We start from the raw sequence: 461,373 nt of genomic DNA, 5'->3' as shown, positions 1-461,373 counted from the left end.
CCAAATAGCACTATTTATTTTTGGTTATATTCTTGCCTGATTGGTCAACACCGCTAATCACTACCTGTGAAGCAGATTCAGTTAAAAGGGGCTCGGTTGGATAGAGCTTAAGTGCTTCTGCCCGCATCGCATTGGCTTCCTCTATACGACCCAATGCATTAAGCGCGATCACCATATTGGCGTATATGTTGGCACGCGGTGTATGGCGTACGAATGCCTGCCCCCACCCCAGATAAGCTTCCAGTTCGGTCTTGTTATTTGTCTGCAAGCCCACCATCAGACGAACTGAGTTCACATCAAATTCCACTCGGGTCAACCAAGCCATGGGATTGACGATATCAAGTAGCAAAGTCGGCTCTTTATACCCACCTCTTTCGTACTTTGTGACTACCCATGCGGTGTGAATTGCTGTGAGCATAAAGGGAACAACCAGCAGTGGGATAGCGATCGCCATAAATCGCAGTAACAACCATGGTCGGCACTCCATATCCCACCATGATGAGAAACCCTGACTAGCCAGGTTGGTCTCTTCAATTTCGGTATCGATGATATAAATCAGCGTCAGCAACAGCCACCATAACACGATCGCATGGTAGAGTGGGTATTCCGTCTGGGTATGAAGCAATATCGGTGTAACCAGAGCAAGCAGCCCCATGGCATTTACCCAACGCACACTCGCCAGACGCCATAATAATGCGCCTCCCATGATCACCATGCCGACCATGGGTGCAATACCGCCCTCAACAGCCCAATAGAGAAACTCGTTGTGGGGGTGATCAAGATTGTACTCAATCTGCACCATGGACGGATTCAGTGCTTTATCAGCCATGTAGTGATGGAGAAAAACAGATTCAAAACTGCCGTATCCCCAACCACTCCAGGGAGCCTGTGCAATCAGTTTTGCCGCGTAAGGCCAGTAAATCGAGCGCATACCACCGGACTGATAGATCTCTAATCCGCGTTTTACTCCAGCCAGCCAATATTGTGATAACAGGCCAATCGCTACAGCCAAAATAACCAGACCCAATATCCGCCATAGCAACCGCTGTCGATAAAGCTGAGGCATCAGTAAAAACAGTGCTAGCAGACCGCCTAACTGCCCTACTCGGGATTGCAAAACAACGAGCAGCAGTGCTGCAGATAGAATGACGCCATAGCGCAGCGCCATCAGTAATCGACCACCCTCTCGGCGTAATTCCAGCCAGATAGCAAGGGCAAGGCCAGTTGCCATAAACGTCGCCATCACGTTTGGCTGTTGAAAGATCCCGTATGGGCGATTGGCTTTGGTGTCATAACCAATCCAGTTACCTGGCGTTAAAAGGTAGAATTGCACCATACTCAGCAATGCCTCCATCGCGATCGCAATCAGGATGAGATAGAGCAAGCGATCACGCTGCAACTTATCAAAGTGCCATTGATAGAGTCCAAACAAAAACAGCAGACCAGCAAAAAGCCCCAATATTCTGGGAATGGCATAATCCTTGAATGCAAAACCTGGATAGAGCATCGGAAGCAGTAGCAAGAGAGCCCCTATCCATAAACCCGCTTGTAATGGAGAAAAGAGCAGGCGCTGACGTAACGTCACCTGCCATAATCCCAATCCAATAGCCAACGAGGCAAACACCCATCCCCATGCGTTAAAGGGCAAATACAGCCCCGCACCACCAGGATTGTGCATAAAAAAGTGCATACCCATCAGCCAGTAGAGCACACATAAAACCATCATGATTCGTGTTAACATCACAGCCCAGCTCCTTAGGCCAACCCAACATTGAAAGGGCACCGAAGAGATAGATAAAAAGAAAGGGGGCCTATTGCCCCCTCCACTCAATCAACCACTAGCATTACGCCACTTCTGGCCGACGAAAAGCATGGCGTACAAGAACAATCGCGGCACCCAACATGCCCCCCAGCAAGGTTGCCAAAACCACGATAAGCGGGCGCTTTGGTTTGTCACGGGTAAAAGGTTCTTCCGGTGAATCGATCATGTTAAACGATGTAAACTCAGCATCTTGAAGATTCAAGGCTTTTAAACTACTTAACTGTAGACGAATCCTTCCTAATTCCGGGTTAAGCAGTTCAGGATCTTTAATCTCATTCAATATGTTCAGTTTTTCAGCTAAGCCTTTCGTACCTAATTGAATGTTAAAAATCTCTTGGCTATCAATTTTCTCAAGAGGCGCATCCACCCCAGCGGCTTTGCTAATACGCAGACTATATCCGACCCGCTGAAGTTCTTCCTGTCTTTTCAGCAGAGTATCAGCCTTGACACTGTCGTATTGTGCAGTCAGAGCCTTTATTCTGTTTTGCCATATAGATTGCAATTCTGTATTTTTGCTTTTGAGTTGCTGCTGCTGGACGAAGTCCATGTACTTCACCAATCGCTGTTGAGCAAGTTCAGGTGTTTCAGCAGAAAAACTTAATGTCATATCTTCGCTTGTTTTATCCTGAGCCTTAGCTGATATGGATTCTGCCAGCTTACTCATTAATGCACGTTCACTGCGCTTATCCGAGCTCCCCTCTATCTCCATCTCTGCGGCGTAGATACCCTCTTGCATCAAAAAAGCCCGCTTATTGTTCATGCTGTTAAAGGCTGAGATAAAGCTCTGATAAATGGCGGGTTGCTCAAGTGAGGCAAATGCAGCTGTCGATGGAGGAGCTCCGTTGTTACCGTTGTTGCTGTTGTTGCTGTTGCTGTTGGACATTATTGCTTGTATTTTATCCACAGCCAATTGTAGGGCAGCGACTTGAGAAACTGACGGCTCCGAAATAAGTGCCTGACTGGTCCATATCTGACGTGCAGTCATAGAGTAACCAATACCCACAACGACAAACACGCTAGTCACCAACAATATCAAGAATTTTTGACGCCACAGCACCAGCACCAACTCTCGCAAATCTATCTCATCTGATGCCGGTACTTGTACCCACGGCTCAGGAATAACTGGCGTTTTTTTGCTCATTTCTCTCTCTTCATTATTAATATTAAAAATATTACAACAGGAATACCATTAAGAGGCACCAACAAAACAAGGGGCTTGGCGATCTTTATCCGACAGTAATAAGGACCACTGTTCAGATAGTGGCCATTTTATCGCCAGATTAGGGCTATCCCATCGAATAGCAGCTTCATCACCGGGATGATAATAATCGCTGCATCTGTAAAAAACATCAGCGCTGTCACTTAGCACATAAAAACCGTGCGCAAAACCAGGTGGGATCCATATAAGTTCGCCGAGTTCTGCATCTAATCGACAACCGAACCATTGTCCGTACGTGGGCGACGCTGGCCGGATATCAACTGCCACATCAAAAATAATCCCACTGATAACCTGTATCAGTTTACCCTGTGGTCGATTGCGTTGGTAATGCAAACCGCGTAACGTGCCCCCGACCGAACGGCTCAGATTGTCTTGCACCAATGGGTAATGGCCACAGTACTGTTCAAACTCATCTTGACGAAAACACTCACGAAATTGACCGCGATGATCCGAAAAAGTAGTGGGCGTAAGGATCATCACTCCTGCCAGCGATGTTGTACGATATTGCATTGATAAATCCATGCGAAAAAAGAACCAAGTGATCACTTACTGACTTTTGATTGCCAGGGTAGTAGCTTGAGAGCTTCCACTTATGCTCGCCCTCCCCCCTCAGCCCACACATCAGGCTGCGTGACCAGCAGTCGAAGCAGGTATTGACCATATTCATTTTTTTCCAGCGGGATAGCAAGTGAACGCAACTGATCGGTATCGATAAATCCCTTGCGTAAGGCGACCTCTTCTGGACACGCAACCTTTAATCCCTGACGCTTTTCGATAGTCTGGATAAAGTTACTCGCTTCAATCAGGGCTTCATGGGTTCCGGTATCGAGCCAAGCATAGCCGCGCCCCATTATGGCGACCGTCAATTGCCCTGTTGCAAGGTAGTGATTGCTGAGATCTGTTATTTCCAGCTCACCACGGGGCGACGGCTTCAGACTCTTGGCGATCTCCACCACGCTGTTATCGTAGAAATAGAGGCCGGTCACCGCATAGTTGCTCTTGGGCTCCAACGGCTTCTCTTCCAAAGAGATAGCGGTACCCTCTTTATCAAATTCCACCACCCCATAACGCTCAGGGTCGTGCACGTGGTAAGCAAAGACAGTAGCGCCGCTCTCTTTGGCCGCTGCGGCTTCCAACTGTTTCTGCAGGTCGTGGCCGTAGAAGATGTTGTCCCCCAGCACCAGCGCGCAGGGGTCCGAGCCGATGAACTCTTCACCCAGAATAAAGGCTTGTGCCAACCCGTCCGGGCTTGGCTGGACCTTGTATTGCAGGTTCATACCCCACTGACTGCCGTCACCCAGCAGTTGCTCAAAACGGGGGGTATCTTGCGGAGTACTGATGATCAAGATATCTCGAATACCCGCCAGCATCAGGGTGCTGAGCGGGTAGTAGATCATCGGCTTGTCATAGATGGGCAGCAGCTGCTTGCTCACCGCCATGGTCACCGGATAGAGACGGGTACCTGAGCCACCGGCCAGAATAATGCCTTTACGTTTGGTCATGATGCTTGTTTCTTCTTTTTAAATTGCAAAAAAAAGGGTGGCTTGTGGCCATAATGCCAGTCAGTTGAGCCTGACTGGCATTGTTTTTATTGGCTTTTTGCACCGCATACTTTTGTGGTATTGCCTTCACACTGCGGGGATAACTCCGCTCCCTTCGCTCCGGTAATACAAACTGCACCGCCTGCTTATCCAGCTCCGCCACCCGCTTCGGGATACTCCCCGGTGACAGGTACGGCAGGCAGCTCAGTTCATGGATGAGATACACCGACGCCATGTGAAAACTCAACTGGCTCGCCGTGTATCCCTTCAGACTCGCCGCCATCTTTACCATCTGGCTGCGCAGCAGGTTGTACGCCAGCAGCACGCCCCACAGCTCTTGCCGTATCCCCGCCGCCTTCTTGCTGCGCAGGGTCAATCTGTGTTGTTGCAGGCTGTGCTTCATCTCCCGATAGCCCAACTCGATTTCCCAGCGGTGGCTGTAGAGCTCAACGATGTCGGTGCCCGGGAAACGCATCGGGTCGACCATTGAGGTCAGCACTTGGCGCGCCTTGCCATTAATGTTGCGGGTCAGCAATCGAGCTTCCACCGTGTCAGGTAGGTGCGGCCACTTCTTCCTCGCCTGTGGACTGGTTTTCAGCAAGACCAGTGCATCCTGGCGCCCCAGCTTGCGCACCACCTCGTATTGGGTGCCCTTTTTGAGCAGCAGCCAGTGCCGCTCAACTCCCGCAGCCTGCCATGCGTGGAGCAGGCCGAGGGAGTAGAACCCCTTGTCGAACAGGGTGAGTGAGTGGTCCGGTGTGCGCGCGATGAGTTGCTCGGCCAGTACCATCTCGCTGACGGCGCAGCTCTCCATGACAGCTTGTACAAACAGGTGGCTGGTCAGCTCCATCTGGCAGAACATGCGCACCTGCGGATAGGCAGTCTCACCATGCTGAGTACTGGGCTTGGCAAAGGCTGCGGCATTGTCCGGGGTATCGGGTGTGCGCCCCATCACGCCATCGACGGCGAGCAGTTGCAGCCCGGCCCAACCGGGATGGTTGGCCTGCTGGTGCCAGCGCGAGGCGGCCTCGTGAAACAGCCGCTCAATGCTCTTGTGGCCAAGCTTTTGGCGAGCTTGCAGGAAGGCACTGGGGGCGACAAAGGGGACGGTCACTGGGCAACAGGATATCGAGCTGATTGACGAGCTGGGTCATGGGGACGTGGCGGAAGATAGCCATACCGATGATGGCCAGACCAGACGCTCCATGGGCATACGGCGGCGACGCAGGGTCACGACATCCTCTTCGGCGAGCAGCGTTGTGATGAGCTCGGGAGGAATGAGGTCAGAGAGTGACTCAAACTGAGCGGCATTGCTGGCGTGGAGAAAGTCGAGAGCATGGGCGATACGCATAAAAAATCCGAAACCAATCAACAGGTTTCGGATTTTCACACAACAGAAGGATCGGTCAATGGGTCCTTAACTGATCGGGATTAGGCTTGTGGCCACACCTTATTACGTTTTATCCCTGCCAGCCAGGGAGGCAGTCACTACATCCCTGGCCAGTGATTTACTTGCCGAGGATCTCGGTCAACATCCGCTCCACACCGACTGTCCACTCCGGCAGCACCAGCTCGAAGGTGCGCTGGAACTTGCCGGTATCCAGGCGGGAGTTATGGGGACGTTTGGCCGGGGTCGGGAAGGCGCTGGTCGGCACCGCATTAAGTTGCGTGACCGCCAGTTCAACCCCGGCCTCTCTGGCTTTGGCAAACACCAGCTGGGCGTAGTCAAACCAGGTGGTGGTACCGGAGGCAATCAGGTGGTATAACCCAGCGACCTCGGGTTTGCGCTGCGCCACGCGGATCGCATGGGCAGTGCAATCGGCCAGCAACTCGGCACCGGTCGGGGCGCCGAACTGGTCATTGATGACTGACATCTCGCTACGCTCTTTGCCAAAGCGCAACATGGTCTTGGCAAAGTTGGCGCCGCGGGCGGCATAGACCCAGCTGGTGCGGAAGATCAGGTGACGGGAACAAAGCGCGGCCCCTTGCTCACCCGCCAGCTTGGTTTCGCCATAGACGTTGAGTGGGGCGGTTGCATCGGTTTCCACCCAGGGGCGCTCACCGCCGCCATCGAACACATAGTCGGTGGAGTAATGCACCAACCAGGCACCCAATGCTTCCGCTTCTTTGGCAATAGCAGCCACGCTGGTTGCGTTAAGCAGCTCGGCAAATTCACGCTCGCTCTCCGCCTTATCGACTGCGGTATGGGCCGCAGCGTTGACAATCACATCCGGCTTGACCAGACGTACCGTGTCGGCCACCCCTGCCGGGTTGCTGAAATCGCCGCAATAGTCGCTGGAGTCAAAATCAACGGCAGTGATGCGCCCGAGCGGCGCCAGTGCGCGTTGCAGCTCCCAGCCTACCTGGCCGTTTTTGCCAAACAGCAAAATATGCATCAGGTACGCTCCCCATCGTTTTGTTCAATAGAGGAATAGTGCTGTTCAATCCAGGACTGGTAGGCACCGCTCTTGACGTTGCTGACCCACTGCTGGTTATCCAGATACCACTGCACGGTTTTGCGAATACCGGATTCAAAGGTCTCTTGCGGTTGCCAATCCAGCTCGGCACTCATCTTGGTCGCATCGATGGCATAACGGCGATCGTGGCCAGGGCGATCCGCCACATAGGTGATTTGCTCACGATAAGAGCCCGCTTTCGGCACCATCTCGTCCAACAAATCGCAGATGGTGTGTACCACCTCCAGATTCTGCTTCTCGTTATGACCGCCGATATTGTAGGTCTCACCGACCACGCCTGTGGTCGCCACCTTGTAAAGCGCGCGCGCGTGGTCTTCCACATAGAGCCAGTCACGGATCTGGTCGCCCTTGCCATAGACAGGTAACGGCTTGCCATCCAGCGCGTTAAGAATGACCAGCGGGATCAGCTTCTCGGGGAAGTGGTACGGGCCGTAGTTGTTGGAGCAGTTGGTGACTATGGTGGGCAGGCCGTAGGTGCGGCGCCAGGCGCGCACCAGATGGTCGCTGGAAGCCTTGGAGGCAGAATAGGGGCTGCTGGGGGCGTAGGGGGTGGTCTCGGTAAAGAGCGGCAATGGTTCACCGACGGCTACTTCATCCGGATGGGGCAGATCACCATACACCTCGTCGGTGGAGATATGGTGGAAGCGGAAGGCCGCCTTGCGTACCTCGTCCAGGCCGTTCCAGTAAGCGCGAGCCGCTTCCAGCAACATATAGGTGCCGACGATATTGGTCTCGATAAAGTCAGCCGGCCCTGTGATGGAGCGGTCAACATGGCTCTCGGCAGCCAGGTGCATCACCGCATCCGGTTGGTGCTGGGCAAACACACGATCCAGGTCGGCGCGATTGCAGATATCCACCTGCTCAAACACATAACGCTCGCTTGACGATACATCTGCCAGGGATTCCAGATTGCCGGCATAGGTGAGTTTATCGAGATTGATAACGGAATCTTGGGTATCACGGATGATATGGCGCACCACGGCAGAGCCGATAAAGCCTGCACCACCGGTAACAAGAATTTTCAACATATTTAAGCGAGTATTTCTGCGATATAAGGCCGACTGACAATATATGCTTGAAGGCTACGCTCTGACAGAGCATTGACCTTGATGAGGACAGAGGATTGCTTCGGCCAAAACAAGCTATTGATGCTCAACATGTTGTCCCTCTGTCCATCTATCTGCTCCGTCATTAATGCAAACACTGTGCATCCCATAAAACATGCTGTTTAATGCATAGGCTGATGACTCTCTGAATTAAGAAAATCAATGTCCTCAACCACACTCAGGATCGGTTCATGCGACAAAGTATTTTTTGCCTGCCATACCAGATCGCAGATCCCGTCGGTAGGATTAAAACCGGTTGGCATACTTAACAGCAGGCTACGGATCTGCTCATGATCAAAGCGGAAACACGCGCTGTCGAGCTCGGCCAAAAACTCCCGCAGTTGTGGCCATGGCAACATCGACTCTGAGGCTTTCATGATCCGAGGATGGGCTGTGCCCTCAACCTGCGCACCAATTAGCAGCTCTTCAAACAGCTTCTCACCGGGGCGCAAGCCGGTGATCTTAATCTCAATATCACCATCAGGATGCATGTCACTCTTGAGCTTCAAGCCACTCAAGCGGATCATCCTGTGCGCCAAATCAATGATCTTGACCGGCTCACCCATGTCTAGTACAAACACATCCCCTCCCTGCCCCATAGCCCCAGCCTGGATCACCAGCTGCGACGCCTCAGGAATGGTCATGAAATAACGAATGATGTCGGGGTGAGTCAAGGTCAAGGGGCCTCCATCGCGGATCTGCTTGCGGAACAGCGGCACCACAGAACCTGATGAACCTAATACATTGCCAAAACGCACCATACAAAAACGGGTTTGCCGCTGCGCAGCTGCCAACGCTTGCAACACCAGTTCAGCCAATCGCTTGGTGGTTCCCATGGTGTTAGTTGGGCGCACCGCCTTGTCAGTCGAAATCAATACAAAGGTTTCAACCTTAGCCCTGATTGCGGCTTGAGCACAATAAAGTGTACCAAATACATTATTGCGCACCCCCTCAACCACGTTGTATTCAACCAAGGGGACATGCTTGTAAGCCGCAGCATGGTAAACCGTCTGGATCTGGAAGGTGCTCATTACCGCTTGCAAGCGATGTTGCCGCTGTACCGACCCCAACAATGGTACTATCTCAACCTGTAGCCGCTCTTGCAGGTTGATTTCTTGAAGCTCTTTATCAATGGCATACAAGCCATATTCTGATAGCTCAAACAATACCAGCTGAGCGGGTTTGCAACGGATTATCTGACGACATAATTCAGAGCCGATAGAGCCACCGGCCCCTGTCACCATGACTCGTCTACCAGAAATGTTTGCATTGATAAGATCAGGAATAGGATCAACGGGATCTCGTCCCAAAAGCTCCTCAATAGAGACTTCCTTTAGTTGATCAATGTGTGCAACACCAGAAACAAGATCTGCCATACCAGGAATAGATAACACCTCACATGGTAGATGATCAAGACGTTTAATTACTCGTTGACGCACAACACGTGATGCACTGGGTATTGCTAGCAAAATCTTTTTGGCATCAAATCGGTCAATCAAATCGGAAATAACATCTGGGCTATAGACATTCACTCCTTGGATCACCAATTTTTTCAAAGAAGGATCATCATCGATAAAAGCTACAGGAATAAACTCCTGGCCCTGATTTAAGGCCTGTTGTAGTTGTCTACCAGAAGCACCAGCACCATAAATCAATAGGATCCGCTGAGTCCCACCACTACTAATGATAATTTTAAAAAACAGTCTTATTCCACCGACTAATAAAACAGTAAACGAAAAATATATAATCAAAACTGTTCTTGGCAAAAAGGCATCTAAAAAGAAAGCTAAAAACAGTAGTAATACCGTAGACAGCACAGCCCCCTGTGCAACAGTCCAAAGCACTTTGAATCCAACAAATCTTAATATTGTACGATAAAGCCCCAATCTCATAAAAACGATGATCGATGATGGTAACAACAAAGACAACATCTGCCAATGTATGAAACTACTGATGGGTAGAGCGTTATCAAGACGAACCAAAAAAGCTCCCCAGAAAGCACATGAGAGCAATAACATATCAATAAATATGCTAATAAGTTTTTTATATAACCGTGAAACATTTAACAATGGAAACTTAATAGAAAAGGTCTTTATCATCATAATTTCTCGACAGCAAGTGATCAGTTACGTAAAATTTCTCAAAAGAAAAGAATATATGATACATAAAAATATCGTCACTAAACTTTAACTTAACAACATAAATATGAGCACATACCATTATAACATCACAACATTTACCTTACATTTTAATCACCCAATAGTTTCTGCAAAACAGATAAAACATTATCTGTCGCAGACACTAGCTGTCTACTTGCACAAAGATCTGAAATATCGGTAAAAGAATATAAATACTTATTAAAATATTCTCGAAGTTCATTGACACTTGCAATACCTGAAGATATCCCCATTGAACTAAACGGCGCATCATTCCTAAATATAGAGCAGTCTACGCTAATCACATGCTTCCCTATTAGACTAGCTTCCAACCCCACAGTAGAGGCTGTCACCACAACCACATCAACAGCATACAGTAGTTCATGTAGGCTCTCTGATTTTTCACTGAGATATACATGCTCTTCCTTTATAAAATCAACATTCTCACTGGGATGATATCGAACTACTAGGTGTGTATTTTTATGATCCTTTACAATTTGAAAAGTTGAAACTCAATGTCACGAGGTAATAATGGGTTGCCCTCTAACTCATTAAAAGGGTGCTTACGTGGTTCTGGTTGAGATGCATACAAAATAAGGCATTGATAATCTTCTACACCAAGTGCCGCCCTTAGCTCAGCGCGCTTATTAATGAGATCATTAGAAAATAATCCATCAAATGCAGGGTTACCGGTAACTATAATATCATGGCCATTTCGACCATTTTTTATAAACATTGCCTTCACTGAATCGTTCAACACGCATATTTTCGATGCGTAATTAGGCTTCCCAATCCACTTTACCTCCTGCAAAGCAAACATATCAACTAAACAAAGACTATCAATCCCCATAATCCCGGCAGCCTCAATAGCAGCCCTTTCAGAACGAGGGGAATTTGTCGAAATGACTAAGTCAGGCTTTAAGTAGCTAAATAATATTTTAAAGAAACGAGTAGGAATAAATGACTGACGGCCCATGTCAGAGTATTTTTTCTTTGCTTCCTATACCATAAAGATAAATCATATCTAAAAAATTTATACCATGATAAGCAATTGACTCATCATAAGAAACCAATTTAGATTCTTGATATGGGCCAACAAGGGTATGGCCATGCTCAGACCAAGACTCATACCCTTCAAAATGAACAAAATTTTTGAAACCAACATAGGGTATGCCCTCATCATCAAGCACCGAACCTGCAGTGGTTAACCCAAACACGATTATGTCGTAAATATCTAGTGATTTGAGACGCTTGATTATAGGTAGCAGCATTTTTATGTGCCCCCCCCCATAAGCAATAAAAAAAATTTTTTTCATTTTTTTCATTTTTTTCATAAACCTTAACGTATAAAAAGTGATGGAGTAGTATAAAACTACCTTATGCCACCTTCAAAATAAGTAGCCACATCAATTTCACAATCCCCCGTTATTTGCTTGCCAACACCAAACTTTATTGCACCATTAATAACAGGTAATTCTACCATTGTGTAGCTTATTCTTCGTCTTTCATCTTTATTTTCAGACCAGGACTCATTATGAATAAAGTGATTACCTATCTCAGTACTCGAAATAAGTGAATAAACGTACCCAAGACAATAACTATCACTACCCTTATGATTCCATGATTTAACTTTAAATCGTAGTTTAATAACTTTAAAACCTACAGGAAAATGAATTCCCTCCGATAATCCAACCCAGCACTGACTATAAAGCTCACTGATTGCACTGTTGCAATTCACTTGAGGGTACTCATCTTTTTGAGAGATATCTCCCACCCAAGTATAACCAAAGATCATATTTTTTTGTTCTGCAGGAAATATATACTCTACTTTTTCACCACCACATCCAGCTATAAAGAAAATAATGCACATCGTAAAAAAAAAAATTAAGTATGACTCTCAAGCTTATAGCTCCAATCATTATAGTGTTTGTCTTCAACGATAAATCGTAGTGATTTCTCTTATTGATGACTTATAAGGTAATCGTGAAAATCTCATCTCAAAGTAATTGTATGAAAAATAACTTACCACCAATGTCATTATAATTGACATACTATAAGAAATCATATAACCAAAACCGATTTTATTTAGGGCAAAAACTACAGGGAATGAAACTAATGGATGAATTAAATATATTGAATAGCAGCAATCCCCAGTAAATTTAAGCACAACATGCATCCATCCTTTGAATTTAATATTCAGAAGATAAATACTTACAACAAACATAAATACGCATAGTGACAATATCAATCGCTGTGGCCCAAAAAGCAGGGCTCCTTCTGATGAGTTGATAGGATACATACAAAAAACCAGTATCGATATTACCATCATAATTTTCACAATGATAGCAACAATAGAGTTACTTATCTTAACCATCGGTTTGAAATAATAACCAACTGCAACACCAAGCAAGAACAGGAATATTTGATTTAATGGATTTATGTAATTAGACCATAAAACAGGAAGCGTCATATTAAATGACATCATATCCAAACTAAAATAAATACACATATAAATACTTAATATTAAAAAAAATGCAAACATGTATGATTTATTTTTTAAAGTAAAAAAAGCTATTGCTGGGAATACTGCATAAAAGACCATTTCATTCCCAATTGACCATCCGCCAATAGGAATGTAATCACCAGGGCTGAAAAAGCCAAAAACAAGAAATACATTAATAATTATTTTTAAAAAGTCAACATCTAACTGGGTGTTAAAGTACAGTGATTTAGCGTATTTCAATAACAGGGTAATAAATACAACAACGATAAATAATGGGAATATTCTAAGTACTCGTTTAACCCAAAAGCCAATTATATCAAACTCCGACCGATGTAGATAAACAATAGATAGACTCAGCCCACTCAATATATAAAAAATAGATACTGCATATACACCTAATTTACCAATAAGACTACTGTTATCAACATGCAACCCCGCCCATGACGCATAGTGATATACCATAACGGATACCGCCATCACCCCCCTGAGATAATCTAATGAATCATATCTTATTTTCAATTCTCCCTCCTTTAAAAAACAGTGAGGATATATATAACAACAAACAAAACAAATATGAAACCAGACCTATCCCTTCAAAGAAAAGCAATGGGACGCTTCCTAAGAAAAATAGAAAATGTCGACCAACCCTCAGCTTGTTATTAAAAAGCTCTAACATGAGAATGCAAGATATACATATGGATATAAGCGCATACAATAACAATCTAGCATGTTGACCATATATATAAGCCACATAAAAAGTACTTCGTTGAAGTGCACCACCATTCACTTCGGCACCATATTCAGAAAACATAAATTCATATTTATGAACGAGTGAGGCAAGAAAGCCAAGACACAGTAAAATAAAGAAAGGCTTAAAAAAAACATATTTTAACTTTAGGTAATTAAACGAACCGATCACTGCTATTGCCCATCCTAAGACAATACCAGAGCTTAAGTTCGCAAGTAATGCCGAGATTACAAATAGAAAAGAGGTGTTTTTTTTATGATAAAACAAACACATATAAAGGTAAAAAATACTACACATTCCCAATACCGATCGATAGCTAAAGAGTAATGGAAAAAAAAGAAAAATAAATGGTAAATAACCTTGAACACCCTGATATTTAAAAAAAGATATTATAGGCCGCATATAAAATACAAAAAAAATTGCATCTGTATATGCAGGTAGCCCTAGTTTATCAGATATGTAAAATGGTAATATAGCAATCAATCGTAACGTGTGAATTATAAATAGCGGGGAGAAACTCTCCCCGCTCATCAGATGCTCGGATACATATGATATCTGTGAATAAAATCCATCTGCGGAATCCTGACCAAACATTCTTATATTAAAAAAGTTTGCAACAACAATATACAATATGGAGAAAAAATAGAATTTAATACCATAACGAGATACTTTCATCATTAGCTGGTTACTCAACTTGAAAGTCTACTGCAAACTCCCTAAACCAAATCTCCAGAGCCATTAAGGCCCTAATTTCGCGAGTGTAGTTTTTAATTCCTGAACAGTGATGTTCATACATAGTAGCTATAAGTTCATAATCAAATATTTTTCTTGCTCTGACTTTTTCTGACAAAAGTAAATCGATTACCATATCTCTAAGCTCATGAACCAACCAGCTGCCAATCGGTACAGTAAACATTTGCTTTTTTCGATAGGCAAGTTCAAAACCAATCAACTCACCAACAGCCTTTTTATATATATATTTAGTTTCACCATTTTTTAACTTTAATGATCCTGGCATAGAGAAAGCCAATTCAATCATACGATAATCTAAGAATGGAGCTCGATTCTCTATGGATACTGCCATACCCATTCTATCAGGCTTCACTAAATTATTGCCACTCAATAGCAGTGTAGTGTCAATATAAAGAGCCTGATTAATACGATCCATGTTATTCGCTTCATCAAATTTCTTTTCAATGAAATTGAACACAGAATCAAGATTCACATGTTTTCTAAATGCCTCTGAATATAAAAAAGATTTCGTATGCTTATTGAATAGTGAAATGCTGTCAAAATAACGTTCTCTAAATAATGCGTCTGAATAATTACGAGTGTCATCGGTGAAAAAGTTTTTATATTTATCATAACCAGCAAAAAGTTCATCTGCACCATCACCAGTTAGTACCATCTTGACATTTTTTGCGGCCAACTCAGAAACCCGATATGTCGGCATAAATGATACATCACCATGAGGTTGATCACAGTGATATGTCGCTTTTGGCCAAAATGATAGAAGATTAGGGTCGACCTTCTCCATAGTATGCTCTGTTGAGAAACGGGAAGCGACTGCTTGAGCAAATCCAGACTCATCATAAAGAGGATCGTGAAAACCAATCGTGAATGTCTTTACAGGTTGAGACATATGTTGACTCATCAACCCAACAACAGTACTAGAGTCTACTCCGCCAGAAAGAAATGCTCCAAAAGGAACGTCAGAACGCAATCTTATAGCAACAGCATCATTTAGAGTCTCGTTAAATTTAGCAATCCATTGCTCTTCCGTCTTTTCTACTATTGTAGTAGAAAGTAGATCCCACCACTGATGTACATGTAAACTATCACGTGTAACTCTTAAATATGAACCAGGCATTACATGCATCACTTGCTGGAACATAGTTAATGGAGGTGCAACATAGTTGAATGTTAAGTAGGAATCAATTGCATCATAGTTTACTTTTGTTTCTATACCAAATTCTAAAATAGATTTGATCTCAGAGCCAAAGACTAGCACCTCATTATCATAAAAATAATAAAGCGGTTTTTCGCCAACGCGATCACGGATTAAAAAAATTTCATCTAGATTCGCATCATAGATGGCAATTGCAAACATACCATTTAATTTTGATAGTGCAGAGATACCATCTCGCTCGTAAAGCCTGAGGATAACCTCAGTATCACAATGAGTTAAGCATTCAAATGTTGTGCCTTTCAGTTCATTCGCTATTTCTACGTGGTTAAAAATCTCGCCATTCTGTACTACTATAATTTTACCATCATTTGAAATAAATGGCTGTTGTCCATGTTCCAAATCTAGAATGGCTAATCGCTGATTACCTAACGCCACACCCGCATGATTAAAGATACCTTGGCCATCCGGACCTCGATAATCAATGACATTCCCCATTGATTGAATAACACTCAAATCTTTGAATGATTTTTCTTTACTAAAATAACCAAAAATACCACACATAAGTTAATTCCCACCCTTAAACAAAACCTGCTTTATTGTCATAAAAATAATTTTCAAATCAAATGAAATATTCATTCTATCTACATATTCTAAATCCAACATTAATCGTTGTTTCTCAGTAGCAGATGAACGCAATGTAGCCTGTGCTAAACCAGTTATCCCTGGCTTAATTGAGTGTCTTTTATTCCAATCAGTCTCACAATAAAGGCTCCTTTGCATGGGTACATTGGGGCGAGGCCCAACAAGACTCATATCCCCAATCATAACATTAACCAATTGAGGTAGTTCATCAAGACTGCTACGTCTCAAAAATTTGCCTACTCTAGTTATACGGTAATCATTGGTACTAGTTGAATATGAACCAATTTTATCTGCATTAGGGCACATGGTCCTGAATTTATACAAACTGAACTCTTGACAATCAAGTCCAACCCGTTTTTGAGTATATAATATAGCCCCTCTATCTGATAGATAAATAATCAGAGAAATGACAATAAATAATGGTGATAAAATCAAAAGCGCAGAGATAGATAAAAATAAATCAATAATTCTTTTCATATTTTAACCATTCACTATCGTAGCAATAGTTTCATCTAATAATAATTTATCCTTTGTAACTTGTTCATTTGAGCGAGAGATATGCTCATTAAAACTATCTAGCAACTTTGTCACTTCAAGCTGAAGATTCATACTCATTTTTAAATCATCTAGGTTACTACTGTTACCATGAAACGTTCGCGACAAAATAACATTTGAAGATCCCAATCTGGCATGCTCAGATAGAATTAATTCAGCTGGTAGAATACCCTCCCCTATGCGAGCAATTCCTCCAAAGCCAAAAGGCATTCTCGCATTAGTTACAATTTTAGCGAGTGCTTCTATACAACCATTCTGTAAAGGCTCAAACATAAATTTGCAGTTCATTTCACGATGAAGATCATTCAAACCAAAATACACTTCCGAGACGCCTTTAACTTTTACTATATCACTTACAATGTTTGCGGCATCAATTGTCTCAATCAAAGGAATGAATTTTACTCGACCAGCAATCAACTCGGAAAATATAGAAACCTCTTCTATAGTTCTAAACATAGGCAACATAATAATGTCTGCACCATGCTCAATAGCCGAATTTATCTCTTGCTCACTATTAATATGGTATGGATTCAGTCTTACCAAAAGCTCTGCCTTTCCTTTCACCTTATTTATAGCGCCCACATCAGTCATACTATGATAGCTAATAACAGTGTCAAGATGACCTTGCCGTTCATATTTACCATTAACTTCTAAATCAACAAATAATCTTGTCACACCGCATCCAGAAGCATACTTAGCAACATCTATATTATTTGTTATTAGCATCAGATTAAGATTTCTATTCATTATTAAATCTCCCCAAACTTTTAATTTCGTCGTCAATGAAAAACCAAGCCAACAGACTTGATAGCATCAATATTAATGTAATGAAAATAGCAGAGGCAGTACTAACCATGGAGTCATAGAAGAAAGACATTATAAACGAGTATAGAACAATAACAGCCGACATTTTCCATAAACTATGGACAGTATTATGCGAAAGAAAAACACGGTGCTTCAAGATAATACTAAAAAGTAAACACGCGGTGATCGCAGCGTACGAAATGCACATTAAATAAAACAGTGACTCGATTGTTAATCGAATATTAAAACACACAATGGAAAATAGAGACACAATAGATGTTGTAATTATCAACGGCGTTAGAGTGTCATTTTTTGCAGCATGCGCCGAGATGATGAACGAATTCAAGCCTTGAAAGACCAGTGATATTATTGCAATAGATAGTAGATTTGAAACTTCTCTAAGATCAGATTCAGATACTCCTCCCCAATTATATACAATAGAAGTAAACTGATAGGAAAAAACAATCATTGAAACAGTAATTAATAGTGAGGAGAATATCACTACATAAATTGCAATCCAGCAAACCTTAGAAAATCTTTCATTATTTTTATCTACATGTAGTGACGACAATTTTGGAAGAAATATTATCGAAAAAACTGTAAGACAAACTGCCAAAGGGAAGTCAACGAGCTTCACTGCATAGTTTGAAATTGATAGCATCCCTTCACCCTGTCTAGATGATATAGCTCTGACAATAACGGGAATAATAAATAGAAAGCCACTACCAAGTACACAATAAATATATTTTTTAAGTAAATTTATGCTTATCAACCAATGTGATAAAAAATTCCTGTCGAATAATAAAAAATTATCATTAGCTATCAAACTACACCAACGAATCATGGCCGAAATAATAATACCAAACGATAAACAGTAAAGTAAGGAGTCCTCTTCAATTTGTCTGCTTGCTAACCAAATAGCTATAATCAAAATAATATTAAATATCAAAGTCCCTAAAGCTGGTAGAAAAAACTTCTCTTGATAGTTTAATCTAGCAGTTGTAATCCCAGCAGCAACCGTTAGTGGAATAGCAACCAGAGAGATTTTCAAATATCTTTGATAAGATAATATATCATTAGAGTCTAATCCTGGTGCAAATAAATACATAAGTTCTGATGAAAACAATGATAAAAATAAAGCGATGATAAAAAAAACAACTATACCTAGATATAATACCTGAAGATAAAATGTTCGAGCTAGCTCTTGTGTATATTTTTTTTGTTCAGGCACTAATATCATACCAAGAGCACCACCAACTAACAAATTTACCAAAACATCTGGTATGGATAGTAAAACGATGATTAAATCAGACGTTTTTGAAACACCAAAAGATGATGCGATAAATAATTCTCTTAAAAACCCCGAGATCCGCCCTAAAAAAAGAGCAAAAGAGACAAATAGACCTGATATAAATAGTTTTTTCATATTAATATGCCGTATGTAACCTGTGGGCATTAACATAGTCAACGCCCACAATAATTAGCTAACTTTATACTTTAAAACCCATTCACCATCCTTATAGTCCCATAATTCTTTATTTCTAAATTTTTCAACTGTATTATCAAACTCATCTCTCGTGATCATATGAAAATTTAAAAAATCTTCAAGATCATTAAATGGCTTTTCATCTTGTAGTTCATTGACTATTTTTACAGCTTCAGCACGTGACAGTCTATCATTCCAAATGTCATAACAGGTCTGATCTGTTGCACGCCAGAAACCAAATTTCAGGTATTTAAACCAAATATTGATTTCGCAAAGCTTTTCGTCGATATTGTCGTAATCCAGATAGTTACCAGGTAAAGGCCCTGCTCTACGACCTGTAAAACCTCTCGGTAATACAAACTCATAGTTTTGACGCCCATACCATTTAACAAAGTGCCCCAGATAAATACTCTGAACTCCAGCTTCTTCAAGTTTCTTGTAATCAGGGTACTTATAAAAAAATACATCGCGTTCAGAAACGTCATCATCCAGCCAATCAAAAACTGTCTTCTCTTTAACCAGATCACTTTTATTTATCGCTAATGCCGAGGGTCTGCTTTCACTACGCTGCAACCCGCCAAACTCAAATGCGATATCTTCTCCCCAAACTACAAGCGGAACTTCATAAATTAAAGCAGTATTTACAACGCTAGAAAACATTGCACAATGTTCCGCCCAATTTGGCTCACCCTGACGTAAAAAACATTTTTGACGGATTTTTCTAAAGGTGCTTGGTTTGATTGTAATTTTCATATGATCAACGTTCAGATCTTTGATCATATTATTCAAATTATCTATACCTTCAGTAGTAGGTAAATGAGCTGCGAGCGTTACGCAAAGTACTTTTAAGCCGAAGTGTTCAGCTAATACTGCAGCCTGATACCAACTGTCTTTACCCCCACTGACAGCAACTATACAGTCATAAAATGGGTGGCTTGCTTTTTTTATATCTTCAACAATCAGCTCGAGATCTTTAAAACGTGCATCCCAGTCGATAGTCGCTTTAACCTCTTTGGTGCGACATGCGTTACAAAAACCGCGCTCGTCCAACCAAACTCCTGGTTTTGTATCTGGCATTACACAACTTGAACAAAACTTCATATTTTATCCCTCGACAGCCTTATAGTTTCGCTTATCCATATAAGTCCGCCCCAGTAAAATGTACTCATCAAATGAAGACTGGTCTTCAAGTAATTCAGTTAGCTTGTACTCTCTCGGATCAACTACTTCAAGCTCCTGTCCGGTTTGTAAATTAATATCATTTTCCAAAACACTCCCCTTGCAGAACCAGGTACCGTCTCCTCTCTTCTCCCAAGCTGTCGGATCCCTGAATGGGTTAATCGACGACATAAATTCATCTTCTGACAAACCAACCCAGTCAAGGAAGACCTGAAGAGCTTTTGGCTTCACTTCAATGTATTTCTTAATAAGTGCTAGACCTTCTGATTTAGTTATTCTTTTCAAGCGGATGTCACGAGCAACATGGTCAGAGACCTTCGCATAACCAAATTTCAAATATTTGATATAGTCATGCACACTAGCGTTATTGAAACAATGAATGGATTCATAAGTGTTATATGTGCGTTCCTGAGTATGGGTCTCATAACCAAAATTTTTAATCGCATGTTCTATCTGTCTCTGAGAATCCCAAAACACATAGTTACCAATATATAATCCACGAACTCTGGATTTTTCTAACTGAGCATCCGAAGGATAAGTAAATGCTTGTAAGTCTTTATGTGTCACTTTGTCAGAAACGCCAATTAAAGATTCAGCATCGACACAACGCATCGCATGTTCTTTCCTGACCTTTTTGGTCATTTCAACACGGTCATGGTGGCTAAACATACCCACTTGATCCAACCAACCATTTACCCCCCAGATAATTAATGGGATATCAAGCTTAGTTGCAACCTGGACCGGGAATGTCTGACTCCCTGCAAGGACGTGCCAGTACATGTCACCAAACTTTTGAAGAGTGATTTTAGTGATTTCTTTAATTGTTTCAGGACCAACAGTAGACATCATATGATCACAATCCAGCTTGGTAATCAAACGCGCCAGATTACGTACACCAACTTTGGTACTAAAGTGAGTATTATAGGTTACGAGCAGGGGGTTTAATCCGTACTTATTTTTGACTAGGTCTACGATGAAAAAATCATCACCCGTACCAACAACAGGTATTACGCAGTCATAAGAAGTCCCTGAACGTCCTTTATACTGAGACAATAAAGCGTCCAGTTCTTTTGCTTTGGCAACCCAATCAATTTCATATTTTTCTTCATGAACACGGCAACCACTACACACGCCTTGTTCGTCCAGAATCAAATTCAATGCATGGTTTTCTGGATACAAACATCTGTTACAAAATTTCATTTTTAAATACCTTAAAATGGCCGACCCAGTATATCTAATGAGAAATCTTCATATTTAACTTCTGAGCTTAAACGAACTTCCAATCCAGAACTACGCATTTGAGCCTTAGCAGCAATAGTACTGTGTTCCATATGCTGGAAAATGTTTGCTGCTGCGACAGCCTGGCAGCCACCTTTTAACACCGCATCAGCTAAATGCTCGAATCGTCCAACACCACCTAAAGCAATTACTGGAATATTCACTGACGAACTAACTTCTTTAAGTAATTCAACATCATACCCTAAACGAGAACCATCACGCTCAACCGAGTTTAATAGTATTTCCCCCGCCCCTGCTGCTTCAATCTCTTGCAGATGATGTTTCAGCTCAATACCACACATTCCTTTGCTTAGATAATCATATATCGCATAACCAGAGTCAGTTTTAACTACATCAACAGATACAGTAATACACTGATCACCAAAAATATTTGAAGCCTCGGTAATAAATGCAAGGTTATTGCGCACAACAGAATTAAGACATACTTTGTCGGCTCCAGCTTTCAGCAGACTTTGGATATGTTCTAATGTTTTGATACCACCACCAACTGTCAGAGGAACAAAACACTCTTTAGCAGCCCAAGCAACTAACTCAAAATTTGGAGCTCTGGATTCTTTTGTTGCGTCTATATCGATAATAACAATTTCATCAACATCCCAATTAACAAAAAATTCAATAGCTGTCTTCACATTGCCTATAGGCAAATATTTGTTGAAGTTAAAACTTTGAACCACCAAATCATTTTTTGTGATAATACAAGGAATCAATCTCGTCTTAAGCATTGTGTTGACCAACCATTGAACTTGCCCATTTGAAGAAACTACTTAATGCTAGTAAACCATTTTTCTGACTTTTCTCAGGATGGAACTGCATGCCTACAACGTTATCTTTTCTCACTGCAGCAGTCATCAAGCCGCCGTAATCAAACTTATGGTGTACTGGTCATCACACACTACGTGAAGGCTGTGTACAAAATAAAAATCTTTATCCGTATTGAGATAATCAAAAATAATATCCGCAGGCTGCAAAATTAAAGAGTTCCAACCAATATGAGGAACCCTTAAATTTCCCTCTGGATGCATATAAGTTACTTTACCGGGAATCCAACCTAGCCCCTTCGTAATTTCCTTTTCTTCAGAAACATCGAATAACAACTGCATACCGAGACAGATACCTATAGTAGGTTTCTTCAACTCTTTCACAGCTTTCTCAAGCACAGAGATCAATCCCTTTTCAGAGAGTTTTTTCATCGCGTCAGGAAAGGCTCCTACACCAGGTAAAATAATGATGTCAGATGACAAAATCACACTGCTATCGGCAGTAATCACGACATTAAAATCTCCGATATGAGTAATCGCATTTTCGATCGACTTCACATTTCCCATCTCGTAGTCGATGATCGCTACGTTCAATTTCTCAGCCATATGTACCCTACCATTACATCGAGAAGCCATCATCAACAACTATGTTTTGTCCATTGACAAAATCAGACATTGAAGACAATAGAAAAACAATTGACCCTAATACATCGGACACGTCCAGCATGCCTTTCCCTAAAGTCTCTTTTTTGTAGGCTTTAAGGAAATCTTCAGGCTGATGATCAAAGATACCGCCAGGACTTACTAGATTGACCCGGAATTTACTGTTAGCGACATATTTTGCTACATAACGCGACAGATGAATAAGACCAGATTTAATAGCTGCATATTCGACTGGCATAGTCATTTTAGTGTTATCGTAAATACCAAATTTCGGCGGAATAACGCCATAAACAGAAGATATATTGACCAGCGAAAACTCTGTCTGATATTTCTCAAAATATCTGGCACATTGCTGCATGAATAAAAATGAAGACCCAAGATTCAGAGAAATATTTTCGTTAAAATCAGCCTGAGCTACTTCAAAAAAGTGTTTACCGTAATTCTTGTTTCTTGGATAAGAACAATTAACAGCTCCTGTAATCCCCTCTGCCGAGTCAAAAAAATTAATTACAGCAGACTCTTCAGACAGATCAAATATAATTTTTTGCAAAGCTGGGCTATGGATATCCACTCCAGACTTGGATAGCTTATCGTTTAAATTGATTAGATCTCGATCGATTGCAATGACCTCTGCGCCCTGCTGTATCAACTTATGGACAAGTTGAGCACCCAATAAACCTGCAGCACCGGCAACTACTATTTTTTTTCCTTCAAGCATCATTTAATTTTCTCTTCACTATTGCTTCTGCCAGCATGAAATCATAAATATCATCAATGTCTACAGCCCTGTCTTTCGGAATGAGTACACTAGTCACTTTTCCATCAAACAACGCATTTTTTTCAAGAACAAATTCAGGTTTCGCGGCGTAAACTACTGTTGTGATATCAAAAACTTCAGGAGCATCTTGCCTTCTATACACACCAGTAGCAGGCCTGTTGACTAACGCCACATAGCCATCTTCGTTCTGTTTCACCATATTGAAATATGGACTACGATTTGCTGGTGTAACGGAAATACAGATATCGGATCCAGTATCTAAAAGTTGTTTTATGGCAGCACTAACATCGGTTTCATCACGAAGCGGGCTAGTGGCTGGTAAACTGACAAACACATCAAAATCACCATAACTAGCACGGACGTAGTCAATCGCATGACGCCAGGATAACCATTCTGGACTTGTGTCTGTAGCAAGCTCTGCTGGACGCGCAATAATTTCAGCACCAGCAGCCCGCGCAACAGTAGCTATCGCTGCATCGTCAGTGGAAACAAACACTTGCTCAATACCAACTGTAGCTAGTGCTGTTTCGATTGAATATTGGATAAGCGGTTTACCATCCAGAGGTTTGATGTTTTTTTGAGGCAGCCCTTTTGACCCCCCTCTGGCAAAGATGAATGCAATAGTTCTCACGCAATCCTTCTCCATTTATTGTATTGTTTTGCATCCTCAATCAGTTTGACCACCTTCGAAGCAGTCTCAACTGTTGCTAGATGCGATATGCCAGCATTTTTAACGTTTTCAAAAGCTTGCAACATATCTATATACATACCATTTTTATTGTATTCCGGCTCTGAATACAAAGTTTCAGTTCCTGTTGCATGAAATAATGTGACTGAGTTTGCGATGAGATCCCACACCAATCGACCTTTTTCACCAATAAATTCACAATTACGTTGTGTAGATTTTTGAATAAAATCAAGATGAACTGAAATGTAGGTACCTGATGTAGTTGTAAGAACCAGATCTGCGATTTCTTCAACATCTAAATCAAGCTCATCTGTTGTACGCAGCCAACTATGCTGTAATTCCAAATTGTCAAAAAACCAAAATAGGTAATCCAGCTCATGACTGAGTTCTAGCAAGGCTCCGCCACCAAGTTCTTTTTTGGCTGAAACAGAGTCTTTATAATTTTTATCTTTACGCCATCCAGGCAAAAACTGTCCAACATTAGATTCAATATTGTAAACATTGCCTAATGAACCTGAATCCAGATGTTTTTTTACGATTTGGGCTGAAGGTAAAAATCGCAAACAATAGCCAACCGAAACCATATTTGTATCTAGTCCTCGGATGCAGGAAAGTAATTCTTCACATGCATTTAAGCTATCCGATAAAGGCTTTTCAACAAGAACAGGTATACCTTTTTCTAGCAATATCTTAGCTGTAGTAACATGATAAGGTGCTGGCGATGCAATAATGGCATAAACTGGTTTTTCCGCCAGAAGTTGCTCCAAACTAATAACAGCATCTGCATGTGCAGGTAGTTCGTTGTTACGTCCGCTCGCAGAAACTGAATAAATTTTATCTTCTGGATGTAGGAGTTTTAGATTAGCAAGATGGCGCTTGGCGATACTCCCCATCCCAATAACAGCGTAACAACTCATCTCAGAACTCCAAATTCATAATGTCTGTTTGTGCTCTGTTGTAATCTTCAATTCTGCCAATATCAAGCCAATATTCATGTATTGGAAACATTAAAACATTTTGCTGTTGCGATATAGATTGCTCTAATAAAGTAGGCATATCGATACGAATATTTTGTCGTACAAAACTTCGAATTTTAGGACTCACAATATAGATGCCAGCATTAACAAAAAATCGTTGTACTGGTTTTTCTACCATGCTAATAATTTTATTACCTTCACCTTGTATCACACCAAATGGAACTTGATACTCATAATCTCTCACGCACATTGTTGCTGCAGCAGCATGCTTATTATGAAATTCAAGTACACGCTCAAAATCAACATTAGTTAAAACATCACCATTAATTAAAATCAGAGGCAGCTCAGGGGTATCACAGGGTAATAAGCCGAGCGCACCGCCCGTACCTAATGGTTCTTCTTCGTGCACATAATTAATTTTTACATTCCACTTCGAACCGTCACCAAAATAGTCACGAATCATTTCAGGAAGATAATGAGTAGAAATATAAAAATTTACAAAGCCAGCCTTAACAAAACTATTAATTAATATTTCTAAAATAGGCTTATCACCCACTTTCAACATAGGCTTAGGGCAATTATCCGTTAAAGGTCTTAACCGCGTCCCAAAGCCCCCTGCCATTATAAAAACTGGGTTTTGATATTTTGAGCATTGCCCCACTCTTTGCAATGTTTCTAAGCCAGCAACCTTATCTCCATCCATTAAAGGAATAGCGAGAAGCTGCTCTTTCTCCATAAATTTAACTAATTCTTTACGTGCAGTCCCCAGTTTTGCAGTTAATGGTTTAGTATTCATTACCATATAAACTGGACTGTTAATACTTAAATTTTTTAGAAGTCCACGCCTGACATCACCATCAGTAACAACTCCCAGCAAGCTGAATTGATCATCAACAACAAGAGCTATCCGCAATGATTCACTATCTATTAATTGTAAAGCATCACGTATAGGCTGGTCTGGCTTAATTAAAATATTCTTCCAGTCATAGCTCATTAACAAGTCCCTTACCGTAAAAATGATTTGGCCACATATAAAACTTGGTTGTTTGCGAGGTCTTTAACAACAGTTGCACCAGCACCAACCACAGTATGAGAACCAATTTTGATATTCTGGATCACTGCGGCCCCCGTGCCGATATGGACTCTTTCGCCTGTTACTACACCGCCGGATAACACCGCACCTGGTGCGATGTGGTTGTCATCACCTAGACGGCAGTCGTGATCCACGATGGCGCCACTATTGATGATGCTGTTTGCACCTATTTGGGTACCAGCTTGAATGATGGCCCCCGCCATGACTTGGGCACCCTCTTCCAGCACAGCGTAGTCAGAGACCATGGCCTGTGCGCTAACGACGCTTGCAAAGCGGTAACCAAGGGCGCGATAACGGGCAAACAGCGTGGCGCGCAGCGGATTGCCCGGCAGGGAGCCGATGCCATTGACCAACACCACCTTATCCGGATGGTAGGTCAGTATTTTCTCATCATGCCAGAAGGGAATATCAGCCAGCGCGGCGCGCAGTGTACCTGCAGCGGGCGCAACTAGGGCGATGGGAACCACTCCCTGGCTGCGCAGCATGTCGACCAGCACCGAGGCATGTCCGCCAGCCCCGAGGACGATGAGCGGTTTATTCATGGATAGGCTCACCTGCCTGATAGGCCTGCTTCGCAGGTTGTCCCAGAAGCTGCCAGTAAGCATAAGGGCTCATGCCGTCACCCGGACGTTTGATGGCGAGGTTGTCGGCACAGAGGATGGTGCCCTCCTCAATGTCGCAGGCAGCCACCAGACTCTTGCGTGCGATCTCCTTGTTCTTGATCTCGCTCGGGCGCGGTCCCTTGATACCATCTCCCAGTGCCAGCTCCACATCGCGGATCCCTTTCACCATGGCGGCCAGTTCATCGGGCTCAAGAGAGGCCTTGTGATCAGGTCCTTCCATGTTGCGATCAAGAGTGAAGTGCTTCTCGATGAGGCAGGCTCCCCGGGCTACAGCCGCTACAGGGATGGTGATGCCTTGGCTGTGATCCGAATAACCGACCGGCAACCGGAAGGCGTGCGACAGGGTATCCATGGCTTTGAGGTTGATATCCACCATGGGCGCTGGATACTCGGTCGTGCAATGCAGCAGGGTCACCTTGTTGGCAAGAGCGGCCTGACCAGCCTCGCTGGCATAGGCAGCCATGAAGGCGGCCTCACCGGGCTGCGCATCCTGCGGCGCGGTCAATCCGAAGGCTATCACCCCCAGGGCCGCCTCCACTTCTGCCAACGTGGCCATACCGGTCGAGACGATCAACTCGCAGCCGGTGCGAGCATGGGCCAGTACGAAAGGCGCATTGGTCAGTTCCCCGGACGGGACCTTGAGGGTCTGCAACTTCAACCGGTTCACCAGAAAGTCCAGGCTCTCGGTATCGAAGGCGGTAGACAAAAACGCGATACCGAGAGACTCGCAATGGGCGATCAGACGAAGATGGGCATCGAACGAAAGCTCAAGGCGGGAGAGCATCGCAAGCTGACTCTCTTCCTTGCCGGTGTTGGTGGTTTGATAAGCGGCCTGCTTGGCTTGGCGGGTCACCAGATTGGCCGCCTTGAAGGTCTGAAACTTGACGACATCGACGCCTGCCCGGTGGGCAGCATCGATCAGTGCCACGGCGAGTGCTTCGTCGCCATTATGGTTGACGCCGGCTTCGGCGATGATGCGGATCATGGCGACGGACTCCTGTCGAGATCATGGAACTGTTTGATGGTGGGGATGGCAAAATGCTTCAGGCGTGCCACGATTTGGCCGCTGGCGTCCCCTGCACCATAAGGATTGACATAAGCATCCGGGCCCATAGGCTGCAAGGCCTTGGCAATGCATTGCGTAATGGCCTCAGCCTTCGCGTCGCAATGAAGCACACTCTTTGCTGCCAGGCGCCCTTGTTGGCGTTGGCCGATATTGATGGTCGGAACACCCAGAGAAGGCACTTCGATGATGCCGCTCGACGAGTTGCCGATCACGACGGCACTGTGTTTCACCGCGCTCAGGTAACGCCTATAACCCAAAGACGGAATGGCCAGCACGCGTGCAGGATTGGCTGCCGCATACTGCTCAAGCAGTGGAATGATGGTTCGACCACCGTCATCTGCATTCGGGTACGTCAGGATGACCTGGTGGTCTGGATAGTTATCCAACGCCGCCAGCAAGGCACTGAAACTCTCCCTGGCCGGCTCATCGGCCAGAGTCACGGGGTGATAGGTCACCACGAAGAACGGTGAGCCCAACGTAAACCCAAGAGAGGATTGCAGCTCGTCCATGGACAGCAGCGGTGTCTTGATGATGTGGTCCAGACCGACGGCACCTACGTTGAACACCCGCTCAGGTGCCTCCCCCAACTGAATGACACGCTGTCGATAGGGCTCGGCAGCCGTGAAATGCAGGTAGCTCAACTTGGTAATGGCATGGCGGATGGCGTCATCATAGGCCCCTTCGGTTATCTCACCACCATGAAGGTGAGCAACAGGTATGCGTTGCAACATAGCCGTTTGGGCGGCAGCTAAGGCTTCAAAGCGATCTCCGAGGATCACCAACACATCGGGCTGCAGCCGCGCCAATGCGTCTGCCAGACCGAGCAAAGCCACGCCCATGCTTTTGACCACACCAACCGAGGTGTCGGAAGAGAGCAGCATCTCGATGCGCTCATCGATCTTGAAGCCATCTTGCTCTATCTGCTGATAAGTCAGGCCAAACTCGGGAGACAAGTGCGTACCTGAAACAATAAGTCTGAGATCCAGCTCGGGATCGGCCGCAATGTCTTTCATCAACCAATAGAGCAGCCCGTATTCGGCGCGAGTACCGGTAAAGACGGCAATGGTGTTGGCCATATTCAGACCTCGACAGGCGAGCTGGGCAGGTTGATCAGATGGGCTTCCAACCATTCGGCATTGTTAAGCTCCCCACGCAAGGCATGAGAGAACATGGGCAGGCGATGCATCAGTTTCCATACAGGCCGGGTCATGACACCAGCCTTGTTCAGCTCGGTCAGCAACGTATCCCGCTGGGTTTGATCTTCACAGACAATCGCATTGAGCCAGTAGTTGGAGCGTCCATAAGAAGGCTCAGTCACAAACTGACATGCCTGTCCCTTGAAGAACTCGGCATAGTGCATGGCAAGCGCCCGCTTTTGCGCTAGGAATTGCGGCAGGGCTTCCATCTGGGCACATCCGAGGGCCGCATTTAGATTGGGCATCCGGTAGTTAAAACCGGGTTCATCATGATAGAACTCGAACGGATGGGGCACCTTGGCGGTGGTGGTGATGTGCTTGGTGCGCGCCCCCTGTTCGGCATTCTGGCAAAGCACCATGCCACCACCACCCGTGGTGATGATCTTGTTGCCATTGAAGCTCAGGGCGGAAAACGCGCTCAGCGTCCCCGTGTGTTTGCCTTTGTAGTAGGAACCAAGGCTCTCGGCAGCATCTTCCACCAAGGCGATGCCCCAGGCCTCGCACACGGCCTGAATCTCATCGAGTTCAACCGGATGACCAAAGGTGTGCATGGGTACGACTGCTTTGAGGCGGCGTCCACTTGCCTTGTGGATGGCACCTGTCTCAGTGTGAGAAGCATGCTCTTCCAGCCAGTGGGCTAAGGCAATGGGGCACAGACCCAGGCTCTGTCGTGATACATCGACGAACACGGGGTCTGCACCCATGTGATACAAGGCATTGCAGGTCGCCACAAAGGTCAGGGGCTGGGTGATCACCAGATCGCCTGCCTGCACACCAGCCATGTAGAGCGCGATGTGCAGCGCCGCCGTGCCATTCATGGTGGCAACGGCACGGGCTGAACCGGTAAAGTTGGCTATTTGCTGCTCGAACTGCTCAACATAGGCACCGACGCTGGAAACGAAGGTGCTTTCCAGCGTGTCCATAACATATTGACGTTCGTTGCCGGCAAAGGTCGGGGCGTGAAGAGGAATGAAATCATCGGTTTTGTAGGTATCACGAATAAAACGAATTAATTGAGTATGCATACCGATCCCTTACATCTTGCCATCGAGATATTTGCCTGTCTCTTTATGACCAAAATCCGGGATCATGGCGAAGAACAGCTCGACGATCTCTTTCTTATCCCAGGCGCGTTTTATTTTCATGGCCGCGATGCTCTGCTCGAAATGGTTGAGCAGAGCATTCTGATATGAGGGTTCATTCTTGATGATGCCCAAGTTCTCGAACCGGGCCATATCCAGCACTTCCTTGTCCGTGAAGAACTCTTCGAAGTCTTTTTCACCCGTGGTGTCGCTCTCGGTAAAGAGGCAGGGCCACATCCCCTGCTCAGGCAGGCTCGCCATCAGGGCTCTGGCTTCATCCTCATCCTTGCACAGATATGGCTTGTAACCATGCTGCTCCAGATACTTCACGGCGATTTCGGCGAAGGTAATCAGGTGCAGGGATTCGCTGAGCTTGGGGAAGAAGATATCCCTGTTCTCACCGAAGATGCAGGACATCAGGCACAGCTCACCGGACTCTTGGGGGGTCACGAAGTAGCGTTTGATGTCGTTGGGGGCGACGATGGGCTGACGCTTTTGCAAACGCTGGTTGAAGCCATGCAACAAGGAGCCATCGGAGAAGGCCACGTTGGCAAAGCGCGCGGTTGAAATGGCAATCTGTTCGCTACGGCGCATCAGGAACATCTCCATGATGCGCTTGGACGCCCCCATCATGTTGACCGGATTGGCTGCTTTGTCAGTCGAGACACAGAAATACTTTTTAACCCCTATGTCGATGGAATGCTGGATGGTTTTATCCGTGTTGAACACATTGACGTCAATCATACGCATCAACGTGAAGGGGTCTTTTTCGCTGCGTACATGCTTGAGCGCAGAAAGGTTGAGCACGTAATCATAGGCGCCGTCAGCTTTGATAAAGGCGTCATATTCAATGGAGCCGATATCCAAGGCGAACGTCTGGAAATCACCATCGATATACCCGAACGAGCTGCGGATATCGCGCACCAGCTCGACCATGTTGTTCTCGCTGATATCGACCACATGCAATTTACGTGGATTTCTCTTGAAGATCTCTTTGGTTACCGCCTGGCCAATAGAACCGGCGCCACCAAGAACAAGAAAACTGGACTGGCTGACGATATCAGACAGCTGTTGCTCATTTTTGCCGATGTCATCAACGAACAGGTCTTTATTTCGACCAATGAGACTCAAAATATTACTCTTCATATAAAAGATACCAATCTCAAGTTCAGTCCAAGCAGGACGTGCAATAAATCAATGATGAATTCAATCAATGTCGCGCATTTGCGAGAGATGCCAGGTAATCGTCTTGGACAATCCTGACTCAAAACTCTCCTGCGGCAGCCATTTCAATTCAGTGGCTATTTTGCCGGCATCAATGGCGTTACGACGGTCATGGCCGGGCCTGTCGGCCACATGGGTGATTTGATCCTGATAGCTTTTCACCTTTTCCCCGGGCTTTTCTCCCTCAAGAGGACATGGGGACAAGGGGACCAGTTCGTCGAGCAATCTCCCACTCGCCCTTTGGTCAGCACCAGCACCAGCACCAGCAACAGCAACAGTGCTCTGACATTATCCTCCACATAGAGCCAGTCGCAGCTCCGACCTCCCTAATCATAAAGAGGGATTGACTTGCCCACCAAGGCATGGGCGATCATTTTTAGAATCAGTTTTTCCGCATTTTGCCAAGGCCCGTAATTGTTCGAGCAGTTGCTCAACAATACGGGCCCCCGTCGCATGTTTGGCGCCAAACGGACATCGCATGGTCGCTGGAGGCTTTGGAGGCAGAAAAGGGATGCTGGAGGCGTAAGGGGGTAGTTTCGGTAAAGAGCGGGAGTTTTTCCCCCTCACCTCACTCCTCTCCCACCGAGGGAGAGGGAATAAGGAACTCACATGGATGGGGCAGATCGCCATACACCTCGTCGGTGGAGATATGATCGAAGCGGAAGGCCGCCTTGCGTACCTCGTCCAGACCGTTCCAATAATCGCGAGCCGCTTCCAGCAAAATACAAAATATAGGTGCCAACGATATTGGTCTCGATTAAGTGGGCCGACCCTGTAATAGAGCGGTCAACATGGCTCTCGGCGGCCAGATGCATCACGGCATCCGGCTGGTGCAGGGCAAACACCCTATCCAGTTCGGCGCGATTGCAGATATCCACCTGCTCAAACACATAACGCTCGCTTGACGATACATCGGCCAGGGATTCCAGATTGCCGGCATAGGTGAGTTTATCGAGATTGATAACGGCATCCTGAGTATCACGGATGATATGGCGCACTACGGCAGAACCAATAAAGCCTGCGCCACCGGTAACGAGAATTTTCATAGATATGCGTTCTCTTGCGAGGAGTGAATACGGAATTGGGTATCGGGGTATGGAACAGAAAACAGCTGTATTAGCACTAAAAATCAATAAATAACGTGTATTGCCAAGACTGCACCACAACAGCCGTTGTGCATATAGGTTGAACAAAACTCAGGATAACACCATGGCTACCGCCCTTGGGTTACAGCCCCCAATTTGCTGCTTTTAACCGAATTTTGTTTGCTGTTGGTCATCTTGTCCTCCAGCATTTTTATGTTTTGATGGTCGATAACAGTGTTACCCGCTCGCATTTTATAGCCAAAAGAGGGATACCAAACCAAACGACACATAGTCTACCAGCCCGATAAGGGGCAGATTCTATCTCGTTTTCTGTAAACCTGCACACCAAAAAGTGCCTTCATCAAGGGTTTTGAATCAAGATTCGATGGAGAACCGAAAGCACTTGATGAACTCATCCGAATCACCTTTCAAAATCGAACAGATCACAGCCAAGTTACCGTTTTTCAGGTGAAAAAAATGGGGCAACCGCTCACGTTGCCCCATTTTATAGTCAGCTTTAACTGACTCATTTATCAAATTGTGATCTATCGCTCAGAACAGATGGACACGCTTTTGCTCAGTCACCTTTTGACTCAACTGCTGCAGCCATGCGCGCCTCTTTACTCTTGTGGCTAGTGAAGTAACGCATCACCAATACGAAGAAGAGGGGTACGAAGAAGATGGCCAGTACGGTAGCGCTGATCATCCCCCCCATCACGCCGGTACCGATGGCGTTACGGCTGCTGGCACCGGCGCCGGAGCTGATCACCAGCGGCAGCACCCCGAGGATAAAGGCGAGCGAGGTCATCAGGATTGGACGCAGACGCAGACGCGCCGCCTCCACCACCGCCTCGCCCAGTCCCATCCCTTTGTCATAGAGCTCTTTGGCAAATTCCACGATCAAAATCGCGTTCTTCGCCGACAAGCCGATGGTCGTGAGCAGGCCGACCTGGAAGTAGACGTCGTTCTCCAGCCCGCGCAGGGTAGCAGCCACAATGGCCCCCAGTATCCCGAGCGGCACCACCAACATCACCGAGAACGGAATGCTCCAGCTCTCGTAGAGGGCAGCCAGACAGAGGAACACCACCAGCAGCGAGATCGCGTAGAGCGCAGGTGCCTGTGAACCGGCCTGACGCTCCTGGAAGGAGAGCCCGGTCCACTCGATGCCCACCCCTTCCGGTAGCTGTTTCACCATCTGCTCGATGGCGGCCATCGCATCACCGGTACTCTTGCCGGGCGCCGCCTCACCGACGATCTCCATCGCCGGCACACCGTTGTAACGCTCCAGACGCGGCGAGCCGAAGCTCCACTCGGTGCTGGCAAAGGCGGAGAAGGGCACCATCTGACCGGCACTGTTGCGCACATACCAGAGCTTGAGATCTTCCGGGTTCATCCGGAAGGGGGCATCCGCCTGCATGTAGACCTTCTTGATCCGGCCACGGTCAACGAAGTCATTAACGTAGGACGAGCCCCAGGCGGTAGCCAGGGTGTTGTTGATATCGGCGATGGATAGCCCCTGCGCCAGTGCCTTCTCGTAGTCGATCTTGATATCGAGCTGCGGCGTATCTTCCATCCCGTTCGGACGCACCCGCACCAAAGTGGGATCCTGCGACGCCATGCCGAGCAGCTGGTTACGCGCCGCCATCAGCTTGTCGTGACCGATACCGCCGCGATCCTGCAGGAAGAAGTCAAAACCGGTCGCCGTACCCAGCTCCGGGATCGGAGGCAGGTTAAAGGCGAACACTTGCGCCTCCTTGATGCTGAACAGATAGCCCATGGCGCGGCCGATGATGGCATTGGCGCTGCGATCCGGGCTCTTGCGCTCGCTCCAGTCCTTGAGCTTGATAAAGGCCATACCCGCGTTCTGGCCACTACCGGCGAAGCTGAAGCCGGATACGGTCAGTACGGAGTCAACGTTATCCTTCTCGTTTTTCAGGAAGTAGTCGCGCATGTCTGCCAGCACCACCTCGGTGCGCTGCTTAGTGGCCCCCACCGGCAGTTGCACCATGGACATGATGACCCCCTGATCCTCTTCCGGCAGGAAGGAGGTGGGCATCCGCATAAAGAGCACAGCCAACACCGCCAGCATGGCGCCGTAGATCAGGCTGTAGCGCACGCCCTGCTTGATCACCTTGCGCACGCCACTCTGATAGCGATTGGTACCGGCATCAAAGGCGCGGTTGAACCAACCAAAGAAGCCGCGCTTGGCCCCAAACTCGCCATGTTTCATCGGCTTGAGCAGGGTGGCACAAAGGGCCGGTGTCAGGATCAACGCCACCAGCACCGACAGCACCATGGCCGAGACGATGGTCAGCGAGAACTGGCGATAGATGGCGCCAGTCGAGCCGCCGAAAAAGGCCATCGGCACGAACACGGCAGAGAGCACCAGGGCGATCCCCACCAACGCGCCGGTGATCTGGGTCATCGACTTGCGGGTCGCTTGCAGCGGGGAGAGATCCTCCTCGCTCATCAGCCGCTCCACGTTCTCTACCACCACGATGGCGTCATCCACCAGCAGGCCGATGGCCAGCACCATGCCGAACATGGTGAGGGTATTGATGGAGAAGCCGAACGCCGCCATCACCCCGAAGGTACCGAGCAGCACCACAGGCACCGCAATGGTCGGGATCAGGGTGGCGCGGAAGTTCTGCAGGAACAGATACATGACGCAGAACACCAGGAAGATCGCCTCGATCAGGGTCTGCACCACCTCCTCGATGGAGATCTTCACAAACGGCGTGGTGTCGTAGGGGTAGACGATCTCCATGTTGGCCGGGAAGTAATCCGACAGCTCATTGAGCTTGGCACGCACCTTCTCGGCGGTATCCAGCGCGTTGGCGCCGGTCGCCAGCTTGATGGCGACCGCGGCGGTAGACTGACCGTTGTAGAGCGCATCGGCGTCATAGCTTTCGCCCGCCAGCTCAACCCGGGCCACATCTTTCAGCCGTACCTTGGAGCCATCCTGATTCACCCGCAGCAGGATGTCGTTGAACTGCTCCACGGTAGAGAGCCGGGTTTGCCCCATGATGGTGGCGGTGAACTGCTGATCTTCCACCGACGGAGTACCGCCCAGCTTGCCGAACGCCACCTGGGCGTTCTGCGCCTTGATGGCCGCCTGCACATCACCCGGTGTCATCTGCACCCGGTTGAGTTTGTTGGGATCGAGCCAGACCCGCATGGAGTACTGGCTGCCGAACAAGGTGATGTCCCCTACCCCGTCCAGACGACTCAGAGGCTCCTTGATGTTGGAGACCACATAGTCCGCCAGGTCGTCGTTGTTCATGCTGCCATCGCTGGAGATGAAGGCCGCGACCATCAGGAAGCTACTGGAGGTCTTCTGTACCCGGATCCCCTGCTGCTGCACCTCTTGCGGCAGCAGCGACATCGCTTGTTGCAGCTTGTTCTGCACCTGTACCTGGGCGATATCGGGGTCGGTTCCCGGCTGGAAGGTGAGGGTCACCGACACCCGCCCCGCGGAGTCAGACTGTGAAGACATGTAGAGCAGGTGATCCAGCCCGGTCATGTTCTGTTCGATGATCTGGGTCACCGAGTCTTCCACCGTTTTGGCGGATGCGCCCGGATAGCTGGCGGAAATACCGACAGCGGGCGGCGCAATGCTCGGATACTGGGCGACCGGCAATTTGATGATGGCCAGACTGCCCGCCAGCATGATCACCAGCGCGATCACCCAGGCAAAAATGGGTCTATCTATAAAAAATCGAGCCATGAGGCGATTACTCCATCCTACTTGTTGGCCGGGGTGTTGGACGCAGCTTGAGCAGACGGTGCATCAGCACCCTGCTCGGCGGGATTGACCACGGCGCCCGGTCGTACTTTCTGCAAGCCAGCCACGATCACCCGCTCGCCGGAGGTGAGCCCTGACTCCACCACCCAGTTGCTGCCGACGACCCGGCTCAGCTGCACGTTGCGCAGCACCACCTTGTTGTCAGCGGTCACCACCATCACGGTTGCGCCGCCGTTGGGGGTGCGAGTCACGGCAGTTTGCGGCACCAGCAGCCCTTGCGCCCGCTCACCCTCTTGCAGGGTCGCGCGCATAAACATGCCGGGCAGCAGCAGCTGATGAGGGTTGGGCACAATCACTCGCAGGGTCACCATGCCGGAGGTCTCATCCACGGTCACATCGGAGAACTGCAGCGAGCCCTCTTCGCCATAAGTGGAGCCATCTTCCAGCTGGAAGGTCACCTTGGCCCCTTTCTGCTCGTCCTGGGTCAGCTTGCCCTCGGCGACCAGTCGCTTGAGGCGCAGCAGATCAGCGGTGGACTGACGCACATCCACATACATGGGATCGAGCTGCTGAATGGCGGTCAGGCTGTCAGCCTGCTGGGCAGTCACCAGCGCTCCCTCGGTCACCGCGGATTTACCGATGCGGCCACTGATGGGGGCAGTGATGCGGGTGTAGCCGAGATTGATCTCGGCAGTGCGCAGGGCCGCCTTGCTCGCCATGATCTCCGCCTTGGCCTGCTTCCAGCTGGCGTCGGCGTCGTCATAGTCCTGACGGCTGATGGATTTGACCTTGAGCAGCTCCTGATAGCGCTGCGCCTTGAGGCGGGCACTCTGCTCGTTAGCCTCGGCCTTGGCCAGATTGGCCTTGGCGCTGGCAACCGCCGCCTGATAGACAGCCGGATCGATCTGATAGAGCAGATCGCCCGCCTTCACATCGCTCCCCTCGGTAAAGAGGCGCTTGAGGATGATGCCGCTCACCTGCGGACGCACTTCGGCCACCCGCAACGGGGCACTGCGACCGGTCAACTCGGTGGTCAGCATCAGCGGACCGCTCTGCAGGGTCACCACGTTGACCGCCGCAGGGGGCATGCCGCCCTGTCCCTGGGGTGCGCCCCCCTTGTCACCACAACCTGCCAGCAAGCCTGTAGCCAGCAAGGCAAGACCAACTGAACGAGCAAGAATATGTTTATGCATGAAACACCTGAGCCTTTGCCAGTCAATGAACAATCAGGGCCACACGGGCCCTGTTGGTAAATAGTCGAAAGATGAGGCAATATACATACATTCATAAATGTATGTAAGTGACTTTTTGCTTGCATGAGGCACAAATTTCGATGGCCAGACGAACCAAAGAAGAGGCGCAGCAAACCCGCTGCCACATCATGAGCACGGCGCTGGATCTGTTCTGCTCTCAGGGCCTGGCCAAGACCAGCCTGACCGACATCGCCAGGGCGGCAGACCTGACCCGCGGGGCCATCTATTGGCACTTCAAGAACAAGGATGAACTCTTCATTTCGCTCTGGCAGGAGCTCTGCAGCCCCCTCGCCCATCAGCTCGACGCCTGCCTCAACCCAGATGAGCCGGATCCGCTGGGGCAACTGCGCCTCTTCTTCGAAGGGGTGCTCCACAGCTTCATTCACAATCCGGCCCAGCGGCAGATGTTCACCATACTGTTCAATCTCGAATCGCTGGAGGGGGAAGCCATCTCACTGCGCGAACATATCCGCAGCCAGTCCGCCAACTTCTTTCGGGACCTGGAGACCACCCTGGCCAATGCGGTACGACGGGGCCAGCTGCCCGCCAACCTCAACCTGCAGCGCGCCGCCACCCTGCTCCACTGCACTCTGGATGGCTACATCATCAACTGGCTCCACTTTCCGGGCCGGATCGACCTGCAGAGTGAATCAGCCTTCCTGATAGAGAGCATGTTCACCATGCTGGCCCAGCCCCACGGGCCTGCCTGCGGCCGCTAACCGGCTCCGGCAACTCCCATCCATCCAAAACGGGGCCTGACCGCGCGCTTTGGCAGTCAGGCCCCGATTTGTTACCCTGTGCGCCCCCTGCTTGAGGTAACCCCTGTGCCACACTCTGACGCTATCCCCGCTTCCCGGCCCTTGAACGACCAGCACGCCCGCGCTCGGGCTGCCTTTGTGGCACGTCTCAAACCCGGTGCTCACCTGCTCAATGGTCAGTGCGGTACGGGGGAGGATCTGTGCTGGCTGCGTGCAGAAGGGTATGTGGTCACCGCCTGTGACGCTGTGCTGGCTGACGCCAAAGTTGCCTCGCAGCAATCCGGGCAAGCAGTGCGGATCTGCCCGCTGGCGAAGATGCACTCGGTGCTCCCTTACGATGGCATCTGGCTGAGCCGCCCGCTTGATAGCGACGCGGCCACCCTTGTCCCCCAGTTGCAACAGCTGGCGACCCTGCTTAAAGCGGGTGCTCCGCTCTGCTTCCCCCTACAGCCAAGCGGCAAGATAAGTCACGATGAGCTACAGCAACTGGTCACCACATCCGGGATAGCGCTGCAACTGGCGCCGATGGAAACCGCCTCGACCAACACGCCATCATGCACAAGTCAACACGCCAGCCAGTACGTCATGTTGCTGCGTGGCGATCATCAGGCCACCTAACGGGCTAATTCATCACGAATTTTCCAGTTCAACGCCAAGCCGACAGCTAGTCGGCGATCTTGACCTTCGACAATATTTAACTCGGCGTTAACGCAGAAAAGGCAGACATAACACGGCTTACGTGTTAAAAAGTGTGATTAATATCAAATTTTAATAACAAAACAGACAATACAACCAACTCCGGATTTCCTTATGAAACTTGTCCTGAAACTCATTGCTGGCATCCTTGCCGGTCTCTTGCTCGGTCTCTACGCCCCTGAGTGGGTGGCGCGCGTGCTGTTTACGGCCAAGACAGTGATAGGTCAGCTGATCACCTTCACCATTCCGCTCATCATTCTGTTCTTTATCATGAGCGGCATCGCCAGCCTGCCGAAAAACTCCGGCAAGCTGCTGGGCAAAACCGTGGCCCTCTCATATTGCTCCACCATTCTGGCGGGGCTGTTCGCCTTTACCGTGGCGAGCCACCTGATCCCGCAGTTCACCACCGCCGCCGAGCCCACCACGGCCACGGCTATCAAACTCGCCTCCTACGTCAATCTGGAGATCCCGCCGCTGTTTGGCGTGATGTCGGCACTGGCCGCCGCCTTCGTGTTCGGCATCGGGATCAGCGCCACCCAGGCCACCGATCTGCGCCGGGTCGCCGATCAGGGTCGTGACATCATCGACCGCCTGCTGGCCAAGGTGATCATCCCGCTGCTGCCGTTCTATATCGCCGGCGTCTTTGTCGAAATGACGGTAGAAGGCACCGTATTCGCTACCCTGAAAACCTTCGGCGTAGTGCTGGTGATGGCCATCCTGATGCACTGGATCTGGCTCTCCGTACTGTTCGTGGGTACCGGTCTGGCCCTTGGCCGCTCACCGGCACAGCTCATCAAGAACATGCTGCCCGCCTACTTCACTGCGCTGGGGACCATGTCGAGCGCCGCCACCATTCCGGTAGCTCTGCAATCGAGCAAGAACAACGGCGTGAGCGACGGTATCGCCAACTTCACCGTGCCGCTGTGTGCCACCATTCACCTCTGTGGCTCCACCATTACCCTGGTCACCTGTGCCACCGCGGTGATGTTCCTCTCCGAGCATCTGGCAATTCCGGGCATCGAGACCATGCTCCCCTTCATCATGATGCTGGGGGTGATCATGATCGCCGCTCCAGGCGCGCCGGGTGGTGGCGTGATGTCGGCGCTGGGCCTGCTCACCTCCATGCTCGGTTTCGGTGAAGCCTCCATCGCCCTGATGATCGCCCTCTATCTGGCGCAAGACAGCTTCGGCACCGCCTGCAACGTCACCGGTGACGGCGTGATTGCCCTGTGGGCGGATCGCTTCGCCAATGGCAGCGAGAGCGCCGCTCCAGTGGCCGAGGCCGAACAGGCGTAAGCTCGTCGGGAAGGCAACCGCCATCCTCTGCAAAACCGCAGGCCCGAACCATGTTCGGGCCTGCATCGTTTCTGCCACCTTCACAGCTTTTGTGCGTATTCCTCTCCCCTCTCTTTACCCCTATCTACCGTAAACAGCACTGACGCTACCCTCTGCATCAGACAAAATTATTGGCATATGCTACATATGAGCGTATAAATGGCTTATGCCAATTAGGAGCCACCATGCCAAGACCCAAGATTACCCGCCAGATCTGTGGCCACCCCGCCAACAGCTGCTTCAAACCCAACGGCCGCCCCATGCATCAGCTGGAACAGGTCACGCTGGCCCCTGACGAGTTCGAGGCACTGCGCCTCGTCGACCTTCAAGGAATGCAGCAGCAGGAGGCCGCCCTGGTGATGGGGGTCTCCCGCCAGACCTTGGCCAATATCCTGAAAAAAGGGCGCTACAAGGTGGTGGAGTGTCTGAGTCTGGGCAAGGCATTGATGATGCAACCCGCCGAGCCCGACCACCCAACCAGTGGAGAAGAGCCGACATGAATGCTGTCACAACCATGACCACCAACCCCAGCAACAGCGCCCTGATGCTGAGTCAGGGGTTGCTGGCTGGCCACTTTACCCGTGCCGAGCAGTTGCAAATTCTTAACCCCGAAGGGAACGTTATCGCCACCCTGGCTAACCCGGCCGCCGCCGAAGGTTGCCACGGCAAGCAAGCGCTGCTCGACGCCCTCGCCCATTATCAGGTGGGTCAGGTGGTGGTGCGCAATATCGGCGAGCGAATGCTGGGGCGCCTGCTGGCGGCCAATATCCGGGTGCTGCAGTGTCGCTCTGCCCGCCTGCCGCTGCCCGCGCTGCTGGCCCCCACCAATTTGCAACCTCTTACCGAGGCCAGTCAGGGGCGTCCATCTCGCCGTCATCAGAGCAAGGCGACTATCCGTGCCATCCAGCCCGTCGGCACAGGCCACAGCCATGCGAATTGTCACGGTGGTTGCAACAGTGGCTCCGATCACTGTTGCGCCAGTAGTGGCAATCAGGCAGAGAGCTCACGACAAGGCCATACTTGTTGCCACGGCAGTGAAGGCGCCAACCAGCAGGGCGGTTGCTGCCATCATCACTGATGCCATCGCCGTGCATGTCATCACCATCAAGGAGAAGAGATCATGTCCATCTGGTTGTTGAGCCTGCTCGCCTCGTTCGTGCTGATCCTGGCCATGGGCACCATCATCTGGTGGCGCCAATATCAGCTTGCCCAGAAACGGGAAGATAAAGAGGTGCGCCCCTGTGGCTGCTCCAGCGCCTGCGCGGATCACCTCTATCAAATCAGCGAGCCGACGCCCAAAAAGTAACCTGACCACACACGCCATAGCCGCAGAGATAAGGTCGGAAAAATAAAGGCGCGTGGAATCGAGAGGCACATAAAAGAGAGGGGGCACCTGCTGGTGCCCCCTCTCTTGTTACGCTTTTCATTCATGCTTGTTCCGCCACTTTGCCCTTACGCTCATCACACGCGCTCAACCCGGCTCGGCGCCGCTGCGCGCCACACTCGGAGTGCAGGCCGGATCCTGATACTGCTGATAGATGGCATAAAACTCGGCCTTGTTGTGCAGGGCTGCGGCGACACAGGCGGGATCAAACTGGCTGCCGGCATGCTCTTCCAGATAGGCAAATGCCGTCTCGAACGGCCATGCCTTCTTGTAGGGGCGCTCGCTGGTAAGGGCATCAAACACATCGGCCACCGTCACGATGCGCGCCGCCAGCGGGATCGCCTCCCCCGCCAGCCCCAGCGGATAGCCGGTGCCGTCAAAGCGCTCGTGATGGCTGGCGATGATATTGGTCAGCATGTCGGTGTGGTGAATGCCATCGAGACCAAACTCGTTGATCATCAGGCTGATCATCTCCCGCCCCTTGCCGGGGTGGATCTTCATGATCTCGAACTCTTCCGGCGTCAGCTTGCCCGGCTTGAGCAAAATGGCATCCGGCACCGCGATCTTGCCGATGTCGTGCAGCTCGGAGAAGAGGTAGATAAACTCCACCTCCTCATCGCTCAGCCCGCAAGTCGGGGCCAGCGTCTTGGCGATCAGCCGGGAGTAGGCCGACATCCGGTGCAGATGGTTGGCGGTCTCCTCATCCCGATAGCGGCTAAACTCCCGCGCCGTGGTCAGCGCGCCGCCAAGGGTCTGGATGGAGAAAAACTCCACCGCAATGATGGCCGAGATCGCCTGGGCATAGGCCGACAGCTCGCTGCGGATCGGCTCCTCGAAGTATCCCGGTTCCATGGCATCACAAAACAGAAAGCCAAACAGCTTGCTGTTGAACAGCAGCGGCTCGGTATAGCTGGAGGCATAACCCGCCTCCAGTACCTTGCGGCTGTGCTCCGACGCAGAGCCACGCAGGGCATCCAGATTGCCGAGCACCCGGGGCTGCTTGTGCTCCGCCAGATAACTCAGGGAGGGAACATCGCTCAGCTTCACCTCGTACTGCACCAGCGGCGAGGGCCCCTCGGTGCTGTGGGCAAAGGTCTTGAGCTGATCGGTATGGGGATCGTAAATCGCGATGGCCACCCGACTCAGCTTATCAAAGCGCTGCCTGAGCGTGGCATGTACGCTCTGCATTTTTTCGCCAAATGAACTTTCCATCGCCTTCTCCAACGGGACCCCGTGATGGAAGTATAGTGACTCCCTTTGACGCTCTCCCCGCCACAGCGTCAAAATTGACAGAAAAATCAACAAAGCAGCTTCCCCACAACAAGCCTGCATGGCAGAGGCAATAGCCCTACCAAGGGCGCGTCATCAGCGACTGCTGGTGCAGCCCAATCTTGCCTGGTCGGAGATATTGTTCGGTTCTGCCATGCTGGCTGTATAGTTTTTGGTTAACCATTCCGGTAAAATCCGCGCCCTTAAAGAAGAGCCACCTAAGAGTGATTGAGCGATGTCCAACACAAAACAGGCCCCCAAAGTAGGATTCGTCTCCTTGGGTTGCCCCAAAGCAACAAGACCAATCCATGGCTAATACTGTCAGTAAGGCTTGTGCTGGCGGGCTCCCATCACTGTACCGGTGCCGGAGTTGCAAGCTGTAGTACTGACATGTTGCTCAACACAGGATCATATATCCCGTTACCTAGGAGGTGTTCGTCCGTTCAACCATCAGGATACGCCCGAACTCGCTCAGGCTGTGCTCGACCTCCTCAGCCGCATCGAGCATGGGATCCTGACTGAACGCCTAGGCTAGGATGTTATGTTGGGTTTACCGATATTAAAGAGGTGCTTAATGACGTCCGTCTCTATGGAGACTCATAAGGCGATAAAAACGCTAATTGGCGCCGGTTATAATCCAAAGAAGCTGAGGCTACGTTGGCATTACTTTACGAGGATGAGCGACAAATAAGTCCACCAATACAGCAAACCGCGAGAAAGACCCGAATGCCCTCCATCATGTCAGAGACTTGTTCACTTTCTTAGCTCCTGAGGTATCGGCCATTGCTGCTTAAAATCCATAAATTCGGCAACAAACGAAACCATAATGCTCTTAACAAATTCATCATATACGGATTGATTGATAGTGACATGTACGAATGACTCCACTCTCAAAGAATCTCCTACTGCGGCTAGGAAATCCGCATCTTGAAAGGTTAGTGTCACTGTGCCACTTTTTTGATTCTGGCTCAGAACGATCTGCTGATTGGACATTTTCCACCTCGAAATGATGCTTATATGCAGTGTCATTATATGCGTGTACTCACAGCCGTGTACAGCACACCGTATAACGTAGACCATAGATCCTCTAGTGAGGAGATAAAATGGATTCTGACGAGTTTGAGCTGGCGATGCTCGCAACTGCATTCGGTAAAAATGTACGAGAGCTGCGGTCTGCACGAGGTATGCAACAGGAAAAACTAGCACTAATTGCTGGTATAGACCGTGGTCATATGGGAAAAATCGAACGTGGGGAAACTAGGGTAACCCTGGAAAAAGTTTATCAGATCGCCAAGGCCCTAGGGGTCTCGCCTGCATCATTGCTGCCATAACCATAGCTGTTGCTCTAACCAAATGGCCTGCCAATAAACTCGAACATGCCAAACACCTAACCTTATAACTGCATACAAACCACCCAAGTCTGGTCTGGTCTGGTCTGGTCTGGTCTGGTCTGGTCTGGTCTGGTCTGGTCTGGTACAGTTTCAGCCAGTGCCAGGCGAAACCACATTCGTTGTCATCAGAAGCATCGTCCAGACGGCCAACTAGAAACCGGCAGGTTTCTCAATCCCCTCATTGTTGACCACAACAAAACCATTGAAAACAATAACCCTGAGCTTGGGGGCATTCTGAAAATATCGATGATACTGAGGTTGGTGTACTCAGACTCGACTGCACAGGCATTACACAGCGTATCGAGCGCTGAAATTAATTTAGCTCGACCGGTATGAATCGCTACACCGCATCGTACAGCATCATCCAATCTGCCATCTCAAGCCCTATCCATATCACCAAAAAATGTATTCTGGCTCATAGTTAGCCAGTTCTGAGTGTACAGCCAAGCTGGGCTGGCTAACATTTCGTTTTAATCATATACACAACCCCGTAGCTCTCATTTCTACTCTGCCACCAGTACAGCGACGAATAACTATGGGGAACGATCCTACCGGCTGAAATAGATAGGACTGCAACGCAGAGCGAAACGGCGTTGGAGCACTCTTGCATCCTAGGTCACATATTTTCATGTCAGATACAATCATAGGTAGAGAAATTGTGCAGTCATCTTCGTTTTACCATTTACAACGCGGGCAGACAGCCCACTTTTTGCTTGATATAAAGAGGGTTCAAGCAAGCAGGCGTTGTGATTCTCTATTATCTAAGAGATTTTGTTGTAAAAATAGAAAGTCACATGCAAATCAATAACTTATTACTATATGATTTGTTGACATTTTTTTAGCTAACCATATGTTTTTATGATGCTTTTGTTTTTACAACAAAATGTCCTTCCAACTTAGTCCCTTACACCATAATTACAACAAATCAGAGAAATACAGTCATAGTTTTTCCGATTCAGGAATTAAAGAATATAGCTAAGTGTCTAATTTTAATTGATTATTTATCACTGTTGTAAACTTCATGTATTGTTGTTTAATGCTGATTGTAACCTAATCAATCTTTGCTTCATTGCCAATTTTAAAAATCATGAAACCCCTCGTAAAACTCACAAAAAACCAAAAAAGACATTGATACATAAGAAATTTTAAATAAGTCAAAAGCTATTTTTCGGTAATTTTCGTTTTGGTGTGGCGATTGATGTTTGCAGCACTATAATGAACAAAAAGACCAGTTGTTGTATTTTTATGGAGTGGCAATTATGAGCATTAGGCAGTTGAGAGAACGGATCATTCAAGGCATTGAGAGTAGCGACAAAACTGAAAGTGCGCGTTATAGGCACCATCAGACAGCACTCAACATGTTACTGAAAACATCAATTGTGCAGTCCGAGGATGAGCTGGAAACTGCACTGTTAGAAAATCGCAGTGAAACAATAGAAAAGCTGAAAATGACCTTGGCACGTCAGAGCAGGAGTGATACGCGAGGCCCACTGACACGAGTGCGTCGGTTGGCAGAGTTCTACGCTCAAATAAACAACATAGATTTCAGCAAAATGACTTTTTGTGAGGCTCTTGCAGCAGCAGTTCAGAGGAAATACGGTGAGCGTCTCTGGCTCGATGAGGTCACTCCTAAGACGCAGAATAATATTAAGAAAAGCTTCATTACATACAGAGAAGTAGCACGTGAAATTATCAACGCGTCATTATCTAACTACCCAGAGGCATGGCCAATTCTGAAAAGTAGTCCACAAGCGATTGGCAGCGCAACAAAAGTTTTGCGCGATTATATGATGGGTACATCACACCCTGCCGAGCGAGTACCTGATGTTCGCATCAATTTCATTGAAAGTTATTTTAATTTACCAAAAAACTTGTTGTTAGATAAAATTCATAGAAAAGTTGACCATCAACGCAGAGGAAAAAATCGGTCAGATCTTGATCTGTCGGCTATCAATCGCAGCACATTCATTAGCTCGTCACTGAATCCAAATCTACAGAAGGTTTATGATGAGTATTGTGAGTATAAAATAAATAAAAAACAACCAGCGATAATAAACATTTCTGACGAGCTTAGGTCAGATCGACGCTATGAGATACGAGCAAAAGTCAATGAAAAAAACAGAAGAAACAATGAATGGACAATCAACGCGAAGGGCGAATGCGGCTCTGCTATCGCATTTAAAAGTCAGCTACTTTCATTTCAACATTTTTGTCATACTGAATTAGCTATTGATTACATGTCTGTTAGCAGTTATCACTTGACAATACCTGAGATTATGCAGGCTATGGCTGAATATTCGGAAGGACTGCAAACGGGTACAAGCCAATTCTCTAGAGTGCTAAATTTTGTAAAACGAGGGTCGGATTCGAAGGGCTACCTAAGGTTTTGTGCCGATCGTGGTAACAGAACAATCGAGGAGTTTTTTAAAGACCTAGATTTTATTATCGAGGAATATCCTAATTGGTTTAAGATGGCAGAGAAAGGCATCAACAGTCGCGGCCAAGCGGGCAAGAAAGGGAAACTGAACATTCAATTCTTACTCAACATACCTGCGTCAGATCGCCGAAATGCGGTTTATAGGGCCAGCCAGTGGTTATTCGATAAAGCAAAAGTATACAAGACCAATGCTGAGCAAAAAAATTTACTTTCGAATAACACAGACGATAAAAAACTAGAGCTGGCGCATAGAAAAAGTGCAGCATCTCAGATTGGCCGTGCGTTGCAGTATTTTAGAGCAGGACTGATACAAACAATCAGTTTTTATCAATCTCCACGCAGCGCAAACTGGACTGAATTGAAATTTTACCCTAATGCGACATCACAGAACAAAAACTATGCAAGTATAACATATCATCGTCAGCGTAACCGATTCCAACTATATATCCCATGTTTTGGTACATCGATGGTTAGTGACGATAACACAAAGTACAGATATCTTAAAAACGCAAATGCAAAAAATAGCGTGGATGTTGATGTTGAGTTACCAGAACAGCTTACCCCGCTGATCAAAGAGTATTTGAACATAAGGCGCAGCTATATTGAGTTTGATCTCATGACCTTTGCGGGCGTTCAGTCAATTGACGATATTGATATCTTTTTCCCTTGGCGTAGCATTCGACAAAGCCAAGTAAACAACGAGGAAAACCTTAAAATAAGAAGTAAATATATAGAAGTATCATCAAAACTGTCAGATAATTTCAAATCACTGACATATCAGGCCTATCTGATGACGATGCCTCATGATAAACAACATGGTATCAACATTCATGCGTTAAGACACCTTGTTGCAGAAACGCATCTCGAGGAACATCCTGGTGATTTTATTGGTGCAGCAGCGAAGCTCAATGATGACGTGGAGCAAATAATTAAGACCTACGGTGATAAGGATAGAGCTAAAGCGATGCGCAGAGTATCTGACAATGAAACGCTGGACTTCTCATTTACGTTATAATAAGCAGTAGAGAATATTTATACAGTTCTAGTTATCACCTGACACCGACCTAAAATCGGTGTCTTGTTTACGCTACTTCCGTGCGCCCTTCCTTTGGTATCAATATCAGAGCCTTCCACCGTACTGCATCCATCCCCCCTCCCTGATTACCAGCCCGCTCCTACGCACCCTCTAAAGCTCAATGAGCTCACCTGGAGAGTGGTCATACATCTAAATCCAATTGGAACTTGACGAAGTTCAAAACAATCAAATGTAAGTGTATGATTTTTCATGAAAGTGTTGTAACTACTGATGTAGTTAAAGCATCCAATTTAACTGAATAAACTGATGTGCTTTTATACATAGACCCATTTGTGGGTAGGATAGAGATGGCAAGAATCCTGATGACTCGCGCCCTTGACGACAACGGCCATATAGTTGATGTCAAAGAGGTTGTGAGTGGAAAAGCATGCAATTGCACATGCATCGGTTGCCAGGGGGCTGTCTGGGCAATGAAAGGGCAAGTTAAAGCCCATTATTTTTCTCATGAACCTAATTCTATCGAACAGAATGCCTGTAGCTGGAAGCCAGAAACAGAAATACATATCTTGGCTAAAGAGGTTTTAGCAACGGATAGGCAGTTGTTACTGCCGATTGGAACTATAAACCCAATCCATAAAAACATAGTTTTTGATGAGATGGTATGTGAGGTTTATGAGGGCCGAGTTATCCCAGATGTAATTGGGTTCATCGATGGAGAGAAGGTTCTCATCGAAGTTGCAGTTACGCACTTTTGTGATCGAGGAAAAATCAAAGAATTAAAAAGGGTGAATGCAACCTGCGTTGAACTTGACCTTAGTGGATTTCGTGTGAAAGGAGAGATAATCTCAAAAGAAGAGATTAGAGATTATCTTAAAAAATGCCCTAAAAAATGGGTGTCTGTGGCTCCTGTTGGCAATTTCTCCGAAATGATTTACTCCCATAATAGACAACAATTATTATCTTTACAGCATCAGTATTCATCTTTGCGTTCAAAGCATGATGCAGAGGTTAAAAGGCTTAATGCAGAATACAACGCGATAAAAAATACAAGTCAATCTGAGCTAAGTGATATGCAACGAGTCATTCAACAGTCTCGGCATGCAGAAGGCAAGGCTAACGCCATTTTAAAAAGATGGGAGAGAGTATTAAAAGAAAAAGAGTCGTCCATTTTAGAGGCACAGGAAAAAATAATCCTATTGGAAGATCAATATAGAAGCTTTGAAATGGAATTGAAAGACCGTCTCTATCATATACAAGATGAAGTTGATCAAAAGCAAGACTTACTACGCGATCTTCTCAATTTAGATGAACTTAAGGCTGAGTTTTATTCACAGGTTGATGATATAAATAGAACCATTAAAGCCAAAGAGGCTCAGCTTGATGCTAATCAAGTCGAAATACGCAGGCGTTCAGCGTCCTTAGATCTAATACAGAAAAATTTAAATGATAGCCTCATCTCACTACAAGCACGAGAGGATGCCTTAACAGAAAAATCGAAAGACTTGGCAAGCATCGTGGATATTAAATCAAGAGAGCAGGCTAAATTAATGTTTGAGCAGTTGCTAAAAGAAAAGACAAAAGAGATAAAAGCATTGGAAGACAAAGAAAGGCAGGCTATTAAGTTTATTGATAACCTAAGAAGAAAATACGGTTCGTTTATGAAAATTCCAGATTAAATCTCCATAGATTCGATAGTTTACATGCCTGTAAGATAGTCCCAATAGTCTCTGCTATTAGTTACTTGATCTTCAAGCATGCATCCATACATGTTAGTCGATAAATTTTTATAAGCTCACAGGGGTTCGCTTCCTAGCAGCTCATATCACCTATTAGCGCCTACTCTGGGCTCTTTGCATCCAACGTCTGTTTAACGCCTTTTCTTGCAGAAATCATATACACAGCAAATAACCCTGTGATACCAGTGACACCTCTGCCAGTACAAATAAAAAAGCTCCTTCGCCGTCGAGCTGGCATCATAGGCAAACAGGAAGCGGCTTGGCGCCTGAAAGCCTGGCTGTACCACCATGATGGGATTAACAAGGGTACGGATGACGTTCTCGATATGGCTGCCAATCAACTCGTGGGCATGGGCCGTGCCCTGCTTGCCCATGACCAACATCCGCATACCGGATGAGAGTTCCTGGGTCGTCTCGACCAGCTGGCCGTGGCGTTGCAGGGTCTCGACCGCTGTCACACCCAAGCCAGCGAGGTAATCCTCGCCACTCTTGAGCAGCATACGCCCCTGTTCATGAGCGAGACGGCTGCGTTGGTGATCCAGCTCGGCGAGCACCTTGAGCAAATGCTCGCGGCTGCCCAGGCCGATGTTGCCGGAAAGATCGGCCTGTCCTTCAAACTCGTTCTTTTCCAGTACGTGCAACAGGGTGACAGGTAACCCTGTGTTGGTAGAAGCCCATGCCGCTGCATCACACACGGCTGTCATGGCTGGGGAGTCATCGATACATGCAAAAATATTTGTCATGATAAATTCCTTCTTGTGATCAGTGTCCAGCCAGGAGCTTTTCAACTTCTTCCGGTTTGTCGTGAACGCCAAAGCGGTCAACGATAGTGGCACTTGCCTCGTTCAAGCCAATCAGCTCAACCTCTGTGCCCTCACGGCGGAACTTGATGACTACCTTGTCCAGTGCGGTGACAGCGGTGATATCCCAGAAGTGGGCGTGGGTGAGGTCGATTACCACTTTCTCTACCACCTCCTTGAAGTCGAATCCGGCAAAGAACTGTTCGGCACTGGCGAAGAACACCTGGCCCCGAACCAGATAGGTACGTACCTCACCTTTGCGCTCGCTGTCGCTCTTGACCAGCATGAAACGGGCAACCTTGTTGGCAAAAAACAAGGAGGCGAGCAGTACCCCGACAAATACCCCAAGTGCCAGGTTATGGGTAGCAACGACCACAGCCACTGTTGCCACCATCACGATATTGGTGGAGAGCGGGTGCTTTTTGAGGTTACGCAGTGAATCCCATGAAAACGTTCCGATAGAAACCATGATCATCACGGCCACCAATGCGGCCATGGGGATTTGGCGGATCCACTCATCCATGAATACAACCATCAGAATGAGTAATGTGCCTGCGACAAAGGTAGAGAGGCGGCCACGACCACCGGATTTGATGTTGATGATGGACTGACCAATCATGGCGCAGCCCGCCATGCCACCCATCAGGCCCGCACCGATATTCGCGATCCCCTGGCCCTTGCACTCGCGATTGCGGTCGCTGCTGGTATCCGTCAGGTCATCGACAATGGCTGCCGTCATCATGGATTCGAGCAGACCGACCACGGCCAGACCTGCGGAATAGGGGAAGATGATCGCCAGCGTCTCCAGATTGAGCGGCACTTCGGGCCACAGGAAGATGGGCAGAGTATCGGGCAGCTCGCCCATATCGCCCACGGTGCGGATATCGATGCCCATGGTGATGGCGACTGCCGTCAGGATCACGATGCAGAGCAGCGGAGAAGGCACCAGCTTGCCTACCACCGGAATAAGCGGGAACAGATAGATGATGCCAAGGCCCGCCGCCGTCATGGCGTAGACCTGCCAGGTGACGTTGGTAAGCTCTGGTAGCTGGGCCATAAAGATGAGGATCGCCAACGCATTGACGAAGCCGGTGACCACGGAACGGGAGACAAACCGCATCAGGCTGCCGAGCTTCAAGTAACCAGCCGCGATCTGGAGTACCCCAGTGAGCAGAGTTGCTGCCAGCAGATATTGCAGGCCATGTTCTTTGACCAGGGTCACCATCAGGAGCGCCATAGCGCCTGTGGCGGCCGAGATCATGCCTGGACGACCGCCGACAAAGGCTATGACCACGGCGATACAGAAGGAGGCATAGAGGCCGACTTTGGGGTCTACTCCAGCAATAATGGAGAAGGCGATGGCTTCTGGGATCAGCGCCAGGGCGACCACGATTCCGGCTAACAGGTCACCACGGATGTTGGAGAACCATTCTTGTCTTGCACGTTCTAGCATGGGGGGATTTTCTCGCTTGTTTAGGATCCATAGCACAACGCCCCCATCGACTTGGGGGTCAGATGGAGTTCGGGCAGGATCAGATTGTTGTATTGGGATCTAATGGATGTAAAAAAGCGCTCCGGTTGTGACAACCAGAGTCAGGCGGCAGGAGCCGCAGAGGGAGGGGTTAGGGCGACGTTACAGTCACGCCAGTATGCGATTTGTTCATGGGCTGCGGATGATAGCAGAGACGCGCTTGCACTGGTAGGGTTATCATGCTTTGCAAAAACGCCTTTTTAATTTTCCGCCCTACAGGGCGAATATAACCACATTCTCACTATATTTCTATTTTCTGTTTTCTGTTTTCTGTTTTCTGTTTTCTGTTTATATGAATCTAATTTATTACTGAGTGATGGAACATTGATGTCTTAAGCCAAGTTAAGGAACTTTAATTTATCAGTGCTCATTAAATTTCATTTATTTAATAAAAATAGCTTATAGGGGGTAGTAAAACTGGTTTCTCTTCGCTGCGCAGCAGCGGAATGTTGAAATGGAAAAAATTAATTTATAGCTCTCATAATTAGTAAATGGACAGTTTTCCGAATTTTTCAAGTGGGGTAAATGAAATAAATTTCAAAAAAAGATGAGGTTGGTTGTTTTTGAAGCATTCTGTGGAGGTTCGCCTATCAGAACCCTCGATTTAGTTGCACACCCCATGCTGAATCCGCCCCACCAAATGGATAACTGCCTGAACCCCCATATCTGTAGTCAACAACCTAGCTGGCGCTACGCCACCAAGACCCCAGGCTGGACGATGTAACCATGACAGTGCTCTGGCGGCATTATTCCTATGTAGAGATAGAACCGCCTCGAGAGCCTGTACAACGCCGTATACCCTGGCCCCCTGAGAGATTGATAGGGGAGCCCCAATCCTCAGCTTACGCGCAATAGTGTGGCGGCTAATGCCTGCTAAGCGGCATATCGAACCCACGTCTGTCTTCACTGTTCCTGCCAACTGATGAATCATGGACGGTGCGACTCCGGCCACGATCCATAGATGTGCCCCCAACGGGTCACTCGGTATGCCAAGAGAGTCAAATATTGTCTTAGTAGAGGCCGTAGCCTTACCTGGATGATAACTCGCATAGGACATGATGAAATCTCCCCTGAACCTACGATACCAGATTACCCTATCCTATCTGTTCCATGTAGCGATGGCGATGGGTCTGAGGACTTTGTTGGATGAGACACTGGTGGATTTGACCCCATAGATCCAGACACTTTTCCCGCTTAGGGTTGTGATACCCGACTGCGCAGAAATTCCCGAGGTGAACGGTATCCCAAGGCGCTGTGCGGGTGGTGTTCGTTATAATGCTCAAACGCGATGGCCAAGTTGCCTACCGCTGTTCGGCTATCTGGTTTCGGCATCATCTCGATATAGTCTCGCTTCATCGTCTTGACGAAGCTCTCCGCTATACCGTTGCTCTGTGGGCTTCTCACCGCAGTCGTTCTGGGCTCCAACCCGATTTCTCGTGCAAACGCGCGGGTCTCATGGGCGCGATACGCCGAGCCATTATCAGTCAGCCACTCCACCGGTGATGCCGGCAACGCATCCCCGAAGCGTCGTTCGACAGACCTCAGCATGACATCTTGCACTGTGTCACTGTCGTAACCCCCGGTACTGGCAGCCCAGTCCAAGGTTTCCCTGTCACAGCAGTCCATGGCGAACGTGACTCGTAGTTTTTCACCGTTATCGCAGCGAAACTCGAAGCCATCTGAGCACCAACGTCGATTGCTCTCTTTGACGGCAACACGCCCCTTATGTGCCTGCTGGGCCAATGGTGCCGCCGGTTTTCTTTCCAGCAGCAGGCCATGATCGCGCATAACGCGATATACCCGTTTGGCGTTTACCACAGGCTGTCGTGTTGCCTCTGACTGACGCCGTAACAGCGCCCAGACTCGGCGATACCCATAGGAGGGAAGCTCAGCCATCGCTTCCATGATCCGGCCAAGTAAGGCAGCATCATCATGCTGGCGATGATGACGACCATCTTGCCAACCTGGTTTTCGATGAACACGAACGGATAGCTGCGCACGCGATACATTAAGGGCCTGGCTCACAGCACTTAATCGTCGTCCCCCGGCAACAAGGGCGCATGCGCAATCCATTTTTTTGCTCGACCATACTCCACGGCTTCTCTGAGGATCTCGTTCTCCATGGTCTTCTTCCCGAGCAGACGCTGGAGCTCTCGGATCTGCTTGATGGCAGCAGCCAACTCGGAGGCTGGAACAACATCCTCACCGGCGGTGATCGCCGTGAGAGACCCTTCCTGGAATTGCTTACGCCATTTGAAAAGCTGGTTGGCGTTGACGTCGTGCAAGCGAGCGACATGAGAGACGGTCATTCCGGGCTCAAAGGTCTGCTGCACGATGGAGCTCTTTTCCTGCGGAGTCCGGCGTCGACGGCGCTCAGCCCCTGTTAACACTTCGACCATCTTCTCGTTGCGACTAGTACTGAACATAGTTCCAAGACTACCTCTTAAGTTAAGAGGGGCGAAGAGTCTGGATCTTCAAGGGGCCAATCTAACTGGAGACAGAGGTTGAAGCCCCCATTCGGGCAATACCAACTTTTTCGTGAATCTCTGGGCATAATTCTATCTGATGTCTTTATGAGGCCCTTTTTATGATGTATTGACTATGTTTAACCATCATACTAGCTAGCGCCGTATACAGAGGATGAAGTTATGAGTAAAGAACCGTCCGCACATGAACTAAAACAGACGTTGGGGCTACCTGCTCACGCAAAAATGCTGGGGTGGCTACTACATGACCCCTACAAGGACGAGTTTCTGGTTAAGTACACATCAAACTCTGATATGACGGGTATGTGGTGGGGGTTGAGCCCTGAAACAGCAAAAGCCTTCAAAACGCTAAAGAAGGCAACTGCCGTCCTCGAATCATTGGATCTTGCAGGGCGAGCTGTTGCTGCCCCAGCTTTTGATATTGGAAAGCAGATCATCGTTCTGACGGATAATATTGGTGTTGAAAATCCGCTGAGAAAAGTGACTCGTTTAATGCAAGAAGCTGAGCGTGATGATGCTAATAACTAGACATCCGGTCGAGAGAAACATCGATGGCTATCAATTTTGATTATCGTTGTGGCATCTTAGAGGCAGCCGACACAAAAACTGGCCGAGAATGGTGTTGGTACAAGGGGGATCCCGAGGTTACCAGAACTGAAAATGGCGAGTTATTGAGTTCGATAGGTGTTCCTCTCGGAGCCACGGTTGTCGAGGTAAAAACCCTTATTCGCATGGATATCAAAAAGTAACCAAAAACAGGTTGCACCATATATAGTCAGTCCGCGTATGATAACACCTATTCTCATCAGATTAGGAGCTTAGCATGCTCGTAAAAGGGATTGTGCCAACAGAGCAGGTTATTGACATTCTCTGTGATGTTTGTGGTCGTAGTACAAAAACGAATTTTGGAACCAACCAATACGGCTCGTTATCGGCGGATTTTGGCTATGGTTCCCGTCACGATGGTGAGCGTTATCTGGTGCATCTGTGTGAAATGTGTTTTTTCGGTATACTCGCAACGATGAGGGAGATGCATCGCGGGGAACATATGTTTGACGATGACTATGAGGCTGCAAACCCAGACACATTTGGGCGTGATTATTCTAATAGGGAGATAATCTGAATAGTATGCCCCCATATTCGAGGTTGTGTGGAGAGAACTATTTCCTATCATCGACTCATTCTGTGAGCCAATGATATTGTCCTATCGGCTCATTTCGTGAGCCGAACAAGATCCTTCATCGGCTCATCTGGTGAGGTGGTCTCAACGCTCACTACCACTTGGATTTAATTTTTAGCTACATAGTTTCATAGCAGATTGGAGCTAGGCCAATAAGTAGATCCAAACGCAATTTAGCTCACGAATTTTAAATGATGCTATTTTTTTTGAGTCATCTTGGTGCCAAAAACTGTGGAGCTAATGCTGGGATTAAGAGATAATTTCTCTGATATAAAAATGTGATACATGAGGATAAAAATGAACGATTTTTTGAAAACACTGCTGAATATTCGTAGTCTGCGAGCTGCGTTGCGTGAGTTGTCATTTGAGCAGTTGGTCGAAGTTAAAGAGAAATTGGATGAGGTTTTTGCTGAGCGTGAGCAGCAAGAAAACAAAATCAAAGCCGAATCTGCCGAGCGCCTGCAAAAGCTGGCTGAGTTTACCGAGATGCTGAGAGACGCTGGCATCGATCCGAGTGAGCTGGTTGGTACTGCAACCACTGCAAAAGCAGAGGGTACAGTAAAGAGCAAGCGCGCTCCTCGTCCTGCAAAGTATCGCTACACCGAGGATGGTCAGGAGAAGACCTGGACTGGCCAAGGTCGCATGCCCAAGGCTATCGCAGAAGCAGTTGCGGCTGGAAAAGCACTGGATGACTTCTTGATCTAATGCGCAGAGCCCATGCCTGCTCGGCGTGGGCCTTTAATTCTATCTGTAGTAGGAGCACTGTATGGGGAGGACATTGGAGGATATGATTTCATCCGAATCACCCGAGGTTGTCCAGAGAGCCAAGGAGCATGCCGAAGAGCTGCGAGTTCATATCGCTGTGACCAAATTGCTTTCAAATCTCGGTGCAGGTGATGTTCCTGAAATTGATCCCGATGTTCTAAATAGTTTATTGTCGCTCAAAAAATCAGTTGAGAGCCATGACTGTCGGTTGAGTTTATTTGTTCATATGCCTGACGGCACTCATCATGGTGTCAATATTTAACTAAAGATCGTCATTGGTACGTTAATCGCATATTTTATCTACCAAATAAAAATAACACCCCATGGCGATGTTTTTTCAAACTCCCTCGGTGTGCAAGCAGACCTGATAGCGTGTATTGCGTCCGCCACCAGGTAATTTCTCAATGCAACCCCTCTCCACCAATCCAGCCAGATGGCGTGTAGCGGTCGCTTTGCTGACTCTTGCCACTTTTTGATACTGGCTTGCATTGATGCCATTTTCAAAACCCTGTTCGCCGCCATCCAGTAAACGATTCAGCACTTTGGTTTGCTCTGGACTCAGATCGTCATTACAGTGCCGCAACCAGAAAAATGTCTTGGCGAGAGAACGATCAATAACCTGTAATGCCAGCTCTATGGAGTAATCCAGTGTGTCGAGGAACCAACAGATCCAGGAGGTAATATCCAACGAGCCCTTCTGTGCTGACCCCAGTGTCCGATAGTAGTCTGCCCGCCGTTCTAGAATCGCAACTGACATGGCATACAGCCGGATGCTGTGGCTGTCAGCCTGTGACAGCGCGAGATCGGTCAATGCCCGCGTGAGCCGCCCATTGCCATCATCAACGGGATGCAGGGTCACGAACCAGAAATGACAGATCGCCGCACGAAGCAGTGGATCCATCGTGGGGTCATGCTGAGTCTGGTTAAACCATGGGATGAACTCGGCCAGTTGATCGTCCAGAGCGGCTCTGGGTGGAGCCTCAAAATGCACGGTAGGGCGATCAACACGCCCAGAGACAACCAGCATCGGCTCATCTCCTCGCAACTGCCCTACGTTCATTGACTGTACCGACCATTCGTTGACAGGGAACAGCCAACGATGCCATTGGTAAAGTCGTTCAATTGTCAGTGGTTGTTCATGATTGTCGATGGCATCCAACATCATGGCCGCGAGCCCCTCTGAGCGATCTGACACGGGATAGGACGGAGTTTCTGATCCCCCTAACCGCCTAGCCAAGGAAGAACGCACGGATTGGGCATTGAGACGCTCACCCTCAATAGCGGATGAGGAGATGATGTTAGCCAGTAACGTATCTAACGCTTGGTCGGAGTTCCCCAACCTGGAATGACTACCTATTAGGATCCCCAACCTGCGTTGAACGTGCCGTAATCTGGGCAATATCTCGCTATCCCGCCAACGAAAATGGGGCCAGTCAGCTTGTTGCCAAATCCAAAATGGTTCCATTATTTCCTCATCCAACGTGCTAGGGTCTCAATAATGAGCCGACCCAGCCCATCATTCAGCTCAATATTTGAGCCGAATATAACACATGCAGCACACTATCAGAGCAAGTAATGAGGATGCAGCTCTAGCCCGCAGAGCTTCAACATAACTACATATCTGGAATGACGTGCAATACGCATTTCATAAGCTTTTCTAGCCTCATTCATCGCCGATATATGTTGGCCTGTGCCCGCTCATACTGCACAGTGAGTGGTTCTACCAAGGCAGGTGACCCGTGGAGAAAAGACCAAAGAGTAACAGTAACTTGGAGCAGGGTTAGCTGTTATCAGAACAGTTCATTTTGGCAACAGCGCCGTAGAGTAGCCGTTACAGTGTTCTTTTTACGCTCCCCATTGAAGTGAGCACAGAATCCCCGCATATTGTGTACGGTTCTAATGGAGGCTCCATGAACGACTCTAACAAGCAATTCAAAATCCTGTCTTTGAACGGTGGAGGGGTGCGTGGTCTCTTCTCAATTACCATTTTAGCGGAACTAGAACGGGTTCTGGCTGAGCGCAACAACAATCCTGATTTGGCCATCGGTAATTACTTCGACATGATCACCGGGGCTTCCATCGGCGGAATAATTGCCATTGCTTTGGCTGATGGTCAGAAAGCTAGAGACTTGCAGGGCAAGTTTCACAAAGCAGCTCCAGATATTTTCCCTCGCCAGAGTTGGGTGCCCAATTGTGTTCGAAACATATACCAGCTAGGTAAGCTGTTGCTGAGCCCCCTCTATAAGGCTAACAACCTGGAAAAAGCAGTGACTGAGATCGTGGGAACCGGCAAGACGGTCAGATCGCTAAAACGACGCCTGCTCATCCCAACGGTCAACCTGAGCACAGGTCGCCCTTTGTTCATCAAAACCTGTCATAACTCCCTGTTCACCCGAGATGATCAATTCACCTTGGTTGATGTAGCCATGGCTACATCTGCTGCCCCCACCTACTTCCTACCTCACTATATCGAGTGGCAGAGTGCGTATTTTGCCGATGGAGGCTTACTAGCAAACAATCCATCATTCGTCGCCTATCATGAAGCGCTGAATTATCTGGATGATGAGGAGTTTAAGGGTATAACAGCAAACGATATCAAAATTCTTAATATTGGAACCCTCTCCAACGATTTTTGTATCAATCCCAATAACATCTCTAGGTGGTTCCCTGGGTACTTTGGCCTTTGGGGCGGTGGAAAGGCACTCATTGAGACAGTCATGTCCTCCTCGCAGAAAATGCACGGGTTCATGGCCGGTAAGGCACTAAATCGAGAAGACATGCCCCCTTGCTATTTCTCGCTTGATGAAACCGTGCCTGATCAACAGGCTCGAGTCATCTCGTTAGACAATGCGAGCGAAGAGTCACTGAAAGCACTTGTCGCGTGGGGCAAATCTGTAGCAACCACAGCTACTGGCAAAAAAGCACTTATCGAGACTTTCTTTAGCACGGAGGCTCCAGCCTTCATTCACCCCACCGACCGTAAGGAAGCGTCAGAATGAAATGGTCAGCACATCTATATCTTACCAATACCAATGACGGTCTCATGAAAAGACTGGAGCCTACCAGCACCGACAAGGCTTCTCTCGAGAAACTTAAGGACACGATCAGAATTCGGACAAAGGGTGTATTCACAGAAGCAAAAGATGTCGTCAAAATGCTGGCCAGCCGTTCTCGGAGCTCAACGAACATCCAACTAGTAGAAAGTGCAATTAGGAAAACCAACCTGCGCTATCTTGACAATGCAGATGTCCAGCGAGTTGTGAAACTTCTCTTGGATATGAGTGATGACGCACGCGGAGCATTCTTGAATACAGAGCCAAGATTTTGGGTTCAAGGAAGTTACAAGTACAAAACACTGAACAAGCCATATCATAAACCTCCGCAGCAGATGGACATTGATGATGGTACATACATGCCTATGGATATGTTCAAAGAGCAACCGTTAGTCGGCCATGAGCTTCTTCTCCTACTTGTAGATGCATCGCTAGCATCTTTGGCAGAAGAAAACTACAACTGGAAAGCATTAAAGAAGCCTACTTGTGGACGTATTGTCATCGAAGATAGAAATGTGCATGTAGATGTGCCCATGTATGCAATCCCAAGAGATCAGTTTGAAACTCGAGAAGTGGCATTGAACTCTGTCGCAGGGATGGATTCACTGAATGAAAGTGTTCTCAGTAAGTCAGCCACTCGAAAGCTTGATGAAAATTGTGTTTACTTGGCTGTCAGAGGAAAGGATAAGTGGATTAAGTCAGATCCAGAAATCGTTGCGCGTTGGTTCAGGAGCGCAGTAGCGCGACATGGTGACCCTATGCGGCAGGTCTGTCGATACCTGAAGGCTTGGCGAGATGTGCAGTGGAAATCTCCTGAATTATCCTCCATAGCTCTTATGAAATGCGTCGTTGACACCTTTGATAATACACCTATGCCTGACACAAAAGATCATGGTGAACTTTTGTTAAAAGTAACAGAACAGTTGGCCACCAAGTTAAGGGATGGAGTGGAAAGTCCAGATGCCTCAGATGAAGGTCGCTTGTTGTTTCCCAAGGAAAAGATGGATGATAATACGGTTCAGAGCATTATCTCGAAAGCAGAGACTCTGCACGAAGAACTTAATCGAGCACTGAATAGGCTCTCAACAAAGAACGAAGTACTGAAAACTCTAAATGGACTTTTTGGTGACAGTGTTGTAAACGAAGAGCTTATCAAGCCTTGGGTTGCCATACCTGCATACCAACAACAACGACAACCTCAACGACAAAGCCAAATGACCGATTCAATGACGAGTGGTTGATAGTGACTATCCATAACTTGTTATTACATAGCGGCTTTCGATATGTCGAGAGTCGCAACATCACCGGCCTACCAATTTCTCTACCGAGAGAGTGTCCTGCCTATATAAAAGCCTACCAAACACAGGCAGGTGAATTCATTATTGCTGTAGTTAGGCCAAGAGAAGACCTTAGTCGCTTGCCGGAAACGTACGTTATCAGTCGCCCTGCCAACTTAATCGGTATGGCCTTACCTCACATAAGCAGTTTCCAAAGATTATGTTTGGTGAACCAGGACACTGCCGATTGGGATCCCCAACACCCACCTGCTGTAATTGCCATGTTAAACAGCCTGATCCAGCAAGCATTGGACAATGCTGTAACAGCTGGCCATCAACGGCAACAGGAATTTCAAACCGAGTTTGTCAACTACTGGAATGGGGTTGTAGATGCTTACATTTATGGTGATGCAGGCAAGCTGTCAGGTACAAAATTCTCATACAAGTCGCTGAAAGTGACAACCTCAGCAGATGGACAAACAGACAAAGAATATGTTGTCTTCCACAACGCTGGGCAAAGGGATGACTGGTTTAGGTTACGAGGAGAAAAAACGGCTGTGGGGATTGATGGCGACGTGACCGTTGTCAGAGTTAACAACACTGCGATAGCACCAAGTAAATGGCCGCCTCAATCACTCAGGGAAGTCTTTGATTGGTTAAAATCTGCGGACCTCCCTGCTCATGACTCACTGGCCAATGGAATACTCACCAGGCTCACCAAGAGCAGGCAAATGGTGTTGTTCGATATTTCGAACGAAGGCATCATTGGCTTTGAAGTCTGCTTCAGTCAAGCCACCCAGACGATCCTGAAACACCGTACAACAGAACGAGCCAAATCTAGGGGAGGTAAACACAAACTAAAGCTCGGCTCTACCCTTCCTATGCTCAGATCAAAATCTGCAACGACCGCATTCTCTCGCTTAAATGTGAGCTCGATAAGCGACCAAGAGCTTCAACGGCGCAACAGACCTGTTTTCCTTGATCTTGAGAACAAGCAAATCTTGATAATTGGCTGCGGCACCATTGGAGGCTTTGCTGCTCAGCTGCTTGCCAAGGTAGGAGCAGGGCGTGGCAATACCGGTCGGCTAGTTCTCTGTGACAGTGACATTCTGTCTCCAGGCAATCTGAGTCGGCATGCTCTCCCAGCCACTTATATCGGTTGGAATAAAGCTGAGGCCCTAAGTAAGCTAATAAAGCGTGACTCTTTGGGCAATCCAAGAATAGATGTCAAACCTTATCGTTTAGAAATGAATGAAGATAATATTCGTGGCTATGATATTGTGATCGATGCTACTGGTCACGCCCCAACAGGTAAAATGCTCAGTTATTTGGCTCGAGCCTCTACCCAACGTCCTCCCTTCATCATCCACGGCTACAATGATGCTTATGGTCAAGCGTCTGTTGTTATGATCGACGATGGAAAAGCCTGTTATGAATGTGCCAAACGTCTCGAGACCCTCAAGGAGGTCGATAGGCCTGTAGCTCCTCATCGAGTTTCCTGCGGCAGCATTTTCACACCCTATGATGCTAGCGTCAGCACAATTACTGCCGCACTAATTCAAGAAGCTGTACTGAATACTCTTCAGGACAGACTTCCCTGGACTTATGCTCAACACTCGACAGGTAATGCCATTCATCATAAACGTCGAAAGCTTCGTAAATTTGGAGAATGTAGTGTTTGTTCCTGATGTCAAGGCTGAGCTGACCTTGAGTAATCGAGCTGGTGGACTAATCATCGTTGAGACTGCGGTACTTCATATTTTAAATCGATATCGGCAGTTACATCACGGTCAACCTGAGCAAGGAGGTGTATTTATTGGAGAAATTCGGCCACCTCATATAATAATAACTCACGTTACAGAACCTAGCTCCTACGACCAAGCATCACGTTTTGGTTTTGTTCGTAAAAAACAACACCATCAAGTTATGGTTGATCAACTTTGGCACACATCCGGAGGCTATCTTACTTATATTGGTGAGTGGCACACCCATCCTGAATCGAATCCTTTGCCCTCTGCCACTGACGTATCTAGTTGGCGTAAAGGCTTACCTAAAAACAGTGCATCCATAGTAGCGATCATTGGTCAAAAGACTGACTGGTGGGGCTACTGTGAGAATGGTCACTGTGAAGCATTGAAGAAAATATATTAATTTGAAAGATGCAGTGATACCTGAAAATTTAATGTCATAAATATTAAGATGCATCAGGGGATGGGTAACTTTAGCCATTCCCCATATTTACCTTGCCATGCACAGCTCAAAAGATGTTGGAAGCAGCTATAGGGTAGATTCATATGCCATATGGTTAGCATCATGGTGTAAATATATGGTGTATGGAGATGGTATTCACCTGACAGTTGCCCACAAAAGGGAGTGGTCATACGGCTTCAAACCGGATAACAAAACGGTACCCCTACCGTGTTATCTGGAGTCACCGTATGACCACCAACGAGAAAGTAGCACGTCGCAAGCTCAGCCTGCTAGAACTCGCCAAAGAGCTCAATAACGTCAGCAAAGCCTGCAAGCTCATCGGCTACAGTCGTCAGCAGTTCTACGAAATCCGTCGTAATTACCAGACCTATGGCGCTGAGGGCTTGCTCGACAAACTGCCCGGCTGTAAAGGGGCTCATCCTAACCGGGTCGCTCCCGAGATTGAGCAGGCCATCCTCGATTACTCCCTCACCAGGCCTACTCACGGCCCGCTGCGGGTCGCGCAAGAACTGGCTTTGCAAGGCATCAACGTCAGTGCCGGCGGCGTGCGTGGCGTGTGGCAACGTCACGATTTGCTCTCCAAACACGACCGCTTGTTACGTCTCGAGAAAACCCATCGGGAACAAACGATTGAGCTCAATGACGAGCAAATTCGCCTGCTCGAGCGCTTCAGTCCAGAGTTCCGAGAACGTCAGATAGAGGTCCGCTACACCGGGGAACTGGTGGCGGTCGACACCTTTTTCGTCGGCGCGCTCAAGGGGGTCGGTAAGGTGTATCTGCAAACCGTGCTGGACTGCTATAGCCGCCACGCCTGGGGGCGGCTCTACACCAGCAAGCTGCCCATCACCTCGGTCCATGTGCTCAACGAAACGGTGCTGCCATTCTTTGAAACCCACGAGGCACGGGTCTATACCATCCTGTCGGATAACGGGCGCGAGTTCTGTGGGCGCCCTGACCACCATCCCTACGAGCTGTTCCTGCAACTGGAGGGGATTGAGCACCGAACCACCAAGGTGCGCAGGCCGCAGAGTAACGGCTTTATCGAACGGCTGCATCGCACACTGCTGGATGAACACTTCCGTATCAAGGGGAGAACGACCTGGTATGAGTCGGTAGAGCAGATGCAGACAGACCTGGATAGCTATCTGGAGCACTACAACACCCAGCGGCCACATCAAGGCAGGATGATGGAGGGTCAGACCCCCTACAGCATGTTCAAGAAGGGTCTGAAATTGATACCGAAGGAAGTGCGCACTAAAGTAGCGTAAACAAGACACCGGTTTGAGGTCGGTGTCAGGTAATAACTAGATCTGTACACCCAACCCGATACGGTATCATGTTTACGTTTAACGGACTGTAAGACAGCCCTGGCGCCATGGATAAGCAAGGTCCTCAAATAGGTATCTCCACGTTTGCTTATCCCAAGCAGCACTTGTTTACCTCCACTGGAATGCTGGCGTGGCACTAAGCCAAGCCAGGCAGCAAGTTGTCTGCCATTCTCGAAATTGTTGGCGTTGCCGATGGTCGCAATCAACGCACTGGCGGTGATGGGGCCGATGCCCGGGATCTTACCAATACGCTGGCATAGCGCGTTTTGCTGATGGCACTGCTCTATCTGTTTGTCGAGCGTCGACACGACATCAAACAAATACTCCATATATTTCTGTAGCAAACGCAGTTGAACACGAAACAGGCTGGGTAACAGGTTCTCTGCGTCCTCCAGGATCTCAGGTAACCGTCGCAGTAGTTGGTGGATCCCGATAGGCATAACAATCCCAAATTCGGCTAATAATCCCCTGATCTGATTAGCTTGTGCAGTCCGCTGCTTGATGAATCCCTGGCGGCTCCGATGAAGTGCCAGAACGGCTTGCTGCTCAGAGCTTTTGATCGGCACAAACCGCATATTGGGTCGAGTGACGGCTTCGCAGATAGCTTCTGCATCAGCAGCATCATGCTTGTTAGTTTTGACATAGGGCTTGACGAACTGGGGAGCCATCAGTTTGACGGTATGTCCCAACCCTTGCAGCTTATTGGCCTAGAAGTGGGCAGAGGCACAGGCCTCCATGCCGATCAAGCAGGGTGGAGTATTGGTAAAAAAGGAGGCTATTTGTGAACGCTTGAGTTGCTTGTTGAACAACCGCATACCGTGCTCGTCCACCCCGTGAATCTGGAATACCTCTTTTGCCAAATCTATGCCAATTGTCGTAGCCTTCATGGTGGTTGCCTCTCTCATCAGTGGGAACGTACATTCGCCACTTTGGCACTTCAGATGCCGTTTTGGGTAGGGGCGACCATCCCATTAACAACACCTCTGAAATTGATACCGAATGAAGTAAAAACTAAAGTAGCACAAACAAGACACCAGTTTGTGACCGGTGTCAGGTGATTACTAGATGTATACTCCCCCCCCAAAAAAAACCTCAAGATTTTATTTTTATAATGTTTTTAAATTGCCTTCCCTTGGAGAGGGATATAGTTTTATTACAAAGGGGGCTTAATACATTAGAATGAAATGCAAAAAAAATGATCGCTCGTGGATTATTATTTATCACCTCCTTTAAAAAGGAGTAGCTATCAGCCGATGATAAAAAGGATGTCGACTCATCAAGAATGATGAGTGATGGTTTTTTATATGTCACCATCAACAATAATAGCTTTTGTTTCTCACCATTAGACATTCCAATTTCATTTGCTTCCATAACATTTAAGATATCATGAGTTATATTCAAAGTGGGAATGCATTTTGAAATAATAGATATCATTTCATTTATGGAATGAATGCCATATATATTAAAGTTTTCTTTTAATGTTCCACGAAAAAAGCCAATCTCTGATGCATGAAATGCGACACTCTCATTAAAAAAACGATTCGAAACCTCCATGATTGAAACATTATTAATTTTTATTTCACCATAGTTTGTAGGGATCATCTTTGTTATTGCTTTCAATAGAGTACTTTTGCCAGAACCAGATGGACCAACAACGGCGACTACATCTCCAGGCACAAACTCTCCACTGTATTTGTCAATGAGTTGATTGTTATCAATAGATAAAGACAAATCAGATATTTCTAATTTATCACAGTGATTAATCAAAACGCCATCATCAACACGCAGTGCTGCTTTGTCCATTAACTCAATTGCGGATAAATTTAGATGGTATTTATTTAAAGTAATCAAAAAATACTTATTAACGCAAGCAGAGAGGGATGATGATAGCCTTGAATTTATAATCATGACCGCGATTACACTGCTAATATGAAGTGAACTACTGGCGATCGCATAATAGCATGAAATATACATTACAACCATAGACACAAAACTATTTGAACGCAATAACTCACCCCAGACATGGTTGTTCAATGCCGCGCCTTTCTTATTTTCCTCATCGATTAAAATCTTCCCTTTATAATATTTCAAAATATTGCTTTCTCGTATAAAGTGCAACTGCTGCTTTTCTTTTTCAATCACCAAACACCTTGCGAGGCTATCATTTGAAGCAACAGAGGTCTCCAACATTTTTTTATATGCACTGAAGCGAATGCGTGCAAAAACCGCAAAAATAATTACATAGTATATAAATAAAATTATTGAATATATACCCAGCATAAAAAAAACACAGCTTGAAAAAATAATAACAAATGCTATATCAACCCAAAGTAAAGGATAATTTTCCCATAGAGCATTTGTTGAATTGATTATTGTTCTAACCTTTATCGATATGTTTTTGGCATATGAGTTTTTAAAAAAACTCAGCATGTACTCTTCTAATATAACTGTCTTTATGCTTCTTTGTCTTGATGTGTTGAGATAAATTACATGCTTAAGAAACAATTCCACGATCACAAAAAAAATGAAGAAAAATGTTATATATAATAATGATGAAATAGAGTCTGAATATACCAACCTAGAATTAAATAGATTTGAGTACAGCGGAGTCAAAAGCCCAAAAAGAACCATTGCAATTAATATTGCATTAGTCTTCGGCATCATGTTGTTCAGTATGAACTTTAACTCACCTGATGATTTTTGCTTTGCATCACGCTGAATTAAAAACACTTTCTTGTAATTTTCAATATATTTATCGCCATTGCATAAATCCACACAGGAATAATTACCATCATGCTGTTCAACAATACATGTTGTGATTGACTCATTAATATCACTTAACGAATGCGTTATATCAACAAGACTATATCTAAATAGCTCGTCATTAAAAAACACATTGAGATCATATAGAATAGATTCATCATCCGACAGTTTTATTTCCGGATGAAACCTAATGTTGTTTTTTTTACAATAACTGATAACTGCATGGGATAGCATATATTATTACTCTTTGGATATTGTTTTTATTGTGCACAAATTAGCTTTATCAACGTCATGAACTTGATCCTCAATTAAAACATGCACACTATCATTAAGTATTTTTTTAAGTAAAACATAATTATAAACTGAATATTGCTTTGCGGCTTTATATGACAAGTTGTTTCCATAAGTACATTTTATTGTAATTGCGGATAGCTTACTCCCTTTACTCATCTCATACACATCTTTAGGTGTTATTACCATAGAATCATGCAGTTCATAAGACTCATTGGATGATGAATCACCACCACTATTCATTTTAATATTTACTTCCACTTTTGATTTTCCCTCCTCCAAACTAGCCAAGGTGCTTTTCATCAAACTAAGAAGTGTTGATGTCAAAACTATCATCATGACAGCTAAAGCAGAAGATAACGCAGAAACAAAACCAATCATATTACATCACCATACATTGAAGTTCATATTATAGCTGAGCACAGCCCCTAAGTACTCCGCTATTGATATTTCTCTACTCAAAGCGTATACATTTGCTTGAATACCTTCATTTTGCACCTCAAATGCCGATGTATCCTCTGGAATGATATCTACCTTATAATGTCGATTTGGGCTACTTGGATTAGCCTCATCTACAAAGGAGTCAGCACTAATTTTATTTATTATTCCCGTATAATTTTTCTTGAATCCAGGTGAATCTATTATTATTTTTGCTTTGCCACCGATATAAATAAAAGGTCGATATTTAGCGTCAAATTTCGCCTCAATCAACCGCTTGCTATCATCACGCTTAATTGTCATTATTTTCTTTGAAACATCAATGAATGATCCAGCTGCGAACCCTTTATCTATCGTTAACACAACACCATCGACAGGAGATTCAACGCTATTGGCTTTGATTTTATTTTTCAATAAATCCAGCGTCCCAGCTTTCTCAATGATGTCTTTTTTTAACGCATAAACTTGCTCATTGAGCTCATTTATTTTATCCAACAGTCGGATCGAGTAATCAGACTTAGCCGCCTCACCATCATTTAACAATGTCAAAAAACTAACCTCATTAGAGACCAGTTGTGCGCGAACCCTACTCAACTCAGAACTATTTTTTATAATTTCTATTGCCGGAGAATTACTTTTTATGAGCAACCTCTCCAATTTATTAAGGTTAGCGATTTGGGAACTCAACTCTGCATTTTCATTTTTAATTTGTACCTTTTTCGCTTCAAGATTTTTCTCCTTTTCTAGTAAAGAGCGATGCTCGATTGCAAATCGATAGGCGCTATAATCTGCCCCAAGATCACTGTAAAATTTTTGGTCTAAATCCTCCTGCCAACCATATCGTAAATGTTCATTTATTTCATTCAGAGCAGATATATCTGACAGCAACGTCTTTTCTTTATTTACAAAAAAATCAAGCAACTCAACTAGGGATTTTTCTTGATGAAAAACATCAATATTTACATACGAAAAAAGAATTTCATTTCGTTTCACTCTGTCACCACTTTTCAGATTAAAGTGGCTGACAAAACCAGAACTGGGCGTGACGATTTCTATATTGTTGGCGGAACCTCCAGAAATAATCCCCTGCCCAGGCGAAACAAGCTCTATGGTAGAGAAAAACATATACAAGATGACCGAGGCCGTAATAAACGCAACAAATAAATAACCTTTAAGCGAAAACATCACGCCCTCAAAAACTATATACTAGACAATGAAAAAATGCGCCCCGTCATGATGAGCTTTTGTAAATCATTATTTTTGTTAGCCATCTGAGCATCAGATATTCTTCGTTCAATATTAAAGAAATCAAAACGAGTATTTAACATTTCATAAAATGATACGTTGCCAACGTCATAACCTTTCATTTGGGAGTTCATAATTTTCTCAGTCAATTTCTTTTGTATATTAAGATCTGATAACTCAGCCATTAACGAGTTTTTCTCTAGACCATTAGTTTTATATGCGGCCAATAGTTCGCGATGCTTCATATCTAAGCTATACAACAATGACTCATAAATCTCAACCTTCGATGAGGATGCTTTTAATTTATCATAATCAAAAATGTTAAATGACACCTGCACACCAATAAATGAGTCCTTCTCTACTTTAATGCTATCGTCATAGCGTTGCTCTGCAATTAAAGATACATTAAATAGTGAATTCTGCTGTTTTGAATTTTGCTTCATGGCATCTGCGGCATATAACAACCCCCGATATTCTAGATTATCAGCGAGGTCTGCATCACTAACTTCATCAGCGTATTCACTGATTTTATCTAAAATTATTTCAGGTACTTCCACACCATTTGATGGGTATATAACCCCAGAGAGCGACTCCACTGTAGATATAGCGAAAATTAAATTCTTTTCAATTAAGTTAATCTCAGTTTCTATCCGTTTTACTAATAGTTCTGCTTGCTGAACATCAGATGAACCAACAATACCATAGTTATTTTTATTTTTAATTTTATCTAGCAGACTCTCAGCTTCCTTTTTTAACGTCATGGCATTATCTTTCAACTTATTATAGTATGATATATTAATAAGTTGTTCTGTTACACCACCCTTGAGTTGCTCTTTAACTTTAAGCACATTCAGCTTTGCATTTTCTAGCTTTATAAGTGATTCTTTAATTCTATTGGGTGTCGTATCATCATAAACAACTATCGAGGCAGATAATTTTGACTCTGTAATCTTAGAGCCATCCTCTCGCTCCTTATACTTGGAGTCACCAGATATTTTAGGAAAATAATACCTAGTAACTGACTCATAGTTATTTTTTTCAGCTGCCAGTTCTCGCTCCTTTATTTTTACCAATGGTGAGCTTGAATATATTTCATTGATATACTCGTGGTAACCAATATTAGACAAAGCGGTTCCACTGAACGACAAGAGACAAAAAAAAATAGATTTGTTAAACATTGACAATAAACCCCAAGGCTTGCTTTACATTACTTTTAAATGCTTTTTCATCATCGATATATGCCTTTCCCATAGCGACAGCGTTGTCAATATTGGAATTGAGCTCATTTACTGATTTTTCTGCAACTACAGCAAAATTATCGACAGCCAATAGCATGCGCTCTTGGGTAACCTTTAGCGGTTCAAAAATATCACTGTGATAGTTTTTCATCAATTCACGACTATCATCAATACTTGAATTGATATTAAGTATTATGTTATTTTGTGTGTGCAGTAACTCCTTTATTTGAACTATCTCATTTTGAAACATCGCATTACTTTCACTCAGAACACTGTACCCAGTTTCTCTTACAACATTAATTAATTGCTGCAAGTGGAGGCTATTTTCCTCCATGTAGATAGAAAACAATCTGTCTCTTTCCTTCTGCATCTCAACCTGGTCTTTTAGCAAATCAAGATACTCATTGCCATTCACTTCTATCAGAGGAATAGATGTTAGCTTCCCGACTATTTCAGTATTTATTTTTTCAATACTACTCAGGCGCTCATAAATATTAACAGCATTGGTCTCAACTCCCTTTTCATTTTTATCTTCTTGTCCCTCATAGAAAAAGGACCAAAAATTTAAACTTAATAAGATAAGTACAGAGACTGCAACGCCGAGTATAGATGTCAAAAATGCATATGACATAGCCGATAATGCATTAGAGATAGAATCTATCATCCCCCCCATTTTTTCTACAATATCTCCCTCCCCTCCCATAGAAGAAGCGATTGCAGTCACCATATCAGTCAACCCGACAAAGGTGCCGATCAGGCCTAGCGACACAGAAAGTGATGAGCAAAGTAATGACTGCGAATATAATAACTTACGATGCCGTAACTTGTTCTTTTGGGTAAAAAAATGACAAGTAAAAACAAAAAGTGGGACCAAAAAAACACAAAGCATTGCCAATGTGATCTCTGGTGCCAATAAAAAACCTTGTTCAAGCATTCCACTGACCGCAGGAATATATAACGCTGCGACCAAGACTAAAAAATAGACACCGTATCCCAATATCCAAATCATATTACTCAAACTCCCAATAAACACAATTAATTGAGGTGCCGCACTTTGCACTTTGGCCATCTAGAGATACAGTTGATGGCAACTTCAGCAACAGCTTTTTTCTTAACTCCAATACATTAAATAAATTTTTTTGTTTTGAGGAAACTATTTTGTCATTAATAACCCCATATAAAATGACCCGCTTGGCATCTTGATTACTTTCTATAGACTTTCTAATCATATATAACTCATGATTAGATAAAGACACGCCTCCCGAATAATAAATAACTTGATTATTCATATCCAACGTTGAGGGAGCGAATCTAAACCCACCCGCTTGAAATAATGTGTCTATTGACGCTAATAAAAAAACAATTACAACAAGCACAAGAACACACAAGGCGCCACTTAACCCATCGACCATTGGTGCCAATCCATCATCATCGTTCATTTCACTAATTTTAACCCACTCCTATCATCTTCCTCGCCTCACATCTAGAGGCCTAGAGGCAAAAACAATACCAAAATAACAAGAAAAGTCATGAAAAAGTCATGAAAAAGTCATGAAAAAAATTCCATAAAAAAATCATAAAGCCCTCATGAGCATGTCGACATCTATTGCTATATTTGAGGTTTGATAAAATAAAAAAAGGAGTATATATGCGTATTGCTGAATTAAACCCAGAAACTCGCGTGTCAGCGTTTAAAGTTATGGGATATGACTTGCAAATAGTAGACCAAAATGGGAAAAAAATTATTCTCAAAGATGGTTTATCCGATTATCTCACTAACGACGTAGAGCTTCTAGGCGTTAATAATAAGCCAATAACACGCCAAAATATCGTAGATGCAATCTCAGCAGAAAATCTTGGTTTAGATACTGTCTATTTTGCAGACATCATCAACAGTGAATCAATCACCATTGACAATAATTATTCACAGCAAGAAAAACCAATTTCAGACGACGATCTCGTAGCTTTACAAAATAAATTGGCCGCTTTGCAACTAGAACTCGATAAACTGGAAGAAAAAGAGAAAGAACATGCAGCAAAGCTAAAAGATAGTGAGGCAGAGGCAGTAGCTCATCAGCAGCAAGAAAATGAGTCCTTGATCAATCAAGTAAAAGCACTTGAGCAGATCGCACAGCAAAGGCAACGAGTTAAAAATGAAAATAAATATAACTCTACCGAAAAAACCGAGCAAACAGTTACATCCAGCACACCCAAGCCGAACGCATCCAGCAGTTCATCTTCTAGTCAGTCCTCTTCTGAGCCTAGCATACCACCGGCTATAATCCCACCGATTATAGACTCGATGCCAGTTATTTTTATTCAAGGTGGTTTAGATGAACTATCTGATTCTGGTACTTCAGGCGATAATATAACCAACGTTGCACTCCCTACATTTAGTGGTACTGCCACAGTGGGCAGCCAAGTTGAGTTAGTGATATCGGGCCGAACCTATGTGATTAATACTGATAGTCAAGGCAGTTGGAGTATTACTCTGGATAGCATGTTATCTGATGGCAAACATGACTATACGCTAACGGTGTCTGTCGGTGCTGAGTCAAAAAGTGTTACTGGAAATGTTGTCATTGACACAGAAATTTCCAACACAACGGTATCTTTAGATGATGATTCTGACTCAGGCCAAAAAGGTGATAACATCACGAATAAGTCGCATCCTGTTTTTACAGGGCAAGCGGAAGCTGGCGCAACTATTGTTATAACTTTAGATGGTAAAAAATATCAAGCCATTGCCAATGCTGATGGTGTATGGTCTATCAAAGTAAATACCACATTGAAAGATGGAGAGTATAACTACAAGATCACCTCTACAGATCTAGCAGGAAATACATCCTCGAGTAATGGTAATTTAACTATCGATAGTCGAGGACCACAGCTTTCATATTCACTTGATGATTCGACCGACAGTGGACAAAAAGGTGATAGCTTAACCAACAATGCATATCCAATTGTATCCGGCTGGACAGAGCCAGGCTCAGTACTATCGATTGTCTTTGCCGGTAAAATTTATGATGTCACTGTCGAAGCTGATGGCCGTTGGGAGTTCTCTATCCCAGGTCCCTTGTCAGATGGGGAATATTTTTACAGTGTATCCAGCAGTGACATCGCCGGAAATACATCCTCAAGCACAGGTAGTTTTCACGTTGATACATCACCATTAACATTAACTGTCGAACTACACCATGATCATGATTCTGGCATTGTTAATGACAATAAAACCAACTCCTTAGAGCCCGCTTTTGTTGGTGTCTCTAGACCCCATGCCACGATCACTTTTATGATAAATGGCATGAGCTACTCCACCACTGCGGATGCTGATGGTCATTGGTCGCTCAGCATAACCCCTGCTCTTCCTGAGGGTAGCGTTAACTACACGGTAGTTGCGGAGGATAAGCTTGGCAATCAAATTACCTCTTCTGGCTCCGTAATAATAGATGTATCCGCGCCGCTAACATCTGTTTCTTTTGACTCAGACACCGGTATTGCTGGTGATCAGATAACCAATATCAGTACCCCAAGTATTAGTGGAAAATCAGAGCCAGGCGCTCAGATCAGAATAACGTTAAATAATAATATATACGATATCATTGCTGACACCAATGGGTTCTGGGCATTTACTTTCGATACCTTAGCAGATGGCGTATATAACTATGATGTGGTTGCAATCGATGATGCAGGTAATCATAGTGATCTCATTAGCGATAGTTTTACCATCGATACCGTGCAGCCACAGACCAGCATTGAACTTGATCGGGCTAGCGACAGCGGTGCGCAGAGTGATTTTATCACTAACCATAATCAGCCGGTTCTCACCGGCCAAGCAACTAAGCCAGGGGTATCCCTTGCAATTTTGATTAATGGTATAACTTATAATGTTGTCGCCGACCAAACGGGTCAGTGGTCGCTCTCTTTAAATCAGCCATTACCTGATGGAGAACATAACTACCTCATCACTGTCACCGATACAGCGGGTAATACTAACTCTTATCCAGGTTCGTTGATAATTGACACCATCTTGCCATCGACTGTGCCAATATTAGATGAAAACAGCGACACGGGGCTCGATAGCAGTGACAATATCACCAACGATATTGCCCCCACTATCATTGGTGTCACCGAACCTGGTGCCACTGTTAACCTCGTCATTCATGGTATCACATTCACTTCTGTAGCCGATGCGGATGGCCTTTGGTCTATTACCATAGACACAACGGCCATCGGGCTTAGCGATGGTGTTCATTCCTATACCGTGACTATCACCGATTTGGCGGGTAACATTTCCGACCCTATCAACGGAGCATTCACGCTTGATACCGAATCACCGACACTGACTGATGTGGTACTTGAAAAAGAAGATGGTTCAACCTCCACCGATCTAACCATAAGTAATATTAATACGCCAATCTTTGCAGGAAAGTCCGAACCTGGTGCCAAGGTTACATTGACCATTGATGGACAGCTTTATGAGGTGCTAGCTGGCGCTGACGGTCAGTGGAAACTTCCTGTAACCGAACCACTTATAGATGGTGTTCACTCCTACAGCATTACTGTGACAGATATCGCGGGTAATATCATCACAAATGCCAGCGTAGGAAGCATAACGATCAACACCTCTATCCCCACGCTTTCAGCAGGGCTTGACACCAGTGCCGATTCAGGAGAGTCAGACAGTGATGGCATAACCAATATTAACACTCCTGTGTTTAAGGGGATCAGTGTACCAGGTCTCACCGTTCACTTACTCATTGGCGGCCTATCTTACAGCACAATTGTAGGAGCCACTGGGGAGTGGCAAATAGATATTCCTAGTCCCTTATTAGATGGCGATTACAACTATACTATTACCGTCACTAATGCTGTCGGTACAAGTAGCACTATAGATGGTTCTATCACCATAGATACTGCTATTAGTAATAATCAGGTTGCGTTGGATAAGACGACTGATAGTGGAGATTCGGATCGCGACGGTATCACTAATGTCAACCAGCCTATTCTACAGGGGAAGGCGGAACCTGGTGCGAGCGTTACGCTTACCTTTGACGGTGTGAATTATAAAATTTCAACTAACAGTGATGGCGAGTGGTCATTTACACTTCCCATATTGAGTGATGGCAGCTATAGCTACTCAGTTACTGTGATCGATAAAGCTGGCAACCTAGACACAACAACAAATACATTAGTCATAGATACGCAAACATCTGTCACTGCTCAGCTAGATATATCCAGTGAAAGCACGGGGCCGAATATTACGGCAACTAACCGTCCACTACTCAGTGGTAAAGGTGAGGCTGGTGCGACGATCACAGTAACAATCAATGGAAAAAGCTACTTTGCCAACGTAGACTCTGATGGAAACTGGACTTGCCGTATTTCTGACCCCCTGCCACAAGGTCAGCATAACTATCAAGTAGATATAACTGATGTTGCGGGTAATAGCAGTAGTACCTCTGGTTCGCTGACTTACGCTCCTGATGGTACTATGCCGCCATTGTTACGCGGCGGGTTAGATGAAAATAGCGACAGTAATATCAAAGGGGATAATATCACCAATATTAACACACCAGTGTTTAGTGGAATTACAGATCCAGGCAGTGACCTTATTATTACGATTGGAGGAAATACATATAACATCACTGTGGGAAGTGATGGCTCATATTCCTTTACTATCCCTGATGCACTCGCTGAAGGCCAAAATACTTATATTATCACTTCTACTAACCCTGATACGGGATTATCTACGACCCTGAATGGCTCCGTTATGGTCGATACGATAGCCCCCTCTTTAGAGGTAGATCTCAGTGCCGCTACGGATAGCGGGGTCAAAAGTGACTTTATCACCCAGAGCCGCAACCCAACTCTGGAAGGAAAAGTTGAAGCCGGAGCGACCCAGTTAATGCTTACTATCGCTGGAACAAATTATATTATTCCGGTTACAGCCAATGGAAGCTGGAGTTTTTCGTTACCAGCTAACTTATTGCCGGCTAATGGCAACACTCCATTTACCCTGACAGTCACTGATTTAGCCGGTAACAGCACCACGGTGACTCATTCCATCATCACCGATAATACCAAACCGAATGCCCCGAGTCTCCCCACTTTCGATATATCTGACACTAATATTGGTACAAATGGTAATCGTTGGACTAATGATAACACCCCTACGATCACAGCCGGTAACGGTATTGCTGGGGATACTGTCGAACTAAAGCTCACTATCAACGGCAAGATCACTACTTTAACAACCATTATTAACGCTGATGGGACTTGGAGTATTACTCTTCCTGCCGGAGTTCTGCCAGCAAATAGCAATTTGCTTACATTCACCGCTGCTGTGACTTACATCGATAGCGCAGGAAATCGCAGTAATACAAGTTCACAAACGCTTTCTTTCGGTAATCAAACTGTTACTGTTACCGCACAGCTAAGCGATGCTAGCGATACGGATACGAAAGGCGATAATATTACTTCCCATAGCCGACCTACGATCACTGGTCAAGTCATTGGTTCTTCAGGAAACTTGAGTAACGTTGCAGGAAGCATTATTTTTAATGGTGTCGAATATCCGTTAACGATCAATACCAACACAGGGATATGGAGTTTTACCCCACCAGGCCCGCTCACCCCTGGTCACTACGATTACACCATCAATGTGATAGATAGACACGGCAACACCGCCACTATTGAGAATACGGTGACTATAAGCAACATCGTTGTCCAGCTGTCGCCCGACAGCGACTCCGGTGAATTTGGCGACATGGTGACCAATAACGCTAGTCCCACATTGAACGGCCAATCGACCCCTGGCGCCATTGTGCGGGTGCTGTTTAACAACATTTATTATGACATCACGCCTGATGCCGCCGGAGTCTGGCAATTTATCCCGCCGGGACCGCTAACTGATGGCGAACATACATTCACCGTAATCGAAAATATGAATGGCAACGTGATGACGCAAGATGCCATCCTTACCATTGATACCACCCCACCGGATCTTACCACTACTGGTTTGGCAAATATTCCCACCACGCCAGGCGCTGATGCCACATATAGCAAGACCCGTCATTTTACCCTAACCGGTAAAGGGGAGCCGGGTAGCGAGGTGACTGTCGTATTGGGTGGCTTAACTTATACTGGACAGGTTGATGATAATGGGAATTGGAACATTCCCATCTCTGTATCACATGATGGTGAGTATAGCTATACCGTATCGAATAACGATAGAGCGGGTAACTCATCTAGCTTCGACGGCAGTGTGACCGTTGATACGGCCATTCCACTACTTTCAATTTATAGACAAGATGGTGAACTTAGTAGTACTGCAACCAATACGACCATCGTCGTAAATAGCCGCACCCCAACATTTACCGGCAAGGGGGAACCTGGCACCATCGTAGAGTTCCGCGCAGGCTCCAGATCAGTCAAAGCCACCGTCGACGAAAATGGCGATTGGAGTATTACGGTACCAAGTGGTACCTGGAGTGGCGGAAATGGTTCTTCAGGATCGATGTATTTTCAAGCATGGGATAAAGCTGGCAATACCGTTACTTATTCTTTGAGAGTGCAACTTGACTTCTCCCCCCTACCGTTAATGGCGCCTTGATCTCAGCCGATGACGATGCCCAAGCTGGGATGACAAATAGTGCAAGCCCGACCTTCAGCGGTATCACGGACGCACATGCCACCGTTATTTTTACGATTAATAACGTCAATTATACCATTAAGGCCAATGCCCAGGGGGCATGGAGCTTTATCGTTCCAGATTCACTGCCTGACGGCACCTATTCATACTCATTTGTGGCAATCGATGTGGCCCAAAATACCTCAGCACCGGTTAGCGGCAGCGTCATTATTAATACCGATCCGGTCGCTATCACAGGTGGTTTAGATCTCAATGATGACTCAGGGACTGTTGGGGATGCCATCACCAATATTACCGATCAGACACTGTCTGGAACTGCGACGCCTGGCATGCGAGTTCGCCTCACGTTTAATGGTCAACAACAGGAAATCATCGCGGGTGATGACGGGCTCTGGGAATTTAACCTCAGTAATTTGGCAGATGGGGACTATGCGTACACTGTCGTTGTCATTTCACCTTCCGGTATGAAACAGGAGCTGACCGGTAACTTTACCATCGATACCCAGCCTCCTACCGTTACTTGCGAATTACATGCCAGTAGCGATACCGGTACGATAGGTGATGGTATCACCAAAGTATCCAACCCTATCTTTAATGGCATTACCGAAGCCGGAGCGCATGTGGCTCTCGTTATCCATGGAGTCACCTATACCACGACAGCCAATGCACAGGGATATTGGAGTATTCAAATCGATAGCTTGCCGGCGGGTCAGTATAATTACAGCGTATCGGTCACCGACCGTGCAGGTAATGTTATTAATACGCCATTAATGGGCAATGTGGAGATTGTCACCAGCTTCGCACCCGATGGGCTCAGTGCCGAACTTGACAGTGCCAGTGATAGTGGTGATCGCGATAATCTGACCAATATAAACCGGCCAACTCTAAGTGGGGTGGCTCCCGCTGGGATTGAAGTGATCGTAACTATCGATGGTCACACCTACAGTACTTTTGCAGATGCAACCGGATTGTGGTCTCTGACTGTCGGCCATGTACTATCGGATGGCGTCATCGATTACTCCGTTGCGCTGAAAGACTCAGCCGGTCATTTATCTACATCAATCTCCGGCCAATTTGAGGTCGATACCAAGGCTCAAATAGCGCTTGACGGGTTACAAGACGATAGTGACAGTGGCCAAAAAGGGGATCAACTCACAAATAACAGCACTCCTACCCTTATTGGAACCGCTGAGCCAGGCTCCAGCATTATGCTTGTCATCAATGGCGTGACCTACACCACCCAAACTAGAGCAGATGGTTCTTGGTTTATCGACGTCACCGCGCCACTAGGAGATGGCATTCACTCTTATAATGTCACGACGACCGACCTGGCCGGTAATACAAAGATAGTTAGTGGTCACATCGGGGTAGACACTCAGGCACCCGATCAACTGACGGTGGCCCTCGACGCCAACAGTGCAGCACCAGGCGATAGCGATGTCTCTATCGTGAGAACACCAACTTTTAGCGGCACTACGGAGCCCAATGCAACGGTTGTACTGACGATCAATGGTAAGAGTTATACTGTTACCGCGACGGCTGTAGGAGTCTGGAGCATCACCCTGCCTGCGGATGCAGCTCTCGATTATGGGTTCCATGACTACGAAGTCACTGTGACGGATCGTGCAGGTAACATGTCTGAGCTGACAGGACAGATATACGTCGATACGGCGCCGCTATTGAGTTGTGGGCTCAGTGGAGCATCTGACTCGGGTACTATTGGTGATAACATTACCAATATCACCACCCCTACGTTAACAGGAGTAACAAATAATCTCGCCAGCGTGGTGGTTATTGTTAACGGTCAAGCATATCCAGTAATCGTTAACAGCAATGGCATATGGTCATTCACGCTCCCCACGACATTGGCTGATGACACCTATTCATACCAAGTTATTGCCACCTCACCATTTGGAAATAACACCATTTTTAATGGTCAATTTACCATTGACACGACTCCACCAGGCAGTATCACTGGCGGAGTTCATGAGGATTCTGATTCCGGGAATTTGGGGGATAATATAACCAATATCAGGACTCCCACGCTTGCTGGTGAGGGTGAACCCAATAGTACAGTACATTTACAATTGCTACGTGCGGATGGAAGTATGATCATCGACCTTAATGTTAAGGTTGATAGCAATGGTTTCTGGTCTTATACCATTCCTGTCGGTCTGACATTACCCGATGGTAGTTACACCATTCTCATGACCCCTATCGATGCAGCAGGCAATATTGGTATCCAAGTAGACACCGTATTCACTGTTGATACCCAATTAAATATCACAGGAGGACTCAGCATCGGCAGTGACTCTGGTATTGTTGGTGACTCCGTGACGAGCAATACCACCCCAACCTTTAGCGGGCAATCGAAAGTGGGCTCGACAGTCACCCTGCTGATCAATGGTGCCAGCTATTCAACAACGGTCGATGCAGCCGGTCAATGGTCGATCACCATTCCCAACGATGCCGTGCTGCTTGAGGGGACATATGAGTATGTCATTTCTGTGGAGGATGTAGCCGGTAACAAGCAGAAATTGGAAGGTGAGGTTATTATTGATACGACTACAGCACTGACTGGTACATTGGATACCAATTCCGACAGTGGTGTATCACACCATGACGGCATAACAAATGTAAATACACCATTGTTTGTTGGAACCGGTGAACCGGGCAGTACGATAACCTTATCAATAAGCGGTTTAACTTATACTACCACCGTCAATAATGATGGCAGTTGGGAGTGCCAAGTAACCAACCCACTCAGTGATGATGACCATAGCTACAAAATTGAAACGATAGATCCTGCTGGAAATAAAGATGAGCTATTTGGAAGTATTCAAATTGATACCTTAGCGCCAGATGTCACCCTAGATAGTGGTACGGCAAATAGTAATATTGTGACCTTTGAAGGCACCGTCGATGATCCTGATGCTATCATTTATTTCACATTAAATGGTGTGAAATACAACACAACCATATCTGGTAATACTTGGCATGTTGATATTGACGCTATGGAAATACAATCTGGCAACAATCAATTTGAGGTAAAAGCGATAGATGCCAGCGGTAATGTAACAACTAATAGTGGAGAATTTGAACATACTCCATCCGCTATATCAGTTGCTCACGCTGACACAAGCATGGAGATACCGTCGATAGATTTTAGTGGCGCATCAGAAGATTCTGAATACTATTAATTTTAGCCTTGTTTATTAACGTAATGAATGCCTGCTATGCAGGCATTTTTATAGTCAAAAGAAGATACAAACAAGGGTGTTGTTGCCCAAATCGATGCTACGTAAATGGAACTAACTGTAGTGGTCTAATCATCCCGGACACCATTTTAGGTGGAACAGTCGCCACCCTGATCTGAGGTGTTCAATGACAAGATTACGTCGCTCATTTACTGCCGAATTCAAACTCGAAGCTGCATCCCTGGTACTCGACCAGGGATATTCTGTCCCTGAAGCCAGCCGTTCACTGGATGTCGGTGAAACCGTACTGCACCGCTGGGTTCAGCAACTGCAATCCGAACGCTGTGGTACAACCCCCATCGGAAAAGCACTGACTCCGGAGCAGCAGAAAATCCAGGAGCTGGAAGCCCGCATCAATCGGCTCGAGCGCGAAAAGGACATTCTAAAAAATGTATGGTCTGCTCCTTATATGCAAGCGTGAACTGATTTCCAGAAGTCGTTTGCGTCAATGTATCCGGCCTGTCTGTGAGCCGTTTTCCGGCTCTGGCCTTGATGGGATCCGCACGTCGTCGTCCTAATAAAGCTACCAGTCATGAGAGACTGCTTTTTTAGCCAGGCTGCAACGTCGTGGGGTGAACGCTTCTGTCATCTGTTTTTGGCTCGCAAAACCGGGTATGAGTTATATCTGTTAAACGGCTGCGCTTGCGTTGGGATAGGATTGGTAATCCCTGCCGGATGTCAGTACTTTCCAGCAAATTCGCATTATCTTGTTGGCCAAGGCGATAAGGACCACATAATGGTGATGGCCAGCCTCCAGCCTGGCGACCCATTCGCCTAACGATGATTTGTCACGCTTCATGTGAATTTTCAGCGCTTTGGCGCCCTGAATAACCATTTGCCTTAAATAGCTATTACCACGCTTACTGATCCCGCCGAGCGAAGATTTGCCGCCCGTTGAATATTGCCTGGGGACCAGCCCCAACCAAGCTGACAGGTCGCGGGCTTTCTTGAATTGTGAGCCATTGCCAATCGCGGCAATCAACGCGGTTGAGACAATTGGTCCAATGCCGGGGACGGTACTGATTTTTTGGCACAAACTCGATGTGCTCGAGGCGTGTCCGAGCATGAGGCTCATGTCATCAATCTGAATATACAGCTGTTGCCACCGTTCTCTCAGGCGCAATACCAGGGCGCGGATAAAGTCAGGCAAGCCATTCTCGGCATCTTCAAGGATCGTCGGCAGAGAGCGCTCGAAGACTTTTCTGCCGACTGGCACGGTGAGCCCATATTCCAGCAGCAACGCTCGCATCTGATTGACAGTGGCGGTACGTTCGACGATGAAACGCTGACGGACGCGATGAGTCGCTTGCAATGCCAGTTGCTCATGAGATTTCAACGGGACACAGCGCATAGTGCCTCTGCTACCAGCCTCGGCAATGGCGGTAGCATCGTTGAAGTCATTCTTGTTTGATTTGAGGTAGGGCTTAACAAATTGAGCGGGAATAATCTTGGGCTCGAACCCCGCCTGTTGAAACAGGCGTCCCCAGTATTGCGAACCAGGACATGCCTCGAAGGCAACCCGACAGGGTGGGGTCGTGCTGATGAACTGTTTCAGTTGTGAACGAGTGAGCTTTTGCTTGGTCAATACATCCCCCATACGATCCATCGCCACCAGGTGAAACCAGTTTTTGCCTAAATCGATCCCGTAAATGTAAATCTGCGCTTGAGTCATGATGAGCCTCCTTGATACTGGCTCCAGCATAGCGGGGTGGATGGAGCAGACCATCCCATTAGGCTACGGCTCTCTTGATGACGGACGAGTTCACACGTACGCGCTGATAGACCGATTAAGAGAGCAAGCCCCCATCACCCTGGTCTGCTGCGCTTTCGATGTGCCCACTTCCTGTTTTTACGATTATCTGGCCCGCAGGCGGGCGATTAACCGTGAGCGTATGCAGCAGCGCTCTGAGTTGCGCCGTTTGTTCAAAGAAAGCCGGAACTCAGCGGGCAACCGTGCCTTGATGTCGATGATGCGGGCGCTGGGGTATCAGATTGGTCGATTCAAAGTACGTAACCTGATGAAGGAAGCCGGGTTGGTATCCAAACAGCCGGGCGCACACCGCTATAAGGTGGCACGGTCTGAACGACCGGACATTCCCAATCTGCTGGCCCGCGAATTTGATGTTCCGCAATCCAATCAGGTGTGGTGTGGCGATATCACCTACGTCTGGGCAGGTGGTCGTTGGCATTACCTGGCAGCGGTTCTTGACCTGCACACCCGGCGGGTCGTGGGCTGGGCGATGTCTGATAAGCCTGATGCAGAATTGGCAATCAAAGCACTGGAGATGGCCTATCAGCAGCGAGGTTGCCCATCCGGTGTGCTGTTTCACTCCGATAGTAATAATGTCACTGTCAGTTTTCATCGCCATGCTTGCTGTTTTGCCTGACTGGTAAGATCACTGATGCAGTGAAGACTCCCCGGTTTCCTGACCCTCACTCTGAACAACCAGAAATGTGTCTTTCCCTGGACCCGTCGGTTACCGGGAAGTATTTCATGCGAGGCATCTCCTCACCGATGCGCGTGACTCAAGAAGGGCCTGACGGCTTGTCTCTTTACTGTCCTGTCCGGGTTATCGTCAGGAGAAATGACGGATAGTTTCCGAAGCAGGAAATGACTTATGGCAAAGACAAAATCCGCTCAATCACCGTCCGTTGTTGGGGGCGTTGATACGCATAAAGATTTACATGTCGCGGCTGTAGTTGATCAAAACAACCGAGTTCTGGGGAGTGAGTTCTTCGCGGCAACACGCCAAGGATACCGACAAATGCTGGCCTGGATGGCATCTTTTGGTACGATTGAGCGCATCGGTGTTGAATGTACTGGCTCCTATGGCGCAGGCTTGCTGCGCTACCTCCAGAGTTCAGAGATCGAGGTACTAGAGGTCACCGCACCGGATAAAATGGAACGTCGTAAACGTGGTAAAAGCTATACGATCGATGCCGAAAGTGCTGCCCACGCCGCTTTCTCCCGCATACGCACCGTCACGCCCAAAACACGTAGCGGAATGATTGAAGCGCTTCGCGTCCTGAAAGTCTGCCGTAAAACAGCTGTTGCAGCCCGACGCATTGCACTACAAATGATCCAGATGAATATCGTGTCAGCTCCTGATGAGTTACGTGACCAGATCCGTCATCTCACGAGGATGCATTTGATCCGCACACTGGCCTCGTGGCGACCCGATGTTACCGCCTACCGCAATGTTCAGGATTCCTATCGTATTGCACTGGAATCACTGGCTCGAAGATATCTGGAGTTACATGACGAAATAGCCGATCTGGACGTTATGATAACGTCGATTGTCGATGAGCTAGCGCCAGAGCTTATCAGGCGAAAATCTGTAGGGTACGAATGTGCTTCTCAACTGTTGATCACTACTGATCACCACTGATCACTGCTGGTGATAATCCTCAGCGCCTGACCTCTGAGTCTGGCTTTGCGGCTTTATGTGGCGTCAGCCCAGTCCCCGTATCTTCCGGAAAAACAAACCGTCACAGACTGAATCGTGGTGGTGATCGTGCCGCCAATAGTGCTCTGCATATTATCGCTATAGGGCTATTGCGCACCGATACGAAAACACAAGAATATGTGGCCAAACGGGTAGCTGAGGGTCACTCAAAAATGGAAGCGCTACGTTGCCTAAAACGTTATATCTCGCGTGAAGTCTATACGTTGTTACGCAATCAAAACCGGTTGATCAACAGCACTCAAATAACGACTTGACTCTTAGAAGGGCGTCCAGGGCAGCCAATATGGCAGCCGAGCTTTTCGACAACGACTGTGGCGCTATCGTATGACCCAGAGCATGAGTCGGCGTGGAAACTGCTGGGATACTCAGTTCATTATGCTCAAGAACATCAGCCCAATCTGACCCGTGCTGGGATTGGCGAACATAATGCCTTTGCGTTGACCTGTCGATTGGATGCTGATGTTCCCTGGCATTGCCGGGCCCAGCGTCAGTGACCTAATAGGAGCCTTGTGCTGCATCTTGAGTGTCCTGTCCTGCGTATGGGGTTGGTAGTGCATATTCCTTGGAGGAATGAGCCATGAACAATTCCAGAAACAAAGCTGAAGTTATCCTTGGTGTAGATACACATCTGGATACCCATGTTGGGGTTTTGCTTAACGCACAAGGACATCTGCTGGGATGCTTGATGGTCACAACCAATATCAGCGGATATGAGAGACTCGTGACTTGGGCAAACTCTTTCGGATGCTTGAAGAGAGCAGGCGTTGAAGGCACAGGCACGTACGGGGCTGGCTTGGCCTGTGTACTGCGTAAGCATGGTGTCGAGGTCTTCGAAGTTAATCGTCCTGACCGCTCCAAACGCAGGCTCCAGGGGAAATCGGATCCTACCGATGCTGAAAATGCTGCGCGATCAGTGCTTTCCGGTAGTGCTACCGCGATAGCAAAGACCCAGTCAGGTGCGGCAGAAATGATGCGTGTGGTATCAGTGGCCAGACGCAGCGCTGTCAAAGCCAAAACGCAGGCAATGAATCAACTAAGAGCGCTGCTTGTCAGTGCCCCCCAGGATGTTCGTGAACGGTTCTGGAAGAGCAAACCCGCTGACTGTGCAAAGGGATGTGCACGAGTCAGGTCATTGGGTAGCACAGAATTCCTGCATACGTTAACGACTACCTTGTGCCTGCTGGCCAAGCGTTGGTTGCTATTGGCAGACGAAGTTGAAAAACTTGATGCCATGTTGGATGCCTTGACCCATCAACATGCTCGCCGTCTGCGCGAGCAATTTGGCGTCGGCCCTCAAACCGCAGCAGTGCTGCTGTCAACGGCTGGCGATAACCCGGAACGGTTAAGAAATGAAGCATCGCTCGCGGCACTTTGTGGGGTTAATCCTTTACCCGCATCCTCGGGAAAGACCGTACGACATCGCTTAAACCGAGGTGGTAACCGTACAGCAAACAATGCGTTATGGACGATTGCAATGGTCCGGGTGCGGGGAGATCCACAAACCCAATCTTACGTCGCACGACGTAGCGCCCAAGGCTTATCTTCGAAAGAGATCCAGCGTTGTTTGAAACGCTATATCGTCAGGGAACTCTACCCTTTGATCTTGGCCGATTTAGCTGACTAGCGCGAGCCTGTTGACATAGGAGCGTCAACGCCCCGATGGAGCGACTGTTCAGGAGCCTGAAGTCAGAGTGGCTCCCGGCTATGGGATATATGAGCTTGCGAGAAGCGAAACGAGATATCAGTTATTACTTGATGGATTACTACAACTGGCGGCGTCCACATTGCCACAATGACGGGATACCGCCAGCAAAAGCCGAAGAACGGCCTAACCAAGTGTCCGAATTTAGTTGACCACTACATAAACAAGCTAATGGAATGGTCGTCCCTCCCCAAAACGGCATCTAACGTGCCAAAGTGGCGAATGAAACTTCCCACTGATTGAGAGAGGCAACCGCGATGAACATTACAACGATTGGTATCGATCTGGCAAAATCCTGCATCCAAGTCCATTGCGTCTATGTGCACGGCAAGCGGCTCCTCAACAAGAAACTCAAACGCGAGCAGGTGGTGCCGTTCTTCAGCAACCGACCCGCCAGTCTGATTGGCATGGAGGCCTGCGGCAGTGCCCACTTCTGGGCTAACAAACTTCAGGCGCTGGGGCATACCGTCAAGCTGATGGCGCCGCAGTTCGTCAAATCTTACGTCAAAACCAACAAGAACGATGCGGCCGATGCCGAAGCCATTTGCGAAGCGGTGAGCCGCCCGAACATGCGCTTCGTGCCAATTAAAAACAGCGAATAACTTGCCGTCCTTGCAATGCATCGAGCCCGCTAGGGATTCCTACTTGTGCCCCCGATTACAGTTGTGTAAGCAAGCGGCCCCGTACGGTGATGGTGGCTTATCGACAGCCCCCAAAGGGGCGTATTACCGACCAGGTTATCGACTCGACCGGCCTGCAAGTGTTTGGTGAAGGTGAGTGGAAAGTCAGAAAACACGGCGCCGAGAAGCGGCGAGTGTGGCGCAAGTTGCATCTGGCAGTAGACCCGGCCACTCACGATATCGTGGCGGCGGAAATCTCGCTGGAGAATGTCCATGATGTCGAGGTGCTGCCGACTCTGCTCAATCCACTACGGCGCAAACTGGGTCGTGTTTATGCGGATGGCACCTACGACAGCAAAGCCTGCCATCAGCATATCTTGCGCAAAGGGGCAACAACCTTTATCCCGCCTCGCAAAAGCGCGGGGTTATGAAAAAAGGGACATCCAAGAGATGAGGCTGTGCTGGTAATGCGCAAGGAAGGGCTGGCACACTGGAAGAAGATATCGGGGTATCACCGTCGCTCGCTGGCAGAGACAGCGATGTATCGGTTCAAACAGTTGTTGGCGGGGAAAATCAGTCTGCGCAACTACAACGGCCAAGTGGGAGAGGTCATGGCCTACGTGTGTGCGATGAACAAACTGAATGCCCTTGGCCTACCTGTCAGAAAGCCCCGAGTATAGAGCTCACCCGGGGCTGGGAACATCATGTCTTGCTGGCTGATTTGAGAAACAACGCCATCATACAGCACCGGTTTGAGGCCGGTGTCAGGTGATAACTAGATCTGTACAGCTTAAGCACTACCGGCGCAACCTAAATATTCAGCAACCCCATTATAATATGTATCTTTGGCTTGCATAATTTTCCATTTCGGACTAATGGTTGCACCCCAGTTGTCAATCTGAAAAATGTTCATTGTATCATCATAAGATGTCCATTTGTTGTTGAAATAGCATACCCCACGTTGGTACATTTTTGACCATCCAAATCCCGTGTGATATTCGGCTCTAATATAGGCATAATATGCTTTGCCTGGTATTGTAATACTATAGGCCTTACCTATAGGTAAAGAAGCGCTCTTAAACTCCCTCCATGGCCCCCCATTATAATCACGATATACAACCGTGTACCTTACGTTATATGCGCCTTTATTGTTCATAATCAACTTAGTCGGCAACCCATTCGAGGTTGTATCATACATACCTTCATGTGGAGCTGGCGGTTTACAGGCGGGGACCTCCATGATATCACAATTCATGCGAGAATCAGGCCCAACAAGAGCTGCTGTATCGAGCCCCTGACTATTTGAAAGCTCTGCCGCAAAACCGTTTGCAGAGAAAAATAGAATAAAATTTAAAATAACCTTCTTCATAACTCACCTCTTACTATATATGAATTGATGCAGCAGCCCCGATAACATCTGATGCCATCAGCCAGAAATATGCCAGTTTCTTTGTTACTCAGACCTTTAACTTTAACTATTAAGTCATATTCAAACCTCTCACTGATTTCTTAACTCTTAAAAAATAACCGACTAAATAATCAGAGACCGCCTAGGCATCTGTTCCAAATAGTAGATGATTGGAAGTAGGGAGTTCAGTCCAGTTCGCACCCCACATAAAGCAATCCGATATAAAATAATCCATTCAACATTTCATTCTCACTGAAACACCAAGGTGACGCAATTTTGCAACATTATTTAAACTAGCCTTTTCAATATCACCCTGACCATCAAAAAAAAAGATAACACAAACCTTGAATTTTATTGAGAATGGGATAAACCATGTATACATATGCTCGTATCTTGTCACCGAGAATGGCAACTCAATCATGAAAGATCGTTCTTGGTAGAGCTCAGGGTGCTGCCCGATAATTTTCTGATGAAATTCCAATTTCTCACGTATGTAATCATAGCTATCCCCAAGAGAAAACGCGACAGACTCCTTCCAAGAAACATATCTAGATAAAGGCAGAATACTATTATAGTTGAATATACTCTTCTTCATTATCTTGCATTCTCTGAAACGTATCCAACACCAATCATACGATCTGACCAGGGTTGAAAACTAAAAAAAATGTGATTTTTTAGTGTTTCTTAAGCAATTTTTATGAATTCTTTTATAAGATGGCTTTTTGATAGACGCAGGCTAACAGATCTCTAATATTCATTGGCTTCGCATAAAAATATCCTTGATGAAGCGTCACCCCCTTAGAATATAAAAAATCAGCTTGCGCCTTTGTCTCTACACCCTCGGCTATCACTTGATAGTTGGATTCAATACCAAAAGCAATAATCGATTCTAATACTCCCAATTTAAAATCATCCGTCCCGATGGTATCAATAAACATCTTATCGATTTTAATACTACGAATACTTAACAACTGTAAATATGCAATACCACCATAGCCAGTACCAAAATCATCTAACTTAAAATTATACCCTTGGGATGATAACTGCTTGATTTGCCTATTAGCACTCTCGATATCGCGGATCGGATTACGCTCAGTTATTTCAAAGGAGACTCTTTTGGGGTCAATGTATTTTAATTTCGCAATTGATTTAATCAACTGCTCATCGATAAAGTGCTTAGCACTAATGTTGATACTGTACCAGAAATCATCAGGAAGCTGAGCCATGTCAAGTACAGCTTTTTTGATAACAACATCAGTCACTGGTATTATTAAATTCTTTTCTTCCGCATAAGGAATAAAGTGACTGGGCGAGATCCACTCATTGTTACAATTCCAGCGAACCAACACTTCAGCACCGACAAACTGCTGACGCCTAACATCAAATACTGGCTGGTAAAAGGCAAAAAACTCATTATATTTTATCGCTTTTTTTAACTTAGCTAAAAGAGTCTTGTTCTTTATTTTAGTAATACCCCATATGACCAGTAAAATTAAAAGAATCAAGCATAGGGATATCTTTATTAGGTTATGCAAAATTTTTTTGCTATCGACTCTAAGAGCATCCCCAGCATAGATTTTCATTGCCTGCCTGGAGTTTTTTTTAAAAAAATAAGACTCTCGATATAAGGGTTCATTTTTAATACTCTCCGCACCTATATTAAAAACTAACTGCTCATCTACAAAAAGCTCAACATAAAAACATCCACTACAAGCATTATCAAGTAAGCTATAGAAACTGTCAGCACTCAAAATAGAAAAAAGAGTGCCTTTTTCACTCGAATAGGCAAATGCCAGACGCTTTGAGCCATCAAGAGAATCACCCACTTTGAAGAAATTAATGCGATCTTTCCCTGTGTATTCTGTGGCAACCTTATCAATTGTAAAGCGCACCCCCTCCCCCAAACTAGTACATAACATATTTTTATTAGTGACAACACCTGTCAGGAAAATATACCTATTATTTATAGCCGCTAATGACAGTTTTTTCCTATCACTCAGGCTGCAAGAGAATTCTAACTCATCAAAAAGCTTCCCCATTGATAAATCCAGTTCATCCTTGCGCCTTTCTTGCTGAGTAAGAATAGTCTCTGACTGCTGCGACATGCGCCAATTAAATATTGCCTCCTCTAACCATGTAAAAGCATATGGCGCAGGAATAATGAGAAGTATTATCACCCCCCCGCACAAGGTCATTTTCCGCCCCCCCCCCCGATAATCTGGACACTGGTAACAATTGCATAGTAAGCCCTCACGTGATGGAAAAATATAATCGATGTATATATAACCGCGATTAATACTTCATATCATTCTATCAGCCTAATAATTTTCGATAGAATGCGGCTAGATTTACCTCTCTCACCACCAACTTAAACGCCCCACACGCTTACTTGGATATATTTTATAAAATGGCGCTTTTACAATCACCCAATCGGTTGTATCGACAACGATTTTATTTGAAATATAGAAATATCTAGATTGAAACAAAAAGTCGTCAAGAACTGTTTCTTGGTCCTTATCATCATAGGTGATGTCATATACAAATACGAGTGAACTCCGACCGGTCACACCATATATACCCTGATAGGCTACATTCCGCGCTGTGACCTTATTTTTTTCTATAACAGTAATAATGCCGAAGCGGCATGTTGTGTATCTATCAAATGTTTTTCCAATTGCTTGAGATTGAAAGTCACAACCAGAACCATTAATGAATGGATGTAAGCCATACAAGGAAAGGACTATCAAGATTATCCACTTGATATACCTCAATATCATCGAGCCTATTATTATAGCCATACAAGAAAATCCCAGTTCGTTCACCAATGAGAGTTGTAACTTGTTGCTTTTTATATTCAGGCAACTTGAATACACCGCACGCTCTTGCATTGTCTAATGCAATACAATATATATCCTCTTTCGAAAAAAAAACAACAAATGATAATATAGCTGATAATGACAGCGCGCAATAATAAAAGATAGCATTGTATTTTATACATTTAATAAGGGTTATAAATGTTCTATTCTGTGGTACTTGTACACGACAATTATCGTTGGTAACATTGTCATAGCACAACGATTTTATATCAGATGCGATATTAGACTCTTGCTGTGATGGTAACAGCAGAACTGTTGCATCACGCTCATTTATATTTGAAGCATTATCTGTCCCAATGGCACCAACGTGTTGACACTCATCCTCTGTAATTATCAAAAAGTCATTATTTTGATGCAGTATGTATCCACGCCGATATACTGTTTCGATATGTATTTCAGAATCAATAGAGTTCAATGCTTTTCTAATTTTTTTTATCGCAACGGTCAAAGAGTTAGGTGTAACAATTTTATTTGGCCAGCCTTGATCAAGCAGGGTATCTTTTATTACCAGTTGTCCATTTTGGGATATGAGCAAAGATAATACGATTGTTTCACTGTAACTGAGGCGCTCTATCAATCTATCTTGATATTTTAACTCTCCAGTATTACAATACAAACACCACATTCATTAACCTCCAAAGACTAAATCTATTGATAGGTGGGCGACAATAATATTAAACACCACAGTATATTTATTTCATTTATTCGGCAATTTTCACGCTTATTTTATTCTTTATCACAATGTATGGCATCAGATAGCTATGGCAGATGTGGCCAAAACTACTTACATTCACAATGTAAAACATGAAAAAAATGTGATAAATTTATGATTCATTAATAAATATAAAATACCTCCATGAAAACATACACTTAAGATAAATCAAAAAACTCCGTTCGCTCTGAAAGCAACAATCTAATGAACACTAACTTATGCATTTATAGCTGGGTAATGCCTCCAATCAGTTGAAATGGTGCCTGTCGATAAAGACACCAATCACTTTCTCGTGGAGTTCAATGGACCGAGAGAAACAGATGGTTTTGCGAGCCAATCGCTTGATGCGTGTTCTGAGCGTCAGGTTGTTACGCTCGATACGCTGGGTGAATATCTTTCCGGTCAGATGCATCTCGCTCGGCACCTCTCTGGCATAGCTTCCCCAATCATCACTGGTGATAAAACCTATCCAGAACGGAGAAAGCAGGCTCAGCAAGCGGCGGCAGTCTCATAATTACGTGGGCCAAAGGTATATGCCACGACTCGTTTTCTCTTGGTATCACAGGCATACCAAAGCCAATGTCGATACTGTTTATTGCCAACATAGGCCAGGCGTTACGAGTCAGGCAGTCTGATATTGACCAGCAATCTACCATTTACACAGTGGTCGAGCACATTTGGGGATGATGAAACGCTGACGGCGGCGATGCTGGAGCGTTTACTGCACCATGCCAACATAGTTCAAATTAGCGGGCAAAGTTACCGTCTGAAGGACAAGTTAAAAAGTGGTCAGTTGAAGAAGCAGCAGATGCCATTACTTCTGCTTAACCATTAACAGGGGGTGGGTCCCTTTTGCTTTGGCAGGGTGTGTCACAATTCGATCGGTATTGACACATTGCCGTCTCTGCCAGCGATGTATCGGTTCAAACAGTTGTTAGCGAGGAAAGTCAGTCTGCGTAACTACAATGGCTAAGTGGGAGAGGTAATGGCGTATGTCAGCGCCATAAACAAACTCAATACCCTGGGTCTGCCTGTCAAAAAGCCCCGAGTGTAATGGTCACTTGGGGCTGGGGCAGTTGTGACTTGATGGTTGATTTGGGCAACAACGCCGTTTTTTAGAAAAAACCCATAGCTCCAACCCTTTTAGACCTATAGATGTTGTAATAGGGGTATTTAATAAAAATCCAGTCGTACCCATCCCCTTTAAAAACATACGCCATATAGAAGTTGCTATTGTTAAGTGCCGCAATTATATTCATCATTGTATTTTCTTCATCATTTAATACTATCCTTTCATATGTGTAAAAAAAAATTGTGTTACCACTTTTTCCATATACCCCACTATATTGTATAGTTTTTTTTGTTTTTTTATCAACCCCTACAGCGTTAATAATACCAAATTTACATGTTGTATAAATGCTTTGCTTTTCATCTTCCGTTTGAGAATGATAATCACATCCCATTCCATTTATCAATGGATGCAATGCATATATGAAAACAACAACAATACTAATCCATTTTATATAATCCAATATCAACCAAATTTTTTTCGTATCCATAAATGAAACTACCTCTTTGCTCCCCAACCCTATCGCTTAGCATGGTTCGTGTTTTTTCATCTAGTATGAATATCCCACATAATCTAGCATTCTTTATATTGTAGCAAACCTCGTTGATCTTGCTCGAGTAAATCAATATTGATATAAACAAAAAAAACATGAAAGACAGACAATAAAACATGTTCTTTATCTGATTTGTTGATAATAAAAGCGGCCATTTTTTTTTAAACCGCTGTTGATTGGCAGAATGCTTGCTATCATAAAATGATATACCTAGATCTAACTTGGTTTCATCTACCTTGTTACGTTGATTATCAATAAATCCACATTGTACCTCACCACAATGAAATATGTATCCTTTTCGATGAACAGTTTCGATAAAAAGTTCATCACAGGCGGTAATCAATAACATTTTTCTAATGTTTTTTATTGCAACAGCTAAAGAATTTGGTGCAACAAATTTATCGGGCCATCCGATATCTAACAGTTCATCTTTCAGAATTAAAGAACTTCGCCTGTTAATAAATGAAGCCATAATCAATGTTTCACTTAGCCCTATTCTGGCGATAAGTGACTCATTGAAAAATACATCACCAGAGTTAGAGTCCAAAAGTAACATTCTGGTTTCCTCGTAATAATAACAGGATAATTGTTATAATGATGAAAAAAACATTGACCGCATTATTTAAGTCAATACAAACAAGATAAATAACCATTTGTGTTTTTATCTGTCTGTTAATATAGCTTTGATGGGTGTTGTTGTCCAAATCAGCTAGCAAGTCATGACTTCCCCAGCCCCGGGTGACCCTACACTCAGGGCTTTCTGACGGGCAGGCCCAAGGTACTTGGCTTGTTTATTGCGCTGACTTTTACCATTACTTCTCCCACTTAGCCAGTGTAGTTTCGCAGACTGATTTTCCCCGTCTGCAACTGCTGAACCGATACATCGCTGTCGCTGCCAGTGAGCGACAGTGATACCCCGATATCTTCTTACAGTACGTCAGCCCTTCCTTGCGTATCACCAGCACGGCCTCATTTCTTGGGTACCCATTTTCCAGAGTCCCGCATTCTTGCGAGGCGGGATACATGCTGTCGCCCATTTGAGCAAGATTAGCTGATGGCTGGCTTGCTGTCATAGGCTCCATCCGTATAAACACGTCCCAGCTTACGCCAGACTCGCCGCTTCTCGGCGCCGTGTTTTCTGACTTTCCACTCACCTTCACCAAACACTTTCAGGCCGGTCGAGTAGATAACCTGGTCGGTAATACTTCCCTTTGGGGGCTGTCGATAAGCTACCGTCACCGAGCGTGCTCGCTTGCTGACACATAGATGTGTCGCCCCGGTTTGCCAAGCCCTCAATCAATGAAAGTGAGTCAGGTGTAGATTGCAGCCATAGATCCGGATTTCACCGAGGCAACAGCCTCTATCCCTGATGGAATTCGCTGACTGGCTCCTCTATCAGCTAAACGCACTTATTAGTGCCCTGTGTCTGTCGGGTTTTGCCAGTCACGGTCTGACCTGCCTCGCCATCACGTCATGCTCGCCCGTGCAATCGGTGGTACTTTCTAACGCTGGTTGTTAATTCGATACTTTATCACGCTTGCGATGAAACACATTTCTTGTGCTGACTATTGAGCTCAGGCCGCTACTGCGTAATCAGCATCGTACTTGCGCTCATGGGCAAGTAATGCCCAGATGATGCGTGCATTCTTGTTGGCCAGTGCCACTACCGTTACATTATGGTTACGTCGCTCCATGACCCCCGCAAGCCAGCTTCCTGCGTACTCCGTCTTACGCTCAGGTACAAATACCCCCCTTTTTGCCAATCTGCCACCCTGTCTGATTGGCATGGAAGCCTGTAGCTGCGCCCACTATTGGGCCAGAAAACTGCAAGGGCTAGGACATACCGTTAAACTGATGGCCCCGCAGTTTGTTAAACCGACGTGAAGACCAACATGCACGATGCGGCGGATGCTGAAGCGATCTGCGAAGCGGTGAGCCGGCCGAACATGTGGTTTATACCAACGAAGAGTAGTGAGCAGTTAGCCGTCCTGGTGCTGCACCACACCCGACAAGGCTTTGTTAAGGTGAGGACCGTACAGGCCAACCAGCTACGCGGTCTGCTGTCAGAAGATGGGATCATCATCCCTAAAGGCAGTGCCCACATTGGCAATCTGCCCGAGCTCCTAGAGGAGTACGAGAACGAGTTGCTAGGGACATTTCGGCAATTGCTCGAGCGCCTGGGGGAGCATCTCAAGGCGCTCGACCAGCAGGTTCAGGAACTAGAGGTCCAACTCCAGAGCTGGCATCGTGAGAATGTCGCCAGCAAGAAGCTGGCGCAGATCCCGGGGATCGGCCCGATCACCGCGAGTGCCTTGATCGCCTCCGTCGGAGACGCAAAAAGTTTTAAGAATGGCAGGCAGTTGGCAGCCTGGCTGGGACTGGTACCACGCCAACATTCCAGCGGTGGCAAGCAAACATTGCTGGGGATCAGCAAACGCGGCGACAGCTATCTGCGCACCCTGCTGATCCATGGCGCTCGGGCTGTACTCCGGGTAGCGGAGCGCAAGGCGCAGCACGCAAACAGTTGGTTCGCCGGGGTGATGGGGCGACGCAATCATATCGTTGCCGCCGTGGCGCTCGCCAACAAGAATGCCCGCATAGTCTGGGCATTGCTTGCTCAGGAAAGAGAATATGAAGCTAATTATGGCGTGGTAGCCTAAACAATAAGTGTCCCGCGACACTAACTGCGTAGCGACTCTAATAGTAACTGATACCGATAAGAACAAGCGATTGCACAGGCAATCATGACGTGATGGCGAGACAGGTCAGACCGTGATGGGGAAAACCCGTGGACTACACAGGGCTTTGTAAGAGCGAACAGCTGATAGAGGTCCCCATCAGCGAATTCCATCAGGGATAGAGGCTGTTGCCTCGGTGAAATCCGGATCTATGGCTGCAATCTACACCTGACTCATTTTCATCGATTGAGGGCTTGGCAAACCGGGGCGACCATCTATGTAGTCCGGTGCGCACAGCGGCACATTAATCAACTCGAACAGGGAGTCGAGTTGTCCCTGACTGGCCCGAGGAGTTAGGTTGAAAATCCCCTTGAGCATCAGGAAGGTACAAATGGTCTGGTTGGTGTAGAGGTGGCTGCGGCAACGCCGCACATGATGCTCGTGGTGGAACCAGTTGTTCATGGCCTCGGTATCCCCCCTGAAACTGTTGCTGATTCGATGAGCCAAAGAAAAATGAAATCACTCTGTTGCACTTGTTCAGGAATGCGCCGATCACCACGCCAATGAGGTTAGAGATCAGAGCGACCAGCTCGGCTTTCTCGCCAAGCAACAAGCAAATAGAGGACTCCGAAGTTGGCCATAACCAAGATGATGATCAGCAGCAAGCTGCGATTCATGATGCCGGTAGCAATCAGATCGGCAGTGCCAGACTACTTAGTGTTGGTCTCATGCGCATGTTGGCGACCTTAGAGGTTTACCTGGTCACTGACTTAAGGAATTCGAGGCAGAACTCGTGACCGAGGGCACTGTCGTTGATGATCGCATCGTCATTACCTCTCAGGAAAGGACACAAAATATCGCGCGTTGAAATCTAATATCACAGGTTAAAAAATGCACACTTCACTTCTTCCTCTTTCCTGCTCATCAGGTATAATCCGCCATCTTTTTTTGCATTAGTGACCAGCGATCCTCTATGACCGTCAACCGTTTTGACCCTAGCTCAGACAGCCTGACACCTGCAACTACGCGGGTTCAACCATCGGACGACTACCCTGTCCAACAAGCGACTTCCAACATTATTAGGTCTTACCACCCAAGGATTGGTTTTGTAAGCTTGGGTTGCCCCAAAAACCTGGTCGATTCAGAACGCATCCTGACCCAGCTGCGTACCGAAGGGTACGATGTGGTGCCCAGCTATGACGATGCCGAGCTGGTCGTCGTCAACACCTGCGGCTTTATCGACAGCGCGGTGCAAGAGTCGCTGGAAGCGATCGGCGAAGCGCTGGCCGAGAACGGCAAGGTGATCGTCACCGGCTGCCTCGGTGCCAAAGAGAATCAGATCCGCGAGATCCACCCCAAGGTGCTCGAGATCACCGGCCCCCACGCCTATGAAGAGGTGCTGGGTCACGTCCACAAATATGTGGAGAAGCCGCAGCACAACCCCTTCACCAGTCTGGTTCCGGCCCACGGCGTCAAGCTGACCCCGCGCCACTACGCCTATCTGAAGATTTCCGAAGGGTGCAACCACCGCTGCACCTTCTGCATCATCCCCTCCATGCGCGGGGATCTGGTGAGCCGCCCCATCGGCGACGTGCTGGCCGAAGCCAAGCGCCTGAAAGAGGCCGGCGTGAAGGAGCTGCTGGTGATCTCCCAGGACACCTCCGCCTACGGCGTCGATGTGAAGCACCGCACCGGTTTCTACGACGGCATGCCGGTCAAGACCAGCATGGTCGCCCTGTGCGAAGAGCTGGCCAAGCTCGATATCTGGGTACGTCTGCACTACGTCTACCCCTACCCGCACGTAGATGACGTCATCCCGCTGATGCGCGATGGCAAGATCCTGCCCTACCTCGACATCCCGCTGCAGCACGCCAGCCCGCGCATCCTCAAACTGATGAAACGCCCGGGTTCGGTCGAGCGCACCCTGGAGCGGATCCAGAAGTGGCGCGAGATCTGCCCGCAGATCACCCTGCGCTCTACCTTTATCGTCGGCTTCCCGGGCGAGACCGAGGAAGATTTCCAGATGCTGCTCGACTTCATCGACAAGGCGGAGCTGGATCGGGTCGGCTGCTTCAAATACAGCCCGGTCGAAGGGGCGCTGGCCAACGAGCTGCCGGATCCGGTACCGGAAGAGATTCAGGAAGAGCGCTTCCAGCGCTTTATGGAGCTGCAACAGCAGGTATCCATCCGCAAACTGGCCCGCAAAGTGGGTCAGGAGATGACCGTCATCATCGACGAGGTGGACGAAGAGGGGGCCACTGGCCGATCCTTTGCCGATGCGCCGGAGATCGACGGTCTGGTCTACCTCAACGGCGAAACCAGCCTCAAGCCGGGGGACATGGTCAAGGTGCGGATCGACGAATCCGACGAATATGACCTGTGGGCCAGCCTGATCAGCTAATTGAGGCTCTACCAGCCAAATGAAAAAAGCGCCTGCGGGCGCTTTTTTATTGGCTCAATGTCGCAGGCAAAACCGCTGAACTAGCTCAAATCATGGAGCGCCTTACCAAGGGGCGGCGTGAGGCGCAAGTCAGAGAAGCGCACCGCCAACCCCTGCCGCTCCGGCGTGCAGCACATCACCCCGATAAAGCAGCGCTCGCTTGGCGGAAACGGGGCGAGGCGCAGCAGCGGCCACACCTTGCCATCGGTGGAGTATTGCAAACGCAGGCAGTCCGCCAGCCGGGTCAGCCGCAGCCAGAAGCGGCGCGGATTGCCGGTGAAGATGCCGGTGGCCCAGTCAGAACGCGGATTGGTCAGCACGCTGCCGATCATCGGCTGGGCATCGTTGTACTCGATCCCCGCTTTCAGCCAGTGCGTCTCGTCTTGCAGCAGCATCAGCCCCGCCTGATCGTAGAGGGTGGTGAACTCCCCCTCGACGCAGACCTGAAAGGTAAACTCCCCCGCCACCTCGCAGCCATAGAGATGCCCACTGTGGCGCTCGAAGCCATACCAGGTGCTACGCCAAAAATCGGTCTGCTGGTCCGTGACTACCTGCAAACCGTCGTCTGTCTGGTGCCACTGGGCCGGTTCATTGAGCCAGCGCCATTCCATCTCTTCCATCATCCTGCTTTGCTCCCTTATCGCGCGTAATCCCGCAGAAATGGGGCTCGCCAACGCCTCGTCCGGTCACGACTGGTCATGGCTGCGCCTCTGCGGAACCTATAAAAGGAGTCAATAGTGTCGCTATTGCCACCCCGATACAAGGCTTGTGCGTTGCGCCATCAATGCGCCCCAAAAAGCGCAGGGGGCCTGATGGCCCCCCGCAAACACACCGGATGAGAAAATGCCTTACTTGGCGGCGCTATCCTTCACGCACTTCTGGACAAAGCTGTTCTTGGCCGCACCAGCCAGCTTCTTGTCGGCCGCCGCCTTCTCGCACTTGGCCGCCGGATCCATCGCCGCGCCCGTCTTCACACACTTCTGGATAAAGCTGTTCTTGGCCGCACCGGCCAGCTTCTTGTCGGCCGCCGCCTTCTCGCACTCGCCGGTCGCAGCACCCGCGGCATCTTTCACGCACTTGCCGACAAAGCTGGTCTTGGCGGCGCCGTTAAGCTTTTTGGCGGCAGCCTGCGCCTCGCACTGCAACTGGGCTGCGTCGTTGGCAAAGACCGGATTGGCCAGCAGCACGCTGCCGCAGAGCAGGCCGAACAGGATGGTACGCTTCATGGGAGATCTCCTCTCTATCTGGTGATGTGTTTGCATGGTCATATTGGCATGACGATGTGTTGCAAATGGCTGTGATTGCAACAGCTGATTGTTACCGCAGATCCCCCGCCTCGCCAGCTGGGAGACAGAGCAGAGGGCAACCATCGCCCGCACTATAGCGCTAATTGGCAAAGCGGGATTTCCCCCACCAGCCCTTCCTCAGCGGCAAGCCTGCCACCCTCTTCCCCACCACACCCACCAACCCCAATAAAATCAAGGGCCATGGAAATCCGGTTCCTATCCACAGCGATTTCTTGAGCAAGCGCATAAAACGCAGATATTCCTGATAGTTACGTCACTTTTTGACTAGTGCGGCCGGATTCGATTGGATTATCATAGCCATCCGGTGCCTATTACTGTGATGGGCTGCTGCCCTCGCTGGTTAATGGAGCATATTGGAAGCTGTCATCCACGGGCGGTAGCGTGCGTTTTGGTTACGTTACGCTCCTCCCAAAAAGGTGGGTGTCCCAGATTTCTACATTCAGCACCAACCTACGAGATTTAGCCCAACATACGGGATACGATATTTAGCCCAACATACGTGATACATTGTTGAAAATTCAATTGATAGAGGTCAATAGGCGAAAAATGTGGAAAAAAATTATATTTTACTATTGCCAAACAAAAGCAAAGCTCAAGTCTAATAAGATATACCCCGAGGATCTAAATCTAGACTTAAATAATTTATTGATGAAGCCTCGCGAGGTCAAAGTTGTTATAATAGATGACCATGCATTTCCATGGAAAGATGCTATTGAATCTAGAGGTTGCTCAGTCACATATCTACCCGATTACACCAAACCAATTACTCAAGCAAATCAAAAGTTAAAAATATATGAACTCTCATCATATGACATCATTATATGTGATATTCATGGTGTAGGGGGAGGACTTTACCCTGGAGCAGAAGGACTTGAGGTACTTGAAGATATCAGAAGGAAAAATCCACTGCACGTAATTGCAGCGTATACAGGAAACCCTGGTGTTATATACTCAAAAATGAAGCATCAGGATGCATTGGATATGGTATTCTCAAAAGATTGGGAAATAGATGACTTTTTACTTAACTTTGATGAGCTATTAAAAATATTCAATACTCCACAACGACGTTGGAAATTTATCAGAGAAAGACTTTCATATCTAAATGTCGGCGAACAACATATTGAGAAAATCAGGAGGAATTTTGTCGAAGACGTATTGATTAGTCAAATGTTACGATTGAAATTCAAGTGGAAAGCTGATGAAGCAAGGCAAAGGATCTTAGATCTAAACTCCACCAACATAGTATCTCTTGCTGATATTGCAAAAATAGGTATTGCAACCTCTCAAGTTTACAAACTAATGAGCCCATTCTTAATGGAGGCATCAAAATGATCGACTCTGGTCAACTGATGGAGAGGTTTCGCCATCTATCAAGAGATATTCAAAATGAGCTTCAAAATGCACAAAAATACCTTGATAGAATTAAAAAAAACAGTCAAGGCTCATCTGATTTGACTGGCTTAGATAATAGTCTTCTTGGTATTGTTGATGCATGGCAGGACTATGCTGGGTGGATTTTGTTAAGCACATTAGATGACATTGAAGAGGCTAAGGCTAACTGCGCACCGGGGCTTATAAACTTAAAGTCAAAAATATTTAGAACTAAAAATAGGATGAAAAATCAAATTGCAACAAAGGGGATTAAAATCGATCTTAATTATCAGAGAGAGCTTAACTTTGAAACTTACATACCATATTTAGAGCAGCTTTTGGACTTGATAATTTCCAATGCAGTCAAATACTCGCCAAATAGTGGCACTGTCGATATAGTATTCTCACAAGATTCTGGAATTATTAAAATAATAATTCAATCTATTGGCCCCACAGTTCACAAACATGAAACAGAGCGATTAGGGGATAAAGGGTTTAGATCTGAGAGTGCACGCAAAATGTCCGTCACAGGCCAAGGGTATGGTTTATATAATGTGAAACGTTTATGTGCATTAATTGGAGGGAGTGTTCAATTTCGCCCAGATAGTAAAGTGTTGTGTCATAATGAGAAGAACATTCCTTATTCAAGTTTCACTGTTGCGATAAACTTACCAGAAACACCGTAAAAACCACTATAAATAACAATGCCATTAAAAATATAGGACACCGTTCGCCTATAGCATTACCATCGTTTCAGTTAGCATCATTTCCAAATCCATAAAATAAAAATCCCCCGTCACCGGGGGATTTTTATTTCTATCGATTATCTCAGCTCAGCTACTTACCCCACCAAAAACGCCCTTAACCGGGCAAACTCCGCTGGCAAATTAACGGAGAGGAGCGGCAGCTCGGCGTGTTTGGCCAGCGGGCCGGGCAGCGGTACATCCAGATGCAGGATCTCGTCTACCGACTCCTTGAACTTGGCGGGATGGGCGGTGCAGAGGAACACCCCCACTTCGTCCTCGGCCAGCTGTTCCCCCAGCAGATCCCAAGCAATGGCGCCGTGAGGCTCGCAGAGGTAATCCTGCTGGTGCAAACACTTAAGGGCGTCGCGAGTCTGGGCGTCGTTACGCATGCCAGAACCCAGGGTCTCCAGCGCCCAACCCTTGCGACGGCACAGCTCTTCTACCCGTGGCCAGTTGTTGGGGCGGCTCACATCCATGGCGTTCGACAGGGTTGCCACTGTCTGGTGCGGCTCCCACTGACCGGTTTTCAGGTAGCGCGGCACGGTATCGTTGGCGTTGGTGGCGGCGATAAAGCGCTTCACCGGCAGCCCCAGCGCCTTGGCAATCAAGCCTGCGGTGAGGTTGCCAAAGTTGCCGGACGGCACGCTGATCACCGCCTTGGCGCGGGAGGCTTTGGGCAACTGGGCCACCGCTTCGAAGTAGTAGCAAACCTGCGCCAACAGACGGCTGATATTGATGGAGTTGGCGGAGTTGAGGCCAATGGCCTTTTTCAGCGCCTCGTCGTCAAAGGCCTGTTTTACCAGCGCCTGACAGGCATCGAAGTCGCCGTCGATGGCGATGGTGCGGATATTGCCGCCGAGGGTGCAGAAGAGCTTCTCCTGCAAGGGGCTTATCTTGCCCTTGGGATAGAGGATCACCACCTCGATCCCCTCCAGCCCGTAGAAGGCGTGGGCCACGGCGGCGCCGGTATCGCCGGAGGTGGCGGTGAGGATGGTGATCTTGTCGTTGGTTCTAAAGGCTGCGAGGCACTGGGCCATAAAGCGGCCGCCGAAATCCTTGAACGCCAGGGTCGGGCCGTGGAACAGCTCAAGGGCATAGGTGCCATCCTTGAGTTTCACCAGCGGCGCCGGGAAGGTGAAGGCGGCATTGATAAGCTCGCTCACTTTCGCTGCAGGCACTTCGTCCCCCAACAGGTGGCTCAGGATGCGGGCAGAGCGTTCGGCCAGCGGCAGATCGAGCAGGGCATCCACATCGGCGAGCGGTTCGAGTTGTTCGGGGAAGAAGAGCCCCTGTTCGCGACCCAAGCCCTGACGCACCGCCTGCGCGAAGCTCACCTGTTCGCTGTTGTCCTTGATGTTGTAAAGATTCATAGCTCGCTTCCTGTTACCCGTGCCCCGGCCATGTCCAGTTTGCAGACCCGGGCAAATCCATCTTCGTTCTGCACAAAATGTGCTTCCATCCAATCCTTCATCCGCTCGGCCTGCGCCAGCTCCTTCATCACCACAAACACGGTAGGGCCGGAGCCGGAGATGCCGGTGGCCAGCGCCCCGTTCTGGGCCGCCTGGGCCCGCACCTCGGCAAAGCCTTCGATCAGCGCCGCGCGGTAGGGTTCGGCAATCACGTCTTTCAATACGCTCGCCGCCAGCGCCTCCTGCCCGGTGTAGCTGGCGTGGACAAAGGCAGCCAGGCGGCGGCCATAGGTGAGGCAATCCTGACGGCGATATTGGGCCGGCAAAATGGCGCGGGCCGCGGCTGTGGAGACCACTGTGCCAGGGTAGCAGACCACCCAGTACCACTGATCGAACACCGGAATGCCCTGACTGATAACGCCGTGCTCTTCCAACACCAGCTGCATGCCACCGAGATAACAGGGGGCCACGTTGTCGTAGTGAACGGAGCCGGAGATGCGCCCTTCCATCTCCCCCATCAGCAGCAGCATGTCGTGCTCATTGAGCGGCTCGCCGTGGAAGGCGTTGAGCCCCTCAAGGGCCGCCACCACGCTGCAGGCGCTGGAACCCAGACCCGAGCCCACCGGCAGGTTCTTCTCCAGCACCATTTCGAGCGGCTTGAGTTTAAGGCCGCGCTTCTCCAGCGCCTCGCCATAGGCCACCCAGCAGTCATGGAGAATATTCTTTTTCGGATCGTCCGGCAGCTTGTGGGCGTAGCGGCCCACAGAGGACAGCGCAAAAGGCACGTCAGCGGCTTTTACCTGCACCCGATCGCCGAGCAGGGAACCATCAACGGGGGCGAGCGCCGCCCCCAGTACATCGAATCCCACGCTCAGGTTGGCGCTGGAAGCGGGTGCGTAGGCAACGACACTGCCGCCTTCCGTCATATAAGAGGGGTACATGTCTGAACTCATGCTTATAGCTCCTGCTTCCAGTTCTGGGTGCGCAGCACGTCGGCAAAGACGCCCGCCGCAGTCACTTCGGTACCGGCGCCATAGCCACGCAGCACCAGCGGGATCGGCTGGTAGTAGGTAGAGAAGAAGGCGAGCGCGTTCTCCCCGTCTTTGACCTTGAACAGCGGCTCGTCGGCACCGACCGCCTTGATGGCAACCTTGCACTTGCCACCCTCGATGGAGCCTACATAGCGCAGCACCTTGCCTTCACGCTGGGCTGCGGCGAACTGGTCGCGGAACCAGCCGTCGGCTTCGGGCAGGCGGGCCATAAAAGACTCCACATCTTCGCTGGCATCACCCTCTTTTACAAAAGATGGCGGCAGCGCCTGCTCCACCTCCACATCGGAGAGCTCCAGCGCCATGCCAGCCTCACGAGCCAGAATGAGCAGCTTGCGCGCCACATCCATGCCGTTGAGGTCATCGCGGGGATCCGGCTCGGTAAAGCCGTTGCTGCGGGCGATTTTGGTCGCCTCGGAGAAGGCCATCCCCTCGTCCAGTTTGCCGAAGATAAAGGAGAGGGAACCGGACAGGATGCCATCGAAGGCACGCAGCTTGTCACCGGCCTTGATGAGGTTCTGCAGGTTCTCGATAACCGGCAGACCGGCGCCGACGTTGGTCTCGTACAGGAACTTGCGGCGAGTCTGACGGGCGGTGCGGCGCAGCGCCTTGTAGTAATCGAGCGAGCCGGTGTTGGCCTTCTTGTTCGGGGTGACCACATGGAAACCGGCGGCGAGGAAGTCGGCATACTGGACAGCCACCGCCTCGGAGGAGGTGCAGTCGACGATCACCGGGTTGATGATGTGGCTATCTTCCACCAGCTTTTTCACCCCTTCCAGCGAGAAACTGTCGCGGGCTTCCGCCAGCTGTTCGCGCCAGTTGGCGAGGTTCAGGCCATCCTTGTTAACCGCCATCTGGCGGCTGTTGGCGATGCCGACCACGCGAAGGCCAGTGCCCTGCTCGGCCAGTACCGGTTGCTGGCGGGCAATCTGATCCACCAGCGCAGCACCGACGCCGCCGACACCGACCACAAAGAGATCGATAAACTGCTGGCTGCCAAAGAAGTTCTGGTGGCACGCCTTGATGGCTTCCGCCACCTTGCGATCCCGCACCACCGCCGAGATGGAGCGCTCGCTCGACCCCTGCGCAATGGCGACGATATTGATGGAGGCTTGCGCCAGCGAGGTGAAGAAGCGGGCCGCCATCCCTTTGCTGGTGCGCATGCCGTCACCGATCAGGGAGATGATCGCCAGATCGCTGATGATATCCAACGGCTCCAGCAGCTGGTTTTTGAATTCCAGCTCGAACTCGCGCTCCAGCACCTTGCGAGTCTTATCCTGGTCGTAGCTGTGGATACAGAAGCTGACGCTGTACTCGGAAGATGACTGGGTGATCAGCACGATACTGACCCCGGCGCGGGAGACGGCGGAGAAGATGCGACCGGCCATGCCGACCATCCCCTTCATGCCGGGACCGGAGACGTTGAACATGCACATGCCGGAGAGATCCGAGATAGCCTTCACTTTCAGGTCATCGTCGCCGCTCTCGGGGCCGATCAGGGTGCCCGGCCCCTGCGGGTTGAAGCTGTTCTTGATGAGGCAGGGAATATGGAACTGGGCCACCGGCGCGATGGTTTTCGGGTGCAGCACCTTGGCGCCGAAGTAGGAGAGCTCCATCGCCTCCTTGTAGGAGAGAGTTTTCAGCAGATAGGCATCCGGCACCAGACGCGGATCGCAGCTGTAGCAGCCCTCGACGTCAGTCCAGATCTCGCAGCACTCGGCATCGACACAGGCGGCTAGGACGGCGGCGGAGTAGTCGGAGCCGTTGCGACCCAGCAGCACGGTCTCGCCCTTGTCGCTGCCACCGGTAAAGCCCGGCATCAGGTAAAGACAGTCGCTACGCAGCCCCTTGGCGGCAAAACGCAGGCGGGACGCTTCGATATCGACATGGGCTTCCAGATAACCGCCGTCGGTCACCAACAACTCTTCCGGTACGATCAGCTCCAGATCCAGACCGCGCACCCGCAGCAGCTCGTGCATAAAGGCGATGGAGAGGTTCTCGCCACGGCTCAGAATGCGCGCCTGCACGTTGTCCGGGCAGAGGCCCAGCAGACGGATGCCTTGCATCAGCCGCTCCACCTGATCCAGCTCGGCGGTGAGACGGGCCAGCAGCGCCTTGTCATCGAGCGCCGGATAGGCCGCCTTCAACCCGGCCAGCAGGCGGGAGAAGATGCCGTTCACTTCAAACAGGGTGGAACTGGCATCCATGCCGCGGCTGGTCTGCTCCACCAGCGCCACCAGATGATTGGTCACCTTGGCAGGTGCAGAGAGCACCAGGGCTACCTGAGATTGGCCGTGGGTGTTAACCGCGATATCGGCCACCCGTAAAAAACGCTCTGCATCGGCCAGTGAAGACCCGCCAAATTTCAACACTCTCATCGCTTTCTCTCCCTGTAAATCTATGAAATTCAATCTAAAAACCAGTGCAACAAAAAGGCCCGTACTGGGTGGGTACGGGCCTTTTCTGATTTCTGTGCTTGTTCGTCAGCGCATCAACCGGCCCCAGTGCCACCTGTGGTGGTACCGGTAATAATGGTGGTGGTGATGACGTTGGTGAATAACTGCATGACGAACACTCGTTGACGAAGCTGGCTTTTAGCAATACCGCGGCGGGCGATGGGCTGTCAACTTAAACCTCTTTGCCAAGTTTGCGCGCAAGGTCTTTGCAGAGCAGGTGGAGCATGTTCAAATCCCGCTGCGGCAGCATGGGCACCCGGTCCATCACCCATTGATGCAGTTTTTCATCCTGCGAAACTCCGAGTTCACCAAGCAATTCTGCTGTTTTGCTTTTCAGCACCCGAACCTGCCCGGCGTTATCAAAATTTTCTGCTACCGCAGCGGCGCCGTCGGCGTTCAGCTCATCCATCAGCTGACTCATCTCGTAGGCGTAGAGCATGATCGCCTGCCCCAGATTGAGGGACGGGTAGCTCACCTTGAGGGGCAGATAGCTGATGAGGTCGACCTCGGCCAGCTGCTCGTTGGATAGCCCCGACTCCTCACAGCCAAAGACGATGGCGACCTTGCCGAGGGAAGGCTTGCTGCGGATCTGCTCGCGGATCTCCCCCGGCGTGAGGTAGTGCTGGTAGCGACCGCGCTCACGGGCAGTGGTGGCAATCACCAGATCCATGTCCGCCAGCGCCTCGGGCAAAGTCTCGAACGCTTCGGCCTGAGTCAGGATCTCCTGGGCACCGTGAGCCACCCAGCTCGCCTCCTCCTCTTCGTGTACCCGGCTCGCCACCAGTCGCATGGCATCGAATCCCATGGTTTTCATGGCACGGGCAGCCGCCCCCACGTTGGCGGGGCGGGCTGGTGCCACCAGGACAAAATAGAGCTTCATCGGGTTTCCTCACAGGCCGGACGGCCTCTCAAACAGACAGCAAACAGTCGCTAAACCATCACCAAAACAGGGGCGCAATCTACCGTTTATCCCCGAAAATTGCCACTTGAACAGACGTTTGAATGTTGCGATAGTGGCCTGACGTGTGAACAAATTACACCCAATCCTTCGCGCTATCGGCCCGACAGATCACAAGGAAGAGAGAGATGCAGCAGCCATTGGAACAGGCCGTCGCCGAGACTATCTTGCAACGCTTCGAGTCGTTTTACAGCCGGTTTCTCGAGATAACCCAGGGCAGCAAGAGCCGCTTCGAGAACAGTGACTGGCTGGGGGTACAGCTCGCCGGACGGGAGCGTATTCGCCTCTATGACCACCATGTAGGGGCCACCGCCAGCTCCATCCGCCAGATGATGGGGGAGCACCACGCCACCCAGGAGCTGCTCAAGCGGGTCAAAAGTGCCTTCAGCGATCTGCTGCCCCGTTGTGACAACTTCGAGGTGGCGGAGTCCTTCTTCAACTCCGTCTATAGGCGGATCTTTCGCCATCGCAATATCCGCGACGAGAACCTCTACATCCACCCCTTTGTCAGCCGTGGCGACAAACCCGATCTCAGCGCATTGCTGCGGATCTATCGCACCGATCTGGCCCATCTGCCGCAGACCTTGAGCCAGCTTTTGGGGGATTACAGCTTCACCCTCCCCTACGAGGACAAACAGCGGGATATTGTCGATATCCACCGCCATCTTGCGGAGAACGGCCCACAAATACTCCATGATGAGCCGTTTGCCATCGAGCTGCTCAAAGAGGTGTTCTACCGCAACAAGGGGGCCTATCTGGTGGGGCTGATCCGGGCCCGGGATCAGGTCTTCCCCTTTATCCTGCCCCTGCTCAGCACAGGCCACAGCATCTATGTGGACACGGTGATCTTCGAGCCGGATCTCGCCTCCATCGTGTTTGGTTTCGCCCGCGCCTACTTTATGGTCTATGCCCGCGAACCGGCGCTGTTTGTCGCCTTCCTGCGCCAGATCATGCCCCACAAGCCCGATTACGAGATCTACAACGCCATCGGCTGCCAGAAGCATGGCAAGACCGAGCTCTATCGCCACTACCGCCACCATCTGGCCCAGAGTCGGGATCAGTTCATCATCGCCCCCGGCATCAAGGGGATGGTGATGAGCGTGTTTACCCTCCCCTCCTACGATGTGGTGTTCAAGGTGATAAAAGACGAGTTCACTCCCCCGAAGGATGTGAGCCACGAGCAGGTAAAGGCAAAATACCGGCTGGTTAAACAGCACGACCGGGTTGGCCGCATGGCCGATACCCAGGAGTTCACCAACTTCGAGTTTCCCCTCGATCGCATCTCGCCCGAGCTGCTTGCCGAGCTCAAGACGGTGGCACCGTCGGCGCTCACCATCAGCGACGACAAGCTGGTGATCAAGCACCTCTACACCGAGCGCAAGATGATCCCCCTCAACCTCTATCTGGACAAGGCAGACGAGCAGCAGACCCGCCTCGCGCTGGAGGAGTACGGCAACGCCATCAAGCAGCTGGCGGCGGCCAACATCTTCCCGGGGGACATGCTGTTCAAGAATTTTGGCGTCACCCGGCACGGCCGAGTGGTCTTCTACGACTACGACGAGATCTGCTACATGACGGAGTGCAACTTCCGCCAGATCCCGCCGCCTCGCTACCCCGAGGATGAGTGGAGCGCCGAGCCCTGGTACTCGGTGGCCCCCAACGACATCTTCCCCGAGGAGTTCGCCACCTTCCTGCTGCAAAAGCCGCAGGTGCGGGAGATCATGCTGCAGCTGCACAAGGAGATGTTCGACGCCAACTACTGGAAGATGCTGCAGAGCAACATCAAGGTGGGGGTGTTCGAGGATGTCTACCCCTACCGGCGCAAGAAGCGCTTCAAGTACCAGCGCGGCGGCTGATCGCGCAGCGCCCGCGCACATCGCAGCAACGAAAACGGGGTGGCCCAAGCCACCCCGTTTTGCTATCCGCTTTGCGCCTTAACTGCCGCGACGGCGGATCACCCCCTCCTGCATGGTGCTCGCCACCAGCACCCCGTCACGGGTAAAGAACTGGCCGCGCACCAGACCGCGACCGCTGCTGGCGCTCGGGCTGTCTACCACGTAGAGCAGCCAGTCGTCGAAGCGAAAATCCCGGTGGAACCACATGGAGTGATCGATGGTGGCCACCTGCATATCCGGCTCCCAGTAGGACACCCCGTGCGGCTGCAGCGAGGTGAGCAGGAAGTTGAAGTCGGAGGCGTAGGCCAGCAGGTATTTGTGCACCCGCAGATCGTCCGGCATCTGGCCGTTGGCCTTGAACCAGACGTGACGCACCGGATCCTGCACCGTCGGCCGAATAGGGTCGACCAGGGTCACCGGGCGCATCTCGATGGGCTGCTCGCAGAGGATCTTGTCGCGCAGGGAGGCCGGGATCAGGTTCTCGTAGGGGCGCACCAGCTCCAGCTCGCTCTTGAGCTCCTCCGGCGGGGTGATGCCGGTGGGCATCTGCGCCTGATGCTCGAAGCCATCGGCCGGCACCTGAAACGAGGCGTTGAGATAGAAGATGGGCTTGCCGCCCTGAATAGCCTTGACCCGGCGGGTAGAGACGGTCTGGCCGTCACGGATATTCTCCACGTCATAGACGATGGGACGGGTCACATCCCCCGGACGCAGGAAGTAGGAGTGAAAACTGTGAACCTGACGGCCGGTCTCGACCGTCTGCTTGGCAGCTGACAAGGCCTGCCCCATTACCTGTCCGCCAAACACGGCCCGCAGACCGAGATCCTGGCTCTGGCCCCGAAACAGGCCCTCCTCGATTTTTTCCAGCGCCAGCAACGCCAGCAGCCCATCAAGTACCTTGCTCATTGTTCACTCCTCTGTCAGAGCCGCACAGGCTAACAAGCTCACCGGAGCAGAGCAACCACAGCGGCGATTCTGCGGGCAAACAGACGACAGAAACTCCCCTCAATTTCTCACCAGCCACTCTTTTACCAGCCAAGGAGCGCTGATACAAAAAGGCCCGCACCAGTTGGTGCGGGCCTTTGCTTGGCCGACTGCGCGCTCTTTGACGAGCACGCAGTTCGCAACGGGTTGTCGGCTTACTTGCTGCCGGTACCGGAATTGCGGGTAGAGGCTTGCGGCTTGCGACGGGCGGTGGTGGCGCGAGCGCGGGGCTCTTTGCCCTGCATCTCTTTGTGACGCTGCACGGCGCGACGGATCTGGGCGGCCTGCTTGTGACGGCTGGTTTTGCCATCCTGCTGCAGATCGACCTTGGATTCGGTCTCCGGCGGCAGGTTGACCAGACCGCGCAGGTAGTTCACTTCCGGCAGTTTCAGCTCTTGCCAGCCGCCGCGCGGGATGCCGCGGTCCAGCTTGACGTCGCCGTAGCGGATACGCATCAGGCGGCTCACCTGCACTTCCTGGGATTCCCACAGGCGGCGTACTTCACGGTTGCGACCTTCGGTCAGGGTGACGTTGAACCACTGGTTCAGACCTTCACCGCCAGCCGGTTTGATCTTGTTGAACTTGGCGGTGCCATCTTCCAGCTGCACTCCCTTGCGCAGACGCTGCAGCATGGCTTCGGTGATTTCGCCAAAGACACGTACCGCGTATTCCCGCTCCACTTCGTGGCTCGGGTGCATCAAACGGTTGGCCAGCTCACCGTCGGTGGTGAACAGCAGCAGACCGGAGGTGTTGACGTCGAGGCGGCCGACTGCGATCCAGCGGGCACCTTCCATCTTGGGCAGACGATCAAACACGGTGGGACGACCTTCCGGATCGTGACGGGTACACATCTCCCCTTCCGGCTTGTGGTAAGCCAATACGCGGCAGATCACTTCCTCTGCGGCACGGGTCTTGACCTGGTGACCATCCACCCGGATCACGGCGTTCACTTCGACGCGATCCCCCAGTGTGGCGACCTTGCCATCCACACTGACCCGACCTGCGGTGATCAGGGCCTCCATCTCACGACGGGAGCCGTGACCCGCGCGGGCCAACACTTTTTGCAGTTTTTCACTCATCGGGGTTACCTGATTGTTGATCGCTGCCCACTGGTAAAAGGGGCAACGGGGTTAACTGTAACAAACGCCGGTTGGAGCACTCGCCACAGTTGAAAAATGTATATCTCGGTGACATTGGCACACTTGGGCGCCATTCACCGGGCATCGCTCTCCCCGTCCACCGCAGAGGGCAACAGGGGTTGCAGCTCCGGATCCAGCTCGGGGAGCTGCTCCAGACTCTGCAGATTAAAGTAATCCAGAAACTCTCTGGTGGTGGCGAGCAGTTCGGGGCGACCGGCCACCTCTTTGTGGCCAATGCTGCGCACCCAGCCACGCTCTTTCAGGGTATTCACTATCTGGCTCGACACCGCCACCCCGCGGATCGCTTCGATCTCGGCCCGGGTGATGGGTTGGCGATAGGCGATCAGGGTCAGCGTCTCCATCACGGCGCGCGAATAACGCGGCGCCCGCTCGCTCCAGAGCCGCGAGAGCTCCTCGGCATACTCCTGACGCGCCTGAAAGCGCCAGCCGGAGGCGACCTCTTTGAGCTCGACGCCTCGCGAGCTGTAATCTTGCCTGATCTCGGCCAACAGTAGCTGAACATAGCGACTGGTCACCGGATAATCCGCCAGCACGCTGCTTTTCAGTTCGCTGACATTGAGCGGGCGACCGGCCACAAACAGCGCCGCTTCGATCAGGGTCTTGAGTCGTTCAGTGGGCAGCGCCACGGTTGCCCTCCTCGCTCTGCTCGGCCAATGCGAAATGAATTGGTCCCAGCGGTTCTGCCTGCAGGATCCAGATCAGTTGCTCCTTGCACAGCTCCAGCAGGGCCAGAAACGTCACCAGTACCCCCATGCGCCCCTCTTCGGCGCGCAGCACCTGCTCAAGGCGCAGGGTCTGGCCCAGCGTGAGCATGGCGAGGATCTCCGCCATGCGCACACGGGTCGGGATCTGTTCGCGGCGGATCTGGTGATGTTCGAAATGAGTCGCGCGTTTTACCACACTTTGCATGTAAAGGGCGAGCTCAACCAGCGAAACATCGGGCGCCAGTGGCTTGAGGGCGCCAAAATCGGGGGGCAAGGCAGCGGCGATATAAATCTCCCGCTCCACCCGTGGCAGCTCATTGACCCTCTCCGCCCCTACCTTGTAACGCTCGTACTCCTGCAGGCGGCGAATAAGGGTCACCCGCGGGTCTTCTCCCTCATCTTCATCCTCCAGCTCCGGCGCCTTGGGCAGCAGCAGGCGGGATTTTATCTCCGCCAACCAGGCCGCCATCAGCAGATATTCGGCCGCCAGCTCAAGGTTGAGCCCCTGCATCAGCTCCACGTACTCCATGTACTGGGCGGTGATCTGCAGGATCGGCAGGTTGAGGATATCGAGCTGCTGGCGCCGGATCAGATAGAGCAGCAGATCCAGCGGCCCCTCGAATGTATCGAGGAACACCTCCAGCGCATCGGGCGGGATGAACAGATCCTGGGGCAGCTCGTGATAGGGCTGCCCCAGGACTTTCGCGATGGGTAGCGCGGAGCCAGCCCCCGTCTCGGCAGCGGGGACTGTCACCGGTTCAGCGACATCACTCAAACGGAGTCGGGTCTCCGGCGCCGCGACGACGCAATACCGGCTCGTCGTCAGAGAAATCGACCACTGTGGTGGGCTGCTCGCCCAGATAACCACCGTTGACCACCAGATCGATCTGCTTGCCCAGCTTGTCGAAGATCTCTTCCGGGTCGAACTCGGCCATCTCGGAGTCCGGGAGGATCAGTGTGGTGGAGAGCAGCGGCTCGCCGAGGGCTTCCAAGAGCGCCTGAGCAATCTTGTTGTCCGGCACCCGGATGCCAATGCTCTTCTTCTTCTCGTTCATCAGGCGGCGCGGCACCTCTTTGGTCGCCTTGAAGATGAAGGTGTAGGCGCCCGGGGTGTTGTTCTTGATCAGGCGAAACGCGCTGTTGTCGACCTTGGCGTAGGTGGAGATCTCGGAGAGATCGCGGCACACCAGGGTGAAATCGTGGTTGGCGTCGAGGCGACGGATGCGGCAGATGCGCTCCAGCGCGCCCTTGTCACCCATCTGGCAACCCAGCGCATAACCGGAGTCGGTCGGATAGACGATGACGCCGCCGTTCTGGATGATCTGTACCGCCTGACCGATCAGACGGGCCTGGGGGTTTTCAGGATGTACGTAAAAATGCTGACTCATAGCTTGTTCTCGCAATGGGGGCAGCAATACCTGCCCGCTCGTATGGTCACGGGCCAAAGACCCATGACACTACCTTAACCTGTTTGTGGCCGCTTCGCTGGCGCCGTTACCGGCTCGCCAGCAGCTCGGCATGTTGCTCGGTGGTGAGCCCAAAGTGACCGGGATAGGCAAGCCAGACTGGCATGCCTTCCTTTGGCAACCAGAGGTGGCGGCCCAACTCGGTCCAGTTGGAGGGGAAGTGAAAATCCGATCCCACCGAGATATAGAGGTCGTGATCCTTGGCCCACTGGCCCAGATTGGCCCGCTCCTGCGGGCTCTGCTGGGGCAGCGAGACCTCCATTGCATCGCCACCGGCCGCCTTGAAGGCCACCAGCAGCCGCTTGATCCACTTGGCGGTAAGATCGTAACGGCTGGGGTGGGCCAGCACCGCCAGCCCACCGGCGGCGTGAATGGCCGCGATGGCTTCGCTCATCCCGGGCCACTCGGCCGGGGCATACCCTTTATTGCCACGGCTCAGGTACTTTTTGAATACCTTCTGCATGTTGTCGGCTACCCCGCGAGCCACCAGCACCCGGGCAAAGTGGGCACGGGTCACGGCAGCATCACCGGCGAGCTGTTTGGCCTCTTCATAGGTGCCGGGGATGAGGCACTTCTCCAGACGACGCCCGATTTCCTGCGCGCGCGCCTCACGGCGTGCCAGCTGACCGGCCAGAAAATCCAACAGCTGCGGATTTTTTTCATCCACCCCCAGCGCCACGATATGGATCTCGTGATGCTCCCAGCCGGTGGAGATCTCGACCCCGCTCACCAGTCGCAGCGGCAGTTGCTCGGCTTCGATGGTGCGGCGCACCTCATCAAGTCCGGCAAGGGTATCGTGGTCAGTAACCGCTAACACCTCGACCTGTTTTTCGGCGGCGCGGCGCACCAGTTCGGCTGGGCTCAGCACCCCATCGGAGGCAGTGGTATGGCAGTGAAGATCGAATCTCATCAGGTTATTCCGCTCTCGTGGTCAGGTCACCATTCATGGCAAATCGGTGAAAGAAGGCTAAAAAGCGACTTGACTTGGCCGCGGCTTTATCGTTTTCTGTAGGCACCTCATTGCAAACATCTTTTTACAGGACTTTATCATGCAAACGTTCCATCCTGACCATCTGGTGGTGGCACACTCCCTGACATGCGGGCGTGTGGTCGTTGCTGTACCTGTAATCTGACAGCAAATTAAGAACCCAAAGAAAAAGCCCGCTGACCCCAGCGGGCTTTTTTATTATCCGGCAAATGGACCTGTGATGAAACCGAGAATTCAGACAAGCAAGCAGACCTGGCGATGGCGCCCCTGAACCAGCCACCCCGGACCAATTAAATTTTCAAGGAATTCAATGTCATGAACATCGGTAAACAGCATCACACGCAAGGGAACGCACTATGACAGCCACACATCGCCTTCCTCTGGGTGAATTCGATACCCTCAAACTCAACGCCCCCTATGTGGCCGATCCGCTGGCGCTCTATACCCGCCTCTGTCAGGGCCGCCCCAACAACCTGCTGCTGGAATCGGTGGAGATCGACTCCAAGGCGGGTAAACAGAGCCTGCTGCTGGTCGATGCCTGCCTGCGCATCGAGTGCCGTGGCCGCACCGTGCGGGTGCGCAGCCTCAATGACAACGGCGCCCAGTTGCAAAGCCTGCTGGCCGAGCGGCTGCCTGCGGTGGTTGCCCGCTCGCTGGTAGATGGCGAATTGCAGCTCGATTTCCCGGCCTCCGATCGGGAGCTGGACGAAGATTCCCGCCTCAAGGGGAGCAGCGTGCTGGACGTGCTGCGCACCCTGCAGCGGGAGCTCGATTGCCAATTGGGTAAAGAAGCTCTCTTTATGGCGGGCAGCTTTGCCTACGACCTGATCGCCTCTTTTGAAGATCTGCCCGAAGTGCCGGAGGGGAGCAACGACTGCCCCGACTACTGCTTCTATGTGGCCGAAACCCTGATCACCATCGACCATATCGAACGCACCACTCAACTGCTGGCCTGCATCTTTGGCGGCGACAGCGACGAAAGCCAGGTTGAAGACAGATACACCCGCCTGACCGAGCGACTCACCGACTTCAAACAGATTTGCCAGCAACCCCTCTGCGCCGAGCTAACCACCCAGCCCCTGACCGGTGGCATGAGCGTGGACAAGAGCGACAAGCAGTTCTGTGCCGAGGTGGAGAAGCTCAAGGGCTTTATCCGCCGTGGCGACATCTTCCAGGTGGTGCCGTCCCGCTGCTTCTCCCTGCCCTGCCCGAGCCCCCTGGCCGCCTATCGCCGCCTCAAGCAGACCAATCCCAGCCCCTACATGTTCTACGTGCAGGATGAGGGCTTCACCCTGTTTGGCGCCTCGCCGGAGAGCGCGGTGAAATTCTGCGCCGCCAGCCGCGACGTGGAGATGTACCCCATCGCCGGTACCCGCCGCCGCGGCTTCAACCCGGATGGCAGCATCAACCGGGATCTCGATGGCCGCATCGAGCTGGAGCTGCGTCAGGACGAAAAAGAGGTGGCCGAGCACCTGATGCTGGTAGATCTGGGTCGCAACGACATCGCCCGCATCTCGGAGCCGGGTACCCGCTACGTCAAGGAGCTGCTGAAAGTGGATCGCTACAGCCACGTGATGCATCTGGTCTCCAAGGTGGTCGGCACCTTGCGCGCCGACCTTGACGCCCTGCACGCCTATCAGGCCTGCATGAACATGGGCACCCTCACCGGCGCCCCCAAGATCCGCGCCAGCGAGCTTATTCGCATGGTGGAAGGCAAGCGCCGCGGCAGCTACGGCGGTGCCGTCGGCTACATCAACGGCGCTGGCGAGATGGATACCTGCATCGTCATCCGCTCCGCCTTTGTCAAAGAGGGCGTGGCCCACGTGCAAGCCGGCGCCGGGGTGGTCTATGACTCCAAGCCCCAGGCCGAAGCGGACGAAACCCGCGCCAAGGCGGCCGCCGTGCTGGCCGCCATCGCTGCCAGCCATGGCACCTCCCTGCAAGCCCTGAGCGCCCAGCAGGAGCAACATAAGGACGTGAGCCAATGAGTACCGGATCAACAGCCACTAACATCTTCCTGCTCGACAACTTCGATTCATTTACCTACAACCTCGTCGACCAGTTCCGCTCCCTCGGTTATCCTGTGCGGATCTACCGCAACAGCCTGCCGGCGAGCCGCATCATGAGCGAGATCGCCGCCTGCGAAGGGGACGCCGTGCTGGTGCTCTCACCGGGCCCGGGTGCCCCCCACGAGGCGGGTTGCCTGATAGACCTCATCAAACTGGCCCGCGGTCAGGTGCCCATCCTCGGTATCTGCCTCGGCCATCAGGCTCTGTGCGAAGCCTACGGCGGCACCGTCGGGGCGGCAGGCGAAATCGTCCACGGCAAGCGTTCCCTGATTGAGCACAACGGCCACGGCGCCTTCGCCGGTCTGCCGAGCCCGCTGCCGGTAGCCCGCTACCACTCACTGGTCGCCACCTATGTACCGGAAGAGCTGACGGTGATTGCCCACTATCAGGGGATGCCCATGGCCATCGAGCAGCAGGATGAGCGGGTGCTGGGTTTCCAGTTCCACCCGGAATCCATCATGACCTCGGAAGGGGCCCGTCTGCTGACTCAGGCGCTCGCCCATATCACCCGTCCAGAAAGCAGCGTGCGGTAAGGTAAGGAGACCAACATGCATCATCATCTCAACACCCTCTATCAGGGTCAGTCTCTGAGCCGTGAAAGTACCCGCGACGCCTTCGGCCAGGTGGTACGTGGCGAAGTGGATCCCATAGTGCTCGCCAGCCTCTTGACCGCCCTCAAGATCAAGGGGGAGACACCGGAGGAGATCGCCGGCGCCGCCGAAGCGTTGCTGGCAGAAGCGCGCGACTTCCCGCGTCCGGATTATGAGTTTTGCGACATCGTCGGCACCGGTGGCGATGGCCTCAACACCATCAACGTCTCCACCACTTCGGCGCTGGTCGCCGCCGCCTGCGGCCTGAAAGTGGCCAAGCACGGCAACCGCTCGGTCTCGAGCAAGTCTGGTTCAAGCGATCTGCTCGACAAAATGGGCATCAAGCTCGACATGAGCCCTGCGCAGGCGCGCCGCTGTCTGGACGAGCTCGGCATCTGCTTCCTGTTCGCCCCCCAGTATCACGCTGGCGTGCGCCACGCCATGCCGGTGCGCCAAGCCCTCAAGACCCGCACCCTGTTCAACGTGCTGGGGCCGCTTATCAACCCCGCTCGCCCCACCTATCAGCTGATGGGGGTCTATGCCCCCGAACTGGTGCGCCCCATCGCAGAAACCCTGCTGGCACTGGGGCTGAAAACCGGTATGGTGGTGCACGGTGCCGGGCTGGATGAAATTGCCATCCACGGCCCGACCCAGGTGGCCCAGATCCGTGACGGCGAGATCCGCGAATTTATGATCACCCCGGCTGACTTTGGCCTCGAGACCTATCCGGTCAGCGCCATTCAGGGCGGGGAACCGGAAGAGAACCGCGCCATCACCGCCGCCATTCTGGAAGGGCGTGGCACCCCGGCCCACAACGCCGCCATCGCCGCCAACGTGGCACCACTGCTGCTGATGGCGGGCAAGGCGACCGATCTCAAGAGCGCGGCGGCCGAGGTACTGGCGGTGCTGGCGAGTGGCAAGGCAGCGGATCTGGCTGCTCGGCTGGCCACTTTGAGCCATCAGGAAGCGGGCCATCAGGAGGCATGATGTCAGCCACCATGTCGCACAGCAGTCATTCAGAACGCCCACAGGGCAAGAGCCAGTTTCGCAAGGATAACGAGATGTCAGACCTTATTGCCCCCCATGCTTTTCTGAACATGGCCTCCATCAGCCAGACCATTCTCGGCAAAATCGTGGCGGCCAAGCAGGAGTGGGTCGCCGCCCGCAAGCTGTCCCAACCGCTGGGGAGCTTCCAGAGCGCGCTGACCCCCAGCGATCGGGATTTCGTCGGGGCGCTCAAGGCGGGCTCCACCCGTTTTATTCTGGAGTGCAAGAAGGCCTCCCCCTCCAAGGGCTTGATCCGCGACGATTTCAGCCCGGAGGCGATCGCCGACATCTATGGCAAATACGCCACCGCCATCTCGGTACTGACCGACGAGAAGTTCTTTCAGGGGGATTTCGCCTTTTTGCCGCGGGTGCGAGGTCGCGTCAGCCAGCCGGTGCTCTGCAAGGATTTCATGATTGACCCCTATCAGGTCTATCTGGCCCGCCACTATCAGGCGGACGCCATCCTGCTGATGCTCTCGGTGCTCACCGACGAGGGCTATCGCGCCCTGTTCGCGGTGGCCAAAGAGCTGGGCCTTGGCGTGCTCACCGAGGTAAGCAACGAGGAGGAGCTGACCCGCGCCATCGCCCTTGGCGCGCCGGTGATTGGCATCAACAACCGGGATCTGCGCGATTTGAGCGTCGATCTCAACCGCACCAAACAGCTGGCCAAAGACATTCCAAGCGATCGGGTGGTGATCAGCGAGTCCGGCATCAACCACCGCGCCCAAGTGGCGGATCTGCGCCACCACGCCAAGGGCTTTCTGGTGGGCTCATCCCTCATGGCCGAGCCGGATCTGGAAGCGGCAGTGCGCAAGCTGGTACTGGGCCAGAACAAGGTGTGCGGCCTCACCCGCGCCGAAGATGCCGCCGCCGCCCATCAGGCGGGTGCGGTATTTGGGGGTCTTATCTTTGTTTCCAAAAGCCCGCGCTATGTGGACATCCCCGCCGCTCGTGCCGTGATGGCGGGTGCGCCGCTCTCTTACGTCGGGGTATTTCGCAACGCCCAGCCCGCCACCATCGTCAAGACGGTGGAGGCGCTGGGGCTCGCCGCGGTACAGCTGCACGGGGATGAAGATGCCGCCTATATCGAGGGACTGCGCGCGCTGCTGCCGGCTGGCTGCCAGATCTGGAAGGCAGTTGGAGTCACAAGTGGCGAACCGCTGCCCGCCCTCGACTACCCGGCCGATCGACTGCTGCTGGATACAAAAGTCGGCAGCCAGAGCGGCGGTACCGGTCAGGCATTTGACTGGGCCATGCTGGCCACGCTCGACAAGAGCAAACTGATGCTGGCGGGCGGCCTCAATCCCGACAACGCCCTGCAGGCGGCACAAGTGGGCTGCCTCGGTCTTGATTTCAACTCCGGGGTAGAGAGTGCCCCGGGCCAGAAGGATGCGCACAAGATTGCAGCCGCCTTCGGCGCACTGCGCAACCTGTAACGCAACCCTTTTTGATGTTTCGATTTAGCTAATACAAGGAAGAAGCCATGACCCTGCTCAACCCGTTTTTCGGTGAATTTGGCGGTATGTATGTACCCCAAATCCTTATCCCCGCCCTGCTCCAGCTGGAGAAAGCCTTCGTCGATGCCAAGGATGATCCGGCCTTTATCGCCGAGTTTCAGTCCCTGCTGACCGAGTATGCCGGTCGCCCGACCCCGCTCACCCTGACCCGCAATCTGACCAAAGGCACCAAGACCCGCCTCTACCTCAAGCGTGAAGATCTGCTGCACGGCGGCGCCCACAAGACCAACCAGGTGCTGGGTCAGGCCCTGCTCGCCAAGCGGATGGGCAAGAGCGAGATCATCGCCGAAACCGGCGCCGGCCAGCATGGCGTGGCCACTGCGCTGGCTTGCGCCCTGCTCGGCCTCAAGTGCCGGGTCTATATGGGTGCCAAGGATTGCGAGCGCCAGAAGCCCAACGTCTTTCGCATGAAGCTGATGGGCGCCACCGTTATTCCGGTGCACTCCGGCTCGTCCACCCTGAAAGATGCCTGTAACGAGGCGCTGCGCGACTGGGCCGCCAACTACGAGTCGGCCCACTACCTGCTCGGCACCGCCGCCGGTCCGCACCCCTTCCCCACTATCGTGCGGGAGTTCCAGAAGATGATCGGCGAAGAGGCCAAAGCCCAGTGCTTCGAGAAGGAGGAGCGGCTGCCCGATGCGGTGATCGCCTGCGTCGGCGGCGGGTCGAATGCCATCGGCATGTTTGCCGACTTTATCGATGAGCCGTCGGTGCGCCTGATCGGCGTCGAGCCCGGTGGTCACGGTATCGAGAGTGGCGAACACGGTGCGCCGCTCGGTCACGGTAGCAAGGGGGTCTTCTTTGGCATGCACTCCTACCTGATGCAGGACAATCAGGGGCAAATTCAGGAGTCCTACTCTGTCTCGGCGGGGCTGGACTTCCCCTCCGTCGGCCCGCAGCACGCCCACCTGGCAGCCATCGGCCGCGCCGAGTACCCCTCGGTGACCGACAAGGAGGCGCTGGACGCCTTCCAGGAGCTGGCCAAATCAGAAGGGATTATCCCGGCGCTGGAGTCCTCCCACGCGCTGGCCCACGCCCTCAAGATGGCCCGCAGTGAACCGGAAAAAGAGCAGGTGCTTATCGTCAACCTCTCCGGCCGTGGCGACAAAGATATCTTCACCGTCGCTGACATTTTCGAGAAAGAAGGAACCTTGTCATGAACCGTTACGCACAACTCTTCTCCCGTCTGGACGCGGCCAATCAGGGCGCCTTTGTGCCGTTCGTGATGCTGGGTGACCCCACACCCGAATTGTCACTGGCCATCGTCGATGCGCTGGTCGCAGGGGGCGCCGATGCCCTCGAGCTCGGCATTCCCTTCTCCGATCCGGTAGCGGACGGCCCCACCATTCAGGGCGCCGCCCTGCGCGCGTTTGCCAGCCACACCACACCGGATGACTGCTTCGAGCTGCTTGGCCGCATCCGCGCCAAGTACCCGCAGCTGCCCATTGGCCTCTTGGTCTACGCCAACCTGGTCTATGTGCGCAAAATTGACGGCTTCTACGAGAAGTGCCAGCAGGCGGGCGTGGATTCGGTGCTGGTCGCCGACGTGCCGGTGCAGATGTGCGCCCCCTACAAGGCGGCCGCCGACAAGTTCGGCATCGACAGCATCTTTATCGCCCCGCCCAATGGCGACGCCGAGACCCTGAAACAGGTGGCGGAGCTTGGCAATGGTTACACCTATCTGGTGAGCCGCGCGGGCGTGACCGGTGCCGAGACCAAGGCCGGCATGCCGGTGGAAGGTCTCATCAATACCCTGCGCGAGTTCAACGCCCCGCCCGCCCTGCTCGGCTTTGGCATCAGCGAACCAGCTCAGGTGCGTGAAGCCATCGCCGCTGGCGCCGCTGGTGCCATCTCCGGCTCAGCCGTGGTGAAAATCATCGAGACCCACCACCAGAACCCGGAACATATGCTCACTCGCCTGAAGGAGTTTGTGGAAGGGATGAAGGCCGCGACCAATCGATAAAGAATGACATTGGCCAAATGCTATTGGCCGTGAGTGATCCGGCTGCGTATCCGCCTCACGCACATGTGTATCGCTGCATCACCACATCAAAGGGAGCCTGACCGGCTCCCTTGCTTTTTATCGAATCTCCCCGTTTGCAGCTCTGGGCGTGTTGCCCCCTCTCCCTCCGGGAGAGGGCTGGGGTGAGGGGCTTGTGCACTCCCAACCAAATGAGTTGCTCACTCAGCGCACGTCTTAATGACTAATTTATTGATCCAACACAGATTCCCGCCAAAACACACTTCTCAACGCACCACCAGCCCCCTTAAGATACCCGAATGACAATCAACCTCTCGGAAGAACGCCATGAAAGCGATTGTTGCTATCTCGCAGGTTAACAGCAGCGAACTGGGAGCTGTATCTCAGGGGCGGTAGCGTGGTTTTTGTAGGTTGGCGAAGAGCGTAGCGAAGCTCAACAGGCGAGTATTATTGTGCCAACCAGACTGGGACAAACAAGGATATGGAAGATCTGTAAAACAGATTTCAAATAGATTCGCGATAAACGTTTGGCTTTACTTTGTTCAGCACCAACATGCGAGATGGTTATATTATTTATTTTTTTTGGAGTGTAACTATTATAGCAGGAAAATGTTAAATGAAAGATGCTATGAACTAATTATTAGCATCTTTCATTTAATTACTACCAGAGTTATTTGAGAGTTAAAAAATGACAAAAGATGTGGAAAAAAAAGAAAGACCTTGGGTTGTACCATTAGTGACTACGTTAATTGGTATAGTTGTGACTTTGTTAGTGGCTTGGTATCAATCTTTTCAGAACGTAGAGCAAGCAAGGGCAGCTGAAATTGAAAGGCAAAAAGCAGCGCTACAAAACTTAGTGCAGATAGTTGAAGAACATATAATAAATGACACAAAAATTGATCTTCCACGGTTAGCTAGGTTGTCTGATTTCAAGACTCGCGATGACAACATATCAACACCTATATCAGTAGCCAGAATTATTGAAAAGGCTGAGTTCAATATTATAAATAGTCAATACTTAGATTTAGCCCAGAAAAATAAATACAAAAAATCGTTCGATGCCTTATATCAAGATTTATCTGTTCATAGTAATTTTAAATATGAAGGAAGACATTCTGGTTTAGTGCAAGCTCTAACAGAATCCATGAATAATGGTAGCAATGAAGAGCAAATTACTAACCTAGCAAGGCTACTTGAAGCATTTAATCAAGACTACGTTGAAATCGAAAAATCCTCGAGAAATCCCAAATCTATCTTTTTGATTGTAGAATCTTTAAATGACAAAGTCCCACTATTCCTAGGTGTAATGGTTGTCTTAATAATAATAATTCAATTTTTCGAACATGAGCTAAAAAGAAGAGCCCGTCTGCGTGCGTATGAGCGTATGAAGGAAGAAGAATTAGTTTCTGAAATTCTCAAAAAACAGGAAAGAAATCCCGATTGACATAGCTAAAAAACACTATTTCAGAGTGATAGGAAACTCGTATTTTTTAACTCGAGATTGAGTTTATTACACCTTGGATAAGCATTATGCTCCATTAAAAACCTGCAAAAAAAGGACGTCAAATGGAAATAGATGTAGGAAGTAGCTACCCAGCACACATTGGTTTGTGCGGGCCTGTAACATACTTTACAAAATACGTAGACCTAAATGATGTAACAGGTATTTATCTACGTTACTTGTTAGCCGGCGTCACGGAAAAAAATGCTTCTGTGAATCTAAGGTTTGGGCCTTCGTTAAAACCTTACATGCTTAGAGTCGTAACAATTAACGGCAGAGAATATTCGGATTGGCAACTTGATGATTTCGATGAAGATGATTTTGTTGATTTATGCAATGAGTTATCCCTTGATTTTAAAACTATCTCAAGAGAGGACTTTGCCAGGACATTACTTTCTAGCATTGCTCCAAAAAATATAGTACCAGTCCCAGCTTACAAATTAGATATAGACTAATAATATATATCCATTATTCCTCCCCTCATCTTTCGGAGTAAAGCACTGCCTCTTTAGCATGCCAAAAGGTTATAGTTCCAGATTTTTAACTTCTCCTTTTATTATCAGTAGCTGAATCTAGAAGTTTCCATGTTTCAATAGAGAGCTCACTACACTGTCTGAACCCATAGATGCGAGCCACTCTGGCAAAAAAATTAGGACCCCCATCTTTCTGAGCAAAATATTATATCGCCAAAACAGAAGGGATGGGTGTCCAAGATTTAATTATTCTCGATATTTGCCAAAGTAGGATATATCCCCCCCCATTCCAATCCCACACATCCCCCCCTGCCCCAGCCCCGCCATCCCATCAACACCAGCATCAATACAACCCCCGGCAGCCAGACCCAGTAGAGCTCGGAGAGGATCACCGCCTCACCTCGGGCAGTGAGATAAGCCTGCAGCTTGAAGGGGGCAACCCGGATCACCTGCCAGGGGGCAAAGAAACGCTCATCACGCCACGGCCAGAGCCAGCCAACCCCCTTGCCGCCGGTGGTGAGGGAATCGAGCAGGCTGTGGGAGAGTAGCGAGACCAGCAGAAACGACCAGACGGTGGCGACGCTGGCCAGAAATTGGCGGTGAAACAGCATGGCCAGTGTGGGCAAGGCAAAGGCAAACAGCAGTGAGTGGGTAAAGCCGCGGTGGCCAAAGACATGGCCGTAGGCGACCCCCAGTTTAAAGGCGAGCACATCGGCATCGGGCAGCATGGCGATGGCGACACCGGCCAACAGCAGGCGGGGCGGGATAATCCGGCTGCCAAGCCCGAGACCAAGGCAGAGGGGTACGGCGGCGTGGGTGACTATGGTGGGCATAGGGTGAAGCTCCAACTGAAAACGTGAGCCTACCTTATCCCCGCTCGGTGAAGTGAAGGTGAAGTGCACCCTCTTATGTTGCTGTATTCCCCCTCGAGTCCTTCTCCATCAGCCATAAGAGACGTCACTCAGAAAGTGATAAAACGACTGTTGCACGCCCCCCTAAGCCGGGACCGAGCATCAGTCGTTTTTCCTCTCTGTATTGGCTCGAGCGTTGTTTGCTAAACGCAGCTCCAATCAGCCTTGGCGCGCTAACTTGAAATGTTCATTTAACTGCGGCTGACATGCAGAACGGGATCGTGATAAGTAGTCTCTTCGATTCACATCACAGGGACAGTGGCAGCGATGAATGTATCAAAAGGCATCAGGCTGATTGCGAACGTTATCAGCCTTTGGTTAGTGACTGGATGCATGGCAGAGGCCGCCTCTGCACAGCCGCAGCAAGAGCCGTACGCGCTGATCTATAACGGGCCGGTTTCTGATGGGGATAGCACCAAAGCGATTGCGGATGTGGTCAGGCAGCTGGGCTTGCCGGTCAGGTATCTCTCCAATCTCGAGGCGCTGCCTGCAGAGCTCGATAATGCCAGGGTGTTTATCGTTGGCGGCACAGAGGACGATGTTGAGCCGCTCCTCAACGCCTTCACCGCGGACGCTCGTTCGGCGTTAAAAACCTATTTGCTAAGCGGTGGCCGCTACCTAGGGATCTGTGGGGGGGCATTTGTGGCATCCACCGGCTGGTCTGAAGAAGAGGGCTTTGTGCCGGCGCTGGGCCTTGTTCCTGCCACATCCGATGATTATGACGGCGACTTTAGCGCCAGGATCTTCCCGATCAGCTGGCTTGGCGAAGCGCGCCAGATGTATTACCAGGCCGGCCCGCAATTTACGCCGGTGCCAGGCCCCGAGCAGGTCAAGGTCATCGCCCATTTTCAAAACCATCATATTGCCGCGCTGATCAGCTCATACGGCAAAGGCAAGGTGGCCGTTTCCGGGCCACATCCCGAAGCCCCTGAATCGTGGAAAGAGAACGCGGTGGACGGCGACAAGATGGAGTCGAATATTCATTTAGCCGTTGGATTCGTTAACGAGTTACTCTCCGAAAAGCCCATCACCGATGCGAAGTAGTCACATCCCTACGCCCCTGGATTTAATCCTATTGCTCGGCCTGGAAATCAGGCCACCCAATCAGCTGCTATCCATAAAAAAACCACCGACCTGCAAAAGGTCGGTGGTTTTCTTATCGGTGGTAGATAACGGGTAGCCGATACGAAGCGTTCGCTACCTCAACTTTCGCCCGGGAGCGAGCACTACTCTTCCTGCTCCTCCGGTTGTCTCTCCTCACCCCGTATCTGTAGCAGCTCTTCGACCCTGGCTTGCCACTTGTCGTGGGCCTGTTTGCGCTCTTGCTGCATAAATGCTTCTCGCATGGTGTCGATTTTCTGGTCAAGTGTTTCCATCAGAGTGTCTCCTTGTGTGACCGCGTAAAGACTGGCTGACGGCGCGTTGGCCAACCTGCTCCCCTAATCTGACACCGCTAATGCCGTTACTGCCCAATCAAATAATCGATTGGAAATAGGAAAACCAATCTAAAAATTCTTTTTCGTGTTTATTCCACCACGCCAGCGCGAGGGAAACAGGCCGCTCAGAGCGGGATAATCCGGCACGCGGCCAACACATGATTGAGTGCAGTCGTCCCCCTTTTCAGGGGAATGGGGCGCCGTTGCCCAATCCGTCCAGGGCGGGGTACCGGCAGATTTCCGGGATGTAGCTGTGCCCATGATCACACAGTCACAACTCTCGCCCTCCTCTCACCGCGACCCCGCTTTTTATCATCTAGAGTTACCGGGCAGTCCAAAGCTGCTGATTTATATACATTCGCCGCCAAGAGGGATCTTTTTTCATGACCGAGCATATCGATCTGCTACCTATCAACACGGATGATGAGCAGGACGCAGGCAACCGTTACCTCTACTACACCGAAGGGGATTTGGCCCGCATTCTTGCCAATCTGGAACAGTTGCGCCATGCGGTGTTTCCCGCCGCCATCGGAGAGAGCGAAACGGGCGCCACCGTGCCCCACAATTTTCCGTCCGTCTGTCTGGTGGGGCTGGGGCGCTGCGGCTCCAACATCGCGCAGGATGTGGCCTCGCTGGTCTACAACGCCCGCAGTTTTTATCTCAATGAGTTCAACAGTGAAGAGCAACGCAAGCGGGAGAAGGAGTTTGGTCCGGTGAGCTGGATCCGGCGCAACCTGCGACTGCCAAACAACGGGGCCCGGCCGGTCTTTCTGATCGAGCCCATGGTGATGCTGGGGGATCTGGACAAGGACATCGATGGCCGGATCCGCCACTCCAATCGCAGCGGCGAAGGTGGCTCCTTGCGTGACTACGCCAAGATGCGGGTGATGGACTTGTCGGAGATCCACGCGGGAGGCGCGGGTAACGCCCCCATCCTTGGCCAGTATCTGGCCAAGATCATCCTCAACAAGAGCCCCCACTACTTCGCCAACTCCGAGTGGCAGGCCATTCATACCTATCTGGTGGACTCCTGCGGCATCAAGGCCAACCAATCCCGCCTCTATTTCTACATCTTCAGCGCTGGGGGCGGCACCGGCTCCGGCATGGCCTCCGAGTTCGGGCTGGCCCAGCAGTACTCCTACATGAGCAAGACCTTTTCACCCCCGTCAGAAGAGGAGGAGCACCTATCCCTCGGGGAGCACTTCATGTTCGATCCCATCTTCACCAGCGGCATCTGCATCCTGCCCAATATCTGTGATCGGGGTATCGAGATCTCGGAAGCGCTGCACATCAATGCGGGGCGCCTGCTGTGCAAATACCTGGCCGAGGAGTGGGACTTCTCCTATCACTTCGACAACGAGCAGGCGTGCGATGCCAGCATGCTCAAGCGGATCAGGCCCTGGAATGCCATGATGCTGATCTCCAACGACATCATGCGCTACGCCGAAGAGAGCGACGATGGCGAGATCCAGCATGTTGATGTCAACACCATGGAGAAGTACGCCAACCAGTACATCTCCCAGCAGATCTTCAACATCCTCACCGCTCAGGCCGTCACCACCGACTACGACGAGAACTACTTTCGCCGGGCGGGCATCGATATCAGCGAGACCATTCGGCTCGATGCCAACGACCTCTTTATGAGTCTGGCGGGGCCGGTGGCGGTGGCGTATGCCGAGTCCATCTCGCCCCCCGGCGGCCTGTTTGACAAGGAGGACGGGCTCAATGTGGACGATCTCTTCACCCGTTCCATCGAGCTGCCCCACTTCAACAAGATGACCCAGGCCATCGAGGGGATCAGTCTGCTGCCCATCGAGGCGGGCAACTATCGGGAGTATCTGGACGACTATGTGAAAAGTGGCCATGACCCGGCCCACCTCAACGAGCTGCACTTCTTCAAGAACTGCTCCTCTGTGGTGTCGATCATCTCCCTGCCCAAGGAGTACAAGCTCTCCTATATGGATCTCAACCGGCTCAAGTCTCACCTTAACGGGCTCTTCCCCAATACCACCCTCAAGCGCTATGCACTGGTCATCGGGGCGTCGGCCAACATCTCCCTCACCACCCTGATCGTCAAGAGCCCCTGCCTGAGCGATGACTTCCTGACCCTGATCGTGGCCTTTATCAAGCGCTGCTTTGCCAAGGATCACTATCGCTTCGATGAGCATCTGGACAAGGCGGTGATCGAGATGATCAGCAATGAGGAGTGGAACGACACTCTGCTCGACAGCATGCTCAACGAGTTCGAGAACCCGGCCAAGATCCTCGATACCAACTGGTACGCCATCAAGCCCATGTATGAGAAGAAATATCGGGAGCTTATCCGCGAGAAAGAGAAGTTCGTCTCCATCAACGATATTCGCCTCAGCCGCGAATCGGTGAAAAAGGCGCTGCTCTATCTGCGGGAGATCTATCGCCACCGGGTCAGCAAGACCCGGATCCTCTCCCTCAACCCAAGGTTGGGGGAAGCGAACGCTCGCTAGCTCTCTGCCCATAAAGCAAAGCGCCCGCCCCAGATGGGGCGGGCGCTTTTTTACTGGCGCAGCCTCGTTTTATCTCATCAGAGGGAGACAAAGATCCCGGCCAAGGTGGCGCTCATCAGGTTGGCCAGGGTCGCCGCCAGCACCGCCTTGAAGCCCATATTGGCCACATCGTGACGGCGCTCCGGCGCCATGGTGCCGATGGAGCCAAGCTGCACCGCAATGGAGCCCAGATTGGCAAAACCGCACAGCGCGAAGGTGATGATGATCTGGGTGTGGGCACTCAGATCTGCCTTGATATTGGCAAAGTCCAGATAGGCGACAAACTCGTTCATGATCACCTTCTGACCAATAAGCGATCCTGCCGCCATCATCTCGCTGGCGGGCACGCCAATCAGCCAGGCCACCGGAGCGAAGAGATAACCCAGCAGCTGCTGCAGGGAGAGATCGGCCCAGCCGAACCACTCGCCGACGGTAGTGAGACCGGCGTTGATCATGGTGATGACGCTGACAAAGGCCAGCAGTATGGTGCCGATGGCCACGGCGATCTTCATGCCGCCCATGGCGCCGCCCGCCAGCGCGTCGATGGCGTTGCTGTAGTCGCTCTTGTCGAGGGTGATCTCGGTCTGATCGCTCACCTGCTGCTGCTCCGGCACCAGCAGTTTAGCCATCAGCAGGCCACCCGGCGCCGCCATAAAGGAGGCGGCGATGAGGTACTTCAGATCCACACCAAGACCGGCGTAACCGCCCAGCACCGAGCCCGCCACCGAGGCCATGCCGCAGGTCATCACCGCGAAGAGCTCGGAGCGAGTCATCCCAGCGAGGAAGGGACGGATCAGCAGCGGCGACTCCCCTTGCGACAGGAAGATATTGCTGGTGGCCACCAGAGATTCGGCGCGGCTGGTGCCAAGCAGACGATGAATGGCACCGCCCAATACCCGGATCACCCACTGCATAATGCCGAAGTGGTAGAGCACGGCAATCAGCGCGCTGATAAAGATCACCAGCGGCAGCACCCGCACGGCGAAGATAAAGCCGTTGCTGGCGAGATCGCCAAACACGAAACGGATGCCGCTGTCGGCAAAGCCGAGCAGGGCGGAGACGCCATTGCTCATGGCACCGAGCATGATTTGTCCGGGGGGGAAATAGAGCACCAGGGCAGCAAAACCGGTTTGCAGGGCGAGCGCCCCCAGCACGGTTCGCCAGCGGATGGCTCGGCGGTTTTCACTCGCCAGCCAGGCGATAAACATCAGGGCCAGCATACCGACCAGACTCAATAACAGTGTCATCTTGCACCTATGAAGAGAGGAGTTTCATATGGCAAGTCTGCAGACAGGCGTCGCGGGCGATCCGGCGGGAGAGGTGCCGACCCACGCGACACGCAGACCACAAACCTACAGGTTAGTGGCGGGTCCCATCCTGGGGTCATTCACGTTCCGGGTGACAGCATGTATCGGGTGACGCCAGCGCCGTCGCAGGGGGAGATGCGGCCGGGTGGCAGGTCGGGCGGCGATGGTACAGTGATCATCGTCACAGAAAAAGCGGTAAAACGATTGGCCGGAATAACTTTTTCAACTTGTTCACAGAACGAAACAGGGCCAGCGTGAAGCTGGCCCTGTTTCAATCCGTACTTGAGCGTTCAGACGATTACTTGAGGCGCTTGCCGCTCGCGTCCACCACCTGCTCGCCATCTTCCTTGGCGAAGGCCCCTTTTTGCTGATCGGGCAATATATCGAGCACCACTTCCGACGGACGGCACAACTTGGTGCCAAGCGGCGTGACGACAATGGGACGGTTGATGAGGATGGGGTGAGCCAGCATGGCATCGATCAGTTCATCATCGCTGAAACGATCTTCCGCCAGACCGAGCGCCTCGTAGGGTGGCACGTTCTTGCGCAGCAGATCGCGCACCGGCATGTCCATGGCGGCGATCAGCGCCACCAGCTGGTCACGGGAGGGGGGCGTCTCTAGATAGTGGATGACAGTGGGTTCCACGCCGCTGTTGCGGATCAGCTCCAGGGTGTTGCGGGAGGTACCACATTCCGGGTTGTGATAGATGGTGATTGCACTCATTTGCGTGTCTCTCATTAATCAAGTGAATAGAAAATGGATAGCATCAGTTCGCGGCCATCTGTTAACGGCTGTCAGTTAGCGGCTTAGCCCCGCTTCGTACCAGAGTTTGCTGGCGTTAACCACCCGCACCACCAGCAGCATGACCGGCACCTCGATCAGTACCCCGACCACGGTGGCGAGCGCCGCGCCGGAGTGAAAGCCGAACAGGCTGATGGCGGCGGCCACCGCCAACTCGAAGAAGTTGGAGGCGCCGATCAGGGCGGAAGGACAGGCGACTGAGTGCTTCTCCCCCACCTTGCGGTTGAGCCAGTAGGCGAGCCCGGAGTTGAACAGCACCTGGATCAGAATGGGCACCGCCAAGAGAGCGATGACCAGCGGCTGCTCAATGATGGCGTTGCCCTGAAAGGCGAACAGCAGCACCAGAGTGAGCAGCAGGGCTGCCACCGACCAGGGCTGGATGCGGGTCATGACGCCGTCAAAATGGGCCTCTCCCTTTTTCAGCAAGGCCTTGCGCAGCAGTTGGGCGATGATGACCGGGATGACGATATAGAGCACCACAGAGGTGAGCAGGGTATCCCAAGGCACCACTATGCTGGAGACCCCGAGCAGCAGCGCCACCAGCGGAGCGAAGGCAAACACCATGATGAGGTCGTTCACCGCTACCTGCGATAGGGTGAAGTAGGGATCACCGTTGGTCAGCCGACTCCAGACAAACACCATGGCGGTGCAGGGGGCCGCCGCCAGCAGGATCAGCCCCGCCACATAGCTGTCGAGCTGATCAGCCGGCAGCCAGTCGGCAAACAGCACGCGAATAAAGAGCCAGCCGAGGAAGGCCATGGAGAAGGGCTTGACCAGCCAGTTGATAAAGAGGGTGACGCCAATGCCCTTCATGTGGCCCTTCACCTGATGCAGGGCGCCAAAGTCGATCTTGAGCAGCATGGGGATGATCATCACCCAGATCAGCAGCCCCACCGGCAGATTGACCTTGGCCACCTCCATGGCACCGATCGCCTTGAAGAGATCCGGCAACCCCTGCCCGAGGCCAATTCCCACCAGAATGCAGAGGGCGACCCAGGCGGTCAGATAACGTTCAAAAAAGCCGATGGCAGGCACGGCCTTGGCATCACATGTTGCAGACATCACAACTCCCGATGCGGCGCAATTTCGCATCTTCTATTGGTTCAAAACAAAGGGTTATAACAAGTAACGGCATATTCAAGCCGCCCCGGCAGCGCGCCGGGGCGACGACTCAATGGTGCTGGCAGAGGCGGCGCAGGGCATCGGGCCCCACCGGCTCCTCGGCGAGCAGCGGCACCACGGCGTAGCGGCTGGCGTGTTGCTGCTCGACCGCCTCGATATGGGGCAACTGGCGCTCGGCCCGCAGTTGCAGCAGCGGTGAGCTGACCGCGGCTTGCTGCAAGCTGTGGTTGATGAGCCAGCCCCAGGGCTCGATGCCGGCACGGCGCAGATCGGATTGCAGATTGGCAGCCTCCTGCACCGGCGTCGGCTCGGGCAGCGTCACAATCAGCACCTTGGTCTGTTTGGGGTCCTGTAACTGCATCATGGGGGTAGTGAAGTGCAGCCCCTTGTTTCCCATCTGGCGAGCGATCTCCCTGTGGTAGGCGCCGGTGGCGTCGAGCAGCAGCAGGGTGTGGCCGGTGGGGGCAGTATCCATCACCACAAAGCGCTTGCCCGCCTCGCGAATGATGCGCGAGAAGGCCTGAAACACGGCGATCTCCTCGGTACAGGGGGAGCGCAAGTCCTCCTCCAGCAGTGCCCGCCCCTGCTCGTCCAGGGCCGCCCCCTTGGTGGCCAGCACCTGGGCGCGGTAACGCTCGGTCTCGGCGTGGGGGTCGATGCGGCTCACCTCCAGATGGGGCAGACTAGCTGCCAGCGTCTCGCTCAGGTGCGCGGCGGGATCCGAGGTGGTGAGGTGCACCGGCAAGCCGCGGCTGGCCAGCTCCACCGCCACGGCGGCCGCCAGCGTGGTTTTGCCTACCCCGCCCTTGCCCATCAGCATGATGAGGCCGTGACCATCGGCGGCCAGCTCGTCCACCAGCGAACTCAACTCGGGCTGGGCTTGCTTGATAGTGGACTGTACTGTCGGGGATTGGGCGGCTCTTCCCTCTGATTGCAGCAGCAGACGCAAACTGTCGAGCCCCACCAGATTGGTGGCCAGCAGCGGGATATGATCCTGCGCCAGCGCCTTTATCCCCTGCGGCATCTGGGCGAGAGCCTGTTGCTCGCGCTGCCAGAGCGCCATTGCAAGCGGATCTCCGGCAATGGCGCCTTCGGGGAAGAGGCCATTGATCACCAGTTGCTGATTCAACAAGCCGATGGTGGCCAGCTCCTCGTGGGTGCGGGCCACTTCCCGCAGAGTGGATTGCTGGGCGCGCGCCACCAGCACCAACCGGGTGCGAGTGGCATCAGCCAGGGCGGCGACCGCCTCGCCATACTGGCTGCGCTGCTTCTCCAGCCCCGCCAGCGGGCCAAGGCAGGAGGCATCCCCCTTGCCCTGCTCCAGAAATTCGCTCCAGGCTCCCGGCAGTTGCAGCAACCGGATGGTATGGCCGGTTGGGGCCGTATCAAAGACGATGTGGTCATACTCGGCCAGCAGCGTTTGGTCGGTCAGCAGGGCGGTGAACTCGTCAAAGGCGGCGATCTCGGTGGTGCAGGCGCCGGAGAGCTGCTCCTCGATGCTGCGCACCACGCTCTCGGGCAACTTGCCGCGTACCGGCCCGACAATCCGCTCCCGATAGGCTTTGGCCGCCGCGGGGGGATCTATCTCCAGCGCCGACAAACCGGGCACAGCGGCGATGGCGGTGACGCGATTGCCGATCTCGGTGGCAAACACCTGCCCCACGTTGGAGGCAGGGTCTGTGCTCACCAGCAGCACCCGCTTGCCAATATCACACAGCGCCACCGCACTGGCGCAGGCCAGCGAGGTCTTGCCCACCCCGCCCTTGCCGGTGAAAAAGAGAAACGGCGGTGGATTGGTCAGAAAATAGTACATAGCCTCTCCCGAATGGTGCGTCACGACTCAGCAGCAACCGCTGCCAGAGCAGCAGCCGCCTTTGACGATCCCCTTGATGGCCGCTTGCGGCGCAGGCAGCCCGGCATAACGGGCCAGCTCGCTGCGGCTCGGATAACGGCCGGTCAACACCACCTGTCCCTCCACCAGCACCAGTGGCAACCCCTCCTCCCCGGCGTGGGTCAGAAAAGCGCTGACGGCAGGTGTCTCGGCAAATTGCATCGGCTGCTGGGCCAGATTGAAACGCTCGATGGCAACGCCCTGCTCCTTGGCCCAGGCAAGGTCGGCTGCGAAGGTGACCAGTGCCTGATCAACCTCGGTACCGCAGACACCGCTGGAGCAGCAGAGGGCGGGATCAAAAATCTGAATGGAGGACATGGCATTACTCCTTGTTGCAGCAGGGCTGCGCAGGCAGAACATGGGGGGAGCAGGCTGACTCGGCACGCATCACGCCGCACGCCTCGGGATGACCGGCGCAGCACTCCTCGGTAAGGTAGGCGATCACATCCAGCATCAGGGGAATATTGGCGCGGTAGCGCAGAAAGCGCCCCTCCTGCTCCACCGACAGCAGACCGGTGTTGAGCATCGCCTTGAGGTGAAACGAGAGGGTATTGGGGGCAATATCGAGCTCGCTGGCCAGTTCACCGGCGACTCGCCCCTCCAGCCCGGCCTTCACCAGCAGCCGCCATACATCGAGCCGGATGCCGGATGCCAGCGATTCAAAGACCTTGGTGGCCATCTCTTTGTTCATCTTCAATCCCCTTGGTGCGACCTTTCATTTCAACTATACAAGAATTATTGAAATGATCAAGATACGTACCGAAGCGAAGATACGAGGTTCTGACATCAAACCGAGCAAAAAGGGGAATCGACGAGTGAACAACCGTTGCGGACGAGCACACAGGGCTCGTCGCAGATAAACAGACGCCCTCCAGAGGGAGGGCGTATCAGAGCGTTTGACCCGCCAGCACAGTCAGCGCTGTCGGGGCAATCAGACGAACGCGTGCCTTATTTGGCAGCAGGCACTGCGTTAAAGGTGAGCAGGGCCGCCTTGTTGGCATCGCTCAGAGTCAGCTGGTTGCCGTTGATGGAGTAGGTTGCCACCTTCTCCAGCTTTTGCAGGAACTCGGTCTCTTTGTTCATGGCGTCGCCGATGCACATCATGCGAGTGGAGCCCATGGCGCCCAGCGTCAAGACACCGTCACCCTGCTTGGTGATGCCGCCAAAATAGCGGTTGCAGCCGCCCTTGCCCGCCACCTTGCCGTCGACCACTTGCAGGGTGAAGGTATCGCCGGTGGCGCCTTGCAGCTGCCAGCTGGATGCTTGCAGTTGAGCCATGCTGGAACCCGTTGCCATTGCGCAGCCTCCCAGTGCCAGCGCGGCCAGCAGAGTCAGTTTCTTGTTCATGGATTCACCTCTTAATGATTAGAGCCATCAATACGGCAGCCTGTTTATCATGGCTGACGCCCATGCCAAAGGATTTTATTGTGATCTCCCTTCACTTTACTACCAGCTGGCATGTGCCATGCTTAGGCTCAGTTCCGGACCCAGGGAGGGGAAACGAATGGTCAAATCACTCATCATCACACTGCTTGCAACCTGCGCCAGCATGGCCGCACAGGCCGCCGACTGGGCAGTGGTTCAGCCGCAATCCAACCCGTCTCTCTATGTCAAAAGTTACTCGGGTGTGCTGCTCAATGGCCATAGCCATCACAGCGACAGTTTTGATCTCTGGCTGGTCAATAGCGGCTATCAATATCCGGTGGTGGATGATGTAACCCTCTTTATGGAAGCGGGCCCGGCAGTGGCGGATCAAAATCGCACATCCGGTTTCAATATGAGTTCGGGGGTACGCTACCAGCTCTCTCCGGCATTCAATATCGGCAGCCAGATCAAGCATCTCGATCTCAACAAGGCCAGCACCCTGCTGGAGCTCAACTCCAGCCTGCTGCTGACACCCAGACTCTCCCTCACCGCCAACTACGGGGTCAGCGCCATCACTGCCGATCAGGCGCTGAGCCTGGGGGTCGGTTTCAACTTCTGAATCAGATCAGCGGCGTGGCACTCACCACCACGCCGTTGCGATCCGCATAGACGTAATCCCCTTCGTGGATGGTCACCCCGGCAAAACTGACCACCGCCCCCAGCTCTCCCAATCCTCGCTTCTCGGTCTTGACCGGACAGGCTGCCAGCGCCTTGACCCCGAGCGCCAGTGTCGCCAGGGTGCCCACATCCCGCGCCGCGCCGTGGATCAGGATCCCCTCCCACCCCTGCTCCACCGCCTTGACCGCCAGTTGATCGCCGAGCAGCGCACGGCGCAGCGAGCCGCCACCATCGATCACCATCACCTTGCCGTGACCGGGGCGGGTCACCAGATCCCGCACCAGACTGTTGTCTTCATAACAGGAGAGCGTTACGGCGCGACCATAGAAGATGGCCTTGCCGCCAAAATCCTGAAACACCGGGTCAGCAACTTGCAGCAAGTCGCCATGTTGATCGCAGAGGTCGGGCAGGAGATCCAGCATGATTTGATTCCTTTCAGATACATGAAGGTGTTCATTCTTTCACCAGGCAAGTTTTCTGGCAATCCAGAAGGATTCAATATTGCCCAGACAAACTGCTGATTTATCCGTCAATACTGGTACCAGCCAGAGCTGGCGATCCTCCACCCAGTAGAGAGCATTCTGGCCAAAACGCGCTACCAGCTGACGGGCTTGTGGCAGGGATAGCGCCACCGCCAGTGATGACTCCTGCCAGCGTTCGTCCGGGTCAGATCCCCAAAACGGCCCCACCACGGGCACCTGCAAATCCACGGTCAGATGGCGCCACAGCGCCCGTTCCCGCCGCATATTGCGTCGTTCTGTGACCCACTGGCTGGCCGGATTCCAGGCTGTGATGATGGCAAAAGCAGACCAGTCTGGTGGCTCAAATGGCGCGATAAAGCAGATTTTCTTGTAGTTTTCCCACAAATTCATGTCAATCACATGTTACATTCCATTACATTTTGTAGGGGCGAAAACCCGGTTCAGGCCAAGTATGATGCAGCTGTACCAGGGTTTGACCTATATCAAATCAGAGTTAAAAAGTTGCTATCTGACGGCAAAGAGTGTTGTTATGCTCCTGTTAACTGATAAAATGCGGCCACTTTCGTAATGGACGACCTTTCCAGGCTCTGCTCGACCAAACTTGTCGGGAACCTATAAGTGGCACAGGGATACTTGCCGGTACTGATGCCTAATTCGCGATATTCCGACCTGACTCTCATACCCAGGATGACGTAATAAATTTTCAGGATCAGTCAGGAAATCGGTTTGAAACGCCAAAGAGTGTTAAATTTAAGATAATTAACTGATAAGAATCTGGGAATACTCATGCAAACACCACACATTCTGATCGTCGAAGACGAGCTGGTCACACGCAATACCCTGAAAAGCATTTTTGAAGCCGAAGGCTACATCGTGCTCGAAGCCAACAACGGCGACGAGATGCACCAAGCCCTCACTTCCCACACCATCAATCTGGTGATCATGGACATCAACCTGCCGGGCAAGAACGGCCTGCTGCTGGCCCGTGAGCTGCGTGAGAACGACAACATCGCCCTGATGTTCCTGACCGGTCGTGACAACGAAGTGGACAAGATCCTGGGTCTGGAGATCGGCGCCGATGATTACATCACCAAGCCGTTCAATCCGCGCGAGCTGACCATCCGTGCCCGCAACCTGCTGAGCCGCACCATGAACGTGGCAGCCGGTGGCGAAGAGAAGAAGCTGGTTGAGCGCTACCTGTTCAACGGCTGGGCGCTGGATATCAACAGCCGCGCACTGGTCAGCCCGACTGGCGACATGTTCAAGCTGCCGCGCTCCGAGTTCCGCGCCATGCTGCACTTCTGCGAAAACCCGGGCCAGATCCAGACCCGTGCCGAACTGCTGAAGAAGATGACCGGCCGTGAGCTCAAGCCCCACGACCGTACCGTTGACGTGACCATCCGTCGCATTCGCAAGCACTTCGAAAGCGTCAACGATACTCCGGAGATCATCGCCACCATCCACGGCGAAGGCTACCGTTTCTGTGGTGAGCTGGAGCAGGAATAAGCTCCCGCTACGCTGTTGATCTGAAAAGGCGCCTCGGGCGCCTTTTCTGTCTCTGCAATTTGCCTTAAAAGCTGAGAAACCGTGAGCGTGACGTCGAACGCCGCACAAAATAGATGAAAAACAAAAAGCCCACTCGCAGGAGTGGGCTTTTCGCTTTGAAGCTGGAGCGGGCAGCGGGAATCGAACCCGCATCATCAGCTTGGAAGGCTGAGGTAATAGCCATTATACGATGCCCGCTTGGCTCTGAAATTTGGAGCGGGTGATGGGAATCGAACCCACGTATGCAGCTTGGGAAGCTACCGTTCTACCATTGAACTACACCCGCGTCAGGGCTCCTACTATATGCATTTTGCCGCCGAGCGCAATGGCGCCTTTGCCACTTTTTTCAATAAATCAATCTGTTCGGACAAGGATTGAACAGACGGTTGCTTTTTCAATCAAACATTTTCAACACAGATAATTTACAAGGTTGCCAAGGCCAAACGGCAAGGATAGTCTTGCGCCACTCGACGCGAGGATGGTGGTAATGGATAAAAAAACGCAAAAACGTCTCTATGGCTGGTTGCGCAAGCAATCGAGTCACGGTCGCCGCTGGATCACGATATCCATCGCTTTTGGCCTTGGCCAGGGCATTCTGATGGTGGCGCAAGCCTGGCTGCTGGCGACCCTGTTGCACGGCTTTATCATCGAAGGCTCAACGCCTGAGCAATCCATCACGCTCTTTATTACCCTGCTGCTGGTGACGCTTGGCAAAGCGGCGCTAGCCTATGGCCGCGAAGTGGCCAGTTTCAAGGCGGGCAGCGCGGTGCGCCAGACCATCCGCCAGCTGGTGCTCACTCGCTTGAGTCGTCTCGGCCCTGCCTATATCCAGCGCCGTCCGGCCGGTAGCTGGGCCAGCCTGTTGCTGGAACAGATTGAAAACATGCAGGATTTCTTCTCCCGTTATCTGCCGCAGATGGCCATCGCCGTCTTTATTCCGGTGGTCATTCTGGTGGCCGTGTTCCCGGTCAACTGGGCGGCGGGCCTGATCCTGCTGGGCACTGCGCCCCTCATCCCTATCTTTATGATCCTGGTAGGTGTGGGCGCCGCCGATGCCAACCGCCGCAACTTTCAGGCGCTGGCCCGTCTCTCCGGCCACTTCCTCGATCGGCTGAAGGGGCTGCGCACGCTGCAACTCTTTATGCGTACCCAGGCAGAAGGTGATGCCATTCGCGACGCCTCGGAAGATTTTCGCGAGCGCACCATGGAGGTGCTGCGCCTCGCATTTTTGAGCACCGCCGTGCTGGAGTTCTTCGCCGCTATTTCAGTGGCGCTGGTCGCCGTCTACTTCGGCTTCTCTTATATCGACCATCTGAACTTTGGTAGCTATGGGGTAAAGGTCACCCTCTTTACCGGCCTGTTCGTGCTGTTTCTCGCCCCCGAGTTCTACGCCCCGCTGCGGGAACTGGGTGCCCACTACCACGCCAAGGCGCAGGCTATCGGTGCTGCCGAGCAGTTGCTTGAATTCCTAGAAGCCGAGGTGAGCGAACCGGCCGCAGGCACGGCGCCGTTCCATGCCGACAGCCCGGTCAAGGTAGAAGCCAAAGGGCTTGAAGTGTTGAGCGCCGAAGGCAAGGTGCTGGTCGGCCCCATCGATTTCACCCTGGAAGCCGGTTCGCGCACTGCGCTCATCGGCGTCAGCGGCGCCGGCAAGAGCTCGCTGGTCAACGCCCTGCTCGGCTTTGCCCCCTATCGCGGTGAACTCAAGGTCAACGGGCAGGAGCTTGCCACCCTCGACATGAGCCAGTGGCGCCTGCAGTTAGGCTGGCTCTCGCAAAACCCGCAGCTGTTCCACGCCTCCTTGCGCGACAACCTGCTGCTGGCCAAGCACGGCTAGCGATGCAGAGCTGGAAGATGCCCTGAAACGGGCACAGGCGTGGGAATTTGCCATGGAGAAGGGGCTCGACTATCCGGTCGGCGATCAGGCAGGCGGCCTCTCGGTCGGTCAGGCCCAGCGCCTCGCCCTGGCGCGAACCCTGCTCAAATCAACCCAGCTGATGGTGCTCGACGAACCGACCGCCAGTCTGGATCGCCACTCCGAGCGCGCCATCATGACCACCCTCGAGCAGGCGATGGCTGGCCAGACCCTGCTGATGATCACCCACCGCCTCGACCAGCTTACCAAGATGGACAAGATAATGGTGCTGGCCCACGGCCAGCTGGTGGAGCAAGGCAGCTTCCAACAATTGAGTCAGGCGGATGGGCCTTTTGCCCGCCTGCTCTCCCAACGTTCCGGAGGTTCTCTCGATGAGTGATCTGTTGCCGTTTCTGCGCCTCTATCGCCAACACTGGCTCAGCCTCACCATTGGTTTGCTGCTGGCGCTGGTGACCCTGGCCGCTGGCATGGGGCTGCTCTCCCTCTCCGGCTGGTTCCTCTCCGCCGCTGCCGTGGCGGGGATGACAGTTGCGACGACCCATGCCTTTAACTACATGACCCCTGCAGGCGGGGTGCGCTTCTTCTCCATCGTCCGTACCGCCGGTCGCTGGGGTGAGCGGGTCGTGAGCCACGACGCCACCTTCCGGGTACTGACCCGACTGCGGGTCTGGTTCTGGCAGAAACTCTCGCCGCTATCCACCGGTACCCTGGCCGGTTTCCGTCAGGCGGATCTGCTCAACCGACTGGTGGCAGACATCGATGCGATGGACCACGTCTATCTGCGGCTGATCACCCCCATAGGCGCGGCCCTGCTCAGCACCGCCGGACTGGTCTTCTTCCTGTCGTTTTTCGACAGCCGTCTCGCCCTCACCCTGGGGGCCATTCTGCTGTTTGGCATGATTGCCCTGCCGCTGGTGTTCTACTTCCTCGGCCGTCGCCCCGGTCAGGCGCTGATTGCCGAAAAATCGACCTTGCGCACCCGGATGGTGGACTATCTGGATGGTCAGGCCGAGCTGCAGATGTTTGCCGCCGCCCCCAAGGCGCTGGTTGAGCTGCAACAGGCCGAACAGGCACTGCTCGTCGCGCAGGCCCGGATGGCCAAGGTGAGCGGGCTGGCCAACTTCTCGGTGCAACTGCTGAGCGGCTGGACCCTGACCCTGATGCTCTGGCAGGCCGGTCATGGGGTAGCGGGTGCTGCGCCCGACCCCATTACCGCACTGATGGTCTTTGCCACCCTGGCAAGCTTCGAGGCTCTGATGCCGCTGGCGGGGGCTTTCCAGCACCTCTCCACCAGCCTCACCTCGGCCCGTCGTTTGAACGAGATCCTGCAAGAGGCAAAAGCCCCCGTGTGGGGCGACGAACAGACCCACGCCACCGCTGGCGCCCTGCAGATCAATGACCTCTATTTTGGCTATCCCGGCAACCCTCAGCCGGTGCTGCGTGGCTGCACCCTGCAACTGCACGCCGGTGAGAAGCTGGCGCTGCTGGGCCAGACCGGCTGCGGCAAATCGACCCTGATGGGGCTGCTGACCCGAGAGTGGAGCCCGCAAGCAGGCAAGATCCTGCTCGATGGCAAGCCGCTCACCGACTACAGCGAAGGGGCGCTGCGCGCCTCCATCTCGGTGGTGAGCCAGCGGGTGCATCTGTTTGCCGATACCTTGCGGGGCAACCTAAAACTGGCCGCCCCGACCGCCTCTGACGAGCAGCTGATTGCGGTGCTGACCCAGGTCGGACTGGCCAATCTGCTGGAAGATGAGGCGAGCCTCGACGCCTGGCTCGGTGACGGCGGCCGCCCCCTCTCCGGTGGTGAGCGTCGCCGTATCGGCATCGCCCGCGCCCTGCTGCACGATGCGCCGCTCTGGCTGCTGGACGAACCGACCGAAGGGCTAGACAGCCAGACCGAGCGGGAGATCATGGTTCTGCTGTTCCGGCTCGGGGCAGATCGCACCTTGCTGCTCATCTCCCACCGCCTGCTGGGGATGGAGCAGATGGACCGGATTGCCCTGATGGAAGAGGGACAGATCCGCCTGTGCGCCCCTCACAACGAGCTGCTGGCGGATGATTACTACCGCAGCCTCTATCAGCGACTGGCTCCTGTTTGATATCAGCCTGATATCAGGCTGATGGGGGTCACACCCTGACAACAGGGCGCAAAACGGGGCTGGTCGCCGCAGGCGGCTGGCCCCTATAATGTCCCCCTCATTATTCAACAAGATGCCGACATGGAGCGCCTGCGCATTTCTACTGTCCTCATCACCGACACAAGATACGAGACGATGAAACGCCTGATCCTGATGATGCCCCTGATTGCCTCCGGCTGTGCCAACTACGCCTTCAACAGCAATCTGGATAAAGAGAACTTCGACGAATACTTCAAACCCGGTAGCGTGCGCATCTATGAACAGGATGAGCTGGCTGACCTCAACTACCTCTACCTCGGCACCATCGAGGGTGAATCCTGCCAGGCCGATGCCAACCAGCCGGTGCCCAACGCCGGTGAAGCGCGCACCCTGGCTCGCCGCCGCGCGGCCGACATGGGTGGCAACGGCGTCACCATCGACAAGTGCGCCGAGTTCAGCGACACCCCGGGCTGCCTGAAACAGGTGATCTGCTACGGGCAGGCGCTGAAAGTGGCCGAAGAGAAGTAACCCGCTGTCATGGCCCTCGCTATCGTTCGCCTTGGCAGCCCGCGCCTGCCCGATGAGGGGCTGCGGATCGGCACGGTGCGCCGCCCGCCCCGCGGCGTACCCAAGAGCGAATTTGCCAGCCAGCATTGGTACGATGTCTGGTTTCCCAACCTTGCTCCCAGCAGCGAGACCATGAAGCTGGGGCAGGCAGCCGAGACACCCGCCCAATGGGCGGCGTTTGGCAAACAGTACAAGGCCGAGATGGCGCAACCTGCCGCCAGGCACGATCTGGCGCTGCTGGCCGCCCTCTCTCATACCACCAACCTCTCGGTGGGTTGCTACTGCGAGCAGGAGTCCCGCTGCCATCGCACCATCTTGAAAGAGCTGCTGATAGCCGCGGGGGCCGCCATCTGCTAACTCGGTGAGCGACAGCGATGGGATGGGGAATCGCGTCAGCCTCTATTCGGCAACCATCAGACATTGGATAGACAGAGAGGGCATCCCGCGGGATGCCCTCTCTCGTTGTGTTCGCGCTAGCGCAGCAATTTTCGGCAGCAGCGGCACGATGCTCCCTCTCCTATTGCAGACTGGGCTCCAGCAACTGCTGCCGTAGCGAGGTCTCCTGTGCCTCAGTCATGGCATTCGCCGCTACCCCGGCGGCAGGCTCGATGGCAAGCCAGTGGGCAAGGTCGGCGGCGGTCTCCTCCAGCGGCCGAAAGTTCAACCCCTTAACGATGGCCGCCTCGGCACTTATAGAGCCGTAACCGGCAAACTCCGCCTGCGCGCAGGGCAGCAGGGTGGGATAGCTCTGCCAGGGCTCGATTCCGGCCGCCATCAGGGTCGACCAGGGCAACCATCCGGGCTGGATGGGTCTGGCTGGCGGCAAGCGGGCGCTCAGCCGCTCCAGCCAGTCGCTCAGGGTAATGCCGGGCTTGAGCAGGTTGAAGATGCCCCCCAACTGCTGCTCGGCCGCGCGCAACACAAACTCGGCGCAGTCGCGCACATCGAGATACTGCAAGCGATCCTCGCCACTGCCCGGCAGCAACCAGGGCCCGCCCTGCTGTACCCGCTTAATCCACCAAGCCATCCGTCCGGTAGGATCATGGGGGCCACACAACACGCCCGGGCGCAGGATGCAAAGCCGCTCGCCCCAGCGGGCACGATACTCGGCCTCGCACAACACCTTGAGGGGGCCATAGTCAGTGGGCATTTCACCTTCGGGGATAGGGTGCAGGGGCGCCGACTCATTCATCCCGGGCAGTGAGAAATCGCGATAGACGCTGATGGTGGAGATAAAGATCAGCCGCGCGCAGCGCCCGAGCAAGGCCGCCGAGAGGCTCGCCGCCTGCTCGGGGCGATAGCAGCAGGTATCGATGACGAGATCCCACTGCAACCCGGCCCCTTGCAGTGCGCTCAGGCTCTTGTCCCTGTCGCCGGTGAGCTGCACCAGATCGCGCCAGTCCGGATGCTGGTGCAGGCCACGGTTGAACAGGGTCACTTCATGGCCCCAATCCAGTGCCAGCGCGGTGAGGTGGCGCCCCAAAAAGCCGGTGCCACCGATAATCAGCAGTTTCATCCCTCTCCCTCCCCCTTCGGCGCGAGTGCGCACATTTCATCCTGACACGCCAGTTGCCTCCACCCTACGCAACTTGACGGTATGGCACAGCCCCCGACTGGCCGGGATGGGACAGGGATCACGGCAGCGCCGCAAAAAAGGGCGTAGTGAGGCCAAGCCTGCGTTTTGGGGCCGCCTGTGCTAAATTGCCGGGGTTTTCAGTCAGGATCCGCCATGAAGTTCGAAATCGACACCCTCGGGATCATCCGCTCTCCCTACAAGGAGAAGTTCGCCATCCCCCGCCAGCCCGGACTGGTCAAATCGGCCCGCGCCCGCCTCGAGCTGCGCCCCCCTTACGATCAGCCGGATGTGCTGCGCGGCATCGAGCAGTTCTCCCATCTGTGGCTCAGCTTCGTCTTTCACCAGACCATGGCGCAGGGCTGGCACCCGACGGTGCGTCCGCCGCGCCTTGGCGGCAACGAGCGGGTCGGCGTCTTTGCCACTCGCTCCACCTTCCGCCCCAATCCGCTAGGGCTCTCGGTGGTCGAGCTGCACGGGATCGGCCGTGAGCGGGGCAAGCTGTGGCTAGAGCTGGGGGCGGTGGATCTGCTCGATGGCACCCCCATCGTCGATATCAAGCCTTATATTCCCTATGCCGACAGCCTGCCGGATGCCCGTGGTGGTTTTGCCCCCGACGCCCCCACCCCGCCACTGGTGGTGAGCTTCAGTGCCAAGGCCGAACAGCAGTTGCAACCCTGGCTCAAGGCCCATCCCGAGCTGCGCCAGCTGGTAAGCGAAGTGCTGGCGCAAGATCCGCGCCCCGCTTACAAGAAGGGCAAACCCGATGAGAAGGAGTACGGGGTGCGGCTGTTTGACTGCAACGTCCGTTTTCGCATCAGCGAGCCGGATTGCGTGGTGCTGGTCATCGAGCCCGCCTGAACCTTGGCGGGCCGACATCACGGATGCTATTTCACGCCTTCTTCACGTCACAAGGGGCTTAATGAGCCTGTAAATTGTGTGGCATTGATCAGACTATCCACCCGGTTGCCAGTGATACCATGCAGACAGCAGAGGGCACCTCCTCTCTGACTGAGGCCAGCCGCAGGCTGCCGGTTGATGGCAAGCATGGCAGCCTGCCTGTTGCCGCCAAAGGATCTGGCCTCGCCCCGACACGTTTGAGTGCGGGGATGCCACACGGATGTGACAGCACTTCGAAGGAACAAACCTATGCTGATGAACAGTGAACAACGTTATGGCACCCTGAATATCGGGCTGCACTGGCTGACCCTGTGGGCCATGATCGCCGTCTACGCCCTGATCGAATTTCGCGATATTTTCCCCAAAGGGGACCCAGGCCGGGATCTGATGAAGGAGTGGCACTTTATGCTGGGGCTGCTCATATTCGCCCTGGTGTTTGTCAGACTGGCCCTGCGCTGGATGAGCCCGACGCCCCGTATCGTGCCCGAGCTCTCCCCGGTCATGCACAAGCTGGCAAAACTGGCCCACCTCGCCCTCTACGGTTTTCTGATTCTCACCCCGCTGTTTGGCTGGCTGCTGCTGAGCGCCGCGGGCAAGCCCATCCCCTTCTTCGGGCTTGAGCTGCCTGCCCTGCTCTCCCCAAGTCCGGATCTCAAGGGGCTGATCAAGGAGGTACACGAGACGCTGGGTAATATCGGTTACGCCCTGATCGGCCTGCACACGGTGGCGGCCCTCTATCACCACCATATTCTCAAAGACAACACCCTCACCAATATGCTGCCGCCGCGCCGCAGCTAACGGCTAACGGGGAAATGCAGAGGGGGCCATCGTGGCCCCCTCTCTGTTTTCCTGAACAACCGTCATCTGCACCGCTGGCAAACGACATCACGCCTGCTTGGCCAGCTCCTCGGTCGGCTTGCCTTTCGGCTCGTGCGGCAGCTTTTTCACATTGCTCTTGCTCTCCGGCTGCTTGCTCCCGGACGAACTGTTTTCAGACAAGGCTTGCAACACGGGATCGGCCTTGCCGGCCACGGTGGGCTGGGACTGGCCAACAAAGTTGCCGCCCTTGCAGATGGAGAGACTGCCCCCCTTGAAGATCCCCTGCATCTTGCCGCTCTCCAGGATCTCCACCTCGGCGGAGGTACAGGTGCCTTCCAGCAGACCATTGATGATCACGTGGGGCGCACTCACCTCTCCCTCAACGCTACCACCCTGCATGATGCGCAGCACACCACCGATGAGCTGGATGGTGCCATTGATCTGACCGCGCACCTCCAGATCCCCCTCCACCTGCAACTCGCCCTTGAAGCGGGCACCGGCTGCAATCACAGTGGCACCGGCCGACCCAGTAGCCGCACCACCTTTGTTTCTTCCAAACATCCGTACTCTCTCCACCAACCACACAAGCAGAACCAGCGGCATCGGCGCCACTGGCCACAGAAAACAGGGCGACCCCAGCACGTAGAGCAGCAAGGCTGCCCCCCAGCAGAGCCAGACAATATAGAGGAGGTCGCTGCGCTCACGCTGTTGCAGTCGCGCCAGCAGCCTTCCGGCCATCTCTCTCATCACATCAAACCTTTCGCAGCATGGCTGCCGACCAGCAGGCCATCGACAACCCGGACCATGGTTAAACGACCAGTTGATGCGAACTCTGAAGTCCCGCTGATTCAGTCCCGATACAGCCGGGATGCATTAGGATTCGAATTGACTCGAAGCGACATACACTTTCTAATTGACAGCCTGGATCCCTATGACCGCTCACATCATGAAAATTCTGTTGGTCGAAGACGACAAGCTGCTCAATCACCACCTCTCCTCTCTGCTGACCGAAGCCGACAATCAGGTCTACAGCACCGACCAGGCCGGGATTGCACTGCACTACGCCGCCGACTATCCCATTGATGTGGCCATCATCGACCTCGGTCTGCCCGATATGGACGGCCTGCAACTGATCCGGCAACTGCGTGAACGGCAGATCCCCTTCCCCATCATTGTGCTGACCGCCCGTGGCAACTGGCAGGACAAGGTCGAAGGACTGGAAGCAGGTGCTGATGACTATCTGGTCAAACCGTTCCAGAAAGATGAGCTGCTGGCCCGACTCAATGCGCTGGTGCGCCGCAGCGCCGGTTTTATCTCGCCCAAGGTGAAGGCCGGTGATTACGAGCTGGATCTCTCCCGCAAGGAGCTGACCATCGCCGGAGAAGTGGCGGTGCTCACCAGCTTTGAATACCTGATTCTGGAGTACCTGATGCGTAACGCCCGTCAGGTGGTCTCCAAGCAGCAACTGCTCGACCAGCTCTACGGCGATGGCGAAGGGGACCCCAACACCATCGAAGTGATGGTGAGCCGCCTGCGCAAGAAGCTGGATCCGGAGGGGACGATTCAACCCATCTCCACCATCCGGCGTCAGGGTTATATCTTCAACCTCTCCTGTAACTGATGCAGTTTCATCTGCCGCGCCCCATCAAGATGATCCGCAGCTCACTGCACATCAAACTGCTGCTCAGCTCGCTGCTGGTCATCGCGCTGATCATGGGGTTTGCCGTCTACGCCCTCTATCTTGGCCACGTCGAGGAGCAGACCCAGAAGGCCAGCGCCCGGATGCAGGAGAACCTGGCCAAGCTGTTTTCCTCCACCGAGCCGGATGACAAGGGGTCGAACGTCGAGCTGGGGCGGATATCCCGTGGTGCGGGGGATCGCAACCTCGATACCCTGATCTGCCGCGCCGATGGCGATCTGGTCTGGTCGAGCCTCCATATGCCGGAGGTGATCAAGGCCAAACAGACCATCTGCGGCGACCTGATGAAGTATCTGGGGGGGATGGATCTCGACTACTTCTTCAAGAAGCACACCATCAAGAACGGAGAGAGCTACTTCGTCTACAGCCTGCGGTTTATCCGCAATCCCGGCAGCGGCACCACCGCCTACTACGTGGTGATGATCGACTCGGCCAAACGCTACCACGAAGAGTCCCGCACCTATCTCTACCAGACCGCCAAACAGGCGCTGCTCGCCTATATGCTGCTGGCCGGGCTGCTGCTGCTCACCACCTTCTGGAGCCTCAGCTCCCTGCGCACCATCGCCCGTCAGATCGACGATATCCGGGCCGGCAAGCGCGATGACCTCTCGAGCGATTTTGAGCGGGAGCTGGCCCCGCTGACCGACTCCATCAACCAGCTGCTGGAGAACGAACGCCAGCAGACCCAGCGCTACCAGCACGCCCTCAACGATCTCGCCCACAGCCTGAAAACCCGGCTGGCGCTGATCCAGATCACCACCCGCGAAGTGAAGCTGGGGCGGGAGATCCACGACAACATCAATGAGCAGATCCTCACCATGGATCAGATGATCCAGTATCAGCTCAGACGGGCCGTGACAGGCCGCCAGCGCCTTGCCAGCAAGGGCACCGAACCGGTGCCGCTGATTGAAAAACTGCTGGCCAGCCTGACCAAGGTTTATCGCCACAAGAAACTGCAAACCCACTTCAAGTTCGACGATGACGCCCTCTTTCACGGCGAACAGGGCGACCTGATGGAGCTGATGGGTAACCTGCTCGACAACGCCTGCAAGTTTGCCATCAGCGAAGTGAAGGTGACGGTGCGCCGCCATCTCGAGCGGCTACGCATCGAAGTGGAAGATGATGGCCCGGGTATCGATCCGGCCAAATCGGAGCAGATCTTCCAGCGCGGCGTGCGGGCTGACAGCTCGCCGGGTCAGGGCATAGGTCTGGCGGTGGTCACCGAAATCGTCCACAGCTACGGCGGCCAGATCCGGGTCGATGAATCCCCCCTCGGCGGCGCCCGCTTTACGCTGGATCTTCCCTGATCGGCATTGCCCTGCCCAGCCTCGCCAGTGATGGCCCTACCACAAGGCCTCCGACCTCGGGGGCCTTGTCGTTTCTACCACCCAAGTTGTTTTAATTTATTGATCCGGCACTGATTATCACCCCGCAGCTCTTCCACCACCGGCTTCAATCGGTATCATGGTGGCGCGGCACAAAGCTGCTTCCGGAGCCACACCATGAGCATTCGTTTTCATAAGTGTGTTATCCGCAAAAAATGGGGGAAAGCAGCAAGCAAGGGGCTGTAACTTGAGGGCGGTAGCATTTAAAAATTAATTATTCATTATATGAACCTTCGTCTGAAAAAATATTAACCACTAACAACCCAATATAAATCAATATTAAAGCAAAATAAAATGAATAGTATAAAAGAACATTCTCTATCAATATTGTTTTTATCATTACTTATTTTTTCAATTTCTGCCACTCTATACTTTATACCAAAAGTGAAATGAATGGCTGTCAAGTAACGCACCAGCATGGATACAAGCCATAGGCAGTATAGCAGCAATATTCGCAGCCACATTAATTTCAAGCAATCAATATAAAAATGAAAAACGGCTGGAGGCTGAACGAATAGCTAAATCAGAAATACAAAAACTGATGGTGGTAAAAGCGCTCATGGCAAGGTCATACCAATTAAGTAAAGATATAACAACAGCATTTGCCACTCAAAAAGACTCTGACTTTGATTCCGTTACACCATTACTGATGGTTGATACACACACTGCATTAATGGCTCTCCCCACATTTGAAATTCCAGATGGGTTATTATCACTAGATGCCTTAACTATAGGTAGAGCTTTGAATGTACTTGCTGAACATTGGTCTGATTTTTGTTCCGCTGTTACAAAAAACAATCATATTGATGTTCCAGAGGCTATACCATTACAAGAACTCGCAAAAGAAATTGAGGCAATAACTGGTGATGCAATTAAAATATGCGCGAAAGAAATAGCAAAGAGAGAACTGATTACTGGTATTAAAACTGGATGGGGGAATTGATTTTGTATTTTCTACGCCATTGATAGCTTACAACAGATTTACTGTAAGCTTGTTTGTTAGCTTACGAAAAACTAAGCATCTGTATTTCACGTATTACCTATCTAAACTCACTCTAAAAAACAATTAATTCAATAATTATTTTTTAGTAAGATTCATACCATGAACAGTGTACTGTTTTATCCTAAAATTCCGAGAAGCGGGTTGATCCCCCTCATTAAAAAGCACAATAATTCAGGAATGCAATATGGGTGAAGTGATTTTACAGGGATTTATTATTGTGCCTCTCTCCGAGCTTACGATAGTCAAGCGCGAGCTTGATGCCCATATCCGTTTAACTCGTGCGGAAAAAGACTGCCTGATCTTTGAGGTGACTCAAGACCCTCTCAATCCCTGCAGATTCGATGTCTATGAAGAGTTTGTTGATGAGGCAGCTTTTCAAGCGCACCAAGCCAGAGTCAAATCCTCCCGCTGGGGTGAAATTACCGTCAATGTCGAGCGACACTATACGGTAACAGGGATTGCATAAATCACAGTCTTGCCATTTTGGCCAAGGTGACGAATCGGGAATGGCGCAGAACTCTCCCCCTCTCGCTACCGCGAATGCCCGATTACGCTGCGCTTATCGAGCCTGCGTTACTTCCACCCTTTGTTATTAAGGCCACTATGATCCGCCCATTATCCGCCACCGATCTGGATGCCGCCGTCGAGCTCTGGTATCAGGCTTCGGTGCAGGCCCACGACTTTATTCCCACCGCCTTTTGGCACGAGCAACGAGCGGCGATGCGCGATAGTTATCTGCCCGCAAGCAAGAGCTGGGTCTATGAAGAGGATGGACAGCTACTGGGCTTTATCTCCTGGTATCAGGGTACTGTGGCGGCGCTGTTTATCTCCCCTGACCACCAGTCACACGGGCTGGGTCGCCAACTGCTCGAACACCTCAAAGCCCAATATGGCCGGCTCGAGTTGACGGTCTACGCCGAAAATGAGCAGGCGCGGCGCTTCTATTCCCGCAACGGTTTCAAAGAGGGTGAGCAGCAGCTGTGCGAGCATAGCGGTCGCCCCGAGCTGGTGATGCATTGGCCACGAGGATAAGCGGGTCGCTCATAGCGATAGCGAGCACGCTTTGCCTGTTTTGTGGCCGCCTTGAATGCCATGGCGGCATTCTCTACAATGACCCACTTTTTATTCATTTCGGGTTATATCGATGAGCGATACCAGCACCAAACCGGCTCTGCCGGATCACCTCTCCTGCAATCCCCGCAGCCCTCACTATGTGGCCGCCTGCTTCGAGCACCCGATCGGTATTCGCCTGAACGGCAAAGAGCGCACCGATGTCGAGGAGTACTGCATCAGCGAAGGTTGGGTGAAGATCCCCTCCCCCAAGGCGCTGGATCGCCGTGGTCAGCCCATCCTGATCAAGCTCAAGGGTACCGTTGAAGCCTTCTACAGCTAATCAGCGCGCTGCTGCTTGATAAACAACAAGGCCACCCTCGCGGTGGCCTTGTTGTTTCCGGTATTGGTGCTGGCGTCAGCGTTATCTAAGCGGCACCCACCAGCCCACATTTCTCGCAGAGCGGCTCTTATACCCCCAGCCGGTCGCGCAGGGTGTACCAGGCGGCACCCGCAGCGGTGAAGGGGATGCGGAACAACCGGCCACCCGGGAAGGGGTAGTGTGGCAGTTTGGCAAAGGCATCGAAGCGCTCGGCCTGACCGCTCAGCACCTCCGAGAGCAGCTTGCCCGCCAGATGGGTGCAGGTGACACCATGGCCGCTGTAGCCCTGCATGTAGTAGATGTTGGGGCCGATGCGGCCAAACTGCGGCAAGCGCGACAGGGTGAGCAGGAAGTTGCCGGTCCAGGTGTACTCCACCTTGACGTCGGCCAGCTGCGGGAAAGTCTTGAGCATCTTGGGGATGATCAGCCGCTCGATATCCGCCGGATCCCGCGCGCCATAGACCACACCGCCGCCATAGATCAACCGGTGATCGCCGGAGGTACGGTAGTAGTCGAGCAGGTAGTTGCAATCCTCCAGACAGTAGTTCTGCGGCAAGAGTGAACGGGCCCGCTCCTCTCCCAGCACTTCGGTGGCGATCACCTGGGTGCCACAGGGCATGCTCTTGCTGGCCAGTTCCGGCACCAGATTGCCGAGGTAAGCGTTGCCAGCCACCACGATAAAGCGCGCCTTCACCGCCCCTTTGGCGGTCTTGACCAGCGCCGGCTGACCCGGAGTAATGCTGGTGACGGCGGACTGCTCGAAAATCTGCCCCCCCTGGATGCGGATCGCTTCCGCCTCCCCCAGCGCCAGATTGAGAGGGTGAATATGGCCGCCGCTCTTGTCGAGCAGGGCGCCGACGTAGCGATCGCTCGCCACCACCTCGCGCACCCCCTTGGCATCGAGCAGCTCCAGCTGCTCATTGCCCCACTTCTCCCAGCGCGCCTTCTGCGCCTTGAGCTCGTGGAACTGCTTCTCGGTCTCGGCGGCAAAGACGCCCCCCTCCTGCAGATCGCACTGGATGTTGTAGCGCTTGATCCGCTCGCGGATGATCTGGCCCCCCTCAAACAGCATGGAACCGAGCAGCCTGGCCTGATCCGGCGGGCAGTTCGCTTCTATGGTGTCGATGTCGCGGCTGTAGGAGTTGACGATCTGGCCGCCGTTGCGGCCGCTGGCGCCAAAGCCGACACGGGCTGCCTCCAGCACCACCACCTTGTAGCCCTTCTCCACCAGATGCAGGGCGCTGGAGAGGCCGGTATAACCCGCCCCGATGACACAGACATCGCACTCCAGCAGCTCGGTCAGTGTCGGATAGGGCGCGTGTTTATTGGCGCTGGCTGCGTAGTAACTGTTTACATGTTCGGTCATGATCCCTGTTTCCTTACCGGTTCGGTTGCCAAACTACTGTCAGGATTAAAAGCTCGCCGGGGTGTGGGCGCTGACGATGCGACAGGTCTCCCCCGACGGATTGCTGAAGCTGTGGGGCTCGCCGGTGTCGATCACATAGCTGTCGCCCGCCTCCAGCGGATAACTCTGGCCCGCCACCGTCAGGATCACCGACCCCTCCAGCACGGTGCCGACCTCCTCCCCCTGATGGGTCACCTGACCTCCGGTGTCGGTGCCGGGGGGATAGGTCTCCAGCATAAAGCCGAGCTGGCGGCGGTTGTTGCCGTTGTGCACCAGCTTGAGGGAGACCCCCTGACTGCCCAGCTCGATAAGCTGATCAGCCTTGATCACCACTTCCGGAGTGCGGCTCTCCTCCTCGGCGAAGAAGCGCGACAGCGGCAGGCCGTAGATGGTGAGCAGCTTTTGCAGGGAGGCGACCGAGGGGCTCACCTTGTCCTGCTCGATCATGCAGATGGCGCCGTGGGTCAGGCCGCTCAGCTCGGCCGCCCGCCGCTGTGAGAGCCCCAGCTGATGGCGCACCGCCGCCAGCCGTTCCCCCATGGTGCGCGCCCCGGCGTCAGCCCCACTCAACGGCCGAGCCACGCTCTCCCGGCTCTGCGGCCCGCTCACCGCAAGCCTCCTCTTGCTGCGCTATCTCTGCATCCTTGCATCATCAGCCTCTCCTGCTTGCGCGTGATCGCATCGGATCAAGCGCAGCCTGTTTACCCTGCTGGTTAAAATAGCCAACCAGCTTTCCCTTGCCGTTCACTATGTTACACAGCACAACCGTTCATTATTTTGCACACCTGATTTACCATCTCCCGGTCGCCTGCCCACTTGCAGCCTGCAAGCGAACCGGAAAAAGCGCGCTACACAGCCCATTTTCTAGCATGGCGCCCCCCAGCAATTCAAATATATTTAACACTTGAAAAACATTTCAGCTCAAATTATGGTCTTTCTGTGCTTATTATTTTATACGGCAGCGGCGCAGGAAGGGTCGGCTCACTCCGGCAACCAGCTGCTCTGACCCACACTCGAGGCTTCTCATGTCAGGAACAACATCCCACTCCAGCTTGATCACATCCCGCGCCTATATAGATGGACAGTGGTGCGAGGCCGCCAGCGGCCGCACCTTCGAGGTCACCAACCCCGCCAGCGGTGCCGTCATTACCCAGGTGTCCGACATGGATGCCGAGGATACCCGCCGCGCCATCGCGGCCGCCCACGCGGCGCAACCCGCCTGGGCGGCGCTGACCGCCAAGGAGCGCAGCAACAAGCTCTACGCCTGGTTTGCCGCCATCACAGCCCACAGCGACGAGCTGGCACGCATCATGACCTGCGAGCAGGGCAAGCCGCTTGCGGAAGCCAAGGGCGAGGTGGCCTATGGCGCCAGCTTTATCCAGTGGTTCGCCGAGGAGGGCAAGCGCGCCTATGGCCGCACCATCCCGGGCTTTAGCGGCGATCGCCGGTTGGCAACCATCAAGCAGCCGGTCGGGGTGGTCGCCGCCATCACCCCGTGGAATTTCCCGATAGCCATGATCACCCGCAAAGCGGGCCCGGCGCTGGCCGCAGGTTGCACTATCGTCATCAAACCTGCCGCCGAAACCCCGCTCTGTGCGCTGGCGCTGGCGCTGCTTGCCGAGCAGGCGGGCATCCCCGCCGGTGTCATCAATATCGTCACCAGCCATCAGGCGAGCGCGGTAGGCAACGAGCTGTGCAGCAATCCGGTGGTGCGCAAGCTCTCCTTCACCGGCTCCACCCGCATCGGCAAGCTGCTGATGCGCCAGTGCGCCGACACCATGAAGAAGCTGTCGCTGGAGCTGGGTGGCAACGCCCCCTTTATCGTCTTTGACGACGCCGACCTTGATGCCGCGGTGGCCGGGGCGCTCGCCTCCAAATACCGCAACGCCGGGCAGACCTGCGTCTGCGCCAACCGCATTCTGGTGCAGGCCAGCGTCTATGACGCCTTCGCCGAGAAGCTGACCGCCGCCGTCAAGGCCTTCAAGGTGGGGGATGGCATGGCGGAGGGCACCCAAATTGGCCCGCTGATCAACCCGGCTGCCGCCAGCAAGGTCGCCGAGCTGGTGCAGCAATCGGTCGCCGCCGGTGCCGAAGTGCTGCTGGGGGGCGAAGCTCACCCCGCTGGCCCCCTCTTCTACCGCCCCACCATTCTGGGCAAGGTGGATAAAACCAACCCCATCCTGCAGGAGGAGATCTTCGGCCCGGTGGCACCGCTGGTGTGCTTCGAGAGCGAAGCCGAAGCCATCGCCATTGCCAACGACACCCCTTATGGCCTGGCCGCCTACTTCTATGGCCGCGATATCGCACGGGTGTGGCGCGTCGCCGAACAGCTGGAGTACGGCATGGTCGGCATCAACGAGGGGATCATCTCAACCGAGCTGGCCCCCTTTGGCGGCATCAAGGAGTCGGGTCTGGGCCGGGAAGGGGCCGCCGAGGGGCTGGAAGAGTATCTGGAGACCAAATACCTCTGCTTTGGCGCCATTCGCTAGGGCTGCAACAGAGAGACAAGGCGCCGCCGATCTGGCCCGATGGGCTGATCGGCGGTGATGGGCGCCAAAACGCCAGCAACATTTTCAGGGAATATCGGGGGCTGCGGCCCCTCAGGGAGGAAAGATGAGTCAGTCAGAATCAAACAAGGCGTGGCAAGCGCGCCGCGAAGCATCAGTGGTCAATGGCGTTGGCACCCTGCTGCCGGTCTTTATCGACCGGGCGCAAAATGCCGAGCTGTGGGATGTGGAGGGCAACCGCTACATCGACTTTGCCTCCGGCATCGCCGTGCTCAATACCGGCCACAACCACCCCAAAGTGGTGGCGGCAGTGCGCGAGCAGCTGGAAAAATTCAGCCATACCTGCTTTCAGGTCACCCCCTACCCGGGCTATATCGAGCTTGCTGAGAAGCTCAACGCCCTGGTGCCCGGCCCGACGCCGAAGCGCACCCTGTTTCTCTCCACCGGCGCCGAGGCGGTCGAGAACGCCATCAAGATTGCCCGTGCCCACACCGGTCGCAGCGGCACCATCGCCTTCAAGGGGGGCTTTCACGGCCGCACCATGATGGGGATGGCGCTCACCGGCAAAGTGGTCCCCTACAAGACCGGCTTTGGCCCCTTCCCGGGGGAGGTCTACCACATCCCCTTCCCCGCCGATTATCTCGGGGTAAGTGAAGAGGATGCCCTGCACGCCCTCGAGCTCTGCTTCAGCGCCGACATAGAACCCTCCCGCGTTGCCGCCATCATCATCGAGCCGGTACAGGGCGAAGGGGGCTTCTACCCTGCCTCCCCGAGCTTTATGCAGAAGCTGCGCAGCGTCTGCGACCAGCACGGCATTCTGCTGATCTGCGACGAGATCCAGAGCGGTTTTTGCCGCACCGGCAAAACCTTCGCCACCGAATATGCCGGCATCGAGCCGGACATCATGACGTTGGCCAAGAGTCTGGCGGGGGGCTTCCCTCTCTCGGCGGTGGTGGGCAAGGCGGAGATCATGAACTCGGCCAAGCCGGGTGGTCTGGGTGGCACCTATGCCGGTTCCCCCATTGCCTGCGCCGCCGCGCTGGCGGTCTTGCAGGTGATCGACGAGGAGAAACTCAACCAGAAAGCGCTGGATCAGGGGGAGCAGATCAAGGCGGGGCTGGAACGCATAGCCGAGCGTTTTGACTGCATAGGTCAAATTCGCGGCCCCGGTGCCATGGTGGCCATGGAGCTGGTGAAACGGCGTGATGCCAGCCAGCCCGATCCCGACCTCACCAAACGTCTGGTGGCCGAGGCGGGCAAACGGGGTCTGGTCCTGCTCTCATGCGGGGTGCGCGCAAATGTCATCCGTTTTCTCGCCCCCCTGACAGCCCCTGCGGCAGTGATTGACGAGGGGTTGCAACTCCTTGAAAAATCACTGGAGGCCGTGCTGGCCTGACCAGCAGGAAAGTGACCACTCACCTGTGCAAATAAATGCAATTTTGCCCCCTTTTTTTCTTGTCAAGGGGGCCCTGCAAATGCACAATGCGCCGCCACTGAAAGAACCGATGTAAAACAATGGCATCGGTTCTTTTTTAGACAGTGAACAAACCCATAAACGAGGCCGGATCACCCCCGGAAAAGATAGCGAGATTGGCAGCAGTCTCCCGACACCAAGTCTAGTGAGGAACAACATGGGGCATCTCAATGCTTTCCAACCGGCCATGGCCGGTGTGCGCCGCCCTGGCGCCCTTGATTCCCGGGCCTCTCTCCCGGTTTCGTTGATGGACCGTGCCACTCTGGCACTGCATGAGGAACATGCATAATGGCGGCCCAGCAGGTTGGTCTGAAAAAGACCCTCAAACTGTGGCAGGTCGTGGTTATGGGACTGGCGTACCTCACCCCCATGGCGGTGTTCGACACCTTCGGCATCGTTACCGAGATCACCGAAGGCCATGTGCCGACCGCCTACCTGTTTGCCCTCATCGGCATGCTGTTCACTGCCCTGAGCTACGGCCATCTGGTGCGCAAGTTCCCGTCAGCCGGCTCCGCCTATACCTATGCCCAGAAGGTGTTTCACCCCTATGTCGGCTTTATGGTGGGCTGACCTCCCTGCTCGACTACATGTTCATGCCGATGATCAACATGCTGCTGGCCAAGATCTATCTCGAAGCCCTCTTCCCGAACGTGGAACCCTGGACCTATATCTTCGGTCTGGCGGCGGTGATGACCGCCCTCAACCTGCGCGGCATCAAGCTGGTGGCCAACTTCAACAGCCTGATCGTGGTGATGCAGTTCAGCATCATCGCCATCTTCATCGGCCTGATCGCCTGGGGCGTTCACAACGGTGAAGGGTTGGGTACCGTGGCCAGCAGCCGTCCCTTCTTCTCCGAGCAGATCCAGGTGTCACCGCTACTGATGGGGGCCTCCATCCTCTGTCTGTCGTTCCTCGGTTTTGACGCCATCAGTACCCTGTCGGAAGAGACCCCGGACGCGGATCGGGTGATCCCCCGCGCCATCGTGCTGACGGCGCTGATCGGCGGTGTGCTGTTTGTCACTACCTCCTACTTCCTGCAGCTCTACTTCCCGGACATCTCCCGCTTCCAGCATCCGGATGCGGTACTGCCGGAGATCGCCCTCTATGTCGGTGGCAAGCTGTTCCAGGCGGTGGTGCTGGTCTGTACCACAGTAGCGGTGCTGGCCTCGGGGCTCGCCTCCCACGCCGGTGTATCGCGCCTGCTCTACGTGATGGGTCGTGATCGCGCCCTGCCCGCCCGCTTCTTCGGCTACATCCATCCGAAGTGGCAGACTCCGGCGTTCAACGTGCTGCTGGTCGGCCTGCTGGCCCTCTCTGCGGTGTCGCTGGATCTGGAGATGGCGCTGGCGCTGATCAACTTCGGCGCCCTGGTGGCCTTCACCTTCGTCAATCTGGCGGTGATTGCCCACTTCTATGTGAAGCTGGGCCGCAACAAGTGTCTCAAGGATCACCTGATGTACCTGCTGCTGCCGCTCTGTGGCGCCGCCTGCATCGGGGTACTGTGGCTCAACCTCGAGCCCTCCTCCTTCGAGCTGGGGCTGATCTGGGCGGCGCTGGGGGCCATCTACCTGTTCCTGCGCCTCACCGTGTTCCGCATCCCGCTGCATACCGCCGACAAGGTGGAGATCGCCCAGTAACCGCTGGCGCCCCTCCCCCGATAGCGAACAAGGAGCCTGCGGGCTCCTTGTTGTTTTTGCGGTGCTCTGGTGGCCAGCAGCACGGGTTGCCAGAAATGCGGTTTCTGCAGGAAGTGTGACTGATTTCAAATAACTACCCAGCCGGGCTGCTCACCGTGCCATGGCTCAAGCCGCGTTGCCTTCTATCCCCAGTCATTAATGTGAATGGATATGCAATAGATCTTTTTCCACTTCACCCCCTTCCATCCCCCGCCAGCCGATAAGATCGCTGGACTCGAGCCCGGGGGAACGCCGGCAAATATGATCAGGATCAATGTTGAGGCGCTATGCACCCTGCAGCCCCGATTTGCCGATTTTTCATACGCCACGACAGGGTTCTCTTCCCCCCGAAAAAGGGGGAGCGGCTCGGGGAAGGCTGCAGGGGGCGAGTGACCACTTACCTGCCCCGTGCGTATGCAAAAAAATGCGTTAATCCGCCCTTTTTTGCTTGTCAAGGGGGCTGACCGAATGCACAATACGCCGCCAATAAAGGACCGATGTTCACTGCGACATCGGTTTTTGTATTTTTGAAGTGCAGTACAAACCCACCACAAGAGGCCGGAACGTTTCCGGAAGTGATATTCGAGATTGCCAAACAATCTCCCGACGTTGAGAGGATAACAATGGGGCGTTTTAATGCTTTCCTGCCGGTACAGCCCGGTATGCGCCTCCCCGGCGCCCTTGATGTACAGGCTTGCGAATCCATCGTATCCCTGCGCTCGTTGCAAGCACGTGCTGCGGCACTGATTGAGGAGAAAGCGTAATGGCATCGCAAAACGCCAAGCTGCTCAAGACCCTTACCCTGACACAAGTGATTGTGATGGGTCTGGCCTATCTGACCCCCATGGCTGTCTTCGACACCTTCGCCATCGTCGGTGACATCACCGATGGCCGGGTCGCCACCGCCTATCTGCTGGCTCTGGGTGGCATCCTGCTCACCGCTCTCAGCTACGGACATCTGGTACGCAAGTTCCCCTCTGCGGGCTCTGCCTATACCTATGCCCAGAAGGTGTTCAACCCCTATGTCGGTTTCATGGTCGGCTGGTCCTCCCTGCTCGACTACATGTTCATGCCGATGATCAACATCCTGCTGGCCAAGATCTACCTGACCGCCATGTTCCCGGGTGTCGAGCCCTGGGTGTTCATCTTCGGTCTGGTGACCGTAATGACCTTCCTGAACCTGCGCGGCATCAATCTGGTGGCCAACTTCAACGGTCTGATCGTGGTGATCCAGCTGGCCATCATCACCCTCTTTATCGGCCTGATGGCGTGGGGCATCTACCACGGTGAAGGGGCTGGCACCCTGATGAGCAGCCGTCCGTTCCACTTCGAGTCAGCACAGCTGGTACCGCTCTTTACCGGTGCGACCATTCTCTGCTTCTCGTTCCTGGGCTTTGACGGTCTGAGTTCCCTCTCCGAAGAGACTCCGAATGCCGGCAAGGTGATCCCCAAGGCGATCGTGCTGACTGCCCTGATCGGCGGCATCATTTTCGTGGTGGTCTCTTACTGCCTACAGCTCTACTTCCCGAGCCTCGCCCGCTTCCAGCATCCGGATGCGGTACTGCCGGAGATCGCGCTCTACGTTGGCGGCACCTTCTTCCAGTCCGTGGTGCTGGTCTGCACCACGGTCGCGGTACTGGCCTCCGGCATGGCGGCTCACGCCGGTGTGTCGCGCATCCTCTACGTGATGGGGCGTGACCGCATGATCCCGGAGCGGGTGTTTGGCTACATCCACCCGAAATACCGTACTCCGGCCATCAACGTGCTGATGGTAGGCGGTCTGGCCCTCTCCGCCGTGTCGTTTGATCTGGATACCGCGCTGGCGCTGGTCAACTTCGGCGCACTGGTGGCGTTCAGCTTCGTCAACCTGTCGGTGATCGGTCAGTTCTGGGTGCGCGAGAAGCGCAACAAGACCCTCAAGGATCACGTCATCTACCTGTTGATGCCGCTGCTCGGTGCCGCCACCATCGGTGCTCTGTGGATCAACCTGGAGCAGAGCTCGCTGGAGCTGGGCCTGATCTGGGCTGGCCTCGGCGCAACCTATCTGTTCCTGCGTCTGGCGGTGTTCCGTATCCCGTTCCGTCAGTACGAGGAAGCGGCTGACGCCTGATCCTTTGCGGATAACGGATAGACAGAAGGGGAGCCATGGCTCCCCTTCTTGCTGCCGGTCTCTTGCCGGTCACACGGGCTTGGGCCCGCTCGGCTTACTGCTTGTCCAGCACAGCGGTCGCCGCAGCCTTTAGCGGATCGCGAGCGATGGTCTTGGCATCCTGCTCCGCCTTGTGCAGCTGCTGGTTTGCCTTGTCCATCTTCTGCTGCATACCGTTGCCGCTCTCCTTGAGGTCGGCACGCTTCTCGCCCAGCAGGTCGGTGCGGCCTTTTTGCACCTCGGCTTTCACCTTCTCTTTCTCCTGCTTCACCAGCTTGCTGGTATCACAGTTGCCCTTGATCCCCAGAGTGGCATTCACCGCTTCGTTTTTGAGGGCCTTGTCGAGGTTGCAGTCGGTTTTCAACAGGCTGGCCTGTGCCCCTGCCGAGAGCAGCCCCAGCGACAGAGAGAGGATCCATGCACGCATCATCTTGTTTACTCCTGCTTGCCAATAAAGGGGCGGAGTGTAGCGATCACATTCCGGCTGGCAAGGCGGCAGCGCTTTCGTCCCCCCTTTTGCCACCCCAGAGCCAACCGGCTCGGTCAGCGCCTGTCGCCGCAGTTCGTCGTCATAAAAACATCATCGAAATGTCACGTTGTCATATTTCTGTCATTAACCACTGATTAAATGCGCGGGTCATCAACAACCCAAGACGGAACGACCGTCTCAAGAGGCTTTATGCAACACCATCACTCCTTGTCACAGCCGCCCGCGACCCGCGCCCTGTTCAACTGGATGAGTGTCATCGTACTGGTCTACCTGATCCTGGTTGCCGTGGGCGCCATCTCCCACGGCTTCAAAGATTTCTCCGGCGGCGCCGAGGGCGCAGCCCAGATCTTCGCCTTTGCCAACAACCCCTTTGTCGCCCTGCTGCTGGGTATTCTCGCTACCGCGCTGGTGCAATCCTCCAGCACCGTCACCTCGGTGATCGTCGGTCTGGTGGCTGGCGGCCTGCCCATCAGCATGGCCATCCCCATGGTCATGGGTGCCAACCTCGGCACCACCATCACCAACACCATCGTCTCCATGGGCCATGTGCGGGATCGCGCCGAGTTCCGCCGCGCCTTCGCCGCCGCCACCGTGCACGACTTCTTCAATCTGCTGGCGGTGTTCATCTTCCTGCCGCTGGAGCTGATGTTCGGTCTGCTGCAACACAGCGCCGAGTGGCTGGCCAACCTGCTGGTAGGCTCCGCCAATATGTCGATGAAGGGCATGGATTTCATGAAGCCGCTGACCGCACCGGCCCTGCAGCTGATTGACAGCGCCGTTGCCTTCCTGCCGGGCAAGGGTGCCGCCATCGCCACCATCATCATCGGTATCCTGCTGATCCTCGCCTGCGTCACTTATCTGGGCAAAGTGCTGCAACAGGTACTGGTTGGCCGTGCCAAAGAGCTGCTGCACAAGGCGCTGGGCCGTGGCCCGCTGACCGGCATTACCTCCGGTGCGCTGGTGACCATCATGGTGCAGTCCTCCTCCACCACCACCAGCCTGATGATCCCGCTGGCTGGCGGCGGCGTGTTCAGCACCCGTCAGCTCTACCCCTTCACTCTGGGGGCCAATATCGGCACCACCATCACCGCCTTGCTGGCTGCCACCGCCATCAGCGGAGCCGGTGCCCAGCTGGCCATGACCATCGCGCTGGTCCACGTGCTGTTCAACCTCTTTGCCGTGGTCATCATCTATGGCATCCCCTTCCTGCGCGACCTGCCGGTTCGCGCCGCCGAGGGGCTGGCCCGGGTAGGCAGCGAGAACAAGCTGCTGGCTCTGGGTTATGTGGCGGGTCTCTTCTTCGCCCTGCCCGCCCTGATGATGGTGGCCGCCAAGTAAGCGCCGCCGCCATGACGAGGGGCGAGTCACCGACTCGCCCCTTTTTGCGTCTGCGTCTCCGAGCTTTGCCTGCCCGCTCACATCCTCCCGCCCTGTGGCTCGCCATCAGGGGCGGTGCGCGATAAGATGGCGTCCTCATTGCACTTTTTACATTTCATGGAACAGGAAAAACCGATGAAATTCATACTGATCGCACTGCTCATCGCCGGTGTGGCCTACTACTTCTACTCCAGCAGCAACAACAAGAAGCTGGCGGCCGACAACGTGCGGATTGGCGCCGAGTTCCTCGCCAGCAACAAGGAGAAGCCGCTGGTGACCACCACCGCCTCCGGCCTGCAGTACGAAGTGCTGACCCCGGGCACCGGCACCGTTCACCCCACAGCCACCAGCAAGGTGAAGGTGCACTACGAGGGCAAGCTGCTGGACGGCACCGTCTTTGATAGCTCAGTCGCCCGTGGCGAGCCCATCGAGTTTGGCCTCAATCAGGTGATCGCAGGCTGGACCGAAGGGGTGCAGCTGATGGTGGAAGGTGAGAAGACCCGTTTCTACATCCCTGCCAACCTCGCCTACGGCGACCGCGCCGCTGGCAAAATCCCGCCGGGATCAGTCCTGATCTTTGACGTGGAGCTGTTGGGTATCCAGTAAGCGCTCCGTCACGCTCCATCAACAACAAGGCCAGCATTATGCTGGCCTTGTTGTTATGGGAACCTTACTCCCCCTTGGCGATCCCTTCCCGGCGCGGATCCGCTGCGCCAAACCAGCCGCCAGCGTTGCGCTCAACCCCCTGCAGGCCGGAGGTCTGCTCGTTCAGCACCACCTCATGTCCCCTCGCCTTCAATCCCTCGACCACCGACATGGGGGTGCGTCCCACTTCCAGCTCGGTGGGACCGTTGCGGCTGCCAAAGTTGGGCAGATTGATGGCCTGTTGCAGGTTCAGGCCCCAATCCTGGGTGCCGAGCAGGGTCTTGCCCACGTAGTTGATGATGGCGGAGCCCCCCGGAGAGCCCAGCGTCATGGTCAGCTCGCCGCTTGGCTTGTCAAACACCAGCAGGGGTGACATGGAGGAGCGGGGCCGCTTGCCCGGCTCCACCCGGTTTGCCACCGGCAGACCGGCAGCATCTACCGAGGTGAAGGAGAAATCGGTGAGCTGGTTGTTGAGCAGGTAGCCGTTGACCATCTGACGCGATCCGAAACCATCCTCGATGGAGCTGGTCATGGAGATAGCCATCCCCGCCTTGTCGACGATCGAGACATGGCTGGTCGAGGGGAGTTCCGGGGTCGCATCCTTGCCGCGCGCCAGCGCCAGTGGCGGCGTACCGGGCTTGGCAATCCCCATGGAGTGCTGACCGACAAGCTTGCCGCGCTCGGCCAGATAGCCCTTGTCCAGCAGCCCCTTCACCGGCACGCTGACAAAATCGCTGTCGGCGACGTACTGGTTGCGATCGGCGAAGGCCAGACGCGCCGCTTCACTGTAGAGGTGGATGGCCTCGCTGGAGGCAGCCAGTCCCCCCTCCTTCGTAGTGATCGGCTTGAGGGATGCCATATCGCGGCTCTCCAGCATGCCGAAGATCTGGCCGAGCGCCAAGGTGCCGGACGAGGGAGTGGGGAAGCCACAGATCTTGCTCTGGCGATAGTCAAAGCAGAGGCCATCCCGCAGTTTGGCCTGATAGCTGGCCAGATCTGTGGCCGCCAGTACCCCGGGATTGGTGGGATGCTGGCGAACCTTGGCCACCATGGCATCCGCCAGCGGCCCCTGATAGAAGGCATCCACCCCCTCTGTGGCCAGAGTGCGCAACACCTTGGCCAGCGCCGGGTTGGTCAGCCGGGTGCCTGCCGTTTTAGGGCTGCCATCCGCCTGATAGAAGTAGGCTCGCGCCTCCGGATCCCGTGCCAGATAGGGATCCTTGGCCAGCAATGTGGCCAGCCGTGGACTAATCATAAATCCTTGTTCTGCCAGCGTGATGGCTGGCTCGAACAGCGCAGCCCAGGGCAGCTTGCCATAACGCTGATGGGCCAGCGCCAGGGCGCGCAAGGTGCCGGGAACGCCGACCGAGCTGCCCCCGACCACCCCGTCATAAAACGCCAGCGGCTTGCCATCTTGCATAAACAGCTGGTCGGTGGCGGCAGCCGGCGCCGTCTCGCGGCCATCCACTGCACTCACCTTGCGGCCATCCCACACCAGCAGCAGCGTCCCGCCACCGATCCCGGAGGATTGCGGCTCCACCAGCGTCAATACCAGCTGTACCGCAATGGCGGCATCGACGGCACTGCCACCGGCCTTGATGATTTGGTAGCCCGCATCCACCGCCAGCGGGTTGGCGGCCGCCACCATGAAGTCATGGCCCTGCCAGCCCTGCTTGTCGGTCCAGCCACTGGCGGCTTCCGGTGCGATCAGGGTCTGAACTGGCGGGGTGTAGTGAAAGCCGTTGTCACTGGCACAACCGGCCAGCAGGGCAAGGGCGATAGCCAGCCCCAGAGGTTTGCGCAACATGACACTCTCCTTGTCTGTTTTATGACCATAAAGAGGGACTATGTCACGATTGGCGCTGGTAGCTCAAGTTATTGAACAAGATCAATATCTTACTCATCTATCAATAATGGCTATCCGTAACAGACATAAAAAAACCGCCCGAAGGCGGCTTTTACGATGGGATGGCAGAGGCCAAACAAGTGCAAGTCCGGTTAGATGGACTGCTCTTCGCCACCCAGGGCGGCAAACAGCGCCGGGATAAACTGGGACAGCTCGGCGGTGACCAGCGCGAAATCGGCATCCAGACGGGCACCCGGATCTTCGCTGGTGACGTCGTCGTTCTGCTCGCGCAGCTCTTCGCTGAATTTCAGACGCTTGATGGAGAGATCATCCCCCAGCACAAAGCTGACGGTCTCGCCCCAGTTGAGGGCCAGCTTGGTCACCAGCTTGTCGTTGGCCAGATGGTTCTTGATTTCATCCGTCATCAGATCCTGCTGCTTGCAGCGGATGATGCCGCCGTGCTCCATGGCACTGCGCAGCTCGGCTTCATCTTCCAGCGTGAAGGAGGCGGGCAGGTTGCCCTCGTTCAGCCACTCGGTCATGGTGATCTCCGGCGGGTTCTTGAGAGCCACCGGCACCACCGGCAGGGAGCCGATGGATTTGCGCAGCAGCGCCAGCAGATCGTCTGCCTTCTTGGCAGAACCTGCGTCCACCACCATCAAATTGTCGGCCGGATTGATCCAGGCGAAGGTCTGGCTGGTACGACTAAAGGCACGGGGCAGCAGAGTGTGGAGGATCTCCTCTTTCAACGCCTCCTTCTCTTTCTTCTTGAGGGCGCGTCCCTGTTCGAACTCGATCGCTTCTACCTTCTCGGCCAGCATCTCCTTGACCACGGTACCGGGCAGCATCTTCTCCTCTTTGCGGGCGCAGATGAGGATGTGGCCGGAGGCAGAGTGAGTCAGGGTTGAGCCGAATTTGCCAAGGGGCTTGACCCACCCGAAACGGGAGATGTCCTGACTGCCGCAAGGGGTGAAGGCACAGGCTTCCAGCTGGGTTTCCAGCTGATCAACGGTCAGGTCAAAGGGGCGGGTAAAGCGATAAATCTGCAGGTTTTTAAACCACATGGCGTCCTCGGTCTCTAGATTGTCCGGCGGGCATTGTACTAGAGAGGCGCTTTGTGATCAGCCAATCATTCTCGCTAAATAAAGGGCGATCGACCTCACAGGGTCTCATTTATGTCACCTGTTTGTTCATCAAGTTCTCCTAGACTGCGAAAGTAAATTGTTAATAAGGATGAAGGTATGTTGCGGCCCAGTCGCCCGGAAGACATGGAAGAGATCGTCGAAATCTGGTTGCTGGCCTCCCTGCAGGCCCACGATTTCGTCGATGCCTCCTGCTGGTGGCAGGCCCAGGAGGATCTGCGTACCCGCTATCTCGATCGCGCCGCCATCTGGGTGTTTGAGGAGCGTGGCGATCTGCTCGGTTTCATGGCACTGGTGGACAACTACCTCGCAGCCCTGTTCGTACGTCCCGACCGTCAGGGCCGCGGTGTCGGCCACGCCCTGCTGCAGGAGGCCAAGCGTCAGGGGGCGTCACTACACGCCCGGGTCTTTGTCGAGAACGATCAGGCGGTGCGTTTCTATCGCCGCCACGGCTTCGTCATCGAGGCCGAAGAGTCCGATCCCCTCACCGGCCACCCCCAATACCGGATGTGCTGCGAACCGGCCTGAATCGATGCCAGCCCCCTGTTTTACTTGAAAAAAGCACGGGGCATCCTCATCTTGTCTTCATCGGGTGCCCCAGGCACCGTCCCTGCAACCGGGCTGCTTTCCAATGAAAATCCTCCATACCGCCGACTGGCACCTTGGCCATCAACTTCATGGCCATGACCGCCGTTTTGAACACGATGCCTTTCTCGACTGGCTGAGCGACACCCTCAAGGCGCGCGAGATCGACGCCCTGCTGGTGGCGGGCGATCTGTTTGATACCGCAAATCCCCCCGCCAGCGCCTGGCAGCAACTCTACCGTTTTCTGGCGCGGCTGCGCGCCGAGATGCCCCGCCTCAACATGGTGCTGATCGGCGGCAACCACGACTCCCCCTCCAAGCTCGATGCCCCCCACGAGCTGCTGCGCGCCTTTGATCTGCATCTGGTGGGCAGCATCAGCCGCGACAGTGAGGGCAAGCTCGAGACCGACCGCCTGCTGGTACCGCTGCAAGACAAGGAGGGCAAGATCGCCGCCTGGTGCGCCGCCGTGCCGTTCCTGCGCAGCAGCGATCTGCGGGTGGAGCAGTTGGCAGAGGGGCAGGACAGGCTGATCGAAGGGGTTCGACAGGTCTACGCCGAGGTGCTTGCCGAAGGGCGCGCTCGCTGCGGGGAGGCGCTGCCACTCATCGCCATGGGCCACGCCTATCTGGCGGCGGGCCAGCTCTCCGAGCTGTCGGAGCGGCGGGTGCTCGGCGGCAACCAACATGCCCTGCCCGCCGAACTCTTTGCCGGTGCTGACTACACGGCGCTCGGCCACCTCCATCTGGCCCAGAGCCCTGCCGAGGGGGTGCACTACAGCGGTTCGCCGCTACCGCTATCGCTCGCCGAAGCGAACTACAACCATCAGGTGCTGGAAGTGACCTTTGCAGAAGGCAAACTGACCGGATTGGAGCGGCTCCCGGTGCCCCGCGCGGTGGAGATGATCCGCCTGCCCCAGAGCACCCTCGACGACGCGCTGAACGCCATCGCATCGCTCGAGCTGCCTGCCTGTCCACAAGAGGCACAACCTTTCCTCGAAGTGCGGCTGCTGCTGCCCAAGCCCGAGGCGCGCATCCGCGAGCGGATTCTCGCCGCCATCGCAGACAAACCGGTGCGGCTGGCCCGCATCAGCACCCAATATCAAGGCTCGGGCGAAGGGCTGGCCGATGGTCGCGAGCGGCGCAGGCTCGATGAGCTCTCCCCACCGAGGTGTTTCGCCTCTGCTATCAGCGCCAGTTCGAGGGGGAACCCGAGGCCAAGTTGGTTGCCTCGTTTGAAGAGATCCTGGAGCAGGCGAAGGAGTCAAACCAATGAAAATCTTGTCTCTGTCAGGTGAGAATCTGGCCAGTCTGACCGGCCCCTTCACCATCGACTTTACCAGGGGGGCGCTCGGCGCCGCCGGTCTGTTTGCCATCACCGGCAACACCGGCGCCGGCAAGAGCACCCTGCTCGACGCCATTTGTCTGGCCCTCTACGACGAGATGCCGCGCTTTATTGCCAATCGCAAGAACGTGGCCGAAGTGGGCCGCATGGATGACGAAGAGAAGCTCAAGGCCAACGACGTGCGTGGCATCCTCAGTCGCGGCCACGCCAGCGGCTTTGCCGAGGTGCAGTTTCGTGACTGCGATGGTCGCATCTGGCTGGCCCGCTGGGCGGTGCGCCGGGCGCGAAATCGCTCGGAGGGGCGTTTTCAGGCGCAGGAGCGCACCCTGACCGATGTGGAGTCAGGGCAGGTTTTCTCCGGCAGCAAACGGGAGCTGCAGGATCGCATCGACGAGCTGGTGGGTCTCTCCTGGGAGCAGTTCCGCCGCGCGGTGATCCTGCCGCAAGGGGAGTTTGCCGCCTTCCTCAAATCGGATGCCAACGAGCGCTCCGCTCTGCTCGAACGGATGACCGGCACCGAGCTCTACTCCGCCATCTCCATCCAGACCTATGAACGGGCGCGGGAAGAACAGCAGAAGCTGGCCACCATCGCCCAGCGCCTCGGCGACGTGGCACTGATGGATGAAGCGACCCGCGAGCATTGGGTAAGCCAGCAGGTGAGCCTCTCCACCACCCTCAAGCACGAACAGCAGCAACAGCAGCTGATGCAGGACTTGCGCGACCTCAATAGCCGCATTGCCGCCCAGCTGCAGGGCTGCGCCGAGGGGCAGGCGGCGCTCGATGCCGCCCTGCAGGCCCACGGCGCCGCGGCCCCCGAGCGCGAGGAGTTCGCTCGTGCCGAACAGGCCCAGGTGGCCCGCGCCGATCACGACGAGCTGGCCCGCCTCACCCTTGAGGTACAGCAGCAGGAGAAGCTGATCGCCGAGCTGGGGCCGGAGCTGGCCAAACTCGAGGAGCAGACCCAGCAGAGCGCGCTGACCGAACAGCAGTTGCTGGCGGAGAAGATCGCCGCCGAGCGGGAATGGGGTGCCCTGCAACCCGAACTCAAGCGGGCACAAGAGCTCGATACCCGCATCAGGGAGAAAGTGCAGCAGTTGCAGAAGATCCAGCAGGAGGGGGCACAGGAGCGAGAAGTGCAACTCACGCTGGAGCAGGGCTGGCGCGAGCAGAGCCGACAGGTGGAGCTGCTCAAGCAGCAGCACCAGCAGTGGGGCCTTTGGCTCGAAGAGCACAAGGAGCTGGCACCGGTGGCCCGCCAGTGGCAGCCCCTGCTCAGCGCCATGCAGGATTGGGCCGAGGATGCCGACAAGCTGCAGCAACTGCTCACCCTGCGGGATCACAAGCTGCGCGCCCTGCAACAGTTGCAGCGCCAGCTGGAGCAAGGCCAGCAAGAGCGCGACTACTGGCAACATGAACAAGCTCGGCTGCAACAGCAACAGAACGAGTTGCAGGAGCAGCAGTGGGAGAGCCGCCTCGCCAAGGCGCAGGAGCAGTGGCAGCAGCAAACCGAACAGCTGGGCCAGCTGCGCCAGCTGCTGGAGCTGGCCGATTATGGCCGCAACCACGGCGAACAACATGGCCGCTTGCAGCAGGAGATTGCCCAGCTGGAGCAGGCGCTGGGCAAGCTCGCCACCCTTGGCGAAGAGCTGGTCCCCGCCCGCGAGCGGCTCGCCCTGCAGCGGGATGAGGCGCGCCACGCGCTGGAGCAGTCCCGCGCCATCGCCAGCTTCGAGCAGTATCGCCATATCCTGAGCGATGGCGAACCTTGCCCGCTGTGCGGTTCCGGGGAGCACCCCTACAGCCAGAGCCAGCCCCAGGTGGCGGGGATCCTGGGTCAGCTGGCGGAACGGGCCCGCAGTCTGGAGCTGGAGTGGGAGCGGCTCAACCATCAGTACATTCAGTGCGAGAGCGAGCGTCAGGAGCTGGCCCGCCAGCTGGCGGTGCGTCAGCAACATCTGCCGGAGCTGGAAGCCCGCGCCGAGCAGCTGACCCAGCGCTGGCAACAGCTGGGGGGCGATACCCTGCTGGGTCATCCGCTGCCGCTGCGCCAGAGCCCCATTGAGTGGAACGAGCTGATGAGCACACTGCTTGGCCGTGGCCAGGCGCTGGAGCAGGGGTTGGCCCAGAGCCAGCAGCAGCTGCGTCAGGCCCAGCTTGGTCAACAACAGCTGCAAGGGGTGCGTCAGCAACTGAGCCAACTGGCTGCCCAGCACCAGCAGTTTGACCAGCAGTGGCAGGAGGCCGATCGCCAGCGCATCGCGCTGGAAGGGGAAGTGAAGGGGATGGGCGAGCAGGAGGCGACCCTGCGCCAGCGCCTTGAGCAAGGCGCCCACCGCCTCGACGAGCAGATGGGCGGCCAACCGTGGCGCCAGTGGCTCGGCAGCCAGCAGTGGCACGAGTGGCAGCGAGCCTGCGAAGCCTGGCTGCACGGCCAGAGCGAGTGGGAGCGGCTGGCCAGCGAGATCGCCAGCCTCACCCCCGCCCTGAGCGCGCAGGAGGCACGCCTGCAGACCCAGCGCGAGCTGCTGCACAAACTCGAGCGGGACTACAAGGAGCACGAACAGCAACGGCAGGGGCTGCTCACCAGCCGCAGCGGTTGTCTCGGTGGCGAGGAGATCCCGCTAGTCGAGAGCCGCTGGCAACAGCGGCTGCAACAACTCGCCAGCGAACTGGATCTGATGCAAAGCGGCGCCCACGCTCTGCGGGAGCGGCAGACCGAACTCAAGACCCGCCTCACTCATGTGGAGCAGGAAAAGCAGACCAGCAGCCGCCGCAAGCGGGAGGTGCTGGGGCGCTGGGCTGCCCACGCCAGTACCCTCGGCATCGCCGAGTACGACCTGCGCCGTCTGCTCGCCATCAGCCCCGATGAGCTCAAGGCTCGCCGCACGGCCCTGCAAGGATTGGAAGATGCCCTTGGTGAGGCGCGTACCCGTCTTGCCGAGCGGCAACGGGCGCTGGCGCTGGAGGAGAGCAAGCGGGATCGCTATCGGGAACATCACCCCGAGCTGACCGCCCTGCCGGATGCAGAGCTGAGCGAGCAACTGGCGGCACTCGATGCCCGTTGTCGCGCCCTTGAAGAACAGCTGTTCGAGTGCAAGAGCAAGCTGGCACAGGCCGAAGCCGCAGCGCTCAAGGCAGGTAGCCTGCAACAGGAGCTGGCCGCCCAGCAGGCAGTGGCCGACCACTGGCAGCAGCTGTGCGATCTGATCGGGCAAGCCAACGGCGCCAAGTTCCGCACCTTCGCCCAGAGCCTCACCCTCGAGCGTCTGCTGCTGGAGGCCAACGCCCAGCTCGCCGAGCTCTCGCCCCGCTACCGACTGGAGCGGGTGCCCGGCACCGATCTGGCGCTGCAGGTGGTGGATCTCGATATGGGGGACGAGGTGCGCTCGGTGGACTCTCTCTCCGGCGGCGAGAGTTTTCTGGTGTCGCTGGCGCTGGCGCTGGCCCTCTCCAGCCTCTCGTCACGGCAGACCCAGGTCGAGTCGCTCTTTATCGACGAGGGGTTTGGCACCCTGGATCCGGACAGTCTGGATCTGGCGCTCGCCAGCCTCGACTCCCTCCAAGCCGCCGGTCGCCAGATCGGGGTCATCTCCCACGTTCAGACGCTTGTAGAGCGGATTGGCGTGCAGATCAGAGTCGAAGCCCTCGGCGGCGGCGAGAGCCGGGTAGTGGTTCCCTGAGAGCCTTCGGCTCAATCACCACTACCATCGGTCCACCACGCCGTAAATAACAAGACCCCGCCAATTGGCGGGGTCTTGCTGAGAGGCTATCAGCCGAAGCGGTAGGCGCCCATATAGAGGCTGCCGCCATCCCAGCTCTCGTGCAGCCGGGTGGGCGCCACACCATCGGCCGCCCCCAACGCCACAAAGAGTGGGCGCAGATGATCGTCGTGGGGATGGGACTCCACCGCGCCTAGAGCCTGCAGGCGATAGTCGAGCAGCGCCAGCCGATCCTGGTCGGCCATTTTCTGCTCCAGCCAGTCGACAAACTGGCTGGCCCACTCCGGCACTGGCGAGCCTTCCGGTGCCAGCGCCCGCAGGTTGTGGGTGATGGCACCGGAGGCGAGGATGCCAATCCCCTGGCTACGCAGCGCCCCCAATACCTCTCCCAATTGCCACAACTGGGCCGGGGTGAAGCTCGCGGGAATGGAGATCTGCACCAGCGGGATCTCGCTGTTTGGGTCGATCAGGGAGAGCGGCGACCAGACCCCGTGATCCAGCTCGCGCCGCACCGGGGTGGCGGTCAGTCCGGCCAGTGCCAGCTGGTCGCTCACCCCTTGTTGCAGCCACTCGGGGCTGCTGGCAGGCCAGCGCATCCGGTAGAGGGGCTCGGGAAAGCCGTAAAAGTCGTACATCAAGGCCGGTTTGGGCTCGACGTTGATCTGCAGCTCGCGGCTGAACCAGTGGGCGGAGATGACCACCAGCCCCTTGAGCTCACCCAGACGCAGGGTTCGCAGAAAGCGGGTGGCGGGTTGCTCACGCAGCACCAGATCCGGTGCGCCGTGAGAGATAAACCAGACGGGGGCGAGGGACATAAAGCGGACTCCAACAAAGTATCAGGGGGCGATACCGGAGGGGATATCGCTGTTGGAATCGATTATCCTCCCGCCATGAAAGGTGGACAATCCAGCAAGATAGATAAGAACTATCAACTAATGGTTGATAATTTCACGCCTTCACGCCTTCACGCCTTCACGACCGGTAAGCAGCAATAGATATCAAGGCTGCGGCGCATCCGGCTGCGGTCGGGCTGCACGAAGCGCCATCCGGGTCGCTGCACTGTGATCCTGCCACTCTCGCCACGCCAATCCCTCGGCGGCCGCCTCCCCTTTCACTGGGAGGGAGAAAATCGCCAGCAGTCGCGCATTATCAGGCCAGTAGCGGGCTGGCAGTGTCTGAACCAGCAGCAGGGCGGCGCCCAGCAAGAGCAGAGCCCATCCGGTTTCATGGCTGTTTTTCATCCCGGCCTCCTTCACCCTTGCGCCAATGAACTAACATTTTTGCGCAAGCCGGTGACAAGACGGTGACAGCGGACGGGTGGTCATTTTACAACATCTGAACCTCAACCCGGCCAAACAACCACAGATGGCAACATTTGTATCCCTTCAGCCCGAACCTGTGGCCGTATGCTCTAAAATGTGACTCACAGGAAAACGTTATCCCTGAAAAGAAAACGTTATCTGGTCAAAACGTTGTTTCTGGATCATAAAAAGATTCCAAAAACTGGTGTATATTGCTCGGCGGAAATTCCTTAACCATGAAGATTGACATGAAAAAGACCAAAATTGTCTGCACCATCGGTCCGAAGACCGAATCCAAAGAAATGCTGGCCAAAATGCTGGACGCCGGCATGAACGTCATGCGCCTGAACTTCTCCCACGGTGACTACGCCGAGCACGGCAGCCGCATCAGCAACCTGCGTGCTGTAATGGCCGAGACCGGCAAGCACGCAGCTATCCTGCTAGACACCAAGGGTCCGGAAATCCGTACCATGAAGCTGGAAGGCGGCAACGACGTCGCGCTGGTCGCTGGCCAGACTTTCACCTTCACCACCGACCAGACCGTGGTTGGCAACAAAGACAAAGTGGCCGTGACCTATGCAGGTTTCGCCAACGATCTGCGCGTCGGCAACCGCATCCTGGTTGATGACGGCCTGATCGGTCTGGACGTTATCGAAATCACCGAGCGCGAAGTTATCTGTAAAGTGCTGAACAACGGTGACCTGGGCGAGAACAAAGGCGTTAACCTGCCAGGCGTCTCCATCAAGCTGCCGGCCCTGGCCGAGAAAGACAAGCGCGACCTGATCTTCGGTTGCGAGCAAGGTGTTGATTTCGTTGCTGCTTCTTTCATCCGCAAGAAAGAAGACGTTCTGGAAATCCGTGAGCACCTGAAAGCCCACGGTGGCGAGAACATCCAGATCATCTCCAAGATCGAAAACCAGGAAGGTCTGGACAACTTCGACGAGATCCTGGCTGTTTCCGACGGTATCATGGTTGCTCGTGGCGACATGGGTGTAGAGATCCCGGTTGAAGAAGTTATCTTCGCCCAGAAGATGATCATCGCCAAGTGCAACAAGGCCCGCAAAGTGGTTATCACTGCCACCCAGATGCTGGACTCCATGATCAAGAACCCGCGTCCGACCCGCGCCGAAGCTGGTGACGTTGCCAACGCCATCCTGGACGGTACCGACGCAGTCATGCTGTCCGGTGAATCCGCCAAGGGTAAGTACCCGCTGGAAGCAGTGACCATCATGGCCACCATCTGCGAGCGTACCGATGCCGTGATGCCGTCCAACCTGTCTGCTGCCAACGACAGCAACAAGCTGCGCATCACCGAAGCCGTATGTAAAGGCGCCGTAGAGACCTCCGAGAAGCTGGACGCCCCGCTGATCGTGGTCGCTACCGAAGGCGGCAAATCTGCCAAGGCCATTCGCAAGTACTTCCCGAAAGCCTGGATCCTGGCTATCACCACCAACAAGAAAACTGCTGCCCAACTGGTTCTGACCAAGGGTGTAGTTGCTCACGTGGTTGACAGCATCGCCTCTACCGACGATTTCTATCGCATCGGTAAAGAAGCCGCGCTGGAAATCGGCATGGGTCTGAAAGGTGATGTGGTTGTGATGGTCTCCGGTGCTCTGGTACCGAGCGGCACCACCAACACCGCTTCTGTTCACGTTCTTTAATCAGAGCTGAACGAGTTGAAAACGGCGCCTGCGGGCGCCGTTTTTTTTGTCCCTCCCCCCTGCTTACCTGACAAGCCCGGTGTTAGAATCCACGCGAATTTAATCTATGCGGGAAATCTCCCGAATATCGCGTAATAACCCGGAAGTTATATGCCCTCAATACGTTTTAAAAGAGTCTCGGCCACCCTGTTGCCGCTGCTCTGTCTCCTTGCCAGCCTCTGCGTGCCGCAAGCCATGGCGCAAGATGTCCCCTCTCGCAACGCAGTTCAGCGAGCGCTGGATGGTCTGGGTAAATCAGAGACCCTGACCGTCAGTCAGCAAGCGGATCAGAAGTTGCTGACCGAAACCCTCGGACTGCTCGACAGCATCGACAAGGAAGAGGCGAAGGCCAAGACCCAGGCCCAGCGGATCCGCAACCTGCCCACCGAACTCAAAGAGATCAGTGCCAAGCTCGATGCCCTGACCAAGGGCAAGAGTGCCGAGCAGATCAAGAGCGAATACGCCAGCATGAGTCTGGCAGAGCTCGACAGCCGTCAGCCGGAAGTGCTGGCCAACATGCAGGCGGCCCAGGAGGCCCTCGGCGCCATCGGCAGCCAGCTCACCAGCTTGCAGACCCTGCCGGAGCGGGCCCAGGCCAGCATGAGCCGCGCCTACCAGCGCAGTCAGGAGATCCGTACCCGCCTCAACGCCGGTGAAAGCGTCTCCAGCGCCGAGAAGATGAAGCTCGGTGCCGAGCTGGCCCTGCTCGACCTGCAACTGGCCCACCTGCAAAAGGAGCTGGATAACCGAACCAGCATGCAGGATCTGGCGATCAAGCAGCGCGACTACCAGAGTGCCCGTCTCGCCAGCGAAGAGCAGAAACTGCAGCTGTTGCAGGATCAGAGTAGCGCCAAGCGCCTCGGCGACACAGAAAAAACCGCCGAGCAGACCGGTGAACTGGTGGCGACCGAAGACAGCCCGCTGGTGCAAAAAGAGCAGGAGCTCAACCACCAGCTCAGCCAGCAGCTGATCGGTGCCACCACCAGCCTCAACTCGCTGGTCCAGAAAAACCTGCAAGCCAAGAGCTGGCTGGAGCGCGGCATCCAGACCGAGCGCAACCTCAATGAACAGGTGCAGATGCTCAAGGGCAATCTGCTGCTGTCACGCATCCTCTATCAGCTCTACCAGCAGCTGGAAGCGGCGCCCACCATCGCCGTCAAAAACCTGGAAGAGCAGATCGCCGACCTGCATCTGGCCCAGTTTGAACTGAGCCAGCAGCGTGACCAACTGTTCCAGAAGAACCTATATCTGGACAATCTGATCGCCGGCAGCAAGGATCCGGTCAGCGAAGAGGACAAGGAGAGCCTTGCCAAGCTGCTCGATACCCGTATCAATCTGCTCGATCAGCTCAACCGCCAACTCGACAGCCAGCTTACCAACGCCATCAGCCTGCAGCTGACCCAGCAGCAGCTGGCGCGGGTCTATGCCTCTATCGAATTTACCCTGCAGCAACACATCTTCTGGGTAAGCAGCAACAAGCCCATCGATAGCAAGTGGTTTATCAGCTGGCCCGCCCAGGCCTACAAACAGGCCTCCGACTGGGTATTGAAACCGGACTGGAAACGCTGGCGCGAAGAGCTGCTGGGGATCTCCCTGCTCGCCTTCCCGCTGCTGCTGATCGGCGGCCTGCTGGTCTGGAAACGTCCGGCACTGGTTGAGCGCGAGAAGAAGATCACCAAGGACCTTGGCCGTTTCCGTCAGGACAGCCAGTGGCACACCCCGCGCGCCCTGCTCTATACCGTGCTGCAACGCCTGCCGGGCAGCATGTTCATTCTGGCTGGCGGTCTGCTGCTCACCTACTGCGGTCTGCTCAGTCCCAAGCTGATGTTCCAGATCACCCTGAACCTCGCCCTCGGTTATCTGGTGTTCAGCGTCTATCTGGCGGTGATGCGCCCGGGCGGCATCGCCGAAACCCACTTCCGGATCCCGAAAGCGGAGCTGCAGGCCAAGCGCAACAGCATGCGCTACATCTGGTTGCCACTGCTGCCGCTCATCATGCTCGCGACCAAGGCGGTGGTTGAACCCTCCACCCTGGGCAACGACGTGATCGGCCAGGCCATGACCCTGACCCTGCTGGGGCTGGCCGCCTATCTGGTGTTCCCCATCTCCCGCGCCCGCATCAAGGGCGAGGCGAGCATGCAGAAGTCGCTGATCGCCATCGCTCTGGCGCTAGCGCCGGTGGCGCTGATCGTGCTGGCCGTGCTCGGTTACTACTACACCGCGCTGAAGCTGACCGGTCGCCTGATCGAATCCTTCTACCTCATCATCATCTGGAGCCTGGTTTACCGCACCGCCCTGCGTGGTCTGGAGCTGGCTGCCCGTCGTCTGGCCTACCGCCGTGCGGTGGCCAAGCGTGAGCACAAATCTTCGGAAGATGCGGAAGGTGGCGAGTCCATCGAAGAGCAGCCCATGGATCTGGAGGATGTCAGCCAGCAGTCCCTGCGTCTGACCCGTACCGTGCTGATGCTGATCTTCGGCGTCGCCTTCTACTGGCTCTGGTCCGACCTGGTCGCGGTCTTCTCCTACCTCGACAGCATGGTGCTGTGGCACCGCAGTGAAGGCACTGGCGCCAACGCCGTGCTGTTCCCCATCAGCCTGAGTGACGTGCTGATCGGCTTCCTGCTGCTCGGCGGTGCATGGTCACTGGCGCGCAACCTGCCGGGCTTGCTGGAGGTGCTGGTGCTCTCCAAGCTCAACTTGGCTCAGGGGACCGCCTACGCCATCACCACCATGCTCAACTACGTGCTGATCGGTTTCGGCTCCCTCACCGCTCTCTCCATGATGGGCGTACAGTGGGACAAGCTGCAGTGGGTAGCGGGTGGTCTGTCAGTCGGTATCGGTTTCGGCATGAAGGAGATCCTCTCCAACTTCGTCTCCGGCATCATCATCCTGTTCGAGCGTCCGGTGCGGATCGGTGACACAGTTACCATCGGCTCCTTCTCCGGTACCGTCTCGCGGATCCGCATTCGCGCCACCACCCTGACCGACTTCGACCGCAAAGAGGTGATCATCCCCAACCAGCAACTGATGACAGAACGGCTCATCAACTGGTCGCTGAGTGACACCGTCACCCGGGTGATCGTACGGGTGGGCGTGGCGTACGGCTCAGATCTTGAACTGACTCGCACCCTGCTCAAGCAAGCGGCCGACGAAAACAGCCGGGTGCTGAAAGACCCGGCTCCCATCGTCTACTTCCTCACCTTTGGCGCCAGCACTCTGGATCACGAGCTGCGCTTCTTCGTGAGCGAACTGGGTGATCGCAACCCGGCGGTGGACGAGTTGAACCGCAAGATCGACCAGCTGTTCCGCGAGAACGGCATCGAGATCGCCTTCAACCAGATGGATGTCTATATCAAAAACATGAACGATGGTTCTGAAATGGCAGCCCCGGCACAGGATGGTAAAAAATCAACGTAATAACAGTGGCTTATTACTAACCATTACCACCAAAAACCAATCGAAACGAAAAAAGATGTGACCCTAAGCGTGACCCTAATTACACTGGGGTCACGCTTTTTTATGTCTGAAAAAAACTTTTAGGGTCACACCATTGAGCAAGATCACCACGAGAAAAGAGGCTGACAAAGCCTTCAAGGATCTCATGCGCAGGGGCGAGCAGGGAGAGCGGTTCGATAACCAGGCGGTCTACCCTAACCTTGCCCTCTGCTGGCCAGAGAAGTACCAGCGTCCGTTCTGGCGTCTGCGTTATCGCTTTGCGGGTAGGCAATGCAAGATGTTGCTAGGCCACGTCGACGTTATGTCGCTCAAGCAGGCTTTGGACGAGACAAAACTCATGATGGCCGACATTACCCGTGGGATAGACGTCGCCAGTGTTCGGCAGGAACGTAAACGTGAGGCGCAAGCCAAGCATGCTGCAGCACAGAACCGTCTCACTGTGACGGCGCTAACTAATGACTTCTTAACCCGACATGTCGAGGGTAAGCGTAAGGATGCGAAGGCTGTCCGGCAGCGGTTCGAGAACCATATCATCCCCGCCATCGGCAAAATGAGCCCCGGTGAGGTGAAGCCGAGCCATATTGACGAGATCCTGCATGGCATCGTGAATAGAGGAAGCCATGCTATGGCCAACAGCATTCTTGATTGGCTGAAACGTCTGTTCAATTACGCCGTCAAGCTGCATATCGTGGAGAGTAACCCCGCTGTTGCCTTCACCAAGGCCGACGCCGGTGGCCAGATCCACCCCCGAGAGTTCTACCTCACTCGGGAGAAACTGGCCGAGGTGCTGGCAGCAATTCCCCCATGCCGCAGCTTCAGCCCAAGCTGTGAACTGGCCTTTTATCTGCTGCTGCTATTGGGTGGCCGTAAGATGGAGCTGCTGAAGGCCCCCTGGAGTGAGTTTGACCTGGATGCACAGACCTGGACGCTGCCTGCACGTACCAAGATGGAGAAAGGGATTACGATCCCCTTGCCCACCTTGGCAGTGACTTGGCTCAAGGAAGCCAAGTATCTGGGGTGTGGTAGCGATTATGTTTTTCCCGCTATCAGCCGGCAATCCAAACCTCATATGGCACAAAACACCCTGAATAGGGCGATTAAGACACTTCGGCAACATGTTGAGGGGATTGAGGAACTCAACGTGCATGCCCTACGCCATACAGCCCGAACCCACCTCGCAGAACTGGGGGTTAAGCAGGAGGTGGCTGAGATGTGCCTAAATCACAGCCTAAAGTCTCAGGGGATAGTTGCTACCTACAACCACTATCAATTCTTTGAAGAACGAAAAGAGGCCCTAGAGCTTTGGGCTACCTTGATTGAGAGTTTGCTTCCCACACCATAACACCCAGCGCATCTGCAGGAGTGGGCTGGTCACAGCCCCTCCCCCCTCCCCACTCCATCAGTTCATGCCACCGTGCATTGCACATTTAAAATAAAACGCATCTGAGCGATTTTTTTAAATTCACTTACTCTGCATTAATAAGTTCAATGCAGCTCATTTTTGCGCAACACCGCATCATATTGCGCAACCTCGCGCTGCTCAAAACTAAATATTCACACGATTTTTCAAAAATCAATTTATTAAAATTATTCGACATTGTTTTAGCGGGTCTTAGGTAGTATCGTTTTATCAAACGCAGCATTCCAAAGTAAAAAATGGATGTACTACTCGGTCTAGCCAAGAGGTGGTGCTTCTAAAAAATGTGGTCAGACATCCTAAACGGATACATCTGTCTTTGTGTATGGCGTGACTACGCTCATTTATTTAATTTTTTTTGTAATTTTTTTGTTGGTGCATTTTAGTGATAAAACCAGCTATGCCCAACTATACCCATCTATCCCCAAGGGGCGGCGCTGGATTAACCGTCGCGTTACATAATGGCGCTATGCACACGGCCTAGGCCCACTTGTCTTGGCTGGTGAGGGTGTGTATCGTTTTGTTAAGCCAAGGCAACGCTGGCAAGAATTTTTTAATTTCATTCAATGAGGTATAGCGATGAGCGTTGAAAACATCCGACTACTGAGAATCCGTGACGTCACTGCTAGGGTGTGCATGTCGAAACCCACCATATATTTAAAAATAAAGGCGGGGGATTTCCCTAAGCCCATCACCATCGGCCCGAAAGCAGTAGCCTGGGGAGAGCGAGGTTAATGCCTGGCTATTACAACGGATGAATGAGCGGTAATGCCTGATATCTCTCTGGCTATATTTATAAATTAATGCATCTAAGCGCCAGTGGCTCACACATTTCTGGTTGAGCGTTGGCATTGCGTGACCGCAGCAGCGGCCATCACAGCTTAAATTAAAAAAGTCATCGCGTCGGTTTTTATAACCGAGGGGCTCTTTTATTTAAATTTCAGCGATCTGACATTTTTAAAATGTATTGGGGAGTCATTATGAATTACAACAGACCCACGTTTTCGGATATTCCTGCTGGGGAGCTAAAACCGGGCTCATGCAACCTGGCCCAGTTACACACAAACGAAAGGGGGAGCGCCCAACGCTCCCCCCTACCCGCTCACTTACCCAACCCATTCATCAGTAAGCCAAGACACTGTAGCAAACACCCCGCACTGCCTCAATTTTACCGAGCCGCTTTCCGGTACTTGTCAGAGAACGTCCGGGGGAGTAGGATTTATCTCGCAGCGGCAAAATCCGCTGCCGGGCGTAGGAACCCGGAATTGAACTCAGCGCCAACCCACGCGCTTGCGTGGTTTTTTGTTGGTGCTCGACCCCCATTTTCTTGGGCGCTGTTGACCTATCCGGTCGGCGGCCCCTGCTGTGTAATGGTGGCTCGGGCGGGGCAGCCGCGAGGCTGGCCGGTTTCCTCTGGGTTCGCCGGTATTCCTACCCCCGCTCGGGCTACCGCCATGAGTGTAGGAACTCTGGTCGGTAGCGAAAATCTATCGAACTCGGAGGCTGCCATCATGGCTACTATCCCCACCCTAGCTGTATCCAAAACCTTCACCTTTCTGATCGCCCCGCGCCCGTGCCGTTTGGCCGAGCTGCGCCGCATCCGCACCGTTTCCACCGTCGCCCATACCGAGGCCGAGGCCCGCGCCCATCTGGCCGGTCTACCCCTGGTGTTTTTGTCCCGCACCCCGAGCAAGGGGGTTGCAGCATGAAACAGCCCATCGACCCCGTCAGGTTATCCAGGCTCAAGCCCTGTTTGATCAAGCCGCGTTGTTCACTTCTGCGCTGTGTAATGTCTGTAACGCCAATACCGAAACAATGCTCTATTTGGAGCTATCTGAGCTGCTGCGCCCCTTACAAATACAGCTTGATGAGCTGGAGGTTGGGTGCGTGCGGACACCACTGGCGGCGCCTGCTGAGCGGATCAATCGCTATGTCACCATGCTGCTCAAAGTGATTGAGGGAAATCAATCTCACACCGAGCCCTGTGAGCTCAGCGTATTGCTTGCACCGGTCATGGCCGAGTTTGAAGCTGTTGAGCTAGCCCAGCTCAGGGAGGGTGTATGACCTATTACGCCTGGGCTCCAGCAGCCCAACAACCCACGTTCATTGGCCCAGCCAACCCCAAGACCGGCAAACGTTCACAAGCGGGTAGCCTGAGCGCCTTTGCCTGCAGTCAGCAGCGTGATGCCTTCATTGCCAGCACCAACGGTATGGCGAGGGTCGTTACTGCCACACAGGCCCGCCAGCTAAAGGCTGGTTTGGACGAGCGGGCTTTCAATGAGTTGGTCAGATTGCAGGTAGGGGGTGACGCATGAACCGGGCAACGTTTGTTTCTGACGTGGCGGCGGCCGCCGTTGGCCAGTGGCCCGGCCTGCTGGCATCTTTGGGGATCGTGGTACCACCACGTAATAAACATGGGGCTTGTCCGGCTTGTGGCGGTAATAACCCATTCCGGTTCGATGACGAGGGGGGGCGCGGTACTTACATTTGTAACCGCTGTGGAGCGGGGGATGGCCTGGATTTGGTGCGCCGTGTAACCGGTAAGCCACCGAAGGACGCGGCGGGACTGGTGGCTGATGCGCTTGGCCTTTCACATGTTGCCATATCAGAAGCAGATCGGGAGCAAATGCGCCAGCAACAGCGGGCGCGAGCTGATGCAGAGCAACAGCAGCAGCAGATTAAGCGCCAGAAAGCCGCCAGACGCGCCGCAGATATCCTGGCGACTGTAAGCCTGGCCAATCCCCTTATCTGGCACATAAGCGCTTGAGCTGGCCTAGTGGGCTGTTGAATAGCACCCTGATCCGAGTGGGGGAAGAGTCGTTCCCCGCTGGCTCCTTGGTGGTGCCTCTATACAGCGAGACCGGCGAACTGGTGAACGTACAGCTGATCCGCCATGACGGGGTGAGGCACTACCTTGCCGGTGGTCAGAAGCAGGCTGCCTGCCACCGGATCCCGGGCAGTGCCCTGGTGGCAGTTTGCGAGGGTTACGCCACCGGTCTGAGCGTTCACCTCGCAACTGGGGCAACAGTCTATTGCGCCATGGATGCGGGTAACTTGCTGGCCATCGCTCAGGTGGTGAGGGGGATGGACGACCCCTTGCAACCGTGCCGGTTATGGCTTGCTGCCGACAACGATGCCACCACTACGGGCAACCCGGGCAAGACCAAGGCCGAGCAAGCCGCTGCTGCAGTGGGGGCTGTGGTAGCACTACCGCCCACTGCAGGCGACTGGAACGACTACCACCAGGCCCATGGCCTTGAAGAGACCAAGAGAGCCATCATGAGCCAGATTGAACAGACCCAGCAGCAAGAGGCCAGCCAGAAGGAAGGGCCGCGAGCCGAAGTTATCCCATTGCATTCTGTGCCAAATGTGCAAGGTGAGCAGGATCAACCAATTGATGGTGAGGAACTGCCAGAGGGCTATGAGATCAGAGACGGTATGCTCTATGTCCATGAGTGGGTGGGCTCCGGCAATAGCGCCAGGCAGGAGGAAACCCTGCTATGTCCTGTACTACGGGTGGTCGCCGAGACTTCTGACGAAGCGGGTTACGGTCAGGGGCGCTTGCTGGAGTGGCAGGATCGGGCAGGCCGCACCCGGCAATGGGCGATGCCAGTCAGCATGCTGGTACACCGTGGCGGCCAGGAAGCATTGGCGTCACTGCTCAATGGTGGGTTGCCCTTTGTGAACTTGAAGAAGCTCGACAAGCTGGCGGTCTATCTGATGATGTGCCAGCCCGAACGGCGGGTGACCTGCGTCGAGCGTACCGGCTGGTATGGCAAGGCTTATGTGCTGCCGGGGGGCGGCATTGGGCCAGAGGCTGACCAGGTGATCCTGCAATCGACGGGCTACCTGCCAAGCGACTTCACCAGTGCCGGGACGCTGGCCGACTGGCAGCGGCAAATCGCCGCCGTGGCCGTGGGCAACTCCCGCCTGGGCTTTGCCCTGTCGCTGGCCTTCGCCGCGCCCCTGCTGTCACTGGTGGGGCAGGAAGGGGGTGGATTCCACCTCAAGGGGGAGAGCACCGATGGCAAGACCACGATCATGAAGGCTGCCGCTAGCGTCTATGGCCAGCCTGACCGCTATTGTCACACCTGGCGGGCGACCGGCAACGCTATCGAGGGGATCGCCAGTCGGCGCAACGATGCCCTGCTGTGCCTGGACGAACTGGGTGAGCTCGACGGGCGCGAGGCCGGGCAAGTGGCCTACATGCTGGCCAACGGCCAGGGCAAGGGCCGCAGCCGGCAGGATGGCGAGCTGCGCGAGCGCAAGGCGTGGCGGCTGCTGTTCCTCTCGACGGGCGAGCTCTCCCTGGAGGATCACGCCGCCGAGGTGGGCAAACGCACCCAGGCGGGGATGGAGGTGCGCACCATCCAGATTCCGAGCAACACCGACAAGCACGGAGCCTTTGAAACTCTGCATGGCCAGGCAGACGGTCGGGCCTTTGCCGATGCGCTGAACGACGCCTGCAAGCGCGAGCACGGCACCGCCTTTCGTGCCTATGCCGAGGCCCTGGCTACCGAGCAGGAAGCGCACAGGGAGCGCCTGAAGTCCGAGATCAAGCGGCTCGCGATTGAGCTGACCCCGGAGGGTGCCGGCAATCAGGTCGGGCGGGCCATCAACCGCTTCGCTCTGGTGGCGGCTGCCGGGGAGCTGGCCACTGAGCTTGGGATCACCGGCTGGCCACGGGGAGAGGCCATCCGCGCCGTGCGGGTGTGCCTCAAGGCGTGGCTGCATGAGCGGGGACACCTGGGCAACAAGGAGGATGCCGCAACGTTGGCGCAGATCCGCGCCTTTGTGAGGGCACATCAGTACACCCGCTTTGTTGATGTGAGCGATCCCAATCACCGACCAGCCAATGTGGTGGGTTATCGGCGCAATCCCAAACAGGGGGGCAATGAGGCGCTTGAGTTCTGGGTTGATCCTTCCGGATGGCTTGAGATCACAAGCGGACGGGATGCCAAGAAGGCCGCCAAGCTGTCAGCCGATGCAGGCTACCTTCTCGCAGGTGAGGGGCGTTATCAGTTGCTCAGGCCACTCCCGAGCGGAAAGCGGGCGCGAGTCTATGTGATGACAGAGCTGGTCCTGGCCGATGAGGCTGAAGGGGAGGAAACCCCGGAGGATTGATGAACCAACAGACAGGGAAGCCAGCCAGAAGGAAGAAAGGGGCGCCGTGATGCGGCCCTTTACTTTTTCATTCAACCGAGTTAATCGCGCATGCGTGCGCAGGGAACAAAATATAGTGGTTTTAGTGGTTCACTGGTTCCTACATAGCTCTATCCCTTGCTGCATAAGGCTTAGAGACGGAACCAGTAGATGGAATATGACTGGTTCCGTACTGGTTCCACTGGTTCCTGATGCGGAGAGATTTTGGGTTCGGAACCAGTCGCTGGTTCGCGGAACCACTGACTGGTTCGCCACTGGTTCACTCACAAACCCAGTCGTGACGCGGCTTTGCGGGGTGCCGGAACCAGTGAACCACCTGATCCAGCAAAAATTTTAATAGCGTGTGTGCGCATGCGTGCGCGAATAGCAAATTTAGGAGGCCAGCGTCAATGACATTTTCTCTCTGGCTGGCGAATTTATTTTCGTGTCTTGAATCAGGTAAGGCACTGGGAGTAGTTGCCCGCGCCAGAGGCATGACCGAGCTGGCCAGGGAGACCGGGCTGGCCCGCGAGCAGCTGTACCGCTCCTTTAGCGAGCAGGGCAACCCGACGCTAAAGACCATGCTGGCCGTCATGAAGGTGCTCGGGGTCGATATGACCGCCCGTGTTCACCCGACTCACCCCGCTTGATCCCCTCACCGTTCGGCATCCTCCACTGACATCACAGCAACGGCCCACTCTGGGCCGTTGTGCTTTCTGATACCCAGTAAGTGGAACAGTCCGTGATCCCCCTCCTTCAACCTCCCCCAGTCTCTTCCACATCACCCCGAGCACGCAGACCATCCCCATTTCTCCCAACATCGCGAGTGTGCCAGCGCCCTACACACCCGCGCCAACTTGCCCCCTTCGCATTACTGCCGCATTCTGCCCACGGTGGCACACAGGCAGATTTCAGTGATTGGTGGTGTATGTCAGCCCCTCCCCAACTGAAATCGAGCTAGCGAGCCGGTTGGTACTGTGTGCCACCCCAACCAACAACAACAGGAGCCAGGCCATGGTAAAACCCATGTTTATCGACCGCGCCAACCTCGCCCGTTTGATCGGGTGTGGCGTTGGCACCCTGAACGCCATGGTGGAACGAGGGGAGCTGCCCCGCCCCATGCAACTCACCAAGGGAGCACGGATCCGTTTCATCCGGGCCGAACTTGAGCCGGTGTTGCAGCAACGAGGGATCGACCTAGCCAAGCTGGAGACCGTGCACGTTGAAGGTGTGACCTGTGCATGAAGCTGCCCGCCCCCATCATCGCGCAGGCCTCTTCAAGCCAGGTTCTACCTGGTTGGCGATTTGTCGGGTGGTGCTGAGTGTCGTCGGTCTCTGCATCCAGTGCCAGCCACACAAGCCCCTCAACCAATCATCAAGTACGCCCTGACCCATTGGAGAAAACACCATGACCAAACAACTTAACCACTGCGCGATTTGCGGCCGAATTTTTGCTCACATGCTCAACCATCCGGCAAAGCCCAAAGTGTCCGAGCAACAAGAAGTAATCTTGTTGGATATGCTGGACGGCCTGACCCGGGAAGACCTGCGTAAATACGCAGGCAAGGCAGACGAGTTGGTAAAACTGCCCCTCAGCCCGCGCGATGAACAGCAATTGCTGCTCTTGTCGGGGGCATTGGGGCTGCTGACCCTCGGGCAGGCCGGGGTGATGAACTTCACCACCAAGACCAATAGCCCACTGCAAACCGCTCTGGCCCACCTGACCGAAACCGACTGCTAAGGAGTCACACAATGGAACCCACCCAGACCACCGAATCTCATAACAACGGCGAGATCACCCTGCAGCAGGCCATCGACCAAGCACGGGCCGCACGGGCGGCCTTTGATGAATGGGATCAAGGCGAGCGCCAGCGCCTGCTAGAGATATCCCCGGCCAGAGAGAAGGAGTTGCTGGATGAACTGGCACGATTGTCTGAGCTGAGAATGACCGGAAGGGCCAGTGGATCTCTATCGGCAAAAGAATATCGCGACCTCATCAGCCGGACTGGCGAGATCCAGATCGAGCTGGACGACATCGCGTTGTTCAAGAAACAGGAACTGATGATCGGACATGTGCAGCAGGGCAAGGGCTGGCCGCTCTATTGTGATGAGGTGAGATCCCGTACTCGCATCGTTACCTTGCTGTTCAAGAACGCCCAGGCGTCATTCAGGCAGCGAGCAGAGGAACTGATCGGCGAGCTGTGTCAGCACCTTGCGCAACTGCGCCGGTATGAATCTATTCTCGATAATGCATGCCGTAACGAGGTCTCGCTGGGGTTTGATACCCAAGTCGCCTACCAGTTTACCCTTGGCGCACAACCAGCCATTCGACCATCGGAAGCGTTCATCAAAAGCGTGGTGGCACAACTGGAGAGCCGCGATGGAGTGAGCTGGGAAGGGGATGCTGAGGCACTGGGTGTCGTCATGAATCGCCCGCCGATTGTTAGGCTGTCCAAGTCCTGGGGCAGCCCTTCTTCGCGCCATTCACTGAATCACCAGATCAAGCTAGCCAAAGCCGAACTTGAGCGGCTACAGCAAGAAGAACTTCAACGGATCCGGGCTGCTGCGGTGCGTGAAGTCTGAAACCGATGAAGCCACCTGGAGCGGTGGCTTCATATTTTCTGCGTCTGGTCGTGAGGCTTTCCCCGCATCGAGATCGTGTTGAATCACTCCTGGTCATCCCATCCCGTAGCCATGGCTCTGCCTAGGTATCAGCTCCAGCACCGCTTCTGGTAACTGCTGGCGCAACTCTTTGCGGAGTTTGCTGAGCAGGATGGGAAGCCGCTCTGCCCGCTCAACCCGCGCCTTCAGGGCCTTCTCCCGATCCTGGCTTTCCTCCAGTCTACGCCTTGCGAGCGCCAGCTTGGCCTCCATCTCTGCCAGAGGTTCCCGTTGCTGTTCGGTGAGTTGCACCGCCCAAGCCTGGAGCCGCTGTTCCTGGTCGGCCACAGCCCCCTCGCGTGCCTTCATCGCGGCCTCCTGTTCTGCCAGGTGAGCCTGGATGTTCTTCGAATCGCCCTCAATTTTGAGGATGTTCTCGCTGACAAAAATCCGACGTTCCGCCACGATCTTCGCGGCTTCGCCCTGCCTGTCCACCTGCACAGTGATCCCCTCGGCAAAGGCCCGGTCGCGTACCCTGTCCAGCTCTGCCCTGTCGTAAAGCCGCTGCTTGCGTAGGAGACCGACCTCGCGTCCCTCGATGTGCAGCATGACCCTGGCTTGCTGCTGCTTTGATAACACGGCCTCTGCCTTCGCCGCCCGCTCAGCCGCGAGGATAGCCTGCTGGGCCGCTTGCTGGGCTTTCCACTCGCGCCTTGTCAGCCGCTGGCGCTTTGGCCCGATCCTGGCCAGTCCGAAATCCCGTCCAAGCTCTAGATACAACCGATCCTGCCAAGCCCTCATGGCCTCATTGTGAGCCCGCTGCTGGAGTGCCTTCTGGTCACCATTGCGCTTGGCTTTTGCGGCTGCAGCTCTACCAGGATGCAGCACATTGAAGTCCTGCCCGAACTCTGGCACTGCATAAAAATGGAGGTGGGGATGCGATTCATCCTGGTGCACCACCACCGACTTGAGGGCCGAACCGTACGTCTTCCTGAGCCAGATCAAAGCCTGCGCCTTGAACGCTGACCACTCCTGCCCATCCTTCGGATAGGAGAGGATGCCTGCGAGCAGCACCGGTGCATCTGAACGCAGTTTCCTCCCCAACCCATCCTTGGCCTGAGCTCCCCAAGCTTCAGCCAATGCAACCGCCTCTTTCGGCGAACAGCCAAAGACGCGGATGGGCTCCTTCGCCATCAACACATGCTTGCAATGTGCGGGCACTCGTTCGGCCTCGCTCGCGATGTCATGCACACTCCAGCCCCCTTTTTGAGGTTTCCGTGCATACGCTTCCACATGCCCAAACTGATACATACCTCACCCCTTCCTCTGCTGTCCCATGACAGCACTCACCACCAAGCTATCCAACCGAGTCAATTTAGTGTTGGGATTTTTTTTGGTGTGGTTGTAAGGCAGTTGCGTACGCAAAGTAACCGACTGTTACGTATCCCCTGCCCCACTTCGTAGCGCGGGTGATACGTGTCGGCCCTGCGGGGCCAAAGCCCAAGATGGACGGCGGTTCGTGCTGGCTTTGACCGCACATACCAGCCGAGCATTTGCACCTGCGCCTTGGAAGCTATCAGCGGCCTTCACCAAACCGCCTGAGAGCCTCGTAGCTGCAGCTGCATTGCCTTGGCTGGCAGCATCCATGGGCCTCGGGCAGTTCATCACTCTCTCACCCAGTGCGGCAGATAGCGGCTGGCGCAGCCTGCCGACCCAGTCAGCGCCCAGTGTGCAAAGGTGACGGCGACCCAGCAACCCGGCGACGCCATTCAGACGTTCAGCTTTGGCGAGCCGGCCCCTGTGCTCAACCAGCGGGAGGTGCTCGACATCAACGAGATCGGCAGCATTAAGACAAGTCTGCTGGTGCTCAATGACTGGGCTGGGGAGGAAATCATCCGGTTCACCCTCTACCGACTGTCAGATCTGACAGGGCAGGCTGCATAGGCGAGGCTACAGTTACATGGCGTCCTATGTGATGCCTGAATGGCGTAAGAAAGGCCCCCTACCGTGGGGCTTTGTTTTGCCTCTCATCTGGCGGCCTGAGCGCTCCACCACGGCATCGACCCGCTAACCGCGTCCGACATACTCCCTGATCCTCAAGCATCGGCCCAGAGCGGCAGGCGCCGCTTACCGACCCCTGCCAGCACCCAGCGCGCGCAGTTGAAGCCCCGCCTCGCCTGCCCGCTTTATGTGTGGGAAATCACTCACCTGACAGATATTCCGCAAGCCGCGCCATATCTGGGGCGGGATAGAGAAAGTACCCTCGAAATAATCCTTCAGAATCCTTCAAAATCTTTCACTTTCCGTCAGTCGATTTTGGGGTAAGGAGGCCGGGAGTCAGCCAGAAGGCGAAAATGCCCGTTTTTGCCTGTTCAGAAGGGTTTCTGATATCAGAAATAGGGTTTTCCAGGTCATAAGAGTGGATTTTTAGAATGGTCATTTTATGGGTGGTTATTTAGGGTTGCTATAACCGCAATTTGACCCAGCAGAAGCACCCGGTCAAAATAAGCATACCCAAATTGCCCAGAAGATCCCCCTGATGATGATCGCCCGTGTTTACCTTCGCGTATCGACCGAAGACCAGGACACCACTCGGCAAGAGAGCATCATCGCTGATGCGAAAGCCAAGGGTTACTACATCGCCGCCGTGTATAGAGAGAAGGCGAGCGGAGCCCGGGCCGACCGCCCCGAGTTACTGCGCATGATTGAAGAATTGCAGGCGGGCGAGGTGGTAATTGCCGAGAAGATAGACCGCATCACCCGCTTGCCTCTGCTGCAGGCAGAGAGGCTGATCGACAGCATCAAGGCCAAGGGAGCCAAGCTAGTCGTGCCAGGGTTAGTGGACTTGTCAGAGATCGCCGAGGGTATGACCGGCACAGCCCTGATAGTCATGGATGCCATGCAGTCAATGCTGCTCAAATTGGCCCTTCAAATGGCTCATGAAGATTACACCACTCGCCGCGAACGACAGGGACAAGGCATCAGGCTGGCAATGGAACGTGGTGCCTACACTGGCCGCAAAGCAGATACCACCAAGCATGAGCAGATCCGCATGTTCCGTGCTCAGGGGTGTAGCATCGCCCGCACCGCAGAATTGGCGCAATGTTCGGAGAGCTTGGTTAAGTTGGTCATGCGGAAAGACAAAGAGCAGGGCAACAATTCCCTATGAGCTAGTGTTGATTGCAGAATGAGTGACCCTAAATGTGACCCCCTGGCAGATCGAAAAAAATAAAATCACAATAAAACAAACACTTAATATCAAATGTCTTGTTTATATCAAGAACATGCAGGGCGAAGAGCAGAAGGTGGAGTCCAACTCCGCCGCCCTGCCGCCGCCCGCGGAAGATGGCAAGCAGCCAGCCTGATAGCGAACTGCACGGTTCTGATGGTAACAGCCGCTCACCCAGGTGAGCGGCTTTTTTATGCCCAGTTGAAGATAGAGACGGCTATCCACCGCCAGCATGGCTGGCCGCCGCACAACAAGCAGCCATCACCCTTGATAAAATATAAAGAGAAATAAAAGTCTAAAAACAGACACTTGCCCCACACCACTACTTACCGCATGGATGAAACCTGCGCCCTTATCCCCTCACCGCTTACCCCATACTGCGCTCGCTCCGGCTCCCGGATTTTTATAACTTTTTTTAATTTTATTTGAGTGTCCTCTTCATCCTGACCATTGCAAAGTGGCGCCATTCCAGCGCCGGGCCCAGTGACCAGCGCCCGGCTGACACCGACTTGCTCATTTGATAATTGAAAGGATCCGAGAGATGAAACACTCCTTGATGGTAATGGGGTTGGCCGCCTGTCTGGCATTGAGCGGCTGCCAGAATATGGATACCAAGAAAGTCCTGATAGGTGCAGCTGCACTGGGGGCCATCGGCGCCGCTGGCTATTACGCTGGGAAAAAGCACAGCGATAACAAACACGAGCATGATGGCCAGCATGACGATAGCGATGACCAGCATATGGCCACCAGCAAGATGCCCCGTTACTGCTCGGGGGAAGCAGCCAGCAAATTCCATGTCTCCCCGCGCGATATCACCACCGAGTCGGCAGAAGAGAGTGGCCACAGATACAAGGTCTATGGCCAGTACGAGACCGACGATGATGCGGTCGACTTTACCTGCACCTTCAATCACGACGGTCGTTTCCTCTCGGTCGTTCGCAGCTGATTGACCACCGGTTACAGCCAATTCACCACCGACTCCCCATACAGGACACTCACGATGAAACAGCAACGCAGCATGATCGCCAGCCTCATTGCGCTGGCCCTGCTTGGCCTCGCCCCATGCGCCGGTGCCGCCAGCGGCCACTCCGGGGTGGATCTGGCCAGCATGGATAACAGCGTGCGCGTGGCGGACGATCTGTTTCGCCACGTCAACGGCAACTGGCTGGCCCGGACCCAAATACCGGATGACTTGCCTGGGCAGACCATCGGCAATCTGCTGGCGGACAAGTCGCTGGAGGATCGCAAGGTGTTGCTGGAGGAGCTGCTCAAGCGCCCGCAACAGGCCGGAACCCCTCGCCAGCAGATCGCCGATCTCTACGCCAGCTATCTGGATCAGGCCGGACGGGATGCCAAAGGGCTGACCCCCATTCAGCCGCTGCGCGACGAGATCATGGCCATCCATGATGGCGCCTCGCTGGCCATCTACCTTGCCCGTGTTAGCAAGCTGGGGGGCGGCGCTCCCTTTGGTATCGGGTTCATGGCCGACAAGAAGCAGCCTGACAGCTACGGGATCTACCTGCAGCAATCCGGTCTCGGTCTGCCGGATCGGGACTACTACCTGAAAGAAGATGCCGCCAGCAAGGCACTGCGGGCCAGCTACGAGCAGTTCATTACCGCCCTGCTCAATCATGCCGGCGTCGAGGGGGCGAGCGAACAGGCTCATCGCATTCTGGCGCTGGAGACCCGGCTCGCCAGCCTGCAGTGGGACAGAGTCAAGCGGCGGGATGGCAACCTCACCTACAACAAACTGCCCATCGCCCGCCTAAGTCAGTTGCTGCCCACCCTGGATTGGCAACGCTACCTGGCAGAGGCCGGTATCGCCGGGGAAACCGAGATCATCGTCAGTGAGCCGGACTATCTGGAGAAGCTGACCGCCGTGATGCAGGAGACCAGCATCGCGCAGTGGCAATCCTACTGCCTGTTCCATCTGCTACGCACTTATGCGCCCTATCTCGACAGCCAGAGCAATGCCCTGCACTTCGCTTTCTACGGTACGACCCTGAGCGGCATCCCCCGGCAGCGGGAGCCCTGGAAGCAGGCTATGGAGGTGCTGGACGACTATCTGGGTCAGGCGGTGGGCAAACTCTACGTGGAGCGCTACTTTCCGGCCGAGGCCAAGGCACAGATGGCGACCATGGTGCGCAATCTGATCGCCGCCTATCGCCAGGAGATCGGTGGGCTCGACTGGATGTCTGCCCCGACCAAACAGCAGGCGCTGGCGAAACTGGAGCAGGTACGGGTCAAGATCGGCTATCCCGACCAGTGGCAGGATTACAGCGCAATCGAGATCCGTCCCGATGATCTGGTCGGCAATGCCCAGCGAGCGGCCACGGTGCGTTACAACGAGCACCTTGCCCGCCTCCATCAACCGGTGGATCGGGAGGAGTGGTTCGACAATCCGCAGACGGTGAACGCCTACTACAACCCGAACAACAACGAGATCGTCTTCCCGGCAGCCATACTGCAACCACCCTACTTCGATCTGAAGGCGGATGATGCGGTCAACTATGGCGCCATCGGCGCGGTCATCGGTCACGAGCTGAGCCATGGTTTCGATGATCAGGGGGCCAAATTCGATGGCAACGGTGCCTTGCACAACTGGTGGGCTCCGGCCGATCTCAAGGAGTTCACCGCCAGAGCGCAAAAACTGGCGAAACAGTACGACCGTTTCGAGCCCATCAAGGGGGATCATGTCAATGGCCAGCTGACCCTTGGCGAGAACATCGGCGATCTCGGTGGCCTGACCATCGCCCACAAGGCGTACCAGCTCGCCCTGGGCAACCGCCAGCCAGCGGTGCTCGATGGCTTCACCGGCGAGCAGCGCTTCTTTATCGGCTGGGCGCAGGTGTGGAAAGGGAAGTATCGGCCCGAGCTCGCTGCCGTTCTGCTCAAGACAGATCCCCACTCGCCGCTGGAGTACCGGGTCAACGGCGTCGTCGTCAACATACCGGCCTTCTATAGCGCCTTTACCATCAAGCCGGGAGACAAGCTCTATCTGCCACCTTCCGAGCGCGTGAAGATTTGGTGACCACCAGCAGGGGCCCTGGCCCGAAAAGCTCCAGCAGATGGACCACCTCCACCTGAGCTAAAGATGACCGACACAGGGAGTGTCTGTTTTACCCTGTCTGGTTTTTCCCAACCCACATGTGCCTGACCATGTGGGTTTTTTTGACCCTTTTGCTCTGCCCCTTCTCCTCAGCCTGCCCAGCTTTCACCCGATACGGCTACGGCAAACAACCCCGCCATTTTCTCGCCTTTGCCATTGGCTGAAAAACCGGCGGCGTAACCGCCATAAATCGGTTTACCACCACACTGGTCTGACCTATGGTAAAGCATATAAAAGATGCATCGTGGAGCTGCTTTTCCTATGAATGACCGAGAACTGCAACAGATCCTGTTTCGCTCCTTCGATGTGATCCCGCTGCCTATTCTGGTGTCAGAATCCATTGCCCGTCACGATGGCTGCTCACCCGACATGATCCCGCAGCGGCGCCACCGCTTCCTAAATAAAGCCTTTATTGAGCAACTGGGCTACAACCTTGACGATCTGCCGGACATGGCTTCCTGGTTTCAGGTCGCCTACCCGGATGAAGGGTATCGCCGCACCATCATCGACTCCTGGCACTCCCAGGTGGAACAGAGCTTGTCGCAAGGGCTGGAGGTCGCCGAAATGCCTGCGCTGATCCGCTGCAAAAGCGGTCAGTCGCGTTGGTTTATCGTCACTGCCCAGCTGGGAGCCGATGCCATCCCGGATGGCCATATCGTCACCTTTCGCGATATCCACGACCTGCAGTGCATGGTGGAAGAGGTGAGCCGCCTCTCCTGCACCGATCCGCTCACCGAACTGACCAACCGGCGCGGCGCCCAGCAACAGCTGCAGGCCCTTTGGTTGCAGGGTGAGCCCCTCTCGGTGGTACTGGGAGATATCGACCATTTCAAGCAGGTTAATGACCGCTACGGCCACCCTGCGGGTGATGCCGTGCTCTGCGCCGTCGCCCACGCCATGGCGAGCCAGCTGTTGCCGGGGGAGAGCCTGGCCCGTTGGGGCGGGGAGGAGTTCCTGCTGATCCTGCCTGGTTGCGATATTGAACAGGCAGCACGGCGCGCCGAACAGCTGCGCCAGCATGTCAGTTCCACCCGCTTGCCATGGCAGGGGAAGCAGCTCTCCCTCACCATCAGTCTGGGGTGTGCCAGCATGAAGGGGCAGGAGAGCATCGACTATCTGCTGATGATGGCAGACCGGGCCCTTTATCAGGCCAAGGATCAGGGCCGTAACCGGGTTGTCATCTCGACGGAATAGAGTGATCACCAGAAAGGAAAGCCGACTCGCGGCCATAAAAAAACCGAAGCACAAGGCTTCGGTTTTTTACTGCGCAACTGGCGTGAGCCAGCCGGGCATTACTTCTTGATACGGATAACCGGGGTCTCGCCCACAGTCACAGCACCAGTCATTTTGATCAGCTCTTTGATCTCGTCCATGTTGGAGATGACAACCGGAGTCAGGGTAGACTTGGCTTTGGCTTCCAGAACGGCCAGATCGAACTCGATGATGGTGTCGCCGCGCTTGACCTGTTGACCTTCCTGAGCGATACGCTTGAAGCCTTCGCCTTTCAGTTCAACGGTGTCGATACCGAAGTGAACGAACAGCTCGATACCGGAGTCGGATTCCAGAGAGAACGCGTGGTTGGTCTCGAAAATCTTGCCAATGGTGCCATCGCACGGAGCAACCATCTTGTTGCCAGCCGGCTTGATGGCGATACCGTCACCAACGATCTTCTCGGCGAAGACAACGTCAGGCACATCTTCGATCGGCACGATTTCGCCAGACAGCGGAGCAAAGATTTCGATGCCGCCGGTGTCAGAGCTATCGTCGGAAACCAGTTTCTTCAGTTTATCAAACAGACCCATATAAAGCTCCTAGAGATGATTTGTCGCTGTTTGCAGCCGATCTTAGCAGACTGCTTTCTGCTTAATAAAGTTATCTACGCACGCTTCGATTTCAGCAGCGGTGGCAAAGCTCAGTGCTTGATCAGCCATTGCCTTCACATCTTCGAAGTTGGTGTTGCGGATAAGCTTCTTGATACGCGGTACAGAGATGGCGCTCATGGAGAACTCATCCAGACCCATACCCAGCAGCAGCAGGGTAGCGCGCTCGTCACCAGCCAGTTCACCACACATACCGGTCCACTTGCCTTCGGCGTGGGACGCATCGATAACCATCTTGATCAGGGTCAGGACGGAGGGTGACAGCGGGTTGTACATAGCGGAGATCATCTCGTTACCACGATCGACAGCCAGAGTGTACTGGGTCAGGTCGTTGGTACCGATACTGAAGAAATCCACTTCCTTGGCCAGATGATGAGCCATCACGGCAGCGGCCGGGGTCTCGATCATGATACCCACTTCGATGGATTCATCAAAGGCTTTGCCTTCGGCACGCAGTTCGGCTTTCAGCGTCTCTACGGTGGCTTTCAGGCTACGGAACTCTTCGACAGAGATGATCATCGGGAACATGATGCGCAGTTTGCCGAAGGCAGAGGCGCGCAGAATGGCCCGCAGCTGAGCGTGCATGATGTCTTCGCGGTCGAAGAAAATACGCACGGCACGCCAGCCCAGGAAGGGGTTCATCTCTTTCGGGAAATTCATGTACGGCAGCTCTTTGTCGCCGCCAATGTCCATGGTACGCACGATGATCGGCTGATCCGGCATCGCTTCGGCCACTTCTTTGTAGGCTTTGAACTGCTCGTCTTCGGTCGGCAGCGCGTCACGGTCCATGAACAGGAACTCGGTACGGTACAGACCCACGCCTTCGGCGCCATTGCGGATGGCACCTTCGGTATCCTTGACGGTACCGATGTTGGCGCACACTTCGACCTGGTGACCATCCAGCGTGATGGCGGGCAGATCTTTCAGCTTGGCCAGCTCATCTTTCTCGGCCTGGAATTGAGCCTGGAACTTCTTGGCTTCGGTCAGTTGTTCAGCGGTCGGATTGATGATGATCTGGTTGTTGATCGCATCCAGCACCAGCATGTCACCGTTCTTGACGCGCTCGGTAATGTCGTTAGTGCCTACCACGGCCGGCAGCTCCAGGGAGCGGGCCATGATGGAGGTGTGAGAGGTACGGCCACCGATGTCGGTGACGAAACCCAGCACATATTTCAGGTTGATCTGAGCGGTTTCAGACGGGGTCAGGTCTTTGGCGACCAGGATCACCTCTTCGTCGATAGTGCTCAGGTTGACAACGGCGATGCCCAGTACGTTCTTGACCAGACGGGTACCGATGTCACGGAAGTCGGTAGCGCGTTCGCGCAGATAAGGGTCATCCAGCTCGGCCATCATCTTGGCGTACTGTTCGATCACCTCATAGATGGCTTTGTCAGCGGAAGCCTTGTTCTCTTTGATGAAGGATTTGATATCCCCTTCCAGCTCCTCATCTTCGAGCAGCATGATGTGGCCTTCGAAGATGGCCTCTTTTTCCTCACCGAAGGTGCGACCGGCCATCTCTTTGATGGCTTCCAGCTGGGCAGCTGACTTGGTACGAGCTTCGAGGAAACGGTTGATCTCGACATCAATCTGGTCAGCAGAGATTTTGCCCTGATTGATAACGATTTCATCTTCTTTAAGAAGAAGCGCCTTACCGAATGCGATACCGGGGGACGCAAGAATGCCAGATATCATAATCCTTCCTATTAAAACGACTGTGGGGGAGGAATCTAAAGCTGGATTACTCCAGCTCGTCCATCAGGGCAACCAGCTTCTCAACAGCTTGCTGAGCATCCGGGCCATCAGCCTGGATAGTTACGTTGGTACCCTTGGTCAGGCCCAGGGTCTGCAGCTTGAACAGGCTCTTGGCGCTGGCGGACTTGCCACCGGAGACCACAGTGATCTCGCTTTGGAATTCTTTGGCTTCTTTCACGAACTGAGCTGCCGGACGGGTGTGCAGGCCGTTTTCAGCAGTAATAACAACAGACTTCTCGTACATGGTTTCACCCCATATTATTGATATTTTTTGGTGGATTGGTCGTTTTTGAAGCAACCTGACCCACCGTGTCAGTATGGATATGTTGTAAAGTAACGAAAGCAGACCCGCAATGGTTTAATCCAGGTCAAGTTTCTGTGCAGTAATCGGCGCGCTGGTTGGCAATTTTCAGTTATTGGGCTACAAGCCGCATCAGGACTGGCCTGAAATTATTTTATAACGAAAAATAACACTTTGTTACTTTGTGATACCGAGCCAGCAAACACCGCGTGACGCCGCACAGGATATGAGATTTAGAGCGGAATGTCTGCTTTTTTTCTCACTCCGGAACTTGTTATTTTACCCCAAAAAATAAGGATCAAGTGACACTAACAGGGGTTGAGTCTAGCCCATAAAGAAGCGGCGCTCCTGGGAGCGCCGCTGTTTTGAAAGATTCCGATCAGTTACTGCTGCAGCTCCTGCTCGCTGAACACCCCGGCAAACAAGGCGCTGGAGAGGTAACGCTCCGCCGCACTCGGCAGGATGACCACAATGGTTTTGCCCGCAAATTCCGGCAGCTCGGCCAGACGGCTGGCAGCCACCACCGCAGCACCGGAGCTGATACCGGCCAGGATCCCCTCCTCCTCCATCAGGCGGCGGGCCATCTCGATGGCTTCATCGCTGGTCACCTTCTCCACCCGATCGATAAGGGAGAGGTCCAGGTTGCCCGGGATAAAGCCGGCGCCGATCCCCTGGATCTTGTGGGGGCCCGGTTTGATCTCTTCCCCGGCCAGCTTCTGGCTGATGACCGGCGACTCGGCCGGTTCGACCGCGACAGAGACCACCGCCTTGCCTTTAGTCTGCTTCAGATAGCGGGAGACCCCGGTAATGGTGCCGCCGGTACCGACCCCGGCCACGAACACATCCACTTCGCCGTCAGTGGCATCCCAAATCTCGGGGCCGGTGGTCTTTTCGTGGATCTCCGGATTGGCCGGGTTTTCAAACTGTTGCAGCAACACATACTTGCCCGGCTCGGATTCGAGGATTTCGTTGGCCTTGGCAATAGCCCCCTTCATGCCGAGCGGCCCTTCGGTCAACACCAGATTGGCACCGAGCGCCTTGAGCAGCTTGCGGCGCTCCAGGCTCATGGTGGCCGGCATGGTCAGGGTGATGGGATAGCCGCGAGCTGCCGCGACAAAGGCCAGAGCAATACCCGTGTTGCCGCTGGTGGGCTCGATGATCTCCTTACCCTTGGTCAGGATGCCGCGCTTCTCGGCATCCCAGATCAGGTTGGCGCCGATACGGCACTTGACGCTGAAGCTGGGGTTACGGCTCTCGATCTTGGCCAGCACGCGGCCTTTGGTAACACGGTTGAGACGAACCAGCGGGGTGTTACCGATAGTCTGGCTGTTGTCCTCAAAAATTTTGCTCATGGTGCTATCCCTGTGTTTGTTACGACGATGAAACAAGATTACCCTGTGGTTTCTGAATGAGAAGTGACTATTCGTTATAACCATATGGTATTACAACATATAGAGCTTATTCTCTCTGGCCCCTGACTCCGGGCGCCAATCGTCAAAGGAACCGACGTTATGGGATTTTCAGGAAGCAGCCAGTATCTCGCCTCCGATGCATTGAAGATGGCGGTCAATGCCGCCATCACCCTCGAAAAACCGCTGCTGATCAAGGGGGAGCCGGGCACCGGCAAGACGGTGCTGGCAGAAGCGGTCGCCGACCATCTTGGCACCGATCTCATTGCCTGGCATATCAAGTCCACCACCAAGGCCCAGCAGGGACTCTACGAATATGATGCGGTGGCCCGGCTGCGGGACTCCCAGCTCGGCGACCCCAGAGTGGCCGATATCAGCCACTACATTCGTCAAGGCAAGTTGTGGCAGGCCTTCAGCGCCGAGCAGCGACCTGTGCTGCTGATCGACGAGATCGACAAGGCCGACATCGAATTCCCCAACGATCTGCTGCTGGAGCTGGATCGGATGGAGTTCGACGTCTACGAGACCGGCGAGCGAGTCAAGGCGCGCCAGCGGCCGGTGGTCATCATCACCTCCAACAACGAAAAAGAGCTGCCGGATGCCTTCCTGCGCCGCTGTTTCTTCCACTATATCCGCTTCCCCGACAAGGCCGAGATGCAGGCCATCGTCAAGCTCCACTACCCCGACCTCAAGGAGAGCCTGCTTGGCGAGGCAATGGATCTCTTCTTCGAGCTGCGCGAGGTAGAGGGGCTGCGCAAGAAACCCTCCACCTCGGAGCTGCTGGACTGGATCCGCCTGCTCTTGGCCGACGATATCGCCCCCGAGGCGATGCGTGCCCGCGAGCCCGGCAAGCTGGTACCCGCGCTATATGGCGCCCTGCTCAAGACCGAGCAGGACCTGCATCTCTTCGAGAAGCTCGCCTTTCTGGCCCGGCGCGGCAGCTGACCCATGCTGATCGACTTTTTTACCCACCTGCGCCGCCACAAGCTCCCCTGCAGCCTGCGCGAGCTGCTGGACTTGCACGCCGCACTGGCGGCCCGGCTGGTTGCTGTCGATATGGACGAGTTCTACCAGCTCTCCCGCTGCCTGCTGGTAAAAGACGAGGCCCACTACGATCGCTTCGATCGCGCCTTCGCCGAATACTACGAGGGGCTGGACGCCATCCCCCTGCTGCCGGAAAACCTGCCCGAGGAGTGGCTGCGCAAGGAGTTCGAACGACTGTTGAGCCCAGAGGAGAAGGCGCTGCTCAAATCCCTCGGCGGACTCGACAAGCTGCTGGAGACCCTCAACCAGCGATTACGCGAGCAGAAAGAGCGCCACGCCGGCGGCAACAAGTGGGTGGGAACCGGTGGCAGCAGCCCGTTTGGCCACGGCGGTTTTCACCCCGAGGGGGTGCGCATGGGTGGAGAGGGGCTGCACGGCAAGGCGGCGAAGGTATGGGAGGCCCGTCACTATCGCAACTTCAGCGATGACTCGCCGCTCGGCCAGCGCGCCATTCAGCTCGCGCTGCGCAAGCTCAGACGCTGGGTGCGCAAAGGCAATCCCGACGAGCTGGATCTCGACGACACCATAAAAAGTTCTGCCCGCCAGGGCTGGCTTGATGTGAAGCTGCGGCCCGAGCGCCACAACGGGGTCAAGCTGCTGGTTTTTTTCGATGTAGGGGGCTCCATGGATGCCCACGTGGCCGAGGTGCAGCGCCTCTTCTCCGCCCTGCGCCACGAGTTCAAGCATCTGGAGTACTTCTATTTTCACAACTGCCTCTACGACTTCGTCTGGAAGGATAACGAGCGCCGCTTTGAGGAGCGGTTCGATACCCTGCGGCTGCTGCGCACCTACGGCAGCGACTACCGGGTGATCCTGGTGGGGGATGCCACCATGGGCCCCTACGAGATCACCTGGCCGGGCGGCAGTGTCGAGCAGTGGAACGAGGAGTCAGGTCAGGTGTGGCTTACCCGCTTGCAGCAGCACTTTCCCAAACTGGTGTGGATCAATCCCACCCCGCGGCGGGAGTGGCTCTGGCACCCCTCCATCAAACTGATGAATGACGTGGTTGGCGGACGGATGCATCCGCTGACCCTGGCGGGTCTCGCTGCGGCGATCGACCAGCTGTAACCCTCTCTACCCTATAAACCGACAAGCCGGGAACGCACCCGGCGAGGAGCAAAGATGACCTCTATCGTGATCAGTGGCTCAGGCCTCTATACCCCACCCTTTGCCGTCAGCAATGAAGAGCTGGTGGCCGCCTTCAACCAGTATGTGGATCTCTACAACGAGGAGAACGCCTCCGCCATCGACGCCGGCCAGCTTCCCGCCAAGCAGCACTCGAGCTGCGAGTTCATCAAGAAGGCCTCCGGCATCAAGAGTCGTTATCTGGTGAGCCGCGAGGGGGTGCTCAACCCCGACATCATGCAGCCGCTGCTGGCGGAGCGGCCCGACGAGATGCCCTCCATCATGGTGGAGATGGCAGTGGCCGCCGCCGAGCAGGCGCTGATCGCCGCCGGTCGCGAGCCCGGCGAGATCGATCTGGTGATCGTCGCCGCCTCCAACATGCCGCGCCCCTATCCGGCGCTGGCCATCGAGCTGCAGCACTATCTGGGGGCGAGCGGCATGGCCTTTGACATGAACGTGGCCTGCTCGTCCGCCACCTTCGGCATCAAGACAGCCGCCGACATGCTGGCGGCAGGCACCGCCAACGTGGCGCTGGTAGTCAATCCGGAGATCTGCTCGGGACACCTCAATTTCCGGGACAGAGACAGTCACTTTATCTTCGGCGATGCCTGCACCGCGGTGCTGCTGGAGCGGGAGACCGATTGCAAGGCGGCCAATCCGTGGCAACTGGTGGCCAGCAAGCTGGTGACCCAATACTCCAACAACATCCGCAACAACTTCGGCTTTCTGAACCGGCTGAGCCCGCGTACCCGCTACAGCGACGACAAGTTGTTTCGCCAGCAGGGACGCAAGGTGTTCAAGGAGGTATTGCCGCTGGTGTGCGACCAGATAGCCAACCAGCTCGACGAGCAGGGCTGGCCCGCCGAGAGCCTGAACCGGCTCTGGCTCCATCAGGCCAACCTCACCATGAACCAGTTCATCGGCCGCAAGCTGCTCGGTCACGATGCCAGCCAGCAGGAGGCGCCGGTCATTCTTGATAGCTATGGTAATACCAGCTCGGCGGGTTCCATCATCGCGTTTCATCTGTACAATCGCGACCTTCCTGCGGGTGCTCGCGGCGTACTGTGCTCCTTTGGCGCTGGCTACTCCATCGGTAGCCTGCTGCTGCGGCGCCTGTAATGGCGGGCCTCCCGCCGACATAACAATAACCAGCAACATGGGTGGGAATATGCAGAGGATCACGGGGCGCTGCGCCCTGCACTACGGGGTAACCCTGTCACTATTTTGTCTCTATGGCTGGCAGGTTTGCCCGTTTCTCGAGAGTCTCACCCTGCCCCAGTTGCTGGGGCCGACCCTGGTGACGTTCGCCATCATGTTCGCCGTGCGCAATTGGCTGCTTTCAAGGCGGCCCTTGGCGCGCAACGGGCTGGACGGGTTTGGACTGGAGGTGGGTTTCTACCTGCTGGGAGCACTGCTGCTCTCGGGCTACAACGCCCTGACCCACGACTTCCCGCTGGAGAGTCACCTCAAGGTGCTGCTGGGGATGACCACCCTCGGCTTTCTGGTGGCGGCCGATCTGACCCTGGAGCGGGATTGGAATCGGGCCAGAACACGGCAAGCCGAGCAGAGCCTGGCACTGAGCCACCCGCTGGCCATGCCGATGCCACGCAAGTTCACCCTCTTTACCTGGCGACCCTCACCCTGCTGGGGGGTGTCTTCTTCTTGCTGTTCAACAAGGATCTGGAGTGGCTGGTGACGGTGGAGCGCAGCCTGCCGAGGGTCGATGCCCAGCACTACATCCTGTGGGAGATCGCCTTCGTAATGACGGTGACCTTCTGTTATCTCGCCCTCATTATTCACGGTTATGGTCGCAATCTCGGCCTATCCCTGCGCCAGCAGACCAGCACAATGGCCAGAGTACAGTGTGGTGACTTCGACGCCCGGGTGCCGGTCACCCGGGATGACGAGTTCGGCCTTATCGCCGCCAGCACCAATCAGATGATCGGTGAGCTGAAATCCCGCAGCGACGAGCTCAACCTGACCCGCGACGTGGCCATCCTCGGCCTCGCCTCGCTGGCAGAGACCCGTGACAACGAGACCGGCGCCCATATCATCCGCACCCAGCACTATGTGAAGGCGCTGGCGCAATACCTCAGTCGCAGCGATTGGGATCGCTATCCGCTCGATGACGCCACCATCGACCTGCTGTTCAAGTCGGCCCCGCTGCACGATGTGGGCAAGGTGGGCATTCCCGACGCCATCCTGCTCAAACCGGGCAAGCTGACCGACGAGGAGTTCGCCATCATGAAGCGCCACCCGCAGATCGGCGCCGATGCGCTGGCGAGTGCCGAGGCGCAGCTGGGCTCCAACTCCTTCTTGCGGCTGGCCCGGGAGATCTCCCTCACCCATCACGAAAAGTGGGATGGCAGCGGCTATCCGGCAGGGCTGGCGGGTGAGGACATTCCCCTCTCCGGGCGTTTGATGGCGGTAGCGGATGTCTACGATGCCCTCATCTCGAAACGAGTCTACAAACCTGCTTTCAGCCATGAGGAAGCGAAGGAGATCATCGTGAAGGGGAGCGGCAGCCATTTTGATCCCGGCATTGTCGCGGCGTTTCTCGCCTGTGAAACGCAGTTCAGAGAGATTGCCGCGCAGTTTCAGGATCACCACTGAGCAAGTACATCCCGACCAGCTTGCCCTGATGGCTGACAGGGCAACCGGTGTCATAAATTGTACACAAACAGGTCTGGCTATTGCCGGTTCAGCGCCATGCTGACAGCCTTTGCCACGCCGCGCCCATATTGATATTTCCCTTTATTTACAGCTATTTTTTGTCATTTTGTGATCCGGATTCGTGCCAATGACGCAACCGGGATCACAAGATGGCAGGAAAAGGCCGCAATTTGCCCTCCGGCGCCAATGATGGCTTCCAATGAAAGCGAGGTTTGCTATCATCCGGAGACATTTTTCATCTGTCGCCGGCTACAAAAGAATACCCTCATGTACACACAGTTCTTCGGCCTCTCGGAACACCCGTTTTCCATCTCGCCCAATCCCAAGTACCTCTATATGAGCGAGCGCCACGGCGAAGCCCTTGCTCATCTCAACTATGGATTGCAGGATGGCGGCGGCTTTGTGCTGCTGACCGGCGAAGTGGGCACCGGCAAAACCACCGTCTCCCGCTGCCTGCTGCAACAGCTGCCCGCCGAGACCGAGATCGCCTATATCCTCAACCCCTCCCTGACCGAACGGGATCTGCTGGCCGCCATCTGCGACGAGTTTCAACTCCCCTATCCCGAGGATGCCGGGATCAAGCGGCTGTTCGACCTCATTCGCGATCACCTGCTGGCCAACCTGGCGGCAGGCAAGCGCAGCGTGGTACTGGTGGATGAGGCGCAGCACCTGCTGCCCGGCGTACTGGAGCAGCTGCGTCTGCTCACCAACCTCGAAACCGACGAACGAAAACTGCTGCAGGTGGTGCTGATCGGTCAGCCCGAGCTGCAACAGATGCTGCGCCAACCCCTGCTGCGTCAGCTGGCCCAGCGCATTACCGCCCGCTATCACCTGCTGCCGCTCTCTCACAGCGATGTGGATGCCTACGTCCGCTTCCGGCTGCAAGTCGCAGGCTGCGTACAACCCATCTTCACCCCGCGCGCCATCAAGACACTCCATCGCCTGAGTGGCGGCATCCCCCGTTTCATCAACCTCATCTGTGACCGCGCTCTGATCGCCGCTTTCGCCCGTGGCAGCTACAAGATTGTCCACAGCGATATCAGCCAGGCGGCCTTCGAGGTCAATGGCGTTCGGGACGAAGGGAGCTGGGCCTCCGGTCTGATGGTGACGCTGGCGGGCGCCCTGCTGGTGGCCGCAGGCTGGTGGGGTTGGCAATTTTTCGGCGTGTTCCCTACCCGTCCGGTAGTCAAGGTCGAGGTGCCGGTCACCATCGACGAGACCGCCGAGCAGCAGGAACAGCTGACCGAGGCGATCAATCAGGCCATCGACCCCGACAGCGCCATGCAGAATCTCTATCGGGTCTGGGGTTATGAACCTGAACCGTTCGAAGCAACCTGCGATAACGCCCCCCGTGCCGGTCTGCGCTGTCAGGAGGGAGAGGCAAGCCTCGACGAGCTGCGCGCCCTGCAGTATCCCGCCATGATCACGCTCACTGACCAGACTGGCGGCCTCTACTACGCGACCCTGGTCAATCTGGGGCCAAACAAAGCCAGCCTGATGATAGGTGACCAAAGCTGGCAGGTGGATCGCCAGTGGCTCAGCGACAACTGGGGCGGTAGCTACACCCTGCTCTGGCGCATGCCGAAAGGGGGGGTGAGCCTGATTGCCAGCAATGCCGGTCAGACCCAGATCCAGTGGCTCGACAACGCCCTGAGCCGTGCGCTGCAACAACCCGAGCGCAAGGTGCGCCGTTTCGATGGCGAGCTCAAGAACAAGCTGCAGCAGTTCCAGCGGGATCAGGGGCTGACCCCTGATGGTATCGCGGGCAGCAACACCCTGCTGCGTCTCAACGCCCTCTCCGGTGAACCCATGCCCAGACTGGAGGAGGCCTCCTGATGTCTACCCTGCTCAAGGCGCTGCGCCGTGCGCAGCAACCGCAACTCTCCGCCCATATTCCAGCCATGGGCTTGCCCATGCCCCGGGAAGAGGAGCGCAGCCCACGCCGCATTGGCTGGCTGCTGGCTCCCCTGGCCCTGTTGCTGGGGGCGGGCGCCAACTATGGCTGGCATCTGCTCCACCTGCGCCCCATCGAGGAGAAGGTGGAGGTGAAAGAGGTGATCACCCCGCCCTTCGTGCGGGTCGAACCCAAGGCGATGGTGACCCGTCCGCTGCCCCCGCCCCTGCCGGAGCCGGTGGCCCAACCCAGAGCAGTGGCCAAAAACGAAGGGACCAGTCAGGGGAATACCCCCGCGCTGAGTCTGGCCGAGCAGCTGATGAAAGCCCTCAATGAAACCCCATTGCAGGAGACGCCACACACCGCCAGCCAGAGCGTGCAACCAGCACAATTGATGGCGCTGGGCTCGGCACCCCAGTCGGTGCGCCAGCAGGTACCGCAATTGAGCTATGGCTCTCATGTGTTCTCCTCCAACCCCGCCAAGCGAGCCGTGGTGCTCAATGGCCGGGAATACCGGGAGGGGAGCGAAATCGCCCCGGGGGTCGTGCTCGCCACCATCGACCAGCAATACATAGTGCTGCAGGTCGCCGGACAGAGCGTGACCCTCAAGGTGCTGCAGGATTGGCGAGGATGAGTACGCACCGTACCCTGATGTTCGCTGGCAAGCAGGATGCACCTCACCTGAGTGCCACTTTTGTGAGCATTCAAAGGTTTACGGTGTGATGAAATATCCATTTTTACGGTTTGGCGCGCCCCGACCCGTTGTGTCACAGCCACCGGCCGTACACAATACGCAGCCGCCCCAGAGCCTGGAATTTGTTGATTAATATGACGCTACGATTCAGGGATGACATTTTGACCATGCTGCTGACCCAGTGCCGGCGGCTTCCCATGACCAGAGTCACCCAGGTGGCCTTTCTGGCGCTGCTGATCATGCTAGCCCAGCAGAGCGCCGCCCTCACCTGGCGTCTGCTCACCCTGGCAAGTCCGCAAACCAGCCAACCGTGGCAACCCTCCGCAGTGGCGGTCAGCGGCCAGAGCAATCCGCGCCTTGAACTGGGCGAGGTAAGCCGACTGGCGCTGTTTGGCAAGGCGCTCCCCAAGGCACAGGCCAAAGCCGCCGTGGCCGCCAATGCGCCGCGTACCCAGCTCAATGCCCAGCTCAACGGGGTGCTGGCCAGCTCTGATCCCGCCAAATCCATCGCCATCATCGCCATGTCCGGCATCCAGAACTCCTATGGGGTCGGTGACATGATTGACGGCACCCAGGCGCGGATCCGGCAGGTCTATCCGGATCGGGTGATCATCGAGCGGGATGGCCGCGACGAGACCCTGATGCTGGATGGCGAGGAGTATGGCAAGCCGCTGCCGCAGACCAACACCGCCCCCCTTGGCTCCCTGCGCAGCGAGCTGATGGCCGATCCGGGCAAGATCACCGATTACCTCAATATTTCACCGGTTCAGGTGGATGGCCGCATGACCGGCTATCGCCTCAATCCGGGCAGCAATCCTGAGTTTTTCAACCAGAGCGGGCTGCAGGCCAATGACCTGGCCATCAGCATCAACGGGCTGGATTTACGGGACAACATGCAAGCCATGCAGGCGATGCAGCAGATGGCTGGCGCAACGGAAATGACAGTGACCGTCGAGCGACAGGGCGAACAGTTCGACATCTATGTGCGCTTGTCAGAATAATGATTTGGAGTCGTACCAATAATGACCACTAAAGGGAAAAGCTGGCGTCTGGCCACTATCGCAGCGGCACTGATGATGGCGGGCTCAGCTTGGGCCACCGAATACTCTGCCAGTTTCAAGAACGCCGACATTGAAGAGTTCATCAATACGGTGGGCAAGAACCTCAATAAAACCATCATCATAGAGCCCTCGGTGCGCGGCAAGATCAACGTGCGCAGCTACGACCTGCTCAATGAGGAGCAGTACTACCAGTTCTTCCTGAGCGTGCTCGATGTCTACGGCTTTGCCGTGGTGCCGATGGACAACGGAGTGCTCAAGGTGCTGCGCTCGCGGGATGCCAAGACCTCCGCCATTCCGGTGGTGGATGGCAGCAACCCGGGCATGGGCGACGAGATGGTGACCCGGGTCGTGCCGGTGCGCAACGTCTCGGTCCGTGAACTGGCACCACTGCTGCGCCAGCTCAACGACAACGCCGGTGGTGGCAACGTGGTGCACTACGAGCCCTCCAACGTGCTGCTGATCACCGGCCGCGCCGCCGTGGTCAACCGTCTGGTGGAGGTGGTGAACCGGGTCGACCGCGCAGGCGATCAGGATGTGGACATCATCAAGCTCAAGTTTGCCTCGGCGGGTGAAATGGTGCGGCTGGTGACCAACCTCAACAAGGATGGCAACCCCCAGGGCGGCACCGCCTCCCTGCTGCTCTCCCCCAAGGTGGTGGCCGACGAGCGCACCAACTCTGTGGTGGTGAGTGGTGAGCCGAAAGCGCGCGCCCGCATCATCCAGATGGTGCGCCAGCTCGACCGCGACCTGCAGAGCCAGGGCAACACCCGGGTCTTCTACCTCAAATATGGCAAGGCCAAAGACATGGTCGAGGTGCTCAAGGGGGTCAGCTCCAGCATCGAGGCCGACAAGAAGGGCGGCGGCGCAACCACAGGTGGCGCCAGCATCGGCGGTGGCAAGCTGGCCATCTCCGCTGACGAGACCACCAATGCGCTGGTCATCACCGCCCAGCCGGACGTGATGTCCGAACTGGAGCAGGTGGTGGCCAAGCTCGATATCCGCCGCGCCCAGGTGCTGGTGGAGGCGATCATCGTCGAAATAGCTGACAGCGATGGCCTCAACCTCGGGGTACAGTGGAATCATGCCGACTATGGTTCGATTCAATATCCCGATACCGGAGTCCCCATTACCTCGAAAGTCACAGCAGACAAGCTCAAAGATAACGGGAATCCGGAACCCATTACCAAGCTCATGTCGACCGTAAATGGCATGGCCGCCGGTTTCTATCACGGCGACTGGGCCATGCTGACGACAGCTCTGGCTTCCAATACCAAGAACGATATTCTATCGACCCCGAGTATCGTCACCATGGACAACAAGGAAGCCTCTTTCAATGCAGGCAAGGAAGTACCTGTCCAGACAGGCACTCAAAGTTCGACCAGTAGTGACAGCGTCTTCAATACCATTGAGCGCAAAACGGTCGGAACCAAGTTAACCGTCACCCCTCAGATCAACGAAGGGGATTCGGTGCTGCTGAATATCGAACAGGAGGTCTCCAGTGTTGGCAAGCAGGCTGAAGGTACCTCTGGCCTGGGCCCAACATTTGATACCCGTACAGTGAAAAACTCGGTATTGGTGAAGAGCGGTGAAACCGTGGTGCTGGGCGGTTTGATGGATGAACAGACCAAAGAAGAAATCTCCAAGGTACCACTGCTCGGTGATATTCCTGTGCTGGGCTATCTGTTTCGCTCCACCTCCAACTCAACATCCAAGCGCAATCTGATGGTCTTTATCCGCCCGACAATTTTGCGTGATGCCGATGTGTACTCCGGCCTATCCAATAACAAATATTCCCTGTTCCGTGCTGAACAACTGGAAGCGGCAGCTCAGGAAGGGTACCTCACCTCGCCCAAGCGCCAGGTATTACCGGTTTACGGCCAGGATGTGATGGTGTCGCCCGAGCTGCAAAAAGAGATCCAGAAGCAGATCAACGAGATGCGGAGCAGACAGCAAAGCACTGTCGAGACCACCACCCCGTTTGTGCAGAGTAAGCCCTGATGAGCGCCTACCATCTGGATGGAAGCGTCGGGCCTGCGCCACTGCCCGAGCTCCCCTTTGTCTTTGCCCGCAACTTCGGGGTGATCCTGATTGAGCGGGACGGCGCCCCCGTGCTGCAGTGCCGCCCTGGCGTCACCCCGCAAGCCCTGCTGGAAGTGCGGCGGGTCGCGGGTTGCAGCTTCGCGGTAGAGCAGCTCGACAACGAGGCCTTCGAAGAGCTGCTGATGGCTCACTACCAGCGCGACTCCTCCGAGGCACGCCAGCTGATGGAAGATCTCGGCAACGAGATGGACTTCTTCGCCCTGGCCGAAGAGCTGCCCCAGAGTGAAGACCTGCTGGACGCCGATGACGATGCCCCCATCATTCGCCTCATCAACGCCATGCTGAGCGAGGCGATAAAAGAAGAGGCCTCCGATATCCATATCGAGACCTTTGAGCGGGCACTGGTAATCCGTTTTCGCATCGATGGGGTGCTGCGGGAGATCCTGCGCCCCCATCGCAAGCTAGCCTCACTCCTGGTCTCGCGGATCAAGGTGATGTCGCGGATGGATATCGCCGAGAAGCGGGTACCGCAGGATGGCCGTATCTCGTTGCGTATCGGCGGCCGCGCCGTCGATGTGCGGGTCTCCACCATGCCGTCCAGCTACGGCGAGCGGGTGGTATTGCGTCTGCTCGACAAGAACAACGTGCGCCTCGAGCTCAAACAGCTGGGGATGACCGCGGCCAACCGCACCATCATCAGCGAGCTTATTCGCAAGCCCCACGGCATTATTCTGGTTACCGGCCCGACCGGTTCCGGTAAATCCACCACCCTCTATGCGGCACTGTCTGAAATCAACTCGCGGGATCGCAACATCCTGACGGTGGAAGACCCTATCGAATATGACCTCGAAGGGGTGGGCCAGACCCAGGTCAACACCAAGGTGGACATGACCTTCGCCCGCGGCCTGCGCGCCATCTTGCGTCAGGATCCGGATGTGGTGATGGTGGGTGAAATCCGAGATCTGGAAACCGCCCAGATTGCGGTGCAGGCGTCGCTGACCGGTCACCTGGTGATGTCGACCCTGCACACCAACACCGCCATCGGCGCCATCACCCGGATGCGGGACATGGGGATCGAGCCCTTCCTGCTCTCCTCGTCGCTCTTGGCGGTGCTGGCCCAGCGGCTGGTGCGCACCCTCTGCCCCGATTGCCGCGCCCCGCGCCCCATCACCGAGCAGGAGCGCCTCGCCATGGGCATCGAGCTGGCCCCCGATCAGCAGGTGTGGCGTCCGGTCGGGTGCGAGCTGTGCAACCACACCGGCTACCGTGGCCGGACCGGCATCCACGAGCTGGTGGTGATCGACGAAGCGGTGCGAGAAGCCATTCACAGCGCCAGCGGCGAGCTCGCCATCGAGCGGCTGATCCGCGGCCACACCCCCAGCATCCGCCGTGACGGCATCGACAAGGTCCTCAAGGGGCAGACCAGCCTCGAAGAGGTACTGCGCGTGACCCGGGAAGATTGAGATGGCGGCATTCGAATACAAGGCCCTCGACAACAAGGGGCGCAGCAAGAGCGGCGTGATGGAGGGCGACTCGGCCCGTCAGGTACGCCAGTTGCTGCGCGAGCAGGGGCTCACCCCCCTCGAAGTGAACGAGACCACCGAGAAGGCGAAACGGGAAGCGACCCGCTTCGCCCTGTTTCGTCGTGGTGCCAGCACAGCCGAGCTGGCCCTCATCACTCGCCAGCTGGCCACCCTGGTGGGCGCCGGTCTCACCATCGAAGAGGCGCTCAAAGCGGTGGCCGAGCAGTGCGAAAAAGCCCATTTGCGCTCTCTGGTGGCGACGGTGCGCAGCAAGGTGGTGGAAGGTTATTCGCTGGCCGACTCGCTGGGGGCTTTTCCCCACGTGTTCGACCAGCTGTTTCGCTCCATGGTGGCGGCCGGTGAAAAATCGGGCCATCTGGAGAAGGTGCTCAACCGCCTCGCCGACTACACCGAGCAGCGCCAGCATATGCGCACCAAGCTGTTGCAGGCGATGATCTACCCCATCGTGCTTACCTGCGTGGCTATCGGGGTTATCTCGATCCTGCTCACCGCCGTGGTGCCCAAGGTGGTGGCCCAGTTTGAACACATGGGCCAACAGTTGCCGGGCACCACCCGTTTTCTCATCGGTACCAGCGAACTGATGCAGGCCTACGGCCTCTGGTTCCTGCTGCTGATCTTCCTTGGCAGCTTTGTCTGGCGCTGGTGGCTCACCGATGAAAAACGCCGCAGACGTTGGCATCAGGTGCTGCTCGGCCTGCCGGTGATTGGCCGGGTCAGCCGCGGTCTCAACACCGCCCGCTTCGCCCGAACTTTAAGCATCCTCAACGCCAGTGCGGTGCCGCTGCTGGAGGGGATGAAGATCTCCGGCGAAGTGCTCTCCAACGACTTTGCCAGAATGCGCATTCTCGAGGCTGCCGAACGGGTGCGCGAGGGGACCAGTCTGCGCAAGTCGCTGACCGAGACCAAGATTTTCCCGCCCATGATGCTGCATATGATCGCCTCCGGCGAGCAGAGCGGCGAGCTCGACAGCATGCTGGAGCGGGCGGCGGACAACCAGGATCGGGAGTTTGAATCCCAGGTCAACATCGCCCTCGGGGTGTTCGAACCCATGCTGGTGGTTTCCATGGCCGGGGTGGTGCTGTTTATCGTGATGTCGATCCTGCAGCCGATCCTCGAGCTCAACAATATGGTGAATATGTAAGTTTCCGGTGTTCGGTGGCGCCGCTGGCGGCCCGTCGAACCCACCCAGTGATCACTCTCTGATGGGCATCCCATCTCATTCGTTACGGAGCAACTCATGAACAAACGTCGTCAATCCGGTTTTACCCTGCTGGAAGTCATGGTGGTCATCGTGATCCTCGGCATTCTGGCCAGTCTGGTGGTGCCCAACCTGATGGGCAACAAGGAGAAAGCTGACCAGCAGAAAGCGGTCTCCGATATCGTGGCGCTGGAAAACGCCCTCGACATGTACAAGCTGGACAACAACCGCTACCCGACCACCGAACAGGGTCTGGACGCGCTGGTGACCAAGCCTTCTATCGATCCGGCGCCGCGCAGCTACCGCGATGGCGGCTACATCAAGCGCCTGCCGCAAGATCCCTGGGGCAACCCGTACCAGCTGCTGAGCCCGGGCCAGTTCGGCAAGATCGACATCTTCTCCATGGGTCTGGATGGTGAAGCCGGTACCGATGACGACATCGGCAACTGGAACCTGAAGGATTTCCAATAAGTGATGTGCCGCCACCGCACTCCTTGTGAGCTGACTGCATGAAGCGGTCTCTCTCCTTTCATCGCCAATCCGGCTTTACTCTGCTGGAAGTGTTGCTGGTCGCCATGCTGATGGGGCTGGTGGCCACCGCCGTCACTCTCAGCATGGGAGGCGCCAGAGGAGATCGGGAGCTGGATAAGCAGGCGCGTCGCCTGATGGCGACGCTGCAGCTGGCGCAGGAGTATGCGGTGATGGATGGTCGGCTGGTAGGCATTCGCATCGAGGATAACGGCTGGCAGTTTATGCAGCGTCAGGCCAAAGATCGCAAGTGGCTGGCCCTGACTGGCGACAAGCAGCTGGGGCCGGTGCAACTGGCCGAGAACATGACGCTGGCGCTGGAGCTGGAAGGCTTTGGCTGGCAGCCGGACTCCGACGAGAAAACCGAACAGAAGCGCGACGAGAAGGAGCGCACGCCGCAGTTGCTCATCTTCCCAGGCGGCGAGCTGAGCCCGTTCGTGCTCACCTTCACCCAGCAGGATGACGATGCCCGCTACACCCGCATCGTCAAAGGGGACGAGTTCGGCCGCCTCACCCTGCTCACCGGTGATGAAGATGAAGAGGTGAGCGAATGAAAGCCCGGGGCATGACACTACTCGAAGTCATGGTGGCGCTGGCAGTCTTTGCCATCGCGGGTCTCGCGGTAATGAAAACCGCCAGCGAACACCTCTCGGCCCTCAACTATCTGGAGCAGAAGACACTCGCCACCTGGGTGGTGGAGAACCAGCTGGTGCAACAGAAGCTCGAGAACAAGTGGCCCGGTGACAGCTGGGTGGAAGGGGATGAGCAGATGGCGGGCAGCACCTGGTACTGGCGCTATCGCGGCGTCGCCACCGCCGACAACAACTTCCGGGCGCTCGATATGGAAGTGCGCACCGAGGCCAAGGCCGAGAACCCGGTCGCCGTGATGCGGACCTATATCAGCCGATGACCCAGCACTCCGCCCGCACGCCTCGTACCGTCCGTCACGCCGGTTTCACCCTGCTCGAAATGCTGGTGGCGATCGCCATCTTCGCCACTCTCAGCATGGGCGCCTATCAGGTGCTGCAAGGGGTGCTCACCAGCGACGAGGTGGCCAAGCGCAAGGAGGCCCGCCTCAACGAACTGCAGCTCGCCTTCACCCTGCTGGAGCGAGACATCACCCAGATGGTGCCGCGCAGCGGTCGCATCGAGGGGGAGAACAACAAGGTGCTGCTGGCGGCTTCCCGGTTCGGCCAGCAGAGCGATGACTGGGGCATGGCCTTTATGCGCAGCGGCTGGCTCAACCCGGACGGCATGCTGCCCCGCTCCCATCTGCAGCGGGTCGGCTGGCGCCTCAAGGATCAGAAGCTGGAGCGCCTGAGCTACCTCTATCCGGATCCGGTGATCGGCACCGAGCCGCGCATCCAGCCGGTGCTGACAGGGGTCACGGCGTTTCGCCTCTACTTCTTCGACAAGGGCAACTGGAAAGAGGAGTGGACCCAGCGCAGCGTGCTGCCCCACGGGCTGGCAGTGGAGCTGGATCTGGAAGATTACGGCACCATTCGCCGCCAGTTCCTGATTGGTGCCGGTGGCCAGCGCGCCGAAGAGAACAGCCAGAGCAGCAACCCCGACCAAGGTGGCAACAACAACAACAACAACAACAACAACAACAACAACAACAACGGGAACAACGGCGGCAACGGCAATACCAATAGCGGTAATGGTGACAGCCAGAACGGAGGGGGCGCCAATGCGGGCTAATCTCGCCGCCCCCGGTCGCCAGCGCGGCATGGCGCTGCTGGTGGTGCTGCTGATCCTCTCGGTGATGGTGATCATCGCCAGCAATATGAGCGGCCGCCTGCAGCTTGAGCTGCGCCGCACCGCCAACATCACCACAGGCAAACAGGCGTGGTGGTATGCCCTCTCGGCAGAGGCGCTGGTGAGCAAGGTGCTGACGCAGGATTTCAAGGACAATCCCGAGGTGGTCAACCTCAGCCAGAACTGGGCCCGCAAGAACACTGTATTTCCGGTGGACGATGGCCAGCTCAAGGGCGAGGTGACCGACCTGCAATCCTGCTTCAACCTCAACAGCCTGAGCGTGGCCTCCAAGGCGGGAAGCGGCGAGGAGCTGGCGCAGCAGCCCTATCCGGTGCAGGTGTTTCGCGAACTGCTCAAGCAGCTGGCGATGGATGATTACGAGGCGGCCCAGCTCACCGATGCCATCCGTGACTGGACCGACAAGGATACGGTGCTGGTCTCCAGCCTTGGCGCAGAGGACGCCTATTACGAGGGTCTCAAGCCACCCTACCTCACCGCCAACCAGTGGATGTTGGGCAAGGACGAGCTGAGGGCGGTGCGCGGGGTGACTGCCAGGGTCTATGCCAAACTGGCCCCCTATATCTGCACCCTGCCCAGCGACAAGTTGAAGATCAATATAAATACCCTTGCCCCCGAGCGCCCCGAGCTGCTGGTTGCCCTCTATCTGGGTACTATCGGGCGGGATGACGCCAAGCGAGTACTGAACGAGCGGCCACAGAAGGGGTGGAAAGAGAGCAAGCTGATGACAGACATGCTCGCTCCGGTCGATTCGGTGAAAGGACTGAAAGAGGCGCTGGTGGTCAAGAGCGACTTCTTCGAAGCCCGAGTCGTGGCCGAGGTCGGCGACAACCGGGCCTGGCTCGAAACCCTGTTCCAGCGGGGCAAGGACAATAAACTGGTGATGCTGCGCCGCCTCAGTAGTGGCGCCGAATAAACAGCGCATCTGCGGGCCCTCGCCCGCGGGTACGAGAGATGTTGGATGCAGCCTGCGGGCTGCGCACCGGTTGCCAGGGCGCACAACGCCCTTTGCAAACCGGTATCGCAGGAGAGAGATGCGTGAGCGAAAGTCTGGTCATCCGACTGGGGACCAATAAACAACAACCCGTGGCCTGGCTGGTCTGGTCCGGTCAGGAGCAGGAGATCATCGCCTCCGGCACCCTGCCCTCGGCCGATGCCCTGGGCGAGCTGCAGGAGCGGGCCGGTGGCCGCCCCGTGGTCACGCTAGTGCCGGGCAGCGATCTGATCTTCCGGCGCGTCACCCTGCCGGGTCGCTACAACCGCCAGTCGGCGGCGGCCCTCCCCTACCTGCTGGAGGAGCAGATCGCCTCCGACGTGGACGAGCTCCATCTGGTGGTGCTGGCCCACGAGGGCCAGCAGGTGGATCTGATGGCAGTGGATCGGCAGAAGATGGGCGAGTGGCTCGGCTGGCTCGATGCCGCTGGCCTCAAGAGCCTGCAACTGCTGCCCGATGCGCTGGCGCTGCCACAGGCCGCTGATGGCTGGTCTGCGCTGCAACTCGGCAGCGAGTGGCTGGTACGCCAGGGCCCCTGTCAGGGGATCGTCGCCGACGAACCGCTGCTGGCCATCTTGCTGGCAACCGAAGTCGAGCCGGTCACCATCCACAGCCACACCCCGGTGCCCGCCATTGCCGCCGCCAACTGGCAGGCGGCGGAGCCCGAGCTGCCCATGCTGCTGCTGGCCAAAGGGGCACTCACCTGCCGCGCCAACCTGCTGACCCGGCCCCTATCGACCCCAGACCGAATATGCCCGCTACTGGTTGCAGTGGCGCAAGGTAGCCATCACCGCGGGCCTGTTGCTGCTGGTGGCCCTCGGCCAGCGCGGGGTGCAGCTCTATCAGCTCACCGAGCAGGACAAGGCGCTGAAAGCGGAGATCCGCGCGGTCTATACCCGCATCTTCCCGGGAGAGAGCCGCATCGTGAACGTACGCAGCCAGATGAACCAGCATCTGCAACAGATGGGACAAGCCCCGCAAAACGGCGTGCTGCTGATGCTCACCGAGCTGGCCCCCACCTTTGCCGAAGTCCCCGGCCTGAAACCACAGGTGATGCGCTTTGATGCCAGTCGCCGCGAGCTGAGGCTGCAGGTGACCGCCCCAGGCTTTGCCGAGATCGAGCGGTTCCGCGAGCTGGCCGGCAAGCAATTCGAGGTACAGCAAGGCGAGGTGCGCAGCACCGAGGGCAAGGTAGAGGGCGCACTGGTGCTCAAGGGTAAATCATCATGATGGAAAAATTGCAGAGCTGGTGGCACGGCATCACCGCACGGGAACAGCGGCTGGTGGTCGCAGGCGGCGTTCTGCTGCTGGTCGGTCTCTTCTACTGGAGCGTCTGGCAGCCCATCGCCAACCGCATCGCAGAGCGGGAGCGGCAGGTGCAGAACCAGCAGCAGACCCTCGCCTGGCTCAAGGAGAAGGGGGAAGAGGTGCTGGCCATGCAAGGGGGCTCGGGTCGCCAGATCGATACCAGCGGCACCCTGGAAGGGGTGGTCAACCGCACCGCCTTCAACCACAAGATCAAGATTGCCCGGCTGCAACCCCAGGCGCAGGAGCTGCAAGTGTGGATCGACACGGTCCAGTTCGATGACTTGCTGCTCTGGCTCTCCACGCTGGTGGAGCAGCACGGCATTCAGGTTCAAATAATCGAGATCGCCCGCGAGGATCTGGCACCGGGTCTGGTCAAGGTCAGACGTTTGCAGTTGAGTCGTCCACAATGAAAAAACGCATCCTGATTGCCAGCCTGTTTCTGGCCGCCTATCTGCTCTTCCTGCTGGCCACCCTGCCCGCGGCATTGGTGGCTCGCCATCTGCCGCTGCCTGCCAATGTTGCCAACCTGCTGAAACTGGAAGGGGTGAGCGGCACCCTCTGGAATGGCCAGATTGCCCGACTGCAATATGCCAGCGAATCTGTGACCCAACTGCGCTGGGATCTCAACGGCTGGTCGCTGCTGCGCTTCGCCCCCGAAGTGGCCATACGCTTTGGCGATCGCAACGGGCTGAACGGTCAGGGCGTTGTCGGCTGGAATGGCGCAGCCTTCGGCCGGGATCTGACCCTCAACGCCCCCGCCCCCTGGTTGCTGAGCCGGGTGCCGATGCGCCTGCCGATCCCGATCACCGTCAGCGGCCAGCTGCAGCTCAAAGTGGAGCAATTTGCCCAGGGCAACCCCTGGTGTGACAACCTCTACGGCAACCTCGACTGGTACAACGCCAGCGCCGATACCCCGGCGGGCAAGCTGGATCTGGCCGATCCTGAGCTGAAACTCACCTGCCTCGACTCCAAACTGGTGGCCGAACTCAAGCAGGGCTCCGATGCGGTGCAGACCATGGGTCGCCTCGAGCTGCAACCCAATGGCCAATACCTGTTCCAGGGCACCCTGAAGCCGGGCCCGGCACTGCCACCGCAGATGCAGCAGGGGCTCCCCTTCCTCGGCCAGCCCGACAGTCAGGGCCGCTTCCCCCTGCGCTATCAGGGGCGGATCTAAGCCATCATTCAAGGTGAAAATGGCTCAGGGACAACCCGAGCCATTTTTATCGTCCATGTGACGTGTCAGTTGAAATGCCAGATACGACAGATACAAAAAAGCCCAAGCGGGTGACCGCTTGGGCTTTCTCTTTGAATATGGCGGAGGAGGTGGGATTTGAACCCACGGATGGTCGCCCATCGCCGGTTTTCAAGACCGGTGCATTCAGCCGCTCTGCCACCCCTCCGAACGGCGTGCATACTACGCTAAGCCCTTGTTCATATGCAATACATATTTCCTGTGGGATAGTGTGCGGGAGCAAAATGGCAGGTGGCTTGAAATTGTTCCTCGTCATCCCTATTTGTTCTACATACAATGCGTAAACATGCAGTAACAAACAGCGATCACGAGGCGGCTGCTCGCCGTCTCACCCGGACATCAAGAGGACACCCAAGATGGATACCCGTTCTATCTACACTGGCACCCAAAGTGCCGTACGCGATACCAACAAGGTGCTGCGTAACACCTATATGCTGCTCTCCCTCACTCTGGGCTTCTCTGCCGTGGTGGCGGGGGTCGCTACCGTGATGAACATGCCGCCGCTGCACTGGGCCGTGTTCCTGATCGGCGTCTACGGTCTGATGTTCCTGACCGAGAAGAATCGCAACAACGGCATGGGGCTGGTCTTCACCTTCGCCCTGACCGGTCTGCTGGGCTATAGCCTGGGCCCCATCATCAACATGTACATGAACAATGGTGGTGGCGAGATCGTGATGACCGCCCTTGGCGGTACCGCGCTCACCTTCTTCGGTCTGTCAGCCTATGCCCTGACTACCAAGCGTGACCTCTCTTTCATCGGCGGCATGCTGTTCGTCGGTTTCTGGGTACTGCTGGTGGCAATGATTGCCAATATCTTCCTGCAGATGAGCGCCCTGAGCCTGGCTCTGTCCGCCATGTTCATGCTCTTCTCCTCCGGTGCCATCCTGCTGACTACCCAGCAGATCGTGCGCGGCGGCGAGACCAACTACATCTCTGCCACCGTCACCCTGTATGTCTCCATCTACAACATCTTCCTGAGCCTGCTGAGCCTGCTTGGCGGCAACCGCAACTAATCAAAAACCCCGCTTCGGCGGGGTTTTTATTGGCTCCTGTTTCTGTCAGGATAAGTTGCAAATCAAGGATATGATGCGAAGCGGCCCTGATCCAAATCAGGGCCGCTTCTCGCTTGGCGGGGTAACATCCTGCCCTCGTTTCGTTCAAGGGTTGTTCCTGTTTCATGCCGATGGATCTCTCTGGCCTGCTGCGCCGACTGCTGACCGATAGTCACATCTACTTCGCACTCAAGGTGCTGCTGGCCATTCTCGGTCTGCTCGCCTTCACCCTGGCCACCGGCAATAACCAGCTCACCGTGCTGCTCTCCCTCGGGGTCGTGGCGGGCGCCATCGCCGAAACCGACGACAGCCTGTGGGGACGGCTCAAAAACCTCGCCATGACGCTGATTTGCTTCATGTTCGCGTCCCTGTGTGTGCAGTATCTCTACCCCACCCCCTGGCTGTTTGCCATCGGGCTGGCCAGCTCCACCTTTATCTTCGTGATGGTGGGGGCGCTCGGTGCCCGCTACGCCACCATCAGCTTCGGCTCACTGCTGATCGCCATCTACACTATGCTGGGTGCCGCCAAGGCGCCGGATCTCTTCTACCAGCCGCTGGCCCTCGGCGCTGGCGCCCTCTGGTACGGGCTGGTCTCGTTTATCTGGCTCTGGCTGCTGCCCTACAAAACCCTGCACGAGCAGCTGGCCCAGAGCTACTTCGCCCTTGGCCGCTACCTGCTGGAAAAGTCCCGCTTCTTCCCGGCGGACGAGCACGGCGCCCAGGCCATTCGCCACAATCTGGCCCAGCTCAACATCAATCTGGTGAGCGCGCTGACCCTCACCAAATCGGCCCTCAACGCCCGCCTGAGCCGCCGCCATCCGGCAAGCCCGGAGCTGGCCAGCCTGCTGCGCCTCTACCTGCTGGCGCTGGAAATTCACGAACGCGCCACCTCCAGCCACTATCCCTACAGCCGACTGGAAGCCGAGCTCAAGCAGGGCATAGTGCTGGAAGGATTTCAGGAGGTGTTCCTGCAGCTCTCCGAGGCGTGCCAGCGGCTCGGTTACGCCATTCTGGTCCACAAGCCCTACGCCCATAACAAGCGCATTCACTGGACACTGGAGGCCCTCGGCGATCAGCTGGAGTTCACCAATCTCAAGCAGCACTACCCGAAAACCCTGCTGACGCCGATGAAGTTCCTGCGCCGCAATCTGGCCAGCATCAATCAGCTGCTGGGCAGCGCCGAAGTGCTGCAAAACCCCGAGCAGCCGGAGCAGGAGCTGCCCGCGCTGGCGCGCCCGCCCCGCCTGCCGCTGCTGACCCAGCTCAAGCAGCACCTCACCTTGCACTCCATGGTGTTTCGCCATGCGCTACGCCTCTCCTTGGGTCTGGTGATCGGTTACGGCATACTGCAAGCCTTTGATCTGGAAAAGGGCTACTGGATTTTGCTGACCGTGCTGTTTGTCTGCCAGCCCAGCTACAGCGCCACCCGCCGCCGACTGGTGCAACGGATGCTCGGCACCTTCGCCGGTATTCTGGTGGGCATTCCGGTGCTCTGGCTCTTCCCCGAGCTGCACGTCCAACTGGTGGTGATGGGGCTGGCCGCCTTCCTGTTTTTCACCCAGGTGCGCAACAACTACAGCGCCGCGGTCTGCTTTATCACCCTCTACGTGCTGATGGCGTTCAACCTGCTCGATGGCATCGGCTTTGCCATTCTGGGGCCGCGGCTGCTCGATACCCTGCTCGGCTGCCTGATCTCCTACGGGCTGGTGGCCTGGCTCTGGCCGGACTGGCAGTACAAGCGGCTGCCGACGCTTATCGCTAACTCGCTCTCGGCCAATGCCCGCTACCTCTCGGCGGTGCTGGCGAGCCTCAAGCAGCAGCGCGATGAGTCCATCGACTATCGGGTGGCGCGCAAGAGCGCCCATCTGGCAGACAGCGAGCTGGCCACCGCCTGGCAGAGCATGCTGGTGGAGCCGCAAAAGCGCCGCCGCTTCCTCGATCTCTGCTTTACCCTCACCTGGCGCAACCACGCCCTGCTCTCCTACATCTCGGCGCTGGGGGCCCATCGCGACAAACTGGAGGCCATCAGCGGGCTGGATGAGGTGCGCCACCACATCTGCCACACCCTGGAGCAGGCCGCCGGTCATCTGGCGGGCAACCCCTCCAGCTCCATCGGAGGTCAGTGCCCCATTCTTTGCACGGACAGCAGCGAGGAGCAGCTGATGCTGACCCAGCAGCTCAACCTGATCAGCGAGCTGGCGGATCAGCTGCTGCATCTGGCTAACGAGAGCCGGTTGCTCACCGGGGATCAAGGCGCTACCATGCCCGCCCAATCCTGATAGCCCCATTAGCGAGGAGCCCCCATGTCTGCGTCCGAAAAACATCAGCTGGAATTCAACGGCCAACTCATCGAGACCGATGCCAAGGGCTACCTGCTCAACAGCAACGACTGGAGCGAGGAGCTGGCGCTGGTGCTGGCTGCGCAGGAGGGGATCACGCTTGAGGAGCCGCACTGGGAAGTGGTGCGCTTTGTGCGCGCCTTCTATCTGGAGTTCAACACCTCCCCCGCCATCCGCGCGCTGGTCAAGGCGATGGAGAAGCAGTACGGCCCCGAGAAGGGCAATAGCCGCTATCTCTACAAGCTGTTCCCGGAAGGGCCCGCCAAGCAGGCGACCAAGATTGGCGGCCTGCCCAAACCGGTGAAGTGCATCTGATCCCATGCATCTCATCCCATAACAACGGGGGGCCGCAACTGCGGCCCCCCGTTGTGTTTGGTGCACTATCTTCGCGCACCTCGCATTCATATCCCTCAGGCTTCCAGCCAGCCTTATTCCCGCTGGTCAGCCAGCGCCACCAGCTGCTCCGCCAGCCGGTGGCCGTGCAGGTAGGAGGCGATCAGCTCGCTGTCCGCCTTGCCCGATTCAATCTGCTGATACCAGTGCTCCAGCATGGCGGCAAAGCCGCGCTGGGCCAGCACCGGCTGCCAGTCGTTGGGAGCCAGCATCTCGGCCTGCTTGTCGCGGGCGATGATGCCGCGAGTGCAGTTCTCAATGTGCAGGGAGAGATTGTCGCCGTAGGCATCGATGCGCTCCTCGGTGATCCCGGCGCTGCGGTTCATGCTACCGCTGATGGCGCGATCCCCGCTCTGCCAGCTGACGCTGACCCCGGCCAACAGGCTGCAGTCCTTCGTATCCGGTCGCAATACCGCATGAAAGTCGCCGCCCGGCACGCCGCCATAGAAGCAAAGGCTGTCGAGCACATGGATAAAGTCATCGAACATAAAATCCCGCGCCTTGCCCGGCAGGGCGAAGCGGTGTTTCTGCCAGTTGAGCTCGGTGAGCGGCTGGGCCCGCGCCTCGGCCATGGCGGGCAGATAGCGGCGGTTAAAACCGGTAAAGAGGGTGCAATCTTGCGCGATGGCGAGGTTGGCCAGTCCCTCGGCCTCGGCCAGATTGTCGCACAGGGGCTTGTCGACAAAGGTGGGGATCCCTGCGCGCAGGCACTGCTCGGCCAGCTCGCGATGAACGGCGGTGGCGGCATGGATCATCACGGCGTCGGGGCGGCTGGCCAGCATGGCCGCCACATCGGTAAAACACTCGGCGATCCGATACTGGCGGGCCAGCTTTTCCAGCACTGCCGGATTGCGGGTACAGAGCAGCGGGGTAACCCGCTCATCGCTCGCCAGCAGCGGCAGATAGGCTTTTTGGGCGATATCCCCCAGACCAATCATGGCAATGCGCATCTCAACTCCTTTTCACTCGATAACGGGACAAGCGGATAACTGCCCGCACCATCGCAGGATTTGTCCCGCAGATCCAGCCTGCCGTTAGCGCACTGGCTGGCGTGTGCAGCTCTCGGCAAACGGCGGCGTTATCCGGGCATGGCAAGATCGCAGACCGACTTGATCACTTCGGCCAGCCACTCGATGGCGAGATTGCCCTGGCTTTTGCGGTGTCTGCCGACCACCACCTCGAACGGCTGCGGCGCCCCGGCCAGCTCCAGCACACGAAAATCGCCGAGGGCGGCGATGGCCGACGGAATGCAGGCTGCCACGTCATTGACCGACATAAAGGCTTGCAGCGAGGTGTAACAGGGGAGCGTTGCCACCGCTGCGCTGGCAACCTGCTGCGGGCTCATCTGCCCTTCGAAATTGCCGACGCTGTTGGCGAACTGCACAAAGGGGATGGCCGCCAGATCCTGCGGGGCGTTGTCCGGAAGATATAGGGAGTCGCGGCGCAGCACGCAGCAGTAGTGATCCCGACGCAGGGTGGCGCGCAGCAACCCCGGGTCGAGATAGGCATCAAAGCCAATCACCAGATCGACCTCGCCGCTGGCCAGCGCCTCTAGATGCTGCTCGGCCTGAAAGTCCACCACATCGAGCCGGATGGAGGGTGCCTGAGTGCGCAGAGCGCTCGCCAACCTTGGGATAATGGCGAGCTGGGCATATTCGTTGGCCATCACCCTGAAGGTGCGCTGGCTGCTGGCGGGGTCGAAGGGGGCAGCTACAAAGACCCCGTCGATATCGGCCAGGATCTGCTCAAACTTGGCGGCCAGCTCGCAGGCGTAATCGGTCGGCTGCAACCCGGCGCTCTGGCGGATAAACAGCTCGGCGGGAAAGAGATCGCGCAGCTTTTTCAGATGGCTGCTCACCCCCTGTTGGGAGATCTCCAGCAGCTCGGCCACCCGCGACACACTCTTGTATCTCACCAGCAGCACCAGCACCCGCATCTGCCTGATATCGATCTTCTCCACCCTCACCTCACCAATTTAAGTTGTATCACATACAAACCACCCATGATTTACATTGTATCAGTGGCTATCTAACCTTGCAGCTCTTCCAGCAAAGCGAGGTTAACGATAAAAACTGTCATTCTGATTGGTGCTCAGGGGAAAATGGGGCAAGCCGCCCTCAGTGGTCTGGGCAAGCACAAGGTCATTACCGCCAGCCGCTCCGGCGAGGGGTGTGATTTTCAGGTGGATATCACCAGCCGAGAGTCCATCGAGCGGCTCTACCAAAACGTGGGCTCCTTCGATGCGGTGGTCAATACCGCCGGCTATTGCGAATACGCCCCCTTTGGCGAGATGAGCGACGAGCAGTGGCAAACCACCATCCAGAGCAAGCTGATGGGGCAGATAAATCTGGTCAATATCGGCCTCAACTACATCAATCAGGGGGGCTCCTTCACCCTGATCTCCGGCATTCTCAATATCAAGCCGATCCCGCTGGCCATTGCAGATGCCACCACCAGCGGCGCCATCGATACCTTTGTCCAGTGCGTGGCCCACGAGCTGCCCCGCGGCATCCGCATCAATGTGGTCAACCCGACAGTACTGGAAGAGGCGTGGGACGTATATGGCGAGATGATGCCGGGCTTCCAGCCGGTGCCGGGCGCCCTGGTCGGCAAGGCGTTTGAGCGCTCCGTCGATGGCTTTATTAGCGGCCAGGTGCTCTATGTCGATGCCTGATCCGGTTCAGGTGTGACCCCAATGCCTTTGTAATTCCTTGTCGATGTTTTTCCTCTTCCCCGAAAGCGCCCTGCTCTCGGGGCTTTTTGCATAGAGGAACCGGAGTAGCGACAAAATATGATTTCATTTCGACGGCAGCACACAGATTTATGTCATCCGGGTCACTGTCCGAGTGGCCTCGTTTGGCTTACTATGGCGCTCTTCTCCCTGTTGCCGAGCAAAGGGACTATTTCAGGCTATTTGCCGGAATGAATTACCGCTGACCAACGCCCTATTTGGCCGCAGCTTATTGGCGCGGCCACTATTGCCTGTGCGCTATCGGCACTTATAAAACGCGTTATTTATGGATGTATAACGATGAAATCATCAATTGCACTCAAAGCCTTGTCGCCCTATATATTCGCAATATTGTCAGTTGGACTGATGTCCAACGGATATCATGCGCTGCCGATTTATTGCGGCCTGGCCATTGTCGTCTATCCGGTGCTGGTTGCCATGCTGGCTGACGAGTGGGAAAAACAGGGGCTGGTCTATCGCGAATCAACCCAGGTCGAGGTTGATGTCAATGTGCGCGGGATCCTTATCAAAGAGCAGAGACGACATCTGGAGAACCTCTACTTTGTCTCGCCGGACGTGATGCAGACCAAACTCACCAGCCTCGCCCGTATCAAACTGCTGCTCTGCGGCGCCATGTTTGCCGTGTCGTTCTATGAACTCGCTCTGCAAGCCGAGGCACAATTTGCCCTGCCCGCCGTCAATCAGATCGATATCAATCTGCTGGATATATGTGGCCTGATGATCGGCCTTGGTGGGGTACTGTTTCTCGGCCACTGTGCGAGAAAAAGCCTCTCCCTCTACGGAACCTGTCGCCATAAAAACTATCTGGTGCAGAGTCATAACGAACCCGGCGTCCAGCTCTATAGCGCAGCCATTTCTACCAAGGCGGCAAACCTGCAAGTGACCCATACCCGCATGTTCGATGCCATATTGGCGTGGTATTGAGCAAGCTTTACCTGAAATAACGACGACTGGGGATAACAACCTTGCGGGTTTTTTCCTCATCCCCCAAAGCGCCCTGCTCTCGGGGCTTTTTGTATGGCGGGGCAAAGCCGCACAGCAGAGACAAAAAAGGAAGGAAGCCGAGACTTCCTTCCTTTTGGCTTGCGCTGCGGCCTGTGACTCAGTTTATCTTGCCCATTTCGACGGCAAAGCTGGTCGCCAGCTGGGCAAACTTGAGAGCATGGCCAGCCGAGGGATCCGAGTTTTGCAACGTATCCTGCGCCGTGTGGATCCTGGGGTTGTATTCGCTAAAGCGTGACTCGAACGGCATGGCGGCGGGGTAGCCCTGATTGTGCCAGGAGGCGTGATCCGAGCAACCATAGCCACAGCTGTCATAGCCATAGCTGACTTGCGGCAGGTAGGCATCGATCAGCTGGGCGAGGTAGCCGGTCAGCCCCTTGTCGGTGTAGTCGGTCATAAAGACGATGTCGTTCGCCGAGCCCTTGTAGTTGGTCATGTCCAGCTGGAGCGCAGCCAATACCTTGGTGTTGGCCGCCTTGTAGCGGCTGGCGATATCCTTGGAGCCCCGCAAACCCACCTCCTCTGCCGCATAGCCGATAAATTGCAGGGTACGCTCCGGCTGGCGGCCCTGTTCGGCGATAACCCGCAGCACCTCGGTCAGGGTGGCGATGCCGGAGGCATCATCATCGGCGCCGGGGGCCAGCGTCTTGCTGTTGGGGGCCGAGCCTGCGGTGGAGTCGAGATGGCCACCGAGCACCACCACTTCGTCCGGATAGCGGCTTCCCTTGAGGGTCAGCACCACCGATTGTTGCGGGTAGCCGCTATGTTTGACCCGGCTGACGCTGGCCCATGGCAGGGTACTGCCGAGGCTCTGCCACTGGCTGGCCACCCAGTCGGCGGATTGCGTGCCGGTGGGGGTGGTGTAGTAGCGGTTGCGCCAGCCGGACAGCTTGCTGATGGTGCTGGCGATATTGCCTTGATCCAGATGGGGCAGCAGCCGGTTGACACTGGCCCCCTGGGTCAACGGCGGTGCGCTGAACAGGTTTTGGCTGAGGGGCTGGGCCATGCTCTGCAGCGCATCGGCCAGGGTCGTGTGAACCACATAGCCACCGCAACGCTGGTGCCCTTCGTGCATCAGATGCGAGAGGTAGCCAAGCTCGCTTGCCTCAATCTGGGCCAGCTGGATAGGCGCCCCGCTGGCACTGAACAGGGGGGAGAGCTTGGCATTGACCTGCTTGAGTTCAACCCCGCTATCGGCCCCAATCGTGATCCACACGGGTGCCCCCGCCTGAACGGCAAGGGGAATCAGGGGGAGCAAGAGGGCTGCAGTCATCGCTTTCATGTCGGATCCTTCCGATTATGGTTAACAGTAAACAGGCTTGATGGGCCTCATAGGAATACCAACCTAGTCTAGGCACCCACTGCTGTCAAAAAGGTGGATGCCCCGGAAAAGGGCGCTTATTAGCAGCCAAGTGCTCTATGTCGATGCCTGATCTTTTTCAGGCCTGACCCAATGCCTTTGTAATTCCTTGTCGATGTTTTTCCTCTTCCCCGACAGTGCCAGCTTTCGGTTTTTTTGTATGACGGGGGCCAAAGCTGCAACAGAATGGGTTTCGTATTGAGCCCATTTTGGCTAACATGCCGCACTTCACGAAGCGACAAGGGCAAGGACGCGATGAGTAACAAGACACTGCAATCCCTCTTTCACTACAAACGCTGGGCCGATGGCGAACTGCTGGATGCGATCGCCACACTCGATGCGCAGCAATATGGCGAGGCACACCACACCTGCCTCAGGATCTTCAACCATATCCATGTGGTCGATACCATCTTCCAGGCCAATCTGCTGGGGGAAAGCCACGACTTTACCGCCACCAATACCCCGGAGACACCGACCCTCACCGCCCTGCACAGCGCAGTCACCGAGCTGGATAACTGGCTGGTGGATTACGTCGCGGCGCTGAGCCCGCAAGAGGGGGCAACCCCGCTCTCGTTTCGCTTTGTCGATGGTGACAAGGGGCAGATGAGCCGCGATGAAATGCTGTTCCATCTGGTGACTCATGGCGGGTATCACAGAGGAGCCATCGGGCGGATTCTGGTGCAGTGTGGCATCACGCCGCCGCGCGATACCCTGACCACCTTTTTGCATCGCAGCGAGCCCGGGCGGCGGGGTGATGCGCCTCTGGCAGAGGGCGGGGCCCGCCCATGATACGCGCCTGTCTGCGGCTCACACCGCTGCTGCTGATTTGGCTGCTAAGCGGCTGCGCCGCCGCCATCGATCACTACGCGGGGCGCTTTCGCAACACCCTGGTATCGGGGGAAACCCGCGCGACCATTCGCGCCGAGCTGGGCGAGCCCCAGCGTTGCCAGCAGGCCGCCTTTCTGACCGAGGATAAGGTGCAGGGCTGCGATCGTTTTACCGTGCTCGGCAAGATCCACAAGCGCGCTGACGGCAATGGCCAGGCCACGGCAAGCGCCGTGACCATGGGGCTGGGGGAGCTGATCCTAATACCGATGACGGTGGCCGGCGTGGCGGCGGATTACACCGAGCACCACACCATTACCGTCTATTACGATCGGGATGATCACTATCTCTTCCACACCCTGCTCAATGCCAAAGGGCAGGAGGTGTGGCAGTAAGCGCACCGGCCAGCGGCTCTTTCCTGGCCGGCGCGTCCTCCCGACGAGGGGGCCTTATTGACAGCGCAGTGCCGGTTTGTCTTCCAGCAACCAGGCTATCCAGCGCCGCCGCGAGTTCAGCACAAACCCTTCGTCGGCCGCGATCCCGCTGACGATATGGCCGTCGGCCGCCGGGTCAGCGGCCTCGCGGGAGAAGGTGAAGTCGCGGCTGTTCACCCGCTCCCCCTTGCTAAGCGCCGCATCGAGCCTCGGCGTCATGACGACGATAGCCAGCCCCGCGGCGGAGTCGATGCCAAGGCCGCTGCTCGCCACTTTGCCGACCGCCACCGGCACCCGGATGGCACAGTGGCGCCCCTCGGCATCCGTGGTGGTATAGGTTCCCTCCCCCACCCGCCCTTGCATCCACAGCAGTTCTCCACGGGTCAGGCTGTCGACCTGCAGCAGGCCCAGCGCCCCCTTGGGAAAATCGTGGGGATTGTTGACGGCGGCCACCGCCAGCGAGCAGCACAACATAAACAGCCAGAGTGCCTGTCTCATGCCGATGCCTCCTTGCCAACATGAGTTGCCCCGCTTTGCTGCGCCAGGAAATAAATGAGCAGCAGGGGTCCCACGGCCGGCACCAGAAAGACCCAGCCCCACCAACCGGAGCGGCTGGTGTCGTGCAAGCGACGCACGATAAGCGTAATCAGGGGCACACTGCTCACTAGGCCGTAGCTCAGATCCAGCCAGCCCAGGTTGGCAAGCAGCACGTCCAGCCAGATGCAGATCAGGGTGACCAGCAGGTGGCACAACATGAACCACCCACACTCGGCCCGGGTGGCGCGACCCGAAAAATCCAGGGTGCGTTGCCACGCCAGCCAATAGAAAGAGAACATGGATACCTGCCTTTTATGGTGATTGGGAGCCCTTATCATGGGGAGCAAAGCGCCCCAAAGCGTCCTCAAACCGGTTTCAGGTCGTCCTCGAAACGCGCCTGCGCCATCATGGGCTTCATTCACCTGACCCGAGCCGTTATGCTGGCATGCCGCGGCTGGTCAACGGCCTCTCTTTGCACACGGGATACATGATGCTGGCCATACCCATACCCTTTATTGTTTCCTTGCTGCTGGCACTGCTGGCTGCCGTGCTGCTAGCGCGCCTCGGGCGGGCGGCCAGAATGACCGCCCTCTTTTTGCTGCTGTGCGCCATCACCACAGGCATGGTGGGGCTGCGCTGGACCTTCGATCTGGCGCAGCTCACTCTCGTGCAGCCGATCCTCGCCTCGCTTATTCCGGTGGCCGCCTGGCACATCTTCAGCCGGACCAAGGCGCCTAGCGCCCGCTTCTCCTGGCTGCACGGCGTCGGCCCCGCGCTGGTTGCCTTCGGCATGCTGACCCACAACTGGTTGCCACTGCCACTGGATGGCCTGCTGACCGCCATCTATCTCTGCTACGGCATCGCGCTGGTGCGCTTCTCCGATAAGACACAGCAGCTGCTCTATGTCTCGTTCAATGAGTGGGAGGGGGTCAGGCGGGCAGAACATATCGCGGGCTGGATGCTGCTGTTCTCGGCGGCCATCGACGCCGCCATCTCCCTCGACTTCGCCTTCAACCAAGGCCAGCTGGCGCCCTATATCCTGTCGCTGGGTCACCTGATGCTGGTGCCCATGCTGGCGGCAGCCGTGGTGATGGTGGGGGTCAATACCGCTGATGCAGAAGAGGAGGAGATATCCACCTCCGTTCCCGAGCCTACTGAGAAAGCGCCGCTGCTGAGCGAAGATCGCGCCCGAGAGATAGTGGCTCTGCTCGATAACCTGATGAAGGAGAAAGCCTGCTACCTGGATCCTGAGCTGACCTTGGCCCGCCTCTCACGCAAACTGGGCATTCCCGCAAAGCAGATCTCCAGTGCCGTCAATCTGGTGCGCCAGCAGAGCATCCCCAGGGTCATCAACGAATATCGGATTGCCCATGCCAGGCAGGCCCTGCTGAACACGGATGAGAGCATCACCCAGATCTTGATGAACGCCGGTTTTCAGACCAAATCCAATTTCAATCGCGAATTTCAGCGCATCACCGGCCTGACTCCCAGCCAGTTCAGAGCAACCCGCGACCTGTCGGCCGCCTCCTGAGTTAGTCGCCTGCTCTCGTTTGCTCCCGGCAATCCAGCCACTTGCCCACTCTGGCCCCCAGCTCGGCGCAGATCAGCGCTGTCACGGCGGCCCAGAGCATCTGGTTGCCATCAAAACCCGCCTGCTTTTCAAACAGAAAGGGCACCAGCAGATTGAAGCCTATGATCCCGAGCAGCAGCCCAAGGCCACTGCCCACCTTCTCCCTGCGGGATCGCGTTTTTATTGCCATCTGATTGCTCCTGCCAAACACGTCATGAACGGGCTCCAAGCCCATCTATCGGGCAGGCCAAAATAACAGAAGCGCTCGCTGATGGGCATGCTCGCCACGTCTGTCCCCTTGCTTACTGCTTTATCAGAAGTCATCAGCCTGTCATCTGGCTGACATCCCGCGGTCATATTCAAGCCATAGAGTTTTTCACTTATTTTTCATATGGATAGATAAGGAACATCATGACTTTCCCGCGCTCTTCTTATGTGGCTTTGGCCGTCTCGCTGGTCTTGCTTGGCGGCTGCCAGTCAGAGAACGAATCGTCTGCCGACAGCCAGGGCAAAACCGCCTATCAATACAGCACCAAAGCGGTCTACAGCCCGCAGCAGCAGGCGGAGAGTTACGAGCCAGCGCCTCAGGGGTTCAGCCCGGTCTTTACCGAGATGGTGGCGCGCCACGGCTCGCGCTCCCTCTCCAGCCCGAAATATGACGTGCTGACCAAGCTGGTATGGGAAGAGGCGCAGCGTCAGGGGGCGCTCACCACTCTCGGGCAGGGGCTGGGAGGCAAGGTCGATCTGGTGACGGCCGCCAACCAGAAACTGGGTTATGGCCTGCTCTCGGCGCTGGGCAAGGAGGAGCACGCCAATCTCGCCACCCGGCTGGCGGCGCGGCTGCCGACCCTGCTCAACAGCAGCGAGCCCCACTGCATCAAGGTGGTCACCTCGGGCAAGGACAGGGCCAACGAAAGCGCCTTCTACTTTATGGAGAGCCTCAAGCGCGACGTGAGCTATGTCAGCGACTCGGCGCAGTGCTACCTCACGCAGGATGACCCCTCGAAGATCGACAAAAAGCTGGTCAACAAGTTCGAGCTCTACTTCCACAAGACCACGCCCGAGGGGGATTACGCCCGCTACCTGCCCGCCTATGAGAGCTACCAGCGCTTTATCGGCGACGAAGATGCCGGAATCGCCCCGGCCCCCGAGCTGGCCAGGGCGCTGGATCAGCTTAAAAACCTGAGCAAGACCAAAGAGATGGCCCGCAGCATGCTGGAGCGTATCTACAGCAAGGGCTTTGTCGACTATCTGGCGGGCGGCGTCGAGTTTGTCGCAGTCAACCCGGAGGATGGCGGCATGACCTATGTGCGCGACGAAGTGGATGCCGCCCTGATGCTCTACAACCTCTTTATCATCGGCCCCGGCATGATCCGCGAAGCGCAGGCACAGGGCAGCGAACCCTGGGCGCTGGAGCAGTTCCTCACCCCGGAGGAGTCTGCCTGGTTCTCCTACCTCTCCGATGCGGAAGATTTCTACGAGAAGGGGCCGAGCTTTGCCAACCAGAGCGCCCCCTACGCCATTGCCCAGCCGCTGCTCGACGGCCTGTTTGGCGAGGTGCAGCGTCAGGTGGTGGAGGGCGAGCAGAGCCGACGGGCCACCCTGCGCTTTGCCCACGCCGAAGCCATTATCCCCCTCGCCGCCCTGATGAAGCTGGAAGGGAGCCGTCAGGGGGCCAGCCCGGATCAGCTGTTCAGCCAGCAGAACAACGAGTGGCGCGGCGGCTGGGTCTCCCCCTATACCGCCAATATTCAGTGGGATATCTACCAGAACGGGCAGCGGCAGGTGCTGGTCAAGATGCTCTACAACGAAAAGGAGATCGCCTTTAAAACGGGCTGTCAGCCCTACCAAAGCGGTAGCCACTACTACGACTTCGAAGAGCTCAAGCGCTGCTACGGCTATAACGGCTAACCCTTCGGGCGCCGGATATGGCAATAACAAGGGGCGACCAGCAGGTCGCCCCAATCCACTCCCCTTCCCTGCTTGCCAAAGCGGGATATGGCTACAAAGCCGCCTTCCAGTTCCATTTGCTGATCAAGCGCAAAAAATGATTAATTTCTGATATTTAAGTCACTTAATGGCTCGCCCAGGCAGTTTCGTTTGACTTACCATGGCCAGCCAGAACCTGTTGAACTGCGATGGGTTACTGCCAACGTGGGTCAAGGGAGCATATTGGAAGCTGTAATCCACGGGCGGTAGCGTGGGATTTGGTGGTGATACGCCTCACACAGAAAGGCGGGTGTCCCTGATTTCTCCAGATTTATCTAAAAATTAACCAGCAAGGAGTTTTTATGTCTGTGTCGGACATGTTTAAAGAGTTTCTCGACAACATTAAAGTTGAAAGATCTACTCAGTTTTCTCAGCGATATGGTGAAATTACAAAAAGCCTAAACATGAAGTTTAGGAATACTGACTCAACCACAGCAAATTCTTTACAGGTTGGCTCTTATGGTCGATATACTGGCATTAAGGGTATTTCTGATCTCGATATGATCTACATCATGCCATCATCTAAATGGGATGATTACAAAGATAATAAGCAATCTAAGCTCCTCACTGATGTAAAAGATGCAATTAAAGCAAGATATCCGACGACAGATGTAAAAGTTGATCGCTTAGTTGTTACGGTGAAATACCAAAATTTTCACGTGGAAGTTCAACCAGTTTTCAACTATTACAACGATAATGATGATGAGTCAGGATATTTTAAATACCCTGATACAAAAAATGGGGGGAGCTGGAAAACTACAAAACCACGGCAAGAAATGAAGGCTATAAAGGTCCTTAACGAAGAAAAGAATAAAAACCTTCGACTGCTATGTAAAATGGCAAGGTCATGGAAAAATAAAAGTGGCGTAGCAATAGGGGGGTTGCTAATAGACACTCTCGCCTACAATTTTATGAAAACAACTAGTTTATATGATGACAAGAGCTATCTTTATTTTGACTGGCTTAGTCGAGATTTTTTTAAATATCTATCAGAACAGGATAAACAGGATTATTACCGAGCGCCTGGAAGCAACCAAAATGTAAACGTTAAAAAAGATTTCAGAAAAAAAGCCAAAGAAGCATATGAACTTTCCATAGAGGCTATCGAAGCTGAAGGCACGGAGAAAGCAAACGAAAGATGGCGATCTATTTATGGTAGAAGTTTCCCCGTCAGTAAAATCATTTCCGAATCTTTCCAGAAATCAATTACAACATGGAGAGACACAGAACAGTTTATCGATGACAAATATCCTATTGATATTCAGTTTAATATGACGCTTGACTGCGAAGTTAATCAGAATGGTTATCGCCCAAATTCATTATTCCAGATGCTGTTGAATAACATACCACTTCGTCCTGATAAAAAGCTACTTTTCAGAGTAGAGAAATGCGATGTGCCGGGCGACTACACATTAATGTGGAAAGTATTAAATCGCGGCCCTGAGGCAGAAAAAAGAGATGATATCAGAGGCCAAATTGTGATTGACAATGGATATAAGCAGAGAAATGAAAGAACCTCATTTAGAGGTGAACATTATGTCGAATGCTATGCAATAAAAAATGATGTTGTTGTAGCTAGAGCTTCTATCGATGTTCCAATTCAGTAGGTAATAATATGAAAAAATCAGACCTATTAAAAAGTATTGCGGAAAAAGGCTATGACGTTGGCTTTGGTGCAAAAAAACATTTTGCAACGTATGATATTATTGAAAAGACACCTGGGTTTATCAGTTTCATATCAATGGCTATTGGTATTTATGCATTATGTGTTGACAGTCTCTCAACAAAAATTGTTTCCGCTACGTTTATTGTGTTGGGAATTGTAGGGCTTTACATAAGCATGAACATTCATAGAAAAAATGAATATGAAAAAGCTGGGTCAGCCCTAACCAGGTACTTTAATGAAATTAAATCCCTTTATATTGAAGTGAAAGGGCTTGAGGATGAGGAAAATCTTGATGAATATCATGAACGGTTAAAGATAATCGAGGATAAATTCTATTCAGAATCAATCACAAAACAAATAATGTTCAGTAACTGGTATGCTCATTATAAATTTTTCTGGGAGCATCAAATAAATTGGATTGATGAACAACTTCATTTCAAATTATTAAGGGACAAAATCCCACTATCCTTATCAATAACCTTTGTCACTTTTCTTATTGTTTTTTTAGTTTCTATTAACGCCCCTTTAGACTTTATTTGTGGCACATCCATTTTGCAAACTGATGGAGCACCGTTAGTAACGGTTCAAGAAATGGGTAAAAAATGAAACGCTAGACTATTACTTTTAATAATATGTACAGCTCTAGTTATCATTTGATACAGCTCTCAGAAGATTAATGAGCAATAAAAAAGGCGACCATCTGGTCGCCTTTTTATTTTCTATCGCTTTCCAATCAGCAAATATTACCGCGCCGGTCGCTTGGCACCATTGCCTTTAGCCGCAGGCTTGCCGCCCTGAGTGGTGGGTTTGGCCCCCGGCTTGGCAGAGCCGGCGCGGGTTGGTGCCTTGCCCTTATGGGCGGGTTTGCCGGCAGGTTTGCTTTTACCCGCATTCTGGCCAGCATTCTTGCCTTCGCCCTGTGCGGCCGGTTTGCCGTTAGCCGCGCCTTTGTGCAGCTGGGAACCCACCGGCTTGCCGCCCGTCGGCTTGTTGCCTGTGCCATTACCGCGCTGATGGGCAATGTTACTGTGGCGAGTCAGGGCCGGTTTCAACCCCTTGCCAGTGGCGGCACGCTCGTTGCGCCCTTCCGCTGGCACCAGACAACCCGGGCCGTTGCCAATCAGGTGGCCCTTACCCATGGCGAGCAGGGCTTCGCGGATCATCGGCCAGCCAGCGGGGTCGTGGTAGCGCAGCAGCGCCTTGTGCAGACGGCGACGACGCTCGCCCTTGGCGACAAACACATCGCCCCCCTCGCGGCTCACCTTGTTTAACGGGTTTTTCTCCGTGTAATACATGGTGGTGGCGTTGGCGAGCGGCGACGGGTAGAAGTTCTGCACCTGATCGAGCTTGAAGCGATTCTCTTTGACCCAGAGCGCCAGATTGATCATGTCTTCATCGGTAGTGCCCGGGTGGGCGGAGATGAAGTAGGGGATCAGGTACTGCTGCTTGCCCGCCTCTTTGGAGTATTTGTCGAACAGCTCCTTGAACTGGTAGTAGCTGCCCATGCCCGGCTTCATCATCTTGGAGAGCGGGCCCTCCTCGGTGTGTTCCGGCGCGATCTTGAGGTAGCCGCCGACGTGGTACTTGGCCAGCTCCTTGATATAGCGGGGATCTTCCACCGCGATGTCGTAACGCACGCCGGAGGCGATGAGGATCTTCTTGATCCCCTTGAGGTCGCGCGCCTTGCGATAGAGGTTGATGGTCGGGCTGTGGTCGGTGTCCATGTGCGGGCAGATGGTGGGCCAGACACAGGAGGCGCGACGGCAGGTCTGCTCGGCCTTGGGGCTCTTGCAGCGCAGCTTGTACATGTTGGCGGTGGGGCCGCCGAGATCCGAGATGACGCCGGTAAAGCCCGGCACCTTGTCGCGGATATCTTCGATTTCCTTGAGGATCGACTCTTCCGAGCGGCTCTGGATGATGCGCCCTTCGTGCTCGGTGATGGAGCAGAAGGAGCAGCCGCCAAAGCAGCCGCGCATGATGTTGACCGAGGTCTTGATCATCTCAAACGCCGGGATCTTCTCGTTGCCATAGGCCGGGTGCGGCACCCGCTGGTAGGGCAGGCCGAATACGCCGTCCATCTCATCGGTTTCCAGCGGGAAGGCGGGCGGGTTGACCCAGACGATACGATCGCCGTGAGCCTGCGACAGGGCGCGGGCGCAGCCTGGGTTGGTCTCGTGGTGCAGAATGCGCGAGGCGTGGGCGTAGAGCACCTTGTCCTCTTTCACCCGCTCGAACGCCGGCAGCTTCACATAGGTTTTTTCCCACGGCTTGGGTTTGGCCGGCTGCACCAGCACGGGCTGTGCTTCCTGCGCGGCAGGTGCCGATTCGGTGGCATCGTCCGAGCATGGGGCCCCTTCCATATAGGGGTTCATGATGGGATCGATGCGGCCAATCTGGTCGAGCTTGCTCGAATCCACCCCTTTCCAGCCCGGCAGCGGCTCCTTGCGAATGACGGCGGTGCCGCGAATATCCTGCATGGTGTCGATGGTCTCCCCCGCCGCGATGCGGTGAGCCACTTCCACCAGCGGCCGCTCGGCGTTGCCGTAGATCAGGATATCGGCCTTGGCATCGAGCAGGATGGAGCGGCGGATGGTCTCTGACCAGTAGTCATAGTGGGCGATACGGCGTAAGGAAGCCTCGATGCCGCCGATGACCACCGGCACCTCCTTGAAGGCTTCTTTACAGCGCTGGGTATAGACCAGAGTGGCGCGATCCGGCCGCTTGCCGCCCACATCCCCCGGGGTGTAGGCGTCGTCGTGGCGCAGCTTTTTATCGGAGGTGTAGCGGTTGATCATGGAGTCCATGTTGCCCGCGGTCACCCCGAAGAAGAGGTTCGGTTTGCCCAGACGCATAAAGTCATCCTTCGATGACCAGTCCGGCTGGGCGATGATGCCGACCCGAAAGCCCTGCGCTTCGAGCATCCGGCCGATGACCGCCATGCCAAAGCTCGGGTGATCCACGTAGGCATCCCCCGTCACCAGAATGACGTCGCAGCTGTCCCAACCGAGCTTGTCCATCTCTTTGCGGGACATGGGCAGGAAGGGCGCCGTGCCGTAGCATTCGGCCCAATAGCGGGGATAGGAGAAAAGGTTGGGTACCGGCTGCATTTTGAACACCTGGAAAAATTCGGGTCGCGCATTATACCGGTTGCGGCCAAGGGGAGCGATGGCTTTTTGTCCCTATAGATCCCGCGGAATAGGCCGCCACCCGCAATAGCAAGGGCGCCCGCAGGCGCCCTTGTGATGATGGAGGCTGATTTACTGGCCTCCGTCAGGATTGAGGTCAGAGCGCCGGAGGGTGCGACTCCCCTGCCCCCTTGGCGGCCAGCGCTTCGTCTACCTGCTGATCCCGCGCACCTGTCATGCCGGCGTGGCGGGCGATCAGATGGTAGATGGCAGGCACCACCAGCAGGGTGACCAGGGTGGCCAGCGACAACCCGAAGAAGACCACAGTCCCCACCGCCATCCGGCTCTCGTAGCCCGCCCCCATGGAGAGCATCAGCGGCACCGCGCCGATAATGGCGGTCAGCGAGGTCATCAGGATCGGGCGCAAGCGGCGCACCGAGCCTGCGATGATCGCCTCCTCGAACCCTTCCCCGCGCTGGCGCAACTGGTTGATGAACTCGACGATGAGGATGCCGTTCTTGGTCACCATGCCGATCAGCATGATCATGCCGATCTGACTGTAGATGCTCATCTCCTGCCCCGTCAGCCAGAGGCCAAGCAGGCCGCCGAAGATGCCGAGCGGCACCGTCACCATCACCACCGCCGGGGTCAGGGTGCTCTCGAACTGGGCCACCAGCACCAGATAGACCACCAGCAGGGCGAGGCCAAAGACCAACACCATCTCCCCCTGATTGTCGCGGTAATCTTTGGAATCACCGGCGTAATCCACCGTCATGCCGGTGGGCAGGTTGGCGTTGGCCCAGCCATCGAGGAAATCGAGGGCCTCACCCAGGGTGTGGTCGGGGTGCACATCGGCGGTCAGGGTGATCGCCTTTTGCCGCTGGTAGTGGTTGAGGCGGTTGGCGGTCGCCACCTGCTTGACGGTGGCCAGGGTCGAGAGACTGACCATCTCGCCATTAGCGGCTTTTAGATAGATACGGCCGAGATCCGAGATGCCGTTGAACTCGGTCTGGTTGGCGCGCAGGTAGACGTCATACTCCTCGCCCCTGTCCACATAGGTGGTCTTGCTCGCCCCGCCCAACAGGGTCTGCAAGCTGTTGGCCACGGTGGAGACCGGAATGCCGAGCTGGCTGGCGCTGTCGCGATTGATGGTCACCTGCAGCTCCGGGGTCTTCTCGGCGTAGTCGAGATCCGGGCTCAGCATCAGGCCGCTGGCCTGCGCCGCCTGTTGCAGCGCCAACCCTTGCTGGTAGAGCTCGGCATAGTCGTTACCCTGCAGCACGAACTGCACCGGTGCGGTGGAGCCACCGCGGAATCCGGGTTGGAAGGTGCGGATCATCACATCGGGAATGCCGGAGAGCTTGGCACCCAGCGAGCGGGAGAACTCGGTGGCGGTGACGTCGCGCTCAGCCCAGTCGGTGAGCTGGATGATCACCATACCGGTCTGATCGCCGCCACGGCCAAAGGCGGGGGTACTGAAGCTCAGCGCCTGCACCACCCCTTTGCCCAGCATCGGCATGATGGCGGACTCCACCTGCTGCATGTTGCGCTTCATCCGCTCGATGCTGGTCCCCTCTGCCCCCTTGACGAAGACATAGATGACGCCGCGATCCTCGGTCGGGGTGAGGCTGGTCGGCAGTTGGGTAAAGAGGGCGCCGATACCGCCCAGACAGAGCAGCAGCACCAGCGGCATCCAGCGGGAGCGACGCAGCACCCATGCCAGCAGGTGGCGATAGTGCCCCTCCAGCCAGCCCAGCCCGCGATCGAGCCCGGCGGTGAGCCGGTTCGGTTTATCCAGCGGGCGCATCAACCAGGAGCCCATGGCCGGGGTTAGGGTCAGCGCCACCAGCGAGGAGCAGAGCACCGCAAGCGAAAGCAATATCGCAAACTCGGTAAAGAGCCGCCCCACCATGCCATCCATAAAGGCGATGGGGACAAACACCATCACCAGCACGGCGGTGGTGGCGATGACCGCAAAGCCCACCTCGCGGGTGCCGTGCCAGGCGGCCAGCAGGGGCGGTTCACCCCGCTGCAGATGGTGGTGGATGTTCTCCACCACCACGATAGCGTCATCCACCACCAGGCCGATGGCGAGAATAAGGGCCAGCAGGGTGATGAGGTTGATGGAAAAGCCGAAATACCAGGCGCCGATAAAGGCGGAGATGAGCGACACGGGCACCGTGATGGCCGGAATGAGCGTGGTGCGCCCCTGCCCGAGGAACAGATAGAGCACCGCCACCACCAGCACGGCGCAGATGGCCAGGGTCTCGTACACCTCGTCGATGGCCTGCTTGATAAAGATGGTGGAATCGTAATCCACCTCCAGTTTGGCCCCCTCCGGCAGGAAGCGCTGCATCTCGCCGAGTTTCTTCTCGATCCCCTGCGCCACTGCCAGCGGGTTGGCGGTGGACTGGGCGACGATGCCGATACCCAGACTCTCTTTGCCGTTGCGCTGATAGGCGCTGTCTTCGTTCTTGGCTCCCACCTCCACGTCGGCGATATCGGCCAGATAGACGCTCTGGCCGTTGGCGGCAGTGGTGACTTGCAGTTGCTGGAAATCTTCCGCTGTGTGGTAGAGACGGGCGATCTGCACCGCCATGGTCATGGAGTTGTTGCGGATCTCGCCCCCCGGCAGCTCGATGTTCTCGCGCTTGAGGGCCTCTTCCACATCGCTCACCGTGATGCCACGGGCCGCCATGTCGGCCGGGCGCAGCCGTACATACATCACCTGGGTGAGATCGCCGGAGAGCGCCACTTCGCTCACGCCGTCCACCAGACTCAGGGGGTCGACCAGCACGCGGTTGGCGTAGTCGGTCATGGCGGTGCGATCCATCTGGCTGCTGCTGAAGTTGAGCCAGATCGCCACATCGCCGTTGCCGCTGTCCTTGGTCACCAGCGGCTCGTCCACATCATCGGGCAGCCGGGGCCGCGCGCGGGAGAGGGCATCGCGCACATCGGAGATCCCCTCCACCATGTTCCAGCCGAGCTTGAACTCGACAGTGATCATCGAGCGCCCCTTGCGGGTCATGGAGTTGATGTTCTTGATGCCGCTGATACCGGAGAGCTGATCCTCGATGGGCTTGGTGACCTGACTCTCCATCACCGCGGGAGCCGCCCCCTCATAGGTGGTGGTGATGGAGACCGACGGGATCTGCACATCGGGCATCTCCCGCACCGTCAATTTGCTGAAGGCGACCAGACCAAACACGGTCAGCAGGGCGCTGAGCACCACCGCCACCAGCGGGCGGCGAACTGAGATATCGGAGAGCCACATCAGCCGTTCACCTCGGCCAGATCACGCACCTGCACGCCATCACGCAGATTGACCAGCCCCTCGACCACGATGCGGTCGCCGACCTTCAGCCCCTCGGTGACCCAGACGGTCTCCCCTTCGGTCTCGCCGAGCACCACAGGCACCCGCTTGACCCGGCCATCGGCCTCGAGACGGTAAACAAAGCGCTGCTCACCGGCGTACTCCACCGACTGGGCGGGGATCAGGGTAAGCTGCTGGGCAGGCAGTGCCAGCTCCACATTGAGCAGCATGCCCGGGCGCAACTGACCGTTGCCATTGGGGATCATCACCCGCGCCTTGATGTTCTGGGTATCGTTGGAAATGCGGCTGTCGAGGGTGGTCAGGGTGCCGTTGAATTGCTGATCCGGCCAGGCGGTACTGGTGGCGGTGACCGCCATGCCCGGTCGCAGCAGGGAGAGGTAACGCTCCGGCACCGCCAGATCGAGGCGCAGTTTGTCGAGCTCGTCCAGATGCAGCAGGGTGTCGCCACTGTTGACCAACGCCCCTTCGCTGAGATCAATCAGGCTCACGGTGCCGGCAAAGGGCGCCTGCAGGGTACGCAGGGAGAGCTCGTAGCGGGCGGCATCGAGGCGTGCCTGCACCTGGGCCACGGTGGCCTCCTGCCCCTCCAGCTCGGATTGGGTCACGGCGCCACGGGCCACCAGCTTGCGCATATCACTCAGCTTGCGGTTCTCGTCGCGCAGACTGGCGCTCTGCTCGGCCAGCTCCGCCTGCTGCTTGCCCGCATCGAGCGCGATAAGGGTCTCCCCCTTCGCCACACTCTGGCCAGATTGCACCGCAATTTTGACGATGCGACCGGTCACTTCGGGGCTGATGATGACGGAACGATTGGCTGCCAGCTTGCCCACCAGCTTGAGGGTCGGCTCGGCCAGACTCTGTTTGACGGTTTGAGTGCGGATATTGACCTGTCTGGTCGGTGCTTTGGCGGCGGGTTCGCTGTGACGCAGCGCCCAGACGCCGGCAACCACGATTAGAAGAAGGCCCAAGCCGAGCCAGATACGCATTTTCATCGAACAGTCCATGAAGAGTGAGAGGGTAAATCCAGATTGGGGCCATTTTAGCCCCAGACTATGCCGTGACTATGTATAAATGTGACAAAACGTAACAAGAGCGGGATAAGCTCACTCTGTTTCAGGTCGCGCCGTTTGTTTTCACGCCACATCGCATACACTAACGACAATTTCCTTCGCAACCCGACTGACTGCCTATGCCCAAAATGTCTGACCACCGCTTTCTCACACGCCTGACCTGGCTCCTGTTCGCCGTGGTCATCCTGCTGATTGGTCTGACCTTGCGGCAAAGCCTGAAAAGATAGAACGCCTCTACCAGAGCGATACCCTCAACAGCGCCATCTACCTGCGGGATCGGTTCAAACAGACCGAAGTGTTTCTGGAGGCGATGCGCGGGCAGGCCGAAGAGCGACTGCGCAGCGACCCCCAGTCGGTGCTCACCCGCCAGCTCTATCGCCATATCGAGGCGCTGCCAGAGGGGCTGGCCCTCGACAAACTCCCCGGTGATTTGCCAGCCGGACTGGCGGGCAACCTCACCGGTGACGGCCCGCTGCCGCCCCCCGGCAGTGCGCGGGAGGCGCAACTTCATTTGGCCCTGAGCCTCTCCCCCTTGTTGTCCACCGCCAGCCAGCGCCTGGGCAGCGAGATCGCCTGGGCCTACTTCACCGGCGTGGACAACTTTATCTACCTCTATCCCTGGATCCCCTCCAGCCAGTTTCGTTTTGTCCGCAGCATCTATGACAAGCACTACTGGCAGGATGCGCTGATGTCACCCAACCCCAGCCGGGACACCATTCTCTCCCGCCCTTACGAAGATTTTGCCGGACTGGGCACCATGGTCACCATGTCCCAGCCTCTCTACAAGGACGGCTCGCTGGTAGGGATGATCAGCATGGATATCCTGCTCTCACGCTTGCAATCTCAGCTCAATCAGCTTACGCCGGCGCTGGGTGAGTATCTGCTGCTCAATCAGTACCATCAGGTGCTGGCCAGCAGCGCACACCAGCCCGTGGTGCCGCAAGACCCCGAGCCGACCGACGAATACCAGTGGCAACAAGGGGCATTGCAGCTGACCATGGCAATTCCCGATACCCCGCTGCGGCTGGTGCACAACGTCACCCTGCTGCCGCTGGTGTGGGCCATGCTCTGCCAGTCCACGCCGACCCTGCTCGCCATTCTCTTTATGCTGCTGGCCGCCCTCTCCAACCTGAGATCCCATCGCCTCAACCAGCGGCTCAATTACCTCTCATGCCACGATGCCCTCACCGGTGCCTTCAACCGCCACTATCTGGTGCTGCTGGAGCAGGCGGGCGATCTGTCCCGGTTGCAAGCGGGGATCCTGATGTTCGATGCGGATCACTTCAAACGGGTCAATGACAACTTCGGCCATGCCGTCGGCGATATCGTGCTGATCCGGCTGGTGCAGATCTGCCAGCAGCAGCTTAGACCCACTGATCGCCTGATCCGCTGGGGGGGCGAAGAGTTTCTGCTGCTGATTGGCCGCGCTGATGCAACGCAGCTCGGCGAGCTGGCGGAGCGGCTGAGAAAGGCGGTGGCGGATCATGACTGGGCCGCCATCGAGCCCGGGCTGGAGGTCACCATCAGCCTCGGCTATCTGCACCACCAGGAGAACCTTCCCCTGCACGAAGCGGTGCGCCGCGCCGATGTGGCGCTCTATCAGGCCAAGGCCAACGGTCGCAACCGCAGCGAAAGATGGCAGGGTGACGCCTCCTGACTCTCGGAGTAAGCTGACCCCTCAACCCCTTTTTTGGAGGACTGTCGTGCCACGTAAACCCCGCGTAGGGCTCGCTCTCGGGAGCGGCGCCGCCAGAGGATGGGCCCATATCGGCGTCATCCGCGCCCTTGAACGTCTCGGCATCAAACCGGATTTGATCGCTGGCTGCTCCATCGGCAGCTTTGTCGGTGCCGCCTATGCCGCCGGAGAACTGGATCGGCTGGAAACCTGGGTGCGCGGCTTTACCCGCCTGCAGGTGGTCAGCCTGCTCGACCCGGCCCTCTCCGGCGGTCTGTTTCGCGGCGAAAAGGTATTTGGCCTTGCCGCCAGCCATCTGGGGGATCCCGATCTCGAGAATCTGCCCATCCCCTTCGCCTGCATCGCCACCGAGCTCGATACCGGCCGCGAGATCTGGCTGCAACAGGGCCCGCTGCGCCAGTCGGTGCGCGCCTCCTGCGGCATGCCGGGGATCCTCACCCCGACCCGGATCAACGACCGCTGGCTGGTCGATGGCGCAGTAGTCAATCCGGTGCCCATCTCGCTGGCCCGCGCCATGGGGGCCAGGTGGTGATTGCGGTCAACCTCAACACCGATATGCACCAACCCTGGACCGATGAGCCAGATCAACCCGGCAGCGGCGGCCTGCTCAGCCAGTGGCTCAATCGCGGTGAGTCTGCGCCAGCCACCCCGGGTCTGTGGAGCGTGATGAGTGGCTCCATCAACATCATGCAGGAGCGGATCACCCGCGCCCGGATGGCCGGTGACCCGCCAGAGATCCAGCTCTGCCCGCGCCTTGGCAGCTTCTCCATCATGGATTTTCATCGCGCCAGCGATGCCATCAACGAGGGGGAAGCCTGTGTAGAGCGCAATCTCGATCAGCTCAAGGATGAACTGGGCCGCCTCGGGTTGCTGGGCAGTTAGTTGTCGACATGCTGTGGTTTAAAAATGAAAAAAAAGCGCCATTCGGCGCTTTTTTTTCAACTTACTTACCCGGTCACTCCTTACGGTAGAAGAGCAACCCGAGCAGAATCACCCCCACAGAGACCAGCAGATAGAGTCCCAGACTGGGATTGGTGATACCGCCATACAGAATGATGAGCGCGCCCAGGGTGGCGCAGGTCGGGATCACAAACCGCTTTATCCAGCCCAACTCGGTAAAGGTGCGCATGTACCAGACATAGAGGAACAGATAGAGGCCATAAATCAGCACGATCGGCATCTCGTCCAGAGCGATGTAACGACCGAATGTCTCGTTGATGCTGCAGTACCACAGCACTGAGTAGATCACCGACAACAGCGCTGCTGCGAGGGCCGAGTTGATTGGCATGTGGTGATGCGGTTCGATACGGCTCATCCACTTGGGGGCTGGCCCCTGATTGCGGATCGCCAGCGAGTAGGGAATGCGCATGGTCGCCAGCACCAGACCATTGAGGGTGCCGAGGCAGGAGATAATCACGAACACGGTCAAAATGGTCGAGGCAGTCCCGCCAAACAGGCTGGTTGTCGCGAGATTTACCGCGTTATCCCCTTGCGCCACTATCTCGTCCGTCGGCAAGACACTGGCGATCCCCAGAAAATAGGTGACATAGACCACAAAGACTATCAGGGTGCCAATCACCAGCGCTCTGGGCAGATTCTTCTTGGAATCGCGAATTTCGCTGTTGATGGTCACAGCGGCGATCCACCCCTCATAAGCGAAGGCGGTGGCAACCACGGCCGTGGCCAGAGTGCCTCCGGTGCTTCCTATCCCATCCATTGCCTGCACAAAGTTGGTCACGGTGACACCATTGAGCAAGCCTGAAATGGTGCCCACAATGGCAACCAGGATCAGCGGGATCAACTTGATCAGGGTAGAGCCCACTTGCAGCTTGCCCGCCAGGGCCGGGGCATAGAAGTTGATCAGATAGGTGACCGTCATATAGACAGCCGCCAGTATCCAGGTCGTACCAGAGTTGGTCGGATTATCACTGCCGAGCAAGATCATGGTGTACAGAGCGGCGACCCAGGCAAGGATGGCGGAAAGAGGAGCGTAATAGAGTACGCCTTTGAACCACCCCACCAGATAACCAAACATTTTGCCGTATGCCGCTTCGGCATAATCGACGATACCGTTGGACTTTTCGATCCGCTGGGCAAACTCGGCAAACACCAGCGCGCCGAAGATCATCGAAAATGCCCCCAGCGCCCATGCCAGCAGCGCAATGGCCAGATTACCGCCAGTCAGACGCAGTACATCATCGGCCTTGAAGAAGACACCGGAGCCGATCACCACGCCGACCACCATCGCAATGGCAGTCATCAGGCCATAGCGTTTATCCAACTCATTACTGCTCATACCCATACTCCATACGATTGCTCATATCATCCTGAATGTAATAGTGTTCAGGTGGCCAGATACCACCAGGGGGCCCACTTTTCGGGGCCGCTTATTCTCGTTGGCCTGCATGGATAATTCAAAGCGTGTTAGATCAAAATATCGATCGGCGACCCAAAAAAAATACCGCCCGAAGGCGGCATTTCTATTCACATCGATGATCACGCCTTGGCGAGGTCATCCGGGCCAATCTGGCCGATTTCGGCGACTTTCTTGTCTGCCAGCAGCCAGAGGGTGAACTTGTGCAGATCCGGGTGGTGCGCCAGGGCAACCAGGAAGGCGCCCCCAACTTCACGGTAACCCAGCTCGTAGTTTTTCAGCGTGGTGGGAGGAACACCCAGCAAATCTGCAAACTTCGGACGGCTCAAACCGACCGCTTCACGGATCTGACGGATCTTCTTGCCAACAGTGACGATATTTGAATTCATAATGTTCCATACTCCGTTTGGCGGATTTACTCCGCCTTTTATTTTTCGCGACGACTCGTAGTCAAGTGTATCAGTTTTGTTCGGACTCGTTATGGTCGAGCCTCTATCTTATGAGCGCCTTTCGGCGACAACCCTTGCCTTCAAGGGGGGATGGTAATCGCTCAGCCGCCTCAGGTAAACAGTCTCGAAAAGAAACCTTTATTGTGGCCCCCCCAATAACTCGTATAATCCGCCGGATACCCATTAAGAGGAATAAGTATGGCGTTTCCCGGCATTATCTCTCGCCTGTACCCCGTATCCAGCACAGAAGAACTGGCACAACAGCGCCTGCAAGGTGAACAATATCGCGCCGAAGCATTCTGGCTTCCGGCCTTGATGTCCAGCCACGCCAGCGAACTGCTGGCAGCCCTGCCGGAGAGCTGCAGTCTGTTTCTTGAACAGGCATGCCCGGACCTGGCCTTGCGCAGCCACGACGGCACCCTGCATAACAATGAGCAGCTCATCACGGTAAACGGTCAGGCAATTGCTCTGGCAACCACCCCGGGTGATGGTGGTCTGGTGCCCGAATCGGGTATGTGCGAGATGGCCGACTGGCTGGAGGCGGGACACCGCCACTTCATCTGTTCAGCTGCGGTTCAACCTGTGGCTCGCGCCATCCTCAACATCTGGCCCCTTGACCCCTATCTGGCCCGACATTTCTTGATGACATTTACCCCCCTGCTGCAGAGCGCAACCCAGGCAGATTACCTTGCGGTCTTTGCCGCCAGAGCGAATCCAGCCAACCCGCATAGCGACTGGGTTCAGGCCTATATGAAGCTGGAGAAGAAACTGCACAGGGCCTATCTGGATCACTAATTAATCTGGATAAACAGCCAGTTAAGGGCACGACACAATTTGCCACAAGGCTCATTTGTGAGCTTGATCATGTTTTAAAATCGGCATAGAGTGCGCCTCGTCATCGGAATGACATCAGTTGCCTGGCAGTGGTTTCTCACGCATTGCGTGCCATGCCAGCGCACTCGACACACCAGGAGAGTGTGCAACCCGGTTATACCGGGTCATCTGCCAGACTCGACGCCAGCCGTACGGCGGAGCCTGCAGCTTACATAAATTACAAAGTGTGAAGCACGTGAATAACGTGCGATCTCAACGAGGATTTTTTTATGATGAAAATGGCTCCTTCCATGATCGCCATCGCCATGGCTGCTCTGGGTGCTACCGCTGCTCACGCCGCTGACGACATCTACTTCGGTGCCGGTGTCGGTGCTACTCACTTCAACGGCCTGAACAAGCTGGAAAGCACCACTGTAGGCCAGGAAGACGCGGCTGCTGCCAACGCCTTCATGGGTTACAACTTCACCGAAAACTTCGGTACCGAACTGGGCTACCAGTACACCGGTCGTGGCAACACCGACGGCAACCGTTACGAGAGCCAGGGTGCCACCCTGTCCGGTATCGCCCGTATGCCGGTTGGCAACGACTTCTCCCTGTTCGCTGAAGGCGGCGCCTACTGGGGTCACACCGATGGTCTGGGCACCAGCGACACTAAAGTTTCCCCGCTGGCCGGTGCTGGTGTGACTTACAAGGTAAATGACGCGCTGGATCTGCAAGCTCGCTACCGCTACATGTGGGACGTGGCTGACCTGCACGCCAACGGTGAGCGTTACAAAGCCAACCAGAGCATCGCTACTCTGGAAGCGGTATACCACCCGTTCCGTACTTCCTACGTAGCTCCGGTAGCTGCTCCGGTAGTTGAAGAAGCGCCGGCTCCTGCTCCGCAAGTGGTAGAGAAGAACTTCGCCCTGAACTCAGACGTGCTGTTTGCCTTCGGCAAAGACACCCTGAAGCCGGAAGGCGTTGCAGCCCTGAACGGTCTGTATCAGCAAATCGTTGAGTTCCAGCCGAAAGATGGCAACGCTGTTGTTGTTGGTTACACCGACCGTATCGGTTCCGACGCTTACAACCAGAAGCTGTCTGAAGCCCGTGCCCGCACCGTTGCCAACTTCCTGGTCAGCAAAGGTATGGCTGCCAGCAAAGTTGCCATCGAAGGTCGTGGCGAAGCAAACCCGGTTACCGGCACCAAGTGCAACGGCGTAACTGCTAAAGCTCAGCTGATCTCCTGCCTGGCTCCGGATCGTCGCGTAGAAGTTCGCGTATCTGGCGTACAAGAAGTTCAGCAATAATCTGACCTCGTTCAGATAGTGCGAAAAAAAGGGATGCTGCGGCATCCCTTTTTGTTTGTCTCGTTCTCGCTTGCATCCCTCACTCCCGCCTCCCTGCCCTTGCCTGCCCCGTCTCGAAAGCATAAAGTAGTTGCGCCTGTAAGGTATTGGATAAGCACTAAAAAGCGCTTCTTGTCCGGTCTGTTGTCCATGACGCCAATGCATCATGAGAGTCCAAAGCCTTCGCTATCCACTTTGCTGGCGATTTTTCGCAGCAATAAAAACAAGTGCATTGCCCGACATGGGCTAACACAACGAGGATAAACCGATGAAACTCAAAATGGCTCCGACCCTGATTGCACTGGCGCTGGCCGCCGCAGGCACCACAGCTCAGGCTGCCGATGACTGGTACACCGGTGTTGGTGCAGGTTGGGCATATGCTCACAACCTTGACGATGTACAAGGTCTGGATACAGACAAAGACGCCACTGCGCTGAGCCTGTTCGGCGGTTACAACTTCAACGACTACTACGCAGCTGAACTGGGCTACCTCTACGCCGGTAAAGCGGGCGTTGACGGTGCCGATTTCAAAACCCAGGGTGCAACCCTCTCCGGTATCGCCCGCCTGCCGCTGGGCGACATCTTCTCGGTGTTTGCTGAAGGCGGTGCCTACTTCAATCACGTCAACGGCAATGGCAACAGCGACAACGGCACTGCGCCGCTGGCGGGTCTGGGTCTGACTGCCAAGCTCTCCGACCTTATCGATGTGCAGGCACGCTACCGCTATCTGTGGAATCTGGGTGACGAGCAGAAAACCTGGGAGAGCGACATGAGCGTCGCGACCCTGGAGCTGGTGATGCACCCGAACCGTACCTCTTATGTTGCCCCGGTTGCCGCCCCTGCGCCTGAGCCGGTTCCTGAGCCGGTACTGCTCGACAAGAACTTCGCCCTGAGCTCTGACGTGCTGTTTGCCTTTGGCAAATCCACCCTCAAGCCAGAAGGTGTCGCAGCGCTGAATACGCTGTATCAGCAGATCGTTGATGTTCAGCCGAAAGATGGCAGCGCCGTGGTCGTCGGTTACACCGACCGTATCGGCTCTGACGCCTACAACCTGAAACTCTCCGAAGCGCGTGCCCGTACCGTGGCCGACTTCCTGGTTGGCAAAGGTCTGCCGGCTGGCAAAGTTGCCATCGAAGGTCGCGGTGAAGCCAATCCGGTCACCGGTACCCAGTGCAACAGCGTCAAGGGCAAGGCTCAGCTGATCTCCTGCCTGGCACCGGATCGCCGCGTAGAAGTACGCGTCACCGGCGTGCAGCAAGTGCAACAGTAACCCTGCAGTCCGACATAACAAGGAGGCCACCTGGCCTCCTTTTTCTTGCCGCTTATTTCACCCACCTTGTACCCTCTTTTGCTCCCTTCCTCTTCCCGTCTCGCGCCATGGTTCACGGCGTGTCGCCCCCATACCTCTTTGGTGGTTAAAAACAGCCCGTCACCTATACATAAGTGTGGGGTTTGACCAGCAGGCAACCCCACTACACCAAACATCGACGAGGATACGCGATGAACATAAGAGTAAAACCTGTGTGGATTGCACTGGCATTGGCGAGCACAGGCGCACAAGCGGAACCGGTTCACGACTGGTATGCCGGGGTTGGCGGTGGCTGGGCCATTGCCCACAATCTGAATGATTTCAGTCAGGATGTCGGCAAGGATGCGACTGCGCTCTCCCTGTTTGGCGGCTACAACTTCACGGAAAATCTGGGGGCAGAGATTGGCTATCTCTCCACCGGTGACTGGGATATCAGCGGCCATGAGTTCAACAGCAAGGGAGCTACCCTGTCTGTGATTGGTCGTTTGCCGCTCAGCGAGATGTTCTCGGTGTTTGCCGAGGGGGGTGGCTATATCTATCACGTCGAATCGATCAATGGCGGGGACGACAACCTGGCGCCGCTGGCGGGTCTGGGAGTGACGGCCCGGCTCCATGACTGGGTCGATCTGCAGGCACGCTACCGTTACATAGTGCGCGTTGGCGATGATCCGGATAACGGCAAAGCCAACAGCGGCACCCAGCGCTGGGTCAGCGACATCAGCACCGCCACGCTGGAACTGGTGATCCACCCGAACCGCAGCCAACCCAAAGAAGCAGCCCCCACGCCCGCCCCGGTCGTGGTTCCCCCGCCACCGGCCGAACCGGAGGTGGTGGATCAGACCTTCAACCTCAGTTCCGATGTGCTGTTCGCCTTTGGCAAAGCGGACCTCAAACAGGAGGGAATGAGTGCGCTGGACGATCTCTACCAGCAGATCGTCGACGTGCAGCCCAAGGATGGCAGTGCGGTTGTGATGGGATATACCGACCGCATCGGCTCGGATGCCAACAATCAGAGGTTGTCAGAAGCTCGGGCCCAAACCGTTGCCGACTTTCTGATCAGCAAGGGATTGCCTGCCGACAAGGTGAGCATCCAGGGCAATGGCGCGAGTAATCCGGTCACCGGCAACCAGTGTGATGCCATCAAGGCGAAGGCGGCGCTCATCGACTGCCTTGGACCGGATCGCCGGGTAGAGGTGCGTGTCACCGGCGTACAGGGCGGCAGCGAGTAGTTGATCTTGAGGCGATAACCATGTCAGACGTGCAGTAAAAAGGGATGCCGAGGCATCCCTTTTGCTTTGCGTCTTTGCGCAGAAATCAGAACGAGGTGCGACGGTAGCGGCGATATTCCGGATGCCAGAAGTTGGCGTCGATGGCCTGATCGATCACCTCGTCCGGGGTCTGCACCGCCTTGCCCTGCAGCATGGCGGTCTTGGCCACCATCTTGGCGATGTAGCGGGAGACCTGATGGATATCCGCCAGATCCGGCAGCAGCGAGCCCTCCTCCCCTTTCACCAGCGGCGAGCACTCCGCCAGCGCGCGGCTGGCCGACATCAGCATGGCGTCGGTCACCCGGGTGGCGCCGGAGGCAATGACGCCAAGGCCGATCCCCGGGAAGATGAAGGAGTTGTTGCACTGGGCGATGACGTAGCGCTTGCCCTTGTGCTCCACCGGTGCAAACGGACTGCCGGTGGCCACCAGCGCCTGACCGTCGGTCCAGCGGATGAGGTCAGCCGGCGTCGCCTCGACCCGGGAGGTGGGGTTGGAGAGCGGGAAGATGATGGGACGGGCACAGTGCTTGTGCATGGTCTTGACCACCTCTTCGGTAAACAGCCCCGGCTGGCCGGAGACCCCGATCAGGATGTCCGGGCGACCATGCTCCATCACCTCCAGCAGGGAGATATTATCCCCCACCGGCCAGTCGGCGATGCGCTCCACCGGTTGGGAGAGACGGCGCTGGAAGTCGAGCTGGTTGGGGATCTTGTCGGTGATAAGACCAAAGCGGTCCACCATAAAGACCCGGCTGCGGGCCTGGGCATCAGTCAGCCCTTCGGCCTTCATCTGTGCCACGATCTGCTCGGCGATACCGCAACCGGCGCTGCCCGCACCGAGGAAGGCAACCCGTTTCTCGGAGAGCTTGGCGCCGGAGGCCTTGCAGGCGGCGATCAGGCTGCCCAGGGTCACCGCTGCAGTGCCCTGAATGTCGTCGTTGAAGCAGCAGAGCTCGTTCTTGTAGCGGTTGAGCAGTGGCATGGCGTTGTTCTGGGCGAAATCCTCGAACTGCAGCAGGATATCGGGCCAGCGGCGCTTGACCGCCTGAATGAAAGCATCGACAAACTCGGCGTACTCATCTCCCGAGATACGCGGATTGCGCCACCCCATATAGAAGGGGTCATTCAGCAGTTGCTGGTTGTTGGTGCCGACATCCAGCACCACCGGCAGGCAGTAGGCGGGCGAAATGCCGCCACAGGCGGTGTAGAGGGAGAGCTTGCCGATGGGAATGCCCATGCCGCCGATCCCCTGATCACCCAGACCCAGGATCCGCTCGCCATCGGTCACCACGATCACTTTGACGTTCTGCTTGGTGGCGTTTTGCAGCATGTCATCGATCCTGTCCTTGTCCGGATAGGAGATAAACAGGCCACGGGCGCGGCGATAGATGTTGGAGAACTCCTCGCACGCCTTGCCCACCGTCGGGGTGTAGATGATGGGCAGCATCTCGGTCAGGTGGTTGTGCAGCAGACGGTAGAAGAGCGTCTCGTTGGTATCCTGGATGTTGCGCAGATAGATGTGCTTGTCCATGTCGTTGCCAAACGCCATGAACTGGCGATAGGCGCGCTCGGCCTGCTCTTCGATGGTCTCGATATTTTGGGGCAACAGACCTTCGAGGTTGAAGTTGCTGCGCTCTTCGCTGGTGAAGGCGCTGCCCTTGTTGAGCAAGGGGGTCTCCAGCAGGGCGGGACCGGCGTAGGGAATGTAGAGAGGACGTTTCTGGTTATTATCTTCAAACATGGATTTTGGTACCTAAACGGTTAGCTAGACGCAGGGACCCGCCGATCCTATGGGCTTGTCTCATTAATTTCAAAGAGTTTGCACATCCGTTGCAAAAGGTTTGCGACCCAGTCGACGAAAGGCGCCGGGGGTCTGACCAGTCAGACGACGAAAGCGGTTGGCAAAGTTGGCCCCATCGCTGTAACCGACCCGGGCCGCCAGCTCGCCAAGTGGCCAATTGGTATAGAGCAGCAGCTGGCGCGCCTTGTTCATTCTGAGCTCGGTCACCCTCGCCATCGGCCCCATACCGAACGCTTGCTGGCAGAGGCGATGCAGATGGGGCACCGAGCAGGCCATCTGCCGGGCCAGCAGGGCGACACTCCAGGGTTCGTCCAGGCGCGCCTCCACCCGGCGAAACAGAGCCTGCAATCTGAGTTCAGGGGTGCCGCGCACCTCCCCTTGCAGGGTGCGCTCCAGCAGCGCCAGCAACAGGCTGAGCAGTTGAGGTTGCAGCGAAGAGCGAACCCCTTCCCCCTGCATCAGGCTGAGCAGATGGTAGAGCTGATCGCCGCCATCCCCTTGCCAGATACGGTGACCAAGGCGATGCAGGTGCTGCCAGCGCGGCACGTCATCGAGCAAAATCCAGCTGATCTGCCAGCTTTCGCCAATCAGCTTGAGACCACCGGGGACGGCGGCGGGCAGGAAAATCAGCGACCCGGCCGGAATGGCTTGCTCCCCCTCGTCGGTGAGCAGCGCGCCCCCCTCATCATGACTCATCATCAGGATGTGAAACTCGGGGCGATTGCGGCGGATGAGGTAGTGATCCCGCACGCGGGAGAGGCCGGTCAGGAAGATCCCTGCCTCGCCGAGCAGGGGCAGCCCTTCACGTCCCAGCATCTGCTCTTCACAGGCTGGCGCTATCTCCAGACACTCGCTGGCAAATGGCATAACACCTCAACAGGATAGTTTTACACAAGAAAATCGAGAGCTACTCACAGTGAGAAGAGCCTCATCAGCCCCTATCATACCCCTGACAAACCTTGCTTTTCTCATACCCGGTTAACAACTATGAATTATTGGCAAGCGATTTTAAAACAAACCACCGATCGCGAGTTCATGACCCGATTGTGGCGGCTGGCTCTGCCTGTCTCGCTGCAATCCATGATGTTCTCCCTGCTCGGCCTCATCGATATCATGATGGTGAGCCAGCTTGGCACCACGGCTGTGGCGGCGGTCGGCTTGGGTAACCGGGTCTTCTTCTTCAATCTGCTGGTGATAGCGGGCCTCGCGGGCGGGGTCTCGGTATTGGCAGCACAATACTTCGGGCGAGGTGAGATGGCCGGGGTGCGCCGCTCCCTGGCGCTGGCCATAGTGGGCGCCCTGCTGGTCACCCTGCCCTTTGCCTTCATCTATGTGTTATCACCGGGCAGCGTACTCGGTTTTGCCAGTCAGGATCCGGCGCTGCGGGCACTGGCAGATCAATTCCTGATGATCACCGGCGCCACCATCCTCTGTACTGCCATCGTAGTGCCGCTGGAGTCAGCCCTGCGTTCGGTCGGCAATGCCGCCGCGCCGACCCGCATCGGCATTATCGCTATCATCGCCAACGTCATCCTCAACTACGCCCTTATCTTCGGTCACTTCGGCTTCGAGGCGATGGGGGTGGCCGGCTCGGCCTGGGGCACCACCATTTCCCGGCTGCTGCAGACAGCCCTGCTGCTGCTCTACGTAAAGCGTTATGAGGCGCGCCTGATCCCGCGCGCACCAGACTGGCTGGCCGCCTTCAAGCGCAAGGAGGTGGTGCGCTTTACCCTGATCGCCCTGCCGCTGCTGTTCCATGACGGCCTCTGGGCCTTCGGCATGCTGATTTACGGCTTTCTCTACGCCCATCTTGGCACCGATTCGCTGGCCATCATGACCACCCTCGGCACCCTGGAGAGCATCCTCATCTCCCTCTTCTTCGGACTGGCGGTGGCCTGCTCCACCCTGCTCGGCCACCGGCTCGGGGCCGAGGAGTACGAGGTCGCCTGGCAGCACTCCCAGCTGTTCCTGCTGCTAGCACCGATTGGCGCGCTACTGGTGGGGATCATCGTCTGGCTGCTGCAAGCCAACCTGCTGCAGTGGGTCGGCAACCTGCCCCCCGAGCTGATGACGGAAGCGGGACAGGTGCTCGGCATCATGTGTCTCGGGATGCTGCTCAAGGTGTTCAACATGGTGGGGATCATCGGGGTGCTGCGCTCGGCGGCGATGTGAACTACAGCATCTTTATCGATATCGTCGGCATGTGGTGCATCGGCATCCCGCTCGCCTGGGTGGCGGTCACGCTGCTCGGCTGGCCCCTCTCCTGGGTGGTGGCGGTGGTCTTGCTGGAGGAGCTCAGCAAGGTGTTGCTGGTGCAGCGCCGTATTCGCCAGCGCTGCTGGTTGAAGAATCTGGTGATCGGATAAACAGCCACAAATCGGGGTCATATCAATGACAGAAAAACCCTGTTTGCAGTATGCTGGGCGCCTCTTCAATCAGAGGCAGGGATCCACGGTCTCCCTGTCCAGTAGTCGTTTAAGGAGACGAGCATGCAACCACAGAAAGAGCTGATCACCGAGACGGCCCTGCTTGAGATGGCCAACAAGATCATCAAAGAGCATGAAGACTTCATCCACGGTATGCGCGCCGATTCGGTGGAGCAGAAGGGGGATATTCTGGTGTTCAAGGGGGAGTATTTCCTGGCCGAAGATGGCACCCCGACCGGCAAGACCATGGCAGTCTTCAACATGTTCAAGCTGCTGGCTCAGCAGCTCTCCGGCAAGTACAAGCTGGCCTGATCTCGCCAGCTTATTGCCAACAGATGCCGCCCTCAGGCGGCATCTGTTTTTGCGCGGTTCTGCCCCTCGACCACCACGCAGTTGCGTCCCGCCATCTTGGCCTGATAGAGACACTCGTCGGCACGGTTGATCAGAATATCGATGGTGTCATCGGCACGAGCCATGGCAATCCCGATACTTACCGTCACCTCCAGCAATTCGTCCGAAGTGGGGCTCTTCACCAGCCGCGCCTCGACGGCAATGCGCAGCCGCTCGGCCATTTTGCTCGCCAGCGCCGGATCTGCGCAGTTATGCATCAGGATGGCAAACTCTTCGCCGCCATAGCGCCCCAGCACCATATCAGGCTCAAGCTGCTCCCCCAGGGTGGTCGCCACCTCCTTGAGCACCGCATCCCCCGCCAGATGGCCGTAGATATCGTTGATCCGCTTGAAGCGATCGAGATCCAGCAGCATCACCGCAAAGGGCTTCTTCTTGAGTTGCAGCCGGATTCTGGCCTGCTCCAGCTGCTTCATCAGCAGGCGGCGGTTCATCATGCCGGTCAGCTCATCGGTGGTCGACTCCCGGTAGAGCCGCAGCAGCATGTTGAGTTGGCCGCACTGCACCCAGCAACTGGCCATGGTAAACATGCCGAGCACCCACACCTGATTCAGGGTGGCCTGACTCCAGATGCTCTGGCCCACCAGCAGCCAGTGACCCAGCAGCATGGTCACCAGCACCACGCCTGCCAGTTGCAAGCCGAGGGAGAGGGGGATGGGGAAGATGGCAAACAGGGTGATCAGCAGATAGGGAAAGGCCGCATAGCCCGCCTGCAACTCCTGTCCGGCGCCAAAGCTGTTCAGGCAGAAGAGGGAGAAGAGCATCATCACGGCCATCAGGTAGCCAAGGGCCAGCTTCATCCGTTCCCGCTTGAAGTGGATGAGGTACGAAAGCGGAATAAGTGGCGAGAGCGCCAGGGTGCAGAAGATCCTGGCCTGGAACAGCTGCTCGAAATGAACGGCGGGCAAGGTCAACCAATCCACCACGGCCCAGGCGGGCAATCCGAGCATCAGCAAGCAGGTCAGCAGGCGCAAACGCACCGTCATAAAGCCCATGCGAGTACGAGTAAAGTCTTCGGAGTGAACCCTCGCACTCCAGAACTCTGACAACTTGAGCATCCAGAGTCTCCACGATGAATACTGAGGGCTCATTCTACACCTACAAAGTGGTAAAAATGTCATTAGCGGGGAGAATAAAAAGGAGAGGTCGGTCACACAAACCGACAGATGATAATCGCAGCGCGCAAACGTTTCAACCCATCAAAAAATAAACCTTTTTTTGCATAATTAGCGCTGGTCAGCCTCATTTCAATCACTACAATAGCGCCCAATTTTCTCCCCCTCCCCACACAATTCGAGGTACTTATGGAACAGGCTGCTGTCACACGCGCCAATCGAGAGGCACATCCACCCAGGCGAGCCCATAGCGAACTGGTCTATGGCATAGAGGATGTCCCGCCTCTGCCCCAGACGCTGTTCGCCGCCCTGCAGCATATGCTCGCCATGTTTGTCGCCATCATTACCCCGCCCCTGATTATCGCCAATGCCCTCGGCCTCCCTGCCGCCGACACCCGTTATATCGTCTCCATGTCGCTGGTCATGTCCGGCATCGCCTCCTTCATTCAAACCCGCCGCTTCGGCCCCATCGGTTCCGGCCTGCTCTCGGTACAGGGCACCAGCTTCAACTTCCTCGGCCCCATCATTGCCTCCGGTCTCGCCCTCAAGCAGGCCGCCATGCCCACCGAGGATCTGTTGGGCACATTGTTTGGCACCATGATGGTTGCCGCACTCACCATAGTGGTGATGAGCCGCTTCCTCCATCTGGTGAAACGGATCATCACCCCGCTGGTGACCGGCATCGTGGTGCTGCTGATCGGTCTGACCCTGATCAAGGTGGGGCTCATCAGCATGGGCGGCGGCTATGCAGCCCTCTCTGATGGCAGCTTCGCCAGTCACACCAATCTCTTCCTCTCCCTGCTGGTACTCGGCCTTATCGTGTTGCTGCAGCGCAGTCGCAATCCCTGGCTGCGCCTCTCAGCCATCATGATCGCCATGCTGGCGGGCTATGCCGTGGCGCTGTTGCTGGGTAAAGTGAGCGCCCCCACCTTCGACGGCCCGCTGGTGATGGTGCCCATTCCGCTTCACTACGGCCTCGGCTTTGACTGGCAGCTGTTCGTGCCGCTCGCCATCATCTTCGTGGTGACGGCGCTGGAAGCGATCGGCGACATGACCGCCACCTCGGATATCTCCGGCGAGCCACTGGAAGGGCCTGTCTATATGGAGCGGATCAAAGGCGGCGTGCTGGCCGATGGTGCCAACTCCATGCTGGCAGCGGTTTTCTCCACCTTCCCCATGTCCACCTTCGCCCAGAATAACGGCGTCATTCAGCTGACCGGCGTCGCCAGCCGTCACGTCGGTCTCTTTATCGCCGCCATGCTGGCCCTGCTTGGCCTGTTCCCGGCGGTCGCGAGCCTGGTGCAGCAGATCCCCGAGCCCGTGCTGGGGGGCGCCACTATCGTGATGTTCGGCACCATCGCCGCCGCTGGCGTGCGCATCATTGCCCGCGAGGAGCTGGATCGCCGCGCCCTGATGATCCTGGCAGTGTCGCTGGCCATGGGGCTGGGAGTCGCGCAGGTGCCGGAAGTGCTGCAACACCTGCCGGAGCTGGCCAAGAGCGTACTCTCCTACGGCGTCGCCACCGGTGGCATTACCGCCATCGTGCTCAACCTGCTGCTGCCCAAGCGCGAAGCGCGCCACTCCTGAGACACCGTCTACCGATAGCAAACAGCCCCGCACTGCGGGGCTTTACCTTGCCAGTCGCCACGGGTAGTGTGCTGGGCAGCCTTTTTTGAGGATGCCGCCATGCCCTATCGCCTGCTCTCCCCCCCCCGATACCGCTTCACCCGCACAGATACTGGCGCAAGAGCAGTGCTGGTTGCGCGACTGTGCCCATGACGGCCAGCCCCGCGCTCACCTGTGGCAGGCGCCCCAATGCCTGATTGTCACTCGCAAAGATACCCGCCTCCCCCATTACGAAGCCGCCTGCCAGCAACTTGCAGATGAAGGCTGGCCGGTACATGTGCGCGACAGTGGCGGTACCGCCGTGCCCCACGGGGCGGGGATCCTCAACCTATCCCTGCTGCTGCCTCGTACCACCACAGATCTCGCCCACTACTACCGGCTGCTGGGGGCGCCGCTACTGACCCTGCTGGCAGAGTACGGCCTTGAGGGAAGCTATGACTTCGTGCCCGGCTCCTTTTGCGATGGTCAGTACAATCTGGTGATCGAGGGACGCAAGATCACCGGCACTGCCCAGCGCTGGCTGGCGCCGGGGCAGGATCACCAGGGCGCCGTGCTGGCACAAGCCATGCTGCTGGTGGCGGGTGATGTGGATGAGGGAACCAGAATGGCGAGCCGCTTCTACGAGCTGGCGGGCGGCGAACTGCGTTTTATGGCGAGAACCTCCACCACGCTGGCAAGCTGCATCGATTGGCGCGGTAGCGATCAGGCGCTAGTAGAGAAAGTGCGAGCACGTCTGGATAGCCTGCTGAGCGAGGGGCTATCCCCCCCATCCTGACCTTATTCCGAAGGGAGAGGGGAAGTACTCATCCAGAAACACTGCGCACAAAAAGCCACGACCGGAGTCGTGGCTTGTTCTTTTCAAGGGGAGCGTGAAACGGGCTGAGGCGCTCAGGCCGTCTGCGGCTCCGGCTCGGCTTCGCTATCCAGATCCCGGCTAAAGTAGGCGCGGGTCTCGGCGATCACCACATGGCGCAGACCAATCAGGCCGATGAGGTTGGGCACCGCCATCAGGCCGTTAACGATATCGGCCAGCAGCCAAATCATGTCCAGATGGAGGAAAGCACCGCTCGCCACCAGCGCCAGATAGACCAGACGATAGGGCTTGATCGCCTTCACCCCGAACAGGTACTCGGTGCAGCGCTCGCCGTAGTAGTTCCAGCCAAGGATGGTGGTAAAGGCGAAGAACAGGAGGCCAATGCTCACCAGATACTGGCCGACATGGGCATCGAGCCCCTGGGCAAAGGCCAGACTGGTCATGGCCGCGCCGCTTGCATCGCCGCTCCACACGCCGGTCACCACCAGGGTCAGGCCGGTCATGGTGCAGATGATGATGGTGTCGATGAAGGTACCTGTCATGGAGACCAGCCCCTGCTCCACGCACGAATCGGTCTTGGCTGCCGCCGCCGCGATGGGCGCAGAGCCCAGTCCCGATTCGTTGGAGAAGACCCCGCGCGCCACCCCGGACTGAATGGCCAGCATGATGCTGGCACCGACGAAGCCGCCGGTCGCCGCATGGCCGGTGAAGGCACTCTCGATAACCAGCATGACGGCATCGGGCAAGGCGCTGGCGTTGTTCACCAGCACACCCAGACAGGCGACGATGTAGAAGATGGCCATGAAGGGCACCACCTTGCTCGACACGCTGGAGATGGACTTGATCCCCCCCAGGGTCACCAGCGCCACGATCAGGGTCAGCACCACGGCGGTCGCCTCACGGGGCACCGAGAAGGAGAGGCTCATGGCGTCTGAGATAGCATTGACCTGCGGGAAGGTACCGATCCCGAAGAAAGCCACGCCGATGCCGAACAGGGCAAACAGCTTGGCGAGCGACTTGGAACCGAGCCCCTTCTCCAGATAATACATGGGACCGCCAGCCATCTGGCCGTTGGCATCCTGCTCGCGATATTTCACCGCCAGCAGACACTCGGCATACTTGGTGGCCATGCCGAACAGCGCCGCCATCCACATCCAGAACAGGGCACCGGGGCCGCCGAGCTTGATGGCGGTAGCCACCCCGACGATGTTGCCGGTACCGATGGTGGCAGAGAGAGCGGTACAGAGGGCGCCGAAGCTGGAGACATCCCCCTGCTTGCCCTGCCCCTGATCGCGGCCAAAGACCAGCCGCAGCGCGAGTGGCAAGCGCACGACCTGAAGCAGACCCAGACGCAGGGTGAGATAGATACCGGTCCCGACCAGCAGGATCAGCAGGGGCGGCCCCCAGATAAAGCTATCGATGGCGGTTAACGCCGATTGAATTGATGACATGCATCCTCCTTAAGAAACAGAAATTAAGGAGGAGAAGGATGATCTTCCCATAGGTGTCACGATCGGCCAGAGGCGATCGGATGCGGGCCAAGCCCAGGTACAACCATCCCATCCCCTCTGTCCTTTTGCCTGAGAGTTTCCGGCGCCAGCCTGCCCTTGCGGGTAGTCATGGTGCCTTGCTCCTTCGGCGCCCGATTTAACGGGTCTCTCCAGAGTATCGTCCAGTAGCAGTCCACACCGGTTGCCCGGTACCTGAAAGATTCACTTCTTCGGTGGATGGTTGCCCATCGCTCTCCTGCTACCTTCATCCGAACTAGTTTGGATTAGGAAGTCGGCATGTTAATCCAAAAAATGTGAGCTGTCTCGCACTTGGCTGCCCCCATTTATATTTTTTTAGTGACCACCAGAATCGCAGCAAGAATGTTAAATGTTAGTTAACTATCAACAAGTTAGGCTCTCACGGATCAAATGTGGCCCAAACGGGAAAAATGGCGGATAGAGAACAGTGATCCCTCTCGTTTCGCCAAGAAAATCTTGCCGACATATCCAATCAAAATGCTTGCACACAGAATCAATAAGCCGATAATCCGCTGCATAACCAAGCACTTTGTTATCAATTTATGCACTGTGTTCGGTTGGTCCCACCGGACCGCTCGCCTGACCCGGCCGTCGCCGGTTCAATCGCATATGGCTTGGGCATATCACGCCCCCTAAGGATGACCAAAAGAGAATGAACGAGACCCTGGTTGCAAAAGATGTGGTCGCACAAGATTACCGTCAGCTGGTTGAACAATTCGGCTCCCCCCTGCTGCTGCTCGACAAGGCAGCCGTCCGCAAACAGTATCGGGCCCTGGCCGCCGCCCTGCCCGATGTACGATTGCACTATGCACTCAAACCCCTGCCCCATGAGGCGGTGGTCTCTGTCTTGAAGGAAGAGGGGGCCTGTTTCGATCTGGCCACCAATGGCGAAGTGGATCTGGTGCGCAGTCAGGGGGTTCGCCCGGGACGTTGCATTCATACCCATCCCATCAAGCGCGACAGCGATATCCGTTACGCGCTGGAGTTCGGCTGCACCGTGTTTGTCTACGACAACCCGCTGGAGCTGGAGAAGTTCATTCCCTACAAGGACGAAGTGAAACTGTTGCTGCGGGTCAGCTTCCCCAACCCCGAGACCAAGGTCGATCTCTCCAAGAAGTTCGGCTGCACTCCGGAGCAGGCGCTGCCGCTGCTGCAACTGGCCCACGCCAAGGGGATCAAGGTGATGGGGCTGTCGTTCCACGTCGGCTCGCAAGTGCCTCATGCCCGTCGCCATGTGCAGGCCATCGACGCCTGCCGCGAGATCATGGAGCAGGCCTGGGCGCTCGGGCTCAAGCCTTGGGTGCTGGATATCGGCGGCGGTTTCCCGGTGGATTATGAAGGGGGCGAGTTCGATATCGACGGCTTCTGCGCCCCGATCCGCGAAGCGCTGGCCAAGTTGCCCGCTACCGTGCAGAAGATTGCCGAACCGGGCCGCTTTATCAGCGCACCGGCTATGACTTCGGTATCCAGCGTGATGGGCAAGGCCCACCGTGGCGACAAGATCTGGTACTACCTGGATGACGGCCTCTACGGCAGCTACAACGGCCAGCTCTATGACCACGTCACCTATCCGGTGAGCACGCCTTATGCCAGTGGCGAGCAGCACAACTCGGTGCTCTCCGGCCCCACCTGCGACAGCGTGGATGTGATCCGCGATGGCATCATGTTGCCGGACCTGGCTATCGGCGAGTTGGTGGTTGGCAAGGTGATGGGCGCCTACACCTGGGCCTCCGCCTCCACCTTCAACTTCTTCCCCAAGGCCAGCATCCTCATTCTGGACAGCAGCCAGAAGGGGCAGAAGCTGGTGGCAGTAGCCTGAGCACACCGCTCGCCAACAGGTTCACTGGGCAAAAACAAGAGGGGGAAGCTTGTGCTTCCCCCTCTCTCATTTCACCAACCTCTATCAGATAAACTGACTGGTCAGCAGCCAGCCGGTGTAGGCAACAAAGCAGGTGAGCAGCACGCCCCCCTCCAACCGGTTGATACGGCCCTGCCCCTTGCGGCCCAGACACATCACCAACAGCAGCAGGGTTAGCCCCATCATGATGCTCCAGTCACGGGTGAGCACCTCCGACGCCACATCGAGCGGGTGGATGCCCGCCGCAATCCCCACCACCGCCAGGGTGTTGAACAGGTTGGAGCCGAGCACGTTGCCAAGGGCCAGATCATGCTCGTTCTTGCGAATGGCGATGAGGGACGAGGCCAGCTCCGGCAGGGAGGTTCCCACCGCGACTATGGTGAGGCCAATCACCAGATCGCTGATACCAAGCGCCTGAGCGATGGTCACCGCCCCCCAGACCAACAGGCGGGAAGCGCCGATCAGCAGCACCAGCCCGACCACCAGCCAGAAGATGGCGCTCTTGAGGGACATCCCCTCGCTCTCGATATCCTCGGCGGTCTCGGTATCCAGCGCATCTCCCTTGCCATTCATGCCAGCCCAGATGGACCAGCCCATCAGGGCAACGAAGACGGCCCCCAGAATGACCGCATCCATCCGGCCCAGATGACCATCGATCAGCAGGGCGCCGGAGAGCAGGGTAATGCCGAGCAGGATCGGGATCTCCTTGCGTACTACCTGAGAGGCCACCGCGATAGGACTGATCAGTGCCGTCAGACCCAGGATCAGCGCGATATTGGTGATGTTGGAGCCATAGGCATTGCCGAGCGCCAACCCGGGATTGCCCTGGGACGCCGCCAGCGCCGAGACCACCATCTCCGGGGCCGAGGTACCAAAACCGATGATCACCATGCCGATCAGCAGCGGCGGCATCCCCGCATAACGGGCAGTGGCGGCGGCACCGTCGACAAACTTGTCTGCACTCCAGACCAGCAGCGCCAGTCCGGCAATCAGGGCAACAAAAGCCAGGGTCATAGGATCTTCATCTCTTGTTATCTGCAACGAAGCACCAGCCCAAACGGGCAGGCACCATGGGAAAGTGGCGCCAGTGTAGCTGTGCCACCTCCCATTTCAAGGGGAAATCAAACCGTGATTAACATTTCACAGTGCAGCCAGCAGGCTCGCGGCATCAGAGACCTCAAACTTGCCCGGCGCCTCCACAAACAGCTGCTCGACCACACCATCGTTGGCGATCAACGCAAAGCGCTGAGCGCGGATGCCGCCAAAGGCGCCGGTATCCTTGGCCAGATCCAGTGCCCGGGTCCAGCTGCCATCGCCATCCGCCAGCATGGTGATCGCCTCTGCATTCTGGGCCGTCTGCCAGGCCCGCATCACGAAAGCGTCGTTGACCGACAGACAACAGATGGCATCCACCCCTTTGGCCATAAACTGATCGGCCAGCACCACATAGCCGGGCAGATGGGCATTGGAGCAGGTGGGAGTAAAGGCGCCGGGTACCGCAAACAGCACTACTTTTTTACCGGCGAACAGCGTCTGGCTATCCCGCAGCTGCTTGCCCTCAGCGGTGATAAAGGTAAATTCGCCAGCAGGCAGGGGTTGTCCTATAGCAATCATGATTTCTCGTCCTGAGTCGTGATGGGAAGTCGCCAGTTTATCCCAGAGTGACGATGCCGCCTAACAGCGGCTCTGAGTCTGACCATGGATAGCGGCAGGCATTTTCCCCTTGGGCAGACTACTCTTGAGCTGGTTTCACGGCGCCAGGAGGCCCCATGCAACACTATTACGATGGTCTGGAAATTCGTCCCCCCGCCATGCGCGAACAGCAGCAACTGGACCAGCTCAATCATCAGCTTACCCATGTCAGTCAATACTGCGCCGGTTACTCCAGCGCCTATCGCCAGTGCCGCCTCGAGGATCTGGCAGAGCTGGCCACCCTGCCACTGCTCGACAGCAAAGAGCTCTTTGCCGCCCAGCAGGCTCATCCCCCCTTTGCCGGTCTCACCGGCCGCCCCGCCAGTCAGGCGTTGCGGGTCTTCTCCTGTCCGGGCCAGCTGGCCATCCCCGAGTATGCCGGGGCTGACTGGTGGGGGGCCGCCCGAGCACTGTTTGCCGCCGGTTTCAAGGCGGGGGAAGTGATGCTCAACGGCCACGACTATCATGCTGGCCCCACCGCCTTTATCTTCGATAACGGCGCCCGCCAGCTGGGGGCTCCAGTGGTACCCTGCGGCCCCCACGATACCCAGCGCCAGCTGGAGGCACTGCTGCGCTATCAACCCACCGGCTATGTCGGCCCGCTGGTGACCCTGCTCGACCTGCTGGAAGCGGCCGAAGCGGCGGAGATCCCGAGCGACTCGCTGCGCCGCGCCCTACTGTGCGAAGCCACCCATCCTGAAACGGCACCACTGCGCGCCATTCATGGCATTGCGGCCCTCAACTGTCTGGTGTGGCAGGATGTGGGGGTGGTGGCCTACGAGAGTCAGCCCGGTCAGGGCTTTATCGTCAACGAGAGCTGCATCGTCGAAATCATCGATCCCGCCAGCGGCAATCCCGTGAGTAGCGATGAAACAGGCCAGCTGGTGGTGACCCGGCTCGATCTGGAATATCCATTGCTGCGTCTGGCCACCGACTGGCAAGGGCACTGGCTCGCCAAACCGAGCGCTTGCGGGCGCACCAACCGGCGCCTCAAGCTGGTGTAGCAGACCAAGTAAATGCACAAACGCAGACGGGCAGCCATCAGGCTGCCCGTCTTGTCTCTGAACTGGAAAAGAAAATATCTAAAGAGAGACGTTAGCGTCTCGCCTGCCAGGTGGCGATGGCGAGCAGGGAGTCGGGGGTAAATTCGCTGGCGCGCTCGGCAATCTCGGCCAGGCTCATCCAGTGCACCGCGCTCACCTCTTCGGCCTGCAACTGCAGCGGCCCCTGATAACGGCAACTGAAGAGGCCACCCCAGACCCGGTAGCCCTCCCCTTCCGCATAAAAGCTGCCAAAGCCCTGCAGAGGAACATCCATAATCCCCAGCTCCTCGGCCAACTCGCGCCGAGCGGAGCGCTCCATCTCCTCACCGGTGGTGACCACGCCACCGGCGCAGGCATCCAGCATGCCGGGGCAGAAATCCTTGCTGAGGGTGCGTCGCTGCACCAGGATCCGATCCGCGTCGTCGAGCACCAGAATATAGCTGGCACGATGGCAGAGATTCTCCCGCCGCACCTCGGCTCGCTCGGCCACACCAATCACCCGGTTGTTCCCGTCCACCACATCAACCCATTCCACACACAGGCCCTTTTATTTGTTCCATTCAAGCCCGCAGTATATCGGTGCGGTGGTTTGTCATGGCACAACTTTTTCGATGACGCCGTCAATTTGCCGAACTCATTGGCAAAATAAGGATTCATGCAAATCTTTATAAACCGTCATATCAGTGTCATCGACCGACACCATAGTGTGCCCTGTCCAGGCAATCAGGGAACCGTGTGATGAAGGTATTCAAGCAGTTATCCCCACGGCAGATCGCTCGCTACATCAAGAGCTTTCATCGAGGCTATTTTGCCATCGAGTCGCTGGGGACATTTGAATTCAACGCGGGCAGGATCAGCCTCCATGGCCTGACCTGCCACCAGCGGCTAAGACTGGCTCGCCAGATCAATCTGGCTGTCAGACAACTTGGTCACCGCGACCCCTTGCCGGACATGTGAGTCAAAGGGTCTTGCCCTACTGTCTGTTGTGCATCCATGCTTTGCCCGCCGGCTACTGGCCGCGCGGGCCGTTTTCGATATCGGTAATGATGCCGTTGCGCACCGTCACAAAGCGCATGAACTCGTTCTTGCCGAAGTTGTAAGTCCAGCGTTCACCATATTTGACCTGCACCATGTTGCCAAACTGGTTCTCCTCGTTGCGGTTGAGCTCTTCACGCAACATCGGCTCACCGCACTTGAGCAGCATCTCGGCGGTGGTGTCTCCCTCGGTGATCAGGGCGTTCTTGCAGCGCATGGCATCAGCACTGGCCGGAACGCTCAGCAGCAACAGAGCAAGCCCCGCTACTTTCTTCATCTTCTTGCTCATCGGGTTCTCCTTATCCTCTCTAATGAGTCGCAGTATGCCTGTTCCCGTTTCTGAAAAAACCAGTCAAAAGCGCAAAAGTGCCGCCCTTTTCTGCTCTCCAGCCCGCTGGTCGCGACAAATGCTGTCTATCACATAACCAAAAACAAACGGCGACCCGAGGGTCGCCGTTTGCATCAAGCCAGCAGGATCACAGGATGTCCAGCAGCTCGACTTCAAATACCAGTGCAGAGTAAGGCGGGATGGAGCCCGCGCCACGGGCACCGTAGGCCAGATCGTGGGGGATGTAGAGCTTCCACTTGGAACCAACCGGCATCAGCTGCAGCGCTTCAACCCAGCCAGCAATCACGCCGGTCACCGGGAATTCAGCCGGCTGGCCGCGAGCGACGGAGCTGTCGAATACGCCACCGTGGGTGAAGGTACCGTGGTAGTGCACACGCACGGACTGACCGGCTACCGGAACGGCACCGTTGCCTTCGACCAGCACTTCGTACTGCAGACCGGAGTCGGTCACCTTCACTTCAGCGCGCTTGGCGTTGTCAGCCAGGAAGGCTTCGCCGTCAGCAGCGGCGGCCTTGGCGGCGGCTTCCTGCTCTTCTTGCATACGCGCAGTGATCACCTGGAAGGCATCATTGATATCGTCACGGCTGACCGCGAACTCCAGACCATTCAGGGCATCTGCCAGACCTTGTTGCAGGGCCGGGATATCCAGACCGGCGAAAGCTTGCTGCGCCAGCTGATCACCCATGTTGCGGCCGATGCCATAGCTGGCCTTCTGTTCGATAGAGTCGTATTGGGACATTGAGATGTTGCTCCAGATCCATGTAGTAAAGAGGCGGGATAATATCAGACTTTTGGCCGGGGTGCTGCCGGGGGCGCCCCTGATTTCCCCGTCAGTGGGAGGAACTTCACACAAGATGCGGATGAACGCCGCCCAACGGCGGCGATCTGCTTAACCGCGATCCAGCAAGGCTCTGACCGCGGCCACCTTGGCGCCATCGGTGATATTGACCCGACCATCATCCGAAGTGCCCATATTCACTCCGTGCGGCACCATGCCACCGCGCCAGCCCATGCCGGACATATGCACTTCGCTCACCCCGGTGAACTCGATGATGGTACGCACGTTGTCGGCATTGACCCCGGCCCCTGGCATCAGGCTGGCACGCCCCGCCAGCGTCTGCTGCATCTCTTGCAGGGTTTCCAACCCAGCCAACGCGGTCGGCGCATGGCCCGAGCTCAGAATGCGCTCGCAACCGGCCGCGACTATGGTCTCCAGATCGAGGCGCCAATCGGAGGAGAGGTCGATGGCGCGATGGAAGGTGACTCCCAACGGGCCTGCTGCATCCACCAGCTGTTTGAGCTTGGCGGCAGGCACCCGCCCCTCCTCATCCAGCAAACCGACCACCACCCCTTGCAGCCCCGCAGCGCGTGCCGCCGCGATATCTTGCAGCATCATCTCGAACTCGCCGTCATTGAAACAAAAATCCCCGGCGCGCGGACGGATCATGGCATAAACCGGCACTGTGGCATGGCGGGCCGCCTGCTGCATAAAACCGTAGGAGGGGGTCAGGCCGCCCAGACCCAGCGCAGAGCAGAGCTCGATGCGATCCGCCCCGGATTGCTGGGCGGTGAACAGGGATTCCAGGTTGTCGATACAGATTTCAAGACGGGTCATGAGGACTCCTTTTTCGGGGAGATCAGACCCCACATCTGATCTCATAGATTGAGCAAGGCTGCGCCGCGCACACCACCGGCACCGCCGAAGCGGGCCTGGCGGATCTCGGGCAGGGCGACCCCGGGCAGCAAGTGACCGGGCAGACGCAGCGGCAGCTGTTCATAGAGGGCGGGCAGGCCGCTCAGGCCGCCCCCCAACACCACCACCTCGGGATCAATCACCGAAATGGCGGTGGCAAGCCCGGCGGCCATGATCTCCAACCAGCAGTCGACCGTCTCGACCGCATGGGGTTCATGGGCCTCGAAGCGTCCCACAATCTGGTGACCCGTTGCGCGCTGGCCATGGAAATGGTGATAGAGACGCTCCAGACCGGTGCCGGAGGCATAGGTTTCAAAACAGACTAGACGGCCGCAGCCGCAACGGGGACGGGGCAACTCGGGGTACTTCATCAGCATGGTCGCGGGCAAGGGGTAGTGACCAATCTCGCCAGCCAGCCAGTTGCGCCCCTGAATAAGCTTGCCCGCCAGATAGACGGCGCCGCCGATGCCGGTGCCGATGGTGACGCCGAGCGCACTGCCTGCACCGTCGGCTGCCCCTTGATGCACTTCGGACCAGAGGAAGCAGTTGGCGTCGTTATCCACTTTGACCGGCCGCTCCAGCAGCTCGGCCAGATCAGCGCCCAGATGGCGACCATTGATGGAGGGCAGATTGGCCGCCACTATGCTGTGATCGTGGCTGTTGATGACACCGGGGAAACCGATGCCGACCGAGCCCCGTGCGCTGAAGCGGGCATCCGCCTGCTCGACCCGGGAGCGGATCAGCTGCTGCAGCCCCTCATAATCGTTGCCCGGGGTACTCATGCGCTCCTCGTGGCAGAGGTTCAATGCACCGTCATAAACCGCGAAGGCGATCTTGGTGCCACCGATATCAAAGCCGTAATACATGCCAGCACTCCCTTGTCAGCCCGTGTTTATCCAACTCTGTTTCAAGGGGGACATTGTATTAATTCGCAAAAAAAATAAAGTGACCGAAGGCGAAAAACGGGAGAGTGATCAGAGCAAACGGCTCATTTGTCGCTGCAGGCAGGGCTGCCCGAGGCTTATCAGGGTGCGCTCTGCACCATCAAAGACGAAGCCGCGGCGCAGGTAGAACCCCTCGCCGATGTGGTTGCCATCAAGCAGCCACAATTTGACGCTATGGCAGCCGGCGCGGCGCATCTGCATCGCCACCGCCTGCCACAGCCGTTTGCCATAGCCTTGTCGCCAGTGGTCGGGATGGAGGTAAAAAGCGCGGATCAGGGCGCTGCTCTGCCCCGCTTCCTGCAGTGGTTGCCAGTAGAGCAGGCCAATCACCACCTCATCGAGACAAAGCAGCATGGGCCTTGGGCCCGGCTCGGCCAGACGGCTCTGCCAGATCTGCAGATGAGCGGTGACATCGAGCTGTTCCAGCAGGTCGGCACCGAGCACCTGGCCATAGGCAGCGAGCCAGCTGGCTCGCTGCATCACGGTCATGGCGGCGGCATCGTCGCTGCGCGCCATACGCAGGCTTATGCCTTGCATTGGGGCACCAGACCGTTGGCGCGGGCCTGCTCATAGAGCGGCAGCACTTGCGCCTGTTGCGCCTGCAACTCGGCGATCCGGTTCTCGTTGCTCGGGTGGGTGGAGAGCAGTTGCGGCGGGGTGTTGCCACCGGCGGCGGCACTCATGTTTTGCCACAGGGGGATTGCCTCGGCCGGATTGAACCCGGCGCGCGCCATCAGCTCAAGCCCCAGCCGATCCGCTTCGCTCTCCTGAGTACGGCCATAGGGCAACATCACCCCCACCTCGACCCCGAGGCCAAGGGCGGCCATGGTGGCGCCGCGATACTCGCTGGTGCCCATGGCGATGTCCGCAGCCGCCAGACCGAGCCCCGCTAACTGGCTGCGCGAGAGTCGTTCGTTGGAGTGCTGGGCCAGTACGTGAGTCAGCTCGTGACCGATGACGGTCGCCAACTGATCCTGATTCTTGGCCACCTTGAGCAGGCCGCTGTAGACCCCGATCTTGCCGCCGGGCAGGGCGAAGGCGTTGACCTGTTTGGAGTCAAACACCACCACTTCCCAGTTGGTGATGCCATAGCTGGCCGGCACCTGGGCGGTCACCGCCTTGGCGACACAGGAGACATAGGCGTTGAGTTTGGCATCCTTGCTCACTTTCTCCTGCTTCTTCATCTGCTCGAAGGAGTCGGCGCCCAGCTGGTTCATCTGCTGGGGAGAGTAGAGCAGCATCTGGCTGCGGCCGGTCGGCGACTGGGCGCAGGCGACCAGCAGGGAACTACAGAGGGCTACCAGGCCAAACTTGGTGAGGGACGCAATCATGAAGGGATCCTTTGCCATAACGTTGCCCTATTCTCGGAAATGCCGCCCTGCTACGCAAGGGAGCCAGACCCCGGCTGGCGGAAAAATATCCATCCTGCGCTATTAACAAAACTGACAGCCGCCAAAAACAAAACGAGCCCGCTTGGGGCTCGTTTTATCAGGGCATGCTGACTGCAGGCAGTTACATGATACCCAGCTTTTTCAGGTCAGCCTGTACCACCTTGGCCGGCACCGGCACGTAGCCATCTTTGGCAACGATGTTCTGGCCTGCTTTGGAGAGCATCATCTTGACGAACTCTTGCTCCATCGGGGAGAGCGGCTTGTTCGGATGCTTGTTCACGTAAACGTACAGGAAGCGTGACAGCGGATACTTGCCGGTGATGGCGTTATCGGAGGTCGCTTCGATGAAGGTCTTGCCATCTTTGGAGAGCGGTACCGCACGCACGCCGGAGGTGACATAACCGATACCGGAGTAGCCGATGCCGTTCAGGGAGGCAGAGACAGACTGCACCACGGAGGCAGAACCCGGCTGCTCGTTCACGCCGCTCTTGAAGTCGCCGTTACACAGGGCGTGCTCCTTGAAGTAACCGTAGGTACCGGATACGGAGTTGCGACCGAACAGTTGCAGATCCTTGCTGGACCAGTTGCCGTCCAGGCCCAGATCAGACCACTTGGTGGCAGCCTTGGCTTCGCCACACTTGAGGGTGCTGGAGAAGATGGCGTCGATCTGCGGCATGGTCAGCCCCTTGATGGGGTTGTCCTTGTTGACGAACACCGCCAGAGCATCGACTGCAACGCGGATGGCAGTCGGCTTGTAGCCGTAACGCTTCTCGAATGCTTCCTCTTCACCGGCCTTCATGGCACGGCTCATCGGGCCGAACTGGGCAACACCTTCGGTCAGGGCAGTCGGGGCGGTAGAAGAACCGGCGGCCTGGATCTGCACGTTGACGTTGGGGTACAAACGCTTAAATTCTTCGGCCCACAGGGTCATCATGTTGGCCAGGGTGTCCGAGCCGACAGAGGACAGGTTGCCCGAAATGCCGCTGGTCGGTGTGTAATCCGGCAGGTCTTTATCCACACCGGCAGCCAGGGCGCTGACAGAAAACAGGGTTGCTGCGGTGAATCCGATTACACCAGCCAGTTTGTTGAGTTTCATCCAATCTCTCCAAAGTTACAGAAGGTCCGTTCTTAAGACGGCGCCAGTATCTGACCTGGCAGTGACAAATTTATGGATTTAATGTGACACTTTAATGACATGGCGACAGATTTGAACAAATGAAAAGAGGGCCCGTTCAAAGGCCCTCTTTTTGCAGCTAACCCATTGCCATAAAAGACTATTTAATCACCACCATGCGACTCGGAATGAGAAAGCTGAAGCGGCTGCCAAGGCCGACCCGGCTCTCGATATCGAGCTGGCAGTCATGATGACTGAGGGCATGCTTGACGATGGCAAGGCCCAAGCCTGAACCGCCGGTGTGGCGCGAGCGTGCCTTGTCGACCCGATAGAACCGCTCGGTCAGCCGCGCCAGATGCTCGGGGGCAATCCCCTCCCCTTCATCGCTCACGGCAAACAACGCCATCGCCCCCTGCTTGCGCCACTCCACGGTAATTTTTCGCCCCGCAGGGGTGTAGTGGATGGCGTTATAGACCAGGTTGGAGACGGCACTGCGCAGCTGCTCCTGATCCCCGCGCACCAGCAGATTGGGCTGCACCACAAATTCAATCTGGTGGGCCCGTTCGCCCGAGAGCGCCCGCGCCTCCTGCTCCAGCAGCCCCAGCATGGCAGGCATGTCCACCAAGTGGGAGAGATCCACGGTCGGGGCCGCCTCGATACGGGAGAGGGTGAGCAGCTGATTGACCAGATTATCCATCCGGATAGTCTGCTCCATCATCACCCGATGCGCCTTGGCCCACATGGCGGGCGGGGGCGGCTCCTCGGTCATCTCCAGATAGCCCTTGAGCACGGTCAGCGGGGTGCGCAGCTCGTGAGAGACGTTGGAAACGAAGTGCTTGCGGGTCTTCTCGAGACTGCGCAAGCGGGTGACATCCCGTACCACCAGCATCGCCTGATCCGAGGCGTAGGGCATGATGCGAAACTCGAGAAACTTCTCCTCGTTGACCGGGGAGTGCATCTCGAGGGGCTCGTCATACGCCCCCTTGCCCAGATAGGCGTTAAAGGCAGGATTGCGAATGAGGTTGCCGATATGCTGGCCGGCATCCTCCGGCCAGCGAAAACCGAGCAGTTGCTCCGCCAGCCGGTTGCACCAGAGGATGCTGCCATCGGTGCGAAACACCACGGCGGCATCGGGCAGCGCCTCGGCCCCCTCCCGGAAGCGGCGGATCAGCCCCGCCAGCTCGCGGCGACGGGCGCGGTGACGCTGCTGCAGCTTGTAGATACCGTTGAAGATGTACTCCCAGCTGCCATTGCCGCTGGGGGGCACCAGGCTACGGTCGTGCCACAGCCAGTCAGAGAGCCGCTTCTGGAAGCGATAGTGCCAGCCCAGATGCAACACGGCCGCCACCAACAGGCAGAGGGCAAGATGATCAATCAACCAGCCAACCAATGCGAAGGGGGCGTAAAAAAACGCCATTCGCCACAACTGTCGCCGCCAGGCGTAAGGTTGCAACATAACTGCCTCTAGAGACGGGTTGAGAAGCGGTATCCGGCTCCACGCACCGTCTGGATCAATCTGTCGTGCCCTGTCTCTTCAATCGCCTTGCGCAGGCGACGAATATGCACATCCACGGTTCTGTCCTCGACGTACACATTGGTACCCCAGACATTATTGAGCAGCTGTTCACGGCTGTAGACCCGCTCGGGGTGAGTCATAAAGAAGTGAAGCAGCTTGAATTCGGTCGGCCCCATGTCGAGCGCCTTCTCTTCGGCACTGACCCGGTGGGAGACAGGATCGAGTTTCAGCCCCTGCACCTCGATCACCTCATCCACCGAGGTGGGCGACACGCGGCGCATCACAGCATGGAGGCGAGCGGTCAACTCCTTGGGCGAGAACGGCTTGGTGATATAGTCGTCGGCACCGGCCTCCAGACCACGCACCTTGTCCTCCTCTTCACCGCGAGCGGTGAGCATCACCACCGGGATCTGGCGCGTCACCTCATCCTGCTTGAGCTGCTTGATAAACTGGATGCCACTGCCGCCCGGCATCATCCAGTCGAGCACGATGAGTTCGGGGTAGGGTTCGCGCACCTTCGCCAGTCCATCGGCGTAATCTTCCGCTTCAATCGTCTCATATCCCTTCTGCTCCAACACGAAGCAGAGCATTTCGCGGATCGGTGCTTCGTCCTCGACCACCAGAATTCGCTTAGCCATTCCCTTCTCTCTCCTCTGTGAAGATGGGTGCGCCAATTATTAGAATTTTCTGTGACACTTTTATGACTTTATGACAGGCGGGATGATAAACGTTTTCAGATTCAGTTGGCAGCAGTACGTTGCAACAAGTCCCACCGGTTGCCGCTGATATCCTCAAATACCACCACCGTGCCATAAGGCTCGTCGCGGGGCTGTTCACAAAAATGAACACCGTACGCCTGCATACGCTGGTAATCCCCCCAGAAATCAGTGGTCTCGAGGAACAGAAATACCCGGCCACCGCCCTGCTGGCCGATGGCGGCCTGCTGCTGCGCATTGGCCGCTTGTGCCAGCAGCAACGCGGAACCGGGGGTGCCTTTGGGGGCAACCCGCACCCAGCGCTTGCCCGGTTTACCCGGTTCATCGAGCCGAGTGTCTTCCAGGAGCGCAAAGCCAAGTCCCTCGGTAAAAAAGCGAATGGCCTGATCGTAATCAGCCACCAGCAGGGTCAGCGCCCCTATGTGTTGTGACATGGCAGAAAATCCTCAACGGATGAGTCAACGGGCGCAATGCCCCGGCCAGGGCGCATCATAGCGGCTGGACGGGCAGGGCTCCAGCCATCATGTGCGTCTTGAAACGACCGATGAGGGGGAGTGGCACTCAAGGCGCTTCGCGCAGCGTCCGGTAGAGGGTGGTGCGGCTGATCCCCAGCTGGCGCGCGGCCTCGCTCACATTTCCGCCGCATGCCGCCAGCGTTTGCTGTACCTGCCGCCGGGTTTGTTCACGCAAGCAGGTCACCTCCCCCATCGGCAAGGCGCCGGGCTCATTGGCCACACTGGGCAGATGCAGGTGGGCGGGTTCTATCCAACCCAACCCCTCTGCCAGCACACAGGCCACTTCCAGTGCCTGCTTGAGCTGACGCACGTTGCCGGGCAGCGGATGGGCCAGCAGCTGTTGCTCCGCATCGCGGGTCAGACGCAGGGTCGGGTCCATCTCCGCCAACAGTCGCTGGATCAGCTCCAGACGCTCAGCGGCAGGCCAACGGCGCAGCGGCATCAGCTGCTGGCGCCAGCCGCAGATCCGGTAATAGAGGTCTTCGCGAAATGCGCCACTCTGCACCATGGCCGCCAGATCCCGGTGGCTGGCACTGACCAGCCAGAAATCCACCGCCTCCGGCTTGTGACTGCCAACCGGTGTCACGCTGCGTTCCTGCAAAACCCTCAGCAGTCGAGTTTGAGCCTGCAGCGGCAGTTCGCCAATTTCATCGAGCATCAGCATGCCGCCGTGGGCTGCGCGCAGATAACCCTGACTGCCCTGGCTGCGGGCACCGCTGAAGGCCCCGCCCACATAGCCAAACAGCTCGGCTTCCACCAGATCTGTTGGTAACGCGCCACAGTTGACGCACACCAGTGGCTGCTCCCGCCGACTGGACGCTCGGTGCAGGGCCCGCACCAGATGCTCCTTGCCGCTGCCGGTCTCCCCCTCGATAAGCAGCGAAATGCCGCGCTCCAGCATCTTGAGCGGCACCTGCTGCGGATGTGGCACCGGGCTTGAGTGACCCGGCAGCGCGGTGCAGGAAGATGTCGCGTCCGCTTCTGGCAACAGCCGCAAGCCACGCCCCTCGCGCAGCAGTTGCCTGCCATCGAAAGGATGCTGACCGAGCCAGAGTCGGCCTGCCCGGTTGGCGCCGAGCAGTTCCCCCTCCTCTCCCAGCAACAGGCGAGCGGACCAGAGGCTCTGGGGATCGAGATCCACCAGCCAGCCCGGCTGACGCGCCAATAGTGCGTTTTCGAGGGTCATGGCCAGCAGCCGCACCGTGCCCAGCATGTCGCCGTCGTGGTGGACCGCATCGGTGGAGATATCGAGCACACCCAGCAATTGCCCGTCCGGCCCGAGCAACGGGCAAGCGCTGCAACTGAGGAAGCTGTGCTGGGCGAAGAAGTGCTGATTGCCGAGCACCTGCACTTCGCTCTGCTCGGCCAGCGCGGTACCGATGGCATTGGTGCCCTTGCTCGCCTCACCCCAGCGGGCACCACTGCGCAAAAAGATACGCTCGGCATGACGGGCGAAACCCTCATCACCACTGGCGGCCAGAATGGCCCCCTCACCGTCACACAACAACAGGCGACAGGGGCGACCCGCCAGCAGCTGGGCAAACAGCGGCAGCACGAAGCGCTGGAAGCAGGAGATCAGCGCCCTGTGCTGCTCCTGACGGGCCGACAGCTCCCCCTGGGGCAGCAAGTCCAGATCGGCACTCTGCTGGCGGCTCAGCCCCTGATGCAGGCAACGCTGCCAGGAACGCTGGATCGGACCGGGACCGGGTTGAAGTGACTCACTCATCACGCCTCCTGTTCACAAACAGCACGACTGTCTCTGCCACTGTCCAGAAACGGTACAGTTTTATCGCAATAGCCGTGGACATTGGTTAACCAAGATACGCTGCCACACCCCATTTGATAACGTTTTTGTAACCTTTTTGTCTGCTGGTCAGACCCTTTGGCACGCCCCTTGCGATATCAGCTGGCAACCGGTCTGTCAGCCAGTCCGGTCAGGATCACACACATAAAGGATGATGAGATGATTTATACCGCTCCCGGTCAGGCAGGTGCCCTGGTCAGCTTCAAGTCCCGTTACGACAACTTCATCGGCGGTGAGTGGGTGGCGCCGCGCGCCGGCCGCTACTTTGAAAACATATCGCCGGTGGATGGCAAAGTATTCTGCGAGGTCGCCCGCTCCGACGCCGCCGATATCGAACTGGCGCTGGATGCCGCCCACAAGGCGTTTACCAGCTGGAGCAAGACCAGCGTCACCGAGCGCAGCAATCTGCTGCTGCGCATCGCCGCTCGCATCGAGCAGAACATCGAGCGACTCGCCATAGCCGAAACCTGGGAGAACGGCAAAGCGGTGCGCGAAACCCTGGCGGCAGACCTGCCGCTGGTGGTGGATCACTTCCGCTACTTCGCTGGCTGCATTCGCGCTCAGGAGGGCTCGGCCGCCGAGCTGGATCAGAACACCGTCAGCTACCACTTCAAGGAGCCCATCGGCGTGGTCGGCCAGATCATCCCGTGGAACTTCCCGCTGCTGATGGCCGCCTGGAAGCTTGCCCCTGTGCTGGCGGCCGGTTGCTGCAGCGTGCTCAAGCCCGCCGAGCAGACCCCGGTCACCATCATGCTGATGATGGATCTCATCAAGGACATCCTGCCCCCCGGCGTAGTCAACGTGGTCAACGGCTTCGGCGCCGAGGCAGGTCAGGCGCTGGCCACCAGCAACCGGATCCAGAAACTGGCCTTTACCGGTTCGACCGAAGTGGGCGCCCATATCCTGCGCTGCGCCGCCGACAAGCTGATCCCCTCCACCGTGGAGCTGGGCGGCAAGTCCCCCAATATCTACTTCGCCGACGTGATGCAGCACGAGAGCAGCTACATCGATAAGGCGGTAGAAGGGATGCTGATGACCTTCTTCAACCAGGGGGAAGTGTGTACCTGTCCCTCCCGCGCGCTGGTGCAGGCCAACATCTATGACGACTTCATGGACAGGGTGCTGGCCCGTGCCCGCACCATAGTGCAGGGCAACCCCCTCGATACCGCCACTCAGGTGGGAGCGCAGGCGTCTCGCGAGCAGTTCGACAAAATCCTGGGCTACATGGAGATCGGCCGCGGCGAAGGGGCCAAGATGCTGATCGGCGGCGGCCCGGCCAAGGTGAGCGGACTGGAGGGGGGGTTCTACATCCAGCCCACCATCTTCTCCGGTCAGAACAAGATGCGGGTGTTCCAGGAGGAGATCTTCGGGCCGGCGCTCGGGGTCACCACCTTCAAGGACGAGGCGGATGCTCTGGCCATTGCCAACGACACCCAGTACGGGTTGGGGGCAGGCCTGTGGACCCGCGACAGCAATCTGGCCTGGCGCATGGGGCGTGGCATTCAGGCTGGCCGGGTCTGGGTCAACTGCTACCACGCCTACCCGGCACACGCCGCCTTTGGCGGCTACAAAAAGTCGGGGATCGGCCGCGAGACCCACAAGATGATGCTGGACCACTACCAGAACACCAAGAACCTGTTGGTGAGTCACGACATCAACCCGCTCGGCTTCTTCTAACGCAAGCAGATGTCATAAGAAAGGGCGCCTGCGGGCGCCCTCCTTGTTTTGCTTCACCAGATGACATGTCCGGCGATTTGTTATCGACCTGACTGCTGGCGATAACGCTGGGGGGAGCAGCCCAGCTCCCGGTTGAACATGGCGATAAAGGCCGAGGTGGAGCCGTAACCGAGCCGCCAGCTAATCTCCTGAATGGACATGTCCCCCTTGAGCCAGGCCAAGGCTTTGAGAAGCCGCAGCCGCGCCCGCCACTGACCGAAACTCATCCCCAACTCCCGCAGGCAGCGCCGCGCCAGGGTGCGCTCTGTGGTGTGCAGTTGTCCTGCCCACTGGGCCAGAGTACGGGGATCGGCAGGATCGCTGTGCAACGCCGCCAGCATGGGAGCCAGCAGCTTGTCCTGACTCATCGGCAGGTAGCTCTCCTGACAGCGGGTGCGCGCCAGTCGCTCCACCAGCAACTCGGCCTGACGCTGATCCCACTCATCCACCATATGGCCTACCCGCCGTTCGCAAAAATCGCTCAGCAGGGCGCGGATCAGCGGGGTGAGCAGCAGCAATCTGGGCTCTGGCGGCAGCTTGGCCGCCAGCTCGTGGCTGACGTAGATGGAGGTGTAGTCGAGGGTCTGCTCGTTGTAGGAGGTGTGGTCGAGATCCGCCGGTACCCAGATCAGGTAGTCGGCAGGGGCCACCAGTCGCTGATCCCCCAGCTCTATCTCCATGATCCCCAGGCTGATCATGTTGAGCTGGCCCCAGGGGTGGGAGTGCAGCACGGTCGCGCTGTCGGCCAGCATCTGCTGGTAACTGAAATAGAGCGGATTGGGAGCGGGCAGAACGACATCTACCGGCTGAAAGTGGTGAGTGGCCATCAGCGCCCCTTGTCAGCGAGAGAGAGGAGCAGGCGTGATGCAACGCCCTGTTGGCTCGGTCTCCGGCACAGGCCAAAAGCAGCCATCAGTTGCGGGCTGACGCAGCCCGTGTGGGCCGGAATAAGGTACATCAGAAAGAGTTGTCTTTTCTGCTGGGTCATCTGTCTGTTTTACGCTACTTGATAATATAAAGACAAGGGTAGACTTGGCCCCCTGTTAATAAGGAGCCTCTGATGCGAATCTTTTCCCCTCTTCTCTTTCCGCTGATGGCGGTGCTGATCTGGGCTACCAATACCGTGGTGTCCAAGGCGGCCGCCAGTGTGCTGGACCCCGCGGCTATCTCCTTCTATCGCTGGGTGATCGCCGCCCTGGCGCTGACCCCCTTCTGCCTGCCGCAGCTGTGGCGCCGCCGCAGTGAGGTTCGCCCCTGGCTCGGCAAGCTGCTGGTGCTGGCGGCGCTCGGTATGGTGCTCTACCAGTGCCTCGCTTACTACGCCGCTCACAGCACTTCGGCTACCAATATGGGGGTGATCGGCTCCCTCATTCCACTGCTTACTCTGCTGCAAGGGGCGCTCTTCTTCGGCCAGCGTCCCGGCAAACAGGCACTGCTCGGCATGAGTATCTCCCTGTTCGGGGTGCTCTGGCTGCTTGGCAAGGGCGAGCCGCTCGCCCTGCTCCACAACGGCATCAACCCGGGGGATGGCATGATGCTGCTGGGCTCCGCCAGCTACGCCCTTTACGGCCTCTTGATCCGCCGCTGGCACCTGCCGTTTGGCCCCTGGCTCAACCTCTACATGCAGATCCTGCTGGCGGTGCTACTGCTGGTGCCACTCGCCCTCAGCGCCGACTCGATGGCGGTGCCGGCCGAAGGGTGGGGGCTGGTGCTCTTCGCCGGGCTCGCCTCCTCCCTGCTGGCGGCTTACTGCTGGATGCGCGGCCTCGCCTGTATGGGGGCAGAGCGCACCTCGGTCTTTATGAACCTGATGCCGCTCTGTACGGCACTGATCGCCGTCGTCGGCCTGGGTGAACCGATCCACGGCTATCACCTGCTGGGGGGCGGGCTGATCCTGGGCGGGGTGATGGCCTCCCAGCTGAAGGGGCGTGCACCGGTAGCAGAACGGGAAGCCGCCTGAGAACCAACATCGTCCAGAAACAACAAGGGAGCCCATGGCTCCCTTGTTGTTTCTGCAATGCACGTCAGTGAGCATCTCAACCGGCCCGGCGCCAGCGGTAGCGCCGCTCCGGCCGCCCCCGCTGACCATAGTTGAGATCCACATCGACCCGGTCTTCCGACTCCAGATACTCCAGATAGCGGCGCGCCGTGGTGCGGCTGAGGGAGAGTCGCAACGCCACCGTGTCGGTGGAGAAGACGCTCTCCGGCTCGCCCGCCAGCAGATCCAGCACCTGACGCAGGGTGATGCTGTCGATCCCCTTGGGGGTGACGCGCATCTCCTTGATCTGGGAGCGCCCCCCCTTGCCCAGCAGCTTGTCGAGATCTTCCTGCTCCAGCCGACCCCGCTCGCAGAGGCGGCTGTGCAGTTGCAGGATCTCGTCCAGACTCTGCTGGATGCGAAACAGCCGTAATGGTTTGATGACGTAGTCATGAACCCCCAGATTGAGGGCCTGCTGGATGGTCTCCACATCCCGCGAGGCGGTCACCATGATGACATAGGCTTCGCGGTTGTGGCTGCGCAGGCGGCTCACCCACTCAAGGCCGGAGCCATCGGGCAGGGAGACATCCACCAGCAGCAGTTGGGGCACCACACCGGCCATCATGGCATCGGCCTGGGCCAGGGTGCCGGCTCGCCCCAGCAGGGAGAAACCGGGTGTCGCCGCCACCAGTTCTGACAAGATGGCACCGATCCGATCGTCATCTTCAATAACAAGCGTGATTATTGGGTCCATGGCTCACATTAATTGGTTTTTATTCAAGTAGATACCAAACAGGGTGGTCTGCTCGGCGGTTCGCCGCCATTCTATCACACCCTCGTGCCGACCCACGGTCTCCTTGACCAGGAACAGACCCACCCCGTGATCGCCGCTCTGGCGACTCACCCCGTAATCGAACAGATGATCGGCCAGCTCCTCGTCGACCCCCTCGCCGCTATCCTCCACCTCGATCACCAGCCGCCGCCCCACATCGCACAGAGAGAGCAGCACCCGCGGTGGCCGCTGCTGGCGGTTGCGCCAGGCCGCCTGCAAGCCGTTGTCCAGCAGGTTGCCAATGAGGGTAATGAGATCGGCCGAGACCGAGGCCGGATACTCCGCCAGCGCCGAATCGGGATCGAGCTCCAGGGTCACCCCCAGCTCGCGGGCCCGGCTGAACTTGCCGAGAATAAGCCCCGCCACCGGCTTGTTGTCGATCAGCCGCAGCAGCTCCTGCAGCATGGTCTGGCACGCTTCGTTCTCCTGCTGGATCAGCTCCACTGCCTGATCCACATGGCCCAGTTGCAACAGGCCGGAGAGGCTGCTCAGCTTGTTGGCAAACTCGTGGCTCTGCATCCGCAGCATCTCGGCATACTGGCGCAGGTGGGTCACCTGCACCCCCAGACTGGCAGCCACCTCCGGGCGGCTGAAGATCAGCAGCCGCCCCGGTGCCTTGCCCTGCACCGCCTGCCAGCGACCGACAAAGGACTCCCCCTGAATGGTGAAACTCACCTCGCCCCCCTCCTGCTCCAGACAGGGGGCAAGGGGCGGCACCAGCTCCGCCAGCGACTGTCCCTGCAGGGCGTGGCGCCCGGTGACCGGCAGCCGCAGCTGATAGCTGGCGCTACTGTTGATCATGTTGATGTTGCCGCGGCCATCGAGGGCGATCACCCCTTCGGTGATGTGCTCAAGTACCAGATCCTGCAGGGTGAAACGGCGCACGATCGCCTCCGGCTCCAGATCGAGCAGGGTCTTGCGCAGCAGGTATTGCACCCAGAGTGCCAGCAGCAGGCCGCACCCCAGCACCGCCACAATGGCGCTGATGAGCAGGGCCACCCGCTCCATATAGATGCCCTCTACCTGCTGCATCAGGTAGCCCACCACCACGGCCCCCATGACGCGCCCATCCCCGCCCACCACCGGGGAGAAGCAGCGGATCGCCGGCCCCATGGTGCCCCGATCCTTGGAGCAGTAGCTGCGTCGCTCCTGCAGCGCGGGCCAGATATCCTCGCCGCGAAACTTCTGTCCCACCAGCTCGGGGTTGGGGTGGCTGAGGCGGCGACCATGCTCATCGGTCACCACCATATAGGTGGCGTCGGTGCGGTTGCAGACCGCCTCCACATAGTCGCGCAGGGTAGGATCACTCCCCTGACGCAGAGCTTCGACCACCCGGGTGTCCGCCGCCATAACCCGTGCCAGATCGCTCCCCTTATCCTGCAGGTTGCTCTCCAGCAAATGGCGGATAAAGAGGGCCAGCAGGCTTCCCAGAATGAGGATCAGCAGCAGGGAGAGCCCAAGAGAGAGAGTGACCAACTGGTGGCGAAGTTTCATGCACATACCTTAAAACGTCAGGACGCTGCCCAATAGTGCGGATGCCACCAGGTCTGGTCAATCAAAGGTGCCGGATCGCCGACAAAATCGGCCAATCCTTCCTCGCGGGCGCAGAGCGCCACCGCTCTGGCGACGGAGCGGGCCACCTCTCCCACCTGCTCGATGGGGGGTAGCAGCCGACCCGCCACCAGCGGATAGGCGCCGACTGCCCGCACCGCGGCGAGCAACATGCCATCGCTGATGCGGCGCGCCTTGACCGCGCAGGCCCCCAGGCCAATGCCCGGGAAGACATAGACGTTGTTGCACTGGGAGACCACCCGCCACTCCCCCGCCACCGTCACCGGCGCAAAGGGGCTGCCGGTGGCCAGCAAAGCGCGGCCATCTGTGGCAGCCCACACCTGCTCGGGTGTTGCTTCGGCGCTGCGAGTCGGGTTGGAGAGCGGCAGGATCACCGGCTGCTCGCACACCTCCCCCATCGCCTTTAGCACCTCGCCAGTAAAGAGGCCACCCTGACCGCTGACCCCGATCAGCACAGCCGGGCGCACCTGACGGATGGTCTCCAGCAGCGAACTGCTCCCCTCCTCCACGGCACGGGCAAATGGCTGTTGGGCACGAGTCAGGTTGGGACGATCGCTGCAGACCACCCCGTCCTGATCAAACAGCCAGACGCCGTCGTGACTCCCCGCCAGCTGGGCCAGCATGGCGGCGATGCCGCAACCGGCAGAGCCCGCGCCGACGATCAGCACCGGGGCATCGCACAGGGCTGTCCCCGCCTGCTGCAACCCGGCCAGCATGCAGGCGGAGGCAACCGCCGCCGTGCCCTGAATATCGTCGTTGAACATGCAGAGCTCGTCCCGATAACGGGTCAGCAGGTTGGCGGCATGCTTGCCTGCAAAGTCTTCAAACTGCAGCACCACCTGCGGCCAGCGCTTGCGAATGGCGGCGACCACCTTGTCCATGAAGTGGTAGTAGCTCTCGCCGTCGATACGCGGGGATTGCCAGCCGAGGTAGGAGTCATCCTCCAGCAGCTCGGGGTTGTTGGTGCCTACATCGACACAGAGCGGCAGGGTGCGCGCCGGATTGATGCCGCCAGCAGCGGAGTAGAGCGCCAGCTTGCCGATACAGATCCCCATGCCGCCGATACCGAGATCGCCAAGCCCCAGCACCCGCTCGCCGTCGGAGATGACGATCACGTCCACCTCCTGCTCCACTGACTCGAGGATGTCGTCAAGATCGTCCCTGTCATGCCAGGAGAGATAGAGCCCGTGGCTGCGCAAATAGAGGTCGCTGTGGCGCTGACACGCCTCCCCCACCACTGGGGTGTAGATGATCGGCAGCAGCTCCGGCAGGTGGTGGCGTACCAGATCGTAGAACAGCACCGGGTTGTCCTCCTGCAACTGGCGCAGCAGCAGATGCTGGTCAAACGGACTCTGCATGGCGCTGACCAACCGGTAGATCCGGCGCCGCTGCTGGGAGAGGGACTCCTCCTTGTGGGGCATACGCCCCCGCACGCCCTGACGCTTGCGTTCTGCATAGGGCAGGCTGGTGCATCATGATGTCGTTCATTTTGTTTGTTCCTCAATCCGGTATCAGGCGAACAGGGAGATCAGAGCAGTAGCCAGGATCAGCATCACGGCGCCGCCAAGACGGGAGGAGATCTGGGCAAAGGGCATCAGCTGCATCCGCTGGGCCGCCGAGAGCACGGCTACGTCGCCGGTGCCGCCCATGTTGGCCATACAGAGCCCGCCGGTGATGGCCGCCTCGATGGGATAGAAACCGATCATCCGGCCCACCAGTGCCGCGCCGAGGGCGCCACCGATCACGGTGACCATGACCAGCACGAAGTAGCTGATGGAAAAAGCGCTGATCAGCTCCGGAATACTGGTATAGGCGACGCCGATCCCCACCAGCAGGGAGGGAGTGAGGTTGCTCACCACAAACTGATACCAGTCGGCCGCCGCCTGCTCATAACGGCGCGGCAGCAGGCCGCTCACCTTGATAAAGGCGACAGCCAAAATCATCAGGGCGAAGGGGTGCATGGGGATAAAGTTGCCAAGCAGGGAGCCCAGCACAAACATGCTGGAACTGATGAAAAGGCCCATGCCCAGACTCTGCAGGGTCGGCGCTTCGGCCTGCTCGTCAGCAATGCTATGGCTATTCTCTTTGACCATCAGCTTGCCGTTGCCGGTCAGGGAGGGGTAACGGCGACCGAGCCGCGCCAGCAGGGAGCCCACCAGAATGGCCAGGGTATTGGCGATCACCACCGCCGGTACCATGCGTGACAAGAGATCCGCACTGGACATCTGCATCGGGCCGGAGAGGATCTCCACCAGAGGCACCGCACCGGCGCCCATGCCACCGCCCATGATCGGCAGGCCGATCAGCAACACCGCATTCTTGAAGCCATACCCCATCAAGGAGCCGACCAGCCCCACGCTCAGCAATGCCAGCGCTACGCCGCCAAGAATGACCGGCAGATAGCGCATGGCGGCATTTTTCAGCAAAGCGCCGCTCATGCCAAACACGGAGCCAGTCACCAGACTGGCGATAAAGAAGTTGAGAAAGCCTCCCTCCTTCATGAAGTTGGTAATGACCTGCCCCGCCTGCACCGGCAGCAGCTGGTATTCGAACAGGGCGGCGCCGCCAAAGATGGCGAGGATGGTGCCACCCCCCAGGTATTCGCGGATCGGCATGATCCGCTCCCCCAGCTCGGTCAGCAGGGTGCCCAGCACAAACATCAGCGCCAGCGCACCGACCATGCCCAGCGGCAACGAGCCGTTCCAGCCGGAAAAGAGAACGCAGGTCGCCAACCCCAGAAATATAAAGAGCGGCATACCGGCAATTTGTTGGCCGCCCATCAAGGCGGCCTTTTCTTGTGTGGTTTGTAGGGGTGAGAGGTTTTTCATTGTTATGTACTCTGCGTGTGATTGTGACCGCTACTTTATTGATCCCCCTCGCCTCTGTCGGTTAGCCAGACTGCAAAGCCATATAAAAACATTAAAAACTTAAACATCATGGTGCCGCCAACGAGCGCAGCACAATAGAACACCAGACATCCGATACCCTACCAAGTCAGGAAATAGGGCGATAAAACGAGCGAGCCCAATGGCGGATATTTGGGTGATCAGCAGTAATAACGATGCAATGATCTCCCCCCTTCGGGGAAATAACAGAGCCAGATGACAAGCTCTGCGACCATTTATCGCCACAGCTCCTGTGAGTGATAATCAGCAGGCAATGTCATCGCCATAACGCGAGTGCCACGGCGTGCCACATCAGGGTTTGAGTCGGCGAGCAGGAAGCACGCACGATGAAGAATGGTAAGAAGCAAGATGCAAAAAGGGGGGGATTGAAATAGTGATGAGTCAAGCCAGCGATTACCAGAGCACTGGCTTGAACTCACAAGGATCACACACGGTCAGGTCTATTCTGCCAACAGCAATGGAATATTGGCGGGGTCAAAATCATGACTGATATCGGTACTTCTGATAGCGCCTTCCCGATTCACGCCATGGTGTAACTCTGCACCATATTCTCCATCACTCAACAGCGCTTCAATTGCCAGATATACACATCCACTGTCATATCCATCCACAACCCGTTTCCCCCTTGTTTTATAACCCCATCAATATTAGCGGATAAAAAAAGAGCTGCTCACTGAAGCTGAAAATTTCATGAAAATAACCACCGGATATCCTCCATTCACGGCGCAATATCCGAATCGGCAAGAGAGCCTCGAGTGGATCAGCCCCGAGAATAATATCAGGGGCTCGAATGCTGCCAACTCGCACCAGCGAAAGATCCGACCAGAAACATGATCCGCATCACACTATTTACTTAGCCTGCTAAACAAGTATGATACTTAGCAGGCTAAGTACATTGAGGATGAGAAGATGACGGATCTGGAAAGGTTGCGCGAGCTGTCGCTCGCCGAGCAGATAGCGCGGATGCACCGGCTATGGCGTACTGCCGCCGATCTGGAGCTGGCCCCCCTTGGCCTCACCCATCCCCGCTGGACCGCGCTGTGGAAACTCTCCCGCATGGGAAACCATGTCAGCCAGAAGACCCTGGCCGAAGCCCTCGAAATAGAACTGCCCTCCCTGATGCGCACCCTGGGCCAGCTGGAAGAGCAGGGACTGATTGAGCGCCACTGCTGCAGTCAGGACAAACGGGCCCGCATCGTCTGCGTGACCCCGGCTGGCCAGACCCTGCTCGATCAGATCGCCGACCGCATCATGAATATCCGCCGGGAGCTGCTGGGGGGCATCGACGAGCAGACCCTGCAGCTGTTTGAAGCCACTGTGCAACGGATCTCGGCCAACGCCCTCAGCAAAATTGAACAACACCACGACCGACAAGCCGGAGGCGATACAAGTCCTCCCGAGACCGACACAGAGAGAGAATAAGATGACCCCGGATCAACAATTTACCCGCTGGATCAAATGGTCCATGGCTGGCTTTGCCACCCTGTTTGCCTATTTTCTGATAGCCGACCTGCTGATGCCCCTCACCCCTCAGGCGATGGCGACCCGGGTGGTCACCAAGCTGGCCCCCCAGGTGAGCGGCAAGGTGATCGAGGTCGCCGTTCACAACAACCAGCAGGTCAAGAAGGGGGATCTGCTGTTCAGGCTGGATCCGGCCCCTTTTGAACTGGCAGTGGAGCAGGCCCGCCTTGCGCTGGCGCAGGCAGAGCAGCAGAACAGTGAACTGGATGCCGCCCTGACCGCCGCCGTTGCCGAGATCAACGCCAAGGAGACCCTGGCCAGCCAGAAGTGGCGCGAGGCTGAGCGGATCGATGCGCTGTACCAACGTCACATGGTTTCGCTGCAACAAAAAGATGAGGCTGACAGCGCCCTGCGCAGCGCCCAGGCCAACCTGCGCGCCAGTCAGGCCAAACTGGCCCAGATCAAGGCCAGTCGTGGCGTGACCGGTGAGGATAATCTGTTGCTGCGCCAGGCCCGCAACAAGCTGGCGCAAGCGCAACTGGCCCTCTCTTACAGCCAGGTCCACGCGGATCAGGATGGCACCATCACCAACTTGCAGCTCAAGCCGGGCAGTATCGCCAGCGCGGGCAGCCCGCTGCTAGCGCTGGTGTCGGAACAGGTCGATGTCATAGCCGATTTTCGGGAGAAGAGCCTGCGCCATGTCGGCGAGCAAACCCGCGCACTGGTCGCCTTCGATGGCGAGCCGGGTCAGCTCTATCCTGCCCGGGTAAGCAGTCTGGATGCCGGAGTGAGCGCCGGTCAGTTTGATGCCAATGGTCGACTGGCCGCGCCGGTGGAGTCTGATCGCTGGGTACGGGATGCCCAGCGGATGCGGCTGCACCTCGAGCTGGAGCAGCTCCCCGACCATCTGCCAGCCGGGGCGCGGGCCACGGTGCAACTGCTGCCGGACAATGCCCTGACTGCCATGCTGGCACGGGGCCAGATCCACCTGCTCAGCCTGCTCCATTATGTCTACTAACCACGCCACTCACCCGTCGGCCAATACTGCCCCAGCCCACCCCGTCGGTGGTGCTGCCACTCACCTCTGGTATCGGCCCCTCACCGGCAACGAGCTGCGCCAGTGCCTGCGCATCGCCTTTGGTTGCACCACGGGCTTTCTGCTCTGCAAGCTGTTTGGCTGGAATTACGGGGTCTTCTATACGGTCACGCCGGTGCTGCTGCTGGGAATGGTGCCGGTGATGAATGGCCATGCCGCACGCCAGCTGATCGCGGCTGCGGTGGTCTGTGGGGTGGAGGTCGGGCTGCTGGGGGGACTGTTTGGCAGCCATCCGGCGCTGATGACCCCCATCGCCTTTCTGCTGTTTCTCTACCGCTTCGCCGCCATGTCGCGGGGCAGCCTGTTTCTGTTCGGGGCCAACGGGGTACTGAGCCTCAGCATCATGCTGCACTTTGCCAGCTATCCGCAGACCGACCTCAACGACCTGATCCTCAACAATATCTGGGCGAGCGTGCTGTCGGTGCTGATCGCCTATCTGATGACCATGCTGATCCCGGATGTGGAGGCCAGACCCAAGCCCACCTCGGCCCCCAAGGCGCCGCACCGGATGCGCCATGAAGCCCTGCTGGGTGCCACGGTGGCCACCCTGTCGTTTCTGGTATTTCAGGTGTTTGACCTGCGCGACTCCATGTCTGCCCAGGCCACAACCCTGCTGGTGCTGTTCCCCATGCATTGGAACGGTGCGCTGAGTTATGCCCGCAAACGGGCGATGGGCACCTTGCTGGGTGTCACCTTCGGCTTGCTCGGCCAGCTGCTGCTCTATGACTGGTCAGGGCAACTGCTGCTGGTCGCTCCACTGCTGTGGCTCGGCGCCATGTTGTTCAGCCATGCCCACGTCAAGGAGGCAGGCGGCTCCGGGGTCGGCTTTGGCGCCCTCACTACCCTCGGCATCCTGTTTGGCCAGTACCTCACTCCGGGCAACGATCTGGTGTTCAGCGCCCTCTACCGGGTGAGCAGCATACTGTTTGCCATCGTGGTCACCCTGCTGGCCTGCTACCTCGTCCATCGGCTGCTCAATCGCTTCGAGGCGACCCGCTTCGGTTATTGATTTCCTGTTGTAAGCACTGTTGTCAGCCCATGGATGAGCTCTCTTTCGCCCCGTCGCCTGCCGGGGCGTTTTTTCTCTCCCTCGTGTTCCTCCCTTGTCATCCCCCCGCCGCCACAGCTCAGCGCAGAAGTACGGCTATGCTTGTAAGGCTGCTGTCGATGAGGTGTACCTATGGTCGCGTTGCTAAAAAAATGGCTGGTTTGTCTGATGCTGTTGGCTACCAGCCCGCTCGGGGCCACCCCGCTTGTCATTGGTGCCGAAGATGACTGGGCTCCCTACTGCGAGCGCGACAAGGACAATGAGGATGACCAGCCACGCGGACTGGCGCCTGAGTTGGTCAAGGCGGTGTTCGCCGCCGAAGGGATCGAGATTGTCTTTCGCACCCTCCCCTTCGCCCGCTGCATGCACGATGCGAAAAGCGGCAAACTTGCGGGGTGCTTCAACGCTACCATCACCGAAGAGAACCGCTACCAGTACCACTGGCACGATACCCCCATGTTCGAGGAGGATCTTGCCATCTTCGCCCTTGCCAGCGAGCCGCAACGGGATCTCAAGCTCACCTCGCTGGAGGGCAAGCGGGTGGGCATCACCCTCGGCTACACCTACCCTACCGATTTTATGGAGAACCCCAGAATCACCCGCTTTCAGGCCAAATCCGATGCCCAGATCCTCGAGATGCTGGTGCGCGGCCGGGTTGACTACATCCTGATGAACGGCATGCCGGGCTACCTCAAGATCCAGCAGAAGCAGCTGACCGGCAAGGTGGTCAAGGTTGGCAAGCTCTCCACTGATGGCTTCTGGCTCGCCTTCTCCCGCAACACACCTCAAGGGGAAGCGCTGGCCAAGCAGTTCGAACAAGGGCTGCAGAAGATCAAGAACAACGGCATCTATGAGACGCTGATCCGCCAGTTTGAAACCAGACTTGGCCTCTACTGATTGACGATGCCTTCCTGATAGCGCCCCCTCATACTCGCGCCGTAGGCCGGACAGCTAGCGACGCACCGAATGGCCCCGCTGATTGCACAATAACGGCAACCTGTTAGGCTCACGCCCGTATGACACCAATGGAGCTGTAATCATGAATAAGGTACATATGATGGCCGCTGGTGCGCTGGCCCTCGGCCTGCTCGCTGGCTGCAATCAGGGCAATACCCTCTCCGTCACTGGTGGCGAACCGGTCAGTTACCAGTGCGAGCAGGGCAAGAAGGTGCAGGTGCGCTACTTCTCCCTCTCTGACGAGAGCCTCAACTTTATCAAGCTGTCACTGCCGGACGGCAAGGATTACACCCTGCCCCAAGCCGTCTCGGCCTCCGGCGCCCGCTATACGGACGAACATGAGGCCGTTTGGTGGAACAAGGGGGATGAGGGCTTTGTCGAGCTTCGGGATCAGGATGGCGAGTGGCAGACCGCCTACAACGACTGCAAACAGCAATAAACGTGACCCCGGCCTGGCCGGGGTCTCTCTTTCTCTGGCATCAGAGTGGTGGGGGATCAATTGATCTCGATTTCGAAACGGTTGGTCACCTCGACCGGAATGGCATCCGGGTTGCCCTCTGCCGGGCTGTAGCGGATCCGCGAGAGGGTCGCCAGCGCGCTCTGTTCCAGCTCGCCGGGGGGCTCGGCCGCCACCACTTCCGGCTTGACCGGCGTGCCGCTGGCGTCGATTTGATAGCGAACTTCCACATACCCCTTGACCGGTTTGGTCGGCAGGGCTGGCTCGTCATTGCCAAGCCATGACCACTGCTTCTCCTGAACCCAGTAGCTGGACAACTGCTCGAGTGGGATAGCGATCGGAGCGCGCTCGTGCGCCACCTCCTGACGGGATGAGCACCCCAGCAACAGTGTCACTGCCAGACCTGACCATACTGCGACTTTCCACTTCATGTAACGCTCCTTGTTCGTTGCCGGTGCTTGTTGCCGGACTGCAGGGCGCTCAACGCGGCCCGCTTGGTCAGTCACCCATCCTAACGAAAAAGTATTCGTATGAACATTAACAAAAGGGCCAACCCCGAGAGGTTGGCCCTTTTATCGTCAATAAGCTCACTAACCATACGCTGGCATCAGCCGCGCTTGTCGCTCACCACCAACCAGAGCGCATGCACCATGCCCGGCAGACCGCCCATCAGGGTCAGCACGATGTTGATTAAAAAGTGCAGGCTAAAGCCCACCTGGATAAACGCGCACACAGGGGGCAGGAAAATGGCCAGCAGGATCTTGAGCAGATTGTTCATCTCGGCTCTCCTTTTCAAAAATGTCGTCAGGATTGGAATGGGCTAACCATAAACATCCCGGACTTCAACTGCAAACCAGACAGGGAATTCGCTCACCCGCATCACGCCAGGCGTTGAGGTCGTGGATCTGCTGATTGCTGCTGCCACGCCAGAGCAGGCCCGGGTCTGCCAACTCCTTTTCAAACTTGCCATCCACCAGCACATCCAGCAAGGCCACCAGCTCGCGCTGGGCCTCTGACAGTTCGCCAAGCAGATAACCGGTCCAGCACCAGATATCCTTGCCCGGACACTCGGCGCGCACCCGTTTCACCAGCGCCAGCACGTGGGGCACGTTGGCCGGGTGGAGCGGATCGCCGCCGGAGAGCGACAGACCTCGCCGTTTGATCCGGCTGTCGTTGAGGTCGCTAATGACGCGATCGCTCATCGCCTCATCGAATGGCTTGCCGCCATCGAGTCGCCAAGTGCTCTGGTTGTAGCAACCCGGGCACTGATGCTCGCAGCCGGAGACAAACAGGGTGGCTCGGGTGCCGGGGCCGTTAATCACATCGACCGGGTAGTATTGGTGGTAGTGCATCGCTTGTTTCCTGCCTCGTTCACGGGAAGGCGGCATGGTTGCCGCCCTCCAATGAAAATGGCCCCTTGAGTCAGGGGCCAGCTCTTCATCGCCTGTGCGCTTACATATGTTTGACGCGGCGCTTCACCTCTTCCTGCTTGCCCGCATTGAAGGGGCGCGCATCCGGGCTGCCGAGGTAGCCGCAGACACGGCGGGTCACCGACACCTTGGCCGGGTCGTGGTTGCCGCAGCGCGGGCAGGTAAAGCCCTTGGAGGTGCACTCGAACTCGCCGGTAAAGCCGCAGTCGTAGCACTCGTCGATGGGGGTGTTGGTACCGTAATAGGGCACCTTGTCATAGCTGTAGTCCCAGACGTTTTCCAGCGCTTCCAGGTTGTGCTGGATGTTGGGGTACTCGCCGTAGCAGATGAAACCGCCACTGGCGATGGGCGGATAGGGCGCCTCAAAGTCCAGCTTGTCGTACGGGTTGACCTGCTTCTCCACATCGAGGTGGAAGCTGTTGGTGTAGTAACCCTTGTCCGTCACGCCGGATACCACGCCAAACTCTTTGGCATCGATGCGGCAGAAACGGGTGCAGAGGTTCTCGCTCGGGGTGGAGTAGAGGCTGAAACCGTAGCCAGTCTCCTCTTTCCACTCATCGATGGCCGCCTTGAGGCGGGCGATGATGGCGATAGCCTTCTGTTGCAGCTCGGCGCTGTCAAACAGGTGCACCTTGTCACCAAACAGGGCGTTGATGGTCTCGTGAACCCCGATATAACCGAGGGAAATGGAGGCACGACCGTTCTTGAAGATCTCGCTGACGTTGTCGTCCGCCTTCAGCCGCACGCCGCAAGCCCCTTCCATATAGAGGATCGGAGCAACCCGTGCTTTCACCCCGTCCAGACGGGTGATGCGGTACATCAGCGCCTTCTTGGCGACCCGCAGGGAGGCATCGAGACGATCCCAGAAGTCCGCTTCGTCACGGGATTTCAGCGCAATGCGCGGCAGGTTGAGGCTCACCACCCCCAGGTTGTTGCGACCTTCGTGGATCAGCTCGCCATTCTCCTCGTAGGCACCGAGGAAGGAGCGGCAACCCATGGGGGTCTTGAAGGAGCCGGTCACTTTCACGACCTGGTCGTAGTTGAGGATGTCCGGATACATCCGCTTGGAGGCACACTCCAGCGCCAGCTGCTTGATGTCGTAGTTGGGATCGCCCTGCTTGTGGTTGAGGCCATCCTTGATGGCGAACACCAGTTTCGGGAACACGGCGGTCTTCTTGTTCTTGCCAAGGCCAGCGATACGGTTGCTGAGGATGGCGCGCTGGATCATCCGCGACTCCCAGCTGTCCCCCAAGCCAAAGCCAAAGGTGACAAACGGGGTCTGACCGTTGGCGGTGTGCAGGGTGTTGACCTCGTACTCCAGCGACTGGAAGGCATCGTAGCACTCTTTCTCGGTGCGAGCCATGGCGTAGGCTTCCACATCGGCAATGCCCCACTCTTCGGCCACTTCACGGTGCTTCTGCCAGCTGATGGTCACATAGGGGGCCAGCACTTCGTCGATGCGGTTGATGGTGGTGCCGCCATAGATGTGGCTCGCCACCTGGGCGATGATCTGGGCGGTCACGGCAGTGGCGGTGCTGATGGATTTCGGGGTATCGATCTCCGCATTGCCCATCTTGAAGCCGTGGGTCAGCATCCCTTTCAGATCGATCAACATGCAGTTGAACATCGGGAAGAAAGGCGAGTAGTCGAGATCGTGGAAGTGCAGATCACCGCTCTCATGAGCCTGAACCACATCACGGGGCAGCATGTGGCTGGTGGCATAGTGCTTGGCGACAATACCGGCCAGCAGGTCGCGCTGGGTCGGGATCACCTTGGAGTCTTTGTTGGCATTCTCGTTGAGCAGGGCTGCGTTGGTCTGCTCGACCAGACCGCGGATCTCCTGCGCCAGACGGCCGCGCGCCTCGCGAGCCTGATCCCTGTCGTGGCGATATTCGATATAGGCACGGGCGATGGCCTTGTCGTCGGAAGCCATCAGGTGGTTTTCGACCCGGTTCTGGATCTCGTGAATATCAACTTCACCACGCCCTTCCAGCTCCTGACTCACGGCATTGGCAATGCGGGAGGCGAGTGCCGGATTGGCCTGATTGACCGCTTCCGCCGCACGGCTGACCGCCTCTGCAATCAGCTGGGCATTGAATGGTGCGCGACATCCGTCACGTTTGATCACAACCGGTTTCATGAATTTTCCCCGTTAAAAGGCCAGGCATTTGCCTCTGGCTCACCCTTGTTGGGCCCCCCTCCCGGCATCTCGTCCTGGACGCAAATAAATTCAGCCGAGGCTTGACAAGCCTGGGCTGAAGATAGGAGAGGAACAGCTTATACACAGCTTAATAACACAACATATAGGGATTAAAAACGAATGCGTCCCTATATGTGGTGTCTATTAGGCACCAAAGCGCAGCCTCATTTCTTGATCCAGAACAGGTTTTTCAGCGAGCGGGACAGTTCACGACCAACCAAAAAGAGCTCCATTCAAATCCAACCTCAAGCGGGGTGCGGGCTGGCGTCCGATCCACCCACCCGAAAAAAAATCGCCCCCCGCCGCACAGGTTTCGAGATGACAGCGTCAACCAAAACCGCCCATACTGAACAAGAACTCTCTCCCCCTCGACAAGGGACAACCCATGCGCACCTCCCTGCTATTGCTACTGCTATCCACCCTCTCTCTGCCGCTCTGGGCCGCCAACATTCTGGTGATCAGCAGCTACCATCCCGAATACCTGTGGGACCAAAGCTACAACAAAGGGCTGCTCGATGGCTTGCAGGGGGAGCACAAGATCACCCACTTCTATATGGATACCAAACGCCATCCACGGGAGAAGTTTGACGAGATCGCCCAGCAAGCCATCGCCTTTTATCTGAAGAACAAACCGGATCTGGTAGTACTGGGGGATGACAACGCCATCAACTATCTGGCCAACGAGATCGCCTCGCTGGGCACCCCGGTGGTATTTCTCGGCATGAACGAGAATCCGCGCCTCAAAGGCTTTGTCGGCCACCCCAAGATCACCGGCGTGCTGGAGCGCCCCCTGCTCAAGCGCAACATCAGCGAAATAAGCCAGATGATGGGGGGGCTCGACAAGGCGCTGGTATTGTTTGATTCCAGCAATGTGGCCCTCACTGCCATTGAGGATGAATTCAAGACCCAGACCGAGCTGCGGGTCGGTCAGACCCGGATCAACAGCCAGCTGATGGGGGATTACAGCCTATGGCAGGAGGCAGTGCTCAACGCCAAGAAAAACGGCTATCAGGCGATCTTCCTCGGCCTCTACCACACGCTGGTCGATGACAATGGCAAGCATGTAAGCGAAAAGACGGTGCTGGAGTGGACCAGCGCCAACACGCCGGTGCCGCTCTTCTGTTTCTGGGAGTTTACCGTCGGCAAGGGGATGGCCATCGGTGGGCTGGTGCTGGACGGCCACGATCAGGGGATACAGGCAGCCAGCCTCATCAACACCATACTGGCGGGCACCCTGCCCCGTACCATCTCCCCGCGCGCGGCCCTGCGCGGCGAATATGTCTTCAGCAAGAGCGAGCTGGCCCGCTGGCAGCTCACAGTGCCTGACAAATGGCGCCACAAGATCCTCTGGCGTGAGTAACCGCCGAAACAAAAAAAGAGAACCCGGCCATGCCGGGTTCTCTTTTATCGGGTGCTGCGGTTAGCAGGCTTGGTGAGGGCTATCAGCCCTGCAACGCCTGTTGCAGCTCCTCTTCAGTCCAGATGGTAATGCCGAGCTCCTGCGCCTTGGTCAGCTTGGAACCGGCCGCTTCCCCCGCGACCAGCACATCGGTCTTGGCAGATACCGAACCCGCCACCTTGGCCCCCAGCGCCTGCAATGCCGCCTTGGCGTCGTTGCGCGACAAGGTGGTCAGGGTCCCGGTCAGCACGAAGGTCTTGCCGGCAAAGGGTTGCTCCGCGGCCTCTTTCTTCTCGATAGCCGGCCAGTGGATGCCGGCAGCCAGCAAGGCTTCCAGCACCTCCACGTTGTGGGGCTGACGCAGGAAGTAGTAGACATGCTTGGCCACCACCTCGCCCACGTCGGCCACTTCGAGCAGTTGCTCCACCGATGCAGCGCGCAGGGCATCCAGGGTGAAGAAGTGGTTGGCAAGGTTGAGCGCAGTCGCCTCCCCCACTTCGCGGATCCCCAGAGCAAACAGGAAGCGCGGCAGGGTGGTACTGCGCGCAGCATCGATGGCGGCTACCAGATTGAGGGCCGATTTTTGCCCCATCCGCTCAAGACCGGCCAGCTGGATGGCGTTGAGGCTAAACAGATCGGCGGGAGTCTTCACCAGCCCCTTGTCTACCAGCTGCTCGACAATCTTGTCGCCAAGGCCATCCACATCCATGGCGCGACGGGCGGCGAAGTGCTTGATCGCCTCCTTGCGCTGCGCCTCGCAGAACAGGCCACCGGAGCAGCGGGCAACTGCCTCTCCTTCCAGCCGCTCTACTGCCGAACCACACACCGGACACTCGGTCGGGAAGAGGATCGCGCGGGCGTCGCTTGGGCGCTGCGCCTCCACCACGGCGACGATCTGCGGGATCACATCCCCTGCCCGGCGCACGATCACCGTATCGCCAATCATCACGCCAAGGCGCTCGATCTCGTCGGCGTTGTGCAAGGTGGCGTTGGAGACGGTCACGCCGCCGACAAACACCGGTTTAAGCTTGGCCACCGGGGTCACGGCGCCGGTGCGGCCGACCTGAAACTCGACGTTCTCAAGCTCTGTCATCTCTTCCTGCGCCGGGAACTTGTGGGCGGTCGCCCAGCGCGGCGCGCGGGCCACAAAGCCCAGCTCCTCTTGCAGAGCGATGGCATCCACCTTGTAGACCACGCCGTCGATCTCATAAGGGAGCTCGCCACGGCGGGCCAGAATGTCGTCGTGGAACGCCTGACAACCGGCGGCCCCCTCTTTGAGCTTCACCTCTGGACTGAGCGGCAGCCCCCACTCCTTGAGCTGATTGAGGCGACCAAAGTGAGAGTCACCGAGCAGCTCGCCGCCAACACCGACACCGTAAGCGTAAAAGCTCAGGGGACGGCTGGCGGTGATGCGCGAGTCAAGCTGGCGCAGGCTGCCTGCTGCGGCGTTGCGCGGGTTGACGAACACCTTCTCGCCCGCTGCCAGTGCCTTGGCGTTCATCGCCTCAAAACCGGCCTTGGGCATAAAGACTTCGCCACGCACCTCCAGCCGATCGGGCCAGCCAGAGCCCCGCAATGCGAGCGGAATGGCCTTGATGGTACGCACGTTCTCGGTGATCTCCTCACCGGTGGCGCCATCGCCCCGGGTGGCCGCCTGCACCAGCTGACCATCCACATAGAGCAGGCTCACCGCCAAGCCGTCGAGCTTGGGCTCGCAGCAGAAGTTGAAAAGCACGTCACGCTTGAGGCGATCGCTCATGCGCTGTTCGAACGCCTGCAACTCTTCGCTGCTAAAGACGTTGTCCAGACTCAGCATAGGGATTTCGTGGCGCACCTGTTTGAAGGCGGTCAGCGGCTGACCGCCGACCCGCACGCTCGGGGAAGCCGGGGTTTTCAGCTCGGGATGCTCGGCCTCCAGCGCAATCAACTCGCGCATCAGGCGATCGTATTCGGCATCCGGCACTGTGGGGTTATCCAGCACATAGTACTGGTGACCATATTCGGTAAGCAGTTCACACAATTGACGGTGGCGGGAGAGGGTGTCGCTCATGAAAAAGTCTCGAAGTGTGATTGAACATACGGCCGGGGTAGAAACAAAAATGCGGTACCAGGGTACCGCACTTTTTCTTCACTCGACCCGCATGGCGTATTAGTCGCGACTGGCCTCGTAGGCAGCCAGCTCGTGACGGTAACGGGCAATGGTCTCGTCGCTCAGCGGGCTGCGATCCATATCTGTCAGCATGGCATCGAGATCGCTGGCCAACTGATCGGCAGCCTGCAACATATCCTCGAAGGCAAACGCGGCATTGCTGCGCAGCGGCAGTTGCATGAACAGGGAGACACCCGGTGTGGTGAACTGCTCCATCCGGTACGGGTTAAAGGTACCCGGCTTGACCATGTTGATCATGGAGAAGAGCACTTCACCCTTACCGTTGGGATCTTCGTGACGGTGGAAAATATCCATCTCGCCAAACTTGAAGCCCAGCGCCATCAGGGATGAGAGCAGGGTCGCACCTTGCAAGTCGTGACCAGGACGGCCCATCAGGTTGATGACATAGACATCCTGCCAGATCTTCTCGACCGGCTGGGGCGCCATGCGCGGCTCTTCAACCACAGGTGCAGGTGCCACATAGGCCGGCTCTTCATAAACAGGCTCGGGAGCCACATGACGGGGCTGCGGCTGATATTCCGGCTCGGGAGCACGCACCGGTTCGGCACGAACAGTGTCAGCGGTACGGACTGTCTCTGCACGGGCACCAAAAGTCGGGGCGGTCGCGTAAGCGGGCTCGACCAGCGGCTCGTCGTCCAGCGACTGCATCATGGGCTCGCGCTGGGGACGGGAACGGTAGACCGGGGTACGACGATTGACCTGAGCAGGTTTGCGCACCGGCGCGGCGGGCGCCTCGTCGATCTCCTCGGGCAGCGGTTCGTCGAACGCTTCCTCCTCTTCATAGACAGGAGGCGGCGGAACCGGGCGGGCAGCAGGCTTGCGCACTACGGGCGGCGGCAGATCGTCCTCGTCATCTTCATCATCAAAGGCGGGGACGGCAGGGCGACGACCGAGTTCCGGCTGGCGGCTCTCTTCACTGCGCAGCTTGGGCTCGGCACGACGGCCACCACTGACCACACGTACCTGGCCGATGCCATCGCTGTCGAAGGCGTCGTTATCACGATCCCGCGACTTGGAGTCCATCCGTCCAATCGGTTTCTCTTTGATCGGTGCCTGACGATTCTTTTTGTTGCTCCACAACCCGTGAATGAGCAATGCCGCAATAGCAATACCGCCCAGGGCAACCAAGATGTAACGCAATTCCTGCATTAGCTGCTTCTCTTTCTAGTTTTGCTCAGCCAAAGCGACGGCTTCACCGATATCGACCGACACAATGCGAGAAACCCCGGGCTCTTGCATCGTGACGCCAACCAGCTGCTCAGCCATCTCCATGGAGACCTTATTATGACTGATGTAAACGAACTGTACTGTGCTCGACATCTCTTTGACAAGAGAACAGAAGCGACCGACGTTCACTTCATCGAGCGGTGCATCCACCTCATCCAGCAGACAAAAAGGTGCTGGGTTGAGTCTGAAGATGGCAAAAACCAGCGCAAGCGCGGTTAACGCCTTCTCCCCCCGGAAAGCAGGGCAATGGTAGCATTCTTCTTACCCGGAGGTCTCGCCATGATGCTCACTCCGGCCTCCAAAAGATCATCGGAGGTAAGCTCAAGCCAGGCACTGCCCCCACCGAACACTTTTGGAAACAGGGATTTTAAATCTTCGTTGACCTTATCGAAAGTGTCCCGGAACCGTATTTGTGTCTCTTTATCAATTCTTTTAATGGCTTGGCTCAAGGTTTCCAGCGCTTGCTCGAGATCCTGGCACTGATTTTCAAGATAGGTTGCCCGGGTTTTCGCCTCTTCGTACTCCTCCAGCGCCGCCAAGTTGATGGCGCCGAGCGCCTCCACTTGCGCCTCCAGGGTCTGGATCTCCTGCCGCAACTTGCTGCGATCAGCGGCGATCAGCACCGCCTGATCGAGATCTACCAGTCGAACCCCCAACTCTTCGAACTGCTCGTGCAGCCCTTGTCGACGGGTGAGGTTGCGTTCGCGCTCAAGGCGCAGGGTTGCCAGCTTCTCTTGCAACGTCACCAGCTGCTTGTGATCGGCACTTCTGGCCTGTTCCAGCTCACCGAGCTGGCGCTCCAGCTCCGCAAGCCGTTGATGGCAGGCGAGCTGCTGCGCCTCCAGATTGCGCTGCTCGGCCAGCAGGGGCGCCAGATCCGGTATTGCTTCGCTATCCGGCCCTTTCAGCCCGGCCAGCTCCAGCCCGAGCCTTGCCAACTCCTCTTCACCCAAGGTAATGAGTTGACGCAGATTGCCCAACTCCAGTTGCAAACGCTGGCTGGTCGCTTGTTGCTGCTCGCGACGCACACGGGCCTCGTCGACCGCCCGCTCGCAGCGGGTCAGCTGCTCCTGAGCGAGCTGCAACCCTTGCGTCAGCGGCTCCGCCTGCTCCTGCAACTCGGCAAGGCGCGCCTCATCGAGTTCCAGTTGTTCACGGGCGCTGGCCAGCCGCTCTGCCTCTTCGGCCTGCTCCTGATCGAGCCGGATCAGCTCTTCACCGAGCTGACCGAGCCGCTGCAACCGCTCCTGCCGCTGACCCTGTTGCAGGCTCCAGGCTTCGCGCAGTTGTTGCCATTTCTGCTCTTGCTCGCGCAAGGTTCGCTGCGACAACTCCTGCGCGCTGGCAAGCTGGGCGCGCCGGGCATCAGCAGCAACAAGTTGCTCGCTTAGCTGTACCAACCCCGCGGCAACCCTCTCCTGCTCGGTATGCAACCGCTCACGCTCACCGAGCAGTGCCATGGTGCCGAGCGCCGCGCCTTGCCCCAGATCTGCCCAGTTTGGCCCCAGCCAGTCGCCAGCAGGAGTCAGTACCGACTCACCGGTCGCAAGGCTTGGCTGGCGGGCCAATGCGGCCTCCCGGCTCTCCACCAGCCAGATGGCGTTGAGGAAGGCAGGAATATGCTCACCACCCAGTTGCGCCGCCAGCGTACCGGCAACCGCCGGTTGTGCCGGGCCAATCCAGAGTCCCTCTTGCGCCAGATTGCACTCGTCCGCCGGCGTTGCGGTAAGCCAGCGACCCAGCACCTTGTCGAGTGCCTGTGCCCACTCGGGGGCAACCTGCAGTCGATCCGCCAGGGTCGCCCCCTCCATCTGCTCGCCGAGGATCTGATCCAGCGTCGCCAGCCGCGCCTCCAGCTCCCGCTGCAGGCTCAACTGCTGGCCATGCTGCTGCTTGAGTTGTTCATGGGCGTCGACCGCCTGCGCCAGCTGCTCGGTCAGCTCACCATTGGCCGCCCGCATCAGCTCCAGCTCACCACTCAGGGCATCGAGGGCCGGTTGCAGATCGTCGGCCTCTGTGCCGAGGGGGCCGGCGCGTTCATCTTCCAGCTTGAGGCGGGCCAGCCGGGTCTTGGCCTGCAGCTCCTGCAGACCACCCAACCGGGTACGGGTCTGGTTGAGCTGCCCCTGCAACCCGGCCAACTGTTGCTGCCACTGCTGCTGGCGCAAGCGGGCCTGCTCCAGCCGCTCGCTGGCGTGCTGGCGGGCCTCCTGCTGCTCAGTGAGCAACTGCTCACACTGCTCCAGCCGGGCGCTCTCCTGCTCGGCGCGCAATACCCCTTCGGTCAGTTGATCCTGCTGGCTGACCAGCTGCGCCTTGCGAGTGGCGATCCGCTCGCCGAGCGCCTCTGCACGGGCCTGCCAGTCGCGCCCCAGTTCACTCTGGTGCAGTTGCTGTTGCTCGAGACGGGCGATGGCCTGCCCGCCGAGAAAAATCTGTTGCTGACGGCTCGCCTGCTCGGCTTGCGCCTCTTGTCTGGCGACCGACAGGGTGACGTGGCGCCCCTCATCGGCGGTGCGCTTGGCATCGAGCGCCGCCAGCGCCTGCTCGGCCTGCGCCAGCTCTGTTTTGGCCTCGCCAAGGCGCGTCTCCAGCGCCCACAATTCGGAGCCAATCAGCTCGGCACGAGCGGCGCGCGAACGACTCTTGAGCTGTTTGTAGCGTTCGGCCGTTTCGGCCTGGGCTTTGAGGTGGTCAAGGCGCGAACCCAGCTCGCCGCGAATATCGCCGAGGCGCTCCAGGTTCTCCTGAGTGTGGCGAATGCGCTGCTCGGTCTCGCGGCGCCGCTCCTTGTAGCGGGAAACCCCGGCGGCCTCTTCCATAAAGAGCTTGAGATCGGCCGGACGCGACTCCACCAGTCGGCTGACAGTGCCCTGCTCGATGATGGCGTAGCTGCGGGGGCCAAGGCCGGTGCCGAGGAAGAGGTCGGTCACATCCTTGCGGCGGCACTTCTGGCCGTTGATCTGATAGTGGTTGGAGCCGTCGCGCAGCACTTCGCGGCGCACCGAGATCTCGGTAAAGCGGCCAAACTCGCCGGGCACCCGGTTGTGGGGATTGTCGAACACCAGCTCGACCGAGGCGCGCCCGTGCGCACTGCGATTGATAGAGCCGTTGAAGATGACATCGGTCATGTTCTCACCGCGCAGATGGCGAGCGGAACTCTCCCCCAGCACCCAGCGCACCGCGTCGATGACGTTGGATTTGCCACAGCCATTGGGGCCCACCACGGCGGTCATGTCTGCCGACAGTTCGATGCGGGTCGGCTCGACGAACGACTTGAAGCCGGCGAGTTTGATCAGTTTCAGACGCATGGCGACCTGTATCAGTGGCTAAATAAAGAGGATGCGGGCAGGTGACTTTACCAAATCCAGACCCGGCTTTGTTTGTAATATGCAGGCATCATCCCCATTCAATGCCCGATTTTCAGTCGCCACGGCACGAAATAAGGAATAGTCGGCGACTTTACCAAATCAAAGGCTTGTTTGTAATATGCTGGCAGTTCTCCCATGCATAGATGGAGCTCACATGAGCCAATCACCCCATATGGTCAAAGATTCAATCAGCGGTGCAGACTATTTCCTGCGCGGGTTTTCCCTTATTCGCCAACCGGGCATCCGCACCTTTGTGCTGATCCCCCTGCTGGTCAACTTCGTGCTGTTTGCCGGGGCCTTCTATGCCCTGCTGCTGCAACTGGACGGCCTGTTCGCATGGCTCCATCAGCAGATCCCCGCCTGGCTCGACTGGCTGGACTACCTGCTGTGGCCCATCGCCCTCATCACTATCCTGGTGGTCTTCTCCTTTATTTTCAGCTCAGTTGCCAACTGGGTAGCCGCTCCCTTCAACGGTTTGCTGGCGGAGAAGGTGGAGCAGATCCTCACCGGCCAGCCCGCCAATGACAGCGGCATGCTGGATATCGTCAAGGATGTGCCACGCACCTTCGGCCGCGAATGGACCAAGCTGAAGTATTATCTGCCCAAGGCCATCGGCTGCCTGATCCTGTTCCTGATCCCGGTGGTGGGCCAGACCCTGGCGCCTGTGCTCTGGTTCCTGTTCAGCGCCTGGATGATGGCGATCCAGTATGTGGATTATCCGTTCGACAACCACAAGATCGACTTTATCACCATGCGTGACGCCTTGAAGCAACGCCGTGGCAAGTGTCTGAGCTTCGGCGCTTTGGTGACCCTCTTCTCCGCCATTCCGGTGGTGAACCTCTTCGTGATGCCAGTTGCCATCTGTGGTGCCACCGCCATGTGGGTCGATCACTACCGGCAGGAGCAGCTGGGGCGCTAACCCTTGAACATTGATTAGAAAAAGGCACCCGAAACGGTGCCTTTTTCGCATTTAGCATGAATTAAATTAATGCATGCATTCGATAGCTTGTCCCATATGACACGAGTTGGTAGGATTCTGGCCTTTCTCGTTCCCTGGGATATCTCATGTTACATGCACTCTTCTTGGTGGGCCTGGTGGCCGAAGGGATGACCGGCGCGCTGGCCGCGGGTCGGCGACGGATGGATCTGTTTGGTGTGGTGATCATCGCCTCGGCGACGGCCATCGGTGGTGGCACCATCCGCGATGTGCTGCTGGGCCACTATCCGCTGCTCTGGATTGAGCATCCGGAATACGTGCTGCTGGTTGCCGCAGCCGCGATGGCGGGTGTGGTCTCCGCCCCCCTGATGCGCTATCTCGGCAAGCTGTTCATGGCCCTTGATGCCCTGGGACTGGTGGTCTTCTCCATCTTCGGTGCGGCCCGAGCGCTGGATATGGGCCACGGCGCCGGTATTGCCTGCATCATGGCGGTAGTGACCGGGGTCTTTGGCGGGGTGCTGCGGGATCTGCTCTGCCAGCGCATTCCACTGGTATTTCGTCGCGAGCTCTATGCAGCCATTTCGCTGATCACCGCAGCCCTCTACTGTCTGGCGCTGGATCAGGGCTTGCCGACCAACTGGGCCGCGTTCGGTTCCATCGGGATCGGCTTTGTACTGCGGCTGCTGGCGGTACGCTTCAAGTGGGGTCTGCCCACCTTCAACTACCAGTACGCGACCCACTGAGTACGCCAGCTTCTGGCGAGGCGGGTTGGATTGCGAGCAACAAAAAAGCGCCCGAGCGGCGCTTTTTTCTGGACGTTCTACGACTCAGTTAATCCCTTCCGAGCTGAAGAAGGTCGCCTTGTCGGCGATAAAGCGGACCTTGATGTTCTTCCCTTCCCCGCCCCAGAGGCAGCTGGTAGTGCCCAAGGCATCATCACAACGCTCCGCCTTGCCCAGAATGGTGCTGGCCTCGGCGTAACTCATCCCCATCTTCAACTGGTCGTAATTTTCACGGTTGAGCTTGCTGCAACCGGTCAACAACATGGCTATCAGACCGCCAATCACTATCTTTTTCATCGCTATCTCCTCTCTGGTGGGAAGAGCTTGGCAGTTTGCCAACCCCTTTACCAGCTGCGCACCGGGCCAGTATCGAGGTGAACGAAGTTATCACGGGGATAGTAACCAACCCCACCCACCTTGAGCTGGAGCGCCGCCTTGCGCAGATGGGCCAGCTGTACGCCGGGGATCCGCACATCCACCGCCTGCCCCAGGGTGTGGTAGCTGTGCTTGGCCACGCCGCGGCTCTTGTGACGCTTCTGGCGATTGGTGGCCGGAGCGCGATAGCCGGAGATCAGCTGAATTTCGCTGCGCCGACCCAGCTTGTGCTGCAACAGGAACAGCTGATCAAACAGCTTCTTGTCGATGTTGAACACTTCATTGCGCCGGTAATCGCGGAAGATGTGGTTGAGCTCGGCCAACCCGTCGCTCAGATAGTGGCCGTTCTCCCAATAGCTGGCGCGCACCCGCTCGCCGGTATTGAGATTGAAGAAACTGAGTTCACGCCCGGTGGTACTGCGGCTTGCCAGTGCAGGGAAGGAGATCAGCGAGCTGCACAACAGGCAACCGGCTCCCAGCAACAGGCGACGTCGACTTATCTCTTGTTCCAGCATAAGGGGTTCGTCCATCGCAGATTCAAGCGAAAATAGGTGAATAAGCTCACTGAGTGAATGTCATACAGGCGCTTGAAACTACCCTCCGGCGGGGGGGCCTGTCAAACCTCAATCGCCCACAGAAAAGCCCGGCACAGGCCGGGCTTTTCACTCTGTGGCAGGGATCACAGCAGGCGGCTCTGGAAGCTGACCCGATCAAATCCGTAGATGTCGTTGCGCAGTTGCTGGCGACCATTTTCGTCGATCCAGCTGCTCCAGTAGACGGTAAAGACCGGAATGGGCGTGGTGAGCGGCAACCATTTGGTCTGGCTCTCCTTGAGGATATTGGCCACCTTGTCCGGCTGATAGCGGGAGTCCGCCAGCAACAGCTCGGCCAGATCGTCCGCATGTTCCACCCGGATGCAGCCCGAACTGAAGGCGCGCGCCCCCTGTTCGAACAGCGCCTTGCGCGGGGTGGAGTGCAGATAGATGGCGTCATTGTTGGGCAGGTAGAACTTGTAGCGCCCCAGGGCATTGTGATCCCCCGGCTTTTGCCGCAGGCGATAGGGGAAACCGGCGGCCAGCGCCTGATGCCACCCCTCTTCGGTGAACTGGACCGGATTGCCCTCGCTGTCGATCACCTCGAACTGCTCGCGACTCAGATAGGCGGGATCGCGACCCAGCTTGGGCAGGATATCCTTGCTCAGGATGGAGCGCGGCACATGCCAGGAGGGGTTGAGCACGATGGAGCGAATTTCGCTGGCCAGAATGGGGGTGGCCCGCTGCTCCTTGCCGACGATGACCCGGCTGGTAAACACCTCGTTGCCGGACTCCACCACGCTCAGACGGTAGTCGGGAATATTGACCAGCACGTAGCGGCCACCGGCGAGCTGATCCACCAGATCACGACGCCACAGGTTGCGCAGCAGCAGGCTGGCGCGCACTTGCGGGCCGGTATTGAGCCAGGAGCGGGTCTGACGACCGATAATGCCGTCCGCGGTGAGACCGTGACGACGCTGGAACTGTTTGATGGCCTGCTCGGTATCACCATCGTAAATCTGATCACCATGGCTCGGGGCGCTGTCGCCCAGCTCGTTGAGCATGGCGCGGATCTGGCCGAGCTCGGCGGAGCTCTCTCCGGCACGCAGGGTCGGCATATCGAGGGTCGGCCACTTGCTGGCCATCGGCATCGCCAGCAGTTTGTGCACTTTGGCTCGCACCGCCTCGTATTCCGCCACCTGGGGGCGCAGGGATTTCACCTGGGTGAGCAGGTCATCATCGCTGGGTTGGGTCACCACAGGGCGGTTCAAATCGAGCTTGAGGGTCTTCATCTGCTCGCGAGAGACCAGATCCATCCCCCGCCAGGCGTGCTGGAAACGACTCAGCTTGGCAAAAATGTCGTCATAGATGGCACCACGCTTGTCTGCAGGGGTGGCCTGCAGACGCTTCCACAGCGTGAAAAAATCGGGATGCAGCTGGGCAAGCACAGCCTCTTGCAACTGCTGCTCCAGCTCGACACGGGCCTGTTCAGCCTGACTGCCCTGATACCAGTCGTGTCCGGTTTCACTGGCCGCCACCACAACTTGTGCTTCGGTCGCATGTACCGCGCCAGCGGGCAAACATCCCAGCCACACCAGATTGGCAAGGGCCAGCCAATACTTCATCCCCATGGGTACCTCAAAACGGTTTGTTCACTCTGTCAGGCCTGACAAGCAGACCCGATGCTCAGGCCGCTCATGATGCGTGAACGGCCAATACTTTGCTAGCGCCCGGGGGCATAACGCTGCCAGATAATGTCATACGCATCTGTCTCCTTGAACCGCGCCAACGCCTGATTGAATTGTTGCAAGAACTGCGGCGAAAAGCTGCGCTTGCCCAACATAAAGAAGCTCGGCGATTCAGATACCACCATGGTGTGACTGGTGAACAGACCGCTCATCCCCTCCTTGTTAAGGGCGCTGGGAGTAGCCAGCATGTCACCGAGGAAACCGTCGATCCGCCCGCGGGCCAGCTTCTCAAAATTTTGCTGGTCGCTCACCGCACTCACCTGTTTGGCATAGCGAGCGAGCAGCGACATCACTTCATCACCATAGAAGTACTCTTTGGTGACACCGAGGGAGTAACCACTGGCCAGCCAGCTCGCCAGATCCTGCTCGGGATAGTGGCTGCCCTTGCGGATCCACAGCAAGGTGCGCCCCGGGTTGTAGGAGTCGGAAAACCAGGCATAACGGGCGCGCTCATCATTGATATTCGCCTCCATCGCCATGTCTATCTCGCCATGCTCCATCTCGTGCAGTACCCGCTTCCAGGGCAGCTCCACATAGTTGACCTTGCAGTGCATGGAAGTGAGCACAGCCGTCAGCACCTCGGCGGCATAACCGCGCACCTCTTGCGGTGAGTCGGCTTCGTAATAATGGTAGGGTGGCCAGTTATCGTAACCGACCTGAATAGGCTCGGGACACAGGGCCCTGGCCAATGCCATTGGCGCCCATAATCCAAGCAACAGACAGCAAGAGATCCACTTCATATGTCATCCTTGACGAATAGGTGAGTCATCATAATTCGCCCCCAACAAAATGGCGATAGAGGCCAGATGACTATCGCATCCGCTAGAAAATGACGCAGCAAAGCGCCTCTATTTGCCAAATGCCCTGCCGGAGCGCCGCTGGCAACCTGTGCCCCGCCAGGCCTGTTTAACCGGGAAACAGCAACGTTTGGAACAGGGGTAAAAAGGGGTTAATATGTGACCAAATATTTTTTTGTGATCCACTATGCTTTTTTTGCAATTGGATTAGCATATGCGCGACATCGGCCTACCCATTCTGTCAGGCATAGAGAGTGATATGACGTACAAAAAGTTCGGTTTTTTGACTGCCATTCTGGCGTTAAGCGGTTTTTATCTTTACACCCTCTATCTGGCTGCTCACCCCAACGTGAGCCTGGCCTACAAACTCTATTATCTGGAAGGCAAGACCCGCTTCTGGGAACACAACTCCAGCATGACCTATCAGCCGGGTAACGAGCTCAATCTGACCAAGCCAAGCCGCTTCCTCTCCAGCGAAGGCTGGGCCAAGAAGCCGAGCGACGAAGGTACCCTGCTCAGCGGTCAGGGCGGTCTCTACTTTGTGCTGCCCAAGCAGGCGGCCAATCCGGATCAGCTTACCGTACAGGCCCGCATCAACAGCCCGGAAGCCGGAGCCCTGTTGAAAGTGGCGCTGGGTCACGACTTCACCACCACGGTGAAACTGGCCAAAGCGGGTATCAACGAAATCCGCCTCAGTCTGCCCGGTGACTCGCTCACGGCAGATCCCAAGCGCCCCAATTTTCTGGCGCTCTCGGCACCAACTCCCATCAATGTGCAGTCGGTACGTTTGACCGTAGCCCAGTGATCCTTGCCCCGAATACCATTTTATAAAAACAACTATCCCAAATAAGGACGTTCTTATGTCGCATCCAGATTTTCGACTCTCTCTGGTCGTTCCCGTTTACAACGAGGAAGAGAGCATCGATGCCTTCATCAACGCGATAGACAACGAACTGGCCCCGCTGAAAGACCAGCTTGAAATTGTATTCGTCAACGATGGCAGCCGTGACCGCACCCGTGAAGTGGTCGAGCAGGCCATCGCCCGTGACCCGCGCGTGACCCTGGTCAACCTGGCACGCAACTTCGGTAAAGAAGCAGCCCTGACCGCAGGTCTGCATCAGGCCAAAGGGGATGCCATCGTGCCGATGGACGTGGATCTGCAAGATCCTCCTGCCCTGATCCTGGAGTTCGTCAAACTGTGGCAGACCGGTGACTATGACACCGTCTACGGCATCCGCGTCGATCGCAGTGCCGATACCCCGATGAAGCGCCTGACTGCCGGTGGCTTCTACCGCTTCTTCAACGCCCTCTCCACCAGCACCAAGCTGCCGGAGAACGCCGGTGACTTCCGCCTGATCGACCGTCGCGTGGTCGAGGCGATCAAGCTGCTGCCCGAGCGCAACCGCTTCATGAAGGGTCTGTTTGCCTGGGCCGGTTTCCGTGCCGTTGGCGTCCCCTACGAGCGCCCGGCCCGTCACGCCGGTGAAACCAAGTTCAACTACTGGAAACTGTGGAACTTCGCGCTCGACGGTCTGCTCAGCTTCTCCAGCTGGCCGCTGCGGGTCTGGAGCTATGTGGGTGTCGGCGTCTCCTTCGTCGCCTTCCTCTACATCCTCAAGATCGTGACCCAGGTGGTTTTCTTCGGCATCGACGTGCCCGGTTACGCCTCCCTGATGTCCGTAGTGCTGTTCCTCGGCGGTATCCAGCTGCTGTCGCTCGGCATCATCGGCGAGTACATCGGCCGCATGTTCGTGGAAGTGAAACAGCGCCCGGTCTACCTCATTGAAGGGGTCTATGGCCAGTATGCCAAGCAGGATGCGGGCAAACCGCAGAGCGCTGACAGCAACCCGCAAGAGCAGCAGGAGCAAGCGCCTCAATGATCTCCCGCGAGGAATTCTGGCGGCTGGTACGTTTCGGTTTTGTCGGCGGGGGGGCTACCCTCGTCGACCTTGGCACCTCCATCGCACTGTTTCATACTTGGCCCACCATCTCGGAGCATCTGGTTACCACGCTGGCTTTTGCCATCGCGTTCTGGTTCTCCTTCTTTGGTCACCGCTACATCACCTTCCAGAAGCAGGAGCCGCCAGCAAGTTTCTGCTGGTTGCCCTCTTCTCGCTGGCGGTGCGTAACCTGATCCTGAGCGGCCTGCTGTTTGCGGGGCTCTCCGGTCTGCTGCCGGTGGTCATCGCCACCCTGACCGTTACCGTCCTCACTTACGTTCTCTCTCGCGTCTGGGTTTTTGCCTGATGAATGATATGACCAATACTGCCCCGCTAACCGGGGCTGCACTCCCCTATCGCCCGTCACTGCGCATCAGCGGCCGTGACTGGCTGATGATCATCGCCGCCTTCATGCTGAGCCGAGTGGCGCTGTATGGCATGGGTTACTTCGGTGTCCAGCTCTATGGCTCCCCCGACATCGGCCCGCTGCAGGCCTATTGTCAGTTCGACTGCGTCTGGTTCCAGCGCATCATCGAAAATGGATACGACCTCTACCCACGCTGGCTGAGCAAGGGCAATGCGGCCAACTGGGCCTTTATGCCGCTCTATCCGATGGTCTCCGGTGCCATCTCCAACCTGTTCAATGTCGAGAGCCTGATCGGCCTCATCATTGTTACCAATCTCTCCTTCTTCGCCAGCTTGCCGCTGATGCTGCTGGTGCTGCGTCAGCTAAAGCTGGGTGACGATACCGCCCGCTTCGGCGTCTGGCTGCTGGCCTTCTCCCCCTTCTCCGCCTACTTCGTCTCCGGTTATACCGAGTCGACCTTTATGGCGCTGATGCTGGGGATGTTCCTGTTCGCCTATCGGGAGCAGTGGCTGATGGTGGCCGTGCTGGGGGTCTGTATCTCCGCTACCCGCAACCTGGGGGTGATGATGGTCTTCCCGGTGCTGATCCTGGCGCTGCAGGCCTACGGCTGGCGGGAATTTTTCCGCTTTACCGAGCGCGCCTTCAAGGTGGTCTTCACCCTCTGGATGATCCCGTTTGGCCTGTTTGCCTACATGGTCTACCTCTATCACCTGACCGGCGATGCCTTCGCCTTCAAGCACATTCAGGTGGCCTGGGGTCGCTACATGGACAGCCCGCTGGACTGGTGGCTGAGCGGTTTCGAGCTGGGCGGCCGCAAGGCTTACCTCTCCATCATGGTGATCTTCGGCTGGTGCCTGAACGGCTACCTGTTCAGCCAGAAACGCTGGGCCGAAGCGACCCTGATGTTCATCTGCTGCACCATCCCGCTGATGACCGGCCTCAACGCCATGCCACGCTATATGTTCGGGCTCTACCCGACCTTGCTGGCCATCATTCTGCTGACCCATCGCTGGCCCGCCATCCGCCCTGCTGTGCTCTGCATTAGCGGCATGGTTGCCTCCTTCATCGCGGTGGCCTTCGTCAACTTCAAGTTCTTCACCGTCTGATGTGACGACGATGCCTGATACACCAAATGCCGGTCACCTGACCGGCATTTTTTTATGGCCGCTATTTTTATCGACAGAGCCTCCCATCTCCTCTCCGTCACACTTTCCTCGGCTTGAAAACGTAACCATTTGAACTGAAGTCACAAATCGGCATTTTGCCGATCCAAGGCGCGCTTTGCTGCTCCTAGAATGGGCCCTTGTCCGAACTGCCCTGCTCAAGGAATGGCTTATGCGTCGTGCTCATCACTTATCCCCTCTCTGGCTCGCCCTGCTGGCCGCCCCTCTGTTCACCCCACAGGCGATGGCCGCCCCCGAGGTTCACCTCTATGTGGATGGTCAACCGGTCGCGACCCCGATCGCGCTAGATAAGGGCATGGTGGAGCTGACCCACACGCTCGCTAAGGGGAGCCACCAGATCCGCATCAGCGACGCAGACAACAGTTGCGGTACCAGCTTTGGCCCGAGCGAGAGCAAGCCGCTCCCCTTCGGCACCGCCCAGCCCATGGACAAATGCAGCAAGGATCAGAGCTTTACCCTTCGGGTGATGCTGGCCGGGGAGTATCAGTTCACCTTCAACCCGGATACCCCCAGCCTCAAGGTGCTGCGGGCGACCAAGAAGAGCGAGTTCAAGCGCCAGCCACCAGAAGAGCCCTGCATCAGCTGGGATGGCGGCCCGGTCACTGTGTCGCTCAAAGGGGTCTGGCCCGACGGCACCCGACTGAGGGATGCCTACTCAAAACAGGAGGCGGTGGTCAAACAGGGCAAGCTGACCCTGACCCCGAGCAAAGAGAGCGGAGGCCTGCTGCTGCTCGAGCCGGTCAAGGCAGCCAAGCCAGCACCGTTCAGCTGGGATCAGGCGAGCGTCTATTTTCTGCTGACCGATCGCTTCCACAATGGTGACCCCGCCAATGACCACAGTTTCGGCCGCCAGAAGGATGGTCTGGACGAGGTGGCCACCTGGCACGGCGGCGACTTCAAGGGGCTGACCGAGAAGCTCGACTACATCAAGAGCCTCGGCATGAACGCCATCTGGATCACCCCCATGGTGGAGCAGGTGCACGGCTTTATCGGCGGTGGCGAGCAGGGCAACTTCCCTTTCTACGCCTACCACGGATATTGGGCGCTCGACTTCACCAAAATCGACCCCAACTACGGCGATGAAGAGAGCCTGAAAATCCTGGTGGACGAGGCCCACAAGCGCGGCATGCGGATCATCCTCGACGTGGTGATGAACCACGCCGGCTACGCCACCCTCGCCGACTTGCAGGATCTGGGGCTCACCGAACTGACCCAGAACACAGACAAGCTGCCGACCGTCTGGAACCAGTGGCGCCCGAGCGGCGGCCTCAACTGGCATGGCTACAACCAGTTCATCGACTATCAATCACCAACGTGGAACAAGTGGTGGAGTGGTGACTGGGTGCGCGCCGGTCTGCCCGGCTACCCGCAGCCAGGCACCGACGATGTCACCGGCTCGGTGGCGGGGCTGCCCGACTTTCTGACCGAATCGACCAAACCGGTAGGGCTGCCGCCGTTGCTGGCCGCGAAAAAGGATACCCTCGCCAAGGCGCTGCCCGACGCTACCGTGAGCGACTACCTGATCGCCTGGCACACCGACTGGGTGCGTCGCTTTGGCATCGACGGCTTCCGCGCCGACACCGTCAAGCATCTGGAGCCCGAGGTGTGGGCCAAGCTCAAGCAGGCGGGCACTGCTGCCCTCAAGGAGTGGAAGGCCGCCAACCCGACCAAGAAGCTCGACGATCTGCCCTTCTACATGGTGGGCGAGGTGTGGGATCACGGGGTGGCCAAGGATTTCTGGTATCAGAACGGTTTCGATTCCCTGATCAACTTTGACTATCAGCGCGAGTTCGCACTGTCACAGGCCCAGTGCATGGCCAGCGCCGAGCCCAACTATGCCAGCTACGCCAGCCGCATCAATCAGGATCCCGAGTTCAACGTGTTGAGCTACATCAGCTCCCACGACACCAAGCTGTTCTTTGGCGACTATCAGGATGTGCCGCTACAGCGCCGGGTCGCCAACAGCTTTATGCTGCTGCCGGGCGGCATCCAGCTCTACTATGGCGACGAGTCAGGCCGGGGGCTCGCCAAGGATGGCGGAGTGTTCGATCAAGGCTTGCGCTCGGACATGAACTGGCAGGAGCTTGCCAGCGGCGACAAGGCCGAGCTGGTCAAGCACTGGCAGCAACTGGGTCAGTTCCGCGCCGCCCATCCGGCCATTGCGGCAGGTAGCCACCAGAAACTCTCGGATGCCCCCTACGCCTTCGTGCGGGAGAAGGGGGATGACAAGGTGGTGGTGGTCTTTGCCGGTCGGCAGAAGTAACCCTTGAGCCACATTGACCAGCAACAGAGAGGGGAGCCACTGACTCCCCTCTCTCGTTTATCTATCTGCCAAGGTTCACTGTGGCTGGCGCGCCGCCGCTGGCCACTGCAACCGCGCCTTGACCAACATCTCTTGCCACAGAGGCCAAGAGAGCAGCGCCTGCTGATAGGCTCCGGCCTGACCGGGCAACAGGATGCCATAGCTGGCCAACCGATAGGCCATCACCGCATAGAAGGCATCGACAATGCCCGCCTCGCCAAAGTAGAAGGGGCCCCGCGCCTGCGACCAGATCTCCTGCAAACGGGCCAGCTCACCGACCGCCTCCACCGGGGGATCGATACGGGTTGGCGCCCCAAGAAAGAAGGGGAGCAGAGAACGGATCTGCCGAAATCCCGCGTGCAACTCGGCGCAGAGGCTGCGAGCCAGTGCCTGCTCGGCCAGCGAAACGGGATAGAGCTGGCGGTCGGGACAGAGCTCGTGAACATATTCAGCGATGGCCAGCGAGTCGTGAACCCGCACGCCATCATGTTCGAGCCAGGGCACCAGACCGGCCGGTGCCAACCGCTTGAGCCGCGCCAGCGACTTGGCATCCTCCAGATCGAACACCTGCTCCTGCCACGTCAACCCGCTCATGGCGAGCACCAGTGCCGCCCGCATCGCCCAGGTGGAGCCGGTGCCCACCGCCAATACCAAGGAACCCATCTGTTGCCTCCTGCATGTGTTGCCTGCGACCGGCCTGTCTGCCCTTGATGGCAAAACATCCGATGGTCGCTTCACATTTGCGCACCGGCGGGTTTGACCCTCTTGGTGAGCGATGCTAGTTTGATTTTTCAAAACAATCAGTTAGCAACAATGTGAGCCATTAACCGAAATATGGACAGCCAATTTACCATCGTCATCGCAGATGACCACCCCCTGTTTCGGGGCGCCCTTTACCAAGCGGTGCACATGGCCATCAACGACGCTCAATTGCTGGAAGCGGACTCCATCGACAGCCTGACCAGCCTGCTCGGCGAGCACCCCGAGGTCGACCTGTTGCTGCTCGATCTCAAGATGCCCGGAGCCAATGGCTTCGAGGGGCTGGCCCACCTGCGCGGCCAGTATCCCGACCTGCCCATAGTTGTGGTCTCCGCCTCGGAAGATGCGGCCATCATCCAGCAGGTGCTGCGGCTCGGGGCGCTCGGCTTTATTCCCAAATCGGTGCCGATGAAGGAGCTGGTCAACGCCCTCAATACGGTGATCGGGGGGGATAACTGGGTGCCGGAAGGCATCTCGCTCCATCCTGAATCGGAAGATGGCCCCGATTTCGCCAGCAAGCTGGCCAGCCTCACCCCCCAGCAATACAAGGTGCTGATCATGCTGCGCGACGGCAGCCTGAACAAACAGATCGCCTGGGAGCTCAACGTCTCCGAGGCCACCATCAAGGCCCATATCACCGCCATCTTCAGAAAACTGGGGGTCAAGAACCGCACTCAGGCGGTTATCGCCCTGCAACAGCTCGATATCAAGGAGAGCTGAACCCCGCGCGCAGTGACACGCGGGAGACGACATAGCCAGCCATGCTGGCTATTTGTTGCTCGACAATTAGCACTATCGTACTTTATGCTGCCAGCGCCAACGAGGAGAGAGTGATGAGCAAGGGGCGCCTGACCCGGGAAACCATTTTGCAGACTGCCTTTGAGCAGGCGAGCCAGCAAGGGCTGGAGAGCCTGACCATCGGCTCGCTGGCCAGCGCCTGCGAGATGTCGAAAAGCGGCCTGTTTGCCCACTTTCAATCCCGCGACAATCTGCAGATCGCCGTGCTGGAGTACGCCGCCGAGGTGTTCCGGCTGCGGGTGATCCAGCCGGTACGCCAGCAGGAGCACCAAAGCCAGCATGACAAGCTGATCGCCCTGCTGCGGGCCTGGCAGGCGTGGAACCACTGCTTCGCCGGACGCTGCATGTTCCTCGACGCCTGGACCTCGGCGCAGGATGGCCATGAGCAAAAGAGCCTGGTGCAGCAAGCTGCCCGGCAACTGGTGCGCTTCTGGCTCGACTATCTGGCCCGTCAGGTAGTGCAGGGTCAGGCCGCAGGCGAGTGGCGACAGGAGATGGATCCCTGGCGCGCCGTTTACCGTCTCTATGGCCTCTATCTGGCGGATCAGGTGTTCAACGATCTCGAACTGTGTCAGGATCCGGCCCGCCACTTCTGGCCCGAGGTGGACGCTCTGCTGAGCAGCTGGCGCTGATGTTTTGGCATCCGTTCAACACTAATTTTTAAAAACCAACAAAAAAGCACGACCGTTCGCACATAAAAACCACAGGATGACCATGAGCAGCAAGATCTACTTCAACACCCGCCGCTTCAGCCCGAGCAAATGGCTGCTGGGGATCGGTACCCGGTTGCACCACAGACTCGCCCCCACCCATGCCAAGCGCACCGCCAGCAAGTTACTTCTCACCCCCCAGCGCAACCAGCGGGATGGCCACGAACCTGTCGGTCTGGTGAAGCAGGCCGTCCATACCAGCGAAGGGGTATTGATGAGCTATCGGCTCGGTCAGGGGCCACTGTGGCTGCTGATGCACGGCTGGTCCGGCAGCGCCAGCCAGTTCTATCCGCTGATGAGCCATATCGCTGCGCAGGGTTTCACCGCCATTGCCTACGATCATCCGGCCCACGGCCAGAGCGCAGGCAACACAGGCCACCTGCCCCGCTTCGTACGCGCCTTCGACGAGCTGGCAGCCAAATTGGCCAGCGAAGTAGGCCCGCTGCACGGGGTCATCGCCCACAGCATGGGAGGCGCCGTCACCCTCTCCAGCCGTCAGGCGGGTATCGATACCCTGCCGCTGCTGTTGATTTCGCCGGTGCTCGACTATGTGCCCCAGCTCTACGGCATGGTGGCGCGCTCCGGCTACTCCATCCGGTTGTTCGATGCGGTGGTCAAGGAGATTGAGCAGGAGTACCAGCACCCCTTGAGCACGGTCGATCCACTGGGTCGCCTCGCCAGTCGCAGCGGCGCGGCGATAATCGTGCACGACGAGGAGGACAGATTTGCCCCGCACGGCGATTCCTTGCGGGCCAGTCAGGATGGTCATACCCGGCTGGTAAGCACCCGGGGTCTGGGCCACGGTCGCATCCTCGCCAGCGCCCCGGTATTCGCCGCCTTCGATCAGCTGGCTCGGCCGGAAAATCCTCACCGGGCTCTTTGACATGGGGCCATGAAAAAAACGGGCGAGCGCCCGTTTTTATATTTGATACAGCGCCTTATAGTTAACTTGTCAGTGGGAACATTCTTGTCAGAACACGATAAGGCGCCAGCATATGGCCAGACCCAATACAGCGTTGTTGCTCACCGGTGGCGGTGCTCGCGCCGCCTATCAGGTCGGCGCCCTCAAGGCGATTGCGGAGCTCTACCCGCGCAATCTCGGCATCCCTTTTCCCATCCTGTGTGGCACCTCGGCGGGGGCCATCAACGTCACTGCGCTCGCCTGCTACGCCTCCTGCTTCCATCTGGGGGTGCGCAAGCTGGAGTGGGTCTGGCGCCGTTTCGAGACCCACCACATCTTCGATTTTCACCCTGGTCGCCTGCTGTGGCAGCTGATGTACGAAGGGTCGGCGGGGCTGATCAATCCCCACACCAACCACGCCTTTCACCTCTTTGACAACGCGCCGCTGCACCGCCTGCTGGATCAACTCATCGACTATCACCGCATCGATGACAACATCCTCTACGGCAGTCTGGAGGCGCTGGCTATCACGGCATCGGATTACGATGACGGCCTCTCCACCACCTTCTTTCAGGGGCGGGCCGACCACCATCCTTGGGAGCGAGCCAGACGGCGCGGGGTACGCACCGTGCTTACATCGGAGCACCTGCTCGCCTCCTCGGCGTTGCCCTTCGTCTTTCCAGCCACCCGGATCGGCGAGAAGTTCTACGGCGACGGTTCCATCCACCAGCTGAGCCCGCTCAGCCCCGCCATCCATCTGGGTGCAGAGCGGATCCTGCTGATCACCCTGGATCCGCCAGCCCACTCGGCGCCGACCCATCACCACGGCCATCTCACCAGCTCCAATATCGCCAGCCATCTGCTCGATACGGTCTTTACCGACACCCTCAACTCCGATCTGGAGCGGCTGTGGCGCATCAACCAGACTCTGGATCTTATCCCGGAGCGGGAGCGCAATCGCCTCAAGCTGAAACGGGTGGAGACCTGCGTGCTGAAACCGAGTCAGGATCTCGACACCATCGCACTGGCCTACCTGCGCAAACTGCCGCTAAAGTTGCGCCGCCTGTTGCGGGTGCTGGGCGTGAAGGGGGATGAGACCAGCAGTCTGGCCAGCTTTTTGATGCTCTATCCGGGTTATTGCCAACAGCTGATCAAGCTGGGCTATCAGGACACTCTGAGGGAGCGGGAGCGGGTCGTCGCCTTCCTCGATATCGAAGGGCTACCAAAAGAGCGTGAGTAAAGGGGGCGGCCGATGAGTGCGAGGGGACTCAGCGCCCCTCCAGCAAACGCTGCTCCGCCTGCTCCATCGCCACCACGGTACCAAACAGGATCAGCCGATCGCCAGCCGCCAGCACCAGCTCGGGTCTGGGCTCCAGGCTCTGATCGCCGCGCTGCACCTCCTTGATCCGCACCTCATCGAGCGGCAGCTCGCGCACTTCATGGCCAACCGCCCACGCCTGATCGTGCAGCAACAGCGGATGGAGGCGTTCGAGCAGCTGATCTGCCTCCAGATTGCTGGCACTCTGATCCCCCCAGTAGAAACCGTGCAAGAAGCGATACTGGCTGCTGCGCTCCAGCTCCATCCGGCGGATCACCCGACCGATGGGGATATCGCAATTGAGCAGCAGGTGGGAGACCAGCATCAGGGCCCCCTCCTGGGATTCAGGGATCACCTCAAACGCCCCCGCCTGCTTGTACTGCTCCAGAAAACTGTCATCCCGGGTGCGCACCAGCACCTTGAGATCCCCCGCCAGTTCGCGGATCAGCGCCAGCATCGCCTCCACCCGCTTGCGATCATCGAAGGTGATGATCACCAGCCGTGCCCGCAACAGCCCGGCGGCCAGCAGAATATCGCGGCGGCTGGCATCGCCGAAGGCCACCTGCTCCCCCGCCAGCTTGGCCTCGCTCACCCGCTCCGGGTCGAGGTCTAGGGCCAGAAAGGGGATCTCCTCGAGCTTGAGGAAGCGGGCGCAGGTCTGCCCGGCCCGGCCAAAGCCGGCGATGATGACGTGCTGGCTTTTGCTCAGGCCCGACTGGGCCACCTCGGAGCGGGTCAGCAGCGCCGGGTCGGTGAGGCTGCGGGCCAGCGAATGGGCCTGGGTCACCAGCCAGGGGTCATGGCGATGGAGATGATGCCGATGCCGATCAGCAGGGAGACCAGTTGCTGATCCAGCAAGCCGTGGTGGAGCGCCAGCGCCAACAACACGAAGCCGAACTCCCCCACCTGACTGAGCATGATACCGGCGGCCATGCTGTCGCGCTTGCGCTCCCCCATCAGCCGCCCGGCCAGCAGCACCAGCAGGGATTTGCACAGCACCAGCAGCACCACGCAGGTCAGTACCTGCCACCATGCCCGCGCCACCAGCTCCCACTCCATGGCCATGCCGATGGTGATAAAGAAGAGACCCATCAGCACATCGCGAAAGGGCTTGATGTCAACCTCAAGCTGATGACGGTAGTGGGACTCCCCCAGCATCATCCCCGCCAGAAAAGCCCCCAGCGCCATCGACAACCCCAGCGAATGGGTCATGTAGGCAGCCAGCAGCGCCACCAGCAGGGCGCTCAGCACGAACAGTTCATCGGAGCGGGCCCGCGCCACCTCGTGAAACAGCAGCGGCAGCAACCACTTGCCCACCGCCAGCAGAGTGAAGAGAGCAAACAGCCCCTTGAGGGTGGCCCAGGCGATCTCGGCGGCCAGGGCGCTCCCCTGCACTTCCGGCTGGGCGAGGATGGGGATCATCACCAGCAGGGGCACCACCGCCAGATCCTGAAACAGCAGCACGCTCACCCCCAGCTGGGCGCGGCGGGTATGGAGCTGCTTCTGCTCTCCGAGCTGCTTGATCACCACCGCCGTCGAGGAGAGTGCCAACGTTCCCGCCACCACCAGCGACTGGGCCAGACCCAGCCCCCACCACCAGCCGATGGCGAAGAAGAGCAGTGACGTGAGCAGCACCTGCAACATCCCGACCCCCAGCACCAACCGGCGCATCGCCAGCAATTTCGGCAGGGAGAACTCCAGCCCCAGCGAGAACATCAGAAAGACGATCCCGAGCTCGGCAATGGTCTGCATGATCGACTGGCCGGTGATCACCGCCAGCCCGTGGGGGCCGAGCAAGACGCCGGCAATCAGGTAGGCAAGGATGACCGGCAAGCCGAGGCGCCGGAAAGTTGCCACCAGCAGGACGGCGGCGAACAGCAGGATCAACAGGTCGGTGTACAAATTTTCCTCTCCTTTTATCGACTTAAGCTTAGTCAGCCGATCTGGCGGGCAGGAAAGATATATTGGGCATGCCAATTGCAGTGAGGAGACAGTAGTCAGGTGTTACAGGTGGAAGACCATGGAAAATACGTCGTCACTTAATGGCTTTAGCCATGGCATCGAGCAGTGGGTTCGCCAGATGGAGCGGCTCACGCCGTTGCCCAGCGTTGAACGCAACCAGTTGCTCGAGCAGTTGTTGGGGCAGAGCGATCTCGGCGGTCTGCTGACAACTTTTGCCGACCGTGCGGCAAGAATTGTCAGGATCCACGGTCTCTACCTCGATTGTGGCCAGCCCCATGTGCTGATCCAGCACCCGCCGCTGGCCACCCTCAACCTGCACAACTATCCGTTCGAGCTGCGCGGTCAGCATGGCCAGCTGCTCGGCCAGCTCCACTACGAGCTGGAACATCCGCTGAGCGGCAGCCAGCAACGGGTACTGATGCAATACCATCAGCTGCTCTGCCTGCTGCTGCCCCTCTATCTGCGGCTGGAAAAACTGGATCAGCTGGTCCGGCTCGATCACCTGACCGGCCTTGGCAACCGCTCCTACTTTGACGAGGCCATCGGCCGCGCCATCGAGCAGCACAGCCGAGAGCCCCACGGTCTGGTGCTGGTGCTGCTGGATCTCGATCGCTTCAAGCAGATCAATGACACCTGGGGCCATCCGGTGGGGGATCTGGTGCTGAGTCGCTTCGCCCAGCTGCTCAAGGGGTGTATCCGCAGCACGGATCAAGCCTTCCGGCTCGGGGGAGATGAATTTGCCTTGCTGCTGCAACCGGCCGAACCCGAGGCGTGGCGCCCGGTCTGGCTGCGACTGCAGCATATGTTGATGACCAACAAGGAGCTCAGCACCTTCTCGGTCGGATGCAGCCTTGGCGCCGCCAGCTGGCAATCCGGGGTCGATGTGCCGAGCCTCTACGAGGCGGCCGACAGCCACCTCTACGCCCGCAAGAAAGCCGGCAAGGCCAGCCCTAACGAATAATCCCGAACTCTTCTTTGCTCCGGCACATGCGAGCCATGTGACCGGAGCTTCTTTTTTTGGGGCTAATCCCCCCTCACACCGAGATCACCTCAGGCAAGATCCTGCTCGGGCAGAACCGGGGCTGCACCGCTCCCCTGCCAGCGACAGACCAGCCCGGCCCCCTGCGCCATAAAACCGTCGCAGACAAAGAGCCCCACCACCGCCGCCACCTGCTCGCCATAGTAGAGGATGGGGATGCGCCCCCGCTGCCACGAAGGCACGCCATACTCCTGCAGCAGCTTCTTCATCCGCCGACTACCGCTTCGCCCCACCGGTTTGAGGGGGATCCCGGGCGCTACCTGAAAACGCACCGAGAGTGGCTCGTCCGCTCGGGGGGAACGCAGCAGATCCTCGCCGTGCTCCGCCATACGCACCACCAGCTCGCCCAAACCGTCCGGCAGGGTCAGCGGCTCACCCACGGTCAGCGGCAACACCTGATGGCAAGGTTGCAGGTCAGGGCTCACCAGATAGAGCCGCTCCTGAAAACGGCGGCAGCTCTGGCGACCCCAGTTGAGCAGGGGATTGGCATCGCCGCGCGCCAACGCCACCTCCTGCCAGAGCCGGGCAAGCTGCTCGCGGGATGGCATCTCCCCCCCTGACGGCGGATCCAGTAGCGCAGCAGATTGTTGCGCCGGGTAGGCGAAAGGGCGTGCAGCGGGCCGATATGGAGCGCTTCCCCCTCGCCCGCCAGCTGCCAGTCACTCTCGGCAAGCTCGTCCAGCAGCGCCTCCTGCTCGGCGCACAGGGCCATGCTACGCGCCGCGGTCTGGGCCATGGCGGGCCAGCGCGCCTTGAGCTGGGGGATAAGTGTCTGGCGCAAAAAGTTGCGGTCATAGCTCACGTCCTGATTGCTCTCATCCTCTACCCAGCCAAAGGGGAGGCTAGCCGCCGCCTCGGCCAGCTCGGCGCGACTCATATCTAGCAGCGGCCGCAGCAACAGGCCGCCGGCAAAGGGCTGGCTTGGCAGGATCCCCGCCAGCCCGCGCAGACCGGCGCCGCGCTTGAGGGCCAGCAGCAGGGTCTCCAGCTGATCGTCCTGATGGTGGGCGGTGAGCAGCCACTCCCCCTCCCGCATCCGGGCGGTCAGCCGCTGGTAACGGGCGGTGCGAGCCTGCGCCTCCAGACTCTCGCCATTGCCGCGGGCCAGAGTTACCCGCTCGACCAGCAGCTCCACCGCCAATTGCTGACACACGGCTTCACAATGAGTGACCCACTCATCGGCATGGGGACTGAGGCCGTGGTGCACGTGCAGGGCGCGAAGCGGCAGGCTGTGCTCGCGGGCATACTGCGCCGCCAGCACCAGCAGCAGGGTGGAGTCGAGGCCGCCACTGAAGGCCACCAGCAGACCGGTGGAACCTTCCGGCGCTGGCATAGTCAGACAAAAGCGAGAATAAAGATGAGAAATCATAGGCTTCCCCAAAACGGACCGGCCGATCTTAGCAGAGTCGGGCTTATCAAGCTGCAACCCTGCTGCTAGAGTGAGGCTCGCCCGCCCTCTCCACCAGGCTGGCCGCAAGACGGTCGCACAACCGGTTGGAGCAAGGAAGATGGGCAGGGAAGCAAACAATCCGAATTGGAATCAAACAAGATGAACAATAAGAAAAGCTTACTGGCCGGCCTGATTGGACTGGCCCTGCTGGCTGGCTGCAGTCAGGCACCGCAAGACTCCCCCAAACACTCCGGGCTGGCGCTGGCCAATATGGACACCCAGGTCAAGCCCGGCGATGACTTCTTCCGCTACGTCAATGGCAAGTGGCTCGCCACCGCCAAGATCCCCGACGATCGCCCCGCCGATGGCGCCTTCTACATGCTGCGGGACAAATCCCTCGCCGATGTGCGGGTGCTGGTCGAGGGGCTGGCCAAGCAGGAGGCCGCCACCGGCACGCCGACCCAGCAGATCCGCGATCTCTACGCCAGCTATCTGGATCAGGCAGGCCGTGACGCCAAGGGGCTCACCCCGCTGGCACCGGCGCTGGCCGACATCGATCGGATCGGTGATCAGGCCGCGCTGGCCCGTGCCTTTGCCCAGTCGGGCCGCATGGGCGGCGGCGCGCCGTTTGGCATCTGGATCGACGCCGATGCCAAGTCCCCCGACCGCTATGCGGTCTACCTCTATCAGGGGGGATTGGGGCTGCCGGATCGGGACTACTACCTCAAGCAGGATCCCGAGAGTCAGGCCCTGCGCCAGAAGTACCAGCAGCATATCGCCGCCATGCTGAGCCGCCTCGGGGAATCTGACCCGAGCGGCAAGGCCAAACGGATTCTGGCCCTCGAAACCCGGCTCGCCACCATCCAGTGGGACAACGTCGCCCTGCGGGATCGGGAGAAGAACTACAACAAGCGCCCCGCCAGTGAACTGGCACGGCTCGCCCCTCATCTCGACTGGCAGGCTTATCTCAATGCCGCGGGCATTGCTGGCCAGCCGGAGCTCATCATCGGTCAGCCGACCTATCTGAGCGCGCTGGATCAGGTGATGGCCCAGACCCCCATCGCCGACTGGCAGGCCTACCTCAAGTGGCAACTGCTGACCGACTACGCACCCTATCTCGACAGCGAGACCGATCGCGCCAACTTCGCCTTCTACGGCACCACCCTGAGCGGCACGCCCAAGCAGCGCGCCAGCTGGGAACGGGCGCTCGGGGTGCTGAACGATCATCTGGGTGAAGCGGTCGGCCAGCTCTATGTGGCCCGCTACTTCCCGCCAGCGGCCAAGGAGCGGATGGAGCAGCTGGTGGAGAACCTGCGCACCGCCTACGGCCAGAGCATCAAGGAACTCGACTGGATGTCGCCCGAGACCAAGGCGCAGGCACTCGAGAAGCTGGCCAAGTTCCGCCCCAAGATCGGCTACCCCGACAAGTGGAAGGATTACAGCGCCATCACCATCAAACCGGATGATCTGGTGGGCAACCTGCAACGCTCGCAAGCCTTTGAATATGCAGACAGTCTGGCGCGCCTCGGCAAGCCGGTCGACCGGGACGAGTGGCACATGTCGCCGCAAACGGTGAACGCCTACTACAACCCGAGCAACAACGAGATCGTCTTCCCGGCGGCCATATTGCAGCCCCCCTTCTTCGACATGACGGCGGATGATGCGGTCAACTACGGCGCCATCGGCGGGGTCATTGGCCACGAGATGGGCCACGGTTTTGATGATCAGGGGGCCAAATCCGACGGTGACGGCATGATGCGCGACTGGTGGACACCGCAAGATCTCAAGGAGTTCCGCTTCCGCACCAGCCGTCTGGTGGCCCAGTACAACCGCTTCGAACCCATCAACGGCCAGTTCGTCAACGGCCAGTTTACCTTGGGGGAAAACATCGGCGATCTCGGCGGTCTCACCATCGCCCACAAGGCCTACGAGCTGTCGCTCGATGGCAAGGAGGCGCCGGTGCTGGATGGCTTCACCGGCGAACAGCGCTTCTTCCTCGGCTGGGCGCAGGTGTGGAAGGGGATGTATCGCCCAGAGCTGATGCAAATGCTGCTGCGCTCCGACCCCCACTCGCCCCCCGAGTACCGGGTCAACGGCGTGGTGCCGAACATTCCCGCCTTCTACGAGGCATTCAACATCCAGCCGGGGGACAAGCTCTATCTGCCGCCCCAGAAGCGGGTGAAGATCTGGTAGCAACATCACGGCGGGCTCCCCGGGAGCCCGCACTCAACAGACAGCAAGAGGTTGCAAGATGAGCAGAGCATTGATGATGGCAGGGCTGCTGACCCTGCCGCTGGCGGCACAAGCACAAGCCGAAGAGGGATTTAGCAAGCAACTGACCCTCCCCTCCGGGCAGGTGATCCGGGTGGAGCAGGGGGCCGGTGAGCCCGCCTCCATCGGCAGCTATGACGTGCGGCTCTATTCGGGCCAGAACGCCCAGTTTCCACTGGATGAGTTTCAGGATGGCAAGGTGATGGCTCGCAACGGCTTTATCCGGGAGCTGAAACTGGTCGATTTGAATGGCGACAAGCAGCCCGAGCTGGTGGTCATCATCGAGAGCGCTGGCAGCGGCAGCTATCAGGATGCCGATGCCTACACCGTCAGCCCGCAAGGGGAGCTGGAGATCTTCAATCAGGTCAAGGAGCTGGAGCCCAAAGAGGATGTGGTCAAGGCGCTCAAAAGCCCGCAGGACTAAGCCCTCTTCTGGGATCTGATATGTAAAAAGCCCTGATGATCAGGGCTTTGTTGTTTCTGCTGTTGGCGTAACCAGCTCAGAGGCGGGTCGCCCGAATGGAGACCTGCGGCAGCGCCATCTCGTGCTGGGCCGCCACCAGTTGCAGCTCGTAAGCTCCCGCCAGCCAGGTGCGGGCCAGCACGGCATCAACGCTGGCGTTGGTAAGCTCGAACGCCGCTACCAGGGTACAACCGGCCAGCAGATTGGCCAGCATGGTGGCGCTCAGCAGATCCCCCACCCCGATGGGATGGCGGGCAAAAGGGTAGAGCGGGCGGGAGAGGTGAAAAGTCCCCTCCTCGCACACCAGCAACATCTCGAAGCGGTCCATGGCAAAGCCGGCCTTGCCCAGATGCTTGACCATCACCAGCTTGACCCCTTGCGCGCGCAGCTGCTGGCACGCCTCGATAGCCTCCGGCACATTGCGGATATCGCGGCCGGTGAGCTGTTCCAGCTCCAGCAGATTGGGGGCCAGTATATCGGCGCAGGCCAGTGCCCGGTTTTTCAGAAAATCGGCGACGCCGGGTGCCACTATGCACCCCTTGTCGGGGTGACCCATCACGGGGTCACAAAAATAGAGGGCGGTCGGATTGAGCGACTTGAGCCGGGCCACAGCAGCCAGGATCTCCTCCCCCTGTTCGGCCGAGCCGAGGTAGCCGCTCAGCAGCGCATCGCACTCGGCCAGCACGCCGATCTCCGCCAGGCCGTTTACCAGCTGACGGATATGACCGCCGGGCATCACCATCCCCTGCCAGCCTTCGCGGTATTGGGTGTGGTTGGAGAACTGCACCGTGTTCATCGGCCACACCTCGATCCCGAGGCGACGCATGGGAAAAACGGCGGCGCTGTTGCCGGCACAGCCAAAGACTACGTGGGATTGAATGGAGAGCACTCGCTTCATGATTGGCGACTCACGCAATAAGAACAGGAATTCCGGAGGGAAAAACGGGCCTTGCGGCCCGTTGTTGTCACTTTCGACTGTTGTCACTGTCGATTAACGCAGCACCTTGACGGTGTAGCTGCCATCGGCCTGACGATAGAGGCCGTGGATGTCGGTCTCGAAACCCGGGTAGTGGGCACCGATCTCGCACAGCATCTCGAGGAACTCGAGCACTGGCAGAGAATCCTGGGTCACCATCTCGCCCGGCAGTACCAGCGGAACTCCCGGCGGGTACGGCAGGATCATGTTGGCGCTGATGCGGTCAACCATGTCACGCAACGGCACCTCTTCCAGATTGCCCGCCAGCTCTTGCTGCCATGCAGCGTGCGGGGTCATCTTCATCTCCGGCAGCACGTCGAACGCCTTGAACATCAGCTCCGGCAGACGGTATTTGCAGGTCAGATCATGGATGCTCTGGGCCAGCTCCTGAATGCGCATCCCTTCGTAGAAGCTCGGATCTTCACGATAGAGGCTCGGCAGGATGTTCTTGATGGTCAGGTTCAGGTCGTAGCCACGCTTGAACTCGGTCAGGGCGCGCAGCAGCTGCATCGCCTTGGACTGATCGATACCGATGGAGAAGAGGAACAGCATGTTGTAAGGACCAGTCTTCTCGACCACGATGCCGCGCTCGTCCAGGAACTTGGAGACCAGAGAGGCAGGGATGCCCTTCTCCAGCAGCTGGCCGTCACGACCCATACCCGGGGTCAGCAGAGTGACCTTGATCGGATCCAGGTACATGTGGTTGTCATCGATGTCCTTGAAGCCGTGCCAGTCATCTTTCGGATCCAGCTTCCAGCACTCGACGGTGTCGATGTTGTCCGGCTGCCATACGTCGAAGAACCAGCCTTCGCTCTGATCACGCAGACGCTTGATCTCTTTGCGGAAGGAGATGGCGCGATCGATGGAGTCCTTGATCAGACGCTTGCCGGTGTTGCCACGCATCATGGCAGCGGAGATCTCGGTCGATGCCACGATGCCGTACTGCGGCGAGGTGGAGGTGTGCATCATGAAGGCTTCGTTGAAGGTCTCTTCCTCCACGTCACCCTTGATGTGGATCATCGAGGCCTGGGAGAAGGCTGCCAGCAGCTTGTGGGTGGACTGGGTTTCATAGAACACCTTGCCCGGCATCGCTTCGCCACTCATGCCGCACTTGCCTTCATAGATCGGGCTGAAGTTGGTGTAAGGCACCCAGGCACTGTCGAAGTGGATGTAAGGGGTATCCAGACTCTCCTTGATGAAGCCGGTGTTGTAGAGCAGGCCATCATAGGTGGAGTTGGTGACGACGGCGTAACGGGGAGCCTGGGCACCCGGTGTCGCGGCGACCTTGGCAGCGATGGTGTCGCGGCTGAATTCGCTCTGCGGGATACCACCCAGAATGCCGTAGGCGTTGCGGGTCGGACGGAAGTAGATCGGGGTCACGTCGTTCATCATCATCAGGTGAGTGAGCGACTTGTGGCAGTTGCGGTCAACCAGCACTGTGCTGCCGGCCGGCGCGGAGAACATGCCGACGATCTTGTTGGCAGTGGAGGTGCCGTTGGTGACGATATAGGAGCGATCGGCGTTGAAGGTACGGGCGATGTACTCTTCGGCTTCCTTGTGCGGACCTGAGTGATCCAGCAGGGAGCCCAGCTCCGGCATGGAGATGGATACGTCAGCCTTGAACGCGTTCGGGCCGTAGAAGTCATAGAAGATGCTGCCGGCCGGGCTCATCTGGAAGGCGGTACCGCCCATGTGACCCGGAGTACAGAAGGTGTATTTACCCTCTTCCACGTACTTGAACAGCGCCTTGGTAAACGGCGGCAGGATGGCATCCTGATACTCCTGAGTGGCCTGACCCATCTTGAGGGCGATGTCGTCAGCCATGCCGAGACGGTACTCGAAGAAATGCACGTTCAGACGCAGGTCGGTCAGGTGAATATCCAGGGTGGATTGGTCGTTGGCGAAGGCGAAGATCGGCAGCTTCTCGTTGCGATCGTGGATCTCCTTGCACAGGCCCAGAGAGTATTTGTCCCAGTCGAAGATGGCGCCGCAAACACGGGGGTTCTTCTCGATCAGTTTCAGCAAGTCGGCCACATCGACCGGATAAACGACCTCGAAACCCTTGCGCTCGAGGGAGGCTTGCAGCTGGCGAATGGGTTCTTCTTTAAAGAAAACGCCCAGGTGGTTGAGGATGGCAATGATATTCATCGTAATGCTCCACACGTAAAGGGGCGCTCTCCATCAGGGATGGTGAGTGAAGAGCGCTCGGAAGATAAAAGGGGGAATTAGTTGCTGGGTTGTTCGCTCAGCAGGGCGTCGTGCTGACGCAGACCCTGTTTTTTGGCGTAGAACATCAGGATGATGAGCGACACCACGAAGGTAGCGGTGAGGTTGGAACCCTTGGCACCCATCAGGGCCACCAGACAGAAGACACAGGCAACACCGGAGAAGATCATCGCGCCGATGCTGCGGGAGGTCATGCCCTCGAAGCGGATCAGGTTAATGCTGGAGTAGAAGTAGGGCAGCATGGTCAGCAGCACCGCATCTGTGGTCAGCACATTGAAGAGATCGGCAGCGTGAGCGGACTGGGAAGTGAAGGCGGTCAGGCCAACCATCAGGGCAGTCATCTTGAGGGAGCCCAGGATCAGACCCTTCTTGGCCACGCCGTTCTTGTCCACTTCACCGTAGATTTTCGGGAAGTTGCCGTCGTTGGCGGCACGCTTGCCCGCTTCGCCCACCAGCATCATCCAGGAGCCCAGCGAGGTGAAGCAGGCCAGGGCGGTGAAGGCAGAGACGAAAGGTGCAGACCAGCTACCGAAGATGGCGGAAGAGGCCATGGCAAACGGGGCGCCGGAGGCAGCCACTTCACCGGCCGGGAACATGCCGCTGATCACCTGGGTAGAGAGGATGTAGATAACACCGGCGATACCGGTACCCAGCATGGTAGCGAGCGGTACGGTGCGCTTGGGATTCTTCACCATGCCGGAAGAGACGGCGGCAGATTCAACACCGACGAAGGACCAGAGGCAGATCAGCACGGCGCTGATGACCGCATGCAGGTCGCTGCCGCTGGTGGTGTTCCAGTTCTGGCTGTAGACGGTGGCATCAAAATGACCCCAGCCCATCACCGCAGTACCGACAACCGGCAGCAGGATCAGCACCAGACCCAGGGTACAGAGTCGGCTCACCCAGCTACCGCCAAGCAGGTTGACGAAGGTGAAGATCCAGACGGCAGCGATGGTGGCTGCGGCGGCCGGAATTGGGCTATTGAGAATGGGGAAGAAGACCGAGAGGTAGGAGACGCCGGTAATGGCGATGGCCAGGTTACCGATCCAGTTGGCGTGGTAATAAAGCACACCGGTCTGGAAACCGAACACCGGAGAGATCTCGCCAGCGTAAGCAATGGGGCCACCCTCTTGCGGGTTCTTGGTAGCAAGGCGGGCGAAGACAAAGGCGAGGCCCATGGCGCCTACCAGACAGATTGCCCAGCTAAAGACAGAGATGGAGCCGATGGTGGCCAGTGCCGAAGGCAGCAGCGCGATGCCACTCCCCATCATGTTGCCGGCCACCACACCTGTACAGGCGATAAGGCCAATCTTCTTGCTCGTATCTAGGGACATAAGATCTCCGGTTCTATAAAAGGTCGGGTCGTCACATACACATTTGGCGGAACGCCCCGCCAAAGAATGGGCACAGACTAGGCCTCTCATCCCCGGAAAACATAAAGACCAGCTAACGGATAAAAATATGAGGCAACTTTTTTCGCCGCCTCGTCACTTTTGATAAAAAACATTTAAAAACAGTAAATTGACATCACATCACACAGCCGTCTTGATAAAACCTTGATATCCGGCCAACCCGTTTTTGCCCCTTGATAACCCCTTTATCTCGCCGTCTTGATATTTTTGGCCAGATAAACCCGGGATAAAGCAGCTCCCATTGCGCCCCCCTGCCCTTGCGGCCATTTGGAAGCCCTGCTGATCATCACCCTGAGTGGCCGCTCACCTCCTGCTTTCCCCTCCGCTCGGCTCATCACAATCCAGTCTCAGAGGTAAAGCGCAACGGCGATAACCGGTCAGCAATGAGAAATGGGTCGTGACGGACAGCTTATCCCGCCGCCAACAATGAGCAGATGTCACAAGCTGCACACGGTGCAAAGCCGGGCAGAATGCCGCGTGCAAGACAAAGGCAAGTGGGGATAGTGGGGAGCTGCGGGGGATAAATCATGACTCACCAGAGCGACTATCCCCGGTGGCAAAGAAGCAGGATTGAGACAAGCAGAAACCGCACAGGCCGCCCGAAGGCAGCCTGTGGATGGGGTCGGCAACCGCACCGACCGGGGGAAAACCAACACTGCGGTGTTAGAAGAGCTTCACCTTGCTCTGACCCAGCGCATTGAACAGAGCCGGGGTGAGGCTCTCCATATTGCTGTAGAAACCGAGCTGCTGGCAGAGCAGATAGGTCTGCTCGGTCGCCTCCATCAGGAAGGCCTGACTGTAGGCATCACCCGCCGCCTCGGGGCGACCATCCAGCTCCGCCAGCTTGCCCTGCAGTATGTAGTAGAGCACCGAGCGGCCGCGACTCGCAGCCTTCTCCAGCAGATAGTTGGCCTGTTGTTGCTGCCCGTTGAGGATCGCCTGCAGGGTCAACGCCTCCCACACCCGAGCAGGGAGAGCACCGCTGTTTTGCACCACGCTGGCGAGATGAGTGCCAATCCCCTGCAGCCGCTCGCTCTCGGATTTGCCCGCCAGGGTGGCCAACGCCTCGCCAGCCAGATAGCGCTCCGCCAACAGCAGCGGCTGATCCGGATGGGCAATCAGCGCCTGCTCCAGCAGATCGATGCCCCGCTTGAGGGCGACCGGATCCCGGCTGTTGATGTAGTACTGCGCCTCCATCATCGCCATCAGGGAGGCATCATCGGTCGGCCAGCCCATCCCCGGCTCGGCATCGGGTTGGTCGAGGGCACGCAGCAGATCCTGGCTGCTGGCCTGCAACACACCGTGCACACTGTGGCGACTGAGCTGGTACTGATGGCTGAACAGCACCCGGTTGGTATTGATATTGCGATACTCCAGATCGAGATAGGTGCCACGGGGCTGGCGGGTAACCCGCACACTCAGCTCCTTGCCGGGCATGATGCCCCCCATCAGAGTGGTAGCACCGTACTGCACCCGCAGCGGCGTAGCCACGGCCACCTCCCCCATCAGGGCTCGGGTAATGCCATCGGCGAGGCGCACGTTCTCGTTGTTGTCATCCATGCCGGAGTGGAAGCGGAACACCAGCAGGTTGGGATCCAGCATGGCGTGTACCTGGGGGCTGGTGTGCTGGTAGCTGAGCATGCTGACAATGGCGATCAGCACGATGGCAACGAAGATATCGAAACTCACCATCTTCCAGCGGCTGCGAGCATCCTTGGCATGGGTGGAGATGGCGCGGGTCAGGGGCCCGGCGGGAAAAGGGGCGACATTGGGCTGTGCATCATCATCCTGATCAGCCGCGGGCGGGCTCAGATCGGAGAGAGTCGGGTTGTCGGAGAGAGCGGTATTGATCGCGGGCGCGGGCTGCTCGTCCGCCATCACCACGGAAACCACCTGCAGCGGCCGTACCGGCGCAACCAGCTTGTAGCCACGCTTGGGTACGGTGACGATATAGTCGGTCGCATCGGTGCGACCATCTTTGAGGATCTTGCGCAGTTCGAAGATGGACTGGGTCACCACCTGATCGGTCACCTCGGCGCCATCCCACACCTCGTTGATCAGGACATCGCGGCCAAAGACGGTGCCGGCATTGTGGGCCAGAAACCGCAACAGATTGACCAGTCTGGGTTCGAGGTAGACCTCGCGGTCGGGGCGACACAACATGTTGTCGTCAACGCTCAGGGTCCAGTCGTGGATCTCAAAAACCGATTCGCTCATGATTCACTCGCTGCAGATGGTGACAATGCACGATGAGAGAGACGCAAAACCCGGGCTGACTGAACGGAACAAGGCGCTATCACCACAGGTGACAGATAAAAAGAGAACCGAAGCAATCACATCTCTGAGAGTCAGTCTGGCCAGGCCATCCTGTTTACGTCTGAAGGGCATCCTTGCGGGCATTCCGACCACCGGGATCGGAAGGGATCACTTTAAGCAAAACGGGAGCTGGATCCCACTTTTTTTGGCTATAAATCGCCGTTGAGTTGATCCGACACCGCACTTTTCGGCAAATAGCGTGCCAACTAGTATTCATATGAACATCCCATATGCCGGAATCAAAAAGCCCTGAACATCAGGGCTTTCTCATTTCTTCGACAATCGGGGAGACGTTACTTCGCTACCGGGAGCGCATCATGCTGACGACTGCGGCGCAGATGACGCCGCCACAACGAGAAGCCGCCATAGCCAAGACTGAGCACCACCGCATAGAGCACCTGAGTGGCGAGCGCCACCAGCACCAGAGCGCAGAGCAGCACGCTCACCCCCGCCAGCCCCTTGCCCACCCCGCCGAGCAGGCGCCAGCCCGCCGCCATGCAGAGCAGGTAGACCAGCACGAAATTGCCGTTGGCGTAGCGGATCAGCTCATCAAGGGGCAGTCGCAGCCAGATGATCAGGGTGATGCAGAGCAGACAGATAGCGAGCACCAGAGTGAGCGCCCGCAGCGGCGCGCCGCGCGCGGTGAGCACGGCCAGCGAAGGGGGCAACTTGCCTTCCCGCGCCATGCTCCAGATCAGCCGGGCAAAGCCCTGAATGTAGATATTGATGCTGGCAAAGCAGGAGAGGTAGCCGAGCACCGCCACCAGCCACTTGGCAGTGGGGCCAAACAGCAGCGCCAGCAGGGAGGGAATGGCGGTGGCGTTTTTCGCCTCATCGCCGTAGAGGCCATATTTGAGCACCACCAGCGAGTGTACCCAGTAGATGAGCCCCGCCAGCAGTACCCCACCGAGCAGGGCGATGGGGTAGTCCCGCTCCGGCCACTTGAACTCCTCACCCATATGGGCGAAGGCTTCCAGCCCGACGAAACACCAGAACATCACCGCCAGCGCCGTAGCCATGGCGGGCCACTCGTCCGCGCTCGGCAGCGGCCGGGCCGCATCGCGCCAGCTCACCTCTCCCTTGAACCAGATCAGCAGGGTGAGCCCCAGAATAGCCAGAGCTATCAACAGTTGCAGGTTGCCGGAGGAGCGCGCCCCGCGCAGCCCCAGCAGGAATACCCCGAGCAGGGTCAGCAGCTGGATGGCCCAGAGGGTCCACTCCCCCATCTCGAACAGGGCGTGCCAGAAACCGGCGGCAATCATCAGGGCGGCTGGCAGCCCCACCGGCAGCACCGCCAGAAACAGGAAGGCGGAGAAGCGCTCGGCGCCGTTGCCAAAAGCGAGGCCGATCAGGTGCGGCGCGCCGCCCGCATGGGGATAGCGACGGCCGAGGTGAGCGAAGGTAAAGGCGATAGGCAGCACCAGCGCAATCAGCAGCAACCAGGCCCAGAGCGAGGCCCCACCCGCCAGCGAGGCGGCAGTCGCCGGTACCACGAAGATCCCGGTGCCGAGCAGCGAGGTGGCGAGCAGCCCCATCCCCTGCCAGAGCCCGAGATCCTTTTTCAACCCAGACATATCCTTTTGTCCTGACTAAAAAAACATCCCGCCATGTTAGGCCTGCCCCGCCCCTTTGTTAAGCACGGCAGCGAGAATATGCAGCCCTTTATTCGAGCTCGGACTCAGCTTGCAGGGATTCGGCCAGAAAATCCCCCAGCAGGGTGATTTTGAGCACCTGCCGCCGCGCCGCCGGATAGATGAAGTAAAGGATCTTGGCCGGGCTCTGATAGCGACCAAGCAGCGACAGCAGACGCCCCGCGGCGATATGGTCACGCACCTGTTCGGCTGGCTGCAAGGTGATGCCAGCCCCCGATAGCGCAGCCGTCAACAAGGCTGGCCAGTGATTGATGCGCAGGCGCGAGGCGACCCGCACCTCCTCGCTCTGGCCATCCTCCCCGACAAACTGCCAACGCTCGTGTTCCCCCCAGTTGCCGTGCAGGCACTGGTGGCGGGCGAGATCGGCCGGATGACGGGGTACGCCGTGGCGATTGAGGTAGTCGGGGGCCGCGCAGAGGCGGTAGTGCTGGGTCAGCAGCGGACGGGCGATCAGCGCCTCATCCTGCGGGCGCAGGGTGCGGATGGCGGCGTCGAACCCCTCCTCCACCAGATCGACCCAGCGCGGGGTGAGCTGCAGATCCAGATCCAGCTTGGGGTAGCGGTCGAGAAAAGCGGGCAGCAGCGGCACCAGCCGGTGGTGGCCAAAGCTGAGGGGGGCGGCGATGCGCAGCCGTCCGGCCGGCTCGGCCAGCAGATTCTGGGTGAGCGACTCGGTCAGTGCCATCTCCTCCTGTACCCGCTGGCAGCGAGCCAAAAACAGCTGGCCCAGCTCGGTGAGAGTCTGCTGGCGGGTGGTCTTGTGAAACAGCTTGCCCCCCAGCCACTGCTCCAGTCCCAGCACATGCTTGCCCACCATCTGGGCGCTGATCCCCTCTTCGCTCGCCACCGCGCTGTAGGAGCCGAGATCCACCACCCGGGTGAAGATACGCATGCTGGTCAATCGGTCCACAACCCCTCCTCTGACCTTTATTCAAGGCGATTTGGCCCGCGACAAGGACCCTGATTCACAACCAAAAGTTTAGTAAGAAATGGATTTTAGCCAATTTATTCAACTTTTAGTTACCAATACAGTGATGCTATCCCTCCCCCACAGGATAAATCCCCATGAAAAGTACCTATCTGGCCGCATTACTGGTCGGTCTGCTGGCCAGCGGCGCCAGTCAGGCTGCCGAGAGCAGCTTTATCAGCAACCACGATCAGGCCCCGGCCTCAGCAACTCAAGCCCGGCCCGATATTTTTCGGGTCAGCCTGCTCGGCACCGGCACTCCGGTGCCCCAGATCAGCCGGGGCGGTTACAGCACCCTGGTCGAAGCGGGCAACCAGAAGCTGGTGTTCGATTTTGGCCGCAACTCCGCCACTCGCCTGTGGCAGCTGCATATCCCCATCGGCCGGGTCAACACCTTCTTCCTCACTCACTTTCACTCCGACCACACCAACGGGCTGGCGGATCTCTGGCTGACCGGCTGGCTGCAACCGGCCTATGGCCAGCGCCACGCGCCGATGGAACTCTACGGCCCCAAAGGCACCACAGCTCTCGCCCGTGGCTTGCAGCAGGCCTACGCCACCGACATCGCCACCCGGGTCAAGGATGAGGGAACGCCGCTGGACGGGGTGGAGATCAACAGCCACGAGGTTACCGCCGGGGTGGTCTACGACCAGGACGGAGTCAAGGTAACCGCCTTTGACAACGACCACGGGGTCAACATCAAGCCGTCATTCGGCTATCGCATCGACTATCACGGCCACAGCGTGGTGCTCTCCGGCGATACCCGCTACAGCCCCGAAGTGGTGAAGCAGGCCAAAGGGGCCGACCTGCTGGTGCACTGCGTCTCCATGACCTCTGCCGAACAGATGAAGGCCAACCCCGGCTACAAGGCGATCGCCGGTCACCTCGCCTCCCCCGAGCAGGCGGCCCGGGTAATGAACGAAGCCAAACCGGCGCTGACCGTGTTCAGCCATATCGGCCTCAACGGCAAGATCAGGGTCAAAGATCTGGCGCAGGATCTGCGCGCCCGCTACACGGGCCCCTTCGTCATCGGCAACGACCTGATGCAGATTGATCTGCCCACCACGGCCTCCGGCAAGGGCTATGCCCTCTGGCAGTCGGAGAATATCGACAATAAATAGATGGCACGGATGCCGGTCAGCCATGGCCGGCATCCGCAATCGACACCGAGGGCTATCTTTAAGGGGTGTTTGACCACAAGGAGTTATCTCTATGAGCCTGAAATGGAAGCACCTCGCCCTGGCCACTCTTCCCTTGTTCGGCATGTCGGCCGCTCAGGCGGCAGTGTTGACCAGCCTTGAATGGCCCCCTTACACCAGCGCCAGCCTCCCTGAGCAGGGCAAGAGCAGTCAGGTGGTGACCGCAGCCTTTGCCCTGGCTGGCGACCCGCTGACCATCAAGTTCTATCCCTGGCAACGGGCCGTGGACGAGGCGACCAACAACCCCGAGGTACTGGGTTATTTCCCCGAGTATCTCGACCCCAAGAGCAGCTGCCTCTTCTCCGACCCCATAGGTAACGGCCCTCTCGGGTTTGCCCAGCGAGCCGATCAGCCGGTCACCTGGCAGAGCCTTGATGACCTCAAGGGCAAGAAAATTGGTGTCGTCACCGGCTATGTGAATACCACCGAGTTCGACGAAAAAGTGGCCAGCAAGGCGCTCTCGGCCGACGCCACCAGCTCGGACAGCCAAAACCTGCTGAAACTGGGCAACGGTCGGCTCGATCTGGCGGTTATCGACCAGAATGTGATGACCTATCTGCTGGAGAGCGATCCCCAACTCAAGGATGTTGCCGCCAACCTCGGCTTCAACGGCAAGATCCTCGAGGACAAGTCCCTCCACGTCTGCTTTACCAACTCCGCCAAGGGGAAAGAGGCGCGGGACAAATTCAACAAGGCGCTGGCCAGCGACGAGGTGAAGAAGCTGATGAAGTAGCGATACCGCATCCGCTCGCAGCCCCAAACAGCCATAAAAAAGCCGCCTCTTGCGAGGCGGCTTCTTCATTCAACTTGATAACCGGCGTTATCAGGCAATCAGCTTGTAGATGATACCGGACATGGCGATCAGGCCGATGATGGTCACGAAGCCGTTGCTGATGTTGCCAGCGTATTTGCGCATGGCCGGAACCTTGGTGATGGCGTACATCGGCATCAGGAACAGCAGCATTGCGATGATCGGGCCGCCCAGGTCTTCAATCATGCCGAGGATGCTCGGGTTGATGGTAGCGATGGCCCAGGTGGTCAGGATCATGAACACGGCAGTGACTTTGTTCAGCTGCTTGGTGTCAACGTTCTTGCCCTTCTCGCGCAGCGCCTTGGCCATCAGACCGTTCATGCCTTCTTGCGCCCCCAGGTAGTGACCCAGGAAGGATTTGCTGATGGCAACCATGGCGATCAGCGGAGCCACAGTACCGATAACCGGGTTATCGAAGTGGTTGGCCAGGTAGGACAGGATGGAGATGTTCTGTTCTTTGGCAGCAGCCAGGTCAGCCGGGGAGAGGCTCAGTACGCAGCTGAATACGAAGAACATAACGGTCATCACCATCATGACGTGGGCACCCAGCAGGATGTTGCTGCACTTCTTCTCGGCACCTTCACCGTAACGACCTTTGTTGTCCACCGCGAAGGAGGAGATGATCGGGGAGTGGTTGAAGGAGAACACCATTACCGGGATAGCCAGCCACAGGGTCTTGATGAAGTCACCGTTGAAGGCGTCGGACAGGGCCGGAGCTTCAGTGATGATGGCACCGTTCCAGTGCGGGATCAGGTAGAACGCCAGACCCATCAGGGTGAGCACGAACGGGAATACCAGCACGCTCATCGCTTTGACGATAACCTGGCCGCCCAGACGAACAACCGCCATCAGACCGAGGATCAGAGCCAGTGACAGAACGGCACGGGGAGGTGCAGACATGCCCAGCTGGTGAACAATCACGCTCTCGACGGTGTTGGTGATGGCGACTGAATACATCAGCACGATCGGGTAGATGGCAAAGAAGTAGAGCAGGGTGATGAATTTGCCTGCGGTCTTGCCGAAGTGCTCTTCTACTACTTCAGTGATGTCACCATCACGGGTAGAGCCGGACAGCACGAAGCGGGTCAGACCACGGTGAGCAAAGAAAGTCAGCGGCAGCGCCAGGATCAACATGGCAACCAGCGGCCACAGGCCACCAACACCGGCGTTGATTGGCAGGAAGAGCACACCGGCACCGATCGCGGTACCGTACAGACCCAGCATCCAGACCACATCGGCCTTGTTGACGCCGCGGGAGGTGTTGCTGGCTAAACGACCATCAGCTGCAATATTCATGTCAGACATACGTTGTTCCTGTCATCTAGGAAAATGGGATTCTTGTTTGGTCGGGCCTTGGCCCGGTTCCATCTCCCTGGAACGCCTGCTGTCCGTCCTTGATAATAACCTCTCGCCCCCCGGCAACCTGGCCATCACTCCTTGTGACAACAGGATTGCAACAAACAACAGTGCGAGATTTTGACCCTGAGGGTCGGCGCCCGTCTCACTTAACAACCAATTAACGTGCGCCACTCTTGATGGGCTGACTTTAATTAAATGCCCTTATTAATCACAGCGTTTTTTTGAATTAATCAACCAAAGTTTGATTTTGGTCGCCTTTCGGACGACCAAGATCACACTCAAAGCGCCTTATTGTGAGTTTTTTTTAACAATTCAACTTAGTTTCACTGGAATCAATGGTCTACGAGCAGCTACATATTTGCAACAAGCCACCCATTTAGCGCGGATTGTCTGCAGCACGGCCTTGGCGTACCCTTGTGACTCACGCCTTTTTGTTGATTGATGATGACTATTACCCGTACCGATCTCGCCGAACTGGCAGTGTTTGCCGCCGTCGCCCGTCACCGCAGTTTCAGCAAGGCAGCCCTCGAACTCGGGGTCTCCGCCTCCGCCCTCAGCCACAGCCTGAAGGGGCTGGAAGCCCGTCTGGGAGTACGGCTGCTCAACCGCAGCACCCGCGCCGTGGTACCGACCGAAGCGGGCCAGCGCCTGCTCAAGCAGCTGCTCCCCACCCTCAATACTCTTGAAGAGGCGCTTTGCGAGCTGGCCCGCAACAGCGATGAACCGGTGGGGCGCCTCAAACTCTGCGCCCCCCGCGGCGCCATCGACAGCCTGCTGGCACCTGTGCTGATCGACTATCTGGCCCGTTATCCGCGGATGCAGGTGGAGGTAGTGGAGCAGGAGCTGATGCCCCGACTGATTGAAGATGGTTACGATGCCGCGCTCTTTTATGGCGATCTGCTGCCCAAGGAGATGATCGGCATCCCCCTCGGCCCGCCCCAGCGTTATCTGGTGGTGGGCTCCCCGGCCTATCTGGCGGAGCACGGTACGCCGGAGCACCCGAGCGAGCTGAGCCGCCACGCCTGCATCGGCTATCGCCTCACCCCGCACCACCACTATCGCTGGGCCTTTGCCGCCGACGGCACCATGCTGGAGATCGAAGTGACCGGGCCGCTCACCACCAGCACCCCGGCCCTCTATCTGGGCGCCGCCGAGGCGGGGCTGGGGCTCGCCTACTGTCTGGAAGAGGAGGTAAGCCAAAAGGTCGCGGAGGGGAAACTGCTCACCGTGCTGGAACCCTGGTGTCCCACCTTTGCCGGCTTCTACCTCTTCTATCCCAGTCGGCATCAGCTGGGCAGCGGCCTGCGCATCCTGATCGACATGCTCAAGGCTCACTATCAAAACCCCGGATTAGTGAGTAATACTCAGCAATTCATCAAGTGAAACCCTGATTATCACCAAATAAGTATTAATCTAGACTAGCTGTTCGATAATCGAACTCCCCGAGAGAACAGATATGTCTGCCTATTTAACACTGCGGCAACGGGCCATGACCCGTCGCTTCTGGGCTTACGCCCTCCCCTCCATTCTTGCCATGCTGGTCTCGGGGGCCTACTACCTCATCGACGGCATCTTCGTCGGCCACTATGTCGGTGCCGCTGGCCTCGCCGGGATCAACCTGGTCTATCCGGTCATCATGGTGCTGATCGGTCTGGCCGCCATGATCAGCATGGGGGCGGCCACCGCCATCTCCTTCCAGCAAGGGGCGAAAAACGACAAGCTGGCCCGTCAGGCGCTGGTCAACGCCCTCTGGCTGCTGGCCGGTCTCGGGGGAGTTGCGCCGGGGCTGCTCTATTACACCCACACCGATATCCTGCTGGGACTGGGGATTGAACAGGGCACCGAGACCTGGAAACAGGCGAGCGACTACCTCACCTGGATTGGCGGCGGTACCCTGCTGCTGGCCAGCAATCTGGCGGTCCCCTATCTGCTGCGCAACGATGGCCGCCCGAAACTGGCCATGGTGCTGGTGAGCAGCGGCGCCGTGCTCAATATCATCCTCAACTACATCATGGTGGGTCGGCTGGGGCTGGGATTGATCGGTACTGCGCAAGCCACCCTGATGGCAGAGGGTGCGGTGAGCCTGATCGGCCTTGGCTACTTCTTTACCCCCTGGGCGCGGCTTCGCCTCAGCTGGCGGGATCTGGTGCCCAACCTCCCCGCCATGCCGCACCTGCTCTTTACCGGTCTGCCGAGCCTGATTGCCCAGTTCAACCTCGGGCTGCTCTTGATGCTGCACAACAGCCAGCTGATGGTGTATGGCAATGTGAAGGATCTGGCGGGTTTTACCGTAGCCGGTTACACCGAAGCGGTCTTTATCGTCATTCTGCAGGGGCTGGCGTTTGGCATTCAGCCGCTGATCAGCAAGGCAGCGGGGGCCAAGCGCCATCGCAACCTCAAGTACCTGATGGAGATGGGGCTCAAGTTCACCTTTATCTACGGCATGCTGGTGTGGCTCACCATCCAGCTGCTGCCGGGACAGGTCGCCATGCTCTATACCGGCGACAAGGATCCCGAGCTGCTGGCCGCCGCCATCAGCAGTCTGACCCTCAACCTCGGCGCCATTCCGCTGGAGGGGATCATCATGTTCGGCATCGTGCTGCTGCAATCCATGGCGCGTACCCGTCAGGCGCTGGTCATCTCCATCGCCAAAACCGTGTTGCTGCTGCCACTCATCTTCCTGCTGCCGCAACTGTGGGGTCGTGATGGGGTGTTGATGGCCCAGCCCGCGACCGTGCTGCTGCTCACCCTGCCGCTCTGCTGGCTGCTGTGGCGCGAGTGGCTGCGCCTGAAGATGGCCTGCGCACCAAAAGCCAAACAGCGCCCACAACCGGCCCGCGCACGCGCCGCCGTCCAGCTGGCCCGTTAAGGCCACCCATCCCGCGTAGCAATAAAAAACCGGCATCCCCTGATGCCGGTTTTTGCTATATGGATGGGTCTGCCTGCTCTTACACAGGGATTCAGGCCAGCACTGCTGCCCACACTTATGCCAATACTTCTGGCCTGAGCTGGGCCATCAGCCCCGGGTTGTCGGAGTAATCCACCGGGATCGCCACCACCGCAGGCCCCTCCACCGACAGTGCGGCCCGCAGGGTGGCGCGCAGCTCGTCGGCCGAACGCACCGCGAAACCGGCCGCCCCGAACGATTCGGCATAGCGTTTGAAGTCGATGGGACCAAAAGAGACGCCTGAGGTGCGGCAATACTTCTGCTGCTCCTGCATCGCGACCATGTTGTAGCCGTTATCGACCCAGATGATGTGGACGATATTGCTCTTGAGCCGCACCGCCGTCTCCAGCTCCATGCTCGACTGCATAAAGCTGCCATCCCCCGATACCGAGATAACCTTCTCACCCGGCCGCACCAGCGCCGCACCGATGGCCCACGGCAGTGCCACCCCCATGGTCTGCTGACCATTGGAGATCAACACCTGACGAGCGCGGAAGCTGTAGAGGTAGCGGGCAATCCAGATATGGAAGCTGCCCATGTCGACGCAGAGGGTCATGTCGTCGCGCACCAGATCCTGCAGCTCGCGCACGATACGCAAGGGGTGAACCGGATTGCCGTGCAGATCGTCGGCCCGCATCGCCAGTCGCAGTCGCTGCTGGCGAACCCCTTGCAGCAGCCGATCCACCTCGGGGGGGCGGATTTTCGGATTGCCCATGATGCGGGTCAGCTGCAACAGGTTGGCGCGGATCGACCCCACCAGCTCGGCGGTCGGGCAGTAGCTGCTGTCGATATCGGCAGGCAGCACGTCGATGGAGGATGCGCCGCTCCCGGTCGCCATTCCACAGCACGGGGTCGTACTCGATGGGGCTGTAGCCGATGCAGATCACCAGATCGGCCCCGGCCAGCAGCTGATCCCCCGGCTGGTTGTTAAAGAGCCCCACCCGTCCGGCAAAGTCATCGAAGTGGCAGCTGTCCACCACCCCGGCAGCCTGATAGGTACCGGTCACCGGCAGCCGCGCCTTGTCGAGGAAGGCGCGTACCGCTTCGGCATTCTCCGGCCGGCTCGCCATCAGGCCGAGCAGCACCACCGGATTCTGGGCGTTGCGCAGCAGGGTCAATGCCTGCTCCATATTCTGCTCATCGGCACAGCCCGGCTCAGGCACTTCGCGGGGCACCAGCACATTGCCCTGTACCGGCTTGTTGATGATGTCCATCGGCAGGCTGACAAACGCCGCCCCCGGCCGTCCCAGCTCGGCGGCGCGAAAGGCGTTGGCCATCACTTCCGAAATTGCCGCCCCGCTGTTGACCTGGGCGCTGAACTTGGTGACCGGACGGCAGAGGTTGACCGTATCCATGCTCTGGTGGGTGAGTTTGAGGCCATCGGCACGGCGCACCGCACCGCCCAGCGCCACCATGGGGTCCCCCTCCGAGGTGGCCGTCGCCAGCCCGGTAATGAGGTTGGAGCAGCCGGGGCCCGAGGTGACTAGCGCCACCCCCGCCTTGCCGGTGAGACGCCCCACGGCGGCCGCCATAAAGGCGGCGTTCGCCTCGTGGCGCACCACTATGGTCTCGATGGGGGAGTCCTCCAGCGCATCGAACACCCGGTCAATCTTGGCCCCCGGGATCCCGAACACCTGCTTGACCCCTTGCGCCTCCAGATGACGAACCACCAGCTCGGCACCGCACTTCCACTGTCTGTTTTCCATGTTATTGCTCCTTGTCTATCAGCCTTCGGCGGCCTGAATGGCGCGATCGAGATCGGCGGGGTTGAGGTCGGCCTGCCGGAAAGCGGGATCCGATGGCAGGGCCAGATTGAGGTGACGCACCACAGAAAGTCGCAGGGTGCCGTGGGCCATGGTGTAGTCGAGCAGATGGCCGCCTCCCTTGCGATCGGCGGTGATCATGTGTTCGTGAAAGCCTGCCACATTGACCCCCTGCACGAACGGCGGGCAGCGAAAGCCCACCAGGGTTCCCGCCACCGCGGCAAAGCGGAACAGCGGCTGCTGTTCGATGGCTTCCAGCATGGGGCGATAGGGGGGCTCCTGCCGCGGCACGGTACGGACCTTGGCCATTTCAAACTGGCCGTCGAGGCGCAGGGCGACGAAGACGTTGTCGGATCCCACCAGCCGATCCACCCACTGGTGGATCTCGTCACGGCTGAGGGGATGGTCGAAGCGACGCTCCAGACAAGGGCGAAAATGGGTCATCACCGCAAAGGGGGTCTTCTGATCGGCGCGGGCGGGACGGGCCGAGCCATCGGAGCGCAACTGGTGGATCTGGCGCTCGAAGGCGATCAGCTCGCCATCAAGGTGGTTGAAGGTGCCGAGGCCAAAGTCGCCGTGGCGCAGCAGTTCGCTCATGGTGGTCTCCCCTTCGTAGACCCCCGCCAGCAGGGCGCTCATCAGGGAACTCTGGTAGATCTCGCCACCATCATGCTGCCTGCGCCAGCGGGAAAACTGCTGGCTTACTTCGAGGGCACAGCTGCACCCGGCACTGTCAGATGTTGCAATATGTTCCATTCGGGTTTCACCTCCACCGTGAATCCTGTTAGCGTTCGGATCCAATGGTGACTTGGTTCACATTTCAACACCAATACGCTGATCCCATGACTTTGAGACTCAATCGATATGGAACTTCGTACGCTCCGCTACTTCATGGCCGTTGTTGAAAAGCAGAATTTCACCCGTGCAGCCGAATCACTCAACATGGCCCAGCCGCCGCTGAGCCAGCAGATCCGCAAGCTGGAAGAGACCCTGGGCACCCCGCTGCTGCGCCGTTTGACCCGCAGTGTCGAGCTGACCGAGGCGGGCGAAAGCCTCTATCGGGATGCGGCGCAGATCCTGGCGCTGGCCGATGCGGCAAAACTGAAGGTAAAGCGGATTGCCCGGGGCGAGCAGGGGGCACTGCGGATCGGCTTTGCCGGGTCCACCGTGCTCCACCCCGCGGTGCTGACCCTGCTGCACGACTATCGGGAGCGCTACCCCGAGGTGGCCCTCAGCCCGCAGGAGGGCACCATGCCGGCACTGGTGGAGGCGCTGCGCAACGATCGGCTGGACGCCGCCATCTTGCGGCTGCCCTGCCGGGGTAGCGAGGGCTTTGCCCATCACCTTATCGAGCAGGAGCCGCTGCTGATCGCCCTGCCGACCAGCCACCCCAAGGCCAAGCCGGGCCCCTTGTCACTGGCCAGCCTGAAGGACGAGAGTTTTATTCTGTTTCCCCACACCATCGGGCCCGGGCTCTATGACGGCATCGTGGGCCTCTGTCGGGAGGCCGGCTTCGAGCCGATATTGGGGCCCGAATGTCCGCAGGTGATCTCCACCGTCGGCATGGTGCAGGCGGGCTTTGGCGTGACCCTGGTGCCCAGCTCGGTGGCGGCGCTGCGCCCACTCGGGGTCAGTTACCACCCCATTGAGGGCAACGGCATGATGACCAGCATCAGTCTGGCGACACGGCCACACCCAGGTAGTGCCGTGCTGCGGCACTTTATCGCCCAGATCCGTGCCGCCCAGATACGACAAGGCCTCCCGAAGGAGGCCCTGTTGAACAAGCTTGAACCGGTTTGATGACCAGCTTGCCTGATGCGACAGCTTATTTGACGGTACTGCTTATTTGACAGTCACTCGGGCAAACTTGCGCTTGCCGACCTGATAGACGGCGGTACCGGCACCGATGAGTGCCTTGCCATCTTCCAGCTTCTCGCCATCCACCTTGACTGCGCCCTGCTTGATCATCCGCAGCGCTTCGGAGGTGGTGGCCACCAGATCGGCCTCTTTCAGCAGGTTGGCAATGGCCAGACCTTCGCCTTCCAGAGCCAGCTCGATTTCCGGCATTTCGTCCGGGATGGCGTTCTTGGAGAAGCGCTGGGTGAAATCTTCGTGGGCCGCTTCAGCCGCCGCTTCGTCGTGATAACGGGCGATGATCTCTTTGGCCAGCCAGATCTTCACGTCGCGCGGGTTGAGAGTACCGGCAGCGATGCCCGCCTTGAACTCTTCGATTTCGGCCAGCGGACGGAAGGAGAGCAGCTCGTAGTAGTTCCACATCAGATCGTCGGTGATGGACATGATCTTGCCGAACATCTCGCCCGGAGCGTCGTGGACGCCGATGTAGTTGCCTGCGGACTTGGACATCTTCTTGACGCCATCCAGACCCACCAGCAGCGGCATCATCAGCACGCACTGGGTCGCCATGCCGGCATCTTTTTGCAGCTCGCGGCCCATCAGCAGGTTGAACTTCTGGTCGGTACCGCCGAGCTCAACGTCCGCCTTCAGCGCGACCGAGTCATAGCCTTGCAGCAGCGGATAGAGGAATTCGTGAATCGCGATGGATTGGCCGCCGGTGTAGCGCTTTTTGAAGTCGTCACGCTCCATCATGCGGGCCACGGTCTGCTTGGCCGCCAGCTTGATCATGCCGGTCGCACCCAGCTCGCTCAGCCAGGTCGAGTTGTACTCGATGCGGGTCTTGGCGGGGTCGAGGATCTTGAACGCCTGCTCGGCATAGGTGAGGGCGTTGTGCTTGATGGCCTCTTCGGAGAGCGGCGGACGGGTAGCGTTCTTGCCGGAGGGATCTCCCACCATGGCAGTGAAGTCACCGATCAGCAGGATCACTTCATGGCCCAAATCCTGGAAGGTCTTCAGCTTGTTGAGGATCACGGTATGACCCAGGTGAATGTCGGGGGCGGTCGGGTCCATGCCCAACTTGATGCGCAGCGGGCGCCCTTCCTTCAACTTGGCGACAAGTTCTTCTTCAACCAGAATTTCTTCCGCTCCGCGCTTGATCTCGGCTAGCGCCACCTCGAGCTGGGACATTTTTTGACTCTCCATCACGATTCCACAGGGCCAAACATATTACTGGAATGGCGGGCCAATTGGAAAGGCTGTAAAATCCGTCCATTCTGCCCGACTTCATCTGCTTCTCATGGTTATTTGGCACGCCTTCAACGCACTCCCCCACTGGCACCGCAAGATGGTGCTGATCTTGAGCATCATGATCATGATGCTGGCTGCCTGGCCAAGCGAACAGGCAGTAGCAACACGGGTCGATGAAAACGGCAACGAGATTGCCCTGCGGGAACCGGCGAACGACAACGCACTGAACGACGAGCTGACTGCCGAAGCCGCCAAGCCCGTTACCCCGCCCAAGCCGCGCTACATCACCAAGCAGGTGAAGGTGCGCCGTGGCGACAACATGGGGGTGATCTTCCAGCGCATTGGCCTGAGCACCACAGATCTGCACCTGATCGATCAGCTCGAGGGCAGCGATCCCCTGCGGATGCTGCAACCTGGGCAGGAGCTCACCTTCAAGCTGACCGAAGATGGCCAGTTGCACAGCCTCTATTACCCCCACAGTCTGGAGCAGGCGCTCAAGGTGAGCCGCAAGGAGGAGACCTTTGTCGCCCGCAACGTCAAGATCGCCCTCGACACCCGTGAACAGGTGAGCAAGGGGGAGATCCGCTCCAGCTTCTGGGGCGCCGCGGTGGATGCGGGTATGACCGAAGATCAGATCATGGACTTGGCCGCCATCTTCGGCTGGGACATCGACTTTGCCCAGGACTTGCAGCCGGGAGACAGCTTCCGGGTGGTCTATGAAGACAAGTTCCGCGACGACGAGCGGGTCGCCTCCGGCGACATTCTGGCGGCGGAGTTCGTCAACCAGGGCACTGCCTACCGCGCCGTGCTCAATGAAGATGGCAACTACTACACCCCGGAAGGGAAGGCGATGCGCAAGAGCTTCCTGCGCGCGCCGGTCAACTTCAAATACATCAGCTCCAACTTCAACCCGCGCCGCCTCCATCCGGTAACCGGCAAGATCCGCCCCCATAACGGCATCGACTACGTGGCGCCGGTGGGCACCCCCATCATGGCGGCGGGCTCAGGCAGCGTGGTGGCTGCCGGTTACAACCAGTTCAACGGCAACTACGTCTTTATCAAGCATGCCGGCAACTATGTGACCAAGTACCTGCACCTCTCCAAGCGCACCGTCAACAAGGGACAGCGGGTGAAGCAGGGGCAGACCATCGGCACTCTGGGTGGCACCGGCCGCGTCACCGGCCCGCACCTGCACTACGAATTCGTGGTAGGCGGCATTCACAAGAACCCGCGCACCCTCACCCTGCCGCAGGCAGAGACCCTGAGCGGACGCGAGCTGGCCAACTTCAAAAAGCTGGCGATGCCGCAACTGGCCAAGCTCGACAACCCCGAGCTGCAGCTGGCCCAGAACAAGCGGGATAGTCGCGGCAACTAAGCCATCAGGGCTGGCAGGGTGAAGGCCCTGCCAGCCCCTTTTATTGAACCCGCGCCAGGCAATCAGATTGAAATGAGTCCACTTTCAGACATAAGATGAGATGGAACACCGGGAGCGGCATGTGGCATGGAAGCAAGGGCTTATCTATCCTGTCTCTCTCACTCTTTTTTCGGTCCGCATTGAGGATGCAACATGGTTGAGCGTTATATCGGTCTGATGTCAAAGACCACGCCATGTGGCATGGGATGAAAGCCGTTCCCCTCTTCACCCTCTCTGCACACCGTATTTTCGAACAGCAATGTAAGGAGACACCATGGCTGAGCGCTATATCGGTCTGATGTCGGGAACCAGCATGGACGGCATTGATGCCGTGCTGGTGATGATCGCCGGGGATGAACTGCGGGTCGAAGCGGCGCTTTGTCACCCCTGGCCGCAAGAGACCGCCCGCACGCTGCATGCACTCTGCACCACGGGCGACAACGAAATCGACCGCATGGGGGTGGCCGATAATCTGGTGGCGCGAGAGTTTGCCGCCGCCACCCACGCGCTGCTGGCCAAGGCGAAGCTTGAGCCCAAAGATATTCGCGCCATCGGCAGCCACGGCCAGACCATCCGCCATCGCCCCCAGCTTGGCTTTACCTTGCAGATCGGCAACGCCGCCCTGCTGGCCGCCCTGACCGGCATCGACGTTATCGCCGATTTTCGCACCATGGATATGGCCCTCGGCGGTCAGGGGGCGCCGCTGGTGCCCGCCTTCCATCAGGCACTGTTTGCCAAGCCCGGCGCCTTGCGGGTGGTACTGAACCTCGGCGGCATCGCCAATATCTCGGTGCTGCCGGGCAATCCGGGCGGGGTATATGGTTTTGATACCGGCCCGGCCAACACCCTGCTCGATGGCTGGTATCGCCGCCATCAGCCCCACGGCGGCAGCTATGACGCCGGTGGCAAATGGGCTGCCAGTGGCAAACCCATCCCGGCCCTGCTGGAGAAGCTGCTGGCTCACCCCTACTTCGCCGCCCCCGCCCCCAAGAGCACCGGACGTGAGATGTTTACCCTCGATTGGCTCGATGGCGAGCTGGCAGGTACTTCATACGCCCCCGTGGATGTGCAGCGCACCCTGCAGGCGCTCACCTGCCACAGCATCGCCCGCCAACTGCCCGCCCGGCCCGAATCAGTCGGTGCCAGCCAGCCGAAAGCCGAGCTGTTTGTCTGCGGCGGCGGTGCCCATAACGCCCCCTTGCTGAAGGAGCTGGCCAGCCAGCTGCCTGCATGGCGCATCGCCAGCACCGCCGAGCTGGGCCTTGCCCCCGACTGGGTGGAAGGCGCAGCCTTTGCCTGGCTGGCCATGTGCTTTGTCCACCACAAGCCGGGCAATCTGCCAGCCGTCACCGGCGCCAGCCGTCCGGCTGTGCTGGGTGCGCTTTATCCCGCCTGAGTGATGACAAGGGGGCTGCGGATCAGTGTGCCCCCTTGAACAGACGCACAACCTGTTGCCGGATCGGTGCAAACAGCGGGGGCTTTGGCGGCTCCAGATTGATATGGCGCCGCCCGGCACGGGTTTCACAACGAAGCAGATTCTGGATGTAGTGGTGGTGGGAGCGATGGATCAGCTGTGAGGCTTGATACGCCCACAGTCTGGGCACGCCCCACAGGGTGCTGGCAATCGCCCCGACGATGCAGAAGAAAGCAGGCTCCTGAATTCCCATCCGGCTGGCGTTCTCCAGCGCCTCCTTGAGCGAGTTGGAGTGGGCAATACAGGTCATGATATTGACCATGAAGGCGTCGTAATCATCCTCCCCACCCTTGCCAACACGCGCCGTCAGGGTCGCCGCGGGCTGATAACCAAACTGATGGCCGATATTTTCCAACACCGTATTACGCTGGCGGATCACCTTGCCATAAAACATCAGCATCACCATGCAGTCGATCGCCTTGCACAGCGCCTCGTAGTGGGGATGGCTCTTCTTGGGACGCGGCGCCGTGGCGAGGGCCAGCTCTTCAGAGATGGCCAGCAGGCCCACAGGTACGGCGGTGCTGACAAACGAGAGATCAATCGACAGTTCCAGCCCCTCCTCCCCTTCCATGCGGGCCACAATCACATGTTCGCCAAACAGCCGACGCTGGCGCTCGATAAAGGCGCCAAAGACCAGCTCACGAAACTGCTTTTGCGGATAAGGGGTATCGAGCAGGCTCTCGATGGTCATGATGGCGGCGGATACCCGGCCGCGCAGTCGGTAATCGGCAGGAATGGGAAAGCTCTTTCCCAGGCGAGGAGGTAACCGCTGCCCAGATGTTTGGCAATACATATCGCCCAGAACGAAACCCAGCATAAATCCTCCACAGTCAGGTAATGATGATCGCGATGCGATCTCGCTTGCCAATCCTGGGCAATGGCCTGCCGGTGCATCGATGCTCTCCGTCAGGGCTCCTTGATTACCTTATTAATCATACGATTAATAGCGAGTGAAAAAAGCGACCTGACTCGCAATCACGCCACTAATTAACAGTTTCATCAAGAAACCATAAAAAGCGGTCGATAAATCCATTTCTTGACGGATTTACCTTTAAAAACAACATATTGAACTTTGTGCCTGCGAAATCACCTGAACTGTTCATGAGCCCTGAAAACCATCCCAATCATCACAACCAGCCACAGATAAGGGGGAGGTCAGACAAAGCCGCAAAAAAGTGGAAGAAGCGACGACGCGGGGCAACCCCACCCATCGGGGGATGCAACCAGAGTGAAGAGACTCGTATTGCCACCACCGTCCCTCATCCAGCACCACCTCTCATCCATCGCCATCTCTTATCGAGCGCCACCGCTCCCGCACATCGTCACGCCAACGCCATGATCCGCACTCCTGTGCAGCAGGAGCAGATCCGCCGTGCAAATTCATGGCATAGAATTTTATGGCATTAATAACAGATCCAGGCTGCCAGCAAGGCGTCACCGAGTATGCCGGAATAATCATTAACAGAGAGGAATGCAAAAGCCGTGAATTATATTCCAGAGGTATCTTTAATAAGGTGGATATGCATATTCACGGGAATTTTCATAGCCCCTTAAAAAAGCTTAAAACAGATATCCATGCACCATAATATGCATTATTTGCACATCGGCGCATAATATTAACCCTTTATTTACACGCCAATATCCCGAAGAGGGGAAGAGCAAACCCAGTCAGGGCAAGGCTGTCCGCCGGTTAGGCACCATTTGCACACAAATTGGCTCCTATTTCGGGTGAATTGAATAGCAATATGATTAAATTTGCGCCAATTGAGCCATCTCATAGAAATGCAATCAGCGGTTTGCAACCCCTGATAGCCACTCATAGAATCGCAGCGTCTGAAATATCTACCCTGTCCTCTTCTCCCTTATTCCTCTCAGTAATTGAGTGGATCACAAATAATAATCGGGGATGCCGCCGCTGGCGCAGTGGCCGTGGCGTACAACAAGATGGGGTAAACCTGTACCTGAATGAACAACAAATATTAAAAAGAGGCATATCTATGAGTGGCACCATCATCAAGTCGGCAAGAAATACCCCCCATGCCCCCCAGGATCTGGGCCCCAGCACCCAAACGGTGGCGTTTTCTCATTACAACAATATCTCGGCCCAGCTGCCGGTCGATCCCGCAACCGGCAAGATGGTGAGTGGCGATGTCACTGCGCAGGCCAGACAGTGCCTGAGCAACCTCAAGGCGATCATCGAGAGCATCGGCCATGTGATGGACGATGTGGTCAAAGCGACCATCTTCCTGAAAGAGATGGCGGATCTGGAAGCGGTCAACGCCGTCTATCGCGAATTCTTCCCGGGCTATCTGCCGACCCGCACCACCCTTGCCGTCGCCGCCCTGCCGCTGGGCGCGCTGGTGCAGATCGATGCCATCATCTCCAACGGCGAAGGTACCTTCCCGCAAGATCCTTGCCCGCTGGTTAAACTGGCCCGCAACAGTGACAAGGCGCCACACAACCCGCTCTCCACCCACACCGTGGCCTTCTCCCACTACAACAATATCGGTGCCCAGCTGCCGGTCGAGGCCGCCTCGGGCCAACTGGTCGCCGGTGGCATCAAGGTGCAGGCGGGTCAGTGCCTGCGCAACATCAAGCACGTGCTGGAGAGCATCGACGTGCCGTTTGACGATATCGTCAAGGTCACCGTCTATCTGACCAATCTGGCCGATCTGGAGGCCGTCAACGAGGTCTACACCACCTTCTTCCCCGACTCCGCCATTGCCCGCGCCGTCGCCTATCTGCCCGCCCGCTCGGTGGTCAGTGCCGCCGCCCTGCCCATGGGGGCACGGGTGCAGATGGATGCGGTCATCTCCCACGGTGACGGCACCCCGCCGCAACTGGTGGAAGACCGTCACAATCTGGTGATCCGTGCCCGCAATACCGACAAGGCACCGCGCAGCCCGCTCCATTGCCAGACCGTCGCCTTCTCCCACTACAACCATCTCTCTGCCCAACTGCCGATTGACCCAGCCACCGGCAAGATCCTGGCTGGCTGCATCAAGGAGCAGACCGCCCAGTGCCTGAGCAATATCAAAGCGATTGTGGAGAGCATCGGCCATGTGATGGACGATATCGTCAAGGTCAATATCCAGCTCGGCAATATCGCGGATCTGGCCGAGGTGGATGCCATCTATACCAAATACTTCCCGGCCTACCTGCCGGCCCGCACCGTGATCGCGGTGCGCGAACTGCCCGCCGGCGCCCTAGTACAAATTGATGCGGTGATGTCCAACGCGGAAAGCACCCCGCCGCAGGTGTAAGGGTTGCGATAAATAAAAAGAGACCGGCTGATAGCCGGTCTCTTTTTAGGTAACAGGAGGGGACATGATTTTTATGGCATCGTCTTAAAGAACGCGAACGTCCGATTACGCTTCGCTAATCGAACCTACGGGCTATTCTAATAATAAAATACTACGCAGTCGTTTATCCTGCTTTATCTCCTTTACCAAAAGCATACCCTAATGCCAAGGTAATAATTGGAACAAAAACACTCCATAATTTGGTAATTGAATCAAGTAGAATTTCACCGCTAGAGATAACACAAAAAGATCTAATAAATATCAATATACTCAGGCCTGAAGCAATTATAAAACTCCAAGTGATTGTCATCCATATAAATGAATCTTTAGCATTTCGCCCAGTTCCTATATGGTCAGCTATTTTACCTGCGATTTCATTATTAGTTAAAGAACCAGACCTTAGATCTTGTTGTGTGGATTCTTGTTGAGGCGCGGATAAAGTACCATTCATAATTAGCCAACCATTAACATGAAAGTATAACCAAACTGACGGATATTAGATTGCAGTGTATTTACATACCACGTTGCAAACAACTTTTTATCTCCTAAAGTGCCTATTTCAGTTGGTTCTAATTTCCCTTCACCCAATCCATTATTAAAATTATATAAATTAATTATAAGTTCATTATTAATCACTGCAGCATCAAATCGAACACCTGAAGAATCAGATATAAACTTATATTTGATAACTAGATTGGCAAGTTCAAATTTAACCTCTGTTGAAGATAAATGTACAATGCCAGATGCAATCACCTATATCCAGGTATGGTCACTCTAACTGGGAAATTATTGCTATTATCAATCATGACACCACCTTTTTATAAACTGTCAGCCAAGAAATAAATCACTAACTACATTAAAAAGAAATATAAACCCTAATAAATGCAAACCTTACTGTCATAGACAAATATATCTACAACCTCATACACATGAAAAACAAATCAAGACTGTGTTGTTGTTTTTATATAACTTAATTCCATATCTAGTTATATGCTTTGACTTTTATAGGTTGAAAAATAAATTACAATAAATTATAGGTGCTAAGATATCAAACATTAAATATCTATTTCAATAGTTGAGTGTTTCACAAACAAAATAAAAACGCCCCCCATCTTGCGATGGAGGGCGTTTTATTTTCCGGCTATTGGGCCAGAGTGGCCCAATGGTCAGCTATTACAGGGATTCAGCGGTCGCAACCACGTTTTCCACGGTAAAGCCGAATTCCTTGAACAGCAGCTCGGCCGGTGCGGACTCACCGAAGGTGGTCATACCGATGATCTTGCCGCCAAAACCGACGTACTTGTACCAGTAGTCAGCGATGCCGGCTTCGATGGCCACACGCTTGGTGACGGAGGACGGCAGGACGGACTCTTTGTACTCGGCAGACTGGGCATCGAACACGTCGGTAGACGGCAGAGAGACCACGCGCACGGCACGGCCCTTGGCAGTCAGCTGCTCATAGGCGGCAACGGCCAGTTCCACTTCGGAACCGGTGGCGATCAGGATCAGCTCCGGTGTACCGGCGCAATCTTTCAGCACGTAGCCACCCTTGGCGGTATCAGCCAGCTGCTGGGCAGTACGGTCCATCTGGGCCAGGTTCTGACGAGAGAAGATCAGAGAGGTCGGGCCGTCGGTACGCTCGATGGCGTGTTTCCAGGCGATGGCGGATTCAACCTGGTCACACGGACGCCAGGTGCTCATGTTCGGAGTCAGACGCAGGGAGGCGATCTGCTCAACCGGCTGGTGAGTCGGGCCATCTTCACCCAGACCGATGGAGTCGTGGGTGTAAACGAAGATAGCGCGCTGCTTCATCAGGGCGGCCATGCGCAGGGCGTTGCGAGCGTACTCCATGAACATCAGGAAAGTAGCGCCGTAGGGGATGAAACCACCGTGCAGGGCGATACCGTTCATGATGGCGGACATGCCGAACTCGCGTACACCGTAGTGGATGTAGTTGCCGGAGGCATCGTCGTTGGTCAGGGACTTGGAGCCGGACCACATGGTCAGGTTGGACGGAGCCAGGTCGGCAGAGCCACCCATGAACTCCGGCAGCAGCTTGCCGAACGCTTCCAGAGAGTTCTGGGACGCTTTACGGGTCGCAATCTTGGCCGGGTTGGCTTGCAGGGTTTCGATGATCTTGGCGGATTCAGCAGCCCAGTTGGCCGGCAGTTCGCCAGCGGTACGGCGCTTGAATTCGGCAGCCAGAGTCGGGTGAGCGGCTTCATAGGCAGCGAACTTGGCAGCCCAGTCGGCTTCCAGTGCAGCACCCTTCTCCTGAGCGTTCCACTCGGCAACGATATCGGCCGGGATAACGAACGGCGCGTGGTCCCACTTCAGGAAGGCGCGAGCCGCGGCGATCTCGTCGTTGCCCAGCGGTGAGCCGTGGCAGTCGTGAGAGCCGGATTTGTTCGGGGAGCCGTAACCGATGATGGTGCGGCAGCAGATCAGGGTCGGCTTGCCGGTCTCGGCCTTGGCGGCTTCGATGGCGGCATTGATGGCTTCCGGGCTGTGACCGTCAACAGCCGGAATTACGTGCCAGCCGTAAGCTTCGAAACGCTTGACGGTGTCGTCGGTGAACCAGCCTTCTACGTGACCGTCGATGGAGATACCGTTGTCATCCCAGAACGCGATCAGTTTGCCCAGTTGCAGGGTACCTGCCAGAGAGCAAGCCTCGTGGGAGATACCTTCCATCAGGCAGCCGTCGCCCATAAAGGCGTAGGTGTAGTGGTCAACGATGTCGTGGCCCGGCTGGTTGAACTGCTCAGCCATGGCTTTCTCGGCGATCGCCATACCAACGGCGTTGGTGATGCCCTGACCCAGCGGGCCAGTGGTGGTTTCAACGCCCGGTGCATAGCCGTACTCCGGGTGACCCGGGGTGCGAGAGTGCAGTTGGCGGAAGTTTTTCAGATCGTCGATGGAGAGGTCATAACCGGAGAGGTGCAGCAGGGAGTACAGCAGCATGGAGCCGTGGCCGTTGGAGAGAATGAAACGGTCGCGGTCGGCCCACTTGGGGTTGTTCGGGTTATGTCTGAGGTGGCTACGCCACAGCACTTCGGCGATATCCGCCATTCCCATGGGGGCGCCCGGGTGACCGGAGTTGGCTTTTTGAACGGCATCCATACTCAATGCACGAATGGCATTGGCAAGCTCTTTACGAGAAGGCATCTGAATCTCCTGCGATTGCTTCATTTGATGGCCAAGATTAAGGCGCGTTATTGTCCCAGCAGGGCGCGCGGCGTGCAAATATTATCTGGATGAATAAAGTTGCTTTGGGAGGACAATCGCTTTTCTTGCCCTCTATTGACCAAAGCAACCAGAGAAAAACGTTTGATTTCCATCCCTTTTGGGATAGGAGAGCACCGCTTGTGACCCATTGGGCACTGCGCGACAAAATAGTGCTGGCAATCACGGGGGGCGCTAATTAAAATAGACGTCCAGATGTAGATACCTCTACACCATCCTATTCATCCGGTTATTGCTGTGGCGATAACCCAGACAAGCTGAGACTCTTATCATGGCAAAGCTGTTTACTTCCGAGTCGGTCTCCGAAGGCCATCCCGACAAGATTGCGGACCAGATCTCCGATGCGGTACTGGACGCCATCCTCAAGCAAGATACCAAGGCCCGTGTCGCCTGCGAGACCCTGGTCAAGACCGGTATGGTCATGGTGGCCGGCGAAGTAACCACCTCTGCCTGGGTTGATATCGAAGAGATCGTGCGTGATACCGTACGTGAAATCGGCTACACCCACTCCGACATGGGCTTCGATGCAGACTCCTGCGCCGTGCTGAACGCCATCGGCAAACAGTCTCCGGACATCAACCAGGGTGTTGACCGCAGCGATCCGCTGGAGCAGGGCGCTGGCGACCAGGGCCTGATGTTCGGCTACGCCACCAACGAAACCGACGTGCTGATGCCGGCCCCCATCACCTACTCTCACCTGCTGGTGAAACGTCAGGCTGAAGTGCGCAAGAACGGCACCCTGCCGTGGCTGCGTCCGGATGCCAAGAGCCAGCTGACCTTCGCCTACGACGACGCAGGCAAGATCATCGGTGTGGATGCCGTGGTGCTGTCTACCCAGCACGCCGAATCCATCAGCCACAAGGATCTGGTTGAGGCGGTACGCGAAGAGATCATCAAGCCGGTGCTGCCGGCCGAGTGGGTCAACAAAGACACCAAATACTTCATCAACCCGACCGGCCGTTTCGTTATCGGCGGCCCGATGGGTGACTGCGGTCTGACCGGTCGCAAAATCATCGTCGACACCTACGGCGGCATGGCCCGTCACGGTGGTGGCGCCTTCTCCGGTAAGGATCCGTCCAAGGTTGACCGTTCTGCTGCCTACGCCGCCCGCTACGTTGCCAAAAACATCGTTGCCGCCGGTCTGGCCGATCGCTGTGAAATCCAGATCTCCTACGCCATCGGCGTGGCCGAGCCGACCTCCATCAGCGTCGAGACCTTCGGTACTGCCAAGGTCGCCGAGGAGCTGCTGGTCAAGCTGGTACGCGAGCACTTTGAACTGCGCCCGTATGGTCTGATCGAAATGCTGGATCTGAAGCGCCCGATCTACCAGGCTACCGCTGCCTACGGTCACTTCGGTCGCGACGAGTTCCCGTGGGAGCAGACCGACAAGGCCGAACTGCTGCGTTCCGCCGCTGGCCTGTAAGGCTCGCTGTTGTGATAAAAGGGGAGCCTGGCTCCCCTTTTGCTTATCCGCTATCTGACGAGATGTTGATGTCTGCCACTCCTTCCCAGCTTGTCGCCCTGCTGCAACAACGCGTAGAAGCCTGCTTTGTGCAGGCCGAGGCGCGCCTTGGCCGCACCTTCCCACGCCCGCGGATCTACTGCAATATGCGGGGCCGGGCGGCAGGATCGGCGCGGCTGCAAACCTGGGAGCTGCGCTTCAACCCTGCCCTCTATCAGGCCAACCAGCAGGCGTTTCTGGATGAGGTGGTGCCCCACGAGGTGGCCCATCTGCTGGTTCACGCCCTGTGGGGTGACGGCCGTGGCAAAAACCGGGTCTTACCTCACGGCAAGCAGTGGCAGTCGGTGATGCGGGAGGTGTTCGGCCTGGAGCCCAGAACCACCCACAGCTTCGATCTGGCGGTACTGGCCCAGCGCACCGTGCCCTATCGCTGTCACTGCCAGCAGCATCAGCTCTCTATTCGCCGCCACAACAAGGTGGTGCGCGGCGAGGCCCGCTATCACTGTCGTCGCTGCAAGCAGCCGCTGGAGCGGGAACGGCCGGAGCCAGAGCAGTAAGCCAGCTTGTGTCGCGCCCCTGTGGTAGGGTGCCCGCCATCGTTCGTCAATCACCCCGTTTGCAAGGAATCCCATGCGTTTTATCTCCTCCCTCGCCCTGACCCTGCTGGCCGGTTTACCGCTGCTCAGCGCCCCCCTGCACGCCCAGACCTTTCGCGAAGCCAAGCAGGATCTGGTGAAGCTCTATCGCAGCCAGCCTGCGGTCACCACCTTCTACTGCGGCTGTGACATCGACTATCAGGGCAAGAAAATGAGCCCGGATCTCGCCAGCTGCGGCTATGAGCCGCGCAAGCAGGCCAAGCGCGCCGCCCGCATCGAGTGGGAACACGTGGTCCCCGCCTGGGAGTTCGGCCACCAGCTGCAATGCTGGCAGGATGGCGGTCGCAAGAACTGCGAAAAAGCGAGCCCCGAGTTCAACAAGATGGAGGGGGACATGCACAACCTCTTCCCCGCCATTGGCGAGGTGAACGGCGATCGGGCCAACTACCGCTTCTCCGACTGGAACGGCAAGCCGGATCAGTACGGTCAGTGCCAGATGCTGGTGGATTTCAAGGATCGTCGGGTGCAACCGCCCAAGGGGCAGGTACGGGGCCAGATTGCCCGCGCCTACCTCTACATGAGCCAGCAGTATGGGCTGCGTCTGGCAGCGCAACAGCGTAAACTGTTTGAAGCTTGGGACAGGCAGTACCCGGCAGAGGGCTGGGAGTGCGAGCGCAATCGCCGCATCGGCAAGCTGCAGGGCAATACCAATCCCTTTATTGAAAAGCAGTGCCAATAACCCCATTTGATCAGGGAGGGGGATCGCCCCTCCTATCATGAAGCCCTTACCCACTGCCGCGTGAGCCTTGCTTGCCGCAGGATATGAAGGGTTTCCAAGCAAGAGACTGACAATCAGCCATGCGCATTCCACGTATCTATGAACCGGCCACCCTGCAAGTTGGCCAGACCATCGCCCTGTCGGAAGACGGCGCCAACCATATCGGCCGGGTACTGCGCATGCAGCCGGGCCAGCAGCTCGAGCTGTTCAATGGCGATGGCAATCAATACCCCGCCACCATCGCCAACGTCGGCAAGAAGTCGGTGGAAGTGACCATCGACAGCTGCGACGTCCAGTCAGTGGAGTCACCGCTGGCCATTCATCTGGGTCAGGTGATCAGCCGTGGCGACAAGATGGACTTCACCATCCAGAAATCGGTTGAGCTGGGCGTCACCTGCATCACCCCGCTCTTCTCCGAGCGCTGCGGCGTCAAGCTGCCGGCAGACCGCTTGGAGAAGAAGCGCGAGCAGTGGCAGAAGGTGGTGATCAGCGCCTGCGAACAGTGCGGCCGCAACGTGGTGCCAGAGGTGCGCATGCCGATGGAGCTGGACGCCTGGCTGGCAGAAGAGACCAAGGAGCTCAAGCTCAACCTGCACCCGCGCGCCGAGTACAGCATCAACACCCTGCCCGTTCCCGAGCACGGCGTGCGCCTGCTGATTGGCCCGGAAGGGGGCTTGTCGAGCGACGAGATCGCCCGTACCGTGCAGGAAGATTTCAAAGAGATGCTGCTGGGGCCGCGGGTGCTGCGCACCGAAACCGCCGCCCTGACCGCGATTACTGCACTGCAGTGCCGCTTTGGCGATCTCGCTTGAAACCAGTCCAATGTCTTACTGCGAGGTCGTGATCAAGGCTCATGCGCTGCTCGGAATCCTCACGTATATCTATACGCTCCGGTTCCTGCGCTGCTCTTTACCTTGCTGACGACCTCTCGCGACAGACTTTGAACAGGTTTTAAGAATCTCACTCGCAATCGAGCCACAAGAAGGATATTCGGATGACCATTAAACTCGGCATCGTGATGGACCCCATCTCGGCCATCAACATCAAGAAAGATTCCAGCTTTGCCATGCTCGAAGAGGCGCAAAAGCGCGGCTATGAGCTCTTCTATCTGGAGATGAAGGATCTCTACATGGAAGCTGGTCGCGCCTTTGGCACCATGCGCCCGCTCACCGTCAAATATGACTATGCCGACTGGTACACGCTGGGCGAGGTGGTGGATCAGCCCCTCTCCAACCTCGATGTGATCCTGATGCGCAAGGATCCGCCGTTCGACACCGAATTTATCTACGCCACCTACATGCTGGAGCGAGCCGAGGATGAGGGTTGCCTTATCGTCAACAAGCCACAGAGCCTGCGCGACGCCAACGAGAAGCTCTACACCGCCTGGTTTGCCGAGCACACCCCGACCACGCTGGTGACCCGCCGCGCCGACAAGCTGCGCGCCTTCCACGCTAAGCACAAAGACGTGATCTTGAAGCCCTTGGACGGCATGGGCGGCGCCTCCATCTTCCGCATGAAGGAAGATGACGCCAACGTCGGCGTGATTATCGAGACCCTGACCGCCCACGGCAGCCAGTACTGCATGGCGCAGACCTATCTGACCGCCATCAAGGATGGCGACAAGCGGGTACTGGTGGTGGACGGTGAACCGGTGCCTTACTGCCTCGCCCGTATTCCGGCGCAGGGCGAGACCCGTGGCAATCTGGCGGCCGGTGGCCGTGGTGAAGCGCGTCCCCTGAGCGAAGCCGACTGGGCCATCGCCCGCGCGGTGGGCCCGACGTTGAAAGAGAAAGGGCTTATCTTCGTCGGCCTCGACATCATCGGCGATCGGCTGACCGAGATTAACGTCACCAGCCCGACCTGCATTCGCGAGATCGAGGCCGCCTTCGATGTACACATCACCGGCATGCTGATGGATGCCATCGAGCATCGGCTGGGCAAATAATCGCCAGGCAGGCTAAGCCGGCCTGTTCAGGGGTAACCACCACTGACAAGCCCGGAAACAGAGAGGGTGGCCCGGCGCCACCCCCCCTGTTTCAAGACAATCCGGAAAGGGGCGGGATCTCGCCCAGCCCAAAAAGCGGTTTTTCCCATGGGGATCAACTGCCATAATTGACCTCAAATACCTTTGCACTATTTGGCCTCTATGCAAACACTGCAAAATCACTTCCTGCTTGCCATGCCAAGCCTGACGGATCCCTACTTCGAGCGCTCGCTGGTCTATCTGTGCGAGCACAACGAAGAGGGCGCCATGGGACTGGTCGTCAACATTCCGGTCGAGATGTCGCTGGAAACCATGCTGACCCAGCTCCAGCTCAATCCGCCCAACAACCCGGAGCTCAAGCAGCCGGTGCTGCAAGGGGGGCCGGTTCACGCCGATCGCGGCTTCGTGCTGCACAGCTTCCGCCCCGGTTTCAACTCCACCCTGCAGGTGGGGGATGAGATGATGGTGACCACCTCCAAGGATATTCTGGAAACCCTGGGTACGAGCGAAGCCCCTGCCCATTGGCTGGTGGCCCTTGGCTATGCCGGCTGGAGCGCCGGGCAGCTGGAGCAGGAGCTGGTGGACGGCGCCTGGCTGGTGATCCCTCCCAATCCGGCTCTGGTGTTCAAGACCCCCATTCACAAACGTTGGCAGCAAGCTGCCGCCAGCATAGGGGTGAACCCGGTTCACCTCTCCAGCGATATCGGCCACAGCTGATCGGCTGGCCCGCTCCGCTCTCTATTTCGAGGATTTATCAGTTATGTCATCACGCAGCATCATGGGCTTTGACTATGGCACCAAGAGCATTGGCGTCGCCATCGGTCAGGAGCTGACTGGCACAGCCCAGCCTCTGCGCGCTCTCAAGGCCAACGACGGCATCCCCAACTGGGACGAGATTGAGAAGCTGCTCAAGGAGTGGCAACCGGACCTGCTGGTGGTCGGCCTGCCGCTGAACATGGATGGTTCCGATCAGGAGATCACGGTACGGGCCCGCAAATTCGGCAACCGGCTGCATGGCCGTTTCGGCAAGCCTGTGGAGTTCAAGGATGAGCGACTCACCACCACAGATGCCCGCGCCCGGCTGTTTGAGCGAGGCGGCTATCGCGCGCTGGAGAAAGGCAGTGTGGACGGGGTATCGGCGCAGCTGATCGTCGAAGCCTGGATGGAAGAGCAGTACAACTAAACCATCAACAGCAAGGCAAGGGTCGCCGCCCTTGCCTTGTCTCGCACTATCCTCCCCTCATTACGCCTGTGATTGACCCGCGACCAGCCCTTCGGCCTCTGTCGGCGTCGCATTCATCATCCGGTTGAGCCAGGGCACCATCAGCGCCATCACTACCGCAATCAGCAGGGTCGCCATCCCGATCTTGCCAAATACGCCGGTGTAAATGGGCAAAGTTTGCAGCGGATCCGTCATCCCTTGCGGCACGGCGGTAAAGGTCGCCACATAGCCTCCCAGCAGGGACGCCATCGCCTGAGTCAGGAACCACATTCCGAGAATGAAGCCCATCAGCCGTTGCGGCACCAGCGCGGCGACCATCGCCAGCCCCAGCGCACTGATCATCAGCTCACCCAAACTCTGGAACAGATAGATAAGCACCATAAACCAGGGGGAGGTAAGCCCCTGCTCATCGGCAAACCACCAGCCGGATGCTGCCGCCGTCAGAAAGCCCAGCGAGCAGAAGAACATCCCGAGGGTGAACTTGAGCGGCATGGTGAGATCCCGCCCCTTGCTGCCCATCCGGGTATAGATCATCGCGAGTACCGGGCTACCCACCACCACCCAGAAGGGGTTGAGCGCCTGGAAGCTGACCGGGTTGACGCTCATGCCCAGCATCTCGTGGTGCATGTTGTTGATGGCAAAGAAGTTCAGAGACGTCGGCATCTGGGCGTACAGCACGTAGAAGAGCACCGCCTCCAGCATCAGCACGAAGGCCACATACATCTTGTTGCGACCCACGGTGTCGAGCCTGAATGCCTCGCGGAAGAAGAAGATCACCACGGCGATGGTCACCGTCATCAACACCATGTTGGCGATCACCACGTGGTGCATCAGCCAGGCGCAAAAGAAGACCATGGCTACCGAGCCCAATATAACCAGCAGCAGCTTGCTGTAATTCAGTGGCAGGTGATCCGGCTCGGAGCCAATATCCTTGACCATATTGCGGCAGGCAAAGAAGGTAAGCAGCGCAATAATCAGCCCCACCCCGCACAGGTTATAGGTCACGGTGTAGCCGTAGTGATCGGCAATCACCGGTGCCAGCGAGAGGGAAATAAGCGAGCCGATATTGATCGACATATAGAACAGGGTAAACGCCCCATCCAGCCGCGGATCTTTTGGCTGGTAGCATTTTGACAGCAGGCTGGCCGGATTGGCCTTGAACAGACAGTTACCGACTGCAATGGTGCCCAGCGCATAGAAAATCAGGTCGGGATTGTAGATCGACAGACCGGTCATAAAATAACCGACCACTAATACGATAGCCCCGAGCACCATGGTGCGCTTGGTGCCGAGAACATGGTCACCGACATAGCCACCGACCGAGATCAGGCCATATACCAGCGCCGAGAAGGCACCGAAGGTAATAAAGGATTGCTCTTGGGAAAATCCCAGTTGCTGCACAAAGAAAACCGCCAATATCCCCTGCACGCCGTAATAACCGAAGCGCTCCCAGAGTTCGACGAAAAATATCATAAAGAAGGGTTTGGGTTGTTGTAACAACCCGGTCGGTGCTGTTGCTGGACGCATAGTAACCTGCCTTTGCTGAGATTTATTTTTATGAATCTGGTGGTGGCTGCCGCACTATTTTTGCCCGCCATTGCTATAACGGAGAGCACAGTCAGCCTGCCAATCTGGCTATTTTCGGGTGCACGGGTCCCGTTCGATGAAAGGTGTTTTTCATCTAGCCGGTTTCAATTAGGGGTTATCGGGGGATGGTGAGTGGCGTCTCCCAGTACAGTTACCGGCTCCGGGTACTACCTTTGCTGCATCCCTTCACTCAAGCCGGTTTATCAACCTTGATGCTTATTCCCCTCTGCTCCGTCACTCATGGCTGGTGCCGGGGCATGACACGGCCACAGACGACCTGTGGGGCTGGCTCACGCCGCGCTCTACTGGCAGTCACCTACGCAGGCGCTATCTAACCCCGTCATTTCAAGGGGAGTCATGCTATATCACTGCAAATACAGGAACTTAATGGTCGATCACACTTTAAAAGTGACCATTAGTGAAGTTTTCTAATGAAACCACATGAATTTTTTTCGTGAAAAGAGCTTCACTCGAGACGTGCAACCAAGGCCAATCTGTGCATAAAGAGAGTTGAATGGCACACAGTTGAACCCGAACTCGGCACTTAAGTCGTGCCAAAGCCTACTCATCCGGGCGATACGACAACAAAAAGCCGGAGCAGATGGCTCCGGCTGAACGATGGGCACCGTCACGGCCACATTAGCGTGGCGATTCGCCGTTGTAGAGTCGCCGGATCTCGTTGCGCAGCCACATCACCTTGGCATCCTGATTGTGCCGCTTGTGCCACAGCAGGATGAAGGCGATCTCCAGCTGGGCATAGAGCTTTTCGGGGAGCGGCAGCGGCATGGCGATCAGATTGCCGTGATGCCGACTGGCATAACCACCGCAGTAGGAAGGGGCCACCGCAATCAGCTCGTGGCTCGACTGGGAGGCAATATGCAGCGCCTGCTCGAAGCTGGAGACCATGATGGGCACCTCCCGCTTCAGCCCCTCGTCCTCCAGCAGACTGTCGAGGGCCCAGGTATCGTTCGCTTCCCACACCATGCTGATCTGGGGGCAGGCCAGAAAGTTCTCCAGCGACCACTTCTGCTGGAGCAAGGGATGATCCTTGCGCAGGAACACCACCGGGCGATCGGTGAACAGCACCTCGTGATCGATGTAATAAGGCAAGCGGTTGACCTTGGCCAGAGAGCGGCCATGGGTCTCGCGGGCGCAGAAGCCGAGATCTGCATCGCCATTGACGATGTCGTTGAGGGAGTGGTGATCCCACCCCAGCATCCTGACCACCGAGTTGGGGTACTTCTGGTAGATGGTCATGGGCAAATCGCTCAGGAAGCTGATGTAGAAGGGGGACTCCATCACCAGGGTGAAGCGGGCTCCGTCGGGGATCGCCTCGCTATTGAGCGAGGTGATGCTGTCGGTGAGCTGGAACCAGACCTTCAGCTCCTCCTCCAGGGTCAGGGAGAGGTTGGTGGGCTGCAACCCCTGCCGCACCCGCACAAACAGGGGATCGTCAAACCACTCCCGCAATTTGGCCAGAGACTTGCTCACCGCCGACGGAGTGACACAGAGCTTTTTCGCCGCCCCTGCCACACTGCGCTCCTGCATCAGGTACTTGAACACCACCAGCAGGTTCAAATCGAGTTCACCCAGATTGCGCATATCCCCTCTCATCTTCCATCAGCCCTGCGACCGCGCTTCACGAAGCGCGAGCCATGGTAACAGCCCTTTGACAGCCAGGTAACTGAGCAGTGCCAGCAGCAGGGCGCAGATCAGCATCTCGGTCGGGGCAAAGCCAAGTTGGCCCAGCAGCCAGATATAGAGGCCGGAGAGGCTGATCTGCATGATGCAGAGCACGGCGCTGGCGAACGCCACATTGTGTTGACAACCATCGAGCGCCTCCCCCATCGCCACCCCGAAGCCGCAGGAGAACCCGACACAGACCAGCGCAAACCCCGGCAGCAACAGATGGATATCGCCCCCCGTCTGCCAGCTGCCGAGCAGTGAGCACGCTGCCAGCAGATAGGAGAGATGAGACACCGCCAGCACCTTCTGTTTGCCCAAACGGCGCAACAGCAGGGGCGTCAGGAAAGAAGTAGACATACTCACGCCGGCCATCACCATCATCACGATGGAGTACTGCTCGGTGGTGAAGCCAAACTCCTTCATCAGGATCAGCGGCGAGACGCTGACATAGACCAGAATGGCGGTCACGCTGGCACTGGTCAGCAGGGATAGCAGCATAAAGCGCGGCGAGCGCAGCAGGGCAAAGGGCAGCGCCGCGCCACTCTCCGGTTGCCGAGCCGGGCGGGTCTCCTTGAGCAGAAGCAGGTTGACCAGACCGCTGACGGCCGCCACCAGCGCCATCGCCACGAAGATCCCGCGCCAATCAAAATGGGACAGGATGAGGTAACCGAGCACCGGCGCCAGCACCGGGATCACGCAGATGACCCCGTTGATCATCGAGAGCGCCATCGCCAGCCGCTCCTGACTCAGCACATCCCGCAGCACGGTAAAGGTCATGATATAGAGCGCCCCGGCCCCGACTCCCTGCCAGAAACGACCGAGGTAGAACTGGGTGATCCCTTCGGCATGACCCGCTACCAGCGAGGCAAGGACAAAAATCAGCGCGCCCCCCAGCACCACCCAGCGCCGCCCGCAGCGATCGGCAATCATCCCCCCCAGTAGCACGGTCGCCGCCATGCCAAACAGATAGATAGAGAAGGCGGTGTGGATCTGCGCCTCGCTCGCCTGCAGGGTATCGGCAATCTGGGGCACGGCGACCAGATAGAGATCGATCCCGACCGGATAGAGGATGATCATCAGAAAAGTGCACAATAGGAATACAGGCATGAACGCTCCATAACAGATTGGCGTGCCGATGCCTGCCAGATCACAGCGACCGGCGAACAGTGGCGGGGCCAAGGTGGTGACAAAGGTAGCAACACAGCGCGTCGCAATGGGGGCAACTATATGGGCGCCCAGCGCCCTCACCTAGTGAAGAGATGGCTAACGGTACATTCCAATCAGGAAATATCATATTAAGTTGCGTGCCTGAACAGCCATATTGAATCGAGCAGACTCACTAATAAACCGCATCACCTCCCGCTCATAGTCATCCCTGCGCTGCACTTTACCGCCCGTCTGTTATCCGCCTTCGCCCTTGCGGGCGTATAAGCTGTAGGTGCGACGCAATACAGGGAATGTGTATGAAGGGAATGAAGAGAGACGAGCAGATTGCCGGGCTGCTGGCGGCACTGGAGCAAGTCATTCTGGGCAAGCCGCTACAGCTGAAAATCGCGCTGGTGACCCTGCTGGCGCGCGGTCATCTGCTGATCGAGGATCTGCCCGGTATGGGCAAAACCACCCTGGCCCACGCGCTGGCGCAGGTACTGGGGCTGGCATGCAGGCGGATGCAGTTCACCGCCGATCTGCTCCCCGCCGACCTGCTGGGGTTGCAGATCTTTGACCCCCAGCAGCAAACATTTCGCTTTCACCCCGGCCCCATCTTCACCCAGGTGTTGCTGGCGGACGAGATCAATCGCGCCAGCCCCAAAGTACAGAGCGCCCTGCTGGAGGCGATGGCCGAGGGCAAGGTGAGCATTGAGGGGAATACGCATCCCCTCCCCGATCCGTTTTTCGTCATCGCCACCCAGAATCCGGCGGATCAGGCGGGCACCTATCCACTGCCGGAGTCCCAACTCGACCGATTCGCCGTGCGACTCTCGCTGGGTTTTCCGCCGCGAGAAGCGGAGCGCCAGCTACTGCGGGGCCACCAACCGACTGGCCCATTGCCCGCCATGCTGGATGCGGCCGGACTCGCCGCCTTGCAAAGCGAAGGGGATGCCATCCATGTTTCCGATGCCACCCTCGACTACCTGCTGGCACTGGTGCACCAGAGCCGCTTTGATGGGGATCTGCCACAGCCCCTCTCCCCCCGGGCAGCCCAGACCTTGCTGGCGGTGAGCCGGGCCTGGGCGCTGGTAGCCGGGCGGCACTTTGTCACGGTGGAGGATGTGCAGGCAGTCTTCCCCTATGTGGCCGAGCATCGGCTGCGGGGCAGCTTTGGCGTACAGCACGGCGAAGCCTGCCCCCTTAGCCAGCGATTGCTGGCCCGGGTCGATCCGGACAATCCCTGATGAGCAAATTGCTAAACCGTTGGCAGCAGTGGCGAGTCCGCTGGCAGCGGCGCTGGCTCAATCGCCGCATTCCCCCGGCCCGCCAGATCACGCTGGGTACCCGCAGCCTCTTTATTCTCCCCACCCGCATGGGACTGCTCTATCTGCTGGTGCTGCTCGCCATCTATCTGCTCGGCACCAATTACCAGAACAATCTGGTACTGCTGCTGGCCTACTGCCTCGGCAGCCTGTTTATGGCCGCCATGTGGCTCACCCACCGCAACCTGCTGGGGCTGGAGCTGCTGGGGGGCCCACTGATGCTCGGGGAAGCGGGTAGCCAGCTGCCTATCCGTATCTTGGTGCAGAGCCCGCGCCCGGTACAGGCACTTCACTTTAGCCTCAACGAAGGCACCCTCTGGCTGGCACAGGCCGACGCTGTGCCCAGCACAGTTATCCTGCCAGTATTGGGCTCGCGCCGTGGGCCACTGCCCCTTGGTCGATTGCGGGTTGAGAGCCGCTACCCTCTCGGCCTGTTTCGCTGCTGGTCCCTGCTGGACTTGCAACTGGAAGGCTGGCTCTCTCCCAAACCAGCATTCGGCGCGTTAAGAGGGGAGCATGCGACCGAAAGCGAAGGACATCAGGGCCAGCCCGCTCCAGCGTCCCTCGGTGACTTTGATACCCTGCGGACACATCAGGCCGGTGAGCCACTGAGCCGAGTCGCCTGGAAGCAACTTGCCCAAGGGCGCGGCCTGCTGACCAAACAGTTCCATGAACCGCAGCAGGATGACACTCACCTCACCTTGCAGCGGATCGCGGGTGGGGATCTGGAGCAGCGGCTGGCGGTGCTGGCCTGGTGGTGCGCCGATTACGGCAAGCGGGGTATCCCCTTCACCCTGACGTTGGCAAACCAGACGCTGGGGCCCGATAGTGGCGCCGCCTTTGTGCAGCGCTGCCTGCTGGCACTGGCCCAATTCGATGCCACACCACCGCAGAGCACGCCCGATGCTGCTCGATAACCGCCGCCTGCTGCCACTCATCGCCCTGCAACAGCTGCTGCTGGTCGCGGCGCTCTGGCCCCAGTTGCAGCTCTGGGTAGTGGCGGTGGGCGCCATCACCCTCGGTGTCCGGGCCATGATGCTGTGGCGCGGCTGGCCGCCCCTGCCTGCCCGCGGGTTGGCACTGCTGGCCATCACCACTGTGCTGTTGCTGGGGCTGCAGTGGCGTGGGCTAGGAACCCTGCCCGCCCTGATCAATCTGCTCTGGCTCGGCTATAGCCTCAAGATGATCGAGGTTCGGCGCGAACGGGATATCGAGCAGGTGCTTCTGCTCGCCTTCTTTCTTATCGCGCTGGCGCTGGTGCAGCGACAGAGCATCGGCTGGACGGCCGGAATGACAATAGCGCTCTGGCTGGCAGTGACCGCGCTGGTGGCCGCCATCGCTCCCGAGCAGAAACGGCCTTGGCGCAGCGCGGGCGGTGCCCTACTGCTGGCGCTTCCCCTGCTCATCACTCTGTTTCTGCTGCTGCCAAGGCTGCCGCCCCTCTGGCAGATGCCCACCACCAGCCGTGCCCTGTCGGGCCTCTCTGAAGAGCTGGCCCCCGGCGATATCAGCGAACTGGTCAACTCCTCGGAGCTGGCGTTTCGGGTCACTTTTGCCGATGGCCCGCCCCCTGCCCGCGAGCGCTACTTTCCGGTGATGCGCCAAGAGGTTTTCGATGGCCAGCGCTGGTTGCTGAGCCCCGAGGTCAGGGCGTGGCAACGGACGGTGCCGGTGCAGACCGGGCTCACCCTTCTGGCATCTTCTTCTCAGGCTAACACTCAACTGGCAGATAGCCCGTTGCCAGCCGGGAGCTACGAGGTGATCGCCGAGCCCCAGCGCCACCGCTGGGCCTTTGCCCTGAGTGAACCGCGTCTGCTGGCGGGCCCTGTGCTGCTTACCCCTCTCGACACCCTCTATCGGCAGGGGAGCGGCGAGGTGGCGATCCGCTATCGCATTGGCCGCGGCGAAGCGCAGCCAGAGAACGACAGCCAAGCCGCCCAGCGCAACCTGCAACTGCCAGCCGGGGGCAACCCGAGAGCGCGAGCCTATGGCCAAGAGCTTGCGGCACGCTATCCGGATCGCAGCACGCTGGTCGCCGCCCTGCTCGAACAGTTTCGCAGCCAATCCTATTACTACACTCTGACCCCGCCACGGCTTGGCAGTGACGGGGTGGATGAGTTCCTGTTCGATACCAAGCGCGGCTTTTGCGGCCACTACGCCATGGCGACCGCTTTCGTACTGCGCGCCGCCGGTATTCCGGCACGGCTGGTCACCGGTTATCTCGGCGGCGAGTGGAATCCCAGAGGCAACTATCTGGCGGTACACCAGTTCGATGCTCACGCCTGGGTAGAGTATCTCGATGAAGGGGGAACATGGCGGCGAATCGACCCCACTGCGGCAGTGGCACCGGAGCGTATTGAAGGCGGCGTGAGGGAAGCTCTGAGCGACGAGTTTACCGCTGCCGACCCCCTCGCTTTGCAGCGTTATCGCAACTGGGCTCTGCTCAATCAGTTGCGCTGGTGGGGCAACAATATCGACTACCAGTGGAGTCGCTGGGTAATTGGTTACGATGCGGGCCAGCTCTGGCAGCAAATTGGCCTGCGCTGGCCTGCACTGGCGGGGCACACACCCTGGTTGATCCTCGCCAGCCTGATGCTGGTCGCCCTGCTGGTGAGCCTGCCCCTGCTGTTGCCCGCACGCCTGCCGCCAGAGCGGCGCATCTGGCAGCCCCTGCTCAAACGGGGTAAACGCAGTGGCTACCCACCCCAGCTCGCCGAGAGCATGGGGACATGGTGCGAGCGGCTGGCACGGCTGCGTCCCGACCTTGCCCACTCCCTGCTAAAGAGTGCGTGGCTCTATCGACTCTGGCGTTATGCCCCCCTCAGCGAACGGCAACAAGGGCGCTGCAGGCGCCAGTTACGACGGCGTGTCAGACAGCTCGCCCAGCGCTGGGATCAACAGCCAACGAGTGCGCCATAAAAGAAGGGGGAGCCACCGGCTCCCTCTTCAGGTTTTAATCAAGAGGTTTGACTCACCGCTTGTTATTTTTTGGTCGGATTGTCCCAGATCCCCTCTTCCAGCTGGGAGCGGATCTCGGGGTATTTGTTGGCATCGAAGGTGGGTACCTTGCCCAGCCGGAGCTGGTCGTTGTAATCCTTCGCCAGCTTGATGGCAACGCTGGAGAGCAGCAGGATCGCCACCAGGTTGACGATGGCCATCAGCCCCATGGAGACATCCGCCATAGCCCACACAATCGGCAACTCACCCACGGCACCGAACATCACCATCCCCAGTACGAACACCCGGAACAGCATCAGGCCACCCTTGTGGTTGTGCTCGAGGAACACCAGATTGGTTTCGGCATAGGAGTAGTTCGCTACGATAGAGGTGAAGGCGAAGAAGAAGATGGCCGCCGCAATGAAGATGTTGCCACCGCTACCAATCTGGGAGGAGAGCGCCCGCTGGGTCAGCTCGACACCGGTCACGCCGGAGCCCGGCTCAAACTGACCTGACATCAGGATGATGGCGGCGGTACAGCTGCAGATGACGATGGTGTCCATAAAGACCCCCAGCATCTGCACATACCCCTGGGAGGCCGGGTGCGGCGGATAGGGAGTTGCAGTCGCCGCAGCGTTGGGCGCAGAGCCCATCCCCGCTTCGTTGGAGAAGAGACCGCGCTTGATACCGTTGATCATCGCCTGGGAGATGGCATAACCCAGCGCACCCGAGCCTGCCTGCTCAATCCCGAAGGCGGACTTGATGATCAGCATGAAGACATGGGGCAACTCGGTGATGTTCATCGCCACGATCACCAGTGCCAGCAGGATGTAGGCCAGTGCCATAAAGGGCACCACCAGCTCGGCAAAACGGGCGATGCCACGAATGCCGCCGAAGATAATCAGGCCGGAGAGCGCCACCAGCGCCAGACCGCTGACCCAGTCAGGAATGCCAAATGCCACCTTCATCGCCAAACTGATGGAGTTGGCCTGCACCGCGTTGAACACCAGACCAAATGCCAGGATCAGGCAGAGCGAGAAGACCACCCCCATCCAGCGCATGCCAAGGCCTTTCTCCATGTAGTAGGCCGGGCCACCACGGTAGTTGCCATCCTCATCCTTGACCTTGTAGAGCTGGGCCAGGGTGCTTTCGACGAAGGCAGTCGCCATGCCGATAAAAGCGATCAACCACATCCAGAAGATGGCGCCGGGGCCACCCAGATAGATGGCGACAGCCACACCGGCCAGGTTGCCGGTGCCGACACGGGCGGCAAGGCTGGTACAGAGGGCCTGGAAGGAGGAGATGCCCGCGTTGTCCGATTTACGACTGTTTTTCAGCACGGAAAACATGTGGCCAAAGTGACGGATCTGGATAAAACCCAAGCGGAAGGTGAAAAAGATACCGACCCCGATGAGCAGGTAGATGAGCACGGCTCCCCACATCAGGTCGTTTAGCATCGCAATCAAGGTGTCCATAATTCTCTCGTTGTTATTCACATCCATGGTCAGTCTGCGCTGACCGTTTTCTGTCTGTCGTTTAATTAGCGTTTCGCTAAAGGGGCGGAATCTAGCACAGCGGGAGAGCCCGGAATAGTGATCCCGGTCACGCGAGACACAAAAAACGAACGGTAAAAGCCCATAAAGCTCCATTTAAATCGCAAACTTTCAACAAACTCAATAATTCAATCAGACAGGCCACCATTAAGCCCCATAAGAGAACCATTTTGATATATCCCTGATGAGCTATCCGAAAACGCAAACGCTTGCATGAAATGGCTTTCAAACGGAGACATTTCGCCAAACGTTTTCGCTGTAATTAAATTTCAAGTACGTAGCGAGATAATTTATGTGATCGACGACACAAATATGGATATTGGCTAAAAAAGTTCAGCTGAAAGCAAACCGGAGCGAGGTCGAAGGGAAATATAAAAAACCTTACTAATCATATAGTTTCACGCCATAAAACGGGATAACTCAACAGCCTGAATGTTTAACAACCAAGCGCCCCTATTGCAGGATGCACTACATCAGTATTAATTAGGCAGGCAATGACGATGGGCCGCCCCCATCGCGCTTTTCTGAGCCTGAGGCACCAAGATCCTGTAATTTTATTTCAGAACCACCGTCTCAAGCCCGCAACCCAGGGATTACTCCCTCATTAAGAGATGATATTCGCTATGGCCGATAAATTAACCCAGCTGAAAGCCCTGACCACTGTTGTTGCCGACACCGGTGATATCGAAGCCATCAAACGCTATCAGCCCATCGATGCCACCACCAACCCCTCTCTGGTTTTGAAGGCCTCCGAGATCCCCGAGTACGCTCCGCTGATCGAAGACGCCATCAAGTGGGCCAAAGCCCAGAGCCAGGACAAGGCACAGCAAATCATCGACGCGGGCGACAAGCTGGCCGTCAACATCGGTCTGGAAGTGCTGAAGATCGTTCCGGGCCGTATCTCTACCGAAGTGGATGCCCGTCTCTCCTTCGATACCGAAGCCAGCATCGCCAAGGCCCGCAAACTGATCCGTCTTTACAACGAAGCCGGCATCAGCAACGACCGCATTCTGATCAAGCTGGCCTCCACCTGGGAAGGGATCCGTGCCGCTGAAGTACTGGAGAAAGAGGGTATCCAGTGCAACCTGACCCTGCTGTTCTCCTTCGCCCAGGCCCGTGCCTGTGCCGAAGCCGGTGCCTTCCTGATCTCCCCGTTCGTGGGTCGCATCCTCGACTGGTACAAGGCTAAAAATGGCCGTGATTACACCGCCAGCGAAGATCCGGGCGTGGTGTCCGTCACCTCCATCTACAACTACTACAAGCAGCACGACTACCCGACCGTGGTGATGGGCGCCAGCTTCCGCAACACCGGCGAGATCCTGGAACTGGCCGGTTGCGACCGCCTGACCATTGGCCCGGCCCTGCTGGAAGAGCTGAGCAAGACCGAAGGCGCCGTGGTACGCAAACTGGACTACACCGGTGAGCGCAAGGCCAAACCGACTCCGATGACCGAAGCCGAATTCCGCTGGGAACTGAACCAGGATGCCATGGCTCACGAGAAGCTGGGCGAAGGCATCCGCATGTTCGCCATCGACCAGGGCAAGCTGGAAACCATGCTGGCAAGCCGCCTGTAATCGGTTCTTTTTTCTGATAAAAACCGGGCCCCTGACAAGGGGCCCGGTTTTTTTTCATGGGCTTTTTTAGCGCTGTCATAGAGTCGTCACGAAAACGTTTTAATTTCAGATTCGTTATGTTATACGGGTGGTGAAAACGATAAAAACCAAGGAGGGAGCCATGGAAATGTTCAACTTCGATTATGACGAGGTGGTTGAACTCGGTTCGCGTAGCCGCGGGACAACGGGAAAAAAACGTAAATGGCGTGAAATCGAGGCGTTGAAAGACAAACATCGCCTGCAGAAGGAGCTGCAATCCATCGATATCGCCTATGAAGGTCTTACAGACGAGATTGAACTGTAATACCGCCAGACACCTGTAAAAGCGCTCCGCACAGTCGGGGCGCTTTTTTATGCCGCAATCGGATGATCAAGCGGCTTGTCATGCCACCGCTAGCGATGCCAAAGGATGCTGCAGGCTAATGACAGTCATCACCAACAGCGTGGCATCCAACCCTGCCCCACACCCACGAATGCAGACCTGCGCCGTTTCAGGGCGTGTTGGGGCACTCACCTGAATGGCAGATCAACCGCAATAAAAAGCCCCCGTCGCTGGCGGGGGCCTGAATACTCGGGGCTGACGGCTGCGCTTAGCAGTAGCCGTAGCCCAGCAGACGCTGGTAACGCTGCTCCAGCAGCTGCTCGGTATCGAGCGGACGCAGTGCGTCCAGATCCTGCTTGATGCGAGCCTTGAGGTTTTTGGCCATCTTCTCCACATCGCGGTGGGCACCGCCCAGGGGCTCGTCGATCACGTGGTCGATCAGCTTGAGCTCCTTCAGACGCTGGGCAGTGATCCCCATCGCTTCGGCAGCCACAGAAGCCTTGTCTGCGCTCTTCCACAGGATGGAGGCACACCCTTCCGGCGAGATGACGGAATAGGTGGAGTACTGCAGCATGTTGACCCGGTCACCCACCCCGATTGCCAGCGCACCACCGGAGCCACCCTCACCAATCACGGTGCAGACAACCGGCACGGTCAAACCTGCCATCACTTTCAGGTTGCGGGCAATCGCTTCGGACTGGCCACGCTCTTCGGCACCGACGCCGGGGTAAGCGCCCGGGGTGTCGATAAAGGTGATGATCGGCATCTTGAAGCGCTCGGCCATCTCCATCAGACGTAGGGCCTTGCGGTACCCTTCCGGACGCGGCATGCCGAAGTTGCGCTTGATCTTCTCTTTGGTCTCGCGACCCTTCTGGTGACCAATCACCATCACCGGCTCACCGTCGAGACGGGCGATGCCGCCGACGATAGCCTTGTCATCGGCATAGGCGCGATCGCCAGCCAACTCGTCGAAATCGGTGAAGATATGCTCGATATAGTCAAAGGTGTAGGGGCGCTGGGGATGACGCGCCATCTGGGATACCTGCCAGGCACCCAGATCACCGAAGATCTTCTTGGTCAGCTCTTCGTTTTTCTTCTCCAGCCGGCGGATCTCGTCTTTCAGATCCACGGCGTGATTGCCTTCACTCACATGTTTGAGTTCATCAATCTGCGCCTGCAACTCGGCAATCGGCTGTTCAAAATCCAGAAAAAGACTCATAGGGCCTTAGAACCTCTAATCAAAAACCAATTCAACCCGCTCTCGTCCAAGCAGGACTCGCAAGTCATCTATCAGTTGATCGGTGGGCGTCACCCGCCACTCGGTACCGAGCGTCAATCGCACCCGGGAGCCGGGGCGACGATAGTTTACCTGAACCGGACAGACTCCGGCACGGGCGGGCTCCAAAATCTCGCACAAACGCGGGAAAAAGCGATCATCAATCCGCTGTTCATCGAGGGAGATGCGGATTGCTCTGGCAAAACGCTCCCTCGCATCGTTGATATCCAGTAATTCTCGAGCCGACATTTTAAGGCCACCGGAGAAGTCATCAAAGCTGACCTGTCCAGAAACCACCAAAATGCGGTCTTTTTGCATCAATTCTTCATATTTTTCCAGCGCTTCACTGAACAGGGTCACATCAAGGCGACCAGAACGGTCGTCCAGGGTGAAGATCCCCATCTTGTTGCCACGCTTGGTCACCATGCTGCGAGCCGCGATCACCAGCCCCGCCGCCGTGGTCACGGTATCGCGGGAGGTGGGATGCAGATCGCACAGGCGACCCGAGGTATAACGACGCAATTCGCTGCTGTACTGGTTGATGGGGTGGCCGGTGAGATAGAGCCCGAGGGTCTCGCGCTCCCCTTCCAGCCACACCTTGTCAGGCCAGTGCGGCACGTTGGCAAACGCCTTTTTGACGTCGTCAATCTCTTCGGTGAGCACGCCGAACATGTCGACCTGCCCCACTGCCTGCGCCTTGGCGTGCTGCTCGGCGGCGCGCATCGCCTCCTCCAGGGTCGCCATCAGGGCGGCGCGGTGGGGGCCGAGCCGATCCATGGCACCGGAGAGAATAAGCTTCTCCATCACCCGCTTGTTGAGCTTCTTGATGTCGACCCGGTTGCAGAAGTCGAACAGGTCGCGGAACGGGCCGTCCCGATCCCGCGCGTCCAGAATCGCGTCGATAGGGCCTTCACCGACCCCCTTCACCGCGCCGATACCGTAGACGATATGGCCATCTTCGTTGACCGAGAAGCGATAGCGACCGGTGTTCACATCCGGCGGAATCACGGTGAGCCCCATCCGCTGGCACTCGTCCACCAAGGTCACGATCTTGTCGGTGTTGTCCATATCAGCGGTCATCACCGCCGCCATAAACTCGGCCGGGAAGTGGGTCTTGAGCCAGAGCGTCTGGTAGGAGACCAGAGCATAGGCGGCGGAGTGGGATTTGTTGAAGCCGTAACCCGCAAACTTCTCCACCAGATCGAAGATCTTCATCGCCAGTTCGCCGTCGACGCCATTCTTGACGGCACCCTCCTCGAAACCGGCCCGCTGCTTGGCCATCTCCTCGGGCTTTTTCTTACCCATCGCCCGGCGCAGCATATCCGCGCCACCCAGCGTATAACCCGCCAGGGTCTGGGCGATCTGCATCACCTGCTCCTGATAGAGGATGATGCCGTAGGTCGGTTCGAGGATGGGCTTCAGGCTCTCGTGCTGCCACTTCTCGTCCGGATAGGAGATCGCTTCATTACCGTGTTTGCGGTCGATGAAGTTATCCACCATGCCTGACTGGAGCGGGCCCGGTCGGAACAGGGCCACCAGTGCGATCATGTCTTCGAAGCAGTCGGGGCGCAGTCGCTTGATGAGATCCTTCATGCCGCGGGATTCCAGCTGGAATACCGCGGTGGTCTCGTAGCGCTGCAGCAGGTCGAACGACTTCTTGTCATCGATGGGGATGGCGGCGATATCCACCGGCGGCTTGCCCTCTTTGGCAAGACGCGGGTTTATCATGCCGAGCGCCCAGTCGATGATGGTGAGGGTGCGCAGACCCAGGAAGTCGAACTTCACCAGACCGGCGTATTCCACATCGTTCTTGTCGAACTGGGTAACCGGGTGATGGCCTTCATCATCGCAGTAGAGCGGCGCAAAGTCGGTGATCTTGGTCGGCGCGATCACCACGCCACCAGCGTGTTTACCGGCGTTGCGCACCACCCCTTCCAAGCGGCGGGCCATGTCGATGAGGTCTTTGACCTCCTCATCCTGCTCGTAGAGCTCGGGCAGCTTGGGCTCGGCCTCGAATGCCTTGGCGAGCGTCATGCCCGGATCCGGCGGGATCAGCTTGGAGATGCGATCCACAAAGCCGTAAGCGTGGCCCAGCACCCGGCCCACGTCCCGCACTACTGCCTTGGCCGCCATGCTACCGAAGGTGATGATCTGGGAGACCGCATCCCGGCCGTACATGTCGGAGACGTGCTCGATCACCTCGTCGCGCCGGTCCATACAGAAGTCGACGTCGAAGTCGGGCATGGATACCCGCTCGGGGTTCAGGAAACGTTCGAACAGCAGGTCAAATTCCAGCGGATCCAGGTCGGTGATCTTGAGAGCGTACGCCACCAGAGAGCCCGCCCCCGAGCCCCGGCCCGGGCCAACGGGAATGCCGTTGTCCTTGGACCACTGAATAAACTCCATCACGATGAGGAAGTAACCCGGGAAGCCCATCTGGTTGATCACTTTCAGCTCAACATCGAGACGCTCGTCATACTCGGGACGTCGCTCGGCCCGCACTTGCGGATCCGGGAACAGGAACTCGAGACGCTCCTCCAGACCCTCTTTCGATTTGGCCACCAGAAAATCTTCGGTAGTCATGTCACCGGTCGGGAAGTTGGGCAGGAAGTACTCGCCAAGACGCACCGTCACGTTGCAGCGTTTGGCGATCTCCACCGTGTTTTCCAGCGCTTCGGGAATGTCGGCAAACAGCTCAGCCATCTCCTCCTGACTGCGCAGGTACTGCTGGGGGCTGTAGCGACGGGGGCGGCGTTTGTCCATCAGGGTATAACCATCGTGGATGGCAACCCGGATCTCGTGGGCGTCGAAGTCATCGGCGTTGAGGAACACCACCTCGTTGGTGGCGACCACCGGCAGCTCGAACTCGGTAGCGATGGCCACCGCCATGTGCAGATAGACCTCTTCGTCGGGTCGACCGGTGCGCAGCAGTTCGAGATAGTAGGCATCGGGGAAGTGGGTCTGATAGAAGGCGACACACTGCTCGGTCATCTGCCGGTTGCCCTTGAGCAGGAACTTGCCCACACCCCTCGCGGCCGCCGGAGAGGACGATCACCCCCTTGGCATGCTCGGCGAGCCAGCTCTTGTCGATAACCGGACGCCCCTGCACGTGGCCGCGCTGATAGCCGCGAGAGATAAGCAGGGTGATATTCTGGTAGCCGTCGTTATCCATGGCTAGCAGGGTGAGGCGGAACTGCTCGTCGCCGAGCTCATCGCTCTGCACCCAGAAGTCGGCACCGACGATGGGCTTGATCCCCTTGCCGTGGGCTGCGCCATAGAAGCGCACCAGACCACACATGTTCATCTGATCGGTCAGCGCCAGCGCCGGCATGTTGTTGGCCGCAGCCGCCCCGACGATGGGGTTGATCTTCTGCAGGCCATCGACCATGGAGAAGTCGGAGTGGACTCGCAGGTGGATAAAACGGGGTTCAGCCATCGTCATCTCCTCTCGCTGCTCAAACTAAATGGCATGGTCTACTCGATCCCCAGTGCGCGGCGCACCGGTTTGAAGCTCTTGCGATATTCGGGCAACGGGCCGCGCTCGGCCAGAATGGCGAGGTGCTCAGGCGTAGGGTAACCCTTGTGGCGGGCAAAGCCGTACTCGGGATGGCGGCTGTCCAGCTCGGTCATCTCGCCGTCGCGGGTCACCTTGGCGAGGATCGAAGCGGCACTGATGGCGGCCACCAGACTATCGCCCTTGACCACGGCGCGCGCTTCCATCGGCAATGCCGGGCAGCGGTTGCCATCGATAAAGACCAGCTCGGGGGTGACCTTCAACCCCGCCACGGCGCGCTGCATCGCCAGCATGGTGGCATGCAGGATGTTGAGCTCGTCGATCTCCTCCGGAGTGGCGCGACCGATGGCCCAGGCGAGCGCTTTCTCTTTGATCTCGTCAAACAGGGCGAGGCGCTTCTTCTCGGAGAGCTTCTTGGAGTCGTTTAGCCCCGAGATCGGATTGGCGGGGTCGAGAATGACCGCAGCGGTGACCACGTCACCTACCAGGGGGCCACGGCCCACTTCGTCCACACCGGCAACCAGCTTGTCGTCAGGAATATCGATCATCATCTTGTAGCCTTGAATCAAAACAGGCCCCGTGGGGCCTGACAGGGGTCGACTGGCGCGGCATCACCGCTCGGAAAACGGATTAACGGGCTGCGCGGCGCAATCGACGGTCCGAAATAGCGTTATCTGCCGAGCAGATCCGCCACCGCATCGGCGGCCTGCGAGTCGGCATTGCAGCGGATCAGCTGGTGCAGCTCGGTGAAGGTGTTGACCAGCGCACTGTTGTCGTGCTCGAAGTACTTGCTCACCTCTTCCACCAGATTCTCAGGGGTGCACTCGTGCTGGATCAGTTCCGGCACCAGCATGCGACCGGCGAGCAGGTTGGGCAGCGAGACAAATTCGGTCTTCACCAGTCGCTGGGCCAGCCAATAGCTGAAGGGCTTGAGCTTGTAACCCACTACCATCGGCTTTTTCACCAGCATGGCTTCAAGCGCCGCCGTACCGGAAGCGAGCATCACCACGTCGGCGGCGATCATCGCCTCGCGCCCCTGCCCTTCCAGCAGCACCATGTCGAGACCCGGCGCTACCTCGGCCTTGATGGCCATAAACTGCTCGCGCCGTTTCTGGTTGACCAGCGGCACGATGAAGCCGAGATCCGGATAGCGCACCGTCAGGTGTTTGCACGCCTCGAGAAACAGGGGGGACATAAAGCCCACTTCCGCCGTACGGCTGCCCGGCAGTACCGCCAACCAGCGACGGTTGGCATCGATACCCAGCTTGCGACGCACGGCAGCCTGATCCGGCACCAACGGAATATCGTCCGCCATGGTGTGACCGACAAAACGGCAAGGGGCGTCGAAGCGGTCGTAGAAGGCTTTCTCGAACGGCAGGAAGGCGAGCACCATGTCGGTGGCGGCCTTGATCTTGTGAATGCGGTTCTGGCGCCAGGCCCACACAGAGGGGCTGACATAGTGAACCGTCTTGATACCGGCGCGGCGCAGTTTCAGCTCCACTCCGATATTGAAATCCGGTGCATCCACGCCGATAAAGATATCGGGCGGATTGGCAATAAAGTGGCGCAGCAGTTCGCGACGAACCTTGAGGATGCGCGGCAGACGGCCCAGCACCTCGGTGATCCCCATGACGGAGAGCTCTTCCATCTCGAACAGTGCCTTGACGCCGAGGGCCTGCATCCGTGGCCCGGCGATCCCTTCGAACTGCGCATCCGGGTAGCGGGCTTGCAGCTCGCGCACCAGACCGGCAGCCAGAATGTCGCCGGAGACCTCTCCGGCGACGATACCGATACGAACCGGATCAGGCACGGATGATCCCGCGCTCGTTATCTTTGAGGAAATCCACATAGAGCTGGACGGCCGGTTCGGCTTGCGCCATCTCGATCAGCACCGGCAGCACCTCTTCGATGGTCTTGCCGGAGCGGAAGATCTCTTTGTAGGCACGCTTGACGGCAGAGATGGCCTCGGCGCTGAAACCGCGGCGACGCAGACCTTCGGAGTTGACCCCGAACGGCTTGGCGTAGTTGCCGGCGGCCATCACGTAAGGCGGCACGTCCTTGTTCAGGGCGGCGCAGCCACCGACGAAGGCGTGGGAACCGACGCGGCCGAACTGGTGAATTGCGGAGAGACCACCGAAGATCACGAAGTCACCGATCACCACGTGGCCCGCCAGGGTCGCGTTGTTGGCGAAGATACAGTTGTCACCGATGATGCAATCGTGGGCAACGTGAACGTTGACCATGAACAGGTTGCCGCTGCCCACCTTGGTCAGGGATTGATCCTGAATGGTGCCACGGTGGAAGGTGCAGTTCTCGCGAATGACGTTGTTGTCGCCAATCTCGAGGAAGGTGCGCTCACCGGCATACTTCTTGTCCTGGCAATCCTCACCGATGGAGGTGTGCTGGAAGAGCTTGTTGCCGCAACCAATCTTGGTCGGGCCCTTGATCACCACATGGGAACCTACCCAGGTGTTGTCACCGATTTCCACCTCGGCGCCGATGACAGAAAAGGGGCCGATTTCAACCCCTTTACCGATCACGGCAGACTCATGGACGATGGCAGTATCGTGAATGATGGCAGTCTGGTCGATCACGTGTGTTAAACCTCGCGTTTGGCGCACATCAGCTCGGCGGTACAGACCACTTCACCGTCGACGGTGGCGACACCGGTGAACTTGGCAATACCGCGACGCTCTTTCAGGAACTCCACGTCCAGCACCAGTTGGTCACCGGGGCCGACCGGGCGCTTGAAACGAGCGTTGTCGATTGAGGCAAAATAGTAGAGTTCGTTGGGAGACGGCTTGCCCACCATGGTAAAGGCCAGGATACCGGTGGCCTGTGCCATCGCTTCCAGGATCAGTACGCCCGGGAACACCGGCTTGGCCGGGAAGTGCCCCTGGAAGATCGGCTCGTTGAACGAGACGTTCTTGATGGCGCGCAGGGTTTTGCGCTCATCGCTGATCTCGTAGTCGTCTACACGATCCACCATCAGAAACGGATAACGGTGGGGCAGCAGATCCATGATTTCCTGGATACCCAGGCTCTTCTTTTCAGTAGTCAAAACAGTACCCTATACCAATCGTGATTATTCTTGATCCAGCTTCTTCTCAAGCTTGCTTAACCGCTTGTGCATCTCTTCGATACGCATCACCCGGGCAGCGGTCTTGCGCCACTCTTTATTGGTTTGCAGAGGGATGCCGGAAGAGTAGACACCGGGCTCGGTAATGGGCCGCATCACCATGGCCATACCGGTGACGGTGGCCTGGTCGCAGATCTCCATATGCCCGTTAAAGACGGAAGCGCCGCCAATGATACAGTATTTGCCGACCTTGAGACTACCAGCCATCACGGTTGCGCCCGCCACGGCGGTGCCGTAACCGATCTCCACGTTGTGGGCGATCTGGCACTGGTTGTCGATGATGACGTTGTCAGCGATGCGGGTATCTTCCAGTGCACCGCGGTCAATGGTGGTACAGGCACCGATCTCGACCCGGTTGCCAATGGTCACGCCGCCGAGCTGGGGGATCTTGATCCACTCGCCACGCTCGTTGGCATAACCGAAACCATCGGCGCCGATCACTGTGCCGGATTGAACCAGACAGTCGGTGCCCATGGTCACATTGTGATAGAGGGTGACGTTGGCCCACAGCCGGGAGCGGGCTCCCAGCCGGGTATTTTTGCCAACAAAACAGCCCGGGCCAATGCGTACATCGTCACCCAGCACGACACCGGATTCGATCACTGCATTGGCGCCGATGGCCACTCTCTCGCCCAGTTGCACGTCAGCCGCTATAACGGCACTCGGATGAATATCCGTGGCCGGCTGCGGGGTGGTGTCCAGCAGTTGGGCTACCCGGGCAAAGCCCACATAGGGGTCTTTGAGCACCAGGGCATTGGTGGGACAAAATGGCAGATCCGCTTCGGTAATGAGCACGGCGGTCGCCTTGCACTGCTCCAGATAGTGCCGGTACTTCTTGTTGGACAGGAAGGTGATATCCCCCTCCCCGGCCTTTTCCAGTGTCGCTACCTTGCGGATTTCCAGGGTTCCGTCGCCATGGACCTGAGCCCCCAGTTGCTGGGCCAGCTGTGCGAGAGTGAATGCCATCAATTAGTTGCTCTTGCTTACCTGAGAAATAACCTGGCCGGAGATGTCCAGCTTGCTGGCGGCATACGGGGCGGCATTGCGCTCCAGCACCAGATCGTAACCATTGCTCTTGGCGATGGAATCGATGGCAGCCTGCACCTTGGTCAGGATCTTGTTGCGCTCTTCGGACTGACGGCGACCGTTGTCCTGCTCAAAGGCTTGACGCTTCTGGTTGAACTCCATCTGCAGCTTGGCCAGCTTCTCCTGGTTCTGCTTCTTCTGCTCGGCGCTCATGAAGGCTTCATCCTTACGGAACTTCTCGACCAGCTTCTGGCCTTCCTGTTCCAGCTTCTGCAGCTCACGCATGCGCGGCTCGAATTCACCTTTCAGCTTGGCTGCAACGGCTTCACGCTGGGGCAGCTTTTGGAAGACTTCGCCCATATCAACCACGGCGATCTTGGTCTCAGCGAAGGCAGAACCCATGCCGGCAGCCATCAGTGCAAAGCTCAAACCAGCTACTTTCAACGCTTTATTCACACTTACTCCTTGTTCCCTCATGGCGAGGGCTACCTGATTTACCCGATTATGCAAGCGGCGTTAGGACCGTCTTGTTACCTGGTGAGGCACGCATACCGCGCGTCCCATCATTGAAGACCCCCACCGCATGGGTGGGGGTGAAACTCTGCTTAGAAAGTACGACCGATGTTGAAGGAGAAGAACTCGGTGCGATCCCCTTCATATTTCTTGATTGGTTGTGCCAGTGCGAACACCAGCGGGCCCATCGGCGAGAGCCACTGCAGGGAAATACCGGCAGAGACCCGGATATTGCCCGGGTTGGAATAGTCCTGACTCATGTAGTTGCAGTTAAACCCATCTGCGCAGGGATATGCCCCGTTGGCAAAATCAGTGCTCCAGACGGTACCAGCATCAACAAATGCGGTGGTACGGATCTGCGGACGATAGGTCTCGGAGACGAACGGGGTCGGGAAGACCAGCTCCAGTGATGCGACAGCCAGAGCATTGCCACCGACCGAGGTATCTGACCCCTCATACAAACAACTACCGTCAGAGTTTTTCTTACATGTCGGACTATCTGCACCAGTCGGTTTGTTATAAACCGGATAGATCGCTTTTGGACCAATCGTATTACTCTTGAAGCCACGGACCGTATCGAAACCACCGGCATAGTAGTTCTCGAAGAACGGCAGCATGGGGTCATCACCATAGCCGTTACCGTAGGAGACACGACCCTTGCCGATCATTACCCAGCTATGATCCGCATCGAGCGGGAAGTAGTGGGCATCTTCGGCGGAGAGCTTGTAGTACTGCAGCTCCATGCCCGGCACGGTCACCTTGGCGTTGACACGCTGTCGGTCACCGGCTGTCGGGAACATCCCCTTGTTCAGGGTGGAGCGAGTCCAGCCAGCAGTCAAATCGACGGTCACAAAGTCGAGGTTTGCACCATCTTGTGAATAGAGATTCCAGAACTGATCCATCTGCACCGACTGGCGGTTATCATTCCACTGATCCCAGCAATAAGTACTGTCTTTTTCAGGATTATCAATAAGACACTGTTGGTAGTTCTGGCTATTGAATGATGGACGGCTCAGCTTGGTACTCTCGATACCGGTACTGAAGTCGAGACGGTTGAACTCGTTGACCGGGAAGCCGCTGGAGAGACGGAAACCGATGGTTTCGTTCTCGTAATCAACGATATCGGCATCATCGGCGCGAAACTGGTTGTAGTAGACCCGACCACCCAGGCTGACACCATCCACGGTAAAGTAGGGGTCGTTGTAGCTCAGATCGACGTTCTTGGAGTAGTCGTTGGTGCTGGCGTTGATGGAGACCTTTTTACCGGTACCCATAAAGTTGTCCTGGGAGATCCCCGCCTGCAGGCTCAGACCCGATTCGGTACCGTAACCGATACCGGCGTTGATGGAGCCTGCTGGCTGCTCCTTGACCTTGAAGTCGAGGTCAACCAGGTCATCGTTGCCCGGCACCCGCTTGGTGTCCACTTCGACACTCTCGAAGTAGCCAAGGCGGTTAAGACGGCTCTTGGACTGCTCGATGTTGTCGGAGGAGAGCCAGGTGCCCTCCATCTGGCGCATCTCGCGACGCAGTACCTGATCTTCGGTAGTGGCGTTACCGCTGAAGTTGATATTGCGCACATAGACACGGGGGCCCGGCTCAACGTTGACGATCAGCTCGACTTCCTTGGTCTTGTCATTGACCTGCGGGAAGGTGACCACTTTCGGATAGGCATAACCGTAACGGCCGAGGAACTTGGAGAGCACCTCTTCGGTATGAGTCACCTGACTGGCAGAGTAGGTGCTGCCGGCAGCGATCGGGATCAATCCCTTCATCTCGCCACCGCGATCGATCAGGTCACCCTTGAGCTGGACACCTGAGACCTTGTACTGATCCCCTTCCTTGATGTTGAGGGTGACGTAGACGCCCTTCTTGTCGGGGGTCATGGAGACCTGGGTAGACTCCTGCTGGAAGCGGATATAGCCGCGATCCATGTAGTAGGAGCGCAGGGTCTCGATATCACCCGCCAGCTTCTGCTTCTGATAGCGCTGGTCGGCGGTGAAGTTCCACCAGGGCACTTCGTCGCGCAGGGAGAGCTGAGCAATCAGCTTCTCTTCAGGGAAGACGCTGTTGCCGACGATGTTGATCTGCTGGATCTTGGCCGCTTCCCCTTCCACGAAGGTGAACTTGAGGTCGACCCGGTTGCGCGGCAACGGGGTGACGATGGCCTTGACCTTGGCGGAGTATTTACCCACGCCATAGTAGAAATCTTCGAGTCCCTTCTCGAGGGAGGTGAGTACGGTGCGATCCAGCGGATCACCCACACGGATACCGGAGGACTCCAGACTCTGGGTCAGTTGCTCCTCTTTGATATCCTTGTTGCCGGCAAACTCGATGCTGGAGATGGTCGGACGCTCCTTGACCATCACCTGCAGCACCTGGCCGTCACGGTAAACCTTCACATCCTCGAAGTTACCCGAGGCATAGAGCTTTTTGATGGCGCTGGCCAGAGCCACGGAGTCGACGGTATCACCGACCCGGATCGGCAGGTTCAACAGTGCGGCACCCAGGGTCACCCGTTGCAGACCTTCGACCTGGATATCTTGCACCACAAAAGAGGCAGGGGCCGCCTGGGCCAGGAAACTGGCACCCAGCAGGCAACTCAACACCAATGCTTTTTTAACAGCCATTTTGTTCTTATGTGTCCTTGTTGATGCTCTGGCCTCAGAGGCGAGCGAAATCGTTAAACAGCGCAATGCCCATCAATAACATCAGAATGGCGACGCCGATCCTGAAACCCACTTCCTGTATTTTCTCTGATACCGGCTTGCCGGTGACCGCTTCGATCAGGAAATAGACCAGATGGCCACCATCGAGCACCGGCAGGGGGAACAGATTGATAATTCCCAGGTTGACGCTGATCAGCGCCAGAAAACTCAAGAAATAGACCAGACCATAGTCGGCACTGCTGCCGGCGCCCTTGGCAATGGAGATGGGGCCGCTCAGGTTGTCCAGCGACACGATGCCACCGATCAACTTGCCAATCATGTCAAAGGTGAGCGTGATCAGGCTCCAGGTTTTGTCCGCGCCATGCCACAGCGCCTGCAAAGGCCCATACTGTAACAGAATTCGATATTCATCCGGTAATGGAACCAGTTGCGGTGAGAGACCGACGAATCCCACCAGCTTGCCCTGCACCTTGCGGCTATCCGGGGTCAGGGTCACGTTGAGATCACTGTTGTTGCGCTCAACCACCACTTGAAGGGGTTCGCCCGGAGCCTGCTGCACCAGCTCGACAAACTGGGCCCACGCGGTAATAGGCTGATCGCCGACCTGTTTGATACGGTCACCAATCTGCAGCCCCGCCTTTTCACTGGCACTCTTGGCCACCACGGCAGCCACGACTGGCAGCACTTTGCCACTCAAGGGGACAATTCCCAAGCTGCCGATGGGCGACTCTTTATCCGGATCGAAGGTCCAGCCGGTCAGCGACAAGGTTTTATCGGTGGCATAGCTGGTATTGGGTGCCTGCACCTTGAGAGTCACAGCATCGTCACCCAGATGGCTGATAAGGGCGTAAGTGACGCTCTCCCAGTCACCGGTCTGCTCATCGCCGACCCCGACAATCTCCATCCCCGGCAGCACACCCGCCTCGGCCACGATGGATGCCGGACGCACTTCACCGATCACCGGCTTGACGCTCGGCACCCCGATGATAAACATCAGCCAGAGGGCAAACAGGGCAAACAGGAAGTTGGCCATAGGACCTGCGGCGACAATCGCCATCCGCGCCCAGACACTCTTGTGGTTGAAGGCATACTGCTCGTCACCGGGCTTGAGTTCATCGACCCGGCCATCGAGCATCTTGACGTAACCACCGAGCGGGATCAGCGCCAGCACATATTCGGTGCCATCTTTACCCATCCGGCGCCAGATCGCCTTGCCAAAACCGATAGAGAAGCGCTCAACCTTGACGCCACAACGACGGGCCACCCAGAAGTGACCAAACTCGTGCACCGCGACCAGCAGGCCCAGCGCAACAACAAAGGCACCGATATTCCACAACACACCGCCCATCAGCCAAGCTCCTCAATCAAAGTGTGAGCACGGGCTCTTGCCGCACCGTCCAGGGCAAACAGATCATCGAGCGAGCCGACGGCGCTGCTCTCCAGCGCCAGCATCACAGCCTCGTTGATCCGGGCAATATCCATAAAACCGATGCGCCCGGCCAGGAAGGCAGCAACCGCCTCCTCGTTGGCCGCATTGAGCGCAGTGGTCGCCGCTTGTCCCTTCTGGCAGGCATTGATAGCCAGCGCCAGACAGGGGTAGCGATCGTAATCAGGCCGGATAAAGCTGAACTCTCCGACACTGAAGAAATCCAAAGGTTCCACACTGGAGGGGATGCGATTGGGATAAGCCAGCGCATGGGCAATGGGGGTACACATATCCGGATTGCCAAGCTGAGCAAGCACGGAGCCATCCTTGTACTGCACCATGGAGTGGATCACCGACTGCGGGTGGATCACCACCTGGATCTGCTCGGGCGCCGCATTGAACAACCAGCGCGCCTCGATGTACTCCAGCCCTTTGTTGATCATGGTGGCGGAGTCGACCGAAATCTTGGCCCCCATCGACCAGTTGGGATGAGCGATGGCCTGCGCCGGCGTCACCTTCGCCAGCTCGCTGATCTCGGTGTAACGGAACGGGCCGCCGGAACCAGTCAGCAAAATCTTGCTGATCCCCGCCGCAGCCAGATCGCAAAAACCGGGCTGGCGCTGCACGGCAGTCGGCAGACACTGGAAGATGGCATTGTGTTCGCTGTCGATGGGCAGCAGCTCGGCGCCATGCTCGCGCACAGCCTCCATGAAGAAAGCACCGGACATCACCAGCGCCTCCTTGTTGGCCAGCAAAATACGCTTGCCGGCACGTACCGCGGCCATGGTCGGGGCCAGTCCGGCCGCACCGACGATGGCGGCCATCACGCTATGGGCGTCGGGGTGAGCAGCAACCTCGCAAAGGGCTGCTGCACCAGACATGACCCGGGTCGCACTGCCGTGCGCTTTCAGACGGGCAGCCAGTTCACGGGCGGCATCCTCATCGACCATCACGGCAAAACGGGGGGAGAATTCGAGGCAGTCCCGCAACATGGCATCCACGTTGCGGGCGGCGGTCAACGCCAACACTTGCCAACTGCCCGGGTTATGGCGCAGCACTTTCAAGGTACTCTGACCAATGGAGCCGGAGGCTCCCAGAATAACCAGTGACTTGTGCATCAAAACTCCTGACTGATTAGCAGATAACTGAGCAGAAACACCGGCAGAGCGGCGGTCAGGCTGTCGATCCGGTCGAGAATACCGCCATGACCCGGCAGCAGAGTGCCGGAGTCCTTGATGCCAGCTTCGCGCTTGAACATGCTCTCGGTCAGATCGCCGAGTACGGAGGCTAGCACCGCTAGCAGAGAGCAAAACAGCACGGTGATCATCTTGGCAGGAACAAATCCCATCGACCAGGTAACGCCGATGGCCAGCAGGCTGGCGGTAAAGAGGCCGCCGCACATCCCTTCGATGGTTTTGCCCGGACTCACAGCCGGTGCCAGCTTGTGCTTACCGAACGCCTTGCCGAAAAAATACGCGCCAGAATCTGCCGCCCAGACCAGTCCCATCACGAACAACAGGATCCAGGCCCCCATCATGGGGTCATGGTAAAAGTTGTAACCACGGATGGCGACCAGCGACCAGAAGAAGGGAACCAGGGTCACCAGACCAAACAGCGACTTGAGCCAGATAGACTCTTTCCACAGCTTGGCGCTTTGGGGATAACGCAACACCAGCAGCAGACCCAGCAACCACCAGCTTACCGCGGTCCAGAGCACGCCCATCACGAGGGGGTGCAGGTGGGGCGTCCAGAGTTGCTCCACCGGCAACCAAAAGAGGCTGGCACCGAGCAACAGACAGAATACGATGGGCAACCATTGCTGCGGAGCAGCAGAGACAAACCCGCTCCATTCACGACTGGCCAACAAAAATACCAGCGCAGCCAACAGGGCAAAAAATTTCAATGGCAGAAAGAAGAGCGCCCCCAACACCAGGGGGATCAACATCAAAGCAGTAATAATTCGTTGTTTTAGCAAAAGAAACCTCTCTCTTGGGAGCGGGGTTTAGCCGGTCTGCTGCTCGGCGATCAATTCCCGTATCTGTTCACCCGTGCAACCGAAGCGACGCTCGCGGGCAACGAAAGAGGCAACCGCCTCACTGAACTCGGCCTCGTTGAAATCGGGCCACAATACCGGGGTAAAATAGAGCTCGGCATAGGCGAGCTGCCATAACACAAAGTTGCTGATGCGATGATCGCCACCGGTGCGGATCAACAGGTCCACAGGTGGCAGATCGGCCATGCAAACCTCGCGGGTCAACATGGATTCATCAATGTCGTCAGCGGCCAGTTCACCGGCCGCCACTGCTTTAGCCAGCTTGCGGGCGGCCTGGGCGATATCCCACTGGCCGCCATAGTTGGCCGCAATGTTCAGGGTCAACCCCTTGTTATTGGCGGTCAAGGCTTCCGCCTTGGTGATTTTGGCCTGCAACCGCTCACTAAAGCGAGCAGTATCGCCAATCACCTTGAGCCGGATCCCGTTGTTGTGCAGTTTCTGCACCTCACGACCCAGCACTGTGATGAACAGTTCCATCAAGGCACTGACCTCCCCTTCCGGGCGGCGCCAGTTCTCGCTGGAGAATGCAAACAGGGTCAATGCCTCGATCTTGGCACGCGCAGCAAAGGTAACGGCCTCGCGCACTGACTTGACGCCCGCCTTGTGGCCATAAACCCGCATCTTGCCTCGGTTCTGGGCCCAGCGACCGTTACCATCCATGATGATGGCGACGTGACGGGGTAAAGACGAGTTGGCACAATCACCCAACGCAGCCAAAAGCGACATGTAATTCTCCCACAAAGACAAAAGCGCCGTGCAGGGGCACTACACGGCGCTCGTAATATACCTTTCAGACGGTTAGATTTCCATTAGCTCCTTCTCCTTTACGGCAAGGGCCTCATCGACCAGCTTGATGTAGGAGTCGGTCAGTTTCTGGATCTCTTCCTGGGCGCGACGGTCATCGTCTTCGGAGATCTCTTTGTCCTTCAGCAGCGCTTTCAGATCAGCGTTGGCGTCACGACGGATGTTGCGCACGGCAACACGAGCGTTTTCCGCTTCGGCACGGACGATCTTGGTCAGGTCGCGACGACGCTCTTCGGTCAGCGGCGGCAGCGGTACGCGCAGGGTCTGGCCATTGCTGGACGGGTTCAGGCCCAGATCGGAGGTCAGGATCGCCTTCTCTACCGCCTGGATCATGGAGCGGTCAAAAATGGAGATGGAGAGGGTGCGAGCATCTTCTGCCACGACGTTGGCCAACTGTTTCAGCGGAGTGGCAGCACCGTAATACTCAACCTGGATGCCGTCGAGCAGGCTCGGGTGAGCACGGCCGGTACGGATCTTGGACATTTGGGTCTTGAGCGCTTCTACGCTCTTGCCCATACGGTCCTTGGCGTCGTTTTTAATCTCGTTGATCACAGTGGTTTTCCTTTTGGCGAACGAGCCGCTACACGGCCCGTGTCTATCTTATTTACTGACGTGATGGATAGGATAAGAGCGCCATATGGCTCACTTTTATCTTATTTACCAACGTGGTGGATCAGAGTGCCTTCCGGTTCACCCATGACAACCCGGCGCAGGGCACCAGGTTTGTTCATGTTGAACACGCGGATCGGCAGATCATGGTCACGTGCCAGGGTAAAGGCAGCAAGATCCATCACCTTGAGCTCTTTTTCAAGAACTTCATCATAACTCAGTTCATGATACAGCACGGCATCCGGATTCTTGACCGGATCTTCGTTGTATACACCATCAACCTTGGTGGCTTTGAGCACCACGTCAGCTTCGATCTCGATCCCGCGCAGGCAAGCCGCAGAATCGGTAGTGAAGAAGGGGTTGCCGGTACCGGCAGAGAAGATAACGACTTTGCCAGCACGCAGCTGGCTGATTGCCTCGGCCCAGCTGTAGGAGTCACAGACGCCTTGCAGGGAGATGGCAGACATCAGACGGGCATTCACATAAGCACGATGCAGGGCATCACGCATGGCCAGACCGTTCATCACGGTTGCCAGCATACCCATGTGGTCGCCCACCACGCGGTTCATGCCCGCTTTGGCAAGACCGGCACCACGGAACAGGTTGCCGCCACCGATGACCAGACCGACCTGAACACCCAACTCAACCAGTTCTTTGATCTCTTGGGCCATCCGCTCCAGCACCGCCGGATCAATGCCGAAACCCTCGGATCCTTGCAGGGCTTCACCACTCAACTTCAGAAGAACACGTCTGTATGCAGGTTTGGGATTGGTACTCATGTCACTGATTCCTGGTCATATAAAGACCGCGACATAAGTCGCGGTCTGGGGAAACGGAAAAACCGGTTCGATTAGGCCTTTTGAGCGGCCGCGATTTGGGCTGCAACTTCAGCAGCGAAATCGGTCTCTTGCTTCTCGATGCCTTCGCCCACTTCGAAACGGGTGAAGGAGACAACGTCAGCGCCTTCTTTCTTCAGCAGTTCGGCAACGGTCATGGAAGGATCTTTCACGAACGGTTGACCAGTCAGGGAAACCTCACCGGTGAACTTCTTCATGCGGCCTTCAACCATCTTCTCGGCGATCTCTTTCGGCTTGCCGGAGTTGATGGCGATGTCGATCTGGATTTCGCGCTCTTTGGCAACAACTTCAGCAGACACGTCTTCAGGCTTGACGAATTGCGGGCTGTTGGCAGCAACGTGCATGGCCAGATCTTTGGCCAGCTCGGCAGAACCACCGGTCAGCTTGGTGATAACACCAATGCGGGAACCGTGAACGTAGGTACCCAGGTTGTCACCTTCAACCAGCATCACGCGACGCAGGTTCATGTTCTCACCGATCTTGGCGATCAGGTTGGTGATGGTCAGCTCGACGGATTCGCCGTTACCGAAGTCAGCGGCTTTCAGCGCGTCAACGTCAGCAATTTTCTGGGTCGCAGCGATGTCAGCGATCTTCTGGCCCATTGCCATGAAGCTGGCATCTTTGGCGACGAAGTCGGTTTCGCTGTTCAGCTCGATCATGACGGCAACGTTGCCTTCGGTGCGAGCAAAGATAACGCCTTCAGCGGCGATACGGCCAGCTTTCTTGGCGGCTTTGGCCTGACCGGATTTGCGCATGTTCTCAATTGCCAGCTCGATATCACCAGCAGCTTCTTCCAGTGCTTTTTTGCAATCCATCATGCCAGCGGCAGTGCGCTCGCGCAGTTCTTTTACCAGGGCGGCAGTAACGTTAGCCATGTCCAGTATCCTCGGTCTTGAATTGACAAGAAACAGGGGCCACAAGGGCCCCTGCTAACCAATTACATCAGCTTGGTTAATAAGGGCTTTACAGTCCTTATCAATTACTCAGCTTCAACGAAGCCATCTTGTTCGGCTTGAACAACGATGTCCTGAGCGCGAGCTTCCAGTACGGTGTCAGCAGCAGCATTCAGGTACAGCTGTACGGCACGGATAGCGTCGTCGTTACCCGGGATGACATAGTCAACGCCGTCCGGGTTGGAGTTGGTATCAACGATGGAAACTACCGGGATACCCAGGTTATTGGCTTCTTTGATAGCGATATGCTCGTGGTCGGCATCGACAACGAACAGAACGTCAGGCAGGCCGCCCATGTTCTTGATACCACCCAGGCTCTTCTCCAGCTTTTCCATTTCGCGAGTACGCATCAGCGCCTCTTTCTTGGTCAGCTTGTCGAAGGTACCGTCCTGGCTCTGGGTTTCCAGATCTTTCAGGCGCTTGATAGACTGACGAACGGTTTTCCAGTTGGTCAGCATACCGCCCAGCCAGCGGTGGTTTACATAGAACTGGTCGCAACGCTCAGCGGCTTCTTTTACGGCTTCAGACGCGGCACGCTTGGTACCAACGAACAGTACCTTGCCTTTCTTGGCAGCTACGGAGCTGATGAAGTTCATGGCATCGTCAAACATCGGAACGGTTTTTTCCAGGTTGATGATGTGAACTTTGCTGCGGGCACCGAAGATGTAGGATTTCATTTTCGGGTTCCAGTAACGAGTCTGGTGACCGAAGTGAACGCCGGCTTGCAGCATATCGCGCATAGAAACTTTAGCCATTTTATACCTCTGTATTGGGGTTAGGCCTCCACACATCCCATATAACCGACCCGTTAAGGCACCCCGGCATATGTGTCGATGTGTGTGTGTTGTTTAAGTAAGGGTGATGAAATCGGGACGCAAGTTCCCCATTCCGGCGCGCTTTATACCATAACTTTGTTCAGGACACCACCGGCCGACACCCTAAACAGGTGTAAATATGGATCCCCAGAGGATGCTGCGACGCTGATTTGACGTTGTGATGACAATCACACTGGAAGTACGCGGGGGTTGCGGATAAAATTTTGCCCTGATTGCAAACGCATCTATTTTTCATTACCTGTCCTGTCTGCCCTCGCAGGCCCAGCGGCAGGCCGCAAGAGAGATCCCATGTCCATTAAAATCAAGACACCGGAAGAGATTGAAAAGATGCGCGTTGCCGGCCAATTGGCCGCCGATGTGCTGGTCATGATTGCGCCCCATGTCAAAGCTGGCGTCACCACTGACGAACTGAACACCCTCTGCCACGACTATATTGTCGACGTACAACAGGCAGTTCCAGCTCCGCTCAACTACCACGGTTTCCCCAAATCCATCTGCACCTCGGTGAACGATGTGATCTGCCACGGCATCCCGAACCACAAGAAGCTGCGCGATGGCGACATCATTAATCTGGATATCACCGTCATCAAGGATGGCTACCACGGCGATACCTCGGCCATGTTCATCGTGGGTGAGACCACCCCACTGCGCCGCCAGCTCTGCAAGGTTGCGCAAGAGAGCCTCTACGCCGCCATCAAGAAGGTACGTCCGGGTGCCTGCATTACCGAGATTGGCACCGTCATTCAGCCCATCGTCGAGAAGGCCGGTTTCTCCGTTGTGCGTGACTACTGCGGTCACGGCATCGGCGCCGAATTCCACGAAGAGCCGCAGATCCTCCACTACCGCAACAGTGGCAAGCTGGAGCTGAAAGCGGGCATGTGCTTCACCATCGAGCCCATGGTCAACAGCAAGAAGTATCACTGCAAGGTCAATCCGAAGGATGGCTGGACCGTGACCACCAAGGATGGCGGCGACTCCGCCCAGTGGGAGCACACCCTGCTGGTGACCGAGGATGGCTGCGAGGTGCTTACCCTGCGCCCCGATGACACTATCGACCGCTTCATCAAACACAGCTAACATCGAACCCCGGCCCTGAACTTCCAAAGCGCCGGGGTTTTTACTTCTGTTCAGCCGTTTGCCTGCCACTGTGTGTGAGATGCCATGGACGCCAGCCTGCTTTCCCCCCATTTGTTACCCGATGACCAGCTCACTCGCGACAACTGCAAAGAGTACCTGAGCCGCTTTCTCGGCTGGCTGCACGCCCGTTTTGATGCCGGCGACAACATCATCGAGCTGGTCGCCACCCGCTCCGAGTACATGGATCAGTTGCTCTGCCGGTTGTGGCAGAAGTTCGGCTTTGACAAGAGCGATCTGACCCTGATCGCGGTGGGGGGCTATGGCCGCGGCGAGCTGCACCCCCACTCCGATATCGACCTGCTGATCCTCTATGATGGCGATGAACTGGACGAGGTGTTGGGACTGCGCATCGGCGAGTTCATCACCTTGCTGTGGGACCTCAAGCTTGAGGTGGGTCAGGCGGTGCGCAACGTGGCGGAGTGCCTCGAGCAGGGGCGCGCCGATATTACGGTCGCCACCAACCTCATTGAGGCCCGCTACATCACAGGTCGCCAGGAAGGTTTCCGACAACTGAAAGAGGCCACCGGCCCCCAGCACTTCTGGCCGAGCGAAGCCTTCTTTCGCGCCAAGCGCCAGGAGCAGGCTGAACGTCACCAGCAGTTTCTCGGCACCGCCTACAAGCTGGAGCCGGATCTCAAGAGCAATCCGGGCGGCCTGCGGGATATTCAGACCCTCGCCTGGGTCGCCCGCCGCCACTTTGGCGCCACCACCTTGTTCGAGATGACCAGCCACGGCTTTCTCAATCGCGCCGAGTATCGCGAACTACTCGACTGCCAGAATTTTCTCTGGAAGGTACGCTTTGCCCTGCACATGGCCATCAACAAGGGAGATAACCGCCTGCTGTTCGATCGCCAGCGTACCGTGGCCCAGATGCTGGGGTTCGAAGGGGAAGGCAACACCCCGGTCGAGCAGATGATGAAGCGCTTCTATCAGACGGTGCGTCGGGTCTCCGAACTCAACGAGATGCTGCTGCAGCTGTTTGACGAGGCGATCCTCGGCAACACCGCCATGGATGTGCGCCGCCTCTCCGACGAGTTCCAGCTTCGTGGCCGCCTCATCGATGCGGTGGATGCGGAGCTGTTTAGCCGTGAACCGGCCGCTATTCTGCGCCTCTTCTATCAGATGGCCCAGCATCCCGAGATTGCAGGCATCCACTCGGCCACCCTGCGCCAACTGCGCGAGGCACGCCGTAAACTGAACTGCTGGTTGCAGGATCTGCCCGACTGCCGTCGCCTGTTTATGGCGCTGCTGCGCCACCCCAACGGCATCGGCCTGCCGCTCACCCTGATGCACAAATACGGCATCCTCGCCGCCTATCTGCCGCAATGGAACCTCATCGTCGGCCAGATGCAGTTTGACATGTTCCACGCCTACACGGTGGATGAGCACACCCACCGGCTGCTCAAGAACATTCACCAGTTCCCCAATCCGGCCAGTCGCCAGAGCCACCCGCTCTGCCACGAGGTCTTCACCCGGCTGCGCAAACCGGAGCTGCTCAGCATCGCCGCCCTGTTCCACGACATCGCCAAGGGGCGGCGCGGCGATCACTCGGAACTCGGCGCCGTCGATGCGCTGGAGTTCTGCCAGCTGCACGGTCTGGATCGCTACGAGAGCCGACTGGTCGCCTGGCTGGTGCGCCACCATCTGCTGATGTCGGTCACCGCCCAGCGCCGCGATATCTACGATCCCGACGTGGTCACCGACTTTGCCCAGAAGGTGCGCGACGAGCAGCATCTCGACCTGCTCTACTGCCTCACCGTGGCCGATATCTGCGCCACCAACGACACCCTGTGGAACGACTGGAAGGGCACCCTGCTGCGGGAGCTCTACTTCGCGACCCAGAAGGCGCTGCGCCAGGGGTTGGAGAACCCGCCCGACATGCGGCTGCGCATTCGCGAGAACCAGCGTCAGGCCAAGCAACTGCTTGCGCAACGGGATGTATCGGAAGAGGCAATCAATCAGCTCTGGGGCGACTTCAAGGCCGATTACTTCCTGCGTCACAGCCCGGAACAGATCGCCTGGCACTGCCGCCACATCATCGAGCATGGCGACAATCCGGCACCGCTGGTGATCATCGGCAAACATCCGACCCGCGGCGGCAGCGAGGTGTTTATCTACTGCCGCGATACCCCGAATCTGTTTGCCACCGTCGCCTCGGCGCTGGATCAGAAGAACCTCAACATCCACGACGCCCAGATCATGAACTCGCGCAGCAACTATGTGCTCGATACCTTCGTGGTGCTGGAGCCGAGCGGCGAACCTATCAGCCCCAATCGCACTGCCACCATCAAGAAGGCGCTGGAGAAGGCGCTGCAGGAGCCTGGCAAGCTAGTGCTGCGCAACAAGCCGTTGTCACGGCGCCACCGCCAGTTCAGCGTGCCGACCCGGGTCGTTTTTCTACCGCACAAGGGGGAGAGCCGCCACACCCTGATGGAGCTGACTGCCCTCGATACCCCCGGCCTGCTGGCGCGGATCGGTGCCGTTTTCCAGCAGTGCGGACTGTCGCTGCACGCCGCCAAAATTGCCACTTTCGGTGAGAGGGTCGAGGACTTTTTCAGCCTGACCAGCCTCGATGGCGAGCCACTGACGGCGGAGCAGCAACTGCAGCTGGAAGAGCGACTGGTACACCAGCTCAATCCCCAGCAGTCGGTACTGGATTAAGCGAAGAGTGATTCGAAAGAAGCTGATTGTCGGGCGTTTTTTGCCATACCAAACAACTGGTTGGCGCACATCGGATGAAGAAATGGTCGCTGGCTGGAAGAATTCCGGTCAACCCCTTAAAAACAGTCGGAAAAGTGTGATACAACAAACAGAATTTTTTAAAGGAAACCTGTCATGACCGAGTTGCAACAGATCATTGAAGCGGCCTTCGAGCGCCGCGACACCATTACTCCGGGCTCCGTGGATAGCGCCACCAAGTCCGCCATCCTGCAAGCCATCGACCTGCTGGACTCCGGCAAGGCGCGGGTTGCCGAGAAGATCGCCGGTGAGTGGGTTGTCCATCAGTGGTTGAAGAAAGCGGTACTGCTCTACTTCCGCATCAACGACAACGGCATCATCAAGGGCGACGATGCCCAGTACTACGACAAGGTTCCCCTCAAATTCTCCAACTACACTGCCGAGCAGTTCAAGGAAGCGGGTGTGCGCGTGGTGCCGCCGGCAACAGCCCGCAAAGGCTCTTTTATCGCCCCCAATACCGTGCTGATGCCCTCCTATGTCAACATCGGCGCCTTCGTTGACGAAGGTACCATGGTCGATACCTGGGCCACTGTCGGCTCTTGCGCCCAGATCGGTAAGAACGTCCACCTCTCCGGCGGCGTCGGCATCGGCGGCGTACTGGAACCGCTGCAGGCCAACCCGACCATCATCGAAGACAACTGCTTTATCGGTGCCCGCTCCGAAGTGGTTGAAGGGGTCATCGTCGAGGAAGGTTCCGTCATCTCCATGGGCGTCTTTATCGGCCAGTCCACCCGCATCTATGACCGTGAAACCGGCGAGATCCACTACGGCCGCGTACCGGCTGGCTCCGTGGTCGTCTCCGGCTCCCTGCCCTCCAAATGCGGCAAGTACAGCCTCTACGCAGCGGTGATCGTCAAGAAGGTGGATGCCAAGACCCGCGCCAAAGTCGGCATCAACGCCCTGCTGCGCTCCATCGACGAGTAATCAGCATTGCTGTGATCAAAAGGGCGCCTGATGGCGCCCTTTTGATTTTGGCGCCCCTGTCACAGGCAAGCCATGAGGCATCGGTTAAGATGGATGGGACAGGATCGTTTCAAACCGAGGAAGCCTGATGTACGAGAATCTGAAGAGCCTGGGGATCCAGGATCCCGCCTCCGTCGATAGCTACACCCTGCGCCAGGAGGCCAACCACGACATCCTCAAGATCTACTTCAAGAAGCAGAAGGGCGAGTTCTTCGCCAAGAGTGTCAAATTCAAGTATCCCCGCCAGCGCAAGACCATGCTGGTCGACTCCGGTACCCATGAGTACAAGGATGTCACCGAGATCAACGCCAACCTCAAATATGTGGTGGATGAGCTGGATAACCTGACCCAGGGCGTCCATCAGCAGGCCGACCCGGACATCAAGCAGAAGATCCTGCGCGACCTGCGCCATCTGGAAAAAGTGGTGCAGAACAAGATCAGCGAAATCGAGCGGGATCTGGAGAAGCTCTAATCCCCTCGACTCGACAAAAGAGCGCCCAGGTGGCGCTCTTTTTATTGGCTGGCTTTATGGGGCTATGGGGTTATCTGGCAATGCCGTGCGATAAGGTGAGCGGAGCACACCACCTTGTGCTGTTGGGCCACCATTGGGCAACCCGTTACATATCGCCCCTTGGAAAACACAACCCCTGCCAAGCCCCGAGACACACTACAAGCAACCACAAATAGCAAGAGGGAGGCTTTCGCCTCCCTCTTCAAACACGCTGATATTCAGGCAACAGGATTAGTTGCTCTTCATCCAGATGTCCATGTCGGTTTTCAGGTTGTCGGACTTGGTACCGAAGATGGCTTGAACGCCGGAACCAGCCACTACCACACCGGCAGCACCCAGCTTCTTCAGACCAGCCTGGTCAACCTTGGCAACATCTTTCACGCCAACACGCAGACGGGTGATGCAGGCATCCAGAGAAGCGATGTTCTCTTTACCACCGAAGGCGGCAACCAGAGCAGCAGACATCTCGTCTTTGCCTTGGCCAACGGCCTCTTCAGCAGTCTCGTCTTCACGACCCGGGGTTTTCAGGTTCATGGCACGGATAACGAAGCTGAATACCACGTAGTAGATGGCCGCGTAAACCAGACCCAGACCAACCAGCAGCAGCATGTTGTCGGCACGCGGTGATTGCACCACGAAGTCGATGAAGCCATTGGAGAAGGTGTGACCATGTACGATACCCAGAGAGTTGGTCAGCACATAAGCCAGACCAGCCAGTACCGCGTGGATTGCGTACAGAACCGGAGCGATGAACAGGAAGGAGAATTCAATCGGCTCGGTGATACCGGTCAGGAAAGAGGTCAGGGCTGCAGAGGCCATGATACCAACGATCTTGGCGCGGTTTTCCGGCTTGGCAGCGTGAGCGATGGCGAACGCAGCAGCAGGCAGACCGAACATTTTGAACAGATAGCCACCAGCCAGCTGACCGAAGCCGTTACCGGCAGCGCGGGACGCGTCATCAGCAGTCAGGAAGCAGGTCATGATACCGTGAACAGTTTCACCGGCACCGTTGACGCAGGTACCAGCCTGATAGAAGAACGGTACGTTCCAGATGTGGTGCAGACCGAACGGGATCAGGGAGCGCTCAACCACGCCGTAGATACCGAAGGCCAGTACCGGGTTCTGGTTGGCAGCCCAGTCAGAGAAGGCACCGATGGCGCCACCCACTGGCGGCCAAATCACGGACAGGATCACACCCAGACCAATGGAGAGGAAACCGGTGATGATGGGTACGGCACGTTTGCCCGCGAAGAAGCCCAGGTACTCTGGCAGCTGGATCTTGTAGAAACGGTTGAACGCCCAGGCAGCGATACCACCGGCCAGGATACCACCCAGCACGCCGGTTTCGATGGTTTCAACACCCATCACAGGTGCCATGACCTTCAGGGTTGCGACCATGATGCCGTAGCCAACGATGGCTGACAGACCGGATACACCGTCGTTATTGGTAAAGCCCAGAGCAACACCCACTGCAAACAGCAGGGCCATCTGGCCAAATACGGAACCACCGGCTTGCTCCATCAATTGGGAGACAATTTCCGGCATCCAGCTGAAGTGGGCAGCACCCACCCCCAGCAGAATACCTGCGACTGGCAAGACTGATACTGGCAGCATCAGCGCCTTACCAACCTTTTGCAGATTAGAGAAAGCATTTTTGAACATTGTGTGCGCTCCTGAATGGATTGTCGTCCCTGAACGATCTATCTGGATGAAATAAGCACTGATTCATTCAGATATCTTCGAGTCGGGCTTGTTTATTTTGACCATCAGAATATAACCCAGCGGGTCATAAATTGCTGCTTTCGAAGGCGGGGGAATATTGAATTTGGAGGGAAGATCACAACTTGTTTAGCGGCTAAAAAACGCATCTAATATAAGTTAATAATCCGCATTATCACTCTATTACAAAGACATATAAATAGCAGTTTCACTTTGTATTTTAATAATGCCATTTACATCAAACAGCAACTCATTGTAACTAAATGTAACGGCGTGGTTTTTATTTATTACAGTCTACCGATTAAAAAGGCCTCCAACAAGGGAGGCCTCAATAAATATATCTGACCAGCAAAGGGGCGTATTATTCTATTTTTGCGAGCGCTTGACCGCATCAATAAACACGCTTTTTGCCTTGGTTGAACCGGCCCGCTCGGCCTCGTTCACCAGCTTCATCGCCTTGTCGATATCCCCCGCCTTGACCGCTTTTTCGATCTGGCTCTGGTAGAAGGCTTCTGTTTCACTCAGCATGGCAGGAGCAGGTTTGGCTGCGACCACAGCTGTTGCAGTTGTGGTAACGGCTGCGGTAGTCGCTATCGCTGCAGCCTGCTGACCCTGGCTCATGGCCACCTTGTCGGCATATTCGGGTTTGAATACCGCTTCAAGACCACTTCCACGGGCCATATCTTTGACTTTGATCTGCACCAAACCCCAAGGAGAGTGCGGGATCACCGGATCCTTGATATCAGGCTCTACAGTTCCATTTGCTTTCGCGAAGGCCTTGGCTGGATGCAAAATAGTCGTACTGCCAGAGAGTTGGTCCGCTGGCGCATAGACGATCATGTATGTTTCGCTGGCCGGGTTGCCAGGCATGCTGCGGTCAACAAAAACACGTCCTTCGATACGGTCATTATCGAGCAAGTGAGCAGGCTGATAGCTGAATACTGACTCACCCAGGACTCGAGTCACCTTGAACTCGGCATCCAGCATAATGACCTTGGGCACCATCACCGTCTTGCTGACCTGAGATGCAATGCTAATGGCCAGATTGCCGGTGTTGGTTGGCAGGCGATAAGCCGCAAAGTAGCTCATACCATCATCAAACTGAAAAGTGGGCTTTGTGCTATCCAGAGCCAGTAAAGTCTCCCCCTCCGGCAATACCGCATAATTGAAATCACTGAAAGCAGTACAGCAGCTAGTTGTCTGGCCGAGCGCCAGCTTAGCCTGTTCAGCATTACTCAGGATAGACGCATGCTCCTGCACGGGTACAACCATGCTACCGGAACAACCAGACAACAGAGCAGTAATCACGGCTGTGATAGACATCTTTACCAGTTTCATTCTTCCTTATCTCCCTAACCCGATTACCATACTCGGCGAAACAAAACTGCCCCCATATGGGGGCAGTCACTAACTTAACTTAAACTTTTGCTTACCACCAAGCCTCAGCTTGAACACCAAAGTTCACTGTGTCTTTTGATGTATTGCTGTCAAAAGGAGTCTTAGCCATGTCATTTTTATCAAAACCGACATAAGAAGCAAAAACCCGGATTTCAGGACGAGCCCACCAGCTGGCACCTGCAGACCAAGTCTGGGCCAAGGTCAACTTATAACCAGAATCTTCCAACGAAGAACCATTGGTAGACTTGTTCATGTCCTTAAAGTAACCCCCCTCGAACACGGTCTTGTTAAAATCATCCCATTTGTACATCGGGCGCACAACGGCAGACATAGTTTCCCACTTGTCGTTGCCATTCCACATTTCGTTGCCTACACCATAGACCAACTGGTGACCCATCTCCCAAGAGTTGCCCATTGGGACAACACCATGGTTAATGATGCGGAAACCATCAGCACCATCTTTGGCTTCAGCGCCGTACCAAGAGCCATCACCCCAGAAAGCAAAGACTTTGGAATAGCCTTCAGTACCATACTGCACAACGGATTTGTTAAAACCACCCAGCACGCCAGCAGTAAGTTCAGCTGTCAACATTACGCCATCTTTGGCATTTTTATACTGCGCATTACTTGAGCTTTTCTGAGCGTCAGTTGGGTTAGCAATCGCATAGTCAACACCGACTTCCAAAGAGGCGTCTTGCCACATCGGAATACCAGCATAACGCAGGTCGAGGGTATTAACATTCAGCTCATCATTGTAGGTCCAGCCATCATCTGTACCACTACGGTCATTACGAATCCATGCAAAGGAGACTTTACCAGGACCAGCCTGAACACCTTCGATACCAGCACCAGCACCTGAGATATTCCAGTAATAGAAGTCCGAAAGATGGATATCATGACGCTGGTAGTAGCGCTTACCTGCCCACAAAGTGGCTTCGGGTGCAAAATTCAGCAAGCCTTTAGCTTGTACGTTGAACTGGCGAAGAGCGAAGGTTGCATCTTCTTTGTTGTCACACTTTTTCAGCACACCATTGGTGTCAGCACACTGAAAGCGAGATTCTGTAGACTCCCAATCGTTAGAGCCATTAGAAGTCATGGCAAACATGGAGTCGACATAGAAAGTCTTGCCATCCTTATTGAATACTTCCTGACCAAGCTGTACTTCACCGTAGGTATCATCTTCGTGACCTAAACGGCCAACTTTGGTCTTTTTAATAACTGTCTGCATGTCTCCATCTTTGGAAACACCGACGCCGGAACGGAAGTAACCGTGGAAATCTACGGCAAAGGCGGCTTGGGAAGCCAGGGCGGCAGTAACAGCTGCTGCAATCGGGAGCCACTTCATTTTCATTGTCATATTCCTTATTTCCCGCAGTGAGGAGTGTGATCCTGAATATTCAACTTCTTATCACCATGTAATCCTGTTGGTGATAACCGAGGTTGATTATAGGGAGCGTATTTCACGACAAATATGAAGCGACTCACAAAATGGCGACAAATCGCTCGGCAAAGGATCGTCACAACACCTGTCAGCAAAAAAACGGCCAACAAGGCAATAGCTAACCAATAAAATCGCAAAAAAAGCAATCGCACCAAACTTGAAAGCGTTACCAGCAATTAATTCGCGACTGAACCAAAGTCATTATTTTACGATCGAATGACAAAAACATGACTGAGATCGCTTTCAAGATTGAACTTTTATTTTGATGAGGGGTCTGCGGTGCGCTTGAAACCATTACGCCGATGGAATGCCAAAAGGGGAAAATATCCCTCCGCCACTATCGACAATAAGAGTGGGAAATATGCTTGCTGAGTGAGATGACATTTGTGCAAATAACAATCCCCTGTCGGTTAAGGATCAGGGGATTGATATGGCTCTATTTCAGAGAATATTCAGGGCTGAATATCCCACTTTCTCAGCCAGGTGAGTGCCACCTGTTCGGGTTCATCGTGCACGGTAGCATCCAGCTCCAGCGGGGGAATCACTCGCGTGGCGCCCAGCTCTTGCAACAATCCGTCCAGCCGACGACCCGCACCACAAAAATGGTCATAGCTGCTGTCCCCCATGGCAATCAGGGCATACCGCAGCCCCTTGAGCCAGGGCGCCTTGTCAGCCAGCTCGCTGGCAAAGGGCTGCAGATTGGGAGGAATGTCCCCCTGTCCTGTAGTGGCACTGACCAGCAATAAAAAACGGCCGGGGTCTATGTCCGCCAGCCGTGCTTCTTCGTGCAGAGAACAGTGATGCCCCTTGCGTTCCAGCTCATCTGCCAAGGTCTCGGCCACCAGCATGGCTGCGCCATAGACAGTTCCTACCACGATATCGATCTGCGCCATTCTCCTCTCCCTGCTTGAGTCACTCTTTTGAACAACTCTATCAGCAAGCTGGCGTCAGATGCCACCGGTTCAAGGCTGAGGATCAGGCGCTTAGTAGTCGCTCTCGCTGGCGGGCCAGCCCAGCTCGGCAAACAGGCGCAGCACATCTTGACCGAGTGGCGCCTGGATCCGCATCGGCACCTTGAGCACAGGATGGGTAAAGCTCAGGGTGCGGGCCACCAGCAGCAGCCGTTCGCAGCCAAAGTGCTCGCGAAAGAAACGGTTGTGGCGGCCATCCCCGTGGGTGGTATCCCCGACGATGGGGTGGAACAGGTGATCCATATGGCGACGAAGCTGATGCTTGCGGCCGGTCTTCGGGAACAATCTGACCAGACTGTAGCGACTGGTGGGGTGCTTCTTGGAGACCGCGTGGGGCAGCTCGACCTGATGCAAGCGCCGGAAGGTGGTGACGGCATCTTGCGCCGGGCGATCCGGGTTGCTCATGGCATCGGCAATCTTGTCCAGCTGCTCCTTGAGGGGATAGTCGATCACCCCCTGCTCGGGTGCCCAACCGCGCACCAATGCCAGATACTCCTTGTGCACCTGACGCTGGGTAAAGGCTTCGGTCAGCGCGCGGGCAATCACCGGATCGAGCGCAAACAGCAGCACGCCTGAGGTGGGCCGATCGAGGCGATGCACCGGATAGACATGGCGACCGCCGATGAGATCCCGGGTCATCTGCATGGCAAAACGGGTCTCGCCCTTGTCGAGCCAACTGCGATGCACCAGCAGACCGGACGGCTTGTTGACCGCCACCAGCCACTCATCCTGATAGAGCAGAGTCAGCTTCAGGTCACTCTCTTCTCGAGTTTGCGCAGGCATCATTGTTCGATCACTTTGCCGGAAAGCAGCAGATCGAAGCGGGCGATCAGGCGCAGCAGCGCTTCTGCCTCGGCCAGATCCTCTTTGTAGACTTCGCTGGCCATGGGATAGAGGGAGACGCTGGTCGGCAACGGCGCCTGCAACATCACCAACTGCTCCATGCGCGGGATCAGCACGAACTGCAGCCACTGATCAAAGCTCAGGGTATCGACACAAAAAGGCAGGGTGCTTGCCAGGGCTTCGTCACCGGGATGGTCAGCTTGCCAGCGCTCAAGGCGCTGCAACTCGGCGGTGAGTTCCCCCAACAGGCCAGCTACCAGCAAATATTGATTCATCTCGCTCTCTTCCTCATAACCACAGATTGATCCGCCGACCCGACAGGGTCAGCCAGGATGCAAATAAATTCGGTCGCACAGCACCGGCGGTTCAGCCGGGTCATCGACATACACGGCAGCCAGCGCGGCCTGCCGCCGTTAAAAAAGGGCGATACTATACACCTCCCCCCGCATGGCTGCCATGTTGATATCTGCCGCAACGCGCGTCTGCTGCCACTGGCTATCCTCGGCAAGGGCCTTATAATCGGCCCGCATCACCATTAGCCGGATCTCACCATGTCTGCGACGCCTACTGCCATCAATACCTTGACCGAATTTCTGACTCAGGCTGGCACCCAGTTCCAGCTGTTTGACATGGGCCGCCAGGTGCGGCCACTGGCAAGCGATACTTTTGTGCGCATCGAACAGCAGCAAGAGCCCTATCCCTGGCCGCTGCAACAGCACGCTTGGCTGGGTGTGCACTTCTTCCAGCCGAGCGAGTCTCGCCACTACCTCTGGTTCCTCAAGTTTGCCCTCGATGAGCGCGGCCTGCTGATGTCAAATGGCCCCAAGCTGTTCATGGATCAGGTGGTGGAGACCCTGGGCTACAAGCTCACCGGCGATCTGGATGAAGAGAAAGCCCAGCGCTTGGCCGACAATCCCTACACCTTCCGCCCGGCGGAGGCCAAGATGGCCAGTCTGCATGCCAAGCTGGCGCGACAACTGGAGCAGGCCCCTTCTGCCTATTACGATGCCCTCTGCCACTATCTGGCCGCCCCCAACGACACCGGTTGGCAGACGCTGGGGCTGCAGGGCTTTGCCGATCTGGCCGAGCGACTGCATGATGAGCGCAATCTGGCGCTGATCTGCAAGGCGCTGCCCAAACTGCCGCAAGAGCCGCTCTATGCCCTCTGCCAGAGCCTTGAAAACGCACCGCTGCCGCCAGCAGTACAAGGCGCCCTGCTCGAGCGGATCGGCAAGGAGCAGGAGTGCGCCGCCCCCAACCCGGAGACCCTGGCCTACCTCTGCCGCGCCATGGCCTCCTGCCCCGGCAGCACTTTGCGCACCAACAAGCTGCTGACCCTGCTGCAAACCCAGCCAAGCCCGGCGCTACTGCTCGCCATCGCCGGCCGGCTCTGGCCCGATCTGAAAGATGCCAATCTGCTCAGCCACTATCTGGAACAACTGGCACTGCAACCGACCCAGTTCTTCAATCAGGTTTTTGCCGAGTTGGTCACTTTACCGGCCCTGCGCAATGATATGCTGGCCAGACTGCGTGACCCCGACCGCAGCGATGCGCTGGGCAAGGCCATCGGCCGTCTGTTTGCCTCGGCCTGATCCCTCGCCTCCCCCTCACGCCACGAGGCAATACGGCGGGAAATAGAAAAGGAGATCGGGAGTGCCGAGCAGGACTCCCGGTTATCGACATCACGATAAGGAAGCCCGCCTATGGGAGAGATGCTCGGAATTTTGTTGCTGATTGCCGTAGCCGGCCTGTTCTGGCTGCAACGCCAACAGGCAGAAGTGGCCTGGCAATACATGCGCCGCTACTGCCAGCACCATGATCTGCAACTGCTGTCACTGGCTCGCCATCGGCGGGAGCTGGCCCGCAATCCCCTGCGGCTGCTGACCCACTATCAGTTTGAATTCTCCAGCGATGGCGAGAGCCACTATCACGGCACCCTCAAGATGCAGGGGCTGCACGTCGTGGGCGTTGATCTGCCCCCCCATCGCATCCCCTCTGCCTGATCCCCAGTCTCGTCTCTGCGCCCAGTGGCTGTGCCTGTCTATAATCTCAGGGATTAAACAAAGGGAGAGACGAGATGGAACCCCTTGTCCACGATCTGCCAGCCCTGTTTGCCCAGCTCGGGATGGCCAACGACGAGCTGAGCCTGCACCGCTTTGTGCACGACCATCACCTCGACAATGAGACCCTGCTGCCGGAAGCCGGTTTCTGGAACGCCGCCCAGGCCAGCTTTCTGCGCGATGCCCTGTGGAACGACTCCGACTGGTGCGAGGCGATCGACCAGCTCGATGTGATGTTGCGCCAGCCCCGCTAAGCCGCCCGCCCCTTTCCTCCCCTGCTGGCTTTGGTTAAGATCCCGCCCCGATATCGATCCCTCCTTCTCACCCAGAGCATGCTTATGTCCGCCCACGAGATCATCCGAATTGCCAACGAGCTGGCCGCCAAGGGCCTGACACCCACCACCGCCATGATCAAGGCCCGCCTTACCCAGCCCGTACCGATGGCCGAGCTGCTGAAAGTGCTGAGCCAGTGGAAGCAGCAACCCGTCGCGACCGCCGAGAGCGAGCTCCTGCCAGAGGCCGTGCCCCAGCCAGCGCCGGAGCTCACCCTGCAGCAACTCGCCGAACAGCTCGCACGCATCGAACAGAAGGTGGATCGCCTGACCGACCTGCTCCTCCAGCAGGGGCAAGGCTGAACCATGTATATCGTCGAACTCTGCTTTGAGTGTTACCGCGATACCTCCCTTGGCGACGCCGAGCGGGCCATCGTCAACTACCTCGACATGCTGCGTTATCAGGGCCAGATCCTCGGGCGGGAGTTCCCCACCAGCATGCATGACGGCTATTTCGTCAGTCGGGTGGTCTGCCCGGAGCAGGATAGCCTGCACCCCGACAACCAGAGCGATCAGGTCAAGCTGGCCGAACAGCAGCTCAATCAGGCCGGGCTGCTGGCGCCCAAACTCCAGCTGCAGGGGGCTGATCTGCTCTCCGACAGCACAGATCCTTGCGGCCAGCAGGGCGAGCGGCCGAGCTGGATGATGCTCTACACCAGCTTCCTGCATACCTGCTCGCCGCTGCGCTGTGGCGACCACTTCGCCCCCATTCCGCTCTACCAACTGCCCGCGGTCGCCAACGGCGATCAGAAACAGATCATCAAGTGGCAGGAGGATTGGGAGGCGTGTGATCAGTTACAGATGAACGGCTCCATCGCCGAACATGCGGCGCTGCACGAAATCGGCGAAGTGGGCAGCCGCCTCTACCGGCGCGGCACCGATCTGGCCAAGCGGCTGGAAGTGCTGAGCGGCATCCCCACCTACTACTACCTCTATCGGGTGGGCGGGCTGAGCGCTGCCGAGGAGAAGGCGCGCCCCTGCCCCAGCTGTGGCGGTGAGTGGGCGCTGGCAGCCACTGCACGAGATCTTCGACTTCAAGTGCGACAGCTGCCGTCTGGTCTCCAACCTCTCCTGGGATTTCAAGGATTAAGCGCGTTCCCTGTACACGATGCCATAAAAAAGAGCCTTGCCGCATGGCAAGGCTCTTTTCGCTCCGATGAGTAACCTTGGCTCGAACAGGTGCTATTGCGGTAACGTCTCCAGCCGTTCCAAAAACGCTGGCAAGGAGGGCGCCAACGTCAGACGGCGACCAGAATCGAGCCACTCCAGCCACACCTGACCACTCTCGTTATCAAGGGAGATGAGCGTCATCTCGTTGCGGGTGGTGGCAATGAAGATGGAGGGGGTTCGTTTTAGCTTGCGCAACATCAGCAGATGGCCAATGAGGTTCTCCTTGAGCAGATCGAGATCCGCCTCGTTCCACGGCAGGATCAGTTCAAGGCGCAGCCCCTTGAAAAGGCAGGGGATGGGGCGGCTGAACCAGTGCCCGAACAGGGCGATGGCGCTGGGATGAATCGTCAGCTCAAGAGCATCGGCCATAGCCGTAAAATCGGCGGGTTCGGAGCGATGGTGAGGACGCCAGGCCACCCGACCATCGGCGGGCTCACCAAGCTGGCAGGGGGAACGCCAGTCCGCCTCCCACTCGCACAGGGGCAGGCCTCGTCTGGCCTCGCCATCCCGTTGCCAGCGGGCAAAAAAGTGCTCCAGGGCAGACAAAACTTGATCCGACATCGAAAATCCCCACAATTGCTGGCAAAGTCCGCTATTGCACCACCAAACCCGGTAACAGACAAGGTTGCCAGCCGACCTAGTGACCCGAGAAACAGAACCCGGGATACAGAGAGGCCAACGCCCAAGCCAAGCGGCTGCAACCATCCGGCCCTGCAATGGCCCGTTTCATTCCACTCATCATGAGCACATTACGTGAGCAACCCTGTGAGCAAACAAGATAGATACGCCGGGGCCAGCGCCCTGACCGGCCTGAGCCTGGGCCAGCAATCCGATTACATCAGCCAGTACACCCCCTCCTTGCTGCAGCCGGTTCCACGTAGCCTGAACCGGGATGATCTCCAGCTGGGCGATGACCTGCCCTTCACCGGTTGCGATGTCTGGACCCTCTATGAGCTCTCCTGGCTCAACGCCAAGGGCAAGCCGATGGTGGCGGTGGGTGAAGTGGCCATTCCGGCCACCAGTGCGAACCTGATCGAATCCAAATCCTTCAAGCTCTACCTCAACTCCTTCAACCAGACCCGTTGCGACTCTATAGAGGCAGTCACCGCCATGCTGACCAAGGATCTGAGTGCCTGTGCGGGCGAGACCGTCAAGGTGACCCTGTTCCCCCTTGCTCAGGCGCCGCACCAGATTGCCCTGCTGCCCGGCGAGTGCATCGATGAGCAGGATATCGAGGTAGACAATTACGAGTTTGATGCGTCCCTGCTGCAAGGGGCAGCCGGTAGCGATCAGGTAGAAGAGACCCTGCACAGCCACCTGCTCAAATCCAACTGTCTGGTGACCAGCCAGCCCGACTGGGGCTCTGTGGTGATCCGCTACAAGGGGCCGAAACTCGATCGGGAGAAGCTGCTGCGCTATCTCATCTCGTTTCGCCAGCACAACGAGTTCCACGAGCAGTGCATCGAGCGGATCTTTATCGACCTCAAGCACTATTGCCAGCCTGAGCAGTTGACCGTCTATGCCCGCTATACCCGCCGCGGCGGCCTCGACATCAACCCGTTCCGCTCCGATTTCGAAGCCGTGCCCGCCAACCTGCGTCTGATCCGCCAATAAAGTCGAGCTGCGACAGAGAGGGCAGGTACGCTGCCCTCCATGACTGGCAAAAGGCTTCAATTGATGCTTTACGCAGCAGGGATAAGGGTGCTGGATAATAAAATCCAGACGAAACCCACTTGCCGGCCACCAGCAAACCACAGTAAACGCTGGACTCGCAGGGGGGGGCTTGGATAACATGCCAACACCTCTGCGCCGTCCTTAATCCAATGAATCAACTGTTTTTTCTGGCCATGATGATGTCCTCCCTGTCAGCTCCGAATCTGGATCTGGACAAGGAGCAACTCTCTATCGATCTGCAACAAGCGCAATCGATGGTACTGACCGATCCTGCCAGATGCGTCCAGATCACCACCGCCTTCCTGACGCGCGCAGCCAATAATCCCCAGCAAATCATCAGCAATCGCCAGGAGTTCGGTTATCGCGAGCCCATCCTGAGTTACAGCACGGCGGCCCAGACTATAAGCGCCCATCTGCTCAAAGGGGAGTGTCTGCTGCAACTGGGCCAATATCAGGCCACCCAGCAAGCGCTCGACAAGGCGATGGCGCTGGCAGACAAAGAGCGACAACCGGAACTCAAGGCCCACGGCCTCTATCTCAAGATCCGCAGTCAGGCCCTCAAACCGGATAACCAGAGCACCAGCCGTGCCCTGATGGAACAACTGGACGAACAGCTGGCCGTCCCCACTCTCAAGCAGAGCCAGTTGCAGATTTATGGCCGCCTGCAACGCACCAGCTACGACATCGAGAACCAGCACTTCGATGATGCCAAGGCCCACTTGGCAGATGCGCGGATCTGGGCCGCCAAGACCCCCAATCCCCTCGCCAGTGCCTGGGTCAGCGCCATCAGCGGCGACCTCTATCGCGCGCTGCAGCAGCCACAGCTGGCACTGGGGGAATATATCGATGCCCAGCAACAGGCCAAAAGCCTCAACGACCCGCTCTTCCTCGGCCTGCTGTCGAACCAGATAGTCAAACTCTACCAGCAGGAGCAGGAGCCCCAGAAAGCGCTGCAGTATGCCAATGAGGCGGCTAACTACTTCCACTCCATCGGCAACCCCTCCCTGCTGTGTGACTCCCTGATGGTGCTGGCGCGGCTCAATCGCGAGCAGGGCGACCTCAATATGGCGCTGGTCTACTTCTTCAATGCGCTGGATCTGCTCGATGAGGGGAGCAACCGACCACAAGCCTCCCTGCTCAAATACGAAATTGGCAAAACCTACCTGCAAAGCGGCAACCTCTCGCTGGCCAGCAACTACCTCAATGCGGCCCGTCAGTCTCACGAACTGAGCGATGCCAAAGAGCCGCTGATCGATACCCTGCTGCTGCTCGGCGAGCTTTATCTGAAGAAGCAGGAGGCCGCCATCGCCATCCTGCAGTTGGAGAACGCCCGCGCACTGGCCAATCAGCTCGGCGATACCCGCCGTCAGTACGAGGTATTCCGCCTGTTGTCGCTTGCCTACGAGCAGAAGGGGTATCTGCGTCAGGCCCTCGACAGCTACAAGCGCTTCCACCGTCTTGGCGAGGAGGTGCGCCAGCAGGAGCAGGCCATGGAGCAGGCGGCGATCCGTGACAACTATGTCCAGGTCGAGCGGGTGCAACATATCAAGGAGCTGGAGCAGCGACTTAACAACAGCCAGCATCAGCAGGAGCGCTATCTCTGGTCGAGCATCACCACCAGCCTGCTGCTGGCGCTCTTTATCTACCTCTTCTTCACCCTCTGGCTCAAGCTGCGTACTGCCCGCCTGCAACTGAAACGGACCAATGAGGCCCTGCTGATCGAGCCACGCTCGGGGCTGGCCAACTGGCAGCGACTGATGAACCGCTGGCCCCGGGAGATGGCAAAGCGCCAGCTGAAATCGGATCGCTGGTACCTCAGCGAACAACCCTCCAGCGAGTTCGATGACAAGCTGCACTATCTGCTGTTCCGGGTACCCTTCCTGGTCAATACGCTGGAGCGCCACGGCTATCAGGCCAGCAGAGAAATCGAGCAGGCCTTCGGTGCCTATATGGACACCCTAACCCCGCAAGATGGCCGTATCTATGACTTGCGTGAAGGACACATGCTCTATGTGGTGCCACAGCGTCACGTCACCAACCTGCATCAACTGGCGGGAGACCTGCTGACCGCCATCGCCGCCTTCCCTTGCAACTATCCGCTGGATCGCCAGATCAGCCTCGGGATTGTCAGTCACCCCTTCCTGCCGAAAGCGGCGACCGCGCTCGATCACAATGGCCTGTTTGACCTCTGTTATCTCGCCCTGTCGGGAGCCATTCAGCTCAGTGAAAAATGCCAGCAAAACGCCTGGTTGGAGCTCGCGGCGATCGATTGCCAACAAGCGGCATTTTTTAATGGAGATGTGTGGCAATGCGGCCTGATGGCAATTGACAAGGGACTGGTAAAAGTCAATTCTTCTCATGAAAAGCAATGGGTTAATTGGCCCAGCCTTGCAAGGAAGCCGGCAGCCGATAACCACCAGGAAATAATGTAGATAACAGGCGAGGATCGAAACCAGGTTCGACCACTGTTGCTATCCAACACCAAAAACAATAATGACAACAGGGCGACCTGATAATGAATGACATCGCTGCCGTAGCAGGACAATTGGCAAGACTCAGGGAATCCCTTCAGCAGAAACAGCTGGAACTCGACGGCGTACTGTCGTTTTCCGATGCAGAGCGTGCCCGTGGTATCCAGTTTATCAACAAGTTGATGCTCTCCTGCCGTGGCTTCGACCGCGAGCTGGACAATCGCTTCGCCAAGCTCAAGCAGAAACTGGATAACAATCCCGCATTTACCGCGCTAGACGAGGATCTGCTGGCCATTGAAAAACTGCTGCAGCAGCACAGCAATGCGCTGGAAGAGTCGATCACCCTGACCCAGACCGCTATTGAACTTGGTTCCAAACAGCTGAAAAACATCAAGGGCTTCCCGGAAGAGACCCGCAAGTCCCTCAAGGAATTTCTGGCAAGTCCCGCCGGTTACGGCATTGCCGATCACCAAAAGAAGGTGATCAAGCTGCTGGAGTTCTACCAGCAGGCGATCAAGATCCAGCTGCTGCCAAGCCAACCCCTGTTGGCACCGTCAGGTGCAACTCAACAAGAAAGCGATACTGCCAGCAACGATGGCCAGCCTGATGTCGACCCGTTTGATCTCAAGGATCACGCTCGCATCGCCGATGAGCTGCAGCGGCTTATCACCGAACTCGACTTTGCCGGCGCCATCGGCGAGAGCCTGAGCGATATTCGCCGCCAACTGCTGATCGGGATCAACCCTGCCCTGCTGGCGGAAACCTGCCTGCAGGTGATCGAGCTCATCATCGAAGGCACCCGTGAGGAGCGCAAAGCCTCCCGCGCCTTCCTCAGCTCCCTCAACGAGAGCCTCTCCGCGGTACATGTCGGGTTTACCGAATCCCTCGATGAGGGGCGTGCGCTGCAAAACGAAACCCGCGAGACCCGCGAGGCGCTGGTCAACGAGTTGCAGGCGATCGATCACTCCCTGGCCAGCCATAACTCCATCGATGCGCTCAAGCGCGCCATCTCCGGCCATATGGGCGCCATCAACCTGCTGCTGCAGGAGCGTGACAGTACGGCGGCGCGGGAGCGTCACCTGCTCACCCGCCTCTCCACCATGGAGTCCAAGCTGCGCTTGATGAAAGAGGAGACCGCCGAGTACAAGAAGCGGCTGACCATTCAAAAACACAAGCTGTTCCTCGACAGCCTGACCAGGTACACAACCGGGCCGCCCTCGATGAACGGCTGGAGCAGGAGTACAAACGTTGGCTTCGTTACCGCACTCCGCTCTGCATGGCGATCATCGACATCGATCACTTCAAGAATATCAATGACAACTACGGCCATATGGCGGGTGACAAGGCACTGAAAGTGGTCGCCAAAGCGCTGCAGAGCGCGCTGCGTGACACCGACTTCATCGCCCGTTTTGGTGGGGAAGAGTTCGTGGTGTTGTTGCCCAACATCAACCCGGACAAGTTCCAGAAGCCGCTAGAGACCCTGCGCCAGACCATCAAGAGCATCCCGTTCCGTTTTCGCGATGCCAAGGTGGAGATCACCATCTCCATCGGTGCAACCCTGTTCAAGGATGGGGACAACCCGTCAGATGTGTTTGAACGGGCGGACAAGGCGCTCTACCACTCCAAGCACACCGGTCGGGATCAAGTGACACTGGCCTGACAAGCGGCTAAAAAAACAGCGAACAGTCGTCGCCCTATTTCCCTCCACCCTCTGTTACCACTACTATCGATCTCAGGGGATGCAACATAGCGTCCCCTTTTCTCCCCAGGGAAAAACACAACGATAACAAGTGAGTAAAGGGGAACCTATGATTACGCACATCAATCCCGTCGGCAGCATGGATTTGCTGTCACAGCTTGAGGTGGATCGCCTCAAGCAGACTGCCTCCAGCGATATCTATCAACTGTTTCGCAACTGCTCGCTGGCAGTGCTCAATTCCGGTAGCCATACCGACAGCTCCAAGGAGATCCTGGAGCGCTTCAAATCGTTCGATATTCATGTGATCCGGCGCGAGCGCGGGGTCAAGCTGGAACTGTTCAATGCCCCCGAGCACGCCTTTGTCGATGGCGAGATCATTCGCGGCATTCAGGAGCACCTCTTCTCGGTGCTGCGCGACATTCTCTATGTCTCCAATCAGCTCGAGTCCAACCGCTTGGTCAATCTGACCAACTCCACTCATATCTCCAACGTGGTGTCGCCATTCTGCGCAACGCCAAAGTGATCCTGCCCGGCGCCGATCCCAACCTGATCGTCTGCTGGGGTGGCCACTCCATCAACGAGATCGAATACCAGTACACCCGCGCCGTGGGCAGCGAACTGGGCTTGCGTGAGCTGAACATCTGTACCGGCTGTGGCCCTGGCGCCATGGAGGGCCCGATGAAGGGGGCCGCCGTCGGCCATGCCAAACAGCGGGTACGCAACGGGCGCTACATCGGCCTGACCGAGCCCTCCATTATCGCGGCCGAACCGCCCAACCCCATCGTCAACGAGCTGGTGATCCTGCCGGATATCGAGAAACGGCTGGAAGCCTTCGTGCGCCTCGGCCATGGCATCATCATCTTCCCGGGCGGGGTCGGTACCGCCGAAGAGCTGCTCTATCTGCTCGGCATCATGATGCATCCGGCTAACGAGCGGCAGCCGATGCCCATCATCCTGACCGGCCCGAAAGAGAGTGCCGACTACTTCCGTGCCATCGACGACTTCATCAAGGCGACCCTCGGTGAACCGGCGACCAAGCTCTACCGGATCATTGTCGGCGATGCGCCGGAAGTGGCCCGGGTGATGAAAGAGGCGATGCCGAAAATCCGCGAATACCGCAAATCGGTCGGCGATGCCTACTCCTTCAACTGGTCCCTCAAGATTGAGCCGGAGTTCCAACTCCCCTTCGAGCCGGATCACGCCAGCATGGCCAGTCTGGATCTGCACCGTAACCAGCCGCCCCAGTTGCTGGCCGCCAACCTGCGTCGTGCCTTCTCCGGCATCGTCGCCGGCAACGTCAAGGAAGGGGGCATTCGCGCCATCGAGAAGAAAGGCCCCTTCAAGCTGCACGGCGACAAGGAGCTGATGCACCTGATGGACAAGCTGCTGGAGAGCTTCGTCAAGCAGCAGCGGATGAAGCTGCCGGGCAGCCAGTATGTGCCCTGCTACGAAATCGTCCGCTAGGGTACAGATACATCATCGACAGAGGGGCGCATCGGCGCCCCTCTTTATTGGCGCTATGCCTTCCCGACTGCCATCAATCCCCCATAAGGCGAGCGGTTTGTTACAATGGGGCGTCCCGACCGCCAAGAGTGCCCCATGTCAACTATCCGGCCACACCTGCTCATCATCGATGCCCTCAACCTCATTCGCCGTCTGCACGCGGTACAGGCCCAGCAGGCACTGACCCCTGCCCAGGCGCTGGTTGCAACCCGCGCCAACCTTATCAATACCTGCCGCAAGCTGCTGGCCAATAGCGAGCCGACCCATGTCATTGCCGTGTTTGATGGCGAGGTGCATAGCTGGCGCAAAGAGGTCTATCCGGCCTACAAGGAGGGGCGAACTCCCATGCCCCCCGAACTGCGTGAAGGGCTGGCGACCCTGCAGGACGCCTTTTGGGAGTGCGGTGTCGATGCCCTGCTCTCCGAGACAGATGAAGCGGATGACCTTATCGCCACCCTCGCCAGCGGCATCGCCAGCCACGGCCATCAGGCGACCATCATCTCCACCGACAAGGGCTTCTGCCAACTGATCTGCCAGCAGATCCGGGTGCGCGACTACTTCAACAAACGCTGGCTGGATGCCGCCTTCGTCCAGCAGCAATATGGGGTAGCCCCTGCTCAGCTGGTCGACTTCTGGGCCCTGACCGGTATCAGCGGTTCCAATATCAAGGGGGTTCCGGGGATCGGCCCCAAGACCGCCACCCAGCTGTTGCAGCAATATGGCAATCTGGCAGCCATGCTCGAAGCCTGCCAGCAAGAGGATGCCGCCAAGCCCCTGATCAAACTGCGCCAACATCAGGATGAGGCCCTGCTGGCCCAGCGGCTGGTGCGCTTGCAGCAGGATATTCCGCTGGGATTCAACCTGCGGGACATCCGCTACCCGCCCCAGCCAGACTAAAGTGCCGAACAAAAATGCAGGCAAGGGCGTGAACCATGACGAGACTCACCCTCGCTGTTGATAAAAGTGAGTAGAATGTAAAGGAATGTGGTTGGTTTGCTGAGTAAATGCTATAAAGCAGCCCCATCCTCCCCTATACCCTGGAAGTGGAACCCTCTCATGTCCAAAAGAAAAATTACCGTGATCCCCGGCGACGGCATCGGCCCCAGCATCATTGAATCAGCCATCCAGATCCTGACCCATGCGGGCTGTGACTTTGAGTACGAATACGCTGATGCGGGTCTGGTTGCCCTCGAGAAGCATGGCGAGTTGCTGCCCCAGGCTACCCTGGATCTGATTGAGAAGAACAAGGTGAGCCTGAAAGGGCCATTGACCACGCCGGTCGGCGGCGGTTTTACCTCCATCAACGTCTCCCTGCGCAAGAAGTTCAACCTCTACGCCAACGTGCGTCCGGTCATCTCCTTCAAGGGCACCAGAAGCCGTTACGACAACATCGACATCATCACAGTGCGTGAAAACACCGAAGGGATGTACTCGGGTGCAGGTCAGAAGCGCAGTGATGACAACAAGAGTGCCGAGGCGATGAGCATCATCACCCGTGAAGGGGCCGAGCGCATCGTCAAGTTTGCCTTCGAGCTGGCTCGTCAGGAAGGGCGCAAGAAGGTCACCATCATCCACAAGGCGAACATCCTCAAGTCAACCTCCGGCCTGTTCCTCGAAGTGGCCCGTGAAATCGCCAGCCACTACCCGGATATCCAGAGCGAAGAGATGATCGTCGATGCCGCCTGCATGAACCTAGTGATGTACCCGGAGCGTTTCGATGTCATGGTCACCACCAACCTGTTCGGCGACATCCTCTCGGATCTTTGCGCCGGTCTGGTCGGCGGCCTTGGCATGGCGCCTGGCGCCAACATCGGCGATGGTGCGGCCATCTTCGAAGCGGTCCACGGCTCTGCCCCTGACATTGCAGGCAAGAACATTGCCAACCCGACCTCGGTGATCCTTGCCTCCATTCAGATGCTGGAGTACCTCGGCATGCAGGATAAAGCAGAGCGGATCCGCGAGGCGGTACGAGCCACCATCGAATCCGGTGGGTCACCCGCGATCTGGGGGGCACGGCTTCCACCAGCGAATTCACCCAGGCCATCATCGATCGCCTGTGAGTTAATTCATTGATTTTAAAAGGGAGCTTCGGTTCCCTTTTTTATGTTTCCGAATCCTTTGCCACTCCCCAAACAGCAACTATGTTCAATAGAGAAAAAGAACAGGGAGTGTTTTTCATGAAGGGATACGGGTGCTATCTGGTGTCGGGCCTGATGCTGGTGTGTGGTACTGCCAGTGCTTTCGAGCAGGATCAACAGACCCAAACCGCCAAACTGCCACAGCAGGAAAAACGGACTGCCACCGAGGTATGGCGCTCGAGCCTGAATACCAACGACCTGCTCAAGGCACCCAAACCCCTGTCGTTTGGTATTGAAGTCTCCACCGACAACTTTGGTAATCAAAAGATCACCTCCTACCCGCAGCTCAATCTGACCCCGGAAAAGAGCGTCAGTCTGTCGGTTGAACGCTTCAGACCCAAGGTCAAGTTCAAGGCTGGCGGAATGAACACCGCCCTCAGGCTGAGAGGAGACGGGATAAAGATGCAATTCAATCCGGTCGACAAAACCATCCCGCTGCAGATAGAGATCAAGGTGACCGACGACGAATCCTCCCTGCGCCTCGATTACCGTTTCTGATATTTTCCGGCAGCCGAATAGCAAAAAGCCGACAGGTTTCCCTGTCGGCCTTGGTAATTATCGTTCGGGCAGAACTGCTACATCACGCCTTGGGCTCGAGTTTGGAGACCCAGTACTTGTTGTAAACATGCACGGTGATCTCTTCTCGATCGTGATAGAGCTGCTTGGCCTGGATCACGAACGCGTTGTCGATCTCCTTGAGCATCTCGCGCAGCACTTCGATATTGTGTACCGATTCAACATAACGCTTCTTCATCGGCAGCTTGAGATTGAACATCGCCTCCTGGCAGTCTCCCTCACGGAACCAGTCCGCAATCATGTGAACGACCCGCGCCGGTTTATCGACCATGTCGCACACCAGCCAGTAGGTGTTCTTCTTGCTCGGACGCCAGACGAAACCGTCATCCCGGATATGCTTGACCTGACCGGTATCCATCAGGGATTGGGCCATCATGCCGTTGTCAACCGCCGTCACCATCATGCCACGACGCACCAGCTGATAGGTCCAGCCACCCGGGCAGGCGCCCAGATCCACAGCCTTCATGCCTGAGCAGAGACGCACATCCCACTCTTCCCGCGGCACGAACACGTAAAACGCCTCCTCCAGCTTGAGGCTGGAGCGGCTCGGCGCATCGGCCGGGAAGCGCAGGCGCGGGATCCCCATGTGGAATCCGGAGTTGTTGAACGAGTAGGAGTAACCCAGCAAGACATGATCATTGGCCATAAAGAAGGCGTGGAACACCGGACGGTTTGGCGTCTCCTTCTTGGTCAGGATCTCGTTGCTGCGCAGCGCCTGACGAAGCGGCACGGTGAACTTGCGGCAAAAGGCCGACAGCTCTTTCGCTTCGTTGGTATCCGCGGTTTCGACCCGCAGATCGCCGCAAATGGTGTAGTCACTCACCGCCTCAAGGATCGGGGAGATCCTGTCCGCGACATCCAGCCCCTTCAGCTCATGGGTGACCACCAGCATCTGGCGGATGAAGATGAGCTCCCGGAACGGCAGCTTGCGAGCCAGCAGGTCCGCCTGCTCCTCGTCATACAGTTCGAAGATCACATAACCGCTGTCGTCCTTGACCCGGGCGAAACCGTAGCACTGCATGTTACCGGCACGCTCGGTGATCTCTGCAGCCGCCTCTTTCTCAAAACCGGGGCGGCAATAAAGCAGCAGATTATTCATTTTTTCCTCCAAGACGACAGCCAGCCCAGATCAGGGCCGCCCATCCCAACATAAAACAGAGGCCACCGGCCGGGGTAATCAACCCCAGCCCCTTGCTGCCAAGCAGCACCATGGCGTAAATACTGCCGGAAAATCCGATGATCCCCAGCACAAAAGCGGTGCCAGCCAGGTGGATCACCTTGCTGCGCACACCACACCAGCCCAGAACCAGCAGGGCCAATGCGTGAAAAAACTGATATTGCACGGCGGTATTGAATGCCGCCAGACGCTCGGGCGTAATGCCGGTCGCCGCCAATCCATGGGCGCCATAAGCCCCCAGCATGGTGGCCGTCAACCCGAAGAGACCGGCCAGTATCAGCCAATGTCGATGGATCTGCATCCTCACTCTCCCCTCTCATCGAGGCTGGCAATAAAACCAACCCTATCGTGCTATCCGTGCCGGGCCACAAAATGGCTGATGGCCGCCGCTGCATGCTGCATATTATCCTGCTCACTCACGCCACTGGCTTTACGCGGTTTGAAACCATGATCACCATCGGTCAACCAATGGACCGATACGGCGGGTGAGAAGGGGAAATCGGCCAGTTCGGCGCGACTACCGAAGGTATCGCGCTCCCCCTGCAACAGCAGGGTTGGTACTGCAATATGCTTGAGTACCTCGCCTCGCCAGCTGTCGGGCTTGGCCGGAGGGTGGAAAGGATACCCGAGAATGAGCAATCCTGCAGCATTCATCTCACCCTCGCCTTCACGATACAGTTCCGCCGCCATCCGCCCGCCCATCGACTTGCCCGCCAGAAACAGCCGTGGATGGGCAAACTCGCGGATCATGTCGCGCCAATGGGCGAGCAGCACAGGCGCCCTGTCCGGCGGGCGGCGTTTGCCATCCTGTACTCGCCTGGTCATGTAGGGAAAGTTGAAGCGCACCACTTCGATGTCGGGGCCAGCCAGCAGGCGTGACAACTCGGCAAGAAAAACATGATCCATCCCGGCGCCTGCCCCGTGGGCCAGCAAAATGCGAACGGGGGCATCAACTGCCCCCTCGTGGATCACATCAGGCATCGGCGAGCCTTGCCCTGCGACGCGCCTCTTCCTGCTCCACCAGCTCCAGCATCCAGTCGCGGAAGGCAACGATCTTGCCCTGATCCGACTGTTGCTCCTGGCACACCAGATAGAAAGCATTTTTGCTCACCAGCACCTGTTCGAACGGACAGATAAGGCGGCCGGCCTCAATCTCGGGTTGTGCCAGCACGCTGTGGCCAAGCGCCACCCCCTGGCCGTGGATCGCCGCCTGGATCACCATGGTGGAGTGGCTGAAGATGGGCCCCTGATTGACGTTGGGTGCATCGATATCGAGCTGGCGGAACCAGGCCTTCCAGTCGCGGCGGGAGGTATCGTGCAGCAGGGTATGAAGAGTCAAATCTTGCGGTGTACGCAGCGGTTTGGGCCCGGTCAGCAGCAAGGGGGAGCAGACCGGGATCAGGTATTCGGTGTGCAGCTTGTCCGAGCGCAGACCCGGCCAGTTGCCGCGGCCGTAGTAGATGGCCACATCCACATCGTCGGTGAGCGACCCTTCGTCAAGGTCGACCGCCTTGATCCGCACGTCGATATCAGGATGACGCTCGCTGAACTTGACCAACCGCGGCACCAGCCACTGGATGGCGAAACTCGGCTGCAAACTGACAGTCAATGCCCCCTTGGCACTGCGGGCCAGCAGCTTGTCGGTCGCCTCTGAGATGGAGGCAAAGATGTCCTTGATATCCAGGAAATAGCCCTGCCCCTCTTCGGTCAACAACAAGGAGCGGTTTTTGCGGCGGAACAGCTTGATGCCAAGATACTCCTCCAGCGCCTTGATCTGGTGACTGATGGCAGCCTGAGTCACAAACAACTCTTCTGCTGCGCGGGTAAAGCTTAAGTGACGAGCCGCAGCTTCAAAGGCCTTGAGGGCATTGAGCGGGGGTAAACGACGAGACATGACACCAGCCGACGATGAGTTTTTCTAATGGGGCGCATTATAATTTGTCGGTTGCGGGTCGACCAGTGAATAAACATAATTCGCCCAGCAATCAGTCGTCATATGGCTCACATTTTCTACTACGTGTTGGTTTACATGTGTTTTTAGTGAGTCTTTCGACTGCGATTGTGGTGTTGTGTTTCTTCCTCTGCGGGAAGAGGGGCTCAAATCTCACCGGTTTGACCCAGTCTGTCATCTGAATGTGTTTGGCGCCTCCAGCTGGATGGCGCCTTTTTTCATCCCTTCTATACCTTGAACTGCCCCACCAGCTGCTGCTGTTTGTCAGCCAGCGCAGAGAGCTCGCGACCATTTTCGGCGGAGGTCGCCGCCTCGGCCCGTATGGTGTGGCTCACATCGCGAATGTTGCTGACGTTGCGGTTGATCTCGTCCGCCACCCGGCTCTGCTCCTGTGCCGCCCGGGCAATCTGCTCGTTCATCTGATGGATGGTGGAGACCGACTGGATAATCTGCTCCAGCACCTGCACCGAGAGATCCACCTTGGCTAGCGTCTCGTCAGCCTGACCATGACCATCGCGGATCGCCTTGACCACGGCGCCGGTACCGGATTGCAGTTGGCTGATCAGGGTCTGGATCTCGACGATGGCATTCTGGGTGCGACCGGCCAGATTGCGCACCTCATCGGCCACCACGGCAAAGCCACGGCCCTGCTCACCGGCCCGCGCCGCTTCAATAGCCGCATTCAGCGCCAGCAAGTTGGTCTGCTCGGCAATTCCCTGGATCACGATAAGGATGTCATTGATGTTGTCGCTGTTGGCGGAGAGCCGCTCCACCACCGGCTGGGCATCGTTGATGATGGTCATCAGCTTGCGCATAGCCTCCTGGGTGTCGGCAACGACATATTTGCCCTCTTGCGCCGCGGCATCAGTGGTGTTGGCGGCTGCCACCGCCGAGCCGGCATTACCGGAGACCTGCAACGCCGTGGCGCTCAGCTCTTCAAATGCCGTTGCCACCAGATCGATCTCCTGATACTGGGCCTGCATGCCGCTGCTGGTGCGCTCGGCCACCTGCGCGGCTCGCTCGGCACTGTTGCGCGTACCGGAGACGGTATCAATCACCTGACTGATGGTGGATTGCAACTTGTTGAGGAAGCTGTTGAACCACTTGGCCAGTTCGCCGATCTCGTCTTGCCGCTGGATCTCGATACGCTGGGTCAAATCCCCCTCACCACTGGCGATATCCTTGAGGCGGGCAACCACGGCGCGGATGGGCGCCACAATCTGGCGCGCCATCAACCAGATAAAACTCAGGGCCACCAGCGAGATCAGCACCCCGATCGACAGTTGCGAGACCACGCTGCGATTGGCCTCACTGGCCAGCTCATCTTGCAGTTGCTGGGCCGAGGCCAGTACTACGGCCCGTGGCAATTCAATGTAGATGCCCCATTTACGGTCGGTGCCACGCATGGATACCGGGACAAAAGTCTGCAACAGGGAGCCATCGCTGCTCCAGCGAGTCAGCTCCTGACCCTGACTGAGCCAGCCTTTCAGCTCGCTGGCCAGCCCCTGATACTTCTGATCCAGCCCGCGTCCCATGGTCACATCGAACTCATCGGCTCCCGCCACGCGCCCCTCGTGACTGACCAGCAAGATTCTGCCCTTGCCCTCATAGAGCTCCTTGTCCATGATACTGACCAGACTCTGCAAAGTGGCCAGCGAGATATCGACCCCGACCATCCCCAGCAAGGTCTCCTGCTCCAGCAGCGGGACTGTCACCGAGGTCATCAATATCTGTTTATCGCCCACATCGTCCAGATAGGGCTCCAGCAGGCAGAGGGCACGGGTGCGAATGCTGCAGCGATACCACTCGTTTTCGATGCCACCAGCCTCGGTCGGGCTCTCATCGGCCAGTACATCCTCATTCTGCACTTCCGGCTCTATCTTGCCGTTGTCGTAGGCCCAGTAACTGGAAAAGCGCCCCTTGTCGTTGGAACCCAGCGCCGTTGAGCCCTGATAGTTGCTGTCTTCCCCATCCAGCTGGTCAGGCTCGAACACCGCATAGACACCAAGCAGATTGGTCGATGAGGCAACGGCATCGTGCAGTTGCTGATTGACGGCGCTGCGCAGCGCCTCCGAATGGACAAAGTTCTCGGCCGCATTCTTGCGCTGGAACAACACGCTCTCCGCCAGCAAACTGGCGCGGAAATACCTCATCGAGATAGCTGGTCACCTTGGCCGCCTGCTCCGAGCCCATCGCCTTCATCCAGTTCTCGGCAGACTGCTGCGCCTCATGCATGGTGGCTTGGCGCACCTGCTGTTGCATCTTGTTCGCGTTGTAAATCGAAGAGGCAACCAGAGCGGCGGCTGTCACCAACAGACAGCAACCGGCGATCAGGGTAATCCGACCCTGGACAGAAAGAGCGCTCATGCCAATATTCCTACGTCATACAGATATGGATAGATTATCGACTTTATAAACAAAAACTTAACTCTCTCACAGCAAATCCAGCGAGAGTTGATTAACTTCACCCTCTTTTGGCAAACCCACCACCAAGCCCAGCAGGCGAACCGAACGCCCTTGCGCCCGCTGTAGCCCCTCTTTGAGCAGGGGAACGAACAAGGCTGGCTGATAGCCACCCTGACTGCGATAGACGGTAGTCTGGTGGAAATCGGCAAACTTGAGTTTAATCCCCTGCCCCATCACCTGCTCGGCAGGGCACGCCAGCTGAAATCGCCGCTCAAGCTCCGGCAACAGTTGCTGCAATACCGTCAGGCAGGCGGCTTCGTCACAAACATCGCTCGCCAGGGTGGTCTCCACCCCGATGGTTTTGCGGATCCGGTGCGCCTGCACCGGCTGTTCATCCAGCCCCCAGATCCGGGTCGTCAACATCTCCCCCAGCTTGCCAAAACGGCTGCACAGCTCTTGTGCCGACAAGGCCCGCGCATCCTCACAGGTGTAAAGCCCCTGCGCCTCCAGCCGCTCGGCAGTCTTGCGCCCCACCCCGGGCAGTTTGCCGAGGGGCAACAGGCAGACAAATTCGGCTACTTCGTCGGGACGAATGACAAACAGACCATCGGGTTTGCGCTGCTCCGAGGCGAGCTTGGCGAGAAACTTGTTGGGGGCCACTCCGGCCGAGGCGGTCAATCCCAGTTCGGTGACGATGGCTTGCCGGATCTCTTGCGCCATCAGGGTGGCGCTGCCGCCACAACAGCGGCTGTGGGTCACGTCGAGGTAAGCCTCGTCCAGCGACAGTGGTTCAACCTGATCGGTATAGCGCAGGAAAATGCCTCTGAGCTGACGGGAGATATCCTTGTACACCGCCATTCGCCCAGGGATCAGTACCAACGGCGGGCAGAGTTTTTTCGCCAGGGCGCTCGGCATGGCGGAGCGCACCCCGAACCGGCGCGCCACATAGTTGCAGGTCGAGATGACGCCGCGCAGCTCGGAGGCCCCACCGATGGCGAGCGGCACCTCCCGCAACGCCGGATTGTCCCGCATCTCCACCGCGGCAAAAAAGCAGTCCATGTCGATATGGATGATCTTGCGCATACCACTGTATAAATAAACAGACATGGCACCATCTTACCCCAAGGATAATCGCAGCTCTATCTCTCTCGTTGCGGCTAAAATAGTAGACTCCAAGGAGACCTTTACTACCACAATGACAAGGAGCGTTCGGGATGAAATATCTTTGGTTGGGACTCTGTTTGCTGCCGTTGACCGGCATCGGCAAGAACAACCCGACGGCAGAGTGCCGCTGGCTGTACGACCGGATTGAGATACTGGAACAGGCTATCAAGAAAGGGGACAAGCTCGGCACAGAGCAAGAATTGGCACGCTGGAAAACTGAGTACAACAAAAAACAGTGCTCACAGTACGACTACTGAGCCGGACAAGATGGCGTGACCGACAGCAGCAGATAACAAACGGGCCCCGATCAAGATGACCGGGGCCCGTTTTTCAAAGCATGGCCAGCTGGATTCTGCAGCAGAGTGCGCTCAAGGCAGCACCATAGGGCCAGCGACAGTGGCCGCCACCTCATCCCCACGCAGCACCCGGACCAGTTCCAGCGCAAACTCGATGGCGCTGCCCGGCCCCTGACTGGTAATCAGGTGATGAGCCTCATCCCTGACTACCCGCTCATGTGACAGCTGCGATGTCGACAGTCGGGACTGAAAGCCGGGATGACAGGTGACGATGGCATCACCCAGCAGACCGTGATGTTGCAACACCACCACAGGGGCGGCGCAGATAGCTGCACGCCAGCGACCAAGAACCGCCTGCTCTTTAAGCAGATCGATGGCCAGCGGGGTATCGCGGATCACTTCGCTGCCGGGCAGACCACCAGGCACCACGATGGCTTCAAAGTCCCTACGGGTCAGCTCGTCGATATGACAATCGGCCACCAGCTGCACCCCGCGCGATGCCTTCACCTGCCGCGATCCGGCTGGGCAACAAGAGGCCAGCACAACCTCGATGCTGGCGCGCACCAGGGTATCGACAATCGCAACCGTCTCTATCTCTTCCGACCCGGGCGCCACCAGCACCAGTACACTCACGTTCGCCTCCTTGCTGCTTGCTCTGCCATGTAAAAGATCAGACGGCCTGGCTCTTCTCTTTAATCGCCTGATAGAGACCCTGATTGACCGGTACGGCAATGCCATGCCGGGCAGCCTTGGCCAACAGGAAGCCGGTAATAGCCTCAATCTCGGTCTCGCGTCCCAGCTCCATATCCTGATGCATGGAGGAGTAATTGTCAGCGGTCAGTTCCACCACTGTCATCACCCGGCGCTGCAACTCTTCGGCCGTGGTTGCAACTCCTTCGGCACACATCACATCCGCCACTTCCACGCAGATCTGCTGCAGGGCATCGGCAAAACGAGGGCCAGCCAGCTCGCCATTTTTCAGCTTGTAGAGGGCCGTCAGGGGATTGATGGCACAGTTGATGGCCAGCTTTTGCCACTGGCGCGTCAATACCTGCTCATCCCAACCAGCCTGGCCGAGTGCCAGCGCCAGCTCGTCCGCGAGCGCAGCATGGGCCTTGGCGGCGTCGTTGATCGGGCCAAGCCAGGTTTCACCCTTGCCAGTATGACGGAAGACAAAATGGCCGCACTGCATGGCGCCATGGCTGGTGACACCGGCAATCACCGGATTGTGCGGGAACATCTCGACCACCTGCTCGGCAATGCCCATCCCGTTGTGCAGCAGCACGATCGGAACGCCGGCATCCAGCTTACCCACCAGTGGCGTCAGTGCGGCAATCACCTGACTGGCCTTGGTCATCACCAGCAGACGCTGGATCTTGCCGGGTTTGCTGACAAACCCGCGCTCGATATTGAGCAGCTGGACATGCCCCTCCAGCGAGGTGAAATCGATCCCCGGATGGAGCGTGGACTTATGATGTTCGCGCAACAAGACACGGGTGGATTGACCACTCTGGGTCAGCAGGGAGGCAAAAACGCCGCCGAGGGCGCCACAACCCAACAGTGACCACTTCGGAGTAACGGGTGGAATAACGGGCTGTCGGGAATTTTTTAATCCGCTTGGCATGGTGTGACTCTGTCAGGGTAAGGGTTGCAATCCTCTCAACCTGTTACCGGGGATAAGTGAAGATGTCGCTGGTGGACACTAACGGGTCCACCCGTCCTGTGCGCAGGGGATTCTAGCAGAGCAACCCCATCAAAATCAGCAAATTTGCCCGTTTTCTGGTAGATTTGCCCCCCGATAACGCAACATGAGGAGCTCCGGCTATGCCGTCATTCGATATTGTCTCTGAAGTCAAAATGAACGAGGTGTTGAACGCAGTCGACAACGCCAATCGTGAACTGGCCACCCGTTTCGATTTTCGTGGGGTAGAAGCCAGCTTCGAGTTGAACAAGGAAGAGGTAAAACTGGAAGCCGATGCCGATTTCCAGCTCAAGCAGATGGTCGAAATCCTGCGCGGCGCCCTGCTCAAGCGCAACATCGAAAACAGCTCCATGGAAGTAGGTGACTCCGTTCACTCCGGCAAACGCTTCCACCTGACCGTCAAATTCAAGCAGGGGATCGAGAAAGAGATCGCCAAGAAGCTGGTCAAGCTGATCAAGGACTCCAAAATCAAGGTACAGGTCGCCATCCAGGGTGATGAAGTACGTGTCACCGGCAAGAAGCGTGACGATCTGCAAGAGACCATGGCACTGGTCCGTGGCGCCGAACTGGGTCAACCGATGCAGTTCCAGAACTTCCGCGACTGATTTATCCACTCAGCCGTGGCGCACTTGATAACTCGCGCCACGCTATCTAAATCGCGGCCATAAAAAAACCGGAGCAGATGCTCCGGTTTTTTGTACCCCAAGTTTTATTAGAACTTGTAGGTAACAGAGAAGTAGTGGCTGAAGCCAGTGCTCTTCCAAGGAGTACCATCGTATGCAGTGGAACCGTCTTTGGTACCATAAGCATCCATAAAGTACTTCAGGCCGTAACCGACGGCGTAGCGGTCGGAGTGCCAGTAGATACCGTGGAAGGTAGCTAGGTTGTCGCTGGTACGGTCAGCACGGTTGTGAGTGTCCAGATCGAAGGCGTAGTCCAAGTAACCTTGGTAGGAGACGAAGCTGCCATTGCTGAAGGTGTAGAAAGGCTTGAACCAGTTCATGGCGAACCAGTAACCGTTCCACTCACCCTCTTCTTCGGCGAAGAACTGGTTTTCAGTTGCGTGGCGAGCATACAGGTTCATGCCCACTTTACCGAACCAAGGCACCTGAACATCAGCACCCAGACCGATCATGTTCTCCATCTGGTGGTCGCCGACGTTGTTCAGAGAGGCGATGTAGACCTCTTGTACCGGACCGAAGGATAGATCCTTGCCGGTCAGTGCATCCAGAGACATACGTGGCGCAAACTTCATGAACAGGTTCTGATCACGGTGCTTGTTGCTGTGGCGGGAGTCGAAGATATCGAAGACGTCGACGTAACCGTACAGGTCAAACAGGCCGGAGCGACCACCGAATTCCATTTCGAAGTAGGTGTCGTTGTAATCTTCAGCACCGGTGGTGAAAGGACGTTGGTCGATGGTGTGCATGACGTTGAACTGCATCCACTTGTAGTCATTCTTGTGGATATCACCGCTGTAGTCAGCAGCGAAGGCCGGGGTAGCGGCGGCAGCCAGCAGACCGGCAGCGATCAGAGTCTTGGTAAATTTGGCCATTTTATTGGTCTCTTGTGCGTTAGTTGAGGTTTTCCGTAGCCTGCCCACAAGGAGCGAGAGGGATTCTAATCAAATAAAATTGGGGGTGAAACAACTTCTCGGGAACTTTATCCGGAAGTGTGAATCTAATCACCCCCGATTCTACGCAAACGCTTGCTATTTGTCAGCCGTTGAGAGCAACGCACTCCCTTTTCTGGCGACAAGCACAATCAACAACAACACGGGCAAGCCCAATAAACTGGTTCCGACAAAGAAGGCACTGTAGCCAATCTGTTCCACAACCTGCCCGGAAAAACCGGCCAGCAACTTGGGTAGCAGCAACATTACCGAGCTGAACAGGGCGTACTGAGTGGCCGAAAATGCCACATTGGTCAGGCTGGAGAGATAGGTCACGAAGGCCGCGGTAGCAATACCGGCACTGAGGTTATCCAGCGAGATGATCAGCGTCAGCAGTTCCAGATTGTGACCAACCTGATTGAGCAGAGCAAACAGCAGGTTGGTGCTGGCGGTGAGCAGCGCCCCCAAGAACAGGATGCGCAGCGTACCGAAGCGCATCACCAGCACGCCCCCCAGCGCAGCGCCCACTAGCGTCATGATGACGCCAAACACCTTGGTAATGGTCGCAACCTCGGTCTTGCTGAACTGCATATCCACATAGAAGCTGTTGGACATCACCCCCATCACCACATCGGCAACCCGATAGCAAGCGATCAGAGCCAGGATCAGCAGCGCCGAGCTGCCATAGCGACGAAAGAAGTCGGCAAACGGACACCAGACCGCCTCATAGCCCCAGGCCCCCGCACTCGCCAGCAGCGCAGGCCACCCTTTTTCCAGGAGCTGCGCCTTGCGTTCGGCCTGTTGTTTGCCCTGCTCGGCCAGATCGATTTCCGGCTCGTGGCAAAACAGCGTGGTGATGACCCCGAGTGACATCAGACCCGCCATCACCAGATAGGTAATCTGCCAGCCACGATAGTCATAGCCACTATTGCTGCCAAACCAGGCTGCCAGCGCCAGCGCACCGGCGCCCGCCATGATCATCGCCAGCCGGTAACCGGTCATGTAGGAGGCAGCCATCGCCGCCTGCAGCCGCTCGGGGGCGGATTCGATGCGATAGGCATCGATAACGATATCCTGAGTCGCCGAGGCAAAGGCCACCAGCAGGGCAAACATCGCCAGCTGGGCCAGCTCGGTCTTGGGATCGCAGAACGCCATGCCGACCAGCGCAGCGGCAATCAGCAACTGGGAGAAGAACATCCAGCTGCGGCGACGCCCCAGCAGCGTGGAGAGCAACGGCAGCGGCATGCGATCCACCAGCGGCGACCACAACCATTTAAAGCCATAGGCGAGCGCCACCCAGCTCATATAGCCGATATCGGTCAGGCTGACATCGGCCTCACGCAACCAGAATGAGAGGGTACCGAACACCAGCAGCAGCGGCAGACCCGATGAAAAACCCATGGCAAAGAGAATAAACACCCGAAATTCGAGATAGACGGCGAGGGACTCTCTCCAGCTTGGTTTGCGGATCATGTTCAACTACCTGACGACTTTGGAAAAGTGCGTCATTTTGGCAGGTTGATAGCAGATAGCCAAGGCGAGCAAAGAGATAGGCAAAAGAAGCCCGGATAGAGAAAAGGCCCATCCCGAACGGGATGAGCCTTGTATTGTGGCCTGACGAGGGCGAGGTGACGAACCGCGTCCGGCGAGAGTTACTTGCCCGCTTTCTTGTCGACTTTCTTGTCTGCCGGAGTTTCTGCCAGCAAGACCACCTTCTTCAGAATGATGGGACTGGTCGGCACATCGTTGGCACGCAAAATGGGGCTGTAACCGGTCTGTACCTGAGCCAGCTTGTCCAGCACCTCCATCCCCTGAACCACCTGACCGAACACGGTATAACCCGCAGAGCCACCGGCGTTGAGGTTATTGTTGTCGACCAGATTGAAGTAGAACTGGCGAGTAGCGCTGTCGACCGCCTGGGTGCGAGCCATGGCGATGGAGCCACGCTTGTTGGGCAGACCGCCACGCGACTCGTTGACTACAGGCTCATAAGTCGGCAACTGCTGGAACTGCTGGTTGTAGCCCCCCCCCTGCACCACGAAATCCTGGATCACCCGGTGGAAGATGCTGCCGTCATAGCTGCCATCAGCCACGTAGCGCAGGAAGTTCTTTACCGTCTGGGGCGCCTGCTTGGACGCCAGTTCCACCACGATATTGCCGTGGTTGGTCTCCATTCTGACTTTCGGGCCTGCGAACGCCAGCGGGGCGATCAGCATGGCCAGCAACCAGAGTTTTTTCATCATCAGACCCCTGCACCGTTCGGTTGACCTTTCAGGTAACCGCGCAGCGCATCATCGGCCATGATCTGCTGCAGCACACTACCCAGTTGCAGGTTCAGTGTAGACTCCAGATCGGCCATGCTTGGCTCGCTCGGGCTCTCCTTGCTGGAGGACATGTTGAACTGCTTGGTCAGACGGTTGCCCTGGAAATCGGCGATCACCTGCAGACTGACGCGGGACTTGGTGACATAGGTAAAGGTCTTCTCTTCCACATTGACTGCGGCGTTGGAGATCACCAGCGTCAGGTTGGTGGTGCCACTGTTGCCCACTTCCAGACCCTGGCTGCGCAGCCCTTCGGCCAGCCGCTCGGCCATCAGCAGGTTGAGCGGACGCTCACTGTTGACCAGCACGGGCGCTTTCTCTTTATGTTTGATGGAGAAGACATAGGCAGCCTCACGCTTGTCCACCCCTTCCATGGTGATGCGATTGCCAGAGTAGTATTGCTGGTTGGCGGGGATCACCTGCGGATTGAGCAGTGCTGTCTCCGGCCAATGGGTGGCACACCCGCCCAGCATCAGGGCGGCCAGCAGCAAGAGTGACTTTTTCATCATGGTTTCCTTTGGCTTTAGCGTTTGATGGCTTTCAAAATAACGAATTTGCTGTTCGACGCAACGACTTGTGCGTTGGCAAACAAGCGCTTGAGTTTGTTGTGATAGTCCAGATGACGGTTGCCTACTATCCAGAGTTCCCCCCCCTGAGGCAACACCCGGTGCGCATCGCTGAACATCTGCCAGGCGATATGATCGGTGATCGCCTGTAGCTGATGGAAAGGAGGGTTGCAGAGGATCCGATCCGCCGAGCCGACCGCCACCCCGTCGAGACAGTTATTGACCATAAAGCCGGCGCGCGGCAGTGCATCAGGCAGATTGTGCTCGACGTTGAGCTGTGCCGAGGCGACTGCCATATAGGATTCATCGATAAAGGTCACCTCCACCTCGCTGTCTTTGGCGAGCAGCGACAGACCCAGCACCCCGTTGCCACAGCCCAGATCGATCACCTTGCGGGCACTGTGGATGGGCAGGTTGTCCAGCATAAAGCGGGCACCAATATCGAGACTGGTGCGCGAGAAGACGTTGGCATGGTTGTGGATGAGCATGCCACTCCCCTCCAGCGGCCAGACAGTCGGGAAGGGGTTGGCCAGCGCGGGACGTTCTGCCTGCGGCTCGCAGTGAATGAGACGCGCCTTTTTCCAGGCCAGCGAGGTACGGGTAGGCCCCAGATACTTCTCGAACAACTTGAGGGTGGAGGTATGAATATCCTTCGCCTTGCCGGCAGCGATAACGCGGGTTGCCGGTGTCACCACCGCACGCAATGCCAGCAGTTGCTGCTCCAATAGAGCCTGATATTTGGAGACCTTGATCACCACAAGTGCTGGGGCATCGGGCAGCGGCGCCAGCGCATCCTGCAAGCGGATACCACCCGCATCCAGTCCGTTTTCGGCCAAATTGGCCAGGGTCGCCCGCTCACTGATGTAGGAGTCGGTGACGCAGCAGGGGGAGTGCGGATGCAAATAGGCGGCCAGCGCGCCAAAACCATCATTCATGATGATGACGGGGCCCGCCTGCTCGAGGGGAGACTCCGCCAGGGTGTTGATCAGGTATTCGTCAGCCGCATCCCAGGCTTGCAGGGTCTCCTGACTCTGGCGCGGATAGCGGTAGAGCGTGAGCTGGCAATGGGGAGTGTCGAGAAGGGTTTGCATAGGAAGAGTCCAACCTCGGCTTGATTCGTGTATACAGGCGCCAGGGGCGACGCAAAGTGGCGCTATTCTAGCGAGGAGCAGGAATTTCACCAGTTCGATGCGCATCAAGAGGGCAACTGACGGGTGATTTCCCTCTTACGGGGGCTTATTCCATCCCGCGACTGCCGATAGAATGGCTCGACACTCACTCTGGAAGCCGATCCGATGACTATCCAACAACTGATTGAAGCCAAGCTGACCGCCGCCCTCTCCCCCTCCGTGCTGGAGGTGATCAACGAGAGCCACATGCACCGTGTGGAACCGGGATCTGAGAGCCACTTCAAGGTGGTGATCGTCAGCGAGCAATTTGCAGGGCAGCGGCTGCTGGCACGCCATCGTCAGGTCAATTCGGTGTTGGCCGACGAGCTGGCCGGTGCCGTTCATGCACTGGCACTGCATACCTACACAGAGACCGAGTGGCAGGAAAAAGGCCACGCCCCGCGCACCCCGAGCTGCGTTGGCAAACCGTCGCTCTCCTGAAACCGGTTGTACCACAGGATTTCCCTCGAGAACCTGCCAACAAAAATTAAACATATTTCCCCCATTGGCCCCGAAAAGGCTACATCCAAGGGGGTATATTTCGGCATCAAGGCTTTTTGTTGATAGTGGAGACAAAGGCAAATACCCCCATCGAGGTATCGAAATAAAAAAACCTTTAAAACCACTACTTACAAGGTGTCGGGGGCTTATTCATTGCAGGTTAATTTTGTGATGGCACGGGGATTTTGCCCATTTGGCATGGCAGAAAATGCACCTTAAGTGGTAAACTCAAGCGCTTTTGAGTGAGCCTGCATGTTGAATAATTGTTGAGCCTGCCTACCTGGCACAACCACAACATCGACTCATTCAACCACCCGTCGTGATGTATTTCTCGGCGCTAACCAACCTCTCCCGTAACGGTAGTGCAAGTAAGTATGATTACAATCAAAAGAGGACTGGACATCCCCGTGCTGGGTGCGCCAGAGCAAGTAATCTACGATGGCCCCGCCATCACCCGTGTTGCGACACTGGGCGAGGAGTTTGTGGGGATGCGACCTACTATGTTCGTCAAAGTAGGTGATCGCGTCATCAAAGGTCAGGATCTTTTTGAAGACAAGAAGAATCCGGGCGTTAAATTCACAGCTCCTGCCACCGGTGTGGTTTCAGAGATCAACCGTGGTGCCAAACGTGTTCTCCAGTCTGTGGTCATCGACCTGGACGGTTCCGATGAACAGGTGACGTTTGAGCATTTTGCCTCTGCCGAGCTGGCCAAGCTCGAGCGCAGCAAGGTGCAAGAGATCCTGGTCGCATCAGGTCAGTGGACTGCGTTGCGTACCCGTCCGTTCAGCAAAGTCCCCGCGGTAGCGTCTGCCCCGCGCGCCATCTTTGTGACTGCAATGGACACCAACCCGCTGGCAGCCGATGCCGAGCTGATTATCAAGGAACAGCCGCAGGCCTTCCTCGATGGTCTGGCCGTATTGACCCGCCTGACCGACGGCGCCGTCTACGTCTGTAAAGGCGAAGGCAGTCTGCCCCACTCTCCGCTGGCTCAGGTCAAGGAAGAGATCTTCGTTGGTCCGCACCCTGCCGGTCTGCCGGGTACCCATATCCACTTCCTGGATCCGGTCAGCAGCACCAAGGTGCAGTGGCACATCAACTATCAGGATGTGATCGCATTCGGCAAGCTGTTCACCACCGGTCAGATCTTCACTGACAAGGTGATCGCGCTGGCTGGCCCGAACGTGCTCAAGCCGCGTCTGCTGCGTACCCGTCTGGGCGCCTGCATCAGCCAGCTCACCAACAATGAGCTGCGGGCCGACGAAAACCGTATCATCTCCGGTTCTATCCTGAGTGGTGCCAAAGCCGAAGGTGTTCACGACTACCTGGGCCGCTACCACAATCAGGTTTGCGTGCTGGGTGAAGGTCGCGAGAAAGAGTTCCTGGGCTGGATCAACCCCAGCGCCAACAAGTTCTCTATCACCCGTACCACCCTCTCTCATCTGATGAAGGGCAAGCTGATCAACTTCACCACCACTACCAACGGTAGTGACCGTTCCATGGTGCCTATCGGCAACTATGAGCGGGTGATGCCACTCGACATCCTGCCGACCCTGCTGCTGCGGGACATGGTCTCCGGCGATACCGACGGTGCGCAAGCACTGGGTTGCCTGGAGCTGGATGAGGAAGATTTGGCGCTCTGTACCTTTGTCTGCCCCGGCAAGACAGAGTACGGCCCGATCTTGCGTGAGTGCCTGACCAAGATTGAACTGGAAGGTTAAGCGATGAGTTTCAAGCAACTTCTTGAAAATATGGAACACCACTTCGAACCGGGTGGAAAGTACGCCAAGTACTATGCCCTGTTCGAAGCGGCGTACACCCTGTTCTACACCCCGGGTAGCGTTACCCGCAACGCCTCCCACGTTCGTGATGCGCTCGATCTGAAGCGCATGATGATCATGGTGTGGCTGGCCGTGTTCCCGGCCATGTTCTGGGGCATGTACAACGTTGGTAACCAGGCGATTGCCGCCATTGCCCACATGGGCTCGGCTGCTGGTGCCAGCAGCTGGCAATATGCTCTGGCTACCATGCTGGGCGCCTCCCTCGATCCGGCTGTTGCCGGTATCGGCAGCAAGATGCTGATTGGCGCCACCCACTTCTTCCCAATCTATATCACCGTCTTCTTTGTCGGTGGTTTCTGGGAAGTGCTGTTCGCCATGGTGCGCAAACACGAGATCAACGAAGGCTTCTTCGTAACCTCCATCCTGTTTGCCCTGATCGTGCCGCCCGAGCTGCCCCTGTGGCAAGCTGCACTGGGTATCACCTTCGGTGTGGTGATGGCCAAAGAGGTGTTCGGTGGTACCGGCAAGAACTTCCTGAACCCGGCGCTGGCTGGTCGTGCGTTCCTGTTCTTCGCCTACCCGGGCCAGATCTCCGGTGACGCCGTATGGGTTGCCGTTGACGGCTTCTCTCGGCGCGACGGCCCTGAGCCAGTGGGCACAAGGCGGCCAGATGGCGCTGATCAACGGTGCAACCGGCCAGGCTATCAGCTGGATGGACGCTTTCCTGGGTAACCTGCCTGGTTCCATCGGTGAAGTCTCTACCCTGATGATCCTGCTGGGTGCCGCCATGATCGTCTACATGCGCATCGCCTCCTGGCGCATCATCGCCGGCGTGATGATCGGTATGATCGCCACCTCCCTGCTGTTCAACGTCATCGGTTCCGATACCAACCCCATGTTCAACATGCCGTGGCACTGGCATCTGGTCCTGGGTGGCTTCGCCTTCGGTATGGCCTTCATGGCGACCGACCCTGTCTCCGCAGCCTTTACCAACAAAGGCAAGTGGTGGTATGGCGCCCTGATCGGCGTAATGGTCGTGCTGGTTCGCGTGGTCAACCCTGCGTTCCCGGAAGGCATGATGCTGGCCATTCTGTTTGCGAACCTGTTTGCTCCCCTGTTTGACCACTTCGTCGCTCAGGCAAACATCAAGCGGAGGATTGCTCGTGGCGTTTAATAAAGATTCAACCCTCGGCACCGTCAGCGTGGTCACCGGCCTGTGTCTGGCCTGTTCCATCGTGGTATCCGTTGCCGCTGTGGGCCTGCGTTCTACCCAGCAGGAAAACAAGGCGCTGGACAAGCAGAGCAACATTCTCGCCGTAGCCGGTGTGGATGTGAGCGAAGTGGCCAAGCGCGACCTGGCCAAACTGTACGGCGAGAAGATCGAAGCGCGTCTGGTGGATCTGGCGACCGGTGACTTTGTTGACGGCGATGCCGACAACTTCGACACCAAGCAGGCAGCCAAAGATCCGGCCCGCAGCATCCGTCTTGCCGCCGCTGACGACAAGGCCAGCCTGCGTCAGATCTCCAAGCAGATCCCGGTATTCTTCGCCAAGGATGCCGAAGGCAAGATCGACAGCATCATCCTGCCCATCTACGGTCAGGGTCTGTGGTCGACCATGTATGCCTTCGTCGCCGTTGCCGCTGATGGCCAGACCATCAAGGGCATCACCTACTATGACCACGGTGAAACCCCGGGTCTGGGTGGCGAGATCGAAAACCCGGCCTGGCAGGCGCTGTTCAAGGACAAGAAACTGTTCGACCAGAATGGCATGCCGGCGCTGCGCGTCATCAAGGGCCATGCTCCGGCGGGCTCCGAGCACGAGATCGATGGTCTCTCCGGTGCCACCCTGACCGGTAACGGCGTACAGCATACCTTCGACTTCTGGATGGGTCCCAAGGGCTTCGGTCCTTTCCTGGCCAAGGTTCGTGCAGGAGAAATCAACAATGGCTGACAAGAGCGAAATGAAGAAGTTGCTGTTGACGCCTGTGCTGGGCAACAACCCCATCGCCTTGCAGGTGCTGGGTGTCTGTTCTGCACTGGCGGTTACCAGCCAGATGAAAACTGCGTTTGTAATGACCCTCGCGGTCATGGCGGTCACCGCCTTCTCAAACCTGTTCATCTCCCTGATCCGCAACCAGATCCCGAACAGCGTCCGGATCATCGTGCAGATGGCGATCATCGCCTCACTGGTTATCGTGGTTGACCAGGTGCTCAAGGCATACGCCTATGACATCTCCAAGCAACTGTCGGTCTTCGTGGGTCTGATCATCACCAACTGTATCGTAATGGGCCGCGCCGAAGCGTATGCCATGAAGAGTGCCCCGCTGCCCTCCTTCCTGGATGGTATCGGCAACGGTCTGGGCTATGGTGCCATTCTGCTGAGCGTCGCGACCGTGCGTGAACTGCTGGGCTCCGGCACCTGGTTCGGCATCGAGCTGCTGCCGCTGGTGAACAACGGTGGCTGGTATGTGCCCAACGGCCTGCTGCTGCTGCCGCCGAGTGCATTCTTCATCATTGGTCTGATCATTTGGGGCGTGCGCACCAAGGATCCCAAGCAGGTGGAGGCGAAGGATTAAGGTATGGAACACTATCTGAGTCTGTTGATTAAATCGATCTTCATCGAAAACCTGGCACTCTCCTTCTTCCTGGGGATGTGTACCTTCCTGGCGGTGTCCAAGAAGGTAAAGACCTCCATGGGTCTGGGTATTGCCGTTATTGTGGTGCAGACCATCGCGGTTCCTGCCAACAACCTGATCTACAACTACGTGCTTAAAGATGGCGCTCTGGTATCCGGTCTGGATCTGAGCTTCCTGAGCTTCATCACTTTCATCGGTGTGATTGCAGCACTGGTACAGATCCTGGAGATGGCGCTGGACAAGTACTTCCCGGCACTCTACAACGCGCTGGGTATCTTCCTGCCGCTCATCACCGTGAACTGCGCCATCTTCGGTGGCGTCTCCTTCATGGTGCAGCGTGACTACAACTTCATGGAGTCTGTGGTCTACGGTGTGGGTTCAGGGGCAGGCTGGATGCTGGCGATCGTTGCGCTGGCAGGTATCCGCGAGAAGATGAAGTACTCCGATGTTCCGGAAGGCCTGCGCGGTCTGGGCATCACCTTCATCACCGCCGGTCTGATGGCGCTGGGCTTCATGTCCTTCTCTGGTATCTCCCTGTAATCGGCTTTCCTGCAATCAGAAAGGAACGATAGATGGAAATTATTTTGGGTGTGGTCATGTTTACCGTGATCCTGCTGGCACTGGTGGCAGTCATTCTGTTCGCCAAGTCCAAGCTGGTGACCGCGGGCGACGTGACAATCAGCATCAATGGTGACCCGGCCAAGGCTGTGACCAGCCCGGCCGGTGGCAAGCTGCTCGGCGTGCTGGCTGGCAGCGGTATCTTCGTCTCCTCCGCCTGTGGCGGCGGTGGCTCCTGCGGCCAGTGCAAGGTACGGGTGAAATCCGGTGGCGGCGACATTCTGCCGACCGAACTGGATCACATCAGCAAGGGCGAAGCCCGTCATGGCGAGCGTCTGGCCTGTCAGGTTACCGTTCGCTCCGACATGGATATCGAACTGCCGGAAGAGATCTTCGGGGTGAAGAAGTGGGAATGTACTGTTATCTCCAACGATAACAAGGCCACCTTCATCAAGGAGCTCAAGCTGCAGATCCCCGATGGCGAGAGCGTACCGTTCCGCGCCGGTGGTTATATCCAGATTGAAGCCCCGGCTCACCACGTGCACTACAAGAACTTCGATATACCCGAGGAGTATCGCGGTGACTGGGATCGCTTCAAGATTTTTGAGCTGGAGTCCAAGGTCGATGAGCCGATCATCCGTGCCTACTCCATGGCCAACTATCCGGAAGAGTTCGGCATCATCATGCTGAACGTACGTATCGCGACCCCGCCGCCCAGCAACTGGACTGCCCCTCCGGGACAGATGTCCTCCTACATCTTCAGCCTGAAGGCTGGCGACAAGGTGACTATCTCCGGTCCGTTCGGTGAGTTCTTCGCCAAGGACACCGATGCCGAAATGGTATTCATCGGTGGTGGTGCAGGTATGGCGCCGATGCGTTCCCATATCTTCGACCAGCTGCGTCGCCTGAAGTCCAAGCGCAAGATGAGCTTCTGGTACGGTGCCCGTTCCAAGCGCGAAATGTTCTATGTCGAAGACTTTGACATGCTCGCCGCCGAGAACGAGAACTTCACCTGGAACGTCGCGCTGTCTGACCCGCAACCGGAAGACAACTGGGACGGCTACACCGGCTTCATCCACAACGTGCTCTACGAGAACTATCTCAAGAACCACGAAGCACCGGAAGATTGCGAGTTCTACATGTGTGGACCTCCGGTGATGAACGCTGCCGTCATCAACATGCTCAAAGATTTGGGCGTTGAAGACGAAAACATCCTGTTGGATGACTTTGGTGGTTAATCCATGCACAGTGTTGTAAAGACCTGGCTAGCCTTCGGGCTAGCCTTTTTCTTGACTGGGTGCGGTCAGGAGACGGTCCAATCCAAACCGGAGATCCACATCACCGGCAGCACCATGGGCACTTACTACTCCATCAAGGTGGCGGACAGCGCCATCAGCGATCCGGCCAAGCTTCAAGCTGAGGTGGATGTGTTGCTGGAGCGGGTCAACGACCAGATGTCGACCTATCGCCCCGATTCCGAACTGTCGCGCTTCAACCAGAGCCGTGACAACAAACCGGTTGTGGTCTCCCGCGATACCGCACGGGTCGTCACAGAGGCCATTCACATTGGCCGTGAGAGCCAGGGGGCGCTGGACGTCACCGTTGGCCCCTTGGTCAATCTGTGGGGCTTTGGCCCGGACAAGAAGCCGACCAAGGTCCCCTCCGACGAGCTGATCACCCAGACTCGCCAGAAGACCGGTCTGGGCAACCTGCACGTCATCACCTCGGTGGATGCCGATACCCTGCAAAAAGATATTCCGGACCTCTACGTCGATCTCTCCGCCATCGCCAAGGGCTTTGGTGTGGACAAGGTAGCCGAGTATCTGGAGTCACTGGGTGCGCGTAACTATCTGGTGGAGATTGGCGGCGAGCTGCGGATCAATGGCGTCAACGGCAAGGGTCACCCCTGGCGCGTGGCCATCGAGAAGCCCACCGCAGGCACCGGCACGGTGCAAGAGGTGATCGTGCCCGGTGACAACGGGGTGGCCACCTCCGGCGATTACCGCAACTACTATGAACTGGATGGTCAGCGCTTCTCCCACACCATAGACCCGCGCAGCGGCAAGCCGATCCAGCACCGTCTGGTGTCGGTCACCGTGATCCATCCCTCCTGCATGACTGCAGACGGGTTGGCCACCGTGTTTATGGTGATGGGGACCGAGAAAAGCCTGGCCTATGCCAACGAGCGCGGCCTGGCGATCTTCGTGATCACCAAGACGGATAACGGCTTTGAAGAGGCTTACTCCGATGCCTTCAAGCCCTATCTGGTCAAGAAGTAAGAGGTAGAGATGCAGATTTTTCTGATCACCTTCGGGGTATTCATGCTGGTGATAGCCGCCATGGCTATCGGTTACATCTTCCAGAAGAAGACCATCTCCGGCTCCTGTGGCGGTCTGGGTAGTGTCGGCATCGAGAAAGAGTGCGATTGCCCGGAACCCTGTGACAACCGCAAGAAGAAGATGGCTAAGGAAGAGGCCCGTCGCAAGATGCTGGAAGAGAACCGCATCATCTGATGACTCTGGTTTTTCGGTAAACAAAAGCGCGCCATCGGCGCGCTTTTTACTGGCCGTTATCTTGCGTTAACGGTCAGGGCTGACGTTCGATATAGAGGATCACCTCGCCAAGATGGATACCGAACTTGCTGATCTCGGCACGATTGATCAGACGATCTTCGTCCAGCAGGTACATCCAGTCATCGAAGCTCACCCGCACCACCTCGCCATCCGGCAGCGCCAGATCGAGCTGATAACGCCAGTTGAGGGCAAACCCTTGGCTTTTACCCACCGCCTCCCCCACCACATCGGAAGCAGTACCGCGCCAATGACCATCATCGCCCTTGCTCAGATACCAGGTACGGGTCTGCTGGCGGCCATCATCAAAGTAGAACTGCTCGAACAGCTCTCCCTTGCCATCCTTCCAACGACCCACCATCTCGACCCGAAAGCGACTGGTCACTTCGCCGCTGCGGTCGGTTACCAGGCCGTAAGCCACCAATTTGCCGTTGAAGAAACGGGCGAGATCCCAGTTTGGCCCCTGCCCACGATAGTCATCGAGACTGGCACCACAGCCACTCAGCAGCAAAAAGGGTAGCAACAGCAACCAGCGGTATGCACGATAGAAAGACATCAGAGACTCCATGTTCAGGGTTGGCCACGCAGGCGGCGGGTCAGGGCGGGATCGCGGCTGTTGTCAGCCAGCCAGATGGCGAGAAAAGCGGCCGAGAATTGCGGATCGGCCAGAGTGCCGAGGGGTTTTTCTTGCCACCAGAAGTGGCCTGCCCCCCCCCTGTCGACATAGAAGGTGAGCTTGTCGCCTGCCTGCACATCGGGCCAGAGTGCAGCGAGCTGGCCTAGCCAGCGCTGACGCTCGGCGTCAGAGCCAAGACCGAGCCGCTGCCACTCGGCGGCGGTGGCGCTCAGCAGCTCTTCCCGCTCGATGGATCTGGCATAGGTGAGGGTCAGGGCCTGCGGATAGTGACCGGGCTGATAGCGCCCGCTTTCACTGTAGAGGGTGGCATCGTAGAGCTTGAACCAGAGCCAGTTCATCTCCCCCTGCCCGACCGGGCGCAGCTGCTGCCAGGGTGCGGCAGAAGCCTGCACCGCGGTTGCAGCAAAGAGCGTAAACGCCAGCAGCAGCGGGTTAATTCCACCCCATATGCCAGTGGTTGGGGTCTTCCAGTTCATGCCAATCCATCTCCTGTTCCTGCAGGGTGTTGATATCCTGCATCACCACCTGCACCAGCTGCCCCTGCGCATCCCGCTGGCAGGCAACCACCAGATAGAAGCGATCAGTCAGCTCATGCTGGCTCTCTTTGGTCCACTTGGAAAAAAGCAACGAGTCGGTCGAAAAGGTGTTTGTCATGACTCACCCTCCAGCTTGACCATTACCCACAGGAGTACGGGTAACCACCACATCCAGATCACTGCCAGCAGCGCCGTGCTGATCCAGATGCCCCAGGGTAAGTTTACTGCCCCCATGGCGGCCCCCGCCACATAGGAGGAAGCACCGCCAAATACGCCAAACAGCGCCTGCTGCCAGCGGGGCAGACGCAGCAGCCAGCGCATACCGTGGGCCAGCGTCAGGGCAAAACCGAGCCAGAGCAGTGCCAGCCAGAGGGGAAAACCGGAAGCAAAGCGGAACAAGCCGAGCTGCCAGAGCATGGCATCCAGCAGACAGCCGGCCACCGCGATGGGAAGCAGCCGCCAGTCACGCCGGCGGCTGGGCGAGAAGAGAAAGTGCAGCAGCAAGATCACAAGCAGCGGGCCCGGCTGCTGCCACTTCACCGCCAGCAACCAGTAGAGGTTGAACCCCAGCAGGTGAGCCCACTGCCACATGGTCAGTAACCGCTTACTGGCAAATCACCCGACCAGCCAGCGGACCCCGGCTTGGCGGCCTCCAGCTGCACCAGACTGATGGTGCGCTCCCGGAATCCCCCCTCGCAATAGGCAAAGTAGAAGTGCCACAAGCGGATGAAATCCTGGCTGTAACCAAGCTTGGGCAGCTCGGGTGCGAGCGCCAGAAAGCGCTCGCACCAGTGAGCCAGGGTGCGGGCATAGTGATGGCCGTGATCGTGCAACCGCACCAGCTGCATGTCGGTCTCCCGCGCCAGCAACCCCGCCATCAGGGAGACGCTCGGCAGACAGCCACCGGGGAAGATGTAGCGCTGGATAAAATCGACCCCGCGCAGATACTGGGCATGGCGCTGATCGGCGATGGTAATGGCCTGAATGAGCAGGCGGCCACCGGGCTTGAGCAGCCGCGACAGCTGGCGGAAATAGTCGGGCAGGAAAGCATGGCCCACCGCCTCGATCATCTCGATGGAGACCAGCTTGTCATAGGTGCCCTCCAGCTTACGGTAATCCTCCAGCAGCAAGGTGATGCGATCCCCCAGCCCCTCCCGCGCAATCCACTCCTTGGCATAGTCGTGCTGGGCCCGGGAGATGGTGGTGGTGGTCACCCGGCAGCCATAGTGGCGGGCGGCATAGACAGCGAGGCCACCCCAGCCGGTACCGATCTCCAGCAAATGATCGTCAGGCCCCAGCTCAAGTCGCTCGCAGATGGTGCGCAGCTTGGCCTGCTGTCCCTCTTCGAGAGTGGCCTCGGCGCTCGGATAAATGGCGCTCGAGTACTGCATATGGCTGTCGAGAAAGCCCTGATAGAGGGTATTGCCGAGATCGTAGTGGGCGGCGATGTTGGAGCGCGAGCCGGTCAGGGTATTGCGATTAAGCCAGTGGCGCACCTTGTTGAAGGGGAAGCTAAGCCAGCCGAGACGCCGTTCAAGGGAGTCAAGCAGGGTCAGGTTGCGAGCCAGCAGCCGCACCAGCGCCACCGGATCCGGGCTGGTCCACAGCCCCTCCACCCAGGTTTCTCCGGCGGCAATGCTGCCCCCCAGCAACAGGCGACGATAGAAGGCCGGATCCTGCACCACCAGTTCGGCATGCAGATCGGTGCCCGCGACGCCAAAGCTGTGGCGCTCACCGCCATCCCGTAGCAGCAGCTGGCCATGTTCGAGGCGCCCCAGCAGATTGAGCAGCAGTTGTCTTGCCCCCTTGTCGATGAAAGAGGCAGAGAGGGTTGATTGAGCAAGTTCCATTAGCGGCTCTCCGGATGGGTAAAAATCGGTGTTCGTTTGATAAAAAGACGCAGGGCCTGCCAGTAGATCCCGAGCAGCACCTTCATGGTCATCCATGGCCAGCGGGCCAGCAGGGCCACCAGCCCCTTGCGCGACAAGGGTTCGCGCGTGAGCGCCAGGGTGGCGTCAAACAGCTTGGCTTCACCGGATACGGGATGACTCTCGATGTGGATCAGTGTCTCCTGCGCGGGCGGCCTGATCCGCCAGTGATAACGCATCGCCAGCCCCATAAAGGGGGAGACGTGGAAATCCTTGTCATGGGGGGCCAGCGCCGCCAAATCCAGCAGGTAGTAGTGGCGCTCGTTCCAGGGGGTGTTGGAGACCTCTGCCAGCAGATAGCGCGCCTCGCCCTGCCGGTAGCAGAAGTAGAAGTTGACCGGGCTGAAGTAGAACCCCAGACAGCGCACATTGCCGAGCAGTAGCACCCGCCCCTCGGGCTCGGCATCGCCACCCAGCTCGCTCACCTTCTGCCACACCGCCTGCTTGAGGCTCCCCTCACTCCCTTTGAGATAGTCATGGCGGTGAAACGAGAGCAGCCCCGAGCGCTCCACCCCGAACCAGCGCCCCTGATCGAGCTGCGGCAATTCGTCGAGATCCAGTCCCAGCATAAAGATGCTGTAGGAGAAGGCGTGGGGCCGAGGCGCAAAACGGCGGTGGCGCACCGAGCCCTGCCAGATGGCGCTGGTGACTCCGGCCAGTTCGTTGGCCCCCTCATGTTCGGTGGCCACAGTGGCGCCGTTCATAGCTCGGCTCCGAAGCGCCTGGCGACATCCAGCGCGCTGCGCACCCCATCCTCATGAAAGCCGTTGTACCAGTAGGCGCCGCAGAAGTGGGTGTGCTGCTGGCCGCAGATCTCCGCGCGGCGCTGCTGGGCAGCGATGGAGGCCTGATTGAACACCGGATGGTGATAGACGAAGCGGCGCAGCACCTTGCTCTCATCGACCTTGCCCCTGGGGTTGAGACTGACGCAGAAGGGCTCCGGCGAGTTCACCCCCTGCAGGATGTTCATGTTGTAGCTCACCAGCGGCCGTGCCTCGTCGTCGCCATCGAGTTGATAGTTCCAGCTGGCCCATGCCTTGCGACGGGTAGGCAGGCAGCGCGCATCGGTGTGGAGCCAGACATCGTTGGCCTGATAGGGCATGTCGCCGAGGATGGCCTGCTCCCGCTCGCCGGGATCCGCCAGCAGCGCCAGCGCCTGATCGCTGTGACAGGCGAAGATCACCTCGTCAAACTGCTCCTCGCCGTAACTGCTCTGGATCACCACGCCGTCCGCGTCCCGCCGTACGCTCTGCACCGGACAGGCGAGGCGGATCTGCGACTGCCATCCGGCGGTGAGTGGCCCGATATATTCCCGCGAGCCGCCCGGGATCACGTACCACTGGGGGCGATTGGCCACATCGAGCAGACCGTGGTTGGCAAAAAAGCGCAGGAAGAAGCCAAGGGGGAAGGCGCGCATATCGGCCAGGGTCGATGACCAGATTGCCGCCCCCATCGGCAAGATGTAGTGGCGGGCGAAGTAGTCGCTAAACTCCCCCGCCAGCAGAAAGTCCCCCAGGGTCAGCTCGGGGACTGCATCCTGATGTTGACCATCTGCCAGCCAGGCTCGAGCCTCCCGGTTGAACCGCAAAATCTCGGCGACAAAACCGTAGAAGCGCGGACTCAGCAAATTGCTGCGCTGGGCAAACAGGGTATCTAGATTGTGGCCGTTATACTCCAGCCCCTCCGGGCTCTTCACCGAGAAGCTCATCTCGGCCGGTTGCCGCGCCATGCCGATCCTTGCCAGCAACCTCAAGAAGTTGGGGTAGGTGCGATCGTTGAAGACGATAAAGCCGGTGTCGATGGCATAGCTGCGGCCAGCCTGATTCACATCGACAGTGGCTGTGTGCCCCCCCAGAGTCGGCGCCGCCTCGAACAGGGTTATGTCATGGAGTTTGTGGAGCAGAAAACCGGCGGTGAGCCCCGAGATCCCTGAACCGACGATGGCGATCTTTTTCTTCATGAATGGCTTCCTTTCGATACGAGTGCGCGGCCAAGGCGCAGCCAGAGCCCCACCGGCAGCGCACCAAGCAGGCGCAGCAACCAGATGAAACGGCGGGGAAAGTGGATCTGGTGACGACCAGCGGTCAGCCCGTCCATGATGGCGCGGGAGGCCTGCTCCACCGTCACCAGACAGGGCATGGGAAAATCATTTTTGGCGGTGAGCGGCGTCTGGACAAAGCCGGGGCGGATCAGGGTCACCCCGATCCCTTTGCTGGCCAAATCGAGGCGCAAGGTATCCGCCAGATAGTCGAGGGCCGCCTTGGAGGCGCCATAGGCCTCGGCTCGTGGCAGCGGCAGCCAGCTCACCGACGAGCTGACGATGGCCAGCCGTGACCCAGCCCCGAGCAACGGCAAGAAGGCGGCCAGAGCATGGCCGGTGGCGGTCAGATTGGTGTCGATGACACGGGCAAACAGCTCGCTGTCAAACCCCTCCGCCACATCCATGTACTCGCAGTTGCCTGCGTTGAGGATCAGCAGATCGAGGGATGGCAGCGTAGCAGCCACCCCGCTCATTGCGGCCAGATCCCGGGCATCGAACTTCAGCGGCGTGACGCCATCCAGCCCCAGCGCCTGCAGCCGTTCGCCATCGCGGCCACAACCCCACACCTGCCAGCCTGCCCGCCGGTAATCGAGCGCCAGTTGACGACCGATGCCGGAGGTCGCGCCTGTAATAAGCACCCGGCCACTCATGCGCCCAGCCTCATCTTGATAGTGCGCACCACGGGCCCGAGCAGCGGCAACTGCTCGTAGAGCATGGCGCCCAGGTCAAAATAGTCCCGGTGCTGGCACACCTTGCCCGCCTCGTCGAATTCGAGGCGGGTGGCCCCCTCCACCGTCACCGGCTCACCACCACGCAATCTGGGGTGAGAGAAAGTCATGGTCCAGCCGAGCCAGGCCTGCGGCCCTTGCTGCTGCTGACTGGTGATGACGAAACGGCAGTAGGCGAGGCGCTGATAGAGGGCGGCAAAATAGTCGCCAAGGGCCGCCAGCCCCTCGATACGGTGGGCCGGATCGGTAAAGACCACCTGTTCGGCATAGACCTCGGGCAAGCGGTGCAACTGCTGTTTGTCCAGTTGCTGATAGAGGTCAATAAAGCGGGCCAGCGGCTCGTTCATCCTATTTCTCCAGAGAGCGAAACATCTCGATGGCTCTCACCCGGGCAACGGCGTGATCCACCATGGGTGCCGGATAATCCTGTCGCCCCTTGAGTCGCAGCCAGTCGTGGGGCTGATGCACATAAGCGGCAGGAATATCGGCAAGTTCAGTTACCCAGGTACGGATAAACTCCCCTTGTGGATCAAATCGTTGCCCCTGAGTGGTGGGGTTGAAGACCCGAAAATAGGGCGCAGCATCGGCACCTGTGCCCGCCGCCCACTGCCAGCCGCCATTGTTGGCCGCCAGATCCCCATCGATTAGCCTCCTCATGAAGTAATCCTCCCCGAGCCGCCAGTGGATATGGAGATCCTTGGTGAGAAAGCTCGCCACTATCATCCGCAGCCGGTTGTGCATCCAACCGGTGGTATTGAGACAGCGCATCGCTGCATCGACAATGGGGTAGCCGGTGCGCCCCTCGCACCAGGCGGCGAAGGCATCCGGGTCCCAGCTCCACGGCAGGGCCGCCGTCTCGGGCTTGAAGGGGCGATTCATGGAGAGGGTCGGGATCAGCACCAACAGGTGGCGATAGAACTCGCGCCAGATGAGTTCATTGAGCCAGACAAAACCGGGCTGGGCCTTGGACTGGGGCCGATAGCCGAGCCGCTGCTGGACGCCGCCACGCACTGACGGGGGCTGATGATGCCCGCCGCCAGATAGGGGGAAAGCACGGACGTGCCCGCGATGGCAGGAAAATCCCGGGTCTCGCCATAGTCAAGCACCGCCTGCACCAGAAAAATGTTCAAACGACGCAGAGCTTCTGCCTCCCCTACTGGCCAGCGTGGATCAGCCGTAAGCTCGCCGAGCGCTTCATCAACCCACGCCCGCTCAGCCAGCGGCTGCCACGGCAAAGGCTCGCCACGCGGTGTCGGCGCGCGATGAATGACAAACCCCTCCTCGTCGAGGGCCTTGAGCCAGGCGCGGCTGAAAGGGGTGAAGACCTTGAACATCTCACCCGAGCCGGTCAGTACCCGCCCCGGCGGCAATACGCAGCAGCCGTTGAACCAGTGACAACTCACCGCCTGCTCTGCCAGCGCGGCGCTGACGGCGTGATCGCGGCGCAGCTCATCGATCTCGATAGCCTGATTGGCGTAGAGCTTGGTCACCCCCTGCTCGCGGCAGAGGTCTGCCAACGCAGCGGGCGCCTCGGCAAAGGTCTCCACTTGCAGCAAATGGAGCGGGATGCCGAGCGCCGCCAGCTCGCGGCCCAATTCATCTACCTGCGCCAACATAAAGCGCTGACGGATGGGGGCCATTTTGTGCTGCCGCCACTGGGTGGGGGAGATGATAAAGAGCGCGGCGACCGGCTCATCACCGACGCAGGCATGCCGCAGCGCGGGGTTGTCGGCAAGGCGCAGATCATTGCGCAACCAGACCAGTTTCATGATTTTTTCCTCCCGCGTCCGCTGGTGCCAGCAGCATCTGGGGCATCCGCCATCAACTCGGCAAGGCTCGCCTGCCAGCCATGGGCTTTAAGCCACTCATCGTCGTAGAGGCGACCCAGTTCGCCAAACAGGCGCGTGCCTGCGGGCCACCCGGCGGCCAGCTCCTGCTTGCCGAGCCCGGCACCCAGCAGCACCAGCCAGGGGGTAACGGCACGTCCTTCCAGCAAGCTGGCATGGCGGGGCTCCACCGCCCCCAGCAGTTGCACCTCATAGCCCTGACCGATCAGCTCGTAGGCGGCCCAGACCAGATCGAGGGGGCCGACCTGTCCCCAGCTCGCCAGCGTGATCGGCACGCCCTTCTCCTGCTCGATCAGGTGGCGGGCGAAGCGGGTATGGAGCCAGCCCAGCCACACCTGTTGCAGCAGCTCGCCATCGGGCCGCTCGCGCCACAGCCCCAGCAGCCGCTCCACCAGCGGTTGCAGTATCCGGCTGCGCACCAGCTCGAACGGGTAGCTCGCCAGCAGATCGTTAAGCTCGGCCTCCGCCTTGCGCTGGTTGAAGGCGAGCAGCGCCTGACTGAACTGCTCCAGAGTTTGCTGCCAGTGATCGCTCACCGGCTCGGAATGGGGTTCACTCAAGAGCCCCTTCACCTGCCCGATACTCACCCCCCGCTCCAGCCAGCTCAGGATCTCGCCGATTTGGAGGATATCCTGCTCGCTGTAGAGGCGGTGGCCCTTTTCGGTGCGGGCCGGTTGCACCAGACCGTAGCGGCGCTGCCAGGCTCGCAGGGTCACGGCGTTGACGCCGGTGAGACGGGAGACCTCGCGAATGGGGTAGATCCCCTCATCAGCGAGAGGAGCAACTTCTTGCGATAAATCAGACATGACAACGTCCATCAAACAGAGGGGTAAGGCTCCCCGGCGCAAACCATGCGCCGGGGCAACAGAACGGATTCAGAGCCCGTAACGCAATTTCAGCGTATCGGGGTGCGGATTGAGATAAACCTGCTCGGCGAGATAGGGATTGGGGTACTCGCGCAGGTAGTGGCGGATCAGGGTGAGCGGCACCAGCAAGGGGAAGATGCCGGTGCGGTACTTGTCGATGGTATCGGCAAGCTCCTGCTTCTGGGCCGGGGTCAGCACCCGCTTGAAGTAGCCCTGCAGGTGCATCAGCACATTGGTGTGACTGCGGCGGTTGGCTCGCAGGGTCAGCGCCGTCATCAATCCCTTGATGTAGTTGTCGGCCACCTCCTGCAAGTTGGCGGACTTGCCCAGATTGCCGAGCAGCTTGCCAAGCGCCCGGTAGTGGGTGGTGGCGTGGGAGAGCACCAGATACTTGTAACGGGAGTGGAAGCGGATCAGCGCAGAGGCGGTAATGCCGCGGGCGCAGAGCTGCTGCCAGTCGTGGTAGGCGAAGACCCGCAGCACGAAGTTCTCCCGCAGGATTGGGTCGCACAGGCGACCATCCTCTTCCACCGGCAGCAGGGGGTTGGCCTCCATCAACGCCTTGGCAAACAAGCCAATCCCCTCCTTGGCACTCCCCTCGTTGTTGGCGCCATAGACCTTGACCCGCTCCATGCCACAGCTGGGTGATTTGGCACAGAGGATATAACCGGAGATAAAGTCGAGCTGGCGCGCTTTCTGCTCGCTAAAGGCAATCAGCTTTTCGGTGACATCGAAGCTACCGTTGCTCGCCTCGGCGCGGATCTCGCCGTTGCGCTTGACCAGCCGGATGGCGGCGCGAGGCGCCCCTAAACCAATGGCCATCTCGGGACAGACGGGGTGATAGTCAAAGTGAGCGCCAAGATCCCGTTCGCAGAAGCTGGAGCGCTTGTGGCCCCCATCGAAACGTACCTCTTGTCCCAGCAGGCAGGCACTGATACCGACTTTAATCTTGTACATGATAACGCTCCTTGTATAAGCATTGATTCAGTTATAGCAGTTATACAAAAAAATGAAAGTTGTATAACTATTTGCGACCAATACGACACAAGGAGAAAAAGAGGATCACCGGAAAAAGAAAAAACCCATGGCGAACGCCATGGGTAAAAAACAAGACACTACGGACTACGGGAAGGAAAATTAGAAGCTGTACTTCACACCCAGGCTGGAGATGGAACCTTTTTGCAGATCCCAGTTGCGATAGGTGTAATCGGCAGTCAGCGCCCAATTCTGGTTGAGCTTGTAGGCACCGCCCACCTTGAAGTCGTGCATATCGTCGGTCATGTTGGCGTAGCGGTAGGCAGTGGAGAGCTCGACATTGCCGATGTCGTAGCGCAGACCGACTTCACCGTACATGCTGCCGCTATCTTTGCGAGCAACAGCATCCCACCCTTTGTTAGCGATATCGCTGGCAAGTTCACGCTCCAGCATGTAGCCGGTCACACCGGTTTCACCGTAGAGGTTCAGACCCGTGCTCAGCGGAGTAAAGACACCGACACCAATGCTGGAGATCGACATGCTGTCGTTGCCGTTGCTGCGAGAGGTGTATTCAGTGCTGCCGCGACCATAGAAGTTGGAGCCGAAGCTCTTGGAGAGATCCAGGCTCAGACCGCCAAAATCACGGGTTCCTTTGCTGTCATTGCTGAAGGTACCGCTGAGATAGTCGGATTTGGTGTGCGCCCAGGTGGCGGAACCCTTGGCGTAGCTGAAGGCATCCTGCGCCATGACGGAAGTAGAGGCAAACCCGGCCAGAACCAGAAGAGAGACAGTTGCTTTTTTCATGATGAAACTCCATGTGATTGGGCCCGTTGCTAGCGAGCTGGTATGGAGTCATTGTGCGATCAGGTTCCCGGCTTGCCGAGCTGCAAGCTGTTGCAGAACCATGTCAGATGTAAGCAGATATTGCAGGGGGTGTCAGCTGCAACAAGTTGCCGACCCAAGCGGTGTGCATGGGCCGGAACAACGCCAAATCAGCGGAAGACCACCTCGTCAATTTCGACCCGCACCAGCGGCTGACCGGTCAATCCGGCAGGACGGGGGATCTCGAGGGCCAGTGACGGGCGGGCTTGCCCCTTGCGCAGATAGGTTTCCGGCAGACGATTCTCGGCAACCCAGAAGCGGGCCTCCTGACGGCTCAGCTGCACTCCGTCAGCACTGAACAGGGTCACCATGCCACGCACCCCGACCACATTGCGGGTGCCGGTATTGCTCACCATAAAGGTCAGCACCAGCGGGTCAGATCCCGCGATCTTGTCCAGCTTGACCACCACACCGTCACGCGCCATCTGGGCAAGCAGTTCCGGATTGGCCTTGGCCTGATCGGTCAGCACCGGAGCAGCGACGGCCACCACGGCCCCAGCCTTCCCATCAGCAGCCACGCCCTTTACGGACTCGGCCGGTTTGACCACCAGATACTCCCAGGTGAAGTCGTTGTTGAGCTGAACCTGCCGACCATCGGGCAGCGTCACCTGAGAAAGAGGGGCAGCCTGCGCCAATACGGGGGAGAGGCACAGGGCAATCAGCAGACGGGAGAAGGGTTTCATTGGGCGAAGCTCGGTAACGGGTGAAAGGGCGACAGTATAAACAGTCCCGTCGCCCCTTGCCTATGACGGCACTCACGTTCTGGCACCCGCATCGCTTGCCCGCAGGCTAGATGGCGAGATCGTGCCGCTCTTTCTGTGCCATATCCAGGGTCACCAGATCGAACTTGCTCCCCTTGAGGGCGGACAGAATATCCGATTGCATATCAAAGGCCTGCGCACGCTGATGCTCGGGCAGACGCACCCGGGCCAGGGTGGTGGAGCAGTCGCACAGGGTATGGAAAAAGACCTGTGCCTCGTCCAGCCCCATGTCGGCCAGCATCTGCTCTGCCTGATCCACCATTCGCAGATAACGCTGCTCAAGCTGCCGTGGATTGGTGAAGCGATTGCTGAGGCAACCGTTGCTCCCCTTGCCCCAACGACCGAGCTGGCGCTTGTTGAAGCCGTAACGATAATCGCGGCGCATCAATCCGTTGTCAGCAAAAAACCAGATAGAGTTGGCAGGCAGAGACCCGAACTGGGCAAGATAATCATCACGCTCCTCCACCGCGGCCGGAACCAGCAACGGCAGATGAGTCCATTCCGGACGAGTCTGCACATACTCACCAATGCGGCGAACCGGGTCGATCAGCCCTTCAATATTTGGCAGGCGATCGCAAAAGACGATCTCGTCACTCTTGATGACCCAGTGATCGATGCCATAACGCTGGCAATAACGGCGGGCACGGGCCACTTCGCTACGACTGCGGGTCGGATTATCGAGGGTAATTGCATGGATTTTCACACCGGCAGCGCGGCACAGCTCGATGCTGTAGCAGGATTCCAACCGTCCCGAAAAAGAGACAACCAGCTCGTCAAAACTTGCCAGTCGCTCAATCAGCAGCTGTTCCCTGGCTTGAAAAGAGTGATCATATCCCTGATTCAGTACAACTACATTGGCACCCATTAAACAGCTCCGGATGATGAACAAAGGTGCAGTATTGTGCGGCAAACAAACTGAATAGACCCTTAAAGAGTCTGGTTAAAATTAAAACTTGATGATTATTTCCTGTGATTCTGCTGCTAAATCTTCATTTTGGGCGTCATAAATTCGTAATCTTGCTTGGTGCACCCGATGGGCTCGCAAGAAACCCTGCGCCTGATCCAGCGAGGTGAAAGTCAGGCGCCCTCCCTCGCTGTCGGTCAGGCAGAGGCACTCCCCTTCCGCCTCAATGCAGAGCTGATAACCGCTGCCATCCTTGCAGGCGATGATCAGGGTCGCCTCGGGATAGTGACTGAGCCAATTGCGAAACCGGCCATGCTCCATAGTGCTCCTAGAGGGGCATCACCCCTTGCCGGCGGCGGGCAAACAGCCCAGCTCACCCAGTTGCTGGCGGCAACTCGCCGCGTCGGTAAAGACGATCCCCCTGATACCGAGGGCCTCGGCGGCCGCAATGTTGGCGGGACTGTCATCGATGAAGAGACACTCTGCCGGTTTCAGATCGAACGACACCCGCAGATAGCGATAGATATCCGGCTCCGGCTTCATCATCCGCACCCGCGCCGAGACCACCTTGCCGCTGAAGAAGCGCCAGAAATCCTGATGCTGCTCCAGCCAGTCGATGCTGGCATGACCCATGTTGGAGAGGGCATACAGAGTGTGCCCCGCCCCGTGCAGTTCGGCTATCAGGGTTAGCATAGCGGGATCTGGCTGCAGGGAGGCCGGAACGGCCTGTAAAATGGCCAGATTCTGTGCCGCCGAGAGGCCAGTGCGCGCTTGCGCTTCCCGGGCCATGGTGTGGAGCGACATGGTGCCTCTGTCTACCTCCAGCCAGTCCGGGTGGTTAAAGAGCTGCTCGGCCAACAGTTCGGCCCCTTGCGGGCCACGCACGGAACGCACTATGCCTACCGGATCCCAGCTCACCACCACCCGTCCCAGATCGAAAATAATCGCCATCGTCTTTACCTCCCCCACTGGTTGTCAGTCATCAAAACAGAGTCAATAGAACATCGCTCATACGCCATTTTCTTAACCGGATACCCTGCCCCCATCCCCGCCTGCGGGCAAGTTTTACTTGCATCAGACCGGCAAATCCCTTAATGGTTATGACGTTACTTCAAGGACACACTTATGCACGCACCGTTCTTCTTTGCTTTCTCGTTTATCCGGCCCGCTTGAGGGAAGGCCTGTCGTCGTGTGAACAGAAAGCAAAGACGAATCAAGCCTCCCCTCGCGGAGGCTTTTTTTTGCATCAATATCAATCGATTAATTGGATAGGGAACCATCATGGCAACGCTCGACGAGATCAGACAAGACATCACCCGGTTGGATCAGGAGCTGCTTGCCCTGCTGGCAAAACGCAAGACCCTCAGCATCGAGGTTGCCCGAGCCAAGCAAGCCAACCCGCGCCCCATCCGTGACCACCAGCGGGAGCAGGAGCTGCTGGTCGCCCTGATCCAGCAAGGGCGCGTGCTGGGGCTGGATGCCCAGTACATCACCCGCATCTACCACACCATCATCGAGGACTCGGTGCTGTCCCAGCAGGCCTATCTGCAGAGCCTGCTCAACCCGGAGCAGCAGGAGCCGATGACCAGCGTCGCCTATCTGGGGCCGCGTGGTTCCTACTCCAGCCTGGCCGCCCGCAAATATCTGGCGCGCTACAAGGATCAGGTGATCGAGGTGAACTGCCAGAACTTCCGCGAAGTGCTGGATGCTGTGGAGTCTGGTCGCGCCGCCTTTGGCGTGCTGCCCATCGAGAACACCAGCTCGGGCTCCATCAACGAAGTCTATGACGTGATGCAGCACACCAGCCTCTCCATCGTCGGCGAGCTCACCTACCCCATCGAGCACTGCATCCTCACCGCCGTACCGACCGAGCTGAGTCGCATCAAAACCTTCTATGCCCACCCGCAGGTGTTCCAGCAGTGCTCCCACTATCTGAGCAAGCTGGAAGGGGCGCGCCACGAGATCTGCGACTCCTCCTCCAGCGCCATGATGAAGGTGAAAGAGCTGGCCAGCCCGGAGGCCGCGGCCATCGGCAGCGCGGCTGGTGGTGAACTGTATGGTCTGGACGTGCTGGCCGAGCAGCTTGCCAACCAGAAAGAGAACTACAGCCGCTTTATCGTGGTGGCGCGCAAGCCCATCGACGTGGCGCCGCAGATCCCGGCCAAGACCACCCTCATCATGTCCACCTCCCAGAAACCGGGCTCGCTGGTGGAGGCGCTGCTGGTACTGCGCAACCACGAGATCAACATGACCAAGCTCGAATCCCGTCCGGTGCAGGGCAACCCGTGGGAAGAGATGTTCTATCTGGATGTCTCCGCCAACCGGCAGACCCCAGCGATGCAGGCCGCACTGGTGGAGCTGACCAAGATCACCCGCTATATCAAGGTGCTTGGCTGCTACCCGAGCGAGGATGTGAAACCCACAGCAGTGCCGCCGGTGCTGATGGGGAGCTAACCAGCCCACAACGACAAAAGGCGAGCACCCTGCTCGCCTTTTGTTTTGATGCCGGTTTTCACGGCAAGCCCATCAACTCAGAACTGGCCGGCCATCAACTGATTGATGTTGTAGAGGGCACGGGTATCGAGCTCCATCTCGGTGGCATAGGTATTGCCGCGCGGATAGGAGGCAACCACCCGGGCACCACGCACCACACCGGCGACCGACACATCCAGCGAGTTGGAGGTCTGGGTCAAGTCGCGGTAGCTGCTCTGGCCGCGCACCTGCTGACCATTGAGCTGTTCGGCCAGCTCGCGATAAGCATCCATCTTGGAAGCGCGAATGGCTTGCAGCATCTTCTCCGACTGGGAGGGGCCAGGCTGGATGTCGATCACCGCATAGCCCACCGCCTTGAGCACCGGAAAATCATCGGGCTTGCCACCCTGGGTGTAATCCACCACCCGGTTGTAGCTGCAACCGGTGAGCAAGAGTGCCAACAGGCAACCAAACAGGATCTTCATGACTCGCTCCTCACGGGGTCAGGTTGACCAGATGACCGCCCGGCCGGGCCTGACTGTCACGCATCAGATAACCGCGATTGATCGATGCCCGGCCAAACGAGTTGTTGGCACCGAACAGATATTTTTGCGGGATCAGGCTCTGGGCCGTGGTCTCCACCATCTTGGTGCGCATGTCGATAACGCGGGCATTGACCAGGATCCCCTTGCTATTGCGGCTGAAGGTGCCGACCAGAATGCGGGAGATCGGCAAACGGGAAGAGAGCTCCTTGTAGTTGCGGCTCAGCACGAAGTCCCCCTGCGGCGTCACCTTGATGCTGCCGGTCAGCTTGAAGTCCACCACCACCTCGCCGCGGCGGTTGAGCTCGTAGATAAAGCTCTCCTCAATCTGCTGCCCCATCCAGTTGGTATCCTGCAGGGTATCGAGATCGACGAAAGAGGCCACCGCGATGGGCTCGGTCAGGGTGGTCAGCGATTTGCGCTCCATCAGCTGATCGGTCATGCGCGCCACCAGCCAGTTGAGTTCCATCCCCTGCGCCGCCTGGCGGGGGTCACCCTGATCCCGATTGATAGGGTCGGAGCCACACCCGGTCAATGCCAGGGCAAGCGCCAACGCCGTGATGAGTTTGTTCATGGATACCTTTCCTGTATCTGCACCTGACTTATTATCGGACGCGCCGGACAAAGCTTGAGCCGGGAATGAGGCATGATTCTTGCTTTTTAATGGACATCGTCAGCGCCAACGTGCGCTGCCACTTGGAACGTGTTGTGATCCATGTCGGCCAGCAGGCGCCATTTCCTCAAAATGGCGCGGCTGCCCGCCAACTCAAGGTATCTGCTATGAAATTACCGCTGCTGTTGACCCTGCTGCTGGCCAGCCTGAGCGCCCGAGCCGAGCTTATCGAAGCGCAGGGCAGCGCCGCCATTCTGGGGGGCGATGAAGTCTATGCCCGCGAGCAGGCAACCCGCGATGCCCTGCGTCAGGCCCTGCTGGCAAGCGGCGCGGCGGTTTCCAGCGTCCAGCGTCTGGAAAATGGCAGCCTGCGATCCGAGCAGATCCAGATCCGCTCCGGCGGCGACATTCGCCAATATCGGCTCAAGCGGGAAGAGGTGCGCAACGGCCGCATGTATATCACGCTGGTGGCCGACATTCAGGCCGAGCGCCAGATCTGCCAGACCCAGCACTTCGCCAAGGATTTGACACTGGTGAGGCTGCGGATGCGCTATCCGGATCAGGCCAGCTACGGCGCCATGGACGACATGCCGGAAAACCTCTCGCGACGGCTGTTCGAAACCCTCGCCAATGCGCCGCAAGGGGTCGCGGTGCGCCAGTGGCTGGACGAAAACTTGCGCATCGACCCGCTTCACCTGCAACAGGGAGATCGCAGCGCTCTCGAGGAGATCAAGGCCCTCAGCCTGCGTACCGACAGCCAGTATCTGGTGCTCGGCAGCATCGACGATCTCTCCATAGAGCCGCAAGGCAACCAGCTGACCAGCTGGTATCAGGATCCCGTGCGCAACTTTCGCATGCAGCTCTACCTGTTTGACGGCATTAACGGCAGTCTGGTCAACCGCAAGGTCTACGAAGGGCGCGCCACCTGGACCTTTGGCAAGCGGGAGCAGGTGGGCAGCAGCAGCGGCCAGTTCTGGCAGTCAAGCTATGGCCAGGAGGTCAACTACCAGTTGCAGCAGGCGGCTCAGGATCTGGTAGCCCAGCTCACCTGCGCCCCGGTCACCGCCCGGGTGGTCGGCCAGAACGAACGCGGCCCCTACATCAATCTGGGACGGCGCAACGGTGTCAAGCTTGGCGATCAGTTCCGCATCCAGCACAACGCCGACTTCATCGACCCCTACGGCAAGTCGCGCATGATGCGCAACCCGGCCGACGGCCTGTTCGAAGTGGTGCAGGTATTCGACGATGGCGCCATCATCAGCAGCCAGAACAAATATTCGCCGTTTAACATCCAGAATGGGGATTTGGCAGTATTGGAATAAGAATCAAGGGTTTAAAAGGGAGTTGCTTCTTGTATAATGCCCGCCACACAGCTCCCGTAGCTCAGCAGGATAGAGCGGTCCCCTCCTAAGGGACAGGCCACTGGTTCGACTCCAGTCGGGAGCGCCATATAAAACAAGGGGTTGGCATCATCATGATGCCAACCCCTTGGTCTTTTTTGGCCCTGGCGTGCTTGTGAGCGTATTGCCCCATCATGCGCTCAAAACCCAGATACTATGGGATAACACAGTGGCCCTGAAGGGCCACTTGCCTGTCAAGCTATCAGCCTTTTTGCCAGGTAGTGGCGATCTTGCCAAACCAGTGCTCAGAGAGTTTCTGCGCTTGTTTGACTTCCGGCTTGGTCATCGCTGCTTCCAGCTCATCACGAGCCTGCACAGCTTCTGGCATCCCTTCTGTTGCCGCCATAGATAACCAGGCATAGGCATGTACCCGGTTGCGCGGAGCCCCCAGTCCCTCTTCACGCATGGTCCCCATACGGTATTGAGCCATCCGGTCACCCTGCTGGGCAGCCAGACGATACTGCTTGAGTGCCAGCACATAGTCCTCTTTACCGCCCAAACCCTGCCGCAGCATCTCGCCATAAGCATATTGAGCCTGGGTATGACCTTGTCCTGCTGCTTTGGCATAGCTGGCTCTGGCTTGCTCCAACTCACCTTGCTCTTGCTGTAACTGCGCCAGCTCGAAACTGGCCTTGGTGATCCCGCCTTCCGCAGCCAGAGCCAACCAATGCTGCCTGGCTACGCCATCTGTTTGTTGCAAGCTCAGTTGGTACTCCGCCTCATGCGAGCCATGAGTCACAGCCAACTCCAGCCAATATCTGCCCAACGCAGGATCAGCTTGCACCTGCTCTCCCGCCAGATAAGCAACACCCAGCCATAGTTCTGCTTCGGCAGAACCCGCATTGGCAGCCCGCTGATAAGCCGCGAAAGCATCCGTCGGTGTAGCCTGACGAGCCAGCAACAACAAGGCATCCGGCTGCTGCTGGGCGGCAGCCTTCTCAAACCAGCGCTGGGCAATATCCGGGCGTTTGATCACCCCTTTCCCCTGCTCATAGCGCTTGCCCAGCTGATACTGAGCGTCTCGATTGCCCAATTCTGCCGCTTTTTCCAACCACTTGACGGCATCCTCATCCGCCCCCTGCTGCTTGGCATACCACTGCCCAAGGATCAATTGCGCCTCTGCATGATCCTGTTTGGCGGCTTTCTCGAACCAGTCGAGGCAGTCACTCGCCAGCTTGCCTTGATGTTGCTCTTGGCACATCAGCCCCAGCCGATAGCTGGCATGGGGGTTACCAAGCCGCGCAGAACGTTGCCACCACTGAGTAGCAAGTGCTGGATTCTTTGGCTCACCGAGTCCAGCCTGATACCACTCCCCTACCTGCCAGGCAGCATTGGCACGGACCTGCTGATCGGCAGCCAAAGGGCCCGACTGCTCTGCCGCTTGCTGCATCCAGTGCATGGCATTGGGGTAATCGGGCTGACTGGCCAGACGTTTGGCCAACTCATATTGAGCCTTGCCACTGCCCTGAGTGGCGGCTTGGGATAACTCGGCGTCAGTGAATGAAGTAGTAGAAGAGCAGGCAGCAAGCAGGCCGGTCGCCAGCGTCAGCCATAAGATTCGATGAGTCATGAGATAATTCTTCGTAGAGTGAAAAAGGAACGGATGAGGTGCTGCTGTATTGCGGGCTAATCCATTATGCTACGCAGCCACCTGATGGGTATATAGCTGATGCGGCGCCTTCCCTAGCCATTAGCCTTGCCTATCAGGTGGTTTGCTACAGGTGATCCTGATAGACCTTCTGCCAATAGGCATACTCGGCCTTATCGTGACCGTCCATTATAAGGAAAGGTCAATCCGGAATAATCGGCCTCCATGGCTCTTTTTTCTTTGGCTTTATCTCGTAATAACGATAGTCACGTAACGGTTCGTTTTCTGTCACATCCCCATTGGGGTAGTAATCTCGATAAACGAAATTTCCTTTGAGCTTGCTTCCCTCCGTGGTGCCATAAACCAGATAGTCATGATCAACCATGGGAGAAAAATGAATAATACCAAGCGGGGTAGGAGCCTTGCCGGGTTGATAAGCAAAGTCAGGTTGGCGCTCCCCAACTTCTCCGGTCGTATTTTTGATAATGCCAACTGAATTAAGCCATAATACGCTTTTACTATAACTCGCTGGATACCCCTTCTCGATTTCTTGCAAAGACGCATAAGGATAATAACGAGGTGTTCTGCTGATTTCGTCCGACTGATACTCTTGTTCCTGTTGCTTGATACTAAAAGTATAGGTGGCAGCGCCAGATTCCAAGGCAGCAAATTGGCTGACAATAGGAATGCGGGCATTATAGTAGTTGGGATCCTTGATCTCTGAAGAAATATTGATTTTATCGAGCTGCCAGCCACAGCGGGTGCCGCCATCAAGGGCGATCTGGACCGAATAGTGACCAGATTTGGGATAAATCAGACCAAAATATGTTGCGAGATCGCCACTGTTACGGGTACAGCCCTTGGTTGAATAGTAATATGGCACTATGGTCACTTTGACTTCTGGCGGGATAACCCCATCAATGGTGAGCCAGCGGTTCTGCTGCGGCGGGTCCAACGGCGGGTGATTATAATCCTGTTTGAGGCTGTTATAGGCGGCGCGCGCGGCGCAGCCGCTTAACAAGGAACAGCAGAGCAGAGTAAGCACTTTTATTTTCATATTCATGATACTGGCCTCTATTTACGGGGCGCTTGCCACAGGCGGGTGATAGCAAACTGTTCCGGCTCAGTCTGCCCCTGTGGCAATAGGGGATGCAATTGGTTGTCGATCTGTAGCGCACCATTCTCACGCCAGCTGACTTCCTTCGCGAGCCTCTTTTCGTTCTCTATTAATACCTTGCCGTATTGGATAGCCTTTGCCTCGTTTGGATCAGGCAAGTTGTGCCGCTTATCCAGCAACCCCAACACACGTTTTTGCAGATAAGCGGCATATTCCCCGCTGGGGTGTGAATGTATATTTGCACCGCCGCCATGGGAAGGGTTGTCGCCGGGGGGGTAAGCATTGACCAGCGCAGCCTTTGCTTGTGCATCCATGCTTGCTTTGCCCTCCACCGCCAAATGGGGGATCACCAGCAACTTGGTTTGCCCTGGCAGCAGCACCTTTTTACGCTGCTTCCCTGCCCCAACCCAGTAGTGGGTGTCGGTATAATCAAAGTGAACCAGCTTGCCATGATGACCGTAGGGATCCTTGTCTGGCAACCCCAACGCAAGCACCGAGAAGACCTTGCCAAACAGGACTATGTTGGCTCCGGGGTGATCAAACCCGCGACCGGGGGGGACACTCGTCACCTCATCACTCTCGTTGCGATGACGAAAAT

General features: G+C 56.6%; 380 protein-coding genes, 4 tRNA genes, 42 pseudogenes, 1 riboswitch and 1 other annotated feature (1 of these 428 cut by a window edge). Of the genes and pseudogenes, 201 read left to right on the top strand and 225 right to left on the bottom strand.

Features of this window, described 5'->3' with window-relative positions:
- Window positions 1-10: 10 nt before the first annotated feature.
- The 33 genes and pseudogenes from ACTG2B_RS06835 to ACTG2B_RS06675 all read right to left on the bottom strand — a co-directional run bounded on the left by ACTG2B_RS06835 (window position 11) and on the right by ACTG2B_RS06675 (window position 37,617).
- Window positions 11-1,741: a PglL family O-oligosaccharyltransferase gene (locus ACTG2B_RS06835; RefSeq protein WP_115520846.1), complete on the bottom strand. Its 1,731-nt coding sequence runs from the start codon at window positions 1,739-1,741 to the stop codon at window positions 11-13.
- A gap of 103 nt (window positions 1,742-1,844) precedes the next feature.
- Entirely contained in the window at window positions 1,845-2,963 is a 1,119-nt protein-coding gene (locus tag ACTG2B_RS06830) for an LPS O-antigen chain length determinant protein WzzB (RefSeq protein ID WP_439995413.1), read from the bottom strand.
- A 48-nt stretch (window positions 2,964-3,011) separates the two neighbouring features.
- Window positions 3,012-3,551 (bottom strand): dTDP-4-dehydrorhamnose 3,5-epimerase, encoded by a 540-nt coding sequence (gene rfbC / locus ACTG2B_RS06825; RefSeq protein ID WP_115520844.1) that lies wholly within the window; start codon window positions 3,549-3,551, stop codon window positions 3,012-3,014.
- Between the two features lie 80 nt (window positions 3,552-3,631).
- Entirely contained in the window at window positions 3,632-4,543 is a 912-nt protein-coding gene (rfbA, locus tag ACTG2B_RS06820; protein ID WP_115520843.1) for a glucose-1-phosphate thymidylyltransferase RfbA, read from the bottom strand.
- Window positions 4,544-4,610: 67 nt separating this feature from the next.
- A pseudogene (locus tag ACTG2B_RS06815) lies at window positions 4,611-5,933 on the bottom strand (IS4 family transposase); the annotation flags it as partial.
- 157 nt (window positions 5,934-6,090) lie between these two features.
- Window positions 6,091-6,978 carry a dTDP-4-dehydrorhamnose reductase gene (rfbD, locus tag ACTG2B_RS06810; RefSeq protein WP_236290152.1) on the bottom strand — a complete coding sequence of 296 codons (888 nt, stop codon included), beginning with the start codon at window positions 6,976-6,978 and terminating at the stop codon, window positions 6,091-6,093.
- Window positions 6,978-8,084 (bottom strand): dTDP-glucose 4,6-dehydratase, encoded by a 1,107-nt coding sequence (gene rfbB / locus ACTG2B_RS06805; protein ID WP_439996915.1) that lies wholly within the window; start codon window positions 8,082-8,084, stop codon window positions 6,978-6,980. Before rfbB ends, rfbD begins: the two co-directional genes overlap by 1 nt.
- Before the next feature lie 203 nt (window positions 8,085-8,287).
- Window positions 8,288-10,267 (bottom strand): polysaccharide biosynthesis protein, encoded by a 1,980-nt coding sequence (locus ACTG2B_RS06800; RefSeq protein ID WP_439995412.1) that lies wholly within the window; start codon window positions 10,265-10,267, stop codon window positions 8,288-8,290.
- A 544-nt stretch (window positions 10,268-10,811) separates the two neighbouring features.
- Window positions 10,812-11,297 carry a hypothetical protein gene (locus tag ACTG2B_RS06795; RefSeq protein WP_439995411.1) on the bottom strand — a complete coding sequence of 162 codons (486 nt, stop codon included), beginning with the start codon at window positions 11,295-11,297 and terminating at the stop codon, window positions 10,812-10,814.
- 1 nt (window position 11,298) lies between these two features.
- Window positions 11,299-11,646 carry a hypothetical protein gene (locus tag ACTG2B_RS06790; protein ID WP_439995410.1) on the bottom strand — a complete coding sequence of 116 codons (348 nt, stop codon included), beginning with the start codon at window positions 11,644-11,646 and terminating at the stop codon, window positions 11,299-11,301.
- A gap of 47 nt (window positions 11,647-11,693) precedes the next feature.
- The gene (locus ACTG2B_RS06785) at window positions 11,694-12,191 is read right to left on the bottom strand and encodes a hypothetical protein (RefSeq protein WP_323927967.1); all 498 of its coding nucleotides are present in this window, start codon (window positions 12,189-12,191) and stop codon (window positions 11,694-11,696) included.
- Between the two features lie 63 nt (window positions 12,192-12,254).
- On the bottom strand, window positions 12,255-13,343 hold the full coding sequence (locus ACTG2B_RS06780) for an acyltransferase family protein (RefSeq protein WP_323927968.1): 1,089 nt from the start codon (window positions 13,341-13,343) through the stop codon (window positions 12,255-12,257).
- Window positions 13,327-14,247, bottom strand: a complete 921-nt coding sequence (locus tag ACTG2B_RS06775) for a hypothetical protein (RefSeq protein ID WP_439995409.1) — start codon at window positions 14,245-14,247, stop codon at window positions 13,327-13,329. The genes ACTG2B_RS06780 and ACTG2B_RS06775 overlap by 17 nt, the downstream gene beginning before the upstream one ends.
- Before the next feature lie 10 nt (window positions 14,248-14,257).
- Complete coding sequence (gene asnB / locus ACTG2B_RS06770; RefSeq protein ID WP_323927970.1) at window positions 14,258-16,042, bottom strand: asparagine synthase (glutamine-hydrolyzing); 1,785 nt, start codon at window positions 16,040-16,042, stop codon at window positions 14,258-14,260.
- Window positions 16,043-16,045: 3 nt separating this feature from the next.
- Window positions 16,046-16,600, bottom strand: coding sequence for a sugar transferase (locus ACTG2B_RS06765; RefSeq protein ID WP_103252165.1), 555 nt, complete (start codon window positions 16,598-16,600; stop codon window positions 16,046-16,048).
- Between the two features lie 3 nt (window positions 16,601-16,603).
- Window positions 16,604-17,425 (bottom strand): aldolase/citrate lyase family protein, encoded by an 822-nt coding sequence (locus tag ACTG2B_RS06760; RefSeq protein WP_103252166.1) that lies wholly within the window; start codon window positions 17,423-17,425, stop codon window positions 16,604-16,606.
- Window positions 17,418-18,908, bottom strand: a complete 1,491-nt coding sequence (murJ, locus tag ACTG2B_RS06755; protein ID WP_180993789.1) for a murein biosynthesis integral membrane protein MurJ — start codon at window positions 18,906-18,908, stop codon at window positions 17,418-17,420. The genes ACTG2B_RS06760 and murJ overlap by 8 nt, the downstream gene beginning before the upstream one ends.
- A gap of 54 nt (window positions 18,909-18,962) precedes the next feature.
- On the bottom strand, window positions 18,963-20,069 hold the full coding sequence (locus tag ACTG2B_RS06750; protein WP_103252168.1) for an N-acetyl sugar amidotransferase: 1,107 nt from the start codon (window positions 20,067-20,069) through the stop codon (window positions 18,963-18,965).
- A gap of 3 nt (window positions 20,070-20,072) precedes the next feature.
- Window positions 20,073-21,347, bottom strand: a complete 1,275-nt coding sequence (locus ACTG2B_RS06745) for an N-acetyl sugar amidotransferase (protein WP_323927971.1) — start codon at window positions 21,345-21,347, stop codon at window positions 20,073-20,075.
- 11 nt (window positions 21,348-21,358) lie between these two features.
- A complete protein-coding gene (locus ACTG2B_RS06740) occupies window positions 21,359-22,180 on the bottom strand; it encodes a HisA/HisF-related TIM barrel protein (RefSeq protein ID WP_323927972.1) in 822 nt (273 codons plus the stop codon).
- A gap of 114 nt (window positions 22,181-22,294) precedes the next feature.
- Complete coding sequence (gene hisH / locus ACTG2B_RS06735; RefSeq protein WP_439995408.1) at window positions 22,295-22,810, bottom strand: imidazole glycerol phosphate synthase subunit HisH; 516 nt, start codon at window positions 22,808-22,810, stop codon at window positions 22,295-22,297.
- A gap of 13 nt (window positions 22,811-22,823) precedes the next feature.
- Window positions 22,824-23,588 (bottom strand): oxidoreductase, encoded by a 765-nt coding sequence (locus ACTG2B_RS06730; protein ID WP_181884309.1) that lies wholly within the window; start codon window positions 23,586-23,588, stop codon window positions 22,824-22,826.
- Window positions 23,578-24,276 (bottom strand): acylneuraminate cytidylyltransferase family protein, encoded by a 699-nt coding sequence (locus ACTG2B_RS06725; RefSeq protein ID WP_103252186.1) that lies wholly within the window; start codon window positions 24,274-24,276, stop codon window positions 23,578-23,580. The genes ACTG2B_RS06730 and ACTG2B_RS06725 overlap by 11 nt, the downstream gene beginning before the upstream one ends.
- Window positions 24,273-25,250 (bottom strand): Gfo/Idh/MocA family protein, encoded by a 978-nt coding sequence (locus tag ACTG2B_RS06720; protein ID WP_103252172.1) that lies wholly within the window; start codon window positions 25,248-25,250, stop codon window positions 24,273-24,275. Before ACTG2B_RS06720 ends, ACTG2B_RS06725 begins: the two co-directional genes overlap by 4 nt.
- A 1-nt stretch (window position 25,251) precedes the next feature.
- The gene (locus tag ACTG2B_RS06715; protein WP_115520836.1) at window positions 25,252-26,304 is read right to left on the bottom strand and encodes a nucleotidyltransferase family protein; all 1,053 of its coding nucleotides are present in this window, start codon (window positions 26,302-26,304) and stop codon (window positions 25,252-25,254) included.
- 11 nt (window positions 26,305-26,315) lie between these two features.
- The gene (locus ACTG2B_RS06710) at window positions 26,316-26,945 is read right to left on the bottom strand and encodes an acetyltransferase (protein WP_115520835.1); all 630 of its coding nucleotides are present in this window, start codon (window positions 26,943-26,945) and stop codon (window positions 26,316-26,318) included.
- Window positions 26,938-28,011, bottom strand: a complete 1,074-nt coding sequence (neuB, locus tag ACTG2B_RS06705; protein WP_103252175.1) for an N-acetylneuraminate synthase — start codon at window positions 28,009-28,011, stop codon at window positions 26,938-26,940. Before neuB ends, ACTG2B_RS06710 begins: the two co-directional genes overlap by 8 nt.
- Window positions 28,008-29,168, bottom strand: a complete 1,161-nt coding sequence (neuC, locus tag ACTG2B_RS06700) for a UDP-N-acetylglucosamine 2-epimerase (RefSeq protein WP_005350280.1) — start codon at window positions 29,166-29,168, stop codon at window positions 28,008-28,010. Before neuC ends, neuB begins: the two co-directional genes overlap by 4 nt.
- A gap of 2 nt (window positions 29,169-29,170) precedes the next feature.
- Window positions 29,171-30,313, bottom strand: a complete 1,143-nt coding sequence (locus tag ACTG2B_RS06695) for a LegC family aminotransferase (protein ID WP_103252177.1) — start codon at window positions 30,311-30,313, stop codon at window positions 29,171-29,173.
- A 9-nt stretch (window positions 30,314-30,322) separates the two neighbouring features.
- Entirely contained in the window at window positions 30,323-31,501 is a 1,179-nt protein-coding gene (locus ACTG2B_RS06690) for a UDP-N-acetylglucosamine 4,6-dehydratase (protein ID WP_439995407.1), read from the bottom strand.
- 87 nt (window positions 31,502-31,588) lie between these two features.
- Window positions 31,589-32,640, bottom strand: a pseudogene (locus ACTG2B_RS06685) (GDP-mannose 4,6-dehydratase); the annotation flags it as partial.
- 616 nt (window positions 32,641-33,256) lie between these two features.
- Window positions 33,257-36,406, bottom strand: coding sequence for an efflux RND transporter permease subunit (locus ACTG2B_RS06680; protein ID WP_439995406.1), 3,150 nt, complete (start codon window positions 36,404-36,406; stop codon window positions 33,257-33,259).
- A 17-nt stretch (window positions 36,407-36,423) separates the two neighbouring features.
- Entirely contained in the window at window positions 36,424-37,617 is a 1,194-nt protein-coding gene (locus tag ACTG2B_RS06675; RefSeq protein WP_058059855.1) for an efflux RND transporter periplasmic adaptor subunit, read from the bottom strand.
- Between the two features lie 140 nt (window positions 37,618-37,757).
- Between ACTG2B_RS06675 and ACTG2B_RS06670 the strand changes: the two genes are divergently transcribed.
- From ACTG2B_RS06670 to ACTG2B_RS06645, 6 genes are all read left to right on the top strand, one after another.
- Window positions 37,758-38,396: a TetR family transcriptional regulator gene (locus tag ACTG2B_RS06670; RefSeq protein ID WP_204476519.1), complete on the top strand. Its 639-nt coding sequence runs from the start codon at window positions 37,758-37,760 to the stop codon at window positions 38,394-38,396.
- A gap of 177 nt (window positions 38,397-38,573) precedes the next feature.
- The gene (locus ACTG2B_RS06665; RefSeq protein ID WP_439995405.1) at window positions 38,574-39,053 is read left to right on the top strand and encodes a hypothetical protein; all 480 of its coding nucleotides are present in this window, start codon (window positions 38,574-38,576) and stop codon (window positions 39,051-39,053) included.
- Window positions 39,054-39,245: 192 nt separating this feature from the next.
- Entirely contained in the window at window positions 39,246-40,427 is a 1,182-nt protein-coding gene (locus ACTG2B_RS06660; protein ID WP_005359180.1) for a dicarboxylate/amino acid:cation symporter, read from the top strand.
- A gap of 224 nt (window positions 40,428-40,651) precedes the next feature.
- Window positions 40,652-40,966, top strand: coding sequence for a DUF134 domain-containing protein (locus ACTG2B_RS06655; RefSeq protein WP_429049166.1), 315 nt, complete (start codon window positions 40,652-40,654; stop codon window positions 40,964-40,966).
- Window positions 40,963-41,544: a NifB/NifX family molybdenum-iron cluster-binding protein gene (locus ACTG2B_RS06650; RefSeq protein ID WP_439995404.1), complete on the top strand. Its 582-nt coding sequence runs from the start codon at window positions 40,963-40,965 to the stop codon at window positions 41,542-41,544. Before ACTG2B_RS06655 ends, ACTG2B_RS06650 begins: the two co-directional genes overlap by 4 nt.
- 42 nt (window positions 41,545-41,586) lie before the next feature.
- On the top strand, window positions 41,587-41,772 hold the full coding sequence (locus ACTG2B_RS06645) for a hypothetical protein (RefSeq protein WP_005338109.1): 186 nt from the start codon (window positions 41,587-41,589) through the stop codon (window positions 41,770-41,772).
- A gap of 165 nt (window positions 41,773-41,937) precedes the next feature.
- Here the strand turns inward: ACTG2B_RS06645 and ACTG2B_RS06640 are convergent, their stop codons facing one another.
- Both ACTG2B_RS06640 and ACTG2B_RS06635 read right to left on the bottom strand, forming a co-directional pair.
- A complete protein-coding gene (locus ACTG2B_RS06640) occupies window positions 41,938-43,062 on the bottom strand; it encodes an HD-GYP domain-containing protein (protein WP_439995403.1) in 1,125 nt (374 codons plus the stop codon).
- A gap of 810 nt (window positions 43,063-43,872) precedes the next feature.
- Complete coding sequence (locus tag ACTG2B_RS06635) at window positions 43,873-44,112, bottom strand: hypothetical protein (protein WP_042024897.1); 240 nt, start codon at window positions 44,110-44,112, stop codon at window positions 43,873-43,875.
- Window positions 44,113-44,222: 110 nt separating this feature from the next.
- Between ACTG2B_RS06635 and ACTG2B_RS06630 the strand changes: the two genes are divergently transcribed.
- The 3 genes from ACTG2B_RS06630 (at window position 44,223) to ACTG2B_RS06620 (ending at window position 49,659) form a co-directional block, all read left to right on the top strand.
- Window positions 44,223-44,450, top strand: a complete 228-nt coding sequence (locus ACTG2B_RS06630) for a helix-turn-helix domain-containing protein (protein ID WP_080768707.1) — start codon at window positions 44,223-44,225, stop codon at window positions 44,448-44,450.
- A gap of 1,319 nt (window positions 44,451-45,769) precedes the next feature.
- Window positions 45,770-47,962: a hypothetical protein gene (locus ACTG2B_RS06625; protein WP_439995402.1), complete on the top strand. Its 2,193-nt coding sequence runs from the start codon at window positions 45,770-45,772 to the stop codon at window positions 47,960-47,962.
- Window positions 47,963-48,330: 368 nt separating this feature from the next.
- Window positions 48,331-49,659 (top strand): hypothetical protein, encoded by a 1,329-nt coding sequence (locus tag ACTG2B_RS06620; RefSeq protein WP_439995401.1) that lies wholly within the window; start codon window positions 48,331-48,333, stop codon window positions 49,657-49,659.
- A 191-nt stretch (window positions 49,660-49,850) separates the two neighbouring features.
- On the opposite strand, the gene ACTG2B_RS06615 is transcribed toward ACTG2B_RS06620, so the two are convergent.
- From ACTG2B_RS06615 to ACTG2B_RS06600, 4 genes are all read right to left on the bottom strand, one after another.
- Window positions 49,851-50,462: a universal stress protein gene (locus tag ACTG2B_RS06615; RefSeq protein ID WP_439995400.1), complete on the bottom strand. Its 612-nt coding sequence runs from the start codon at window positions 50,460-50,462 to the stop codon at window positions 49,851-49,853.
- A gap of 19 nt (window positions 50,463-50,481) precedes the next feature.
- Window positions 50,482-51,972, bottom strand: a complete 1,491-nt coding sequence (locus ACTG2B_RS06610) for a SulP family inorganic anion transporter (RefSeq protein WP_439995399.1) — start codon at window positions 51,970-51,972, stop codon at window positions 50,482-50,484.
- A 682-nt stretch (window positions 51,973-52,654) separates the two neighbouring features.
- Window positions 52,655-53,107 carry an antitoxin Xre/MbcA/ParS toxin-binding domain-containing protein gene (locus ACTG2B_RS06605; RefSeq protein ID WP_109112872.1) on the bottom strand — a complete coding sequence of 151 codons (453 nt, stop codon included), beginning with the start codon at window positions 53,105-53,107 and terminating at the stop codon, window positions 52,655-52,657.
- A gap of 137 nt (window positions 53,108-53,244) precedes the next feature.
- Window positions 53,245-54,449 (bottom strand): IS3 family transposase gene (locus ACTG2B_RS06600; protein WP_439995398.1). Its coding sequence is split into 2 segments (ribosomal slippage): window positions 53,245-54,131 and window positions 54,131-54,449, totalling 1,206 coding nucleotides; the frame shifts between segments, so codons are not numbered across the junction.
- Between the two features lie 249 nt (window positions 54,450-54,698).
- On the opposite strand from ACTG2B_RS06600, the gene ACTG2B_RS06595 reads away from it, so the two are divergent.
- The 4 genes from ACTG2B_RS06595 (at window position 54,699) to ACTG2B_RS06580 (ending at window position 56,743) form a co-directional block, all read left to right on the top strand.
- A complete protein-coding gene (locus ACTG2B_RS06595) occupies window positions 54,699-55,064 on the top strand; it encodes a hypothetical protein (protein ID WP_439995397.1) in 366 nt (121 codons plus the stop codon).
- Window positions 55,065-55,359: 295 nt separating this feature from the next.
- Complete coding sequence (locus ACTG2B_RS06590; protein ID WP_139731779.1) at window positions 55,360-55,659, top strand: hypothetical protein; 300 nt, start codon at window positions 55,360-55,362, stop codon at window positions 55,657-55,659.
- A gap of 354 nt (window positions 55,660-56,013) precedes the next feature.
- Entirely contained in the window at window positions 56,014-56,421 is a 408-nt protein-coding gene (locus tag ACTG2B_RS06585; protein WP_287977259.1) for an H-NS family histone-like protein, read from the top strand.
- Window positions 56,422-56,482: 61 nt separating this feature from the next.
- Window positions 56,483-56,743 carry a hypothetical protein gene (locus ACTG2B_RS06580; protein ID WP_287977261.1) on the top strand — a complete coding sequence of 87 codons (261 nt, stop codon included), beginning with the start codon at window positions 56,483-56,485 and terminating at the stop codon, window positions 56,741-56,743.
- A 75-nt stretch (window positions 56,744-56,818) separates the two neighbouring features.
- Here the strand turns inward: ACTG2B_RS06580 and ACTG2B_RS06575 are convergent, their stop codons facing one another.
- Window positions 56,819-57,646, bottom strand: coding sequence for a Fic family protein (locus ACTG2B_RS06575; RefSeq protein ID WP_439996913.1), 828 nt, complete (start codon window positions 57,644-57,646; stop codon window positions 56,819-56,821).
- A gap of 66 nt (window positions 57,647-57,712) precedes the next feature.
- Window positions 57,713-57,946: pseudogene (locus ACTG2B_RS06570) on the bottom strand (DUF4172 domain-containing protein); the annotation flags it as partial.
- Between the two features lie 445 nt (window positions 57,947-58,391).
- Between ACTG2B_RS06570 and ACTG2B_RS06565 the strand changes: the two are divergent.
- From ACTG2B_RS06565 to ACTG2B_RS06545, 5 genes are all read left to right on the top strand, one after another.
- Complete coding sequence (locus tag ACTG2B_RS06565) at window positions 58,392-59,480, top strand: CBASS cGAMP-activated phospholipase (RefSeq protein ID WP_439995396.1); 1,089 nt, start codon at window positions 58,392-58,394, stop codon at window positions 59,478-59,480.
- A complete protein-coding gene (locus ACTG2B_RS06560; RefSeq protein WP_042024857.1) occupies window positions 59,477-60,775 on the top strand; it encodes a CBASS cGAMP synthase in 1,299 nt (432 codons plus the stop codon). Before ACTG2B_RS06565 ends, ACTG2B_RS06560 begins: the two co-directional genes overlap by 4 nt.
- A 2-nt stretch (window positions 60,776-60,777) precedes the next feature.
- On the top strand, window positions 60,778-62,499 hold the full coding sequence (locus ACTG2B_RS06555) for a ThiF family adenylyltransferase (protein ID WP_439995395.1): 1,722 nt from the start codon (window positions 60,778-60,780) through the stop codon (window positions 62,497-62,499).
- Complete coding sequence (locus ACTG2B_RS06550) at window positions 62,486-62,962, top strand: Mov34/MPN/PAD-1 family protein (RefSeq protein WP_408802009.1); 477 nt, start codon at window positions 62,486-62,488, stop codon at window positions 62,960-62,962. The genes ACTG2B_RS06555 and ACTG2B_RS06550 overlap by 14 nt, the downstream gene beginning before the upstream one ends.
- 287 nt (window positions 62,963-63,249) lie before the next feature.
- Entirely contained in the window at window positions 63,250-64,290 is a 1,041-nt protein-coding gene (locus ACTG2B_RS06545) for an IS481-like element ISAs19 family transposase (RefSeq protein ID WP_439995394.1), read from the top strand.
- A 47-nt stretch (window positions 64,291-64,337) separates the two neighbouring features.
- Here the strand turns inward: ACTG2B_RS06545 and ACTG2B_RS06540 are convergent.
- The 7 genes and pseudogenes from ACTG2B_RS06540 to ACTG2B_RS06510 all read right to left on the bottom strand — a co-directional run.
- Window positions 64,338-65,237, bottom strand: a pseudogene (locus tag ACTG2B_RS06540) (IS110 family transposase); the annotation flags it as partial.
- A 205-nt stretch (window positions 65,238-65,442) separates the two neighbouring features.
- A complete protein-coding gene (locus ACTG2B_RS06535) occupies window positions 65,443-67,347 on the bottom strand; it encodes an ATP-binding cassette domain-containing protein (RefSeq protein ID WP_439995393.1) in 1,905 nt (634 codons plus the stop codon).
- 6 nt (window positions 67,348-67,353) lie between these two features.
- The gene (locus ACTG2B_RS06530) at window positions 67,354-67,785 is read right to left on the bottom strand and encodes a hypothetical protein (protein ID WP_439995392.1); all 432 of its coding nucleotides are present in this window, start codon (window positions 67,783-67,785) and stop codon (window positions 67,354-67,356) included.
- Window positions 67,786-67,791: 6 nt separating this feature from the next.
- On the bottom strand, window positions 67,792-69,027 hold the full coding sequence (locus ACTG2B_RS06525) for an HlyD family efflux transporter periplasmic adaptor subunit (RefSeq protein ID WP_439995391.1): 1,236 nt from the start codon (window positions 69,025-69,027) through the stop codon (window positions 67,792-67,794).
- Between the two features lie 14 nt (window positions 69,028-69,041).
- Window positions 69,042-70,214, bottom strand: a complete 1,173-nt coding sequence (locus tag ACTG2B_RS06520) for a TolC family protein (RefSeq protein WP_439995390.1) — start codon at window positions 70,212-70,214, stop codon at window positions 69,042-69,044.
- A gap of 43 nt (window positions 70,215-70,257) precedes the next feature.
- On the bottom strand, window positions 70,258-71,394 hold the full coding sequence (locus tag ACTG2B_RS06515; RefSeq protein ID WP_439995389.1) for a hypothetical protein: 1,137 nt from the start codon (window positions 71,392-71,394) through the stop codon (window positions 70,258-70,260).
- Window positions 71,336-71,764, bottom strand: a complete 429-nt coding sequence (locus ACTG2B_RS06510; protein ID WP_439995388.1) for a hypothetical protein — start codon at window positions 71,762-71,764, stop codon at window positions 71,336-71,338. The genes ACTG2B_RS06515 and ACTG2B_RS06510 overlap by 59 nt, the downstream gene beginning before the upstream one ends.
- 209 nt (window positions 71,765-71,973) lie before the next feature.
- Here ACTG2B_RS06510 and ACTG2B_RS06505 point away from each other — a divergent pair, with 209 nt between their 5' ends.
- The 3 genes and pseudogenes from ACTG2B_RS06505 to ACTG2B_RS06495 form a co-directional block, all read left to right on the top strand.
- A complete protein-coding gene (locus ACTG2B_RS06505; RefSeq protein ID WP_439995387.1) occupies window positions 71,974-77,940 on the top strand; it encodes an Ig-like domain-containing protein in 5,967 nt (1,988 codons plus the stop codon).
- A gap of 29 nt (window positions 77,941-77,969) precedes the next feature.
- Window positions 77,970-81,179, top strand: a complete 3,210-nt coding sequence (locus tag ACTG2B_RS06500) for an Ig-like domain-containing protein (protein WP_439995386.1) — start codon at window positions 77,970-77,972, stop codon at window positions 81,177-81,179.
- Between the two features lie 184 nt (window positions 81,180-81,363).
- Window positions 81,364-81,624: pseudogene (locus ACTG2B_RS06495) on the top strand (transposase); the annotation flags it as partial.
- A 240-nt stretch (window positions 81,625-81,864) separates the two neighbouring features.
- On the opposite strand, the gene ACTG2B_RS06490 reads toward ACTG2B_RS06495, so the two are convergent.
- On the bottom strand, window positions 81,865-82,908 hold the full coding sequence (locus ACTG2B_RS06490) for an IS110 family transposase (protein ID WP_439995385.1): 1,044 nt from the start codon (window positions 82,906-82,908) through the stop codon (window positions 81,865-81,867).
- A 61-nt stretch (window positions 82,909-82,969) separates the two neighbouring features.
- Here ACTG2B_RS06490 and ACTG2B_RS06485 point away from each other — a divergent pair.
- The 6 genes and pseudogenes from ACTG2B_RS06485 to ACTG2B_RS06460 all read left to right on the top strand — a co-directional run.
- Window positions 82,970-83,581 (top strand): annotated as a pseudogene (locus ACTG2B_RS06485) (IS3 family transposase); the annotation flags it as partial.
- Between the two features lie 273 nt (window positions 83,582-83,854).
- Window positions 83,855-84,957 (top strand): annotated as a pseudogene (locus ACTG2B_RS06480) (IS110 family transposase).
- A 323-nt stretch (window positions 84,958-85,280) separates the two neighbouring features.
- Window positions 85,281-86,327, top strand: a complete 1,047-nt coding sequence (locus tag ACTG2B_RS06475; RefSeq protein WP_439995384.1) for an IS110 family transposase — start codon at window positions 85,281-85,283, stop codon at window positions 86,325-86,327.
- Between the two features lie 26 nt (window positions 86,328-86,353).
- Window positions 86,354-86,557 (top strand): annotated as a pseudogene (locus ACTG2B_RS06470) (integrase core domain-containing protein); the annotation flags it as partial.
- Between the two features lie 105 nt (window positions 86,558-86,662).
- Window positions 86,663-87,004: pseudogene (locus tag ACTG2B_RS06465) on the top strand (IS110 family transposase); the annotation flags it as partial.
- Between the two features lie 32 nt (window positions 87,005-87,036).
- Window positions 87,037-87,705: pseudogene (locus tag ACTG2B_RS06460) on the top strand (IS5 family transposase); the annotation flags it as partial.
- A gap of 110 nt (window positions 87,706-87,815) precedes the next feature.
- Here ACTG2B_RS06460 and ACTG2B_RS06455 read toward each other — a convergent pair.
- The 5 genes and pseudogenes from ACTG2B_RS06455 to ACTG2B_RS06435 all read right to left on the bottom strand — a co-directional run.
- Window positions 87,816-88,394 (bottom strand): hypothetical protein, encoded by a 579-nt coding sequence (locus ACTG2B_RS06455; RefSeq protein ID WP_439995383.1) that lies wholly within the window; start codon window positions 88,392-88,394, stop codon window positions 87,816-87,818.
- A 274-nt stretch (window positions 88,395-88,668) separates the two neighbouring features.
- The gene (locus ACTG2B_RS06450) at window positions 88,669-89,028 is read right to left on the bottom strand and encodes a hypothetical protein (protein WP_439995382.1); all 360 of its coding nucleotides are present in this window, start codon (window positions 89,026-89,028) and stop codon (window positions 88,669-88,671) included.
- Window positions 89,029-89,140: 112 nt separating this feature from the next.
- Window positions 89,141-90,628 carry an EAL domain-containing protein gene (locus ACTG2B_RS06445; protein WP_439995381.1) on the bottom strand — a complete coding sequence of 496 codons (1,488 nt, stop codon included), beginning with the start codon at window positions 90,626-90,628 and terminating at the stop codon, window positions 89,141-89,143.
- Between the two features lie 511 nt (window positions 90,629-91,139).
- Window positions 91,140-91,925: a winged helix-turn-helix domain-containing protein gene (locus tag ACTG2B_RS06440; RefSeq protein WP_439995380.1), complete on the bottom strand. Its 786-nt coding sequence runs from the start codon at window positions 91,923-91,925 to the stop codon at window positions 91,140-91,142.
- A gap of 343 nt (window positions 91,926-92,268) precedes the next feature.
- Window positions 92,269-92,630, bottom strand: a pseudogene (locus ACTG2B_RS06435) (IS1 family transposase); the annotation flags it as partial.
- Between ACTG2B_RS06435 and ACTG2B_RS06430 the strand changes: the two are divergent.
- A pseudogene (locus ACTG2B_RS06430) lies at window positions 92,629-92,856 on the top strand (ATP-binding protein); the annotation flags it as partial. The pseudogenes ACTG2B_RS06435 and ACTG2B_RS06430 overlap by 2 nt on opposite strands.
- A gap of 75 nt (window positions 92,857-92,931) precedes the next feature.
- Window positions 92,932-93,075: pseudogene (locus ACTG2B_RS06425) on the top strand (IS5/IS1182 family transposase); the annotation flags it as partial.
- Between the two features lie 61 nt (window positions 93,076-93,136).
- Here ACTG2B_RS06425 and ACTG2B_RS06420 read toward each other — a convergent pair.
- The 4 genes and pseudogenes from ACTG2B_RS06420 to ACTG2B_RS06405 all read right to left on the bottom strand — a co-directional run.
- Window positions 93,137-93,580: a hypothetical protein gene (locus tag ACTG2B_RS06420; protein WP_439995379.1), complete on the bottom strand. Its 444-nt coding sequence runs from the start codon at window positions 93,578-93,580 to the stop codon at window positions 93,137-93,139.
- Window positions 93,531-94,199 carry a winged helix-turn-helix domain-containing protein gene (locus tag ACTG2B_RS06415; protein WP_439995378.1) on the bottom strand — a complete coding sequence of 223 codons (669 nt, stop codon included), beginning with the start codon at window positions 94,197-94,199 and terminating at the stop codon, window positions 93,531-93,533. Before ACTG2B_RS06415 ends, ACTG2B_RS06420 begins: the two co-directional genes overlap by 50 nt.
- Before the next feature lie 194 nt (window positions 94,200-94,393).
- A pseudogene (locus ACTG2B_RS06410) lies at window positions 94,394-94,906 on the bottom strand (IS5/IS1182 family transposase); the annotation flags it as partial.
- Window positions 94,907-95,217: 311 nt separating this feature from the next.
- Window positions 95,218-95,367: pseudogene (locus ACTG2B_RS06405) on the bottom strand (IS110 family transposase); the annotation flags it as partial.
- A 31-nt stretch (window positions 95,368-95,398) separates the two neighbouring features.
- On the opposite strand from ACTG2B_RS06405, the pseudogene ACTG2B_RS06400 reads away from it, so the two are divergent.
- Window positions 95,399-96,303 (top strand): annotated as a pseudogene (locus tag ACTG2B_RS06400) (IS110 family transposase); the annotation flags it as partial.
- 297 nt (window positions 96,304-96,600) lie between these two features.
- On the opposite strand, the pseudogene ACTG2B_RS06395 reads toward ACTG2B_RS06400, so the two are convergent.
- Window positions 96,601-96,798 (bottom strand): annotated as a pseudogene (locus ACTG2B_RS06395) (transposase); the annotation flags it as partial.
- Between the two features lie 496 nt (window positions 96,799-97,294).
- Here ACTG2B_RS06395 and rimO point away from each other — a divergent pair.
- A complete protein-coding gene (rimO, locus tag ACTG2B_RS06390) occupies window positions 97,295-98,722 on the top strand; it encodes a 30S ribosomal protein S12 methylthiotransferase RimO (RefSeq protein ID WP_439995377.1) in 1,428 nt (475 codons plus the stop codon).
- An 80-nt stretch (window positions 98,723-98,802) separates the two neighbouring features.
- On the opposite strand, the gene ACTG2B_RS06385 is transcribed toward rimO, so the two are convergent.
- Together ACTG2B_RS06385 and ACTG2B_RS06380 are read right to left on the bottom strand one after the other, a co-directional pair.
- A complete protein-coding gene (locus tag ACTG2B_RS06385; protein ID WP_439995376.1) occupies window positions 98,803-99,384 on the bottom strand; it encodes a DUF1349 domain-containing protein in 582 nt (193 codons plus the stop codon).
- A gap of 225 nt (window positions 99,385-99,609) precedes the next feature.
- Window positions 99,610-99,987 (bottom strand): hypothetical protein, encoded by a 378-nt coding sequence (locus tag ACTG2B_RS06380; RefSeq protein ID WP_181363641.1) that lies wholly within the window; start codon window positions 99,985-99,987, stop codon window positions 99,610-99,612.
- Window positions 99,988-100,578: 591 nt separating this feature from the next.
- On the opposite strand from ACTG2B_RS06380, the gene ACTG2B_RS06375 reads away from it, so the two are divergent.
- Both ACTG2B_RS06375 and ACTG2B_RS06370 read left to right on the top strand, forming a co-directional pair.
- On the top strand, window positions 100,579-101,400 hold the full coding sequence (locus ACTG2B_RS06375) for a hypothetical protein (RefSeq protein WP_439995375.1): 822 nt from the start codon (window positions 100,579-100,581) through the stop codon (window positions 101,398-101,400).
- The gene (locus ACTG2B_RS06370) at window positions 101,397-102,125 is read left to right on the top strand and encodes an ATP-binding protein (protein ID WP_080741216.1); all 729 of its coding nucleotides are present in this window, start codon (window positions 101,397-101,399) and stop codon (window positions 102,123-102,125) included. The genes ACTG2B_RS06375 and ACTG2B_RS06370 overlap by 4 nt, the downstream gene beginning before the upstream one ends.
- 155 nt (window positions 102,126-102,280) lie before the next feature.
- Here ACTG2B_RS06370 and thrC read toward each other — a convergent pair whose 3' ends face one another.
- The 4 genes from thrC to ACTG2B_RS06350 form a co-directional block, all read right to left on the bottom strand.
- Complete coding sequence (thrC, locus tag ACTG2B_RS06365) at window positions 102,281-103,555, bottom strand: threonine synthase (protein ID WP_439995374.1); 1,275 nt, start codon at window positions 103,553-103,555, stop codon at window positions 102,281-102,283.
- The gene (thrB, locus tag ACTG2B_RS06360) at window positions 103,552-104,547 is read right to left on the bottom strand and encodes a homoserine kinase (protein ID WP_439995373.1); all 996 of its coding nucleotides are present in this window, start codon (window positions 104,545-104,547) and stop codon (window positions 103,552-103,554) included. Before thrB ends, thrC begins: the two co-directional genes overlap by 4 nt.
- Window positions 104,548-104,549: 2 nt before the next feature.
- On the bottom strand, window positions 104,550-107,021 hold the full coding sequence (gene thrA, locus ACTG2B_RS06355) for a bifunctional aspartate kinase/homoserine dehydrogenase I (protein ID WP_439995372.1): 2,472 nt from the start codon (window positions 107,019-107,021) through the stop codon (window positions 104,550-104,552).
- Between the two features lie 250 nt (window positions 107,022-107,271).
- A complete protein-coding gene (locus ACTG2B_RS06350; protein ID WP_216951409.1) occupies window positions 107,272-107,979 on the bottom strand; it encodes a tRNA/rRNA methyltransferase in 708 nt (235 codons plus the stop codon).
- A 206-nt stretch (window positions 107,980-108,185) separates the two neighbouring features.
- On the opposite strand from ACTG2B_RS06350, the gene aceK reads away from it, so the two are divergent.
- Window positions 108,186-109,913 (top strand): bifunctional isocitrate dehydrogenase kinase/phosphatase, encoded by a 1,728-nt coding sequence (aceK, locus tag ACTG2B_RS06345; protein WP_021231206.1) that lies wholly within the window; start codon window positions 108,186-108,188, stop codon window positions 109,911-109,913.
- A 78-nt stretch (window positions 109,914-109,991) separates the two neighbouring features.
- Here aceK and tesB read toward each other — a convergent pair whose 3' ends face one another.
- The 6 genes from tesB to rnm all read right to left on the bottom strand — a co-directional run bounded on the left by tesB (window position 109,992) and on the right by rnm (window position 115,176).
- Window positions 109,992-110,858, bottom strand: a complete 867-nt coding sequence (tesB, locus tag ACTG2B_RS06340; protein ID WP_042032451.1) for an acyl-CoA thioesterase II — start codon at window positions 110,856-110,858, stop codon at window positions 109,992-109,994.
- A gap of 233 nt (window positions 110,859-111,091) precedes the next feature.
- Window positions 111,092-112,015 (bottom strand): 23S rRNA pseudouridine(2605) synthase RluB, encoded by a 924-nt coding sequence (gene rluB, locus ACTG2B_RS06335; protein ID WP_005347347.1) that lies wholly within the window; start codon window positions 112,013-112,015, stop codon window positions 111,092-111,094.
- A 134-nt stretch (window positions 112,016-112,149) separates the two neighbouring features.
- The gene (scpB, locus tag ACTG2B_RS06330; protein WP_005350230.1) at window positions 112,150-112,722 is read right to left on the bottom strand and encodes an SMC-Scp complex subunit ScpB; all 573 of its coding nucleotides are present in this window, start codon (window positions 112,720-112,722) and stop codon (window positions 112,150-112,152) included.
- On the bottom strand, window positions 112,706-113,575 hold the full coding sequence (locus ACTG2B_RS06325) for a segregation and condensation protein A (protein WP_420939748.1): 870 nt from the start codon (window positions 113,573-113,575) through the stop codon (window positions 112,706-112,708). Before ACTG2B_RS06325 ends, scpB begins: the two co-directional genes overlap by 17 nt.
- Window positions 113,568-114,188, bottom strand: coding sequence for an L-threonylcarbamoyladenylate synthase (locus ACTG2B_RS06320; RefSeq protein WP_005338129.1), 621 nt, complete (start codon window positions 114,186-114,188; stop codon window positions 113,568-113,570). Before ACTG2B_RS06320 ends, ACTG2B_RS06325 begins: the two co-directional genes overlap by 8 nt.
- Window positions 114,189-114,294: 106 nt before the next feature.
- On the bottom strand, window positions 114,295-115,176 hold the full coding sequence (rnm, locus tag ACTG2B_RS06315; RefSeq protein WP_439995371.1) for an RNase RNM: 882 nt from the start codon (window positions 115,174-115,176) through the stop codon (window positions 114,295-114,297).
- A 434-nt stretch (window positions 115,177-115,610) separates the two neighbouring features.
- Between rnm and ACTG2B_RS06310 the strand changes: the two genes are divergently transcribed.
- From ACTG2B_RS06310 to ACTG2B_RS06275, 8 genes are all read left to right on the top strand, one after another.
- Entirely contained in the window at window positions 115,611-117,242 is a 1,632-nt protein-coding gene (locus tag ACTG2B_RS06310) for an anthranilate synthase component 1 (RefSeq protein ID WP_439995370.1), read from the top strand.
- Complete coding sequence (locus tag ACTG2B_RS06305; RefSeq protein ID WP_013723977.1) at window positions 117,239-117,856, top strand: aminodeoxychorismate/anthranilate synthase component II; 618 nt, start codon at window positions 117,239-117,241, stop codon at window positions 117,854-117,856. The genes ACTG2B_RS06310 and ACTG2B_RS06305 overlap by 4 nt, the downstream gene beginning before the upstream one ends.
- Window positions 117,857-117,871: 15 nt before the next feature.
- A complete protein-coding gene (gene trpD / locus ACTG2B_RS06300; protein ID WP_058057738.1) occupies window positions 117,872-118,900 on the top strand; it encodes an anthranilate phosphoribosyltransferase in 1,029 nt (342 codons plus the stop codon).
- Entirely contained in the window at window positions 118,900-120,396 is a 1,497-nt protein-coding gene (gene trpCF, locus ACTG2B_RS06295) for a bifunctional indole-3-glycerol-phosphate synthase TrpC/phosphoribosylanthranilate isomerase TrpF (RefSeq protein WP_439995369.1), read from the top strand. Before trpD ends, trpCF begins: the two co-directional genes overlap by 1 nt.
- A gap of 47 nt (window positions 120,397-120,443) precedes the next feature.
- Window positions 120,444-121,637 carry a tryptophan synthase subunit beta gene (gene trpB, locus ACTG2B_RS06290; protein ID WP_005347359.1) on the top strand — a complete coding sequence of 398 codons (1,194 nt, stop codon included), beginning with the start codon at window positions 120,444-120,446 and terminating at the stop codon, window positions 121,635-121,637.
- A complete protein-coding gene (gene trpA / locus ACTG2B_RS06285) occupies window positions 121,634-122,440 on the top strand; it encodes a tryptophan synthase subunit alpha (RefSeq protein ID WP_042032437.1) in 807 nt (268 codons plus the stop codon). Before trpB ends, trpA begins: the two co-directional genes overlap by 4 nt.
- Before the next feature lie 706 nt (window positions 122,441-123,146).
- A complete protein-coding gene (locus tag ACTG2B_RS06280; protein ID WP_439995368.1) occupies window positions 123,147-123,902 on the top strand; it encodes a hypothetical protein in 756 nt (251 codons plus the stop codon).
- 122 nt (window positions 123,903-124,024) lie between these two features.
- Window positions 124,025-124,414, top strand: a complete 390-nt coding sequence (locus tag ACTG2B_RS06275; protein WP_439995367.1) for a hypothetical protein — start codon at window positions 124,025-124,027, stop codon at window positions 124,412-124,414.
- A 260-nt stretch (window positions 124,415-124,674) separates the two neighbouring features.
- Here the strand turns inward: ACTG2B_RS06275 and ACTG2B_RS06270 are convergent, their stop codons facing one another.
- Window positions 124,675-125,265 (bottom strand): metal-dependent hydrolase, encoded by a 591-nt coding sequence (locus tag ACTG2B_RS06270; RefSeq protein WP_439995366.1) that lies wholly within the window; start codon window positions 125,263-125,265, stop codon window positions 124,675-124,677.
- 345 nt (window positions 125,266-125,610) lie between these two features.
- Here ACTG2B_RS06270 and ACTG2B_RS06265 point away from each other — a divergent pair, with 345 nt between their 5' ends.
- Window positions 125,611-126,387: a BPL-N domain-containing protein gene (locus tag ACTG2B_RS06265; protein ID WP_439995365.1), complete on the top strand. Its 777-nt coding sequence runs from the start codon at window positions 125,611-125,613 to the stop codon at window positions 126,385-126,387.
- Window positions 126,388-126,569: 182 nt separating this feature from the next.
- Here the strand turns inward: ACTG2B_RS06265 and ACTG2B_RS06260 are convergent, their stop codons facing one another.
- A complete protein-coding gene (locus tag ACTG2B_RS06260; RefSeq protein ID WP_005338159.1) occupies window positions 126,570-126,719 on the bottom strand; it encodes a hypothetical protein in 150 nt (49 codons plus the stop codon).
- Window positions 126,720-127,162: 443 nt separating this feature from the next.
- Here ACTG2B_RS06260 and ACTG2B_RS06255 point away from each other — a divergent pair, with 443 nt between their 5' ends.
- Window positions 127,163-129,262: a hypothetical protein gene (locus ACTG2B_RS06255; RefSeq protein WP_100654208.1), complete on the top strand. Its 2,100-nt coding sequence runs from the start codon at window positions 127,163-127,165 to the stop codon at window positions 129,260-129,262.
- A 77-nt stretch (window positions 129,263-129,339) separates the two neighbouring features.
- Here the strand turns inward: ACTG2B_RS06255 and ACTG2B_RS06250 are convergent, their stop codons facing one another.
- The 7 genes from ACTG2B_RS06250 to ACTG2B_RS06220 all read right to left on the bottom strand — a co-directional run bounded on the left by ACTG2B_RS06250 (window position 129,340) and on the right by ACTG2B_RS06220 (window position 135,770).
- A complete protein-coding gene (locus ACTG2B_RS06250; protein WP_439995364.1) occupies window positions 129,340-130,548 on the bottom strand; it encodes a NupC/NupG family nucleoside CNT transporter in 1,209 nt (402 codons plus the stop codon).
- A 358-nt stretch (window positions 130,549-130,906) separates the two neighbouring features.
- Window positions 130,907-131,332, bottom strand: coding sequence for a glutaredoxin-dependent arsenate reductase (arsC, locus tag ACTG2B_RS06245; protein ID WP_080741219.1), 426 nt, complete (start codon window positions 131,330-131,332; stop codon window positions 130,907-130,909).
- A 75-nt stretch (window positions 131,333-131,407) separates the two neighbouring features.
- On the bottom strand, window positions 131,408-132,472 hold the full coding sequence (gene arsB, locus ACTG2B_RS06240) for an ACR3 family arsenite efflux transporter (protein WP_439995363.1): 1,065 nt from the start codon (window positions 132,470-132,472) through the stop codon (window positions 131,408-131,410).
- 109 nt (window positions 132,473-132,581) lie between these two features.
- A complete protein-coding gene (gene arsA, locus ACTG2B_RS06235; RefSeq protein WP_439995362.1) occupies window positions 132,582-134,345 on the bottom strand; it encodes an arsenical pump-driving ATPase in 1,764 nt (587 codons plus the stop codon).
- 27 nt (window positions 134,346-134,372) lie between these two features.
- Window positions 134,373-134,741: an arsenite efflux transporter metallochaperone ArsD gene (arsD, locus tag ACTG2B_RS06230; protein ID WP_005347398.1), complete on the bottom strand. Its 369-nt coding sequence runs from the start codon at window positions 134,739-134,741 to the stop codon at window positions 134,373-134,375.
- A 4-nt stretch (window positions 134,742-134,745) separates the two neighbouring features.
- A complete protein-coding gene (locus ACTG2B_RS06225) occupies window positions 134,746-135,114 on the bottom strand; it encodes an ArsR/SmtB family transcription factor (RefSeq protein WP_005338181.1) in 369 nt (122 codons plus the stop codon).
- Between the two features lie 257 nt (window positions 135,115-135,371).
- Window positions 135,372-135,770, bottom strand: coding sequence for an META domain-containing protein (locus tag ACTG2B_RS06220; RefSeq protein WP_005359119.1), 399 nt, complete (start codon window positions 135,768-135,770; stop codon window positions 135,372-135,374).
- 157 nt (window positions 135,771-135,927) lie between these two features.
- Here ACTG2B_RS06220 and ACTG2B_RS06215 point away from each other — a divergent pair, with 157 nt between their 5' ends.
- Window positions 135,928-136,407, top strand: a complete 480-nt coding sequence (locus ACTG2B_RS06215) for a hypothetical protein (protein ID WP_064338427.1) — start codon at window positions 135,928-135,930, stop codon at window positions 136,405-136,407.
- A 1-nt stretch (window position 136,408) separates the two neighbouring features.
- Here ACTG2B_RS06215 and ACTG2B_RS06210 read toward each other — a convergent pair whose 3' ends face one another.
- Together ACTG2B_RS06210 and ACTG2B_RS06205 are read right to left on the bottom strand one after the other, a co-directional pair.
- Window positions 136,409-136,888 carry a putative 4-hydroxy-4-methyl-2-oxoglutarate aldolase gene (locus ACTG2B_RS06210; RefSeq protein WP_043818759.1) on the bottom strand — a complete coding sequence of 160 codons (480 nt, stop codon included), beginning with the start codon at window positions 136,886-136,888 and terminating at the stop codon, window positions 136,409-136,411.
- Window positions 136,889-136,927: 39 nt separating this feature from the next.
- Window positions 136,928-137,338: a DUF3293 domain-containing protein gene (locus ACTG2B_RS06205; RefSeq protein ID WP_439995361.1), complete on the bottom strand. Its 411-nt coding sequence runs from the start codon at window positions 137,336-137,338 to the stop codon at window positions 136,928-136,930.
- Between the two features lie 396 nt (window positions 137,339-137,734).
- Between ACTG2B_RS06205 and arcA the strand changes: the two genes are divergently transcribed.
- A complete protein-coding gene (gene arcA / locus ACTG2B_RS06200) occupies window positions 137,735-138,454 on the top strand; it encodes a two-component system response regulator ArcA (RefSeq protein WP_005338193.1) in 720 nt (239 codons plus the stop codon).
- Between the two features lie 162 nt (window positions 138,455-138,616).
- Here the strand turns inward: arcA and ACTG2B_RS06195 are convergent.
- Window positions 138,617-138,691: transfer RNA gene (locus ACTG2B_RS06195), tRNA-Gly, on the bottom strand.
- Between the two features lie 14 nt (window positions 138,692-138,705).
- Window positions 138,706-138,779 (bottom strand) — tRNA-Gly (locus ACTG2B_RS06190).
- Between the two features lie 201 nt (window positions 138,780-138,980).
- Here ACTG2B_RS06190 and cydD point away from each other — a divergent pair.
- From cydD to ACTG2B_RS06170, 4 genes and pseudogenes are all read left to right on the top strand, one after another.
- Window positions 138,981-140,748, top strand: a pseudogene (gene cydD, locus ACTG2B_RS06185) (heme ABC transporter permease/ATP-binding protein CydD).
- Window positions 140,741-142,471 (top strand): heme ABC transporter ATP-binding protein/permease CydC, encoded by a 1,731-nt coding sequence (gene cydC / locus ACTG2B_RS06180; RefSeq protein ID WP_439995360.1) that lies wholly within the window; start codon window positions 140,741-140,743, stop codon window positions 142,469-142,471. The pseudogene cydD and the gene cydC overlap by 8 nt, the downstream one beginning before the upstream one ends.
- A gap of 174 nt (window positions 142,472-142,645) precedes the next feature.
- Window positions 142,646-143,017, top strand: coding sequence for an Rcs stress response system protein RcsF (gene rcsF / locus ACTG2B_RS06175; RefSeq protein WP_013723982.1), 372 nt, complete (start codon window positions 142,646-142,648; stop codon window positions 143,015-143,017).
- Between the two features lie 9 nt (window positions 143,018-143,026).
- On the top strand, window positions 143,027-143,413 hold the full coding sequence (locus ACTG2B_RS06170; RefSeq protein WP_439995359.1) for a DUF488 domain-containing protein: 387 nt from the start codon (window positions 143,027-143,029) through the stop codon (window positions 143,411-143,413).
- Between the two features lie 160 nt (window positions 143,414-143,573).
- Here ACTG2B_RS06170 and ACTG2B_RS06165 read toward each other — a convergent pair whose 3' ends face one another.
- The gene (locus tag ACTG2B_RS06165) at window positions 143,574-144,572 is read right to left on the bottom strand and encodes an NAD-dependent epimerase/dehydratase family protein (RefSeq protein ID WP_439995358.1); all 999 of its coding nucleotides are present in this window, start codon (window positions 144,570-144,572) and stop codon (window positions 143,574-143,576) included.
- A 213-nt stretch (window positions 144,573-144,785) separates the two neighbouring features.
- On the opposite strand from ACTG2B_RS06165, the gene tsaA reads away from it, so the two are divergent.
- Both tsaA and ACTG2B_RS06155 read left to right on the top strand, forming a co-directional pair.
- The gene (gene tsaA, locus ACTG2B_RS06160; RefSeq protein ID WP_439995357.1) at window positions 144,786-145,490 is read left to right on the top strand and encodes a tRNA (N6-threonylcarbamoyladenosine(37)-N6)-methyltransferase TrmO; all 705 of its coding nucleotides are present in this window, start codon (window positions 144,786-144,788) and stop codon (window positions 145,488-145,490) included.
- Between the two features lie 288 nt (window positions 145,491-145,778).
- Window positions 145,779-146,327 (top strand): cytochrome b, encoded by a 549-nt coding sequence (locus ACTG2B_RS06155; protein WP_064341216.1) that lies wholly within the window; start codon window positions 145,779-145,781, stop codon window positions 146,325-146,327.
- Window positions 146,328-146,414: 87 nt separating this feature from the next.
- On the opposite strand, the gene ACTG2B_RS06150 is transcribed toward ACTG2B_RS06155, so the two are convergent.
- A complete protein-coding gene (locus ACTG2B_RS06150; RefSeq protein WP_416034378.1) occupies window positions 146,415-147,095 on the bottom strand; it encodes a bactofilin family protein in 681 nt (226 codons plus the stop codon).
- Window positions 147,096-147,294: 199 nt separating this feature from the next.
- Here ACTG2B_RS06150 and ACTG2B_RS06145 point away from each other — a divergent pair, with 199 nt between their 5' ends.
- The 6 genes from ACTG2B_RS06145 to ACTG2B_RS06120 all read left to right on the top strand — a co-directional run bounded on the left by ACTG2B_RS06145 (window position 147,295) and on the right by ACTG2B_RS06120 (window position 151,828).
- Window positions 147,295-147,969, top strand: a complete 675-nt coding sequence (locus ACTG2B_RS06145; RefSeq protein ID WP_040066247.1) for a response regulator transcription factor — start codon at window positions 147,295-147,297, stop codon at window positions 147,967-147,969.
- On the top strand, window positions 147,969-149,354 hold the full coding sequence (locus ACTG2B_RS06140; protein ID WP_005338217.1) for an ATP-binding protein: 1,386 nt from the start codon (window positions 147,969-147,971) through the stop codon (window positions 149,352-149,354). The genes ACTG2B_RS06145 and ACTG2B_RS06140 overlap by 1 nt, the downstream gene beginning before the upstream one ends.
- Before the next feature lie 619 nt (window positions 149,355-149,973).
- The gene (locus tag ACTG2B_RS06135; RefSeq protein ID WP_439995356.1) at window positions 149,974-150,375 is read left to right on the top strand and encodes a hypothetical protein; all 402 of its coding nucleotides are present in this window, start codon (window positions 149,974-149,976) and stop codon (window positions 150,373-150,375) included.
- Between the two features lie 244 nt (window positions 150,376-150,619).
- Window positions 150,620-150,901, top strand: coding sequence for a putative quinol monooxygenase (locus ACTG2B_RS06130; protein WP_069526348.1), 282 nt, complete (start codon window positions 150,620-150,622; stop codon window positions 150,899-150,901).
- A 137-nt stretch (window positions 150,902-151,038) separates the two neighbouring features.
- Complete coding sequence (locus ACTG2B_RS06125; RefSeq protein ID WP_429074654.1) at window positions 151,039-151,467, top strand: N-acetyltransferase; 429 nt, start codon at window positions 151,039-151,041, stop codon at window positions 151,465-151,467.
- A gap of 112 nt (window positions 151,468-151,579) precedes the next feature.
- Window positions 151,580-151,828 (top strand): DUF3297 family protein, encoded by a 249-nt coding sequence (locus tag ACTG2B_RS06120; RefSeq protein ID WP_005338226.1) that lies wholly within the window; start codon window positions 151,580-151,582, stop codon window positions 151,826-151,828.
- Between the two features lie 127 nt (window positions 151,829-151,955).
- On the opposite strand, the gene ACTG2B_RS06115 is transcribed toward ACTG2B_RS06120, so the two are convergent.
- Together ACTG2B_RS06115 and puuR are read right to left on the bottom strand one after the other, a co-directional pair.
- Window positions 151,956-153,233, bottom strand: coding sequence for an NAD(P)/FAD-dependent oxidoreductase (locus ACTG2B_RS06115; RefSeq protein WP_439995355.1), 1,278 nt, complete (start codon window positions 153,231-153,233; stop codon window positions 151,956-151,958).
- A 45-nt stretch (window positions 153,234-153,278) separates the two neighbouring features.
- Entirely contained in the window at window positions 153,279-153,881 is a 603-nt protein-coding gene (gene puuR, locus ACTG2B_RS06110; RefSeq protein ID WP_100646449.1) for an HTH-type transcriptional regulator PuuR, read from the bottom strand.
- Window positions 153,882-154,297: 416 nt separating this feature from the next.
- On the opposite strand from puuR, the gene ACTG2B_RS06105 reads away from it, so the two are divergent.
- From ACTG2B_RS06105 to ACTG2B_RS06085, 5 genes and pseudogenes are all read left to right on the top strand, one after another.
- On the top strand, window positions 154,298-155,761 hold the full coding sequence (locus tag ACTG2B_RS06105) for an NAD-dependent succinate-semialdehyde dehydrogenase (protein WP_429074658.1): 1,464 nt from the start codon (window positions 154,298-154,300) through the stop codon (window positions 155,759-155,761).
- Between the two features lie 124 nt (window positions 155,762-155,885).
- Entirely contained in the window at window positions 155,886-157,175 is a 1,290-nt protein-coding gene (gene gabT / locus ACTG2B_RS06100) for a 4-aminobutyrate--2-oxoglutarate transaminase (protein ID WP_265784204.1), read from the top strand.
- Window positions 157,176-157,541: 366 nt separating this feature from the next.
- Window positions 157,542-158,890: pseudogene (locus ACTG2B_RS06095) on the top strand (APC family permease).
- A gap of 662 nt (window positions 158,891-159,552) precedes the next feature.
- Window positions 159,553-159,693, top strand: a complete 141-nt coding sequence (locus ACTG2B_RS06090) for a hypothetical protein (RefSeq protein WP_005338239.1) — start codon at window positions 159,553-159,555, stop codon at window positions 159,691-159,693.
- On the top strand, window positions 159,693-161,039 hold the full coding sequence (locus ACTG2B_RS06085; RefSeq protein ID WP_058057766.1) for an APC family permease: 1,347 nt from the start codon (window positions 159,693-159,695) through the stop codon (window positions 161,037-161,039). The genes ACTG2B_RS06090 and ACTG2B_RS06085 overlap by 1 nt, the downstream gene beginning before the upstream one ends.
- Before the next feature lie 94 nt (window positions 161,040-161,133).
- On the opposite strand, the gene ACTG2B_RS06080 is transcribed toward ACTG2B_RS06085, so the two are convergent.
- The gene (locus ACTG2B_RS06080; RefSeq protein WP_439995354.1) at window positions 161,134-161,508 is read right to left on the bottom strand and encodes a hypothetical protein; all 375 of its coding nucleotides are present in this window, start codon (window positions 161,506-161,508) and stop codon (window positions 161,134-161,136) included.
- A gap of 249 nt (window positions 161,509-161,757) precedes the next feature.
- Here ACTG2B_RS06080 and ACTG2B_RS06075 point away from each other — a divergent pair, with 249 nt between their 5' ends.
- Both ACTG2B_RS06075 and ACTG2B_RS06070 read left to right on the top strand, forming a co-directional pair.
- A complete protein-coding gene (locus ACTG2B_RS06075) occupies window positions 161,758-162,906 on the top strand; it encodes a Na/Pi cotransporter family protein (RefSeq protein WP_439995353.1) in 1,149 nt (382 codons plus the stop codon).
- Between the two features lie 174 nt (window positions 162,907-163,080).
- Window positions 163,081-163,551 (top strand): FKBP-type peptidyl-prolyl cis-trans isomerase, encoded by a 471-nt coding sequence (locus ACTG2B_RS06070; protein ID WP_005347462.1) that lies wholly within the window; start codon window positions 163,081-163,083, stop codon window positions 163,549-163,551.
- A 64-nt stretch (window positions 163,552-163,615) separates the two neighbouring features.
- Here ACTG2B_RS06070 and ggt read toward each other — a convergent pair whose 3' ends face one another.
- Both ggt and rdgC read right to left on the bottom strand, forming a co-directional pair.
- A complete protein-coding gene (gene ggt / locus ACTG2B_RS06065) occupies window positions 163,616-165,397 on the bottom strand; it encodes a gamma-glutamyltransferase (RefSeq protein WP_439995352.1) in 1,782 nt (593 codons plus the stop codon).
- A 191-nt stretch (window positions 165,398-165,588) separates the two neighbouring features.
- Window positions 165,589-166,500 (bottom strand): recombination-associated protein RdgC, encoded by a 912-nt coding sequence (rdgC, locus tag ACTG2B_RS06060; protein WP_439995351.1) that lies wholly within the window; start codon window positions 166,498-166,500, stop codon window positions 165,589-165,591.
- 177 nt (window positions 166,501-166,677) lie between these two features.
- Between rdgC and ACTG2B_RS06055 the strand changes: the two genes are divergently transcribed.
- The 3 genes and pseudogenes from ACTG2B_RS06055 (at window position 166,678) to ACTG2B_RS06045 (ending at window position 172,184) form a co-directional block, all read left to right on the top strand.
- Complete coding sequence (locus tag ACTG2B_RS06055) at window positions 166,678-167,106, top strand: GNAT family N-acetyltransferase (RefSeq protein ID WP_005338252.1); 429 nt, start codon at window positions 166,678-166,680, stop codon at window positions 167,104-167,106.
- A 103-nt stretch (window positions 167,107-167,209) separates the two neighbouring features.
- Window positions 167,210-168,435, top strand: a pseudogene (locus ACTG2B_RS06050) (exonuclease SbcCD subunit D C-terminal domain-containing protein).
- Window positions 168,432-172,184, top strand: a complete 3,753-nt coding sequence (locus tag ACTG2B_RS06045) for an AAA family ATPase (RefSeq protein WP_439995350.1) — start codon at window positions 168,432-168,434, stop codon at window positions 172,182-172,184. The pseudogene ACTG2B_RS06050 and the gene ACTG2B_RS06045 overlap by 4 nt, the downstream one beginning before the upstream one ends.
- Window positions 172,185-172,273: 89 nt before the next feature.
- Here the strand turns inward: ACTG2B_RS06045 and ACTG2B_RS06040 are convergent, their stop codons facing one another.
- Both ACTG2B_RS06040 and ACTG2B_RS06035 read right to left on the bottom strand, forming a co-directional pair.
- A complete protein-coding gene (locus ACTG2B_RS06040) occupies window positions 172,274-173,038 on the bottom strand; it encodes a DODA-type extradiol aromatic ring-opening family dioxygenase (RefSeq protein ID WP_439995349.1) in 765 nt (254 codons plus the stop codon).
- 183 nt (window positions 173,039-173,221) lie between these two features.
- Window positions 173,222-173,464 carry a hypothetical protein gene (locus tag ACTG2B_RS06035; RefSeq protein WP_158112893.1) on the bottom strand — a complete coding sequence of 81 codons (243 nt, stop codon included), beginning with the start codon at window positions 173,462-173,464 and terminating at the stop codon, window positions 173,222-173,224.
- A 308-nt stretch (window positions 173,465-173,772) separates the two neighbouring features.
- On the opposite strand from ACTG2B_RS06035, the gene pykF reads away from it, so the two are divergent.
- The 12 genes and pseudogenes from pykF to ACTG2B_RS05975 all read left to right on the top strand — a co-directional run bounded on the left by pykF (window position 173,773) and on the right by ACTG2B_RS05975 (window position 187,822).
- On the top strand, window positions 173,773-175,185 hold the full coding sequence (gene pykF, locus ACTG2B_RS06030) for a pyruvate kinase PykF (RefSeq protein WP_031227651.1): 1,413 nt from the start codon (window positions 173,773-173,775) through the stop codon (window positions 175,183-175,185).
- Between the two features lie 150 nt (window positions 175,186-175,335).
- Complete coding sequence (mscK, locus tag ACTG2B_RS06025; protein ID WP_439995348.1) at window positions 175,336-178,641, top strand: mechanosensitive channel MscK; 3,306 nt, start codon at window positions 175,336-175,338, stop codon at window positions 178,639-178,641.
- Window positions 178,642-178,774: 133 nt separating this feature from the next.
- A complete protein-coding gene (locus tag ACTG2B_RS06020) occupies window positions 178,775-180,022 on the top strand; it encodes a tyrosine-type recombinase/integrase (protein ID WP_438417354.1) in 1,248 nt (415 codons plus the stop codon).
- 654 nt (window positions 180,023-180,676) lie between these two features.
- On the top strand, window positions 180,677-180,832 hold the full coding sequence (locus tag ACTG2B_RS06015) for a helix-turn-helix transcriptional regulator (protein WP_439995347.1): 156 nt from the start codon (window positions 180,677-180,679) through the stop codon (window positions 180,830-180,832).
- 227 nt (window positions 180,833-181,059) lie between these two features.
- A complete protein-coding gene (locus tag ACTG2B_RS06010) occupies window positions 181,060-181,806 on the top strand; it encodes an ash family protein (RefSeq protein WP_318841494.1) in 747 nt (248 codons plus the stop codon).
- Window positions 181,796-182,161, top strand: coding sequence for a hypothetical protein (locus tag ACTG2B_RS06005; RefSeq protein ID WP_439995346.1), 366 nt, complete (start codon window positions 181,796-181,798; stop codon window positions 182,159-182,161). Before ACTG2B_RS06010 ends, ACTG2B_RS06005 begins: the two co-directional genes overlap by 11 nt.
- Window positions 182,158-182,412 (top strand): hypothetical protein, encoded by a 255-nt coding sequence (locus ACTG2B_RS06000; protein WP_438417353.1) that lies wholly within the window; start codon window positions 182,158-182,160, stop codon window positions 182,410-182,412. The genes ACTG2B_RS06005 and ACTG2B_RS06000 overlap by 4 nt, the downstream gene beginning before the upstream one ends.
- A pseudogene (locus tag ACTG2B_RS05995) lies at window positions 182,409-185,221 on the top strand (DUF927 domain-containing protein). The gene ACTG2B_RS06000 and the pseudogene ACTG2B_RS05995 overlap by 4 nt, the downstream one beginning before the upstream one ends.
- A 428-nt stretch (window positions 185,222-185,649) precedes the next feature.
- Window positions 185,650-185,889 (top strand): addiction module antidote protein, encoded by a 240-nt coding sequence (locus ACTG2B_RS05990; RefSeq protein ID WP_438417351.1) that lies wholly within the window; start codon window positions 185,650-185,652, stop codon window positions 185,887-185,889.
- A gap of 364 nt (window positions 185,890-186,253) precedes the next feature.
- Window positions 186,254-186,484, top strand: a complete 231-nt coding sequence (locus ACTG2B_RS05985) for a helix-turn-helix transcriptional regulator (RefSeq protein ID WP_408816428.1) — start codon at window positions 186,254-186,256, stop codon at window positions 186,482-186,484.
- 265 nt (window positions 186,485-186,749) lie between these two features.
- Complete coding sequence (locus ACTG2B_RS05980; RefSeq protein WP_438417350.1) at window positions 186,750-186,980, top strand: hypothetical protein; 231 nt, start codon at window positions 186,750-186,752, stop codon at window positions 186,978-186,980.
- Window positions 186,981-186,991: 11 nt separating this feature from the next.
- Window positions 186,992-187,822 carry a hypothetical protein gene (locus tag ACTG2B_RS05975; RefSeq protein WP_438417349.1) on the top strand — a complete coding sequence of 277 codons (831 nt, stop codon included), beginning with the start codon at window positions 186,992-186,994 and terminating at the stop codon, window positions 187,820-187,822.
- A 93-nt stretch (window positions 187,823-187,915) separates the two neighbouring features.
- Here ACTG2B_RS05975 and ACTG2B_RS05970 read toward each other — a convergent pair whose 3' ends face one another.
- Complete coding sequence (locus ACTG2B_RS05970; RefSeq protein WP_438417348.1) at window positions 187,916-189,151, bottom strand: plasmid recombination protein; 1,236 nt, start codon at window positions 189,149-189,151, stop codon at window positions 187,916-187,918.
- A 426-nt stretch (window positions 189,152-189,577) separates the two neighbouring features.
- On the opposite strand from ACTG2B_RS05970, the gene ACTG2B_RS05965 reads away from it, so the two are divergent.
- The 6 genes from ACTG2B_RS05965 to ACTG2B_RS05940 all read left to right on the top strand — a co-directional run bounded on the left by ACTG2B_RS05965 (window position 189,578) and on the right by ACTG2B_RS05940 (window position 195,372).
- Entirely contained in the window at window positions 189,578-189,784 is a 207-nt protein-coding gene (locus tag ACTG2B_RS05965) for a hypothetical protein (RefSeq protein ID WP_406568163.1), read from the top strand.
- Window positions 189,785-190,379: 595 nt separating this feature from the next.
- On the top strand, window positions 190,380-191,009 hold the full coding sequence (locus ACTG2B_RS05960) for a recombinase family protein (RefSeq protein WP_438417347.1): 630 nt from the start codon (window positions 190,380-190,382) through the stop codon (window positions 191,007-191,009).
- 34 nt (window positions 191,010-191,043) lie between these two features.
- Window positions 191,044-191,205, top strand: a complete 162-nt coding sequence (locus tag ACTG2B_RS05955) for a hypothetical protein (RefSeq protein WP_438417346.1) — start codon at window positions 191,044-191,046, stop codon at window positions 191,203-191,205.
- A gap of 405 nt (window positions 191,206-191,610) precedes the next feature.
- Entirely contained in the window at window positions 191,611-192,015 is a 405-nt protein-coding gene (locus ACTG2B_RS05950) for a hypothetical protein (RefSeq protein WP_042052664.1), read from the top strand.
- A gap of 54 nt (window positions 192,016-192,069) precedes the next feature.
- Window positions 192,070-194,100 (top strand): M13 family metallopeptidase, encoded by a 2,031-nt coding sequence (locus ACTG2B_RS05945; protein WP_439995345.1) that lies wholly within the window; start codon window positions 192,070-192,072, stop codon window positions 194,098-194,100.
- Between the two features lie 339 nt (window positions 194,101-194,439).
- Window positions 194,440-195,372, top strand: coding sequence for a GGDEF domain-containing protein (locus ACTG2B_RS05940; protein ID WP_439995344.1), 933 nt, complete (start codon window positions 194,440-194,442; stop codon window positions 195,370-195,372).
- A gap of 98 nt (window positions 195,373-195,470) precedes the next feature.
- Here the strand turns inward: ACTG2B_RS05940 and crr are convergent, their stop codons facing one another.
- From crr to cysK, 4 genes are all read right to left on the bottom strand, one after another.
- Entirely contained in the window at window positions 195,471-195,980 is a 510-nt protein-coding gene (gene crr / locus ACTG2B_RS05935) for a PTS glucose transporter subunit IIA (protein ID WP_005338264.1), read from the bottom strand.
- A 42-nt stretch (window positions 195,981-196,022) separates the two neighbouring features.
- Window positions 196,023-197,750, bottom strand: a complete 1,728-nt coding sequence (gene ptsI, locus ACTG2B_RS05930) for a phosphoenolpyruvate-protein phosphotransferase PtsI (RefSeq protein ID WP_159143331.1) — start codon at window positions 197,748-197,750, stop codon at window positions 196,023-196,025.
- A gap of 46 nt (window positions 197,751-197,796) precedes the next feature.
- Window positions 197,797-198,054, bottom strand: coding sequence for an HPr family phosphocarrier protein (locus ACTG2B_RS05925; RefSeq protein WP_005338266.1), 258 nt, complete (start codon window positions 198,052-198,054; stop codon window positions 197,797-197,799).
- A 440-nt stretch (window positions 198,055-198,494) separates the two neighbouring features.
- Entirely contained in the window at window positions 198,495-199,463 is a 969-nt protein-coding gene (gene cysK, locus ACTG2B_RS05920; RefSeq protein WP_252657081.1) for a cysteine synthase A, read from the bottom strand.
- Window positions 199,464-199,622: 159 nt separating this feature from the next.
- Between cysK and ACTG2B_RS05915 the strand changes: the two genes are divergently transcribed.
- The 18 genes and pseudogenes from ACTG2B_RS05915 to exeN all read left to right on the top strand — a co-directional run bounded on the left by ACTG2B_RS05915 (window position 199,623) and on the right by exeN (window position 218,573).
- Window positions 199,623-200,465 (top strand): AAA family ATPase, encoded by an 843-nt coding sequence (locus ACTG2B_RS05915; protein WP_005347493.1) that lies wholly within the window; start codon window positions 199,623-199,625, stop codon window positions 200,463-200,465.
- Between the two features lie 3 nt (window positions 200,466-200,468).
- Window positions 200,469-201,632: a vWA domain-containing protein gene (locus tag ACTG2B_RS05910; RefSeq protein WP_439995343.1), complete on the top strand. Its 1,164-nt coding sequence runs from the start codon at window positions 200,469-200,471 to the stop codon at window positions 201,630-201,632.
- Between the two features lie 54 nt (window positions 201,633-201,686).
- Complete coding sequence (locus tag ACTG2B_RS05905) at window positions 201,687-202,808, top strand: beta-ketoacyl-ACP synthase III (protein ID WP_439995342.1); 1,122 nt, start codon at window positions 201,687-201,689, stop codon at window positions 202,806-202,808.
- A 49-nt stretch (window positions 202,809-202,857) separates the two neighbouring features.
- Window positions 202,858-204,302, top strand: a pseudogene (locus ACTG2B_RS05900) (HD domain-containing phosphohydrolase).
- A 327-nt stretch (window positions 204,303-204,629) separates the two neighbouring features.
- Window positions 204,630-206,198, top strand: a complete 1,569-nt coding sequence (locus ACTG2B_RS05895) for an ExeA family protein (protein WP_040065846.1) — start codon at window positions 204,630-204,632, stop codon at window positions 206,196-206,198.
- Window positions 206,198-206,890 carry a GspB family T2SS assembly factor variant ExeB gene (exeB, locus tag ACTG2B_RS05890; RefSeq protein WP_439995341.1) on the top strand — a complete coding sequence of 231 codons (693 nt, stop codon included), beginning with the start codon at window positions 206,198-206,200 and terminating at the stop codon, window positions 206,888-206,890. The genes ACTG2B_RS05895 and exeB overlap by 1 nt, the downstream gene beginning before the upstream one ends.
- 227 nt (window positions 206,891-207,117) lie before the next feature.
- The gene (exeC, locus tag ACTG2B_RS05885) at window positions 207,118-207,951 is read left to right on the top strand and encodes a GspC family type II secretion system variant ExeC (RefSeq protein ID WP_439996912.1); all 834 of its coding nucleotides are present in this window, start codon (window positions 207,118-207,120) and stop codon (window positions 207,949-207,951) included.
- 21 nt (window positions 207,952-207,972) lie between these two features.
- On the top strand, window positions 207,973-210,009 hold the full coding sequence (gene exeD / locus ACTG2B_RS05880; RefSeq protein ID WP_259583821.1) for a GspD family T2SS secretin variant ExeD: 2,037 nt from the start codon (window positions 207,973-207,975) through the stop codon (window positions 210,007-210,009).
- Window positions 210,009-211,514, top strand: coding sequence for a GspE family T2SS ATPase variant ExeE (gene exeE, locus ACTG2B_RS05875; RefSeq protein ID WP_005338295.1), 1,506 nt, complete (start codon window positions 210,009-210,011; stop codon window positions 211,512-211,514). The genes exeD and exeE overlap by 1 nt, the downstream gene beginning before the upstream one ends.
- A gap of 1 nt (window position 211,515) precedes the next feature.
- Window positions 211,516-212,736: a GspF family T2SS innner membrane protein variant ExeF gene (exeF, locus tag ACTG2B_RS05870; protein ID WP_005338296.1), complete on the top strand. Its 1,221-nt coding sequence runs from the start codon at window positions 211,516-211,518 to the stop codon at window positions 212,734-212,736.
- Window positions 212,737-212,832: 96 nt separating this feature from the next.
- On the top strand, window positions 212,833-213,264 hold the full coding sequence (gene exeG, locus ACTG2B_RS05865; protein WP_005338297.1) for a GspG family T2SS major pseudopilin variant ExeG: 432 nt from the start codon (window positions 212,833-212,835) through the stop codon (window positions 213,262-213,264).
- 38 nt (window positions 213,265-213,302) lie between these two features.
- Entirely contained in the window at window positions 213,303-213,875 is a 573-nt protein-coding gene (gene exeH / locus ACTG2B_RS05860; RefSeq protein ID WP_005350046.1) for a GspH family T2SS minor pseudopilin variant ExeH, read from the top strand.
- Complete coding sequence (gene exeI, locus ACTG2B_RS05855; protein WP_439995340.1) at window positions 213,872-214,231, top strand: GspI family T2SS minor pseudopilin variant ExeI; 360 nt, start codon at window positions 213,872-213,874, stop codon at window positions 214,229-214,231. Before exeH ends, exeI begins: the two co-directional genes overlap by 4 nt.
- A pseudogene (gspJ, locus tag ACTG2B_RS05850) lies at window positions 214,228-214,875 on the top strand (type II secretion system minor pseudopilin GspJ); the annotation flags it as partial. The gene exeI and the pseudogene gspJ, both read left to right, overlap by 4 nt.
- A gap of 136 nt (window positions 214,876-215,011) precedes the next feature.
- Entirely contained in the window at window positions 215,012-216,013 is a 1,002-nt protein-coding gene (gene exeK, locus ACTG2B_RS05845) for a GspK family T2SS minor pseudopilin variant ExeK (RefSeq protein ID WP_421348012.1), read from the top strand.
- A gap of 122 nt (window positions 216,014-216,135) precedes the next feature.
- Window positions 216,136-217,321 (top strand): annotated as a pseudogene (gene exeL / locus ACTG2B_RS05840) (GspL family type II secretion system protein ExeL).
- Entirely contained in the window at window positions 217,318-217,809 is a 492-nt protein-coding gene (exeM, locus tag ACTG2B_RS05835) for a GspM family type II secretion system protein ExeM (RefSeq protein WP_005338305.1), read from the top strand. Before exeL ends, exeM begins: the two are co-directional and overlap by 4 nt.
- The gene (exeN, locus tag ACTG2B_RS05830) at window positions 217,806-218,573 is read left to right on the top strand and encodes a GspN family type II secretion system protein ExeN (protein ID WP_439995339.1); all 768 of its coding nucleotides are present in this window, start codon (window positions 217,806-217,808) and stop codon (window positions 218,571-218,573) included. Before exeM ends, exeN begins: the two co-directional genes overlap by 4 nt.
- A gap of 138 nt (window positions 218,574-218,711) precedes the next feature.
- On the opposite strand, the gene ACTG2B_RS05825 is transcribed toward exeN, so the two are convergent.
- A tRNA-Ser gene (locus ACTG2B_RS05825) sits at window positions 218,712-218,799 on the bottom strand.
- Window positions 218,800-219,007: 208 nt separating this feature from the next.
- Here ACTG2B_RS05825 and ACTG2B_RS05820 point away from each other — a divergent pair.
- From ACTG2B_RS05820 to ACTG2B_RS05810, 3 genes are all read left to right on the top strand, one after another.
- Window positions 219,008-219,664 carry a Bax inhibitor-1/YccA family protein gene (locus tag ACTG2B_RS05820; protein WP_005338308.1) on the top strand — a complete coding sequence of 219 codons (657 nt, stop codon included), beginning with the start codon at window positions 219,008-219,010 and terminating at the stop codon, window positions 219,662-219,664.
- Window positions 219,665-219,828: 164 nt separating this feature from the next.
- Window positions 219,829-221,982, top strand: a complete 2,154-nt coding sequence (yccS, locus tag ACTG2B_RS05815; RefSeq protein WP_439995338.1) for a YccS family putative transporter — start codon at window positions 219,829-219,831, stop codon at window positions 221,980-221,982.
- A 24-nt stretch (window positions 221,983-222,006) separates the two neighbouring features.
- A complete protein-coding gene (locus ACTG2B_RS05810) occupies window positions 222,007-222,357 on the top strand; it encodes a TusE/DsrC/DsvC family sulfur relay protein (protein ID WP_019446869.1) in 351 nt (116 codons plus the stop codon).
- A gap of 113 nt (window positions 222,358-222,470) precedes the next feature.
- Here the strand turns inward: ACTG2B_RS05810 and ACTG2B_RS05805 are convergent, their stop codons facing one another.
- Window positions 222,471-223,385: a Gfo/Idh/MocA family protein gene (locus ACTG2B_RS05805; protein ID WP_439995337.1), complete on the bottom strand. Its 915-nt coding sequence runs from the start codon at window positions 223,383-223,385 to the stop codon at window positions 222,471-222,473.
- 128 nt (window positions 223,386-223,513) lie between these two features.
- On the bottom strand, window positions 223,514-224,395 hold the full coding sequence (locus ACTG2B_RS05800; protein WP_439995336.1) for a LysR family transcriptional regulator: 882 nt from the start codon (window positions 224,393-224,395) through the stop codon (window positions 223,514-223,516).
- A 105-nt stretch (window positions 224,396-224,500) separates the two neighbouring features.
- On the opposite strand from ACTG2B_RS05800, the gene ACTG2B_RS05795 reads away from it, so the two are divergent.
- Both ACTG2B_RS05795 and ACTG2B_RS05790 read left to right on the top strand, forming a co-directional pair.
- Window positions 224,501-225,109 (top strand): short chain dehydrogenase, encoded by a 609-nt coding sequence (locus ACTG2B_RS05795; protein ID WP_033113045.1) that lies wholly within the window; start codon window positions 224,501-224,503, stop codon window positions 225,107-225,109.
- Window positions 225,110-225,532: 423 nt separating this feature from the next.
- On the top strand, window positions 225,533-226,111 hold the full coding sequence (locus ACTG2B_RS05790) for a hypothetical protein (protein WP_439995335.1): 579 nt from the start codon (window positions 225,533-225,535) through the stop codon (window positions 226,109-226,111).
- A gap of 178 nt (window positions 226,112-226,289) precedes the next feature.
- Here the strand turns inward: ACTG2B_RS05790 and ACTG2B_RS05785 are convergent, their stop codons facing one another.
- Complete coding sequence (locus ACTG2B_RS05785) at window positions 226,290-227,471, bottom strand: M28 family metallopeptidase (RefSeq protein WP_439995334.1); 1,182 nt, start codon at window positions 227,469-227,471, stop codon at window positions 226,290-226,292.
- 333 nt (window positions 227,472-227,804) lie between these two features.
- Between ACTG2B_RS05785 and ACTG2B_RS05780 the strand changes: the two genes are divergently transcribed.
- A complete protein-coding gene (locus ACTG2B_RS05780; RefSeq protein ID WP_439995333.1) occupies window positions 227,805-228,338 on the top strand; it encodes a DinB family protein in 534 nt (177 codons plus the stop codon).
- Entirely contained in the window at window positions 228,335-228,769 is a 435-nt protein-coding gene (locus tag ACTG2B_RS05775; protein ID WP_335838571.1) for a hypothetical protein, read from the top strand. The genes ACTG2B_RS05780 and ACTG2B_RS05775 overlap by 4 nt, the downstream gene beginning before the upstream one ends.
- 54 nt (window positions 228,770-228,823) lie before the next feature.
- On the opposite strand, the gene ACTG2B_RS05770 is transcribed toward ACTG2B_RS05775, so the two are convergent.
- Window positions 228,824-229,306, bottom strand: a complete 483-nt coding sequence (locus ACTG2B_RS05770; protein ID WP_439995332.1) for a hypothetical protein — start codon at window positions 229,304-229,306, stop codon at window positions 228,824-228,826.
- Window positions 229,303-229,644 (bottom strand): DUF805 domain-containing protein, encoded by a 342-nt coding sequence (locus tag ACTG2B_RS05765; protein ID WP_439995331.1) that lies wholly within the window; start codon window positions 229,642-229,644, stop codon window positions 229,303-229,305. The genes ACTG2B_RS05770 and ACTG2B_RS05765 overlap by 4 nt, the downstream gene beginning before the upstream one ends.
- Before the next feature lie 191 nt (window positions 229,645-229,835).
- On the opposite strand from ACTG2B_RS05765, the gene ACTG2B_RS05760 reads away from it, so the two are divergent.
- A complete protein-coding gene (locus ACTG2B_RS05760) occupies window positions 229,836-230,876 on the top strand; it encodes a helix-turn-helix transcriptional regulator (protein ID WP_439995330.1) in 1,041 nt (346 codons plus the stop codon).
- A 1-nt stretch (window position 230,877) separates the two neighbouring features.
- Here the strand turns inward: ACTG2B_RS05760 and ACTG2B_RS05755 are convergent, their stop codons facing one another.
- Entirely contained in the window at window positions 230,878-231,105 is a 228-nt protein-coding gene (locus ACTG2B_RS05755; protein WP_421269694.1) for a hypothetical protein, read from the bottom strand.
- Window positions 231,106-231,326: 221 nt separating this feature from the next.
- Between ACTG2B_RS05755 and ACTG2B_RS05750 the strand changes: the two genes are divergently transcribed.
- The 4 genes from ACTG2B_RS05750 to ACTG2B_RS05735 all read left to right on the top strand — a co-directional run bounded on the left by ACTG2B_RS05750 (window position 231,327) and on the right by ACTG2B_RS05735 (window position 235,176).
- Window positions 231,327-232,826 carry a histidine-type phosphatase gene (locus tag ACTG2B_RS05750; RefSeq protein ID WP_421311401.1) on the top strand — a complete coding sequence of 500 codons (1,500 nt, stop codon included), beginning with the start codon at window positions 231,327-231,329 and terminating at the stop codon, window positions 232,824-232,826.
- Between the two features lie 17 nt (window positions 232,827-232,843).
- The gene (locus ACTG2B_RS05745; protein ID WP_265177368.1) at window positions 232,844-232,966 is read left to right on the top strand and encodes a hypothetical protein; all 123 of its coding nucleotides are present in this window, start codon (window positions 232,844-232,846) and stop codon (window positions 232,964-232,966) included.
- 240 nt (window positions 232,967-233,206) lie between these two features.
- Entirely contained in the window at window positions 233,207-234,511 is a 1,305-nt protein-coding gene (locus ACTG2B_RS05740; RefSeq protein WP_439995329.1) for an SMODS domain-containing nucleotidyltransferase, read from the top strand.
- A gap of 8 nt (window positions 234,512-234,519) precedes the next feature.
- Window positions 234,520-235,176, top strand: coding sequence for an SLATT domain-containing protein (locus tag ACTG2B_RS05735; RefSeq protein ID WP_439995328.1), 657 nt, complete (start codon window positions 234,520-234,522; stop codon window positions 235,174-235,176).
- 137 nt (window positions 235,177-235,313) lie between these two features.
- On the opposite strand, the gene ACTG2B_RS05730 is transcribed toward ACTG2B_RS05735, so the two are convergent.
- The 3 genes from ACTG2B_RS05730 to ACTG2B_RS05720 form a co-directional block, all read right to left on the bottom strand.
- Window positions 235,314-237,677 carry a YgiQ family radical SAM protein gene (locus tag ACTG2B_RS05730; RefSeq protein ID WP_439995327.1) on the bottom strand — a complete coding sequence of 788 codons (2,364 nt, stop codon included), beginning with the start codon at window positions 237,675-237,677 and terminating at the stop codon, window positions 235,314-235,316.
- A gap of 175 nt (window positions 237,678-237,852) precedes the next feature.
- Complete coding sequence (locus ACTG2B_RS05725) at window positions 237,853-240,969, bottom strand: efflux RND transporter permease subunit (RefSeq protein WP_439995326.1); 3,117 nt, start codon at window positions 240,967-240,969, stop codon at window positions 237,853-237,855.
- Window positions 240,969-242,018 carry an efflux RND transporter periplasmic adaptor subunit gene (locus ACTG2B_RS05720; RefSeq protein WP_005338352.1) on the bottom strand — a complete coding sequence of 350 codons (1,050 nt, stop codon included), beginning with the start codon at window positions 242,016-242,018 and terminating at the stop codon, window positions 240,969-240,971. Before ACTG2B_RS05720 ends, ACTG2B_RS05725 begins: the two co-directional genes overlap by 1 nt.
- Before the next feature lie 197 nt (window positions 242,019-242,215).
- Between ACTG2B_RS05720 and ACTG2B_RS05715 the strand changes: the two are divergent.
- Window positions 242,216-243,753 (top strand): annotated as a pseudogene (locus tag ACTG2B_RS05715) (sensor domain-containing diguanylate cyclase).
- A 46-nt stretch (window positions 243,754-243,799) separates the two neighbouring features.
- Window positions 243,800-244,674, top strand: a pseudogene (locus ACTG2B_RS05710) (patatin-like phospholipase family protein).
- A 73-nt stretch (window positions 244,675-244,747) separates the two neighbouring features.
- Here the strand turns inward: ACTG2B_RS05710 and ACTG2B_RS05705 are convergent.
- Both ACTG2B_RS05705 and ACTG2B_RS05700 read right to left on the bottom strand, forming a co-directional pair.
- Window positions 244,748-246,088, bottom strand: coding sequence for an APC family permease (locus ACTG2B_RS05705; RefSeq protein ID WP_058057807.1), 1,341 nt, complete (start codon window positions 246,086-246,088; stop codon window positions 244,748-244,750).
- Between the two features lie 200 nt (window positions 246,089-246,288).
- Entirely contained in the window at window positions 246,289-246,555 is a 267-nt protein-coding gene (locus tag ACTG2B_RS05700; RefSeq protein WP_005338367.1) for a helix-turn-helix domain-containing protein, read from the bottom strand.
- Window positions 246,556-246,813: 258 nt separating this feature from the next.
- Between ACTG2B_RS05700 and ACTG2B_RS05695 the strand changes: the two genes are divergently transcribed.
- From ACTG2B_RS05695 to ACTG2B_RS05680, 4 genes are all read left to right on the top strand, one after another.
- Window positions 246,814-247,410, top strand: coding sequence for a hypothetical protein (locus tag ACTG2B_RS05695; protein WP_144715935.1), 597 nt, complete (start codon window positions 246,814-246,816; stop codon window positions 247,408-247,410).
- A gap of 308 nt (window positions 247,411-247,718) precedes the next feature.
- Window positions 247,719-248,738, top strand: coding sequence for a porin OmpA (ompA, locus tag ACTG2B_RS05690; protein ID WP_279485926.1), 1,020 nt, complete (start codon window positions 247,719-247,721; stop codon window positions 248,736-248,738).
- 307 nt (window positions 248,739-249,045) lie between these two features.
- Window positions 249,046-250,047 carry a porin OmpA gene (ompA, locus tag ACTG2B_RS05685; protein WP_439995325.1) on the top strand — a complete coding sequence of 334 codons (1,002 nt, stop codon included), beginning with the start codon at window positions 249,046-249,048 and terminating at the stop codon, window positions 250,045-250,047.
- A gap of 230 nt (window positions 250,048-250,277) precedes the next feature.
- Window positions 250,278-251,315 carry an OmpA family protein gene (locus ACTG2B_RS05680; protein WP_439995324.1) on the top strand — a complete coding sequence of 346 codons (1,038 nt, stop codon included), beginning with the start codon at window positions 250,278-250,280 and terminating at the stop codon, window positions 251,313-251,315.
- Between the two features lie 85 nt (window positions 251,316-251,400).
- On the opposite strand, the gene ACTG2B_RS05675 is transcribed toward ACTG2B_RS05680, so the two are convergent.
- Window positions 251,401-253,095 carry an NAD-dependent malic enzyme gene (locus tag ACTG2B_RS05675; RefSeq protein ID WP_005338379.1) on the bottom strand — a complete coding sequence of 565 codons (1,695 nt, stop codon included), beginning with the start codon at window positions 253,093-253,095 and terminating at the stop codon, window positions 251,401-251,403.
- A gap of 69 nt (window positions 253,096-253,164) precedes the next feature.
- The gene (locus tag ACTG2B_RS05670) at window positions 253,165-254,022 is read right to left on the bottom strand and encodes a helix-turn-helix transcriptional regulator (protein ID WP_162628346.1); all 858 of its coding nucleotides are present in this window, start codon (window positions 254,020-254,022) and stop codon (window positions 253,165-253,167) included.
- Window positions 254,023-254,142: 120 nt separating this feature from the next.
- On the opposite strand from ACTG2B_RS05670, the pseudogene ACTG2B_RS05665 reads away from it, so the two are divergent.
- Window positions 254,143-255,521 (top strand): annotated as a pseudogene (locus tag ACTG2B_RS05665) (MATE family efflux transporter).
- Window positions 255,522-255,644: 123 nt separating this feature from the next.
- Window positions 255,645-255,893 carry a YciN family protein gene (locus ACTG2B_RS05660; RefSeq protein ID WP_005338382.1) on the top strand — a complete coding sequence of 83 codons (249 nt, stop codon included), beginning with the start codon at window positions 255,645-255,647 and terminating at the stop codon, window positions 255,891-255,893.
- 32 nt (window positions 255,894-255,925) lie between these two features.
- Here ACTG2B_RS05660 and ACTG2B_RS05655 read toward each other — a convergent pair whose 3' ends face one another.
- Window positions 255,926-257,047, bottom strand: coding sequence for a GGDEF domain-containing protein (locus ACTG2B_RS05655; RefSeq protein ID WP_005338383.1), 1,122 nt, complete (start codon window positions 257,045-257,047; stop codon window positions 255,926-255,928).
- Window positions 257,048-257,293: 246 nt separating this feature from the next.
- Here ACTG2B_RS05655 and ACTG2B_RS05650 point away from each other — a divergent pair, with 246 nt between their 5' ends.
- Window positions 257,294-258,691 (top strand): nucleobase:cation symporter-2 family protein, encoded by a 1,398-nt coding sequence (locus ACTG2B_RS05650; RefSeq protein ID WP_040066712.1) that lies wholly within the window; start codon window positions 257,294-257,296, stop codon window positions 258,689-258,691.
- A 99-nt stretch (window positions 258,692-258,790) separates the two neighbouring features.
- Window positions 258,791-259,505, top strand: a pseudogene (locus ACTG2B_RS05645) (lipoyl protein ligase domain-containing protein).
- A 113-nt stretch (window positions 259,506-259,618) separates the two neighbouring features.
- Here the strand turns inward: ACTG2B_RS05645 and ACTG2B_RS05640 are convergent.
- Window positions 259,619-260,995: an alanine/glycine:cation symporter family protein gene (locus ACTG2B_RS05640; RefSeq protein ID WP_069526299.1), complete on the bottom strand. Its 1,377-nt coding sequence runs from the start codon at window positions 260,993-260,995 to the stop codon at window positions 259,619-259,621.
- 107 nt (window positions 260,996-261,102) lie between these two features.
- A riboswitch (glycine riboswitch) is annotated at window positions 261,103-261,218 on the bottom strand.
- A gap of 507 nt (window positions 261,219-261,725) precedes the next feature.
- Between ACTG2B_RS05640 and ACTG2B_RS05635 the strand changes: the two genes are divergently transcribed.
- Window positions 261,726-262,892 (top strand): type III PLP-dependent enzyme, encoded by a 1,167-nt coding sequence (locus ACTG2B_RS05635; RefSeq protein ID WP_043818871.1) that lies wholly within the window; start codon window positions 261,726-261,728, stop codon window positions 262,890-262,892.
- 84 nt (window positions 262,893-262,976) lie between these two features.
- On the opposite strand, the gene ACTG2B_RS05630 is transcribed toward ACTG2B_RS05635, so the two are convergent.
- Window positions 262,977-263,945: a calcium/sodium antiporter gene (locus tag ACTG2B_RS05630; protein ID WP_136501491.1), complete on the bottom strand. Its 969-nt coding sequence runs from the start codon at window positions 263,943-263,945 to the stop codon at window positions 262,977-262,979.
- Between the two features lie 126 nt (window positions 263,946-264,071).
- A complete protein-coding gene (locus tag ACTG2B_RS05625) occupies window positions 264,072-264,545 on the bottom strand; it encodes a peroxiredoxin (RefSeq protein WP_439995323.1) in 474 nt (157 codons plus the stop codon).
- 155 nt (window positions 264,546-264,700) lie between these two features.
- On the opposite strand from ACTG2B_RS05625, the gene ACTG2B_RS05620 reads away from it, so the two are divergent.
- Window positions 264,701-265,627, top strand: coding sequence for a phenylacetate--CoA ligase family protein (locus ACTG2B_RS05620; RefSeq protein ID WP_439995322.1), 927 nt, complete (start codon window positions 264,701-264,703; stop codon window positions 265,625-265,627).
- A gap of 91 nt (window positions 265,628-265,718) precedes the next feature.
- Here the strand turns inward: ACTG2B_RS05620 and yfcD are convergent, their stop codons facing one another.
- Window positions 265,719-266,201, bottom strand: coding sequence for an NUDIX hydrolase YfcD (yfcD, locus tag ACTG2B_RS05615; RefSeq protein ID WP_088869894.1), 483 nt, complete (start codon window positions 266,199-266,201; stop codon window positions 265,719-265,721).
- 203 nt (window positions 266,202-266,404) lie between these two features.
- Here yfcD and ACTG2B_RS05610 point away from each other — a divergent pair, with 203 nt between their 5' ends.
- Window positions 266,405-266,623 carry a DUF1107 family protein gene (locus ACTG2B_RS05610; protein WP_005358887.1) on the top strand — a complete coding sequence of 73 codons (219 nt, stop codon included), beginning with the start codon at window positions 266,405-266,407 and terminating at the stop codon, window positions 266,621-266,623.
- A gap of 52 nt (window positions 266,624-266,675) precedes the next feature.
- Here ACTG2B_RS05610 and ACTG2B_RS05605 read toward each other — a convergent pair whose 3' ends face one another.
- From ACTG2B_RS05605 to ACTG2B_RS05555, 11 genes are all read right to left on the bottom strand, one after another.
- Entirely contained in the window at window positions 266,676-266,990 is a 315-nt protein-coding gene (locus tag ACTG2B_RS05605) for a DUF2845 domain-containing protein (protein WP_206875739.1), read from the bottom strand.
- A gap of 187 nt (window positions 266,991-267,177) precedes the next feature.
- Window positions 267,178-267,789 (bottom strand): FKBP-type peptidyl-prolyl cis-trans isomerase, encoded by a 612-nt coding sequence (locus ACTG2B_RS05600; protein ID WP_005338405.1) that lies wholly within the window; start codon window positions 267,787-267,789, stop codon window positions 267,178-267,180.
- Between the two features lie 150 nt (window positions 267,790-267,939).
- On the bottom strand, window positions 267,940-268,665 hold the full coding sequence (locus tag ACTG2B_RS05595) for a copper homeostasis protein CutC (RefSeq protein WP_439995321.1): 726 nt from the start codon (window positions 268,663-268,665) through the stop codon (window positions 267,940-267,942).
- Window positions 268,666-268,706: 41 nt separating this feature from the next.
- Window positions 268,707-269,609: an ROK family protein gene (locus ACTG2B_RS05590; RefSeq protein WP_064337028.1), complete on the bottom strand. Its 903-nt coding sequence runs from the start codon at window positions 269,607-269,609 to the stop codon at window positions 268,707-268,709.
- A 108-nt stretch (window positions 269,610-269,717) separates the two neighbouring features.
- Window positions 269,718-270,224 carry a GNAT family N-acetyltransferase gene (locus ACTG2B_RS05585; RefSeq protein WP_150390418.1) on the bottom strand — a complete coding sequence of 169 codons (507 nt, stop codon included), beginning with the start codon at window positions 270,222-270,224 and terminating at the stop codon, window positions 269,718-269,720.
- On the bottom strand, window positions 270,212-271,018 hold the full coding sequence (locus ACTG2B_RS05580) for a M48 family metallopeptidase (RefSeq protein WP_421318114.1): 807 nt from the start codon (window positions 271,016-271,018) through the stop codon (window positions 270,212-270,214). Before ACTG2B_RS05580 ends, ACTG2B_RS05585 begins: the two co-directional genes overlap by 13 nt.
- Before the next feature lie 181 nt (window positions 271,019-271,199).
- Window positions 271,200-272,174 carry a PstS family phosphate ABC transporter substrate-binding protein gene (locus ACTG2B_RS05575; RefSeq protein WP_005338411.1) on the bottom strand — a complete coding sequence of 325 codons (975 nt, stop codon included), beginning with the start codon at window positions 272,172-272,174 and terminating at the stop codon, window positions 271,200-271,202.
- A gap of 178 nt (window positions 272,175-272,352) precedes the next feature.
- Window positions 272,353-273,648 (bottom strand): phosphate regulon sensor histidine kinase PhoR, encoded by a 1,296-nt coding sequence (gene phoR / locus ACTG2B_RS05570; RefSeq protein ID WP_021229135.1) that lies wholly within the window; start codon window positions 273,646-273,648, stop codon window positions 272,353-272,355.
- Between the two features lie 8 nt (window positions 273,649-273,656).
- Entirely contained in the window at window positions 273,657-274,346 is a 690-nt protein-coding gene (gene phoB / locus ACTG2B_RS05565) for a phosphate regulon transcriptional regulator PhoB (RefSeq protein ID WP_005338414.1), read from the bottom strand.
- Window positions 274,347-274,447: 101 nt separating this feature from the next.
- Window positions 274,448-274,858 carry a VOC family protein gene (locus ACTG2B_RS05560; RefSeq protein WP_106842433.1) on the bottom strand — a complete coding sequence of 137 codons (411 nt, stop codon included), beginning with the start codon at window positions 274,856-274,858 and terminating at the stop codon, window positions 274,448-274,450.
- Window positions 274,859-274,985: 127 nt separating this feature from the next.
- Window positions 274,986-276,665, bottom strand: a complete 1,680-nt coding sequence (locus tag ACTG2B_RS05555) for a sigma-54-dependent Fis family transcriptional regulator (RefSeq protein WP_439995320.1) — start codon at window positions 276,663-276,665, stop codon at window positions 274,986-274,988.
- Between the two features lie 237 nt (window positions 276,666-276,902).
- Between ACTG2B_RS05555 and exaC the strand changes: the two genes are divergently transcribed.
- Window positions 276,903-278,420: an acetaldehyde dehydrogenase ExaC gene (gene exaC / locus ACTG2B_RS05550; RefSeq protein ID WP_107682392.1), complete on the top strand. Its 1,518-nt coding sequence runs from the start codon at window positions 276,903-276,905 to the stop codon at window positions 278,418-278,420.
- Window positions 278,421-278,500: 80 nt separating this feature from the next.
- On the opposite strand, the gene ACTG2B_RS05545 is transcribed toward exaC, so the two are convergent.
- The gene (locus tag ACTG2B_RS05545; RefSeq protein WP_439995319.1) at window positions 278,501-279,286 is read right to left on the bottom strand and encodes an AraC family transcriptional regulator; all 786 of its coding nucleotides are present in this window, start codon (window positions 279,284-279,286) and stop codon (window positions 278,501-278,503) included.
- A gap of 233 nt (window positions 279,287-279,519) precedes the next feature.
- Between ACTG2B_RS05545 and ACTG2B_RS05540 the strand changes: the two genes are divergently transcribed.
- Window positions 279,520-280,419 (top strand): DMT family transporter, encoded by a 900-nt coding sequence (locus ACTG2B_RS05540; protein ID WP_216977238.1) that lies wholly within the window; start codon window positions 279,520-279,522, stop codon window positions 280,417-280,419.
- Between the two features lie 76 nt (window positions 280,420-280,495).
- On the opposite strand, the gene ACTG2B_RS05535 is transcribed toward ACTG2B_RS05540, so the two are convergent.
- The 5 genes and pseudogenes from ACTG2B_RS05535 to ACTG2B_RS05515 form a co-directional block, all read right to left on the bottom strand.
- A complete protein-coding gene (locus ACTG2B_RS05535; protein WP_075115718.1) occupies window positions 280,496-281,191 on the bottom strand; it encodes a response regulator in 696 nt (231 codons plus the stop codon).
- Window positions 281,192-281,194: 3 nt separating this feature from the next.
- Entirely contained in the window at window positions 281,195-282,763 is a 1,569-nt protein-coding gene (locus ACTG2B_RS05530) for an ATP-binding protein (protein ID WP_439995318.1), read from the bottom strand.
- Window positions 282,764-282,780: 17 nt separating this feature from the next.
- Window positions 282,781-284,329, bottom strand: a pseudogene (locus ACTG2B_RS05525) (NAD-dependent malic enzyme).
- Window positions 284,330-284,352: 23 nt separating this feature from the next.
- Window positions 284,353-285,669 (bottom strand): 2-hydroxycarboxylate transporter family protein, encoded by a 1,317-nt coding sequence (locus ACTG2B_RS05520; protein WP_439995317.1) that lies wholly within the window; start codon window positions 285,667-285,669, stop codon window positions 284,353-284,355.
- Between the two features lie 518 nt (window positions 285,670-286,187).
- A complete protein-coding gene (locus ACTG2B_RS05515) occupies window positions 286,188-286,358 on the bottom strand; it encodes a hypothetical protein (protein WP_162850512.1) in 171 nt (56 codons plus the stop codon).
- 298 nt (window positions 286,359-286,656) lie between these two features.
- Here ACTG2B_RS05515 and ACTG2B_RS05510 point away from each other — a divergent pair, with 298 nt between their 5' ends.
- The 5 genes from ACTG2B_RS05510 to ACTG2B_RS05490 all read left to right on the top strand — a co-directional run bounded on the left by ACTG2B_RS05510 (window position 286,657) and on the right by ACTG2B_RS05490 (window position 290,748).
- Window positions 286,657-287,169 (top strand): MarR family transcriptional regulator, encoded by a 513-nt coding sequence (locus ACTG2B_RS05510; RefSeq protein WP_005349886.1) that lies wholly within the window; start codon window positions 286,657-286,659, stop codon window positions 287,167-287,169.
- A 1-nt stretch (window position 287,170) separates the two neighbouring features.
- Window positions 287,171-288,226 carry an HlyD family secretion protein gene (locus ACTG2B_RS05505; RefSeq protein ID WP_040066685.1) on the top strand — a complete coding sequence of 352 codons (1,056 nt, stop codon included), beginning with the start codon at window positions 287,171-287,173 and terminating at the stop codon, window positions 288,224-288,226.
- Window positions 288,216-289,313: a DUF2955 domain-containing protein gene (locus tag ACTG2B_RS05500; RefSeq protein WP_201943296.1), complete on the top strand. Its 1,098-nt coding sequence runs from the start codon at window positions 288,216-288,218 to the stop codon at window positions 289,311-289,313. Before ACTG2B_RS05505 ends, ACTG2B_RS05500 begins: the two co-directional genes overlap by 11 nt.
- 171 nt (window positions 289,314-289,484) lie before the next feature.
- Complete coding sequence (locus ACTG2B_RS05495; RefSeq protein WP_439995316.1) at window positions 289,485-290,249, top strand: substrate-binding periplasmic protein; 765 nt, start codon at window positions 289,485-289,487, stop codon at window positions 290,247-290,249.
- 142 nt (window positions 290,250-290,391) lie between these two features.
- Window positions 290,392-290,748 carry an MliC family protein gene (locus ACTG2B_RS05490; RefSeq protein WP_005349873.1) on the top strand — a complete coding sequence of 119 codons (357 nt, stop codon included), beginning with the start codon at window positions 290,392-290,394 and terminating at the stop codon, window positions 290,746-290,748.
- Between the two features lie 56 nt (window positions 290,749-290,804).
- On the opposite strand, the gene ACTG2B_RS05485 is transcribed toward ACTG2B_RS05490, so the two are convergent.
- The 4 genes from ACTG2B_RS05485 to nrdD all read right to left on the bottom strand — a co-directional run bounded on the left by ACTG2B_RS05485 (window position 290,805) and on the right by nrdD (window position 294,336).
- The gene (locus ACTG2B_RS05485) at window positions 290,805-291,197 is read right to left on the bottom strand and encodes a TonB family protein (protein ID WP_179903343.1); all 393 of its coding nucleotides are present in this window, start codon (window positions 291,195-291,197) and stop codon (window positions 290,805-290,807) included.
- Window positions 291,198-291,373: 176 nt separating this feature from the next.
- Entirely contained in the window at window positions 291,374-291,544 is a 171-nt protein-coding gene (locus ACTG2B_RS05480; protein ID WP_005338440.1) for a YqaE/Pmp3 family membrane protein, read from the bottom strand.
- A gap of 64 nt (window positions 291,545-291,608) precedes the next feature.
- Window positions 291,609-292,118: an anaerobic ribonucleoside-triphosphate reductase-activating protein gene (gene nrdG, locus ACTG2B_RS05475; RefSeq protein WP_179903342.1), complete on the bottom strand. Its 510-nt coding sequence runs from the start codon at window positions 292,116-292,118 to the stop codon at window positions 291,609-291,611.
- Between the two features lie 100 nt (window positions 292,119-292,218).
- Complete coding sequence (nrdD, locus tag ACTG2B_RS05470) at window positions 292,219-294,336, bottom strand: anaerobic ribonucleoside-triphosphate reductase (RefSeq protein ID WP_040066676.1); 2,118 nt, start codon at window positions 294,334-294,336, stop codon at window positions 292,219-292,221.
- Window positions 294,337-294,781: 445 nt separating this feature from the next.
- Between nrdD and ACTG2B_RS05465 the strand changes: the two genes are divergently transcribed.
- Window positions 294,782-295,756 carry an ABC transporter substrate-binding protein gene (locus tag ACTG2B_RS05465; protein ID WP_021229152.1) on the top strand — a complete coding sequence of 325 codons (975 nt, stop codon included), beginning with the start codon at window positions 294,782-294,784 and terminating at the stop codon, window positions 295,754-295,756.
- An 82-nt stretch (window positions 295,757-295,838) separates the two neighbouring features.
- Here the strand turns inward: ACTG2B_RS05465 and ligA are convergent, their stop codons facing one another.
- From ligA to ACTG2B_RS05450, 3 genes and pseudogenes are all read right to left on the bottom strand, one after another.
- Entirely contained in the window at window positions 295,839-297,845 is a 2,007-nt protein-coding gene (gene ligA / locus ACTG2B_RS05460) for an NAD-dependent DNA ligase LigA (protein WP_421264855.1), read from the bottom strand.
- Window positions 297,846-297,944: 99 nt separating this feature from the next.
- The gene (zipA, locus tag ACTG2B_RS05455; protein WP_040066671.1) at window positions 297,945-299,114 is read right to left on the bottom strand and encodes a cell division protein ZipA; all 1,170 of its coding nucleotides are present in this window, start codon (window positions 299,112-299,114) and stop codon (window positions 297,945-297,947) included.
- A gap of 15 nt (window positions 299,115-299,129) precedes the next feature.
- A pseudogene (locus ACTG2B_RS05450) lies at window positions 299,130-302,503 on the bottom strand (AAA family ATPase).
- A gap of 214 nt (window positions 302,504-302,717) precedes the next feature.
- Here ACTG2B_RS05450 and cysZ point away from each other — a divergent pair.
- Complete coding sequence (gene cysZ, locus ACTG2B_RS05445; RefSeq protein ID WP_005338455.1) at window positions 302,718-303,482, top strand: sulfate transporter CysZ; 765 nt, start codon at window positions 302,718-302,720, stop codon at window positions 303,480-303,482.
- Between the two features lie 146 nt (window positions 303,483-303,628).
- Window positions 303,629-304,243 (top strand): trimeric intracellular cation channel family protein, encoded by a 615-nt coding sequence (locus ACTG2B_RS05440; protein ID WP_005338456.1) that lies wholly within the window; start codon window positions 303,629-303,631, stop codon window positions 304,241-304,243.
- Window positions 304,244-304,327: 84 nt separating this feature from the next.
- On the opposite strand, the gene ACTG2B_RS05435 is transcribed toward ACTG2B_RS05440, so the two are convergent.
- The 4 genes from ACTG2B_RS05435 to ACTG2B_RS05420 form a co-directional block, all read right to left on the bottom strand.
- On the bottom strand, window positions 304,328-304,579 hold the full coding sequence (locus ACTG2B_RS05435; RefSeq protein WP_274160682.1) for a DUF3862 domain-containing protein: 252 nt from the start codon (window positions 304,577-304,579) through the stop codon (window positions 304,328-304,330).
- A gap of 47 nt (window positions 304,580-304,626) precedes the next feature.
- Complete coding sequence (locus ACTG2B_RS05430; protein ID WP_439996910.1) at window positions 304,627-305,172, bottom strand: DUF882 domain-containing protein; 546 nt, start codon at window positions 305,170-305,172, stop codon at window positions 304,627-304,629.
- Between the two features lie 164 nt (window positions 305,173-305,336).
- A complete protein-coding gene (locus tag ACTG2B_RS05425; RefSeq protein ID WP_040066667.1) occupies window positions 305,337-306,821 on the bottom strand; it encodes a L,D-transpeptidase family protein in 1,485 nt (494 codons plus the stop codon).
- A gap of 92 nt (window positions 306,822-306,913) precedes the next feature.
- The gene (locus ACTG2B_RS05420; protein WP_005358825.1) at window positions 306,914-307,678 is read right to left on the bottom strand and encodes a substrate-binding periplasmic protein; all 765 of its coding nucleotides are present in this window, start codon (window positions 307,676-307,678) and stop codon (window positions 306,914-306,916) included.
- 316 nt (window positions 307,679-307,994) lie between these two features.
- Here ACTG2B_RS05420 and ACTG2B_RS05415 point away from each other — a divergent pair, with 316 nt between their 5' ends.
- The 5 genes and pseudogenes from ACTG2B_RS05415 (at window position 307,995) to ACTG2B_RS05395 (ending at window position 313,489) form a co-directional block, all read left to right on the top strand.
- Window positions 307,995-308,540: a hypothetical protein gene (locus ACTG2B_RS05415; RefSeq protein ID WP_041202288.1), complete on the top strand. Its 546-nt coding sequence runs from the start codon at window positions 307,995-307,997 to the stop codon at window positions 308,538-308,540.
- A gap of 55 nt (window positions 308,541-308,595) precedes the next feature.
- The gene (locus ACTG2B_RS05410) at window positions 308,596-309,615 is read left to right on the top strand and encodes a glycosyltransferase family 2 protein (RefSeq protein WP_040066661.1); all 1,020 of its coding nucleotides are present in this window, start codon (window positions 308,596-308,598) and stop codon (window positions 309,613-309,615) included.
- Window positions 309,612-309,982 (top strand): annotated as a pseudogene (locus ACTG2B_RS05405) (GtrA family protein). The gene ACTG2B_RS05410 and the pseudogene ACTG2B_RS05405 overlap by 4 nt, the downstream one beginning before the upstream one ends.
- Window positions 309,982-311,148: a hypothetical protein gene (locus ACTG2B_RS05400; RefSeq protein ID WP_040066657.1), complete on the top strand. Its 1,167-nt coding sequence runs from the start codon at window positions 309,982-309,984 to the stop codon at window positions 311,146-311,148. Before ACTG2B_RS05405 ends, ACTG2B_RS05400 begins: the two are co-directional and overlap by 1 nt.
- A gap of 229 nt (window positions 311,149-311,377) precedes the next feature.
- Complete coding sequence (locus ACTG2B_RS05395) at window positions 311,378-313,489, top strand: alpha-amylase (RefSeq protein ID WP_439995315.1); 2,112 nt, start codon at window positions 311,378-311,380, stop codon at window positions 313,487-313,489.
- A gap of 75 nt (window positions 313,490-313,564) precedes the next feature.
- Here ACTG2B_RS05395 and ACTG2B_RS05390 read toward each other — a convergent pair whose 3' ends face one another.
- Window positions 313,565-314,191 (bottom strand): glutathione S-transferase N-terminal domain-containing protein, encoded by a 627-nt coding sequence (locus ACTG2B_RS05390; RefSeq protein ID WP_439995314.1) that lies wholly within the window; start codon window positions 314,189-314,191, stop codon window positions 313,565-313,567.
- Window positions 314,192-314,362: 171 nt separating this feature from the next.
- On the opposite strand from ACTG2B_RS05390, the gene ACTG2B_RS05385 reads away from it, so the two are divergent.
- The 4 genes from ACTG2B_RS05385 to ACTG2B_RS05370 all read left to right on the top strand — a co-directional run bounded on the left by ACTG2B_RS05385 (window position 314,363) and on the right by ACTG2B_RS05370 (window position 317,936).
- Complete coding sequence (locus ACTG2B_RS05385) at window positions 314,363-315,007, top strand: response regulator (RefSeq protein ID WP_005338467.1); 645 nt, start codon at window positions 314,363-314,365, stop codon at window positions 315,005-315,007.
- A gap of 113 nt (window positions 315,008-315,120) precedes the next feature.
- Window positions 315,121-315,717, top strand: coding sequence for a TetR/AcrR family transcriptional regulator (locus ACTG2B_RS05380; RefSeq protein ID WP_201986956.1), 597 nt, complete (start codon window positions 315,121-315,123; stop codon window positions 315,715-315,717).
- A gap of 82 nt (window positions 315,718-315,799) precedes the next feature.
- Window positions 315,800-316,678, top strand: a complete 879-nt coding sequence (locus ACTG2B_RS05375) for an alpha/beta hydrolase (RefSeq protein ID WP_439995313.1) — start codon at window positions 315,800-315,802, stop codon at window positions 316,676-316,678.
- A gap of 112 nt (window positions 316,679-316,790) precedes the next feature.
- Window positions 316,791-317,936 (top strand): patatin-like phospholipase family protein, encoded by a 1,146-nt coding sequence (locus ACTG2B_RS05370; RefSeq protein WP_439995312.1) that lies wholly within the window; start codon window positions 316,791-316,793, stop codon window positions 317,934-317,936.
- 28 nt (window positions 317,937-317,964) lie between these two features.
- On the opposite strand, the pseudogene ACTG2B_RS05365 reads toward ACTG2B_RS05370, so the two are convergent.
- A pseudogene (locus ACTG2B_RS05365) lies at window positions 317,965-319,916 on the bottom strand (cation:proton antiporter domain-containing protein).
- 118 nt (window positions 319,917-320,034) lie between these two features.
- Between ACTG2B_RS05365 and ACTG2B_RS05360 the strand changes: the two are divergent.
- A complete protein-coding gene (locus ACTG2B_RS05360) occupies window positions 320,035-320,937 on the top strand; it encodes a GGDEF domain-containing protein (RefSeq protein ID WP_005347848.1) in 903 nt (300 codons plus the stop codon).
- Window positions 320,938-321,026: 89 nt separating this feature from the next.
- Here ACTG2B_RS05360 and tilS read toward each other — a convergent pair.
- A pseudogene (gene tilS, locus ACTG2B_RS05355) lies at window positions 321,027-322,384 on the bottom strand (tRNA lysidine(34) synthetase TilS).
- A 180-nt stretch (window positions 322,385-322,564) separates the two neighbouring features.
- Between tilS and ACTG2B_RS05350 the strand changes: the two are divergent.
- Both ACTG2B_RS05350 and ACTG2B_RS05345 read left to right on the top strand, forming a co-directional pair.
- Window positions 322,565-324,598 carry a M13 family metallopeptidase gene (locus ACTG2B_RS05350; protein WP_236301710.1) on the top strand — a complete coding sequence of 678 codons (2,034 nt, stop codon included), beginning with the start codon at window positions 322,565-322,567 and terminating at the stop codon, window positions 324,596-324,598.
- 58 nt (window positions 324,599-324,656) lie between these two features.
- Window positions 324,657-325,100 carry a PliI family lysozyme inhibitor of I-type lysozyme gene (locus ACTG2B_RS05345; protein WP_421304630.1) on the top strand — a complete coding sequence of 148 codons (444 nt, stop codon included), beginning with the start codon at window positions 324,657-324,659 and terminating at the stop codon, window positions 325,098-325,100.
- A gap of 76 nt (window positions 325,101-325,176) precedes the next feature.
- Here the strand turns inward: ACTG2B_RS05345 and pdxY are convergent, their stop codons facing one another.
- The 6 genes from pdxY to ACTG2B_RS05315 form a co-directional block, all read right to left on the bottom strand.
- Window positions 325,177-326,037, bottom strand: coding sequence for a pyridoxal kinase PdxY (gene pdxY, locus ACTG2B_RS05340; RefSeq protein WP_439995311.1), 861 nt, complete (start codon window positions 326,035-326,037; stop codon window positions 325,177-325,179).
- Between the two features lie 93 nt (window positions 326,038-326,130).
- The gene (locus ACTG2B_RS05335) at window positions 326,131-328,263 is read right to left on the bottom strand and encodes a lysine decarboxylase CadA (protein WP_042079860.1); all 2,133 of its coding nucleotides are present in this window, start codon (window positions 328,261-328,263) and stop codon (window positions 326,131-326,133) included.
- 77 nt (window positions 328,264-328,340) lie between these two features.
- Window positions 328,341-329,675: a cadaverine/lysine antiporter gene (cadB, locus tag ACTG2B_RS05330; RefSeq protein WP_005338486.1), complete on the bottom strand. Its 1,335-nt coding sequence runs from the start codon at window positions 329,673-329,675 to the stop codon at window positions 328,341-328,343.
- A gap of 741 nt (window positions 329,676-330,416) precedes the next feature.
- A complete protein-coding gene (gene cadC, locus ACTG2B_RS05325) occupies window positions 330,417-331,970 on the bottom strand; it encodes a lysine decarboxylation/transport transcriptional activator CadC (RefSeq protein WP_429215677.1) in 1,554 nt (517 codons plus the stop codon).
- Window positions 331,971-332,362: 392 nt separating this feature from the next.
- A complete protein-coding gene (gene yjeH / locus ACTG2B_RS05320; protein WP_439995310.1) occupies window positions 332,363-333,643 on the bottom strand; it encodes an L-methionine/branched-chain amino acid transporter in 1,281 nt (426 codons plus the stop codon).
- An 88-nt stretch (window positions 333,644-333,731) separates the two neighbouring features.
- Window positions 333,732-334,631: a LysR family transcriptional regulator gene (locus tag ACTG2B_RS05315; RefSeq protein ID WP_439995309.1), complete on the bottom strand. Its 900-nt coding sequence runs from the start codon at window positions 334,629-334,631 to the stop codon at window positions 333,732-333,734.
- Window positions 334,632-334,786: 155 nt separating this feature from the next.
- Here ACTG2B_RS05315 and ACTG2B_RS05310 point away from each other — a divergent pair, with 155 nt between their 5' ends.
- Window positions 334,787-335,809: an MBL fold metallo-hydrolase gene (locus tag ACTG2B_RS05310; RefSeq protein WP_439995308.1), complete on the top strand. Its 1,023-nt coding sequence runs from the start codon at window positions 334,787-334,789 to the stop codon at window positions 335,807-335,809.
- Between the two features lie 91 nt (window positions 335,810-335,900).
- On the top strand, window positions 335,901-336,620 hold the full coding sequence (locus tag ACTG2B_RS05305; RefSeq protein ID WP_043818930.1) for a substrate-binding periplasmic protein: 720 nt from the start codon (window positions 335,901-335,903) through the stop codon (window positions 336,618-336,620).
- 90 nt (window positions 336,621-336,710) lie between these two features.
- Here ACTG2B_RS05305 and ACTG2B_RS05300 read toward each other — a convergent pair whose 3' ends face one another.
- A complete protein-coding gene (locus ACTG2B_RS05300; protein ID WP_005338498.1) occupies window positions 336,711-338,003 on the bottom strand; it encodes an HAAAP family serine/threonine permease in 1,293 nt (430 codons plus the stop codon).
- A 498-nt stretch (window positions 338,004-338,501) separates the two neighbouring features.
- Here ACTG2B_RS05300 and ACTG2B_RS05295 point away from each other — a divergent pair, with 498 nt between their 5' ends.
- Entirely contained in the window at window positions 338,502-339,440 is a 939-nt protein-coding gene (locus ACTG2B_RS05295) for a LysR family transcriptional regulator (protein ID WP_042055187.1), read from the top strand.
- Window positions 339,441-339,513: 73 nt separating this feature from the next.
- Window positions 339,514-340,926, top strand: a complete 1,413-nt coding sequence (locus tag ACTG2B_RS05290) for an MATE family efflux transporter (RefSeq protein ID WP_439995307.1) — start codon at window positions 339,514-339,516, stop codon at window positions 340,924-340,926.
- Between the two features lie 115 nt (window positions 340,927-341,041).
- Here ACTG2B_RS05290 and alsS read toward each other — a convergent pair.
- Window positions 341,042-342,710 (bottom strand): annotated as a pseudogene (alsS, locus tag ACTG2B_RS05285) (acetolactate synthase AlsS).
- Between the two features lie 18 nt (window positions 342,711-342,728).
- Entirely contained in the window at window positions 342,729-343,523 is a 795-nt protein-coding gene (budA, locus tag ACTG2B_RS05280; protein WP_005349809.1) for an acetolactate decarboxylase, read from the bottom strand.
- Between the two features lie 108 nt (window positions 343,524-343,631).
- On the opposite strand from budA, the gene ACTG2B_RS05275 reads away from it, so the two are divergent.
- A complete protein-coding gene (locus ACTG2B_RS05275) occupies window positions 343,632-344,567 on the top strand; it encodes a LysR family transcriptional regulator (protein ID WP_439995306.1) in 936 nt (311 codons plus the stop codon).
- A 42-nt stretch (window positions 344,568-344,609) separates the two neighbouring features.
- On the opposite strand, the gene tyrS is transcribed toward ACTG2B_RS05275, so the two are convergent.
- Window positions 344,610-345,809, bottom strand: coding sequence for a tyrosine--tRNA ligase (gene tyrS / locus ACTG2B_RS05270; RefSeq protein WP_005347884.1), 1,200 nt, complete (start codon window positions 345,807-345,809; stop codon window positions 344,610-344,612).
- Window positions 345,810-345,918: 109 nt separating this feature from the next.
- Here tyrS and ACTG2B_RS05265 point away from each other — a divergent pair, with 109 nt between their 5' ends.
- Window positions 345,919-347,244 (top strand): peptidoglycan DD-metalloendopeptidase family protein, encoded by a 1,326-nt coding sequence (locus tag ACTG2B_RS05265; RefSeq protein ID WP_439995305.1) that lies wholly within the window; start codon window positions 345,919-345,921, stop codon window positions 347,242-347,244.
- Window positions 347,245-347,557: 313 nt separating this feature from the next.
- Window positions 347,558-348,679, top strand: a complete 1,122-nt coding sequence (locus tag ACTG2B_RS05260) for an anhydro-N-acetylmuramic acid kinase (RefSeq protein ID WP_439995304.1) — start codon at window positions 347,558-347,560, stop codon at window positions 348,677-348,679.
- A gap of 22 nt (window positions 348,680-348,701) precedes the next feature.
- On the opposite strand, the gene ACTG2B_RS05255 is transcribed toward ACTG2B_RS05260, so the two are convergent.
- A complete protein-coding gene (locus ACTG2B_RS05255) occupies window positions 348,702-349,574 on the bottom strand; it encodes a hypothetical protein (protein WP_439995303.1) in 873 nt (290 codons plus the stop codon).
- Window positions 349,575-350,754: 1,180 nt separating this feature from the next.
- On the opposite strand from ACTG2B_RS05255, the gene ACTG2B_RS05250 reads away from it, so the two are divergent.
- Window positions 350,755-352,020: a RidA family protein gene (locus ACTG2B_RS05250; protein ID WP_439995302.1), complete on the top strand. Its 1,266-nt coding sequence runs from the start codon at window positions 350,755-350,757 to the stop codon at window positions 352,018-352,020.
- 163 nt (window positions 352,021-352,183) lie between these two features.
- Here ACTG2B_RS05250 and ACTG2B_RS05245 read toward each other — a convergent pair whose 3' ends face one another.
- From ACTG2B_RS05245 to tkt, 3 genes are all read right to left on the bottom strand, one after another.
- On the bottom strand, window positions 352,184-352,510 hold the full coding sequence (locus tag ACTG2B_RS05245; RefSeq protein ID WP_439995301.1) for a hypothetical protein: 327 nt from the start codon (window positions 352,508-352,510) through the stop codon (window positions 352,184-352,186).
- A 2-nt stretch (window positions 352,511-352,512) separates the two neighbouring features.
- On the bottom strand, window positions 352,513-352,812 hold the full coding sequence (locus ACTG2B_RS05240; RefSeq protein ID WP_439995300.1) for a DUF6864 domain-containing function: 300 nt from the start codon (window positions 352,810-352,812) through the stop codon (window positions 352,513-352,515).
- Between the two features lie 420 nt (window positions 352,813-353,232).
- Window positions 353,233-355,224: a transketolase gene (gene tkt / locus ACTG2B_RS05235; protein ID WP_439995299.1), complete on the bottom strand. Its 1,992-nt coding sequence runs from the start codon at window positions 355,222-355,224 to the stop codon at window positions 353,233-353,235.
- Between the two features lie 349 nt (window positions 355,225-355,573).
- Here tkt and metK point away from each other — a divergent pair, with 349 nt between their 5' ends.
- The 7 genes from metK (at window position 355,574) to ruvX (ending at window position 361,305) form a co-directional block, all read left to right on the top strand.
- Entirely contained in the window at window positions 355,574-356,725 is a 1,152-nt protein-coding gene (metK, locus tag ACTG2B_RS05230) for a methionine adenosyltransferase (RefSeq protein WP_005338519.1), read from the top strand.
- 68 nt (window positions 356,726-356,793) lie between these two features.
- Window positions 356,794-357,321, top strand: coding sequence for a SprT family zinc-dependent metalloprotease (locus ACTG2B_RS05225; RefSeq protein WP_439995298.1), 528 nt, complete (start codon window positions 356,794-356,796; stop codon window positions 357,319-357,321).
- Between the two features lie 73 nt (window positions 357,322-357,394).
- On the top strand, window positions 357,395-358,099 hold the full coding sequence (locus ACTG2B_RS05220; protein ID WP_100654324.1) for an endonuclease: 705 nt from the start codon (window positions 357,395-357,397) through the stop codon (window positions 358,097-358,099).
- Window positions 358,100-358,218: 119 nt separating this feature from the next.
- Window positions 358,219-358,950, top strand: a complete 732-nt coding sequence (gene rsmE, locus ACTG2B_RS05215; RefSeq protein WP_064337084.1) for a 16S rRNA (uracil(1498)-N(3))-methyltransferase — start codon at window positions 358,219-358,221, stop codon at window positions 358,948-358,950.
- Between the two features lie 182 nt (window positions 358,951-359,132).
- Window positions 359,133-360,083, top strand: coding sequence for a glutathione synthase (gene gshB / locus ACTG2B_RS05210; RefSeq protein ID WP_421346314.1), 951 nt, complete (start codon window positions 359,133-359,135; stop codon window positions 360,081-360,083).
- 201 nt (window positions 360,084-360,284) lie between these two features.
- Window positions 360,285-360,839, top strand: a complete 555-nt coding sequence (locus ACTG2B_RS05205) for a YqgE/AlgH family protein (RefSeq protein ID WP_005349793.1) — start codon at window positions 360,285-360,287, stop codon at window positions 360,837-360,839.
- Window positions 360,840-360,882: 43 nt separating this feature from the next.
- The gene (gene ruvX / locus ACTG2B_RS05200; RefSeq protein ID WP_335853681.1) at window positions 360,883-361,305 is read left to right on the top strand and encodes a Holliday junction resolvase RuvX; all 423 of its coding nucleotides are present in this window, start codon (window positions 360,883-360,885) and stop codon (window positions 361,303-361,305) included.
- Window positions 361,306-361,365: 60 nt separating this feature from the next.
- Here the strand turns inward: ruvX and dtpB are convergent, their stop codons facing one another.
- The 3 genes from dtpB to ACTG2B_RS05185 all read right to left on the bottom strand — a co-directional run bounded on the left by dtpB (window position 361,366) and on the right by ACTG2B_RS05185 (window position 365,724).
- On the bottom strand, window positions 361,366-362,871 hold the full coding sequence (gene dtpB / locus ACTG2B_RS05195; protein ID WP_439995297.1) for a dipeptide/tripeptide permease DtpB: 1,506 nt from the start codon (window positions 362,869-362,871) through the stop codon (window positions 361,366-361,368).
- Window positions 362,872-363,570: 699 nt separating this feature from the next.
- Entirely contained in the window at window positions 363,571-364,533 is a 963-nt protein-coding gene (gene yidZ, locus ACTG2B_RS05190; protein ID WP_439995296.1) for an HTH-type transcriptional regulator YidZ, read from the bottom strand.
- A gap of 18 nt (window positions 364,534-364,551) precedes the next feature.
- A complete protein-coding gene (locus ACTG2B_RS05185; RefSeq protein WP_439995295.1) occupies window positions 364,552-365,724 on the bottom strand; it encodes an MFS transporter in 1,173 nt (390 codons plus the stop codon).
- A gap of 356 nt (window positions 365,725-366,080) precedes the next feature.
- Here ACTG2B_RS05185 and ACTG2B_RS05180 point away from each other — a divergent pair, with 356 nt between their 5' ends.
- Genes ACTG2B_RS05180 through ACTG2B_RS05170 form a run of 3 tightly spaced genes read left to right on the top strand, consistent with a single transcriptional unit; the run spans window position 366,081 to window position 370,007 of the window.
- On the top strand, window positions 366,081-367,010 hold the full coding sequence (locus tag ACTG2B_RS05180; RefSeq protein ID WP_439995294.1) for an AAA family ATPase: 930 nt from the start codon (window positions 366,081-366,083) through the stop codon (window positions 367,008-367,010).
- On the top strand, window positions 367,010-368,005 hold the full coding sequence (locus ACTG2B_RS05175; protein ID WP_439995293.1) for a DUF58 domain-containing protein: 996 nt from the start codon (window positions 367,010-367,012) through the stop codon (window positions 368,003-368,005). The genes ACTG2B_RS05180 and ACTG2B_RS05175 overlap by 1 nt, the downstream gene beginning before the upstream one ends.
- On the top strand, window positions 367,992-370,007 hold the full coding sequence (locus ACTG2B_RS05170; protein ID WP_439995292.1) for a transglutaminase family protein: 2,016 nt from the start codon (window positions 367,992-367,994) through the stop codon (window positions 370,005-370,007). Before ACTG2B_RS05175 ends, ACTG2B_RS05170 begins: the two co-directional genes overlap by 14 nt.
- 62 nt (window positions 370,008-370,069) lie before the next feature.
- Here the strand turns inward: ACTG2B_RS05170 and ACTG2B_RS05165 are convergent, their stop codons facing one another.
- Window positions 370,070-371,500 (bottom strand): alanine/glycine:cation symporter family protein, encoded by a 1,431-nt coding sequence (locus ACTG2B_RS05165; protein WP_013724018.1) that lies wholly within the window; start codon window positions 371,498-371,500, stop codon window positions 370,070-370,072.
- 701 nt (window positions 371,501-372,201) lie between these two features.
- Between ACTG2B_RS05165 and tal the strand changes: the two genes are divergently transcribed.
- Entirely contained in the window at window positions 372,202-373,152 is a 951-nt protein-coding gene (gene tal / locus ACTG2B_RS05160) for a transaldolase (RefSeq protein ID WP_005349780.1), read from the top strand.
- Window positions 373,153-373,312: 160 nt separating this feature from the next.
- Window positions 373,313-373,495 carry a DUF3545 family protein gene (locus tag ACTG2B_RS05155; RefSeq protein ID WP_005338547.1) on the top strand — a complete coding sequence of 61 codons (183 nt, stop codon included), beginning with the start codon at window positions 373,313-373,315 and terminating at the stop codon, window positions 373,493-373,495.
- A gap of 286 nt (window positions 373,496-373,781) precedes the next feature.
- Here ACTG2B_RS05155 and accA read toward each other — a convergent pair whose 3' ends face one another.
- The 17 genes and pseudogenes from accA to rpsB all read right to left on the bottom strand — a co-directional run bounded on the left by accA (window position 373,782) and on the right by rpsB (window position 393,104).
- Window positions 373,782-374,732, bottom strand: coding sequence for an acetyl-CoA carboxylase carboxyl transferase subunit alpha (gene accA / locus ACTG2B_RS05150; protein ID WP_005338549.1), 951 nt, complete (start codon window positions 374,730-374,732; stop codon window positions 373,782-373,784).
- A gap of 15 nt (window positions 374,733-374,747) precedes the next feature.
- Window positions 374,748-378,225 (bottom strand): annotated as a pseudogene (gene dnaE / locus ACTG2B_RS05145) (DNA polymerase III subunit alpha).
- A 38-nt stretch (window positions 378,226-378,263) separates the two neighbouring features.
- Window positions 378,264-378,854, bottom strand: a complete 591-nt coding sequence (gene rnhB / locus ACTG2B_RS05140; protein ID WP_439995291.1) for a ribonuclease HII — start codon at window positions 378,852-378,854, stop codon at window positions 378,264-378,266.
- Window positions 378,855-378,973: 119 nt separating this feature from the next.
- Window positions 378,974-380,113 (bottom strand): lipid-A-disaccharide synthase, encoded by a 1,140-nt coding sequence (gene lpxB / locus ACTG2B_RS05135; protein ID WP_100646590.1) that lies wholly within the window; start codon window positions 380,111-380,113, stop codon window positions 378,974-378,976.
- Window positions 380,106-380,897 (bottom strand): acyl-ACP--UDP-N-acetylglucosamine O-acyltransferase, encoded by a 792-nt coding sequence (lpxA, locus tag ACTG2B_RS05130; protein WP_439995290.1) that lies wholly within the window; start codon window positions 380,895-380,897, stop codon window positions 380,106-380,108. The genes lpxB and lpxA overlap by 8 nt, the downstream gene beginning before the upstream one ends.
- 5 nt (window positions 380,898-380,902) lie before the next feature.
- Window positions 380,903-381,364, bottom strand: coding sequence for a 3-hydroxyacyl-ACP dehydratase FabZ (gene fabZ / locus ACTG2B_RS05125; protein ID WP_005338559.1), 462 nt, complete (start codon window positions 381,362-381,364; stop codon window positions 380,903-380,905).
- A 24-nt stretch (window positions 381,365-381,388) separates the two neighbouring features.
- On the bottom strand, window positions 381,389-382,408 hold the full coding sequence (gene lpxD / locus ACTG2B_RS05120; protein WP_439995289.1) for a UDP-3-O-(3-hydroxymyristoyl)glucosamine N-acyltransferase: 1,020 nt from the start codon (window positions 382,406-382,408) through the stop codon (window positions 381,389-381,391).
- A 3-nt stretch (window positions 382,409-382,411) separates the two neighbouring features.
- Window positions 382,412-382,924: an OmpH family outer membrane protein gene (locus ACTG2B_RS05115; protein ID WP_005338563.1), complete on the bottom strand. Its 513-nt coding sequence runs from the start codon at window positions 382,922-382,924 to the stop codon at window positions 382,412-382,414.
- Window positions 382,925-383,073: 149 nt separating this feature from the next.
- Window positions 383,074-385,608 (bottom strand): outer membrane protein assembly factor BamA, encoded by a 2,535-nt coding sequence (gene bamA / locus ACTG2B_RS05110; protein WP_429201591.1) that lies wholly within the window; start codon window positions 385,606-385,608, stop codon window positions 383,074-383,076.
- Between the two features lie 34 nt (window positions 385,609-385,642).
- Entirely contained in the window at window positions 385,643-386,995 is a 1,353-nt protein-coding gene (gene rseP, locus ACTG2B_RS05105; RefSeq protein WP_429201593.1) for a sigma E protease regulator RseP, read from the bottom strand.
- Window positions 386,995-388,191: a 1-deoxy-D-xylulose-5-phosphate reductoisomerase gene (ispC, locus tag ACTG2B_RS05100; RefSeq protein ID WP_005338569.1), complete on the bottom strand. Its 1,197-nt coding sequence runs from the start codon at window positions 388,189-388,191 to the stop codon at window positions 386,995-386,997. Before ispC ends, rseP begins: the two co-directional genes overlap by 1 nt.
- Window positions 388,191-389,048, bottom strand: coding sequence for a phosphatidate cytidylyltransferase (locus tag ACTG2B_RS05095; protein ID WP_270656285.1), 858 nt, complete (start codon window positions 389,046-389,048; stop codon window positions 388,191-388,193). Before ACTG2B_RS05095 ends, ispC begins: the two co-directional genes overlap by 1 nt.
- Window positions 389,049-389,075: 27 nt before the next feature.
- Window positions 389,076-389,852 carry a polyprenyl diphosphate synthase gene (gene uppS, locus ACTG2B_RS05090; protein ID WP_439995288.1) on the bottom strand — a complete coding sequence of 259 codons (777 nt, stop codon included), beginning with the start codon at window positions 389,850-389,852 and terminating at the stop codon, window positions 389,076-389,078.
- Window positions 389,853-389,924: 72 nt separating this feature from the next.
- Window positions 389,925-390,482 (bottom strand): ribosome recycling factor, encoded by a 558-nt coding sequence (frr, locus tag ACTG2B_RS05085; RefSeq protein WP_005338576.1) that lies wholly within the window; start codon window positions 390,480-390,482, stop codon window positions 389,925-389,927.
- Window positions 390,483-390,583: 101 nt separating this feature from the next.
- Window positions 390,584-391,318, bottom strand: a complete 735-nt coding sequence (gene pyrH, locus ACTG2B_RS05080) for a UMP kinase (protein WP_005338577.1) — start codon at window positions 391,316-391,318, stop codon at window positions 390,584-390,586.
- Between the two features lie 71 nt (window positions 391,319-391,389).
- Entirely contained in the window at window positions 391,390-392,271 is an 882-nt protein-coding gene (gene tsf / locus ACTG2B_RS05075) for a translation elongation factor Ts (protein ID WP_005338578.1), read from the bottom strand.
- Window positions 392,272-392,375: 104 nt separating this feature from the next.
- Window positions 392,376-393,104 carry a 30S ribosomal protein S2 gene (gene rpsB, locus ACTG2B_RS05070; RefSeq protein WP_005303470.1) on the bottom strand — a complete coding sequence of 243 codons (729 nt, stop codon included), beginning with the start codon at window positions 393,102-393,104 and terminating at the stop codon, window positions 392,376-392,378.
- Window positions 393,105-393,473: 369 nt separating this feature from the next.
- Here rpsB and map point away from each other — a divergent pair, with 369 nt between their 5' ends.
- The 4 genes from map to ACTG2B_RS05050 all read left to right on the top strand — a co-directional run bounded on the left by map (window position 393,474) and on the right by ACTG2B_RS05050 (window position 398,496).
- Complete coding sequence (map, locus tag ACTG2B_RS05065; protein WP_043818982.1) at window positions 393,474-394,262, top strand: type I methionyl aminopeptidase; 789 nt, start codon at window positions 393,474-393,476, stop codon at window positions 394,260-394,262.
- Window positions 394,263-394,346: 84 nt separating this feature from the next.
- Window positions 394,347-396,983, top strand: a complete 2,637-nt coding sequence (gene glnD / locus ACTG2B_RS05060; protein ID WP_439995287.1) for a bifunctional uridylyltransferase/uridylyl-removing protein GlnD — start codon at window positions 394,347-394,349, stop codon at window positions 396,981-396,983.
- Window positions 396,984-397,157: 174 nt separating this feature from the next.
- Complete coding sequence (gene dapD, locus ACTG2B_RS05055; protein ID WP_005338581.1) at window positions 397,158-397,985, top strand: 2,3,4,5-tetrahydropyridine-2,6-dicarboxylate N-succinyltransferase; 828 nt, start codon at window positions 397,158-397,160, stop codon at window positions 397,983-397,985.
- Between the two features lie 127 nt (window positions 397,986-398,112).
- The gene (locus ACTG2B_RS05050; RefSeq protein WP_005338583.1) at window positions 398,113-398,496 is read left to right on the top strand and encodes a DUF3461 family protein; all 384 of its coding nucleotides are present in this window, start codon (window positions 398,113-398,115) and stop codon (window positions 398,494-398,496) included.
- Between the two features lie 270 nt (window positions 398,497-398,766).
- Here the strand turns inward: ACTG2B_RS05050 and ptsG are convergent, their stop codons facing one another.
- From ptsG to ACTG2B_RS05020, 6 genes are all read right to left on the bottom strand, one after another.
- The gene (ptsG, locus tag ACTG2B_RS05045; protein ID WP_005338586.1) at window positions 398,767-400,197 is read right to left on the bottom strand and encodes a PTS glucose transporter subunit IIBC; all 1,431 of its coding nucleotides are present in this window, start codon (window positions 400,195-400,197) and stop codon (window positions 398,767-398,769) included.
- A gap of 423 nt (window positions 400,198-400,620) precedes the next feature.
- Complete coding sequence (locus tag ACTG2B_RS05040) at window positions 400,621-401,592, bottom strand: MalM family protein (RefSeq protein ID WP_040066577.1); 972 nt, start codon at window positions 401,590-401,592, stop codon at window positions 400,621-400,623.
- Window positions 401,593-401,683: 91 nt separating this feature from the next.
- On the bottom strand, window positions 401,684-403,003 hold the full coding sequence (locus ACTG2B_RS05035) for a maltoporin (protein ID WP_439995286.1): 1,320 nt from the start codon (window positions 403,001-403,003) through the stop codon (window positions 401,684-401,686).
- A 542-nt stretch (window positions 403,004-403,545) separates the two neighbouring features.
- Window positions 403,546-403,986 (bottom strand): flavodoxin, encoded by a 441-nt coding sequence (locus tag ACTG2B_RS05030; RefSeq protein WP_439995285.1) that lies wholly within the window; start codon window positions 403,984-403,986, stop codon window positions 403,546-403,548.
- A gap of 90 nt (window positions 403,987-404,076) precedes the next feature.
- Window positions 404,077-404,850, bottom strand: a complete 774-nt coding sequence (gene truC, locus ACTG2B_RS05025) for a tRNA pseudouridine(65) synthase TruC (RefSeq protein WP_019445213.1) — start codon at window positions 404,848-404,850, stop codon at window positions 404,077-404,079.
- Window positions 404,847-405,182, bottom strand: a complete 336-nt coding sequence (locus tag ACTG2B_RS05020) for a YqcC family protein (protein ID WP_005338596.1) — start codon at window positions 405,180-405,182, stop codon at window positions 404,847-404,849. The genes truC and ACTG2B_RS05020 overlap by 4 nt, the downstream gene beginning before the upstream one ends.
- Window positions 405,183-405,458: 276 nt before the next feature.
- Here ACTG2B_RS05020 and ACTG2B_RS05015 point away from each other — a divergent pair, with 276 nt between their 5' ends.
- The 5 genes and pseudogenes from ACTG2B_RS05015 to ACTG2B_RS04995 all read left to right on the top strand — a co-directional run bounded on the left by ACTG2B_RS05015 (window position 405,459) and on the right by ACTG2B_RS04995 (window position 408,389).
- A complete protein-coding gene (locus ACTG2B_RS05015) occupies window positions 405,459-406,499 on the top strand; it encodes a DUF3549 family protein (RefSeq protein WP_103251461.1) in 1,041 nt (346 codons plus the stop codon).
- Between the two features lie 111 nt (window positions 406,500-406,610).
- Window positions 406,611-406,910 (top strand): DUF3301 domain-containing protein, encoded by a 300-nt coding sequence (locus ACTG2B_RS05010; RefSeq protein WP_042081115.1) that lies wholly within the window; start codon window positions 406,611-406,613, stop codon window positions 406,908-406,910.
- Between the two features lie 74 nt (window positions 406,911-406,984).
- A complete protein-coding gene (locus ACTG2B_RS05005) occupies window positions 406,985-407,221 on the top strand; it encodes a DUF2789 family protein (protein ID WP_005338602.1) in 237 nt (78 codons plus the stop codon).
- Between the two features lie 84 nt (window positions 407,222-407,305).
- On the top strand, window positions 407,306-407,602 hold the full coding sequence (locus tag ACTG2B_RS05000; protein WP_042081118.1) for a DNA-binding protein: 297 nt from the start codon (window positions 407,306-407,308) through the stop codon (window positions 407,600-407,602).
- A gap of 3 nt (window positions 407,603-407,605) precedes the next feature.
- Window positions 407,606-408,389: pseudogene (locus ACTG2B_RS04995) on the top strand (Zn-ribbon-containing protein).
- Between the two features lie 92 nt (window positions 408,390-408,481).
- On the opposite strand, the gene syd reads toward ACTG2B_RS04995, so the two are convergent.
- Window positions 408,482-409,030, bottom strand: a complete 549-nt coding sequence (gene syd, locus ACTG2B_RS04990; RefSeq protein ID WP_158110989.1) for a SecY-interacting protein — start codon at window positions 409,028-409,030, stop codon at window positions 408,482-408,484.
- A 204-nt stretch (window positions 409,031-409,234) separates the two neighbouring features.
- On the opposite strand from syd, the gene queF reads away from it, so the two are divergent.
- The 7 genes and pseudogenes from queF to ACTG2B_RS04955 all read left to right on the top strand — a co-directional run bounded on the left by queF (window position 409,235) and on the right by ACTG2B_RS04955 (window position 418,452).
- Window positions 409,235-410,083: an NADPH-dependent 7-cyano-7-deazaguanine reductase QueF gene (gene queF / locus ACTG2B_RS04985; protein WP_439995284.1), complete on the top strand. Its 849-nt coding sequence runs from the start codon at window positions 409,235-409,237 to the stop codon at window positions 410,081-410,083.
- 209 nt (window positions 410,084-410,292) lie between these two features.
- Window positions 410,293-412,575, top strand: coding sequence for a tetratricopeptide repeat protein (locus ACTG2B_RS04980; RefSeq protein ID WP_439995283.1), 2,283 nt, complete (start codon window positions 410,293-410,295; stop codon window positions 412,573-412,575).
- 83 nt (window positions 412,576-412,658) lie between these two features.
- Window positions 412,659-414,274, top strand: a pseudogene (locus ACTG2B_RS04975) (diguanylate cyclase).
- Window positions 414,275-414,422: 148 nt separating this feature from the next.
- Window positions 414,423-415,777 (top strand): annotated as a pseudogene (gene ppnN / locus ACTG2B_RS04970) (nucleotide 5'-monophosphate nucleosidase PpnN).
- Window positions 415,778-415,912: 135 nt separating this feature from the next.
- The gene (gene xni / locus ACTG2B_RS04965) at window positions 415,913-416,713 is read left to right on the top strand and encodes a flap endonuclease Xni (RefSeq protein WP_157161256.1); all 801 of its coding nucleotides are present in this window, start codon (window positions 415,913-415,915) and stop codon (window positions 416,711-416,713) included.
- A gap of 159 nt (window positions 416,714-416,872) precedes the next feature.
- Window positions 416,873-417,876: pseudogene (locus tag ACTG2B_RS04960) on the top strand (isocitrate dehydrogenase).
- A 117-nt stretch (window positions 417,877-417,993) separates the two neighbouring features.
- A complete protein-coding gene (locus ACTG2B_RS04955; protein WP_005349721.1) occupies window positions 417,994-418,452 on the top strand; it encodes a hypothetical protein in 459 nt (152 codons plus the stop codon).
- Between the two features lie 82 nt (window positions 418,453-418,534).
- Here the strand turns inward: ACTG2B_RS04955 and rlmM are convergent, their stop codons facing one another.
- The 6 genes and pseudogenes from rlmM to dinB form a co-directional block, all read right to left on the bottom strand.
- On the bottom strand, window positions 418,535-419,629 hold the full coding sequence (gene rlmM, locus ACTG2B_RS04950) for a 23S rRNA (cytidine(2498)-2'-O)-methyltransferase RlmM (protein ID WP_439995282.1): 1,095 nt from the start codon (window positions 419,627-419,629) through the stop codon (window positions 418,535-418,537).
- Window positions 419,622-420,008 carry a DUF423 domain-containing protein gene (locus tag ACTG2B_RS04945; RefSeq protein WP_058052208.1) on the bottom strand — a complete coding sequence of 129 codons (387 nt, stop codon included), beginning with the start codon at window positions 420,006-420,008 and terminating at the stop codon, window positions 419,622-419,624. Before ACTG2B_RS04945 ends, rlmM begins: the two co-directional genes overlap by 8 nt.
- Window positions 420,009-420,058: 50 nt before the next feature.
- Window positions 420,059-420,688 carry an alpha/beta family hydrolase gene (locus ACTG2B_RS04940; protein ID WP_258720862.1) on the bottom strand — a complete coding sequence of 210 codons (630 nt, stop codon included), beginning with the start codon at window positions 420,686-420,688 and terminating at the stop codon, window positions 420,059-420,061.
- A complete protein-coding gene (locus tag ACTG2B_RS04935) occupies window positions 420,681-421,601 on the bottom strand; it encodes a transcriptional regulator GcvA (protein WP_005338622.1) in 921 nt (306 codons plus the stop codon). Before ACTG2B_RS04935 ends, ACTG2B_RS04940 begins: the two co-directional genes overlap by 8 nt.
- Window positions 421,602-421,885: 284 nt before the next feature.
- A pseudogene (locus ACTG2B_RS04930) lies at window positions 421,886-424,025 on the bottom strand (methyl-accepting chemotaxis protein).
- Between the two features lie 66 nt (window positions 424,026-424,091).
- Window positions 424,092-425,147, bottom strand: a complete 1,056-nt coding sequence (dinB, locus tag ACTG2B_RS04925; RefSeq protein ID WP_439996909.1) for a DNA polymerase IV — start codon at window positions 425,145-425,147, stop codon at window positions 424,092-424,094.
- A 131-nt stretch (window positions 425,148-425,278) separates the two neighbouring features.
- Here dinB and ACTG2B_RS04920 point away from each other — a divergent pair, with 131 nt between their 5' ends.
- Window positions 425,279-425,485: a hypothetical protein gene (locus tag ACTG2B_RS04920; RefSeq protein WP_005338629.1), complete on the top strand. Its 207-nt coding sequence runs from the start codon at window positions 425,279-425,281 to the stop codon at window positions 425,483-425,485.
- A gap of 111 nt (window positions 425,486-425,596) precedes the next feature.
- On the opposite strand, the gene ACTG2B_RS04915 is transcribed toward ACTG2B_RS04920, so the two are convergent.
- Both ACTG2B_RS04915 and ACTG2B_RS04910 read right to left on the bottom strand, forming a co-directional pair.
- A complete protein-coding gene (locus ACTG2B_RS04915; RefSeq protein ID WP_439995281.1) occupies window positions 425,597-426,157 on the bottom strand; it encodes a DJ-1 family glyoxalase III in 561 nt (186 codons plus the stop codon).
- A gap of 37 nt (window positions 426,158-426,194) precedes the next feature.
- Complete coding sequence (locus tag ACTG2B_RS04910) at window positions 426,195-427,148, bottom strand: ketopantoate reductase family protein (protein WP_103251868.1); 954 nt, start codon at window positions 427,146-427,148, stop codon at window positions 426,195-426,197.
- Between the two features lie 200 nt (window positions 427,149-427,348).
- Here ACTG2B_RS04910 and ACTG2B_RS04905 point away from each other — a divergent pair, with 200 nt between their 5' ends.
- Window positions 427,349-427,831, top strand: coding sequence for a YajQ family cyclic di-GMP-binding protein (locus tag ACTG2B_RS04905; protein ID WP_005338634.1), 483 nt, complete (start codon window positions 427,349-427,351; stop codon window positions 427,829-427,831).
- Window positions 427,832-427,938: 107 nt separating this feature from the next.
- Here the strand turns inward: ACTG2B_RS04905 and ACTG2B_RS04900 are convergent, their stop codons facing one another.
- From ACTG2B_RS04900 to ACTG2B_RS04880, 5 genes are all read right to left on the bottom strand, one after another.
- A complete protein-coding gene (locus ACTG2B_RS04900; RefSeq protein ID WP_088869980.1) occupies window positions 427,939-428,781 on the bottom strand; it encodes a nucleoside-specific channel-forming Tsx family protein in 843 nt (280 codons plus the stop codon).
- Between the two features lie 156 nt (window positions 428,782-428,937).
- Window positions 428,938-430,317: an AmpG family muropeptide MFS transporter gene (locus ACTG2B_RS04895; protein ID WP_421332433.1), complete on the bottom strand. Its 1,380-nt coding sequence runs from the start codon at window positions 430,315-430,317 to the stop codon at window positions 428,938-428,940.
- A 173-nt stretch (window positions 430,318-430,490) separates the two neighbouring features.
- Window positions 430,491-431,078, bottom strand: a complete 588-nt coding sequence (locus ACTG2B_RS04890; RefSeq protein WP_042053243.1) for a peptidylprolyl isomerase — start codon at window positions 431,076-431,078, stop codon at window positions 430,491-430,493.
- Window positions 431,079-431,080: 2 nt separating this feature from the next.
- A complete protein-coding gene (locus tag ACTG2B_RS04885; RefSeq protein WP_005349692.1) occupies window positions 431,081-431,665 on the bottom strand; it encodes a YajG family lipoprotein in 585 nt (194 codons plus the stop codon).
- A 17-nt stretch (window positions 431,666-431,682) separates the two neighbouring features.
- On the bottom strand, window positions 431,683-432,816 hold the full coding sequence (locus tag ACTG2B_RS04880; RefSeq protein WP_421342033.1) for a methyltransferase: 1,134 nt from the start codon (window positions 432,814-432,816) through the stop codon (window positions 431,683-431,685).
- 204 nt (window positions 432,817-433,020) lie between these two features.
- Between ACTG2B_RS04880 and ACTG2B_RS04875 the strand changes: the two genes are divergently transcribed.
- The 9 genes and pseudogenes from ACTG2B_RS04875 to nqrM all read left to right on the top strand — a co-directional run bounded on the left by ACTG2B_RS04875 (window position 433,021) and on the right by nqrM (window position 440,881).
- Window positions 433,021-433,335 carry a BolA family protein gene (locus ACTG2B_RS04875; protein WP_005338640.1) on the top strand — a complete coding sequence of 105 codons (315 nt, stop codon included), beginning with the start codon at window positions 433,021-433,023 and terminating at the stop codon, window positions 433,333-433,335.
- Between the two features lie 434 nt (window positions 433,336-433,769).
- On the top strand, window positions 433,770-435,113 hold the full coding sequence (locus tag ACTG2B_RS04870; protein WP_005349684.1) for a Na(+)-translocating NADH-quinone reductase subunit A: 1,344 nt from the start codon (window positions 433,770-433,772) through the stop codon (window positions 435,111-435,113).
- Between the two features lie 3 nt (window positions 435,114-435,116).
- Window positions 435,117-436,347: pseudogene (locus ACTG2B_RS04865) on the top strand (NADH:ubiquinone reductase (Na(+)-transporting) subunit B).
- Window positions 436,337-437,125, top strand: coding sequence for a Na(+)-translocating NADH-quinone reductase subunit C (locus ACTG2B_RS04860; RefSeq protein ID WP_005338643.1), 789 nt, complete (start codon window positions 436,337-436,339; stop codon window positions 437,123-437,125). Before ACTG2B_RS04865 ends, ACTG2B_RS04860 begins: the two are co-directional and overlap by 11 nt.
- Window positions 437,118-437,750, top strand: coding sequence for an NADH:ubiquinone reductase (Na(+)-transporting) subunit D (locus ACTG2B_RS04855; protein ID WP_005338644.1), 633 nt, complete (start codon window positions 437,118-437,120; stop codon window positions 437,748-437,750). Before ACTG2B_RS04860 ends, ACTG2B_RS04855 begins: the two co-directional genes overlap by 8 nt.
- A gap of 3 nt (window positions 437,751-437,753) precedes the next feature.
- Window positions 437,754-438,350: an NADH:ubiquinone reductase (Na(+)-transporting) subunit E gene (gene nqrE / locus ACTG2B_RS04850; protein ID WP_005338645.1), complete on the top strand. Its 597-nt coding sequence runs from the start codon at window positions 437,754-437,756 to the stop codon at window positions 438,348-438,350.
- Window positions 438,351-438,382: 32 nt separating this feature from the next.
- The gene (gene nqrF, locus ACTG2B_RS04845; protein WP_005338656.1) at window positions 438,383-439,606 is read left to right on the top strand and encodes an NADH:ubiquinone reductase (Na(+)-transporting) subunit F; all 1,224 of its coding nucleotides are present in this window, start codon (window positions 438,383-438,385) and stop codon (window positions 439,604-439,606) included.
- A gap of 3 nt (window positions 439,607-439,609) precedes the next feature.
- A complete protein-coding gene (locus tag ACTG2B_RS04840; RefSeq protein ID WP_005338666.1) occupies window positions 439,610-440,647 on the top strand; it encodes an FAD:protein FMN transferase ApbE in 1,038 nt (345 codons plus the stop codon).
- Window positions 440,648-440,656: 9 nt separating this feature from the next.
- Window positions 440,657-440,881: a (Na+)-NQR maturation NqrM gene (nqrM, locus tag ACTG2B_RS04835; RefSeq protein WP_005338668.1), complete on the top strand. Its 225-nt coding sequence runs from the start codon at window positions 440,657-440,659 to the stop codon at window positions 440,879-440,881.
- 73 nt (window positions 440,882-440,954) lie between these two features.
- Here nqrM and ACTG2B_RS04830 read toward each other — a convergent pair whose 3' ends face one another.
- The 17 genes and pseudogenes from ACTG2B_RS04830 to ACTG2B_RS04750 all read right to left on the bottom strand — a co-directional run bounded on the left by ACTG2B_RS04830 (window position 440,955) and on the right by ACTG2B_RS04750 (window position 453,994).
- Window positions 440,955-441,494, bottom strand: a complete 540-nt coding sequence (locus ACTG2B_RS04830) for a DUF3833 domain-containing protein (protein WP_159158338.1) — start codon at window positions 441,492-441,494, stop codon at window positions 440,955-440,957.
- A 14-nt stretch (window positions 441,495-441,508) separates the two neighbouring features.
- On the bottom strand, window positions 441,509-442,051 hold the full coding sequence (locus tag ACTG2B_RS04825; protein ID WP_201298804.1) for a chalcone isomerase family protein: 543 nt from the start codon (window positions 442,049-442,051) through the stop codon (window positions 441,509-441,511).
- Window positions 442,008-442,229: a TIGR02450 family Trp-rich protein gene (locus tag ACTG2B_RS04820; RefSeq protein ID WP_005338671.1), complete on the bottom strand. Its 222-nt coding sequence runs from the start codon at window positions 442,227-442,229 to the stop codon at window positions 442,008-442,010. Before ACTG2B_RS04820 ends, ACTG2B_RS04825 begins: the two co-directional genes overlap by 44 nt.
- The gene (locus tag ACTG2B_RS04815) at window positions 442,226-442,702 is read right to left on the bottom strand and encodes a DUF2878 domain-containing protein (protein WP_159158337.1); all 477 of its coding nucleotides are present in this window, start codon (window positions 442,700-442,702) and stop codon (window positions 442,226-442,228) included. Before ACTG2B_RS04815 ends, ACTG2B_RS04820 begins: the two co-directional genes overlap by 4 nt.
- Before the next feature lie 2 nt (window positions 442,703-442,704).
- Window positions 442,705-443,961, bottom strand: a complete 1,257-nt coding sequence (locus ACTG2B_RS04810) for an SAM-dependent methyltransferase (protein ID WP_159158336.1) — start codon at window positions 443,959-443,961, stop codon at window positions 442,705-442,707.
- Window positions 443,961-444,743: a DUF1365 domain-containing protein gene (locus tag ACTG2B_RS04805; protein WP_159158335.1), complete on the bottom strand. Its 783-nt coding sequence runs from the start codon at window positions 444,741-444,743 to the stop codon at window positions 443,961-443,963. The genes ACTG2B_RS04810 and ACTG2B_RS04805 overlap by 1 nt, the downstream gene beginning before the upstream one ends.
- Window positions 444,740-445,999 (bottom strand): NAD(P)/FAD-dependent oxidoreductase, encoded by a 1,260-nt coding sequence (locus ACTG2B_RS04800; protein ID WP_159158334.1) that lies wholly within the window; start codon window positions 445,997-445,999, stop codon window positions 444,740-444,742. The genes ACTG2B_RS04805 and ACTG2B_RS04800 overlap by 4 nt, the downstream gene beginning before the upstream one ends.
- Window positions 445,996-446,730: an SDR family NAD(P)-dependent oxidoreductase gene (locus tag ACTG2B_RS04795; RefSeq protein WP_159158333.1), complete on the bottom strand. Its 735-nt coding sequence runs from the start codon at window positions 446,728-446,730 to the stop codon at window positions 445,996-445,998. The genes ACTG2B_RS04800 and ACTG2B_RS04795 overlap by 4 nt, the downstream gene beginning before the upstream one ends.
- Complete coding sequence (locus ACTG2B_RS04790) at window positions 446,727-447,155, bottom strand: nuclear transport factor 2 family protein (protein WP_159158332.1); 429 nt, start codon at window positions 447,153-447,155, stop codon at window positions 446,727-446,729. Before ACTG2B_RS04790 ends, ACTG2B_RS04795 begins: the two co-directional genes overlap by 4 nt.
- Window position 447,156: 1 nt before the next feature.
- A pseudogene (phrB, locus tag ACTG2B_RS04785) lies at window positions 447,157-448,577 on the bottom strand (deoxyribodipyrimidine photo-lyase).
- A complete protein-coding gene (locus ACTG2B_RS04780; protein ID WP_040068540.1) occupies window positions 448,574-449,461 on the bottom strand; it encodes a MerR family transcriptional regulator in 888 nt (295 codons plus the stop codon). Before ACTG2B_RS04780 ends, phrB begins: the two are co-directional and overlap by 4 nt.
- A 69-nt stretch (window positions 449,462-449,530) precedes the next feature.
- Window positions 449,531-450,478 carry a YbgA family protein gene (locus ACTG2B_RS04775; RefSeq protein WP_088869993.1) on the bottom strand — a complete coding sequence of 316 codons (948 nt, stop codon included), beginning with the start codon at window positions 450,476-450,478 and terminating at the stop codon, window positions 449,531-449,533.
- Between the two features lie 180 nt (window positions 450,479-450,658).
- Window positions 450,659-451,300 carry an autotransporter gene (locus ACTG2B_RS04770; RefSeq protein ID WP_042080712.1) on the bottom strand — a complete coding sequence of 214 codons (642 nt, stop codon included), beginning with the start codon at window positions 451,298-451,300 and terminating at the stop codon, window positions 450,659-450,661.
- 188 nt (window positions 451,301-451,488) lie between these two features.
- Window positions 451,489-452,061 carry a DUF3157 family protein gene (locus tag ACTG2B_RS04765; protein WP_219263276.1) on the bottom strand — a complete coding sequence of 191 codons (573 nt, stop codon included), beginning with the start codon at window positions 452,059-452,061 and terminating at the stop codon, window positions 451,489-451,491.
- Between the two features lie 106 nt (window positions 452,062-452,167).
- Complete coding sequence (locus ACTG2B_RS04760) at window positions 452,168-453,004, bottom strand: hypothetical protein (protein WP_042080710.1); 837 nt, start codon at window positions 453,002-453,004, stop codon at window positions 452,168-452,170.
- Between the two features lie 81 nt (window positions 453,005-453,085).
- Window positions 453,086-453,364, bottom strand: coding sequence for a DUF6482 family protein (locus ACTG2B_RS04755; protein ID WP_069554313.1), 279 nt, complete (start codon window positions 453,362-453,364; stop codon window positions 453,086-453,088).
- An 18-nt stretch (window positions 453,365-453,382) separates the two neighbouring features.
- Window positions 453,383-453,994 (bottom strand): HAD family hydrolase, encoded by a 612-nt coding sequence (locus ACTG2B_RS04750; RefSeq protein WP_439995280.1) that lies wholly within the window; start codon window positions 453,992-453,994, stop codon window positions 453,383-453,385.
- 170 nt (window positions 453,995-454,164) lie between these two features.
- Window positions 454,165-454,286, top strand: a sequence feature (Phe leader region).
- A gap of 38 nt (window positions 454,287-454,324) precedes the next feature.
- On the opposite strand from ACTG2B_RS04750, the gene pheA reads away from it, so the two are divergent.
- Window positions 454,325-455,497 carry a prephenate dehydratase gene (gene pheA, locus ACTG2B_RS04745; protein WP_439995279.1) on the top strand — a complete coding sequence of 391 codons (1,173 nt, stop codon included), beginning with the start codon at window positions 454,325-454,327 and terminating at the stop codon, window positions 455,495-455,497.
- A gap of 77 nt (window positions 455,498-455,574) precedes the next feature.
- Here the strand turns inward: pheA and ACTG2B_RS04740 are convergent, their stop codons facing one another.
- Both ACTG2B_RS04740 and ACTG2B_RS04735 read right to left on the bottom strand, forming a co-directional pair.
- Window positions 455,575-456,000 carry an LPP20 family lipoprotein gene (locus ACTG2B_RS04740; RefSeq protein WP_005349622.1) on the bottom strand — a complete coding sequence of 142 codons (426 nt, stop codon included), beginning with the start codon at window positions 455,998-456,000 and terminating at the stop codon, window positions 455,575-455,577.
- A gap of 10 nt (window positions 456,001-456,010) precedes the next feature.
- Entirely contained in the window at window positions 456,011-456,631 is a 621-nt protein-coding gene (locus ACTG2B_RS04735; protein WP_005338718.1) for a FlgO family outer membrane protein, read from the bottom strand.
- A gap of 206 nt (window positions 456,632-456,837) precedes the next feature.
- Between ACTG2B_RS04735 and ACTG2B_RS04730 the strand changes: the two genes are divergently transcribed.
- Window positions 456,838-457,992, top strand: a complete 1,155-nt coding sequence (locus ACTG2B_RS04730) for a flagellar assembly protein FlgT (RefSeq protein WP_439995278.1) — start codon at window positions 456,838-456,840, stop codon at window positions 457,990-457,992.
- A 50-nt stretch (window positions 457,993-458,042) separates the two neighbouring features.
- Window positions 458,043-458,119: transfer RNA gene (locus ACTG2B_RS04725), tRNA-Arg, on the top strand.
- A gap of 153 nt (window positions 458,120-458,272) precedes the next feature.
- Here the strand turns inward: ACTG2B_RS04725 and ACTG2B_RS04720 are convergent.
- From ACTG2B_RS04720 to ACTG2B_RS04710, 3 genes are all read right to left on the bottom strand, one after another.
- A complete protein-coding gene (locus ACTG2B_RS04720) occupies window positions 458,273-459,640 on the bottom strand; it encodes a tetratricopeptide repeat protein (protein ID WP_439995277.1) in 1,368 nt (455 codons plus the stop codon).
- Between the two features lie 220 nt (window positions 459,641-459,860).
- A complete protein-coding gene (locus tag ACTG2B_RS04715) occupies window positions 459,861-460,721 on the bottom strand; it encodes a hypothetical protein (protein WP_115521411.1) in 861 nt (286 codons plus the stop codon).
- An 11-nt stretch (window positions 460,722-460,732) separates the two neighbouring features.
- Window positions 460,733-461,373, bottom strand: the final stretch of a protein-coding gene (locus tag ACTG2B_RS04710; RefSeq protein WP_181884285.1) for a lipase family protein. 1,273 nt of this gene lie beyond the right edge of the window; the window shows 641 of its 1,914 coding nt (coding positions 1,274-1,914); its start codon lies off the right edge, out of view; its stop codon occupies window positions 460,733-460,735.

It is taken from the genome of Aeromonas sp. 30P, from assembly GCF_051919805.1.
In the GTDB taxonomy this organism is placed as follows: domain Bacteria; phylum Pseudomonadota; class Gammaproteobacteria; order Enterobacterales; family Aeromonadaceae; genus Aeromonas; species Aeromonas veronii.
Note: the sequence above shows the minus strand (reverse complement) of the source record. Positions and strands in the feature narration are given on the sequence as shown.

What these genes read in the sequence shown, in the direction of transcription:
- ACTG2B_RS05385 (WP_005338467.1), top strand. Translation starts at nt 314,363, where the DNA reads ATGGACAGCCAATTTACCATCGTCATCGCAGATGACCACCCCCTGTTT.
- exeC (WP_439996912.1), top strand. Translation starts at nt 207,118, where the DNA reads ATGCTGCTGACCCAGTGCCGGCGGCTTCCCATGACCAGAGTCACCCAG.
- mscK (WP_439995348.1), top strand. Translation starts at nt 175,336, where the DNA reads ATGCCCTCAATACGTTTTAAAAGAGTCTCGGCCACCCTGTTGCCGCTG.
- ACTG2B_RS06035 (WP_158112893.1), bottom strand. Translation starts at nt 173,464, where the DNA reads ATGAAAAACAGCCATGAAACCGGATGGGCTCTGCTCTTGCTGGGCGCC.
- ACTG2B_RS06270 (WP_439995366.1), bottom strand. Translation starts at nt 125,265, where the DNA reads ATGCCCACCATAGTCACCCACGCCGCCGTACCCCTCTGCCTTGGTCTC.
- exeM (WP_005338305.1), top strand. Translation starts at nt 217,318, where the DNA reads ATGATGGAAAAATTGCAGAGCTGGTGGCACGGCATCACCGCACGGGAA.
- ACTG2B_RS05440 (WP_005338456.1), top strand. Translation starts at nt 303,629, where the DNA reads ATGTTACATGCACTCTTCTTGGTGGGCCTGGTGGCCGAAGGGATGACC.
- ACTG2B_RS05480 (WP_005338440.1), bottom strand. Translation starts at nt 291,544, where the DNA reads ATGAACAATCTGCTCAAGATCCTGCTGGCCATTTTCCTGCCCCCTGTG.
- ACTG2B_RS05520 (WP_439995317.1), bottom strand. Translation starts at nt 285,669, where the DNA reads ATGAAAAACCTCTCACCCCTACAAACCACACAAGAAAAGGCCGCCTTG.
- ACTG2B_RS05915 (WP_005347493.1), top strand. Translation starts at nt 199,623, where the DNA reads ATGGGATTTTCAGGAAGCAGCCAGTATCTCGCCTCCGATGCATTGAAG.
- ACTG2B_RS05180 (WP_439995294.1), top strand. Translation starts at nt 366,081, where the DNA reads ATGAAGGGAATGAAGAGAGACGAGCAGATTGCCGGGCTGCTGGCGGCA.
- ACTG2B_RS05530 (WP_439995318.1), bottom strand. Translation starts at nt 282,763, where the DNA reads ATGAAACTTCGCCACCAGTTGGTCACTCTCTCTCTTGGGCTCTCCCTG.
- ACTG2B_RS04805 (WP_159158335.1), bottom strand. Translation starts at nt 444,743, where the DNA reads ATGAACGGCGCCACTGTGGCCACCGAACATGAGGGGGCCAACGAACTG.
- ACTG2B_RS04870 (WP_005349684.1), top strand. Translation starts at nt 433,770, where the DNA reads ATGATTACAATCAAAAGAGGACTGGACATCCCCGTGCTGGGTGCGCCA.
- cysK (WP_252657081.1), bottom strand. Translation starts at nt 199,463, where the DNA reads ATGAGCAAAATTTTTGAGGACAACAGCCAGACTATCGGTAACACCCCG.
- ACTG2B_RS04720 (WP_439995277.1), bottom strand. Translation starts at nt 459,640, where the DNA reads ATGACTCATCGAATCTTATGGCTGACGCTGGCGACCGGCCTGCTTGCT.
- ACTG2B_RS05720 (WP_005338352.1), bottom strand. Translation starts at nt 242,018, where the DNA reads ATGAAAATGCGTATCTGGCTCGGCTTGGGCCTTCTTCTAATCGTGGTT.
- tyrS (WP_005347884.1), bottom strand. Translation starts at nt 345,809, where the DNA reads ATGTCCCAGCTCGAGGTGGCGCTAGCCGAGATCAAGCGCGGAGCGGAA.
- ACTG2B_RS04905 (WP_005338634.1), top strand. Translation starts at nt 427,349, where the DNA reads ATGCCGTCATTCGATATTGTCTCTGAAGTCAAAATGAACGAGGTGTTG.
- ACTG2B_RS06710 (WP_115520835.1), bottom strand. Translation starts at nt 26,945, where the DNA reads ATGAATAAACCGCTCATCGTCCTCGGGGCTGGCGGACATGCCTCGGTG.
- ACTG2B_RS06320 (WP_005338129.1), bottom strand. Translation starts at nt 114,188, where the DNA reads ATGAGTCAGCATTTTTACGTACATCCTGAAAACCCCCAGGCCCGTCTG.
- ACTG2B_RS04945 (WP_058052208.1), bottom strand. Translation starts at nt 420,008, where the DNA reads ATGCAGATCCATCGACATTGGCTGATACTGGCCGGTCTCTTCGGGTTG.
- ACTG2B_RS05700 (WP_005338367.1), bottom strand. Translation starts at nt 246,555, where the DNA reads ATGAATTCAAATATCGTCACTGTTGGCAAGAAGATCCGTCAGATCCGT.
- ACTG2B_RS06630 (WP_080768707.1), top strand. Translation starts at nt 44,223, where the DNA reads ATGGATTCTGACGAGTTTGAGCTGGCGATGCTCGCAACTGCATTCGGT.
- ACTG2B_RS05485 (WP_179903343.1), bottom strand. Translation starts at nt 291,197, where the DNA reads ATGAAGTGGAAAGTCGCAGTATGGTCAGGTCTGGCAGTGACACTGTTG.
- ACTG2B_RS05545 (WP_439995319.1), bottom strand. Translation starts at nt 279,286, where the DNA reads ATGGCCACTCACCACTTTCAGCCGGTAGATGTCGTTCTGCCCGCTCCC.
- ACTG2B_RS04920 (WP_005338629.1), top strand. Translation starts at nt 425,279, where the DNA reads ATGAAATATCTTTGGTTGGGACTCTGTTTGCTGCCGTTGACCGGCATC.
- ACTG2B_RS06385 (WP_439995376.1), bottom strand. Translation starts at nt 99,384, where the DNA reads ATGATGGAAGAGATGGAATGGCGCTGGCTCAATGAACCGGCCCAGTGG.
- xni (WP_157161256.1), top strand. Translation starts at nt 415,913, where the DNA reads ATGTCAACTATCCGGCCACACCTGCTCATCATCGATGCCCTCAACCTC.
- ACTG2B_RS05500 (WP_201943296.1), top strand. Translation starts at nt 288,216, where the DNA reads ATGTCTACTAACCACGCCACTCACCCGTCGGCCAATACTGCCCCAGCC.
- rlmM (WP_439995282.1), bottom strand. Translation starts at nt 419,629, where the DNA reads ATGAATAATCTGCTGCTTTATTGCCGCCCCGGTTTTGAGAAAGAGGCG.
- ACTG2B_RS05220 (WP_100654324.1), top strand. Translation starts at nt 357,395, where the DNA reads ATGCGTTTTATCTCCTCCCTCGCCCTGACCCTGCTGGCCGGTTTACCG.
- ACTG2B_RS06165 (WP_439995358.1), bottom strand. Translation starts at nt 144,572, where the DNA reads ATGAAACTGCTGATTATCGGTGGCACCGGCTTTTTGGGGCGCCACCTC.
- trpD (WP_058057738.1), top strand. Translation starts at nt 117,872, where the DNA reads ATGCATCATCATCTCAACACCCTCTATCAGGGTCAGTCTCTGAGCCGT.
- ACTG2B_RS05770 (WP_439995332.1), bottom strand. Translation starts at nt 229,306, where the DNA reads ATGAGACAGGCACTCTGGCTGTTTATGTTGTGCTGCTCGCTGGCGGTG.
- ACTG2B_RS04890 (WP_042053243.1), bottom strand. Translation starts at nt 431,078, where the DNA reads ATGAAAAAACTCTGGTTGCTGGCCATGCTGATCGCCCCGCTGGCGTTC.
- ACTG2B_RS06205 (WP_439995361.1), bottom strand. Translation starts at nt 137,338, where the DNA reads ATGAATTTGTGGGAAAACTACAAGAAAATCTGCTTTATCGCGCCATTT.
- ACTG2B_RS06760 (WP_103252166.1), bottom strand. Translation starts at nt 17,425, where the DNA reads ATGAATAGAAATCTTAATCTGATGCTAATAACAAATAATATAGATGTT.
- accA (WP_005338549.1), bottom strand. Translation starts at nt 374,732, where the DNA reads ATGAGTCTTTTTCTGGATTTTGAACAGCCGATTGCCGAGTTGCAGGCG.
- ACTG2B_RS05335 (WP_042079860.1), bottom strand. Translation starts at nt 328,263, where the DNA reads ATGAATATCATTGCCATCCTCAACCACCTGGGCGTTTTCTTTAAAGAA.
- ACTG2B_RS04940 (WP_258720862.1), bottom strand. Translation starts at nt 420,688, where the DNA reads ATGCCTGATGTGATCCACGAGGGGGCAGTTGATGCCCCCGTTCGCATT.
- ACTG2B_RS05535 (WP_075115718.1), bottom strand. Translation starts at nt 281,191, where the DNA reads ATGGACCCAATAATCACGCTTGTTATTGAAGATGACGATCGGATCGGT.
- ACTG2B_RS04910 (WP_103251868.1), bottom strand. Translation starts at nt 427,148, where the DNA reads ATGCCAAGCGGATTAAAAAATTCCCGACAGCCCGTTATTCCACCCGTT.
- hisH (WP_439995408.1), bottom strand. Translation starts at nt 22,810, where the DNA reads ATGGCTGAGAAATTGAACGTAGCGATCATCGACTACGAGATGGGAAAT.
- exeE (WP_005338295.1), top strand. Translation starts at nt 210,009, where the DNA reads ATGAGCGCCTACCATCTGGATGGAAGCGTCGGGCCTGCGCCACTGCCC.
- ACTG2B_RS05605 (WP_206875739.1), bottom strand. Translation starts at nt 266,990, where the DNA reads ATGAGCAAGAAGATGAAGAAAGTAGCGGGGCTTGCTCTGTTGCTGCTG.
- nrdG (WP_179903342.1), bottom strand. Translation starts at nt 292,118, where the DNA reads ATGCACTACCACCAATACTACCCGGTCGATGTGATTAACGGCCCCGGC.
- ruvX (WP_335853681.1), top strand. Translation starts at nt 360,883, where the DNA reads ATGTCATCACGCAGCATCATGGGCTTTGACTATGGCACCAAGAGCATT.
- ACTG2B_RS06075 (WP_439995353.1), top strand. Translation starts at nt 161,758, where the DNA reads ATGCAACACCATCACTCCTTGTCACAGCCGCCCGCGACCCGCGCCCTG.
- rdgC (WP_439995351.1), bottom strand. Translation starts at nt 166,500, where the DNA reads ATGTGGTTTAAAAACCTGCAGATTTATCGCTTTACCCGCCCCTTTGAC.
- cadC (WP_429215677.1), bottom strand. Translation starts at nt 331,970, where the DNA reads ATGAGCGAATCGGTTTTTGAGATCCACGACTGGACCCTGAGCGTTGAC.
- ACTG2B_RS06715 (WP_115520836.1), bottom strand. Translation starts at nt 26,304, where the DNA reads ATGAGCTATGACTGGAAGAATATTTTAATTAAGCCAGACCAGCCTATA.
- ACTG2B_RS05250 (WP_439995302.1), top strand. Translation starts at nt 350,755, where the DNA reads ATGAGTGGCACCATCATCAAGTCGGCAAGAAATACCCCCCATGCCCCC.
- arsC (WP_080741219.1), bottom strand. Translation starts at nt 131,332, where the DNA reads ATGAGTGCAATCACCATCTATCACAACCCGGAATGTGGTACCTCCCGC.
- ACTG2B_RS05425 (WP_040066667.1), bottom strand. Translation starts at nt 306,821, where the DNA reads ATGGGGATGAAGTATTGGCTGGCCCTTGCCAATCTGGTGTGGCTGGGA.
- ACTG2B_RS06260 (WP_005338159.1), bottom strand. Translation starts at nt 126,719, where the DNA reads ATGGAAACACTTGACCAGAAAATCGACACCATGCGAGAAGCATTTATG.
- ACTG2B_RS04760 (WP_042080710.1), bottom strand. Translation starts at nt 453,004, where the DNA reads ATGGGTGCCAATGTAGTTGTACTGAATCAGGGATATGATCACTCTTTT.
- ACTG2B_RS06090 (WP_005338239.1), top strand. Translation starts at nt 159,553, where the DNA reads ATGGGGCGTTTTAATGCTTTCCTGCCGGTACAGCCCGGTATGCGCCTC.
- uppS (WP_439995288.1), bottom strand. Translation starts at nt 389,852, where the DNA reads ATGTCGCTTTTGGCTGCGTTGGGTGATTGTGCCAACTCGTCTTTACCC.
- ACTG2B_RS04780 (WP_040068540.1), bottom strand. Translation starts at nt 449,461, where the DNA reads ATGTCTGATTTATCGCAAGAAGTTGCTCCTCTCGCTGATGAGGGGATC.
- ACTG2B_RS05490 (WP_005349873.1), top strand. Translation starts at nt 290,392, where the DNA reads ATGAATAAGGTACATATGATGGCCGCTGGTGCGCTGGCCCTCGGCCTG.
- ACTG2B_RS06120 (WP_005338226.1), top strand. Translation starts at nt 151,580, where the DNA reads ATGAGCGATACCAGCACCAAACCGGCTCTGCCGGATCACCTCTCCTGC.
- ACTG2B_RS05015 (WP_103251461.1), top strand. Translation starts at nt 405,459, where the DNA reads ATGTCTGCGACGCCTACTGCCATCAATACCTTGACCGAATTTCTGACT.
- ACTG2B_RS06210 (WP_043818759.1), bottom strand. Translation starts at nt 136,888, where the DNA reads ATGCTGGATCTCCTGCCCGACCTCTGCGATCAACATGGCGACTTGCTG.
- ACTG2B_RS06525 (WP_439995391.1), bottom strand. Translation starts at nt 69,027, where the DNA reads ATGTTTTCGCTTAAAGGTTATTTATTTGTTGCGTTTATTACGGCCTCG.
- crr (WP_005338264.1), bottom strand. Translation starts at nt 195,980, where the DNA reads ATGGGTCTGTTTGATAAACTGAAGAAACTGGTTTCCGACGATAGCTCT.
- tesB (WP_042032451.1), bottom strand. Translation starts at nt 110,858, where the DNA reads ATGAGCAAGGTACTTGATGGGCTGCTGGCGTTGCTGGCGCTGGAAAAA.
- ACTG2B_RS04855 (WP_005338644.1), top strand. Translation starts at nt 437,118, where the DNA reads ATGGCTGACAAGAGCGAAATGAAGAAGTTGCTGTTGACGCCTGTGCTG.
- ACTG2B_RS04795 (WP_159158333.1), bottom strand. Translation starts at nt 446,730, where the DNA reads ATGAGTGGCCGGGTGCTTATTACAGGCGCGACCTCCGGCATCGGTCGT.
- ACTG2B_RS04840 (WP_005338666.1), top strand. Translation starts at nt 439,610, where the DNA reads ATGCACAGTGTTGTAAAGACCTGGCTAGCCTTCGGGCTAGCCTTTTTC.
- ACTG2B_RS05635 (WP_043818871.1), top strand. Translation starts at nt 261,726, where the DNA reads ATGAACGAGACCCTGGTTGCAAAAGATGTGGTCGCACAAGATTACCGT.
- ACTG2B_RS05050 (WP_005338583.1), top strand. Translation starts at nt 398,113, where the DNA reads ATGTACGAGAATCTGAAGAGCCTGGGGATCCAGGATCCCGCCTCCGTC.
- ompA (WP_439995325.1), top strand. Translation starts at nt 249,046, where the DNA reads ATGAAACTCAAAATGGCTCCGACCCTGATTGCACTGGCGCTGGCCGCC.
- ACTG2B_RS06655 (WP_429049166.1), top strand. Translation starts at nt 40,652, where the DNA reads ATGCCAAGACCCAAGATTACCCGCCAGATCTGTGGCCACCCCGCCAAC.
- ACTG2B_RS05010 (WP_042081115.1), top strand. Translation starts at nt 406,611, where the DNA reads ATGGGAGAGATGCTCGGAATTTTGTTGCTGATTGCCGTAGCCGGCCTG.
- tsaA (WP_439995357.1), top strand. Translation starts at nt 144,786, where the DNA reads ATGAAGTTCGAAATCGACACCCTCGGGATCATCCGCTCTCCCTACAAG.
- ACTG2B_RS04820 (WP_005338671.1), bottom strand. Translation starts at nt 442,229, where the DNA reads ATGACAAACACCTTTTCGACCGACTCGTTGCTTTTTTCCAAGTGGACC.
- ACTG2B_RS05415 (WP_041202288.1), top strand. Translation starts at nt 307,995, where the DNA reads ATGACGTACAAAAAGTTCGGTTTTTTGACTGCCATTCTGGCGTTAAGC.
- ACTG2B_RS05170 (WP_439995292.1), top strand. Translation starts at nt 367,992, where the DNA reads ATGCTGCTCGATAACCGCCGCCTGCTGCCACTCATCGCCCTGCAACAG.
- ACTG2B_RS04740 (WP_005349622.1), bottom strand. Translation starts at nt 456,000, where the DNA reads ATGAAGATCCTGTTTGGTTGCCTGTTGGCACTCTTGCTCACCGGTTGC.
- ACTG2B_RS04955 (WP_005349721.1), top strand. Translation starts at nt 417,994, where the DNA reads ATGAAGGGATACGGGTGCTATCTGGTGTCGGGCCTGATGCTGGTGTGT.
- ACTG2B_RS05975 (WP_438417349.1), top strand. Translation starts at nt 186,992, where the DNA reads ATGGAACCCACCCAGACCACCGAATCTCATAACAACGGCGAGATCACC.
- ACTG2B_RS06535 (WP_439995393.1), bottom strand. Translation starts at nt 67,347, where the DNA reads ATGCTATCCCATGCAGTTATCAGTTATTGTAAAAAAAACAACATTAGG.
- exeN (WP_439995339.1), top strand. Translation starts at nt 217,806, where the DNA reads ATGAAAAAACGCATCCTGATTGCCAGCCTGTTTCTGGCCGCCTATCTG.
- yccS (WP_439995338.1), top strand. Translation starts at nt 219,829, where the DNA reads ATGCCGATGGATCTCTCTGGCCTGCTGCGCCGACTGCTGACCGATAGT.
- ACTG2B_RS06565 (WP_439995396.1), top strand. Translation starts at nt 58,392, where the DNA reads ATGAACGACTCTAACAAGCAATTCAAAATCCTGTCTTTGAACGGTGGA.
- ACTG2B_RS05275 (WP_439995306.1), top strand. Translation starts at nt 343,632, where the DNA reads ATGGAACTTCGTACGCTCCGCTACTTCATGGCCGTTGTTGAAAAGCAG.
- ACTG2B_RS06380 (WP_181363641.1), bottom strand. Translation starts at nt 99,987, where the DNA reads ATGAAGCGTACCATCCTGTTCGGCCTGCTCTGCGGCAGCGTGCTGCTG.
- ACTG2B_RS06620 (WP_439995401.1), top strand. Translation starts at nt 48,331, where the DNA reads ATGGCAAGAATCCTGATGACTCGCGCCCTTGACGACAACGGCCATATA.
- ACTG2B_RS06545 (WP_439995394.1), top strand. Translation starts at nt 63,250, where the DNA reads ATGACCACCAACGAGAAAGTAGCACGTCGCAAGCTCAGCCTGCTAGAA.
- rseP (WP_429201593.1), bottom strand. Translation starts at nt 386,995, where the DNA reads ATGGGCGGTGTGTTGTGGAATATCGGTGCCTTTGTTGTTGCGCTGGGC.
- ACTG2B_RS06125 (WP_429074654.1), top strand. Translation starts at nt 151,039, where the DNA reads ATGATCCGCCCATTATCCGCCACCGATCTGGATGCCGCCGTCGAGCTC.
- exeB (WP_439995341.1), top strand. Translation starts at nt 206,198, where the DNA reads ATGTCTACCCTGCTCAAGGCGCTGCGCCGTGCGCAGCAACCGCAACTC.
- ACTG2B_RS06155 (WP_064341216.1), top strand. Translation starts at nt 145,779, where the DNA reads ATGCTGATGAACAGTGAACAACGTTATGGCACCCTGAATATCGGGCTG.
- trpB (WP_005347359.1), top strand. Translation starts at nt 120,444, where the DNA reads ATGACCCTGCTCAACCCGTTTTTCGGTGAATTTGGCGGTATGTATGTA.
- ACTG2B_RS06625 (WP_439995402.1), top strand. Translation starts at nt 45,770, where the DNA reads ATGAGCATTAGGCAGTTGAGAGAACGGATCATTCAAGGCATTGAGAGT.
- ACTG2B_RS06170 (WP_439995359.1), top strand. Translation starts at nt 143,027, where the DNA reads ATGGCCCTCGCTATCGTTCGCCTTGGCAGCCCGCGCCTGCCCGATGAG.
- ompA (WP_279485926.1), top strand. Translation starts at nt 247,719, where the DNA reads ATGATGAAAATGGCTCCTTCCATGATCGCCATCGCCATGGCTGCTCTG.
- ACTG2B_RS05155 (WP_005338547.1), top strand. Translation starts at nt 373,313, where the DNA reads ATGGAAATGTTCAACTTCGATTATGACGAGGTGGTTGAACTCGGTTCG.
- ACTG2B_RS05410 (WP_040066661.1), top strand. Translation starts at nt 308,596, where the DNA reads ATGTCGCATCCAGATTTTCGACTCTCTCTGGTCGTTCCCGTTTACAAC.
- ACTG2B_RS05660 (WP_005338382.1), top strand. Translation starts at nt 255,645, where the DNA reads ATGCAACCACAGAAAGAGCTGATCACCGAGACGGCCCTGCTTGAGATG.
- bamA (WP_429201591.1), bottom strand. Translation starts at nt 385,608, where the DNA reads ATGGCTGTTAAAAAAGCATTGGTGTTGAGTTGCCTGCTGGGTGCCAGT.
- ACTG2B_RS06575 (WP_439996913.1), bottom strand. Translation starts at nt 57,646, where the DNA reads ATGATGTTGGATGCCATCGACAATCATGAACAACCACTGACAATTGAA.
- ACTG2B_RS04900 (WP_088869980.1), bottom strand. Translation starts at nt 428,781, where the DNA reads ATGGCCAAATTTACCAAGACTCTGATCGCTGCCGGTCTGCTGGCTGCC.
- nqrF (WP_005338656.1), top strand. Translation starts at nt 438,383, where the DNA reads ATGGAAATTATTTTGGGTGTGGTCATGTTTACCGTGATCCTGCTGGCA.
- ACTG2B_RS05910 (WP_439995343.1), top strand. Translation starts at nt 200,469, where the DNA reads ATGCTGATCGACTTTTTTACCCACCTGCGCCGCCACAAGCTCCCCTGC.
- ACTG2B_RS05035 (WP_439995286.1), bottom strand. Translation starts at nt 403,003, where the DNA reads ATGAAAATGAAGTGGCTCCCGATTGCAGCAGCTGTTACTGCCGCCCTG.
- cysZ (WP_005338455.1), top strand. Translation starts at nt 302,718, where the DNA reads ATGAGCCAATCACCCCATATGGTCAAAGATTCAATCAGCGGTGCAGAC.
- ACTG2B_RS04830 (WP_159158338.1), bottom strand. Translation starts at nt 441,494, where the DNA reads ATGTCTTTCTATCGTGCATACCGCTGGTTGCTGTTGCTACCCTTTTTG.
- ACTG2B_RS06605 (WP_109112872.1), bottom strand. Translation starts at nt 53,107, where the DNA reads ATGTCCTATGCGAGTTATCATCCAGGTAAGGCTACGGCCTCTACTAAG.
- ACTG2B_RS06505 (WP_439995387.1), top strand. Translation starts at nt 71,974, where the DNA reads ATGCGTATTGCTGAATTAAACCCAGAAACTCGCGTGTCAGCGTTTAAA.
- ACTG2B_RS05745 (WP_265177368.1), top strand. Translation starts at nt 232,844, where the DNA reads ATGGCAATAACAAGGGGCGACCAGCAGGTCGCCCCAATCCACTCCCCT.
- ACTG2B_RS06445 (WP_439995381.1), bottom strand. Translation starts at nt 90,628, where the DNA reads ATGACCTTGTGCGGGGGGGTGATAATACTTCTCATTATTCCTGCGCCA.
- ACTG2B_RS05945 (WP_439995345.1), top strand. Translation starts at nt 192,070, where the DNA reads ATGAAACAGCAACGCAGCATGATCGCCAGCCTCATTGCGCTGGCCCTG.
- ACTG2B_RS04790 (WP_159158332.1), bottom strand. Translation starts at nt 447,155, where the DNA reads ATGAACGAGCCGCTGGCCCGCTTTATTGACCTCTATCAGCAACTGGAC.
- exeF (WP_005338296.1), top strand. Translation starts at nt 211,516, where the DNA reads ATGGCGGCATTCGAATACAAGGCCCTCGACAACAAGGGGCGCAGCAAG.
- exeK (WP_421348012.1), top strand. Translation starts at nt 215,012, where the DNA reads ATGCGGGCTAATCTCGCCGCCCCCGGTCGCCAGCGCGGCATGGCGCTG.
- ggt (WP_439995352.1), bottom strand. Translation starts at nt 165,397, where the DNA reads ATGTTGCGCAAACCTCTGGGGCTGGCTATCGCCCTTGCCCTGCTGGCC.
- ACTG2B_RS05740 (WP_439995329.1), top strand. Translation starts at nt 233,207, where the DNA reads ATGTCTGTGTCGGACATGTTTAAAGAGTTTCTCGACAACATTAAAGTT.
- arsD (WP_005347398.1), bottom strand. Translation starts at nt 134,741, where the DNA reads ATGTCCTCCATTCAGATTTTTGATCCCGCCCTCTGCTGCTCCAGCGGT.
- ACTG2B_RS06215 (WP_064338427.1), top strand. Translation starts at nt 135,928, where the DNA reads ATGGTCAAATCACTCATCATCACACTGCTTGCAACCTGCGCCAGCATG.
- ACTG2B_RS06580 (WP_287977261.1), top strand. Translation starts at nt 56,483, where the DNA reads ATGGGGAGGACATTGGAGGATATGATTTCATCCGAATCACCCGAGGTT.
- ACTG2B_RS06680 (WP_439995406.1), bottom strand. Translation starts at nt 36,406, where the DNA reads ATGGCTCGATTTTTTATAGATAGACCCATTTTTGCCTGGGTGATCGCG.
- ACTG2B_RS06080 (WP_439995354.1), bottom strand. Translation starts at nt 161,508, where the DNA reads ATGATGCGTGCATGGATCCTCTCTCTGTCGCTGGGGCTGCTCTCGGCA.
- ACTG2B_RS05585 (WP_150390418.1), bottom strand. Translation starts at nt 270,224, where the DNA reads ATGCAAGGCATAAGCCTGCGTATGGCGCGCAGCGACGATGCCGCCGCC.
- nqrE (WP_005338645.1), top strand. Translation starts at nt 437,754, where the DNA reads ATGGAACACTATCTGAGTCTGTTGATTAAATCGATCTTCATCGAAAAC.
- ACTG2B_RS05960 (WP_438417347.1), top strand. Translation starts at nt 190,380, where the DNA reads ATGATGATCGCCCGTGTTTACCTTCGCGTATCGACCGAAGACCAGGAC.
- ACTG2B_RS05810 (WP_019446869.1), top strand. Translation starts at nt 222,007, where the DNA reads ATGTCTGCGTCCGAAAAACATCAGCTGGAATTCAACGGCCAACTCATC.
- ACTG2B_RS05785 (WP_439995334.1), bottom strand. Translation starts at nt 227,471, where the DNA reads ATGAAAGCGATGACTGCAGCCCTCTTGCTCCCCCTGATTCCCCTTGCC.
- ACTG2B_RS05735 (WP_439995328.1), top strand. Translation starts at nt 234,520, where the DNA reads ATGAAAAAATCAGACCTATTAAAAAGTATTGCGGAAAAAGGCTATGAC.
- budA (WP_005349809.1), bottom strand. Translation starts at nt 343,523, where the DNA reads ATGGAACATATTGCAACATCTGACAGTGCCGGGTGCAGCTGTGCCCTC.
- ACTG2B_RS04775 (WP_088869993.1), bottom strand. Translation starts at nt 450,478, where the DNA reads ATGTACAAGATTAAAGTCGGTATCAGTGCCTGCCTGCTGGGACAAGAG.
- map (WP_043818982.1), top strand. Translation starts at nt 393,474, where the DNA reads ATGTCCATTAAAATCAAGACACCGGAAGAGATTGAAAAGATGCGCGTT.
- arsA (WP_439995362.1), bottom strand. Translation starts at nt 134,345, where the DNA reads ATGTACTATTTTCTGACCAATCCACCGCCGTTTCTCTTTTTCACCGGC.
- ACTG2B_RS06500 (WP_439995386.1), top strand. Translation starts at nt 77,970, where the DNA reads ATGACAAATAGTGCAAGCCCGACCTTCAGCGGTATCACGGACGCACAT.
- ACTG2B_RS05950 (WP_042052664.1), top strand. Translation starts at nt 191,611, where the DNA reads ATGAAACACTCCTTGATGGTAATGGGGTTGGCCGCCTGTCTGGCATTG.
- ACTG2B_RS06150 (WP_416034378.1), bottom strand. Translation starts at nt 147,095, where the DNA reads ATGAGAGAGATGGCCGGAAGGCTGCTGGCGCGACTGCAACAGCGTGAG.
- ACTG2B_RS06785 (WP_323927967.1), bottom strand. Translation starts at nt 12,191, where the DNA reads ATGTGCATTATTTTCTTTATAGCTGGATGTGGTGGTGAAAAAGTAGAG.
- ACTG2B_RS05640 (WP_069526299.1), bottom strand. Translation starts at nt 260,995, where the DNA reads ATGTCATCAATTCAATCGGCGTTAACCGCCATCGATAGCTTTATCTGG.
- ACTG2B_RS05620 (WP_439995322.1), top strand. Translation starts at nt 264,701, where the DNA reads ATGCAACACTATTACGATGGTCTGGAAATTCGTCCCCCCGCCATGCGC.
- ACTG2B_RS06730 (WP_181884309.1), bottom strand. Translation starts at nt 23,588, where the DNA reads ATGATGCTTGAAGGAAAAAAAATAGTAGTTGCCGGTGCTGCAGGTTTA.
- ACTG2B_RS06310 (WP_439995370.1), top strand. Translation starts at nt 115,611, where the DNA reads ATGACAGCCACACATCGCCTTCCTCTGGGTGAATTCGATACCCTCAAA.
- ACTG2B_RS05560 (WP_106842433.1), bottom strand. Translation starts at nt 274,858, where the DNA reads ATGTCACAACACATAGGGGCGCTGACCCTGCTGGTGGCTGATTACGAT.
- ACTG2B_RS04765 (WP_219263276.1), bottom strand. Translation starts at nt 452,061, where the DNA reads ATGAAACCCTTCTCCCGTCTGCTGATTGCCCTGTGCCTCTCCCCCGTA.
- arsB (WP_439995363.1), bottom strand. Translation starts at nt 132,472, where the DNA reads ATGTCTGCAACATGTGATGCCAAGGCCGTGCCTGCCATCGGCTTTTTT.
- dapD (WP_005338581.1), top strand. Translation starts at nt 397,158, where the DNA reads ATGACCGAGTTGCAACAGATCATTGAAGCGGCCTTCGAGCGCCGCGAC.
- arcA (WP_005338193.1), top strand. Translation starts at nt 137,735, where the DNA reads ATGCAAACACCACACATTCTGATCGTCGAAGACGAGCTGGTCACACGC.
- ACTG2B_RS06450 (WP_439995382.1), bottom strand. Translation starts at nt 89,028, where the DNA reads ATGAAGAAGAGTATATTCAACTATAATAGTATTCTGCCTTTATCTAGA.
- ACTG2B_RS06670 (WP_204476519.1), top strand. Translation starts at nt 37,758, where the DNA reads ATGGCCAGACGAACCAAAGAAGAGGCGCAGCAAACCCGCTGCCACATC.
- ACTG2B_RS06255 (WP_100654208.1), top strand. Translation starts at nt 127,163, where the DNA reads ATGACCGAGCATATCGATCTGCTACCTATCAACACGGATGATGAGCAG.
- ACTG2B_RS06055 (WP_005338252.1), top strand. Translation starts at nt 166,678, where the DNA reads ATGTTGCGGCCCAGTCGCCCGGAAGACATGGAAGAGATCGTCGAAATC.
- ACTG2B_RS06140 (WP_005338217.1), top strand. Translation starts at nt 147,969, where the DNA reads ATGCAGTTTCATCTGCCGCGCCCCATCAAGATGATCCGCAGCTCACTG.
- ACTG2B_RS06830 (WP_439995413.1), bottom strand. Translation starts at nt 2,963, where the DNA reads ATGAGCAAAAAAACGCCAGTTATTCCTGAGCCGTGGGTACAAGTACCG.
- ACTG2B_RS04885 (WP_005349692.1), bottom strand. Translation starts at nt 431,665, where the DNA reads ATGAAAAAGTCACTCTTGCTGCTGGCCGCCCTGATGCTGGGCGGGTGT.
- gabT (WP_265784204.1), top strand. Translation starts at nt 155,886, where the DNA reads ATGAGTCAGTCAGAATCAAACAAGGCGTGGCAAGCGCGCCGCGAAGCA.
- ACTG2B_RS04750 (WP_439995280.1), bottom strand. Translation starts at nt 453,994, where the DNA reads ATGGCGATTATTTTCGATCTGGGACGGGTGGTGGTGAGCTGGGATCCG.
- ACTG2B_RS06145 (WP_040066247.1), top strand. Translation starts at nt 147,295, where the DNA reads ATGAAAATTCTGTTGGTCGAAGACGACAAGCTGCTCAATCACCACCTC.
- ACTG2B_RS06275 (WP_439995367.1), top strand. Translation starts at nt 124,025, where the DNA reads ATGGAAATAGATGTAGGAAGTAGCTACCCAGCACACATTGGTTTGTGC.
- phoR (WP_021229135.1), bottom strand. Translation starts at nt 273,648, where the DNA reads ATGTTGCAACCTTACGCCTGGCGGCGACAGTTGTGGCGAATGGCGTTT.
- ACTG2B_RS06220 (WP_005359119.1), bottom strand. Translation starts at nt 135,770, where the DNA reads ATGAACAAGAAACTGACTCTGCTGGCCGCGCTGGCACTGGGAGGCTGC.
- ACTG2B_RS06835 (WP_115520846.1), bottom strand. Translation starts at nt 1,741, where the DNA reads ATGTTAACACGAATCATGATGGTTTTATGTGTGCTCTACTGGCTGATG.
- ACTG2B_RS04810 (WP_159158336.1), bottom strand. Translation starts at nt 443,961, where the DNA reads ATGGAACTTGCTCAATCAACCCTCTCTGCCTCTTTCATCGACAAGGGG.
- ACTG2B_RS05255 (WP_439995303.1), bottom strand. Translation starts at nt 349,574, where the DNA reads ATGCTGGGTTTCGTTCTGGGCGATATGTATTGCCAAACATCTGGGCAG.
- ACTG2B_RS05380 (WP_201986956.1), top strand. Translation starts at nt 315,121, where the DNA reads ATGAGCAAGGGGCGCCTGACCCGGGAAACCATTTTGCAGACTGCCTTT.
- neuC (WP_005350280.1), bottom strand. Translation starts at nt 29,168, where the DNA reads ATGGCCAACACCATTGCCGTCTTTACCGGTACTCGCGCCGAATACGGG.
- ACTG2B_RS05575 (WP_005338411.1), bottom strand. Translation starts at nt 272,174, where the DNA reads ATGAAACTCAACAAACTGGCTGGTGTAATCGGATTCACCGCAGCAACC.
- ACTG2B_RS05290 (WP_439995307.1), top strand. Translation starts at nt 339,514, where the DNA reads ATGTCTGCCTATTTAACACTGCGGCAACGGGCCATGACCCGTCGCTTC.
- neuB (WP_103252175.1), bottom strand. Translation starts at nt 28,011, where the DNA reads ATGATCCGCATCATCGCCGAAGCCGGCGTCAACCATAATGGCGACGAA.
- ACTG2B_RS06720 (WP_103252172.1), bottom strand. Translation starts at nt 25,250, where the DNA reads ATGAGTTGTTACGCTGTTATTGGGATGGGGAGTATCGCCAAGCGCCAT.
- thrC (WP_439995374.1), bottom strand. Translation starts at nt 103,555, where the DNA reads ATGAATCTTTACAACATCAAGGACAACAGCGAACAGGTGAGCTTCGCG.
- ACTG2B_RS05625 (WP_439995323.1), bottom strand. Translation starts at nt 264,545, where the DNA reads ATGATTGCTATAGGACAACCCCTGCCTGCTGGCGAATTTACCTTTATC.
- ACTG2B_RS05370 (WP_439995312.1), top strand. Translation starts at nt 316,791, where the DNA reads ATGGCCAGACCCAATACAGCGTTGTTGCTCACCGGTGGCGGTGCTCGC.
- ACTG2B_RS06615 (WP_439995400.1), bottom strand. Translation starts at nt 50,462, where the DNA reads ATGACAAATATTTTTGCATGTATCGATGACTCCCCAGCCATGACAGCC.
- pykF (WP_031227651.1), top strand. Translation starts at nt 173,773, where the DNA reads ATGAAAAAGACCAAAATTGTCTGCACCATCGGTCCGAAGACCGAATCC.
- ACTG2B_RS05185 (WP_439995295.1), bottom strand. Translation starts at nt 365,724, where the DNA reads ATGCCTGTATTCCTATTGTGCACTTTTCTGATGATCATCCTCTATCCG.
- ACTG2B_RS06750 (WP_103252168.1), bottom strand. Translation starts at nt 20,069, where the DNA reads ATGAAGTTTTGTTCAAGTTGTGTAATGCCAGATACAAAACCAGGAGTT.
- ACTG2B_RS05695 (WP_144715935.1), top strand. Translation starts at nt 246,814, where the DNA reads ATGGCGTTTCCCGGCATTATCTCTCGCCTGTACCCCGTATCCAGCACA.
- nrdD (WP_040066676.1), bottom strand. Translation starts at nt 294,336, where the DNA reads ATGAAACCGGTTGTGATCAAACGTGACGGATGTCGCGCACCATTCAAT.
- rnhB (WP_439995291.1), bottom strand. Translation starts at nt 378,854, where the DNA reads ATGATGATCGATATTCCTGACGACAAGCTGGTTGCCGGTGTGGACGAA.
- ACTG2B_RS06745 (WP_323927971.1), bottom strand. Translation starts at nt 21,347, where the DNA reads ATGAAATTTTGTAACAGATGTTTGTATCCAGAAAACCATGCATTGAAT.
- ACTG2B_RS06640 (WP_439995403.1), bottom strand. Translation starts at nt 43,062, where the DNA reads ATGGAAAGTTCATTTGGCGAAAAAATGCAGAGCGTACATGCCACGCTC.
- ACTG2B_RS06250 (WP_439995364.1), bottom strand. Translation starts at nt 130,548, where the DNA reads ATGACACTGTTATTGAGTCTGGTCGGTATGCTGGCCCTGATGTTTATC.
- ACTG2B_RS04770 (WP_042080712.1), bottom strand. Translation starts at nt 451,300, where the DNA reads ATGAAAAAAGCAACTGTCTCTCTTCTGGTTCTGGCCGGGTTTGCCTCT.
- ACTG2B_RS05760 (WP_439995330.1), top strand. Translation starts at nt 229,836, where the DNA reads ATGCTGGCCATACCCATACCCTTTATTGTTTCCTTGCTGCTGGCACTG.
- ACTG2B_RS06650 (WP_439995404.1), top strand. Translation starts at nt 40,963, where the DNA reads ATGAATGCTGTCACAACCATGACCACCAACCCCAGCAACAGCGCCCTG.
- ACTG2B_RS05030 (WP_439995285.1), bottom strand. Translation starts at nt 403,986, where the DNA reads ATGGCGCAGATCGATATCGTGGTAGGAACTGTCTATGGCGCAGCCATG.
- ACTG2B_RS05400 (WP_040066657.1), top strand. Translation starts at nt 309,982, where the DNA reads ATGAATGATATGACCAATACTGCCCCGCTAACCGGGGCTGCACTCCCC.
- ACTG2B_RS05245 (WP_439995301.1), bottom strand. Translation starts at nt 352,510, where the DNA reads ATGAATGGTACTTTATCCGCGCCTCAACAAGAATCCACACAACAAGAT.
- exeI (WP_439995340.1), top strand. Translation starts at nt 213,872, where the DNA reads ATGAAAGCCCGGGGCATGACACTACTCGAAGTCATGGTGGCGCTGGCA.
- rsmE (WP_064337084.1), top strand. Translation starts at nt 358,219, where the DNA reads ATGCGCATTCCACGTATCTATGAACCGGCCACCCTGCAAGTTGGCCAG.
- ACTG2B_RS05895 (WP_040065846.1), top strand. Translation starts at nt 204,630, where the DNA reads ATGTACACACAGTTCTTCGGCCTCTCGGAACACCCGTTTTCCATCTCG.
- ACTG2B_RS05465 (WP_021229152.1), top strand. Translation starts at nt 294,782, where the DNA reads ATGCGCACCTCCCTGCTATTGCTACTGCTATCCACCCTCTCTCTGCCG.
- ptsG (WP_005338586.1), bottom strand. Translation starts at nt 400,197, where the DNA reads ATGTTCAAAAATGCTTTCTCTAATCTGCAAAAGGTTGGTAAGGCGCTG.
- ACTG2B_RS05650 (WP_040066712.1), top strand. Translation starts at nt 257,294, where the DNA reads ATGGAACAGGCTGCTGTCACACGCGCCAATCGAGAGGCACATCCACCC.
- ACTG2B_RS06560 (WP_042024857.1), top strand. Translation starts at nt 59,477, where the DNA reads ATGAAATGGTCAGCACATCTATATCTTACCAATACCAATGACGGTCTC.
- ACTG2B_RS06130 (WP_069526348.1), top strand. Translation starts at nt 150,620, where the DNA reads ATGGGTGAAGTGATTTTACAGGGATTTATTATTGTGCCTCTCTCCGAG.
- ACTG2B_RS04880 (WP_421342033.1), bottom strand. Translation starts at nt 432,816, where the DNA reads ATGCAAACCCTTCTCGACACTCCCCATTGCCAGCTCACGCTCTACCGC.
- ACTG2B_RS05020 (WP_005338596.1), bottom strand. Translation starts at nt 405,182, where the DNA reads ATGAATCAATATTTGCTGGTAGCTGGCCTGTTGGGGGAACTCACCGCC.
- ACTG2B_RS04755 (WP_069554313.1), bottom strand. Translation starts at nt 453,364, where the DNA reads ATGGAGCATGGCCGGTTTCGCAATTGGCTCAGTCACTATCCCGAGGCG.
- ACTG2B_RS06045 (WP_439995350.1), top strand. Translation starts at nt 168,432, where the DNA reads ATGAAAATCTTGTCTCTGTCAGGTGAGAATCTGGCCAGTCTGACCGGC.
- ACTG2B_RS06585 (WP_287977259.1), top strand. Translation starts at nt 56,014, where the DNA reads ATGAACGATTTTTTGAAAACACTGCTGAATATTCGTAGTCTGCGAGCT.
- zipA (WP_040066671.1), bottom strand. Translation starts at nt 299,114, where the DNA reads ATGCAGGAATTGCGTTACATCTTGGTTGCCCTGGGCGGTATTGCTATT.
- truC (WP_019445213.1), bottom strand. Translation starts at nt 404,850, where the DNA reads ATGATGCCTGCGCAAACTCGAGAAGAGAGTGACCTGAAGCTGACTCTG.
- ACTG2B_RS06590 (WP_139731779.1), top strand. Translation starts at nt 55,360, where the DNA reads ATGCTCGTAAAAGGGATTGTGCCAACAGAGCAGGTTATTGACATTCTC.
- pyrH (WP_005338577.1), bottom strand. Translation starts at nt 391,318, where the DNA reads ATGAGTACCAATCCCAAACCTGCATACAGACGTGTTCTTCTGAAGTTG.
- ACTG2B_RS06765 (WP_103252165.1), bottom strand. Translation starts at nt 16,600, where the DNA reads ATGAAAAGAATTATTGATTTATTTTTATCTATCTCTGCGCTTTTGATT.
- pdxY (WP_439995311.1), bottom strand. Translation starts at nt 326,037, where the DNA reads ATGAAGCGAGTGCTCTCCATTCAATCCCACGTAGTCTTTGGCTGTGCC.
- ACTG2B_RS05375 (WP_439995313.1), top strand. Translation starts at nt 315,800, where the DNA reads ATGAGCAGCAAGATCTACTTCAACACCCGCCGCTTCAGCCCGAGCAAA.
- ACTG2B_RS06490 (WP_439995385.1), bottom strand. Translation starts at nt 82,908, where the DNA reads ATGACTCAAGCGCAGATTTACATTTACGGGATCGATTTAGGCAAAAAC.
- ACTG2B_RS05680 (WP_439995324.1), top strand. Translation starts at nt 250,278, where the DNA reads ATGAACATAAGAGTAAAACCTGTGTGGATTGCACTGGCATTGGCGAGC.
- ACTG2B_RS05780 (WP_439995333.1), top strand. Translation starts at nt 227,805, where the DNA reads ATGAGTAACAAGACACTGCAATCCCTCTTTCACTACAAACGCTGGGCC.
- ACTG2B_RS06115 (WP_439995355.1), bottom strand. Translation starts at nt 153,233, where the DNA reads ATGACCGAACATGTAAACAGTTACTACGCAGCCAGCGCCAATAAACAC.
- ACTG2B_RS05300 (WP_005338498.1), bottom strand. Translation starts at nt 338,003, where the DNA reads ATGTCTGACATGAATATTGCAGCTGATGGTCGTTTAGCCAGCAACACC.
- ACTG2B_RS06135 (WP_439995356.1), top strand. Translation starts at nt 149,974, where the DNA reads ATGGTGGTAAAAGCGCTCATGGCAAGGTCATACCAATTAAGTAAAGAT.
- ACTG2B_RS06265 (WP_439995365.1), top strand. Translation starts at nt 125,611, where the DNA reads ATGAATGTATCAAAAGGCATCAGGCTGATTGCGAACGTTATCAGCCTT.
- ACTG2B_RS05805 (WP_439995337.1), bottom strand. Translation starts at nt 223,385, where the DNA reads ATGCGCATTGCCATGATTGGTCTGGGGGATATCGCCCAAAAAGCCTAT.
- ACTG2B_RS06635 (WP_042024897.1), bottom strand. Translation starts at nt 44,112, where the DNA reads ATGTCCAATCAGCAGATCGTTCTGAGCCAGAATCAAAAAAGTGGCACA.
- ACTG2B_RS04825 (WP_201298804.1), bottom strand. Translation starts at nt 442,051, where the DNA reads ATGAACTGGAAGACCCCAACCACTGGCATATGGGGTGGAATTAACCCG.
- thrB (WP_439995373.1), bottom strand. Translation starts at nt 104,547, where the DNA reads ATGAGTTCAGACATGTACCCCTCTTATATGACGGAAGGCGGCAGTGTC.
- ACTG2B_RS05495 (WP_439995316.1), top strand. Translation starts at nt 289,485, where the DNA reads ATGGTCGCGTTGCTAAAAAAATGGCTGGTTTGTCTGATGCTGTTGGCT.
- metK (WP_005338519.1), top strand. Translation starts at nt 355,574, where the DNA reads ATGGCAAAGCTGTTTACTTCCGAGTCGGTCTCCGAAGGCCATCCCGAC.
- ACTG2B_RS06530 (WP_439995392.1), bottom strand. Translation starts at nt 67,785, where the DNA reads ATGATTGGTTTTGTTTCTGCGTTATCTTCTGCTTTAGCTGTCATGATG.
- cydC (WP_439995360.1), top strand. Translation starts at nt 140,741, where the DNA reads ATGAGTGATCTGTTGCCGTTTCTGCGCCTCTATCGCCAACACTGGCTC.
- ACTG2B_RS05970 (WP_438417348.1), bottom strand. Translation starts at nt 189,151, where the DNA reads ATGTATCAGTTTGGGCATGTGGAAGCGTATGCACGGAAACCTCAAAAA.
- ACTG2B_RS05555 (WP_439995320.1), bottom strand. Translation starts at nt 276,665, where the DNA reads ATGAGTGAGTCACTTCAACCCGGTCCCGGTCCGATCCAGCGTTCCTGG.
- ACTG2B_RS05175 (WP_439995293.1), top strand. Translation starts at nt 367,010, where the DNA reads ATGAGCAAATTGCTAAACCGTTGGCAGCAGTGGCGAGTCCGCTGGCAG.
- ACTG2B_RS05000 (WP_042081118.1), top strand. Translation starts at nt 407,306, where the DNA reads ATGTCCGCCCACGAGATCATCCGAATTGCCAACGAGCTGGCCGCCAAG.
- gshB (WP_421346314.1), top strand. Translation starts at nt 359,133, where the DNA reads ATGACCATTAAACTCGGCATCGTGATGGACCCCATCTCGGCCATCAAC.
- ACTG2B_RS06455 (WP_439995383.1), bottom strand. Translation starts at nt 88,394, where the DNA reads ATGAAGAAGGTTATTTTAAATTTTATTCTATTTTTCTCTGCAAACGGT.
- exeD (WP_259583821.1), top strand. Translation starts at nt 207,973, where the DNA reads ATGACCACTAAAGGGAAAAGCTGGCGTCTGGCCACTATCGCAGCGGCA.
- ACTG2B_RS05725 (WP_439995326.1), bottom strand. Translation starts at nt 240,969, where the DNA reads ATGTGGCTCTCCGATATCTCAGTTCGCCGCCCGCTGGTGGCGGTGGTG.
- ACTG2B_RS05580 (WP_421318114.1), bottom strand. Translation starts at nt 271,018, where the DNA reads ATGATTGCGTCCCTCACCAAGTTTGGCCTGGTAGCCCTCTGTAGTTCC.
- tsf (WP_005338578.1), bottom strand. Translation starts at nt 392,271, where the DNA reads ATGGCTAACGTTACTGCCGCCCTGGTAAAAGAACTGCGCGAGCGCACT.
- ACTG2B_RS06800 (WP_439995412.1), bottom strand. Translation starts at nt 10,267, where the DNA reads ATGATGATAAAGACCTTTTCTATTAAGTTTCCATTGTTAAATGTTTCA.
- thrA (WP_439995372.1), bottom strand. Translation starts at nt 107,021, where the DNA reads ATGAGAGTGTTGAAATTTGGCGGGTCTTCACTGGCCGATGCAGAGCGT.
- ACTG2B_RS04935 (WP_005338622.1), bottom strand. Translation starts at nt 421,601, where the DNA reads ATGTCTCGTCGTTTACCCCCGCTCAATGCCCTCAAGGCCTTTGAAGCT.
- ACTG2B_RS05505 (WP_040066685.1), top strand. Translation starts at nt 287,171, where the DNA reads ATGACCCCGGATCAACAATTTACCCGCTGGATCAAATGGTCCATGGCT.
- ACTG2B_RS04980 (WP_439995283.1), top strand. Translation starts at nt 410,293, where the DNA reads ATGAATCAACTGTTTTTTCTGGCCATGATGATGTCCTCCCTGTCAGCT.
- ACTG2B_RS05670 (WP_162628346.1), bottom strand. Translation starts at nt 254,022, where the DNA reads ATGCCATTTGCCAGCGAGTGTCTGGAGATAGCGCCAGCCTGTGAAGAG.
- ACTG2B_RS04715 (WP_115521411.1), bottom strand. Translation starts at nt 460,721, where the DNA reads ATGAATATGAAAATAAAAGTGCTTACTCTGCTCTGCTGTTCCTTGTTA.
- ACTG2B_RS05655 (WP_005338383.1), bottom strand. Translation starts at nt 257,047, where the DNA reads ATGCTCAAGTTGTCAGAGTTCTGGAGTGCGAGGGTTCACTCCGAAGAC.
- ACTG2B_RS04875 (WP_005338640.1), top strand. Translation starts at nt 433,021, where the DNA reads ATGACTATCCAACAACTGATTGAAGCCAAGCTGACCGCCGCCCTCTCC.
- ACTG2B_RS04735 (WP_005338718.1), bottom strand. Translation starts at nt 456,631, where the DNA reads ATGAACAAACTCATCACGGCGTTGGCGCTTGCCCTGGCATTGACCGGG.
- ACTG2B_RS05820 (WP_005338308.1), top strand. Translation starts at nt 219,008, where the DNA reads ATGGATACCCGTTCTATCTACACTGGCACCCAAAGTGCCGTACGCGAT.
- ACTG2B_RS06040 (WP_439995349.1), bottom strand. Translation starts at nt 173,038, where the DNA reads ATGTCCCTCGCCCCCGTCTGGTTTATCTCTCACGGCGCACCGGATCTG.
- ACTG2B_RS06280 (WP_439995368.1), top strand. Translation starts at nt 123,147, where the DNA reads ATGACAAAAGATGTGGAAAAAAAAGAAAGACCTTGGGTTGTACCATTA.
- asnB (WP_323927970.1), bottom strand. Translation starts at nt 16,042, where the DNA reads ATGTGTGGTATTTTTGGTTATTTTAGTAAAGAAAAATCATTCAAAGAT.
- ACTG2B_RS05390 (WP_439995314.1), bottom strand. Translation starts at nt 314,191, where the DNA reads ATGGGTTCCTTGGTATTGGCGGTGGGCACCGGCTCCACCTGGGCGATG.
- ACTG2B_RS05510 (WP_005349886.1), top strand. Translation starts at nt 286,657, where the DNA reads ATGACGGATCTGGAAAGGTTGCGCGAGCTGTCGCTCGCCGAGCAGATA.
- ACTG2B_RS06695 (WP_103252177.1), bottom strand. Translation starts at nt 30,313, where the DNA reads ATGCATACTCAATTAATTCGTTTTATTCGTGATACCTACAAAACCGAT.
- ACTG2B_RS05630 (WP_136501491.1), bottom strand. Translation starts at nt 263,945, where the DNA reads ATGACCCTGGCTTTTGTTGCCCTGATTGCCGGACTGGCGCTGCTGGTC.
- ACTG2B_RS06790 (WP_439995410.1), bottom strand. Translation starts at nt 11,646, where the DNA reads ATGAAAAAAATGAAAAAAATTTTTTTTATTGCTTATGGGGGGGGGCAC.
- exaC (WP_107682392.1), top strand. Translation starts at nt 276,903, where the DNA reads ATGATTTATACCGCTCCCGGTCAGGCAGGTGCCCTGGTCAGCTTCAAG.
- ispC (WP_005338569.1), bottom strand. Translation starts at nt 388,191, where the DNA reads ATGCACAAGTCACTGGTTATTCTGGGAGCCTCCGGCTCCATTGGTCAG.
- ACTG2B_RS06105 (WP_429074658.1), top strand. Translation starts at nt 154,298, where the DNA reads ATGTCAGGAACAACATCCCACTCCAGCTTGATCACATCCCGCGCCTAT.
- ACTG2B_RS05435 (WP_274160682.1), bottom strand. Translation starts at nt 304,579, where the DNA reads ATGAAAAAGATAGTGATTGGCGGTCTGATAGCCATGTTGTTGACCGGT.
- ACTG2B_RS05420 (WP_005358825.1), bottom strand. Translation starts at nt 307,678, where the DNA reads ATGAAGTGGATCTCTTGCTGTCTGTTGCTTGGATTATGGGCGCCAATG.
- ACTG2B_RS06515 (WP_439995389.1), bottom strand. Translation starts at nt 71,394, where the DNA reads ATGGCCAAAGTGCAAAGTGCGGCACCTCAATTAATTGTGTTTATTGGG.
- ACTG2B_RS06795 (WP_439995411.1), bottom strand. Translation starts at nt 11,297, where the DNA reads ATGGGCCGTCAGTCATTTATTCCTACTCGTTTCTTTAAAATATTATTT.
- dinB (WP_439996909.1), bottom strand. Translation starts at nt 425,147, where the DNA reads ATGCGCAAGATCATCCATATCGACATGGACTGCTTTTTTGCCGCGGTG.
- ACTG2B_RS05350 (WP_236301710.1), top strand. Translation starts at nt 322,565, where the DNA reads ATGAACAATAAGAAAAGCTTACTGGCCGGCCTGATTGGACTGGCCCTG.
- ACTG2B_RS05165 (WP_013724018.1), bottom strand. Translation starts at nt 371,500, where the DNA reads ATGGACACCTTGATTGCGATGCTAAACGACCTGATGTGGGGAGCCGTG.
- ACTG2B_RS05040 (WP_040066577.1), bottom strand. Translation starts at nt 401,592, where the DNA reads ATGAAACTGGTAAAGATGTCTATCACAGCCGTGATTACTGCTCTGTTG.
- rimO (WP_439995377.1), top strand. Translation starts at nt 97,295, where the DNA reads ATGACCGTCAACCGTTTTGACCCTAGCTCAGACAGCCTGACACCTGCA.
- yidZ (WP_439995296.1), bottom strand. Translation starts at nt 364,533, where the DNA reads ATGCGCAATCTGGGTGAACTCGATTTGAACCTGCTGGTGGTGTTCAAG.
- ACTG2B_RS05730 (WP_439995327.1), bottom strand. Translation starts at nt 237,677, where the DNA reads ATGCAGCCGGTACCCAACCTTTTCTCCTATCCCCGCTATTGGGCCGAA.
- ACTG2B_RS06085 (WP_058057766.1), top strand. Translation starts at nt 159,693, where the DNA reads ATGGCATCGCAAAACGCCAAGCTGCTCAAGACCCTTACCCTGACACAA.
- exeH (WP_005350046.1), top strand. Translation starts at nt 213,303, where the DNA reads ATGAAGCGGTCTCTCTCCTTTCATCGCCAATCCGGCTTTACTCTGCTG.
- lpxD (WP_439995289.1), bottom strand. Translation starts at nt 382,408, where the DNA reads ATGGCATTCACTCTCGCACAGCTGGCCCAGCAACTGGGGGCTCAGGTC.
- ACTG2B_RS05295 (WP_042055187.1), top strand. Translation starts at nt 338,502, where the DNA reads ATGACTATTACCCGTACCGATCTCGCCGAACTGGCAGTGTTTGCCGCC.
- exeG (WP_005338297.1), top strand. Translation starts at nt 212,833, where the DNA reads ATGAACAAACGTCGTCAATCCGGTTTTACCCTGCTGGAAGTCATGGTG.
- trpA (WP_042032437.1), top strand. Translation starts at nt 121,634, where the DNA reads ATGAACCGTTACGCACAACTCTTCTCCCGTCTGGACGCGGCCAATCAG.
- ACTG2B_RS06225 (WP_005338181.1), bottom strand. Translation starts at nt 135,114, where the DNA reads ATGAACAAAGAGATGGCCACCAAGGTCTTTGAATCGCTGGCATCCGGC.
- ACTG2B_RS06610 (WP_439995399.1), bottom strand. Translation starts at nt 51,972, where the DNA reads ATGCTAGAACGTGCAAGACAAGAATGGTTCTCCAACATCCGTGGTGAC.
- ACTG2B_RS06510 (WP_439995388.1), bottom strand. Translation starts at nt 71,764, where the DNA reads ATGAACGATGATGATGGATTGGCACCAATGGTCGATGGGTTAAGTGGC.
- rfbD (WP_236290152.1), bottom strand. Translation starts at nt 6,978, where the DNA reads ATGCATATTTTGCTGTTTGGCAAAAACGGCCAGGTAGGCTGGGAGCTG.
- ACTG2B_RS04800 (WP_159158334.1), bottom strand. Translation starts at nt 445,999, where the DNA reads ATGAAGAAAAAGATCGCCATCGTCGGTTCAGGGATCTCGGGGCTCACC.
- ACTG2B_RS06475 (WP_439995384.1), top strand. Translation starts at nt 85,281, where the DNA reads ATGAACAATTCCAGAAACAAAGCTGAAGTTATCCTTGGTGTAGATACA.
- ACTG2B_RS06415 (WP_439995378.1), bottom strand. Translation starts at nt 94,199, where the DNA reads ATGTTACTTTTGGACTCTAACTCTGGTGATGTATTTTTCAATGAGTCA.
- rfbC (WP_115520844.1), bottom strand. Translation starts at nt 3,551, where the DNA reads ATGCAATATCGTACAACATCGCTGGCAGGAGTGATGATCCTTACGCCC.
- ACTG2B_RS05675 (WP_005338379.1), bottom strand. Translation starts at nt 253,095, where the DNA reads ATGTTTGAAGATAATAACCAGAAACGTCCTCTCTACATTCCCTACGCC.
- ACTG2B_RS06370 (WP_080741216.1), top strand. Translation starts at nt 101,397, where the DNA reads ATGATCGACTCTGGTCAACTGATGGAGAGGTTTCGCCATCTATCAAGA.
- tal (WP_005349780.1), top strand. Translation starts at nt 372,202, where the DNA reads ATGGCCGATAAATTAACCCAGCTGAAAGCCCTGACCACTGTTGTTGCC.
- ACTG2B_RS06015 (WP_439995347.1), top strand. Translation starts at nt 180,677, where the DNA reads ATGAGCGTTGAAAACATCCGACTACTGAGAATCCGTGACGTCACTGCT.
- ACTG2B_RS05775 (WP_335838571.1), top strand. Translation starts at nt 228,335, where the DNA reads ATGATACGCGCCTGTCTGCGGCTCACACCGCTGCTGCTGATTTGGCTG.
- ACTG2B_RS05265 (WP_439995305.1), top strand. Translation starts at nt 345,919, where the DNA reads ATGGTTATTTGGCACGCCTTCAACGCACTCCCCCACTGGCACCGCAAG.
- ACTG2B_RS05985 (WP_408816428.1), top strand. Translation starts at nt 186,254, where the DNA reads ATGGTAAAACCCATGTTTATCGACCGCGCCAACCTCGCCCGTTTGATC.
- syd (WP_158110989.1), bottom strand. Translation starts at nt 409,030, where the DNA reads ATGTCGGATCAAGTTTTGTCTGCCCTGGAGCACTTTTTTGCCCGCTGG.
- ligA (WP_421264855.1), bottom strand. Translation starts at nt 297,845, where the DNA reads ATGAGCGACACCCTCTCCCGCCACCGTCAATTGTGTGAACTGCTTACC.
- ACTG2B_RS05610 (WP_005358887.1), top strand. Translation starts at nt 266,405, where the DNA reads ATGAAGGTATTCAAGCAGTTATCCCCACGGCAGATCGCTCGCTACATC.
- ACTG2B_RS05430 (WP_439996910.1), bottom strand. Translation starts at nt 305,172, where the DNA reads ATGCTGGAACAAGAGATAAGTCGACGTCGCCTGTTGCTGGGAGCCGGT.
- ACTG2B_RS05600 (WP_005338405.1), bottom strand. Translation starts at nt 267,789, where the DNA reads ATGTCCCAATACGACTCTATCGAACAGAAGGCCAGCTATGGCATCGGC.
- ACTG2B_RS05360 (WP_005347848.1), top strand. Translation starts at nt 320,035, where the DNA reads ATGGAAAATACGTCGTCACTTAATGGCTTTAGCCATGGCATCGAGCAG.
- ACTG2B_RS04815 (WP_159158337.1), bottom strand. Translation starts at nt 442,702, where the DNA reads ATGTGGCAGTGGGCTCACCTGCTGGGGTTCAACCTCTACTGGTTGCTG.
- ACTG2B_RS05925 (WP_005338266.1), bottom strand. Translation starts at nt 198,054, where the DNA reads ATGTACGAGAAGTCTGTTGTTATTACTGCTGAAAACGGCCTGCACACC.
- ACTG2B_RS06660 (WP_005359180.1), top strand. Translation starts at nt 39,246, where the DNA reads ATGAAACTTGTCCTGAAACTCATTGCTGGCATCCTTGCCGGTCTCTTG.
- ACTG2B_RS06775 (WP_439995409.1), bottom strand. Translation starts at nt 14,247, where the DNA reads ATGAAAGTATCTCGTTATGGTATTAAATTCTATTTTTTCTCCATATTG.
- ACTG2B_RS04730 (WP_439995278.1), top strand. Translation starts at nt 456,838, where the DNA reads ATGAAATTACCGCTGCTGTTGACCCTGCTGCTGGCCAGCCTGAGCGCC.
- ACTG2B_RS05940 (WP_439995344.1), top strand. Translation starts at nt 194,440, where the DNA reads ATGAATGACCGAGAACTGCAACAGATCCTGTTTCGCTCCTTCGATGTG.
- ACTG2B_RS05345 (WP_421304630.1), top strand. Translation starts at nt 324,657, where the DNA reads ATGAGCAGAGCATTGATGATGGCAGGGCTGCTGACCCTGCCGCTGGCG.
- dtpB (WP_439995297.1), bottom strand. Translation starts at nt 362,871, where the DNA reads ATGCGTCCAGCAACAGCACCGACCGGGTTGTTACAACAACCCAAACCC.
- murJ (WP_180993789.1), bottom strand. Translation starts at nt 18,908, where the DNA reads ATGAAAAAACTATTTATATCAGGTCTATTTGTCTCTTTTGCTCTTTTT.
- ACTG2B_RS06070 (WP_005347462.1), top strand. Translation starts at nt 163,081, where the DNA reads ATGAAATTCATACTGATCGCACTGCTCATCGCCGGTGTGGCCTACTAC.
- phoB (WP_005338414.1), bottom strand. Translation starts at nt 274,346, where the DNA reads ATGGCTAAGCGAATTCTGGTGGTCGAGGACGAAGCACCGATCCGCGAA.
- ACTG2B_RS05225 (WP_439995298.1), top strand. Translation starts at nt 356,794, where the DNA reads ATGTCTGCCACTCCTTCCCAGCTTGTCGCCCTGCTGCAACAACGCGTA.
- ACTG2B_RS05705 (WP_058057807.1), bottom strand. Translation starts at nt 246,088, where the DNA reads ATGAGCAGTAATGAGTTGGATAAACGCTATGGCCTGATGACTGCCATT.
- rnm (WP_439995371.1), bottom strand. Translation starts at nt 115,176, where the DNA reads ATGAGATTCGATCTTCACTGCCATACCACTGCCTCCGATGGGGTGCTG.
- rpsB (WP_005303470.1), bottom strand. Translation starts at nt 393,104, where the DNA reads ATGGCTAAAGTTTCTATGCGCGATATGCTGCAAGCCGGCGTTCACTTC.
- ACTG2B_RS05790 (WP_439995335.1), top strand. Translation starts at nt 225,533, where the DNA reads ATGTCCAACGGATATCATGCGCTGCCGATTTATTGCGGCCTGGCCATT.
- ACTG2B_RS06595 (WP_439995397.1), top strand. Translation starts at nt 54,699, where the DNA reads ATGAGTAAAGAACCGTCCGCACATGAACTAAAACAGACGTTGGGGCTA.
- rfbA (WP_115520843.1), bottom strand. Translation starts at nt 4,543, where the DNA reads ATGACCAAACGTAAAGGCATTATTCTGGCCGGTGGCTCAGGTACCCGT.
- ACTG2B_RS05205 (WP_005349793.1), top strand. Translation starts at nt 360,285, where the DNA reads ATGCAAACACTGCAAAATCACTTCCTGCTTGCCATGCCAAGCCTGACG.
- trpCF (WP_439995369.1), top strand. Translation starts at nt 118,900, where the DNA reads ATGTCAGCCACCATGTCGCACAGCAGTCATTCAGAACGCCCACAGGGC.
- ACTG2B_RS05750 (WP_421311401.1), top strand. Translation starts at nt 231,327, where the DNA reads ATGACTTTCCCGCGCTCTTCTTATGTGGCTTTGGCCGTCTCGCTGGTC.
- ptsI (WP_159143331.1), bottom strand. Translation starts at nt 197,750, where the DNA reads ATGATATCTGGCATTCTTGCGTCCCCCGGTATCGCATTCGGTAAGGCG.
- pheA (WP_439995279.1), top strand. Translation starts at nt 454,325, where the DNA reads ATGGCAACGCTCGACGAGATCAGACAAGACATCACCCGGTTGGATCAG.
- rcsF (WP_013723982.1), top strand. Translation starts at nt 142,646, where the DNA reads ATGAAACGCCTGATCCTGATGATGCCCCTGATTGCCTCCGGCTGTGCC.
- glnD (WP_439995287.1), top strand. Translation starts at nt 394,347, where the DNA reads ATGGACGCCAGCCTGCTTTCCCCCCATTTGTTACCCGATGACCAGCTC.
- ACTG2B_RS05005 (WP_005338602.1), top strand. Translation starts at nt 406,985, where the DNA reads ATGGAACCCCTTGTCCACGATCTGCCAGCCCTGTTTGCCCAGCTCGGG.
- nqrM (WP_005338668.1), top strand. Translation starts at nt 440,657, where the DNA reads ATGCAGATTTTTCTGATCACCTTCGGGGTATTCATGCTGGTGATAGCC.
- ACTG2B_RS06305 (WP_013723977.1), top strand. Translation starts at nt 117,239, where the DNA reads ATGAGTACCGGATCAACAGCCACTAACATCTTCCTGCTCGACAACTTC.
- tkt (WP_439995299.1), bottom strand. Translation starts at nt 355,224, where the DNA reads ATGCCTTCTCGTAAAGAGCTTGCCAATGCCATTCGTGCATTGAGTATG.
- yjeH (WP_439995310.1), bottom strand. Translation starts at nt 333,643, where the DNA reads ATGTCTGGGTTGAAAAAGGATCTCGGGCTCTGGCAGGGGATGGGGCTG.
- ACTG2B_RS05765 (WP_439995331.1), bottom strand. Translation starts at nt 229,644, where the DNA reads ATGTTCTCTTTCTATTGGCTGGCGTGGCAACGCACCCTGGATTTTTCG.
- ACTG2B_RS05905 (WP_439995342.1), top strand. Translation starts at nt 201,687, where the DNA reads ATGACCTCTATCGTGATCAGTGGCTCAGGCCTCTATACCCCACCCTTT.
- ACTG2B_RS06420 (WP_439995379.1), bottom strand. Translation starts at nt 93,580, where the DNA reads ATGGATACGAAAAAAATTTGGTTGATATTGGATTATATAAAATGGATT.
- ACTG2B_RS05590 (WP_064337028.1), bottom strand. Translation starts at nt 269,609, where the DNA reads ATGTATTACGGCTTTGATATCGGTGGCACCAAGATCGCCTTCGCGGTT.
- ACTG2B_RS06645 (WP_005338109.1), top strand. Translation starts at nt 41,587, where the DNA reads ATGTCCATCTGGTTGTTGAGCCTGCTCGCCTCGTTCGTGCTGATCCTG.
- ACTG2B_RS05305 (WP_043818930.1), top strand. Translation starts at nt 335,901, where the DNA reads ATGAGCCTGAAATGGAAGCACCTCGCCCTGGCCACTCTTCCCTTGTTC.
- ACTG2B_RS06350 (WP_216951409.1), bottom strand. Translation starts at nt 107,979, where the DNA reads ATGAAGCTCTATTTTGTCCTGGTGGCACCAGCCCGCCCCGCCAACGTG.
- ACTG2B_RS05310 (WP_439995308.1), top strand. Translation starts at nt 334,787, where the DNA reads ATGAAAAGTACCTATCTGGCCGCATTACTGGTCGGTCTGCTGGCCAGC.
- ACTG2B_RS05595 (WP_439995321.1), bottom strand. Translation starts at nt 268,665, where the DNA reads ATGACCCGTCTTGAAATCTGTATCGACAACCTGGAATCCCTGTTCACC.
- ACTG2B_RS05395 (WP_439995315.1), top strand. Translation starts at nt 311,378, where the DNA reads ATGCGTCGTGCTCATCACTTATCCCCTCTCTGGCTCGCCCTGCTGGCC.
- ACTG2B_RS05260 (WP_439995304.1), top strand. Translation starts at nt 347,558, where the DNA reads ATGGCTGAGCGCTATATCGGTCTGATGTCGGGAACCAGCATGGACGGC.
- aceK (WP_021231206.1), top strand. Translation starts at nt 108,186, where the DNA reads ATGCAGCAGCCATTGGAACAGGCCGTCGCCGAGACTATCTTGCAACGC.
- rluB (WP_005347347.1), bottom strand. Translation starts at nt 112,015, where the DNA reads ATGAGTGAAAAACTGCAAAAAGTGTTGGCCCGCGCGGGTCACGGCTCC.
- ACTG2B_RS06675 (WP_058059855.1), bottom strand. Translation starts at nt 37,617, where the DNA reads ATGCATAAACATATTCTTGCTCGTTCAGTTGGTCTTGCCTTGCTGGCT.
- ACTG2B_RS06000 (WP_438417353.1), top strand. Translation starts at nt 182,158, where the DNA reads ATGACCTATTACGCCTGGGCTCCAGCAGCCCAACAACCCACGTTCATT.
- ACTG2B_RS05755 (WP_421269694.1), bottom strand. Translation starts at nt 231,105, where the DNA reads ATGGCAATAAAAACGCGATCCCGCAGGGAGAAGGTGGGCAGTGGCCTT.
- ACTG2B_RS06010 (WP_318841494.1), top strand. Translation starts at nt 181,060, where the DNA reads ATGTATTGGGGAGTCATTATGAATTACAACAGACCCACGTTTTCGGAT.
- cadB (WP_005338486.1), bottom strand. Translation starts at nt 329,675, where the DNA reads ATGTCCCTAGATACGAGCAAGAAGATTGGCCTTATCGCCTGTACAGGT.
- ACTG2B_RS05990 (WP_438417351.1), top strand. Translation starts at nt 185,650, where the DNA reads ATGACATTTTCTCTCTGGCTGGCGAATTTATTTTCGTGTCTTGAATCA.
- ACTG2B_RS05540 (WP_216977238.1), top strand. Translation starts at nt 279,520, where the DNA reads ATGCGAATCTTTTCCCCTCTTCTCTTTCCGCTGATGGCGGTGCTGATC.